388 protein-coding genes, 2 tRNA genes and 7 pseudogenes (2 of these 397 cut by a window edge) are annotated in these 451,914 nt (G+C 71.0%); 191 read left to right on the forward strand and 206 right to left on the reverse strand.

Features of this window, described 5'->3' with window-relative positions; genetic code table 11:
- Both ACZ55A_RS06265 and ACZ55A_RS06270 read right to left on the reverse strand, forming a co-directional pair.
- Positions 1–73: the start of a roadblock/LC7 domain-containing protein gene (locus ACZ55A_RS06265; protein ID WP_468835062.1), read on the reverse strand. 332 nt of this gene lie to the left of the window's left edge; 73 of the gene's 405 nt are visible here — the first part of the coding sequence; its start codon is at positions 71–73; its stop codon lies beyond the left edge, outside the window.
- A gap of 3 nt (positions 74–76) precedes the next feature.
- Positions 77–1,627, reverse strand: coding sequence for a sensor histidine kinase (locus ACZ55A_RS06270; RefSeq protein ID WP_468835065.1), 1,551 nt, complete (start codon positions 1,625–1,627; stop codon positions 77–79).
- 459 nt (positions 1,628–2,086) lie between these two features.
- Here ACZ55A_RS06270 and ACZ55A_RS06275 point away from each other — a divergent pair, with 459 nt between their 5' ends.
- Positions 2,087–3,538: an amino acid permease gene (locus ACZ55A_RS06275; protein WP_468836577.1), complete on the forward strand. Its 1,452-nt coding sequence runs from the start codon at positions 2,087–2,089 to the stop codon at positions 3,536–3,538.
- 18 nt (positions 3,539–3,556) lie between these two features.
- On the opposite strand, the gene ACZ55A_RS06280 is transcribed toward ACZ55A_RS06275, so the two are convergent.
- Positions 3,557–4,843, reverse strand: coding sequence for a PAS domain-containing protein (locus tag ACZ55A_RS06280; RefSeq protein ID WP_468835068.1), 1,287 nt, complete (start codon positions 4,841–4,843; stop codon positions 3,557–3,559).
- 316 nt (positions 4,844–5,159) lie between these two features.
- On the opposite strand from ACZ55A_RS06280, the gene ACZ55A_RS06285 reads away from it, so the two are divergent.
- Genes ACZ55A_RS06285 through ACZ55A_RS06300 form a run of 4 tightly spaced genes read left to right on the forward strand, consistent with a single transcriptional unit; the run spans position 5,160 to position 10,741 of the window.
- Positions 5,160–6,542: an ATP-grasp domain-containing protein gene (locus ACZ55A_RS06285; RefSeq protein WP_468835071.1), complete on the forward strand. Its 1,383-nt coding sequence runs from the start codon at positions 5,160–5,162 to the stop codon at positions 6,540–6,542.
- Positions 6,543–6,547: 5 nt separating this feature from the next.
- Positions 6,548–8,563: a PEP/pyruvate-binding domain-containing protein gene (locus ACZ55A_RS06290; RefSeq protein WP_468836579.1), complete on the forward strand. Its 2,016-nt coding sequence runs from the start codon at positions 6,548–6,550 to the stop codon at positions 8,561–8,563.
- Positions 8,560–9,897 carry an MFS transporter gene (locus tag ACZ55A_RS06295; protein ID WP_468835074.1) on the forward strand — a complete coding sequence of 446 codons (1,338 nt, stop codon included), beginning with the start codon at positions 8,560–8,562 and terminating at the stop codon, positions 9,895–9,897. The genes ACZ55A_RS06290 and ACZ55A_RS06295 overlap by 4 nt, the downstream gene beginning before the upstream one ends.
- A gap of 22 nt (positions 9,898–9,919) precedes the next feature.
- The gene (locus ACZ55A_RS06300; RefSeq protein ID WP_468835077.1) at positions 9,920–10,741 is read left to right on the forward strand and encodes a class I SAM-dependent methyltransferase; all 822 of its coding nucleotides are present in this window, start codon (positions 9,920–9,922) and stop codon (positions 10,739–10,741) included.
- An 82-nt stretch (positions 10,742–10,823) separates the two neighbouring features.
- On the opposite strand, the gene ACZ55A_RS06305 is transcribed toward ACZ55A_RS06300, so the two are convergent.
- From ACZ55A_RS06305 to ACZ55A_RS06320, 4 genes are read right to left on the reverse strand one after another with little or no spacing between them, the layout of a single operon-like run.
- Positions 10,824–11,981: an XdhC family protein gene (locus tag ACZ55A_RS06305; protein ID WP_468835079.1), complete on the reverse strand. Its 1,158-nt coding sequence runs from the start codon at positions 11,979–11,981 to the stop codon at positions 10,824–10,826.
- A complete protein-coding gene (locus tag ACZ55A_RS06310; RefSeq protein WP_468835082.1) occupies positions 11,974–14,115 on the reverse strand; it encodes a xanthine dehydrogenase family protein molybdopterin-binding subunit in 2,142 nt (713 codons plus the stop codon). The genes ACZ55A_RS06305 and ACZ55A_RS06310 overlap by 8 nt, the downstream gene beginning before the upstream one ends.
- Positions 14,112–15,104, reverse strand: a complete 993-nt coding sequence (locus tag ACZ55A_RS06315) for an FAD binding domain-containing protein (RefSeq protein ID WP_468835085.1) — start codon at positions 15,102–15,104, stop codon at positions 14,112–14,114. The genes ACZ55A_RS06310 and ACZ55A_RS06315 overlap by 4 nt, the downstream gene beginning before the upstream one ends.
- Positions 15,101–15,691 (reverse strand): (2Fe-2S)-binding protein, encoded by a 591-nt coding sequence (locus ACZ55A_RS06320; RefSeq protein WP_468835088.1) that lies wholly within the window; start codon positions 15,689–15,691, stop codon positions 15,101–15,103. Before ACZ55A_RS06320 ends, ACZ55A_RS06315 begins: the two co-directional genes overlap by 4 nt.
- A 355-nt stretch (positions 15,692–16,046) precedes the next feature.
- Here ACZ55A_RS06320 and ACZ55A_RS06325 point away from each other — a divergent pair, with 355 nt between their 5' ends.
- The 5 genes from ACZ55A_RS06325 (at position 16,047) to ACZ55A_RS06345 (ending at position 20,484) form a co-directional block, all read left to right on the forward strand.
- Complete coding sequence (locus tag ACZ55A_RS06325) at positions 16,047–16,652, forward strand: TetR/AcrR family transcriptional regulator (RefSeq protein WP_468835091.1); 606 nt, start codon at positions 16,047–16,049, stop codon at positions 16,650–16,652.
- A gap of 304 nt (positions 16,653–16,956) precedes the next feature.
- Entirely contained in the window at positions 16,957–17,658 is a 702-nt protein-coding gene (locus ACZ55A_RS06330) for an LPXTG cell wall anchor domain-containing protein (protein ID WP_468835094.1), read from the forward strand.
- A 177-nt stretch (positions 17,659–17,835) separates the two neighbouring features.
- Positions 17,836–18,072 (forward strand): acyl carrier protein, encoded by a 237-nt coding sequence (gene acpP / locus ACZ55A_RS06335; protein ID WP_468835097.1) that lies wholly within the window; start codon positions 17,836–17,838, stop codon positions 18,070–18,072.
- Complete coding sequence (locus ACZ55A_RS06340; protein ID WP_468835100.1) at positions 18,069–19,265, forward strand: beta-ketoacyl-[acyl-carrier-protein] synthase family protein; 1,197 nt, start codon at positions 18,069–18,071, stop codon at positions 19,263–19,265. Before acpP ends, ACZ55A_RS06340 begins: the two co-directional genes overlap by 4 nt.
- 46 nt (positions 19,266–19,311) lie before the next feature.
- The gene (locus ACZ55A_RS06345; protein ID WP_468835103.1) at positions 19,312–20,484 is read left to right on the forward strand and encodes an 8-amino-7-oxononanoate synthase; all 1,173 of its coding nucleotides are present in this window, start codon (positions 19,312–19,314) and stop codon (positions 20,482–20,484) included.
- Here the strand turns inward: ACZ55A_RS06345 and ACZ55A_RS06350 are convergent.
- From ACZ55A_RS06350 to ACZ55A_RS06370, 5 genes are all read right to left on the reverse strand, one after another.
- A complete protein-coding gene (locus tag ACZ55A_RS06350; protein WP_468835106.1) occupies positions 20,462–21,739 on the reverse strand; it encodes a cytochrome P450 in 1,278 nt (425 codons plus the stop codon). The genes ACZ55A_RS06345 and ACZ55A_RS06350 overlap by 23 nt on opposite strands.
- A complete protein-coding gene (gene bioB, locus ACZ55A_RS06355; RefSeq protein ID WP_468835109.1) occupies positions 21,736–22,875 on the reverse strand; it encodes a biotin synthase BioB in 1,140 nt (379 codons plus the stop codon). The genes ACZ55A_RS06350 and bioB overlap by 4 nt, the downstream gene beginning before the upstream one ends.
- A 130-nt stretch (positions 22,876–23,005) precedes the next feature.
- The gene (gene bioD / locus ACZ55A_RS06360; RefSeq protein ID WP_468835112.1) at positions 23,006–23,722 is read right to left on the reverse strand and encodes a dethiobiotin synthase; all 717 of its coding nucleotides are present in this window, start codon (positions 23,720–23,722) and stop codon (positions 23,006–23,008) included.
- A gap of 51 nt (positions 23,723–23,773) precedes the next feature.
- Positions 23,774–25,066 (reverse strand): adenosylmethionine--8-amino-7-oxononanoate transaminase, encoded by a 1,293-nt coding sequence (locus ACZ55A_RS06365; RefSeq protein ID WP_468835114.1) that lies wholly within the window; start codon positions 25,064–25,066, stop codon positions 23,774–23,776.
- Positions 25,067–25,126: 60 nt separating this feature from the next.
- The gene (locus ACZ55A_RS06370; RefSeq protein WP_468835116.1) at positions 25,127–26,128 is read right to left on the reverse strand and encodes a zinc-dependent alcohol dehydrogenase family protein; all 1,002 of its coding nucleotides are present in this window, start codon (positions 26,126–26,128) and stop codon (positions 25,127–25,129) included.
- Positions 26,129–26,231: 103 nt separating this feature from the next.
- On the opposite strand from ACZ55A_RS06370, the gene ACZ55A_RS06375 reads away from it, so the two are divergent.
- The 10 genes from ACZ55A_RS06375 (at position 26,232) to ACZ55A_RS06420 (ending at position 36,539) form a co-directional block, all read left to right on the forward strand.
- Positions 26,232–26,681 carry an acyl-CoA thioesterase gene (locus tag ACZ55A_RS06375; RefSeq protein WP_468835119.1) on the forward strand — a complete coding sequence of 150 codons (450 nt, stop codon included), beginning with the start codon at positions 26,232–26,234 and terminating at the stop codon, positions 26,679–26,681.
- 2 nt (positions 26,682–26,683) lie between these two features.
- Positions 26,684–27,361 carry an energy-coupling factor ABC transporter ATP-binding protein gene (locus tag ACZ55A_RS06380; protein ID WP_468835121.1) on the forward strand — a complete coding sequence of 226 codons (678 nt, stop codon included), beginning with the start codon at positions 26,684–26,686 and terminating at the stop codon, positions 27,359–27,361.
- Positions 27,358–28,014 (forward strand): CbiQ family ECF transporter T component, encoded by a 657-nt coding sequence (locus ACZ55A_RS06385; RefSeq protein ID WP_468835124.1) that lies wholly within the window; start codon positions 27,358–27,360, stop codon positions 28,012–28,014. The genes ACZ55A_RS06380 and ACZ55A_RS06385 overlap by 4 nt, the downstream gene beginning before the upstream one ends.
- A complete protein-coding gene (locus tag ACZ55A_RS06390; protein WP_468835127.1) occupies positions 28,011–28,598 on the forward strand; it encodes a biotin transporter BioY in 588 nt (195 codons plus the stop codon). The genes ACZ55A_RS06385 and ACZ55A_RS06390 overlap by 4 nt, the downstream gene beginning before the upstream one ends.
- Before the next feature lie 6 nt (positions 28,599–28,604).
- Positions 28,605–30,179: an AMP-binding protein gene (locus tag ACZ55A_RS06395; protein WP_468835130.1), complete on the forward strand. Its 1,575-nt coding sequence runs from the start codon at positions 28,605–28,607 to the stop codon at positions 30,177–30,179.
- Positions 30,172–31,410: a thiolase family protein gene (locus ACZ55A_RS06400; protein ID WP_468835133.1), complete on the forward strand. Its 1,239-nt coding sequence runs from the start codon at positions 30,172–30,174 to the stop codon at positions 31,408–31,410. Before ACZ55A_RS06395 ends, ACZ55A_RS06400 begins: the two co-directional genes overlap by 8 nt.
- 72 nt (positions 31,411–31,482) lie before the next feature.
- Positions 31,483–32,373: a LysR family transcriptional regulator gene (locus ACZ55A_RS06405; protein WP_468835136.1), complete on the forward strand. Its 891-nt coding sequence runs from the start codon at positions 31,483–31,485 to the stop codon at positions 32,371–32,373.
- Positions 32,374–32,439: 66 nt separating this feature from the next.
- Entirely contained in the window at positions 32,440–33,384 is a 945-nt protein-coding gene (locus tag ACZ55A_RS06410) for an EamA family transporter (protein WP_468835139.1), read from the forward strand.
- 167 nt (positions 33,385–33,551) lie between these two features.
- On the forward strand, positions 33,552–34,514 hold the full coding sequence (locus tag ACZ55A_RS06415) for a phosphotransferase family protein (RefSeq protein WP_468835141.1): 963 nt from the start codon (positions 33,552–33,554) through the stop codon (positions 34,512–34,514).
- Between the two features lie 297 nt (positions 34,515–34,811).
- The gene (locus ACZ55A_RS06420; protein WP_468835144.1) at positions 34,812–36,539 is read left to right on the forward strand and encodes an Ig-like domain repeat protein; all 1,728 of its coding nucleotides are present in this window, start codon (positions 34,812–34,814) and stop codon (positions 36,537–36,539) included.
- 219 nt (positions 36,540–36,758) lie between these two features.
- Here ACZ55A_RS06420 and ACZ55A_RS06425 read toward each other — a convergent pair whose 3' ends face one another.
- Positions 36,759–37,397 carry a TetR/AcrR family transcriptional regulator gene (locus tag ACZ55A_RS06425; protein ID WP_468835156.1) on the reverse strand — a complete coding sequence of 213 codons (639 nt, stop codon included), beginning with the start codon at positions 37,395–37,397 and terminating at the stop codon, positions 36,759–36,761.
- 66 nt (positions 37,398–37,463) lie between these two features.
- Positions 37,464–38,276: a HipA family kinase gene (locus ACZ55A_RS06430; protein ID WP_468835172.1), complete on the reverse strand. Its 813-nt coding sequence runs from the start codon at positions 38,274–38,276 to the stop codon at positions 37,464–37,466.
- Between the two features lie 207 nt (positions 38,277–38,483).
- Here ACZ55A_RS06430 and ACZ55A_RS06435 point away from each other — a divergent pair, with 207 nt between their 5' ends.
- The gene (locus tag ACZ55A_RS06435) at positions 38,484–38,714 is read left to right on the forward strand and encodes a hypothetical protein (RefSeq protein ID WP_468835175.1); all 231 of its coding nucleotides are present in this window, start codon (positions 38,484–38,486) and stop codon (positions 38,712–38,714) included.
- Positions 38,715–38,754: 40 nt separating this feature from the next.
- Here the strand turns inward: ACZ55A_RS06435 and cpt are convergent, their stop codons facing one another.
- Positions 38,755–39,288 (reverse strand): chloramphenicol phosphotransferase CPT, encoded by a 534-nt coding sequence (cpt, locus tag ACZ55A_RS06440; RefSeq protein ID WP_468835178.1) that lies wholly within the window; start codon positions 39,286–39,288, stop codon positions 38,755–38,757.
- A 211-nt stretch (positions 39,289–39,499) separates the two neighbouring features.
- Here cpt and ACZ55A_RS06445 point away from each other — a divergent pair, with 211 nt between their 5' ends.
- A complete protein-coding gene (locus tag ACZ55A_RS06445) occupies positions 39,500–39,952 on the forward strand; it encodes a YbhB/YbcL family Raf kinase inhibitor-like protein (RefSeq protein WP_468835181.1) in 453 nt (150 codons plus the stop codon).
- On the opposite strand, the gene ACZ55A_RS06450 is transcribed toward ACZ55A_RS06445, so the two are convergent.
- The gene (locus tag ACZ55A_RS06450) at positions 39,943–40,509 is read right to left on the reverse strand and encodes a DUF488 domain-containing protein (protein ID WP_468835184.1); all 567 of its coding nucleotides are present in this window, start codon (positions 40,507–40,509) and stop codon (positions 39,943–39,945) included. The genes ACZ55A_RS06445 and ACZ55A_RS06450 overlap by 10 nt on opposite strands.
- A gap of 265 nt (positions 40,510–40,774) precedes the next feature.
- Positions 40,775–41,212, reverse strand: a complete 438-nt coding sequence (locus ACZ55A_RS06455; protein ID WP_468835187.1) for a hypothetical protein — start codon at positions 41,210–41,212, stop codon at positions 40,775–40,777.
- A gap of 508 nt (positions 41,213–41,720) precedes the next feature.
- Between ACZ55A_RS06455 and ACZ55A_RS06460 the strand changes: the two genes are divergently transcribed.
- The 11 genes from ACZ55A_RS06460 (at position 41,721) to ACZ55A_RS06510 (ending at position 46,883) form a co-directional block, all read left to right on the forward strand.
- Positions 41,721–41,975, forward strand: coding sequence for a hypothetical protein (locus ACZ55A_RS06460; RefSeq protein ID WP_468835190.1), 255 nt, complete (start codon positions 41,721–41,723; stop codon positions 41,973–41,975).
- Between the two features lie 339 nt (positions 41,976–42,314).
- A complete protein-coding gene (locus ACZ55A_RS06465) occupies positions 42,315–42,533 on the forward strand; it encodes a hypothetical protein (RefSeq protein ID WP_468835193.1) in 219 nt (72 codons plus the stop codon).
- Positions 42,534–42,788: 255 nt separating this feature from the next.
- On the forward strand, positions 42,789–43,151 hold the full coding sequence (locus ACZ55A_RS06470) for a gas vesicle protein GvpO (protein WP_468835196.1): 363 nt from the start codon (positions 42,789–42,791) through the stop codon (positions 43,149–43,151).
- Positions 43,152–43,226: 75 nt separating this feature from the next.
- Positions 43,227–43,667 (forward strand): gas vesicle structural protein GvpA, encoded by a 441-nt coding sequence (locus ACZ55A_RS06475; RefSeq protein ID WP_468835199.1) that lies wholly within the window; start codon positions 43,227–43,229, stop codon positions 43,665–43,667.
- Positions 43,668–43,670: 3 nt separating this feature from the next.
- Entirely contained in the window at positions 43,671–44,384 is a 714-nt protein-coding gene (locus ACZ55A_RS06480) for a GvpL/GvpF family gas vesicle protein (protein ID WP_468835201.1), read from the forward strand.
- 34 nt (positions 44,385–44,418) lie between these two features.
- Positions 44,419–44,673, forward strand: a complete 255-nt coding sequence (locus tag ACZ55A_RS06485) for a gas vesicle protein GvpG (RefSeq protein WP_468835203.1) — start codon at positions 44,419–44,421, stop codon at positions 44,671–44,673.
- 2 nt (positions 44,674–44,675) lie between these two features.
- Positions 44,676–45,080 (forward strand): gas vesicle protein, encoded by a 405-nt coding sequence (locus tag ACZ55A_RS06490; protein ID WP_468835206.1) that lies wholly within the window; start codon positions 44,676–44,678, stop codon positions 45,078–45,080.
- A complete protein-coding gene (locus ACZ55A_RS06495) occupies positions 45,077–45,853 on the forward strand; it encodes a GvpL/GvpF family gas vesicle protein (RefSeq protein ID WP_468835208.1) in 777 nt (258 codons plus the stop codon). The genes ACZ55A_RS06490 and ACZ55A_RS06495 overlap by 4 nt, the downstream gene beginning before the upstream one ends.
- A complete protein-coding gene (locus ACZ55A_RS06500) occupies positions 45,850–46,143 on the forward strand; it encodes a gas vesicle protein (RefSeq protein WP_468835210.1) in 294 nt (97 codons plus the stop codon). Before ACZ55A_RS06495 ends, ACZ55A_RS06500 begins: the two co-directional genes overlap by 4 nt.
- Complete coding sequence (locus tag ACZ55A_RS06505) at positions 46,070–46,402, forward strand: gas vesicle protein K (protein WP_468835213.1); 333 nt, start codon at positions 46,070–46,072, stop codon at positions 46,400–46,402. The genes ACZ55A_RS06500 and ACZ55A_RS06505 overlap by 74 nt, the downstream gene beginning before the upstream one ends.
- 250 nt (positions 46,403–46,652) lie before the next feature.
- Entirely contained in the window at positions 46,653–46,883 is a 231-nt protein-coding gene (locus ACZ55A_RS06510; RefSeq protein WP_468835216.1) for a DUF6480 family protein, read from the forward strand.
- A gap of 141 nt (positions 46,884–47,024) precedes the next feature.
- On the opposite strand, the gene ACZ55A_RS06515 is transcribed toward ACZ55A_RS06510, so the two are convergent.
- The 5 genes from ACZ55A_RS06515 to ACZ55A_RS06535 form a co-directional block, all read right to left on the reverse strand.
- The gene (locus ACZ55A_RS06515; RefSeq protein ID WP_468835219.1) at positions 47,025–47,351 is read right to left on the reverse strand and encodes a plasmid stabilization protein; all 327 of its coding nucleotides are present in this window, start codon (positions 47,349–47,351) and stop codon (positions 47,025–47,027) included.
- Positions 47,352–47,593: 242 nt separating this feature from the next.
- Entirely contained in the window at positions 47,594–48,010 is a 417-nt protein-coding gene (locus ACZ55A_RS06520) for a CBS domain-containing protein (protein WP_468835222.1), read from the reverse strand.
- Positions 48,011–48,041: 31 nt separating this feature from the next.
- Positions 48,042–48,611 carry a hemerythrin domain-containing protein gene (locus ACZ55A_RS06525; protein WP_468835225.1) on the reverse strand — a complete coding sequence of 190 codons (570 nt, stop codon included), beginning with the start codon at positions 48,609–48,611 and terminating at the stop codon, positions 48,042–48,044.
- A 346-nt stretch (positions 48,612–48,957) separates the two neighbouring features.
- Positions 48,958–49,932 (reverse strand): YihY/virulence factor BrkB family protein, encoded by a 975-nt coding sequence (locus tag ACZ55A_RS06530; RefSeq protein WP_468835228.1) that lies wholly within the window; start codon positions 49,930–49,932, stop codon positions 48,958–48,960.
- A 21-nt stretch (positions 49,933–49,953) separates the two neighbouring features.
- Positions 49,954–50,502: a type 1 glutamine amidotransferase domain-containing protein gene (locus tag ACZ55A_RS06535; RefSeq protein WP_468835231.1), complete on the reverse strand. Its 549-nt coding sequence runs from the start codon at positions 50,500–50,502 to the stop codon at positions 49,954–49,956.
- Positions 50,503–50,893: 391 nt separating this feature from the next.
- Here ACZ55A_RS06535 and ACZ55A_RS06540 point away from each other — a divergent pair, with 391 nt between their 5' ends.
- Entirely contained in the window at positions 50,894–51,865 is a 972-nt protein-coding gene (locus ACZ55A_RS06540) for an SDR family NAD(P)-dependent oxidoreductase (RefSeq protein WP_468835233.1), read from the forward strand.
- A gap of 247 nt (positions 51,866–52,112) precedes the next feature.
- Here ACZ55A_RS06540 and ACZ55A_RS06545 read toward each other — a convergent pair whose 3' ends face one another.
- From ACZ55A_RS06545 to ACZ55A_RS06560, 4 genes are all read right to left on the reverse strand, one after another.
- Positions 52,113–52,337 (reverse strand): hypothetical protein, encoded by a 225-nt coding sequence (locus ACZ55A_RS06545; protein ID WP_468835235.1) that lies wholly within the window; start codon positions 52,335–52,337, stop codon positions 52,113–52,115.
- 730 nt (positions 52,338–53,067) lie between these two features.
- Positions 53,068–53,625, reverse strand: a complete 558-nt coding sequence (locus ACZ55A_RS06550; RefSeq protein ID WP_468835237.1) for a hemerythrin domain-containing protein — start codon at positions 53,623–53,625, stop codon at positions 53,068–53,070.
- Between the two features lie 238 nt (positions 53,626–53,863).
- Positions 53,864–54,178 (reverse strand): hypothetical protein, encoded by a 315-nt coding sequence (locus ACZ55A_RS06555; RefSeq protein WP_468835240.1) that lies wholly within the window; start codon positions 54,176–54,178, stop codon positions 53,864–53,866.
- A 7-nt stretch (positions 54,179–54,185) separates the two neighbouring features.
- Positions 54,186–54,326 (reverse strand): hypothetical protein, encoded by a 141-nt coding sequence (locus ACZ55A_RS06560; RefSeq protein WP_468835242.1) that lies wholly within the window; start codon positions 54,324–54,326, stop codon positions 54,186–54,188.
- Positions 54,327–54,711: 385 nt separating this feature from the next.
- Between ACZ55A_RS06560 and ACZ55A_RS06565 the strand changes: the two genes are divergently transcribed.
- From ACZ55A_RS06565 to ACZ55A_RS06580, 4 genes are all read left to right on the forward strand, one after another.
- Entirely contained in the window at positions 54,712–56,679 is a 1,968-nt protein-coding gene (locus tag ACZ55A_RS06565; RefSeq protein ID WP_468835244.1) for an APC family permease, read from the forward strand.
- Positions 56,680–57,228: 549 nt separating this feature from the next.
- A complete protein-coding gene (locus ACZ55A_RS06570) occupies positions 57,229–58,197 on the forward strand; it encodes a hypothetical protein (protein ID WP_468835246.1) in 969 nt (322 codons plus the stop codon).
- Between the two features lie 20 nt (positions 58,198–58,217).
- Positions 58,218–58,883 carry a hypothetical protein gene (locus ACZ55A_RS06575; protein WP_468835249.1) on the forward strand — a complete coding sequence of 222 codons (666 nt, stop codon included), beginning with the start codon at positions 58,218–58,220 and terminating at the stop codon, positions 58,881–58,883.
- A complete protein-coding gene (locus tag ACZ55A_RS06580; protein WP_468835252.1) occupies positions 58,867–59,730 on the forward strand; it encodes an inositol monophosphatase family protein in 864 nt (287 codons plus the stop codon). The genes ACZ55A_RS06575 and ACZ55A_RS06580 overlap by 17 nt, the downstream gene beginning before the upstream one ends.
- A 59-nt stretch (positions 59,731–59,789) precedes the next feature.
- Here the strand turns inward: ACZ55A_RS06580 and ACZ55A_RS06585 are convergent, their stop codons facing one another.
- A complete protein-coding gene (locus ACZ55A_RS06585; protein WP_468836581.1) occupies positions 59,790–60,932 on the reverse strand; it encodes an ArsB/NhaD family transporter in 1,143 nt (380 codons plus the stop codon).
- Between the two features lie 120 nt (positions 60,933–61,052).
- Here ACZ55A_RS06585 and ACZ55A_RS06590 point away from each other — a divergent pair, with 120 nt between their 5' ends.
- Positions 61,053–67,019, forward strand: coding sequence for a TIR domain-containing protein (locus ACZ55A_RS06590; protein WP_468835254.1), 5,967 nt, complete (start codon positions 61,053–61,055; stop codon positions 67,017–67,019).
- Between the two features lie 46 nt (positions 67,020–67,065).
- Here ACZ55A_RS06590 and ACZ55A_RS06595 read toward each other — a convergent pair whose 3' ends face one another.
- Entirely contained in the window at positions 67,066–67,377 is a 312-nt protein-coding gene (locus ACZ55A_RS06595) for a hypothetical protein (RefSeq protein ID WP_468835257.1), read from the reverse strand.
- Positions 67,374–68,102 carry an HNH endonuclease family protein gene (locus tag ACZ55A_RS06600; RefSeq protein ID WP_468835260.1) on the reverse strand — a complete coding sequence of 243 codons (729 nt, stop codon included), beginning with the start codon at positions 68,100–68,102 and terminating at the stop codon, positions 67,374–67,376. Before ACZ55A_RS06600 ends, ACZ55A_RS06595 begins: the two co-directional genes overlap by 4 nt.
- A gap of 292 nt (positions 68,103–68,394) precedes the next feature.
- On the opposite strand from ACZ55A_RS06600, the gene ACZ55A_RS06605 reads away from it, so the two are divergent.
- On the forward strand, positions 68,395–69,810 hold the full coding sequence (locus tag ACZ55A_RS06605; RefSeq protein WP_468835263.1) for an amino acid permease: 1,416 nt from the start codon (positions 68,395–68,397) through the stop codon (positions 69,808–69,810).
- Between the two features lie 21 nt (positions 69,811–69,831).
- On the opposite strand, the gene ACZ55A_RS06610 is transcribed toward ACZ55A_RS06605, so the two are convergent.
- Together ACZ55A_RS06610 and ACZ55A_RS06615 are read right to left on the reverse strand one after the other, a co-directional pair.
- Positions 69,832–71,970, reverse strand: a complete 2,139-nt coding sequence (locus ACZ55A_RS06610; protein WP_468835266.1) for a tetratricopeptide repeat protein — start codon at positions 71,968–71,970, stop codon at positions 69,832–69,834.
- Positions 71,971–72,164: 194 nt separating this feature from the next.
- On the reverse strand, positions 72,165–72,857 hold the full coding sequence (locus ACZ55A_RS06615) for a response regulator (RefSeq protein WP_468835269.1): 693 nt from the start codon (positions 72,855–72,857) through the stop codon (positions 72,165–72,167).
- 250 nt (positions 72,858–73,107) lie between these two features.
- Between ACZ55A_RS06615 and ACZ55A_RS06620 the strand changes: the two genes are divergently transcribed.
- Together ACZ55A_RS06620 and ACZ55A_RS06625 are read left to right on the forward strand one after the other, a co-directional pair.
- Entirely contained in the window at positions 73,108–73,434 is a 327-nt protein-coding gene (locus ACZ55A_RS06620) for an STAS domain-containing protein (protein ID WP_468835272.1), read from the forward strand.
- 221 nt (positions 73,435–73,655) lie between these two features.
- Complete coding sequence (locus ACZ55A_RS06625; RefSeq protein ID WP_468835275.1) at positions 73,656–74,057, forward strand: pyridoxamine 5'-phosphate oxidase family protein; 402 nt, start codon at positions 73,656–73,658, stop codon at positions 74,055–74,057.
- 12 nt (positions 74,058–74,069) lie between these two features.
- On the opposite strand, the gene ACZ55A_RS06630 is transcribed toward ACZ55A_RS06625, so the two are convergent.
- Both ACZ55A_RS06630 and ACZ55A_RS06635 read right to left on the reverse strand, forming a co-directional pair.
- Positions 74,070–75,824, reverse strand: coding sequence for a sensor histidine kinase (locus tag ACZ55A_RS06630; protein ID WP_468835278.1), 1,755 nt, complete (start codon positions 75,822–75,824; stop codon positions 74,070–74,072).
- A 146-nt stretch (positions 75,825–75,970) separates the two neighbouring features.
- The gene (locus ACZ55A_RS06635; protein WP_468835280.1) at positions 75,971–78,868 is read right to left on the reverse strand and encodes a helix-turn-helix transcriptional regulator; all 2,898 of its coding nucleotides are present in this window, start codon (positions 78,866–78,868) and stop codon (positions 75,971–75,973) included.
- Between the two features lie 484 nt (positions 78,869–79,352).
- Between ACZ55A_RS06635 and ACZ55A_RS06640 the strand changes: the two genes are divergently transcribed.
- Together ACZ55A_RS06640 and ACZ55A_RS06645 are read left to right on the forward strand one after the other, a co-directional pair.
- Entirely contained in the window at positions 79,353–80,318 is a 966-nt protein-coding gene (locus tag ACZ55A_RS06640) for a LysR family transcriptional regulator (protein WP_468835283.1), read from the forward strand.
- Between the two features lie 197 nt (positions 80,319–80,515).
- Complete coding sequence (locus ACZ55A_RS06645) at positions 80,516–82,501, forward strand: collagenase (protein WP_468835286.1); 1,986 nt, start codon at positions 80,516–80,518, stop codon at positions 82,499–82,501.
- 410 nt (positions 82,502–82,911) lie between these two features.
- Here ACZ55A_RS06645 and ACZ55A_RS06650 read toward each other — a convergent pair whose 3' ends face one another.
- A complete protein-coding gene (locus tag ACZ55A_RS06650) occupies positions 82,912–83,382 on the reverse strand; it encodes a pyridoxamine 5'-phosphate oxidase family protein (protein WP_468835289.1) in 471 nt (156 codons plus the stop codon).
- 278 nt (positions 83,383–83,660) lie between these two features.
- Entirely contained in the window at positions 83,661–84,812 is a 1,152-nt protein-coding gene (locus ACZ55A_RS06655; RefSeq protein ID WP_468835292.1) for a M4 family metallopeptidase, read from the reverse strand.
- A gap of 657 nt (positions 84,813–85,469) precedes the next feature.
- Here ACZ55A_RS06655 and ACZ55A_RS06660 point away from each other — a divergent pair.
- The gene (locus tag ACZ55A_RS06660) at positions 85,470–85,784 is read left to right on the forward strand and encodes a DUF5959 family protein (RefSeq protein WP_468835295.1); all 315 of its coding nucleotides are present in this window, start codon (positions 85,470–85,472) and stop codon (positions 85,782–85,784) included.
- Positions 85,785–85,895: 111 nt separating this feature from the next.
- Here ACZ55A_RS06660 and ACZ55A_RS06665 read toward each other — a convergent pair whose 3' ends face one another.
- Positions 85,896–87,197, reverse strand: coding sequence for a lanthionine synthetase LanC family protein (locus ACZ55A_RS06665; protein WP_468835298.1), 1,302 nt, complete (start codon positions 87,195–87,197; stop codon positions 85,896–85,898).
- A gap of 98 nt (positions 87,198–87,295) precedes the next feature.
- Between ACZ55A_RS06665 and ACZ55A_RS06670 the strand changes: the two are divergent.
- Positions 87,296–88,272, forward strand: a pseudogene (locus ACZ55A_RS06670) (helicase-related protein); the annotation flags it as partial.
- 477 nt (positions 88,273–88,749) lie between these two features.
- Here ACZ55A_RS06670 and ACZ55A_RS06675 read toward each other — a convergent pair.
- Together ACZ55A_RS06675 and ACZ55A_RS06680 are read right to left on the reverse strand one after the other, a co-directional pair.
- A complete protein-coding gene (locus ACZ55A_RS06675) occupies positions 88,750–88,998 on the reverse strand; it encodes a hypothetical protein (protein WP_468835301.1) in 249 nt (82 codons plus the stop codon).
- On the reverse strand, positions 88,995–89,753 hold the full coding sequence (locus tag ACZ55A_RS06680; RefSeq protein WP_468835303.1) for a nucleotide-binding protein: 759 nt from the start codon (positions 89,751–89,753) through the stop codon (positions 88,995–88,997). Before ACZ55A_RS06680 ends, ACZ55A_RS06675 begins: the two co-directional genes overlap by 4 nt.
- On the opposite strand from ACZ55A_RS06680, the gene ACZ55A_RS06685 reads away from it, so the two are divergent.
- Entirely contained in the window at positions 89,748–89,933 is a 186-nt protein-coding gene (locus ACZ55A_RS06685; RefSeq protein WP_468835305.1) for a hypothetical protein, read from the forward strand. The two genes, ACZ55A_RS06680 and ACZ55A_RS06685, sit on opposite strands and share 6 nt — an antisense overlap.
- A gap of 121 nt (positions 89,934–90,054) precedes the next feature.
- On the opposite strand, the gene ACZ55A_RS06690 is transcribed toward ACZ55A_RS06685, so the two are convergent.
- The 8 genes from ACZ55A_RS06690 to ACZ55A_RS06725 all read right to left on the reverse strand — a co-directional run bounded on the left by ACZ55A_RS06690 (position 90,055) and on the right by ACZ55A_RS06725 (position 97,762).
- Complete coding sequence (locus ACZ55A_RS06690; protein WP_468835309.1) at positions 90,055–90,444, reverse strand: hypothetical protein; 390 nt, start codon at positions 90,442–90,444, stop codon at positions 90,055–90,057.
- A gap of 732 nt (positions 90,445–91,176) precedes the next feature.
- Complete coding sequence (locus ACZ55A_RS06695; RefSeq protein WP_468835312.1) at positions 91,177–91,533, reverse strand: hypothetical protein; 357 nt, start codon at positions 91,531–91,533, stop codon at positions 91,177–91,179.
- A 645-nt stretch (positions 91,534–92,178) separates the two neighbouring features.
- Positions 92,179–92,361, reverse strand: coding sequence for a hypothetical protein (locus ACZ55A_RS06700; RefSeq protein ID WP_468835315.1), 183 nt, complete (start codon positions 92,359–92,361; stop codon positions 92,179–92,181).
- Positions 92,362–92,493: 132 nt separating this feature from the next.
- On the reverse strand, positions 92,494–92,640 hold the full coding sequence (locus ACZ55A_RS06705) for a hypothetical protein (protein ID WP_468835318.1): 147 nt from the start codon (positions 92,638–92,640) through the stop codon (positions 92,494–92,496).
- Positions 92,641–92,817: 177 nt separating this feature from the next.
- Positions 92,818–93,537, reverse strand: a complete 720-nt coding sequence (locus tag ACZ55A_RS06710; RefSeq protein ID WP_468835321.1) for a hypothetical protein — start codon at positions 93,535–93,537, stop codon at positions 92,818–92,820.
- A gap of 1,026 nt (positions 93,538–94,563) precedes the next feature.
- On the reverse strand, positions 94,564–95,874 hold the full coding sequence (gene secY, locus ACZ55A_RS06715; protein WP_468835324.1) for a preprotein translocase subunit SecY: 1,311 nt from the start codon (positions 95,872–95,874) through the stop codon (positions 94,564–94,566).
- A gap of 974 nt (positions 95,875–96,848) precedes the next feature.
- Positions 96,849–97,244, reverse strand: coding sequence for a cellulase (locus ACZ55A_RS06720; protein ID WP_468835327.1), 396 nt, complete (start codon positions 97,242–97,244; stop codon positions 96,849–96,851).
- Positions 97,245–97,255: 11 nt separating this feature from the next.
- Positions 97,256–97,762: a SigE family RNA polymerase sigma factor gene (locus tag ACZ55A_RS06725; RefSeq protein ID WP_468835330.1), complete on the reverse strand. Its 507-nt coding sequence runs from the start codon at positions 97,760–97,762 to the stop codon at positions 97,256–97,258.
- Positions 97,763–98,073: 311 nt separating this feature from the next.
- Here ACZ55A_RS06725 and ACZ55A_RS06730 point away from each other — a divergent pair, with 311 nt between their 5' ends.
- From ACZ55A_RS06730 to infA, 3 genes are all read left to right on the forward strand, one after another.
- On the forward strand, positions 98,074–98,373 hold the full coding sequence (locus ACZ55A_RS06730; protein ID WP_468835333.1) for a hypothetical protein: 300 nt from the start codon (positions 98,074–98,076) through the stop codon (positions 98,371–98,373).
- 174 nt (positions 98,374–98,547) lie between these two features.
- Positions 98,548–99,342, forward strand: coding sequence for a GNAT family N-acetyltransferase (locus ACZ55A_RS06735; RefSeq protein ID WP_468835336.1), 795 nt, complete (start codon positions 98,548–98,550; stop codon positions 99,340–99,342).
- Positions 99,339–99,563, forward strand: coding sequence for a translation initiation factor IF-1 (gene infA / locus ACZ55A_RS06740; protein ID WP_069759925.1), 225 nt, complete (start codon positions 99,339–99,341; stop codon positions 99,561–99,563). The genes ACZ55A_RS06735 and infA overlap by 4 nt, the downstream gene beginning before the upstream one ends.
- Here the strand turns inward: infA and ACZ55A_RS06745 are convergent.
- Entirely contained in the window at positions 99,481–99,837 is a 357-nt protein-coding gene (locus ACZ55A_RS06745; protein ID WP_468836584.1) for a transposase, read from the reverse strand. The two genes, infA and ACZ55A_RS06745, sit on opposite strands and share 83 nt — an antisense overlap.
- A gap of 596 nt (positions 99,838–100,433) precedes the next feature.
- On the opposite strand from ACZ55A_RS06745, the gene ACZ55A_RS06750 reads away from it, so the two are divergent.
- Positions 100,434–101,618, forward strand: coding sequence for a beta-ketoacyl-[acyl-carrier-protein] synthase family protein (locus ACZ55A_RS06750; RefSeq protein WP_468835339.1), 1,185 nt, complete (start codon positions 100,434–100,436; stop codon positions 101,616–101,618).
- A gap of 167 nt (positions 101,619–101,785) precedes the next feature.
- Here ACZ55A_RS06750 and ACZ55A_RS06755 read toward each other — a convergent pair whose 3' ends face one another.
- Complete coding sequence (locus ACZ55A_RS06755) at positions 101,786–103,948, reverse strand: ATP-binding SpoIIE family protein phosphatase (protein WP_468835342.1); 2,163 nt, start codon at positions 103,946–103,948, stop codon at positions 101,786–101,788.
- 498 nt (positions 103,949–104,446) lie between these two features.
- Between ACZ55A_RS06755 and ACZ55A_RS06760 the strand changes: the two genes are divergently transcribed.
- Positions 104,447–104,698, forward strand: a complete 252-nt coding sequence (locus tag ACZ55A_RS06760; protein WP_468835345.1) for a hypothetical protein — start codon at positions 104,447–104,449, stop codon at positions 104,696–104,698.
- A 627-nt stretch (positions 104,699–105,325) separates the two neighbouring features.
- Here ACZ55A_RS06760 and ACZ55A_RS06765 read toward each other — a convergent pair.
- Positions 105,326–106,219: a methyltransferase domain-containing protein gene (locus ACZ55A_RS06765; protein WP_468835347.1), complete on the reverse strand. Its 894-nt coding sequence runs from the start codon at positions 106,217–106,219 to the stop codon at positions 105,326–105,328.
- A 373-nt stretch (positions 106,220–106,592) separates the two neighbouring features.
- Here ACZ55A_RS06765 and ACZ55A_RS06770 point away from each other — a divergent pair, with 373 nt between their 5' ends.
- Positions 106,593–106,796: a hypothetical protein gene (locus ACZ55A_RS06770; RefSeq protein WP_468836659.1), complete on the forward strand. Its 204-nt coding sequence runs from the start codon at positions 106,593–106,595 to the stop codon at positions 106,794–106,796.
- A gap of 81 nt (positions 106,797–106,877) precedes the next feature.
- Entirely contained in the window at positions 106,878–107,096 is a 219-nt protein-coding gene (locus ACZ55A_RS06775) for a hypothetical protein (protein WP_468836662.1), read from the forward strand.
- A gap of 75 nt (positions 107,097–107,171) precedes the next feature.
- On the opposite strand, the gene ACZ55A_RS06780 is transcribed toward ACZ55A_RS06775, so the two are convergent.
- Both ACZ55A_RS06780 and ACZ55A_RS06785 read right to left on the reverse strand, forming a co-directional pair.
- Entirely contained in the window at positions 107,172–109,439 is a 2,268-nt protein-coding gene (locus ACZ55A_RS06780; RefSeq protein ID WP_468835349.1) for an NACHT domain-containing protein, read from the reverse strand.
- 265 nt (positions 109,440–109,704) lie between these two features.
- Positions 109,705–110,604: a DUF6801 domain-containing protein gene (locus ACZ55A_RS06785; RefSeq protein WP_468835352.1), complete on the reverse strand. Its 900-nt coding sequence runs from the start codon at positions 110,602–110,604 to the stop codon at positions 109,705–109,707.
- Positions 110,605–110,880: 276 nt separating this feature from the next.
- Between ACZ55A_RS06785 and ACZ55A_RS06790 the strand changes: the two genes are divergently transcribed.
- Positions 110,881–111,864 carry an AraC-like ligand-binding domain-containing protein gene (locus ACZ55A_RS06790; RefSeq protein ID WP_468835354.1) on the forward strand — a complete coding sequence of 328 codons (984 nt, stop codon included), beginning with the start codon at positions 110,881–110,883 and terminating at the stop codon, positions 111,862–111,864.
- Complete coding sequence (locus tag ACZ55A_RS06795) at positions 111,865–112,344, forward strand: hypothetical protein (RefSeq protein WP_468835356.1); 480 nt, start codon at positions 111,865–111,867, stop codon at positions 112,342–112,344.
- Positions 112,345–112,435: 91 nt separating this feature from the next.
- Here ACZ55A_RS06795 and ACZ55A_RS06800 read toward each other — a convergent pair whose 3' ends face one another.
- From ACZ55A_RS06800 to ACZ55A_RS06820, 5 genes are all read right to left on the reverse strand, one after another.
- Positions 112,436–113,104 carry a maltokinase N-terminal cap-like domain-containing protein gene (locus ACZ55A_RS06800; RefSeq protein WP_468835359.1) on the reverse strand — a complete coding sequence of 223 codons (669 nt, stop codon included), beginning with the start codon at positions 113,102–113,104 and terminating at the stop codon, positions 112,436–112,438.
- A gap of 242 nt (positions 113,105–113,346) precedes the next feature.
- Entirely contained in the window at positions 113,347–115,182 is a 1,836-nt protein-coding gene (locus tag ACZ55A_RS06805; protein WP_468835362.1) for an AMP-dependent synthetase/ligase, read from the reverse strand.
- Between the two features lie 943 nt (positions 115,183–116,125).
- A complete protein-coding gene (locus ACZ55A_RS06810; RefSeq protein ID WP_468835365.1) occupies positions 116,126–117,133 on the reverse strand; it encodes a sugar phosphate isomerase/epimerase family protein in 1,008 nt (335 codons plus the stop codon).
- Between the two features lie 557 nt (positions 117,134–117,690).
- Complete coding sequence (locus tag ACZ55A_RS06815) at positions 117,691–118,581, reverse strand: hypothetical protein (RefSeq protein WP_468835368.1); 891 nt, start codon at positions 118,579–118,581, stop codon at positions 117,691–117,693.
- 11 nt (positions 118,582–118,592) lie between these two features.
- Positions 118,593–119,444 carry a papain-like cysteine protease family protein gene (locus tag ACZ55A_RS06820; RefSeq protein ID WP_468835371.1) on the reverse strand — a complete coding sequence of 284 codons (852 nt, stop codon included), beginning with the start codon at positions 119,442–119,444 and terminating at the stop codon, positions 118,593–118,595.
- A 952-nt stretch (positions 119,445–120,396) separates the two neighbouring features.
- On the opposite strand from ACZ55A_RS06820, the gene ACZ55A_RS06825 reads away from it, so the two are divergent.
- A complete protein-coding gene (locus ACZ55A_RS06825; RefSeq protein ID WP_468835374.1) occupies positions 120,397–120,552 on the forward strand; it encodes a hypothetical protein in 156 nt (51 codons plus the stop codon).
- Between the two features lie 209 nt (positions 120,553–120,761).
- A complete protein-coding gene (locus tag ACZ55A_RS06830) occupies positions 120,762–121,100 on the forward strand; it encodes a DUF5722 domain-containing protein (protein WP_468835377.1) in 339 nt (112 codons plus the stop codon).
- Here the strand turns inward: ACZ55A_RS06830 and ACZ55A_RS06835 are convergent, their stop codons facing one another.
- From ACZ55A_RS06835 to ACZ55A_RS06845, 3 genes are all read right to left on the reverse strand, one after another.
- A complete protein-coding gene (locus ACZ55A_RS06835) occupies positions 121,101–121,364 on the reverse strand; it encodes a PLD nuclease N-terminal domain-containing protein (protein ID WP_468835379.1) in 264 nt (87 codons plus the stop codon). It abuts the gene before it with no gap.
- Positions 121,365–121,758: 394 nt separating this feature from the next.
- A complete protein-coding gene (locus ACZ55A_RS06840) occupies positions 121,759–123,321 on the reverse strand; it encodes a sensor histidine kinase (RefSeq protein WP_468835384.1) in 1,563 nt (520 codons plus the stop codon).
- On the reverse strand, positions 123,311–123,988 hold the full coding sequence (locus tag ACZ55A_RS06845; protein WP_468835387.1) for a response regulator transcription factor: 678 nt from the start codon (positions 123,986–123,988) through the stop codon (positions 123,311–123,313). The genes ACZ55A_RS06840 and ACZ55A_RS06845 overlap by 11 nt, the downstream gene beginning before the upstream one ends.
- 120 nt (positions 123,989–124,108) lie before the next feature.
- On the opposite strand from ACZ55A_RS06845, the gene ACZ55A_RS06850 reads away from it, so the two are divergent.
- Positions 124,109–125,515, forward strand: coding sequence for a DUF2079 domain-containing protein (locus ACZ55A_RS06850; protein ID WP_468835390.1), 1,407 nt, complete (start codon positions 124,109–124,111; stop codon positions 125,513–125,515).
- An 876-nt stretch (positions 125,516–126,391) separates the two neighbouring features.
- Here the strand turns inward: ACZ55A_RS06850 and ACZ55A_RS06855 are convergent.
- Both ACZ55A_RS06855 and ACZ55A_RS06860 read right to left on the reverse strand, forming a co-directional pair.
- A pseudogene (locus ACZ55A_RS06855) lies at positions 126,392–126,691 on the reverse strand (dienelactone hydrolase family protein); the annotation flags it as partial.
- Between the two features lie 60 nt (positions 126,692–126,751).
- Positions 126,752–126,940 (reverse strand): hypothetical protein, encoded by a 189-nt coding sequence (locus tag ACZ55A_RS06860; RefSeq protein WP_468835393.1) that lies wholly within the window; start codon positions 126,938–126,940, stop codon positions 126,752–126,754.
- Positions 126,941–127,580: 640 nt separating this feature from the next.
- Between ACZ55A_RS06860 and ACZ55A_RS06865 the strand changes: the two genes are divergently transcribed.
- The 3 genes from ACZ55A_RS06865 to ACZ55A_RS06875 are packed head-to-tail and all read left to right on the forward strand — an operon-like array spanning position 127,581 to position 135,423.
- Positions 127,581–131,417 (forward strand): hypothetical protein, encoded by a 3,837-nt coding sequence (locus ACZ55A_RS06865; RefSeq protein WP_468835396.1) that lies wholly within the window; start codon positions 127,581–127,583, stop codon positions 131,415–131,417.
- A 20-nt stretch (positions 131,418–131,437) separates the two neighbouring features.
- Positions 131,438–133,108 carry an LBP/BPI/CETP family protein gene (locus ACZ55A_RS06870; protein ID WP_468835399.1) on the forward strand — a complete coding sequence of 557 codons (1,671 nt, stop codon included), beginning with the start codon at positions 131,438–131,440 and terminating at the stop codon, positions 133,106–133,108.
- An 8-nt stretch (positions 133,109–133,116) separates the two neighbouring features.
- Complete coding sequence (locus ACZ55A_RS06875; RefSeq protein ID WP_468835402.1) at positions 133,117–135,423, forward strand: pentapeptide repeat-containing protein; 2,307 nt, start codon at positions 133,117–133,119, stop codon at positions 135,421–135,423.
- A gap of 1,118 nt (positions 135,424–136,541) precedes the next feature.
- On the opposite strand, the gene ACZ55A_RS06880 is transcribed toward ACZ55A_RS06875, so the two are convergent.
- Positions 136,542–136,964, reverse strand: a complete 423-nt coding sequence (locus ACZ55A_RS06880) for a YjbQ family protein (RefSeq protein ID WP_468835404.1) — start codon at positions 136,962–136,964, stop codon at positions 136,542–136,544.
- A 206-nt stretch (positions 136,965–137,170) separates the two neighbouring features.
- Here ACZ55A_RS06880 and ACZ55A_RS06885 point away from each other — a divergent pair.
- Positions 137,171–137,489: pseudogene (locus tag ACZ55A_RS06885) on the forward strand (alkanesulfonate monooxygenase); the annotation flags it as partial.
- Between the two features lie 71 nt (positions 137,490–137,560).
- Here ACZ55A_RS06885 and ACZ55A_RS06890 read toward each other — a convergent pair.
- Positions 137,561–138,118 (reverse strand): hypothetical protein, encoded by a 558-nt coding sequence (locus ACZ55A_RS06890; RefSeq protein WP_468835407.1) that lies wholly within the window; start codon positions 138,116–138,118, stop codon positions 137,561–137,563.
- A gap of 479 nt (positions 138,119–138,597) precedes the next feature.
- Positions 138,598–139,335: a VOC family protein gene (locus ACZ55A_RS06895; RefSeq protein WP_468835409.1), complete on the reverse strand. Its 738-nt coding sequence runs from the start codon at positions 139,333–139,335 to the stop codon at positions 138,598–138,600.
- A gap of 616 nt (positions 139,336–139,951) precedes the next feature.
- Between ACZ55A_RS06895 and ACZ55A_RS06900 the strand changes: the two are divergent.
- Positions 139,952–140,086: pseudogene (locus tag ACZ55A_RS06900) on the forward strand (pyridine nucleotide-disulfide oxidoreductase); the annotation flags it as partial.
- A gap of 70 nt (positions 140,087–140,156) precedes the next feature.
- Here ACZ55A_RS06900 and ACZ55A_RS06905 read toward each other — a convergent pair.
- The 7 genes from ACZ55A_RS06905 to ACZ55A_RS06935 form a co-directional block, all read right to left on the reverse strand.
- Positions 140,157–140,750 (reverse strand): GTP-binding protein, encoded by a 594-nt coding sequence (locus ACZ55A_RS06905; RefSeq protein WP_468835412.1) that lies wholly within the window; start codon positions 140,748–140,750, stop codon positions 140,157–140,159.
- The gene (locus ACZ55A_RS06910; protein ID WP_468835415.1) at positions 140,731–141,111 is read right to left on the reverse strand and encodes a DUF742 domain-containing protein; all 381 of its coding nucleotides are present in this window, start codon (positions 141,109–141,111) and stop codon (positions 140,731–140,733) included. The genes ACZ55A_RS06905 and ACZ55A_RS06910 overlap by 20 nt, the downstream gene beginning before the upstream one ends.
- 10 nt (positions 141,112–141,121) lie before the next feature.
- Positions 141,122–141,535, reverse strand: a complete 414-nt coding sequence (locus ACZ55A_RS06915) for a roadblock/LC7 domain-containing protein (protein ID WP_468835418.1) — start codon at positions 141,533–141,535, stop codon at positions 141,122–141,124.
- On the reverse strand, positions 141,532–144,108 hold the full coding sequence (locus ACZ55A_RS06920; RefSeq protein ID WP_468835421.1) for a sensor histidine kinase: 2,577 nt from the start codon (positions 144,106–144,108) through the stop codon (positions 141,532–141,534). Before ACZ55A_RS06920 ends, ACZ55A_RS06915 begins: the two co-directional genes overlap by 4 nt.
- Positions 144,109–144,123: 15 nt before the next feature.
- On the reverse strand, positions 144,124–144,906 hold the full coding sequence (locus ACZ55A_RS06925; protein WP_468835424.1) for an MHYT domain-containing protein: 783 nt from the start codon (positions 144,904–144,906) through the stop codon (positions 144,124–144,126).
- Between the two features lie 193 nt (positions 144,907–145,099).
- Complete coding sequence (locus ACZ55A_RS06930; RefSeq protein WP_468835427.1) at positions 145,100–145,237, reverse strand: hypothetical protein; 138 nt, start codon at positions 145,235–145,237, stop codon at positions 145,100–145,102.
- A gap of 350 nt (positions 145,238–145,587) precedes the next feature.
- Entirely contained in the window at positions 145,588–146,931 is a 1,344-nt protein-coding gene (locus tag ACZ55A_RS06935; protein ID WP_468835430.1) for an MFS transporter, read from the reverse strand.
- Positions 146,932–147,079: 148 nt separating this feature from the next.
- Here ACZ55A_RS06935 and ACZ55A_RS06940 point away from each other — a divergent pair, with 148 nt between their 5' ends.
- The 5 genes from ACZ55A_RS06940 (at position 147,080) to ACZ55A_RS06960 (ending at position 152,331) form a co-directional block, all read left to right on the forward strand.
- Positions 147,080–147,832 carry a (Fe-S)-binding protein gene (locus tag ACZ55A_RS06940; RefSeq protein WP_468835433.1) on the forward strand — a complete coding sequence of 251 codons (753 nt, stop codon included), beginning with the start codon at positions 147,080–147,082 and terminating at the stop codon, positions 147,830–147,832.
- Positions 147,829–149,328 (forward strand): LutB/LldF family L-lactate oxidation iron-sulfur protein, encoded by a 1,500-nt coding sequence (locus tag ACZ55A_RS06945; protein WP_468835437.1) that lies wholly within the window; start codon positions 147,829–147,831, stop codon positions 149,326–149,328. Before ACZ55A_RS06940 ends, ACZ55A_RS06945 begins: the two co-directional genes overlap by 4 nt.
- On the forward strand, positions 149,325–149,999 hold the full coding sequence (locus tag ACZ55A_RS06950) for a LutC/YkgG family protein (RefSeq protein ID WP_468835440.1): 675 nt from the start codon (positions 149,325–149,327) through the stop codon (positions 149,997–149,999). Before ACZ55A_RS06945 ends, ACZ55A_RS06950 begins: the two co-directional genes overlap by 4 nt.
- A 131-nt stretch (positions 150,000–150,130) precedes the next feature.
- A complete protein-coding gene (locus tag ACZ55A_RS06955) occupies positions 150,131–151,534 on the forward strand; it encodes a hypothetical protein (protein WP_468835443.1) in 1,404 nt (467 codons plus the stop codon).
- A gap of 65 nt (positions 151,535–151,599) precedes the next feature.
- A complete protein-coding gene (locus ACZ55A_RS06960; RefSeq protein ID WP_468835446.1) occupies positions 151,600–152,331 on the forward strand; it encodes a hypothetical protein in 732 nt (243 codons plus the stop codon).
- Here the strand turns inward: ACZ55A_RS06960 and ACZ55A_RS06965 are convergent.
- Both ACZ55A_RS06965 and ACZ55A_RS06970 read right to left on the reverse strand, forming a co-directional pair.
- Positions 152,225–152,824 carry an NUDIX domain-containing protein gene (locus tag ACZ55A_RS06965; protein ID WP_468835449.1) on the reverse strand — a complete coding sequence of 200 codons (600 nt, stop codon included), beginning with the start codon at positions 152,822–152,824 and terminating at the stop codon, positions 152,225–152,227. The genes ACZ55A_RS06960 and ACZ55A_RS06965 overlap by 107 nt on opposite strands.
- A 139-nt stretch (positions 152,825–152,963) precedes the next feature.
- Positions 152,964–153,752: a recombinase family protein gene (locus ACZ55A_RS06970; protein WP_468835452.1), complete on the reverse strand. Its 789-nt coding sequence runs from the start codon at positions 153,750–153,752 to the stop codon at positions 152,964–152,966.
- 254 nt (positions 153,753–154,006) lie between these two features.
- Here ACZ55A_RS06970 and ACZ55A_RS06975 point away from each other — a divergent pair, with 254 nt between their 5' ends.
- Positions 154,007–154,747 (forward strand): class I SAM-dependent methyltransferase, encoded by a 741-nt coding sequence (locus tag ACZ55A_RS06975; RefSeq protein WP_468835454.1) that lies wholly within the window; start codon positions 154,007–154,009, stop codon positions 154,745–154,747.
- Between the two features lie 55 nt (positions 154,748–154,802).
- Complete coding sequence (locus ACZ55A_RS06980; RefSeq protein WP_468835456.1) at positions 154,803–155,705, forward strand: aminoglycoside phosphotransferase family protein; 903 nt, start codon at positions 154,803–154,805, stop codon at positions 155,703–155,705.
- Between the two features lie 135 nt (positions 155,706–155,840).
- Here ACZ55A_RS06980 and ACZ55A_RS06985 read toward each other — a convergent pair.
- Positions 155,841–156,352: pseudogene (locus ACZ55A_RS06985) on the reverse strand (Tn3 family transposase); the annotation flags it as partial.
- Positions 156,351–157,784, reverse strand: a pseudogene (locus ACZ55A_RS06990) (DUF4158 domain-containing protein); the annotation flags it as partial. The pseudogenes ACZ55A_RS06990 and ACZ55A_RS06985, both read right to left, overlap by 2 nt.
- 315 nt (positions 157,785–158,099) lie before the next feature.
- On the opposite strand from ACZ55A_RS06990, the gene ACZ55A_RS06995 reads away from it, so the two are divergent.
- Positions 158,100–159,308, forward strand: coding sequence for a GDSL-type esterase/lipase family protein (locus tag ACZ55A_RS06995; protein WP_468835458.1), 1,209 nt, complete (start codon positions 158,100–158,102; stop codon positions 159,306–159,308).
- A gap of 78 nt (positions 159,309–159,386) precedes the next feature.
- On the opposite strand, the gene ACZ55A_RS07000 is transcribed toward ACZ55A_RS06995, so the two are convergent.
- Entirely contained in the window at positions 159,387–161,204 is a 1,818-nt protein-coding gene (locus ACZ55A_RS07000; RefSeq protein ID WP_468835460.1) for an ABC transporter ATP-binding protein, read from the reverse strand.
- Between the two features lie 103 nt (positions 161,205–161,307).
- Between ACZ55A_RS07000 and ACZ55A_RS07005 the strand changes: the two genes are divergently transcribed.
- Positions 161,308–161,772 (forward strand): MarR family winged helix-turn-helix transcriptional regulator, encoded by a 465-nt coding sequence (locus ACZ55A_RS07005; protein ID WP_468835461.1) that lies wholly within the window; start codon positions 161,308–161,310, stop codon positions 161,770–161,772.
- Between the two features lie 28 nt (positions 161,773–161,800).
- Positions 161,801–164,755: an FAD-binding and (Fe-S)-binding domain-containing protein gene (locus tag ACZ55A_RS07010; RefSeq protein WP_468835463.1), complete on the forward strand. Its 2,955-nt coding sequence runs from the start codon at positions 161,801–161,803 to the stop codon at positions 164,753–164,755.
- Between the two features lie 20 nt (positions 164,756–164,775).
- Here the strand turns inward: ACZ55A_RS07010 and ACZ55A_RS07015 are convergent, their stop codons facing one another.
- Positions 164,776–166,146: an alpha-amylase gene (locus ACZ55A_RS07015; RefSeq protein WP_468835465.1), complete on the reverse strand. Its 1,371-nt coding sequence runs from the start codon at positions 166,144–166,146 to the stop codon at positions 164,776–164,778.
- A 343-nt stretch (positions 166,147–166,489) separates the two neighbouring features.
- Here ACZ55A_RS07015 and ACZ55A_RS07020 point away from each other — a divergent pair, with 343 nt between their 5' ends.
- Positions 166,490–167,920, forward strand: a complete 1,431-nt coding sequence (locus ACZ55A_RS07020) for a Gfo/Idh/MocA family protein (RefSeq protein ID WP_468835467.1) — start codon at positions 166,490–166,492, stop codon at positions 167,918–167,920.
- Between the two features lie 170 nt (positions 167,921–168,090).
- Here ACZ55A_RS07020 and ACZ55A_RS07025 read toward each other — a convergent pair whose 3' ends face one another.
- A complete protein-coding gene (locus ACZ55A_RS07025) occupies positions 168,091–168,846 on the reverse strand; it encodes a hypothetical protein (RefSeq protein ID WP_468835469.1) in 756 nt (251 codons plus the stop codon).
- 239 nt (positions 168,847–169,085) lie between these two features.
- Between ACZ55A_RS07025 and ACZ55A_RS07030 the strand changes: the two genes are divergently transcribed.
- Both ACZ55A_RS07030 and ACZ55A_RS07035 read left to right on the forward strand, forming a co-directional pair.
- Entirely contained in the window at positions 169,086–170,954 is a 1,869-nt protein-coding gene (locus ACZ55A_RS07030) for an ABC transporter transmembrane domain-containing protein (RefSeq protein ID WP_468835471.1), read from the forward strand.
- An 82-nt stretch (positions 170,955–171,036) separates the two neighbouring features.
- Entirely contained in the window at positions 171,037–172,818 is a 1,782-nt protein-coding gene (locus ACZ55A_RS07035; RefSeq protein ID WP_468835473.1) for an ABC transporter ATP-binding protein, read from the forward strand.
- Between the two features lie 317 nt (positions 172,819–173,135).
- On the opposite strand, the gene ACZ55A_RS07040 is transcribed toward ACZ55A_RS07035, so the two are convergent.
- Positions 173,136–173,927 carry a metal-dependent hydrolase gene (locus ACZ55A_RS07040; RefSeq protein WP_468836587.1) on the reverse strand — a complete coding sequence of 264 codons (792 nt, stop codon included), beginning with the start codon at positions 173,925–173,927 and terminating at the stop codon, positions 173,136–173,138.
- A 1,070-nt stretch (positions 173,928–174,997) separates the two neighbouring features.
- On the opposite strand from ACZ55A_RS07040, the gene ACZ55A_RS07045 reads away from it, so the two are divergent.
- Both ACZ55A_RS07045 and ACZ55A_RS07050 read left to right on the forward strand, forming a co-directional pair.
- Positions 174,998–177,511: a DEAD/DEAH box helicase gene (locus tag ACZ55A_RS07045; RefSeq protein WP_468835475.1), complete on the forward strand. Its 2,514-nt coding sequence runs from the start codon at positions 174,998–175,000 to the stop codon at positions 177,509–177,511.
- A 52-nt stretch (positions 177,512–177,563) separates the two neighbouring features.
- On the forward strand, positions 177,564–178,433 hold the full coding sequence (locus ACZ55A_RS07050) for an acyl-CoA thioesterase (protein ID WP_468835477.1): 870 nt from the start codon (positions 177,564–177,566) through the stop codon (positions 178,431–178,433).
- Here ACZ55A_RS07050 and ACZ55A_RS07055 read toward each other — a convergent pair.
- Together ACZ55A_RS07055 and ACZ55A_RS07060 are read right to left on the reverse strand one after the other, a co-directional pair.
- Positions 178,364–179,263, reverse strand: a complete 900-nt coding sequence (locus tag ACZ55A_RS07055; RefSeq protein WP_468835480.1) for a DUF6397 family protein — start codon at positions 179,261–179,263, stop codon at positions 178,364–178,366. The genes ACZ55A_RS07050 and ACZ55A_RS07055 overlap by 70 nt on opposite strands.
- Positions 179,264–179,329: 66 nt before the next feature.
- Positions 179,330–179,749: a roadblock/LC7 domain-containing protein gene (locus ACZ55A_RS07060; RefSeq protein WP_468835482.1), complete on the reverse strand. Its 420-nt coding sequence runs from the start codon at positions 179,747–179,749 to the stop codon at positions 179,330–179,332.
- A gap of 169 nt (positions 179,750–179,918) precedes the next feature.
- Here ACZ55A_RS07060 and ACZ55A_RS07065 point away from each other — a divergent pair, with 169 nt between their 5' ends.
- Positions 179,919–180,347, forward strand: a complete 429-nt coding sequence (locus ACZ55A_RS07065) for a PPOX class F420-dependent oxidoreductase (protein WP_468835485.1) — start codon at positions 179,919–179,921, stop codon at positions 180,345–180,347.
- Between the two features lie 52 nt (positions 180,348–180,399).
- Here ACZ55A_RS07065 and ACZ55A_RS07070 read toward each other — a convergent pair whose 3' ends face one another.
- Positions 180,400–181,014, reverse strand: coding sequence for a GTP-binding protein (locus ACZ55A_RS07070; protein WP_468835488.1), 615 nt, complete (start codon positions 181,012–181,014; stop codon positions 180,400–180,402).
- A 257-nt stretch (positions 181,015–181,271) separates the two neighbouring features.
- Here ACZ55A_RS07070 and ACZ55A_RS07075 point away from each other — a divergent pair, with 257 nt between their 5' ends.
- Both ACZ55A_RS07075 and ACZ55A_RS07080 read left to right on the forward strand, forming a co-directional pair.
- Positions 181,272–182,756 carry a purine-cytosine permease family protein gene (locus tag ACZ55A_RS07075; RefSeq protein WP_468835491.1) on the forward strand — a complete coding sequence of 495 codons (1,485 nt, stop codon included), beginning with the start codon at positions 181,272–181,274 and terminating at the stop codon, positions 182,754–182,756.
- Positions 182,753–183,364, forward strand: a complete 612-nt coding sequence (locus ACZ55A_RS07080) for a class I SAM-dependent methyltransferase (RefSeq protein WP_468835493.1) — start codon at positions 182,753–182,755, stop codon at positions 183,362–183,364. The genes ACZ55A_RS07075 and ACZ55A_RS07080 overlap by 4 nt, the downstream gene beginning before the upstream one ends.
- Before the next feature lie 24 nt (positions 183,365–183,388).
- Here the strand turns inward: ACZ55A_RS07080 and ACZ55A_RS07085 are convergent, their stop codons facing one another.
- Together ACZ55A_RS07085 and ACZ55A_RS07090 are read right to left on the reverse strand one after the other, a co-directional pair.
- Positions 183,389–184,285 carry an oxygenase MpaB family protein gene (locus ACZ55A_RS07085; RefSeq protein ID WP_468835495.1) on the reverse strand — a complete coding sequence of 299 codons (897 nt, stop codon included), beginning with the start codon at positions 184,283–184,285 and terminating at the stop codon, positions 183,389–183,391.
- Positions 184,286–184,387: 102 nt separating this feature from the next.
- Positions 184,388–184,729, reverse strand: coding sequence for a hypothetical protein (locus ACZ55A_RS07090; RefSeq protein WP_468835497.1), 342 nt, complete (start codon positions 184,727–184,729; stop codon positions 184,388–184,390).
- Positions 184,730–184,818: 89 nt separating this feature from the next.
- On the opposite strand from ACZ55A_RS07090, the gene ACZ55A_RS07095 reads away from it, so the two are divergent.
- Entirely contained in the window at positions 184,819–185,604 is a 786-nt protein-coding gene (locus tag ACZ55A_RS07095; protein WP_468835499.1) for a hypothetical protein, read from the forward strand.
- 63 nt (positions 185,605–185,667) lie between these two features.
- Here the strand turns inward: ACZ55A_RS07095 and ACZ55A_RS07100 are convergent, their stop codons facing one another.
- A complete protein-coding gene (locus tag ACZ55A_RS07100) occupies positions 185,668–185,850 on the reverse strand; it encodes a hypothetical protein (protein ID WP_384429271.1) in 183 nt (60 codons plus the stop codon).
- 176 nt (positions 185,851–186,026) lie between these two features.
- Here ACZ55A_RS07100 and ACZ55A_RS07105 point away from each other — a divergent pair, with 176 nt between their 5' ends.
- From ACZ55A_RS07105 to ACZ55A_RS07140, 8 genes are all read left to right on the forward strand, one after another.
- Positions 186,027–188,972 carry a DEAD/DEAH box helicase gene (locus tag ACZ55A_RS07105; protein WP_468835502.1) on the forward strand — a complete coding sequence of 982 codons (2,946 nt, stop codon included), beginning with the start codon at positions 186,027–186,029 and terminating at the stop codon, positions 188,970–188,972.
- Positions 188,969–190,261 (forward strand): SWIM zinc finger family protein, encoded by a 1,293-nt coding sequence (locus tag ACZ55A_RS07110; RefSeq protein WP_468835505.1) that lies wholly within the window; start codon positions 188,969–188,971, stop codon positions 190,259–190,261. Before ACZ55A_RS07105 ends, ACZ55A_RS07110 begins: the two co-directional genes overlap by 4 nt.
- A gap of 184 nt (positions 190,262–190,445) precedes the next feature.
- Positions 190,446–193,418: a glycoside hydrolase family 2 TIM barrel-domain containing protein gene (locus ACZ55A_RS07115; RefSeq protein WP_468836590.1), complete on the forward strand. Its 2,973-nt coding sequence runs from the start codon at positions 190,446–190,448 to the stop codon at positions 193,416–193,418.
- Positions 193,419–193,552: 134 nt separating this feature from the next.
- Positions 193,553–194,473 carry a homocysteine S-methyltransferase gene (mmuM, locus tag ACZ55A_RS07120; RefSeq protein WP_468835507.1) on the forward strand — a complete coding sequence of 307 codons (921 nt, stop codon included), beginning with the start codon at positions 193,553–193,555 and terminating at the stop codon, positions 194,471–194,473.
- A 172-nt stretch (positions 194,474–194,645) separates the two neighbouring features.
- Positions 194,646–195,443, forward strand: a complete 798-nt coding sequence (locus ACZ55A_RS07125) for a basic amino acid ABC transporter substrate-binding protein (protein WP_468835510.1) — start codon at positions 194,646–194,648, stop codon at positions 195,441–195,443.
- 11 nt (positions 195,444–195,454) lie between these two features.
- Positions 195,455–196,240 carry an amino acid ABC transporter permease gene (locus tag ACZ55A_RS07130; protein WP_468835513.1) on the forward strand — a complete coding sequence of 262 codons (786 nt, stop codon included), beginning with the start codon at positions 195,455–195,457 and terminating at the stop codon, positions 196,238–196,240.
- 26 nt (positions 196,241–196,266) lie between these two features.
- Positions 196,267–197,064 (forward strand): amino acid ABC transporter ATP-binding protein, encoded by a 798-nt coding sequence (locus ACZ55A_RS07135; protein ID WP_468836592.1) that lies wholly within the window; start codon positions 196,267–196,269, stop codon positions 197,062–197,064.
- A gap of 110 nt (positions 197,065–197,174) precedes the next feature.
- Positions 197,175–198,485, forward strand: a complete 1,311-nt coding sequence (locus ACZ55A_RS07140; protein WP_468835515.1) for an esterase-like activity of phytase family protein — start codon at positions 197,175–197,177, stop codon at positions 198,483–198,485.
- Here ACZ55A_RS07140 and ACZ55A_RS07145 read toward each other — a convergent pair.
- Positions 198,466–199,314, reverse strand: coding sequence for a hypothetical protein (locus ACZ55A_RS07145; RefSeq protein ID WP_468835517.1), 849 nt, complete (start codon positions 199,312–199,314; stop codon positions 198,466–198,468). The two genes, ACZ55A_RS07140 and ACZ55A_RS07145, sit on opposite strands and share 20 nt — an antisense overlap.
- A 135-nt stretch (positions 199,315–199,449) precedes the next feature.
- Here ACZ55A_RS07145 and ACZ55A_RS07150 point away from each other — a divergent pair, with 135 nt between their 5' ends.
- Positions 199,450–200,415: an acetylxylan esterase gene (locus ACZ55A_RS07150; RefSeq protein WP_468835520.1), complete on the forward strand. Its 966-nt coding sequence runs from the start codon at positions 199,450–199,452 to the stop codon at positions 200,413–200,415.
- A 15-nt stretch (positions 200,416–200,430) separates the two neighbouring features.
- On the opposite strand, the gene xylA is transcribed toward ACZ55A_RS07150, so the two are convergent.
- The gene (gene xylA, locus ACZ55A_RS07155) at positions 200,431–201,594 is read right to left on the reverse strand and encodes a xylose isomerase (protein ID WP_468835523.1); all 1,164 of its coding nucleotides are present in this window, start codon (positions 201,592–201,594) and stop codon (positions 200,431–200,433) included.
- A gap of 207 nt (positions 201,595–201,801) precedes the next feature.
- On the opposite strand from xylA, the gene xylB reads away from it, so the two are divergent.
- The 5 genes from xylB (at position 201,802) to ACZ55A_RS07180 (ending at position 208,556) form a co-directional block, all read left to right on the forward strand.
- Positions 201,802–203,232, forward strand: a complete 1,431-nt coding sequence (xylB, locus tag ACZ55A_RS07160) for a xylulokinase (RefSeq protein WP_468835526.1) — start codon at positions 201,802–201,804, stop codon at positions 203,230–203,232.
- A 109-nt stretch (positions 203,233–203,341) separates the two neighbouring features.
- Complete coding sequence (locus ACZ55A_RS07165) at positions 203,342–204,631, forward strand: ROK family protein (protein ID WP_468835529.1); 1,290 nt, start codon at positions 203,342–203,344, stop codon at positions 204,629–204,631.
- Positions 204,632–204,785: 154 nt separating this feature from the next.
- On the forward strand, positions 204,786–206,198 hold the full coding sequence (locus ACZ55A_RS07170) for a family 2B encapsulin nanocompartment shell protein (RefSeq protein WP_468836595.1): 1,413 nt from the start codon (positions 204,786–204,788) through the stop codon (positions 206,196–206,198).
- A 58-nt stretch (positions 206,199–206,256) separates the two neighbouring features.
- The gene (locus ACZ55A_RS07175) at positions 206,257–207,672 is read left to right on the forward strand and encodes a family 2B encapsulin nanocompartment shell protein (protein WP_468835532.1); all 1,416 of its coding nucleotides are present in this window, start codon (positions 206,257–206,259) and stop codon (positions 207,670–207,672) included.
- A gap of 242 nt (positions 207,673–207,914) precedes the next feature.
- Positions 207,915–208,556, forward strand: a complete 642-nt coding sequence (locus tag ACZ55A_RS07180) for an N-acetylmuramoyl-L-alanine amidase (RefSeq protein WP_468835535.1) — start codon at positions 207,915–207,917, stop codon at positions 208,554–208,556.
- Between the two features lie 8 nt (positions 208,557–208,564).
- Here ACZ55A_RS07180 and ACZ55A_RS07185 read toward each other — a convergent pair whose 3' ends face one another.
- Positions 208,565–209,422, reverse strand: a complete 858-nt coding sequence (locus ACZ55A_RS07185; RefSeq protein WP_468835537.1) for a phosphatidylinositol-specific phospholipase C/glycerophosphodiester phosphodiesterase family protein — start codon at positions 209,420–209,422, stop codon at positions 208,565–208,567.
- Between the two features lie 107 nt (positions 209,423–209,529).
- Here ACZ55A_RS07185 and ACZ55A_RS07190 point away from each other — a divergent pair, with 107 nt between their 5' ends.
- A complete protein-coding gene (locus ACZ55A_RS07190; RefSeq protein WP_468835540.1) occupies positions 209,530–210,777 on the forward strand; it encodes a phosphodiester glycosidase family protein in 1,248 nt (415 codons plus the stop codon).
- 78 nt (positions 210,778–210,855) lie between these two features.
- On the opposite strand, the gene ACZ55A_RS07195 is transcribed toward ACZ55A_RS07190, so the two are convergent.
- Positions 210,856–211,050, reverse strand: coding sequence for a hypothetical protein (locus ACZ55A_RS07195; protein ID WP_084775246.1), 195 nt, complete (start codon positions 211,048–211,050; stop codon positions 210,856–210,858).
- A gap of 251 nt (positions 211,051–211,301) precedes the next feature.
- On the opposite strand from ACZ55A_RS07195, the gene ACZ55A_RS07200 reads away from it, so the two are divergent.
- Positions 211,302–212,054, forward strand: coding sequence for an Ig-like domain-containing protein (locus ACZ55A_RS07200; RefSeq protein ID WP_468835543.1), 753 nt, complete (start codon positions 211,302–211,304; stop codon positions 212,052–212,054).
- Positions 212,055–212,058: 4 nt separating this feature from the next.
- On the forward strand, positions 212,059–215,376 hold the full coding sequence (lysX, locus tag ACZ55A_RS07205; RefSeq protein WP_468835546.1) for a bifunctional lysylphosphatidylglycerol synthetase/lysine--tRNA ligase LysX: 3,318 nt from the start codon (positions 212,059–212,061) through the stop codon (positions 215,374–215,376).
- A 133-nt stretch (positions 215,377–215,509) separates the two neighbouring features.
- Here the strand turns inward: lysX and ACZ55A_RS07210 are convergent, their stop codons facing one another.
- The 5 genes from ACZ55A_RS07210 to ACZ55A_RS07230 are packed head-to-tail and all read right to left on the reverse strand — an operon-like array spanning position 215,510 to position 221,607.
- Positions 215,510–216,547: a 2-hydroxyacid dehydrogenase gene (locus tag ACZ55A_RS07210; protein ID WP_468835549.1), complete on the reverse strand. Its 1,038-nt coding sequence runs from the start codon at positions 216,545–216,547 to the stop codon at positions 215,510–215,512.
- Positions 216,548–216,593: 46 nt separating this feature from the next.
- Positions 216,594–217,220 (reverse strand): histidine phosphatase family protein, encoded by a 627-nt coding sequence (locus ACZ55A_RS07215; protein ID WP_468835552.1) that lies wholly within the window; start codon positions 217,218–217,220, stop codon positions 216,594–216,596.
- Positions 217,217–218,731, reverse strand: a complete 1,515-nt coding sequence (locus ACZ55A_RS07220; protein ID WP_468835555.1) for an FGGY-family carbohydrate kinase — start codon at positions 218,729–218,731, stop codon at positions 217,217–217,219. The genes ACZ55A_RS07215 and ACZ55A_RS07220 overlap by 4 nt, the downstream gene beginning before the upstream one ends.
- On the reverse strand, positions 218,724–220,295 hold the full coding sequence (locus ACZ55A_RS07225) for an FGGY family carbohydrate kinase (RefSeq protein ID WP_468835558.1): 1,572 nt from the start codon (positions 220,293–220,295) through the stop codon (positions 218,724–218,726). Before ACZ55A_RS07225 ends, ACZ55A_RS07220 begins: the two co-directional genes overlap by 8 nt.
- 13 nt (positions 220,296–220,308) lie before the next feature.
- The gene (locus tag ACZ55A_RS07230; protein ID WP_468835561.1) at positions 220,309–221,607 is read right to left on the reverse strand and encodes an MFS transporter; all 1,299 of its coding nucleotides are present in this window, start codon (positions 221,605–221,607) and stop codon (positions 220,309–220,311) included.
- A 241-nt stretch (positions 221,608–221,848) separates the two neighbouring features.
- Here ACZ55A_RS07230 and ACZ55A_RS07235 point away from each other — a divergent pair, with 241 nt between their 5' ends.
- A complete protein-coding gene (locus ACZ55A_RS07235; RefSeq protein WP_468835564.1) occupies positions 221,849–222,628 on the forward strand; it encodes a DeoR/GlpR family DNA-binding transcription regulator in 780 nt (259 codons plus the stop codon).
- Positions 222,629–222,664: 36 nt separating this feature from the next.
- Here the strand turns inward: ACZ55A_RS07235 and ACZ55A_RS07240 are convergent, their stop codons facing one another.
- Both ACZ55A_RS07240 and ACZ55A_RS07245 read right to left on the reverse strand, forming a co-directional pair.
- Entirely contained in the window at positions 222,665–223,141 is a 477-nt protein-coding gene (locus tag ACZ55A_RS07240; RefSeq protein ID WP_468835567.1) for an acyl-CoA thioesterase, read from the reverse strand.
- 107 nt (positions 223,142–223,248) lie between these two features.
- Positions 223,249–224,478: a S1 family peptidase gene (locus ACZ55A_RS07245; protein ID WP_468835570.1), complete on the reverse strand. Its 1,230-nt coding sequence runs from the start codon at positions 224,476–224,478 to the stop codon at positions 223,249–223,251.
- Between the two features lie 108 nt (positions 224,479–224,586).
- Here ACZ55A_RS07245 and ACZ55A_RS07250 point away from each other — a divergent pair, with 108 nt between their 5' ends.
- The gene (locus ACZ55A_RS07250) at positions 224,587–225,126 is read left to right on the forward strand and encodes a cell wall hydrolase (protein ID WP_468835573.1); all 540 of its coding nucleotides are present in this window, start codon (positions 224,587–224,589) and stop codon (positions 225,124–225,126) included.
- A 39-nt stretch (positions 225,127–225,165) separates the two neighbouring features.
- Here the strand turns inward: ACZ55A_RS07250 and ACZ55A_RS07255 are convergent, their stop codons facing one another.
- Entirely contained in the window at positions 225,166–226,506 is a 1,341-nt protein-coding gene (locus ACZ55A_RS07255; RefSeq protein ID WP_468835575.1) for a hypothetical protein, read from the reverse strand.
- A 202-nt stretch (positions 226,507–226,708) separates the two neighbouring features.
- On the opposite strand from ACZ55A_RS07255, the gene ACZ55A_RS07260 reads away from it, so the two are divergent.
- Positions 226,709–227,248: a hypothetical protein gene (locus tag ACZ55A_RS07260; RefSeq protein WP_468835577.1), complete on the forward strand. Its 540-nt coding sequence runs from the start codon at positions 226,709–226,711 to the stop codon at positions 227,246–227,248.
- Between the two features lie 51 nt (positions 227,249–227,299).
- On the opposite strand, the gene ACZ55A_RS07265 is transcribed toward ACZ55A_RS07260, so the two are convergent.
- Genes ACZ55A_RS07265 through ACZ55A_RS07275 form a run of 3 tightly spaced genes read right to left on the reverse strand, consistent with a single transcriptional unit; the run spans position 227,300 to position 230,675 of the window.
- Positions 227,300–228,499, reverse strand: coding sequence for an acyl-CoA dehydrogenase family protein (locus ACZ55A_RS07265; RefSeq protein ID WP_468835579.1), 1,200 nt, complete (start codon positions 228,497–228,499; stop codon positions 227,300–227,302).
- Entirely contained in the window at positions 228,496–229,680 is a 1,185-nt protein-coding gene (locus ACZ55A_RS07270) for an acyl-CoA dehydrogenase family protein (RefSeq protein ID WP_468835581.1), read from the reverse strand. The genes ACZ55A_RS07265 and ACZ55A_RS07270 overlap by 4 nt, the downstream gene beginning before the upstream one ends.
- Positions 229,677–230,675, reverse strand: a complete 999-nt coding sequence (locus ACZ55A_RS07275; protein ID WP_468835584.1) for an NADPH:quinone oxidoreductase family protein — start codon at positions 230,673–230,675, stop codon at positions 229,677–229,679. The genes ACZ55A_RS07270 and ACZ55A_RS07275 overlap by 4 nt, the downstream gene beginning before the upstream one ends.
- Before the next feature lie 182 nt (positions 230,676–230,857).
- Between ACZ55A_RS07275 and ACZ55A_RS07280 the strand changes: the two genes are divergently transcribed.
- Positions 230,858–231,754, forward strand: coding sequence for a helix-turn-helix transcriptional regulator (locus tag ACZ55A_RS07280; RefSeq protein ID WP_468835587.1), 897 nt, complete (start codon positions 230,858–230,860; stop codon positions 231,752–231,754).
- Here ACZ55A_RS07280 and ACZ55A_RS07285 read toward each other — a convergent pair.
- Positions 231,698–232,768, reverse strand: coding sequence for a glycosyl hydrolase family 18 protein (locus ACZ55A_RS07285; RefSeq protein WP_468835589.1), 1,071 nt, complete (start codon positions 232,766–232,768; stop codon positions 231,698–231,700). The two genes, ACZ55A_RS07280 and ACZ55A_RS07285, sit on opposite strands and share 57 nt — an antisense overlap.
- A gap of 411 nt (positions 232,769–233,179) precedes the next feature.
- Here ACZ55A_RS07285 and ACZ55A_RS07290 point away from each other — a divergent pair, with 411 nt between their 5' ends.
- Both ACZ55A_RS07290 and ACZ55A_RS07295 read left to right on the forward strand, forming a co-directional pair.
- The gene (locus ACZ55A_RS07290) at positions 233,180–233,944 is read left to right on the forward strand and encodes a 2OG-Fe dioxygenase family protein (protein WP_468835592.1); all 765 of its coding nucleotides are present in this window, start codon (positions 233,180–233,182) and stop codon (positions 233,942–233,944) included.
- Between the two features lie 72 nt (positions 233,945–234,016).
- Positions 234,017–234,634 carry a LysE family translocator gene (locus tag ACZ55A_RS07295; protein WP_468835594.1) on the forward strand — a complete coding sequence of 206 codons (618 nt, stop codon included), beginning with the start codon at positions 234,017–234,019 and terminating at the stop codon, positions 234,632–234,634.
- 67 nt (positions 234,635–234,701) lie between these two features.
- Here the strand turns inward: ACZ55A_RS07295 and ACZ55A_RS07300 are convergent, their stop codons facing one another.
- From ACZ55A_RS07300 to ACZ55A_RS07310, 3 genes are all read right to left on the reverse strand, one after another.
- Positions 234,702–235,190 (reverse strand): YbaK/EbsC family protein, encoded by a 489-nt coding sequence (locus ACZ55A_RS07300; protein WP_468835597.1) that lies wholly within the window; start codon positions 235,188–235,190, stop codon positions 234,702–234,704.
- Positions 235,191–235,280: 90 nt separating this feature from the next.
- A complete protein-coding gene (locus ACZ55A_RS07305) occupies positions 235,281–235,763 on the reverse strand; it encodes a phosphatase domain-containing protein (RefSeq protein WP_468835600.1) in 483 nt (160 codons plus the stop codon).
- The gene (locus tag ACZ55A_RS07310; protein ID WP_468835602.1) at positions 235,760–236,410 is read right to left on the reverse strand and encodes a winged helix-turn-helix transcriptional regulator; all 651 of its coding nucleotides are present in this window, start codon (positions 236,408–236,410) and stop codon (positions 235,760–235,762) included. The genes ACZ55A_RS07305 and ACZ55A_RS07310 overlap by 4 nt, the downstream gene beginning before the upstream one ends.
- A 119-nt stretch (positions 236,411–236,529) precedes the next feature.
- Here ACZ55A_RS07310 and ACZ55A_RS07315 point away from each other — a divergent pair, with 119 nt between their 5' ends.
- The 8 genes from ACZ55A_RS07315 to ACZ55A_RS07350 all read left to right on the forward strand — a co-directional run bounded on the left by ACZ55A_RS07315 (position 236,530) and on the right by ACZ55A_RS07350 (position 245,217).
- Positions 236,530–237,741 carry a pyridoxal phosphate-dependent aminotransferase gene (locus ACZ55A_RS07315; protein WP_468835605.1) on the forward strand — a complete coding sequence of 404 codons (1,212 nt, stop codon included), beginning with the start codon at positions 236,530–236,532 and terminating at the stop codon, positions 237,739–237,741.
- Positions 237,742–238,077: 336 nt separating this feature from the next.
- The gene (gene egtA / locus ACZ55A_RS07320) at positions 238,078–239,355 is read left to right on the forward strand and encodes an ergothioneine biosynthesis glutamate--cysteine ligase EgtA (RefSeq protein WP_468835608.1); all 1,278 of its coding nucleotides are present in this window, start codon (positions 238,078–238,080) and stop codon (positions 239,353–239,355) included.
- Positions 239,352–240,671 carry an ergothioneine biosynthesis protein EgtB gene (gene egtB, locus ACZ55A_RS07325; RefSeq protein WP_468835611.1) on the forward strand — a complete coding sequence of 440 codons (1,320 nt, stop codon included), beginning with the start codon at positions 239,352–239,354 and terminating at the stop codon, positions 240,669–240,671. Before egtA ends, egtB begins: the two co-directional genes overlap by 4 nt.
- 28 nt (positions 240,672–240,699) lie before the next feature.
- On the forward strand, positions 240,700–241,455 hold the full coding sequence (egtC, locus tag ACZ55A_RS07330) for an ergothioneine biosynthesis protein EgtC (RefSeq protein WP_468835613.1): 756 nt from the start codon (positions 240,700–240,702) through the stop codon (positions 241,453–241,455).
- Positions 241,452–242,414, forward strand: coding sequence for an L-histidine N(alpha)-methyltransferase (gene egtD, locus ACZ55A_RS07335; protein ID WP_468835616.1), 963 nt, complete (start codon positions 241,452–241,454; stop codon positions 242,412–242,414). Before egtC ends, egtD begins: the two co-directional genes overlap by 4 nt.
- A gap of 142 nt (positions 242,415–242,556) precedes the next feature.
- Entirely contained in the window at positions 242,557–243,504 is a 948-nt protein-coding gene (locus ACZ55A_RS07340) for a phosphatidylinositol-specific phospholipase C (protein ID WP_468835618.1), read from the forward strand.
- Between the two features lie 40 nt (positions 243,505–243,544).
- Positions 243,545–243,865: a DUF6191 domain-containing protein gene (locus ACZ55A_RS07345; RefSeq protein ID WP_468835621.1), complete on the forward strand. Its 321-nt coding sequence runs from the start codon at positions 243,545–243,547 to the stop codon at positions 243,863–243,865.
- A 248-nt stretch (positions 243,866–244,113) separates the two neighbouring features.
- A complete protein-coding gene (locus ACZ55A_RS07350; RefSeq protein ID WP_468835624.1) occupies positions 244,114–245,217 on the forward strand; it encodes a trypsin-like serine peptidase in 1,104 nt (367 codons plus the stop codon).
- Here ACZ55A_RS07350 and ACZ55A_RS07355 read toward each other — a convergent pair.
- Complete coding sequence (locus ACZ55A_RS07355; protein ID WP_468835626.1) at positions 245,189–246,223, reverse strand: phosphatidylinositol-specific phospholipase C domain-containing protein; 1,035 nt, start codon at positions 246,221–246,223, stop codon at positions 245,189–245,191. The two genes, ACZ55A_RS07350 and ACZ55A_RS07355, sit on opposite strands and share 29 nt — an antisense overlap.
- A gap of 172 nt (positions 246,224–246,395) precedes the next feature.
- On the opposite strand from ACZ55A_RS07355, the gene ACZ55A_RS07360 reads away from it, so the two are divergent.
- Positions 246,396–246,938, forward strand: a complete 543-nt coding sequence (locus ACZ55A_RS07360; protein ID WP_468835629.1) for a DUF2165 domain-containing protein — start codon at positions 246,396–246,398, stop codon at positions 246,936–246,938.
- Positions 246,939–246,978: 40 nt separating this feature from the next.
- On the opposite strand, the gene ACZ55A_RS07365 is transcribed toward ACZ55A_RS07360, so the two are convergent.
- The 3 genes from ACZ55A_RS07365 to ACZ55A_RS07375 all read right to left on the reverse strand — a co-directional run bounded on the left by ACZ55A_RS07365 (position 246,979) and on the right by ACZ55A_RS07375 (position 252,162).
- The gene (locus ACZ55A_RS07365; protein ID WP_468835631.1) at positions 246,979–247,575 is read right to left on the reverse strand and encodes an SUKH-4 family immunity protein; all 597 of its coding nucleotides are present in this window, start codon (positions 247,573–247,575) and stop codon (positions 246,979–246,981) included.
- A 100-nt stretch (positions 247,576–247,675) separates the two neighbouring features.
- Complete coding sequence (locus ACZ55A_RS07370) at positions 247,676–248,848, reverse strand: FAD-dependent monooxygenase (RefSeq protein ID WP_468835634.1); 1,173 nt, start codon at positions 248,846–248,848, stop codon at positions 247,676–247,678.
- A gap of 125 nt (positions 248,849–248,973) precedes the next feature.
- Positions 248,974–252,162 (reverse strand): bifunctional cytochrome P450/NADPH--P450 reductase, encoded by a 3,189-nt coding sequence (locus ACZ55A_RS07375; protein WP_468835637.1) that lies wholly within the window; start codon positions 252,160–252,162, stop codon positions 248,974–248,976.
- A 144-nt stretch (positions 252,163–252,306) separates the two neighbouring features.
- Here ACZ55A_RS07375 and ACZ55A_RS07380 point away from each other — a divergent pair, with 144 nt between their 5' ends.
- The 5 genes from ACZ55A_RS07380 to ACZ55A_RS07400 all read left to right on the forward strand — a co-directional run bounded on the left by ACZ55A_RS07380 (position 252,307) and on the right by ACZ55A_RS07400 (position 258,876).
- Positions 252,307–253,008, forward strand: a complete 702-nt coding sequence (locus ACZ55A_RS07380; protein ID WP_468835639.1) for a PAS domain-containing protein — start codon at positions 252,307–252,309, stop codon at positions 253,006–253,008.
- A gap of 69 nt (positions 253,009–253,077) precedes the next feature.
- Positions 253,078–253,539 carry a universal stress protein gene (locus tag ACZ55A_RS07385; protein ID WP_468835641.1) on the forward strand — a complete coding sequence of 154 codons (462 nt, stop codon included), beginning with the start codon at positions 253,078–253,080 and terminating at the stop codon, positions 253,537–253,539.
- Between the two features lie 106 nt (positions 253,540–253,645).
- Positions 253,646–253,861, forward strand: a complete 216-nt coding sequence (locus ACZ55A_RS07390; RefSeq protein WP_468835643.1) for a dodecin — start codon at positions 253,646–253,648, stop codon at positions 253,859–253,861.
- Between the two features lie 146 nt (positions 253,862–254,007).
- Positions 254,008–255,435 (forward strand): amino acid permease, encoded by a 1,428-nt coding sequence (locus ACZ55A_RS07395; RefSeq protein WP_468835645.1) that lies wholly within the window; start codon positions 254,008–254,010, stop codon positions 255,433–255,435.
- Between the two features lie 1,068 nt (positions 255,436–256,503).
- A complete protein-coding gene (locus ACZ55A_RS07400) occupies positions 256,504–258,876 on the forward strand; it encodes a GH92 family glycosyl hydrolase (protein WP_468835648.1) in 2,373 nt (790 codons plus the stop codon).
- Between the two features lie 104 nt (positions 258,877–258,980).
- Here ACZ55A_RS07400 and ACZ55A_RS07405 read toward each other — a convergent pair whose 3' ends face one another.
- From ACZ55A_RS07405 to ACZ55A_RS07415, 3 genes are all read right to left on the reverse strand, one after another.
- Positions 258,981–259,193, reverse strand: coding sequence for an EF-hand domain-containing protein (locus ACZ55A_RS07405; protein ID WP_468835650.1), 213 nt, complete (start codon positions 259,191–259,193; stop codon positions 258,981–258,983).
- 82 nt (positions 259,194–259,275) lie between these two features.
- Positions 259,276–261,726, reverse strand: a complete 2,451-nt coding sequence (gene uvrA / locus ACZ55A_RS07410; RefSeq protein ID WP_468835653.1) for an excinuclease ABC subunit UvrA — start codon at positions 261,724–261,726, stop codon at positions 259,276–259,278.
- Positions 261,727–261,931: 205 nt separating this feature from the next.
- Positions 261,932–263,104, reverse strand: coding sequence for a CapA family protein (locus ACZ55A_RS07415; protein WP_468835656.1), 1,173 nt, complete (start codon positions 263,102–263,104; stop codon positions 261,932–261,934).
- A 180-nt stretch (positions 263,105–263,284) separates the two neighbouring features.
- Here ACZ55A_RS07415 and ACZ55A_RS07420 point away from each other — a divergent pair, with 180 nt between their 5' ends.
- A complete protein-coding gene (locus ACZ55A_RS07420; RefSeq protein ID WP_468835659.1) occupies positions 263,285–264,232 on the forward strand; it encodes an aminoglycoside phosphotransferase family protein in 948 nt (315 codons plus the stop codon).
- Positions 264,233–264,276: 44 nt separating this feature from the next.
- Here ACZ55A_RS07420 and ACZ55A_RS07425 read toward each other — a convergent pair whose 3' ends face one another.
- The 3 genes from ACZ55A_RS07425 to ACZ55A_RS07435 all read right to left on the reverse strand — a co-directional run bounded on the left by ACZ55A_RS07425 (position 264,277) and on the right by ACZ55A_RS07435 (position 268,342).
- Positions 264,277–265,398, reverse strand: coding sequence for a tetratricopeptide repeat protein (locus ACZ55A_RS07425; protein WP_468835662.1), 1,122 nt, complete (start codon positions 265,396–265,398; stop codon positions 264,277–264,279).
- A gap of 384 nt (positions 265,399–265,782) precedes the next feature.
- Positions 265,783–267,870, reverse strand: coding sequence for a restriction endonuclease (locus ACZ55A_RS07430; RefSeq protein WP_468835664.1), 2,088 nt, complete (start codon positions 267,868–267,870; stop codon positions 265,783–265,785).
- Between the two features lie 130 nt (positions 267,871–268,000).
- Positions 268,001–268,342, reverse strand: coding sequence for a DUF1330 domain-containing protein (locus ACZ55A_RS07435; RefSeq protein WP_468835667.1), 342 nt, complete (start codon positions 268,340–268,342; stop codon positions 268,001–268,003).
- A 567-nt stretch (positions 268,343–268,909) separates the two neighbouring features.
- Here ACZ55A_RS07435 and ACZ55A_RS07440 point away from each other — a divergent pair.
- Complete coding sequence (locus ACZ55A_RS07440) at positions 268,910–269,749, forward strand: nitroreductase/quinone reductase family protein (protein WP_468835669.1); 840 nt, start codon at positions 268,910–268,912, stop codon at positions 269,747–269,749.
- Between the two features lie 37 nt (positions 269,750–269,786).
- Here the strand turns inward: ACZ55A_RS07440 and ACZ55A_RS07445 are convergent, their stop codons facing one another.
- Positions 269,787–271,361 carry an AMP-binding protein gene (locus ACZ55A_RS07445; protein WP_468835672.1) on the reverse strand — a complete coding sequence of 525 codons (1,575 nt, stop codon included), beginning with the start codon at positions 271,359–271,361 and terminating at the stop codon, positions 269,787–269,789.
- A 311-nt stretch (positions 271,362–271,672) separates the two neighbouring features.
- Between ACZ55A_RS07445 and ACZ55A_RS07450 the strand changes: the two genes are divergently transcribed.
- Together ACZ55A_RS07450 and ACZ55A_RS07455 are read left to right on the forward strand one after the other, a co-directional pair.
- The gene (locus ACZ55A_RS07450) at positions 271,673–273,502 is read left to right on the forward strand and encodes an alpha-L-fucosidase (RefSeq protein ID WP_468835675.1); all 1,830 of its coding nucleotides are present in this window, start codon (positions 271,673–271,675) and stop codon (positions 273,500–273,502) included.
- 122 nt (positions 273,503–273,624) lie between these two features.
- Positions 273,625–274,200 carry a TIGR03086 family metal-binding protein gene (locus ACZ55A_RS07455; RefSeq protein WP_468835678.1) on the forward strand — a complete coding sequence of 192 codons (576 nt, stop codon included), beginning with the start codon at positions 273,625–273,627 and terminating at the stop codon, positions 274,198–274,200.
- A gap of 36 nt (positions 274,201–274,236) precedes the next feature.
- Here ACZ55A_RS07455 and ACZ55A_RS07460 read toward each other — a convergent pair whose 3' ends face one another.
- Positions 274,237–274,407, reverse strand: coding sequence for a hypothetical protein (locus ACZ55A_RS07460; RefSeq protein WP_468835681.1), 171 nt, complete (start codon positions 274,405–274,407; stop codon positions 274,237–274,239).
- Positions 274,408–274,779: 372 nt separating this feature from the next.
- Here ACZ55A_RS07460 and ACZ55A_RS07465 point away from each other — a divergent pair, with 372 nt between their 5' ends.
- Positions 274,780–276,204 carry a lipase maturation factor family protein gene (locus ACZ55A_RS07465; RefSeq protein WP_468835683.1) on the forward strand — a complete coding sequence of 475 codons (1,425 nt, stop codon included), beginning with the start codon at positions 274,780–274,782 and terminating at the stop codon, positions 276,202–276,204.
- Here ACZ55A_RS07465 and ACZ55A_RS07470 read toward each other — a convergent pair.
- Positions 276,098–277,186: a tetratricopeptide repeat protein gene (locus ACZ55A_RS07470; RefSeq protein WP_468835686.1), complete on the reverse strand. Its 1,089-nt coding sequence runs from the start codon at positions 277,184–277,186 to the stop codon at positions 276,098–276,100. The genes ACZ55A_RS07465 and ACZ55A_RS07470 overlap by 107 nt on opposite strands.
- Before the next feature lie 263 nt (positions 277,187–277,449).
- On the opposite strand from ACZ55A_RS07470, the gene ACZ55A_RS07475 reads away from it, so the two are divergent.
- The gene (locus ACZ55A_RS07475) at positions 277,450–278,655 is read left to right on the forward strand and encodes a lactonase family protein (protein WP_468835689.1); all 1,206 of its coding nucleotides are present in this window, start codon (positions 277,450–277,452) and stop codon (positions 278,653–278,655) included.
- A 26-nt stretch (positions 278,656–278,681) separates the two neighbouring features.
- Here ACZ55A_RS07475 and ACZ55A_RS07480 read toward each other — a convergent pair whose 3' ends face one another.
- Complete coding sequence (locus ACZ55A_RS07480; protein ID WP_468835692.1) at positions 278,682–279,446, reverse strand: PaaX family transcriptional regulator C-terminal domain-containing protein; 765 nt, start codon at positions 279,444–279,446, stop codon at positions 278,682–278,684.
- A 79-nt stretch (positions 279,447–279,525) separates the two neighbouring features.
- Between ACZ55A_RS07480 and ACZ55A_RS07485 the strand changes: the two genes are divergently transcribed.
- Both ACZ55A_RS07485 and ACZ55A_RS07490 read left to right on the forward strand, forming a co-directional pair.
- Positions 279,526–281,196, forward strand: a complete 1,671-nt coding sequence (locus ACZ55A_RS07485) for an acyl-CoA dehydrogenase family protein (RefSeq protein WP_468835695.1) — start codon at positions 279,526–279,528, stop codon at positions 281,194–281,196.
- Entirely contained in the window at positions 281,196–281,960 is a 765-nt protein-coding gene (locus ACZ55A_RS07490) for a crotonase/enoyl-CoA hydratase family protein (RefSeq protein ID WP_468835697.1), read from the forward strand. Before ACZ55A_RS07485 ends, ACZ55A_RS07490 begins: the two co-directional genes overlap by 1 nt.
- Before the next feature lie 108 nt (positions 281,961–282,068).
- On the opposite strand, the gene ACZ55A_RS07495 is transcribed toward ACZ55A_RS07490, so the two are convergent.
- Both ACZ55A_RS07495 and ACZ55A_RS07500 read right to left on the reverse strand, forming a co-directional pair.
- Positions 282,069–282,344 carry a hypothetical protein gene (locus ACZ55A_RS07495; protein ID WP_468835700.1) on the reverse strand — a complete coding sequence of 92 codons (276 nt, stop codon included), beginning with the start codon at positions 282,342–282,344 and terminating at the stop codon, positions 282,069–282,071.
- A gap of 7 nt (positions 282,345–282,351) precedes the next feature.
- Positions 282,352–282,600: a hypothetical protein gene (locus ACZ55A_RS07500; RefSeq protein WP_468835702.1), complete on the reverse strand. Its 249-nt coding sequence runs from the start codon at positions 282,598–282,600 to the stop codon at positions 282,352–282,354.
- A gap of 421 nt (positions 282,601–283,021) precedes the next feature.
- Here ACZ55A_RS07500 and ACZ55A_RS07505 point away from each other — a divergent pair, with 421 nt between their 5' ends.
- Positions 283,022–283,528: a DUF1990 family protein gene (locus ACZ55A_RS07505; protein WP_468835705.1), complete on the forward strand. Its 507-nt coding sequence runs from the start codon at positions 283,022–283,024 to the stop codon at positions 283,526–283,528.
- Positions 283,529–283,696: 168 nt separating this feature from the next.
- Entirely contained in the window at positions 283,697–284,920 is a 1,224-nt protein-coding gene (locus ACZ55A_RS07510) for a metallophosphoesterase (protein ID WP_468835707.1), read from the forward strand.
- A 46-nt stretch (positions 284,921–284,966) separates the two neighbouring features.
- On the opposite strand, the gene ACZ55A_RS07515 is transcribed toward ACZ55A_RS07510, so the two are convergent.
- Positions 284,967–286,112, reverse strand: a complete 1,146-nt coding sequence (locus ACZ55A_RS07515) for an erythromycin esterase family protein (protein WP_468835710.1) — start codon at positions 286,110–286,112, stop codon at positions 284,967–284,969.
- A gap of 91 nt (positions 286,113–286,203) precedes the next feature.
- Between ACZ55A_RS07515 and ACZ55A_RS07520 the strand changes: the two genes are divergently transcribed.
- Positions 286,204–286,932 carry a TioE family transcriptional regulator gene (locus ACZ55A_RS07520; RefSeq protein WP_468835713.1) on the forward strand — a complete coding sequence of 243 codons (729 nt, stop codon included), beginning with the start codon at positions 286,204–286,206 and terminating at the stop codon, positions 286,930–286,932.
- Here the strand turns inward: ACZ55A_RS07520 and ACZ55A_RS07525 are convergent.
- Positions 286,922–288,397 carry a glycoside hydrolase family 30 protein gene (locus ACZ55A_RS07525; protein WP_468835715.1) on the reverse strand — a complete coding sequence of 492 codons (1,476 nt, stop codon included), beginning with the start codon at positions 288,395–288,397 and terminating at the stop codon, positions 286,922–286,924. The genes ACZ55A_RS07520 and ACZ55A_RS07525 overlap by 11 nt on opposite strands.
- Before the next feature lie 424 nt (positions 288,398–288,821).
- Between ACZ55A_RS07525 and ACZ55A_RS07530 the strand changes: the two genes are divergently transcribed.
- The 3 genes from ACZ55A_RS07530 to ACZ55A_RS07540 all read left to right on the forward strand — a co-directional run bounded on the left by ACZ55A_RS07530 (position 288,822) and on the right by ACZ55A_RS07540 (position 292,982).
- Complete coding sequence (locus ACZ55A_RS07530) at positions 288,822–290,966, forward strand: SpoIIE family protein phosphatase (RefSeq protein WP_468835717.1); 2,145 nt, start codon at positions 288,822–288,824, stop codon at positions 290,964–290,966.
- 85 nt (positions 290,967–291,051) lie between these two features.
- Positions 291,052–291,438 carry an effector-associated constant component EACC1 gene (locus ACZ55A_RS07535; protein WP_468835720.1) on the forward strand — a complete coding sequence of 129 codons (387 nt, stop codon included), beginning with the start codon at positions 291,052–291,054 and terminating at the stop codon, positions 291,436–291,438.
- A complete protein-coding gene (locus ACZ55A_RS07540; RefSeq protein WP_468835723.1) occupies positions 291,435–292,982 on the forward strand; it encodes a caspase family protein in 1,548 nt (515 codons plus the stop codon). Before ACZ55A_RS07535 ends, ACZ55A_RS07540 begins: the two co-directional genes overlap by 4 nt.
- Positions 292,983–292,997: 15 nt before the next feature.
- Here ACZ55A_RS07540 and ACZ55A_RS07545 read toward each other — a convergent pair whose 3' ends face one another.
- Positions 292,998–294,395, reverse strand: coding sequence for an NADP-dependent succinic semialdehyde dehydrogenase (locus ACZ55A_RS07545; RefSeq protein ID WP_468835726.1), 1,398 nt, complete (start codon positions 294,393–294,395; stop codon positions 292,998–293,000).
- A gap of 425 nt (positions 294,396–294,820) precedes the next feature.
- Between ACZ55A_RS07545 and ACZ55A_RS07550 the strand changes: the two genes are divergently transcribed.
- On the forward strand, positions 294,821–295,591 hold the full coding sequence (locus ACZ55A_RS07550) for a L,D-transpeptidase family protein (protein ID WP_468835729.1): 771 nt from the start codon (positions 294,821–294,823) through the stop codon (positions 295,589–295,591).
- Here the strand turns inward: ACZ55A_RS07550 and ACZ55A_RS07555 are convergent.
- From ACZ55A_RS07555 to ACZ55A_RS07570, 4 genes are read right to left on the reverse strand one after another with little or no spacing between them, the layout of a single operon-like run.
- Positions 295,578–297,692: an ABC transporter ATP-binding protein gene (locus ACZ55A_RS07555; RefSeq protein ID WP_468835731.1), complete on the reverse strand. Its 2,115-nt coding sequence runs from the start codon at positions 297,690–297,692 to the stop codon at positions 295,578–295,580. The genes ACZ55A_RS07550 and ACZ55A_RS07555 overlap by 14 nt on opposite strands.
- A 55-nt stretch (positions 297,693–297,747) precedes the next feature.
- Positions 297,748–298,644 (reverse strand): ABC transporter permease, encoded by an 897-nt coding sequence (locus tag ACZ55A_RS07560; RefSeq protein WP_468835733.1) that lies wholly within the window; start codon positions 298,642–298,644, stop codon positions 297,748–297,750.
- Positions 298,641–299,591, reverse strand: coding sequence for an ABC transporter permease (locus tag ACZ55A_RS07565; protein WP_468835736.1), 951 nt, complete (start codon positions 299,589–299,591; stop codon positions 298,641–298,643). Before ACZ55A_RS07565 ends, ACZ55A_RS07560 begins: the two co-directional genes overlap by 4 nt.
- Complete coding sequence (locus tag ACZ55A_RS07570) at positions 299,588–301,342, reverse strand: peptide ABC transporter substrate-binding protein (RefSeq protein WP_468835738.1); 1,755 nt, start codon at positions 301,340–301,342, stop codon at positions 299,588–299,590. The genes ACZ55A_RS07565 and ACZ55A_RS07570 overlap by 4 nt, the downstream gene beginning before the upstream one ends.
- Before the next feature lie 237 nt (positions 301,343–301,579).
- Between ACZ55A_RS07570 and ACZ55A_RS07575 the strand changes: the two genes are divergently transcribed.
- Positions 301,580–303,121 (forward strand): M81 family metallopeptidase, encoded by a 1,542-nt coding sequence (locus ACZ55A_RS07575; RefSeq protein ID WP_468835741.1) that lies wholly within the window; start codon positions 301,580–301,582, stop codon positions 303,119–303,121.
- A gap of 62 nt (positions 303,122–303,183) precedes the next feature.
- On the opposite strand, the gene ACZ55A_RS07580 is transcribed toward ACZ55A_RS07575, so the two are convergent.
- The 4 genes from ACZ55A_RS07580 to ACZ55A_RS07595 form a co-directional block, all read right to left on the reverse strand.
- A complete protein-coding gene (locus ACZ55A_RS07580) occupies positions 303,184–304,482 on the reverse strand; it encodes an MFS transporter (protein WP_468835743.1) in 1,299 nt (432 codons plus the stop codon).
- Positions 304,483–304,572: 90 nt separating this feature from the next.
- Entirely contained in the window at positions 304,573–305,787 is a 1,215-nt protein-coding gene (locus tag ACZ55A_RS07585; RefSeq protein ID WP_468835746.1) for an amidohydrolase family protein, read from the reverse strand.
- Positions 305,787–307,187, reverse strand: a complete 1,401-nt coding sequence (locus tag ACZ55A_RS07590; RefSeq protein WP_468835749.1) for a glutamine synthetase family protein — start codon at positions 307,185–307,187, stop codon at positions 305,787–305,789. The genes ACZ55A_RS07585 and ACZ55A_RS07590 overlap by 1 nt, the downstream gene beginning before the upstream one ends.
- A gap of 110 nt (positions 307,188–307,297) precedes the next feature.
- Entirely contained in the window at positions 307,298–309,361 is a 2,064-nt protein-coding gene (locus ACZ55A_RS07595) for a SpoIIE family protein phosphatase (protein ID WP_468835751.1), read from the reverse strand.
- A 266-nt stretch (positions 309,362–309,627) separates the two neighbouring features.
- Between ACZ55A_RS07595 and ACZ55A_RS07600 the strand changes: the two genes are divergently transcribed.
- Both ACZ55A_RS07600 and ACZ55A_RS07605 read left to right on the forward strand, forming a co-directional pair.
- Positions 309,628–309,960, forward strand: a complete 333-nt coding sequence (locus ACZ55A_RS07600) for a DUF427 domain-containing protein (RefSeq protein ID WP_468835754.1) — start codon at positions 309,628–309,630, stop codon at positions 309,958–309,960.
- Between the two features lie 228 nt (positions 309,961–310,188).
- Positions 310,189–310,749 (forward strand): DUF309 domain-containing protein, encoded by a 561-nt coding sequence (locus tag ACZ55A_RS07605; protein ID WP_468836597.1) that lies wholly within the window; start codon positions 310,189–310,191, stop codon positions 310,747–310,749.
- A gap of 104 nt (positions 310,750–310,853) precedes the next feature.
- Here ACZ55A_RS07605 and ACZ55A_RS07610 read toward each other — a convergent pair whose 3' ends face one another.
- The 6 genes from ACZ55A_RS07610 to ACZ55A_RS07635 form a co-directional block, all read right to left on the reverse strand.
- Positions 310,854–312,014 (reverse strand): D-alanyl-D-alanine carboxypeptidase family protein, encoded by a 1,161-nt coding sequence (locus tag ACZ55A_RS07610; RefSeq protein ID WP_468835757.1) that lies wholly within the window; start codon positions 312,012–312,014, stop codon positions 310,854–310,856.
- A gap of 221 nt (positions 312,015–312,235) precedes the next feature.
- Positions 312,236–313,453: a cytochrome P450 family protein gene (locus ACZ55A_RS07615; protein WP_468835759.1), complete on the reverse strand. Its 1,218-nt coding sequence runs from the start codon at positions 313,451–313,453 to the stop codon at positions 312,236–312,238.
- Between the two features lie 156 nt (positions 313,454–313,609).
- On the reverse strand, positions 313,610–314,830 hold the full coding sequence (locus ACZ55A_RS07620; protein ID WP_468835762.1) for an MAB_1171c family putative transporter: 1,221 nt from the start codon (positions 314,828–314,830) through the stop codon (positions 313,610–313,612).
- The gene (locus ACZ55A_RS07625; protein ID WP_468836600.1) at positions 314,823–315,434 is read right to left on the reverse strand and encodes a hypothetical protein; all 612 of its coding nucleotides are present in this window, start codon (positions 315,432–315,434) and stop codon (positions 314,823–314,825) included. Before ACZ55A_RS07625 ends, ACZ55A_RS07620 begins: the two co-directional genes overlap by 8 nt.
- 79 nt (positions 315,435–315,513) lie before the next feature.
- Positions 315,514–316,002 (reverse strand): helix-turn-helix domain-containing protein, encoded by a 489-nt coding sequence (locus ACZ55A_RS07630; protein ID WP_468835764.1) that lies wholly within the window; start codon positions 316,000–316,002, stop codon positions 315,514–315,516.
- A 245-nt stretch (positions 316,003–316,247) separates the two neighbouring features.
- Positions 316,248–316,324: transfer RNA gene (locus ACZ55A_RS07635), tRNA-Pro, on the reverse strand.
- A 177-nt stretch (positions 316,325–316,501) separates the two neighbouring features.
- Here ACZ55A_RS07635 and ACZ55A_RS07640 point away from each other — a divergent pair.
- The 3 genes from ACZ55A_RS07640 to ACZ55A_RS07650 all read left to right on the forward strand — a co-directional run bounded on the left by ACZ55A_RS07640 (position 316,502) and on the right by ACZ55A_RS07650 (position 318,618).
- Complete coding sequence (locus ACZ55A_RS07640; RefSeq protein WP_468835767.1) at positions 316,502–316,795, forward strand: YiaA/YiaB family inner membrane protein; 294 nt, start codon at positions 316,502–316,504, stop codon at positions 316,793–316,795.
- A gap of 83 nt (positions 316,796–316,878) precedes the next feature.
- Positions 316,879–317,628: a transketolase gene (locus ACZ55A_RS07645; protein WP_468835769.1), complete on the forward strand. Its 750-nt coding sequence runs from the start codon at positions 316,879–316,881 to the stop codon at positions 317,626–317,628.
- Between the two features lie 81 nt (positions 317,629–317,709).
- Entirely contained in the window at positions 317,710–318,618 is a 909-nt protein-coding gene (locus ACZ55A_RS07650) for a transketolase family protein (protein ID WP_468835771.1), read from the forward strand.
- Between the two features lie 23 nt (positions 318,619–318,641).
- Here the strand turns inward: ACZ55A_RS07650 and ACZ55A_RS07655 are convergent, their stop codons facing one another.
- Complete coding sequence (locus ACZ55A_RS07655; protein WP_468835773.1) at positions 318,642–319,565, reverse strand: alpha/beta fold hydrolase; 924 nt, start codon at positions 319,563–319,565, stop codon at positions 318,642–318,644.
- A gap of 184 nt (positions 319,566–319,749) precedes the next feature.
- On the opposite strand from ACZ55A_RS07655, the gene ACZ55A_RS07660 reads away from it, so the two are divergent.
- Complete coding sequence (locus tag ACZ55A_RS07660) at positions 319,750–322,968, forward strand: amidohydrolase family protein (protein WP_468835775.1); 3,219 nt, start codon at positions 319,750–319,752, stop codon at positions 322,966–322,968.
- Positions 322,969–323,268: 300 nt separating this feature from the next.
- Complete coding sequence (locus tag ACZ55A_RS07665; protein ID WP_468835776.1) at positions 323,269–324,597, forward strand: acyl-CoA dehydrogenase family protein; 1,329 nt, start codon at positions 323,269–323,271, stop codon at positions 324,595–324,597.
- Between the two features lie 72 nt (positions 324,598–324,669).
- Here the strand turns inward: ACZ55A_RS07665 and ACZ55A_RS07670 are convergent, their stop codons facing one another.
- The 8 genes from ACZ55A_RS07670 to ACZ55A_RS07705 all read right to left on the reverse strand — a co-directional run bounded on the left by ACZ55A_RS07670 (position 324,670) and on the right by ACZ55A_RS07705 (position 332,196).
- Positions 324,670–325,272 carry a GAF domain-containing protein gene (locus ACZ55A_RS07670; RefSeq protein WP_468835779.1) on the reverse strand — a complete coding sequence of 201 codons (603 nt, stop codon included), beginning with the start codon at positions 325,270–325,272 and terminating at the stop codon, positions 324,670–324,672.
- The gene (locus ACZ55A_RS07675) at positions 325,269–325,886 is read right to left on the reverse strand and encodes a GTP-binding protein (protein ID WP_468835781.1); all 618 of its coding nucleotides are present in this window, start codon (positions 325,884–325,886) and stop codon (positions 325,269–325,271) included. Before ACZ55A_RS07675 ends, ACZ55A_RS07670 begins: the two co-directional genes overlap by 4 nt.
- Positions 325,864–326,259 carry a DUF742 domain-containing protein gene (locus tag ACZ55A_RS07680; RefSeq protein WP_468835784.1) on the reverse strand — a complete coding sequence of 132 codons (396 nt, stop codon included), beginning with the start codon at positions 326,257–326,259 and terminating at the stop codon, positions 325,864–325,866. Before ACZ55A_RS07680 ends, ACZ55A_RS07675 begins: the two co-directional genes overlap by 23 nt.
- A 2-nt stretch (positions 326,260–326,261) precedes the next feature.
- Complete coding sequence (locus ACZ55A_RS07685) at positions 326,262–326,711, reverse strand: roadblock/LC7 domain-containing protein (RefSeq protein WP_468835786.1); 450 nt, start codon at positions 326,709–326,711, stop codon at positions 326,262–326,264.
- Entirely contained in the window at positions 326,701–328,761 is a 2,061-nt protein-coding gene (locus ACZ55A_RS07690) for a sensor histidine kinase (RefSeq protein WP_468835789.1), read from the reverse strand. The genes ACZ55A_RS07685 and ACZ55A_RS07690 overlap by 11 nt, the downstream gene beginning before the upstream one ends.
- Before the next feature lie 365 nt (positions 328,762–329,126).
- Positions 329,127–330,302: an MBL fold metallo-hydrolase gene (locus ACZ55A_RS07695; protein WP_468835792.1), complete on the reverse strand. Its 1,176-nt coding sequence runs from the start codon at positions 330,300–330,302 to the stop codon at positions 329,127–329,129.
- Positions 330,303–330,632: 330 nt separating this feature from the next.
- Positions 330,633–330,767, reverse strand: coding sequence for a hypothetical protein (locus ACZ55A_RS07700; protein WP_468835795.1), 135 nt, complete (start codon positions 330,765–330,767; stop codon positions 330,633–330,635).
- 19 nt (positions 330,768–330,786) lie between these two features.
- Positions 330,787–332,196, reverse strand: a complete 1,410-nt coding sequence (locus ACZ55A_RS07705; RefSeq protein ID WP_468835798.1) for an NAD(P)/FAD-dependent oxidoreductase — start codon at positions 332,194–332,196, stop codon at positions 330,787–330,789.
- A 428-nt stretch (positions 332,197–332,624) separates the two neighbouring features.
- Between ACZ55A_RS07705 and ACZ55A_RS07710 the strand changes: the two genes are divergently transcribed.
- On the forward strand, positions 332,625–333,689 hold the full coding sequence (locus tag ACZ55A_RS07710) for a carbohydrate kinase family protein (RefSeq protein WP_468835801.1): 1,065 nt from the start codon (positions 332,625–332,627) through the stop codon (positions 333,687–333,689).
- A 43-nt stretch (positions 333,690–333,732) separates the two neighbouring features.
- Here ACZ55A_RS07710 and ACZ55A_RS07715 read toward each other — a convergent pair whose 3' ends face one another.
- Genes ACZ55A_RS07715 through ACZ55A_RS07725 form a run of 3 tightly spaced genes read right to left on the reverse strand, consistent with a single transcriptional unit; the run spans position 333,733 to position 335,787 of the window.
- Positions 333,733–334,638, reverse strand: coding sequence for an SAM-dependent methyltransferase (locus ACZ55A_RS07715; RefSeq protein ID WP_468835803.1), 906 nt, complete (start codon positions 334,636–334,638; stop codon positions 333,733–333,735).
- On the reverse strand, positions 334,635–334,913 hold the full coding sequence (locus ACZ55A_RS07720; RefSeq protein WP_381400313.1) for a DUF397 domain-containing protein: 279 nt from the start codon (positions 334,911–334,913) through the stop codon (positions 334,635–334,637). The genes ACZ55A_RS07715 and ACZ55A_RS07720 overlap by 4 nt, the downstream gene beginning before the upstream one ends.
- A 7-nt stretch (positions 334,914–334,920) precedes the next feature.
- Complete coding sequence (locus ACZ55A_RS07725; RefSeq protein ID WP_468835806.1) at positions 334,921–335,787, reverse strand: helix-turn-helix domain-containing protein; 867 nt, start codon at positions 335,785–335,787, stop codon at positions 334,921–334,923.
- Positions 335,788–335,923: 136 nt separating this feature from the next.
- On the opposite strand from ACZ55A_RS07725, the gene ACZ55A_RS07730 reads away from it, so the two are divergent.
- Entirely contained in the window at positions 335,924–336,388 is a 465-nt protein-coding gene (locus ACZ55A_RS07730) for an ATP-binding protein (RefSeq protein ID WP_468835809.1), read from the forward strand.
- Between the two features lie 69 nt (positions 336,389–336,457).
- Here ACZ55A_RS07730 and ACZ55A_RS07735 read toward each other — a convergent pair whose 3' ends face one another.
- Entirely contained in the window at positions 336,458–337,258 is an 801-nt protein-coding gene (locus tag ACZ55A_RS07735) for an SGNH/GDSL hydrolase family protein (RefSeq protein WP_468835811.1), read from the reverse strand.
- Between the two features lie 250 nt (positions 337,259–337,508).
- Between ACZ55A_RS07735 and ACZ55A_RS07740 the strand changes: the two genes are divergently transcribed.
- The gene (locus tag ACZ55A_RS07740) at positions 337,509–338,315 is read left to right on the forward strand and encodes a tyrosine-protein phosphatase (protein ID WP_468835814.1); all 807 of its coding nucleotides are present in this window, start codon (positions 337,509–337,511) and stop codon (positions 338,313–338,315) included.
- A 48-nt stretch (positions 338,316–338,363) separates the two neighbouring features.
- Positions 338,364–338,783 carry a GNAT family N-acetyltransferase gene (locus ACZ55A_RS07745; RefSeq protein ID WP_468835817.1) on the forward strand — a complete coding sequence of 140 codons (420 nt, stop codon included), beginning with the start codon at positions 338,364–338,366 and terminating at the stop codon, positions 338,781–338,783.
- Between the two features lie 7 nt (positions 338,784–338,790).
- Here the strand turns inward: ACZ55A_RS07745 and ACZ55A_RS07750 are convergent, their stop codons facing one another.
- From ACZ55A_RS07750 to ACZ55A_RS07830, 17 genes are all read right to left on the reverse strand, one after another.
- On the reverse strand, positions 338,791–339,957 hold the full coding sequence (locus tag ACZ55A_RS07750; protein WP_468835820.1) for a serpin family protein: 1,167 nt from the start codon (positions 339,955–339,957) through the stop codon (positions 338,791–338,793).
- Between the two features lie 22 nt (positions 339,958–339,979).
- Positions 339,980–341,362: an aspartate aminotransferase family protein gene (locus ACZ55A_RS07755; protein WP_468835822.1), complete on the reverse strand. Its 1,383-nt coding sequence runs from the start codon at positions 341,360–341,362 to the stop codon at positions 339,980–339,982.
- Complete coding sequence (gene dxs / locus ACZ55A_RS07760; RefSeq protein WP_468835824.1) at positions 341,359–343,239, reverse strand: 1-deoxy-D-xylulose-5-phosphate synthase; 1,881 nt, start codon at positions 343,237–343,239, stop codon at positions 341,359–341,361. Before dxs ends, ACZ55A_RS07755 begins: the two co-directional genes overlap by 4 nt.
- An 86-nt stretch (positions 343,240–343,325) precedes the next feature.
- Positions 343,326–344,351, reverse strand: coding sequence for an adenosyl-hopene transferase HpnH (hpnH, locus tag ACZ55A_RS07765; RefSeq protein ID WP_468835827.1), 1,026 nt, complete (start codon positions 344,349–344,351; stop codon positions 343,326–343,328).
- Between the two features lie 5 nt (positions 344,352–344,356).
- A complete protein-coding gene (locus ACZ55A_RS07770) occupies positions 344,357–345,025 on the reverse strand; it encodes a phosphorylase family protein (RefSeq protein ID WP_468835829.1) in 669 nt (222 codons plus the stop codon).
- Complete coding sequence (gene shc / locus ACZ55A_RS07775) at positions 345,025–347,076, reverse strand: squalene--hopene cyclase (RefSeq protein ID WP_468835832.1); 2,052 nt, start codon at positions 347,074–347,076, stop codon at positions 345,025–345,027. Before shc ends, ACZ55A_RS07770 begins: the two co-directional genes overlap by 1 nt.
- 106 nt (positions 347,077–347,182) lie before the next feature.
- Positions 347,183–348,247 (reverse strand): polyprenyl synthetase family protein, encoded by a 1,065-nt coding sequence (locus ACZ55A_RS07780; RefSeq protein WP_468835835.1) that lies wholly within the window; start codon positions 348,245–348,247, stop codon positions 347,183–347,185.
- Positions 348,248–348,300: 53 nt separating this feature from the next.
- Positions 348,301–349,710 (reverse strand): hydroxysqualene dehydroxylase HpnE, encoded by a 1,410-nt coding sequence (gene hpnE / locus ACZ55A_RS07785; RefSeq protein WP_468835838.1) that lies wholly within the window; start codon positions 349,708–349,710, stop codon positions 348,301–348,303.
- A 100-nt stretch (positions 349,711–349,810) separates the two neighbouring features.
- Positions 349,811–350,764, reverse strand: a complete 954-nt coding sequence (hpnD, locus tag ACZ55A_RS07790; protein ID WP_468835840.1) for a presqualene diphosphate synthase HpnD — start codon at positions 350,762–350,764, stop codon at positions 349,811–349,813.
- Complete coding sequence (gene hpnC / locus ACZ55A_RS07795; protein WP_468836602.1) at positions 350,761–351,627, reverse strand: squalene synthase HpnC; 867 nt, start codon at positions 351,625–351,627, stop codon at positions 350,761–350,763. Before hpnC ends, hpnD begins: the two co-directional genes overlap by 4 nt.
- A gap of 449 nt (positions 351,628–352,076) precedes the next feature.
- A complete protein-coding gene (locus ACZ55A_RS07800) occupies positions 352,077–352,880 on the reverse strand; it encodes an ABC transporter ATP-binding protein (RefSeq protein WP_468835842.1) in 804 nt (267 codons plus the stop codon).
- On the reverse strand, positions 352,873–353,808 hold the full coding sequence (locus ACZ55A_RS07805) for an ABC transporter permease (RefSeq protein WP_468835844.1): 936 nt from the start codon (positions 353,806–353,808) through the stop codon (positions 352,873–352,875). Before ACZ55A_RS07805 ends, ACZ55A_RS07800 begins: the two co-directional genes overlap by 8 nt.
- A 77-nt stretch (positions 353,809–353,885) precedes the next feature.
- Positions 353,886–354,758, reverse strand: a complete 873-nt coding sequence (locus tag ACZ55A_RS07810) for a glycosyltransferase family 2 protein (protein ID WP_468836604.1) — start codon at positions 354,756–354,758, stop codon at positions 353,886–353,888.
- Positions 354,759–354,772: 14 nt separating this feature from the next.
- The gene (locus ACZ55A_RS07815) at positions 354,773–355,552 is read right to left on the reverse strand and encodes a CDP-alcohol phosphatidyltransferase family protein (protein ID WP_468835846.1); all 780 of its coding nucleotides are present in this window, start codon (positions 355,550–355,552) and stop codon (positions 354,773–354,775) included.
- On the reverse strand, positions 355,530–356,591 hold the full coding sequence (locus tag ACZ55A_RS07820; protein WP_468835848.1) for an iron-containing alcohol dehydrogenase family protein: 1,062 nt from the start codon (positions 356,589–356,591) through the stop codon (positions 355,530–355,532). Before ACZ55A_RS07820 ends, ACZ55A_RS07815 begins: the two co-directional genes overlap by 23 nt.
- Positions 356,579–357,316: a phosphocholine cytidylyltransferase family protein gene (locus ACZ55A_RS07825; RefSeq protein WP_468835850.1), complete on the reverse strand. Its 738-nt coding sequence runs from the start codon at positions 357,314–357,316 to the stop codon at positions 356,579–356,581. Before ACZ55A_RS07825 ends, ACZ55A_RS07820 begins: the two co-directional genes overlap by 13 nt.
- Positions 357,313–359,118, reverse strand: coding sequence for a DUF5941 domain-containing protein (locus ACZ55A_RS07830; RefSeq protein ID WP_468836607.1), 1,806 nt, complete (start codon positions 359,116–359,118; stop codon positions 357,313–357,315). The genes ACZ55A_RS07825 and ACZ55A_RS07830 overlap by 4 nt, the downstream gene beginning before the upstream one ends.
- 559 nt (positions 359,119–359,677) lie before the next feature.
- Here ACZ55A_RS07830 and idi point away from each other — a divergent pair.
- Positions 359,678–360,289, forward strand: coding sequence for an isopentenyl-diphosphate Delta-isomerase (gene idi / locus ACZ55A_RS07835; RefSeq protein WP_468835852.1), 612 nt, complete (start codon positions 359,678–359,680; stop codon positions 360,287–360,289).
- Here idi and ACZ55A_RS07840 read toward each other — a convergent pair.
- The 3 genes from ACZ55A_RS07840 to ACZ55A_RS07850 all read right to left on the reverse strand — a co-directional run bounded on the left by ACZ55A_RS07840 (position 360,264) and on the right by ACZ55A_RS07850 (position 362,831).
- Complete coding sequence (locus tag ACZ55A_RS07840) at positions 360,264–360,755, reverse strand: ATP-binding protein (protein ID WP_468835854.1); 492 nt, start codon at positions 360,753–360,755, stop codon at positions 360,264–360,266. The genes idi and ACZ55A_RS07840 overlap by 26 nt on opposite strands.
- A gap of 274 nt (positions 360,756–361,029) precedes the next feature.
- Positions 361,030–361,103, reverse strand: a tRNA-Met gene (locus tag ACZ55A_RS07845).
- Positions 361,104–361,187: 84 nt separating this feature from the next.
- Complete coding sequence (locus tag ACZ55A_RS07850; protein WP_468835857.1) at positions 361,188–362,831, reverse strand: ABC-F family ATP-binding cassette domain-containing protein; 1,644 nt, start codon at positions 362,829–362,831, stop codon at positions 361,188–361,190.
- Positions 362,832–362,885: 54 nt separating this feature from the next.
- Here ACZ55A_RS07850 and ACZ55A_RS07855 point away from each other — a divergent pair, with 54 nt between their 5' ends.
- The gene (locus ACZ55A_RS07855; RefSeq protein WP_468835860.1) at positions 362,886–363,656 is read left to right on the forward strand and encodes an enoyl-CoA hydratase/isomerase family protein; all 771 of its coding nucleotides are present in this window, start codon (positions 362,886–362,888) and stop codon (positions 363,654–363,656) included.
- A 56-nt stretch (positions 363,657–363,712) separates the two neighbouring features.
- Here the strand turns inward: ACZ55A_RS07855 and ACZ55A_RS07860 are convergent, their stop codons facing one another.
- Both ACZ55A_RS07860 and ACZ55A_RS07865 read right to left on the reverse strand, forming a co-directional pair.
- Positions 363,713–364,357 carry a DJ-1/PfpI family protein gene (locus tag ACZ55A_RS07860; protein WP_468835862.1) on the reverse strand — a complete coding sequence of 215 codons (645 nt, stop codon included), beginning with the start codon at positions 364,355–364,357 and terminating at the stop codon, positions 363,713–363,715.
- A gap of 45 nt (positions 364,358–364,402) precedes the next feature.
- Positions 364,403–365,398 (reverse strand): GlxA family transcriptional regulator, encoded by a 996-nt coding sequence (locus ACZ55A_RS07865; RefSeq protein WP_468835864.1) that lies wholly within the window; start codon positions 365,396–365,398, stop codon positions 364,403–364,405.
- Positions 365,399–365,534: 136 nt separating this feature from the next.
- Between ACZ55A_RS07865 and ACZ55A_RS07870 the strand changes: the two genes are divergently transcribed.
- Both ACZ55A_RS07870 and ACZ55A_RS07875 read left to right on the forward strand, forming a co-directional pair.
- On the forward strand, positions 365,535–366,404 hold the full coding sequence (locus ACZ55A_RS07870) for an SCO6745 family protein (RefSeq protein ID WP_468835866.1): 870 nt from the start codon (positions 365,535–365,537) through the stop codon (positions 366,402–366,404).
- Between the two features lie 142 nt (positions 366,405–366,546).
- Positions 366,547–368,973 carry a Tex family protein gene (locus ACZ55A_RS07875; RefSeq protein ID WP_468835868.1) on the forward strand — a complete coding sequence of 809 codons (2,427 nt, stop codon included), beginning with the start codon at positions 366,547–366,549 and terminating at the stop codon, positions 368,971–368,973.
- 82 nt (positions 368,974–369,055) lie between these two features.
- On the opposite strand, the gene ACZ55A_RS07880 is transcribed toward ACZ55A_RS07875, so the two are convergent.
- Together ACZ55A_RS07880 and ACZ55A_RS07885 are read right to left on the reverse strand one after the other, a co-directional pair.
- The gene (locus tag ACZ55A_RS07880) at positions 369,056–371,155 is read right to left on the reverse strand and encodes an FUSC family protein (protein ID WP_468835870.1); all 2,100 of its coding nucleotides are present in this window, start codon (positions 371,153–371,155) and stop codon (positions 369,056–369,058) included.
- A 186-nt stretch (positions 371,156–371,341) separates the two neighbouring features.
- Entirely contained in the window at positions 371,342–371,899 is a 558-nt protein-coding gene (locus ACZ55A_RS07885) for a TrmH family RNA methyltransferase (RefSeq protein ID WP_468835873.1), read from the reverse strand.
- Between the two features lie 287 nt (positions 371,900–372,186).
- Between ACZ55A_RS07885 and ACZ55A_RS07890 the strand changes: the two genes are divergently transcribed.
- Complete coding sequence (locus tag ACZ55A_RS07890) at positions 372,187–373,182, forward strand: FAD-dependent oxidoreductase (protein ID WP_468835875.1); 996 nt, start codon at positions 372,187–372,189, stop codon at positions 373,180–373,182.
- Positions 373,183–373,246: 64 nt separating this feature from the next.
- On the opposite strand, the gene ACZ55A_RS07895 is transcribed toward ACZ55A_RS07890, so the two are convergent.
- The 3 genes from ACZ55A_RS07895 to ACZ55A_RS07905 form a co-directional block, all read right to left on the reverse strand.
- Entirely contained in the window at positions 373,247–374,929 is a 1,683-nt protein-coding gene (locus tag ACZ55A_RS07895) for a BCCT family transporter (RefSeq protein WP_468835878.1), read from the reverse strand.
- A gap of 108 nt (positions 374,930–375,037) precedes the next feature.
- Positions 375,038–376,408, reverse strand: a complete 1,371-nt coding sequence (locus tag ACZ55A_RS07900; RefSeq protein ID WP_468836609.1) for a M14 family metallopeptidase — start codon at positions 376,406–376,408, stop codon at positions 375,038–375,040.
- A 153-nt stretch (positions 376,409–376,561) separates the two neighbouring features.
- The gene (locus tag ACZ55A_RS07905; protein ID WP_468836612.1) at positions 376,562–378,484 is read right to left on the reverse strand and encodes a Xaa-Pro dipeptidyl-peptidase; all 1,923 of its coding nucleotides are present in this window, start codon (positions 378,482–378,484) and stop codon (positions 376,562–376,564) included.
- Positions 378,485–378,748: 264 nt separating this feature from the next.
- On the opposite strand from ACZ55A_RS07905, the gene ACZ55A_RS07910 reads away from it, so the two are divergent.
- Positions 378,749–380,236, forward strand: a complete 1,488-nt coding sequence (locus ACZ55A_RS07910; RefSeq protein ID WP_468835880.1) for a M1 family metallopeptidase — start codon at positions 378,749–378,751, stop codon at positions 380,234–380,236.
- Positions 380,237–380,401: 165 nt separating this feature from the next.
- Here ACZ55A_RS07910 and ACZ55A_RS07915 read toward each other — a convergent pair whose 3' ends face one another.
- Positions 380,402–381,211 (reverse strand): oxygenase MpaB family protein, encoded by an 810-nt coding sequence (locus ACZ55A_RS07915; RefSeq protein WP_468835882.1) that lies wholly within the window; start codon positions 381,209–381,211, stop codon positions 380,402–380,404.
- A 686-nt stretch (positions 381,212–381,897) separates the two neighbouring features.
- Here ACZ55A_RS07915 and ACZ55A_RS07920 point away from each other — a divergent pair.
- From ACZ55A_RS07920 to sph, 3 genes are all read left to right on the forward strand, one after another.
- Positions 381,898–382,119 carry a hypothetical protein gene (locus ACZ55A_RS07920; protein ID WP_468835885.1) on the forward strand — a complete coding sequence of 74 codons (222 nt, stop codon included), beginning with the start codon at positions 381,898–381,900 and terminating at the stop codon, positions 382,117–382,119.
- Between the two features lie 79 nt (positions 382,120–382,198).
- Positions 382,199–383,845 (forward strand): DUF6895 family protein, encoded by a 1,647-nt coding sequence (locus ACZ55A_RS07925; RefSeq protein ID WP_468835887.1) that lies wholly within the window; start codon positions 382,199–382,201, stop codon positions 383,843–383,845.
- A gap of 221 nt (positions 383,846–384,066) precedes the next feature.
- Entirely contained in the window at positions 384,067–385,041 is a 975-nt protein-coding gene (gene sph, locus ACZ55A_RS07930) for a sphingomyelin phosphodiesterase (RefSeq protein ID WP_468835890.1), read from the forward strand.
- A 44-nt stretch (positions 385,042–385,085) separates the two neighbouring features.
- On the opposite strand, the gene ACZ55A_RS07935 is transcribed toward sph, so the two are convergent.
- Together ACZ55A_RS07935 and ACZ55A_RS07940 are read right to left on the reverse strand one after the other, a co-directional pair.
- Positions 385,086–385,568 carry a macro domain-containing protein gene (locus ACZ55A_RS07935; RefSeq protein ID WP_468835892.1) on the reverse strand — a complete coding sequence of 161 codons (483 nt, stop codon included), beginning with the start codon at positions 385,566–385,568 and terminating at the stop codon, positions 385,086–385,088.
- Positions 385,569–385,728: 160 nt separating this feature from the next.
- Complete coding sequence (locus tag ACZ55A_RS07940; protein WP_468835895.1) at positions 385,729–387,189, reverse strand: amino acid permease; 1,461 nt, start codon at positions 387,187–387,189, stop codon at positions 385,729–385,731.
- A gap of 369 nt (positions 387,190–387,558) precedes the next feature.
- On the opposite strand from ACZ55A_RS07940, the gene ACZ55A_RS07945 reads away from it, so the two are divergent.
- Positions 387,559–388,314, forward strand: coding sequence for a MerR family transcriptional regulator (locus ACZ55A_RS07945; protein ID WP_468835898.1), 756 nt, complete (start codon positions 387,559–387,561; stop codon positions 388,312–388,314).
- Positions 388,315–388,350: 36 nt separating this feature from the next.
- Here the strand turns inward: ACZ55A_RS07945 and ACZ55A_RS07950 are convergent, their stop codons facing one another.
- The 5 genes from ACZ55A_RS07950 to ACZ55A_RS07970 form a co-directional block, all read right to left on the reverse strand.
- Complete coding sequence (locus tag ACZ55A_RS07950) at positions 388,351–390,555, reverse strand: 3-hydroxyacyl-CoA dehydrogenase NAD-binding domain-containing protein (RefSeq protein WP_468835900.1); 2,205 nt, start codon at positions 390,553–390,555, stop codon at positions 388,351–388,353.
- 33 nt (positions 390,556–390,588) lie between these two features.
- Positions 390,589–391,803, reverse strand: a complete 1,215-nt coding sequence (locus ACZ55A_RS07955; protein ID WP_468835902.1) for an acetyl-CoA C-acetyltransferase — start codon at positions 391,801–391,803, stop codon at positions 390,589–390,591.
- A gap of 21 nt (positions 391,804–391,824) precedes the next feature.
- Positions 391,825–392,967 carry an acyl-CoA dehydrogenase family protein gene (locus ACZ55A_RS07960; protein ID WP_468836614.1) on the reverse strand — a complete coding sequence of 381 codons (1,143 nt, stop codon included), beginning with the start codon at positions 392,965–392,967 and terminating at the stop codon, positions 391,825–391,827.
- A 130-nt stretch (positions 392,968–393,097) separates the two neighbouring features.
- On the reverse strand, positions 393,098–394,291 hold the full coding sequence (locus ACZ55A_RS07965; protein ID WP_468835904.1) for a CaiB/BaiF CoA transferase family protein: 1,194 nt from the start codon (positions 394,289–394,291) through the stop codon (positions 393,098–393,100).
- A gap of 178 nt (positions 394,292–394,469) precedes the next feature.
- Positions 394,470–394,850, reverse strand: a complete 381-nt coding sequence (locus tag ACZ55A_RS07970; protein ID WP_468835906.1) for an MmcQ/YjbR family DNA-binding protein — start codon at positions 394,848–394,850, stop codon at positions 394,470–394,472.
- Between the two features lie 178 nt (positions 394,851–395,028).
- On the opposite strand from ACZ55A_RS07970, the gene ACZ55A_RS07975 reads away from it, so the two are divergent.
- Positions 395,029–395,289, forward strand: coding sequence for a hypothetical protein (locus ACZ55A_RS07975; RefSeq protein WP_468835909.1), 261 nt, complete (start codon positions 395,029–395,031; stop codon positions 395,287–395,289).
- Positions 395,290–395,417: 128 nt separating this feature from the next.
- On the opposite strand, the gene ACZ55A_RS07980 is transcribed toward ACZ55A_RS07975, so the two are convergent.
- Entirely contained in the window at positions 395,418–396,872 is a 1,455-nt protein-coding gene (locus ACZ55A_RS07980; protein ID WP_468836617.1) for a sialate:H+ symport family MFS transporter, read from the reverse strand.
- Positions 396,873–397,253: 381 nt separating this feature from the next.
- On the opposite strand from ACZ55A_RS07980, the gene ACZ55A_RS07985 reads away from it, so the two are divergent.
- The gene (locus tag ACZ55A_RS07985) at positions 397,254–398,444 is read left to right on the forward strand and encodes a saccharopine dehydrogenase family protein (RefSeq protein ID WP_468835911.1); all 1,191 of its coding nucleotides are present in this window, start codon (positions 397,254–397,256) and stop codon (positions 398,442–398,444) included.
- Positions 398,445–398,468: 24 nt separating this feature from the next.
- Here ACZ55A_RS07985 and ACZ55A_RS07990 read toward each other — a convergent pair whose 3' ends face one another.
- Positions 398,469–399,173 (reverse strand): endonuclease V, encoded by a 705-nt coding sequence (locus ACZ55A_RS07990; RefSeq protein ID WP_468835914.1) that lies wholly within the window; start codon positions 399,171–399,173, stop codon positions 398,469–398,471.
- A 142-nt stretch (positions 399,174–399,315) separates the two neighbouring features.
- Here ACZ55A_RS07990 and ACZ55A_RS07995 point away from each other — a divergent pair, with 142 nt between their 5' ends.
- The gene (locus ACZ55A_RS07995; protein WP_468835916.1) at positions 399,316–400,737 is read left to right on the forward strand and encodes an amidase; all 1,422 of its coding nucleotides are present in this window, start codon (positions 399,316–399,318) and stop codon (positions 400,735–400,737) included.
- A gap of 135 nt (positions 400,738–400,872) precedes the next feature.
- Positions 400,873–401,172, forward strand: a complete 300-nt coding sequence (locus tag ACZ55A_RS08000; RefSeq protein WP_468835919.1) for a YciI family protein — start codon at positions 400,873–400,875, stop codon at positions 401,170–401,172.
- Positions 401,173–401,218: 46 nt separating this feature from the next.
- Here the strand turns inward: ACZ55A_RS08000 and ACZ55A_RS08005 are convergent, their stop codons facing one another.
- The gene (locus ACZ55A_RS08005; RefSeq protein ID WP_468835921.1) at positions 401,219–402,685 is read right to left on the reverse strand and encodes a sugar porter family MFS transporter; all 1,467 of its coding nucleotides are present in this window, start codon (positions 402,683–402,685) and stop codon (positions 401,219–401,221) included.
- 413 nt (positions 402,686–403,098) lie between these two features.
- On the opposite strand from ACZ55A_RS08005, the gene ACZ55A_RS08010 reads away from it, so the two are divergent.
- The 4 genes from ACZ55A_RS08010 to ACZ55A_RS08025 all read left to right on the forward strand — a co-directional run bounded on the left by ACZ55A_RS08010 (position 403,099) and on the right by ACZ55A_RS08025 (position 407,327).
- Positions 403,099–404,004 carry an SIS domain-containing protein gene (locus ACZ55A_RS08010; RefSeq protein ID WP_468835924.1) on the forward strand — a complete coding sequence of 302 codons (906 nt, stop codon included), beginning with the start codon at positions 403,099–403,101 and terminating at the stop codon, positions 404,002–404,004.
- Between the two features lie 67 nt (positions 404,005–404,071).
- Positions 404,072–404,953, forward strand: a complete 882-nt coding sequence (locus ACZ55A_RS08015) for a class II fructose-bisphosphate aldolase (protein WP_468835926.1) — start codon at positions 404,072–404,074, stop codon at positions 404,951–404,953.
- Positions 404,954–405,114: 161 nt separating this feature from the next.
- Positions 405,115–405,921 carry a DeoR/GlpR family DNA-binding transcription regulator gene (locus ACZ55A_RS08020; protein ID WP_468835929.1) on the forward strand — a complete coding sequence of 269 codons (807 nt, stop codon included), beginning with the start codon at positions 405,115–405,117 and terminating at the stop codon, positions 405,919–405,921.
- Positions 405,922–407,015: 1,094 nt separating this feature from the next.
- On the forward strand, positions 407,016–407,327 hold the full coding sequence (locus ACZ55A_RS08025) for a hypothetical protein (RefSeq protein ID WP_468835932.1): 312 nt from the start codon (positions 407,016–407,018) through the stop codon (positions 407,325–407,327).
- Positions 407,328–407,461: 134 nt separating this feature from the next.
- On the opposite strand, the gene ACZ55A_RS08030 is transcribed toward ACZ55A_RS08025, so the two are convergent.
- Positions 407,462–408,079 carry a TetR/AcrR family transcriptional regulator gene (locus ACZ55A_RS08030; RefSeq protein WP_468835934.1) on the reverse strand — a complete coding sequence of 206 codons (618 nt, stop codon included), beginning with the start codon at positions 408,077–408,079 and terminating at the stop codon, positions 407,462–407,464.
- A 91-nt stretch (positions 408,080–408,170) separates the two neighbouring features.
- Here ACZ55A_RS08030 and ACZ55A_RS08035 point away from each other — a divergent pair, with 91 nt between their 5' ends.
- Together ACZ55A_RS08035 and ACZ55A_RS08040 are read left to right on the forward strand one after the other, a co-directional pair.
- A complete protein-coding gene (locus ACZ55A_RS08035; RefSeq protein WP_468835936.1) occupies positions 408,171–410,138 on the forward strand; it encodes an FUSC family protein in 1,968 nt (655 codons plus the stop codon).
- 166 nt (positions 410,139–410,304) lie between these two features.
- Positions 410,305–410,811: a MarR family winged helix-turn-helix transcriptional regulator gene (locus ACZ55A_RS08040; protein WP_468835939.1), complete on the forward strand. Its 507-nt coding sequence runs from the start codon at positions 410,305–410,307 to the stop codon at positions 410,809–410,811.
- A 139-nt stretch (positions 410,812–410,950) separates the two neighbouring features.
- Here ACZ55A_RS08040 and ACZ55A_RS08045 read toward each other — a convergent pair whose 3' ends face one another.
- Positions 410,951–411,940: a WD40/YVTN/BNR-like repeat-containing protein gene (locus ACZ55A_RS08045; RefSeq protein ID WP_468836619.1), complete on the reverse strand. Its 990-nt coding sequence runs from the start codon at positions 411,938–411,940 to the stop codon at positions 410,951–410,953.
- Between the two features lie 774 nt (positions 411,941–412,714).
- On the opposite strand from ACZ55A_RS08045, the gene ssgD (ACZ55A_RS08050) reads away from it, so the two are divergent.
- The gene (gene ssgD / locus ACZ55A_RS08050; RefSeq protein WP_468835941.1) at positions 412,715–413,140 is read left to right on the forward strand and encodes a spore wall synthesis regulator SsgD; all 426 of its coding nucleotides are present in this window, start codon (positions 412,715–412,717) and stop codon (positions 413,138–413,140) included.
- A gap of 39 nt (positions 413,141–413,179) precedes the next feature.
- On the opposite strand, the gene ACZ55A_RS08055 is transcribed toward ssgD (ACZ55A_RS08050), so the two are convergent.
- On the reverse strand, positions 413,180–413,806 hold the full coding sequence (locus ACZ55A_RS08055) for a TetR/AcrR family transcriptional regulator (protein ID WP_468835944.1): 627 nt from the start codon (positions 413,804–413,806) through the stop codon (positions 413,180–413,182).
- Positions 413,807–413,971: 165 nt separating this feature from the next.
- Between ACZ55A_RS08055 and ACZ55A_RS08060 the strand changes: the two genes are divergently transcribed.
- From ACZ55A_RS08060 to ssgD (ACZ55A_RS08070), 3 genes are all read left to right on the forward strand, one after another.
- A complete protein-coding gene (locus tag ACZ55A_RS08060) occupies positions 413,972–414,490 on the forward strand; it encodes a PH domain-containing protein (RefSeq protein WP_468835947.1) in 519 nt (172 codons plus the stop codon).
- 203 nt (positions 414,491–414,693) lie between these two features.
- The gene (locus ACZ55A_RS08065; RefSeq protein WP_468835949.1) at positions 414,694–416,253 is read left to right on the forward strand and encodes a PH domain-containing protein; all 1,560 of its coding nucleotides are present in this window, start codon (positions 414,694–414,696) and stop codon (positions 416,251–416,253) included.
- A gap of 135 nt (positions 416,254–416,388) precedes the next feature.
- Positions 416,389–416,802, forward strand: coding sequence for a spore wall synthesis regulator SsgD (ssgD, locus tag ACZ55A_RS08070; RefSeq protein ID WP_468835952.1), 414 nt, complete (start codon positions 416,389–416,391; stop codon positions 416,800–416,802).
- A gap of 206 nt (positions 416,803–417,008) precedes the next feature.
- Here the strand turns inward: ssgD (ACZ55A_RS08070) and ACZ55A_RS08075 are convergent, their stop codons facing one another.
- Complete coding sequence (locus tag ACZ55A_RS08075; RefSeq protein WP_468835955.1) at positions 417,009–417,779, reverse strand: polysaccharide deacetylase family protein; 771 nt, start codon at positions 417,777–417,779, stop codon at positions 417,009–417,011.
- Between the two features lie 151 nt (positions 417,780–417,930).
- On the opposite strand from ACZ55A_RS08075, the gene ACZ55A_RS08080 reads away from it, so the two are divergent.
- The 4 genes from ACZ55A_RS08080 to ACZ55A_RS08095 are packed head-to-tail and all read left to right on the forward strand — an operon-like array spanning position 417,931 to position 421,221.
- Positions 417,931–418,635 (forward strand): response regulator, encoded by a 705-nt coding sequence (locus ACZ55A_RS08080; protein WP_468835958.1) that lies wholly within the window; start codon positions 417,931–417,933, stop codon positions 418,633–418,635.
- Positions 418,632–420,170 (forward strand): ATP-binding protein, encoded by a 1,539-nt coding sequence (locus ACZ55A_RS08085; protein ID WP_468835959.1) that lies wholly within the window; start codon positions 418,632–418,634, stop codon positions 420,168–420,170. The genes ACZ55A_RS08080 and ACZ55A_RS08085 overlap by 4 nt, the downstream gene beginning before the upstream one ends.
- Entirely contained in the window at positions 420,167–420,790 is a 624-nt protein-coding gene (locus ACZ55A_RS08090) for a hypothetical protein (RefSeq protein ID WP_468835960.1), read from the forward strand. Before ACZ55A_RS08085 ends, ACZ55A_RS08090 begins: the two co-directional genes overlap by 4 nt.
- A 29-nt stretch (positions 420,791–420,819) precedes the next feature.
- Complete coding sequence (locus ACZ55A_RS08095; protein ID WP_468835963.1) at positions 420,820–421,221, forward strand: DnaJ family domain-containing protein; 402 nt, start codon at positions 420,820–420,822, stop codon at positions 421,219–421,221.
- Positions 421,222–421,239: 18 nt separating this feature from the next.
- Here ACZ55A_RS08095 and ACZ55A_RS08100 read toward each other — a convergent pair whose 3' ends face one another.
- Positions 421,240–422,517, reverse strand: a complete 1,278-nt coding sequence (locus tag ACZ55A_RS08100) for a DUF4185 domain-containing protein (RefSeq protein ID WP_468835965.1) — start codon at positions 422,515–422,517, stop codon at positions 421,240–421,242.
- Between the two features lie 165 nt (positions 422,518–422,682).
- Between ACZ55A_RS08100 and ACZ55A_RS08105 the strand changes: the two genes are divergently transcribed.
- Genes ACZ55A_RS08105 through meaB form a run of 3 tightly spaced genes read left to right on the forward strand, consistent with a single transcriptional unit; the run spans position 422,683 to position 427,776 of the window.
- The gene (locus ACZ55A_RS08105; RefSeq protein WP_468835967.1) at positions 422,683–424,563 is read left to right on the forward strand and encodes a methylmalonyl-CoA mutase family protein; all 1,881 of its coding nucleotides are present in this window, start codon (positions 422,683–422,685) and stop codon (positions 424,561–424,563) included.
- Complete coding sequence (gene scpA / locus ACZ55A_RS08110; RefSeq protein WP_468835970.1) at positions 424,563–426,764, forward strand: methylmalonyl-CoA mutase; 2,202 nt, start codon at positions 424,563–424,565, stop codon at positions 426,762–426,764. The genes ACZ55A_RS08105 and scpA overlap by 1 nt, the downstream gene beginning before the upstream one ends.
- A 10-nt stretch (positions 426,765–426,774) precedes the next feature.
- Complete coding sequence (gene meaB / locus ACZ55A_RS08115; RefSeq protein WP_468835973.1) at positions 426,775–427,776, forward strand: methylmalonyl Co-A mutase-associated GTPase MeaB; 1,002 nt, start codon at positions 426,775–426,777, stop codon at positions 427,774–427,776.
- A 58-nt stretch (positions 427,777–427,834) separates the two neighbouring features.
- On the opposite strand, the gene ACZ55A_RS08120 is transcribed toward meaB, so the two are convergent.
- Together ACZ55A_RS08120 and ACZ55A_RS08125 are read right to left on the reverse strand one after the other, a co-directional pair.
- Positions 427,835–428,746 carry a LysR family transcriptional regulator gene (locus ACZ55A_RS08120; protein WP_468835975.1) on the reverse strand — a complete coding sequence of 304 codons (912 nt, stop codon included), beginning with the start codon at positions 428,744–428,746 and terminating at the stop codon, positions 427,835–427,837.
- A gap of 108 nt (positions 428,747–428,854) precedes the next feature.
- Positions 428,855–429,364 (reverse strand): ATP-binding protein, encoded by a 510-nt coding sequence (locus ACZ55A_RS08125; RefSeq protein ID WP_468835977.1) that lies wholly within the window; start codon positions 429,362–429,364, stop codon positions 428,855–428,857.
- Positions 429,365–429,559: 195 nt separating this feature from the next.
- Here ACZ55A_RS08125 and ACZ55A_RS08130 point away from each other — a divergent pair, with 195 nt between their 5' ends.
- Together ACZ55A_RS08130 and ACZ55A_RS08135 are read left to right on the forward strand one after the other, a co-directional pair.
- Complete coding sequence (locus ACZ55A_RS08130) at positions 429,560–429,802, forward strand: DUF397 domain-containing protein (protein ID WP_468835979.1); 243 nt, start codon at positions 429,560–429,562, stop codon at positions 429,800–429,802.
- 112 nt (positions 429,803–429,914) lie between these two features.
- Entirely contained in the window at positions 429,915–430,820 is a 906-nt protein-coding gene (locus tag ACZ55A_RS08135; RefSeq protein ID WP_468835981.1) for a helix-turn-helix domain-containing protein, read from the forward strand.
- 112 nt (positions 430,821–430,932) lie between these two features.
- Here ACZ55A_RS08135 and ACZ55A_RS08140 read toward each other — a convergent pair whose 3' ends face one another.
- Positions 430,933–431,748: an SAM-dependent methyltransferase gene (locus ACZ55A_RS08140; RefSeq protein WP_468835983.1), complete on the reverse strand. Its 816-nt coding sequence runs from the start codon at positions 431,746–431,748 to the stop codon at positions 430,933–430,935.
- A gap of 326 nt (positions 431,749–432,074) precedes the next feature.
- Here ACZ55A_RS08140 and ACZ55A_RS08145 point away from each other — a divergent pair, with 326 nt between their 5' ends.
- Positions 432,075–432,887 (forward strand): ABC transporter ATP-binding protein, encoded by an 813-nt coding sequence (locus ACZ55A_RS08145; RefSeq protein WP_468835986.1) that lies wholly within the window; start codon positions 432,075–432,077, stop codon positions 432,885–432,887.
- Positions 432,868–433,782, forward strand: coding sequence for a class I SAM-dependent methyltransferase (locus ACZ55A_RS08150; RefSeq protein WP_468835988.1), 915 nt, complete (start codon positions 432,868–432,870; stop codon positions 433,780–433,782). The genes ACZ55A_RS08145 and ACZ55A_RS08150 overlap by 20 nt, the downstream gene beginning before the upstream one ends.
- 108 nt (positions 433,783–433,890) lie before the next feature.
- Here the strand turns inward: ACZ55A_RS08150 and ACZ55A_RS08155 are convergent, their stop codons facing one another.
- The 5 genes from ACZ55A_RS08155 to ACZ55A_RS08175 all read right to left on the reverse strand — a co-directional run bounded on the left by ACZ55A_RS08155 (position 433,891) and on the right by ACZ55A_RS08175 (position 435,498).
- Entirely contained in the window at positions 433,891–434,151 is a 261-nt protein-coding gene (locus ACZ55A_RS08155) for an SH3 domain-containing protein (protein ID WP_468835991.1), read from the reverse strand.
- Between the two features lie 266 nt (positions 434,152–434,417).
- A complete protein-coding gene (locus ACZ55A_RS08160; protein WP_468835993.1) occupies positions 434,418–434,702 on the reverse strand; it encodes a hypothetical protein in 285 nt (94 codons plus the stop codon).
- A 117-nt stretch (positions 434,703–434,819) separates the two neighbouring features.
- The gene (locus ACZ55A_RS08165) at positions 434,820–434,975 is read right to left on the reverse strand and encodes an SPDY domain-containing protein (protein ID WP_468835996.1); all 156 of its coding nucleotides are present in this window, start codon (positions 434,973–434,975) and stop codon (positions 434,820–434,822) included.
- Between the two features lie 3 nt (positions 434,976–434,978).
- Complete coding sequence (locus ACZ55A_RS08170) at positions 434,979–435,134, reverse strand: hypothetical protein (RefSeq protein WP_468835998.1); 156 nt, start codon at positions 435,132–435,134, stop codon at positions 434,979–434,981.
- A 58-nt stretch (positions 435,135–435,192) separates the two neighbouring features.
- Positions 435,193–435,498 carry a hypothetical protein gene (locus ACZ55A_RS08175; protein WP_468836000.1) on the reverse strand — a complete coding sequence of 102 codons (306 nt, stop codon included), beginning with the start codon at positions 435,496–435,498 and terminating at the stop codon, positions 435,193–435,195.
- Between the two features lie 900 nt (positions 435,499–436,398).
- Here ACZ55A_RS08175 and ACZ55A_RS08180 point away from each other — a divergent pair.
- Positions 436,399–437,541, forward strand: coding sequence for an alpha/beta hydrolase family protein (locus tag ACZ55A_RS08180; protein ID WP_468836621.1), 1,143 nt, complete (start codon positions 436,399–436,401; stop codon positions 437,539–437,541).
- Between the two features lie 428 nt (positions 437,542–437,969).
- Positions 437,970–439,391, forward strand: coding sequence for a hypothetical protein (locus ACZ55A_RS08185; RefSeq protein WP_468836003.1), 1,422 nt, complete (start codon positions 437,970–437,972; stop codon positions 439,389–439,391).
- Positions 439,392–439,448: 57 nt separating this feature from the next.
- On the opposite strand, the pseudogene ACZ55A_RS08190 reads toward ACZ55A_RS08185, so the two are convergent.
- Positions 439,449–439,664, reverse strand: a pseudogene (locus ACZ55A_RS08190) (transposase); the annotation flags it as partial.
- Between the two features lie 54 nt (positions 439,665–439,718).
- Complete coding sequence (locus ACZ55A_RS08195; RefSeq protein ID WP_468836005.1) at positions 439,719–440,210, reverse strand: DUF6314 family protein; 492 nt, start codon at positions 440,208–440,210, stop codon at positions 439,719–439,721.
- A 214-nt stretch (positions 440,211–440,424) separates the two neighbouring features.
- Between ACZ55A_RS08195 and ACZ55A_RS08200 the strand changes: the two genes are divergently transcribed.
- The 4 genes from ACZ55A_RS08200 (at position 440,425) to ACZ55A_RS08215 (ending at position 446,658) form a co-directional block, all read left to right on the forward strand.
- Positions 440,425–441,894, forward strand: coding sequence for an aldehyde dehydrogenase family protein (locus ACZ55A_RS08200; protein WP_468836007.1), 1,470 nt, complete (start codon positions 440,425–440,427; stop codon positions 441,892–441,894).
- The gene (locus ACZ55A_RS08205) at positions 441,891–443,474 is read left to right on the forward strand and encodes an APC family permease (RefSeq protein ID WP_468836010.1); all 1,584 of its coding nucleotides are present in this window, start codon (positions 441,891–441,893) and stop codon (positions 443,472–443,474) included. Before ACZ55A_RS08200 ends, ACZ55A_RS08205 begins: the two co-directional genes overlap by 4 nt.
- Positions 443,475–443,488: 14 nt before the next feature.
- Positions 443,489–445,051 (forward strand): GMC family oxidoreductase, encoded by a 1,563-nt coding sequence (locus tag ACZ55A_RS08210; protein ID WP_468836013.1) that lies wholly within the window; start codon positions 443,489–443,491, stop codon positions 445,049–445,051.
- A 506-nt stretch (positions 445,052–445,557) separates the two neighbouring features.
- Positions 445,558–446,658 (forward strand): PP2C family protein-serine/threonine phosphatase, encoded by a 1,101-nt coding sequence (locus ACZ55A_RS08215; RefSeq protein WP_468836015.1) that lies wholly within the window; start codon positions 445,558–445,560, stop codon positions 446,656–446,658.
- 271 nt (positions 446,659–446,929) lie between these two features.
- Here the strand turns inward: ACZ55A_RS08215 and ACZ55A_RS08220 are convergent, their stop codons facing one another.
- Positions 446,930–447,073 (reverse strand): hypothetical protein, encoded by a 144-nt coding sequence (locus ACZ55A_RS08220; RefSeq protein WP_468836017.1) that lies wholly within the window; start codon positions 447,071–447,073, stop codon positions 446,930–446,932.
- A 280-nt stretch (positions 447,074–447,353) separates the two neighbouring features.
- On the opposite strand from ACZ55A_RS08220, the gene ACZ55A_RS08225 reads away from it, so the two are divergent.
- On the forward strand, positions 447,354–448,808 hold the full coding sequence (locus tag ACZ55A_RS08225) for a helix-turn-helix domain-containing protein (RefSeq protein ID WP_468836020.1): 1,455 nt from the start codon (positions 447,354–447,356) through the stop codon (positions 448,806–448,808).
- A gap of 141 nt (positions 448,809–448,949) precedes the next feature.
- Here the strand turns inward: ACZ55A_RS08225 and ACZ55A_RS08230 are convergent, their stop codons facing one another.
- Positions 448,950–449,261 (reverse strand): hypothetical protein, encoded by a 312-nt coding sequence (locus tag ACZ55A_RS08230; RefSeq protein ID WP_468836023.1) that lies wholly within the window; start codon positions 449,259–449,261, stop codon positions 448,950–448,952.
- 522 nt (positions 449,262–449,783) lie between these two features.
- Positions 449,784–450,524: a helix-turn-helix transcriptional regulator gene (locus tag ACZ55A_RS08235; RefSeq protein ID WP_468836025.1), complete on the reverse strand. Its 741-nt coding sequence runs from the start codon at positions 450,522–450,524 to the stop codon at positions 449,784–449,786.
- 86 nt (positions 450,525–450,610) lie between these two features.
- Here ACZ55A_RS08235 and ACZ55A_RS08240 point away from each other — a divergent pair, with 86 nt between their 5' ends.
- Complete coding sequence (locus tag ACZ55A_RS08240; RefSeq protein WP_468836028.1) at positions 450,611–451,492, forward strand: NAD(P)H-binding protein; 882 nt, start codon at positions 450,611–450,613, stop codon at positions 451,490–451,492.
- 361 nt (positions 451,493–451,853) lie between these two features.
- Positions 451,854–451,914: the 5' end (the start) of a class I SAM-dependent DNA methyltransferase gene (locus tag ACZ55A_RS08245; RefSeq protein WP_468836031.1), read on the forward strand. The gene runs 683 nt beyond the window's last position; 61 of the gene's 744 nt are visible here — the first part of the coding sequence; it begins with the start codon at positions 451,854–451,856; its stop codon lies beyond the right edge, outside the window.

Consider the following 451,914-nt stretch of genomic DNA (forward strand, 5'->3'; position numbering starts at 1 on the left):
CGATGTGACGGGTCTGGGGGACGCTCTCCGCGAGGTCCTTGAGCATCCAGTCCATGTCCGCGCGCTGATACATCGGTTACTCACCCTTGTCTGACGTGTCGTTGCTGGTCCGGGCGGGTGCCGATGTCGGCCTCTCGCCGGAGAGGCCACTGTGCAGCTCGGCCATCCAGACGCCGGGCGCCGGTTCCTCGTGTGCGATCGCCGCCGGGCCGGGCCCGGTGGGGACCTTCTTGCGGGCCGGGTTCGGCGCCCGCCGGCGCCGCTGCGGCAGCCCGCTGGCCGTGACCTCGGTCCCGGTTGTCTGCTCCTCGGCCCGGTCCGCACCGGCCGTGGCGAACGAGCCGGTGTCCTCCGTGACGGTCCGGCGCGCGGGCAGCTCGTGCGCCGTCCGCTCGGCGGCCGCGGGGGCCGGCGGCGCGGAGCGGCGGGGTGCCGAGCGCGGGCCGGAGGCGGCGCCGATGCCGTGCGCCCTGCCAGGGGCGGGCGCGGTGGTGATCGAGCCCTTCGGCACGGTGAGTACGGCGCGCACACCGCCGTACGCCGAGGGCGGCAGCGAGACCTGGAAGTCGTACGCCCGGGCCAGTCGGCCGACCACGGCGAGTCCCAGCCGCGGCGATTCGCCCAGGTCCTTGAGGTCGATACCGGCGCGGGCCTCGTTCAGCATCCGCTCGGCGCGGGCCCGGGCCTCCTCGCTGAGGCCGATGCCGCCGTCCTCGATCTCGATGGCGATGCCCATGTGCACCTCGACCGCGGTCAGATGGACCCGGGTCTTGGGCGGGGAGTACCGGGTGGCGTTGTCCAGCAGCTCGGCCAGTGCGTGGATGAGCGGTTCGACGGCCGGACCGACGACCGCGACCTCGGCGACGGAGTGCAGCTCCACGCGCTGGTAGTCGAGGATCCGGGACATGGCGCCGCGCAGCACGCTGTAGAGCGGCACCGGCTTGCTCCACTGACGGCCCGGCCGGGCTCCACTGAGGACGGCGATGCTGTCCGCGAGCCGGCCGATGAGGGCCGTGCCGTGGTCGAGCCGGAGCAGATCGGCGAAGAACGCCGGCTCCTGGCCGTGCCGGTCCTCCATGGCGCGCAGGTCCGTCGCCTGCTGGTGCACGATGGCCTGGACCCGGCGGGCGACGTTCACCACACCGCGCTGCGCGGAATCGCGCATGGTCTCCTCGGCCTGCACCGCCTCGACGACCGAGCGCAGCAGCGCCTCGTGCGCCGCCCGGAACTGGGGGCTGAGCCCACCGTCCGCGACGGACAGCGACAGCAGAACGTCCTCGGCGAACTCGCCCTCCTGGAGCCTGCTGACCGCCGCCGGCAGTTGCTGCTCGGCCAGGCGGATGGTGGCCGCTTCCTGCTGCTGGAGATGGCGGAGGAGCTGTGCCTCCCGCTCCGCGGAGGCGGCGCGCAGTTCGGACAGGGCGCGGCTGCTGCGGGCGGCGGCCGCCGACACGAGGGCGATGATCCCGGTGGCGACCACACCGCACCAGATCACCGCCCCGGTGGCCGCGGCCGGCACCAGCACTCCGGTCACCGCCGTGGCCGCGGCCGTCACGGCGGGGGGTGCCGACCACGCCGCAACGGAGCCGGAATGAGAGCTTCCGGGTGACGACGCAGTACCTACCATCAGCATCCTCAATCGTGGGGGACTACGGAAGCGCGTGGGATGCGGCACGGCAGGGACGACAGCTGTCGGCTTACCTCACCCACTGAAGGCGGCAATAAAGCCATGAGCTGAGCGACACCGGAGTCGCAACCCCCGCGCACTCAACTGATAACACTATAGCCAGAATTGATCACCAGTCGTAATCGCTGAGGGGGAGCCTCCACCGGGCTGAGACCGGCATCACACCCTCCGTCGAGCGCTCTTGTCGCTCCGTCAACAAACCGGCATGTCCATGTCCGCCGCGGTCTGACGGCTTCCGCGGACGGGCAGGAAACGCAGTGCCCGAACCGGTTCCTGCCTCCTGGAGGTCGTTGTTCCGTGCACCGCCCTGGCCCGTCCCGCCGTCCCTCGTCCGACCGTCGCACCGACGACGACCGCTACCTGCGCGAGCTCGGCTATGAGCCGGTGCTCTCCCGCCGTATGGGGGCGTTCGGCAATTTCGCCATCAGCTTCTCCGTGATCAGCGTCCTGTCCGGCTGTCTGACCCTGTACGGCTTCGGCCTGACCACGGGCGGCCCGGCGGTGATGATGTGGGGCTGGGTCGCCGTCGGCCTGATGGTGCTGTGCGTCGGCGCGGGGCTGGCCGAGGTGACCTCCGCCTACCCCACGTCCGGGGCGCTGTACTACCAGGCGGAGCGGCTCGGCGGCCGTAAGGCCGGCTGGTACACCGGCTGGCTGAATCTGCTCGGACTGCTGGGCGCGATCGCCGGCATCGACTACGGAGCCGCGCTCTTCACCGGCGCTTTCCTGAACCTTCAGTTCGGGTTCGAGCCGACCGAGGGCAGGACCATGGCCCTCTACCTGATCATCCTGGCCCTGCACGGCGCGGTGAACCTGGGGGGCGTCCGGCTCGTCAGCGTCCTCAACTCGGTCAGCGTCTGGTGGCATCTGGCCGGCGTCGCCCTGATCGTCGGCGCCCTGGCGCTCGTGCCCGCGCACCACCGGCCGGTGTCCTTCGTCTTCGGCGCCTTCGCCAACCACACCGGCTGGTCCTCCTCCCTGTACGTCACGCTGATCGGCCTGCTGCTGGCGCAGTACACCTTCAGCGGCTACGACGCCTCCGCACATCTGTCGGAGGAGACCACCGACGCCCAGGTCTCCGCCGCCCGCGGCATCATGCGGGCGATCGGCTGGTCGTGGGTGGCCGGCTTCGTGCTGCTGGCCGGGCTCACCTTCGCCATCCAGGACTACGGCGCAACGCGCGCCACCCCTACCGGAGTTCCGCCCGCCCAGATCTTCCTGGACGCCCTCGGGCCGGCCGGTGCCAAGGCGCTGTTACTGGTCGTCATCGTCGCCCAGCTGTTCTGCGGCAATGCGGAGACCGCCGCGGCCTCCCGGATGGTGTTCGCCTTCAGCCGGGACGGCGCACTGCCCGGCTCCGGGCTGTGGCGCCGGGTGCACCCCGGCACCGGCACCCCGAGGAACGCGGTGGCGCTGGCCGTCGGGGCCGCCGCGCTGCTCGCCGTGCCGAGCCTGTTCAGCCCGACCGCGTACGCGGCGATCACCAGCATCAACGTCATCGGCATCACCCCCGCCTATGCGATCCCGGTCTACCTGCGTCTGCGGCACCGGCGCCGCTTCCGGCCCGGTCCGTGGAACCTGGGCCGGTGGGGGGTACCGGTCGGTTGCCTCGCCGTGGTCTGGGTGGCCTTCGTCACCGTGCTGTTCTGCCTGCCGCAGACCCGCCGGCCCAGCACCGGCCTGTTGTCCCTCGCGACCTTCAACTACGCGCCGGTCGCGCTGCTCGTCGTACTGTCGCTGGCCTGGATCTGGTGGCGGATCGCCGGGGAGCGCCGCTACGAGGCGCCCGCCCCTGGCCCGGCGCGCTCGCTGGACCAGCGCGAGCAGGACGCGGGGGAGGCCCACAGGTGACCGCAGCGGCGCCGCCCGTCAGGTGGCGCTGTGCGGATGGCCGGCCGTCGCCGAGCGCGGCGGCCAGGTCTGCGGCGCGAGGATGCCCAGCACATAGGCGCGCGCCACCAGGGCGCATCTGGTCGGGGCGGCCAGCAGGTCCCGCAGCCGGCTGAGGTGGTAGTCGACGGTCTGCCGTGAGAGGCGCAGCGAGGTGGCGATCTCCCCGTTGCTGCGGCCGGCCGCGAGCAGGGACAGGATCCGGACCTGACTGGCCGTCAAGGGCGGGTGGGCCTCATGGGCGAGGCTCTGGTGGGTGACCACCGCCCAGACGCTGGCGGCGCGGGCGGGGCCCCGGCCCACGGTCGTGAGGTGCAGCCGGGCGCGGCGCTGCCGGCCGCGGCCGTCGACCAGGACCGCGGAGGTCTGGATCCGCCGGCTGCGACGGGCCACCAGGGCGTGCCAGTTCCGTGCGAGCCCCGGTAATTCCGGGGCCGGCGCCAGCAGGGTGTGCGCCCGGCGGCCGACGAGGTCCGAGAGCCGGGTCTGGAGCAGTTCGGCGGCCGCCGCGCTCGCCTGAAGGATCCTGCCGCCCGCGGAGATCAGGGCGCACGGCAGCCCGCTGTGGTCGCGCAGCGCGTACAGGTTGTCCTCGGCCTCCCGGCGCTGATGCAGTGCGTGGGTGTAGTCGCTGATGTCGATATAGATGCCGGCCACACAGGTCTCGGTCCCCTCGCGTACGGGGAAGCGGTGGCCGGCCGCGTGCCCGCTGGTGCCGTCCGAGCGGTGGTAGGTGAGGGTGTGCCGCACCGGTTTGCCGCGGGCGAGCACCTCCTGGTCCAGCGCCAGCACCTGGGCGGCGTCGACCGGGGCGTCGACCTCACGCACGTACTTGCCGATGACGCGCTCCGGAGTGGTGCCGTACAGATGGGCGTAGGCGTGGTTCGCCCAGAGGTAGCGCCCGTTGGCGTCCCGTATGAAGGCCGCGGCGGGGGCGAGGTCGGCGAAGGCGTCGTAGCGGCGGGGGGCGGTGGCAGGACCGGGGCCGATTTCCACCGCCATCCCGCGGGTGCGGTCGGGGCGGGGCGGGTCGAGCGGCCAGTTCACATCGAAGATCCGGCCGTCGAACTGCGCCTGCCAGTGGCGGTTTCCGGCCGGGGCGGCCGGGGCGGGCTGCTCCCGGCAGACGGTGTCGAGGAAGCGCTGTGCCGTGCGGGTGTCGTCGAACGCCCCTCCCCCGCTGTCGATGACCCGTAGCTCTCGGTCGGCCTCCCACCAGGACACCGGAAGGTGTTGGAGCAGCGACTTCAGACCGGTCTCGTCCACGACGGCCTCTCTGTGATGAAGAGTTCAACGGGTGCGCACGGCTCGCCACCGCCATGCGTATCCCCGGCCGCCACGCCGTATGCCCGGTTCTCGGCCGATCTGCGGGCCGGGGCGCGCCATACGGCATCACGGAACCTTCACAGCGGAGCGGCGAACTCCACAACTCAGGCATTTGCCTGAGGGTTTGCCGTCCGCCGAGGCGATCCGGAGGCCGCCCGGCTGGTTCTCTGGAGGGAGGGCGTCCGGACATCGGGTACCGGCGTCACCGGCCGTTCCGACGGCCCCCATCCCCGCCTTGCAGAGGAGTCGGATTCCAGTGAGCACGGTGCTGTTTGTGTATGCCAAGGGCGGTCCGCCCTTGGGGTATGCCCTGTCACGGGTCGCCGCGCGATCGGCAGTGCACCTGCTGGCGCTCAGCACGCTGCCGCCCGCCGTCGCCGAGTCCGCCGGGCGACAGTGTGCCTCGGTGCTGACCGCCGCCGGGCCCGAGCGGGGCGATCTGGTGTCCCTGATCGTGGCCAGGGCCCAGGCCGTGGGCGCGGACGCGGTGATCACCTTCTCCGAGTACGCCGTCGTCGCGGTCGCCGAGGCCTGCGAGAAGCTGGGCCTGCCCGGTGCCGGCGGCGCCTGTGCGCTCGCCCGCGACAAGCGGCTGATGCGCCGCACCTGGAGTCAACAGGGCATATCCCAGCCGCGGTTCCGGCCGGTGGCCGACGAAGGGGAGCTGCGCGACGCGGCCGCCGCGCTCCGCCTCCCCCTGTTACTGAAGGCCGCCTGGAGCGCGGGCTCCACCGCGCACCGGATCATCCGCTCCGCCGACGACGTACCGGCGGCCTGGCAGCGGGCGCGGGAGGTGATGGACGCATCCGCCGAGCTGGGCTACGCCGAGCTCCATGTGGCCGGGGCCGGGGCCGACTTCCTCGTCGAGGAGATCGTGCCGGGCACCGCGGACGGCTGGTTCGAGCAGGAGGGCTGGGGCGACTACGTCAGCGTCGAGGGCGTCGTCGTCGATGGCGCGTTCCGCCCGGTCTCTCTCAGTGGCCGGATGCCGACGGTGGAGCCGTTCACCGAACGCGGCGGCATCACCCCGGCCGCACTGCCGGACGACGCCCAGCGCCGGGTGGTGGACCTCGCCCGCGAGGCCGTCGACGCGCTGGGGCTGGAGAACTGCGGTACGCACACCGAGATCAAGCTCGGTGCGGACGGCCGGATGTGGGTGATCGAGACCGCCGCACGGTTCGGCGGCGCGATGACCGTCCCGCAGATCGAGGAGGTCTTCGGCCTGGACCTCATCGGCATGCTCGTCGACCATCTGCTGGGGCGTCCGGTCTCCTGGCCCGCCGAGGCCCGTACCCCGCAGGAGGCACGCGCCGCGGCCGGCTCGCTGGTCGTGCTGGCCGTGGACGGGGCCGGTGACGCCTGGCCGGACCGCCGGCGCTGGGACTTCCCGGTCGTCCGGGACGGCGTACCGCTCAGCCCCGGCAGCCGACTGTCCGTGGTGGCCGAGAACTCGCTCCCGGACGGGGCCCCGGTACCGGTCTACGACCCGGCCGCGGGCGCCAACACGATGGCGGCGCTGTGCCAGTTGTCCGCCGACGACCCCGGGACCGTGCTGCGCGACCTGCGCACCCTGATCGACGCCCTGCCCCGCATCCTCCCCGCTCTCCCGACGACCGGTACCACGGAGGCGCACGCATGAGCACCATGACCACCGCCGCCCTGTCCGCCGGCGCACCGCGCCCCGTCCCCGACCGGACGACCGTGGGGGAGCACCTCTCCCTCCCCCTCTTCCGCACCCTGTCCGGCACGCTGGCCGGTCACCCCTACCTCAAGGTCGTGGTGGACCGCACCGAGGAGACCTGGCACCTGCTCGACACGGCCGTCCACCCCTTCCACGTCGACTACATCGCCACCCGGATCCTGGGCATGGATCTCGCCGCGCTGGACTCGTGCCTGGACGCCTTCAACGCCTCGGTCTACATGGACCCCGAGCGCCGGTTCCTGCTGGGCGTGCTCTCCTTGCACACCGACACCGCCACCGACGGCCGGGAGCGGCCCTTCCTCGTCCTGGAGACGACCGAGGCCGACACCATGAACGGCCCACTGCTGGAGGAGTTCTACACCTTCGTCCGGCACCGTCTCGACGGCCGGCTGCCGCTGCTGCTGAAGCCGGCGAACCACGGGCAGGAGCACGAACTCGCCGCGATCAGCGACGTCCGGGTGCCGCGGATCCTCAGCCATGAGCTCTTCGGCAACCGCGCCCGGACCCCGCTCAACCCGGGCGAGGCCGTCGGCCGGCTGCGCCACTTCCGGGACGTCGAGGAGTACACGGCCGAGGCCGGCACCCTCGGCTGGTCCGACATCGTGGCCATGCCGTGTCTGCCCGACGACGTACCGCGGGTCGCCGGTTTCATCAACACCGCGCCCAGCACCCCGCTCTCGCACACCAATGTCCTCGCCTCCGGCTGGGGCATCCCCAATGCGATCGTCCGCGACCTGGACCGGCTCCTCGGGACGGACGACCTGGACGGCGCCTGGGTCCGCTACGAGGTGCGGGACGACGACATCACCCTCGTACGGCTCGCCCAGCCGCCGGCAGCCGAGGCACCGGTGTGGCACCAGCACCGGATCCGGCTGCGCACCCCGCTGCTGGAGGACGCGGCGGCGCTGCCCCTGCACCGGCTGCGCCGCACCGACCAGGACCGCTACGGCACCAAGGCGGCCCACCTCGGCGAGCTCCATCACGTCCTCGCCGGCCGCACCGCCGACCTGACCGCCTTCTACGGACGGCAGCGGCCGCCCCGGGCCGACCTCTATGCCCACCTCGCGGCCCGGCTGGGCGCCGCCCCGGCCACGCGGGGCGACGAACTGCGCGCCGCCGCCCTCGCGTTCGTCCGCAGCACCGTCGCCGCCCCCGACGGCATCGCCCTGCCCTTCGCCCTCCAGCACCGCTTCCTGACCTCCTCCCCCGCCGTACAGCAGGGCATCGGCAAGCTGAAGATGGCGCTGGAACTCGACGCGGCCGAGGCGGTGGACGCGCTCTGTCTCCAGCTCCAGCACCTCATCCGGCACGCCCCGATGCCCGACGAGGTGGGCCGCCAGATCCTGGGGGCGCTGCCCGCCGGTGCGGACGCCGGCGGCCGTCTCGTGGTGCGGTCCTCCTCCAACGCCGAGGACCTGCCCGGGTTCTCAGCGGCGGGTGTCTACGACTCGGTGACCACGGTGCACGGTCCGGACGAACTCCTGGACGCGGTACGCCAGGTGTGGGCGTCCCTGGTGTCGCCGCGCAGCGTCCGGCTGCGTCATCAGGCGGGCATCTCGCTCGACGACACCTATATGGGGGTGATCGTCCAGCGGTATGCGTCCGCGGATCTCGGTGGCGTACTGGTGACCTGCAACCCGACCCGGCGGGCGGACTTCCGCAACGTCTACCTCAACTGCTCCCCCGGCTCACCCGAGACCGTCGTCGACGGCACCACACTGCCGCTCCAGTACCTCTACAACACGGTCGAGGGCGGCGGCCGCACCGTCGCGCTCGGCTCGGCCGGCACGGACCTGCCGGCCGGCACCCGGGGCCGGCTGGCCCAACTGGCCCTTGCCGGACGGCTGTTGCAGTCCCACTTCAGCGACGAGGACGTCGAAGGACCGCTGGACATCGAATGGCTGATGACCGATCAGGGTCACTTCCACCTGGTCCAGATCCGCCCCTACGCGCGGTGAGCCGCCACCTCACCGGCCGACGGCGCGCCCGCGCACCGCAGGGCGGGCCCCCGTCGCCGCGGGCCCGCCGCCTCATCCGGCTCAACAACGGCTTCCAGCTCCTGTTCAACCTGTTGTGGTGGATGCCGGTGTTCTACGCCTACCAGCGGCAGGCGGGCCTGACCGACGGACAGATCTTCGGCATCCAGAGCATCTACTACCTCGCGTTCTGTCTCTTCGAGATCCCGACCGGACTGGTGGCCGACCGCCTCGGCACCCGCAACTGCCTGCGGGCCGGCGCCGTCGTGATGACCGCGGCCAACCTGGCCCCGGTCCTCACCCCCAGCTACACCGGCTTCCTCGTCCACTTCCTGCTCATCGCGGCCGGCCGCTCCCTGACCTCCGGTGCCGCCAGCGCCTACCTCTACGACGGCCTGCGGGCCGAGGGCGCGGACGCGCACTATCTGAAGGCCGAGGGCCAGGCCCGGGCGCTGGGTCTGGCCGCGAAGGTGCTCTGCTGGCCGCTGGTCGGCCCGTTGATGGCCGTTGCGCACTCCGCGCCGTATGTGCTGAGCGCGGTGAGCGCCGGCGGCTCCCTCCTCTGCGCCGTGGCGCTGCCCCGCCTGTCCACGGCGCGTCCCGCCGTCCACAGCCGCCCGGGTCCGGGCCGCCGCGGCCTCACCTTCCTCCACAACACCACGGCGGCGCTGCGCTGGGTCCGTACCACGCCCTGGCTCGCGCTGGTCATGGTGCAGGGCGTCGCCGTCTTCACCCTCTCCCGCATCTGCCAGGTCAACCTGTTCCAGCCGGTGCTGCTGGACCAGGGCATCGCGGAGAACGCCCATGGCGGTGTGCTGGCCGCCATGACCCTCGCGGAGGCGGTGGCCTCGGCCCGTCCGCAGTGGCTCACCACGCGGTTCTCCCCGGTGGCGTGGGTGTCGCTGCTCAGCCTCGCGATGGCGGCGGCCCTGGCGGGCCTCACGCTCGGCGGCCCCTGGACCGCGATGGCCCTGCTCTGCCTGTTCGCCGCGGTCACCGGCTTCGCCTATCCGCTCCAGCGCAAGCTGATGAACGACGCCATCCCGGCGGGCGCACCCCGCGCCACCCTGCTGTCGATCGAGAGCCTGGTCGACCGGGCGGTGTGCGCGCTGGCTGCGGTCGCCGCGGGCGCCTATCTCGCGGCGCACCGTCTGGACGACCTGCTGTGGCACAGCGCACTGGCCACCGCCGCCCTGCTGGCCGTCCTGCACCTGCTGCTGCGCCTGCGTCGCCGACGCACCCGGCCCCGCGGGCGCACCCCGCACCCGGCGCCGCCCTCACGACCGGCGCCGTTCGCTCCGGCAGGAAAGCCCTGACCCTCCCCGTCATACTGGAAAGGTGCGGCATGGGGATGCCGGGCGTTACGGCGAGGACGCCTTCCGCCCGGAGGAGACCGGCGAGGCCGACCGCATCGATCTGGGCGCGCTCGCCTACGACGCGGTGAGCACCGCCCGGCTGGCGGCGCTGGGAGCCGGTCCCGGCTGGCACTGCCTCGAGGTGGGCGCCGGGACCGGCACCGTCGCGCGATGGCTGCTGGATTCGGCGGATGTCACCTCCGTGCTCGCCGTGGACCGTGACACCCGGTTCCTCACCGGCGGCGGCACGACGGGTCTGGTGGCCCAGACCGCCGACATCACCGCACCGCACTTCGACCCCGGCCGCTTCCACCTCGTGCACGCCCGCTTCGTCCTGATGCATCTGCGCTGCTGGCGCCGCCTGATCGCCAAGCTGAGTTCGCTGCTCGTCCCCGGTGGTGTGCTGGTGCTCAGCGATGCGGTCGACCTCACGACCGCCTCGGCACCGGCAACCCCGTACACCAAGGTCATGCGCGCGATGTGGCAAGCACTCCGGGAGTCGATCGGCACCGACATCTCCTGGGTGCCCGACTGCCCTTACCTCCTCCAGGAGGAAGGACTGCGCCCCGTGGCCGCCGAGATCCATGTGCCTCCGCTGCTCACCGACAGCCCGATCAGCCGCTTCTGGGCGGACACCTGGCAGCGGACACGGGGGGCGATCCTGGCGACGGGTCAGGTGGACGAGGCACAGTTCGAGCGGGCTCTGGAGGCCCTCTCCGCAGGGGAGTGCGCCGCCCTCTCCCCCGGCATGCTCACCACTTGGGGCTGGAAGCCACCGCACTCCGCTAGTGGCTCCCGCACTTGAACGGCCGTAGAAACTCACGCCCCTGCGGACTGGCCCTATCCAGGGCAGTTCGTTCCCTGCGGCTCAGGTCGTTCCGTGCGGCTCAGGCCGCCGCGGAGGACCCGGCCGGGCCGGTGCCCCCCTCGTCCGTGTCGTGGTGGATCGGTGTCCCGGAGCCGGTCAGCGGCCGGCCGGTACCGCCCTGCCGGGCCGCGACGATCTCGGCCGCGATCGACAGGGCGGTCTCCTCGGGAGTACGGGCACCGAGGTCGAGGCCGATCGGGGAGCGGAGCCGGGCCAGTTCGCGTTCGGTGAGGCCGGCCTCGCGGAGCCTGCGGTGACGGTCCTCATGGGTGCGGCGCGAGCCCATCGCGCCGACGAACGCGACCGGCAGCCGCAGGGCCACCTCCAGCAGGGGGACGTCGAACTTGGCGTCGTGGGTGAGCACGCACAGGACCGTACGGCTGTCGGTCCCGGTGCGCTGGAGGTAGCGGTGCGGCCAGTCGACCACGATGTCGTCGGCCTCGGGGAAGCGCGCCCTGGTGGCGAATACGGAGCGGGCATCGCACACGGTGACGTGGTAGCCGAGGAACTTTCCGGTACGCACCAGCGCCGCGGCGAAGTCGACCGCACCGAAGACGATCATGCGGGGCGGCGGCACGCTCGACTCGACGAACAGGGTGAGGGCGGTGCCGCAGCGCGCTCCGCCCTCCGAGAGGTCGAACGTTCCGGTGCGCCCGGCGTTCAACAGGGCGCGGGCCTCGCCCACCACCGTGCGGTCCAGCTCCGGAGGTCCGCCGAGTTCACCTTCGTACGAGCCGTCGGGGTGCACGAGCAGCGCCCTGCCGAGGAGTTCGGCCGGTCCCTGGGCCACGCGGGCGAGGGCCGCCGTCCCGCCTCGGGCGGCGGCCGACAGCGCCGCCGCGCACACCGCCCTGCCGGGCGCATCCGCCCGCACCGGCACCACCAGGACCTCGATGACGCCACCGCAGGTCAGTCCCACGGCGAAGGCGTCCTCATCGCTGTAGCCGAACCGTTCGCGCACCGCCTTGCCGTCCCGCAGGGCCTCGACGCACAGGTCGTACACCGCGCCCTCGACACAGCCGCCGGAGACCGAGCCGATGGCCGTGCCCTGGCCGTCGACGGCCAGGGCGGCGCCGGGCCGGCGCGGCGCACTGCCGCCCACGGCCACGACGGTGGCGACGGCGAAGTCCCGCCCCTCCTCGGCCCATCGGTTCAGCTCGTCGGCGATGTCAAGCATCCCGGTCGCCTCCCGGTGCCGTTCCCGCACCGAGGACCCGGTCGGGCCGGATCGGCAGCCGGCGGTGGCGGACGCCGGTCGCGTGCCAGACCGCGTTGGCGATCGCCGCCGCGGCTCCCACGATCCCTATCTCGCCTATGCCCTTGATCCCGACGGGGTCGCCCGGCATGGGGTCGTCCACCCAGTCGGCCTCGATGAGCGGAACGTCGGCGTTCGCGGCGAAGTGGTAGTGCGCGAAGTCCGCGCCGACATGGGCGCCCGAGGCCGGGTCCCGGCCCGCCTCTTCGTGCAGCGCCATGGAGATGCCCCAGGTCATGCCGCCGAGGAACTGGCTGCGCGCGGTCAGCGGGTTGATGATGCGGCCTGCGGCGAAGATGCCGAGCATCCGCCGTACCCGTACCTCGCCGGTGGTGGCGTCGACGGCGACCTCGGCGAACTGCGCGCCGAACGAGTGCCGTTCCTGCTGCGCCAGCTCGCTGACGGCCGCGGAGGTGTCCGACCGGACCGTGATGCCCTGCGGCGGAATGTCGCCGCCCAGGGCCAGTTGCTCGCGCAGCTCGGCCACCGCGGCCGTGACCGCCCAGCCCCAGGAGCGGGTGCCCATCGAGCCGCCCGCGATCCACGCCGGGCCGAAGTCGCTGTCCGCGATCCGCACCCGGATGCGCTCCGGCGCCACCTCCAGGGCGTCCGCGGCGATCAGGGTCAGCGCGGTGCGCGCCCCGGTCCCGACGTCCGCCGCGGTGATCCGTACCGTGAACGTACCGTCCGCCTCGGCCGTCACGGACGCCGTGGACGGGATGACCCCCGACGAGTAGGTGGCCGCCGCCGTGCCGGTCCCGAGCAGCCAGCGCCCCTCGCGGCGCAGCCCGGGACGCGGGTCCCGCTCGGACCAGCCGAACCTGCGGGCCCCCTCCTCGAAGCAGCCCAGCAGATTGCGGCTGCTGAACGGCAGCCCGGAGACCGGCCCGACGGCCGGTTCGTTGCGTGCCCGCAGCGCGATCGGGTCCACACCGCACTTCTCGGCGAGTTCGTCGAGCGCGGACTCCAGGGCGAACGAGCCCGGCGCCTCGCCCGGCGCACGCATCCAGGTCGGCGTCGGCACATCGAGCCGTACGACGCGGTTGACGGTGTGGTGCGCATCGGCGTCGTACAGCACCCGCCCCAGGTCGGCGCTGGTCTCGATGAATTCGTGGACGGTCGAGGTGAGGTTCTGGGCCTGGTGGTCCAGGGCGCGCAGCCGTCCGTCGGCGTCGGCACCGAGCCTGACGCGCTGCACCGTGGGGCTGCGGTAGCCGACGAGCGAGAACATCTGCCGGCGGGTCAGGGCGACCCTGACGGGGCGCTGGAGGACGGTCGCGGCCAGTGCGGCGGCCACCTGGTGGGGGCGTACGCCCTTGGAACCGAAGGCGCCGCCGACGTGTTCGGAGCGCACCCGCACCGAGGCCGGGTCAAGGGAGAACAGCTTGGCGAGCTCCTGCGCGACCCACATGCTGCCCTGGTTGGAGTCGACGACCTCCAGGCGGCCGTCCTCCCAGCGGGCCGTCGCGGCGTGCGGCTCCAGCGAGCTGTGGTGCTCCTCGGGGGTGGTGTACTCCGCGTCCACGACGACGGCGGACGCGGCGAGTTCGGCCTCCAGGTCCCCCTTCGTCACCTGGGCACTGGGCGACTCCGGCGTGTACGAACCGGGCCGTCCGGCGAAGAACTCGACGTCGTGCGGCTCCTCGTCGTACTGGACCACCAGCGCCTCGGCGGCCTCGCGCGCCTGCTCGGAGGTCTCGGCGACGACCAGCGCCACGGGCCAGCCCGCATACGGCACCTGATCGTGCTGGAAGAGCCCGACGACCGGGTCGGGCCGCCCCAGTGTGCCCACATAGTCCACGTCGACGCGCGGGGCGTTGCCGTGGTGCAGGACGGTGAGGACTCCGGGCATCGCGCGTACGGCTTCGGACTCCACGGTCCGGATGCGGCCGCGGGCGATGGTCGACAACACCAGCCAGCCGTGGGCGAGTTCGGCGAAGGGTATCTCGCCTGCGTAGCGGGCCGCTCCGGTGACCTTGGCCAGGCCCTCCACCCGGGTGTGTGCGGCGCCGACGGCGCCCCGTACCGCGGTGGTTCCCGTGGTCGTGGTGGTCATCGGGCGGCCTCCTCGGTGAGCTCGGTCAGCAGGGCCGTGACGAGGTTGCGCATCAGCGTCACCTTGTATCCGTTGTGGGGCAGCGCCTCGGCGGCTGCCAGTTCGGCGTCCGCGGCGGCGGCGAACGCCTCAGCGTTCGCCGGCCCCCCGGTCAGGACCCGTTCGGCCTCCCGGGCCCGCCACGGCCGGGACGCCACCGCCCCGAAGGCGAGGCGGACTTCGCGTACGGCTCCGTCCTGGACGTCGAGGGCGGCGGCGAGCGAGCCGATGGCGAAGGCGTACGAGGCGCGCTCGCGCACCTTCCGGTAGCGGGAGTGGGCGGCGACCGGTGCCGGCGGCAGGGTGAGGCCGGTGATCAGCGCGCCGGCCGGCAGCGCGGTCTCCAGGTGCGGGGTGTCCCCCACGGGCAGATAGAAGTCGGCGAACGGCAACTCCCCCGGACCGTCGGCCGTTTCGTACGACACGACGGCGTCGAAGGCGGCGAGCGCCACCCCCATGTCCGAGGGGTGGATGGCCACACAGTGCTCGGAGGCGCCGAGGATCGCATGGTTGTGGTGGTCGCCCTCGATGGCGGGGCAGCCGCTGCCCGGGGCGCGCCTGTTGCACGGCTTGGCCGGGTCGGTGAAGTAGCCGCAGCGGGTCCGCTGGAGCAGATTTCCGCCGACCGTGGCCATATTGCGCAGCTGGCCGGAGGCGCCGGCCAGGACGGCCTGCGCCAGCGCCGGATAGCGGCGCCGGACCTCGGGGTGTGCGGCGAGGTCGCTGTTGGTGACCGTCGCGCCGATGCGCAGACCACCCTCCGCCGTCAATTCGATGTGGTCCAGCGGAAGTTCCCGTACATCGACGAGCAGCGCGGGCCGCTCCACCCCGGACTTCATCAGGTCGACGAGGTTGGTGCCGCCGCCGAGCGCCCGCGCATCGGGACCCGCGCCGAGCAGGGCGACCGCCCCGGCGACATCGGACGCCCGCTGATAGCCGAATTCCCTCACGCCGCTTCCTCCGTACCGGTCGGGCCGGCGGTGGCACAGGCCCCGCCGTCCTGCTGCGCCTCGGCCTCCGCCGCCTGCGCGACCGCCTGCACGATCGACACATAGGCGCCGCACCGGCAGAGGTTGCCGCTCATCCGCTCCCGGATCTCGTCGGCGGTGAGCGGAGGCGGTCCCGCCTCTGGCCGTATGTCGGCGGTCGCGGCGCTGGGCCAGCCCGCCGCATGCTCCTCGATCACCGCGATGGCCGAACAGATCTGGCCCGGTGTGCAGTAGCCGCACTGGTAGCCGTCGAGGTCGAGGAAGGCCTGCTGCACCGGGTGCAGCCGCTCCCCGTCCGCCACCCCCTCGATGGTGGTGATCGCCCGGTCCTCCGCGGCCACCGCGAGTTGCAGGCAGGACAGGGCCCTGCGGCCGTCCATCAGCACCGTACAAGCACCGCACTGGCCATGGTCACAGCCCTTTTTGGTACCGGTCAGATCAAGGCGCTCACGCAGGGCGTCGAGCAGAGTGGTGCGGTGGTCGACGGGCAGCGTGTGCTTCTCGCCGTTGATGTTCAGGGTGATGGCGCTGGACGTCGATAGGGCCATGGTCAGCCTTCTTTCGCGTATGCGGTGCGCGGCGGGCGTCGGGGCGCGGGCCTGATACCGGGTGGTCGACCTGGAAGTCGAGCGACCCCCGGCCTTCCGGAGCGTGCGGTCGGACGAGACGATTCCGGCGGACAGTTCGTACGGAGTTGGCGCTGAGTGGGGAGCGGCGTCAGCTTGGGCGCCGGCGGCGGCTGCGGAGGCGAGAGGCCGGAAGCGGTGGCCACCGGTCATCCACGCCGGCTGCATCTGCCGCTATGGTGGGCCTAAGCGGACAGCTGTCCGCTGGTGTCAAATCTACCGGACAGTTGTCCGGTTAGCAAGACCGGCCCAGCCGTGATTCCCGGAAGGAGGACGAGTGCAACAGAAGAAGGAAGCGCCACTGCGCTCGGACGCGCAACGGAATCGCGAGCGCATCCTGGAAGTGGCCCTGGCGGAGCTGACCCGCTCGGCCGACGCCCCGCTGAGCGCGATCGCGAAGAAGGCGGGCGTCGGACAGGGCACGTTCTACCGCAACTTCCCCAACCGCGAAGCCCTCGTGCTGGAGGTCTACCGCTACGAGGTCCAGCAGGTCTCCGACACCGCGGCCCAGCTCCTGGAGACCCGCGCACCCGACCGGGCCCTCCGGGAGTGGATGGACCGCCTCGCCCAGTACGCCATGGCCAAGGCAGGACTGGCCGACGCGATGCGGAAGGCCACCGCACACGGCAGCCTCGCCGGACTGGGCCACGGCCCGGTGACCTCGGCCGTCGCCCTCCTGCTCAAGGCGAACGAGGAGGCCGGCACCATCCGCCCGGGAGTGACCCCCGACGACTTCGTGCTCGCCATCGCCGGCCTCTGGCAGATCGACCCGCACAGCGACTGGCAGCCGCGCGCCGGACGCCTCCTCGACCTCGTCATGGACGGCCTGCGCACCGGCGCCCCGACCCACGGACCGGGCACCGCACCCGCGGACCGCGCATAGCGTCCGGCACAGCCCGTTCACACCGGACCGCGACGCCCGGCCGGCGGGTCCGCCCGTTCTGGGGCCAGCACGCGCTCACTTAGAGAGACCCCCCTAGAGGCGGACGCCTGAGCCGCGGCCCCTGGGCGCCCTCCACAGGGCCGTCGTGTCGGATCGTTATCTCCGACTTGTTGGGACAGTTGCCGTCGAATGAGACGCATGGGGTGTGAAGGGCCTTGACGGACCGGTGGGACTGGCTGGAATCTTTCCTCCTCCCCCCACGTGTCACTCTCAAACTCCATCACTTTGAGGCGGGAACACGCCCATGCGCACCCTCAGCTCAGTCTGCGCGGCGTCCGCGGCCCTGGCGGCAACCTTGCTGCTGCCCACGGCCGCGTACGCGCACAACACCCCCGGCGACAACGGCACGGTCAAGATCCACGATGCCCGGACCGGCGAGGCGCTGAAGAAGAACGAGCCGCACGTCTGCACCTTCTACCTGGACGCCTTCGGTTTCGACGGCCTCCAGAAGGTGGACTGGCGGATCGCCGAGTGGCCGCCGACCGGCACCAAGGACAAGACCGCCGACTCCGGCTCCATCACCCTCGACGCGGACGGACACGGCCGCACCGAGGACCAGAAGCTGCCGGACGGTCACTACAAGCTGTACTGGAACTTCGACGGCGAGAAGGGCGCCGCCAAGCACAAGGTGTTCTGGGTGGACTGCGCGGACGAGAACGGCACCGGCCCGACTCCGTCGGCGTCCGCGTCCGAATCGGCGTCCCCGAGCTCCACGGCGTCCGAGCCGGGAAAGCCCTCCACCTCCGGCTCCCCGTCGGCGTCGGACACCAGTAGCGCGCAGCCCGGCCCGTCGGCGAAGCCCAGCGCGTCGGCCACGCCCGGCGACGGCAACCTCGCCGAGACCGGGTCGAACGCCGGTGTGCTGACCGGAGTTGCGGTGACACTGCTCGCCGCGGGCGGCGGAGTCATCCTCGCCATGCGGCGCCGGGCGCGCGTCCAGCGCTGATCCGGCGGACCGGCGGCGGCGTCGGCCCCACCTCCCCGGGGTCCGGCGCCGCCGCCCGGCCAGCGCCCGGTGTGCCCCCGTATATGCAGGTCAAAGCGCCACAGACAGGCAACGCGGGGAGCGGTAAACTCCGTCCGCGCGGGCCCGAAAAGGGCGTTCTTGGGGAGGCCGTGGCGGATGACCGATGACGTTTTCGAGAGAGTACGGGCCTGTGCCGTCGAGGTGTTACAGGTCAAGCCGGAAGAGGTGACCGCGGAGGCGGTCTTCACGGATCACCTGGGGGCCACCAGTCTGACCCTGGTGGAACTGGTCATGGCACTCGAGGAATCCTTCGGTGTCGATCTGCCCGATTCCGGCGTCGAGTCGGTACGGACCGTTCGCGACGCCTGCGACCTGGTACGTGGGCAGTTATGAAGGGCGGCCGGCGGGTGGTCGTCACGGGCCTGGGCAGCGTCACGGCCGCGGGCGCCGGCTGCGCGGCCCTGTGGGGGGATCTGCTCGCCCCCGCACCACCGGGGCACCGTCCGATGGACGACTGGGACCCCGCGCCCTGGATGAGCCGGGCCGAGGTCCGGCACACCGACCGCTGTACCCAGTTCGCGGTGGCCGCGGCCGAATTGGCGGTGGCCGACGCCGGCGGTGCGAAGGCGCTGACCGCGCGGAGCGGACCGGAGCACGCGGGTGTGGTGCTCGGCACCGCGCTGGCCGGGGTGTCCACGATGGAGCAGCAGTCCCTGCTGCGCGAGGCGCGCGGTGACAAACGGGTCTCGCCCTTCGTCGTACCGATGATCATGCCCAACGCGGCGGCCGCCGCGGTCTCCCAGCGGCTCGGCTGGCAAGGGCCCTGCGAGACACTGACCACCGCCTGCGCCTCCGGTACGCACGCCCTCGCCTCGGCAGCACGGCTGATCGCGTACGGCGTCTGCGACACCGTCCTCACCGGCGCCACCGAGGCCGCCGCGTACGGCACGGTCCTCGCGGGCTTCAAGAACATGCGCGCGCTGTCGGCCACCGGCCGCACCCGGCCCTTCGACCGTGACCGTGACGGCTTCACCGTCGGCGAGGGAGCGGCCGCGCTGGTGCTGGAGGCGGCGGATACCGCCGGGGCGCGGGGCGCCAGGGTGCTCGCCGAGGTGCTCGGCGCGGCGAGCACCGCCGACGCCCACGATGTGACGGTGCCGCTCCCCGACGGCTCCAGCGCCGCCCGGTGCATGCAACTGGCCCTGCGGGACGCGGCGCTGGCCCCGTCCGACATCGCGCAGATCAGCGCGCACGGCACCGGCACGCTCCAGGGCGACCTCGCCGAGTCCAGGGCACTGGCGCGGGTCTTCGGGAGCGAGGGGCCTCCGGTCACCTCCGTCAAGGGATCAACGGGCCACGTCTTCGGGGCCAGTGGCGCACTGGAGGCCGTGGCCGCGGTGCTGTCGATGGCCCACCGTCTGATCCCGCCCGTCCAGGGCCTGGCCGATCCGGACCCTGGGCTGGCGCCCGGCACCGACCTGGTACGGGCGGCGCCGCGCCCCTGGACGCCGGGGCCCGTGCTGTCCAATTCGTTCGGCTTCGGCGGGCACAACGGAAGCCTGGTGCTGGGGCCCGCCGGACCGTGAGCAACGGGAAGATCGGCAACCACCGGACCACATGAGGGAGTTCCGCATGGCGCAGCCGGAGCACGACCACCAGCCTCCCCCGGAAGCCGTGTTCGGCTGGCTGGACGACAGCGCCCGGCGCCGGGAGCGCGCCGGTCTGCGCCGGGACATGCGGGTCCGGGACGCCACCGGGGCGGGGATCGATCTCGCCGGGAACGACTACCTCGGTCTCTCCACCCACCCCGAGGTCACCGCCGCGGCAGCCGAGGCCGCCAGGGTCTGGGGGGCCGGTGCGGGTGCGGCCCGGCTGGTGACCGGGACCACGCGGCTGCACGAGGACCTGGAGCGGGAGCTCGCCGCGTTCTGCGGGACCGAGGCAGCGCTCGTCTTCTCCTCCGGCTATCTGGCCAATCTCGGTGCGCTCACCGCCCTCTGCCGGCCCGGCAGCCTGGTGGCGGCGGACGCCACGAACCATGCCTCGCTGATCGACGGCTGCCGGCTGTCGGGGGCCGAGGTGGTCGACCTCCCGCACCACGACACCGCCGCGCTGGACAAGGTGCTGGCCACCCGGCAGCAGCAACGGGCGCTGGTGGTCACCGAATCGGTCTTCTCGGTGGACGGGGACCTCACCGCTCTGGACGAGGTGCACGCCCTCTGCCGTCGGCACGGCGTCGGCCTGCTGGTGGACGAGGCGCATGCGCTCGGCGTGGTGGGCGACCGGGGCGAGGGCGCGCTGGGGGCGGCCGGACTGGCCGGGAGTCCCGATACGATCGCCACGGTCACCCTGTCCAAGTCGCTCGGTGCGCAGGGCGGCGCGGTACTGGGACCGCGCCGGGTGATCGAGCACGTACTCAACAGCGCGCGCAGTTTCCTCTTCGACACGGGGCTCGCCCCGGCCTGCGCGGGAGGTGCGCTGGCCGGGCTCCGCCTCCTGGGGCGGGAGCCGCAGCGGGTTGCCCGGGTGCGTGCCGTGGCGGGCCGGCTGCACGCCGGGCTGGCGGCCGCCGGGCTGCCCGTGGCCCCGGTCCGGGCTGCCGTGGTGTCCGTACGGGCCGGTTCCGCGCACGGTGCCGTTGCCTGGCGGGAGCGCTGCCGTGCGGCGGGCGTCGAGGTGGGGTGTTTCCGTCCGCCGTCGGTGCCGGACCGGTTCTCCCGGTTGCGGCTCACCGCCCGGGCGGACCTGACGGATGATCAGGTGGACCGGGCGGTGCAGGTGATCACGGACTGCCGTCCCGGCTGACCGCTCCGGCCCGCCGGACCGGAACGGCCGGCGGGGCCCGGAACGACAGCAGCCCCCGCATCGGAACGTCCTCGGGGGCACGGGCCAGACGCAGGTCGGGCAGCCGGGCGGAGACGGCCCGCAGCACCCGCTCGGCCTCCATCCGGGCGAGTGCGGCGCCGGGGCAGCGGTGCCGGCCCAGGCCGAAGGAGAGATGTTCCCGGGCGTGCGGCCGGTTCGGGCGCAGCAGCTCGGGGGCTTCGAACACCTCGGGGTCGGAGCCGGTGGCCGCGAGCATCAGCAACAGCCTGGCGCCCTGGGGCAGTTCGACGCCGCCCAGGCGGGCCGGCCGTGCCGTCACCCTCCGCCAGGTGGTCAGCGGCGGCTCGCGGCGCAGCATCTCCTCCGCCCAGGCGGCGGCCAGCGCGGGCTCCCGGCCCAGCCTCGGCCACAGCTCGGCGTCGGACAGGGCGCGCAGCAGCATGGTGGCGAGCATCTGTCCGGTGGTGGTCTGCCCGGCGATCACCATGAAGTAGCAGACCGCGATGGTCTCCTGGCGGGTCAGCGGCGTACCGTCCGGGTGCCGGTGGGCGGCGAGCAGCCCGAGCAGCCCGCCGCCGGGCGCCGCCCGCTCGGTGAGGCCGCCGAGCCACTGGTGGAACTCGGCGGCGAGCCGGGCGAGCGGCAGCTGACGTTCGCGGGGCGGAGCGCCCCAGAACAGCTCCAGTGAGGCGTCGTTCCAACGGGCGAGCAGGTCGATGTCGACATCGACCTCCCCTTCCAGCCCCAGCACCCGGAGCATCACCTCGAAGGGCAGGTCCCGGGTGAGGGTGGCCACCAGGTCACAACTCCCCCGGTCCGCGAGCTCCTTCTCGATCCGGTCCAGGCGCGGCGCCATCAATTGGTCGACCAGCGGCGCGGCGGCCGCCACCCGGTCGCGGCGGAGCATGGTGGTGATCAGCCGGCGCAGTCCGGCGTGGCTGTCGGTGCCGTTGTTGGCGAGCGTCGGCGGCAGTGTGAATCCGGCCGCTGCCAGCGCGCGCAGCGCGGGTACCGACATCGGGACCACGGCGTCGAGGGCGTTGTCCGGACGGTAGAGATCCGGATCGAGCAGTACCCGGCGCACCTCACGGTGGGTGCTGACCAGCCACAGCCCGGTCGCGGGGTCGTGGTGGACCGGGCTGGTCTCCCGCAGTGTCGCGTACACCGGGTAGGGGTCGCGCAGGAACTCCGGCGAGAACAGCTCCACCGCGGGGCAGGAGGGTCTGGAGGTCACCTGTCCGCCTGCTGCTCCGGGGTGGGCGGCAGGGCGTTGGGCGGCAGCGCCGTTCCCGTACCGCGCCGGCGTACCTTGACCACATCGTCGCGGTGCTCGGGCATGGTGGTCTCCGCCATGCCCTCGACGACGAAGCCGGCGTCCCGAATCATGTCCAGGTCCGCGGCGCCCGGCTGGCCCTCGCTGGTCAAGTAGTCGCCGAGGAAGATGGAGTTGGCGATGTGCAGGGCCAGCGGCTGCATCCCGCGCAGATGGATCTCCCGCCCGCCGGCCAGCCGGACCTCGACATCGGGGCAGACGAACCGGACCATGGCCAGGATGCGCAGACAGTGCTGCGGGGTGAGGGCCCACTCGGCGGCCAGCGGCGTGCCCTTGAAGGGCATCAGGAAGTTCACCGGCACCGAGTCGGGGTCCATGGCGCGCAGGGAAAAGGCCACATCGACCAGTTCCTCGGGGCCTTCGCCCATCCCGGCGATCAGACCGGAGCAGGGCGAGAGCCCGGCGGCCTTGGCCTGTTCGACGGTCTCGATCCGGTCGGTGTAGGTGTGCGTGGTGCAGATGTCCGCGTACCGGTCGCCGGCGGTGTTGAGGTTGTGGTTGTACGCGTCCGCGCCCGCCTCGCTCAGCTGCTCGGCCTGGCCGTCGGAGAGCAGCCCGAGGCATGCGCAGACCTCGACGCCGGGGCTGCTCTCCCGGATGGCGGCGATGGTCTCCGACACCCGGCCGATGTCACGGTCGGTGGGGCCCCGCCCGCTGGCCACCAGGCACACCCGCTTGGCGCCCGCCGCGATGCCCTGTGCGGCGGCCTCCGCCGCCTCGTGGGGTTTGAGCCAGGTGTACTTGAGGATCTCAGCCTGTGAGCCGAGCCGCTGCGAGCAGTACGAGCAGTCCTCCGGGCACAGGCCGCTCTTGAGGTTCACCAGGAAGTTGAGCTTCACCCGGCGGCCGAAGTAATGGTGGCGCACCCGGGAGGCGCCGGCCACGACGTCGAGAATCGCCTCGTCGGGGGTCTTGAGCAGGGCCAAGGCCTCTGCCCGGGTGGGTAATTCACGGCGCAGTGCCTTGTCGACCAGTGTGCCGATCAGTGCGTCGGGGGCGGTGTGGGTGGTGGTGTGATCGGTGGAGGTGTGGTCCACGGGGGTGTCCTTCCCGCTCGGACGTGCGCGATCCGGATGTCGGTGTGGCTGACCCGTGGCCGAGTATTCTCCGGCGCGCGGCACCGGTAAAGGGTCCAACTCCGGACAGCGGGCAGCGGGGTGTCTTCCCTCAGGACTGCGCTTGCCGGACGAACTCCGCGGCGTCGAACTCCCCTCCCAGCTCCGCGCCCAGCCCGGCCCGCGCAGCTGCGGCGAAGTCCTGGCGGTCCAGCGCCGCCATCGCCCGCGGAAGGACGCCGAGCAGCGGTGCTCCGGCCATATCAGGGAGGTCGGTGAGGTTGCAGCGCATGGCCAGATCCGGCTGCGCGGGCCAGCTGCCGATGACCACCCCGCGCAGTTGAGCACCCCGGTGTGCCAGGGCCTCGGCGGTCAGCGCGGCGGGGTTGAGCGTGCCGAGCCCGGCGGTGGCGACCACCACGACCGGCGCCGCCAGGTCCGCCGCGAGGTCCGCCAGGGTCCAGCCCTTGTCGTCGAACCGCGCCAGCAGACCGCCCGCTCCCTCGATCAGTACGAGGTCGTGGTCGGCGTCCAGGGCCTGGACCACCGCGGCCGCGGCGTCCCTGGGGACTCCCGGCAGCCCCGCGCGGCGGGCGGCGGTGGCGGGCGCCAGCGGCTCGGGGTAGCGCGCGAGTTCATGGGTGGCGAGCGGGCCGGCCAGCCGTGCCACCTCGGCGAGGTCGCCGTCCTGGCCGGGTGCCAGCCCGGTCTGGGCGAGTTTCACCGCGGCGACCCGCAGCCCCCCGGCCAGTGCGAGCGCCGCCATGGCGGCCGTGGCGACGGTCTTTCCGACCTCTGTGCCGGTACCGGTGACGGCCAGCAGTGCCATCGTCTCTCCCTTGTCCGGGCCGAATTCGGTTGCCTCGCGTGGTACTCCGGCTCAGCCGGCGTGTGCCGCGGCCACCAGTGCCGCCGAGATCCTGGCCACGTCGTCCGCGGTGCAGAGGTAGGGCGGCATCGTGTAGACGAGATCGCGGAACGGCCGCAGCCATACGCCGTGCCGGGCTGCGGCCGCGGCCGCCGCGGTGACGTCGACCGGGTGGTCCAGCTGGACGACGCCGACGGCGCCGAGCACCCGTACGTCCGAGACCGCGGACAGTTTCGCCGCCTCGGCCAGCCCGTCCCGCAGCCCCGTCTCGATGCGGGCCACGTCCTGCCGCCAGGCGCCGTCCGCCAGCAGGTCCAGGCAGGCGCCGGCGACCGCGCAGGCGAGCGGGTTGCCCATGAAGGTCGGGCCGTGGGCGAGCACCGGGACCTCACCGTCGGAGATGCCCCGGGCCACCTCGGCCGTGCACAAGGTGGCCGCGAGCGACAGATAGCCGCCGGTCAGGGCCTTGCCCACACACAGCACATCCGGCTCCACCCCGGCGTGTTGGGCGGCGAAGAGCTGTCCGGTCCGGCCGAAGCCGGTGGCGATCTCGTCGAACACCAGCAGGACACCGTGCTCGCGGGTGGCGGCGCGCAGGACCCGCAGGTACTCGGGGTGGTGGAAGCGCATCCCGCCGGCTCCCTGTACCACCGGTTCGACGATGACGGCGGCCAGTTCCGGCGCGTGGCGCGCCACCGTGGCGGCCAGGCGCTCGGCGTAGCCGGCATCCACCGGGGCGTCGAACCCGGCCGGCGGCGCCTCGGCGAAGACCTGTGCCGGCAGCACGTCCCGCCACATGCCGTGCATCCCGCCGTCGGGGTCGCACACCGACATGGCGTGCAGGGTGTCGCCGTGGTAGCCGCCGCGCCAGGTGAGCACCCGGTGCCGTTCCGGCCGGCCTCGGGAACGCCAGTACTGGAGACACATCTTGAGCGCCACCTCGACCGCGACCGACCCGGAGTCGGCCAGGAAGACGTGCTCCAGGCCCTCCGGGGTCAGGGCGACCAGCCGGGCGGCCAGCTCCACCGCCGGTGCGTGGGTGAGCCCGCCGAACATCACATGGCTGATCCGGCCGAGCTGGTCCCGGACCGCCGCGTCCAGCGCGGGATGCGCATAGCCGTGGATCGCCGCCCACCAGGACGACATCCCGTCGATCAGCTCCGTACGGCCCTCGAACGGCGTGGCCAGCCGCAGCCGTACTCCGCTTCCGGACTCGACGACCAGTGGGGGCTGGTTGCCGGGCAGCGGTGCGTAGGGGTGCCAGACATGGCGGCGGTCGAACGCGAGTAACTCCTCAGGCGTCACAGCCGACGAGCATAGGCGCGGGGAACCGCGCGCGGAATGGCGCCAAGTGGGGCCGGCCGGTCAGCCGGTGAGGCGCAGCAGCACCTTGCCGAGCCGCCCCGGTCCCGCCTCCCGCAGCAGGGCCGCGCGTACGGCGGAGAGCGGATATACCCCCGCGACCTGCGAGGCGGCCGTGCCGTCCAGCACCAGGCCGTACACCTCCGCCAGGGCTTCGGTGAGCCGGTCCCGGTCCGCGGTCTGCACGGTGTGGACCCAGTCCCGGAGCCTGAACAACACGAGCCGCACGTCGGGCCGTTCGGCCGCCAGGGCCGGTGGCAGCGGGCGTCCGGAGAGCAGGCCGTAGTGCACCAGGGTGCCGTCGGTGGTGAGCGCCCGGCCCAGTTCCGCGCCCTCCGCTCCGCCCACCGCGTCCAGCACCACATCGGCTCCCCGGCCCCGGGTGATCTCGCGCAGCGCCTCGCCCGCCGCCCGGTCGGCGGTGCACACCGCGGCCGCCAGCCCGGTACCGGGCAACCGCTCCAGGCTGTGGGGATTGCGGACCACGGCGATGGGGCGGATGTCCGCCCGGTTCAGCATCCGGATCAGCATCCGGCCGATCGCGGAGGCGGCGGCGTTCACCACGACCGTCCTTGCCCCGGTCTCCCGCACATGATGACGGACCATCAGCAGGGCGGTGAGCGGATTGATGTACGCGGTGGCCGCCTGTTCGTCGGTGAGTTCGGGACGGACGGGGAAGCACCAGCGGGCGTCGGTGACCTTGGTCTCCTGCCAGGCGCCGGCGCTGCCGAGCGGAAGGACCCGCTGCCCGGCCCGGAGGCCGCTCACCTCCGGACCGGTCTCCTCGATCACCCCGACGCCTTCGAAGCCGGGCACGAACGGCAGTGCGGTGCGGGAGGCGTAGGCGCCCGAAATCGTCACCAGGTCGGAGGGGTTGATGCTCGCCAGCAGCATGCGGACGGCCACCTGGCCGGGCCCCGGCCGGGCAGGCGCATACGCTTCGGTGTCCACCACCTCGGCAGCCGGGCCGAATTCCCTGACGATGCTTCGGAGGCTCCGGGGCATCGGCGAAGTCCTCACGTGGTGGTGACAGTGCGGTGGCGGTCTGGGTACCGTGCTGTTCTCACAGGCACGGAGCTGGTGACCTTACACCGGAGAGCGGGGGTTCGTGCGGCAGCGAGTTCCGTTCTCGGACGTGGACATGCACGGCCATGTGCACAACGGCGTCTACTGCTCCTACGCGGAGACCGCGATCAACGAGTTCCTGCGCGAGGCGGGGCTGGCCGACCGTTTCGACCCGCGGGCCGATTCCCACGGCGTCGTCTATCACGTGAAGAAGATCGAGCTCCGTTACGACGGTTCGGCGGGCTTCGACGACGTCCTGGACATCACCGCGGGCGTCCAGCGCCTCGGCACCAGCAGTCTGACCTTCGCCGCCGAGGCCGTCCACGCCGCGGACCGGGCCCCGGTCGCGCGGGCCGAGGTGGTCTGGGTCTGCGTCGACAAGGAGACCGGCCGGGCCCGTCCGTTACCCGCGCCGACCCGCGAGGCGCTGGCCGCTGCTCAGCACGCCCCGGCCGGGCCCCAGGCCGCCGGGCCCCGAACCCAGGACCGGTGACCATGCGTATCACTCTGGACGGGGTGTCCGTGCGGTACGGCCCGCGCACGGTGCTGGACGGCCTCAGCATCGAGCTGACCGAGCAGCGCATCGGCGTGATCGGTACCAACGGCTCCGGCAAGAGCACCTTCGCCCGGCTGCTCAACGGCCTGGTCCTGCCCAGTGCCGGAACGGTCCTGGTCGGCGGCGAGGACACGGCCAGGGACGCCCGTCGGATCCGCCGCAAGGTCGGCTTCGTCTTCCAGAACCCGGACAACCAGATCGTGCTGCCCCTCGTCGAGGAGGACATGGCCTTCGGTCTGCGGAACACCGGTGTGCCCCGCAAGGAGATCCCGGCCCGGGTCCGCGAACAGCTGGCGAGCCTGGGCATCAGTGCCCTGGCCGACCGGCCCAGTCATGCCCTGAGCGGCGGCGAGAAGCAACTGGTCGCGCTGGCCGCGGTCCTGGTCATGCGGCCGGAGACGGTGGTGTTCGACGAACCGACCACCCTGCTGGACCTGCGCAACCGCAATCTGATCCGCGACGTGATCGCCGGGCTGCCCCAGCAGACCGTCGTCCTCACCCACGACCTCGATCTGCTGACCGGCTTCGACCGGGTGCTGGTCATCGACAAGGGCCGGGTGGTCCACGACGGCAAGCCGCAGACCGCGGTGCCCTGGTACGTGGAGCGCTGCTCATGAGGATGTCCCTGTACGTGCCCGGCACCTCACCGCTGCACCGGGCCCCGGCCGGGTGGAAGCTGGCGGGGCTGCTGGTCTGCGGCGTCGCCGTCTTCCTCACCACGTCCCCGGCCGTCCTCGGTCCGGCCGCCGCCCTCGCCCTGGTCGTGCTGCTGTCCGTACGGGCGCCCCGGGAGCAGCTCTTCGGTCAACTGCGGGGCCCGGTCTGGGTACTGGCCCTGGTCGTGGCGGTCGCCGCGCTCACCGATTCGGTGCATGCGGCGCTCGTCGTGGGGCTGCGTCTGGTCGTCCTGCTGCTGTCCGCGCTGAGCGTCACGCTGACCACCCGGACCTCGGAGCTTCAGGGCGTACTGGAGCGGGTGCTGCGTCCGCTGGACCGGGCGGGGCTGGTGAACGCGTCGGCCGTGGCGCTCGCGGTCTCGCTGGCGCTGCGCTTCATCCCGGAGGTGTTCCGGCAGTTCCAGGACATCCGGGAGGCACAGGCGGCGCGCGGTCTGCGGGGCAGTCCGCCGGCGCTCGTCGTGCCGCTGGTGATCAGGGTGCTCAAGTCGGCGGAGGAGATCGCGGCCGCCATCGACGCCCGCTGCTACCCGCCGGCCCGCGCCGGCCACCCCGACCGTCAGGAACGGCTCAGCGGAAAGGCCTCCGGATGACCGAACTACCCGTCCGTCGCAGCCTGATGGGCACTCAGGACATCGTCCTGATCGCCCTGTTCTGCGCAATCATCGTCGCGCTGGGTCTGGTCCCACCGGTCACCATCGCCATCGTTCCGGTACCGATCACCCTCCAGACGCTGGGGGTGATGCTCGCGGGAGCGGTGCTCGGTCCGGTCCGCGGCGCCGCCGCCTGCGCGCTGGTGGTACTGCTGACCGTGCTCGGGCTGCCGGTGCTGGCCGGCGGCCGCGGCGGGCTGGGCGTGATCCCCGGGCCGACCGGCGGGTATCTGCTCGGCTGGATTCCGGGTGCGTTCGTCACCGGACTCCTGGTGAAGACGGTCGCGCTACGCGTCGAACGCCGCGCGGCACAGCTCGCCGCCTACTTCGGCGCCTGCCTCGCGGGCGGGCTCCTCGTCGTCTATGCGATCGGCGTCCCCTGGACGTCGTTCACCACCGGCCTCAGCATGGGCAAGGCCGCGGTCGGCGCGCTGTACTTCGCGATCGGGGACACCCTCAAAGCGGCGGCCGCGGCGGCCGTGGCGCACAACGTACGGCGCTCCTATCCGATCGAACCGAGGTGAGCGCGGATGCCGTTGGCACAGCAGGTCGCGCGGACCGCGGCCGGACCGCGCGGCGAGCAGCCCGCCTTCACCCTCGACGGCCATATACAGACCCACCGTCAACTCGCCCACCGGGCGGCTGCGGTGGCGGCCGGACTGCGGACCGTCCGCCCGCGGTCCCGGCAGTGGTTACCCGCTGACGCGCCTCTGCTCGCCCTCGGCACCGGCAACCATCCGGCCTTCGCCGAGCTGTTCGTCGGCGCGACGGCCGGCGCCGGGGTCTGTGCCGTCCTCGACCCGCAGTGGGGCCCGGAGCAGACCCGCGCGGTACTGGACCGGCTCCGCCCCGACCTCTTGGTGCTCGCGTCCGGACAGACCGAGCTGCACGCCGTGGCCGCCGGGCTCGGCATCCGGACCCTGATTGCCGCCGACGACAACTCCCCCGGCTCGTACGAGCGTTGGCGCGACGAGTGCGCGGGCGCCGAGCCCACGGAACATCTGCTCCCCGGCGACGATGCCACCCCCTTCCTGGTCGGCTTCACCTCGGGCAGCACCGGCCTGCCGAACGCCTTCCACCGCTCCCGCGGCTCCTGGCGGATCAGCCTCGCCGAGGGCCGGAAGGTCTGGGGCATGGACGCCGGACAGCACACCCTGGCGCCGGGACCGCTCTCGCACGGCCTGAGCCTCTATGCACTCGCCGAATGCCTGGAGAGCGGGGCGGCCTTCCACGGGCTGCGCAAGTTCAGCGCCCCGACGGTGATCCGGCAGCTGGAGCCGGGCTCCATCCGCCGTCTGATCGTGGTGCCGACCATGCTGAGCGCGCTGTGTACGGCTGCCGCCGGCCCGGACGCGTCTCCGGCGCAGCCGCTCACCGCCGTCGAAACGGTGGTCAGCGGCGGCGCCAAACTCTCCCCGCACCTGCTCGCCCCCGTCGCCCGGTTACTGCCCAAGGCCCGGGTGCGGGAGTACTACGGGGCCTCGGAACTCGGCTTCGTCACCGTCGGCTCGCCCGGTCCCGACACCGCCGCCCAGGACGTCGGCACGGCCTTCCCCTCCGTCACCCTCGACATCCGCGACGCCACCGGTGTCCCATTACCGCGGGGCGCGGCCGGCACGGTGTACGTGCACAGCCCGCTCGTGAGCGACGGCTACGTATGGGGCGAGGGCAGCTTCCGTACCGACGGGGACTGGGCGACCGTCGGGGACACCGGCCGGCTCACCGAGGACGGGCATCTCCATCTCCTCGGCCGCGGCGGGATGGTGATCACCGGCGGGCTGAACGTCTACCCGTCGGAGGTGGAGAACGCCCTCGTCCGGCTGCCGCAGATCGATGACGCGCTGGTGACCTCGGTCCCGGACGACCATCTGGGCCAGGCCCTGGTCGCCGTGGTCTCCGGGGCCGGTATGCACGGCCTGAGCCGGTCCGCGGTGCGCGACCTCTGCCGCGCCGTCCTGCCCCGCTACCAAGTGCCCCGCCGTTTCTACACGCTGGCCGGTTGGCCGCTGACGTCGAGCGGCAAGATCGCGCGGGGCCGGGTCGAGGAGTGGATCGCCCATGACGACGCACGGCTCATCCCGCTCCCGGACGATCCCCGTGACTGAGGCCGCCGGGCACCTCCAACTCCCCGACGACCGGCAGCCGGTGGTGATCGCCGCCCGTCGCACCCCGCTCGGCCGGGCCGGCGGCTCGCTGGCCGGCGTCGAGGCGTCCCGGCTGGTCGCGACCGTGATCGGGGACGTACTGGCCGACGCCCGTGCGGAAGCCGGCCAGGTCTGCGAGGTCATCGTCGGCAATGCGGTCGGCGGAGGAGGCAACCTCGCACGGCTGGCCGCACTGGAGGCGGGGCTGCCGACGGAGGTGCCGGGCGTCACCGTGGACCGGCAGTGCGGCTCCGGGCTGGAGGCGATCGTGCTCGCCTGCCGCCTGGTGGCCGCGGGCGCCGGCGAGATCTATCTGGCGGGCGGCGGCGAGAGTGTGAGCACCGCGCCCTGGCGGGTACGGCCGCCGGCTCGCCGGGGCGCCCTGCCCGAGTTCTACTCCCGGGCCCGGTTCGCCCCGGAGTCGGTGGGCGACCCCGACATGGGGGTGGCCGCCGAGAACGTGGCCACCCGCTTCGGCATCGCCCGCCGCAGACAGGACGAGTTCGCCCTGCGCAGTCACCGGCGCGCGGTCAGCGCCCGGAAGAACGGCCGCTTCGCCCCCGAGATCACCCCGGTGCGCACCGGGCACGGCACCGTCACCGTCGACGAGTGCCCCCGCCCTGACACCTCCCTGGAGGCACTGTCCGCGCTGCCCCCGCTCTTCGCCGCCCCCGGCGAGGGGACGGTCACCGCGGGCAACTCCTGTCCGCTGAACGACGGCGCCGCGATGGTCGTGGTCACCAGCCGGTCGGTGGCCCGCGCGCTCGGCCACCGGCGGGTGCTCGGTTTCCTCGATGCGAGCAGCGCGGGCGTCGACCCGAATCTGCTGGGGATCGGCCCGGTGGCCTCGACCCGACGGCTGCTCGCCCGCCGCCCGGACCTCGTCGGCTCCGGTCCCGCCGGGCCGGCCGGCGCGGCGCGTATCGAGTTCAACGAGGCCTTCGCCTCCCAGGTCCTGGCCTCACTGGACGCCCTCGGCATCCCGGACGAGCGGGTCAACCTCGACGGCGGCGCCCTCGCCCTGGGCCACCCCTTCGGCGCCTCCGGCGCGGTCCTGGTGACCCGTCTCTTCAGCCAGCTGGTCCGCACCCCGGCCGCCGACACCCCGCTCGGCTCCCGGGGCCTGGCCATGCTGGGCATCGCCGGCGGTCTGGGCCTCTCCGCCCTCTTCTCCTCACAGTCAACCGACTGAGCGGGGGCGGCGATTCGGACCGCCTCCGCCCGGCAGGAAAGGCCTCCTCGGCTGCACTTATGCTGGACGGGTATGAATGTGGAGCTGCGTCATCTGCGGGCCCTCGCCGCGATCGGCGACGAGGGAACGATCACGGATGCCGCGATCGCGCTGCGCCTCAGCCAGCCCGCGCTCTCGCGCACCCTGGAGCAGCTGGAGAGCCGACTGGGGGTGCGGCTGGTGCACCGCACCACCCGCCACCTCGCGCTGACCGAGGCCGGGCAACGCCTGTGGGAGCAGGCCCACCGCATCCTCAACCAGCTCGACGATGCCCTCGCCGAGGCGGCCGCCGAGGCCGGCCCCCGGCCGCTGCGCCTCGCCTTCGCCTGGGCCGCGCTCGGCCGGCACACCGTGCCCCTGCTGCGGGCCTGGCGCGCACTGCACCCCGGTACGCCCGTACAGGTCCGCCGCCTGGACGATCCCGAGGCGGCGCTGCGCCGCGGTGCGGCGGACCTGGCCTTTCTGCGCGCCCGGCCCGCCGAGCACTCCGGGCTGGCGCACCGCGCGCTTGCGGACGAGCGGCGGGTGGCGGCCCTCCCCGAGGGCCACCCCCTCGCCGAACGCGCCACCGTACGCCTGGCCGATCTGGCCGGAGAGGCGGTCGCCGTGTGCTCCACGGCCGCCACCACCAGTCCCGGCCTGTGGCCCGAAGGGCAGCGCCCGCGCATCATCGATGTGCCCGGTGTGGACGAGTGGCTGACCGCCATCGCCACCGGAGAGGCCATCGGCGTCACCACCGAGGGCACCAGCCATCACCATCCCCACCCCGGCGTCCATTACGTCCCCCTGACCGACGCCGCGCCCGTCACGGTCTATCTGGCCTGGCCGGCCGACCCGGCCCACCCGGCCACCGGCTCCTTCCTGCACCTGGCCCAGCAGCATCTGTCACCCGACCCGCAGGCTCCCGGCCCGTACGGTTCATAACCGGCACGCATAAACCCTTCCCAACAGGCATTTCCCTCTCGGCGACGCCCCGTGCAGACTCCTGGCATGAGCACGACTGCACCGTCCGCCACTTCTCCCCCGACCACCCCTGCCCCTTCGGAAACCCCCGCCCCCGGCGGTACCGTCTCGCGCGCCGGCCGCGGCGGCGGGGTGGCGCTCATGCTGGGGAGCGCACTGTCCAACCAACTCGGCGCGGCCACCGGCTCGTTCGCCTTCCCCGTGATCGGGCCCGTCGGGGTGGTCGCCGTCCGGCAGTGGGTCGCCGCCGTGCTGCTGCTCGCCGCCGGCCGCCCCCGGATACGCTCCTTCACCCGCCGCCAGTGGTGGCCCGTCCTCGGCCTCGCACTCGCCTTCGCCACCATGAACCTCGGCCTGTACTCGGCGATCGACCGGGTCGGTCTCGGACTGGCCGTCACCCTGGAATTCCTCGGCCCGCTCGCCGTAGCCCTGGCCTCCTCCCGCCGCCTGATCGACCTCGGCTGCGCGCTCGGCGCCGCCTCCGCGGTGGCCGTCCTGGCCCGCCCGCAGCCCAGCACCGACTACACCGGTATCGCGCTCGGTCTGCTCGCCGCCGTCAGCTGGGCGGCCTACATCCTGCTCAACCGCACCGTCGGCGCCCGGCTGCCCGGTGTCCAGGGCTCCGCTGCCGCCGCGGCCGTCTCCGGCCTGGTGTATGTGCCCATCGGCATTGCCGTGCTGCTGCACCACCCGCCCACCGCACGGGCCCTGGTCTGCGCCGCGGTGGCCGGCGTCCTGTCGTCGGCGGTGCCGTTCCTCGCCGACCTCCTCGCGCTCCGCCGGGTGCCCGCGCGCTTCTTCGGCGTCTTCATGAGCGTCCATCCCGTCTTCGCCGCGCTCATCGGGCTCGTGGTCCTCGGCCAGCGACTGCACCCCGTCGACTGGCTGGCCATCACGGCCATCGTGACCGCCAACGGCATCAGCATCCTCACCCCCCACCGGCCCCGGCCCGCCAAAGGCCTCGCCGCGTAGCACTCGCCGACCGCACTCGCCTCATATGCTGCCCCGAGCCCCGCTGAAGACATACGTACGGCACCCGGAGCCCGCCCCCAACTGTCAGAATCGTGGGCGAAGTTGACCAAGGAGGCATCCGTCGACGGGGTGTACAGCCTGCCTCCCTGCTGAAGGGCGAGCGAGCCGTGCGCATTGACGCAGAGCGTGAGGGCCAGGACTGGGGCGCGACGCGTGCCTGGGCGGAGAAGGGACTGGCTGAGGAAGAGCGTATCGAGGGTGTTGCGCGGTTGCGGGGCGGTTGGACGTCGGAGATGCGCCGCCTGGACATCCGCGGGCCGGACGGCCGGCGCTCACTGGTCCTACGGTCCTTCGTCACCCCCTTCTTCGTCCGGCACGCGGAGGGTCTTCTGACGCGCGAAGCGTCCGTTCTGCGCCTCCTCGCCGACACCGACGTGCCCGCGGCCGCCCTGGTGGCCGTGGACGCGACGGCTGAGCACTGTGACCACCCTTCCCTGCTGATGTCCCGGCTGCCCGGAACCGTACGTCTCGGGGATGAAGAGGCAGGCCGGCGTGCGGAATTGCTGGCCCGTCAGTTGCTGCGCATCCACCGGCTGCCGGTGTCCGCGACGACACGGCCTCGCGGCTATCAGGCGTGGACCTCTCCCGAGCGGGTGCGGCCGCCCGAAGACACCAAGCGGCCCGAGCTGTGGCGACGGGCCGTGGACGTGATCCGCCGGGAGCCCCCCGGGCACCGGGCGTGCTTCCTGCACCGGGACTTCCATCCGGGCAATGTCCTCTTCACCGGCACCGGCGACGCTCTGCGGATCAGCGGCATCGTCGACTGGGTGGAGACCTCGTGGGGACCGGCCGACCTGGACGTGGCCCACTGCTCGACGGCCCTGGCCCTGCTGCACGGTGTTCCCGCAGGCCTGCGCTTCGCCGACCGTTACCTGGCGGCGGGCGGAACGCTGTCCGAAGACCGCGCCGCCCATCTCTACTGGCGCCTGCTCGATGCCCTGGCCTTCGCGCCGGACGCCGAGAAGGTCGCCGTCCCCTGGCGTGAACTGGACCGCGGCGATCTGACCCCCACCGTACTGACCAGCAGGCTGGAGGGTTACGTGCAGGCCCTCTTCGACCGCTACGGCTGACCCCTTACCCCACACGACGCCTGCCGTCGGTACGGACACGCCGACGCACGCTCCGCCATTCGGGTCATCTCTCTCGTCATCCATATCCCGGCATCAGGCCGGTCGCTTCAATGAGAGGTACCGACGGTGGGTGCCCATCCCCTGGCGGGGACCACGGACGGCCGGCTGCGCAGCGCAGTTCTGCCGTTCGTCTTCAGGGCACCCCGTCAGGTGAGCGCGCTCGGAGCAACTTTACTGCCTTCGGCGTGCAAAAGGCCCCCATCTCCTCAGCGGAGCCTACGAAAGGGGCTGCCCAACATGGCAACTCTCGTCCTCACCCCGGCGACTGTCACAGCGGGACAGACATTCACGGCCACCATCACCGGTGCCACGCCCGGAGAAACGGTCACCTTCACGTACGACGCGGCGCTGCCGCAGACAGTGACGATCGGCGTAGGCGGTAGTGCGACCGTCAGCTTCACTGCGACCACGTCGGGGCCGGTGGTTGCCGTCGGTACCCTCAGTGGTACCGCCGCAGCGGACCTGACCGTCACCCCGGCGGCGAACTGTGTGATCACGGTGACGTCGACACCTGCCGCCCCGACCGCCGGCCAGCCGGTCACCGTCACCGCAACCGTCAACTGCAACGGAACCCCGGTACCGGGCGCCGTGGTCGTCTTCACCGCCGCCGGCGGCGGCCTTGCGCTGGGAATCGGTACCACCGATGCCGCCGGCCAGGCCAGCGTGACCACCAGCGCGCTGCCGGCCGGCACCAACACCGTCGTCGCCACCGTGATCTCCGCCAGCACCACCTGCCCCTGCGTGGGCGTCACCGGCACCGGAACGGTGACCGTCGGCGCAGCGACGAACTGTGTCGTCACGCTGTCGACGACGCCCGCCAACCCGACCGCCGGCCAGCCGGTCACCGTCACCGCAACCGTCAACTGCAACGGAACCCCGGTACCGGGCGCCGTGGTCGTCTTCACCGCCGCCGGCGGCGGCCTTCAGCTGGGCGTCGGTACCACCAACGCCTCCGGCCAGGCCAGCGTGACCACCAGCGCGCTGCCGGCCGGCACCAACACCGTCGTCGCCACCGTGGTCTCCGCCAGCACCACCTGCCTGTGTGTCGGCGTCACCGGCACCGCGACGGTGACCGTCGGCGCAGCGACGAACTGTGTCGTCACGCTGTCGACGACGCCCGCCAACCCGACCGCCGGCCAGCCGGTCACCGTCACCGCAACCGTCAACTGCAACGGAACCCCGGTACCGGGCGCCGTGGTCGTCTTCACGGCCGCCGGCGGCGGCCTTCAGCTGGGCGTCGGTACCACCAACGCCTCCGGCCAGGCCACCGTGACCACCACCCTGTTGCCGGCCGGCACCAACACCGTCGTCGCCACCGTGGTCTCCGCCAGCACCACCTGCACCTGTGTCGGCGTCACCGGCAGCGCGACGGTGACCGTCGGCGCGGCGGCGCTCTGTGCGGTCACGGTGACGTCGACGCCCGCCAACCCGACCACCGGCCAGCCGGTCACCGTCACCGCAACCGTCACCTGCAACGGAAAAGCGGTCCCGGGCGCGACGGTGCTCTTCACCACCCCCAGCGGCACACTGGGCGTCGGCACCACCAACGCCTCCGGCCAGGCCACCGTGACCACCAGCACGTTGCCGGGGGGCAGCACCGTCGTCACCGCCACGGTGATCGCCGCCGACACCACCTGCACCTGTGTCGGCGTCACCGGCACCACGACGGTGACCGTCGGCGTGGGGCAGCCGGTCTTCACGGCGAATCCGGCCTGCTACGCGCTGAACTTCCCCCCGCTGCCCTGGTCGTTCGCCCACGCCACCTTCACCGCGACCGGTGCGACTCCGGGCTCGACGGTCACCTTCTCCGTGCTGGGAGGCGTGGTGTGCACCGCCGTGGCCAACGCGAGCGGCGTCGCCACCTGCACGGGCAACCTCAGCGTGACGCAGGTGCTGGCCGCGACCTACACCGCGACCAGCGGGACGCAGACCGCCACCGGCACCCTGGCCGCCTGTCTCAGCTGACCCCCCGCACCGGCTCCCGTACGGCAGAGCCGGGAGCGTGCCGTCGCTCACCGAACCGGCAGGACCGGCCGATGTGCTGATGAGCGATCCGGCACAACAGCCGTCCCCCGTAACGCAACTACGGGGGACGGCTGCCGACTATAAGGATAAGCGCGGGAGCCACCGCGATCGGTCCCGCAGGCCATGGCCGACCCTGGTCCGGGCGCGCCGGACCCGATGTCAGTCCGGGCGGACGGCGTAGCTGAGGGCGCGTTCGCTCAGCAGATCCTCGACGGTGTCGAGCAGGTCCAGCACGGCCGCGGCGATGGTGTCCGGCTTCTCGCCCGCCACAAGGCGCCGGCCGATCTCGCTGTAGACCAGCGAGTGGAACCAGCCGATCTGGCCGGCCACCACGCGCGGCGTCTGATCGTCCGGCGCGGCGCCGGTCTCCTCGGCCAGCACTGAGGCGAGAGCGTCGGTCATCTGCCGGCCGAGGTCTTCCAGGCGGGCGGTGAGGGTGGGCGCGGCGCGCATCATTTCGAAGACGCGGCCGAAGCCTTCGGTCAGACCCACCGTGCGGTCGCGCCGGTGCAGTTCGTCCCGGAGGCGGGCGAGTACGGCCTTCGCGGCGGATTCGCCGGGTCGCCGCTCGCGCACGATGTCGGCCAGCCGTTGCGGGGACGCCTGGTCCGGCGGCAGCACGAGGTCTTCCTTGGACTCGTAATAGTTGTAGAGGGTGTTGACCGAGACCTCCGCCGCGGCTGCGATCTCGGCGATGGTGACGTGGTCGAAGCCCCGCTCCACGAACAGGCCGAGGGCCACCTCGGAGAGGTGTTGCCGTGTCTGCCGCTTCTTGCGTTCCCGCAGCCCTTCGCTCATGAAGAAAGCCTAACCACGCTGCTGACCTGCAACGCATGCGCTCCTCGGGGCATGCCCCGGTCCCGCTCAGGGATTGCGGTCGTGGCCGAGGAAGTCCGTGGGCAGCCAGCGGGCGGAGACTTTCGCACGGGAGGAGAGGTGGGCGACGTAGGCGTCGCGGACCGCGTCCGGAGTGGTGAACCCCGGCTCGTCGAGCAGCCAGGCGTCCGGGACGAGGGCGACGACCTCGTGCAGCAGCTGTGGGGTGATCCGGGGCGCGAGTTCGGCGTCCGCCGCCGCCAGGTCGGGCCGAGGGGAACCGAGCGCGTGGTGCCGGAAGTCGTAGGCCTTCCCGACCGCGTCCGCAGCGGTGTCCCACCGGTGGTGGAAGACGAGCGCGGCGCCGTGGTCGATGAGCCACAGCAGGGGCCTCCGGTGGCCGGAGGTCGGCCAGGCCATGAGGTTCGAGCTGTGCACCGTACGGTCCACATTGGCGGTGAAGGCGTCCAGCCAGACGATCCTGGCGGACTCCACCGGATCGGTCTCCACCGCGTCCGGCGTGAAGTCGGCGGCCCCCGGCAGGTAGTCCATGCCGAGGTTGAGTCCGGCGCTCGCCCTCAGAAGGTCCTGCACTTCTTGGTGCGGTTCCTCCCCGGCGACCGACGGGTCGAAGTTCACCAGCACCAACTCCGGTATCCGCAGCCCCAGTCGGCGCGCCAGCTCACCCACGATGACCTCGGCGACCAGCGCCTTGCGCCCCTGCGCCGAGCCGGTGAACTTGACGACATACGTCCCCAGATCGTCCGCCTCGACGACGCCGGGGACCGAGCCGCCGCTCCTCAGCGGGGTCACGTACCGGACGGCGGTGACCGTGCGCAGCCCGTCCGACGGTGTAGCCATGCGTTCCCGCCCCTTGTTCCTTCGCGGAGAGCCGCCCGTACCGAGCCCGTACTCCCCGAGCCGTACTCCGCACCCGAACCCTCGAATTTCTGAAGCCTACTGCAAACTTTCAGTCCATTATAGTTTTCTTGCCGCGGTGGCCGACATGCCCCGGCCGTCCCCGGCAGACCGCGCACCGCGACAGACCGCTTCCCCTGGAGAGACGACATGGCGACTCCGGACATCCACGACGCGGCGGTAGCACGCGCCAACGAGGCCCTTCAGACGTACACACTCTCGGGCGAGGGCTGGCGCCGCAGTCCGAGTGAGACCCTGCGGCACGTCCTCACCGACTTGCTGCACTGGTGCGACGACACACAGCGCGATTTCGACGCCGCCCTGGACGGTGCCCGCACCCGGCACGCCGAAGAAACGGGCCGGGCGGGCAACAACGGCTGACGCCTCCCCGGCCCGCCGGCCACACCCGCCGGTCCGGCGGTCAGCCGACGTGTGCGGCGATGGCCCGTGCGCAGTCCATCGACTCGGAATGCGTGGTGTCCACCTCCAGGTCATAGACCACGCCCCGGTGGACCGCCTCCGCCTGGGAGACGGCCATCCCGGCGATCCGGTCGCCCCGTGCGACCTCGCGGGATGCGGCCACTGCACTGTCACATCTGACGCCGACCCACAGCACCCGCAGTCCGGACAGCGCCTTCTGCCACGGCTCCTGGGAGTCCGGTCCGCCGAGGAAGACCTCATCGACGATGATGCGGGCGCCCGCGCGGGCCATCGCTGCGACGCCCTCGATCCATGCGGCTTCCAGCGCACGGAATTCCGGCCCGACCAGCACCGCTCCGTCCGGGGCGAACTCGATTCCGGCGCCCGGTGCCCGCATCGCCGCGGGCACCGCCTCTACCAAGGTGTCGACGCCGAGGGCCAGCCAGGGATCCGGCAGGACCGCTTGCAGACACCGTACGATCCCGGATTTCCCCGAGCTGGAACCGCCGTTGAGAACGATCACCTGAGTCGTCACCGCGCCACGATAGGGGCTCCCCGACAACAGCCGAAACGGATTTTCGCGGGCTGCCGGACCGCCTCCGGGGCGGCGAGGGCGACTCGGACCGGCGCAGCGCCACCGCCGGAGCAACACCGAGAGCCTGGCGCCGCAACCGGACCGAGGCCATTCGGCCGGCGTTCTCCGACGGGGGACACGACGCGCGCGGCTCCCGGGAAGAGCGGGAATCATGGCTGGTATGGAGCTGAACAGCACCGCATTCAATGACCAGGCCGCCATCCCGGACCGCTATGCGAAAGGCGGGGAGAACATCTCGCCACCGCTGACGTGGTCCGGTGCGCCGGACGGTACGGCCGAACTGGTCCTGCTCTGCGAGGACCCCGACGCACCGTCGGGCACGTTCGTCCACTGGCTGGTCACCGGCATCGACCCGACGAGTACGGGCGTCGACAGCGGACAGAATCCGCGGGGCGGCATTCCCCGGAAGAACGGCTTCGGCGAGCGCGGCTGGGGCGGCCCGCATCCGCCCGTCGGTGACCGGGCACACCGCTACTTCTTCGGTCTGTACGCGGTGTCCGATCCGGTGACCCTGCCGGACGACGCGACGGCCGACGATGTGCACAAGGCGATCGGCGAACGGCACCTGGCCAGTGCCACGCTCATGGGGCGCTATCAGCGCTGACGGCGGGCCTCCTCGGCGAAAGCGGCGGCCGCGTCGTCGTAGACGAGCAGTCCGTCTGCGCGCAGCCGTACGCCGGGGGTGGCGGTGTGCGGCTGGAGTCTGCCGTCGTGCATGAGGTGGTGGACCTGCACACGCCGGGCGACGAGCGCGAAGTCCGCGATGATCCTGCGGTGGCAGGACCACCAGACGGTCTCGGCGCACATCACCGCGGTGGGAGTGCCGGCAGCCTCGGCCAGGAGTTGGTCCATGGCCGCCAGGAACTCGGGATGGCGGGTGTAACCGGCGTAGTTGCGGAAGGACGCATTGCGCCAGACCGTGTCGGGGGAATGCGGGAGGGGCTTGCGGAATCCCCCGAGGCGTTTCTCCCAGCGGTATTCGATTCCGAGAGCAGGGAGTTCTTCGGACAGCCGTTGGCGGTTGGTGTCGGGGTTGTGCCGGCTCCCGGGCGCGGTACGGACATCCACCACGGCGGCGACATCGGCGCCGCGCAGCAATGCGGCGATCCGGCCCAGACTCGCCGTACCGTGACCGAAGGTGAGGAGGGGGGAGGGTGGCATGGGCAGGCGTCCCGTGTTCGGTGGGTCGCGGTGCGGTGTTCTTTTCGGGGGTTCGGCCCTTACGCCCTTTCCATCGTGCGCCCTTTCCATCGTGAGGCAGCGGACCGCGTCGGGCGCGCTCAAGGCGCTCGTACGGGAAACCGCGCCCGGTGTGCAAAGCTGGAATGGAGGCCCGGTGCAGTTCCTGGAAGCCGTAACTGCTGCCGGGCCTCAGCATGGCGCCACCGCTGCCTGAGGCGGACCGGAGGCCCTCTCCGCCTCGGCGTCAGCCGCGAGCGCCCCCGGAGCCGGTGTCGTCGTCGGGACCCGCGTGATCGTCCGGCGGTGTCTGGCGGCGCAGGAATCGTTCGCTTTCCCAGGACAGGGTGCGTTCGATCTGGATGAAGTCCAGGCCGGTGGCCTGGGCAAGTTCTTCCTCGTCGAGGCCTTCGGGGTGCTCCTTCTCGGCCCGGGCGATCTTCGCGGCCCAGAGCTCTTCCCTGATGAAGGGCCGCTGCCGGTACTGCTGCTGAAGCTCACCGAGGTGTTCGGGACTACAGGCCGCCAGGAGCCGCAGACCGTCGTAGTCCGGGTCGTCGGGATCGACGGCGGACGAGTCCGGCACCAGGCTGAAGACCTGCGAACTGGTGGGGAGGGCCGCGCCGCACAGATGACACACACCGGGACCGAAGTCCACGGCGGCCGATTCGTCGCTGTCGCACACCCGGACTTTTTACTCCGCCCCGCCCCTTCCCGACGGCGCCCGCCTCACCCGTGTCACGAAACAACATGCCGATGGCCCTCCCCGGCGGCGGCCAAGCCTCCCGATCCGGAGGCTTCGTAAAGAGCGCCCCCATGATGTGGGCCTGGCCCGGAACATCGGGAACACCTGTCCGGAAGGCGCCATCGGCGCCGGCCGGCCGCCCATTGGCCACGCAGCCCTCCTCGGTCGTCCGGACAACACCGGCCGAGCGGCGCAGCGCCCGCCCAGGGAGCGCACCCCCTCCGGCCTCTGACCTGCGGAAAGGGGAAGCGCGACGCGGCGTCGCACACCTCGGCGCCGCCGCACACGGTTCACCCGTTCAGAGGAGCCCGGATGGTCCGACCGGGTGGCCTGATGGTCACCTGAAGGCACGGGCGAGGCCGGGTGAGGGTGACCCCGACGCCGGCTCCGCCCCGAAGCTGCGCCGGAAGACCCACCCCCGAAGGGGTGCCCGAGCGAGGAGAGGCCCATGTACGAGATGCGCGCCGGGCCCACGACGACCGGCAGTCCGGGACTGACGTGGCATGTGATGGACAAGGACGAGACCGGCACCACGCTGTGCGGACGACACCTCACCACCAGTGTGCAGGCCCCGTCGACCGGTCTCGAGCCGCCCACCGAGGGCTATTGCGAGCCATGCATGGCTGCCTTCCGCGCCATGCTCATACCGCCGGCGACGGACCAGCGTGTCGCCGTGCCGGCCGAGGGGCCTGATGACGGATAGGGCGGTGAGTAATTCCTCGCCCTACGTCGCCCTTCCCGGCCCATCAATGCCGCAAGGGAAAGGCGGAAACATCTGGCCGCAAAGAGCCACAAAGAGAGGGCCGCCCTGGCACCAGAGAGGCCCTCGTCCAGCGGGTCTGCGCTACCCGCTCGTCGAGAAGTATTCCCTTGATCAGGGCGAACCACACACAGAAAGGGAGGCATCCCGGAAACTCCTTCCGGGATACCTCCCTCATTCCTGGCAATTCCTCCCCCTGGCCCTCCCCATGGCGCTTTCCGTAGCCCTCCCCCCGGGCCTCCCTCTGGCGCACACTGGGACGTGTGGGAAGGAGGCCGCGCCATGGAGCCCAGGGAAGGCCACTCCGACCTCTGCGAGGAGTTCCACGAATTGATCGAGATGGGCGAATGGAGGACGGGGAACCGGTTCGCGCTGGTAGCGAGTGCGCTGCACGAGTGCAACGACATCGTCCCCCAGGACACCTGCATTGCCGTCGGAATGCCGATCGGATCCACCTACGCGCAGGTGGCCGAGAGTCTGCGCAGCCGCCTGGTGCCTTGAGCACCTTCCAGGTCTCGCGGGCGTTCACCGTCTCGGCCCGTTCCACAGACCGCGGCCGCCGCCCCTCTGGATGACGGTCGCGGGGCAGGGGAGCATGCGGCCTACTCCCCCGCGCCCAGACCGACCGGCCCAGCCAACTCGTGTGCACTGTCGGGCATATGTACGGGTCTCGGGGGCACCCGCCTTTTCATCGCCACCGAGCGAGCCAGGCGTAGTTCGACAGGAATACCCCAACGACGCACGACAGGCGGGATCATGGCGACCGGGAAAAGCACCGCGGAAATCACCGAGTACAGGCAGGAGAAGACCGGAACGGGCACGGATGAGGCAGCGGCGGGGAAATCCGCAGGCCTCGGGGCGGACCGGATTGCTGCGCCTGCGGCCATGCGCCTTGCCGCCGCGCAGCTCGCCGAGATGCTGCACCGTGCACCCGGTTCGGTGTCCGCGCTGAAAGCCGCCGGTGACGGCTGGCTGGCGGACGTGGAAGTGGTGGAGCTCGAAAGGGTGCCGGACAGCGCGAGCGTGATGGCGTCCTACCGGGTTCGTCTCGACGCAGAGGGCCGCCTCGTGGAATACGAGCGCACGCGCCGGTACGGGCGGGGCCAGGTCGACCGATGAGCCGACGGCCCGGGCCACGGTGACCTCGCGTGGCCCAAATCCCGCTCCGGCCAAGCGGAAGGAAGGGATGACACCGTGACTGCCGTTCAGCAGCAGACCCGTGCACCGGCTGGCGGAAGCGGCTCGGGGAATCTCTACGATGTCCTGGAGCTGATTCTCGACCGCGGGCTGGTCATCGATGCCTTTGTGCGGGTCTCCCTCGTCGGCATCGAGTTACTGAAGATCGACGTACGCGTCGTCGTCGCGAGCGTGGACACCTATCTGCGCTTCGCCGAGGCATGCAACCGGCTGGATCTCGAATCGGGCCGCAAGGCGCCGGAACAGCTCACCGATCTCGTCGGTGAGGCGACCGAGAACGGCGCCAAGGGAAAGTCGAAGGGCGCGCTGGCGGGCGCCGTCGAGGCGGTCAGCGAATCGCTGCACAGGGGCCGCGACGAGCCCGAGGAAAGGGAAGAGCGCCCGGCACGCAAGACCGCGTCCGCCGGACGCCGGACCGCCCACCGCCGGGAGGAGTGACCCATGACGACGTACGTCTACGCCATCACCGATGCCGGCCACCCCCTGCGGCTGTCCGGCCTCGGCGGGGTCGGCAACCCCGCGGCGCCGCTGCGCACCGTACGGACGAAAGACCTGTGCGCGGTGGTCAGCGACGCACCGGCCGAACTGCGCGCCAAGCGACGGGATGTGGCGGCACATCAGGATGTCCAGGAGCGCCTGCTGGCCGACGGCAGCTGTCTGCCGATGCGCTTCGGGCTGGTCGGGCCGGACGACGAGCAGGTCGCCGCCGTACTGGAGGAGCAGCACGACACCTACGCCCAGCGCCTCGACGAGCTGGACGGCTGCCTGGAGTACCACCTGAAGGTGGCGCGCGACGAGGACGATCTGCTGCGGGAGATCATGCGGGAGTCCGTCCAGGTGCGCCGGCTCACCGACCGCACCCGGCGTGCCCCCGGCTCCTACCCCGACAAGCTGGCGCTCGGCGAGCTGATCACACAGGAGGTACGGGAGCGCCAGGCCCGCGCCCATGCGGACATCCTGCAACGGCTCGCGCCGACCGCGGAGCGCACCGTGCACGGGGAGCCGACCACCCGGCACTTCCTCACCACGTCGTTCCTGGTCGCGCGGGCGCAGGCCCCCGCCTTCTCCCAGGCGGTGCACGCGGAGGCCGAGCGGCTCGGCGAGCCCTACACCTTCCATCTGTACGGCCCGCTGCCGCCGTACAGCTTCGTCTGACCCTGCCCGCGGATCCGACGAACGGAGGTCCGGCATGGGGCTGCTCACCCAGCTTCTGACCCTGCCGATGGCCCCGGTGCGGGGCACGGTCTGGGTCCTCGACCAGGTACTGCTCACCGCGGAGCGCGAGTACTACGACCCGGAGCCGGTCCGTGAGCAACTGGCCCAACTGGAACGGTCGTTGCTGGACGGCCGGATCGGTCCCGAGGAGTTCGACGCCCGTGAGGACGAACTGCTGGACCAGCTGGAGTGGCTGGAGGCCCACCAGCAGCGACTACGAGGAGGCTGATCATGTCCGACGCACTGGCCGGCCCGGGCGGCCCGTTCCCACCGGCGGGGACCGCCCCCGCGCCGTCCTCGTACGGCCGGCAGGGCTCCTCCGCCAATCTGGCCGACATCCTGGAACGCGTCCTCGACAAGGGCGTGGTGATCGCCGGGGACATCCGGATCAATCTGCTCGACATCGAGCTGCTGACCATCAAGCTGCGCTTACTCATCACCTCCGTCGACAAGGCCAAGGAGATGGGCATCGACTGGTGGGAGCACGATCCCTCGCTCTCCTCGCGGGCCCGCGCACCCGGGCACCTCTCCCGAGCGGCGGACACACCGGCGGCGGTGGAGCCGCCCGTGGAGGCCGCCGGCCGCCGTCCGGAAGGGGAAGGGAAGACGAGCGCGGCGCGGGAGGAGGAGAGGTGAACGACCCTCTGAGCACCTACGTCTACGCCGTCGGGCGGGCCGGGAGCGACCTCGACGCGGCGGTCTCCGCGCACACCGGACTGCACGGGGCACCGCTGCGGACCGTCAGCGGTGGCGGTCTCGCGGCCGTGGTGTCCTCCGTTGCGGCCGATGCCTACGGCACGGAGGGGATGAAGGCCCGGATGGAGAACCTGGCGGAGCTGGAGGAGCTGGCGCGCACCCACCACGAGGTCGTCGACACCGTCCACGCCCGCACGCCGGTGCTGCCACTGCGGCTGGCGACGGTGTACCTCGGCGACGACAGGGTGCACGCGATGCTTGCCGAACGCGGCCCGGAGTGGGGGACGTTGCTCTCCTGGCTCGCCGGCCACGTCGAGCTCGGCGTGAAGGTCTACGCGGACCCCCAGGACGCCTCCCCGCCGCCGTCCCCGGCCGGCTCGGGGCGTGCGTATCTGCGACAGCGGCAGGGCCGGCGGCGCGCGCGGGACGCCGCGTACCGGTCGGCGGGGGCGCTGGCCGGCGAGGTCCGCACGACGGTGGCCCCGCTGACGAGGGCCGTGGTCGCGCACCGTCCACAGCACGGCGAACTGGCGGCCGGACCGGGCGAGAACGTGGCCAACGAGTCCTATCTCGTGCCCGCCGCCGAGGTCCGGGAATTCCACCGGGCGGTGGCAGGCCTGGCAGAGGGCGGCACCGGCGTACGGGTCGAGATCACCGGCCCCTGGGCGCCCTACTCCTTCGCCGCCCAGCCCCTGGAAGGCAGCGGCACATGACGGGCGGTGACCTCACTCCCCCGGAATCCGCGCCCCCCGCGGCCGGACCGCAGATCGCCCTCATCGATCTCCTGGACCGGCTCCTGAACGGCGGCGCGGTCCTGACCGGGGACATCGTGCTGTCCATCGCCGATGTCGACCTGGTCCGCATCGGTCTGCGCGCCGTCATCCACTCGATCACGCAACAGGAGGCACCCCTCCATGACGCTCCCGCATATGAGCCGGCCCCCGGAGGGGCCGTCCCCGGCGCCGTCGGCACCTGGAGCCCTGGTCCAGCGGCTTCAGAGTGACCCGGAGACGGTCGAACGCGACCTGGTCAAGCTCGTGCTGACGATCGTCGAGCTCCTGCGGCAGCTCATGGAGCGCACCGCGCTGCACCGAGTCGATCAAGGAGACCTGACGGAGGAGCAGGAGGAGCGGGTCGGCATGACGCTGATGATCCTCCACGACCGGATGGCAGAGCTGTGCGAGCGCTACGGGCTCACGATGGACGACCTCAACCTCGACCTCGGCCCCCTGGGTTCCCTGCTGCCGCAAAGCGCTCCGTGAGCCGTCCCCGGCCGTCGAAGGGCTCCCCGTGCAGGGCAGCGCGATCGTGGGCGGTGAAAATCGTGGGCAGCGCAACTGTGGGCAGCGCGATCGTGGAACCACCGCTCGGCGTCACTCTCGGTCACGGCCTCCGCGAGCCGGGTGTCCACCCGGACCCGGCCACGACTGCCCGGCTCGTACGGCGTGCGGGCGCCCGGGGATGCCCAGCGACCAACCGATGAAATCGGCAGATTTCGGGCAAACTCCTGGTATGAGCACTGACAACCCTGATCCGGACCCTCGCAACACCCCGGGCCTCGGCGCCGGAGGCGGTGTACCGCCCGGCGAGACCCCACCGGGCGAGGACAGTACGGGCGCGGAGACCGGCCCCCGAGACCTACAGACCCGCGGATGGGCCAAGGGGCCGGCCATCGTCCTGGGCATCCTCGTCGCCCTCTGCGCGGCGTTCTTCATCGCCTACGCCGTGATCATGGCGCGGTAACCGGAGCCGCCGTACACCGGAGCCGCCGCGCACCGCGTCGGCCGGCTGCCCTGTGTCGCGCACCCGCCCCTGCCTGTGCGGCAGGGGCGGGTGCACGCGTGGCCGTGAGGGCTGTGCGGACCGTGCGGGCCGTGCGGGCCGTCAGCGGCCGAGGGCGTTGCGGAGCTGCTGCTTGGTCATGTTGGAGCGGCCTTCGATGTCCTTCTTCCTGGCCTCCTCGTACAGCTGGTCCTTGGTCGGCCCCTGGGCGCCGCTGTGGGAGCGTTCGCCCCCGCGCTGCGAGGCGGACTTCGTGTCGCGGGTGGAGACCTTGCCGGCGGTCTTCGACTCGCCGGAGCGGGCGCGTTCCTTGTTCACCGTCCGGGCGGCAATCTCCTTGGCCCGCTTCGTCGACTCGCCACGCTGCTCGGCGCCTTCCTTGATGTGCTCGTACTGACGCTCACGCTTCTTGCTCGATCCTGCGGGCATGACGACTCCTGATGTTCCTGATGATTCCTAGTGATTGCTGGTGATGCCTGACGGCTCTTGTGCGGGTGGCGGCGAGGGCTGTGCCGATGCGGTGACCGCAGGGAGGCCGGGCACTGTCACCGGTCCACCCCCTGCCACTTTCCCTCCGAACGGCGGCCGGGCGCGAGGCGTGCGGGCCGATCGGGCACGAACCGTGCGCAAGGCTGCCCTGCGCGGCGGGCGACGCCTTCCGGGCGCCCCGGTCAGTCCGTGGAGAGCGCCGCGAGGAGGTCTCCCACCTGCGGTTCGGGCAGCGCGCGGGCGACGTCGGCCAGGGCGAGCATGCCGACGAGGCGAGTGCCGTCGACGACCGGCAGGCGGCGGACCTTGTGGCGGGCCATCGTCGCGAAGATCTCGTCCGCTCCGTCATCGGCACCGATGGTCACGGCTTCGCCCTGCGCGAGGTCACCGGCGCAGGTCTGCTGCGGGTCCCGGCCCTCGCCCAGGACCTTGATCACGAGGTCCCGGTCGGTCAGGACGCCCTTCAGCGTGTTGTCCGTGCCGCAGACCGGGAGGGCTCCGACCCCGAGCTCGGTCATCTTGCGGGCCGCGTCCAGGACGCTGTCCTCCGTCCCGACGTATTCGGCTCCGGCGGTCATGATGTCGCGTGCCACAGGCATGTGCTCCCGCCTTTCCTGCATCTGCTCCTGGTCAGCTGCTGATGGTGTGGCCACGGCCGGTGACGTAGTCACGGACCCGGTCGACCAGCCCCAGCCCGGGAGCCAGCAGCTTGTTCAAGGGCGGGGTGCTGGGCGCCTGGGGGTGCGGGCGGGTGGGGGCGGTCCGTTTCGCCTCGCGGATCTTCTTCCCGAGGCTTTCCAGGACGAAGGGGTGGACGCCGTCACGCAGCTCGGGGAAGAGGTTGCGTTCCTCGTCCTCCACATGCGCGGTGATCTCGGTGCGCAGTTCACGTACCAGCCGGTCGAAGTCACGGTCCTCGGCGTCGCGCCCTTCGAGGTCCTTGAGCAGTTCCTCGATGCGGCCGTGGTCGGCGGTCTCTTTGTCCGCCAAGAGGTCGCCGTTCTCCAGGTGTTCGCGCACGGCGGGGTAGAGGTGCATCTCCTCGGCGGCCGCGTGCCGGACCACCTCGATGGTCAGGGCGTCCAGCAGCAGCTTGCGCTCGACGCTGCCGGGGACCCTGGCGTCGAGTGCTTCGAAGAGCTCGTCCACCTCACGGTGGTCGGCGGTCAGCTCCTCGATGACGTCGGCGTCGTGCTCCATGATCTGCCTGCCCTTCCGATGTTGCTGCGCCGGCCGGTCCCGGGTGCGCCGGTGCAACGGGTTCCCGGCTCGGCCGTCGGCCAACGCCCGGGAAGCGGGAATTGCACCGGATGTGGGCCGCGCAGAGGGCCAGTCGGCCCGGTCATCCGGCCTCCGTGACGATGCCGGGCGGCGGAATGAGGCCCGGCGGCAGCTACGGCTCCAGGGCACTGCGCCGGGCCTCCTCTCCAGCGTCGCACGCCTGCCGCGCCATGGCGCCCTCACCCGCATTCCGCCGCACGGCGGCCGTCCAGGCTGGTGACCAGCGCCGCCGCGCTGCCGCCACGTCCCCAGGCCGGCAGGGAGGTCAGAGGTTGCGCGTGTCGCGGGGTTCTGCGTAGGGCTCCTCGTCGGGCGGGTGGCCGCTTTCCGTGGCGCGGGCGCGTTCGAGTTCGGCGTCGAATTCCAGGCCGAGCAGGATGGCGATATTGGAGATCCACAGCCACACCAGGAAGATGATGACGGCCGCCAGGCTGCCGTAGGTCTTGTCGTAGCTGGAGAAGTTCGCCACGTACAGCGCGAAGGCGGCGGACGCGAGGAGCCAGAGGGCAACGGCCAGGACGCTGCCCGGGGTGACCCAGCGAAAGCCGCGTTTGACGTTGGGGGCCGCCCAGTACAGCAGCGCGATGATCAAGCTGAACAGAATGATCATGACGGGCCACTTGGCGATGTTCCACACGGTCAGGGCGGTGTCCCCCACGCCGAGGAGCTGCCCGGTCCTGCGGGCGAGGGTGCCGGTGAACACCACACCGACCGCGATCAGCGCGAGCAGCACCACGACCACGACCGTGAGGACGAACCGGGTGGGCAGCGTCTTCCACACCGGCCGCCCTTCGCCGATGTCATAGACGGCGTTGGAGGCACGCATGAACGCGGCGATATAGCCGGAGGCCGACCACAGCGCGATCACGATGCCGAGGACCAGGGCGATACCCGCCGTGCCCCGGCTCCTCTGGAGCTGGGTCAGCATGCTGTCCAGCAGGGTGCGGACGGCCCCGGGGGCCAGGCCGGCGAGATTGTCGACCAGGGGCTTGACGGTGGTGCTGCCCAGCAGGCCCACGATGGAGACCAGGGCCAGCAGAGCGGGGAAGACGGCCAGCACGCCGTAGTAGGTCAGGGCGGCCGCCCAGTCGGTCAGGTTGTCGTCCTTGAACTCCTTCACGGTGCCTTTGAGCGCGCCCTTCCACGACCGCTTGGGCAGGTCCGTGGGCGCCTTGGGCGCCGGCCGCTCACCGCGTCCGGCGCGGGAAGGCCCGCTCCCCTCCGCTGGATTCCCGGCCATGGTCCTGCTGCTGCCGTCGGCTCACGCGGCCTTGCCGGCCCGGGCGAACGCGGCGACGAACGCGGCGCAGAAGGCCTTCAGATCGGCCGGCTTCCGGCTGGTGATCAGCGTGTTGTTGCCTGCCGTGCAGACGTTGACCTGCTCGTCCACCCAGTTACCGCCGGCGTTGCGGATATCGGTCTTCAGGCTGGGCCAGGACGTCAGGGTGCGGCCCCGTACGACATCGGCCTCGACGAGCGTCCACGGCGCATGGCAGATGGCCGCCACCGGCCTGCCCCGCTCGAAGAAGCGCTTGACGAACCCGACCGCGTTCTTGTCCATACGCAGCGCATCGGGGTTGGCGACGCCGCCCGGCAGGACCAAGCCGCCGTAGTCGGCCACATCGGCCGCGTCCACCGTGCGGTCCACCGCAAAGGTGTCGGCCTTGTCCAGGTGGTGGTACGCCTGGATCCGGCCGGAGCGGGTGGAGACCAGATGCGGAATGTCTCCCGAGTCGAGCACCGCCTGCCAGGGCTCGGTCAGTTCGGCCTGCTCGACGCCCTCGGGCGCTACCAGGAAAGCAATCTGCATGAGGAGTCGTTCCTTTCTCCTGTGGTGCTTGAGTCCGACACCCCGTGTGCCGCGGTCGTCGGACGGGGCGCGGTGCGGCGGCAGCCGAGAACGCGCGCCAAGACGGATTCCCTGCGGCCCGGGGTGCTCATGCCCGTTCCACCGGGATTAGGCCGGATGCCTCGCGCGGTCACCGAACGGCACGCGGCGGTGGCGCGGCCGGCCCTTACCGCTCCACCCGGCGGGTGCCCTGAGCACGGCCGGCGAAACGGGCTCCATGGGGGTTTGCCGTGGCCCGGCGCGAGTGCGGGCCGGAACGCCTCCGGGTAGCGTCGGAGCAGCGACGCGTACGGACCGCACCCGCGGTACGTGGGGTCAGGGTGCGTGCGAGGCCATGAGGAAAGGGCGCATCATGCGGGTGTTTCCGGCCGTTCCCTCGATCGAAGGGCTCACCGCCGTGGTCACCGGCGGCTCACGCGGGCTCGGGCTTCTCATGGCCCGTCAACTGTTGCGGCGGGACTGTGACGTCGTACTGCTGGCACGGGATGAGGCCGAACTCGGCCGGGCGGTCGGCAAGCTCAGCCGGCCGGGCGGCGGCGCGGTGCGCGGTGTGGTGTGCGATGTGCGCGACCGGGCCGCGGTCCAGGAGCGCTTCGCGGAGATCGCCCGGGACAACGGCCGTCTGGACATCGTCATCGCCAATGCGGGCATCATCCAGGTCGGCCCCGCCGAATCCCTCGGCACCGAAGGGTTCCGGGACGCCATGGACGCCATCTTCAACGGGGCCCTCAACACCGCCTTCGCCGCCCTCCCCCACCTGCGGCGCAGCCCGGCCGGCGGTCGGCTGGCCCTCGTGGGGTCGGTCGGCGGTCTGCTGGCGGTCCCCCATCTGCTGCCGTACTCGTGCGCCAAGTCCGCGGTCGCCGCGCTGGCCGAGGGGCTGCACGCGGAGGAAGGCCCGCACGGCGTCAGCGTCACCGGGGTGCACCCCGGGCTGATGCGCACCGGATCGCATCTGCATGCCCGGTTCGGCGGCGACCGGCGCCGGGAGTACGCCTGGTTCCAGGCCCTGGCCGGCGCCCCCGTCCTGTCGATGAACGCCGAACGGGCGGCGGCGCGCATCGTCTCCGCGGTGCAGCGGCGGCGCCCGCGGATCGTGCTCACCCCGGCGGCCAAACTGGGCGCGGCGGCGCACGGCGTGGCCCCGGTGCTCACCACCCGGCTGGTGTCGGCCGTCGGCCGGGTACTGCCCCGCGACGGCGGCCCCGGTACGGCGGAGGGCTTCCGGGTCGAGGCCGAGGAGCAGCCGCCCGCCCGGCGGCTGCGGGGTGTGCTGGGCGTACTCAACGAACGGGCGGCCGGCCGGTTCAACCAACGGGGCTGATACGGCCGGAGGTTCGCCGGAGGTTCGCCGGAGGTTCGCCGGCGGGCGAACGGCCTCCAGGACGCGCCATCCGTGGGTGTGCGCTAGGGCGTGTCTCCCCGATCTCCGTGGATCAGCCTGCGGCGTCTGGTGCCGTGCATCGCAAGGCGGAGCATCTCCCGCGGACTGGGTGTCCGTGGGTGATGCGACAACGCCGCGAGGTGCGGTGCCAGGCGTCGCAGGCCCACGGAGATCGGGGAGACACGCCCTAGCCGCGCGGGCTCTCCGGCGGCCCCTTGCCCTCGTGAGGCCGCAGTTTCTCCATGGCCTGGCGCGCCTTGCGCTTGGCCATTTCGGTGAGCTTCATCGGCCTGCCGCGACCGGTCTCCGGCTCCGCTTCGTCGGGCTGCGCAGGCGGCTTCGGGGGGCCGGCGATGGGCGGCGGGTGGACCCCCTTGTCCTCGGATTCCCCGGGAGTTCCGTCGTGATCCATCTCGGCTCCCCTTCCTGCTGCGGGGCGGACCGGACTCCAGGCCCGCCCGTTCGGGCGACGCCGGCCCGGCCGCCCCGTGAGGGCGTCCCGTGCCGCGCGGCCCTTCTCTTACTTCACCGCGAAGGGCGCCCCGGCGCGACTCGGGGCAGGGCGCCTACGACCTCCGTGCGCTGCTCGGCCGGAAGCCGGGGAACGGCCCGGTGGCCGGCGGACGGGACCGCCGGTCCGGTTAAACCGGCCACCGCCAGGACCGGCCACCGCCAGGACCGCCGCCCGGGACCGCAGCAGCGCCAGTGCACCGAGCGCCCCGGCGGTGACCGCGCCCGCCGACAGCGCCGGGGGCCGGGGGCCGGGCGAGCGCCGCCTGCGCGGAGTGGTCCTTGGCCTGGGCGTCGAAGATGCCGTGTATCCGTTGATGGCGTGTTTGGCGCCGCAGTACGCGGACTGCAACGGTACGGACCGATGGCCGAGCACCAGCACCTCGGCCACGTACGGCGCAGCACCCGTGCGGCGGTGGCCAGTTGACCGGTCGAGATCCAGGTCAGCCCGCGGCGAGACGGTCCGCGGCGGCACCGCGATCCGGAAGCCGGCGTCCTCCATGACCCGCACCGCCGCCCTGGCGATGTTCGGGCGCTGCCGTAATCTCATGCCCACTCACCCACCCACCCGCTTCTGCCGTGGTGCCGGGCGAATGCCGGAGCCGGCGCCGGACCACCGGTGCGGAGGTGCCTCAGGCGCCGCGGCCGGAGAGCAGGTCCCGGGCGCGGTCCACCAGTCCGGCCCCGGGGGCCAGCAGCTTGTTCGCCGGAGGGGTGTCGGGGGCACCGGGGTGCGGCCGGGTCGGCGCGAGCCTTTTGGCCGTGCGGACCTTCTCCCCGAGCTCGTCCAGTTCCCCGGCACGGCAGACCTCACGCAACCGGACGAACAGCACGCGCTCCTCGTCCTCGATGTGCGCCCGCACTTCGGTCCTGAGTTTCACGAAGAGCTCATTGAAGGCGCGGTCCTCGGCATCCAGCCGTTCCAGGTCTTTGAGCAGCCGTTCCACCCGTGCGTGCTCGGCGAGCTCCTTGTCGGCCAGCTCGGCACCATTCGGCAGTTTCTCGCGGACCGCGGGATAGAGATACTGCTCTTCGGCGACGGAATGCCGGACGATTTCGATCGTCAGCCGGTCGAGCAGCCTTTTGCGCTCCGCGGCCGCGGGGACCGCCGTCTCGATCCGCTCGAAGAGGTCGGCCATCTCCTGATGGTCCGCGGCCAGCTCCGTGATGACGTCTCCGCCGTGTCCCATGGTGATACCTCTCACCGGTATACGTTCATCCGCCTTTCGGCCACCCCGAACGGGTTCCCCGACACGATGCCGGCTAACTCCTCGATCACGGCGAATTGCGCCGGATGCCACGCCCGGAACAGAGCGGGCGGAAGCAGTGACAGAAGACGGAAACGGAGCGACGGCCTCTCCGCTGACGTACCTGTACCTGCCCTGGGCCGTTCGCGGGGTGGCCGCTCCCCTGCGGCGGACGCGGGTCTCAGCCGGCGGGCCAGAATTGCGCCAGGTAGCGCTCAACCCCGCTGGGAACGTCGACCTGGGCCAGCCGGTGGACGGCCGCACGCCCTGAGCACCGGACGCGCATCCTCCACAGCGTCTGCGGCCGTCCGAGCTCGATATATGTTCCGGAGTACCCCGTCATCTCACAGACGGCCAGCTCTCCCGTCGGGGAAGCGATTTCACCAGTGCCCTCAGCCTCCCAGTCGTCGCCGACGACCCGTTCGGCCGGTGCCGCATCCCATATCTCGGCGGTCAATAGGGCTGTGTGGGTGTGCCCGCCGCTCTCGATATCCACCCTTCGTTCATGGAACGAAAGGAAGTCCGCCCGACACCGAGTTCTCCGGAAAGGAGACCGGAACAAGATTGTCGTCCGCCTCCTGAAGGGCGAACAAGTGGAATGCGACTTCTACTGTCAATTCCTGTCGACTGAGAAGCTTGGCCACCACGCCCCTCCTTCCTCCGACGGCGAGCATAGCGACCACCCCCCAAGGCTCGGGGTGTCGAGAGCAGCCTCCACGACGGCGCCCAACTACGCGGATCCGCCCCCGACTTCACCCGCTTGCAGGAGATCGAGGAGGCGCCGGCGCGACGGGGCGGCGCCGATGCAACCACGGCGGGACGTCCTGCTCTGTCTCCGGGCGGGCGAGGAGCACCCGTGCGATTCGGCCCCGCGCGCCTCGGGAAGCCCGGTGCCGAGGCGGGCTCCGTCCGCGAGACACGAGGTCGGCCGTACCGGCGAAGACCATGGTGAGCGCGTCGTTGGTGCGTACCCTGACGTCGCCGTCTCGTCGATGGCCGGATCCTTTCGCAGTACGACAGGAGCACACGATGGCCGCCTCCGCCCCTGCCGGTTCTTCCTCCGGGGCCGCAGCGCGGCAGCGCTTCCGCGCATGGCTGCTGGAGGGCCTGGCCGACATGGCCAAGCGCCACCCCGGCCCGCATGCCGGGCCGCAGAGCGCCCATCAGGGGCAGCGGTGGTGGCGGGTGATGTGTCTGACCGGTGTGGACTACTTCTCGACCCTCGGCTACCAGCCGGGTATCGCCGCCCTGGCGGCGGGGCTGCTGTCGCCGGTGGCCACCATTGTGCTGGTCATCGTGACGCTGGCCGGCGCGCTACCGGTCTACCGGCGGGTGGCGAAGGAGAGCCCGCACGGGCAGGGTTCGATCGCGATGCTGGAGCGGCTGCTGTCCTTCTGGAAGGGCAAGCTCTTCGTACTGACCCTGCTGGGCTTCGCCGCCACCGACTTCCTGATCACCATCACCCTCTCGGCGGCCGACGCAGCCACCCACCTCGTGGAGAACCCGCACGTCAGCAGCGCCCTGCACAACCGGGAGATGCTGATCACCCTCGTTCTGATCGCGCTGCTGGGTGCGGTCTTCCTCAAGGGGTTCCTGGAGGCGATCGGGGTGGCCGTCGCCCTCGTGGTCCTCTATCTGGGGCTCAATGCGGTCGTGGTCGTCGTCGGGCTGTGGCACGTGCTGACCGCCACGCACGTGGTGGCCGACTGGTCCCAGGCGCTGACCGCCGAGCACGGCAACGCGCTCGCCATGATCGGTGTGGCGCTGCTGGTCTTCCCGAAGCTGGCGCTGGGCCTGTCCGGCTTCGAGACCGGCGTCGCGGTCATGCCGCACATCGAGGGCGACCCGACCGATACCGAGGAGCGCCCGCTGGGGCGGATCCGCGGCGCGAAGAAGCTGCTGACCACCGCGGCCGTGATCATGAGCGTCTTCCTCATCATCACCAGCTTCGTCACCACCCTCCTCATCCCCGCGGCGGCCTTCCGGCCCGGCGGTTCGGCCAACGGACGGGCCCTGGCCTACCTCGCGCACGAGTACCTGGGCTCCGCCTTCGGCACGATCTACGACATCTCCACCATCGCCATCCTGTGGTTCGCCGGCGCCTCGGCCATGGCCGGGCTGCTCAATCTGATGCCCCAGTACCTGCCGCGCTACGGCATGGCGCCCCACTGGGCACGCGCCGTGCGCCCGATGGTGCTGGTCTTCACGGGCGTCGCCTTCCTGGTGACCTGGATCTTCAACGCCGATGTCGACGCCCAGGGCGGCGCCTACGCCACCGGCGTCCTGGTCCTGATCAGCTCCGCCGCGATCGCCGTGACCATCGCCGCCCACCGGGCCGGGCAACGGGGCTGGACGATCGGCTTCGCGGTGATCTCGGTGGTGTTCCTCTACACGACCGTGGCGAACGTCATCGAGCGGCCGGACGGTGTGAAGATCGGCGCCTGCTTCATCGCCGGCATCATCCTCGTCTCGTTCCTCTCCCGCCTTGCCCGCGCCTTCGAGCTGCGGGTGACCAGCGTGGTGCTCGACGAGATGGCCGAGCGGTTCATCCGCGATATCGCCCACCGTAAGATCCGCTTCATCGCCAACGAGCCCGACCAGCGCGATGTCGCCGAGTACCGCGACAAGCTCCAGCAGATCCGCACCGACAACGACCTGGAGGGCGAGGATTTCGTCTTCGTCGAGGTCACCCTCGGCGACCCCTCCGAATTCGAGAGCGAGCTGCGGGTACACGGGGAGGTCCTGCACGGTCGCTTCCGCGTGCTCTGCCTGGAGAGCTCCACCGTCTCCAACGCCCTCGCCGCCCTGCTGCTGCACGTACGCGATGCCACCGGCCAGCGGCCGCACATCTACTTCGAATGGACCGAAGGCAACCCCCTCGCCCAGTTCCTGCGCTTCTTCCTCTTCGGCCAGGGCGAGGTCGCCCCGGTCACCCGCGAGGTCCTGCGGGAGGCCGAACCCGACCGCAGTCGCCGCCCCCGTGTCCATGTCGGCTGACGAGGCGCTGCGCCACACCGTGAAAGCCCCCGGAACCACGGAACTCCTCGTTCCACCGCGCGGCCCCCGGCCGAACGGCCCGGCTTGACCTTGCCCCTGCGTCAGGCCACCATTCGCGCCGGATATCCGAGTTCACCACCTCCGTGCTCCACGACCGCGGCGGCACGACGCGTTCCATGAGGAATGGCAGCTTTGCTGCCCAGCCCGGCCTGCAACGGCTCACCTGCTTCGCGCTGTTGGTGCTGGGAACGGCCCCGTTGCTCCGCAGGCACCTCGCCAATGGAACCAGTGGAACCAACTGAGTGGCCCGCTCCAGCCGTCGCAAACATCCAGCCACGCAAGTCCCGTCGGTCAACCGGGATTTCCTCGTGGCTCTCCGGCCCCATGCGAACCCCATGCATGGGGTTCGTGGCCCGGAAGGCCGGCCTGGCGTCGTGTGGCCCGCCTCGTCGCGCGTGCGGATGTGGCGCAGAAGGTACCGTCGGCGGCGGAATTCCTGGCCGCCGGGCTCGGCTCGCTCCTACGATGCCGGTACCCGGGGGAGAGGTTGTGGGAGTGACAGGCAGGACCGCACAGACACGGCGCGGCATCGAGAGCTCAGTCGCCTGGACCATCCGTAATCTCGACAGCCTCGTGGCTCTCGGCGCCGCACTGGTCATCGGTCTGCTGGACGTCTTCGGTGGGGCGATCCACGACAACGTCACTTCCGGGGCGACCCTGCTCGTGCTCGCCGCGCTGGTCTTCGGCACGCTGACCGAGCGGAGGCGCCGGGTGGCGGACATCCAGGGGGCGATGTCCGCGACGCACCAGGCGCTGGAAGACCTCACCATGGTGCGGTCGTTGACCGGGGCCGAGCTCGAACAGGCCCTGGACCGGGCGCGCCGTAACACCGACCGCTGGGTGTTCAAGGGCGGTACCGGGACCTATCTGCGTGCGGTCACCCTGCCGGTCTGCATCCGGGAGGCGCAGCTCCAGCGCCGTTCGCTCACCGTCAAGATCGACATCATCAACCCGGCCGACGAGCAGGCCTGCGCCGCGTACGCGCGCTTCCGGCAGACCTTCGCCCACCGGCTGGACGTCGTCCCGCCGGACAGCTGGAGCGCCGACCGGACGCGCAAGGAGTCGTTCGCCACCGTGCTCGCGGCCTGCTGGCACCGGCAGCGGCTGGACACGCTGGAGATCGACGTCCATCTGTCGTCGGTCGTGCCCACGCTGCGCTTCGACCTCTCGGCCTCCTGCTTGATCATCACTCAGGACGACCCCCGGCGGGTCAACCTGCTCGTGGAGCGGGACCGGCCGCTCTACGACTACTACGTCACCGAACTCCACCAGAGCCGGGAGCAGGCCGTCGCGCTCGACCTGCGACGCACCGTGCCGCTCAGTGAGGAGCCGACGGTCGACGAGACCCACCGGCTCTTCGAAGGGCTCGGACTCCCGCTCCCCACGACCTTCACCGACAGAGACGTCAGCGAGGTCATCGACAAGGCGTTGCATGCGGAGAACCCGTACCGGAGGTGAGCGGCCGAGTGCACAGTCCGATGGATCACCGACTGCTCGAACAGGTGATGAACCAGCGGGGCGCGCCCGCGGAGATCTTCGAGACGGCCGCCTCGGTCCTTGAGGAGATCGCCGCCGGCCGCCGCGGGCTGCGGGCCGTCCGGCATCCGCTGGGCTTCCTCTGCTTCCCGGTGGAGCGGGTCGGCGACCGCGGTGTCTGCGTGCATGCCTTCGGCGACGGAGCGGACGAGGAGGCGGCGCAGCTGACCACCTCGGCGGTGCACTCGCACAGTTGGGAACTGACCAGCTGTGTGCTGTACGGGGCGGTGGGCAATCTGCGCGTACGGGTCGTCGACCGGCCCGCGGAACCCACCCACCGGGTCTTTGAGGTCCTCAGCCGCCCCTCCGGCGTGGACGAGATTCAGCCGACTTCTCGCCTGGTGAGCTGCGAGCCGGGTCCCGAACAGACCAGCCTCCGCGGCACGGTCTACACCCTGCCGGCGGGAGAGTTCCACACCACCGTCGTCCCCCAGGGGCGCTCCGCCGCCACGCTGGTGCTCGGCCGTTCGCTGCCCGGGCACACCGACCTTTCCCTCGGACCGCTGCACGGCACCGGCCATCAAGTGGTACGACGGACATGCGACGCCGAACAGACCGCCCGGACAGCTCGGACCGTCCTCAGGAGGATCCATGACCCCCGCCCCTGACGATCCGTCGGAGCAGTTCGCGGCCGAACGGGCGCTGGCCGTCTCCGCCGCGCAGGAAGCGGGCGCCCTGCTGCGCTCCCGTTTCCAGGACGACTACGGGGTCCGGGCGAAGGGCGACGACGGAGACGTGGTCACCGAGCTCGATGTGATGGCGGAGGACCTGATCGTCAGCCGGATCCGGGAGCGCTATCCGCACGACCGGATCCTCGCCGAGGAGGCCGGGGCGCTGGAAGGCGACCGGGGTGACGGCCATGGCACCCGTACCTGGCTGGTCGACCCGCTCGACGGCAGCAACAACGTCGTCATCGGCCTCCCCGCCTACGTCGTCGGCATCGCCCTGTGTGTCGGCGACGCGGCCGCCGTCGGCGTCGTCCACGACCCGGTGTCCGACCGGACGTGGACCGCGCTCGCCGGCCGTGGCGCGTACGGACCGCAGGGCAGGATGACCTGCCCCGGGCGTACGCGCGCGCCCGGGCGGCCGCTGCTCGCCTGGACCCAGGGGCACACGGTCGCCCGCGACGATCCGACGGCGGGCGCCCTGAAGGAGGTGCTGGAGCTCCGCTCGCGGCGGCTGCTTCAGCTGTGGGCGCCGCTGCTGACCTGGTCCATGCTCGCCCGTGGTGTGATCGACGGCTTCGTCGGCTACCGCGCGGAGGCCATCGACCTGCCCGCGGGCGCCCTGCTGGCCACGGAGGCGGGCGTGGAGATCCGGGCCCTGGACGGCAGTCTCTTCCGCGGGAACGCCACCGGGCCTGACGCCGACCGCAGCTTCGTCGCCGGGCGGCCTGACGACATGCCGTATCTGCTGGAACTGGTCGCGCGGAGCGCAGCGGCCGGCGTCCGCTGAGCGGCCTGACCGGGAAGACCCCTTACGGGGCACGGAGTTCCGCCTCGTAAGGGGTCTGGCTATCCGGCCACCGCGAGCGCCACGGTGGCGGCCGGCAGGGCCCCGACGGCGAGCAGCGCTCCGGTGCCCATGAAGCTCTTCAGCGACACCCTGACGCCCTGGGCATGGCAGCGCTCGAACCACAGCAGCGTCGCCAGTGAGGCCCAAGGTGTCACCACCGGGCCGACGTTGGTCCCGATGAGCAGCGCCAGCAGCTGGTCATGATTGCCCACGGGCACGGCGGACTCCCCGGCCAGATAGACGGGCAGGTTGTTGAGCACGTTGGACAGCCCCCCGCCGACGGCCGCGGCACGGAGCATGCCGAGCAGCCCGCCGTCCGGGCCGATGGCGGAGGCCAGCATCTCGTGGAGGCCGTTCACATTGACCGTCTCCACCACCAGGAACAGCCCCGGTACCAGGACCAGCAGCCGCCACGGTACGAGCGAAAGCCGGAGCGCAGCCCTCCGGCGTACCGCGAACGCCGCCACGGCCACCCCGGCGGCCGCCGCCGACGCCGTCCACAGAGGGATGTCGGCAAGCAGAATGGCCAGCAGAAAGCCGACGCAGGCGAGCCCGCAGACCCGGAACAGCGTACGGTCCACGGGCCGGTGCACCGCGGGCGGCGGGTAGCTCTCCGCGCCGCGCCTGCCGCTGCGCCAGAAGAACAGCCACAGACAGCCCATGCTGACCACGATGGCCGCCAGCTGAGGAGCCCACATCTTCGCCGCCAGCCCCGTGGGGGAGAGCGCGACGCGGTCCGCCGCGAGCAGGTTCGTCAGGTTCGACACCGGCAGCAGCAGACTCGCCGTATTGGCCAGCCACACCGTCGTCATGGCCAGCGGCACGGGCGCGATCCCCACCCGCGAGGCGAGTGCCAGCATGACGGGGGTGAGCAGCACCGCGGTCGTGTCGAGGTTGAGCGTGATCGTGGTGAGCGAGGCGAAGGCCACACACAGTACGAACAGTGCGGCGTAACTGCCCCGCCCGGCGCGCGCCACACCGGAGGCGACCACGTCGAACACCTCTGCCGCGCTGGTGAGTTCGGCGAGGACGATCACCGTACCGAGGAAGGCGAGCAGCGGGGCGATGCGGAGCATGGCGTCCCCGGCGGGTTCGGCCGGAAGGAGTCCGGTGGCAAGACACAGCAGGCCGCAGGCGAGCATCCCCCCGGCCAGCCAGTCCAGCACATGCAGGCGTTGTATGGCGGCACGCACCCGCAAAGCATGGCACACCATTTGTTCGAAGGCTGTGTCCACCAACGATCTGCTCCCTAGGATGGCGTCATGGTCGTGCGTCAGGAACTTACGGGGGAAACGCCGCCGTTGGACTTCTTCATCAGCTACTCACCCGCCGACGAACGCTGGGCGTCCTGGATCGCCTGGACACTTGAGGAGGCCGGATACCGGACCGTCCTGCAAGCCTGGGACTTCGTGGCCGGCACGAATTTCGTCGACTTCATGGACCGCGGTGTCAGCGAGTCCGCCGCCGTCATCGCCGTCCTCTCCCGGAACTACGAGCGTTCGCGCTACGGGCGGATGGAGTGGCAGGCGGCGTTACGCGCCGACCCCGACGCCCCGGAGCGCAGGCTGATCACCGTCCGTACCGAGGACATTCCGGTCGAGGGCCTGCTCGCCACCATCACGTACGTCGATCTGGTGGGGGTCAGTGACACCGCCGCCGCCCGCGACCTGCTGCTCACCCGGGTGAGCCAGGCGCTGGAGGGCAGGGCCCGGCCCGCCGCGCGCCCCGGCTTCCCCGGCGGACCCGCGGGCGCCCCCACCGCCGTACCGAGCGTCCCCCGCCCGTCGTCCAACCGGCCGCTCGGCCAGCCCGGCTGGGCGGGACGCCGTCGGCCTGCGGTACCGCCCCGCTACCCGCAGGCCGCGGAGTCGAACCGGTCCAGGGAAGCCATCTCGGTGCTGCACCTCGCCGGGCCCTGCTTCGGCCGCGGCGCCGAACCGGCCGCGCTCCAGGCCGCGATCTGGGGCGACCTCGTCGAACTCGCCGATGCGGGGGCGCCCGAGCCCGATCTCCTCGTCGTCACCGGCGACCTCACGGCGTCCGGAAGTCCACGGGAGTGCGAACAGGCACTCAGTTTCCTGACCGGACTGCGGTCACGCCTCGGCCTCGACCCCGACCGGCTTGCCGTCGTACCCGGCGGGCAGGACGTCAGCCAGGCCGCCTGCCGCGCCTACTTCAGCACCTGCGAAGCCGACGAGATGCAGCCGAGGCCGCCGTACTGGCCCAAGTGGCGGCACTACCACCGGCTGTTCCAGGAGCTCTACCAAGGGCTCGACGTGGTCTTCGACAGCGATCAGCCCTGGAGCCTGTTCCCCGTCCCCGACCTGCGGACCGTCATCGCCGGGCTCAACTCCTCGATGGCGTACAGCCACCGGCCGGACGACCAGTACGGCCTCCTCGGCCCCGAGCAGGCCGCCTGGTTCGCGCAGGCCCTGCGCCCGTACGAGCAGGAGGGGTGGCTGCGGATCGGCGCCCTGCGGCACCCGGTCGGGGCGGACCGGCCGCTCGCGTCCGACGACCAGGGCGCGGCACCGGATCCGGACCGGAGCCTGCGTCGCAGCGCCGGTCATGACAGTCCCTCCGGCGCCGCGCCGGTACGCGACAGCGATGTCCTCGCCCGCCTCACCGGGCCCCGGCTGCACCTCATGCTGCACGGGCCCGCCGGAAGCCCGCGGGACGCCTCGGCCGCGCCCACCGCCACCGCACTCCCCCTCGCCTCCGGCGAGCTGCCGGTCTTCGGCGCCGCTGCCCCGGCCCGGCACCAGCTGCTCCGGATCACCGGCGAGGGCGTCACCCGCTGGCCGGAGCGCTCCGACCGGGAACCGCGGCGCTTCACGGCCGAATGGCGGGGCAGCCGGGGCGTCTTCGGCAGTCAGGAGCCTTCGGACGCCGCCGGTGGCGAGGCTCCGGACGCCACGGACGCGGCGTTCCCGGCCGACGCCGGCCCCGCTGCGCCGGCGCCGGAGGTCTGCCGTACCGTCGAGGACCCGCTCGACACCCTCATCGCCCGTGTCAGCGAGGTCTGCCGCACCCGCCACGAGGGGGCCCAGCTCCGGCGGGTGCCCGGCGAGGTGCCGCAACTGCTCGTCACCTGGACGGAATCCGGGTTCGTCCGGCAGCAGCGAGTGGCGGTCTGTGCCGGCACCCCGCAGACGGAGTTCGTCGACCGCTTCCTCGACCACCTCCACGCCTCCGAGGCGGTTCCCGACGCCGAGCTGGTCCACGACGGCCCGCCCCCGTCGCCGGAGCTCCGGGAACGGGCCCGCCGCCGCGGTGTCCGGGTGCGCAGCTTCACCGAGTTCCAGGGGCTGCTGGATCTGCGCGGCTATGTGACCCGCCAGACCGAACGGCTCAGCACCGACCTCCAGTACCACCCGAGCCTCTATCTGCCGCAGCGCTACCGCGAGATCGAACGGCCCGGCGGAGCGGAACGGGACGGGCTCGTCGAGGACATGCTGCGGCTGCTCGACGCCGACCACGGCCGGTTCGTGCTGCTCCTCGGCGACTTCGGCCACGGCAAGACCTTCGCCCTGCGCGAGCTGGCCCGTCGCCTGCCCGAGGAACTCCCCCAGGCCGTACCGCTGCTGATCGAGCTGAGCACCCTCGACAAGTCCCACACCATCGACGGCCTGGTGGCGGCCCATCTGGCGAGCCACGGTGTCGACACCATCGATCTGCGGGCCTTCCGGTACATGCTCCGGCAGGGCCGCATCGTGCTGCTCTTCGACGGATTCGACGAACTGGTCAACCAGGTCAGCTACGAGCGCGCCGCCGACCATCTTCAGATGCTGCTCGACGCCGCGGTGGACAACGCCAAGATCGTGGTCAGCAGCCGCACCCAGCACTTCCGGTCGCAGGCCCAGGTGCTGACCGCGCTCGGGGAACGCGTGGGGCTGCTGCCGCAGCGCCGGGTCCTGGCCCTCCAGGAGTTCTCACCGCAGCAGATCCGCACCTATCTGGTGAACCGCTACGGGGACGAGCACGCCGCCGAACGCCGGGTCCGGCTGCTCGAAGGCATCCCCGACCTGTTCGCGATGTGCCGCAATCCCCGCCTGCTCAGCTTTGTCGCCGACCTCGACCACGAGCGGCTGCGCGCCGTCGCGGGCGCAGGACGGGCCCTGAGCCCCGCCGGGCTGTACGAGGAGGTGTTCACCTCCTGGCTTCAGTACGAGGAACGCCGTGGCCAGGGCAGTCCCGGCAGCCCTCCCGGGCTGAGCGAGCACCAGCTCTGGCGGGGCGTGACGACCCTTGCGCTGCGCCTCTGGGAGAGCGGCCGGAGCGCTCTGCGCCTGGACGAACTCAACGACGTGGGCGAGGTGCTGACCGGCCTCGCCGACAGCAGGCTGTCCGTGCCGCAGGCCGCGCACGCCGTCGGGTCGGGCAGTCTGCTGCTGCGTACCGACGACGGCCTGTTCCAGTTCATCCACGGCTCCGTGGTCGAGTGGCTGGTGGCACGTGAGGCCGCCGCACACCTGGGGAACGCGGGCCCGGAGGACGGCGGTCTGCTGGCCCGCCGCCCGCTGAGCCAGCTGGCGGTGGAGTTCCTGTGCGACCTCGCCGACCACCGCACCTGCCAGCAGTGGGCCGAACGCGTGCTGGCCGACGGTGCCGACGGGGCGGGCAGCGAGCCGGGCGGCTCCCGGGACGGCGACGAGGTCGCCCGGGCGAACGCGGTCAAGGTCCTCAGCCGGCTCCGGGTACCGGCCCACACGGATCTGCGGGGCGCCGTCCTGGCCGGGGAGGACCTCTCCTACCGCGACTTCTCCGGCGTCGACCTCACCCGTGCCGACCTCACCGACGCCGGCCTGGTCGGGGCGGACTTCTCCGGGGCCGTGCTGCGCGACACCTGCCTCGCCGGGGCCCGTCTCGACGAGGCGAACTTCACCGGGGCGGACCTGCGCGGCGCCGATCTGCGGATGGCCCGGCTGATTCGCGCCGACCTGCGCGGTGCCCAGGTGGCCGGCAGCCACTGGCACCGCGCCGCCCTCATCAACGCGGTCGCCGACGACGCCACGCTCGGCACGCCGGAGCTGCGGGCCGCGGCGGTCGCGCCCGGCATGCCCGTCGAGGCGGGCTTCCGGCCGTCCGCGGTCGGCGTTCCGTACGGCTTCAACATGCGTACCAGCAGGCTTCCCGAGCCGGTCTCCTACAGTCCCGACGGCGAACTCCTCGCCGTGGGAAGCGAGGACGGCGGGGTGCTGGTGTGCGACGCCGCCACCGGTACGGCGGTGCGCACGCTCCAGGGGCACACGGGCCGGGTCTACGCGGTGAAGTTCCGCGACCGGGTACTCGCCACCGGCGGGGCGGACGGCACCGTCCGGCTGTGGGACCCGGTCGCGGGCGCCTGTCTCCACCAGTTGGAGGTGCACCCGGACGGCGTGTGGCCGGTGTCCCTGGACGTGGCCGGGGCGCAGCTCGCGACCGGCGACGCGGAGGGCACGGTCATCCTGTGGGAGGTGGCCACCGGGACGCCGTTGCACCGGCTGTACGGCCACACCGCGCCCGTCTACACCGCGGTGTTCAGCCCCGACGGCCGCACCCTCGTCACGGGCGACGCGGCCGGCGCCGTACGTCTGTGGGACACCGGCTCCGGCCGGCTGCTCGGCGAACTCGAAGACCACCGGGGTCCGGCGTACCGTGCGCGGTTCAGTCCGGACGGCACCCTCCTCGCCACCGGCGACATGGGTGAGGACGAGCGTGGCACGGTCCGCCTCTGGGACGTGGCCGAGCTGCGGCTGCGGCACGAACTCACCGGCCATACGGGGCGCGTCTACACCCTCGACTTCCACCCTGGCGGCAGGCTGCTCGCCAGCGGCGACACCAACGGACAGGTACGGCTGTGGGACCCGGTGACCGGGGCCCCCGCCGGAACGCCGTCCGACCGCGGCGGCGCCGTCTACCAGGTGGTGTTCGACCCCGAGGGGACCATGCTCGCCGCGGGCAGCAGCGATGGATCGGTCCGGCTGTGGCGGGTTACGCAGGGGGCCGCGGGCTGGACGGTGGCCCCGCTGCGGCAGCAGCCGGCGGACCACCAAGGGGCGGTCTGGGCCTGCCGGTTCCGCCCCCGGAGCCGTATCGGCGCCCGGGACACCGACCCGATGCTGGTGACCGTCGGCAATGAGGGCCTGGTGCGGCTGTGGGACACCTCCACCGGCCAGGGCAGGCGGATTCTCCGCGGCCATGGGCGGCGCATCGCCAGCCTGGCGTTCAGCCCCGACGGGACGTACTTGGCGGCGTGCGGCAACGACGGTGTGGCCCGGCTGTGGGAGCCCGCGACCGGCCGGCGGATAAGGGAGTTCGCCGGTGACCACGACCGTCTGGTCTCGGCGCTGTTCATCCCCCGGAGCCAACAGCTGGCCACCGCCAGCAGCGACGGCGACATCTATCTGTGGAACACCGGCACCGGTGAGTACCAGCGGGAGATCGACGCCGAGACCGACCATGTGTGGGCCGAGGCGTTCAGCAGCGACGGCGAGATCCTCGCCACCGCGAACGACGACGACACCGTACGGCTGTGGTACCGCAGTACGGGAGCCCATCTGACCACCCTCGCCGACCACCGCGGCCGGGTGCGGTCGATCGCGTTCAGCGCGGACGGATCGGGCCTGGCCACCGGCTGCGACGACCGGTTCGTACGGTTGTGGGACCTCGCGGAGAGCCGCCTCATCGCCGAACTCGAGGGCCACACCGCACGGGTGTACGCGGTGGCCTACGGGCCCGGCGACGCCTGGCTGGCGAGCGCGTCGTGGGACGGCGAGGCGATCATCTGGCGCGACGGCGAGCTCCAGCACCGGCTTCAGGGGCACGTCGGCCGCCTGTGGACCGCGGCCGCCCACCCGAGCCGTCCGCTGCTCGCCACGGCGGGCGACGACCGGACCGTACGCCTCTGGAACCCGCTGGACGGCCGTGAGACGGCCCGGCTGACGGGCCATACCAGCCGCGTCCTCACCGTGGCCTTCAGCCCCGACGGTTCGCTGCTGGCAAGCGGCGGCGAGGACGGCACGGTCCGGCTCTGGAACGTACCCGCCGACGGCGAACCGACCCCGCGAGCCACCCTGATCGGCGTACCGGGAGGCTGGGCCGCGCTGTCCCCCTCGGGCGGCTACAAGTTCGACGGGGACATCGCGGGCGAATTCTGGCATGTGGTGGGCATGTGCCGGTTCGAGCCCGGCGAACTCGACGAGCATCTGCCCGGTGTGCGGCGCCTGTCGATGGACGAACCGATCTGAGGGAACGGAAGACCCCGACAGGGGTGCACAAAGGTGCCCGCCGCCGTCATGGGGCGCATCCGCCGAGGTCGGTGGGGGCTTCGGCGCCGCCGCCCTGCTGGATGCGCCGGAGTGCGGCCGCGTGCAGGGCGGCCAGTCCACCGCGTGGCAGCGCGGTGGGGCTGCCGGCCAGGGTGTACCACTCGTCGGCGCCGGTGTACTGGACCGCGATCCGGGCGCGTCCGTCGGGCAGGAGACGGGTGGCGAGAGTGAGGTCACCGGTGATGATGCCGACCTCATCGGTCATCGCACCGCCGGGCCCGGCCGTCACCTCGTCCTCCAGCCGCTGGGGCGCGGGCGGGCCGGCGTTGCCGTTCATGACGTGCAGGTGCCCAGCATGGTGGTGAGCATGCCCTTTTCGGCTTTGGTGACCGACAGGCCGTAAGTCGCCTTGACGGAGGTCCAGGCCCGCCCGTACGTACACCAGTAGGCCTTGGACGGCGGCTGCCACTCGTCCGGCCCCTGGTCCCCCTTGGAGCGGTTGGCGGAGGCCGAGACGGCGATCAGCTGCGGGTGCTTCAGGTCGTTGGCGAACGCCTTCCGCTTGTCCGTGTCCCAGGACCGTGCCCCGGAGCGCCAGGCGTTGGCGAGCGGCACGACGTGGTCGATGTCGAGCGCGGACGCGGCGCCGAGCCTCTTGTCGTCGTACACGCTGACCCATCTGCCGGACACCGCACGGCATTCCTTGTCGCGCTTGACCCCGGTGCCGGCCCGTTCAAGCACGATCTCGCGGGTGTCGCAGTGCTCGCCCTGCTCCGCCCAGTGTGGGAAGGCGGCCCGGCTGTAGCCGGTCATCGGGCCGTGTGCGGCCACTTTCAGTCCGGCGAGCTCGGCGCGCGCCTTCTTCACCGTGGGCACGCCGGGCAGTGCACCGTCCGAACTTCCCCTGCCGTCGTCCGTCTGCGACGGAGAGGCGCTCGCCCCTGGCGCGGTGCCCTTACCGTCCTGCGGGCCCTCGGACGTGCCGCCGGGTGTGCATCCGGCCAGCGCGAGCACGGCAGCCACCGCCACACAACGCCCCCACCCCTGCTGACGCCTCATCATCGGCCCGCTCCCCCTTCGGCGTTTTCCTCGCAGCCTAGCCTCCGTGTCCAGACCGCCTGGGGGTGCCTTGGAGCCCGTCATGGACGGGTTATGAAACGGACCACATGAAGCAGCTCACACGGGGCGGGCCCCCATGGAACCGCCCACAGGAAACGGCACCTTCACTACGTGTCAACCCCTTCACCAAGCGTAAAGAAAACGTCCGCATAGCGGGCGTTCACGTCATACGCGTACGCCTCCCCGCACACTCGTCTGGCTCACCGAACGTCTCAAGCAATGAACAGGCACGACCATGAGTCGGACAAGCACCCCGTCCCCCCAGGACTCCTCCCAGGCCGTGCAGGACGGCGAGTCCGTGTTGTCGCACGGCCTCAAGCAGCGCCATCTGTCGATGATCGCGCTCGGCGGGGTCATCGGCGCGGGGCTCTTCGTGGGCTCCGGGGTCGGCATCGCCGCGGCCGGGCCCGCCATCGTCCTTCTCTTCGCGGGTACTGGCGCGCTGGTCATGCTGATCATGCGGATGCTCGGCGAGATGTCCGCGGCCCGGCCCTCCACCGGCTCGTTCTCGGTGCATGCCGAGGAGGAAGTCGGCTCCTGGGCCGGGACCACCTCGGGCTGGATGTACTGGCTGATGCTCTGCGCGGGCGTGGCCGCCGAGGCCACCGCGGCGGGCGCCATCATGCACACCTGGGTGTCGTTCATCCCCGCCTATGGCTGGGTGGCGATCTTCATGGTGTTCTTCTGCGGCAGCAATCTGACCGCGGTCAAGAACTTCGGCGAGTTCGAGTTCTGGTTCTCCGCCATCAAGGTCACCATGATCGTCGCCTTCCTGGTGCTGGGCGTGCTCGGCATTCTCGGGGTGTTCGGCACCGCACCCGGCACCAGCCATCTCACCGGCCACGGCGGCTTCTTCCCGACCGGCGCCGCCGGACTGGCCGCCGGACTGCTGACCACCATCTCCGGGTTCGCGGGGCTGGAGACCGTCACCATCGCGGCCGCGGAGTCCGATCAGCCGAGCCGGAACGTGGCCCGTGCCGTCCGCACCGCCGTCTGGCGCATCGCCGTCTTCTACATCGGCTCCATGGCCGTGGTCGTCACCCTGGTGCCGTGGAACGACCCGAAGGTCGCCAAGGACGGCCCGTACGTCACCGTGCTCGACAGCCTCGGCATCCCGGCAGCCGGCACGATCATGCAGATCGTGGTGCTGGTGGCGCTGCTCTCCGCGATGAACGCCAACATCTACGGCTCGTCGCGCATGGCGTACTCCCTCGTCAACCGGGGCCAGGGCCCGCGCTTCCTGGGCAAGGTCACCCGGGGTGTGCCGGCGGCGGCCGTGGTGGCGTCCTGCGGGTTCGGCTTCGCGGCCGTGATCGCCGGGATCGTCTGGCCGACCACGGTGTTCGCCTGGCTGCTGAACATCGCGGGCTGCTCGGTGCTGGTCGTCTGGTCCATCGTCTGCCTCACCCAGCTGAAGATGCGCCGCCGTCTGGAGCGCGAGGCGCCCGAGCTGCTCTCGGTGCGGATGTGGGCCTTCCCCTACCTGACCTGGCTGGCGTTCGCCGCCATCCTCGGCGTCTTCGCCGTCATGGCGGCCAACGCGGACGGCCGTCAGCAGCTCGCCGGCACGGCCGTCGTGGTGGCGGCGCTGGCGGGCGCAGGCCACCTCAAGCAGCGCCGCGACCGACGGGCTGCCGTCACCGCCCCCTGATACGGCTGACCTCACCGCTCTTCACGGCCCGTTGGTCCGCTGCGCGAGTGCCTCCCGGAGGGTGGCACGCTCGCGGCGGGAGGCCAGGGTCCGGGGGTGGTCGGGGCCATGGAACCTGTTCTGGTCCTCGATCACCTCGTCCAGCTGGCGGAGCCCCTCCTCGAGATGTCCGTCCGCCGCGAGGAACCTCCCCAGTTGGTGACGGGTGCTCAGGGTGCGGGAGTGCAGGCCGAGGACGCGTTGCTGGTCCACCATGACGGCACGCAGCAGCTCGACCGCCTCCGCGGGCCGTCCGGACTGACCTGTGAGCACGGCCTCCTCGTAACGACTGCTCAGTGCCCAGGGGTGCTCAGCGCCCAACGCCTCGACGAGCACGGCGTATACGCGGCGGGTCAGCGTCAGCGCTTCCTCGGGACGTCCCGCGCGGCCCAGGGCCCGGGCGAGATCCTGCCGGGTGAGCCACACCTCCAGGTGCTGCGGGCCGAGCACTTCCGCCATGTCGGGCAGTACCTCGTGAAACTGGCGGACCGCGCCCTCATGGTCCCCGGCGTCGCTGGTGAACCGGGCCCGGGCACTCCGGGCAGCGAGTGTCTGCTCATGTCGGGGGCCCAGCAGCCGCGTCCGGTCGCCGACCACGCGGCTCAGCACATCGATCGCCTGGCGGGGATGGCCGGCCTCCGCCAGATAGCGGGCGATGTCGTGCCAGGTGTTCAGGGTGAGGGGGTGGTCATCTCCGCACGCCGTACGGCGCTCCTCGAGGAGAGCCCTCAGACGTTCCACGGCCTCCGCCGGGCGTCCGGCATTGCCGAGCGCGATGGCATGGGCGTAGTCCGCATCGGCAAGGCCGTGCCGGCGGCCCGCGTCGAAGGCTCTGAGGGCGACGAGCGGTCGCATCAGGTCGACGGCCGCCCAGCCGATGTCCACGCTGTCCTCCGGTGACGTCCGCTCCAACAGGGTCTGCCAGCTCGATTCGGGGACGGACGCCAGCTCCGGCAGATCGATCAGGTAGTCGAAGGCGAGATAGCCGCCGGTGTGCGGGACGAGCAGACTGCTGGCACCCTGCACCGCGGACGTCGCCCAGCTGAACGCCTCCTCGACCGGCTCCGGCCGCAGGGTCGGACCCCCTCGTTCGGTGAGGTAGTGCCCGTGCAGTTCCACCAGCAGCTCCCTGCTGACCGGACGGTGCAGTCCCATGCGCCGGCAGTCGATCGCCGCCGAGACCAGGGCGGCACCGCGCGGGTGCATTCCCGGCTGCCATGCATGCAGCCAGTCGTTCACCAACTCCGGCCCCGCGGCCAGCAACTCGGCCACACCGAAACGGTTGCCGGTGCCGCGAGCCGCTTGGGCCACGCGTGGGTCGGCCGCCGCCGACCTGGCGCGCGCCACCTCGGCCTGGGTCCACAAGCGCTCCAGCCGAAGGGGGTCGGCGGCCATGCGGAGTACCTCGCGACCGGAGCGCCAGGTCGCCGCATCGGTGACCTCGCGCTGCCGGGCGCCGTAGCGGTCGTACTCCTTGCTGCGCATGGAAGCGAGCAGGACAACATGCCGGTTCGCACCGTCGAGCAGGGTCCTCACCAGGTCGGTCGTCAGACCGCCGACACCGAGGAACTGGTCGAACTCGTCGAACCACAGCACACACTGGCGCACGTGCGCGGCCTCGGCCGCCACAGCTCCGAGGTCGTGGTCCGGCTTCACGATGAACGCCTGGTGATCGGGCAGTGCGGCCCGCATCGCCTCATAGGCCAGCCGGGACTTTCCAGCGGTCGACTCGCCGACAATCAGCACCAGTCCACCGATGCGCAGCCTGTCGACCAAGGCAGGGAAACAGTCGCGCCGCACGAACTCCGGCAGTCTGTCGTTCCGGGAGGGCTCCCCGTGCGGGGCCGCCGGGTGGATACCGAGCGCGATCGGGTCGTTCAGTTCACTGACGAGGCACCGCTCCGCCCGCACCGTAGGGGCAGACCCCACGCCACCAATACGCCGCCCGGCGAGCCGCCGCTCCGCGAGCGCCCGCTGGGCATCGGCAGTGAACACCCCCGCCAGCGCCGCACCGGACGCCGCCAGCATCGCCGCCCCCCAGGACGGTAACCAGGCGGCACCCATCACTGCCGCCGCGGTGCCCCCTGCGGACGCACCGATCAGCACCACCCACGGACGCATCGATCGCCACAGCAATTCCGCCTCCGAGGGAGGGAGAGGGCTCAGCACAACTGTCTGCTGGACCACCATCCTCTCCGTCCGGCGGACGGGCAGCCAGACCCTTGAACTGTTCACACGGCTCGAAGCCTGCGGGCCCCTGCCGGGAACCAACCACCCGCTGTCCCCCTCCCGGGGGGACAGGGCGGCGCATTTCCTCAGTTCCGGTCCTCCGGTGCACCCAATGTCTGGGTCGCTATGACCGCGGCCTGGACCCGGCGTTCCACGCCCAGCTTGGCCAGCAGCCGCGAGATGTTGTTCTTGACGGTCTTCTCGGCGAGGTAGAGCTTCTTGCCGATCTCCCGGTTGGTCAGCCCCTCCCCCACCAACGCCAGGATTTCCCGCTCCCGCTCCGTCAACCCGTGCAGGCTCTGCGGCTCCTCCTCCTGTGGGGCGCCGCCGCGCAGCCGGGCCATCACGCGCGCCGTGGCCCCGGGGTCAAGCATGGACTGGCCGGAGGCCACCGTGCGTACGGCCTTGACCAGATCGGTGCCGGTGATCTGCTTGAGGACGTAGCCGGACGCGCCGGCCATGATCGCGTCGAGCAGCGCCTCTTCGTCGTCGAACGACGTCAGCATCAGACAGGCGAGGTCAGGCATGCGTGAGCGGAGTTCCCGGCAGACGCTCACGCCGTCCCCGTCCGGCAGCCGCACGTCCAGGACGGCAACCTGCGGGCGCAGCGCGGGTACCCGTACCAGCGCCTGCTCGACCGTGCCCGCCTCGCCGACCACGGTCAGATCGGGTTCCGCCTCCAGCAGATCGAGCACACCACGGCGCACCACCTCGTGGTCGTCGAGGAGGAAGACCCGCACCGGCTCCTTCTCGGCCGTGCCGCCGCTGCTGTCCGTCATCGCACACTCCGTGTTCGCCGGGTTCCTCCGCCGAAGGCGGACCACACGCATCCTGTCGTCCGAACAGGACCGACGGCCAGGGCCGGATGGCCCTGATACACCGTCATTTCTCATGACGAGGGACCTTCGGCCCTGTTTACGGGACCCGCTGGTCCTGTTGCCGCCGGGTGCGTTCCTGATGGACTGCCAAGTGCCGGCGCGGCGGGGGTGAACAGCGCCCCGGTCACTGCCTGGACGGAGAAAGGCTGCCATGACGACGCCGCACATCGGCCTCACGACGACACCGCTGGACGACAGCACGCTCGCCATCGCCCTGGCCGGAGAGCTCGATATAGCCACCGTGGATCACATTGAGCCGGCATTGACCCACCTGACCCGCGACCCATGGCACGATCTGGCGCTCGACCTGGCGAACCTCACCTTCTGCGACAGCGCCGGCGCGGCGCTCTTCGTACGGACGCATCAGCGCTGTGTGGCGGCCGGTGTGCGGTTGAGCCTGTGCCGGATCCCGAGGCTTCCCGCCCTGGTGATCCGCACTCTGGGTGTGGACCGCACCCTGCCGTGCTCCTTCGCCTGACCGCCCCTGAAGAGCCGGTGGGCGACCGGAGAGGGTGGGGGAATCCGGGCCACGGGAAAGGACGTTCGGCCCTGTCGCGGCCGTGGGCGCCGGTGGACTCTGGCTGGTGGAGGCATCACATGTGCCCGAGGACGAGGCCGCAGCAGAAGAGGGGCATGATGAGGGACGGAGCCATGCATCGACCGGTGGATGGCCACCGTGAGGCGGTGGCGCCGCGGCGGATGGCTCGAATTGACCGCGCCGAGGCTCTGCGACTGCTCGGCACCGTTTCGCTGGGCCGCATCGTCTTCACCCATCAAGCCCTGCCGGCCGTCCGCCCGGTCAATCACCTCATGGACGACGAGGACATCATCGTCCCGTTGCACGACGGCGCGACCCTCGCCTCCATCGTGGCTCCCACCAACCTCACCGGCGTGGTGGTGGCCTACGAGGCGGACGTCATCGACCCTGAGACCCATTTCGGCTGGAGCGTCGTCGTGACCGGCTATGCCCGCCGGGTCACCGACGACGGCGAGCTCGCACGTTTCGGTGGCCGTCTACGGCCGTGGGTGGCACACCCCGCCATGAACGCCGCGCTGCGCATCCGGCCGGACCTTGTGACGGGCTCGCAGCTCACCGTGTAGTCGCCGCGACCCTCACTGTCCAGCCGCCGCGGACCCCGCCGTTCGCCCGCCCGCGGTGAAAGGCTGTGGTCCTGCGGCAGAGCCGGAAGCGAGCGGCGCCCGCCATACCAGCCGGCTGCCGCCCTCGGCAGGGCGGCCGGTCTCCAGGTCGCCGCCCACGTTCCGCGCCCGCTCCTCGAGGTTGCGCAGGCCGCTGCGCCTGCCTCCGACGGGGAGGCCCCTACCGTTGTCCGTCACGGTCAGGATGACGTCATCGGTGGTGGCCTGGAGGGAGACCTCGACCCGCGTCGCGTGCGCGTGGCGGGCGGCGTTGCTCAGCATTTCGGTGAGGGCCGCCATGACGTGGTCGGCGACCTGCGGCGGTACGTCCGTGTCGAGCAGGCCTTCCATGCTCAGGCGCGGTGGGAAGCCGAGTGTCGTCGCCGTCTCGCCCACTGCGCGGGCCACGCGTGCGCGCAGACTGGGGCCGGTTTCGTCGTCGCGGGCCCGGAGTCCGAAGATCGTGGAGCGGATGATCTTGATGGTTTCGTCGAGGTCGCCGACGGCACGCGCGACGCGTTCGGCGGCCCCGTCGTGCCGGACGAGCCGTGCGGCGCTCTGGAGGGTCATACCGGTCGCGAACAGCCGTTGGATGGCCAGGTCGTGCAGATCACGAGCGATCCGGTCACGGTCCTCCAGCAACGCCAACTGCTCGGCGTCGCTGCGGCGTTCGGCCAGTTCCAGAGCGAGCGCGGCCTGTCCGGCAAAGGCCAGCAGCGGCTGTAGTTCCCCGTCGGTGAAGACCGGCTCTCCCTGGTGGCGAGCCAGCAGCAGCACGCCTCGGGGGTCCTTGGCGCCGGTGCCCAGGGGCACGGCGACCGCGGGGCCCAGACCGTCGAAGCGCCTGGGGCCCGCGGTATAGCGGCCGTCGTCGGCAAGGCCGGCCGTGGTCACCGGTACCCGGGCCTTGTAGGCGGCGCCGGACAAGGTGCCCTCGACCGGTACCACCAGGCCGCGACGGGTGTCGTCGTCCGCGCCGATGGCCAGCTCGACAACGAGCTCGTCGGTCCCGGCCACGGGCACGGACACGTCCACCAGCCCCGCTTCGGTGATCTCCTGGGCGCGACGGGCGATCAGCTCCAGTACCTCCAGCCGGGGGCTGCCGGAGAACAGGCTGGTGGTGATCTCCGTGTTCGCCTGGAGCCACCGCTGCTGGCGCTGCGAGGCCTCGTAGAGCCGGGCGTTGTCGATGGCCACACCGGCGGCGACGGACAGGGTGGAGATCACCGACTCGTCCTCGGCGTCGAAGTCCAGGCCCCCTCGTTTGTCGGTGAGGTACAGGTTGCCGAAGACCTCGTCGCGTACGCGGATGGGCACGCCGAGGAACGTTCGCATCGGCGGATGGTGCGCGGGGAAGCCGTACGACGCCTCATGTGCGCCGAGTTCGGTGAGCCGCAGCGGCTCGGGGTTGCGGATGAGTTCCCCGAGAAGGCCGTGTCCGGCCGGCAGCGGCCCGATCCTGGCGATCTCCTCCTCCGTCATCCCCACCGTGAGGAACTGCGACAGCGTCCGGCCGTCCGGGCCGATCACGCCCAGCGCCCCGTACTGCGCGTCGACCAGCAGCGCGGCGGCTTCCACGATCCGGCGCAGCACCTGCGGGAGGTCCAGCTCCCGGCCGACCGAGACGACGACTTCCAGAAGGCTGTGCACCCGGTCCCGGGTGCCGCGAGCCGCGTTGATGCGCGCCTGGAGTTCCTCCAGCAGCTCATCGAGCCGCATCTGAGGCATCCGCGACAACGGCTCCTCCACGCCCACCGGGCCCCTCCTCCGTCGCTCACCCGCGGTACGCGAACAGCCTATCGGCCGTGGTTGGGCTGATCCGACGGACCGTCAAAGATCAGCCCCCGAAGGCGACATGTAGGCGGAGCAGCCCCTCACGGCTCCCCCGCCACGGGCCCGCTCCGGACGGACGTCCCTTCCCCCACCGCGTGGATGTCATCGAGTGCGGCCGCGAGTTGTGCTCGTCCGGGGATGCCCAGTTTCCGGTAGGCACGCGTCAGGTGGGTCTCCACGGTCCGCAGGGACACACACAGGTGCTGGGAGATCTCCTTGTTGCTGTACCCCTGGGCGGCCAGCCCGGTGATCTTCTCTTCGCCGGCCGTCAGGGCACCACCGGCGGACCGGGCCTTCCGCGCGGTGACTCGACCGCCCGCGCCGTGCAGCCGCTTCTCCAGGCATCGTGCGAGCGAGGAGGCTCCGCACTCGACGGCGATGTCCAGTCCCTGCCTGAGAACGGTACGAGCACCGCCCTTGTCGTCGCGTCGCATCAGCGCGCGCCCGTACGCATGCAGAGCTCGGGCGAGCTCCAGACGAGCGGGCGTGCGCTCCAGGGTATCGACCGCCTCAGCCAGCAGTTCGAGCCCTTTGGTTCCGTCGTGCAACCCCGCATGGGCCAGCTGCGCCAGCCCCACGGCCCGCGGGATCTCACAGCGCCGCGCACGATCGAGCTCCTCCTCGATCAGGGCGTGCGCGTCCCGATGACGGCCCAGCGCGACCTGGAGGGTGGCGGCGCGGGACCGCCACGGGGACATCGCCGGGCTGAGCGTGCCCGCCGCCGTGAGGTGGTGACCGCACTCATGCAGCAGCGACAGCCCTTCACGGAGGTCGCCCCGGGCGGCGCGCAGGGCCGACAGGCTCATCAGAAACCGGGGCCATTCCCAGGAGATGTCGGCGGGATCGCCGAGGGTGTACGAGGCCGCGATGCTCTCCGCGGTCTCAAAGTCGCCCTGTTCCCGGAGGATGTCGATCCTGATGGCGTCCAAGGACATCCGGTGGACGGGTTCACCTTTCGGACACGTTCTCTCCGCCGCCGCACGGGCCGTGACGGCCGCGTTCCCGATGTCGCCCCTGTGCCACAGGATTCCGGCGCGGTAGATGAGCAGCGATGACGTCAGGAGGTCATGTCCCTTCCCCTTGGCCTCCCGCAGCAGGTGCCCGTAGAGCTCCTCGGCCCGGTCGAGCTGATCCAGGTGCAGCAGGGACCGAGCGAGGCAATAGTGCAAGGGGAACAGATCCGGGGAGAAGGCGGGCAGATTGACGAAGGCGCGGTCGACCAACTCCGTGACGTCCTCGGCCGGCGATCCCGCCCGTACGGCGTCGAACGCGCGGATGGCCAGCAACTGCCGTTCCCCAGGGGTGTTGCCAACGCCCTCCATGCCGGTATGAGCACCCACCGCCCTTGCCTCGGTCCGTATGGAGGGACGCTCGAACTCCAGCCACCAGCGCAGCGCCTCCATACGGAGCTGCTGCTCCTGGGAGGCGGACCCGGTCGGCGGACGCCTGGACAGTTCGGCGGTCAGCCGGTCCAACTCCGCCGCAGACTCGCGGTGTTCCTGGGACAGCAGATAGGAGTACGTGAGCACGCCGACGGCTTTGGTACGGGGTGAGCCGTCGGTCAGCCCTTCGAGCGCAGCCGTCCCGTACGACACCGCGCGTGCCGGGTCGTAGTGGCTGGAGACGAGGGCGAGTTGCAGCAGCACCTGCGCTCGCTCCTCCGGCGGGATCGGCTGGTGCACGGCGTGGCGCAGATATGTGACAGCGGCCTCGGGGGCGCCCCGGCGCACGGCTTCTTCGGCGGCTCGGCGCAGCACGGTCACGGCCCAGCTGCCCTGGACCGGACCGGCGGCCAGGAGATGGGCAGCCACCTCTTCATCGGGTTGCCCGCCGAGATGGAGGACATGTGCCGCCCGGGCATGGGCCTCCCCCACCTCTTGAGGCGACCATTCCGCCAGTACGGTGTCCCGGACGACGGGGTGCACAAAGCACAGGTCGTCACCGGCGCGCAGCAGGCCGAGGGAGTGCAACTCCGCCGCCGCGCACCGGATCACGGCCTCGCCCTTGCCGCAGTAGGCCGCCAGCAACTCCAGTGACCTGCGGTCGCCGAGGATCGTCAGCCCCTGCGCCAGTGCGGTCATCTCCTCGGAACCGTGGCAGAGCCGGTGCCTGATCTCCCGATGCAGCGTCTCCAGACCGAACGTCTTGATCCGCGCCCGTCCGTCGTCGTCGGGCCGTATGCCGCTGCGACGCGCATCGCACAGCAGGGCGCGCAGGAAGAGCGGATGGCCGTCCGTGGCGGCGTGGCAGGCGGCGGCGAACGACGGATCCACCCGGTGCGTGGTGAACACCTCGGAGACCAAGCGTTCCACGCTGCCGAGTGCCAGCGGCTGGAGCAGGACCGTATGACAAGTCGAAGGGTGGAGCAGCTCGTTGAACAGCGGCTCGGGCGCCGGCCGCTCGCCCGTGCGAGTGGTCACGGCCAGGAGGACGGGGTGGGCGTCCGCCCGGTGCACCAGCCCCGCAAGCCACCGCAACGACGGCGGATCGATCCACTGCACATCGTCGATCGCCAGCAGCAGCGGCTGACGACGAGAGAGACGGAGGGCAAGGTCCTCCAGACCCTGCAATGTCTCCACCCCGCCGGCGTGGGACTCCGGGCCACGATCCAGCCTCTCCTCCGAGCTGAGCATGCGCGCCACCGAGTCTGCGGCGCCGCTCAACAGACTTCCGTGGTCGCCGTCGAAGGAGCCTCCGAGGCACGGCTCCAGCAGCCGACGGACCGTCCCGAAGGCGAAATCACGCTCGAGCGGGCGACATCGTGCCCGCAACACCAGGAAGCCGCGCAGTTCGTTGAGCCAGTGGTGCAGCAGGTCGGTTTTGCCGATGCCGGCATGCCCGTCGAGCTGTACGACTCGAAGCGATCCGTTCCGAACCTCCCCGGCCACCGCCTCCATGGCGGCCAGTTCCTCGGCGCGGCCTACGAACGGCCAGCTCACTTGCGCGGATGACGGGCCCCGTAGCGGCTCGGCCCGCTGCGCTCCATCCGGATTCGTTGTGTCGCGTCGGCGCCTGTCCATCCGATCGATCACCTTCCGCCTTTCGCTCTGGCAGACGGCGGTTCGCCCACGCGGGTTGCTCGTGTGGCGGTCCATATTCCGCTTTCGGATCGCGGAAGCAGCCTGGTCACTGGCCGGCCAGCACGCACCAAACTGCCGAATGGGCACGAACCTCACATGACGGGACCTCGTCGTCGACAGCCCGACGCACAGCCCACCGGACGCCGACCTGCCGACCCGATGTCCGCGGGCCGCTCAAAACACATCCGCCGGCGCGAGTGGGCAGAGAACCATGGGGTGAGCGTCGGCTCCCACGCCGGGCTGCCGGGCTGCCGGGCTGCCGGACGAGGGTGCGCGCCGGGCGCCCCCCACGGTGGCACTGCACGGTTCGGGCAGGAACAGGACGGGCGGGAGGGGTATGGGTATGGAGTTGGAGCTTCGGCACCTGAGAGTGCTGTGTGCGATCGCCGATGCCGGGAGCGTGGGCCGGGCCGCATCGGACCTGGGGTATTCGCAGCCGGCCATGAGCACCCAACTCCGCCGTATTGAGCAGTACTTCGGCCATCCGCTGTTCGAGCGGAACGCCTCGGGCGTGGAGCTTACGGGGTACGGCACGGAGGTCCTGGCTCAGGCCCGTGACGTCCTGGCCCGCGCGGCTGCGATCGGGCGCCGGCCGGCCACGGACGGGACGAGCACACGACGGCCACTCCGCCTCGCGGCGACCAACTCGCCGGTGCTGGCCGGCATGCTCATCCGGCTCCGGAGCCGGATGCCCGATCTCGCGCTCACGGTGAGCAGTGTGTATCCGTCCTCGGAGATCGTCGAACTCCTGGAAAACGGTGAGGTGGACGCCGCGATCGCCGCGGACTACCCCGGACGTGAACTGCGGCACTCGGCCGCCGTCGCGCACCGCGGGATCGTCACCGAACCGTCCTTCGTCGCACTCCCGGCCGGGCACCGGCTACGGCACTGCCGGGAGGTGGCGCTCGCCGACCTGGCCGACGACGCGTGGTTTCTGACCCCGGACGACGGGGCGGGCTGGCCGGGAGTCTTCTACGCTGCCTGCCGGGCGGCCGGATTCACCCCGGCGGCGGTCCACGAATTCCTGGGCGACCGACAGCAGTTGCAGAACATGATCGCCGAAGGCATCGGGATCTCCATCGTGCAGGCGACGCTCCGGCCGATCCCCGACGTTCTCGTCAAACCGCTGGCCGGCACGCCCCTGTGGTGCCGTTATGTGCTGGCCTGGCGACGCGAGGGCCTTGCCGACGAGGTGGCGGACGCGCTGTTCGACTCCGCCTCCGGGACATACCGCACCCTCATCGCGCAGTCGCCGCACCTGCGGGCATGGGCCTCACGGACCTGGAGCGTGGCCAGGCGCTGCCGTTAGGACCGGGCCGTTGGGACGCGGCCGTGGGGAGCAGGCCGTTGGAACCCGGTCCCTCAGCAAGACTTTCGGCCGGACGTTATGACGAACGGGGGTCATGTGCTATGTCACACCTTATTGTCGCGGTCAGGGTGCGCTGAGAAGGTGCCACTCACGCCTCAGCGCAATCCCGAGGCGCATCTGTCCACGAAGGAGCATGGATGCGCTACCGCTTCCCCCTGCCCAGGAGTCTGGCCGGCGGTCTGACCGCCTGCCTCGCCACGGTCGGCCTACTGGCCGCGCCGGCACTGGCGGCGCCGCCCTCGCCGGACGACACCGCCCAGGCCGCCACCGCGTCCCGGCCCACCCCCCACCCCGTACCACCACCGACCGGCCGGACGGTCGGCGCGAACGAAAGGCCCGCGCAGCCGGGCCAAAAGCGCAGCGTTGCCCAACTCCCCCCGCTCAGCGCGAAGAATCCCCCCACTTCTTCGACGGGCGCGGAACACGGTGCCGCGGCCTCCTGCAACCCGTCCGACTTCGGCGGCCGGACCGGATCCGAACTGGTCGAGTTCGTCAAAGCCTCGACCACGGAATGCGTCAACACCCTGTTCAGCGTCACCGGCAAAGACGCGCACGACGTCTTCCGCGAGGACCAGATGGTCACCGTGGCCAAGGCCTTCCAGGGCGGGGCGACGTCGTATCCCGGTGACAACGCGGAAAAAGTGCTACAAATCGTGCTGTTCCTGCGCGCCGGCTATTACGTGCAGTCCAACCATCCGGACGATGTCGGCGACTACGGCCAGACCCTGGCCGCGGCCAGCCAGGGCGGTCTGGACGCCTTCTTCGCCAACTCACATGCCAAGGACGTCACTTCGGACAACGGCGATGTCCTGAGCGAGGTCATCATCCTCACCGACAGCGCCAACGAGCAGGCCCGCTACCTGAAGACCTACAAGGAGGTGCTCAGCGCCTACAACGACTCCTACAACGACATTCCCAGCATGCTGGCCGCCGTCAACGACGTCTACACCCCGCTCTGGCGCGGGAACTGGAACCCCGAGTACGTCAAGGCGGTCACGGCCGACCCGAGCATCATCGACACCCTCAACACCTTCGCGCTCGACCACCTGGACATGCTGGGCACCGACAACTCCTACCTCGACTCCAACGCCGGGATGAACGTCGCGCGTTACGTCGAGCATCAGGCCCTCCGGGAGAAGGTCCGGCCGCTCATGAAGGGCCTGCTGGACGCCTCGAAGATCACCGGCAAGACGGCGCCCATGTGGGTCACCGTCGCCTCCCAGGCCGACTCCTACGACAAGGACAACTGCTCGTTCTACGGCGTCTGCGACCTGGCCGACCAGCTGACCAAGGCGGCCCTGCCGGTCACCCACGAGTGCGACGCGAACCACACCATCAAGGCGCAGGCCCTGACCGCCGAGGAGCTCGAAGCCGCCTGCACCAGCATCCTGAGCCAGGACTCGTACGTCCAGGACCTGGTGAAGAACAACGGCCCGATCCCCGACCAGTACCTATCGACCATCCAGCTCGTCGTGTTCGGCAGTCGCAACGACTACCAGACCTACGCCGGGGCCATCTTCGGCGTCGACACCAACAACGGCGGCATCACCATGATCGGTGACCCGACCAAACCCGACAACAAGCCCATGTCCATCATGTACCAGAGGGACGACGACAACGGCTTCCCGGCCCGGATCTGGAACCTCAACCACGAGTACACGCACTACCTCGACGCCCGTGACGACATGAAGGGCGACTTCGGCCAGCAGACATCGGTTCCGGACGTCTGGTGGATCGAGGGCCTCGGCGAGTACGTCTCGTACGGCTACCGCAAGATCACCGACGAGGAGGCGGTCTCCGAGGCCGGCAAGCACACCTACAAGCTGAGCACGCTGTTCCAAAGCACCTACGACAACAGCGACGTGACCCGCACCTATCCCTGGGGCTACCTCGCGGTCCGCTACATGTTCGAGAAGCACCCCGAGGACATCGCCACCATGCTCGGACACTTCCGGACCGGCGACTACGCCGGCGGCTACGCGGTCTACAACGACATCGGCACGCGCTACGACGCCGACTTCGACTCCTGGCTCACCGCCTGCGCGGACGGCGCCTGCACCGCCAAGCCAGGCCTGAAGGCCGCACCTTCGGCCCAGCGGCCTCCGGCCCGACCGTCCACCTGACCGACAACTCCACCCCGCCCGGCGGCGGCACGATCACCGCACGGTCATGGCACTTCGGAGAGGCCACCCTGTCCACTGCCACCAACCGCCGAACCTCCACGCCGCCGCCGGGACGGCCCCCCTCCCCCTCCCCGAGGCCGAGACCGCCCGACAGAACTACAACCAGCCGGGAGCCGAGCGCGGCGTCGACCGCCCTCGGCTCCACGCCATCCGCTCTTCAGCGGGGATCGGCCGCCGACAGTGCGGGCAGTTGCGGTCCCGCAACCGCAAGAAACGCGGCTCCCGCGGCGGCCGTCCGCCAAAATTCGACCCGGAGGACTACAAGGCCCGGCACGCGTTCGAGTGCAGTATCAACCGTCCTTATCGCGCGCGGCCATCGACGAGTGGCTGAGACCAGTTCGAGACGCGACCTAGACCAGCCACTGCCCATCGCGCATCAGGGTCCGTCCGGCCATCTCGGGGACCGTTCCCCACGCCTGCATCACCTGCGGGGTGACCTGGAAGAAGACGTACGAGGGGTGGTCCTCGCGAGGGTCCCAGCCATCCTTGGCGGCGAAGGCGTCACCCACCTCAATCGGAAGGTCCTCGCGGGTCAGCATGCGCGCGGTGCCGTGGACCAGGACCACGTCCCGGGTATGGCCGAAGCAGAGCCGGACCCGGCCCGAGGCGCACAGGTTGTGCCCGGTCGGGTTGGTGTCGCGGGTGGACAGCCACACCGTCTCGCCGTCCCACCAGAAGGCCAGCGGAACAAGGCACGGCTCGCCGGTGGCGTCGGCCGTGGCGACCCATACGTCGTTGTCCCGCGAGAGCCGTTCCAGCGCCTCGCGCTTGCGCTGCTCCGGGCTACGGGGTCCGCTGAGGTGAGAGTCAACTGCCGTCATGGGGGGAGGCTATGACGGCAGGCACTCGGTCACATCCGGCGGCGGAACTAGGTCGCAAGGCGGAGGGTCGACCTCGTACGGGGCGTACGCAAACAGCCCGACACCGCAGCAGCAAGCGCGTCGGACGGGATCTCGCTACACGCGCTGGGCACAGGTGGCAGCTCGGGCACTGCCGGCGGCGGGAGTCTGTTCTTCGCCGGGTCGGCGGGCCCGGTCGGCGTCGCGGGCCTGGCCGCGCAGTCGGTCCGCAGCCGGGCAGTGCGTGCTGTCGAAGGGGATCACTTCACGTTGACCGCGGTCCAGGCCTGCTGGACGGTCTTGTACTCGGCGCTGGCTTTGCCGTACAGGGTGGCGGCGGCCTTCAGCGTGCCGGCCCGGGCCTTCTTGTAGTCGGTGGTCGAGGTGAACTGACTGCTCAGCGCCTTGTACCAGATCTTTGCGGCTTTCTCGCGGCCGATACCGGTGACCTTCGAGCCGTCGTATGTGGGGCTGTCGTAGGCCACGCCGTTGATGACCTTCTTACCGCTGCCCTCGGCCAGAAGATAGAAGAAGTGGTTGGCCACCCCTGCCGCGTGGTGGGCGTCGTCAAGACGATCGATACCGGGCTTCCAGTAGTCCGGGGACTTGCCGTCCTTGGAAGGCTTGTCCATGTAGCGCATCGGCTTGCCGTCACCGCGAAGATTGGCCTTCTCGCCGATGAGGTAGTCAGGGGTGTCGGCGGCGAGGTTGGCGTTGAACTCCACCATCGTGCCGAAGATGTCGCAGGTGGCCTCATTCAGACCGTTGGATTCGCTTGTGCCTTCAAACCCGACCGTCGCATAGGTGACGCCGTGAGTGAACTCGTGGGCCACGATGTCGAGTTCGGTCAGCGGCCTCTTGTCGTCCTTGCCGTCGCCGAACCAGAGACCCTCGTCGTGTTCGGCACCAGCAAGGCCCTTGCCGTAGTGGACGACCACCAAGGGGCCCTGGCCGTTGCCCCACATGCCCTTGCGGCCGAAGGTGTTCTTGAAGTAGTCCCAGGTCTTTCCGGCAGCGAAGTGGGCATCGACAGCGGCCGACTGGCGGCTGCTCACGGTGCCATCGCCCCATACGTTGTCGGTGTCGGTCAACGGCTTGCCGGACGATTCGTCCCGGTTGTCGCGGTTGCCGAAGTCGACGGTCGACAGGCCGCCGCGGGTGGGGTCGGTAAGCACGTACCTGCCGTTGCGCAGCAGCGTGTTGACTTTGACCTTGCCGACGTGCACGCCGTTACCAGTCCCGATGGGGGTCCCCGCAGACACCCGCGCCTGCGAGACCGCCTCAGCACCACTGTGCCCACCAGGCGCCAAGGCGTTGTTGCTCGTCCCGGCCGAGGCCGGGACCATCTCCACAGCGGCGACCAACACCGCTGCGGCGCTCGCCGCAACTCCCAAGGCCAACTTCTTACGCACTGTTCCTCCTTCTTGTTCCACGTCCGTGATGGCGACCGCAGACAAGCGCCCTCGTCCACCAATGGGCGGGCACAGGACACGGGAGGCATAGATGTGCGGCCACACACCGTCCGGGCCCGCCCAGGCAGGCGGCCTCCACACAGCTCACGGCCAACTCCGGGGGCCCTGTTCACGCCTGCGCCCGCCGGCATCGACGCACGAGGGCGACGAAGGGTTCTCTGGCCGCGAAGAACGGGATGTCACCGTTCAGCGACGCGAGCCACCGGCGCGTTCTGCAATACTTCCTCGCTTGCCGGTTGAGTAGATGTCGCCTTCCCCCTCAGGGTTCCGAAAACCAATCGGTAACTTGCAGCCGACCGGCAGGCTCATTCTGCTTCCCCTGAACTCAGGTATTCCCGGCCAGGAAACGGGGCTCTATGCCGGCAAGTGGAGGCCCCGCTCATCCCTGCCGGGGAGCGCGCAGGCCAGAAATGGAGAGCCGCTGCTGGAGTACTACTGAACCTGAAAGCGTGATGTCGGGGTCGATTACCTGCCGAGGACAGGAGGTCCCGGCTTGACCCTGGGCACGCGATTCCCCAGGCCTGGGCCTGGCTGTGTCACCCGTCCGGCGAAAGGAGAAGATGCAGCCCACGTCGGCGCACGAAAGCGAGCAACTACATGACGGAACCCGCTCCGATGGACCTGATCCACCTCGCCGATCCGGACGGGAACCGCTGCATCGTGCGCGCCACGGGACGGTCCAGGCCAGGTGTGCTGACCGGCCACGACATTCTGCGCGCGGACGTGCTCGCCTCCGCGAGCTTCGTCGACGCCCGGCTCGACCTCTCCCTCCTCCAGCATGACCTGGACTCCTGGGAGCAGGAGCTGTCCAACCTCGGACCAGGCCAAACAGTCAGCATCGGCGGATTCCGCGGCTTGAGCCTCGACATCCACATGCACGGAGACGACACACCGCCCAACCATCCGCCTTGATGCGGGCCTGTGACAACAACACCTCCAGCCGGACTAACTGACGCTCCATCAGTTCACCGGCTCCCACAAGCCGTGATCACCGATACCCGAGATCCACTTTCGCAACAGGACCTAGCCTCCCGGGGGCACGGGAGCGCGGCCGGAGAGCCACTCGGTCTGATGCACCACTGGCTGGTCCGGCCAGGCGACCGCATACGCAGGGTCGGCTCCGCGGCTTATCCGTACGAAGCGCAGCAGTTCGCGCACGATGCCGGCGTTGCCCATCGCCCACCCGGTGCGGGGTTCGAGGGCGTTGGGGGTGACCCGGTGTTCGACGTTCGACCACCGCACTCCGTCGGTGTCTCGGGTCGCCCGGGACACGATGTCCGCGACGAGGAGCCGTGCGAAGTCCGGCTGGTCGCCCTGTTCGGCCATCCGGTCGCAAGCCAGCGCCAGGACGCCGGCCGTGCCGCAGCACCGGCCGCTGTTGTCCCAGAAGCCGGGTCGCAGACGGCGCGGCAGGCCGCAGTGGGTCACGGTGTACCAGCAGCGGTCGGCGAGGACCTGCCAGCTGGGATCGTCGAGGACATCCCGGAGCAGCCGGAAGACCTGGGCGTCGCCGGCCGGGCCGTGACACCAGCCGTAGCTGTAGCGTTCGGTGAGCTCGGGGTGGTCCTGCGGGTCGGAGTGGGGGACGAGGAAACCGGCCGGGCCGGCCTCGTTTCGCGCCACGACGTCCGCAGCACCCGCTCGCGCCAGCTCGACGAAGTCGGCGCGGCCGGTGGCCCGGCCGACGCAGGCCAGCGCGTACACGATGCCGAGCGTGCCGTGCGAGATGTGATGGAACCGCGGGACCCTACCAGCTTGCACCTCCCAGTGGACGCCTGCCGGGCTCTGCTCGGCCGTGCGCAGGTAGGGCTCCAGCGCGAGCACGGCCAGGTCGGTATCCCCCACTGCCAGCGCACCGAGGCCAATGCCGGCGTTGCCGCCGAGCAGTTCGAACCAGTTGCCCCAGCGCGTCCCGTCGAAGCGTGAGCGCACCAGCCCCAAGGCCCGATCCGCGGCAGCAGCGGCATCCGGAGCGCCCAGTTCCTCGTGGACCGCCCGCAACGCGAGCGCCAAGCCGGCCAGGCCGCAGTACAGGGAGTTGTCCTCCCAGCCGTCGACGGCGGCGGACACGCTGCGAGCGGCGCGCAGGGCGGCGTCGCCGTACCGGTCGTCGCCGAAGTGCCGCCAGGCTTCCAGAAGGACGGGTATGACACCGGCCGTGCCGCTGTAGAGCGTGGGGTTGGGCTCGTCGTCGGAGGGTGTGACGGCCCAGGCGAGGCCGTCGTCCCCAGTCTCCCGCGCGCTCCCGAGCAGCCAACGCAGAGCGTCCGCTGTCATCGCTTCGACCTCGTCCACCGCTACGTTCGCCGCTTCCGCCGTCGTCATGGCTCTCACCTTGGCAGGCGGCACGGAACTCGCACAGATGGCCTGACTTGCACCGCCGTGTGACGGGTGCAGTCCACGCCGTTACGTTGCAGCCCAGGCGGTCCACCGCCCCGACGGATGCGGCCGCCCGTCAGAAGTTGTCAATTGACGAACGGCGGCGGGCCGAGGAGGCATTCGCCAACGCGCGAGACTGTGTGATCGTCTCCACCAGCACACTGGAACTCGGCATCGATGTAGGGGACTTGGACCGCGTCACCCAGATCGATGCGCCCGGCACAGTTCCCTCGTTCCTCCAACGGCTCGGCCGCAGCGGCCGACGGCCCGGAACGACCCGCAACTGCCTCTTCCTCGCCGTCGACGAGGACGGGCTGCTCGGCGCCGCTGGCGTGCTCCTGCTGTGGTCACGCGGCTGGGTGGAGCCGGTGACGGCGCCGCCCGAGCCCCGGCACATCGTCGCCCAGCAGGTGCTGGCGCTTTGTCTTCAGGAAACACCGGTCCGGAGACCGACTCTGGCAGGAGTGGTGGGGCGGGCCCGGTCCTTTCGGTACCTCGGCCGAGCCGATCGTGTGCGCCATCTGATCGACGAGGGGTACCTGGAGCAGGACGGCGCGATGCTGTTCATCGGCCCTGAGGCAGAACGGCGCTTCGGCTACCGCCACTTCATGGACCTCACCGCCGTATTCACGACTGCTCCCGAATTCACGGTCCTCGCCGGCCGCACCGAAATCGGCACGACCAACCCCTTCCTGCGGACCGAGGAAGTGGCGGGCCCCCGACGGCTGCTGCTTGCCGGACGCAGCCGGCAACAGTCGCTGATCCCCTCCAGCGTCCGACCGACACATACGTGAGGCTCCGAGAGGACCTAACAGCCGCCGAGTGGAAGGAGGAGGCCACTGCGGTCCAGCCGATCAGTTGTGTCTGCCGGCGGTCGACGCGCGTGCCCTGAACGGGCTGAAGTCCAGCGCATGCTTCCGCCCCAGGTGCGGAGGCCACTCTTGCCGCGCGTCTCGCCGACCTGGACGGGGCAATGACCGTGCTCAAAGATCCCTCAAGGTTCACGGTTCTGGGCCGGTGACTGCGCCGCATACCGCCGGGCCATGTCAGCGACACGCAACCAGTGGTGCCGTCCGCGACAGACAGCTGTGGCAGAACAGGCACTCGCGATGCACGTCCTCCCCGCCCGCCAGCAGTAGCCCAATCGGCCTGTTCAGCAGCCGACAAACACGATCCGCCCCGTCACCCGCCAGGCGGGTGACGGGGGTGGCGCGGGTGGAGGGATGCGAGTCAGGACCCCGCTTCCTGCTCGGTGAGGGATGGCCACCAAGTCAGTCCGCCACAAAAACGGGCGGGGACACGACAGGGGGCGCGCCGCAAGGCCTGTGTCGGCCACTGCGCGCCGGGCGTCCCGGTGCCTCATCCCATGGGCCCCGCGACAGGACTTCTCGCGACGGATGCGGTCCGCCCCCGAGGGCGGGGCTACCGGGATCTCGTCCGGCGGGGCCTTGACGCACCCCGTCCACCGAAAGCTGGACAACCCGACGGTGGTGGTCGGTCAGTCTCCGGGCCGAGACACCCTGCCGGCGCTGACGGCCAGGGTACGCAGGACGGTCGTGCCGGCAAGCGCTACCCAGGAGACCGGCTGTGCCACCCATCGCGTCAGATCGCCCCGCAGATCGGGATCCACCTCGACGGTCACCCGGATGTATCTGCTCTGCAGCGTGGTGACCTTGGTGGGCCGGGGTGCGGAGACGTCCTGCCCGCGCTGCAATGCGGCGCGGTAGCTTTCCTTGCGCTGGCTCATACCTCATCCTGACGCTTGATCAGTTCCTCCGCGAAGTCCATATACGCCGACCCCTTGGCCTGGACCGGGTTCCCGAAAGACTGGGCGTACAGATCGAGCCGCGCGATCTGGGTGTCCAGCACCTCGAAACCCCGCTCGGTGAGTGCCTCACGAGCGTCGGCATCGGGCCCGGTGCGCGTGGCATCCGGACGGTTGGTGCGATTGAGCAGGACCGCCGTGCGGGCCGGCTCGGCGCGCAGGGACTGCACGTCCGCCATCTCGCCGCGGATGGGTGCCATCCGGTCCAGTTCGATGGGGGCAGGGGTCACGGGCACGATCCACTCACTGGCGTACCTCATGATGCTGCGGGTGATGCGGGGATGGTCCTCCAGCTGGGGCGCATCGAGCACGACGGCCTGCCGATTGCCGAGGAAGTCGTTCACGCGACGGTGGACGTCCCCCACCGGCAGGGCGATCACCGGAAACGGAAAGCCATCGGCGAGCTCGCTCCAGCGCAGCGCGGAAGCGGCCGGGTCACCGTCGACCAGCAGCGGCGAAAGGCCCGACTCATGAAGCGCGTGGGCCAGCCACACAGCGCTCGTCGTCTTTCCGACGCCGGGCTTGAGGTTCACAAACGCACAGCTCAACGACACAAGAACTGACAATAACGGGCGTGATCGTCCAGTTTCGGTCGGCACGAGGGCGTGGCTTCGTAGTTCACCCGCAAGAAGTGAGACCGGTTCCGGGGCGTCGTCGAGGAGCGCCTGGGCGTGCACGCCGGAGATGATGACCTCAGGCCGGCGGCGATCTTGCGGAAGCCCTGCGGATCCCGTTCCGACTGCTACGGCTCCACCGCGTCGTGGCCGATCTCCACGATGCGGCGCAGCCACACCGTCACGATCGGCGGCGACCAGATCGCGCACGGTGTACAGCTGCGCGGACAGCGCAGGTCATAGAACGAATCCCCCGAGAGAGCCCGTCGGGACGGGATACCGGCGGAGAGCCGACGGGGTCAGATGAGGGTGAGCGGGCGCAGGGGTGCGGGCGGCCATGCGCAGGCTTCTCTTTGCCTTCTCCTCAACCGGCCACCCCCGAAGCTCGCCCCAGGCCAAGCGCACGGCCTCTCACCGACCCTGGACCTGATGTGGCAGCGGCTTCGGCCGCTTCTGCTGACAGCCCCGCTGATTCAGCGCGCCGGTGAGGCCGAGCACACTGGCTGAGACACCTGGCCTCGTAGGTACGTCGATCGTGGGTGTCGAGTGAAGTGATGGAGGTGACCATACCGATCGCCAGACCGCTCACCTCATCGACCACCGGCCCGCCGCTGAACCCTGAGGCGAGATCGTTGTCCTCCGTCAACTGCAGCAGCCGGCCCGTTCCGTCGCCTTCGGCAAGCAGGCCGCCGGCCTTGCCGTAGCCGAAATGACCGCCCCGCGGCGCCTGGGCGGGAAATCCGTAGGAGACCACCCGGTGCCCTCGAGTCCCTGCGCATGACCCGCCGGCCCGTCGAACTCGGGCGCAGCCTCGAACAAAATCGTCCCGCCGCCCTCAAGCGGCATACGTGCCGGATCCTGCACCAACTTCCCCTTTAAGTTGCCGAGTTCGCGCCTCGCGCCCTCGACCAGGCGGCCGTATACCCCGTCCGGATCAAAATCAGCCGGCCCCACTGATCGGCCGGACAGCTCCACAGGCGTTCTGCCGGGTGCCGGGCAGCAGTTCGCACAGGAGTGGGGCGGTTCGGCATCCATGTCGATGCCTTCGCTGCCGAGCTGGTCGTTTGCGGGGCAGGCGGGCTGCGGCTTCCCCTGGCGCATCGAGGTCGCCAGCGGCATGGTGAGCGCGGAAAGCGTGCCCGGTGGAGCGCTTCGGATTCTTCGCAGGCGATCAGGCCGCGGTGGGCTGCCCACAGTGCACCGGTCAGCTCGCCGTCTTCACGGAGGCGGTCGGAGAGTTCCAAGGGTGTCGATGACGGCCTCGCACAATTCCTGGACGAGCGGTTCGACCTAGGAGCAGCACTGCCCGGCTGAGGTCGTGGTTGGCCCGCAGGGTGGCTGTGGGGGGCTCACCTGTGGTGCCTTCGTGTGAAGCACCTGCGACGGAGGCACACCGTAGCCGGGACGGTTCCACTCCGACGCAGCCGCTCACCACTCCTGGCAGAAGCCAACACTGGATCGTCCAGCCGGTCCGATCTCACGGCCCTTAACGACCCGCGTTGTTCTCGTAGTACACGGAGCAATTGTCGGTACCCCACCGGACGTTGCGGCAGAGGTGGTAGCGGACGATCGCGTTCTTCTTCCACTTGTGCTTGAACGTGCGGTGTTTATGGCATCCGCCGCTGAAGTGTTCTTCGATCGGGCCAAAGTTCCCGACGTTCCACTCCACGTAGATTTCCTTGTTGTCACAGGCCGTGTCGTACAGGACGAACCTGTCGCCCTTGGCGTAGAATTTCAGCTTCGCCCCGGTGGTCTTGATCGTGCGGGTCGAAGCCGATGCAGGAATGGTGCTCGTTGTGGTGAGCGCCAGCGCAGTGAGCGCGACGATGGCGGCGCTACGCATTTTTCGCACATTGCCCCCTGGAGTTTGCGTTATTCGATCACTTCAAGGTAGCCATGCCCCTGGCGCTCAACAATCGACTTTGCCTTCCTTGGCTCAAAAAGCGCTTCACGACTTTCCCAGACGATGTTTACGCCGCTGTCGATCCGTTCGGTTCAACAGCGGTGGTCGAGAACATTGTTCGACTCAGGAACCCGCTGTACGTGGGCAGCCCAACCGCCGGGCGCACACCTCGTAACATTGGCTGAGTGGGCGTGGTCAACGTCCATCGTGCACTGCGGTGCGACCAACGCCGCCAGTTCACGCCCCAGGGCGGCGTATCGCGCCCGAAACCACTCGGCATCATCAGCAGCGTCGTACAGGCCTGCCCCGCGGTCGGCCCAGAGGCGCTCCCTCGTTGCGTGCACTTCAGCAATGCATTCCGGCACTCCGCTACCGGGGTCGTAGACGGTCTCGAAGATCGCGCCGTCACCCAACTTCTGGCGCTCCGGCGACGACGTGCGGGTTGCGGACGCGCACCCAGCACCGGCGCCGAGGCCGCCCCCTCATGGGCTGACCGCGGCGGCTGAAGCTGCGGTGAGGTGCACAGCGAGTCGGGCCGCGTCTGTCCGTCGCACTGGCAGCCCGACGTCCTTTCCGGACACCCGATCAGAAGTCGTAGCGCTTGGTCACCGCGAACGTCGTCCCCGCGAGCGCCGTTCCCGCCGGCGTCTCGGCCCACTGAGCAAGCAGCAGCGGTTGCTCGTCCACGGACTTCAGCAAGTCTGTGATCTCGCCGGCATGCGGTGGAGCCGGAAGGGCGCAGCCGATCACGGTGCTACCCGTCGCCATGCTGTGTTCTCCGGCTCCCAGCGCCCGATCTTGATCTCCCAGGAACCGTCGTCATCGCCGGGTTCCGGCGCTTGGACCGTCATGGAGAAACCGTCAGAGTCGTGCGGCTCCGCAAAGATCTCGCGGCTGGGGTCATCCGGTGAGCGCACATGCCGGTGCACCGGGGTGTGCTGTGACCAGCTCCCGGAGGTCGGCGACAGTCTTCTCCCGCTCCTTTGTGGTGAACCCTGCCTCACCGCGATCGAGCTGTTCGCGCGTCTCGTCACCCAGTGTGTCCATTCCGTCGTCTCCAGCCCCGGTCGCAGGCCCGGCCATCGGTGCGGGACTCGGCATGGAGCCGGCACGCCGCGGCCTTCCCCGCCGCATCGACCTCCTGCTGCACGGAGTCGCCTCAACAGGTCGCCCGAACGTGGTGCGGCTCCTGGTTCCGGCTCCGGTCCCCGTGGCATCGATCACCTAGGAGCACCAGAAGAGGAAGCAGGTCCGCGACCGTGTGGGGCGTGGTGCGGGCGTCGGGTTCGACCCCGCGTTCGTGGGTGACGGCTTTGGCCGGGGCGGCTCCTTGGCAGTGGGGCGGGTGGCGACGGGCGGTGCCGTGGTCGCGGCTGCGGGAACCGCAGAGTGGGAGACGGCGACGTCCGATGCCGATGCCGACGGCTTCGCGGCGTGCGACGGACGAGCCGGCTCTCCCGCGGTCCGGCTCGGTGCGGGCCGCGCGGTGGCGGACGCGTCGACGAACGTGGGCGACGCCTGCGACTCCGTGTGCCTTTCGTGTGTCGGACCAGTGGGCAGCAGTTCCCCCGACAGGCCTGTCGCGACGACGCCGACCAGTACGACCCCGCCCGCGACGCCGAGGGCCAGCTTGGTCTTGCCGCCCTTGCTGCGTCGCGCCCGGCGCGGGCCCTTGCCGCGGCGGCGCGTCGCCTGGGAGGCGTACGCCTCGTCGCCGTCACCGGGACCGGCAGCCGCAGCCGCGTCAAAGCCGGTGGCCGCGCCGGGGGCGAAGTCGCCATCGGCCAGGCCGGGTCCGTTGGGCTTGCCGCCCTGTTCGGGAAAGGGCCCTGTCTCGTAAGACTCCAGGGGCTCGTACGCCTGTGTCTGCTCGTAGGTGTACGGGGCGAGGCCCCCGTCGTACCCGTGCATTCCCGTGTGCTCGTAGACCGGCGGCTCGGGCATCAGCGGGACGCCGCTCTGGTAGAGGGGGTGCGGCCGTGATGGGGGGTACCCGGTGGCTACGCCACCGTGGGCATGGCCACACGTCGGGCACACCTCCGCCCCATCGAGATAGCTCCCGCATCCAACGCAGTAGTCCATGCGGTTGTCCGTTTCCTCCGGTCGCCGCCCCCGTGCGGACAGGTGGCGGCACCCTACTGGCGCGGCGTTGTCCGGCCCACCCCGCCCCCTCGCCAGGCCCGAGGTATACCGATGCGCCCCTGGTGCGGCACTACGCCCTGCCGACCCCCGGCTTGCCCGGTTGGTCGACAGGGAACGCGTCCCTACGTGGCGGCGGACCGGTCGATCGGAGAGGGGACGCCGACCGGTCTCAGGCGCACAGCCCGACGCGATATTCCGCCAGGGCTACCGGCGTCCGGCGTGAACACACCCGGCCGGACGCTCTCGGCGGCGGCAAAGCGCACTCCTCACGCCTACTGGTGAAGAGACACCATTCGGGCCTTGAGGATCCCGAGGTCGGTGTGGGGGCAGCACAGAGCGCATGGGTCCAGGCCTTCGGCAAGGGCGCGCACGGGCTGGTCCTCCTCCGCCACCGGAAGGGGTCGTACAGCTCAGCATCGGAGCCGGGCGACAGCCTGTATGCACCTTCGGTCGCCGTCAACCACTCGTCTCTCGTTCGGTTTCGCAGAACAGGCCGGCCCGTCCGGGTCCACGGTCACCTGACTGTCGGCGTCCTGTGCTGCGTCCCGGGCCAACCTCCAGACGTGTGGGCGTACTTCGGCCCGGCGGTGCGGATAGGACGCGCTTGCCGCCGGCCGCTAGTGCGTCGATGAGCCGAACACGAAGGTGCTTCGTTCCTCACAGTCAACGGAACCCTCAGCAAGTCCTGTTGCTGTAGGGGGAGGAATGCGCCCGCCGCTCTTCTGACCGAGCCTCGGACAGCTCCCCCTCTGAAAGAGCGAGGTTGAGTCGGCATTCCGCGATTGTTCAGTCCTGGCTACGGTGGCCTTGTAGCCAGGACAATGCGCGTCAGCGCAGGAACCCTTCGTAATTGCGCTGCTGGAGCTGACTCTCGATCTGCTTCACGGTCTCCAAACCAACGCTCACCATGATGAGGATACTCGTGCCGCCGAACGGGAAATCGCTGCCGTTGAACAGCACCAGCGCCGCTGTCGGCACAAGGGCGATCAGCCCCAGGTAGAGCGCTCCGGGCCAGGTGATCCGGTTGAGCACGTAGCCCAGGTAGTCAGCCGTGGGTCGGCCGGCCCGGATACCGGGGATGAACCCGCCATGCTTCTTCATATTGTCGGCAATTTCTTTGGGGGTGAAGGAGATGGCGACGTAGAAGAACGCGAAGAAAACGATCAGAAGGAAGTAAAGCGTCAGATAGATGGGTTGGTCACCTCTGGCGAGGTTGGTGGCGATCCACCGGGCCCATCCTGACGCCGAGTTGCCGCCGAGATCGATCAAACTGGGGATGGAGAGCAGTGATGAGGCGAAGATGACGGGAATTACCCCCGCCTGGTTCACTTTCAGCGGGATGTAGGTCGAAGTGCCGCCGTATGAACGGCGGCCGATCATTCGTTTTGCGTACTGGACCGGGATCCGGCGCTGCGCCTGCTCGACGAAGACCACGAGGCAAACCATGCAGAGGCCGACCATGATCACGATGGCGAACTCGCCCCAGCCGCCCAGGATTTTACCCGACTTCTTGATCCCGCCCAGGTTGGCCGGGAAGCTGGCGGCGAGGGAGGTGAACATCAGGATTGACATGCCGTTGCCGATGCCGCGGTCCGTGATGAGTTCTCCGAGCCACATCACTACGGCGGTGCCGGCGGTCATGGTGATGACCATGACGGAGGTCCGGAAGATCGAAGTGTCCGGGACGATCTGGGTGCGGACCTGGCAGGTGGGGAAGAGCCCACCGCTTTGGACTTTGGCCACCAAGGCGGCGCCCTGGAGCACCGCCAGGCCCAGCGTCAGGTAACGGGTGTACTGGGTGATCTTCGCAGTGCCCGCCTGCCCCTCCTTCTTCAGCGCCTCCAGGCGCGGAATGACCACCGTCAGCAGTTGAAGGATGATGCTCGCCGTGATGTACGGCGTGATCCCCAGGGCGAAGATGGTGAGTTGCAGTAGCGCACCACCGCTGAACGTGTTGATCAGGCCGAAGAGGCCGCCGTTGTCGACACCCGCCTTGATGCACTGCGTAACGTTCCGGTAATCCACCCCGGGGGCCGGGACGTTCTGCCCCAACCGATAGAGAAGAAGGATTCCCAGCGTGAAGAGTATCTTTTTGCGAAGACCGGGCGCTTTGAAAACCCTGACGAATACGGTAGGCACTTTTTCAAATCGTCCTTACTCTCGCAAGTTGATAGAGCATTTGCTGCTGATTCCCGACTGTCCTTGCCCGACGAGTTGCTTCCACCTCGGTGGTTGGAGCACCCGTTAATGGCGGCTCGCTGGGGTACGGCCCTCCGGTCCTGAAGTAATCTGCCTCACAAGGCGCACGGGTAAGAGTTGAGCCGAGCACGGTTGTCTTCGCGGACTGATCGCCAATGGCTTCCGCCAATGGATACGCCTCAAAATTCCAGTTGCAGGCGCTGTCGTCGCTGGCCAAGAGTAGGTTTCTGAGTGCAGTCAAGACTGACGTGAAGTCATGGAACGCGCGGCGCTGGGCACGTCTTTGATAGCGGAACCGCATGGCGATCTCTTGGTTGGTGCCTTGGCCGGCGGGACCATCTCAGTGGCTGGTTGCCTGCGAATTAAACGGCTGCGCGGTTGCGGTGGGGCCAACAGGCACCCTGGCAGCGTCGTTGTTGCTGATGTGGAGATTCTGGTGAGCGTGTTCCGTCAGATAGTTGCTGCCGTACGTGCCAGCATGTGGATGTCGAGGGGAAGTTGGTTCGGGTAGTGGCCTGACCCGCTGCGGCCCGGTGATCTGGTCGCGGCGTGGGCAACCGACGCGGCGGGAACGCGGACATCACCGGTGGCTCGCGGATCTGCCGGTCGGCGGGCGGCCGGTGGTGGTCGACTCGAAGCTCCAGCAGCAGTGCGGCGCAGCGTTCGCATGGGGCGAGGTGCTCCTCGACCCGGGGCCAATGCCGCTGCCGCACGGAGTCGCGCAGGTAAGCGCTGAGTTTCGAAGCGTACTTACCGCACTCCCGCTCCCGCTCCTCCCTCCCGGGCGCGCTGTCAGTTCGGCATCAGGCTGCTCCGCCGGCGGGTCGATGCCGCTCCAGGATCCCCGCGCCTTGGCCTCGGTCTTCCTGCCATTACCGTCCGCTCCTGCTCCATAGCCCGAACCTTGGCCAGCGCTACTTGGTCATTGAGGTGTGGGTCGGGAGCGGGGCCGGGGCGGTCGTGCAGGTGCGGGTGGGGATCGGGACCGGCACGGTTGTTGAGGTGTGGGTGGGAAGGGGGAGCGGGGCGGTCGTGCAGGTGCGGGTCGGAATGGGGACCGGGGCGGTCGTGGAGGTGGGTTGGTGATGAGGAACGGTGGGCCCGCCTTGAGCGAAAGCGCTCGGCAGGACTTCCAGCCCGACGCCGAGCCCGGCGATCGTCAGCGCCGAGCCGGTGGCCATCCAGACCGTCCGAGCACGCCGACGGGCACGGACCCCAGCTTGCAGCCGCTGCCGGTGCTGGTCCTCAAAGGGGGTATTTGCCTGGGTATCGCGCATCATCCGCGCGAGTTCGTGTTCGAAGTCTTCCATGATGTCTCCTTTCACTTCACCGGCTCGATGGCGTCACCGAGGAGCTGGCGCAACCGCGCCACGCCCCGTGACGTAAGGGACCGGGCGGTGCCCACCGGACACCCCAGCGCCTCGGCAACCTGCACCTCGGACAGGTCCTGGTAATGGCGCAGCACCACCGCGGCGCGCTGCCGCACCGGCAGCAATGCCAGCGCGGCCTCCAACCGGGTTCGTTCCTCCACGGCAGCGGCCACATCGCCGGCCTCGGGAAGCTCCGGCAACCGTTCCACCGGACGCTCGCCCCACCAGCGACGTCGCGCCGAGCGAGCCGCCGCACGTGCCAGCACCCGGCGCACATACGCCTCCGGCGCCTGCTCGGCCACCCTCGGCCACGCAAACCACAGCTTGACCAGCGCCTCCTGCAGCAGATCCTCGGCCCGATGCCGATCTCCACCGGTGAGCAGATGCGCCAGGTGAAGCAGTGCCGACCAACGAGCCGCGACGAACCGGTCGAACGCATCGGCCCGCAACTGCCCCATCAACGCCATCCCTCGCCTCGATCACTCGCCTACGCCCTTACAAAGGCACTGGCCCACGTCCCGCTATGCAGTTCCCGAGCGTGAGCTGGCTCACATGCCCATCTCAGCCCCGTGCGTAACTCCCACACCGAAGCGCACATCCCGTGGGCGTTCATCACTCTCATGTCACGCCGTCTGTCCCGACCCCACCGGCAGATGACCCAGCTTCGGGGGCCTGCCAATTCAGAGGCGCTACTGACCTTGAATGGCTGGAGTTACAGCGAGTCGAGTACGACGCCGGTCTCAGCGATGAAGCCGTCGAGGGCGTTGCAGTGAGTCTGGGGAAGGCACCGTCGTGGCTGGGCCGCTACAGCTTCACCGCCTCCACACCGCAAGAGGGGCTACGGCTGTTGCGGGATCCGAACTCGGTCGAGCTCGACGAAGAAGCCCCGCACAAGGACTGGGGCGCGCACGGCACGGTCACCGGTGATCTCGGCGACAGCGGAACCTACACCAACGACGTATCGAACTCCACGACTCCTTCCTCTCGTTGGCTTGCAGCCTCATCTGCTGGAGACGCGTCAAGAAGACCGGATCGTGATCGCGTTACGAGCTCACAGGAAAGGATTTGAGCGCGGCGGCGCACCGCCGCTACTGTCGTGGTGGACCGTGAAGTCGTCGTATGGAGGTGAGACCCGTGAACACAGTTACCCATGGGTGCTCCCTCAACCCGTCACGGTCCGGCGGCTGACGTTCGGTGTCGCCAGGAGCGCCTGAGATCGAGGCACTCCTGGAAGGAGACTCCGATGAACACGAAGCCTTTCACATCTGGCCTGAGCGAGAACGTGGTGATGATCACGCGCGTCGCGGACAGGCACTGGCATGCACTGCATGACGACCTGGTGGTCGGCCGCGGGCATGCGGAGCACCGGCCCGACGGACGCTTGTTCGTCAGCATCGACGCCTGGCACGACGCCACCTTCGACCGGCTCGCCGAGGCGATGCTGGCGGAACTGCCGGCGCCGCTGTACACGGTGGTCGACGAAGCCGACGTCGAGCTGACGGCTGGCTGGCGGCGGGCCGGTTTCACGATCCGGCGCCGCGAGTGGGAGTACATCGTGCCGACCGACCCGCGGGTCACAGGGCTCGACGAAGTGCTGCCACCTTCGGGCGTGACGATCGTGCCCGCCGGTCAGGCGGACGAGAGTCTGCTGCGGGCGGTGGACCGCGCGATCCGTGACGAGGTCGAGGCGACCGTCGGGTGGTGGCGGTCGATGCCCGCGGAGCTAATTCCCCGCCACGAAGGCGACACCATCGTCGACCCGTCGAAGTACGCGGTGGCCGCGGCGCCGGACGGCTACCTGGGTCTGATCCGGGCGGTGACGGTGAACCGGCCGCGCATCGGGCTGGTCGCGGTCCGGGCCGGCGAGCAGCGCCGCGGCATCGCGCGGGCGCTGCTGGCCCACGCGCTGGGGACGCTGCACCGCTCCGGGTTCGCCGCGGCCTGGACCGAAGTCCACGAGTCCAACCAAGCAGCCTCGGCGCTGTTCGAGGGCATCGGCGCCCGGCCGGCGAGCAGCAACCTGGAGCTGGTGCGATGACGAAGCACAAGAACGTCATCGAAGTCGAGGGCAAGGTGGTCGAGTGCCTGCGCAGCGCCATGTTCACCGTGGAGCTCGAGAACGGCCACCAGGTGCTCGCGCACATCAGCGGGAAGATCCGCAAGAACTACATCAAGATCATGCTGGAAGACCGGGTACTGGTGGAGCTCCCTCCGTACGACCTGACGCGCGGCCGGATCGTGTTCCGGTACCGGAACTAGCGGCGGTCGGCACCTTCCGCGGTAGCTGAGCCTGGGCCCCGGTCACGGCGTTTCCGTGACCGGGGCCCCGATGATGGCGCGCACAGCCGCGGCGGCCACCGATCCAGCCGCCGCCAGCAGGTCTGGCCCTGGCCAACCCCAGCTCCAAGGGCCGCAGTTGCCAGGCGATGTCGTTGTGCAGCACGTACAGGATGCCCTGAAGGCAAAGCCGGTCCGGCACCGGCCGCGGGCCAGGAGCCTTCTCGGGCCAGGGCGGCAGCAGCGGCTCGATCAGCGCCCACTAAGACAACATCACCCTACTGACCTTCAAAGGGTGGTGTCGGTCGTAGCGGCCGATGCCTCGCGATCCTCGCGGAATGCCGCGTGTATGAGGTACGCGCAGGGTGGTGGACTGACACCCGCCACGGACGACCGCCAGCTTCCACCGCAGCCGAAACCGAATCAGCTCGACCAGTGACTGAACCGCTCGGTGGGACACCATCCGCTATCGCCCATCACGTCGGACGGCTTGCCGATCGCAGCGCACCCCTTCCCGGTCGCGGAGGATCTGGGGTCGAGTCGCGCAGTGCCGCCAGGGGGTGTCGCCCGGCTCCGGAGGCAGTGACCAGACAGCTCCTGGCTGACGGCAGGTCAGGTAAGACTTGCGGAACCGCCCCGAGGGCCCCTGTTTCGGCGGTGTGTGCCGTGTCACGCACTCCAAAGGCTGTCTAAGTTGCCTGCATCACAGCGGAAATGTCCATTTAGCGTCCATGCTCCCAGCGGATACCGACTCCCGAAGTGGAACCCATCGGCAACCCCTTGGACGCGAAGTCCAAAGTGGCGCATGACACAGCAATCGTGACGTTCCTCCCCCCTGGAAGGTGCCCCATTATGGCCGCTTACCTCTGCCCTCCTGCCGTGATACACGGCGAGCACGCCGTGGAGACAAGCCAGATCGTGGCGGAGGTGCGCGACCGGCATCCGCATGCGGCGTGGGCGCCGCGGATCGACGGCATCGCGGCCAGCACGGGCATCGAGACACGCGGGTGGATGCTGCCGCTGGAGGCCGCCGTCGCGCCCGGCATCGGCAGCGGCCTGCGGGCTGTCGGCATCGGGTCGGCCCAAGAGGCATTGGCGCGCGACGGGTTCACCCAGCAGGACGTGGACCGCGTGATCGCCGCTCTTGAGGCGATACCCGCGCCGCAGACCGTCCAGGAGCGCACCGCGCCGGCCTGGGAGGCCGTGCAGTCCTACGGGGAGCGTGCCGCGCGTGGGGCCCTGCAGATCGCCGGGCTGGACGCCGCAGACATCGACTGCCTCATCACCAGTCACTCCACCACCCCGGCGCTGCCGGGTCTCGACATCGCCCTGGCCAACAAGCTTCCGCTCCGCAATGACGTCATGCTGCTGCCGGCCACGCAGTGGGCCTGTATAGCGGGGACCCGCTCCCTGGCACTGGCGGCGGATCTCGTGGCCGCGGACCCCGACCGGGTGGTCCTGGTCGTGATCGCGGAGGCGCTGAGCACGACCTACCAGCCCGCGGACGACTCCCTGGAGTCCCTGATCGTCCGGTTGCTGTTTGCTGACACCGCGGTCGCCGCGGTGGTCACGGGCCGCCCGAGGCGCGAGTCGGCGCTGCGGCTGAACGCCGCATGGCACCACACCCTGCCCGGCACCCAGGACCTGCACCGCCTGGAGACACGGGCGGACGGCACCCACTTCGTGATGGACCGGCGCGGGCCGCGCGCCGTACAGGAGACAGTCACCGCGATGTGGGAGTGGCTGCGCGTCCGCTACCAGGACGACCCCGGCTCCTGGCACCCCGACGTGCTGCTGGCGCACCCCGGCGGGACCCGGGTGCTGGAGTACATGGAGCAGACGATGCCCGACGCGTGGCCGTCGGGACTGCTGGACTACAGCCGGGAGAGCTACACCAGCGGCAACCGCGGAGGCGCCGCCGTGTTCGACATCCTGCGGCGGGCGCACGACGCCGGGCAGAAGCCGGGCAATCGCGCCGTCCTGTACGCGGCGGCACCAGGCCTCACCGCCACCGCCCTGGAAGGGCAGTGGCTATAGTCCGAGCCCGCGCACCCCTACCGGCAACGGGCCGTCCGTATCACCGGTCACGCCACCGGTACCGCTGAGGGCACCGTCCGTACCGTCGGTGGCGCCGGATGACGCGTACGCCGCCCGTACCTCGCCGCGCTCCCCTACGCCGGCCGCTCCCCCGCCTCGCAGCCGCGTCACCTCGCGACTTCCGCCCAGACCACCTTGCCGGTGTCCGTCCACCGCACCCCCCACCGGGTGGTGAGCCTGTGCACGATGTGCAGGCCACGACCGCCGTCGTCGAGGAGGCCGCCGCGGCTCAGACGTGGCCTGCCGTTGCCTGTGTCGCCCACCTCACACCGCAGGCCGTGACCGGCCCTGATCAGCCGTACCGTGATGGGACCGGCGGCGAAGCGCACCGCGTTCGTGACCAGCTCGCTGACCAGCAGCAGCGCGTTGTCCCGGGTGCCGCCCCTGGGGCGCCATTGCCGCAGCAGCGCGGAGACCTGCGCGCGGGCAAGGGCGGGGGCGTCGTCGCGGGCGGGCAGCCGCCAGGTCGCGGTGTCCCCTTTGCGGTAGCCGATCATCCGCGCCAGCAGCAGGGTCACATCGTCGCGCCGGCGCACGGGCGCCAGCGCGGAGACGACGTGCCGTGCGGCCTGCGGCAGGGCGTCCCAGGGATGCACCCTGGACACGGCGTCAGCCAGCCTGCCAATGCCCTCGTCGATCGACACGGCCGGATCCTCCACCAGGCCGTCGGTGTAGAGGGCGAGCAGGGAGCCTGGGGATGCGCCGAACGTGTGCACGTCGAACGGCTCCCGCAGCGCGAACTCGGCGCCCAGGCCGGGGTGAGGGCGGACCGCGAGCGGGCCCGCGTGCCCGTCTGGGGGGACCAGGACCGGGGGGAGGTGGCCGGCGCTGGACAGCGCCACATGGTGGCTGACCGGGTCGTAGATGGCGATGCAGCAGGTCGACCCGAGGGCGCTGTAGCCGGCCGCCAGCCCGGACTCCGAGTCGTCCAGCAGCGTCACGGTTTCGTCCAGGTGCTCCAGTACCTCGTCGGGCGCGAGCCCCGCGGACAGCAGCGCGCGGGCCTCCATGCTCAGCTGGCCCATGGTTGCCGCGGCTCCCAGCCCGTGCCCGACGACGTCACCGACCACCAGCGCGGTACGGCCGTCAGGGAGCGGAAAGCTGTTCACCCAGTCGCCGCCGACGCCCGCGCTGTCGGGCGTGGCGGGCTGGTAGACGCTGGCGATCTCGATGGTGTCGCCGCCGGTCCGGGGCAGCAGCCGGCGCTGCAACGCCAGCACCTGCGTGTGCTCGCGCTGGTGCTGACGGGCCAGGTCGACGTGATGGGCGGTCCTGGCAACCAGTTCCTGCAGGTCGAACAGCTCGCTGTCGCGGAAGGGGCAGTCCGCCCGCCGCCAGACCTCCGCCACGCCCAGCACGACGGGCGGCGCGCCGTCCAAGACCAGCGGTATACACGCCACGCCCGCCGACCGGTCGCCGGGCACCAGGGCACGCATCACTCGCGGACTGCCGAGTACCCGCTCGGCCGCCTCCCGGTCGGGTATGACGATGGCCTGCGGGGCGTCGTCCCGCCGTACCGCCTGCGCCAGCAGGCGACTCGCGTCGCTGGGAAGATCATCGCCCGGAGTCACGTAGCCCTCGGGCCACGCCCGGTCCGGCACCAGAGCCGCCCGCCGTAGCCGGATGCACCCCTGCCCCTGCCCAGTGACTCCCTCGCCCGTCCACACAGCGAAGTCGAGGTCGACGGCGGCCACGTCGCCCCAGGCCAGGAGGGACTGCGCCAGCGATTGCGCGGTGTCGCCGATGTCCAGCGAGGTGCCGATCGCGGTCTCGGCGGCGTACAGGTGCAGCCTCCTGGCCATGGCGATCACGGAGACGGTCAGGCCCTCCCCAGGCACCGCGGCGGGCAGGATGCTCATCGAGACCACCAGCTCCGACCCGTCGCCGCGCCGCAGGCGCTGGATCCGGGCGACGTGCGCCTCACCGCTCTCCAGCACCTGCCGCAACCGCCGTGTGACCGTCGGTACGTCCCCGGGGGGCAGGAGATCGACGAAGGGACTCCCGGCCACGGCGTCCAGACCCGCGAAGACGGGGGCATCCAGATTGCAGCGGGTGATTCTCAGATCCCTGTCCAGGTTGACCGCGCCGAGGATCTGATCCTGACGGCTGGCTGCCGGGCTGTCGGGTACGCGTTGGGGGGTGGTGCGGTCGCCCTGCACGTCGGCAGGACCGGCGGCCGCTGCCGCTCCGCCGCGCGGGATGTAGCGTCCCAGGGCGCTGCTGACCAGGTCGAACGCCGAAGACGACGAGGGAGAGGGTGTGGAGTCCATGCGGCTCTCTCAGCAATCCCCGGCACAGCGCCGGGGCCGTACTCGGACCCGTGCGACGGGGCCCCGAGATCCCTGACCGCACACCTCATTGAATAACACCGGGGGCCGCCTTGCCCACACCGGCGGATCGCGCGGCGAACGCGGACAGTGAGGGAATGCCGCGGCCAGTGGGGCCGTGCTCACCTTGCCGGGGGCCGTCGCCCGCCAGGCTGCGACGACCGCCGCAGGACCACGGGGCGCCGGTGCCGCCGGCTCTGTTGAGGTCCAGGCACGTGTGCCGGACGATCGGTGCCGTGACGTGGTGATCTACCCTCGCGTACCCCGCGTACCCCGCGTACCCCGCGTACCCCGCGTACCCCGCGTACCCCTCGCGCCGCCCCCGGCGCGTTCGCCTGACTCCCTGAGCGGGACCGAGGGCAGTGCGAGACGGTAACGGTGCGGACGTCCTACGTTCCCGCCTGCTCGGAACAGGACGCTGTCTTCATCCCGAAGACGCCGGTGCCCAGTCCGGTCGCGAAGATCATCGAGGACGGCCTCCAAGTCCACGACGGCTTCGCCGGCGGACCGCTCGCCGAAGCAGCGCTGCGCCGCACCACTGAGGCTGTGCGGCGGCTCGACCGGCTTCAAGAAGATCCGGCCGCACCGACGGACGCCCAGCCGCGCAATGAGGTGCGTCGTGTCGGCGGTCTTCGAAAGCTGACCCGGTGCTCGACTCCGAAGACGGAGCCCCCCTACGTGAGTTGGCGTTGATCATTCCCCCGGTGTTGGCCGCGGGGACCAGTTGCTCCCCGGACGGCAGTTGCGCGAGGAAGCTCAACCGGACCCGACGGTCTGTGTTATTCGTGTTCGTATCCGCGAAACACCGTACTCGGCCCGGTCGTTCGGGTAAGGCTGGGATCACCGGTCACGTGTACGTCAATGACCTGGGTGCGGGCTCTGAGCTCCGACGAGGCCAGCGGGCGAGATACGGGTGCTCTGGGCAATTGTCCCGCGACCACCATCATCACGGCAGTGGACAGGCGAGGCTTCCCCTCGCCGTCACGGCAGTACTTGTGATGTCAAGACGGCGCCCCAATCAGACATCCGCGTGGACAAGAAGTGACTCGGGCCGCGTGGCCGCAAGTGCCACATGCTGGGCAGATGGACTGGCCAGTGCGGTCTGGAGGCCAGCACGGGACCGCCAGGGGATCGGGGAGGACGCGTCGGCAGGCACGGTCTTCCACTCGGATCACGGGGCGTCGAGAACGCCATGATCTTCGAAGTCCGTGCGCGGGCTGGCCCCAGCTCCGGTGACGCGCAGCGCGCACCTGCGCGAGCTGCCTGGCCTCCCTCGACGAACAGCGCTGTGGGCAGGTCGGACAACGCCTGGATCCGTACCTAACCGAGTGCCGGAGGGTGCTCGGCTGGACGGCGTCCCCAGGCCGAGATCAGCGGCGCGAGTGTGAGGTCGAGTTTGCCCGCGTGGATGGCGGCCAGGTGCGCGTCGATCTCGGCGTCGTCGGCCAGGCCGGCCGCGAGCAGCTCGCCGCGCACGTGCCGGATGGTCGCCGCCTCCAGCCGGTCGCAGGCCAGCCCGCCGACCGGGAAAGAGCCCGCCGCGGCGACATCTACCAAGCCGGCCTCACGCAATGCCCGCGGCAGTGTCCGGCCGTAGCGCAGGTCCGCGCCGCGGCGCGTCAGCAGCTCCCGGACCGCGTCGCGCAGCCAGTTGGCCCGCCGCTGCGCAGGGCCGCTGTCGTCCAGGCATGCCAGTGGCTGCAGAGCGGTATCGGCGTCCTCGACCAGCAGCCAGCCGCCGGGCCGTAGTGCTGCCGCCATCGTGGCCAACGCGCGAGCCCGGTCGGGTACATGGACCAGCACGAGCCGGGCGTGCACCAGATCGAACGTCCCCGGCTCCGGGGGCGGATCAGCGGCGACGTCGTGCTGGCGCACCTCGTACCCGTCGCCTGCCGTCAGCCACGACGGGTCGATGTCCGTGGCCAGCACGTGCCCAGTCGGACCGACGGCCGCCGCGAGCGCCTCCGGGATACCGGGGCCACCGGCCCCCACTTCCCAGCAGCGCGAGCCGGCCCTGACCCCCAGTCGATCGAAGTGCCCGCGCGTCACACCGTCGAACAGCTCGGCCAGCCAAACGAATCGCTCGCCCGCCTCGGGCCGCGCGTTGTCCAGCAGATACCCGCGGGCGGGAGCGGACTCTCCACCGAGCGCGGTAGTCCCGCCTATCGGATCCGGTCGGCCACCGACGTGCGGCGGGCGGGGCGAGGAGGTCATGACTACATGGTCAACCTTCCCAGGCCACCAGCGCCACGACGACGGGAGAGGAATGTCTCACACAGCCGGCGAACCCCGCACGTCCTACAGCACGGTTCTGCACCGTGACGCGCCGGAAGGGGTCCATGCATTCGGCCCCCACAATCAGCGCACCAGGCGCGGGACAGCGCGCTGACCGGACTGTCGGCTATGGCGGGTTCGACGTCGTACCGGACTCCTTCGGTCACGACGTAACGTCGGGGCCAGCGGATCCAGCAGATGCACGTCCCCGTTCGTGACGGGTGGTACCTCTTCTCCGGTTCGGGATCCGGGGCCGAGACCACACACCGACACTGAGCTCTTTCAGCCTGGCCACTGATCGGGTGACGGCGGCATGGGGCGCAACGCACGAGGCTCCCGTGCCGTTGAGGTCCAGATGCACAAGCAGCTCACCGTCCAGGAGTCCCGCCACAAGCTCGCCCGCGACATCTGCCACGGCAAGATCAATGTCCTGGGCAGCTACAGCTTCACCGCCTCCGTCCCGCGCGAACGGGCTGCGGCCGCTGCGCGACCCGGACGCCGTCGACCTCGGCGATGACGACGGGGAGCGAAGACCGTTCGCTGTCACTGACCGGCCGCTCGGGGTCTCGCGCCCCACCGGCTGGCGTTACGGCTGCGCATGCCGGTCCTGCCCGCCGCCATCGGGTTGTCGGCGACCGGCCCCCGGAGGGCGTCGATGGTCCGCCGCGACGGACGCGACGGACGCGACGGACGCGACGGACGCGACGGCATCATCATCGCCGACCAAGGCGGATGGGCCCGCCACTCCCGCAGCATGCACGGCTACCTGCAGATCGAGGACGGATGGGACGACAACAGCTCCGCCGACCTCGTCTGACCACGGCAGCAACCAGCCTGGAGGAATCTTGAGCACGACCGAGCGCCGTATCCCGGTAACCGTCGTCGGGCAAGCTCAGGGTCGCGACAATTGTGCAGAGGTGGGGTGGTTCGCCGGGTCGTGGTGGAAGTGGCCGCGGGTGAGGAAGTCTTGGAGCTCGCGGTGGCGGAACTGGTAGGCGATCCCGGCGGTGCGCGTCAGACCCACGTCGCAGCACCAGTCGAGGAAACGGCCGAGGCGCCAGGGCAGTGGTTGGTTGGACCACCAGGGGCGGGTGCAGAGGAGGAACGCCATGTAGCGGACACCTGCGGCGCCGAGGGCTGGGCCGGCGCCGGTCCTGAACAGGGGTCCGAACGCACGCCAGGGCCTGAACAGCGAGTCGAGCGCGCCCCGGTAACCGCATCTGAACAGGCGGTGGTAGAGGATTGCGAGCGCACGCCCGCCGCCGAAACCGAACAGAAGCATGTAGATGAGTACTGCCCCGAGCGCGAGTACGGGGCTCAGGGCGAACCAATAGAAAGGGACGAACCCGAGCCCGACCACGAGGCCGGTCGCGAACCCGGTCACGAGGTCGTCCCGCACCACGCCGCGCGGCGACGCGTTTCCGTGTGATCTGCGAACTTCGGGTGCGTCCGAGAGCACGCCCGCCAGCCCGACTCCGACCATCGCTCCACCAGCGAGCCCTACCACCAATCCGTATACGAGCCCGATCACCAGCCCGACCACATTCCCCGTCTCGACCACGACTACGAGCACTCCCCAAAAGAGCCCACCCACCAGCCCGTTCACGAACTGGCGTCTTCCGGTAGGGGTTCTGGCAGTTACTCGTTCCAGCCGAGACGGTACGGGCCAGGGAGGGATTCCTACGAGAAGACCGCCCGCCGCCATGAGTGTCACGTTCGTTGCATACACGTTCCAGCTGTCGAGCAGGGCGGCAGGCAGGTCAGCGGTGGCCCACACCGCGATGGTCAGTAGGGCGTGGACGGTGCGGGCGCGGCGGTGGCCGGTGAGCGGCCACAGTTCATGGAGTACGAGGTCGGTGCCTGATAGACGCCGTCCGGCCACTTCGCCGGCGCTCGTGGTGTTGGTCTGAAGGTAGCGGGCGAGGACCGTCAGCCAGGTGCGTACCTGACGCCGGGTGTAGGGCGCTGTCGTGCCGCCTGTCGAGGAAGCGGTGAGGACGTACAGATTCAGCAGGTGGTCCCGGATCTGCTCGGGGGTCTGCAGGGTGGGCCTGAGGAGGTCCACGGGATCACGGACCCAACTGCCGTCGGGGCGACGTTCGTCGTAGACGGCGAGGGCCACGGTCAGCCGCCAGGGTGTGGACAGGCCCCGAGCCAGTGGACTGGCCGGGGCGGCGTGGAGTGCGTTCAGGACGGGTTCCCAGCGGGCCGGGTTGATGGCGCGGGCCGTGACGAACGCCTCGGTCGCGGCCAGGCTGACGGGGGCGATATCGATACGGGAGGCGTCCTGGGCCCACAGATCCGCATCTCCAAGAGCGACGTAGGGGGTGCTGCGGCAGGTAAGGACAAGCTGGCCCTTGGTGATGCCGTGGAGGTAGGTGTTCATAGCCTCCAAAGCGGCGGCAGCGCGGGAGCCGTGCCCGGGAGTCTCACTGGCATCCATTTCGTCGAGCCCGTCAAGCACAGGGAGGACCAGTCGGGCGGCGACGAGGGCGGCTGCTGCGGTGGGGCGTAGCCGGTAGGTACGGGCGAGATGCTCGGCGAGCCAGTCCTCGAGCTTGTTCCGGCTGGGGTCGAAGGTGGACAACGACAGGCGTACAGGAACGGGCCCGCCCGCCGCCCGGTCAGCGAGGAGGAGCAGCATGAGATGGAGGGCAAGTACGGTCTTGCCGGCTCCGGGCGCGCCGGTGATAACGAGGCGGCCGGGCCGCAGAGCACGGTAGTAGGTAGCGGCTTCCTCCAACGTGCCGTGGGGTGCTGCGCCTGTGGCGTGGTGGGCGGGGGAGGGTAGGAAGGTGAACTCGACGTTGATGGTGCGGTCGCTGCCGCCGAGGAGTCTCTGCCGGGCTTCCTCTTCGCGTTTCCTGATGTCGACGGCGAGGCGGTCGGCGAGTCCGGCGGTGTCGGTGTCCTGCCAGGCCTGGGAGCGCGTCGCCTGGTGCAGGCCCACTATCGCCAGCAGCAGGCTGACCAGCCCGACCGCCAACCCGCCTGGGTCCACCTCCCCGGTTCCCGCCCGAACAGCTATGGTGACCGCCACCCCCACGGCCACCACCGTCAGCGACAGCCATCTCCACCACGTGTGACGTTCCGCCCCCATGTGCCCATCCTCACCAATGGCTTCGTTGTCCAGGAAACTGAACACCGCAACGGTGTTCACGGGGCCGTTGTTACCGGCGCCCCAACCCCCTCGGGGCACCTGACCCCGAGAAGGTCCACCTTTTCCTGCATCGGATATGGCTTGGCTTGGACACTCGCATCCTGGCGGCTCAGGGGCACCTTTTTACTAACTCTGCATCAGATTGTCCGGCTCAGCTGAATACACGAGGTGAGCTTCCCAGCAGGCCACCGCAGCAACCTCTCATCGCATGAAGCAGATCCCAGGGTTTCTCGTCCTCGTTCGGGGAATTCAGGGTTCGCCCTGGTCACCTGCTGCGTGAGCGGAATCGAAAAGCGGCGGCCACGGCAAGGGTGCCCAAGACAACAGTTCCCGTAACCAGCGGGATCAGACTCGTGATGCCCTCGCTGCCAGTCGTAGCCAGGCGGCCAGAGGGGCCGGCCGAGCCTTCCGTGGTCGCCCCCGCCCTCGCACCTTCGCTCAGGTTCTGCGACCCAGTGGTGCCGGAGGTGGCCGAATCAGGCATCTTGGACGGGGCCGGGCCGGTCGTCGTTCTCGTCCCAGTGATGTGGGGCAATGCCACGACGTTGTTCTGCCCACTGTCCAGCCTGCACGGCACGTCGAGTTCGATGGTCATGCCGCCACTCGCGGTGACGTGCACGATGAGATCACCGACGGTGATCTTCGCCCTGCCCGGTTGGCTGAAGGTGAGCCTCGGCGCGACGCCGGTCATCTTGACCAAGAACGGTCCGGACCCCGGGACGTTGGTCCTGGCCACGTGGAACGGCACTCTGAGGTTGGTGTCGCCCTCCGGCGCTGTCACGCGGACCTTCGCTTCCACTGTGCCCTTGATGGACTTGATACCGGCCCTGCGCAGCCCCCTCGTGTCAGCCGCGTTCACCGGCACCGCCGCACGGATGACGAATTTCGGCGTGGGCTTGCCGACCGCGGCCGACTTCGGGACGTCCGAGTCAATCTTCACCGTGCCCGGCCGGTCGTGGATCACCGGAACTGAGCATACGTACCGCAGTTTGAGCGATACCGGGTCCGCGGCTGCGGGTCCGGCTCCGAAAACTCCCACGCTTGCGCCCGCAACCCCTACAGCCATCGTCAGGCCCAAGGCTCTTCGAGCCACTGGACCGCTCAGGACGGCACGGGACGTCCTGTGCCGCTCACGCAGGTTCTGGATCAGCTTGTCACTTGCCATCTTGATCCTCAGTCAGGTACTTGCGTCTCTGGAGAGGGCCCATGGGTCCCTCCCCCAGGCGGGACGGTCGCGGGGCCGTCCCACCTCAGGGACCGGGACCCGCCTTGCCCCGGCGCACAGCGGATCCTGTGACCGACCGTAGGACTGGATCGCGCGACGGGAATTGCGCGTGCGCGTAAAGAAGTTGTCACAGTGCGCAACGCTCGATGCCGTGAGCGTGAGAATACGATTCTGGATACGCACAGTACGAAGAGGCTGCGGCGAAGGGTGTCTTCGATGGCCTTGGGAACCTACGTGGTGGATTCGTCGACAACCCAGGACGTGACGTCGCGTGAGCGCACCGACTTCTGGAGCGAGCACGTGACGTCGTATCAAGGCCAGATGGGCTACACCTACCCGCGCACCGACGACTTTCATGCGGGAACGATCCGCCAGTGCACGGCCACCTATCAGCTCGTCATGTTCTGGTCGGACACGATCAAGTACACCCGGACCGCAGGCCAGGTGCGGCACGCCCCGGACGAGGACTACCGCTTGCTGCTACCGGTCGCCGGGGAGCTGGTGCTGCGGCAGGACGACCAGGAGGTACGGCTGGCGCCGGAGGCCGGATGTCTGCTCACGCTCGCCGCACCGTTCGAGATCCTGCAGGAGGCCTCCATGCGGGCGCTCATCCTGTCGATCCCCGCTCAGGAGGTGAACGGGCGATTGAACCGGTCGTCGCCGCTCACCGCAGGCCTCGACCTGACCTCCGGCCTGGGCCGGGTGGTGGGCGACATGCTGACCGGTCTGCACAAGGAGCGCGACTCCCTCACCAGCGGCCAGTTTGACGCGGTGTCGGACCGGCTGGTCGAGCTGCTGTGCATGCTCGCCGCAGGCGACGACCGCCCCACCGCCCCGGGCCATCTGAACGATGTGGAGACGGTGGTCCGCCGGTACATCCGCGAGCACGCGGCCGACCCTGACATGACCGGCGCCACCATGGCGCAGGCGCTGGGCTGGTCGCTGCGCCAGGTGCAGCTGGCCCTGCAGCATGCCGGGACGACCCCCCGCGAGCTGATCCGCGAGGAGCGGCTGCGGTTGGTACGGGACCGGCTGCGGTCACCCGCGTACCGGCATATGACGATCACCGAGCTGGCGTACGCGTCAGGATTCTCCTCCTCGAGCGCGCTCAGCACGGCATTCCGGCAGCGCTTCGGGGTATGCCCCCGCGAGATGCGGCACACGGGCCCCCAGTCCGTCCGCAATACGCGCCGGAGTTGATTGACGGCCGCCCGCCTTCTGCTCGAACCGGTCGCGGCAGTAGTGCGCTGTTCAGCGTTGTCTCTCCAGGGTGAGGACGGCTCTTGCGACTCGGGACTGCCCGCGGAGCTACGCCGTGAGCTGACCGCCGCCACTCAGCAGGCGAAGGCTGACCCTGGCAAGGGCGTGTGGAACACGACGAGCGGCTCGCTGGGCGACGTAACCCTCACCGGGGCGAAGATCATCGGGATGTCCTCGATCACCGATGACGCGGTGATCCTTCCGAAGCTGTTCCGTCGGCTGAAGGAGTACCTGTCGCTCGGCAACACGTCGCCGGCCTGCCTGCCCGCGTACCTGGGCGGGGCCGCGGACAAGTTCCGCATCCGGTCGGCCACCCCGTCCCGCCTCCTGACAGGCCTCCACAACGTCGTCGAGATCACCGACAGCGAGACCGTGAAGATGACCCATCCCTCCGAAGACCTCCTCTTTGACGAGAAGTGAGCAGCGCGGAAGCCCCGTTCCGTCTCGTGTCACCCCGCGCGGACGCGTGGGGGAAGGCCGGCTCCGGCGGCCATGACCTGCATGACTCAGCTCACTGGGGTCGAGGGCCGGAGTGCAAGACAACGAACAGCCCCCGCGCGCGGGTGCCATCCGGCATGTGCCAGGAGCCGGCGACGTGGCCCGTGACTTCCGGCGGAAGCAGTGGCGCGTTGCCCGGGGCGGGGCGCAGGACCCGGTACAAGCGGAGGGCGGTACCTCGCGGTGTAGGCAGCTCAGTGCCCTCTTGGTCATCGGTGGCAGTGGTAGTGAAGTCCGTGGGGGCGAGGCCGTCACCGATGTAGGAGCGGGTGACTTCCCGGTCCGGGGCATCGCTGGTGTTTTGGTCCTGAGCCTGGACCCGGCCCTCGATCAGAGCCAGCAACTGGGCGACCAGCACCGGGTCGTGGCAGCCGTCGTAAGCCCAGCGCCGCCCCAACACGCCGTGCTCCATGGTGCCGACGAGGGCGTGCTCTGCCCCGTCGAGCGGGGCACCGCGATAGGTGAGCGGCACCAGGTAGTTGGCCGGGTGAGTGCCGGAGGTGTCGGTGACCACCATGAACTCGATCCCGACCTCACCCTGCGGATCGTCCAGCCGGAAGCCGCCGGCCTTGGCCAATTCTGGTTCGCCCGCGCCGCCGGTGTACCAGGGGGTGGAGGGTAGCCAGGAGGTGAGCAGTTCCAGCTTGGTCGGCTTGAGAGCGGTGTGGTGGATGACGGCCATGGCGAGGATTCTCTTCCGTTGAGCAGGTACGACCTTTGCATCTTCCCGTCAGCTGGCAGAGCGATTCTTCAGCCGACAGGATCCACGAGACCGGCCGTAGCTGCGAATCGTTAACATCAACTGGTCGATGCCGTGGGCCATCTACCAGCGCAGATGAGGCTGAGGGCGGGGCCGGAGGACCAGTCGACGTGGGCGGCGCGGCAGGCCAGGACGACAGGGCACCGGACTGGATTCCGGCGCGCTCAGCGTTCGTAGATGGCATCGATCACCCGGGCGTAGGCCGCCTCAATCGCGCTGCGCTTGATCTTGCGCGAGGGCGTCATCAGGCCGTTCTCCTCGGTGAAGGGGGTGAGCAGGATGCGGTGGGCCCGGATGGACTCGGCCTTCGAGACCAGGGTGTTGGCGGCGCTGATCGCCCTGCGGATCTCGGCTTTCAGGTCCGGGTCACGCACCATGTCCGGATCCGGGTATTCGATGTCGAACTGCGGCTTGCCGCGCAGGGACAGCCACTGCTCCAGCGCCTGCAGGTCCAGGGTTACCAGGGCTGCCACGAACGGCCGGTCGTTGCCGACGACGATGCAGTGCTCGATGAGCGGGTGTTCCCGTACGCGCTCTTCGAGGATCGCGGGCGACAGGTTCTTGCCGCTGGCGGTGACGATGAGCTCCTTCTTGCGGCCGGTGATGGTGAGGTAGCCGTCCTCGTCGAGGGAGCCGAGATCGCCCGTGGCCAGCCAACCGTCCTTCAGGGCCTGCGCCGTGGCCTCTGAGTCGCCCAGGTAGCCGGAGAAGATGGTGTCCCCGCGCAGCATGATCTCGCCGTCGTCGCCCAAGCGAAGGCTCATGCCGGGGACGGGACGGCCAACGGTGCCGAAGCGGACCTCGCCTGGCGGGTTGGCGGTCGCGGCGGCGGTGGACTCGGTGAGGCCATAGCCTTCGTAGATGGTCACCCCCGCTCCCTCGAAGAACAGTCCGAGCCTGCGGCCCATCGTGGAGCCACCGCTCACGGCGTTCTGCACCCGGCCGCCCATCGCCTCGCGCACCTTGCTGTAGACGAAGGTGTCGAAGACGAGGCGTTGCAGACGGAGCGCCAGGGAAGGTCCGGGTCCTTCGCCGAAGGCGCACCGCTCCCGTGCTTCCGCGTAGCGGACAGCGACGTCCACGGCCCGGTCGAATGCCGCGAGGTTCCCCTCCGTTTCGGCCTTGAAGCGGGCGGAGTTGAAGACCTTCTCGAAGACGTAGGGTACGGCGAGGACGAAGGTGGGCCGGAAGGCGGCGAAGTCCGGCAGCAGCGCCTGGGCCGACATGTCGGGCTGGTGGCCGAGACGCCCCCCGGCCCGGACGGCCCCGACCTGGATCATCCGCCCGAAGACATGGGCGAGGGGCAGGAAGAGGAGGGTGGACGGCTGGTCGCCGTTCGGAGGCTCAAAGATGGGGCGCCAGCGGGCGATGAGGTTGTCGCACTCGGCCATGAAATTGCCGTGCGTGAGGAGGCATCCCCGGGGCTGCCCTGTAGTGCCGGAGGTGTAGATGATGGTCGCGAGGGCGTCGGGTGTGACGGCGAGCCGGTGGCGGTGCACCACGTCGTCGCCGATCCGCTCGCCGTCCGCCGCCAGGCTGTCGACGGCGCCGGCGTCGAGCTGCCACACCAGGGTGAGCCAGGGGAGCCGGTCGATGACCGAGGCGAGGGTCATCGCATGGTCGTCGTGCTCGACGACGCAGCCCTGGGCGTGGGTGTCGTGCAGGATCCAGGCGAGCTGCTCGGCGGAGGCGGTGGGGTAGACGGGGACAGGCTCGGCGCCGATGCTCCACAAGGCGAAGTCGAAGAGCGTCCACTCGTACCGGGTGCGGGACATGATGGCCACCCGGTCGCCGAAGCGGATGCCCTGGGCGAGCAGCCCCTTGGCAAGGGCCAGTACCTCGTCCCGGAACTCGGTAGCGGTCACATCCCGCCACCGGCCGTCCACCTTGCGGCCGAAGAGCACCGTGTCCGGTGTCTTCTCGGCATGGTCGAAGACCGAATCGGCAAGGCCGCCGACACGGGGCTCTGTCTCCAGGGACGGCACGGTGATTTCGCGCACGCATGATCCTTGCGGGGGTGTACGGGGAGGGGGCGGCCGTAACGTACCGGTTCTCCCGGCGTCCGTGCCGTCCCCCACCGCAAGGGCAAAAATCAGACAACTATTCAGTTTGCTGTCCTGACCTGCTCTGCCATGGCCGCTCGATTGCCGCTGCCGCGCCACATCCCGCTAGCAGCCACCGCGACCTTCACCAAACCTCCTCGCGTAGCATCGCCGCGATGAAGCCCTTCACCGGTTCCAGCACGCTCTTGCGCGGCGGCGGCTTGCCCCGCTTCGCCGGCACCGGATGAACCAAAGCCTTCGCCACCGCATTCCGCGACACCTTGTACCGCTGAGCCAGGTTCCGCCCCGACACCGTTGGGCCCAGCCGACGGTCCCGGCGGATCCCCTCATGGATCCACTCACGCGACCTGCACACTTGGGTCTCTTGACACGACCCCCGAGCGGCGCCAGCGTTACCCCGGGCGGCTGCGCGTTGCAGATCGAACGGCGCTTGCGGGCGTCATGTACGTGCTGCGGACCGGTGTCGTGGCGCGTTGCACTTTCGCTTGCTCTGGTAACAGGCGGCGAGCTTCGACGGCAACGCTGCCCGTCAGCGACTTCGCCTGGGATGACGCACCGCACCGATAAGGGCGTCGCTGTAATCATCCCGGTAGACCGTTGGGTTCATCCCGGCGTCGGGCTGACTCCAGCATTACTGCGCACGGATTCCAGGACTTGGGGAACGGTTCGGCATCGGGCAACCGGCGGCGGCCAGGCGGAAGTCCACTGCTCAGGCTCCACGGGCGCCGTGGCCGACCCCTGCGATGCGGCGCAGCCCATTCACGGTCTGTGGCGAGCGATCGCGCAGGGTGTGCAGCCGCACGGACCAAGGTGTGAATTGTTGAACGCCAGCCCCCGGGGAGAGTCGGTCGGGAGGGGATCTGGCGGAGGGCCGGCGGGGTCAGGTGAGGATGAGCGGGCGCAGGGTGCGGTGGGCGATGCGTAGGCCGTCTTTGACCTTCGGCTCATCGCCGCTCCAGACGGGGTCCTCGTGTTCGACGGAGAGCACGCCGGTGAAGCCGCCTTCGTAGAGGGTGTCGACGATGCGCCGCCAGTCGATGTCGCCGAGGCCGGGGATGCGGTGCCGCCACCAGCCGTTGTCCCATGGGCCGTCGCGCTCGACGGTGTCGGCGATGTGCCGCCAGTCGACGTCACCGGAACCGGGGATGCGGTGCGGCCACCAGCTGTTGTCCCATGGGTCGTCGCGCTCGATGCTCTTGCCGAAGATGCCGTGGCGGTTGCGGCGCGCCGGGTCGAGCTGGGTGTCCGTGGCCCGCGCGTGCGGGATGTGGTCGACGTACGGGCGGAGCACCTCGACGGGGTCGATGCCCTGCCAGATCAGGTGCGAGGGGTTGTAGTTGAGGTAGAGGCCGAGTGAGAAGATCCATTCCCACAGCTCCGGGGAGTAGGCGAGGTTGCCCGGGTAGCCGTCCGGGTGCCAGTCCGCCATCAGACAGTTCTCGATGATGATCTTCACGCCGCGTTCGCCCGCGTAGTCGACGAGTTGCGGCAGCTCCTTCTCGGTCAGTGCGATGTTCTCCTTGACCGTACGGCCGGGGTCGCGGCCGACGAAGGTGCCGACGTACGGAACGCCGAGCAGCGACGCCGCATCGATGTTGTGGCGTACGTGCGCGGCGATCTCGGCGCGGCGGTGGTCATCAGGGTGCAGGTTGTTCTCGTAGTACGCGAAGGCCGACAGTTCGAGGCCGTGCCGGTCGAAGAGCGCGCGCACCCGGTCGGCTTCGGCCTCGCCGAAGCGGGCCACGTCGAGGTGGGCGGCCGCCGAGTCGCGAGAACCGACGGGCCAGGTGGCCACTTCCAGCGCGTGGTAGTCGTGTTCTGCGGCCCAGGCCGCGATCTCGTCGCGCGACAGGCCGGGCAGGCATGCGGTGAGGAAACCGAGTCTCATCTGGTCAGTTCACCTTTGTTCAGGGTCGGATGCGGATGGTGGCGAGCACCACCACGGTGAGCGCCGCAGCGCGGGCGGTGTCGTAGAACGTGGGACATGTATGGGGCCGTCGTCGTCGCGCACGGCTGCGTGGCCTCGCAGACACCGTCGGCGAAGCAGTCGTCGCGGCCCATGGCATGTCCGGTGGGAGCACGGAGAGTGGTCGCAGCGTCGGAGAGAACGGTGGCGTCGCGCGGCAGGGGCTCGGTGGACCGGTGGGTGCCGGCGGGTGCCGGTGGGTCCGTGGTACCGGTGGGTCCCGGTGGGTCCTTGGTGCCGGTGGGTGCCGACGGCGAGGGTCGTCCGGATTCTCCGCCGGGCGAGGACGCCGGGCGGGGCGTCAGCCAGTCGTTGGATCCCTTCCGTGACCGTCGGCGTGCGGTGGCTGAAGTGCCCTACAGGTAGCGGCGTTTCATGGGAGGGGCGCCGGACTCCGTTGACGGGAATCCGGCGCCTGAATACTCCTCAGTGGGGGTTGGCCGGGGTTCGTAAAGGAACACCCAGGTCAGTGTGGCCCGTCAGCTCACCTGCGACCGCTTGCGGTGGCGGAGGCGTACGGCGATGGCGCCGCCGGCAAGCGCGACCGCCACCACTCCCGAGGCGCCGAATTGCCAAGGAGTCGAGGACGAAGATGAAGCAGATGGGCGAGATGACGGTGGGGACGCCGGACCGAATCCGCCGGCCAGTCCTTTGCGGTCATACGCGGACCCCGGCATCTTGTCCGCGTAGCGGCCGTGTACCAGCTTCTGGTAGGCGGCGAGCGTCACCGTCCGCTTGCCTTCCAACCCCGAGGCCGCTTCCCGGTTGAGCGGTTCGACGATGTCGTTCTTCAGGCGGTACCAGGCGTGGATCTGCGGTTCGGTGAACACCTTTGAGTGGTCCGTGGTCTGTTCGCCGTAGGTGAGATCGCTGTCGCCGTCGCGCACGCCCATCAGGTGCCAACCGCCGCTGCCACCACCGCTCTTAGCCGTGGAGGAGAGCAGGACCGTGGCCTTGTGCCCACTGGCGTCGTTCGCCCGGGAGGCCAGGTACGACAGGCGTGTCACGTTGCTCGCGGCGGGCTTCGTTTTCCCGGTGACGAATTCGGGTGCGAGCTCGTACAGCGCGATCGGGTCCTTCAAGCTCAACGCCTGCTGGTCATCGTGTTCCCCAGGCGCCATCGGCGCCGCCGCACCCGAGCCGCCGTCGGCGCCTGCGTTCGCCGTCGCGCCGAGGAATCGGGAGACCGCGTTGTGCACATGCGCGGTCTTGAGCACCTGCCGTGCGCCCTCGTAGTCGGGAATACCGCTCGGGCCATCGGCCGCCTGTGCCGGGCCGCACAAGGCGGTGGAGAGCAGGGTCGCCGCCGCGCCGAGGGTAAGGGCGAGACGCGTAGCACTTTGCTGTAGAGAATTCTTCTTGCTGCGCATTGCTGCCCGCCTTACTTGTGTATCCCGATGCGGGAGTGAGTCCACTGGAACCTTGAGTTGCTGACGTAGTCGTTGTAGTCCCACCAGGTGTAGGTCTGCGTGGTCTTCCAGGGATCACCGACCGCGATCATTTGCGATGACGGGTCGTAGCCGTAGATGACGTTCATGTGGCCACCGCCGGAATTCCATCCGATACGGACGGCGAAAGGGCGTTTGCCGTCGATCTCTTTGCCTGTCTCCGAGAAGGAGGCACTGCGGTCGAGGCCGGATCCGGTGTCGCCCAGGCCGATGTTGGCCAGGCCGTTGGCTACGTCTTCGAGAGTGGCGGGCTGGTTGTCACAGCTGAGGTTGCCGTTCTGGGCGGCAAGCCGGCAGAAGTCCTGCTGGCTGTACTGGTTGAAACCCCAGTACTTGGCGATGGTCAGGCCGCTGGCGTCCCAGCACCACTGGTCCTGAACCTGCTTCTGCATGTCTATCTTGAGGGCCACGCGCCCGCTGGGCTTGGGATCCCGGGACGAGCAGGACGGCAGATTGTCGGTGTTTCCTTCGATGAACGCGTTGGCTATGAAGAATTTCCCGGATTCCGACCAGATCCAGCGGGGGTCGTTCTCCACGGCCTCGCCCTGGACGCGGCAGGTCATCGAGACCTTGCTGCCGACCGTGGCCTGACCGACGATGCGGGCGGAAAGGCTGGCCGACGACCTTTCGTTGATGCCGGGGTAGTTGCCTTGACCGCCGGTCACGGTGCCGGTCAGGGAACCGGCCTTGGCGTTGCCACCGCTGAGCAGGAACCCTGCGGTGATCGCGATCAACGCGACCACCGTCAGTGTTCTCCACAGCGTTTTGAAGCGAGGAAGACGCATATGCGGACTCTTTCGAGGTGTGGGGGATTGCATTGCCCAGCCATTGGGTGGATGACGCTGGAGTACACCGAGTCGCCACCTGGCGAAGCCCCTACGGGGCAGCCGGTGCGCGTTTCATGAAATGCGGTCTGGACCTACCTGTCGGCGCTTTTGTCGTGCGCGTTCTGTTACCGCTTAATTTCTCTGTGCATTCACGCCGCGCGCAGGGCGAGCGACAGCGAACACCAGCGATACCTCCCTGGCCGTCACGCTCGGAATGCGCAGGGGAATTACTACAGCATCTTCTCCGGCTGTTCAAATGACACTCCGTCAACCCTCCCTTGGCTACTGGTGAGTTCAGGGAAATACGCGGGATCACCCATGCCGCAGGACCCCTCGCCGGCCCAACAAATTGCAGGAACTTGGGGATGTTTGCGTAGTTCGTGACGTCGCACTGAGTGCGGCACCCTGATACTGACAGTCACCTGGCGGTTGGCTTCTTCTGTGCGGTGCCGTTTCTGATAACAGACGGAAAGGTCAGTCAACTGTGCGGTAATAAGAACTCTCCGTATAAACAAGCACCTTGGGCTTTGCTGCGGCGAATCACCTATTACGATGAGCACCAACTGATCGTCGCTGGGGCGGCGTTCGCCTCAAGGAGAAGGACTGCCCATGGGGAAACATGCACGAAGGCGCCATGGCCGGTTGGGCGCACGGGGCGTCGGCACCGCAGGAGCACTGGCCGTCGCCCTGAGTGCCGGAGTCGGGTCGGCTGCCGCCGCCGGCAAGAGCACCGGTAACGCCCATGACCGCGGCAGCGGCACCGGACGACGTGGCGCAAGCCCCGCACCAGGCGGTGGCGTTGGACGTGCCGCCAGCCCCGGGCCAGCTGACTCTCCCCGCCCCGACCGGGCGCTACCGTGTCGGAACGGTCGGCCTCCACCTGCGCGACTCGTCACGCATGGATCCGTGGATGCCCGGGCAGCAACGTGAGTTGATGGTCTCGCTGCGGTACCCGGCCACGCATACCGGTCACTATCCCGCCGCACAACGGCCGGTCAGCCAGCAGGTACTGCCGGGCGGGGTGACCCTGCCCCACCACTGCCGGGCACACCGGCGCCCCGGTTGACCGCAGGGCGGGCAAGCTGCCGGTGGTGCCGTACCACCCGGGCTGCACGGGCACCGGGGCCGGTCGACTGCACTGGTTCAGGACTTGGCCAGCCGCGGCCACTTGGTCGTCACCATCGACCACACCCACGATTCCGGCGACGTGGTGTTCCCCGGCGGGCGGCATGAGGACCGCTCCATCCCAAGGTCACCTACGGCAACATCGGCGTGGTGGTGGGCTGGCTACGCCAGCAGTTCCCGCACACGCCCTCCGCCTGGACGGTCCAGCTCACCGAGAGCGGCATCAACTCCGGAGATCAGTCCAGCGAGTCACAGCAGGCCGCAGCCGTGTGCGGCTCCTTCCGCAATGTGCTCGGCTTCGGCAACGTGCTCGGCACACCGGACATCGAGAGCTCCATCTACCACCGGATGCAGGACCACCCCGGCGAGGGCGGCCTCAAGCTCGGCCTCCGGATGCAGAACGGCTCGGCCAAACCCGCGTGGTCCACCTGGGTCCTGGCCAACCGCAACGACCTGCGGCGCGCCCTACGGCCCGCTGGCGCAGGGTGATCAAGAGTTCTGGCGCGGGGTGAGTCGACCCCGGCCGATCAGGAACCACAGCAGGCTGCCCAGGAAGGGCGCGACGAAGGCGAACACCAGCCAGACCAACTTCATTCCGCCATCCATCCGAGCCCTCACGATGCTGACCAGAGCTCCGACGAACAGCACGACGTAGGCGGCCGACAGAGCGATGAGTATGCCGGCGCCCGTGAGGCGCAAGGCGTGGCCGGAGAGAGCTAGGAGGTCGTGCTGACCTGCGCGAACGGTGTGCATGCGAGATGACGACCTTCGTGTGAGGTGGCAAGGGGACGTGCGGCACTCGGGCACCGCCGGTCTCCGCTGCACTGTGCGGTTCGCGTATGGGCCGCCCGGGCGGTGGGCACACCAGATATCTATGTCGGCGTTGACCAGGAAACGTTCACCCGCAGTACGATCCCGCCCAACGTGGCCGCGGCGTGGGCGAAGGCCAGAACGCCTACGGCGACCGCTGGACCGACCATCGACGACCGCCGCTCCACCTACCGCCGCACGGCACACGACGTCCCGTGACCGGCAATGGCCGGTGGGCCGGAGCCGGCGGGGCGGCCGCCACCGGGCCCCCACGGCGGCACCGGTTCCCACAGGGCGGAGCTCACTGGTCGGGGCCAACGCGCCGCGCCAGAAACGGCTACCGTCCCGGTCTCGCTCGCCCGGCTTGCCTGAGACCGGAGCTCCGCCAGGTGCTGTCGTCGAACGCGGGTGTCCCGTCGGAGGGCGGTTGACCGGGTGCCCCGGATGCCGTGCTGGGCGCGGTGGCAGTGTCGGGGGTGAGAGGAAGTTCGGCGACGAAGTGGGCTCCGCCGGCGGGCGGGGGGTCGTTGAGGGTGAGGGCGCCGCGGTGGCGGTGGGCGATTTCGCGGGCGATGGCCAGGCCGAGGCCGGTACCGCCGCTGGTGCGGTTGCGGGAGGCGTCGAGGCGGGTGAAGCGCTCAAAGATCCTTTCGCGGTGCTCGGCCGGAATGCCGGGCCCGTCGTCACATACTTCGATCAGGGCGGTGGCGTCGTGCGTGGAGACGGTGATCAGGACTCGGGTGCGGGCGTACCGTACGGCGTTGTCGAGGAGGTTGCGCAGGAGCCGTGCCAGCTGTCGTGCATCGCCGTGGACGGTGACGGGGGCGCTTGACGGGCAGTCGATCCGGACGGAGGCGGGGGCGTGCCGGCGGGCCTGTGCAGCTGCTTTTCGGGTCAGGGCTCCTAGTTCGACGGAGTGGGCGCCGGACGGTGTGTGGTTGTCGAGGTCCGCGAGCAGGAGCAGGTCTTCGGTGAGCCGCTCCAGGCGTTCGGCGTCGGTGAGGGTGCCGCGGATGACGTCGGGCCAGTGTGTGTCATCGGGGTAGTGCAGGGCCACTTCGAGGTCGGCGCGCAGCGCGGCCAGGGGGGTGCGCAGTTCGTGGGAGGCGTCAGCGGTGAAACGTCGCTGCTGCTCTGCGGCTTGTTCCAGCCGGTCGAGGGTGTCGTTGGTGGTGACTGCCAGGCGGGCGATCTCGTCGTCGCGGGGTGGGACGGGGACGCGCATGCTCAAGTCCCGGCTGGTGATGGTGCGCAGGCGCTGTTGGATGTCCTCCACCGGGCGCAGGGCCCGTGAGGTGGTGGCCCAGACGATCAGGGCGACCAGGAGGACTGCTGCGGGAAGGCCGACGTACAGCACACGGTCGACGGCGGCGACGGCCTCTTCGGCGTCCTGGGGGGAAACGAGGACGTGCAGGGTGAGGTTCTCGACGGGGGCCTTCGACCTGCCGTCGAGCAGGCCATGGCCTCGGAAGGTCGAGGACATCACCCGGAAGTCGCGGTCGGCGAGTTCTTCGCTGCCGGGCCAGTCATCGCCGGTTACGGTGCCGAAGTGGAGGTCCCGCTCGATGATGACAGTTGGCCTTGGCAGGTCAGGGTGCACACCCAGGGGATCGGGTACGAAGCGCTCCAGGTCGGGGTCGCCTTCGACGAACCGGCCCGTATGGTCGACGATCGCCCACATGTCGGCGGTCTCGAAGAGGAGCTCGTTGCTCTCGGCGCCGCGCTTGTAGCGCTGCTCGATGATGCCCAGGCTGGCACTGGCCCGGTTGCGTGCATCGTCCATTTTCGAGGCGTGGACCTCATGGCGGAGCCACCACGCGCCGACGGTGAAGGCCAGGGCAGCGGTGAGGGCTGCGGCCAGGGCGGCACGGAGGCGGATCGGCAGGCGCTTACCGATCATCGTCGACCAGCCGGTATCCAACGCCGCGCACGGTATGGATAGTAGTGCGATCGAACGGGATGTCGATCTTGCGGCGCAGTGCCCTGATGTGGACGTCGATGATGTTGCTGGCGGCCTGGTGATAGGCGTCCCAGACCTGTTCCAGCAGGTCGGCGCGGCTGACCACTTCTCCGGCCCGGAGCCCGAGGTAGGCGAGGACGGCGAATTCCTTGGCCGTGAGCGCGATCTCGGTCTTGCCGCGGCGGCATCGGCGGGTGGCCGGGTCGAGGTACAGGTCGCCGATCTGCACGGCAGGCCGGCGTGTGGGGCCGCCGCGGCGGATCAGAGCCCGTAGCCGGGCCAGGAGCACCACGTAGGAGAACGGCTTGGCCAGGTAGTCGTCGGCACCGGTGTCAAGGGCCTCCGCCTCGTCATACTCCCCGTTCTTGGCAGTGAGCATCAGGATCGGGGTGCGGATGTCCTCACGTCGCAACCGGTCGCAGACTCGATACCCGTCCAGCCCGGGGAGCATGATGTCCAAGACGATTGCCTGGTAGGGCTGCTGCCTGGCCATCCACAGACCGTGGCGGCCGTCATGGCACACATCGACGGCGTAGCCCTCGGATTCCAGGCCGCGACTGAGCACGGAGGCAAGTCGCTCGTCGTCCTCGACCACCAGTACGCGCATGCCGCAATCGTGCCATGCGCGCGAATCCCCACATGAAGATCGCTTCATCTGGCTTCATCACTGCTTCATGGCCGCTGACCGACGGTGGATGCCCCTCTCCCAGCCCTGCAGGAGCACCCATTGTCCTCCCTCGCCCCGTCCCGCCCCCGCCCGTTCGCGGCTCTGGTGCCGCCCCGCGGTGACGCCCGCCGGCGACGCGCAGGCCGCCCGCAGCTGCTGGCAGTACTGTTCTTCGCGGCCTACGCCGCCCTGTCGATCACCAAGCACCTCCAGCTCCGTTCCACCGGATACGACCTTGGCATCTTCGAGCAAGCCATACGCGCCTACACCCAGCTACGCGCCCCCGTCTCCGAACTCAAGGGCCCCGGCTACCACCTCCTCGGTGACCACTTCCACCCCCTCCTGGCCACCCTCGCCCCGCTCTACCGGCTCTTCCCGACCCCGCTGACCCTGCTCACCGCCCAGGCCGCCCTGATTGCTCTCTCCATCATCCCGGTCACCAGGCTGGCGATCCGCACCACCGGCCCACGGCTCGGCACCGCGATCGGCGCCGCCTACGGCCTGTCCTGGGGCCTGCAGAAAGCCATCGCCTTCGACTTCCATGAGATAGCCTTCGCGGTCCCCCTGCTCGCCTACTGCCTGGAACGCCTGGCCATACGCCACTGGCGCACCGCCGCAGCCTGGGCACTGCCACTGGTCCTGGTCAAGGAAGACCTCTCACTGACCGTTACGGCAATCGGCCTGTACGTCCTGCTGTGCGGCCGTCGCCGACTGGGTACCGCCGTACTGGCCTACGGTGTGCTGTCCGGCCTGCTGATCGTGCTGGTCGTCATCCCCGCCTTCAACCCCGAGGGCCACTACGCCTACCTCCACACCGCCACCCAGGCCGCCGGCAATCCCCTCACCCGGCTGCTCCTGCCACCACAGAAACTCGGAACGCTGCTCGCGCTGCTCGCCCCGACCGCATTCCTGGCCCTGCGCTCCCCGCTGATCCTCCTTGCGCTGCCCACCCTCGCCTGGCGCTTCTGGTCGACAACCCCGGCCTATTGGGGGCTGGACCACCACTACAGCGCCGTCCTGATGCCCATCGCCTTTCTCGCCTTCGCCGACGCACTGGGCAGGCTGAACCGGCCCAAGCTGGTCACCAGGGCCGTGGCGGTCAGCGTCGCGGCAAGTCTGCTGGCGCTTCCGTTCCTGCCGCTACGGGATCTGGCCGGCCCCGCGTGGCGGCCCAGTCCGTGGGCCGGCGCGGCCCGCGAGGTCATGGCCGCCGTACCGGACGGCGCCGAGATCGGAGCCGTCAACTCCCTCGCCCCGCAGCTCACCGCGCGGGCTCGCGTCTACCGGTTCCCGCAGGTCCTGGACCGCGGCGCCAGACCGGAGTGGCTGCTGATCAGCGACCCCGCCCGCGGCGGCATGCCGGGCTTCCCATGGGAGCTGGCCCGCCTACCAGGGATTCCTCCACTCGGCTACCGACTGGTCATCGAGCGATCCGGCATCCAGCTTTACCGGCTCGCCAACCGATGACGGCGGACCCAGGACTGGGAGCGCCACTACAGCCGGACGACACCGAGCACACAGCATCCGAAGGCGGGCACCAGGACCGGCAGACCACGCGCGGGCTGCTCCCCGGGCGCCCCGTTCCCTACAGCTCCGGGAAAGGGCTTGAGGGCTCGGCGGAGAACAGAGAGCCCATGGAGTGCTCTACTGAACTGGCGGGTGATGTCGGCCCGTTCGCCTGACGGCGTGCGGGCGCTTGATCGACTGCGTCGGCGCGTACCAGTCCTGCTCGCACTCCAGCACCCGCGCGCCGTCGTTGCGCACTGGGGGTGTCCGGCGCCGTTGGCCGTCCCCACCTCCCGGACAACCGCGCCTCATATCCCCACCCACGGCCGGCCACCGGGTGCAACAGGTGTAACAGTTGTCGAGCCTTGCGCCCTCCAGCCGCTCCTCGACCAGGGGTTCCACCTCCACCACGATGAACTGGCCAACGTCTTCGCCACCTCGCCCGAACAGCGCATCCGGCTCGGCTACCTCCCCGCGAAGCCATGGGCCGAGCTTGTGCCGAGTCATCGGGTCTGTAGCGCCCGAGACCTCCCAGTCGTCGGCCCAGCCGATGATGTGCCCGCCGACGGATGCGGCCGCTGTCAGAACGTCCTCCCGTTGACGCTCCGGACGACGTGGCCAGCTTCATGCGGGACAGCCGCCGCACGCCGAGCAGGCATTTTCCTGTGCACGTCCCGGGTGAACCAGGGAACAAGATCGACCTGTTTCGGGTCGGCCTTGAGGTAGACGAGGAGCTTGCTCCGCTGAGGCGGGCAGACACACGCGAAGTTCCGCCGTCCACCGGGACGGTGGACGGGCCGCGAGGTCGTCAGCCGGACAGGATCAGGTTGTGCCCCCCTACTTGATGCGGTCGAGGAAGCCGAGCACCCGATGGTTGACCTGCTTTGCGGCTTGTTCGTCGCAGGACGGCAGGCTGCTGTCGGTGAACAGGTGCCTGTCGCCGGGGTAGAGGAACAGCTCGGCATCCGTCGCCGTCTCGACGAGCGCGCGGGCGGCGTCCACATCGCCCTCCCCGGCGAAGAAGGTGACTCGTCGCAGCTGCTCGGCGAACTCGCGAACGCCGGAGGTCAGCCCGTGCCCATGGTAGAGGACCAGCACCTCAGCCATATTGCTCCCCTCGCACTGCGGGGCCCGGGTGGCGCCGCGGCACGAGTATGGCCCTCAGCACTGACATCCACGGGCCTCGGCCGGACAGGATCATGTCGGTGGTTTCGGTTCGGTGAGGCGGACTTCGAGATCGGCGACTCGCCGGTCTTGGAAGCGCAGGTTCGAGCGGGCGGCCTTCAGCCGCTCGTCGAGGGTGCGGTTGTCGGTGGTGAGTTGCCGGACGCGTTGCTTGAGTGTGGTGTTCTCGGGGTGATCCGGTGAATGGCCTCCTGGGTCCATTCGGCTTCCAAGCCGCGGTTGTGGCCGAGGAGTTCGCGGATGCGGGTGCGTCGGGCGTGGATCTCTGTGTGGGCCGAGCGTGAGACGACCTGGCGCGAGCGGGCCCTGAACTCCTAGGACACCCTCAAGGCCGCCAAGGAACTTCAGCCTTCCAGCTCGGCCTTCATCGTCGATAGAACCGTGCGGCTGCGTGTGGGGGCCGTCCGCCCTCCTGCTCCAGATCCGCCCACGCAACCTCCCCGTGGTCGCTTCGGTGACGCCGCCGAAACGCGCCATCACGCGACCGCCCGCACCATCGCGATATCGCGGTCGATGGCGATTCGGCCGATCCGGTCGACTTCTTCCGACCCGGACAGCTTCACCATCCGTCCGCCTGTTCCCCACCGCCCATCGGTGCCGAAAGCGGGTGCGAGGCGAACGGACAGCATTTCGTTCGGACGACGCGCATGGCCGACGGTGGGCTCACCGTGCCGGCACCTGTGGCGGGTTAGCACCCCGTGGCCGGATCAAGAAGCTGCGCCTTGGCCCCAGCCTTCGTAACCTTCGGGCTCTGTGTCGCCGCAGGTCCGGACACGGACGGCTGCGCCGTCGTCCCCTCCCACCGCCACGCCCGCGCACCTTCACAAGGCGAGGAGCCCCGTTGACTGTTCTCCACTTCGATCTTCGCCATGCCAGCGCCACCGACGGCCTGCAGGTGGACGTGCACGGATCCGCTTACGCGTTACGTCCGCACACCGTCGAGACCCTGGCCGCGGCAAGGCGGGAGCACTCCGTGCTCGCGGCACTGCACACGGCCGCGCGGGAGTTACCGGGGGCGTCGGCCGCGGAGTTCACGCACTTCGCCGAGGTCGACGACGCGGACCTCGACACCGGTGCGGTGCGGTGGATCCGCGTTGTGCGGCCCGCGCCGGAGGGCGTGCACCTGCCCGAGGTGGCCATGATGGCGCTGTACCTCGCACCGCAGCGGCTGCGTGCCACCCTGCTCGCCCGCCGGGACCGTGAAGGCCGGGAGATCACGCGCAGCGGCAAGCTGGCCAGGCTCGGCGTCGGCCCATGCACGGGAGATGCGGCGCTCGAACTGCGCCTCCATGCCGAGACGTTGATATCGGACCATGACACAGCTGTCGGGCTCATCGCGCATCATCCCGAATTGGCGACCACCGAGCCGCACACGGCGCAGGTCCTCCGGGACGACCACATCGCCCCGGACGAGGAGATGGACCCCGACCAGTACAACGCCGTGGCCGAACTCGCGGGCACCATCAGCAATCTGGGCCAGGACTGGTCACGCCGGGTTCCCTGCCAGAGCGCCGATGGCACCCCGCTGACCGCCGGGTACTCGGTCGACGGCATCCAGGCCGGCGACCAGCTGTACACCTTCGACCTGCACGACCGCGTCCTCGACAAGAGCCGTCCCGTGATCGCGGGAGCGCGGCGCACGTCCTGCGATGACGAGTGGCTGCGGGGCAAGACCTGGCGCAGCCGCCCCGGCACGTCCGTGCTGGTCACCGACGGGCAGGCGGCGCTCGGCGCGTCCACCCCCCGGACTCCCTCCTACCGCTGGACCGTGGATGAGCCCACCTCCCATCACGGCGTGAACGTGGGAGCCCCGAGCGTGGACGACGATGGCACCTTCAGCATCGACGCCTCCAACTCCTACCTCCGCACCCTCTACCTGGGCTACGAACTCTTCGACGAGTCGGGGACGTCGCTCGGCCCCGTCACCAAGTGGGGCTCGGTCTCGGCGGTGGACACGATCCTCGGCATCCCCGTTCCCGCGGAGCCGAAGCAGGTGTCGTTCGCGCTGGGGAAGGCCGCCTCGCTGAAGCTGTACTTCGGCAGCCTGGGCACCTCGGACTGGAACGCGGACGTCAGCACCGAGGGAGCGCTGCTCACGGCGCTGTGGGAGTACGGCGTGCCCCTGGTCTGCCTGGCCGCCGGAAAGGCGCTCACCAGCACCAAGCTCTTCAACCGGATCATCAACGATCGCGACCTGGTCGCCGCGGTCCTCGGCGTCGGCATTCCGCTCGCCGGGGGGACGATCGCGGTGGGCACCGCGCTCACCCGGTCCTCCAAGTTCCTCACCTCGGCGGCCAACTTCGTCCTCGGCATCGTGGTGCAGAAGGGCCTGGAGAAGCTGGGCGAGTGGTTGGTCGAGCAGGTCGGCGAGGGAGCGCTGTCGAACGCCTTCGGGCCGGTGGGCTGGGCGCTGAAGCTGGTGGCCGCCGGCATGGACTTCGAGCAGATCGCGATCACGACGGGCGAGGTGCTGTCCTCCCCCGCCTGCGTCACCGTCAAGGCCAGCCGGTCGCTGGACGTCGCCCTCACCCTGCACCCCGACCCGCGGCACGGCGAGGCCGGACACCCCGAGACTGCTGTGTGGCCGGCGGTGGCAGCCCGGTACCTGGTGACGCTGCAGTACCGGGGCGGCGCCAGCCGGCAGCTCACCGGCGAGCTGCCGCATGTGACCAGCAACGATCCGTTGAAGCTCCGGTTCACGGACGTGCCGGCCGGCGGCGACCTGCGGATCGTCGCGGGCGTCTACAGCGCCAACGGCTGGCTGGCCGGGTCCTGGCAGAGCGACTGGACACCCTCGAAGCCCACCGGGGAAGCGGTGCTCGACCTGGGCGATCACCAGATCACGGAGAACCTGGTGCCGCTCGCGCCCGACACCCAGTACGTCTACAAGGAACAGCTCGCGCTGACCGACGGCAAGCCGGTCTGGCGGGCCGACGGCACACCCCCGAGAGCCACCAAGGTCGACCTCGACTGCCAGGTCACATCCGGTCTCTGCGACATCGCCGCCGTGACGCTCAACAACAGCGCCTTCCAGGTCGGATACGCCTGGCGCGCCTCGGGGCAGGAGCTCCACCCGGACCGTGCCGACGCTCCGGTCTCCGACGACCAGCTCTGGGCGGTGCAGAACATCTCCGTGCTGGCCGACCCTGACTCCCGGCGGAAGACCACCACGGTCGGCTTCACCACCCGCCCCGCCATCGCGTACGCGCCGTCCCCCAACGCCGATGCCATCGACGAGACGAACTTCGTCCTGGACCCGCGCGATGGCGGCATGCACCTGCGTCAGGTGCGGCTCGACGACGGGGCACGGGACTTCGGATTCGACCACAAGGTCCTTCCGAGCTGGGGCCGGTTCCCGCTGGAGAACGTCGACGCGCTGGCTGTCCATCCGAGCAACGCCGTGATCGCCTGCTCCTGGCAGCACCACAAGCTGATGCTGCTGTCCCTGCCGGCGGAACCCTTCACCGACGACAAGGCCCCGGAAGCGCTGCTCGTCTCCGGCCAGGGCATCCGCGAGGGGCTGCTCAAGGGCCCGAAGGCGCTTGCCGTCGCCCCGGACGGCCGCATCCTGGTGCTGGAGTCGCTCAACAACCGGATCCAGGCGTTCGACACCAAGGGCAACCCGGTGCCGTCCTTCACCACCGGCCCCGCCGTCTGCCAAGTCCCCACCGCACAGCTCGCCGCCGCCCTGGACGCCGGCACCATCCCCGAGGCGCTGCACGGAGCACTGCAGGAGGCGAACGCCACCCTGTTGTTCCCCCTCGACGCCCGCTTCGTCGCACAGCTGGACTCGGCCCGGTTCCAGCCGGCGAACGACCCGCTGATCGACGTGCTCGCTGCGAACGGCATCGCATTGGCCTACGACCCGGAGCACATGGACGACCTCGCGCAGAGCGCGCAGATCGCGGTGGTCGAGACGGGCCGCTCGTGGATCATCTCGGACCCCCGTGGCATGGCGTGGCAGGTGCTGAACGGTCAGCAGGGGCTCGCCGTCCATCACCGCCTGACCAGCACCGTCATCCATGCCCAACGGGCGGGCGCGCAGTGGCTCGTCCTGGACGACGACCGCCAAGGCGCCTGGAAGCTCGTCCCGGCCGCGGACGACGCGACCCGGTCGGAGGTCTACTCGTGCACCTCGTCCTTCCCACTGCGAGGTGACGGCGCGAACGCCGACAACTCCGTCACCTATCTCGACATGGCCGTCGAGTCACAGGGCTACACCTACGTGCTGTCCTACTCGGGTGCCGGATCCAAGGCAGCGGACTATCTGCTGGACATCTACGGCCCCGACGGACGATTCATCATGCGCACCCCCGACACCACCGTCTCCAAGACCCCGCAGAACATCGTCGCCGCGAAGATCGCGGTCGACGTCTGGCGCAACCTCTACGCCCTGGGCTACGCGCCGCTGACCGAGACCCGCCACGGCCCGACCTTCGCCCACTGGACGCCCACACCACCACTCTTCACGCTCCCGCTCACCGCGCAGCCGAACTACGACGACCGGAACATCTCCCCGGTCAGGGCGGACTTCGCCGCCCACGGCATCACGCTCACCAACGCCGCGGCCGTCACCGTGACCGTCCCCGGCGGCGCATGGCAGGTCCAGGACGGCGGCACCGTCTACCACCTCTACCGCAGCGGCGACGGCCTTCAGGTCTACGCCATTCCCGCCTGACGACACACGGAGGCCCTCACATGCAAACACTCACCGTTGCCATCGGCCCGACGGGCATCGGCTTCTTCACCAAGCACTACGTCAAGGACGTGCTGGCGAACGAGCTCAAGGGGATGACGTTCCCCGACCACGACGTCCCGAACATCTCGGACTTCGAAATCGAGAACACCGGCAGCACCTGGGTCACTTGCAAGAATCTTGACGTCAAGCTCAGCAACGGCAAGCTCCAGGGCTTCGAGCCCACGTACCAGGGCGTGAAGCAGCAGACGAACGGAACGTTCACACTCACCTACGACGCGGAGAACTTCACAGTTCCGTACAGCTGGACGGAGACGTGGAACCGCAGGGCATGCACCCGGTTCGGCTGCGATCCCGCCGAGCCCAAGGGACCCGATTCCCTCGAGTACAGCCCCAGCATCGGCAAGCTCGACACCACCGTGACCGTGGCCTTCTCCTACAACTCCGGCCACAACACCTACGACATCACGTACCAGAGCTCGACCGCGACGCCCTCAGACACCAAGACCAACCCTCCGGGCAACAGCATCATCCAGCACAAGAAGGGGTTCTGGGGAGGCGAGCACCTGAACACGGACGCCGTGGCCGCCATCGGCACCGTCCAGTTCGCGAAGCCGGTTCAAGATGCGATCAACCCGATGCTCGCGTCCATCCCCGCCAGTGGCAAACTCACCGACGACATCACGTTCAACTTCGCCGTCGGTGACTCCAAACTCACCTTCCCCGGCGACAACGGCCTCACCATCGGCGTCACCGGCGAAGTGACCTACAAGGGCACCCCTTACCCGGGCCCGCAGCCCACGGCCCTTCCGGTTCCGACGCCGCCCGCGGACGACCACCACCTGGAGGTCTACGTCTCCGACTACACGGTGAGCGCCCTGCACTGGGCCTACTGGAAGGCGGGCAATCTCGACTTCACGCTCACGCCGAAGGACATGCCGGACCCGGACAGTCTGAAGGTGGACACCTACCTCACCCTGGTGCCGGCGCTCAAGCCGTACAAGGGCTGCACCATGACCGCTCAGGTCACCCCCCTGGCGCTGCCTCACCAGGACATTCCCCAGACCTACGCATTCGCCCAGGTCTACGAGTTCACCGCGGAAACCGAGAAGATCCTTCAGCAGCAACTGCCGTCCGACGTGTACAACAAGCTGGTCAAGCGCCTGGACGGCAACGCCTACACCACGGAGAACGACCTCACGGCGGACCTGAGTGCCCTCAAAATTGCCGACCAGTACTACGCGGCCGTCAAGAAGGCCACCACGGTCATGGGCATGGTCGTCACCCAGAACCTCGAATTCACCCTCACCATCGAGGACGACAACGAACACCCGAAGATCGTCTTCGACCTGCTCCGCACCGACATCCTCCGCAACCTCAAGCTCGGTACCTCCGGCAACGCCCAGACGATGCAGTACACCTTTCACAAGGTGACCTTCCAAGCCACGCTCAAGTCCTCCGACGTCCCGCACATCGACCCGACGACGTTCGGCACCACCGTGTGGCCCATCGTCGGCGAGCCCCACTACGACAAGGTCCTCGAAGATCTCGGCAGCCGGGGCGTCGCGCTGCCGATCGTGCAGGACTTCACGTTCCTGTTCGACCAGGCCGTGCTGAGTATCCAGGAGCACTACGTGTCAGTCCTGGCCGACGTGAAGTACAAGAACGCGTAGGGGGGATCATGACAGGACCCGGACGGTTCGCCGGCAAGCTGCTCTTCGCCTCCACCGGAGGGTCTCCCCCCGCCTATCTGACCACCTTCGAGGTCCAGGGCGGCGGCGGGAAGAAGATCCAGGTGCCCGGTATGGCGGCGACGGACGTCACACCCGACGAGCGGGTGACGCTCTATCAGGGCGACGACGGCGGGACACGGATCCAGCTCGCGAGCATGCTGTGGATCCGGCTGGACACAAACACCGGTTGGCTGATGCTCACCCAGAACGCCACCAACGCGGCCGCCTTCGAACTGTCCGGGCTGCCCCTGGGCACGACATGGAAGGTCCGGACGCCCGGCGGAGCCAAAGCGATCACCTACAGCCTGGACAAGCTGGCCCCGCTCCTCACCATGACGGACGACGCCCCGGGCATCTTCACGCCGCAGATCGTCACCCCCGGTCTGGAGGACATCCAACACACCAAGTCGGCCACCGAGGCCGATCTGCGGCGGCTGATCCTGGCCGGTGCCGACCTGTCCGGCGTCGACCTCGGCAAGGCGGATCTCACCTCCAGCGATCTGACCGGAGCGAACCTCTCGTCCGCCACCCTGAGCCACGCCACGCTCGCCGGCACCACCTTGACCGGCACCCATTGCGACGGCACCGTGCTGGACGACGCCAACCTGACCGGCGCCAGGCTCGAAGCGGTCTCCTGGGGCAGGCTGGGGAGCGCGGCCCGCGTCGTGCTCGCGCAGAGCCACGCCCGAGGCGCAGCCCTCGGCACCGCCGCCGGATCTCACCCCGGTACCGCTCCGGGCGGCCGGCACCTCCTCGACTGCACCGGCGCCAACCTCTCCGGTGCCGACCTCCGCGCGGCGACCCTGTCCTCCTGCGACCTGACCGGCGCCCACCTCTCGGGAACGCTCCTCTCGGACGCAAAGCTCGTCGGCTCGGCCCTCGACAAGGCCGACCTGAGCGAGGCCATCGCGGTCGGCGCCGATCTGAGCAAGGCGACACTGCGCAACATCGCAGGCCCGGGAGCGAACCTCGCCCACGCCGACCTGTCAGGTGCGGACCTCTCCAACGCCCAGCTCGGCGCCAAGGCGTTCCTGTTCACCCTGGACTCCGTCACGGCCCATGAGCTCGATGCCGCAAAATACGCCCCGGACGACGTGGTCGCCGCCTTCGCCAAGCACGGAGCCACCATCTCGCCAGAAGACGAAGTCGTCTCCGTGCTCAAGGGCACCCGCTGGCGCATCGCGCGCTACACCCTGCAAGTCCACGACGGCGGCCCGGGCATCGACGTCCTCACCGACCGGGTACGGCCCGCCGTTCTGCGCGGCGCGGTGTGCGAGGGCACCCAGGCGACCGCCGCCAACCTGGCGGGCGCCGATCTGCAGGGCATCCAGTGGTTCGGGGCCGGCGCCGGCGTCGACCACGTCGACTTCGACGGCGCCGTGCTCGCGGGCGGCTATCTCCAGGGCATCCGACTGACCCAGTCGTACCTCTCCGGTACGGACCTCAGCAACTGCGTCCTGATCCAGTCCCAACTGCCCGGCTGCCACGCCACCCCCGGAGACGGCCAACGTCCCTTCTCCCTCGCCGGAGCCCTGCTGCACGGGACCGACTTCAGCGACACGACGCTGCGCGCGGCCCTGCTCGTGGACGCCGCCGTCGCGACGAGCCGTGGCGTCCCGCTCTTCGCACTCCCCCCGGCCGCCCGGGCGCCCCTGGATTCCGGGGATCTCCACACGCTGGCCGACGCTTTCACCACGGCAGGCCAGCCGCTGGGCCACGACGCAAAGGTCCAGAATGTCCAGGCCCGCCTCCTGGACAACTCCAATGACCCGAATCGCGCAGCGCCCCGCGTCTACCGCATCACGATCCTCCCCACCGAGCTGCGCGTCTTCAATGACAGCACCGCGCGCTTCCTCTTCAAGCTACCCGTCGCCGATGCCCAGTACCTCAATGCCCCCACGGCCGGGGCCGAACTCATCGCGGGCTTCAGACAGCAGAACTACACCCTCGCCACAAAGGCTCCCATCAGCGCGGAGACCTACTGGGAGATCCGCGCGGGCACGGTGTCCTTCCAACCCCGCCCGGCCGCCTACCCGACGATGCGCGTCTTCACGGGGACTACTGGCCTGCCTGTCTACGGCTGCGTCCTGGTCCGGCTGCGGGACCGGCCCCACCAGCCGGAAGTGGCCTTCGCCGCGACGGTGGCCCTGGAGACGGCACTGGACGCCGATTCCGTCGGGCCCAGCGGCTACCCTCGCTCGCAGGTGGATGCTGGCCTCCTGAGCTGGGAGGAGTTTCTCACCCCACCGGTCTGAATGATGCCCCTCCCGCTCCTCCCACCTCCCGACTGGCAGCACATGGGTGTCGCGGGCTACAGGCTGAAACCCGACTTCGTCGAGGATCCCGCCCTTGTCGTGGCCGGCGTGATCATCATCGTCCGCACCCCGCCGCCCGCCGCTACCTGGCCCTCCTCCTCTGCACCAGAAGCCGCCTGCCCTGACGCCTGGGCGCCTTCCTCTCCTGGGCCCGCGACGCGGGCATGCTGCACACCTCCGGCATCGCCTACCAGTTCCGCCATCGCGAACTCCAGGAGTGGCTGGCCCGGCGCCCGTGAGTGCTGCTTCAGGGAGCCGCGTCCATGAGCGCCTGGAGCAGGCGCTGCGGAGACACCCGCCTGAGCGCGTCTCAAGCAAGTCGTCGGCCCTGCAACGGCTCGGCTTCGGAGCATCGGTGAAGCTCGTGCCGACGGCGCCTCCACCGGGGCGGGGCGGCCAGGCTGAGCGGCGTCGTGCATCAGGACGCCTCCGCCCCGGTCAGGTCCCTGCTCCTTGGCGAGCTGGACGGCCCCCGGAGGCCTCAACAGGCTGATTCGATGACGCAGCAAGATGAGCAACAGCTCCGGCCGGTGTCAGGTGAAAGCACTCAACAACTCGCTGGCCCCGGCGGGAGCCAGGACTGCTCCCGCCGCGTCAATCAAGTCGCCCTCGGGACACCCAAGTGAGTCACCCTTGCAACTGACACGCCATCAGGAATGCCATATCCGTTCTGCCGGAGCGGGTGCCACCCTGCCGAACTTGCACATACCAAAAGCGACACAGGGAGCCTCCCTGACCTGCATATTCGCCGCCCGACCCGGGGAGATCTCAGGGGAGGAGCACCAGATCCGACAGCCAGGATTGGCACCGGGCCGTGTTGAGCGCCGAGAGCCGATGATGTGCCCGCCGACAGATGCTGCGGCTGTCAGAACGTCCTCCCGTTGACGCCCTGGGGACGATGGGCCAGCTTCATGCGGGACAGCCGCCGCACGTCGAGCAGGAACCTTCCGCATCCGTCATAGGGGCGTTTGATGATGTCCAGGTCCGCACCGCGCAAGGCTTCTCCGTTGCGGGCACGCGGGGTACGGAGAAATCGCGGCCCCCCAGGGCGACCTTGGTCAGCCCAGGAAGCTCAGTCGCACCTGACGGTCGGGATTGTCGACATTGGTGTCGACCAGGCATACGGACTGCCAGGTGCCCAGTGCCATGCGGCCCGCGACGACCGGGAGGGTGGCGTGGGGTGGGACGAGGGCGGGGAGGACGTGGTCGCGGCCGTGGCCGGGCGAGCCGTGGCGGTGGCGCCAGCGGTTGTCGGCCGGGAGGAGGTCGTGGAGGGCGGCGAGCAGGTCCTCGTCGCTGCCGGCGCCGGTTTCCAGTACGGCGATGCCGGCCGTGGCGTGGGGTACGAAGATGTTCAGCAGGCCGTCGCGGCCGTCTGCGGCGTCGCGAAGGAACGCGGCGCAGTCGGCGGTGAGGTCGGCGACGGTCTCCGTCGAGCCGGTGGTGATGTCCAGGGTCCGGGTGGTGAATGCGGTGCTCATGCGTCCATTTTCGTACGGGTGGGCTGCGGCGGTCGGCACCCCGGGGGCGCGGCCGGCAATGCCGTTTCCATGCTCCGGCCCGGTCGCGCCGGATCCCGCCGCCGCCCGACCGGGACGTGGCGCGAGGACGCCTGATTGACGACGGTGGCGCTGACGCGGGTGACGGCGAGGCTGAAGTACTGCCGGCCGGCTGCTCGACGCATCGCGAGGCGGATCCCGCTGTTGCCGCTCAACAGGCCCTGGGCAAGAGCGAGTCGGTGGGTGAGCAGCGGATGACAGCGCTGCACGGTGACGCGGGCGGCAGGCTGGCGTTCTCGCCCAAGCTGTGGGCGGTGGCGGGGTGCTGGTGCGGGGTGACGCGAGTGCCGCGCCGGTCGTCGGCCATGCCGAAGTGGCGGACGGATCGAGGAGTACCACTTCCTGGGTGTCGAGCACTTCGTGTGGTCCGGCTGTCCGCATCGGGAGGGGGCGTACTGGGTCGGCGAGGCGATGCAGACCAGCCGGCCCCCGGTCTGTGGACGGTAATCAGATTCCAGTCACTGGCCGTCTGAGCAGGCATGCTCGAAAGCCCCCGAAGTGGACCGCGCCAGCTTGAGCTATTCGCCGGCGGTTCCGACGACGGCCCGGCATTCATCGGTGAACGCGAGAGCGGCCTGAGTGGCCAGTGCTTTGCGGCATCGGAGATCGTTTGTTGCTTCCGTGTTGCTTCCGCGGGATTCCCACCCTCGCAAGGCGTCTACGGTCGAGGCGGCTTCTGCGAGCAGACGCAACGCTGCGGCATGCACTGATGACGGCCCCAAAAGGTGGAGTGAGCTGGTGGAGAGTTCAACGTCACGGAGGCATTGCTCCAGGAGTTGATGCAGCTCGTCAGTGTTTCTACCGGCTCGAACTTGGGTTTCGAACCGTTGGACGACGGCCATGAAGTCGGTGCAGGCCTGGAGAACGATCCGGTAGACGTGTAGCCGTTCTTGCCGAATCCAGTGGGCGTGCTCATTCTTCGCTTGCCCTTTGACCTGCTCGACGGCTGCTTGCACGGCTGCGTCTGCACTGTGCCTGGCTGCCCGCCAGCTGGCCCATCCGCCGACTGCGGCACCGATGATGGCGGCGGCGAAGCCGATGAGGGCGGCGTAGAGGGCCGCCTTCCCCTCGTCCATGATCCTCCCGTGCCGTGGTCATGCCGGGAGGCTATCGCCGCGGCCCCAGGGGCTGCTCAAGCCCAAGGTGGCAGGGCGATCTGAGCGTTGACTTTCAGCCATGTGTGACAGGCAGACACGCGCCGCTGTCGCTGGCAACCCGTCTGGATCCGGGCGTGCCGTAGCGCCTGCGACAGCACGACGGCCGAGGCCTGGACACCTCGGCCGTCAAGTGCTCGCCGGGTGTGGTCCCGTAAGCAATCACGCCACATGCGACTTTGGAGGTCGTCCATGACCGCAGCCCACACGCAAATCTGAAGCGTCCCGGTAAGCGGCATCAGCCCTCAGCGGAGGTACCCGTCTCCGGGAGGGCATGGGCTTCTTTGGGCTCTCCTGCCGTATGCGTGGGTCAGGCTGCGTGAGTTGGCGGCTGGGGGCGAGGGCAGGGCCCGGCGCCGCGCACTGGCGCACCGCCATGAGGGCGCGGACGGAGTTCCGCGTCAGCCCCGGCCGAGGACGCAGAACTCGTTGCCCGCCGGGTCGGCCAGGACGACCCAGGAGACGTCACCCTGACCCACGTCGGTCCGTACCGCGCCGAGGCCTTCGAGCCGGGCGACCTCCCTCGCCTGATCCTCGACGGGGTCGGACATCACGTCGAGATGGACGCGGGTCCATACGACCTCGTCGTCGGGCGTGCGGCGGAACTCCAGGAACGGCCCGACGCCCTTGACGGAGCGCAGCAGGGCGCGGTCGTCGGTCAGCTCGTGGACGGTCCAGTCGATCGCCTCGCCCCAGAACCGGACCATGGCCCGTGGGTCGGCGCAGCTGACGACCACCGCGGCTATCGGCCCGGTGTCCCGGTAGAGCTCCCGGGGCTCCAGGACGTTGAACACGTTGCCTTCCGGGTCGGCCATCACCGTCCACGGCGCGTCGCCCTGGCCCACATCGGCGGGCGTCGCCCCGAGCTCCTTCAGACGTGCGACCAACTCCGCCTGATGGGCGTCGGAGGTGGTGGCGAGCTCGATGTGCACGCGGCACTTCACCGTCTCCGGGTCCGGGACGCGGACGAGATCGATGCAGACGGCGGACGGGTCCGGCCAGTCGAAGCCCACGGGTTCCAGGTTGGTGACGCCGGGCCCTTCGCTGGAAACACCCCAGCCGAGCACCTCCGCCCAGAACTGGCCGAGCGCCGAGTCGTCCCGGGCCTTGAAGTTCACCTGAACAAGTTGCAGCGTCATGCCGCATACCTTAGGCGACTCCCCATCAGGCAGGCGTGCGAATTCTTCGGGCCATCACGGCCTGGAGGGTGCGAGTCGGCCGCCCTCTGCATCTGGCGGCATCACCGGCTCTGCTGCCGTGGCCGGTCAGCTTGAGCTCGGGTGCCGCCGGCGCCCGTTGGCTGTTCTGACGCCAGCGGCCCGGGCCCCTCCTTCGGGCGGGGCCCGGGCCGGCATGGCAGTGCGTACTCAGGGAGTCTGGGGCGGGGCAAGTCGCCACCCGGAATGGCCAGGTGGGAGCGCAACGTCACGTCGGACGGCAGCGTAGTACCCCTCACGTGCGGCGTGTTGGCGCTTGAGCATGGTTGACCAGGTTTCCGGGCTATGGGTCTGGTCTCGCAGGAAGCCTTCGGCCGGATGAGGCGCCGCTTCCTCGGGTGACGATCGGGTGACAAGGGGCGCGGGTGAGGGTCGTTGCCGAGGTGCGCCGCGACCCGGTATGCCAGGGTGACACTCTTCTTCCGCGACCTGGTGTAGTCGGCGTAGGCCGTCAGCCGCCGCTCTTCCCAACGGGCCGCCTGCTCGCGACGGAAGCGGGCTTGGTCGCCGCGCGCGGCGTCGGCAGCCGGCCGGCCGGGCGGCCACGACCTGGGGGACGCGCCGGCCGCACGTCTTCCGTGAGGGGCCCTTCGGCGAGGAGGAGGGGCGGGCGGCCGTCTCCCTCGTCGAGGAGCGGGTACGGCAGGGGCTGCCGCCGCGGAGTGCGGTGAGTGCGGGCCGGGCCGCGGTACGGGAGATCCAGCGGCTGCCGGCGCGCGAACCGGTGGCCGCCGCCCAGTAATTCAGCCGTGCAGCCGCGCCTCGTACGACGACGCCGCATGCTCGACGAGACCGATCAGCACCTCCTTGCAGGACGCCCGGTCGCGGGCGTCACACAGCAGTACGGGGGTGTCGGGGTCGAGGTCCAGGGCGCGGGCCACCGCGTCGGCCTGGTGGGCGCGGGCGCCGTCGAAGCAGTTGACGGCCACGAGGAACGGGATGCCGCGGTGCTCGAAGTAGTCGATGGCCGAGAAGCAGTCGGCCAGCCGACGGGTGTCGGCGAGCACCACCGCACCGAGCGCGCCCTGCGCCAGCTCGTCCCACAGGAACCAGAACCGGTCCTGGCCGGGCGTGCCGAACAGGTACAGCGCGAGGTCGTCGTGGAGGGTGATCCGGCCGAAGTCCATCGCCACGGTGGTGGTGGTCTTGTGCTGGACCCCGTCGAGCCGGTCGACCGGACGGCCGGCCTCGGTGAGCCGCTCCTCCGTGCTGAGCGGGCGGATCTCGCTGACCGACCCGACCAGTGTCGTCTTGCCGACGCCGAACCCTCCGGCCACCAGGATCTTGAGGGCCATGAAGGAGCCGGAACGCACGGAGTCAGAGCGCGCGGAGTCCATCGATCACTTCCTTGAGAACGTGCGCATCGGGCAACTGGGCAGGTGGTACGGGGCGGTTGACGCGGATCAGCCCCGCCGCGAGGAGATCGCTCAGCAGTACGCGGACCACGCCGAGCGGCAGTCCGGAGTCGGAGGCGATCTCGGCCACCGGACGGGGGCGGTCACCGCACAGCCGGAGGATGGCGTGCTGTTCGGGCGAGAGCACGGGGAGGTCGCCGTCGTCGGGGCGGGCCTCCGCCTGCACCACGGCCATCAGCTCGAAGGCCGCGCTGCTCGGCCGGGCCCGCCCCGCGGTCATCGCGTAGAGCCGGACCATCGGCCCCGCCTCGTCGTCGTACCAGTGCGGGGTGGAGTCGGTCATGGGCGGCCCCTCATTCCGCTCCTGCCCGCTCGGGCGTGCCGAGGTGTTCCCCGACCCGCTTGACGAGCCGGGCCATCTCGTAGGCGACCAGGCCGACATCGGCCTCGGCGTCGCCGAAGACACCCAGGCACGATCCGTCACCGGCCGCCACGACGAAGAGGAAACCGCCCTCCAGCTCGACCATGGTCTGGATGACCTGGCCGGCCGCGAAGTGCCGGCCGGCGCCCTTGGCGAGGCTGTGGAAGCCGGAGGCAATGGCGGCGAACCGCTCACTGTCGTCGCGGGTCAGCCCGGAGGACGTACCGACGGCGAGGCCGTCACCGGAGAGGACCACGGCGCAGCGGATCTCCAGTATCCGGGATACCAAGTCGTCGAGAAGCCAGTTGAGTTCACCGGAGAGGTGCGCGTGCTGGTCGGCGGTCATCGTGGCTGTTCTCCTCGGTTCTCTTCTCCGCGGGACGGATGCGGAGGCGCACCGTCCTGCGGCCGGGCGGTGGCGTCGCGGCCTCGGGTCCACCCGGCGCGCAGGGACGCCATGGTGGCGCGGGCCTGCTCCGGGGAGCGGCGCGGCGCGGGGGTGCCGTCGGTACGGGGGACCCACTCGGGCCGCTGCGGCGGGGTCTGCCGCAGCGCCGGCGCGAGGTGGGCCTGCCGCACCCGGCGGGGCAGGGCGGTGTCGGGCTCTGGTGCGTTGGGTGTCGCGGGGTCCGGTACGGCCGGGTCCGGTACGGCTGGGGCCGGCATGGCGGGCTCCGGTGGGAGGGGCGGGGCGGCTTCGGTTACGGGGGCGGGGGCGGGTTGTGGCGCGGCCTCCGCGGCGCGGTCCGGGGCCGGCGGGAGCGCGGTGCGCCGGACGGCCGCGGCTTCGAGGGCCCGTGCCTCGGCGGGCCGCCGGCGGTGGTACAGCGAGGTCATCCCGGCCGCTCCCCCGGCGTCCGGATGCTCGCCCTCCCCGTCGGCCAGCAGGGCCTCGGGCAGCAGCACCACGGCCGTGACGCCGCCGTACACCGAGGGCCGCAGCGTCACCTGGACGTGCTGGCGGTGGGCGAGCCGGTTGACCACGAAGAGGCCGAGCTGTTCGGTGTCCAGCAGATCGATCTCATCGGCGTCCGCGATCCGGCGGTTGGCCTCGTCCAGCGCCTCCTTGCCCATGCCGAGCCCGCGGTCCTCGATCTCCAGGGCGATGCCCGCGCCCACCCGCTGGGCGCGCACCTGCACCTTGGTGTGCGGGGGCGAGAACATCACCGCGTTCTCGACCAGTTCGGCCAGCAGGTGGGTGACGTCGGCGACCGCGCCGCCGGTCAGCCGGGCATCGGCGACGGCGGGCACCTCGACCCGCGGGAAGTCCTCGACCTCGGCGACCGCGGCCCGCACCACGTCCAGCAGCGGTACCGGGTGCCGCCAGCCGCGGCCGGGCGCGGCACCGGAGAGGATGATCAGGCTCTCGGCGTGCCGTCGCATGCGGGTGGTGAGGTGGTCGAGCCGGAAGAGGTCCTCCAGTTCGGCCGGGTCCTCGGTACGGCGTTCCATGGTGTCCAGCAGGGCGAGCTGACGGTGCAGCAGCAGCTGGCTGCGCCGGGCGAGGCTGACATACACCCCGGAGATGCCGCTGAGCGCCGCGGCGCGGTCGGCGGCGGCCTTGAGAGCGGCGCGGTGCACCGCCACCAGGGCCTCGCCGACCTGGCCCACTTCGTCCTTGCCGAGGGCCCGGTCGGCATCGCGCGGTGCGACGGCATCGATGTCGACGGGCTTGCCCGCGTACAGCCGGCGCATCGACTCGGGCAGTTCACGGCCGGCGACCCGGAGCGCGGAGTTGCGCAGCTCCTCCAGCTCGACGACGAGCCGGCGGCCGATCTTGACGGAGATGAGCAGCGAGAGCAGGACGCCGGCCAGGCCCAGGACGACGGCGATACCGGATCCGCCAAGGGTGTTGAGGGAGAGCGGGGCGGCGTCACGGGCCGGTACGAGGGCCGCCGCCCGCTGGGCCGTACGCAGTTCGTGCAGGACCGTGCCGTTCGTCGTGCGCCATCGGGTGGCGGGGACGGCGGTGGCGCCGGAGGTGCCGGGGCCCGCGGCCCGTACGGCGTCCTCGGCGACGCGGAGGCCGCGGTACGCCGGGCCGTTGAGGATCCGGCGGTAGGCCGCGGCGTCGCCGGGCTGGAGGTCGTCGACCGCGGCATCGAACAGCGCGCGCTGGGTGTGCACGGCTCCGGTGAAGGCGTCGAGCTGGTCGGGCGACATCCGGCCGGCGGCCTGCGCGGCGCCGAGCACCGTGTCCTCGCGGGCGATCGCCTCCCGCGCTCTGGCGAGCTCCAGCACGACGCGGAGCTCGGAGGAGCCGGGTGGGTGCGGCAGGCCGGTCAGGGCGCCGGCGGTGGCGAGGCCGTGTTCGACGATGGCGGTGTAGCCGGCGGTGGTGCTGTCGGGGGCGTCCTTGGCGTCGGTGCGGGCCGCGCGGAGCGCGGAGAGTCCGTCCGCGTCGTGGATCAGCCGGTCGATCCGGCCGGGCAGATCGGGGTTCACGCTCGCCGCGTCGGCGCTGCCCGCGTTGACGCCGTCCCTGAGGGCGGTCGCGGCGGCGTCGGTGGCCCGTCGGCGGTCGCGCAGCGTCTGCTGCCGTCCGTCGCTCGGGGCGGCGAGGGCGCGCGCCGCGGCGGCCCGTTCGTCCTGTACGGCGGCGATGAAGTCACCGACCGGGACCAGCAGCGTGGTGTCGATCTCCTTGAGCCGGTCGAGGTCGGCGACGCTGCGCGCGGAGGTGACCGTGGCGAAGCCCCACAGGGCGATCAGGGAGACCACGGGGACCATCAGCAGTGCGACGATCTTCGAGCGTACCGAGCGGGGCATCAGCCGCGGGCGGTAGCGGTAATTCCCTTTTTGTGCCTCGGACTTGGTGCCTGGTGCGGAGCTGTCGGAAAGTGTCTGGCCGGATCCGTCACCGGGCGGCGGTGCGCCCTCGTCGGTACCGGAATGCCCCGGGTTCTGTCGTACGTGCATGAATTCCTCAAGGGGTCAGGCAGAAGTGGGGAGTTCGGCCTCGCGCAGGGATTCTGCGGAGGCGGCTGCGGCACGCTCCCGGGCGGTCGGCGACAATGCGACAAAGGCCACGGTGAGGAAGAGAAAAGAGCCGAGCACGACGGTCAGTGGAAATATGAATTCCATGGGGGTGGCGCCCGCCAACGGCGCCCTGGAGGGGGCGAGTCGAATGCGTACGGCGGCCATTCCGGTGTAGTGCATGCTGCTGACGGCGAGCCCCATCACCAGGGAGGCCAGGGCGGCGCCGGCCGCACCGCGCACATGAAGGGCGGCCCACAGGGCGGCCGTTGCCGCACCGGCGGCGATCGCGACGGAGAGGGCGACCAGGGCCGGGTCGAAGGCCACCCGGCCGTGCAGACGCATGGCGGCCATGCCCAGGTAGTGCATGGCCGCGACCCCGACGCCGGTGCCGAGGCCGCCGAGCAGCAGGGAGCGCAGCCGGGCGGAGCCGTGGCCGACGGTGAAGACGCCGGCGCCGACGACCACCATGGCGACCAGCAGGCTGAGCACGGTCAGCGGGACGTCGTAGCGGATCGGGGTGCCGGTGACACCGAATCCGAGCATCGCGATGAAGTGCATGGTCCAGATGCCGGAGCCGATGGCGACGGAGGCGGTCAGCAGCCAATTGCGGCGCGAGCGGCCTTCGGCGGCCAGCGCCCTTACGGTGCAGCGCAGTCCGAGGGCGGAACCCACGCACGCCATCGCATAGGCGAGGACCGGGGACACCCAGCCGGCGCTGAAGTGGTGCATATGGCCCACGGAGTTTCCTTTCGCGTTTTCGGTTCGCGGCGACGGACGCTAACACGTGATCGTCTTGTGAAACTCGTGCGCATACGGAGATCGATTCGGGCAGGAATGCGGAAGGGGTGCACACAGCGTCGCACTACCGGTGAGTTCCGTGCAGAAACCGCTGTCCAAATGTCCGTCATTGCCCGGCACCTGACACTCCTGATTACGCGTCAATTCCGGGCGGATAACGGCCGCCCGGAATTTCGGCAATAAGATCGGCAATGAGAAAGGTCACGAAGCTCGCGCCCGCCATGCCGGTATTTGCCCAACCACGCATCCGTGAAAGGGAATCAGCGTACATACGGGACACTTCGCCACGGAATCCACGCGGAGAGCGAACGTCAGAGCGAGCATCTACACGAACGGGTGACGTAACTCGAAAGGGGTATGCGGGGCCGTCTGGACCACGCGATGCTTACGGGGCGCAAGCGACGTGCTGCAGACCGTTACGGCGCATCCGGTCGACATCCCCTGCTGGGCCGGAGAGTTGGTCCCACTCATACCTGCACAAGGAGAAGCCAGATGAACGTCCTCACCGGCCTGCTTGCCAGCCTCGTGGAATTCCTGGGCTGGCTCGTCTGACGGGCTTCGCACCGGAGCGCCGTCCCTCCCTGTCCCGGGAAGGACGGCGCTTCGCCTGTGTACGGGCCCCTACTTCTCCAGCTCCTGCCGGGAGGTCTCCGGCAGGGTCAGATAGACGAGGAAGGAGACGAGGCAGAGCGCGGCCACGTACCAGGGGAAGAGGTCGGCGTGACCGGCCTGCTTGAACCAGGTGCCGACGTACGGCGCGGTCCCGCCGAAGAGGGCGACGGTGAGCGAGTACGGGAAGCCGATACCGGCGGCGCGCACCCGCGCGGGGAACACCTCGGCGTTCACCGCCGCGGCGACCGCGGTGTACCCGGTGAGCAGCACCATGCCCGCGCACTGCACCAGCAGCAGCGAGAAGAACGCGTCGGTGACGAGGTGGAGCAGCGGTACCGCGAGGACCGCGAAGCCCAGGGAGAAGCCGAGCAGCAGCGGTTTGCGGCCGATACGGTCCGAGAGCATCCCGCCGAGCGGTTGGAGCAGGGCGAAGAAGGCGAGCGAGAGGGTGCCGACGGTGAGCGCATCGCCCTTGTCGAAGCCCGCGTTGACCTGCGCGTAGGTGGGCAGGTAGGTCGTCCAGGTGTAGTAGGCGAGGGTGCCGCCGGCGGTGATGCCGCAGATCAGCAGGGACTGGCGGGGGTGGCGGCGCAGCGCCTCGAAGACACCGGGGCGCCCGTCGGCCCGCTGCTCGGCGCTTGGGGCCGAGAGCTTGGGCGAGAAGTTGAGAGCGTGCGGAAGGGTCTCCTGCGCCCCGCGCCGTATCCACAGTCCCAGCAGACTCAGGAGCGCGCCGATCAGGAACGCGATACGCCAGCCCCACTGATCCATCTGCCGGTCGGACAGGAGCGCGGCGAGCAGCGCCGCGGTGCCCGAGGCCAGCAGCTGGCCGACGGTCGTGGAGACGTACTGGAAGCTGGAGAACAGTCCGCGCCTGCCGGGTCCGGCCGATTCGACCAGGAAGGTCGTGGAGGCCGCGAACTCACCGCCCACCGACAGGCCCTGCACCAGGCGGGCGATGACCAGCACGATCGGCGCGAGCACCCCGGTGGCCGCGTAGGTGGGGGTGAGCGCGACCAGCAGGCTGCCGCCGCCCATCAACAGGATGGTCAGGGTCAGTGCCGTCCGCCGGCCGCGCCGGTCGGCGACCGCGCCCATCAAGAGTCCGCCGACAGGGCGCATGAAGAAGCCGACCGCGAAGACCGCGAAGGTCGACAGCAGCGGCACCAGCGAGTTGCCGGCGCCCTCGGGGAAGATCTGCTCGCCGAAGTAGACCGCGAGGAAGGAGTACGCGTACCAGTCGTACCACTCGACGGCGTTGCCGATGGAGGCGGCGGCCAGCTGCCGCAGCCGCGACGGCGGACGGGCACCGTCGGGTGTCCGGCCCTCGGTTATGTGTTCGGCACTCGGCATGGTGGTGAGCTCCCGGTTCTTCTCCTGGTCCTGCTGCTGGGGCAGGATGAGCCGTCAGGCGATCATGTACCGCGGAGGCGGACGGCCGCCAGGGCCCCTCGGCGGATCAGGGCCGGACAGGCCGCGGCGGCCGGAAGGAGAGGGCAGCGTGCGCGTAGCACTGTTCGTCACCTGTATCAACGACCTGCTCCATCCGCGTACGGGGCAGGCCGTGGTGGCGCTGCTGGAGCGGCTGGGGGTGACGGTCGGCTTCCCCGCCGAGCAGAGCTGCTGCGGTCAGCCGCAGTTCAACACCGGCTACCGGCAGGCGACCGAGCCGCTGGTGCGCCGCTTCGACCGGGCGTTCCGGGACTACGACTATGTGGTCACCCCGTCCGGTTCATGCGCGGCGATGGTGCGCGACAACTACCCGCGGATCGGGGCGAAGGCGGCGGCGGAGGGGCGTGGCCGGGCGCTGGCCGATGCGGCGGCGCTCGCGGTGCCCAAGACCTACGAGCTGACCGAGTTCCTGGTGGACGTGCTGAAGGTGGCGGATGTCGGCGCGTATTACCCGCACACCGTCACCTACCACCCCACCTGTCACGGACTGCGGATGCTGGGCCTGGGCGACCGGCCGCGGCGGCTGCTCCAGCACGTCAAGGGACTTGAGCTGCGGGAGCTGCCGGGCGCCGAGGAGTGCTGCGGTTTCGGCGGCACCTTCGCGGTGAAGAACCCGGCGGTCTCCGCGGCGATGGGCGCCGACAAGGTCCGGCACATCACCGCCACCGGCGCCGAGGCGGTCTGTACCGTCGACAACTCCTGTCTGCTGCACATCGGCGGCACCCTCACCCGGCAGGGTTCGACGGTCCGCCCGGTCCATATCGCCGAGATCCTGGCCAGTACGGAAGGGAGCGAGTGGTGAGCGGCACCTACCTGGGCATGCCGGCGTTCCCCCGGGCCGCCGATGCCGCGACCCGTGACACCCAGCTGCGCGCCAACCTCACCCACGCCACCCACACCATCCGCGACAAGCGGGCCAGGGCCGTCGCCGAGCTCGACGACTGGGCACAGCTGCGGACGGCCGGCGCCGCCGTCAAGGACCGTACGCTGCACCGTCTCGACCACTATCTGGAGCAGCTGGAGGCGGCGGTCACCGCGGCGGGCGGGCAGGTCCACTGGGCGGCGGACGCCGAGGAGGCCAACGCGATCGTCACCGCGCTGGTGCGGGAGACCGGCGAGCGGGAGGTCGTCAAGGTCAAGTCGATGGCGACGCAGGAGATCGGCCTGAACGAGGCGCTGGCCGAGGCCGGTATCCGCGCCTACGAGACGGATCTGGCCGAGCTGATCGTGCAGCTCGGTGACGATCTGCCGTCGCACATCCTGGTCCCGGCCATCCACCGCAACCGCTCCGAGATCCGGGACATCTTCCGCCGGGAGATGGGACGTTGGGGCCGACCGGCACCTGAAGGGCTGTCCGACTCCCCCGCCGAACTGGCCGAGGCGGCCCGGCTGCATCTGCGGGAGAAGTTCCTCTCGGCGAAGGTGGGGATCTCCGGCGCCAACTTCATGGTCGCCGAGACCGGCACGCTGGTCGTCGTCGAGTCCGAGGGCAACGGGCGGATGTGTCTGACCCTGCCCGAGACGCTGATCTCCGTGGTCGGCATCGAGAAGGTGGTGCCGACCTGGCAGGACCTGGAGATCTTCCTCCAGTTGCTGCCGCGCTCGTCCACCGCCGAGCGGATGAACCCGTACACCTCGACCTGGACGGGCACGACGGACGGGGACGGGCCGGAGACCTTCCACCTCGTGCTGCTCGACAACGGGCGGAGCGACACCCTCGCCGACACGGTGGGGCGGCAGGCGCTGCGCTGTATCCGCTGCTCCGCGTGTCTGAACGTCTGCCCGGTGTACGAACGGGCCGGCGGGCATGCCTACGGCTCGCCCTACCCCGGCCCGATCGGCGCCATCCTCACTCCTCAACTCCGTGGATTGCAGGGCCCGTTGGAGGAGTCTTTGCCCTACGCCTCGTCGCTGTGCGGGGCGTGCTACGAGGTGTGCCCGGTGGCCATCGACATTCCCGAGGTGCTGGTGCATCTGCGGGAGCGGGTGGTGCAGGGCGGGCCGGTCACCCGGAACGGCACGCGTACCGTCGTCAAACCGGCCAAGGGGCACGCCGCGGAACGGGCCGCGATGCGGGCGGCGGCCTGGGCGTTCGACCACCCCGGGGCACTTCGCCTCGGGATGCGAGGGGCGGCCCTGACCCGTAGGTTGCATCCGCGGCGACTGCCGGGGCCGGGACGCGCATGGACGCGGACCCGGGCGCTGCCGACGGTGCCGGCCGAGTCCTTCCGCGACTGGTGGCAGCGCACCCGCGGGGAGTCGTCCGAGCCGTCCGGTCAGCGGGGTGATGCCGAGTGAGCAGCAGGGATGTGGTGTTGGCGCGGGTGCGCCGGGCGCTGGCGGACGTCCCGCGCGGCACCGGGGCGGACGAGCCTGCGGTGGTACGCGACTACCGGCGGGTGCACGGCTCCCGTACGGCCGCGCAGACCGTCGAACTGCTCGCGGAGAACCTCGCGGAGTACCGGGCGATCGTGCACCGCAACACTGCCGACGGGCTGCCGGCGCTGCTCTCCCGGCTGCTCGCCGAGCGCGGGGCCCGGAGGGTGGTGGTGCCGCCGGGGCTGGAGGCGTCCTGGCTGGACGGCGTCTTCCCGGCCGGCTCCGGCCGCACCCGCGTGGAGGACCGGGCTTCGGTCACGCCCGGCGAACTCGATGCGGTGGACAGTGTGGTGACGGGCTGCGCGGTGGCCGTCGCGGAGACCGGCACCCTGGTCCTGGACGCCGGCCCCGATCAGGGCAGGCGCCGGATCACGCTGGTACCCGACCATCACGTCTGTGTCGTCCGCGTCCCTGACCAGGTCGTCGGCTCGGTTCCCGAGGCGCTGCCGCGGCTGGCTCCGGAGCGTCCGCTGACCTGGATCTCCGGGCCGTCCGCCACCAGTGACATCGAACTCGACCGGGTGGAGGGGGTGCACGGGCCGCGGACGCTGGAGGTGATCCTGCTGACGGCGTCCAGGGATCCGGGCTGAGACCGGGCCTCGCTGGCCGGCCAGGCGCTGCGACAGGTGTGCGACCCCGCTGTCAGTGGGGATTCCTACACTGATCGGGATGTCCTTCGCACGGGCGGTGCGGAGGTGCGCGCCCCGGGGGGAGGCAGCAGATGGTGTTACGGCAGGAGTTACCGCCGGCGGCGTCCGGCGCGGCCGGCCGCGTGTCCGCGCCGGATCCCGGGCCGCCGTCCGCCGCCGGGCCGGCCTCCGCTCCGTCCCGGTTGCTGACCTGGCTGGGACGGCTGGGCGTACCGGCCGCGGCTTTCGCGGTGTTCCAGACGCTGGTGGGCATCCTGCCGCAGAATCTGGCGGGCGAGGCGGCGCGCTACTGCGTGGCGGCGACGGCCGGTGCCGGGGTCGGCGCGGTGGTGTGGCTGGCGGCGGCGCTGCTGCGGGCCCGCGCCGCGGCCGCACTGGGAGCGCCGCCGCCGGGCCCCGCCGGGCTGCCCCCGGCCGGTTCGCCGTCGCTGCCCGAGCTGATGGACGGCACGTACGAGGCGCTGCGGCGCGGTCTGTCGGTGATCGAGGTGCCCGGGCGCGGTCCGCTCAGCGGCTGGCCGCACTCCCTCGCGGAGAGCGGTCCTCCGGTGCATCCGACGGCGTTCGGGACGGCCTACGGGCTGCATCTGCTGCTCGACATCGCACCGTACGACGGCCGCATACGTGCCGGTGAGGTCGCCGAGACGCTCTGGCGGCTGCGGCTGCCGGGCGGCGGGTGGGCGGCCCGCTCGCAGGGCAGCGGGGCGCGTCCCGAGGTGACCGCGATCGTGCTGGGCGCGCTGGCGCGGGCGGGCGCCGATCCACGGCTGCTGGAGGCCGAAATACACTCCTGCGAGGCGCTGTTGGACCCTGCTCATGATGCCCCGGGGCTGGCCAACACGTATGTGGTGACGAATGTGCTGCGCGGGCTGCTGCGGGCGGCGCCCGGCTCTCCGGTGCTGGGCAGACTGCGCGAGGTGCTGGTCAACGGCGCGACGGCCGACCCGGCGCGCGGCCATCACCGGTGCTGGGGCGCGGCGCTGGCCACCGGGCTCGGCAATCCGGCGCCGTCCGCGGTGCACACCGCGCGTGCGGTGGTGGCGCTGGACCGGGCGGCCCGGGTGCTGGGCGAGGACGCCCGGCAGCGGGCGGTGCGCGAGGAGGGGGTGCGCTGGCTGCTGGCGGGCGCGGTGTCGCCGTCGGGCGGCGCGTCGGATCTGGAGAACTGCCAGGAGGAGGTCCGGCGGCCCGGGCAGGAGGATCCGCTGCATCAGGAGCTGCTGTCGGTACGGCACTTCGCGGCGGCGTGGGTGGCTCGTGCGCTGATGACGGACGGTGCGCCACGGGTGGCGGCGGACGGTCCCGGGCCGGCGGTGTGGGAGGCGCAGCTGACCGCCGCGGTGGCGCGGGTGCGGGGGGTGCAGCAGGGCGGGGTGTGGCGGTGGGACGACGGGCCCATGGGCTGTCCGGTGTGGATGGCGTATCAGGGGCTGTCGGTGCTGCGGCGGCATGCGCTGATGGTCCACCGGCCGTGAGACCGGCCAGGTGTGGAGGACCGGGGCCCGCCGGGGGTCGGCGGCGCCGGGGAACGGGAGGCGGGATGCAGGTCGAGCAGGCCCGGCGGCTGCTGGCGGAACGGCTGGGCGGGCCGCGTCCGCCCTCCCCCGAGGTGGCGCGGGAGGCGGTGGCCCGGCTGGCGCGGCCCGGCGCGCTCGGTCCGCTCGTGCGCCGATTATCCGCCGGCGAGCCGGATCTCCCGGAGTGCACCCGGCTCTCGTACCGCCATGTGCTGGGCTTCGACAAGCTGTTGCTGCTGCCGGGCGGGCCCTGGTTCATGCTGCGGGTCCATTTATGGCACGGCGGTACCGCAGCGGTGTCCGAGGACATCCACAACCACCGCTGTGTCATCGCCTCGGCCGTGGTGCGTGGGCAGGTGCGGATGGAGTGCTATGAACCGGCCGCGGACGGTGTGCCCGCGCTCGCCTACCGGGAGACGATCGACGGCCCCGGCGGCGCCTGGCGGCTGCGGCCCGTCGGGGAAGCGCGGCTGCGGCTGCTGCGTACGGAGCGGTACGGCGCCGGGCGGAGCTACGGTCTGGACGCCCGTACGCTGCACCGGGTCGTGAGCGAGGAGCCGGCGGTGACGCTGTTCCTGGAGACCGCCCCGCAGCGCTCGGTGACCGATGTCTATGTCAGGAGCGGTGCGGCCGGGAGCGCGGGTGCGGTCAGGGACGGCGCCGCCGGGCACGCGGCTCCGCCGCCCAAGACTCCGCTGGCGCCGGCCGCGTATCTGGCCCGACTCGACGCGCTGGCCCGTTCTTTGGGGTACTGAACGGGCCCGGCGCCAGAGCCTGTCCGGCGTGCCCGAAGCGGGCCATGACCGTGCGCAGTCCGGCCGCTTCCAGCCGCCCGCCGAAGGCCTGACGGATCACCCCGAGATTGTGGGCGTCGACCCCGACGCCTGCCAGTTCGCCCGGCCGGGCCCAGAGGAAGGCCTGGTCCGGGCTGGGCAGCACGACGTCCAGGGTCAGCGGGCGGACCAGGAAGTTCTCCTGGTGGTTGTGGACGCGACGGCCTTGATAGTCGCTCAGGAAGCCGGCCGAACCGGTGTGCGCGACGATGCTGCCGAGGAGTCCGGTCTCCTCCTTCAGCTCCCGCAGGGCGGCGCTTTCGGCGGCCTCCCCGCGGTCCAGCTTGCCGCACGGCACGCCCCACGCGCCGGGCAGAAAGCGCTCGCGGTAGCTGCGGCGCACGATCAGCACTCGACCGTTGTGCACCACTACCGCCGCGGCCAGATACAGGTGGTGGGCTGCGGGTTGTGTCATCGGACATCTCGCAATCCGAAGGGACGGGCGGCAGGCCCGTGGCGGACGTCCACCGTACCGGCGGTCTCTGCGCGGCGGAGGGGGCGTGCGGCTACGGGAATGGGTGAAGTGGCGTGCGGGGGGCTTGTATTGGGCGCGCCTATTGTTCGATGCTGCCGCTTCCTGTTGCGATCCGTTCGGAGATGTCGAATGGCCGCACAGGATGTCCGGGCGCGAGTAGTTGCGGTACAGAAAGTGCCGCTGAGATTGATCTTGCTGAGGCTGGGCTCTTCGCGGGGGCTTCGAGCTGCCGGGGCACGGCTCCGGCACGCAGATCCCGCAGGTCGGGGATGTGGTTGTAGAGGGTGCCCGGGGAGACGCCGAGGAGTTTGGCGATCGAGGTGATCGAGCGGCCGGGGTCGGGCAGCAGGTCGCGGGCGGCTTTGATGACTTCCTCGGTGGCGACGGTGGGGCGTCCGCCGACCCGGCCGCGGGCGCGGGCGGCGGCCAGGCCCTCGTTGGTGCCGATGACGATGAGTTCGCGGATGAACTCCGCGAGGGCGGCGAAGACGCGGAAGACGAACCGGCCACCGGGGGTGGTGGTGTCGAGGTTCTCGTGTAGCGAGGTGAAGCCGATTCCGCGGTCACGGAGTTCGGCGACCATGTTGATGAGGTCCTGGAGCCGTAGCGGTCGAGTGAGGGGACCACGAGGGTGTCGCCGGCGTCGAGGAAGGCGTGGCACGCCTTCAACTCCGGGCGGAGCGCGTTCTTTGCCGGACTTCTTGTCCGCGAAGACCTTCCGGCACCCTGCGGCGGTGAGTGCGTCGAGCTGTCGTTCGAGCTTCTGTCCGCCGGTCGAGACCCGGGCGTATCCGATCTTGATTTCGATGCGGACGAGCGGTTCGGCGACGAGGAGGTCCGGCCCGTCGGCCGGTTCGAGGGCGGTCATGGTCCATGTCAGAAAACGGTGGTCTCGGGTTGTTGAATGACCCAGGTTTTTGAAGGGGTTTTTGAAGGGGTTTTTGAAGGCCCTGCGGGCTCCGGGCGGCCCCGCAGAGCGATCTTCAGAACACGAAGGTTTTTTGAAGGGGCGAGGGGCGGTCAGGCGGCGGCCGGACGCGTGTGATCTCGCGCGGTGAAGGATGAGTGGCTGGTGGGTGTGGGGGCCTGCCCGGCGGATCAGGTGACTACTAGGCTTCGACGATGAAGCCCGCGGATCGGAACCAGGCCAACGACTACGACAGCTTCGCCGAGATGTTCTCCGCGGAGTCCGACAACAGCCTCGTGAACGCGTACTACGAGCGGCCGGCGATGCTGGCCCTCGCAGGGGACGTGACCAGCCGTCGGATCCTGGACGCCGGCTGCGGCTCGGGCCCGCTGTCCGCCGCGCTGCGCGAGCGCGGCGCCGTCGTCACCGGCATCGACTCCAGCGCCGGGATGCTGGCGCTAGCGAGGCGGCGACTCGGCGACGACGTGGCCCTGCACGTGGTCGACCTGGGCGACCCGCTGCCGTTCGATGACGGTGTGTTCGACGACGTGGTCGCGTCACTGGTCCTGCACTACCTGGAGGACTGGGGACCGACGCTGGCCGAGTTCCGGCGGGTGCTTCGGCCCGGCGGCCGGCTGATCGCGTCGATGGGCCACCCCTTCGTGGCCTACGAGCACCGGGATCCCCGGCCCGACTACCACGCGACCACCAGCTACACCTTCGACTGGACACTCAACGGGCAGTCCGTCCCGATGGAGTTCTGGCGCAGGCCGTTGCACGCGATGACCGATGCCTTCACGACCGCCGGTTTCCGTCTTTGCGTCCTCAGCGAGCCGCAGCCCGACCCGGCCGCCCGTGAGCTGTTCCCGGACAGCTTCCAGGACCTTTCGACCAGTCCCAACTTCCTGTTCTTCGTCGTCGAGGTGCCGCCGTTGGCCACCGGTTCGGGTGGCTGACAGGTCGCGGATCACCAGCGGATCCTGTACCGGCGCACCGGTACTGTGGCGTCGCATGAGCGACGTCGAGATCGAGATCACCGCGGACCTGGTCCGTGACCTGCTGCGGGAGCAGCATCCTGACCTCGCGGGGCTGGCCATCCGCGAGGTGGTGGGTGGGTGGGGCAACCAAATGTGGCGCCTTGGGGACGGGTTGGCCGTGCGCATGCCGCGTACAGGAGGTGCCCCGGACCTCCTGCGCAAGGAGTGCCGGTGGCTGCCCGTCCTGGCCCCGCGCCTGCCGCTCCCGGTCCCCAACCCCGTACGGATCGGCGAACCGTCCGCGCGCTTCCCGAAGCCCTGGACCATCATGACGTGGGTCCCCGGCGAGCCACTGGACTACACCTCCATCAGCCGCGGCGACCATGCGGCCGACACACTGGCGGCCTTCCTCACCGCGCTCCACGTGGTGGCGCCCGAAGACGCGCCAATCAGTGAGGACCGCGGCGACCACCCAAAGAAGTGCACGGACGGCTTCGACCACTTCTTCCACGCCGTCGTCCCCGACGACCTCGCCGACGAGGTCCGAGCCGTCTGGGACGACGCCGTCGCGGCGCCCGAGTGGGAGGGCCCGCCGCTGTGGGTGCACGGCGACCTGCATCCCGCGAACGTCGTCGTCTCGGACGGGACGCTCTCGGGCGTGATCGACTTCGGTGACATGTTCGCCGGCGATCCGGCGTGGGACCTCGCCGCCGCATGGGTCATCCTTCCCGCGGGCGCCACCTCACGCTTCTTCGACGCATACGCGCAGGCAGACGAGGGGACGATCCGGCGCGCCCGCGGGCTGGCCGCCCTGAAGAGCCTGTTTCTCATGCTGATGGGCCAGAACGGAGACCGGGGCCTTCCTGGCGGCAAGCCGACATGGGGACCCGCAGGCCGGGCAGCTCTCGATCGTGTTCTGAGAGGCGGTTTGATGTAGGCACGCAGCGACGATCCTCATCGATACTCGCTGCCGGAACTGCCGGAACTGCCGCGACGTCGCTCTCGCGTCGCTCACGATGCCCTCCCCGTGGAGACGAACAGACGAACCGCCTAACGGGTCGGGTGCGCGGGATCAGTCCTCGTCCTCGTCGTCCTCGATGGCGTCCGGATCCCGAACGGGACGCAGACCCTGGCCGGGGCAGCTGGCCTTGATGTTGAACAGGTAGCGGCCCAGGAAGTTGATATGCCGGTCCTTGAGCGGGGAGAGCCGGGCGACGTCCTCGTCCTTGATGTCGTGGCCCTCGGCGCGGAGCTGGGCGACGGCGGCATCCAAGTAGCGGGGGTTCCACAGGACCACGGCGTTGAGGACGAGCCCCAGACTGGCCAACTGGTCCTCCTGCCCGTCGCGGTACGCCTGGCGGATCTGGCCCCGGCCGCCGTGACAGATCGCGCGGGCGAGGCGGTGGCGGGACTCCTGCACGGTCAGCTGCCGGTTCATCAGCCGCCGGTAGGTATCGTCGACCGGGTCGGCCAGGCGAGCAGGTGCATGGTCTTGTCGATGCGGCCGTACTCGGCGAACGCCTGCCCCAGCGGGGTGGGGTGGCCCTCACGGCCGAACATCCGCAGCAGGTCGTAAGCGCGGACCTTGCGGCAGCTTGGCGTTGGAGAACACCGCCCGCTTCCACATCGCCGGCACCAGCTCGGCGTCGACCTCGCGGGGCAGCAGCGGCCGGTCCTTCACCCGGCGGCGCGAGAGCGCGGGCAGACGGCGCACCGCCTTGAGGAGGCGCCGATCTGCCGGGGCGGCGTCCAGCGCATCCGACTCGCCCAGCAGCGACAGGAACGGGCGCACGGTGTTGTAGCGCAGCGCGAGCTTCTCCCGCATCGCCGCCTCGGCCGACCCGTCCTCCTCCGGCACCAGGGCCTCCACGGTTGCGACCGCCCCGGCCACCGCCGAACGCGGGACGGCCTCCTCCACCGCCGCCCACAGCGCGGCGACGTCCGGGTCCGTGCCCGCTGCGGCGACCAGGTCCAGCTCCTCCGTGAGGATCTTCGACGCCTTCGCCAAGACGCGGGCCGCCTTCTCCAGCTGCGGCAGCATCGCCAACCGGTCCCGGTCCGACGCCCGGCGGGCGGGGCTGATCAGCCGGGTCGCCATCAGCAGCGCGAACAGGTCGAGGGCGTCGTCGACCGCCTGCGCCTCCAGCTGGCGCACCACCGCCGTCAGCAGCGCGGTCCGGCGCGGCTCCGGTGCCCGCTCGATTGTCTGCGCCTTGCTCAGTTGCCCGTGCTGGGCCAGCGTGGACAGCCGGTTCACTGGCACCCGGGAGAGGTTCACGCGCCCCAGGCCGAAGGCGGAGATCTCCTCGACCCGTTCCATGGTCCGCACCATCGCGGTACCCGTCGTCTTCACCGGCGGGGTGCGCAGCCGCTCCAGCTCCGAGACCCGCTTGCCCTCCGGCACGTCCAGCGGTACCGCCAGCGCTTGCGCAAGCGTGGGATCGGCCCGGTCTGTGGCCCGTGCCACCGCCTCGTACAGGCGCCGCTCGGCCGCCGTACGGGCCTCGGACACCTGCCGGGCCAGTACCGAGACGCCCGGCAGCAGCACACGGTGCCGGCGCAGCCACGTCACCGCGTGGTTGAACAGCGCCACCGGTCCCTCGGCGTGCGTCCACGCCCGCCCGTACAGGAAACTGCGGAACTCCCGGCCCCACCTGCGGTCGTTGAAGTCCCGGTAGCTGAACCGCTCCTGGATCTCCCGCGCGTGCTCGTACGGCGTTCTCCGACGCTCGGCATACCGCTTCACGCACGACGTGTCCTCGATGCCGAGCTGCCCGGCCAGGTACTCCACGACCTCCCACGGCACCGCCAGCGGATCATCCCCCAGGAATCGGCCGATGTAGCGGACCGTCCCGATCTGCACCGCCATGCCCAACCGGTGCCCGTCCGAACGACGCAGCGCAATCAGGTCCCGGTCGTCATCGTCGAGGAAGAAGAAGCGCTCCAGCTCAGGACGTGTCGGAACCTCGGCAAAGGTCCCGTACGCCTCGGCCTGTTCGTCAGTCAGAAACTCCACCGACGCAGCCGGACCGTAGCCAGCCCCAGGGCCCACCCGGCGGCGGGCCTTCCACGAACACATGCGAAGCCCTCAGGCGGTGTGCTAGCCGACCATGATCAATCTCAGCGGCACTTTCTGTACCGCAACCACTCATGCCCGATGTCAGCCGCCGGACGTCCCTCACTACTGGGACCGGCGCACCGCCGCCTTCGTCGGCCAGTACCGCAGCATCGTCGACGCCCGGCGAGGGTGACCCCGGTATGCGTAGGCAGCCGAGGCGTACGAAGCCCAGAGGTCTGGGTGGCCCTCGCGTGCGTCGGCAGACTCGCTGCCATGAACAGCAACGTCAGCACCGGCTTCAGCAGCACCTTTGACCACAACGGCCCGGCCTGGAACGCGGGTTGGGCGGCGGCGATGCAGCGCCCCAGCGAGGGCTTCCACAAGAACTGGGCTCGGGAAGGGTTCGCGGACCAGACCGTGCGCCAGGTCGTACGGGTCACCGGCGCGGGCACCTCGGCCCGGATCAGGCTCTCCAACCGGTACGGGACCGCCCCGCTGGAGGTGTCCGGCGCCACCCTCGCCCGTACGGACCAGGGGGCAGCGGTGCGGGCCGGCACGGTGCGCCGGCTCACCTTCGGCGGCGCCCCGTCCTTCCGTATCCCGGCGGGCGGGGAGGTCTACAGCGACGCCGCCGAGGTCCGCGTGGCGCCCTTCGACGCGCTCACCGTGTCGCTGTACTTCGCTCGGCCGACGGGACCGGCGACCTTCCACGCCCAGGCCTTCGCCACCGCCTACCGCGCGGCGGGCGATCAGCTCATGGCGGCCGGTCCGGCGGCCTTCGGCGAGAGCACGGTGTCCTGGTACCACCTCGCCGCCGTCGAGCTGGCGGACAGTGGCCCGGCGCGGCGCGACACGGTGGTGGTCTTCGGCGATTCCCTCACCGACGGGTTCGCCTCGACCGTCGACGGCAATCGGCGCTACTCCGATGCGCTCGCCGAGCGGCTGGCTGCCCGGGGCACTCCGCGCCCGGTGCTCAATCTGGGCATCGGGGGCAATCTGCTGCTCGGCGACTCGGCGTGGTTCGGCGAGCGGGCCGGCGCCCGCTTCCGGCGCGATGTCCTCGACCAGCCGGGCGTACGCTCCGTGGTCGTCCTGGTGGGCCTCAACGACATCGGGTTCAGCGAGATCGATCTGCCGACGTACCAGCCGAACCCGGACCGTTCGGTCGCCGAGCTCCTCGCCGGGTACCGGGAGTTGACCGGGAGGGCGCGCGCCGCGGGGGTGCGGATCACCGGGGGGACGATCCTGCCGTTCAAGGGGTCGGAGTACCACACGCCGGCCGCCGAGGCGAAGCGCCGGGCCGTCAACGACTGGATACGGACCTCGGGCGCGTTCGACGCGGTGGCCGACTTCGCCGCCGCGCTGGCCGACCCGGACGACCCGGAGGCGCTCGCCCCCGCCTACGACAGCGGCGACCACAAGCACCCCCATGACGAGGGCTATCGCGCAATGGCCGCCGCGATCGATCCCGCCGCCCTGTGAGACGGCGGAGGAGTGGGTGCGGCGGCCGCCCCGACCAGTGAATCGGCCGCCGCGAGAGCGACCTTACCCGTCGGTCACTTAGCGGGTCATCACCTGATCGCCGGTCGGGGTGAGGTGTGCGTCACGCCGGACGAGTGCCGCATAGCGGCCGTCGGCGGCCAGCAGCTCGTCGTGGGTGCCGCGCTCGGCGATCCGGCCGGCGTCCAGGACCACGATCTGGTCGGCGTCGCGGACCGTGGAGAGGCGGTGCGCGATGGTGAGCGTGGTGCGGCCCTCGGACAGCGCGTCGATGGCCTGCTGCACGGCGTGCTCGGTGCGGGTGTCCAGCGCGCTGGTGGCCTCGTCCAGGACGAGCACGGGCGGGTCGCGCAGGATGGTGCGGGCTATGGCGAGGCGCTGCTTCTCACCGCCGGAGAACCGGTAGCCGCGCTCGCCGACGAGGGTGTCATAGCCGTCGGGCAGGGCGGCGATGTGGTCGTGGATCTGGGCGGCCTTGGCGGCGCGTTCGATCTCGTCGTCGGTGGCGTCGGGCTTGGCGAAGCGGAGGTTGTCGGCGACCGAGGCGTGGAAGAGGTAGGTCTCCTGGGAGACCACGCCGACCGAGCGCGCCAGGGTGTCGAAGTCGAGCTCGCGGACGTCGGTGCCGTCCAGGGTGACCCGGCCCTCGGTCACGTCGTAGAGCCGCGGTACGAGGTAGCTGAGGGTGCTATTGCCGCTGCCGGTCGGGCCGACGACGGCGAGGCTGCCGCCGGCCGGGATGGTCAGGTCGATGCCGGTGAGGGTGGGGGCGGCCTCGGGGTCGTAGCGGAACGTCACGTTCTCAAAGCGGATCTCGCCGCGCGGGGCCGTCAGGCGGACCGGGTCGGCGGGTTCGGTGATGGCGACCGGCAGATCGAGGTATTCGAAGATGCGCTGGAAGAGGGCGAGCGAGGTCTGCATCTGTACGCCGGTCGACAGCAGGGAGACGGTGGGGCGCAGCAGGCCCTGCTGGAGCGAGACGAAGGCGACGAGGGTGCCGAGCGAGAAGACCGGGCCGCCCAGCTGGAGGACCAGGCCGGCCGCCCAGTAGATCAGGGCGGGCATGGCGGCCATGACGATCCCGATGGTGGCCATCCGCCAGCGTCCTGCCATGTTCGAGCGGATCTCCAGGTCGACCAGGCGCTCGGACTCCTCGGCGAAGCCCTTGGTGAGGGAGTCGGCGCGGCCCATCGTGCGGCCGAGCAGAATGCCGCTGACCGAGAGGGATTCGGTGACCATGGCGGACATCGCGGCCATCTGCTTCTGCCGCTGGGTGGTGATCTTCTTGCGCTCGTTGCCGACCCGGCGGCTGATCCAGACGAAGAGCGGAAGCAGCAGGAGCGAGACGACGGTCAGCCGCCAGTCGAGCGCGAGCATGGCGCAGACGGTGGCGATGACCGAGGTGAGGTTGGAGACCAGGGAGGTGGCGGTGGAGGTGACCGTCGCCTGCATCCCGCCGATGTCGTTGGCGATCCGGGACTGGACCTCGCCGGTGCGGGTGCGGGTGAAGAAGGCCAGCGGCATCCGCTGGAGCTTGGCGTAGACGGCGGTGCGCAGATCGTGCATGACGCGCTGGCCGACGGTGGTGGACAGCAGGGTTTGCAGCACGCCGAAGACGCTGGTGGTGACGGCGGTGGCGATCATGCCGAGGGCGAGCAGGGTGAGCAGTCCGGTGCGCCTGTCGGGGATGGCGACGTCGAGGATCTCGCGGAGCAGGAACGGCGAGGCCACCGAGACCAGCGAGGACGCGCCGACGAGCAGGCCGACGAGGGTCAGCCGGCCGCGGTAGGGGCGGAAGAGGGCGAGGATCCGCCGCAGCTGGACCGGCGCTTCCGGGTCCTTGGGCGGTGGGGTCCACTGGGGTTCGTCGCTGCGCATGGGCTCCTACGAGGGGTGGGGGTCAGCGGGATCTTATGGAGCTTAGCTCATTGTTACCTATACTCACAATGAACTTCGTCCTGAGATCCGCTATCCTCGCGGTATGCCCTCCCCCGAGCCGACGGTCAGCACCGCCAACGTCGCCGAGCAGCTGGTACGGCTGACCCGCCGGATGCACCGCGCACAGAAGCGGCAGCTGGCGCAGCTGGACATCGCGTTCACCCCCGCACAGTCCCGGCTGCTGCGGATCGTCGGCCACTACCGCGGCACCCCGCCCCGGATGGCCGACCTCGCCGAGCGGCTGGAGGTCGTACCGCGTGCGGTGACGACGCTGGTGGACGCGCTGGAGGCGCAGGGCGCGGTGCGCCGGGTGCCCGATCCGGCCAATCGCCGGGTGGTACGGATCGAGCTGACCGACACCGGCCGCTCCACACTCCGCGCGTTGCGCAGCGCGCGGCGGGCCGCCGCGGAGGAGATCCTGGCCCCGCTGACCGCCGAGCAGCGCGAGGTGCTGGGCGGTCTGCTGTCCACCCTGGTCGACGGACCGGGGGACGCACCCTGCACCTGACGCCCCGTCAAGCGGAGGAGGTCCCGCGATGCCCCTGCTGGAGCCGAAGCCCGAGACCCTGCGGCCCACCGCGGGCGGAATCCCCTCCCACGACCGGGTGCCGGAACGGCTGGCCTCCGGCACCCCCGAGCCGCTGCGCGGCGATCTGATCGCGCTGCTCGGCGCGGACAAGGTGCTCCACAAGGTCTCCGACCTGGTCCGCTACGCCTCCGACGCCAGCCCCTACCGCTTCGTACCGCAGGTCGTGGTGGTCGCCGAGGACATCGACGACATCTCCGCGGTCTTCTCCTACGCCCACGGCAAGGGCCGCACGGTGGTCTTCCGGGCCGCCGGGACCTCACTCAACGGCCAGGCGCAGGGCGAGGACATCCTGGTCGACGTGCGCCGCCACTGGACCGGGATCGAGGTGCGGGACGACGGCGCCCGGGCCCGGATCCGGCCGGGCACGACCGTACTGCGCGCCAACACCACGCTCGCCCGCCACGGCCGGCTGCTCGGCCCCGATCCGGCCAGCGCCGTCGCCTGCACGGTGGGCGGTGTGGTCGCCAACAACGCCTCAGGGATGACGGCCGGCACCACCCGCAATTCCTACCGGACGCTGGCCTCGGTCACCGTCGTCCTGCCGTCCGGCACGATCGTCGACACCGCCGACCCGGCCGCCGACGAACACCTGGCGCACGCCGAACCGGCCCTGTGCACGGGGCTGCTCGCACTGAAGGCGGAGATCGAGGCGGACCCTGAGCTGGTCGCCAGGATCCGCGCCAAGTTCGCGATCAAGAACACCAACGGCTACCGTCTGGACGCCTTCCTCGACGGCGCGACACCGGCCGAGATCCTGCGCGGGCTGATGGTCGGCTCCGAGGGCACCCTCGGATTCATCGCCGAGACCGTCTTCGACACCGTTCCCCTGGACCGGTACACCTCCAGCGCGCTGCTGTTCTTCCCGACGCTGAGCGCAGCGGCCGCGGCCGTACCGCGGTTCAACGAGGCGGGCGCGCGGGCCGTGGAGCTGATGGACGGCAATACGCTGCGCGCCTCGGTGCGGGTGGCCGGGGTACCGGCGGACTGGGCGGCGCTGCCCAGGGAGACCGCCGCGCTGCTGGTGGAGTTCCGGGCCCCCGACGAGGCATCCCAGGAGGAGTACGAGCGGGCCGCGGCACAGGTGCTGACGGAGCTTGAGCTGATCGCGCCGGTGGCGTCCGTCACCAATGCCTTCACCCGCGACCCGGCGGCGATCGGCGGCTACTGGAAGGCCCGCAAGGCGTTCGTCACGGCGGTCGGCGGCTCCCGCCCCTCCGGAACGACGCTGATCACCGAGGACTTCGCGGTACCGCAGGACCGGCTCGCCGAGGCCTGTACGGCGCTGCTGGAGCTCCAGTCCCGGCACGGCTTCGACGCCGCGGTCGCCGGGCACGCGGCACACGGCAATCTGCACTTCCTGCTCGCCTTCGACGCGGCGAAGCCGGACGATGTGGCCCGCTACGCCGCGTTCATGGACGAGTTCTGCCGGCTGACCGTACGGCGCTTCGACGGCTCGCTGAAGGCCGAACACGCCACCGGCCGCAATATCGCCCCGTTCCTGGAGCTCGAATGGGGCGCGCGGGCAACGGAGTTGATGTGGCGCATCAAGGAGATCGCCGACCCGCACGGCATCCTGGCCCCGCGCATCCTCCTCGACCGCGATCCGCAGGCGCATCTGCGCGGGCTCAAGACCATCCCCGAGGTCGAGGCGATCGCCGATCCGTGCATCGAATGCGGCTTCTGCGAACCGGCCTGCCCCAGCGAGGACCTGACCACCACACCCCGCCAGCGGATCGTGCTGCGCCGCGAAATGCTCCGCCAGCCGCCCGGCTCCCCGGTCACCGACGGACTGCTGGACTCGTACGGCTATGACGCGGTGGACACCTGCGCCGGTGACTCGGCCTGCAAGCTGGCCTGCCCGGTCGGGATCGACACCGGCGCGCTGATGAAGGACTTCCGGCACCGGCGCCACTCGCCCCGTGAGGAGTGGCTGGCGGAGCGGTCCGCCCGGCAGTTCGCGGCGGTCGAGCGGGCGGCCCGGCTGGCGGTCGCCGCCGCTGACCGGGTCCGCGCCCGGGCCGGCGACCGGCCGCTGACCGCGCTGACCGGCGCCGCCCGCCGGGCCGTACGCCCCGATCTGGTGCCGCGGTGGCTGCCGCAGCTCCCCGGTCCGGCCGCCCGTACCCTGCCCGCGACGCGAAGGGCGGGCGCGGCGGCGGTCTACTATCCGGCCTGCGTGAACCGGATCTTCGGCGAGCCCGCCGGGCACCGGGGCCCCTCGCTGGCGGAGGCGGTCGTGGCGGTCTCCGGGCGTGCGGGCCGCCCGGTGTGGATCCCGCCGGACGTAACCGGCACCTGCTGCGCCACGATCTGGCACTCCAAGGGTTATGAGGGCGGCGCCCGGGTGATGGCCAACCGCATCGTCGAGGCCGCCTGGGGCTGGACGGCCGGCGGCCAACTTCCCCTGGTCGTGGACGCGTCCTCCTGCACCCTGGGCCTCGCGCGCGAGGTCGTGCCGTATCTGACGCCGGACAACCGCGCGCTGCACGCCGAACTGACCGTCGTCGACTCCCTCGTCCGGGCCGCCGAGGAACTGCTGCCGCGGCTGAGCATCCTGCGCCGGCACGGCTCCGCGGTACTCCACCCCACCTGCTCGATGCAGCACTTGGGCGACGAGGCACAGCTGCGGCAGATCGCCGCGGCCTGCGCGCGGGAGGTGGTGGTCCCGGACGATGCGGGCTGCTGCGCCTTCGCCGGTGACCGCGGAATGCTGCACCCGGAGCTGACCGGATCGGCCACCGCGAAGGAGGCCGCGGAGGTGACCGCGCGGCACTTCGATGCGCATCTGTCGGCGAACCGGATGTGCGAGATCGGCATGGACCACGCGACGGAGGGCCGAGGCTACTGCTCGGCCCTCCTGGCGCTGGAGTGGGCGACCCGGCCACCCGCCGGCCCGTCCTGATGAGGACGCGCGTGTGTGCGTCAGCGGGCGATGTGCAGGGCCACGGCGCTCTTGGCCGGGACGGTCAGCTGTGCCTTGCCGTCGTCGCCGACGGTGACCGTGTTGCCGGCGCAGTCGTCGGGGGCGGCCTTGATCACATTGCAGTACGTTCCGGCCGGCAGCGACGTCGCAAAGGTCTGACGCAGCTCAGCGTCGCCGTTGTTGAGCGCGACAAAGCCCGCCTTCCCGCGCCCGAAGGCGATCGCACTGCCGCCGTTGTCCCACCAGTGCGTCAGCTCCGCGGAGCCCACCGCGTTGCGGAAGCCCACCATCCCGGTGATCTCCCGCTTGGCGTGCTCGTCGGTCCAGCCCTCGCTGCCGCTCGGCGGGCCCGCGTCCTTGTCGGACCAGGTGTAGCCGGAGTAGACGTTCGGTGAGCCGTAGGGCGAGGCCAGCATGAAGACGTTGGCGAGGGTGTAGGCCGCGCCGTCCTTGTAGGTGAGCGTCGAGCCGTTGCGCTCGGTGTCCCAGTTGTCGACGAACGTACGGGCCCGGTCGCCGCCGAGCTTGCCGTCCGCGATGGACTTCAGCTGGGCGAGGTTGCCGCCCTGGAAGGCGCTCTTGAGGTGGCTGCCGTAGCGGAATTCGTCGACATCGCCGGTGCCGGTGTACTCCTCGGGGCGGACCGCCTCGCCGTCGCCGTAGATGACCTCCTGCACCCAGTAACCGGGGTCGCGCATCTTGCCCTTGATGGCGGCGAGGTCGGTGGCGGAGACGTGCTTGGCGGCGTCGATCCGGAAGCCGTCCACACCCAACGACCGTAGCTCGTCGAGGTACTTGGCGATCGTGGTGCGGACGTACTCACTGCCGGTGTCCAGGTCGGCGAGGCCGACGAGTTCGCAGTTCTGTACGTCGTCGCGGTTGGTGTAGTCGGAGATGCTCTTACGGCAGCCGTGGAAGTCCTGGTTCTGGTAGGAGCCGGGGTAGTCGTACTTGGTGTACCGCGTGCCGCCGGTGCCGGTTCCGGGTCCGGCCGCCATGTGGTTGATGACGGCGTCGGCGAGAACCTTGACGCCGGCACCGTGGCAGGCGCTGACCATCTTGGCGAACGCGGTCCGGTCGCCCAGGCGCCCGGCGATCTTGTAGCTGACGGGCTGGTACGAGGTCCACCACTGGTCGCCCTTGATGTGCTCGGAGGCGGGCGAGACCTCGACATAGCCATAGCCGGCCGGACCCAGCTGCGAGGTGCAGGCCTTGGCGACGTCCGCGTACTTCCGCTCGAACATCGTGGCGGTGACGGTCTTTTCGCCGGGCGGGGTGGCCTCGGAGGACCACGGCGCGAAGGTGGCGAGGGCGGCCGCGGCCAGTACTCCGGCCAGCGCCCCGCCCAGCGCACGGGAACGTTGCTGCATTGTGCGGCTCCTTCATCATGGGGCGCGGGTTTCCCGCTCCACGCCCACGAGAGCAGCCACGCGCCAGGCCGCCATGGGGGGATTTCCGTACGGAGCCTGCCGTTCATCTCGTGAACACGTCAACCCCTTCCGCAAGGCTTTTCAGCGACTTGCGAAAGATGCTGCCGGGGAGGGCGTCCGTCTTGCCGCACCATGCTGCCGGTAGCGCATGTATGCGACGAAGAGTCCAAGCTTGCCGTCACAAGAGTCCAATCGGCCCTCTTGTGCCTCCGGCCCTCGGCCGACAGGGTCCTGACCGAGGTTCACGTATGCCCCGGCGCACCACCGCTCCCCTGGAGGACCGATGAACGAGGCACCATCACCGAACCACGACCCCAACGAAGCGGGCCCCAGCCGCCGTTCGGTCCTGTGGACCGCCGGTGCGGCGGGCGCCGGCCTGGGGCTGGGCGGCCTGACGGCAGGTCAGGCAGCGGCCGCCACGCCCGGCGCGGCAGGCTCCGAGGCGGCCGCCGCCGCGACCCCGGCAGCCAAGGGAAAGACCATGATCGGGGTGCCGTTCGAGCAGCGCTCCACCGTACGCGTCGCCATCGTCGGCCTCGGAAACCGCGGCGGCAGCATGATCGACCTCTTTCTCGCGGTGCCGGGCGTACGCGTCGTCGCACTGTGCGACCCGGTGAAGGAGAAGACCGCCAGGGCCGCCAAGAAGGTCACCGGCGCGGGACAGCCCGCCCCCGCCGTGTACGCCAACGGCGACCATGACTTCGAGAACCTCTGCAAGCGCGGCGACCTCGACTTCGTGTACGTGGCCACGCCCTGGGACTGGCACTTCGAGATGGCGAAGACGGCCATGCTCAACGGCAAGCACGTGGGCGTCGAATGCCCCCTCGCGCTGCGTCTGGAGCAGCTGTGGGAGCTGGTCGACCTCTCCGAGCGGACCCGCAGACACTGCATGCAGCTGGAGAACTGCTGTTACGGCAGGAACGAGCTGCGGGTGCTGCGGATGGCGCACGCCGGCCTGTTCGGCGAGCTGCTGCACGGCGCCGGCGCCTACAACCACGATCTGCGCGGCCTGATGTTCGACCCCAAGTACTACGAGGGGCCCTGGCGCCGGCTGTGGCACACCCGGCTGCGCGGCGACCTCTACCCCAACCACGGGTTCGGGCCGGTCGCCAACTACATGGACATCAACCGCGGCGACCGCGCCGTCCGCATCTCCAGCTTCGGCACCCCCGCCCTCGGTCTCGCCGCGTACCGCAAGGAACATATGCCGCCGGGCGACCCCAGCTGGAAGGAGTCGTACATCGAGAGCGACCGGACGATCAGCCTGGTACAGACCGCCAAGGGGCGGGTGATCCGGCTGGAGCACGATGTCTCCACCCCGCACCCCTACAGCCGCATCAACAGCCTCGGCGGCACCAAGGGCCTCTTCGAGGACTATCCCGAGCGGATCTACCTCGAACCGGACCAGAGCAACGACGAGTGGGGCGACTTCGGCAAGTACGCGGAGTGGGACCACTGGCTCTGGAAGGAGCACGCCAACCCGCCCGGCGGGCACGGCGGTATGGACTACATGCTGGTCTTCCGGCTGATGCAGTGCATGCGGCTGGGCCTGGTACCGGACTTCGACGTCTATGACGGGGCGACATGGACGGCGCCGGTGCCCCTGAGCGACCGCTCGATCAAGGCGAAGGGCGCGCCCCAGGAGATCCCGGACTTCACCCGCGGACTCTGGAAGAAGGCCCGCCCGGGGATGGATTCCGAGAAACCGGAGTAGCGGCGCGCAGCGCCTCGCGCGGCCCGGCGGGTGACACGCCCGCCGGGCCGGGCCGTACACCAGGTGCCGGAGCCGGTCACGGGGCCACCTTCATCGCGTCCCTCGGTCGGGCGCGTCCCTTCCCCGTTTCCGCGCGCCACTCCCGGCGCGGCGCCCCCCGTGTACGGTCCTCAGGCCGCCAGGTGCGCCTTGTCCCCCATGACCACCACCGGGTGCCGCGCCGGATCGAGGGCACGCAGCAACGTCTGCATGGCGGCCTTCGACACACTCACACAGGCCGACGTCCCGCTGCCGTGGTCCAGGTGCAGCCAGACCCCACCGCCCTTGGACTGCCCCTGGGGGCGGGTCGGATCGAGCGGTGAGGTACCCGTGACCCGGTTGTAGTTGATCGCGACGACGTAATCGAAGTCATGGCGGGTGTTCTTGGCCCAGTACGACGGCGGAGTGAACGCCGAGGAGTGCGTATAGGGCAGCTTGGCACCGGGGTCCGCGAGCACCCCGCCCGCATCGGTCAGCCTGAACACTCCCACGGGGCTCCGCTTGTCGCCCTCGTGGTGGTCCGTCGTCCAGCCGCGCCGCCCGTTGTGCCCGGCCCAACTGGCCTTCTGGTCCCAGCCCTTGGCGTTCTTCTCGTACAGGACGACGGTGGCGTCCGCGGAGTCCGCGCCCTTGCCGTAGACCGCCACGACCTGCCGCGAGCCGGCAGGGATCCGCGAGCGCAGGGCGGTGCCGATCCCGGGGATGTGCTTGAGGTGGGTCGTCGCCGAGGACCCCCGGGCCGGACCGCCCGGGCGCTCCCCCTTGCCCGCCCCGTCGTCCTTGCCGTCCCCGCCGCGGCCGCCCACACCGCCGCCGCAGCCCGCCAGGACGACCAGGCCCGCGGCGGCCACCGCCGCCATCCGCACCGCACTGCCCGCTGTTCGCATACCCCCATGGTCGCACCGCCGCCCTGACGCCCGTTCAGCACCCGCCCGACGCGCACCGCCCCCCACACGATTGTCCGAATCGCGCGGCCGCAGCGGAAAAACCGTTTGAAATCAGACCAGCGCACGGGCCAATCTTCCAGGACTCTCGCCGGCAACGAGACCGGCACGAGGGGCATTCCGCCTGCCGGGACGGCGCCGCCCCCGCCGACCACCACCCACCACGACTTCGCTGGGACCTCATGCATATCCGCGACCTTCCGCACCCCGACCCCGGCGTCCCGGACGTCCGCACGGGCGGCACCTTCCTCCTCTGGCTCTACAAACAGCAGCTCGGCGGGCAACTCAAAGCCCTGCTCTGGGGGCTGGTGAACTTCGGCGCCATCGCCTCCTTCCCACTCCCGGTGGGCCTCGCCGTCCAGGCCGTGGTGGACCGCGACGGCGGGCGGCTCGCACTGTCCGGCGGTCTGATCGTGGTGCTGGGCTCCCTGATCGCGCTGGGCGGCACCATGCTGCACCGCGCCGCCGTCACCAACTGGATCACCGCCGTCGCCCGCATGCAGCAGTTGCTCGCCCGCAAGACCAGCGAGCTGGGCTCCGCCATGACCCGGCGCGTGGCAGCCGGCGAGATCGTCACCGTCAGCACCGGCGACCTGGAGAAGATCGGCTGGTTCGTCGAGTCGGTCTCCCGGTTCGGGGCGGCGGCGGTCACCGCGGTGGCGGTCTCCGTCGCCCTGCTCGTCCGCCAGCCTCAGCTCGGTGTCCTGGTCGCCCTCGGCGTGCCCGTCCTGGCGCTGGCCGTACTGCCGCTGCTGCCGCCGGCCACCCGGCGCGCCGACGCCCAGCGCGAGAAGGCCGGCCGGGCCACCGAGCTGGCCTCCGACACCGTTGCCGGACTGCGCGTACTGCGTGGCATCGGCGGTGAGGAGCTCTTCCTCGGCCGCTACCGCAGCGCCTCCCAGGAGGTGCGCCGGGCCGCCGTCCGCAGCGCCCGGATGTGGTCGCTGATCTCGGCCGTCCAGGTCGTACTGCCGGGCCTGCTGCTGATCGCGGTGGTCTGGTACGGCGCCCGGCTCGCCCTCGACGGCACGGTCGCCGTGGGCGAACTCGTCGCCATCTACAGCGCGGTCACCTTCCTCCTCTTCCCGCTCCGCCACTTCGAGGAGATCGCCCAGGCCTTCTCCTTCGCCAGGCCGTCGGCGAAGCGCACCGCCCGCGTACTGGCGCAGCACCGGCCGGCCGACGGCCGGAACACCGGCCAGAGGACCCAGGGAACACCGCCGACCGGCGATCTGCACGACCCGCAGAGCGGCCTGACCGCCCCCACGGGCAGGCTGACCGCGGTGGTCTGCGGTGACCCCGATGCCGCCGGCCGCCTCGCCGAACGCCTCGGCGGCCACCCGCCGCACACAGACGGCGAGGACGGCGACGAGGCCACCCAGCTCTCCGTCACCCTCGGCGGCACCCCGCTCGACGACCTACCGCGCGACACCGCCCGCCGGGCCGTACTCGTCCAGGACAAGGACCCCATGCTGCTCTCCGGCACGTTGGGCGAACTGCTCGACGTCCCGTCCTCCGGGCGCGTACCGGCAGCGGAGGCGCTGACCGCGGCCCAGTGCGAGGACGTCCTCACCGCGCTGGCCCAGGCCTCCGTCGACGACTCCGGCAACCCCATGCACACCCACATCACCGAACGCGGCCGGTCACTGTCCGGCGGCCAGCGACAGCGGCTGGCCCTGGCCAGATCCCTGGTCACCGACCCGGAGGTGCTGGTCCTCGACGAGCCGACGAGCGCCGTCGACGCCCACACCGAGGCCCGGATCGCCGACGGCCTACGACGGATCAGGACCGGCCGCACCACGGTCGTCCTCACCTCCAGCCCGCTCCTGCTGGACCGCGCCGACCAGGTCGCCTTCCTCCACGAGGGCAAGGTCGTCGCCACGGCCACCCACCGCGTACTGCTGCACACCGACCCCGCCTACCGCGCCGTCGTCACCCGCGAGACGGAGCCGGCACCGGCGCTGCCCGCCGGCCCGGCCAACCGGACCGACGGAAGGGACGAGACCTACGGAAGGGACGAGACCGTCGGGGGGACCGGACCGACGGAATGAACGGGACCGACGGAAGTAAGCGGTCCGACGGAATGAACCGGGGCGACGGAATGCACCGGGGCGAACGAATCGAGGAGACCGCATGATCGGCCTGGCGCCGCCGGAGCACGATCCGGACGCCCCGCAGACCCTGACCACACTGCCGGTCGGCTCACCGGCGACCGTACGCCGCTACGTCGGCGGCCTGATCCGCCGTCACCGCCGCGCCTTCACGGTGCTCGTCACCGTGAACGCCGCCGCGGTCATCGCCTCCATGGCGGGCCCGTACCTGCTCGGCGGAGTCGTCGAACGGCTGGCCGCCGGCGCACACCACCTCCAACTCGGGCGCACCATCGCGCTGTTCACCGTTGCCCTGGCCCTCCAGACGGTCTTCGTCCGGATGGTCCGGCTGCGCGGAGCGATGCTCGGCGAACGCATGCTGGCGGATCTGCGCGAGGACTTCCTCGTACGGTCCGTCGCCCTGCCGCCCGGCGTCCTGGAACGGGCCGGCACCGGCGATCTGCTGTCCCGGATCACCACCGACATCGACCGGCTCTCCAGCGCGATGCGCGAGGCCGTACCGCAGCTGTCGATCGGCGTGGTGTGGATCGGCCTGCTCCTCGGCGGGCTGACGGTCACCGCGCCGCCGCTCGCGCTCTCCGTGCTGATCGCACTGCCCCTGCTGGTCATCGGCTGCCGCTGGTACTTCAAGCGGGCGCCGAGCGCCTACCGTTCGGAGGCCGCCGGATACGCCTCGGTCTCCGCCGTACTCACCGAATCCGTCGACGCCGGCCGCACCATCGAGGCCCATCGCCTGGGCCCGCGCCGTATCGCCCTCTCGGAGCAGCGCATCAGGGCCTGGACCCAGTGGGAGCGCTACACCCTCTACCTCCGCTCGGTGCTCTTCCCCGTCGTCGACCTGACGCATGTGGTGCTTCTGGGCGCGGTGCTGCTCCTCGGCGGCACGTTCGTCATGCAGGGCTGGCTCGGCCCGGGCCAATTGACGACGGGGGCGCTGCTCGCGCAGATGATGATCGAGCCGGTCGGCATGATCCTGCGCTGGTACGACGAGCTTCAGGTGGCCCAGGTGTCCATCGCCCGGCTCGTCGGTGTGCGGGAGATCGAACCGGAAGCCGGCGACGCGGAGCGGGCTCCTGACGGCCGTGAGGTACACGCCGACGCGGTGACCTTCGGCTACCACGCCGACGTCGACGTACTGCGCGATGTCTCACTGCGGATCCGCCCCGGCAGCCGGCTGGCGCTGGTCGGACCGTCCGGCGCGGGCAAATCCACCCTGGGCCGGCTGCTGGCCGGTATCTACGGCCCCCGTACGGGCACCGTCACCCTGGGCGGGGCCGAGCTCTCCGCGATGCCGGCCGAGCGGGTTCGCGAGCAGGTGGCGCTGGTCAACCAGGAACACCATGTCTTCGTGGGCTCACTCCGCGACAACGTCCAGCTCGCCCGTACGGGAGCGGCCGACGCCGAACTCTGGGCAGCGCTCGCCGCGGTGGACGCCGACGCCTGGGCCCGGGCCCTGGACGACGGTCTGGACACCGAGGTCGGCTCGGGCGGCCACGCCCTGACTCCGGCCCAGGCCCAACAGATCGCGCTGGCCCGTCTGGTACTCGCCGATCCCCACACCCTGGTCCTCGACGAGGCAACGTCCTTGCTCGACCCCCGCGCGGCCCGCCACCTGGAACGCTCGCTGGGCAAGGTCCTGGACGGCCGCACCGTCGTGGCCATCGCCCACCGCCTGCACACCGCCCACGACGCCGACGTCATCGCCGTCGTCCAGGACGGCCGCATCAGCGAACTGGGCAACCACGACGAACTGGTCGCAGCGGACGGCGCCTACGCGGCATTGTGGCGCTCGTGGCATGGATGAGCCCGGGGGACACGGGCTACGGATTGAGGTACGGGTCCGGCACGGATTAGGCACAGTGAGGCACAGGTGAGGCACGGGCAAGGGGGCCGGGGCAGGAGGTAGGGGCGGAGGGGTAGAAGCAGGGCGGACAACCCGCCCGGTCCACCCCACCCTGTCCATCCCAGCCGGTCAATCCCAGCTGATCCATCCCATCCGGTCCATCCCGGCTGGTCCATCCCAGCCGGTCCATCCGACCGGCCCGACCCCGCCTCCGCCCGGCCAACCGGCCATGCCTCCGCGTGCCGTCAGATTCGCCCTCCGCCGGTCGCCGCCCGCGGTCAGATGTAGTTGAGCGCTCCCAGACCGCTGAGCCCGCCCAACAGCATGAACACCGGCATCAGCACCTTCAGTTCCACCCAGCTGCCGGCCTTGAACCGCATGGCCTTGGGCGGACCGACCGGGTACCAGCGCTTCCGGCCTACCGGGATGGGCCACAGAACGGGGCAGCCCGAGACGGTCAGCGCATCGCCGATGTCATGGACCAGCGCGCCCAGCACGATCGGCAGACCCAACCAGAGGTACTGCTGACCCGGTTCCGTGAACAGCCAGTGCGCGCCGTTGCCCGGCTGGTCGAGGATGCCGGCCAGGATCCAGGCCGAGGCGGCACCCAGCAGCCACACCAGCACATCGCTGGAGACCCGTGCTGCCCGCCACAACAGCCCCTCGATGGCGAGCACCATGTGGACGAAGAGAATGGCGAGCACCGCCCAGCGTCCGCCCTGCATGGCCAGCAGCGACATCCCACCGCCGACGAGTACGGCCCACACCCAGGTGTGGGTGAGCGTGCGGTGCCCACCGGAACGGTTCGAGTCACCGCGCATCTTGGTCGCCTTGTACACCGCATGCGAAATGTTGTCGACGACTTCGCACAGCATCCGCGACAGCGGTCCGAACGCCCGCGAGATGGTCGCGGACTTGTGGTCGAGGTCCGGGGCGAGCGCCGCACCGGCGCAGATCAGGGCCCCGCAGACGAGCACCGGCCAGGGCATCGGATGTCCGGCGGCAGCGACTGCCGCGCCCACCCCCAGCCAGGCCGCGGCCCCGGACAACGAGTGCGCCGGTCCCATCATGGTTGTACCCACCCCTAGTTCTTGCCTGGTTCTTGTGCTGCGTGCGCTCGTTGCCCGCGCTTCTGACGTGCGGTCGGCGACACAGCGTAGCGTCAGATGATCTCCGTACAAGGAGCGGGTAAGCAGCCACTCCCCCTGACCGCCCCAACCCCTCCCCGTGGAGGCGGACCTGACACAAGCCCGACACCCAACATCGGAGGGCCACCACCCCTCGATGCCGGTTCCCACCCCGGCCCGGGTTCCGGCCACGCCCCGCGTTCCGGCCCCGACCCGCTCCGTGGTCCCCGGCTCCCCTCCCCCTCCCCTCCCGCCCCACCGCGTCCTGCAACTCCGCGCCGTCTACCCAGCTCCGCCGGGCAGCCCCGCCACCCCCGCGCTACTGCTCCTGCCTCTCGTACGGCCCGCCTCTCTGCCTCCACCTCACCCCGCGCCCCCATCCCGAGCCCAGGCGTACCGGCCTTAGCCCCACCCTGGCCCACTCCCACCCCGTCCTCACTTCAGCCCGCCCCTGCCTCAGCCAGTCCCTACCTCTGCCTGACCCTCACCCCAGCGGGCCTCGGCCGCGCCCCACCGACCACCCCGCTCCGGTTCCAGCTATTCGGCTCCACAGCCCCACAGCCCCGCAACCAGGGCGGACCTCGCCTCCCCCCTCCCCCCTCCCCCCGACCGCCTGGCACTCTCCGCACTCCCCGTGATCTCTGCCACGTCCTGGTCGCATTACCGCAGTCGATAACCAGCGATAACAACGGTACGTACGCAATCCCATACGGACTGTGAGTGCGTCGAGAGGCTACCTCCCAGCCCCACAGCCGGGTGGAGGGCGCATGGGCTGCGCCCGGGTTGACGGTTTCGCCCGGCGGTGGCACCTGAGGCTGGGCAGGGGATGCGGCGCCTCCACCGTTGAGGCTGGCGTTTGTGCAGGTGAGGGTGGGGTGGACAGTTGACTGGTGGGTGGAATGGGTGGGTTTGGGGGGTGTGGGGGGCGAGGGGGGTGGGCTGTTGATCTTTGGTTGGTGGGGTTTTGGGTCGCCGGTTCTCTGATCCGGGCCGAAGGCAGGCAGTATGGGGGCGTGACCCTCATCGATCATCTGCCGAATGACGCCGACCCCGATGCCCTCTTCGAAGCCTTTTCGGGCTGGGCCGAGCAGCAGGGCATCTCGCTCTACCCTGCCCAGGAGGAGGCGCTGATCGAGGTGGTCTCGGGAGCGAACGTGATCCTGTCCACCCCCACCGGCTCCGGAAAGAGCATGGTGGCGGCCGGTGCGCACTTCACCGCTCTCGCCAATGACCAGGTCACCTTCTACACCGCGCCGATCAAGGCACTGGTGTCGGAGAAGTTCTTCGATCTGTGCAAGCTGTTCGGTACGGAGAACGTCGGCATGCTCACCGGTGATGCGTCGGTCAACGCCGATGCGCCGGTCATCTGCTGTACTGCCGAGGTTCTTGCCTCGATAGCGCTGCGGGACGGGAAGCACGCGGATATCGGCCAGGTCGTGATGGACGAGTTCCATTTCTATGCCGAGCCGGACCGCGGCTGGGCCTGGCAGATTCCGCTGCTGGAGCTGCCGCAGGCGCAGTTCGTTCTGATGTCGGCGACGCTCGGCGATATGTCGCGCTTCGAGGAGGATCTGACCCGGCGTACGGGGAAGCCGACCTCGGTGGTGCGGTCGGCGACGCGGCCGGTGCCGTTGTCGTACGAGTACCGGACCACTCCGATGACGGAGACGCTGACCGAGCTGCTGGAGACCCGCCAGTCGCCGGTGTACATCGTGCACTTCACTCAGGCCGCCGCCGTGGAGCGGGCGCAGGCGCTGATGAGTATCAATATGTGTACGCGTGCCGAGAAGGACGAGATCGCGCAGCTGATCGGGAACTTCCGGTTCACCACCAAGTTCGGCCGGAATCTGTCGCGGTATGTCCGCCATGGCATCGGCGTGCACCATGCCGGCATGCTGCCGAAGTACCGCAGGCTGGTGGAGAAACTGGCGCAGGCCGGTCTGCTGAAGGTGATCTGCGGTACGGACACGCTTGGCGTCGGGGTCAACGTTCCTATCCGCACGGTGTTGTTCACCGCGCTGACCAAGTACGACGGGTCGCGGGTGCGCACGCTGCGGGCGCGGGAGTTCCATCAGATCGCGGGCCGGGCCGGCCGGGCCGGTTTTGATACGGCGGGGTTTGTGGTCGCGCAGGCTCCTGAGCATGTCGTGGAGAACGAGAAGGCGTTGGCCAAGGCCGGCGACGATCCGAAGAAGCGGCGCAAGGTGGTGCGTAAGAAAGCGCCGGAGGGCTTCGTCAATTGGGGTGAGAACACCTTCGAGAAGCTGATCGCTTCGGATCCGGAGCCGTTGACGTCGCGTTTCCGGGTGACGCACGCGATGCTGCTGTCGGTGATCGCCCGGCCGGGCAATGCCTTCGAGGCGATGCGCAAGCTGCTCGAGGACAATCATGAGCCGCGCAAGAATCAGCTCCGGCACATCCGGCGGGCCATTGCGATCTACCGGTCGCTGGTGGACGGCGGCATCGTGGAGCGGTTGGCGGAGCCGGATGCCGAGCGCCGGATCGTCCGGCTGACGGTGGATCTTCAGCAGGACTTTGCGCTCAATCAGCCGTTGTCGACGTTCGCGCTGGCGGCGTTCGATCTGCTCGACCCCGAGTCGCCGTCCTATGCGCTGGACATGGTCTCGGTGGTGGAGTCCACACTGGACGATCCTCGGCAGATCCTGGCCGCGCAGCAGAACAAGGCGCGGGGCGAGGCGGTCGCCCAGATGAAGGCCGACGGCGTCGAGTACGAAGACCGTATGGAACGGCTCATGGACGTCGAGTACCCCAAGCCGCTGGAGGAGTTGCTCTTCCACGCCTACGGGCTGTACCGCAAGAGCCACCCGTGGGTCGGTGACCATCCGCTGTCGCCGAAGTCGGTCATCCGCGATATGTACGAACGCGCCATGACGTTCACGGAGTTCACGTCCTTCTACGAGCTGGCGCGTACCGAAGGCATCGTTCTGCGTTACCTGGCGAGTGCGTTCAAGGCGCTGGACCACACCGTGCCGGACGATCTGAAGTCGGAGGACTTCCAGGACATCATCGCCTGGCTGGGTGAGATGGTGCGGCAGGTCGACTCCAGTCTGCTGGACGAGTGGGAGCAGCTCGCCAATCCCGAGGTGGAGACGGCGGAGCAGGCGCAGGAGCGGGCCGATCAGGTCCGGCCGGTCACGGCGAACTCCCGGGCGTTCCGGGTGCTGGTGCGCAATGCGATGTTCCGGCGGGTGGAGCTGGCGGCGCTGGACAAGGTCGAGGAACTCGGCGAGATGGATGCCGAGTCCGGCTGGGACGCGGATGCGTGGGGTGAGGCGATGGACGCCTACTGGGACGAGTACGAGGAGCTGGGCACCGGCCCGGACGCGCGCGGGCCGAAGCTGTTGCAGATTCAGGAGGATGCCGAGCACGGGCTGTGGAAGGTGCGGCAGACTTTCGCCGACCCGAATGGTGATCACGACTGGGGCATCTCCGCGGAGGTGGATCTTGCCGCCTCCGACGAGGAGGGGCGTGCGGTGGTGCGGGTCACGGATGTGGGTCAGCTGTAAGGCGACGGCTTCGCCCGAGGCCGTCGAGGGATGCGACGGAGGGCCACCGGTCATGAGCAATCCTGCGGAGAGGCTGGTCGATCTGCTGGATCTTGAGCAGATCGAGGTGAACATCTTCCGGGGCCGCAGCCCGCTGGAGAGTCTCCAGCGGGTCTTCGGCGGGCAGGTCGCTGGGCAGGCGCTGGTGGCGGCCGGGCGGACCACGGATGGTGACCGCCCGGTCCACTCGCTCCATGCGTACTTTCTGCGGCCGGGCCGGCCCGGGGTGCCGATCGTGTACCAGGTCGAGCGGGTGCGGGACGGGCGTTCCTTCACGACGCGGCGGGTGGTCGCCGTCCAGGAGGGGCGCACGATTTTCAATCTGACCGCTTCCTTTCACAAGCCGGAGCCCGGCTTTGAACATCAGTTGCCGATGCGTCGGGTGGTGCCCGACCCGGAGGATCTTCCGAAGGTCACGGAGGAGATCCGTGAGCATCTGGGCGGGCTGCCCGAGGCGCTGGAGAGGATGGCGCGGCGGCAGCCGTTCGACATCCGGTATGTCGACCGGTTGCGGTGGACGCCGGAGGAGGTCGAGGGTGCGGAGCCGCGCAGTGCGGTGTGGATGCGTGCGGTCGGGCCCTTGGGGGACGATCCGCTCGTCCATACCTGTGCGCTGACGTACGCCAGCGATATGACGCTGTTGGACGCCGTGCGCATCCCGGTCGAACCGCTCTGGGGGCCGCGTGGCTTCGACATGGCGTCGCTGGACCATGCGATGTGGTTCCACCGGCCGTTCCGCGCGGACGAGTGGTTCCTCTATGACCAGGAGTCGCCGATCGCCACCGGTGGTCGGGGCCTGGCCCGTGGGCGGATCTACGACCGGGAGGGCAGGCTGTTGGTTTCGGTGGTCCAGGAGGGCCTGTTCAGGAAGCTGGGTGGCTGACCCGGGCGGCGGGTGGTGGCCATGGCGGCGGCCGGTGTGCGGAGTCGTCCCGGTTCTTCGCTGCGGGCCCTTTCCAGGGCGCGGGCGAGGTTGACGCGGTACCACATCACTTCGTCGAACTCATCGGCCGTCAGGACCCGTTCGAAGGATTCCCGGGCCGCCGGGGTGGCGGTGATCACCGTGGCGAGGGTGGGCCTGAGCCGGCGGAGCAGGGTCCGCTCCAGTGGGTTGCCGGCCACGGAGGCCAGTTCCTCGGGTGGCAGTACGGCGGCGAGCACGGCTGCCGATTCCCAGGGGTCGTCGGTCTGTCCCATGAGCCGGGCGACCCTGCGGCTGCGCCATTGGCGTGCTCGCCAGTCCTGTCCGCCTTCGAGCATCACCCGCATCGCGGCGGGGGTGTTGCCGCGCATCAGGCCGGGTTCGCGGTCGGCGAAGTCGGTGACTTCTGCGGCGAGGTAGAGCCAGACCACCGCGCCGTAGCGGTTCACATAGAACCGGACGGGGCCGAAGCAGCCGGCTCGGGTCAGCCGCAGGACGCGGCCCGGTCCGATGCCCATCAGCGCGGCGGCTTCGGTGGTGCTGACCGTGCGGAGGCGCTCGCGGAGCGCGTCCGGGAAGCCCGGCTCGGCCTGGAGCCGGGCGATCTCCTCCGCCGGGACCCGACGCCGGCCGAGTGCTCCGGTGCCGCCCGGCCGGCCGTCGGCGCCGGCCGGGACCGTTCGTACCTCTCCGAGCTGGGTCGCGAGCTCGAACTCGCCGCTCCTCAGCTCCAGTTCATGGGCCGCGCGGCCCATTGCGAGCGTCTGCTGCCCGTCGCACATCACTGTCATGTCGTTCCCCCACGACTCGGTCGATCACTGACAGTGACGACTGTAGCCGCAGTCAATGACAGTGCGTCAACCTCGGCCTCCGACCTGTGGATAACTCTCCGGCTGCCGCGCCGCGACGCCCAGGTGCTCCCCCACCCGATTGACCAACAGCGTCATTTCGTAGGCGATCTGCCCCATGTCCGCGTCGGCACCGGCCAGTACGCACAGACAGCTTCCGTCGCCCGCCGCCGTCACGAACAGCATCCCGTCGTCGAACTCGATCATGGTCTGGCGTACCCGCCCGACACGGAAGTGGAGCCCCGATCCCTTCGCGAGGCTGTGCAGTCCCGAGGCGACCGCCGCCAGATGCTCGGCGTCCTCCCGCCCCAGCCCCTCGCTCGCGCCGGTCACCAGCCCGTCGTTGGAGAGCACCAGCGCGTGCCGTACCTTCTCCACCCGTTTGGTCAGGTCGTCCAGCAGCCAGTCGAGTCCGCTGCTCAATGCCATTGCCGCTTCCTCCCCGTGTCCCCGTCCGCACGCTCGGCCGGACGGCAGTCCGCGGTCCGTCCGCAGACCGCCGTGCCAGCCTGTCCCACCTCCGCCGTCTCGGCAAGCGGCCCTGCGGGCCCGGCGTGCCACAGGGTGCATGTTCGTGCCGCCCGGAGAGGATGCGGCCATGGCACACAAGATGACCAAGGACGAGTGGCAGCGCTTCCTTTCCGAGGGCACCCGCACCGGCAAGCTGGCGACGGTGCGGGCCGACGGCAGTCCGCACATCGCCCCGGTGTGGTTCCTCATGGACGGCGAGGAGCTGGTGTTCAACACGGGTGCGGAGACCGTCAAGGGCCGTAATCTCGCGCGCGACGGCCGGGTGGCGCTGTGCGTCGACGACGAGCGGCCGCCGTACAGCTTCGTCGTCGTACAGGGGTCTGCGGAGATCAGCGACGAGCTGGCGGACGTACGCCACTGGGCGGCCAGGATCGCGGCGCGCTATATGGGCGAGGACCGCGCGGAGGAGTACGGCGCCCGTAACGGCGTGCCGGGCGAGGTGGTGGTACGGGTCAAGGTCGACAAGGCGGTCGCCCTCGCGGACGTCGCGGACTGACGGGGTGCGTGGCGCGGCCCCGTCAGGTGTCCGCGCCACGTCCGGCCCGGTCTCATCCCACCGAGTCCAGCACCCTGGCGGAGTGCCGGCGCCCGGCGTGTTCGACGAGCCGGACCAGTACTTCCTTGCCCGAGTCGCGGTCTCTCGCGTCACAGAGCACGACCGGGGTTCCGCGGTCCAGGTCCAGCGCGCGGGCCACCTCGTCGGCCCCGTAGGACCGTGACTCGGCGAAGCAGTTGACGGCCACGAGGAAGGGGATCGCGCGGCGCTCGAAGTAGTCGACCGCGGGGAAGCAGTCCTGGAGGCGCCGGGTGTCGGCGAGCACCACGGCGCCCAGCGCGCCCTCGGACAGGTCGTCCCACAGGAACCAGAAGCGGTCCTGTCCCGGGGTGCCGAAGAGGTAGAGGGAGAGTCCCTGCCTGATGGTGATCCGGCCGAAATCCATCGCCACGGTGGTGGTGGCCTTCCGGTCCACTCCGCCGGTGTCGTCCACCCGCTCGCCCGCCTCGGTGAGGCCTTCCTCGGTGCGCAGCGGGCGGATCTCACTGACGGAGCCCACCAGGGTCGTCTTGCCCACGCCGAAGCCGCCCGCGACTAAGATTTTCAGGGCCAGTTCGGGGTCGGGGTCCGGGGCTGCGCCGTCCGGGGCCCCTAGTGCGGCGTTCATCGGCCGTCTCCTTCAGGATGCGTGTCCTGCGCGTAGCGGGGTGTGCGGATGCATGGCTCGACGGAGGGAGCCTTCGGCGGCAGAGCGCCGTCCGAATCCATGGCGAGGACCGTACCGTCCGCTCCTCGGGATTTCCCCGGATTTGCCAAAGCCGCTAGCTGTTCCGATCAAGGGGCCCACCGAGCTCGGCATTCGTGATAATTGGCCATCCGTACGGGTGTTCCCCGGATCCGGGGTCCGTGCGGGATCATGTGCCCATGACGCAGCAGCAGGCGCGGGAGCGGCAGGGGCCGCCCGCCGGGGCGAACACCTCGGTGGGTGCCGTGGAGCGCAACGGCATCAACGCGGTGCCGGAGTCCGAGCGGCACGGCTCTCCCCGGTCCCTGTTCTGGCCGTGGGCCGCCTCGGGGCTGTCGCTGCTGTGCATCGCCTACGGGATCTATCTGACCGGTCTCGGGCTCAGCCCCTGGCAGGCGATCGTCACCGGAGCCCTCGGCTATGTGCTCTCGTTCCTTCTGGTGGGTCTGATAGCGGTGGCCGGGGCGCGTACGGGCGCACCCACCATGGTCATCGGACGGGCCTCGTTCGGCCACCAGGGCAACAAGCTGCCCACTTTGTTCAGTTATGTCTCCAACGTCGGCTGGGAGACCGTGCTGGTCGCGCTGTCCTCCCTGGGCGGTGCGGCGGTCCTGGCGCGGGTGGCGCCCAGCGTCTTCGCGCGGCCCGACGGGCGGACGCCGACCACGGCGGCGCAGGCGCTGTGCTTCGCGGTGACCGCGGTCGCGGTGGTGGTCGTCGGGGTCTTCGGGCATGCGCTGATCATGAAGGTGCAGAAGTACCTGACCGCGGCGATCACCGCGATGACCGTGGTGTACATGGTGCTGATGGCCGGCCGTATCGATCCGTCCGCCCTTGCGAGCGGCCGCTCCGGCGGCCTCGGCACCTGCATCGGCGGTGTGGTGTTCGCGATGACGCTCCTGGGGCTGGGGTGGGTCAACTGCGGTGCGGACTACAGCCGTTATCTGCCGCGGACGAGCAGCGGGCGGGCGATCACCGGGTGGACCACGCTGGGCGGGGTGCTGCCCCCGTTGGTGCTGCTGGTCTTCGGGGTGCTGCTGAATGCCGGTGACCCCGAGCTCGCCGGGGCGGCGGCCGCCGACCCCGTAGGGGCCCTTGCCGCGCAGCTGCCGACCTGGTTCCTGGTGCCGTATCTCCTCACCGCCATCGGGGGCTTCGCCTCCGGGGCGATCATGGACATCTACAGCTCGGGCATGTCGATGCTGGCCCTGGGCCTCCCCGTGCGCCGGCATCTGGCGGTCCTGGTGGACGGGGCGTTGATGGCCGTCGGGGGCTGGTACCTGCTGTTCGTCTCGCCCAGTTTCTTCGCCACCTTCCAGGCGTTCCTGTCCGTCATCGGGGTGGCGATGGCAGCCTGGACGGCGGTGTTCCTGGTGGAGCAGTGGCGCCGCCGGCGGACCGGCTCCACTCTGCTGACCGCGCCGGCCCGGAGCTGGCCGGCGGTGTGCTCGCTCGTCGCCGCGACCGTCGTCGGACTGGGCCTGATCACTTCCGCCGACCCCCATATCGCCGGGGCGGTGGGTTTTCTGCTCACCGACAGCGCCGCCCGGGGCACGCTGGGCGCCATGAACCTCGGTGTCGTGGTGGCCCTGGCCGTCGCCGGTGTCCTCTACGCCTGTACTGCCGCCCTCGCTGACCGCACCGCCTCCGAAGGAGCCCGATGACCGACCACCTTGCACACCGGCCGTCCGAGGTCCGGGAGTTCTTCGCGGCGCGCGCCGCCGACTGGGACACCAAGTTCCCCGACGACGGCCCCGCCTATGCCGCGGGCGTCGCCGCCCTGGGCCTCCAGGAGGGCGACCGGGTCCTGGACGCCGGCTGCGGTACGGGACGGGCGCTGCCCGCGCTGGATGCGGCCGTGGGGGCGCGGGGGACGGTGCTGGGCGCCGATCTGACGCCCGAGATGCTGCGGGCCGCGGTACGGGCCGGACGGGGGCGGCACGGGGCGCTGCTGCTCGCCGATGTGACCCGGCTGCCGCTGCCCGGCGCCGCGCTGGACGCGGTCTTCGCCGCCGGTCTGCTCTCCCATCTGCCGGACGCGGCGGGCGGGTTGACCGAACTGGCCCGGGTCGTGCGCCCCGGTGGCCGGCTCGCTCTCTTCCACCCCATCGGGCGGGCGGCCCTCGCCGCGCGCAAGGGCCGCCAGATCACCCCCGACGACCTCCGGGCGGAGCCGCATCTGCGGCCCCTACTGGCCGGCTGCGGCTGGCAGCTGACCCGTTACGAGGACGAGGACGCCCGCTATCTGGCGCTGGCGGTCCGCCGGGGGTGAGCCGCCGCCCGCCGGGCCCCGGGGTCAGGAGGCCACCGGGCCGTCCCCGTGCGGGACCGGGCACGTGCCCGTACGGCGGGAGGCGGGGAAGGTACCGAGTTCGGCCACCCGGAACCCGTCGGGGTAGCCCTTGATCTCGGGATTCTGGCGGGCGTAGTGCGGGGTGCGGCGGGGCGGCATCAGGCGGACGGCCCTGGCGCGCAGTTTCAGTGCACCGCGCACGGCCTTGTGGACCACCGGTTTGGGCCGGTCGTAACGGAAGGCCTCCAGCAGCGTGTCGTCCAGGAGGGCCTTGCTGGCACCGCGCACCAGTGGAGCGAGCGGGCCGTACCAGCCCGCCATCAGGTCCAAGGTGGCGTCCGAGACCCGTCGGGCGTTCTCGTCCCAGCCGAAGTGCGCCGCCTCGTAGGAGTCGAGGCACTGCTCGAAGTCCTCATAGGTCTGCGGGAGTTCGGTGATGCCCATATGGCGGCCGAGGGTGCGGTAGTACGCGGCGACGGCGGCCTGTTCGTGGGCGGTCAGCCGCCGCCAGCCGTACTCGTCGAGCCAGCGTTTGGGCGTCACCACGAAGGTGCACAGGACATAGCGCATGTCCTCGTTGCTGATGTCGTAGCTGCGGTGCATCTGGTTGATACGGCGGATGGCCGTGCGGCCGTCCTCGCCGTCGAAGCCGTGCTCCACGACGGCGTCGAGCAGCAGGGCGGTGTCGTCATAGCGCTTCTGGGTACGGTCCGTCAGCTCGGCGGTCTCGGCGAGCAGTCGGCCGATGCTGGGCACGGCGTAGGTGCGGTAGAGCGCGAGCTCCAGGGCCCTGGTGATGTCCCAGGGGAATTCATGGGTGACGATGATGCGGTAGATCGCCAGGAAGTCGCGCTCCGGGTCGAGCCGCCGGATCTCCTTCAGCCAGTCGTAGCGCCGCACCTGACACCTGTCCCTTCGATCGCCGAAGGGGCAATTTTAGGGGTGCGAAAGGGAAGTGAAGGAGGGTGACGGGCGCCAGATCGGGCGGGCGCATGGCCGGAATCAGCCGGTGGGATCCGCTGTGGCCAGCGCTTTCCTCACGGGCATGCCGGTGCGTTCGGCCAATGCCAGCCGCTCCTTGACCCCACGTGGGGTGCGCGGGCGGTAGCCCGGTCCCGTGCCGCAGCAGCCGCCGTGGAACGTCAGGCCCGCGCGCAGCACGGCTTCGAGGGCCCGCCAGCCAGCGGTGTCCCGCTTCTTGGGGACCGCCAGATCGGCGCCCGCGTCGATCAGCGCGCCGCGGCACTGCGGGCAGTGACCGGGCCCCTGGCCGCTGGGCGTCTTCTTCCAGGCGGTCCGGCAGCCCAGGCACACGAAGTGCATCCGGCGGCTGTAGAAACACATAGGCGCAGCGTAGGGCTGGTGACAAGGCCGTACCAAGGCAATTAAGGTGCGCCGACGTACTCCGCGACGGAATGGATAGGGAGGCCCGCGTGCCCACGACCGAGAGCGCCGACAACGACCAGTTGTTCGTGCTGACGGCGGTGCTGCTGACACCCGCGCAGTTCCCGAGCGTGCTCGGCGACGACTACCCCGAGGTGTGTGCGGGCCTGGGCCTCGAACCATACGCGGAGGGCTACGGGCTGGTCCTCGGTCAGGACGGCTCCGGCGCGCGCTGGACCGTGGCCACGGAGGATGTGACGCTGGTGGCCTGCGCGATCGCGGCCTGGGACTGCGGTATGGAGTACGACCTCTCGCCCGGGGAGGGCAGCATCGTCGCGGCGCTGCCCGGCTGGCCGCTGGCGCTGGCCGTCGCGGCGCCCGGTGTGCCGCAGCCGCACGATCCGGAGCCGCAGGAGGGCGATCCGGCGCCGCTGGCCCCGCCGGACGCCAGTGCGTGGGGGCCTGCCCAACGTCGGCTGGGCGCGGACGAGATCGCGTTGCAGTGGGCGGCGTGGCGCGAGCAGGTGGAGGACGGGGACGTCACGTTCGCCGAGCCGGGCGACGAGGCGCACGAGGGCGTGCGGCGGGTGCTGAAGGAGGCCCGTGGCTATGTGGCCGATCCGCCGCCGCCGGGCCGGGTGCGGTCGTCGTTCGCGGCCGGCGAGGCGCGCACGCTGCGGGTCGACGGGCCCGGGTGGAGCATGGTCGCGCGTACCGACGACATCGCGTTCGTGCTGCTGGACGAGGAGCCCGGCGAGGTGCATCCGGTGGGCCGGGGGCCCGAACTGCCCGGCCTGCTGTCGTCGCTCGACGCGCTGGCGGCGCGGCCGGTCTGAGCCGCCCCGCCGCCCGGCCCGGTCCCCGGCCCCGGCCTTCGTCGCAGGTCGGGGCCTGTCGGCTCAGCGGCCGAGCTGCTTGCGGCCGACCCGGCGAAGCCGGCGCCGCTGGGAGGAGTCCAGGGTCAGATACGCGACGGCCGGGACTCCGACCATGACCAGTACGGCCGCCCAGAAGGGCAGCAGCCACAGCAGGATCACTCCCACCGCGACGCCGCCGATCGCGACCTTCGCCTGTGTGGACATCCGTCACGCCCCTTCCGCGGCGCACGCCGCGCTCTGTGTACTCCATTGAACGCCAATTTCCGGCCGCAGGTTCCCGGTACCGGTTCCCGTCGGACGTTCCCTCGCAGCTGCCCGTCGTCCTGTACTCTCGGGCGCTCCAGGCGCCAGTAGTCAAACTTGAGGAGTTCTGGATTCCCGTGACGCCCCTCCCCACGGTCACACCCGCTCAGCTCGCCCGGCTCGCCCGCTGTGCAGCGGTTTTCCTGCCGTCGGATCCACCGCGCACCGGACGGGTCGCCTTCTGGCGTCCTGACGGCGAGCCGGCCGGGGAGATTCCCGGTTCCGGCGCGGCGGTTGAGCAGCTGTGTGTTGCCCTGCCGGACGAGGACGGCGGGGTCTGGGTGGGCGAGGTCCCGGCCCTGGTGCTGTCCGTCGCCGACGCGGTGCCGGTGCTCACCCGTGTGCGGGCCGCGCGGGGCACCCATCCGGCGGCGGCCTTCTGGGGGGCGGCGTCCGTACTGGCCCTCCAGCTGGCGGCGCGTGGCCGGCTGCTGCCCGGAGTGAGCCCGGAGGGGTACGACGCCTGGCGGGTGGGGCCGCTCGACCCGGCGGACATCGAGCGGTGGCGCGCGCTCGCCGCCTCGATGCCGCCGTATGCGCATGCCACTCCGCTGCCGGGGACCGATCCGGTGGAGCTGCCGGACCCCGAACGGCATCTGCGGGCCTTCCTGGACGCGGTGGCGGACGGGCTGCCGCGGTCCCCCGCCGCTGCGCTGGTCACCGGTGCCCCGGCGTTCGCGGCGCCCGCCCCCGCGCACATCCCCGAGCAGCGCGCCTGGGCCGCGGATGTCGCCGCGGGACATGACGCCGGCGTACGGATCTCGCTGCGGGTGGAGGTCCATGGGACGGAGTGGCCGGAGGGACCGGAGGCACCGGGTGGCCACGACGAGCTGCCGGGTCCCGGCGACGGTTCCTCCCCCACCTTCACCGCGGTCCTCCAGTTGCACAGCCTCACCGACCCGACGCTGGTCGCGGACGTCGCCGAGGTGTGGGCGGGGGCGTCGCCGGCGGGCCAGGCGTTCGGGCCGCGGGCCCGGATGGACACCCTGCTCACGCTGCGCCGTGCGGCCGACGCCTGGGCACCGCTCACCCCGCTGTTGTCCGCGGCGGTGCCCGGTGCGCTGGAGCTCGCCGACGAGGAGGTCGCCGAACTGCTCGGTCCTGCCTCCCGTGCGCTGGCCGCCGCCGGGGTACAGGTCCACTGGCCGAAGGCGCTGGCGCGCACGCTGACCAGCCGGGCCGTGGTGGGGCAGCCCGACGGGGCGGACGCCAACGGGTGGGACGGCAGGGAGTCCGCGCTGCCCTCCTTGCTGTCGGCCGATGCGCTGCTCTCGTTCAGCTGGCGGTTCGCGGTGGGCGACCAGGAGGTCGACAGGGCGGAGCTGGACCGGCTTGCCGAGGCGGGGCGGCCGTTGGTGCGGCTGCACGATCAGTGGGTGCTCCTCGACCCGGAGGCGGTACGGACCGCCCGGGACCGCCAGGACCGTAAGCTCACGCCGCTCGACGCGCTGGGCGCGGCGCTCACCGGCACCGCCGAGGACGAGCACGGCGGCCGGGTGGAGGTGCAGGCCACGGGTCCACTGGCCCGGCTGCGCGACCGGCTCGCCGACCCCGAGGGCGCCGATGCCGCGCCCGTCGAGCAGCCGGCGGCGCTCACCGCGACGCTGCGCGACTACCAGCTGCGCGGGCTGGGCTGGCTGCACCGGATGACCTCGCTGGGGCTGGGCGCCTGTCTCGCCGACGACATGGGGCTGGGCAAGACGATCACGCTGATCGCGCTGCATCTGCACCGGCAGAACGATCCCGCGTCGGCCGGCCCCACCCTGGTCGTCTGTCCCGCCTCCCTCATGGGCAACTGGCAGCGGGAGATCGAGAAGTTCGCGCCGGGCACGCCGGTGCGCCGCTTCCATGGCGGGCGGCGCAGTCTGACCGGGCTGGCGGGCGGGGAGTTCGTCCTGACCACCTACGGAACGATGCGGCTGGACGCCGGAAAGCTGGCGGAGGTGGACTGGGGGCTGGTCGTCGCGGACGAGGCGCAGCACGTCAAGAACCCTTTCTCCGCGACCGCCAGGGCGCTGCGGACCCTCCCCGCCAGGGCCCGGGTGGCGCTGACCGGCACTCCGGTGGAGAACAACCTCTCGGAGCTGTGGGCGATCCTGGACTGGACGACGCCCGGGCTGCTGGGGCCGCTGGGCCGGTTCCGTACGCGCTATGCGCAGACCATCGAGGGCGGGGCGGCGGCGTCGCCGGAGGCGGGCGCGGCGGCCGAACGGCTGGCCCGCCTGGTACGTCCTTTCCTGCTGCGCCGCCGGAAGTCCGATCCGGGCATCGCGCCTGAGCTGCCGCCCAAGACGGAGACCGACCGGGCGGTGGCGCTGACCCAGGAACAGGCCGGGCTGTACGAAGCGGTGGTGCGCGAGGGGCTTGCGGAGATCGCCGGGACGGACGGGTTCGCCCGCCGTGGTCTGGTGGTCAAGCTGCTCACCTCGCTCAAGCAGATCTGCAACCACCCGGCGCAGTATCTGAAGGAGGCGGACCCACACATTCCGGGTCGCTCCGGGAAGGTCGAGCTGCTGGACGAACTGCTGGACACCATCCTCGCGGAGGACGCCGGCGTGCTGGTCTTCACGCAGTACGTACAGATGGCGCGGCTGCTGGAGGCGCATCTGGGCGCGCGGGGCGTGCCCACGCAGTTCTTGCACGGCGGGACGCCGGTGGCCCGGCGCGAGGAGCTGGTGCGCCGGTTCCAGGAGGGTGCGGCGCCGGTGTTCCTGCTGTCCTTGAAGGCGGCCGGTACGGGGCTGAACCTCACCCGGGCGGCGCATGTCGTGCACTTCGACCGCTGGTGGAATCCGGCCGTCGAGGCCCAGGCGACGGACCGCGCGTACCGCATCGGTCAGAACCGGCCGGTGCAGGTCCACCGGATCATCACGGAGGGCACGATCGAGGACCGGATCGCCGAAATGCTCTCCCGTAAGCAGCAGTTGGCGGATGCGGTGCTGGGTTCCGGCGAGGCCGCGCTGACCGAACTCACCGACGCCGAGCTGGCGGAACTGGTCGCACTGCGAGGGAGCGAGCGATGACCGGACACTTCGACGACACCGACACCTCGGCCGGGCGGACCTTCGCCGCGCTGCCGCCGGCCCGTGGCCGCGCCTTCGCGCGGACCTGGTGGGGTCAGGCGTGGCTCAAGGCGCTGGAGGACACCGCGCTCGACGGTGAGCAGGTGAAGCTGGGGCGGCGGCACGCCCGGGCCGGGGCGGTCGGCGCGGTGTCGGTACGGCCGGGCCGGATCACCGCGGTCGTCCAGGACCGTGACCATACGCGGCACCGCTCCGATGTGCTGTTGCAGCAGTGGGACGCGGCGGAGTGGGACCGCTTCCTGGACCTGGTCGCGGACCGGGCCGGGCACATCGCGGCGCTGCTGGACCGTGACATACCGCCGGTGCTGGCCGAGGACGCGGCCGCCGCCGGGATCGAACTGCTGCCGGGCATCGGCGACGTGGAGTCCGAGTGCAGCTGCGGGGCGTGGGACCACTGCGCGCATTCGGCCGCGCTCTGCTACCAGGTGGCGCGGCTGCTGGACCAGGACCCCTTCGTACTGCTGCTGTTGCGGGGACGGGGCGAGCAGGAACTCCTCGACGAGTTGCAGGGGCGCAGCGCGGCGCGGGCCGAGGCGCCGGCGGGCGCGGAGGCGGGGCCGGAGCGGCCCGGCGCGGGGGTGCCGGCGGCCGAGGCGTATGCGGCGCGCGACATTCTGCCGCCGCTGCCCGCGCCACCGCCGCCGGTCGAGGCACCGGGCGGCGCGCCCGTACTGGGTGGCGGCACCCCGCCCGCGCCCGGAGTGGACGTGCCCGCGCTGGAGTTCCTGATCGCGGACGCGGCGGCGCGTGCCCAGCGGCTGCTGGCCGAGGCGCTCTCCCCACGGCACCCGGACGCTCCGCTGCCGCCCGTGCTGACGCCCGGTCAGGATGCGGTACGGCTGGCCGCGGCCGGGCCCGGGGAGGCCGTCCCGGCGCGGCTGGCGGCCGGTTCGGGGCGCGATGTGCGGGGCCTGGCGCTGGCCGTGCGGGCCTGGGAGCTGGGTGGTACGGCCGGGCTCGCGGTGCTGGAGGAGGAGTGGACGCCGGGGCCGGAAGCGCTGGACCGGGCGACCGGCCGGCTCGCGGCCGCCTGGGAGGAGGGCGAGGCCCGGCCGCGGCTGCGGGCCTCCGGGAACCGCTGGACGGTGGCGGGCGGTGCTGCCCAGTTGCGCTACGGGCGGGACGGGCGCTGGTGGCCGTTCCGCAAGGAGAGCGGGCGGTGGGTGCCCGCGGGCCCGGCGTCGGACGATCCGGCGGCGGCGCTGGCGGGGCTGTCGGCGGAGGGGTGAGAGCAGGTCGGGGCGGGCGCCAGGGCTGGGCGGGTGCCGTAGGGACTGCCTGGCCCGATCCGTCCCATCCGGCTGCGCGGTGCCTCCGGTCGTGCTTCGCTGAGGCGGAGCCCCCCACCGCCAGGCAAAGTCGCCCGCCGCAGGAGGACCCGTGACCGGTACTTCCCCGCACGCGCCGCAGCCCATGCCGTACGACCGGACGCAACGGACCGCCGAGGGGACGGAGGGCACACCGCGGCATCCCGGCCGCCCGGCCCGCCCGCTTCCGTACTACGAGGACCGCTCGCCCGGTAGCGGGGTGCTGCCGCCGCGCGCCTGGTATGCGAGATCGGACGCCGCCTGGCTGTCGTTGCACGGCACCTGGCGGTTCCGGCTGTCGGCGACTGCCGGTGCCGAGGACGACGCCTTCGCCCGGCCGGACTTCGACGACTCCCTCTGGCACGAACTCCGGGTGCCCGGTACCTGGGCGCTCCAGGGGTTCGGCACGCCCTGGTACACCAACACCGCCTACCCCTTTCCGGTCGATCCGCCGAAGGTGCCGGACGAGAACCCGACCGGCGACCACCGGCGGGTCTTCGATCTGCCCGCCGGATGGGGCGAGGGGCCCGCCGTGCTGCACTTCGGCGGGGTGGAGTCGTGCGCCCGGGTGTGGCTCAACGGGCAGGAGCTGGGGCACTTCACGGGCAGCCGGCTGCCGCACGAGTTCGAGGTGGGGCATCTGCTGCGGCCGCGCCGCAATGTGCTGGCGGTGCGGGTCCATCAGTGGTCGTCGGGCAGCTATCTGGAGGACCAGGATCAGTGGTGGCTGCCGGGCATCTTCCGGAACGTGTCGGTCCAGCGCCGTCCCGAGGGCTCGGTCGCCGACCATTTCGTGCACGCCGGATTCGACCATGTCACCGGGCAGGGCACGCTGCGCGTGGAGTGCGAGCCGGCCGGGCGGGTGACCGTACCGGAGCTGGGACTCGATCTGGCGACCGGTGAGAGCGCGACGGTGCCGGTGCGCCCGTGGACGGCCGAGCAGCCGCAGCTCTACGACGGGGAGCTGGTCACGGCCGGTGAAACGATCCCGCTGCGGATCGGGTTCCGTACGGTCCGCGTCGAGGACGGGCTGCTGAAGGTCAACGGCCGGCGGATCCTGCTGCGCGGCGTCAACCGCCATGAGTTCCACCCGCGTTACGGGCGCACCGTCGGTCCCGAGACGATGCGCCGTGATCTGCTGCTGATGAAGCGGCACCACATCAACGCGGTGCGCACCAGCCACTATCCGCCGCACCCGGCCTTCCTCGATCTCTGCGACGAGCTGGGGCTGTGGGTCGTCGACGAGTGCGATCTGGAGACCCATGGCTTCGCCCAGCAGGGCTGGCGGGACAATCCGGTCGACGACCCGCGCTGGGAGCCGGCGCTGCTCGACCGGGCCCGCCGGATGGTCGAGCGGGACAAGAACCATCCGAGCATCGTGCTGTGGTCGCTGGGCAATGAGTGCGGCACCGGCCGCGGGCTGTCCGCCATGGCGGCCTGGATGCGCGAGCGGGACCCGTCCCGCCCCCTGCACTACGAGGGCGACCGCAGCTGCGCCGACACCGATGTCTACTCCCGGATGTATGCAGATCACGCCGAGGTGGAGCGCATCGGACGGCGCGCCGAGGAGCCGCTGTCCGATCCGGAGCTGGACGGCCGCCGGCGTGAACTTCCGTTCATTCTCTGTGAGTACGCGCATGCGATGGGCAACGGTCCGGGCGGGCTGAGCGAGTACCAGCGGCTGTTCGAGACGTATGAGCGCTGCCAGGGCGGGTTCGTGTGGGAGTGGATCGATCACGGGCTGCGGCAGCAGACGCCGGACGGCGAGGTGTTCCATGCCTACGGCGGTGACTTCGGTGAGGAGCTGCACGACGAAAACTTCGTCTGTGACGGGCTGGTCTTCCCCGACCGGGTGCCGTCCCCGGGCCTGACCGAGTTCAAGAAGGTCGTCGAGCCGGTGCGGATCGAGGGCGAGAGGGGCGGCGAGGGCGGCGCGGACGCGGTCCGGATCACCAATCGGTACGACTTCGCCGGCCTGGAGCACCTCGAATTCCTGTGGCGGCTGGAGGTGGAGGGCGAGGGGCGCGGCGGCGGATGGCTGGAGGTGCCGGCGCTGGGCCCCGGTGAGTCGGCGGTGGTGAAGCTACCGACGCTTGCGGACGGGGAGGACGAGGGCGGGGAGGCGATCTGGACGGTCCGGGCCGTACTGGCCGAGGAGACCGCCTGGGCGCCGGCGGGGTACGAGATCGCCTGGGGCCAGCTGCCGGCCGCGCCGCGCCCTGTCGTCCCTCCCCCGGCGGCCACCGCCACCCCGCGCCGGGGTGAGGGCAATGTGATCGTCCTCGGCCCGGGGACGTTCGACGCCACCACGGGCGCGCTGGACGGTGTCCAGCTCCGCGGACCACAACTGGACGTCTGGCGGGCGCCGACCGACAACGACGAGGCCGCGCCCTGGCAGCCGGGCCCGCGTCCGGCCACCGAGTGGCGGCGGCTGGGCCTGCACCGGATGCGGCACCGCGTGGAGTCCGTCGAGCCCGGCCCGGGCGCCCTGGTGGTCCGCACGCGGGTCGCGCCCGCCGCGTCCTCCCTGGCGCTGCACGCGGTCTACCGCTGGACGGCCCAACGGGAGCTGCTGCGGCTGGAGTTGAGTGTCGAGCCGGAGGGTGACTGGCCGGTTCCGCTGCCGCGGCTCGGGGTGCGGATGGCGGTGAGCGGCAGCCTGGGGTTCGCCGAGTGGTTCGGCGGCGGCCCCGGCGAGGGCTATCCGGACACCGGGGCGGCGGTGCGGATCGGCCGCTGGTCGATGCCGGTGGACGCGTTGCAGACGCCGTACGTACGGCCGCAGGAGAACGGGGCCCGGCCGGGGGTGCGCTGGGCGCAGCTGACCCGTACGGACGGTTCGGGCCTGCGGATCGAGGGCGATCCGGACTTCTCCTTCACCGCCCGCCGGTGGTCCGACGAGGAGCTGACCGCGGCCCGGCACACCACGGATCTGCGGCCGGGTGAGGAGCTGTGGCTGCATCTCGACCACGCCCAGCACGGCATCGGCAGCCAGTCGTGCGGACCGGGGGTGCTGCCGCAGCACCGGCTGGAGGTGGCGCCGGCCCGGTTCTCCTTCGTCTTCTCGACCCTGCGCTGAGCGGTTTGCGCTGCGCTGAGCGGCCTGCCGCGCCGTGCGTGAGGCGCCGGCCAGGGGCGTTGTCACTGGCCGGCGTTACGATCCGAAGCGGGATCACACGTCCGCCGACAGCGCGCACCGAGAGGCCTCGCACCATGGTCAGTACGCCCCCGTCGCTCGCCGACGCCCTCGCCGCGGGGCCGGTCGTCCTCGACGGCGGGCTGTCCAATGAGCTGGAGGCCGCCGGGCACGACCTGAGCGATGCGCTGTGGTCGGCCCGGCTGCTGGCCGACGAGCCGGAGGCCGTGGTGCGGGCGCATCTGGCGTACTTCGAGGCGGGCGCGCAGGTCGTGATCACCTCCAGCTATCAGGCGACGTTCGAGGGCTTCGCGCGGCGCGGTATCGGCGAGGAGCGGGCCGCGGCGCTGCTGGGGCGGAGTGTGGAGCTGGCCCGGGAGGCGGCCGGGCGGGCGCTGGCGGGCGGGGTCGCCGGGCCGCTGTATGTGGCGGCGTCGGCGGGTCCGTACGGGGCGATGCTGGCGGACGGCTCCGAATACCGGGGGCGCTACGGCCGGTCGGTGGCTGAGCTGGAGCGGTTCCACCGGCCGCGCCTGGAGGTGCTGGCCGCGGCGGGTCCCGATGTGCTGGCGCTGGAGACGGTGCCGGACAGCGATGAGGCCCGGGCGCTGGTGCGGGCGGTGCGCGGCCTGGGGGTGCCCGCCTATCTGTCGTACAGCGTCGAGGGGGAGCACACCCGCGCCGGGCAGCCGCTCGGTGAGGCGTTCGCGCTGGTGGCGGACGTGGACGAGATCATCGCGGTGGGGGTGAACTGCTGCGCGCCGGACGATGCGGACCAGGCGGTGCCGCTGGCGGCGCGGATCACCGGCAAGCCGGTGGTGGTCTATCCGAACAGCGGGGAGCGCTGGGACGCGGAGGCGCGGGCATGGTGCGGCAGCCCGGCATTCCGTGCGGACCGGGTCGCGCGCTGGGCGGCGGACGGCGCCCGGCTGATCGGCGGCTGCTGCCGGGTGGGGCCGGCCGAGATCACCAGGCTGGCCGCGGTCCTCGGGCGCTGAGCGGACCGGCCGGGAACAGGACCACCGGTCGGTTCGGGCCTGTATGCGGGCCGAAGGCGTTACACAGACGCAACCGAAGCGGCGGCGACAGCTCCGCTGGTCGATGGCAGGATGCAGCCAACCCGCAGCACCGCACCGGTTTGTTTGATCTTCGCACCGCCCTGGAGGACCAGTGTCCGCTCGCCCCGCGTTGCCCCTCATAGCCGTTGCCGCGGCCATCGCCGTGGTGGCGGGGTGCACCAGCACCAAGTCCGACGGGAAGAAGGGTTCCGGCGGTCTGGAGCTGCTCTCCCCCGGGACGCTCAAGACCTGCACCCACCTTCCGTACGCACCGTTCCAGGTCAAGAAGGACGGCAAGGTCGTCGGATTCGACGTGGATCTGGTGGACCTGGTCGCCAAGGACCTGGGCGTCAAGCAGGAGATCGTCAATACGCCGTTCGAAGGCATCGAGACCGGCCAGGACTTCAATATCCGCAAATGCGACCTGGCCGCCGCGGGCATGACGATCACGCCCGAGCGCGACAAGGTGATGGACTTCTCCGACCCCTACTTCAATGCCACTCAGGCGTTGTTGACCAAGAAGGGCAAGCCCGTCAAGAAGGTCGAGGACCTCAAGGGCAAGAAGCTCGGCTACCAGAAGGCCACCACCGGCGGGATCTACGCCAAGCAGCACGGCAAGGGCGTCGACCTGGTGGAGTTCGAGGATCTGGGGCTGCTGCTGACCGCCGTGAAGTCCGGCCAGGTCGATGCCGGTATCAATGACAACGGTGTGCTCTTCGACTATGTGAAGCAGAACCCCGACACCAAGGTCACCGCGGAATTCAACACCGGTGAGCATTACGGCATCGGCGTCCGCACCGGCAATGACGCGCTGCGCAAGAAGATCAACGAGGTCATCAAGAAGGCGAAGTCCGACGGGAGTTACGACCGGATCTACAAGAAGTGGTTCGGCACCACTCCGCAGAGCTGAGGCCGGTACTGATGGCTCTGTCCAAACGACAGCGCGCGCGGGTCACCCGCGGCGTGCAGTACGGCGTCCTGATCGTCGCCGTGGTGGTCCTCGCGCTGGTCGCCGACTGGCACCAGCTGCGGACGGCGTTCTTCGACGTCGAGGTCGCCAAGGCGCTGTTCCCCGAGATCATCACCACGGCGCTGGTCAATACCGTCCTCTACACCCTGCTCGGTTTCGGATTCGGGCTCGGTCTCGGTCTGCTGCTGGCGCTGATGCGGCTTTCGTCGGTACCGCCGTACCGCTGGATCGCCGTCACCTATATCGAGTTCTTCCGCGGCATCCCGGCACTGCTGGTGTTCATCGCGCTGGGCTTCGGAGTGCCGCTGGCGTTCGAGGTCGCGCTCGATATGAACGTCACGGTGATGCTGTCGCTCGGTCTGGTGGGCGCGGCGTACATGGCGGAGACCATCCGGGCCGGAATTCAGGCCGTGCCCAAGGGGCAGACGGAGGCGGCACGTTCGCTGGGGATGTCGCAGGGCCGGGCGATGGTCTCGATCGTGATTCCGCAGGCGTTCCGCATCGTCCTGCCGCCGCTGACCAATGAACTGATCCTGCTGACCAAGGATTCCTCGCTGGTGTATCTGCTGGGGCTCTCGCTCAGCCAGTTCGAGCTGGCCAACTTCGGCCGGGACGCGCTCAACGAGCACAAGAGCCTGACCCCGATCCTGATCGCCGGGCTGCTCTACCTCGTGATCACCCTTCCGCTCGGTCACCTGGTCCGGCGGCTGGAAGCACGTACGGCGAGGGCCAGGTGAGCACGGTGACGAAGGAGAGGGCTGCCATGGCCGCCGAGGAGACGCAGGCCATCGATGTCCGGGGGCTGCGCAAGGCGTTCGGCGAGCTGGAGGTGCTGCGCGGGATCGACTTCTCGGTGGCGCGCGGTGAGGTGGTGTGTGTCATCGGACCGTCGGGGTCCGGGAAGTCGACGCTGCTGCGCTGTGTGAATCTGCTGGAGGAGCCGAGTGCGGGCCAGGTCACGGTGGCCGGCACCGAGGTCACCGATCCGGACGTGGACATCGACCGGGTCCGGCGGCGGATCGGGATGGTCTTCCAGGCCTTCAACCTGTTTCCGCATCTGACCGTGCTGGAGAATCTGACGATTTCCCAGCGGCGGGTGCTGCGCCGCGGCCGGGCGGAGGCGGAGCGGATCGCCCGCGCCAATCTGGAGCGGGTGGGGCTCGCCGACAAGGCGGCGGCGTATCCGGCCCAGTTGTCGGGCGGTCAGCAGCAGCGGGTGGCGATAGCCCGTGCACTGTCCATGGACCCGGAGCTGATGCTCTTCGACGAGCCGACCTCCGCCCTCGACCCGGAGCTGGTCGGCGATGTGCTGGGGGTGATGCGCGGGCTGGCCCGGGAGGGGATGACGATGCTGGTGGTCACCCATGAGATGAGCTTTGCGCGGGAGGTCGCCGACCGTGTGGTGTTCATGGACGGCGGGGTGATCGTCGAGCAGGGCACCCCGGAACAGGTGGTGGGCGCCCCGCAGCACGAGCGGACCAGGACGTTTCTGGCACGGGTGCTGGATCCGGCGGCAGCCGAGGTGGGCGAGGTCGACGACGACGGAGGAGACACCCCCTAGGGGAGACACCCTCTGGCCGCTTCGCCGGCTGCTCGACGGCAGTTAACCGGCCGTTGGGGTGCCGAGGGGAACCTGTGCAGGTTCCTTTCACCCGCACCCCAGGAGGTCCCATGTCCCTACGTCCGCTCGCGGTGGCAGCGCCGGTGGCCGTGGTCGTCGCCGCGACTCTGGCGGTGGGCCAGACCACGGCCCAGGCCGGTCCGCCGCCGGCCACCGTCACCGGGCAGGCACGGCTGCCGCGGATACCGCTCGGCGAGTTCAGCAATGCGCTGCTGCCGGGCAGTGTCGACAACGACCGCGGGGTGAAGCTGGGCGGGATCGGCAGCGACATCTTCCCGGCGGGGCGGGCGGGCGAATTCTGGGCGGTCACCGACCGCGGGCCCAACGGCCAGATCAAGGTGGACGGCACCAAGCGGCGGACGTTCCCGGTGCCGGGCTTCGACCCCGCGATCGTCAAGATCAAGGTGCGCGGGGACCGGGTGACCGTGCTCAAGTCGCTGGCGGTCACCACCCGTTCGGGCAAGGCCGTTACCGGGCTGCCCAATCAGAAGGGCCGCGACGAGGCGCCGTACACCTACGACGCCGGACGTCCCTTGTCCTACGACCCCAACGGGCTGGACACCGAGGGGCTGGTGCGGGCCGCCGACGGCACCTTCTGGCTGGCCGACGAGTACGGCCCCTCGCTGGTGCATGTCTCGGCAGCCGGCCGGGTGCTGGCCCGTCATGTTCCCAAGGGACTGCGGCTGACCGGAGCCGACTACCCGGTCGTCGAGTCGCTGCCCGGCATCCTGTTGAAGCGCAAGGTCAACCGCGGCTTCGAGGGGCTGGCGCTGCTGCCCGACGGGGACCTGGTGGCGGCCGTGCAGAGCCCGCTGTCCAACCCGGACACGGCGGCCGGCGAGGAGTCCCGTACGGCCCGGCTGCTGCGCTTCTCGCCCGGGAAGGGCGCGGTGACCGCGGAGTACGCCTACCGCTTCGACCCGGTCGGTACGGTCGACCCGGGCGAGGACGACACCTCGGAGTTGAAGATCTCCTCGGTGGTGGCGGTGGGCCGCGACCGGCTGCTGGTGGAGGAGCGCACCGACAAGGCCGCCCGGTTGCAGCGGGTCGAGCTGGACGAGCGGCACAACATCCTCGGTTCGCGCTGGGACGACCCGGCGACCGCCCCGTCGCTGGAGCAGGCCGGCGGCCGTGCGCCGGTACTGCCCAAGCGGCTGGTCGTCGATCTGCGCAAGGTCAAGGGCGTACCGGAGAAGATCGAGGGCATCGCAGCCGTCGGGCGGCGCACCCTCACGCTCGTCAACGACAACGACTTCGGCATGACGGACGGCCCTGACGCGTTCGACGATCAGGGCCGTCTCGTGGACAGCGGGGTGCCGACGACGGTGGTGACCGTCAGGCTCAGGAAAGCGGCTTGGTGAGCTTCTTGGTGTTGCTCCGGTTGCCCATCAGGCTGCAGCTGACGGACTTGATGCCGAACCTGTAGCCCCTGAGGTTGGGGTACTGGACGTAGGTGCCCTCGGCGGTTCCGGCGGACTGCCGGGCCGCCTTGCGCTCCAGCTCATTGCGGCACAGCGACGACGCCTTGGACTGGATCTCGGACTCGGTCGTCAGGCCGGCTTCCAGGCGGTGGGTGGTGACGACCTCGGCGTCGTGCGGGCCGTTGCAGGAGGCCTCGTTGTTGTTGCCGCCGCCGCCCGGCGGGACGTCGAAGCAGTCGCCCACCTTCAGCAGGTAGAAGGGGATCTTTCCGTTGCCGGGGGTCGGCATGCTGCTCTCGAAGTCGCTGCCGGCGGACGACTGGGAGGGCGAGGGGTCCGCCGAGGGGGTGGAAGGGCTCTGCGACGGGGTCGCGGAGGTGCTCGAACCGCTCGTCGGCTGGGCCTGGTGCTTGCCGCTGTCGTCGCTGTTGGCCAGCACGACGACGGTGACGACGGCGGCCAGTACGAGTGCCCCGCCGGCGATGATCGCCGCGATGACCTTGCCGTTGCCGCCGCCGCCGGGCGGCCCCGGCTGCTGCCAGCCGCCGGGGCCGCCCGGTCCCTGCGGTCCGAAGCCACCGGGCGGGCCGAAGCCACCGGGTGCCTGGCCGCCCTGGGGCGGACCGTAGCCACCGGGGCCGTATCCGCCCTGGCCCTCACCGCCTGGGCCGTAGCCGCCGGCCGGCGGGCCGAAGCCACCGGGATTGCCGGGCGGCGGCTGGTGCGGCGGGTTCGGCTGGTTCGACGGCGGAGGCGGAGGAAAGCTCATGGCGGAAATGATCGCTTCTTTACTGGGTTTTGAGGGACGTGGTGACCAACCTGGAACATTTCGCGTCTGAAATGTCCGTGCCCTGGGCACCGTTGGCCACAGGCAGCAAGCCACCCTACGGCCCGGAGGTTCTGCGTGTTCACCGACCTACCCCTGGACGAGCTGCGCCGCTACCGCCCACCGCTTCCCGAACCCCCCGACTTCGACGCATTCTGGCACCGCACCCTGGCCGAGGCGCGGGCCCACGACCTCAACCCGGCCTTCACCGAGATCGATACCGGCCTCACCCTCCTGCGGTGCTACGACGCCGAGTTCACCGGTTTCGGCGGACACCGGATCCGCGCCTGGTTCCTGCTCCCCGCGGCCGCGGACGGCCCACTGCCCTGTGTCGTGCAGTACCTCGGCTACGGCGGCGGCCGGCTGCTGCCGCACGACTGGCTGCTGTGGCCGTCCGCGGGCTACGCCACGCTGGTCATGGACTCCCGGGGACAGAGCGGCCCCAACCACCCCGGCGACACCCCCGATCCGGTCGGCTCCGGCAATCCGGGCGTGCCCGGCAAGCTGACCCAGGGCCTGCTCGACCCCGAGGACTACTACTACCGGCGGCTGTTCACCGACGCCGTACGGGCCGTGGACACGGCGCGCGGCCATGACGCGGTGGACGCCGACCGGATCGTGGTCGCCGGCCACAGTCAGGGCGGCGGCCTGGCGCTGGCGATGACCGGGCTGGTCCCCGGGCTGGCGGGCGCACTGATCGACCTGCCGTTCCTGACCCATATCCGGCGCGCGATCGAGGTCACCGACGAGGGGCCGTACGGGGAGCTCGCCCGCTACTTCGCGGGCGCCCGCGGCCAAATCGAAACCGCCCTGCACACCCTGGACCACTTCGACGGCCTCAACTTCGCCGCCCGCGCCACCGCTCCGGCCCTCATCGCCACGGCCCTGCGCGACGAGGTGGTGCCGGCCTCCACCGGCTTCGCCGCGTACCACCACTACGCGGGCAAGAAGGAGCTGAAGGTGTGGCGGTTCAACGCACATGAGGGGGGCGGCGGGGAACAGCGGGCCGCGGAGCTCGCCTTCGTGCGGAAGCTGCTCGGCTGACCGCGCCCACCGGTCTCAGAGCGCGCCCAGCAGATGCTCCAGCGCCAGCTGGTCCAGATGCTCGAAGGCCATCCCGCGGGCGGCCGCCGCCTCGACGTCGAAGGTTTCGTAGGCGGTGACGTCGGCCAGCAAGCCGGCCAGGCCGTCCTCGGCGGTGGGGCGGGTGAGCTGGTCGAGGCGGGCGGTGCGCAGCGCGTCCTGGACGACCGGGTCGGCGCGGAAGGCCGCGGCGCGCTCCTTCAGGATCAGGTAGTTGCGCATACAGCCGGCCGCCGAGGCCCAGACGCCGTCCAGGTCCTCGGTGCGCGGTGGTTTGAAGTCGAAGTGCCGCGGCCCGTCGTAGCCCGCCGTCTCCAGGAGGTCGACCAGCCAGAACGCGGAGCGCAGATCGCCGGCGCCGAAGCGGAGGTCCTGGTCGTACTTGATGCCGCTCTGGCCGTTGAGGTCGATGTGGAAGAGCTTGTCCGCCCAGAGCGCCTGGGCCACGCCGTGCGGGAAGTTCAGACCGGCCATCTGCTCGTGGCCGACCTCCGGGTTGACGCCGTAGAGCTCGGGGCGCTCCAGTCGCTCGATGAAGGCGAGGGCGTGGCCGACGGTGGGCAGGAGGATGTCGCCGCGGGGCTCGTTGGGCTTGGGTTCGAGGGCGAACCGCAGGTCGTAGCCCTGCTCGACGATGTACTGGCCGAGGAGGTCGAAGGCCTCCTTCATCCGGTCCAGGGCGGCCCGTACGTCCTTGGCCGCGCCGGACTCCGCGCCTTCCCGGCCACCCCACGCCACATAGGTACGGGCGCCCAGTTCGGCGGCGAGGTCGATGTTGCGGAGCGTCTTGCGCAGGGCGTAGCGCCGGATGCCGCGGTCGTTGGCGGTGAAGGCACCGTCCTTGAAGACCGGGTGGGTGAAGAGGTTGGTGGTGGCCATCGGGACGACCAGGCCGGTGGCGTCCAGTGCCCGGCGGAAGCGTTGGACGGCGGTCGCGCGCGCGATGTCACCGGCCCCGAAGGGGATCAGATCGTCGTCGTGGAAGGTGACGCCGTACGCACCGAGGCCGGCGAGGCGGTGCACCGATTCCACGGGGTCCAGGGCGCGGCGGGTGGCGTCACCGAAGGGGTCACGGCCCTGCCATCCGACGGTCCACAGACCGAAGCTGAACTTGTCCTCGGGCACGGGCTGATGGCTCATGCCGGAACCTCGCTTCGCCCGGCCCCGCTGGCGCGAGGCGCGCACCTTCCGCTGATTCCCGCACGGCGTTCGCTCATCGCGACTCCCTCGGTTATTTCGTCAACGTACTTTACGAAATCCGCCGCGGCCAAACTAATATGCGGCAGCACACCCGGGAACCCCCCGGACCGAGACAGTCGGACACCGGCCGCCGAGGGAGAACGCACGATGGGCGCAGAGTCAGCGGGACCGCTGGTCGTCGGGGTGGACAGCTCGACGCAGTCCACCAAGGCGCTGGTCGTGGACGCGGAGACCGGTGTGGTCCTCGCCCGGGGCCAGGCGCCGCACACGGTCAGCGGCGGCGTGGGCAAGGAGAGCGACCCCGAGCAGTGGTGGCGGGCGCTGGGCGAGGCGCTGGCGCAGTGCGGCGATGCGGTGCGGCAGGCCTCGGCGGTGTCGGTCGGCGGGCAGCAGCACGGCCTGGTCACGCTGGACGCGTCCGGTGCGCCGGTGCGCCCGGCCATCCTGTGGAACGACGTCCGTCCGGCGGAGCAGAGCGAGCGGCTGATCGCGGAGCGGGGCGGCGCCGCGGCCTGGGCGGACCGGGTCGGGAGCGTGCCCGGGCCGGCGTTCACGGTGTCCAAGTGGGCCTGGCTGCGGGAGAACGAGCCGGCCGCGGCCGAGGCCACCGCCGCGGTGCGGCTGCCGCACGACTACCTCACCGAGCGGCTGACCGGCGAGGCCGTCACCGATCGCGGTGATGCGTCGGGGACGGGGTGGTGGGCGTCGTCCACCGAGTCCTACGACCCGGAGATCCTGGCGCACGTCGGGCTGGACCCCACGGCGCTGCCGCGGGTGGCGCTCCCGGGCGAGGCCGCCGGGACCGTGCACGCCGATGATCTGCCGCTGCCCAAGGGCGCCCTGGTGGCTCCCGGTACCGGCGACAACATGGCCGCCGCGCTCGGCCTGGGCCTGCGCCCGGGCCGGCCGGTGCTGAGCCTGGGCACGTCAGGGACCGTCTATGCGGTCTCCACGCACCGGCCCGCCGATCCGACCGGCACCGTCGCGGGCTTCGCCGATGCCCGCGGTGACTGGCTGCCGTTGGCCTGCACCCTGAACTGCACCCTCGCCGTGGACCGGGTGGCCGCCCTGCTGGGCCGCGACCGGGAGGCCGTGGAGGCGGGCGGCGAGGTGGTGATGCTGCCGTTCCTCGACGGTGAGCGCACCCCGAACCTGCCCGGCGCCTCGGGCCTGGTGCACGGACTACGGCACGGGACGACGGCCGGGCAACTGCTCCAGGCCGCCTACGACGGTGCGGTGTTCGCGCTGCTGAAGGCCCTGGACCGGGTGCTGGACGAGGACACCGCGGCCGATGCGCCGCTGGTGCTGATCGGCGGCGGCTCGAAGGGTCTGGCCTGGCGGGAGACGGTGCGGCGGCTGTCCGGGCGTCCGGTGGTGGTGCCCGAGGCCCGGGAGCTGGTCGCGTTCGGTGCGGCGGCGCAGGCGGCCGGGCTGCTGCTGGGCGAGGATCCGGCGGCGGTGGCGCGGCGTTGGGGCATCGCCCGGGGCGCGGAGTACGCGGCGCGGCAGCGGGACGCGGCCGCCTGGGAGCGGCTGACGGCGACGCTGGCCGACGGCGAGGCGCTGCTGCGACGGTGACCCCCGGCGGCCTCGGCCGCAGTCCCGGTCCGGATGACCGGACGTACCCCGTAAAAGTGTCGCCCCCGTAAGGGAGTCGGCCCTCCGCCACGACCCCCAGGAGACCTCCGTGACCGCACCCGGCGGCGACACCCAGCACGGCATACGGCGGCGCAATCTGGCCCGGGCGCTCCAGGCCGTGGCCGCACACGGTCCGCTCTCCCGGCCGGCGGTCGCGGCACGGATCGGGCTGACCCGGGCGGGGGTGGCCCCGCTCGTCGAGGAGTTGCTGCGGGCCGGGCTGCTGGTCGAGGCCGGGCGGGCGGCGCCCAGCGGACGGGGCAGGCCGGGCACCGAACTGGCGGTCAGTGACCGTGGTCCGGCCGGGATAGGCGCCGAGATAGGCGTCGACCATCTGGCGGTGTGCGCGGTCGATCTGCGCGGCCGGGTGCGGGCCCGGGTGGCGGCCGACGCGGCGAACCGGCACAGCGACCCGGGGCCCGTGCTGCGGCGGCTGACCGCGCTGCTCGGGGAGGTGACCGCGCGGATCGCCGGCGAGGGGCTGTGGCCTGCCGGGCTGGCGGTCGCGGTGCCGGGTCTGGTGGCGCGTGGCTCGACGACCGTGGTGCATGCGCCCAACCTCGGCTGGCGGTCGGCCGATCTCGCACCGGCGCTGGCCCCGGCGACCGCGCCGGGCGGCGGCTCCCCCGGCATACCGCTGACCGTGGAGAACGAGGCCAATCTCGGTGCGCTGGCCGAACTGCGGCTGGGCGGGGACGGCGCCGGACGGCCGGGCCCGCCACCGGACTTCGTCCATGTGTCGGCGGAGACCGGGATCGGCGCCGCGGTCGTGGTGGACGGCCAACTGCTGCGGGGAGCACGGGGGTTCGCGGGCGAACTGGGGCACGTACCGGTGTATCCGGACGGCCGCGCCTGCGACTGCGGCGGGCGTGGCTGTCTGGAGCAGTACGCGGGCGAGCCGGCGGTGCTCCGGGCGGGCGGGCTCACGCCCGAGCGGGCGGCGGCCGCCCATCCGGGGCCGGGTGCCCGGATCGCCCTGCTCGCGCGCCGCGCCGAGGACGGGGACGCGGCCACCGTACGGGCCCTGCGCGAGGCGGGAACGGCGCTGGGCATCGCGCTCGCCGGGGCGGTGAACCTGCTCGATCCACAGGCGGTGGTGCTCGGGGGTGCACTGGCCGGCCTGGCGCCCTGGGTTCTTCCCTCCCTGGAACGGGAGTTGGCACGGCGCACGGCCGTCGCGGCGGATCCCGGGCGGTCCGGCGGGCCGTTGGTGGTGACCTCCCGGCTGGGCGCGGACGGGCCGTTGCTGGGGGCGGCGCACTCGGCGCTCCGCACCGTGCTGGACGACCCGCTCCAGTCCTGCGCTCCGGCACACTCTCCCCGGGGACGGATCGGCTAAACCTTTCCATGGAAAGGGAATTCCATGCCACTCCATCGAGCGATTGTGCTGATAAAAACAGCACCACTACCTTCGGTTCGGCGGGTCGCCGCGGAACTTTCGTGAAGGGAGGTTCCGAGGCAACCGCGTCGCACCCTTCGAGGAGATAGGTCGCATTGTGACGATTGCCGATGAATCGCTGCCCGGCAGTGCGGAAGAATCCCAGAATTCCAGCCTGAGTACCACCGCGGCACGGAATTTGGCGACCACCACCAAAACCCAGCCGCAGATGCAGGGAATTACCTCCCGCTGGCTGCTGCGACTGCTGCCCTGGGTGCAGGTATCAGGCGGCACCTACCGCGTGAACCGCCGGCTGACCTACACCCTCGGCGACGGGCGCATCGATTTCGCCTTCAACGGCTCCGAGGTCGCGGTCATCCCCGAGGAACTGCGCGAGCTGCCCGCACTGCGGGAGTTCACCGACACCGCCGTACTGGCGGCGCTCGGCGAGCGGTTCACCCGGCACGACTATGCGCCCGGCGAGCTGATCGCCGAGGCCGGCACACCGGACGACCGTCTGGTGCTGATCGCGCACGGCCGGGTCGACCGGATCGGCACCGGCAAGTACGGCGAGCTGACGGTGCTCGAAGCGCTGGCCGGCGGCGACCACCTCGGCGACGGCCTGCTCACCACCGCCGACGGGACCCGGCAGTTCAGCTATCGCGCGATCACCCGGGTGACCGCCCTGACGCTCTCCCGGACGGCCGCGCAGGAGGTCATCGGCCGCTCCCCCGCCCTGCGTGAGCATCTGGCCTCGGCCGAAGAGGGTGCCGCAGGGCCGACGAACGCGGCCGGGGAAGCGGCGGTCTCGGTCGCCTCGGGCCACCACGGCGAACCGTCCCTGCCCAGCACTTTCGTCGACTACGACCTGGCGCCGCGGGAGTACGAACTCAGCGTCGCCCAGACGGTGCTGCGCACCCACAGCCGGGTCGGCGACCTCTACAACGACCCGATGAACCAGGTCGAGGAGCAGCTGAGGCTCACGATCCAGGCGCTGCGCGAGCGCCAGGAGCACGAGTTGATCAACAACCCCGAGTTCGGGCTGCTGCACAACGCCGACCTCAAGCAGCGCATCCACACCCGCACCGGCCCGCCCACCCCCGACGACCTCGACGACCTGCTCGCGACGGTCTGGAAGAAGCCTGGCTTTCTGCTCGCCCACCCGCAGACGATCGCGGCAATCGGCCGGGAATGCAGCGCCCGAGGGCTGTATCCGACCGCGGTCGACTTCATGGGGCATTCACTGCCCTCTTGGCGCGGCATTCCCATCTTCCCGTGCAACAAGATTCCGGTGACGAAGGAGCGGACCAGCTCGATTCTATTGCTGCGCACCGGCGAGGAGCATCAGGGCGTGGTCGGTCTGCATCAGACCGGTATTCCCGATGAATACGAGCCGAGCCTTTCGGTGCGCTATATGGGCATCGATGAGCGTGCGGTCCTCAAATACCTGGTCAGCGCCTACTATTCGGCGGCCGTTCTCGTGCCCGATGCGCTGGGCGTGCTCGAAGACGTACAGATCGGTCACTGAAACACCAGGCAGCACGCACCGCACCAGACCGCACCGACAGAACAGGTGAGCCTCCTTCATGACCACATCGGTGGACCCGACGGCCGGCCCGCAGCCCTCCGCACCCGAGCAGAACCGCTCCAGCCTGGACACCACGGCAGCCCGCAAGCTGGCGACCACGACCAAGACCGTGCCGCAGATGCAGGGGATCTCCTCCCGCTGGCTGCTGCGCATCCTGCCCTGGACGCAGGTCTCCGGCGGTACGTACCGCGTCAACCGCCGGCTGACCTACACCCTGGGCGACGGCCGGATCGACTTCGTCGCGACCGGCACCGAAGTCCGGGTGATTCCCGAGGAGTTGCGCGAGCTGGCGCCGCTGCGCGGCTATGACGACGCCCCGACGCTGGAGTTGCTGGCGCACCGCTTCGAACAGCGGGAGTTCGCGCCCGGCGATGTACTGGCCCGGGCGGGCGGGCCCACGGACCGGGTCATCCTGATCGCCCACGGCAAGCTGGACCGTACCGGCAGCGGCAAGTACGGCGAGGAGACCTCGCTGGGCACGCTGGCCGACGGTGACGCCCTCGGCGAGGAGGCGCTGCTGTCGCCGGACGCGCGGTGGGAGCACTCCGTACGGGCGGTGACCCGGGTGACCGCCCTGACCTTGTACCGCAGCGACTTCGAGGCGGTGCTGGCCGACTCGGCGTCCCTGCGTGCCCATCTGGAGGAGTTCCGTGCGGCGCTGGTGCAGCCGCACAACAAGCACGGCGAGGCCGCCATCGAGCTGGCCGCGGGCCATGTCGGCGAGCCGGTCCTGCCGGGCACCTTCGCCGACTACGACCCGGCGCCGCGGGAGTACGAACTCAGCGTGGCGCAGACGGTGTTGAAGCTGCACTCGCGGGTCGCCGACCTCTACAACGACCCGATGAACCAGCTGGACCAGCAGCTGCGGCTGACCGTGGAGGCGCTGCGCGAGCGCCAGGAACACGAAATGATCAACAACCGCGAGTTCGGGCTGCTGCACAACGCCGACCTCAAGCAGCGCCTCCACACCCGCACCGGCCCGCCCACCCCCGACGACCTGGACGAGCTGCTCTCCCGGCGCCGTAAGACGCAGTTCCTCCTGGCGCATCCGCGGACCATCGCGGCGATCGGGCGGGAGTGGAACGCCCGTGGCCTCTACCCCAGCACCACGGAGTTCGAGGGGACCGCGGTCCGTGCCTGGCGGGGCGTTCCGCTGCTGCCGTGCAACAAGATCCCGGTCAATCCGGACCAGACCAGCTCGGTGCTCGCGCTGCGGGTCGGCGAGGAGAACCAGGGCGTGATCGGGCTGCACCGGACCGGCATCCCGGACGAGTACCGGCCCGGGCTCTCGGTGCGCTTCATGGGCATCAACGACCAGGCCGTCATCAATTACCTGGTCAGCACCTACTACTCGGCGGCGGTCCTGGTGCCGGACGCGCTGGGCATCCTGGAGGACGTGGAGATCGGTCACTGACCGAGGGCCTGCCCGCCCGGGTGCCGCGTCCCCGCTCCGCCGTCAGGGCGGCGGGCGCGGCACCCGAGTGACGCCCGATCAGGTATCAGCCACTCTCCTGACCTGCGCCGTTCCGCCTTTGGTCGAGCCATTGGCGGTCCGGCCATTCCCTTGGCAGGGCACGCCCTGTTGCGCATGATGAACGCATCGCATGTGCGTGACATGTACGCGACCATCCCTCGGGTCCCTTGTCAGGAGTTCACATGGAGCACGACCACCCCCGCCCGGCCCGCCGGCGCCTGCTCACCGGTGCGGCTGCCCTCGCCGCCTCCGCGGCGCTCACCCCCCTCACCACCGCCGGCGCGCTCCCCGTGCCGCCCCGGACGACCCCGCCCGGCGACGGCGGCTATCCCCCCGTCCGGTGGGTCCCGGCCAGCCCGTCCAACTACACCGCCGCCGACCGCCCCACGCAGTACCCGGTCGAGATGGTCGTGGTGCATGTGACCCAAGAGACCTACGAGGACACCCTCCGGCTGTTCCAGGACCCGGTGCACAAGGCCGCCGCGCACTACGTCGTACGGTCCGCCGACGGCCGGATCGCCCAGTGCGTCAACGAGCGCGATGTCGGCTGGCACGCCGGCAACTGGGACTTCAACACCCGCAGCATCGGCATCGAGCACGAGGGCTGGATCGACGACCCGACGTGGTTCACCGACACCCTCTACGAGCAGTCCGCCCGGCTCACCGCCGCCGTCTGCGACCGCTACGGGATCCCCAAGGACCGCGAGCACATCATCGGCCATGTCGAGGTCCCCGGCACCGATCACACCGACCCGGGCGAATTCTGGGACTGGGCGCGCTATCTCCAGCTGGTCACCGAGGCCTCCTGGCGGCACTCCCGGTGATGCCGCGCTCAGTGCGCCGCGCGCAGAAAGCGCTCCAGGCCCGCCAGGTCGTCCGAGTTGAGCAGGTCGGCGCCGGCCCGGAGCAGCGCCGTCCAGACCGCCTCACGGGCCGGCCCGGCGGCATCCGGCGTCGCCCAGAAGCGCAGCCGGCGCCGCTCGGCGTGCGCGGCGGCCACCAGCCTCCGCAGCCGCTCCCGTTCCTCGGCCGGCATCGGGCCCACGCCCTGCCAGCGGAAGGTGTCCGTCCAGGAGGCCGAGACCAGCGGGGCGAACGACACGGGTACCGCGGTGCCCAGGTCCTCCGGGCGCATGTCGTAGAAGGCGTAGCGCATCCGCTCGGCCTCCATGGGCACCCGGGCGTCGCGGTCGCCGGAGATCACGGCGGTGACCGGCCCGCGGCGGACCCGGCCGGCGCTGCACACGCTCAGCACGTCCCGGTAGCGGTGCAGCACCCGGGACAGGGCGCGGTAGGTGGGGTCACCCGCGGTCTTGAGGTCGATCAGCAACTGGAGGGAGAGCCGGGAGCCGCGGTAGACCGTGCCTCCGTTGGCGCGGACGCGCCGGCGCAGGGGATCCAGGTACAGCGTCTGAAGGGTGCGGGAGGGGTCGAGTTCGCCCTCCTCGTGGGCGACCAGCAGCCGGCCGTCGACGAGCCAGATGTCCGCCTCCACGCTGCCGAAGCCGTGGTCGAGGGCGTCCAGAAGCGGCCGGGGATGTGCGTAGTCGTTGTGCGCATGGGCGCGGGACAGCGGCGCGGAGCCGGTGGGGCGTACGTCGGTTTCGCGGGCGGCGGCGCGCGGGGTGAGGCCGGTGGCCAGGACGGCGCCCAGCGACACGACGGCCGTTCTGCGGGTGTACAGATTCATGACATCTCCGGGCGATAGTAATCGGGTCACGAAAGCCGCGGCGGGCTGAGCGGTACGCGTGAACACCTTTGGCACCTGGGACAGTTGGCGTGACGTCAGGGGGGCTCGTGAAGCAGCGATTCGGCCGGGTTCGCGTGGTGCTGACGGTGCTGGCGGCCTGGGGAGTGCTGGCCGGCGGCGGAGTGGCGGGCGGGCCCGCGGCCCGCGCCGCGGGCACCACCCTGCACCGCTTCGGTGCCAAGGCGGTGGCGCCCGGTGTGGCGTACGGCGAATTCCGGATGACGGTGCCGCGCGGCACCGTGCACGGGCATCTGCTGACGGTCGATCTGACCGATCCCCGGGTCTCGGTGGACCTGCTGTACCCGGGCGCGGTCGGCGCGCGCCTGCCGGTGTCCCGACTGGCCGCTGCGCGCGGGGCGGTGGCCGCCGTCAACGGCGACTTCTTCAACATCAGCGAGGGCCAGCACCCGGGTGTGGAGGCGACCGGCGCGTCGGTGGGCCCGGCGGTGGCGTCGGGGCGGCAGCTGAAGGGTGCGGTGCCCGACGGGCAGCGGTTCGGGCCGGTCATGCCGCCGGGCGCGACGACCGAGGACGTCATCGGGGTGGGCTACGACCGCCGGGCGCGGCTGGACCGGCTCGCGCTGCGCGGCGCGGTCCTGACGCCGGAGGGCTCACTGCCGCTGGGCGGGCTGAACCAGTACGCGCTGCCGGTCGACGGCATCGGTGCGTACACCGAGCAGTGGGGCCCGGCGTCCCGGGTGCGGGCCACCTGCGGGACCGACACCGACCGGGCGGCGCCGTGCAGCACGGACACCGCGGAGGTGACCGTACGGCACGGCCGGGTGGCGGCGCTCGGTGAGCTGCCGGGCGCCGGCGGCGTGGCCGCGGGGACCGTGGTGCTGCTGGGCCGGGAAGAAGGGGCGCGGCAGCTGCGCAAACTGCACCTCGGGGAGCCGGTCCGGGTCGGCTACCGCCTCGTCGGCCGGGGGCCGGTCCCGCTGCGGTTCGCGGTGGGCGGCTTCCCGATCGTGCGGGACGCCGAGCCGGTGGCCGGTCTGGACACCGTCGCGGTGGCGGTGCGCACCTCCGCGGGGATCGGGGACGGCGGCCGGGTGCTGTACCTGCTGGCACTCGACGGGGCGCACGACCAGGGGCAGACCGGCCTTACGATGCGTGAACTCGCCGATCTGATGGACCTGTTGGGCGCGCGGGACGCGATGGATCTGGACGGCGGCGGGTCCTCGACACTGGTGACCGATGACGGCGACGGCACCGGGGTGGTGGTGCGCAACCATCCGTCGGGCGGGGCGGAGCGGCCGGTGGCCAATGCCGTCGGGGTCTTCTCCCTCGGGTGAGCGGCCCGTTCTCCGCCGTACGGCCGCCGGCCAGGGCCGGGCGGCGGCCACCGCCGGGGTTCCGGTGGGCCGCCGGGATCACGGACGCACGCTGCTGACCACATCGGCGGCGCCGGCCAGCCCCTGGTGGATGTCCGGGGCGAGGCTGCTGCTGGCCAGATAGAAGCCGAGCAGTGCGCACACCAGGGCGTGCGAGAACTTCAGCTTGCCGCTGCGCAGGAAAATCACCGTCAGGACCACCAGCAGCAGCACGACCGAGATGGAAATAGCCATGGGACGCACACCTCCTCAACCGCCGCCCGAACGGGCGGCAAGGGGTGGCCAGTTTGGCGTATTTCAGGGTATGTCCGGTTCGAGGCCCGATGCGCCATCCGGGTGATCACTACGGGTCACGGGGCAGGGATGGATCCGCTCCCGTGATGTGGATCACATAACCCACTGCAACGGAGCGTGCGGATCAGGCGTCTTAGCGGCCGGCATCCACGCCCCGAGCCCAGCCCAGACCGAAAGCCCCTGACGCCCCTATGCACCCGATCCGCTCCCCCCGCCACCGGCCGCGGCGGCTCGCGCTCGCCCTGGTCCCGGTGATCGGGGCCGGGCTCACCGCCTGCGGGGGCAGCGCGGCATCGGCGTCCCAGGGCGATCCGGTGAAGGTGACGCTGGGGGCGGCGAGCGGGACCCGGACCGTAGAGGCCGGCGACAAGCTGAAGGTGACCGCGGAGGGCGGCGTACTGACCGAGGTGCGGGTCACCGACCCCAGGGGCCGGCCGTTGCCCGGCGGGCTCGGGGACGGCGGGGCAGTCTGGAGCTCCAGCGCGAAGGCCGCGCCGGGCACCAAGTACTCCGTTGTCGCCCGGACGAAGAATGCGGAGGGCCGCCCCGGCGTGGCCAAGGCGTCACTGACCACGGCGGCGGACCGGCTCAAGGACGGGAGCGGCCGGGACCGGGCGGACCGGCGGCCCGGACGACCCGCGAAACCGGGCACCCGGATCACGCTGAGGGCGGAACTGAACGGGGTGGACTCCGGCGGCGGCCGTTACTTCGCGAAGGACTATGACCTGAACTTCACCATGGGCCGGACTTGCACCGACTCGGACCCGCCGCGGGTTTGTGGCAAGGTCCACGTGGGTGACCCGGTCGAAGTCACCGCATCCTCCGCACGAGGGAATGACGATACGACCATCGGGATCGGGGACGGCGCTGCCGGCCCGGTCCCCCCTGGCAGTAAAACAGCGCCCTCGCGTCGGGCAGCTGACCCCTTTCAGAGCCTAGTGTGACGGAATGAGCACCGTGCAGGACCAGGATCAACTCACGGGGTGGCGGGGCTTCCAGCACCGCGTCCCCAATGGCTTCGCCATCATCTTCAGCGTGCTGGGGCTCTTCTGTGCCCTGACGGCGCTGATCGGGCCGCTCCGGCGCGGACTCCACCCGGTCATCTACTGGCTGGACACCCTCACCATTCCGGTGCAGCCGAACCTCGCCTATGCGGCGTTCTGCTTCCTCCTGGCCGCGGCGCTGACCGCCCGCAAACGCGTGGCGCTGTGGTTCCTCGTGGCCTACATGGTGCTGGTCACCCTCGCGGACGCGCTGTTCCTGGCCACGGGGTACTGGGAGTTCGCCTTCTCGCTGGTGCTGTGTGCCGGTGCGCTGGTGCTGCTGCTCGTCTCGCACCGTGAGTTCTATGCGATCACCCGGCGCGGCGCGTTCCTGCGGGCCATCGGCGTGCTGATCGCCGGGCTCGCGACGGCGGTGCTGCTCGGCTGGGGGCTGGTGACGCTGGCGCCGGGAACGTTGCAGTCCGGCGGTGGCAACCGGCTGCTGTGGGCCGCCAACAGCGTCTGTGGCGGGCTGGTCGGCGGCCATTTGGTCGAGGGGCATCCGCCGCACTGGATCAGCAACGTCCTCGGTCTGCTGGCGCTGCTGGCGCTGCTCAACGCGGCCGCCACCCTGTTCCGTTCGCAGCGCATGGAGGCCGCGCTGCACGGCGACGAGGAGGCCCGGATCCGGGCGCTGCTGGAGCGCTACGGCAGCGACGACTCGCTCGGCTACTTCGCCACCCGCCGCGACAAGGCCGTGGTCTTCTCCCCCAGCGGCAAGGCCGCCGTCACCTACCGCGTCGAGGCCGGGGTCTGCCTGGCCAGTGGTGACCCGGTCGGTGACCGGGAGGCGTGGACCCAGGCCATCGAGGCCTGGCTGGAGGTCGCCGGGCGGTACGGCTGGCAGCCGGCCGTCATGGGCGCCAGCGAGACCGGCGCCAAGGCGTTCGCCCGCTGCGGCCTCGGTGCGCTGCAACTGGGCGACGAGGCGATCCTGCATGTGAAGGACTTCGACCTGGACGGCCGGGAGATGCGGGTGACCCGCCAGGCCGTCAACCGCGTCGAGCGGGCCGGTGCGACCTTCCGCGTACGGCGCCACGCCGCGCTGACCGACGAGGAGATGCAGGAGGTCATCCACCGCGCGGACGCCTGGCGGGACACCGAGACCGAGCGTGGCTTCTCGATGGCGCTGGACCGGCTGGGCGACCCGGAGGACGGGGACTGCCTGCTGGCCGAGGCGTTCGACGGCGACGGCAACATGATCGCGCTGCTGTCGTTCGTCCCCTGGGGCAAGGACGGCATCTCGCTCGATGTGATGCGCCGTGACCGCAGTGCGCCCAACGGCGTGATGGAGTTCATGGTGGCGCGGCTGTGCGCCCAGGCCGGGTCGTTCGGGGTGCGGCGGATCTCGCTGAACTTCGCGGTGTTCCGCTCCGCCTTCGAGGAGGGCGCCCGGATCGGTGCCGGTCCGGTGCTGAAGTTCTGGCGCCGGCTGCTGCTGTTCTTCTCCAAGTGGTGGCAGCTGGAGGCGCTCTACCGCTCCAACGCCAAGTACAACCCCGAGTGGTATCCGCGCTTCCTGTGCTACGCCGACGCCGGTGCGCTCGCCCGCATCGGTCTGGCCTCCGGTATCGCCGAGGGCTTTGTGGCCGTACCGAGCCTGGGCAAGCTGTGGGGCAAGGGCCACAAGAAGCGGGTGCTGGCCCCGGCGAGCACCGCCGGGCTGCCGTCGCTGGACGAACTCGGCCTGGTGCAGGCCGCGCCGGCCACCGAGCAGGAGCTGCACGAGCAGGAGCTGGCCGCGCTGCCCGAGCAGGTGCGGGTGCGCCACCGCAAGCTGGAGCGGCTGCGCGAGGAGGGCACCGACCCGTATCCGGTGGGCGTGCAGCGTACGCACACCCTGGGCGAGATCCGCGACGCGCACCCCGGCCTCACGCCCGGCGCGCGGACCGGCACGTCCGTCAGCATCGCCGGGCGGGTGCTGCTCACCCGCGACCACGGCGGTGTGCTCTTCGCTGTGCTGCGGGACTGGTCCGGTGATCTCCAGGTCGCGCTGACCCGGGACGGCAGCGGCAAGGAGCTGCTGAACCGCTTCGGTTCGGACATCGACCTGGGTGACCACATCGAGGCCGAGGGCGAGGTCGGCACCAGCGACCGCGGCGAGCTGACCGTGTTCGTCACGCAGTGGCGGCTGACGGCCAAGTGCCTGCGGCCGCTGCCGGACAAGCGGCGCGGACTGTCCGACCCGGAGGCCAAGGTCCGCCAGCGCTATGTGGACCTGGTCGTCTCGACGGACGCGCGGGACAACCTGCGGGCGCGCAGCACGGCCGTACAGGCGCTGCGCCAGGGGCTGATCGACCGGGGCTACCTCGAGGTCGAGACCCCGATGCTCCAGCAGATCCACGGCGGCGCCAACGCCCGCCCGTTCCACACCCACATCAACGCCTACGACCTCGACCTGTATCTGCGCATCGCACCGGAGCTCTACCTCAAGCGGCTGTGTGTGGGCGGTATGGAGAAGGTCTTCGAGATGGGGCGGACCTTCCGCAACGAGGGCATCTCCTACAAGCACAACCCCGAGTTCACGATGCTGGAGGCGTACCAGGCGTTCGCCGACTACGACGTGATGCTGGACCTGACCCGGGAGCTGATCCAGGGTGCGGCGATCGCCGCGTTCGGCAGCGCCACGGCCCGTAAGGCGGATGCGAACGGCCGGCTGGTCGAGCACGACATCTCGGGGATCTGGCCGGTCAAGACGGTGTACGGCGCGATCTCCGAGGCGCTCGGCGAGGAGGTCGACGCGGACACCGCGCCGGACCGGCTGCGGCGGCTGTGCAATGCCTCGGCGGTGCCGGTGAAGCCGGAGATGGGGCGCGGCGACATCGTGCTGGAGATGTATGAGCGGCTGGTCGAGGAGAAGACCACCCTGCCCACGTTCTACAAGGACTTCCCGACCGATGTCTCGCCACTGACCCGGCAGCACCGCAAGGACCCGCGGCTCGCCGAGCGCTGGGACCTGGTCGCCTTCGGTACCGAACTGGGCACCGCCTACTCGGAGTTGACGGACCCGGTAGAGCAGCGCCGGCGGCTCACCGCGCAGTCGCTGCTGGCGGCCGGTGGTGATCCGGAGGCGATGGAGCTCGACGAGGACTTCCTCCAGGCCCTGGAGTACGCGATGCCGCCGACCGGTGGTCTGGGCATCGGTGTGGACCGGCTGGTGATGTTCCTGACCGGTCTGTCGATCCGCGAGACGCTGCCGTTCCCGCTGGTGCGGAGGCGCTGACCGCGCCGGGGTGCCGACATCCGGGTCGCCCTCCCGTCCGCGGGCACGGGGCTCCGCCCCGGACCCCGGTCCTCAAACGCCGGACGGGCTGGAGAAATCCAGCCCGTCCGGCTTTCCCGCGTGCACGGCGCGATCAGCGCAGGACCCGCGGGTTGGCGCAGTGCAACAGCCGCTCGCCCCGCAGGTAGCGGCCGACCTCCTCGGCGACGATCCGGGCGGCCTTGTGCGCGACCTGCCGGCTGCCGCCCGCGATGTGCGGGGTGAGGACGACGCCGGGGGCGGTCAGCAGCCGGGAGCCGGCGGGCAGCGGCTCTTCGGGGAAGACGTCGAAGCCGGCGCCGGCCAGCTGTCCGGATTCCAGGGCGTCGCAGACCGCGTCGTAGTCGAGCAGCGCGCCGCGGGCGCAGTTGACCAGGATCGAGCCGTGGGGCATCGCGGCGATCTGCTTGCGGCCGATCATGCCCGTGGTCTCCTCGGTGACCCGGGCGTGCAGCGAGACGATGCGGGAGCGGGTCAGCAGCTCGTCGAGCGGCACCTGCTCGGCGAGGCCCGCCAGCGCCTCGGGACGCACATACGGGTCGTGGACGAGAACCTGGGCGCCCATGGCGGCGAGGACCGTGGCGACCCGGCTGCCGATGGCTCCGAAGCCGATCAGGCCGACCGTGGTGCCCTCGATCTCGATGCCGCAGTTGTCGTAGTCGTAGTAGTCGCCGCGCCAGACCCCCCGGCGCAGATCGGTGTGGGTGTCGCCGACGCCGCGGGCCGCGGCGAGCAGCAGGGTGAGGGTGTGCTCAGCGGTGGCGGTGGCATTGCGGCCGGGGGCGTAGCAGACCGCGACGCCGTGCCGGGTGGCGGCGTCGAGGTTGGCGTTGACCGGGCCGCCACGGCTGGTGCAGAACAGCTTCAGGTCGGGGCAGTTGGCGAGGATGCGCTCGGTGAGCGGGCCGTGTTCGGTGACACAGATCTCGACGCCCTGGAGGGCCTCGATCATCTCGTCCTCGGTGCCGGAGGCCTCGATGACCTCGGCGACCGGGCCGAAGGGGGTGTGCGGCCAGTCGAACCGGAGCTCGCGTACGTCCAGCGGGGTGTCCCCGGCGGCCGCGCGCACGGCCTCGGTGAACAGGTCCGCCCGGATGAAGTGGTTGCCGGCGGCGAGGACGGTGGTGCTCATGGGGTTTCTTCTCCTGAGGGGCGTGGGGCGCGGGCGGCCTGTTCGGTCAGTGGAGGGCGGGGGCCTGGGCCGGCGCGGGGGCGTTGAAGCTGAGCAGTGCGGTCTGCCCGTGCTCGATGCGGATCTCGGTGAGGGCGCCGTTGTGCAGCTGGGGGAAGACCCGGCGGTAGTCGGTGAGCGGGATGCCCAGCAGCCGGCAGAGCAGAACCCGTACGAGGGTGGAGTGGGCGACCACCAGGACGCGGCCGTGCGGCTGTGCGCGGGCGATATCGGCGAGCGCGGCGGCGGCACGCTCGGCGGCGTGGCGGGGGTGTTCACCGTCCGGCAGATGGTGCTCGACCGGGTCGGCGAGGAAGGCGGCCAGCCGCTCCGGGAAGCGCTCGCGCATCTCGTCCCTGGTCAGGCCCTCTCCCTGGCCGAAGTCGACCTCGCAGAGCCGCTCGTCGATGCGCGGGGTGAGCCCGCAGGCCGCGGCGGCCGGGGCGGCGGTGAGCCGGGCGCGGGAGAGCGGGGAGCTCCAGACGGCGGTGAGGCCGGCGGTGGTGGCCCAGGTGGCGAGGGCGGCGGCCTGTGCGCGGCCGTGGGCGGTGAGCGGCACATCGGTGCGGCCGGCGTAGCGGTTCTCCGCATGCCAGACGGTCTCGCCGTGGCGTACGAGGATGAAGTCGGTCACTGTGCTGCCCTCCTGCGGGCGTGGTCGGCCACTGTCTGGCCGAGCCAGCCACGGCGGGTGAGTTCGTCGAGGAAGCGGAGGTAGACGGGCAGATGGCGGGCGGTGCGGTCCGCTGTGGGCACGATCTCCCGGTCGGTACGGACCATGGCGGCGGCCGCTTGTTCAAGGCCGATGCCCGAGGAGGCGGCGGCGAGTACGGCCATGCCGAGGGCGCCCTCCGCGTGTCGCGGCAGCCGTACGGGGCGGCCGAGGACCTCGGCGCGCAGCCGGCACCAGTAGGCGTTGCGGGCGCCGCCCCCGGTGAGGGTGAGCGGGCCGTCGACGGGCGCGCCGAGGTGGTCGAGGTAGTCGAAGCAGAGCCGTTCGAGGCAGGCCACGCCGAGCAGATACGCGTGGAACTCCTCGGCCCGGGTGGCGGCGTGGCCCAGGAGGAAGGGTTCGGCCTCAGGGGCGCGGAAGGGGAAGCGTTCGCCGCCGCCGGCGACCAGGGGGTAGGCCACCGCCTCCGGGTCGAGGGCCGCGGCCCGGGCGGTGAGCGCGTCCAGGTCCTCGCCGGGGAAGTGCCGGGAGAGGACGCCGGCGCCGCTGCTGGAGGCGCCGCCCGGCAGCCAGTTGTCGCCCGGTCCGCGGTGGCAGTAGACGACGCCCGCGGGATCGCGGACCAGGTGCGGGCTGCTGCCCTTGAGGACGAGGGTGGTGCCGAGCACCGCGTTCCAGGAGCCCGGTGCGAGCGCTCCGGCGCCGATCTGCGCGGCGCAGCCGTCGGTCATCCCGGCGACGATGGCGGTCCCCTCGGGGATGAGGGTGCTCTCGGCGGCCTGGGCGCAGACGGTGCCGAGCACGTTTCCCGGACGGACGACCTCCGGCAACATGCCGGCGGGGACGCGGAGTTGGTCCATCACCTCCTGTGGCCAGCGCTCCTCGACGAGGTGGTAGCCGGTCTTGAGGGCGTGGCTGGCGTCGCTCGGGAGCTGACGCCCCGCCAGCCGCCAGGTGATCAGGTCGACCTGGTGCAGCAGCCGGGTGCCGGTCCGGAGGCCGGGTTCGGCGTGCAGCAGGGCGACGAGCTTGGGCAGCGCCCAGGACGGCTGCATGCTGCGGTAGCCCAGCTCCTGCCAGACCGCGGCGCCGGCGGTGTTGACGGCCGTGGCCTGTGCGGTGGCGCGCCCGTCGTCGTACATCAGCCCAGGGGTCAGCGGCGTGCCCCGGCCGTCGGCGAGCAGGATCGTGCCGGAGGTGCCGTCGAGGGCCAGCCCGCGGATCCGCCGGCGGTCGAGGCCGGCCAGGGCTTCCCGGCAGGCGGCGGTGAGCGCGCCCCACCACTCCTCGGGGTCCTGCTCATGCCGGTCGCCGGCACGCCGGCTGGTGAGCGGGCGGGCGGCGGTGGCCAGGACCCGCCCGGTGCCGTCGACGGCGAGGCAGCGTGCGCTCTGGGTGCCGAGGTCGAGGCCGAGCCAGATGCCGTCGAGGGCGGGGGCGGGGCGGTCGCCGCGGTGGCGCGGGTCAGACAAGGGGGTCTCCAGGGGCGGGGCGGGTGGTGCCGGTGGCTTCGGTCGGCCGTCCGGTGGCCTCGGCGGGGCGGTCGGCGCTGCCCGACCAGGTCGCTCGGCCGCGCCAGCCGGCCTCCCGGGCGAGTCCGCGCCAGGCGAGGAAGTCCTCGTAGAGCGCGGCATAGAACTCCGCACGCTCCGGCTCGGGTTCCCAACTGCGCTGCATCCGGACGTACTTGGCGGCCGCGCTGTGCATGCTGGTCTCGGCTCCGGTGCGTACCAGGCCGGTGAGGAAGGCGCCCTTGGCGCCGAGTTCGGTGTCGCCGGAGCGGGCGGTGGGCACACCGGTCGCATCGGCGATCAGTGCGCACCAGGCGTCGCTGTTGGCGCCGCCGCCGCACAGCCGCAGCTCGCTGACGTCCGTACGGGCGGCGGCCAGCGAGTCGCGTAGCACCAGCGAGAGTCCGTCGAAGACGGCGCGGGCCAGGTCGGCCGGGGTGTGTTCCAGGGACAGGCCCCAGAAGGAGCCGCGGGCGCCCGGGTCGAGGAACGGGGCGCGCTCACCCGCCGGGGAGAGGTAGGGCAGGAACATCAGCCCACGGGCGCCCGGCTCCGATTCGAAGGCGAGCTGCGCCAGTTCCGGCGGTCCGGGCAGATGGAGCAGCCGTGCTGCCCAGCCGAGCACCTCGGCGCCGTTGAGGGTGGGGAAGGCGCGCAGCACCCGCTCGCGACCGCGGTAGGCGATATGGATGCCGGACGGCTCGCCGCCGGTGTCGATCTCCGTGCGGACGATCTCGGTGCACAGAGTGGTGCCGAGGATGGTGCAGGCCTGGCCGGGGTTGACCACGCCGACGCCGCGGGCGGTGGCCGCGATGTCGTAGGGCGCCATCACGACCGGGAGTCCGGCCGGCAGTCCCAGTTCGTCCGCTGCCGTGCCGGTGAGTTCGGCGATCCGCTGTGACTCCCCCAGGACGGTGGGCAGCAGCCGTTCGTACGCGCGGAGGCCGAACAGGTCGAGAATGTACGGGTCGTAGTCGCCGGTGGCGTGGTCCAGGAAGGGCGCCGAGGCATCGGACTCATCGCTGGCGCGGACGCCGGTGAAGCGCAGGAAGAGCCAGCCGGCGGCGGTGAGCGAGGTGGCGGAGCGGGCCAGCCGGTCCGGGTCGTGGGCGGCGAGCCAGCTGAAGAGGGCGTTGGGCATGCCGGCGCAGGTCAGCGAGCCGTTGCGGCGGAAGGCCGCGGTCAGGACGCCCTCGCGCTGCCAGGCGGTGAGCAGGTCCCCGGCGCGGCCGTCGGACCACAGGATGGCGGGTCCGGTGGGGCGGCCGCGGTCGTCGACGAGCCAGGCGCCGTCGCCCTGGGCGGTGAAGGACACCAGCCGAACCGGGTCGGTCAGCCCGTCCAGCGCGGCGCGGACGGTGCGGACGACCGCCTGCCAGACGGCGTCCATGTCCTGTTCGGCCCAGCCGGGGTGCGGGCGCAGCACCTCGGTGGCCTGGCGGGCGACGGCGATCTCGGTGCCCTGGTCGTCGAAGACGACGGATTTGATCACCGTGGTGCCGACGTCGATGGTCAGTACGGACATCAGTGCGGGCCTTTCAGGCCGGTGCCGAGGCGGTGGCGGGCGCGCTGCCGTCGGGGGCCGCGTCCGCCGCGCCCGACTCCTCCGGCAGCTTCAGGAAGTGGGCGAGTACGCAGCTCACCGCGTACATCCCGGCGAAGATCCAGACCACCCCTTCGACGCCGAGCGGTCCGACGAAGACCGCGACGACGGCGGGGCCGACGAAGGTGCTGGCGCCCGCGCCCAGGTTGAGGGCGGCCAGCGCCTGCCCCTGGTGCTTCGGCTCCAAGGTGGGCACCAGCGCCGAAAGCGGTACATAACCCGCCAGCGTAGCGCCGTAGAACGCGGCGACGAGAAGGGCGAGCGAGAAGTTCGCGCCCGCGGCGTGCGGGACGTAGAAGAGCAGCAGGGTGCTCAGCGTGCAGCCGGCGCCGCCGAACCAGGCGATGGTGCGGCGCCAGCCGAAGCGGTCGCCGACGACGCCGAACAGCAGATTGGCGAAGATGTTGGTCGCGAACATCGCGCTGAGCAGATGCAGCCACTGGGTGAGGCTGAAGCCGACCGTTCTCGTGAAGTGGATCGGCATGATCACGAAGAAGCCGAACTGCGAGGCCGTGTTGATGACGCGGACCAGCGAGCCGACCCCGACCCTGGGGTTGCGCCACAGCACCGTCACGCTGCCGACCAGCGTGGCCACCGGCCCCTCGCCGGTACCGCGCGGCCGCCTGCCGCCGTGCTCGTCACGGACCAGTAGCAGGGCGATCAGCCCGCCCGCGGCGACCAGTACCAGCGCGGCCCACAGCGTGGCGTACGCGCCGATCTGCGGGATCAGCCCGCTGGCGACCAGCGAGCCGAGCGTGGGCAGCCCGCCGGTGAAGGCGAACCAGAACCATCCCATGGCCGTGCCGAGCCGGGCCCGCGGCGCGACCCCGGCGATCCAGACCAGGAACCCGTAGGCGAACAGCGGATAGCCCAGACCGCGCAGCCCGTAGCCGAGCATCATCAGCGGGTAGCTGGCCAGCGGTATCGCGACGGCGAGGAAGAGCACCTGGAAGACCGCCCAGATGCCCAGACCGGTCCACATGACGCGGCGCGGGCCCCACAGGTCGGAGAGCACCCCGGAGAGCCAGGCGGCGATGCCGGCCGCGATCCCGTAGACGGTGAAGAGCAGGGCGACCCGGGGCTCCGAGAGGTGCCGGTCGATGAGGTACGGCGAGAGATAGCCGGACTCGACGCCGTCCCCGATCATGAAGAGGAGCAGCCCGAGGTAGCCCCAGGCGAGGGTGGACGGGATGCCCAGGCGTGTGATCAGCGAACCCGGCGGAGAGTTCTTCATCGAATCTCCCTTTCTGCGGCGGCGGCAGGAGCGGTGGACGGAGCGATGGAACCGCCGCGCAGAATCGGGCGTCAATCACCTGCGGAATCTTCGCATCGGGGCCGCGACCAGCCATGTTGCGTCGTACCGGAACCGCATGTGGACGCCATGGCCGCCGGGCGTGCAGTGTTAAATCCGTGCGAACATAACGCGGCGAATTCACGCGGTGAACGCCGACGGCGGGCACGGAGGGAGTCGGGCGATGGACCGGGTCGAGGCCCAGGAGGAGCGGCGGCGCCGCATACGGGAGACGGTCATCGCCCGAGGTTTCGTCCGCACCGCGGACCTGGCCGAGGAGTACGGCATCAGCCTGATGACCGCGCACCGCGATCTGGACGCCCTTCAGGCCCAGGGCTGGCTGCGCAAGGTGCGCGGCGGGGCGACCGGGCTGCCGTCGGCGCAGTTCCACGGCAGCGTCGCGGAGCGCATGGCGACCATGGCGCAGACCAAACAGCAGCTCGCCCGGGCCGCCGCGACGCTGCTGGTCCCGGGCCAGTCGGTGCTGCTCGACGACAGCACCACCTGTCTTCTCCTGGCCCATCAGGTCGCCGAGCACACCCCGCTGACGGTGATCACCAACTCCCTGCCGGCCGTCACCACTCTCGCCAAAGAACCCGGTATCTCCCTGATCACCCTGGGCGGTGCCTACTTCCCCGCCTATGACGCCTTCATGGGCCCGCACACCGCCGACGCGGTGCGGGCCTTCCGCGCCGATGTGCTCTTCATGTCCACCACGGCCGTCACCAACGGCCGCTGCTACCACACCTCACCGGAGACGGTGCAGGTCAAGCGCGCCATGATGGAGTGCGCGGGCCGCCGCATCCTGCTCGCCGACCACACCAAGTTCACCAAGGGGGGCCTCTACGCCCTCGCTCCACTCACCGACTTCGACCTGCTGATCGTCGACGACGGCCTGCCGGCGGACCAGATACGGCACATACGGGCGGCCGGTACCGAGGTGACGGTGGTACCGGCCCGCTGACCTCCCCAACTGCTCTGTAGGGGAGGCGACTTGACGTCACTCCTCGGCGAGGCCCAGCAGCGAGGGGTCCTCGGCCAGCTCGCGGAAGAACGCCCGGGGGTCGGTGAGCAGCTTGCGCTCGGTCAGGTCCAGCAGCCCGCCGACGGCGCTCACCTCGGCGGCCACGGTCCCGTCCGTCTTGCGGACGGTCTGCTCGACCCGGAACGTCCGGCCTGCGCCCCAGACGAAGGCGCAGCTCACCTCGACCTCGTCACCGGCCCGCAGTTCGTGCCGGTAGCGGATGGTGGTCTCGATGGTCACCGGGCCGATGCGCCGGTCCACCATGGTGCTCTGCCGGATGCCGCTCGCCTGTAGCAGTGACCAGCGGGCGTGCTCGGCGTACTGGAGGTAGACGCTCTGGTTGAGATGGCCCTGGGTGTCGGTCTCATAGCCGCGGACGGTGACCGCTACGGCGAACGGCTCCTCCGCCTGCGCACCGGCCGCGCTGTCCGCCGCTTCGACTGCTTCTGCCATATGCGCTTTCCCCTCCCCGTAGGCACCGGCCGCCTCTCGGACACCCCGGGCCTCATCAGCCACTGGCTTCCCATCGTAGGCGTCGGCCCCGTCCGTTGCGGTGGCTCTCAGGGGCTGCCCGTCTTCAGCCGCAGATTCCACCTGGCCAGCGGCTTGCCGACCGGCTGGAAGATGGTGACGGTGTCGCCCCCGAAGTTGTCGCAGGTCGCGGCGCCGCCGCCGGAGTGCATCCCGACGGCCATCGGGGCGTTGGGCTGGGTGACGTACGAGCCGCCCGAATCGCCGGGCGCGGAACAGGCGTTGGTGTACGAGAGCCCGTCGATGACCGTGGTGCCGTAGTCCACGGTCTGGTCGGCCCGGGTGATCTCGCCGCAGTGCCAGCCGCTGGACTGGCCGGAGTGGCAGATGGACATACCGGCCAGGGCCTCCTGCGTACCGGTGACGGTGACCGGTGTGCCGCCCTGGCCCGCCACGGTCGAGCTGAGCGTCCAGCCCGGCTGGTCGACCGCGACCAGCCCGAAGTCGCCCGCGCGCCCGTTGACGCTGCGCACGCCGCCCTGGTTGGAGGTCCCCAGCCGGCTGCCGTCCTTGCCGTACGCGGCCTGGTCCGGGGTGAGGGTGCAGTGACCGGCCGTCAGGAAGCCCTGGAAGTCGTGCGGGCCGGTCACCGAGAAGCCGACGGAACAGATTCCCTCGTGGCCGGGCATCCAGCGCTCACCGCCGATGACCGTGCCGTCCTGCTGGTGCGGTGTCTGGGCGCTGCGCTCGATGGTGACCGGCACCTTCGCCCGGCTCCCGAGGACGCGCACGTCCCGCTCGAAGGCGTCGGTCCGCTCGGTGTGCTTGGTGCGGTCGACGCGGATCACCACGCCGTTGGCGCGCTCGTCCACCCCCCAGCCGGTGACGCCCGGCACGCCCTTGCCGGCCCGGTCGTCGATCCGGCGCACCAGCGCGGTGAGCACCGCACGGCTGTGCCGCACGGTCTTGGGCAGCGCGCCGGCGACCCGTACCCGCTGTGCGTCGGCGGCGCCGGTGACCGCGACGACGAGTTTGCCGGTCCCCTTGTCGAACCACATCCCGGCCGGCGGTGCGGTGAGCGCCCGGCGCACGGCGGCCGCCGCCCGGTTGGCCTCGGCCTCCTGCGCAAGCCGGGTCCGCACCTGCTCGGCGGTCAGTCCGAGGTCCCGGCGCATCGCGTCGAGCATGCCGCGGGGCGAGGGCTGGGGCGTCGGTTCGGACTGCGGCAGGGCGCGCGCCGGACTGAGCGGGCCGGCCGCCGCCACCACGGCGGCCACGGTCGCGCCCCAGAGAGCGGCCTTGCGAAAGCGGCGTTCCATCGGGGATCTCCTCGCGATGTCGAGTGCACGTCGGATCCGGTGTGCGTCGAGCGTGCGCGAGACCGGGGCGTGCGGCACGAGGGAGATCCCCTGCATCATGGGGGTGTGATGAGCGAGCCCGGCCCCCAAGTCCCCTTCACCTACGGGCCGGTAGCGTTCCGGCAACTGCCGGAGGTGCTGCGCAACGTGACCTACTCGGGCGCCCGCCATCCGGGAGCGGCGACACCTGAATGCCCGTCATACGGGCCGGACGGAACGGCTGATGGCGCCGGCACCGTCCCGCAGGGCCCGCTCGCCGGTCTGGCCGGGGGCGCCAACTGCCAGCGCTACGCCTACGCCGTACTGGGCCACTTCGGCCTGCCGGTACCGCCGTTGCGCTCGGCGGAGCTGTGGGCGGACCGGCGGGCGACCGTGCGGGTGGACCGGCCGCGGCCGCTGGACCTGGTGCTGTTCGACGGCGGGCCGGTCGAGGGCCGTCCGGAGGGGTACGGGGCCCATGTGGGCGTTCATCTGGGCCCCGACCAGGTGCTGCATCTGTGCCGGGAAGCCGGCCGGCCGGCGGTGTGGCGCTATGCGGACTTCGCGGCGCGGCCGCGCTATGCGCGCCTGCTGGGCGTCAAGCGGGCGGTGGCCGCGACGGGCCGGTGAGCACACGGCGGAGCCGCGCGGCCACCGGCCCGGGGCGGCTCAGAAGCCGCCGCCACCGTCGCCGCCGAAGCCGCCCCCGTCGCCGAATCCTCCGCCGTCACCGAAGCCACCGCCGAAGTCATCGGCGTTGAAGTCGGAGCCGGAGAAGTCGCCGCCGGCGGCGCCGTAGTCCGCGCCGTAGGCGTGCGACGACATCATCATGTTGCCGAGTACCGTGCCGACCAGGAGGCCGGGCAGCAGACCGCCGCCGAAGTAGCCGCCCGCCCAGGGGGCGTAGGCCGGGCCCGCGTCCCAGTACGGGCGGTCGCCGCTGTCGGTCCGGACCGTACGGGCCAGTGGCTCGCGGCCGTCGTCCAGCCGGCTCTTGTCCGCGGCGCAGACCGGTACCGTGCGCTGCGCGCCGCCGGCCGGTGCCCAGGCGACATCGACGACGGACGGGCCGTGCCGGGGGTCGAAGAAGCAGGGCAGCCGGCGCTCGGGCAGCGGCCGGCCCTCGCGCCGCGCGGCGAGCGTGGCCAGCGAGAAGCGGCCGTCCTCCAGGGCCTGGGTCACCGCCTGCACCTCACCGGGGTGCGCGGCCGCCGCCATCGCCGATTTGGCGTTCTCGTAGGCGTCCAGCGCATGGGCGTAGTCGGCGCGCATCGCATCGTCGGCGCCGGGCTCGCCGGGGTTGAAGTCGAGCCGGTCCAGCTCCTCGCCGAAGGCGGTGATGTCCTCGTCGACGACGACCCGCAGATCCTCCATCGCGGCCCGCTCCACCTCGGCGCGCCGCCGGCGGTTGCGGCGGGCGATGGCGTAGGCGCCGCCGCCACCGACGACCACCAGCACGCCCAGGCCGATCGCGGTGCCGGTGTCGAAGCCGCCGCCGGTGCCGCTCCAGGACTCGGGGGCGTAGCCGTTCGCCGACTGGTTCGCGGTGTCGACGAAGTGGTTCAGCCGCTCGGAGACGGTGGGGTAGTCGGACCGTTTGACCGAGCCGACGAGGTTCTGCACCGAGCTGCGGGACATCACCCGCGAGTCGGCGGCGGCGTTGAAGCCGTTGCCGAGTTCGACCGCGTAGACCCCGCTGATGCCGACCTTGGTCCGCAGGTCGCGCAGCAGCGTTGCCGGCTGATAGTCCGCGGTGCGCGGCAGTACGGCGACGAAGACCGGCTTGTCCGCGTCCTTGATCTTCTTGGCCAGGGCATCGGCCTGGGACGCGGAGAAGAGGTCGGATGCGCGCGGATCGACGTAGACCGGGCCCTTCTTCAGGGCGGTCGCGGCCTCGTCGAGCCCGCCCGCGGCATGGGCACCGGGAGCCGTCATGGCGGCCACCGCCAGCAGCGCGGCCACCAGAAGCAGCACCGGCGCGATCAGCACACGACGCATTGCGGTGTTCATGGGTTCGACGCTACCCGAACGGTACTTTCCCGACATCACCGACCCTGGATCCGAGGGGGAGAGCCGCCGGGATTCTCCCGCCCCCGCGCGGGTCTGTCGCGCCGGGAATGACCATCCAGGTGATCGCTCAGCGCGTCGTTTTTGACACGCGAAGTGCCGGGGATGTTCCGGCTCGTCCCTCCCCCGAGGAAACGAGGAGACGATGTCCCGCGTCGCTTCGATAGCCACCAATCTCGCCGTCGCCGTCGCCACCACCGCCGTCGGCTGCATGCTGGTGATCACGCTGGCGCCCGCCCAGCACCACGCCGACCCGGTGCGGCTGTCGGCCGGCAGCGCCCTGGCCGCCACGACCGGGCACGGGGGCTCGGCAGCGCGGGCCGCCACCTCCGCGCTCGGCGCGGGCGCCGCCGGCGACGACGCCGGGCAGTTCGCGCCCGTGGCGGGGCGGATCGAGGTCACCGCGCCGCAGGCCGGTGTCGACTTCAAGTCGAACGGCAGCTCCGCCGTGGCCTGGAAGAACAGCACGGGCCGGGAGGTGGACATCTGGCTGAACGCGGACATGGGCCACGGCCGCGCCCAGCGGATGGCGATGGTCGCCACCAAGGCGGGCGCAGCACCGAAAGGCGAGGCGTTCGTGACGCTCCCCCGGGTGCCGCCGGCCCCCCACTACTTCCTGGAGGTGGCCACCGCCGGTGACGGCGCGGTCCGCGGGTTCAGCAGGACCTTCGCCATCACCGAGTGACCGGCCGGAACCGGGCGCCGGCTCCCCAGGGCAGGCGCCCGGTTCGTCGTCCTACGGTGCGGCCAGGTCGACCAGCCCCGCCAGGGCCTCCCGGTGCCGCCCCGGTGACCCCAGCGCGAGCTCATCGCTCTTGGCCCGCTTGAGGAAGAGATGGGCGGGGTGTTCCCAGGTCATCCCGATGCCGCCGTGCAGCTGGATGCACTCCTGGGCGGCGCGCACCGCCACCGGCGCGCAGTACGCCTGGGCGACCGCCACCGCCACTCGCGCGGAGTGCGTCCCGGCGGCCGCGACCACGGGCGCCACGGCGGCATCGGGGCTGCCGGTGGCCAGCGCGTCCGCCGCGTTACGGGCGGCGGCACGGGCCGAGGCGACCTCCAGCCACAGGGTGGCCATCCGGTGCTTGAGCGCCTGGAACGAGCCGACGGGGCGGCCGAACTGGGTGCGCTCGGCCGTGTACCGCACGGTCTCGGTCAGACACCATTCGGCGAGGCCCAGCTGCTCGGAGGCGAGCAGCCCGGCCCCGGTGAGCAGGGCACGCTCGACGGCGGTGTGGGCCCGCTCCCCGGTGGCCAGCAGCCGGCCCGGCGCGCCGTCGAAGGTGAGGTGCCCGAGGGGGCGGGTGAGGTCGAGCGCGGTGACGCTCTCGGCGTGCACGCCGTCCGCCGCGGCGTCGACCGCGTAGAGGGCCGGTCCTTCGGGGCCCTGGGCCCGGACGAGCAGCAGCTCGGCGGCCGTGGCATCGGCGACCGAGGTCACCCGGCCGGTCAGCGCACCGTCCCGGTCGGCACGTACGGCAGGCTCCGGCAGCGCGCCCGGTGCGGTCGGCAGCGGGAGCGCGAGCACGCCGACGGTGCCCGCGGCGAGCGCGGCGAGCGGCCCGGCGACCTCCTCCTGGTGGTGCGCGCAGCCGAGGAGGGCGGTCACCGCGATGACCGCGCTGGTCAGATACGGCACGGGAGCGACCGAGCGGCCCAGCTCCTCCAGTACGACGGCGGCCTCACGGGCACTCGCGCCCGCCCCGCCGAGCTTTTCGGGGACCAGGAGCCCCGCGGTCCCGATGTCCGTGGCGAGCGCCCGCCACAGGCCGCTGTCGGACGGGACGTCCGACTCCAGGCCGGCGAGCACGGTGGCCGGATCGCTGCGGTCGGTGAGCAGCGCCCGTACGGCGGCGCGCAGCGCGTCCTCGTCCTCGGAGTAGAGCAGGTCGGGGTCGGGCGTCGGGGCGCTCGACGGGAGGGGTCCGGCGGTCATCGGGGGAGGTCCTTCCACGCGACGTCCTTGTCGGTGCGCGGCTCGGGCGGCAGCCCCAGCACACGTTCGGCGACGATGTTGAGCAGCACTTCGGAGGTGCCTCCTTCGATGGAGTTCCCCTTGGCGCGCAGATAGCGGTAGCCGGCCTCGCGCCCGGTGAAGTCGACGCCGTCGGGGCGGCGCATCGTCCAGTCGTCGTAGGTCAGTCCGTCCTCGGCCAGGAACTCCACCTCCCAGCCGCTGATCTCCTGGGCGAGCCGGGCGAAGGCCAGCTTCATCCCGCTGCCCTCGGGCCCTGGCTGGCCTTTGGTGAGCTGCTGGCGCAGCCGCTCCCCGGTCAGCCGGGCCACCTCGGCCTCCACCCAGAGCGTCAGCAGCCGCTGGTGCAGGTCGTGGGTGCGCAGTTCGGGACGGGCCCGCCAGTCGGCGGAGGCGACGCCGATCATGCCGCCCTCGCGGGGGATACGGGTCCCGCCGATCGCGACCCGCTCGTTCATCAGCGTGGTCTGGGCGACCTTCCAGCCCTCGCCGACCTCACCGAGGCGGTGGGCGTCGGGGATCCGGACGCCGGAGAGGAAGACCTCGTTGAACTCGGCCTCGCCGGTGATCTGCCGCAGCGGCCGGACCTCGACGCCGGGGTCGGTCATATCGCAGATGAAGTAGGTGATGCCGCGGTGCTTGGGCACGTCGGGGTCGGTGCGGGCGATCAGGATCGCCCAGCGGGCCAGGTGCGCGCTGGACGTCCAGACCTTCTGGCCGTCGACGATCCAGTCTCCTTGGTCGTCGCGCACCGCCCGGGTCGCCAGCGCGGCCAGGTCGGAGCCGGCGCCGGGCTCGCTGAACAGCTGGCACCACACCTCCTCGCCGGTCCACAGCGGGCGCAGCAGGCGCTGTTTCTGCTCCTCGGTGCCGAACCGCAGGAGGGTGGGCGCGGCCATGCCCAGGCCGATGCCGATCCGGCCCGGGTCGTTGTCGGGGGCGCCGGCCGCGGCCAGCTCCTCGTCCACCACCGCCTGGAGGGACCGTGGCGCGTCCAGCCCGCCGAGGCCCTCGGGGAAGTGGATCCAGGCGAGTCCGGCGTCGAAGCGGGCGCGCAGGAACTCCAGGCGCTCCGTGGTGGCGGGAGGGTGTGCGGCCAGCAGCGCGGCGGTGCGCCGGCGCAGTTCTGCGGCGTCGGTCATCGGGCCTCCTCCGCTCCGGGGACCACCACGAGGCGGCCGACGGTGGTGCCGTCGGCGACCCGCTGTACGGCGTCGGCGGCGTCCTCCAGCGGGACCCGCCCGCCGATCAGCGGCTTGACGACGCCCTGTGCGGCGAGCTTGGTCAGCTCCTCGTGGCAGGCGTCCACCGCGGCCGGGTCCTTGGTGTTGTACAGGCCCCAATGCAGGCCCAGGATCGCGTAGTTCTTCACCAGCGCGTGGTTGAGCGCGGGGCTGGGAACGGCACCGCCGGCGAACCCGACGACGATGATCCGGCCCTCGAAGGCGATACACTTGACGGACTTGGCGTACGCCTCGCCGCCCACCGGGTCGTAGACCACATCCGCGCCACGGCCGCCGGTGGCTTCCTTGACGGCGGCGATCAGGTCGTCGGAGCGGCGGTCGAGGACCAGGTCACAGCCGAGTTCACGGGCGGTACGGGCCTTGTCCGCGCCGCCCACCACGCCGATGACCTGAGCGCCGGCGGCCTTGCCGAGCTGTACGGCGGCGCTGCCGACGCCCCCTGCCGCGGCGTGCACCAGCAGCGTCTCACCCGCCTGGATGCGGGCCCTGCGGTGCAGCCCGAACCAGCCGGTCTGGTAGCCGATGTGCAGTGCGGCGGCCTCGGCGTCGTCCAGTGCCTCGGGGGCCGGGCGGACCGCCGCCGCGTCGACGACCACGTGTTCGGCGAAGCCGCCGTCGGGCAGCGGTGGCTGGGCCAGCACCCGTGCCCCGACCGCTCCGGCCGCCCCCTCCCCCACGGCCAGCACCTCACCGCAGATCTCCACGCCCGGCGTGAACGGCAGCGGCGGCCTGACCTGGTAGTGGCCCCGGCAGAGCAGCGCGTCCGGGAAGTTGACGTTGGCGGCCCGCACCCGCAGCAGCAGCTGCCCCGGCCCCGGCTGCGGGTCCGGCACCTCCTCCAGCCGCATCACTTCACGCGGCTCACCGTTCGCGTGTACGCGCCATGCCTTCACCTGGGGCCTCCAGTGACCTTGGATACGCGGGTGGGCGGAGGGCTCCGTCGCCCCTCGCCAGCGACATACTAAGCGGTCGGTATCCCGCAGGGAACAGCCTCCGACGAGTCCCGGCCACCTCCCCGGAGCCTGGTACTGACAGGGTCAGGCTCCGGCCCACCCGATGGCGGAGACTGACCGGCATGGACACATCCACCCCGGGCAACCCCACCGAGCTGGGGAACTTTCTGCGCACCCGGCGCGCCCGGCTCCAGCCGGAGGACGTCGGCCTGGTCCCCTACGGGGCCCGCCGCCGCGTCCCCGGGCTGCGCCGGGAGGAGCTGGCGCAGCTGGCCGGCGTCAGCGTGGCGTACTACACCCGCCTGGAACAGGGGCAGAGCCACAACGCCTCGGAGGGGGTGCTGGACGCCCTGGCCCGCGCACTGCGGCTGACCGCCGACGAGCGGGAGCATCTGCGCGCGCTGGCCCGCCCCGTCAGGGCGCGCCGCCGCCCGGCCGTCCGGCACGCCGCGGTGCGCCCCGGCGTGCGGCGGTTGCTCGCCGCCGTGGCGGACGTACCGGCCCTCGCTCTCGGCCCGCGCTTCGAGGTCCTGGCGTGGAACCGCCTCGGGCACGCCCTGACCGCCGGGCACCTCGACTTCGACTGCCCCGACCGCCCCGCGGACCGCCCCAACGCCCAGCGGATGCTCTTCCTCGACCCGCACACCCGCGAGCTGTACCCGGACCGCGACGCGGAGGTCCGGCGCGCGGTCTCCGCACTGCGGGTGGCCGCGGGGCAGTACCCTGACGACCCCCAACTCGCCGAGCTCATCGGAGAGTTGTCGATGAAGTCCGCCGAGTTCAGCAGCCTGTGGTCCCGGCACGCGGTGCGCAACTGCACCTTCGGCACCAAGCAGTTCCACCATCCGCTGGTGGGCGCGCTGACCCTGGAGTTCGAGATGCTCCGGACGCCGGACGGCTCCGGACAGGGCGTGCTGATGTACACCGCCCCGCCGGGTTCGCCGTCCGAGGCGGCGCTGCGGCTACTCGCCGCGGAGCGCGGCCCAGACCTCCGGGTCCTCGAACCCGAGCGCCCATAGGCCGGTGCCCCGCACCCCGTACTTCCGCAGCAGCGGCAGCTGGGCCCGGACGCCGCGCGCGTCCTGGTACCAGACCTGGTGCTCCGCGCCGTCCTTCTCGTACCGGAAGTGCGGGGTGCCGGAGACCTCGTCGAAGAGGTACCGCGCGCCCACCCGCTCACGCAGCGCCTCGGCCTCCTTCCACGTCAGATGGCCGGCGTGGCCAGTGACTCCGGTGATCCAGTCCCAGCCGTACCCGGGGAAGGCCACCTCGATCTTGTTCCGGGGGATGGTGTCGGTGGCGTAGCGCAGAAACTCCTCGTACCAGTCCTTGGCGGACAGCGGACCCGGGTCACCGCCCGACCAGTGCAGGTCATAGCCCATGATCCGGACCCGGTCGGCGTACCTGCCGAGTTTCCCGTAGTCGAATGCCGTGCCGGATCCGCGGACCCGGGCCATCACGGTGACCACGCACTGCTTGTCCCGGTCGTGCAGCGCCGCGCACAGCTCCCTGACGAGCGCGTTGTACCCGGTGCGCACCCGCTCACGGTCCTCCTTGTCCCCGGTGACCGCCATCTTCTCGTAGTCCAGGTCGAGCCCGTCGTACGAGCGGCTCGCCACCAGGTCCAGCAGCGTCTCCACATGCTCCCGCCGCCGCTCGGGATCGTGCATCAGCCGGGACATCCGCGCGGCGTCCAGGGTCTCGGTCACCGTGGGGACGACCTCGATCCCGGCGTCGTGCAGCCCGTCGATGATGCTGCGCCGCCCCGCCCCCTCCTGCCCCGCGATGGTGCTGCCGGAGGAGGCCTCATACCAGAAGGGGCTGACGGTGTGCAGCTGGGAGGCGTGCCGCAGCGCGTCACGGTAGGCGGCGTCGACATCGCCCCAGTAGGGCAGCCAGGCCGAGACGGTACGTCCGCGGGCCCGGGGGGACTCCGCAGCCGCGGCGGCCGGGGCGAGCGGTCCGGCGAGCACGGCCACGACGAGCAGCAGCGCAAGGGCGGCGCGCGCCCGGAATCCTGATGCATGGTCCATTCACCGAGCGTCACCCGGGACGATCACTGACGCATCGTCAGGAGCGCCGAATGGGGGTGGGGGTGTGCAGTACCGCTTCCGGGGGAGCGTGCGCAAGCGGGTGCACACGGCATACCGAAAAGGACCCGTAAAGCAAGGCGGTCTTCGGCCACACCAAAAGGGGCCGGGTCACCGTGAAACAACGACCGCATCACCTACGGACTTCCACTTCGGACACAACAAACCGCCGGAACTGTGCAACCATTTGACGGATCGTCAATTCAATCCCACCAAGATCAACAGTTGGGAATTGTCGCCATGTAAGGGAAATTCCGTTTTCTTTCGGACACTGTGTTGACGTGTTCCGCAAAATCAATAGAAGCTCTGGGCGAGTTCACCCCAACCAACAAAACGAGAACGGACTCGACTGGTATGTTCAACGTGCCACACCCGGAAGCTTCCGCGGCCTATACGTCCGGCGTCGAAGAGCTCTGCGAGATTGTGTCGAACCAGAGCTACGCCCACCTTCCCGGCGAGCAGGTGAGCGAACTGCTGCGCCGGCGCGACGAGAACGCGGTGCGGGACTGGGACGCTTTCCAGGCGAGCTGGAACGAGATGCCGCTGGACGGCTACATGGCCGACGGCGGACGCTACCGCCGGCGCCGTCACGCCACCTTAAGCGCACCCCGCGCCAGCAACGACTACCGGATCGAGGACCACCAGCCGCACTACCAGACGCTGGACTACAACAACCTCAACGGCGGCATAGCCCGCCACTACGAACCGATCGAGGACCGGATCCTCCGCGGCGAGACCATGAGCAGCCTCGTCACGCTCGGCTGCGACCTCTTCGGACGGCTGGCTCCCTACTCGGCCTGGCACATCGAGTCGCACCAGTTCCGCATCGAGGTCACGGGCGACGAAGTGGCCAAGCCCACCCCCGAAGGCGTGCACCGCGACGGGGTGACCTTCGTCCTGATGGCGATGGTCGACCGGTCCAACGCCGCCAACGGCGAGAGCACCGTCTACGGACTGGAGAAGAACCCGCTGGCCAAGTTCACCCTCGCCGAACCGCTGGACCTGGCGATCGTCAACGACGAGCGGGTCTTCCACGGTGTCAGCCCCCTCGGGCAGTTGGACGACACCCGGCCCGCCCACCGGGACGTGCTGGTGATCACCTACCGTCACAAGGTCTGAGTCCACCGCGGGGCCGCCTCCCCGAGGGCGGCCCCGTCACCCCCACACGCCCGGACCCGAAGAACTGGAACCATGGCCGAACTCTTCGCCGTCGCCGTCATCACCATCCTGGCCGTCATCAGCCCCGGCGCCGATTTCGCGATGACCGTACGCAACAGCTATCTGTACGGACGCACCGCCGGACTTCTCGCCGCGACAGGCATTGCCCTGGGCGTGCTGGTGCACGTCACCTACACCACCCTGGGCGTGGGCCTGCTGCTCGCCCGGTCCCCGGTGGTATTCACCGTCGTCAAACTCGCCGGTGCCGCATATCTCGTCTACATCGGCTACAAGACATTTGTGGCCCGGACCCAACTGGATATCGACCCGTCCGGGGACGAGGAGCTTTCCCGGCTGAGCGCGCTCCGCACCGGATTTCTGACCAATGCGCTCAACCCGAAAACGATGCTCTTCGTGGTCAGCGCGTACACCCAGGTGATTCACGCCGATACGCCCGTCGTCCGCCAGATCGGCTACGGGTTGTTCATGTCCGTCGCCCATCTGGTCTGGTTCTCCCTGGCGGCGCTCTTCTTCTCCAGCGACCAGCTCCGGGGAAAGATGCTGCGGAAGCAGAGCACGCTGAACCGGGTGATCGGTTCCGTGCTCGTCGGGCTCGGTGTGGCTCTGGCGCTGACGCCTGCCGTGCGCTGAGTCCTCGTGCGGTACGCCCGCCCATGCCGGAGCAGTCCGCATGGGCGGGTTCGGCGCGGTCGGCGGGTCAGTCGAGGGCGATCGCCTCGACGCGCGGCTCCGCGATCTCCACGTAGTCCCGCGTGGCGAGGGCGAGGGAGCGGTCGAGACGCGCCGCGTTGAAGTAGAACTCGTCGTGCTCCAGCAGCGCCGGGTCGACGATCAGTTCCAGTTGCTCGTCGAAGGAGAACGGCAGGATGGTGCCGCTGGCGCAGCCCGAAAGCTGCTCCGCGACGTCCTGCGAGGCGAACGAGACATAGGTTCCGCCCAGGAGCCCCTTGATGGCGTTCAGGTCGACGCGCTTGTCCCCGGGAACGACGGCGAGCACATAGCGCTTCACCTTCTTGCCCAACTTCACCATCACGACGATGCACTTGGCGGCCTGTCCGAGCGCATGTCCGCGCAGACGGCTGACCTCCTCGGTGGCGCCCTCCGGCGCATGGTCGATCGTCCGGAACGCGGCCCCGCGCTCCTCGAGCAGTGCGACCAGCTTGCCGTATGTCTCGTGCACGTCCATCCCCTTGACAGTCCTCGTCGGCGACGCGAGCCGCATCATCATGCCAGATCGTAGCCGCCTCCTCACTGCCTGCCAGGAGAAGACGGGTCCTCAGGTCCGCCCGGCCCGCTGCTGGGCGTCCCGGAGGGTCTCGGACGGTGTCGCCCAGCGGGCCCGTATCACGGTGAACCCGGCCCTCTCGCAGGCCTCGCAGACGAGTTCGTCGTCGTCGACGACATGGCGGATCTCGCGGTCACGGGCGATCCGGTGCAGGGTCTCCAGCTTCGTGTGGCGGGCCGGGCGCCGGTCGCTGTTGGGACGCATCCACAATGTCCCCTGCGGCAGGCCGTGTTGGGCGAGCCAGGCCAGGGTGTCCCGGCGGCAGCGCTCCGGACGGCCGGTCAGATAGCCGACCTCGCAGTCCTCGGCGCTGCGCAGCGCCAGGGCCACCCCCTCGGCCAGCGGAGGGTCCTCGGTGGCCGCCGCGAAGAACGCCTTCCAGTCGCGCGGGGTGCGCCGGAGCCAGTGCTGCCGGTGTCCGGAGTCGGCGAGAGTGCCGTCCAGGTCGAAGACCGCAAGCGGGCGCGTCGTCATGCCGTCGTCATCCTCTTCCGTCGCCGCTCCTCGCCGGATGCCCGGGGCGCGGTGACCGTGATCCGGCCGGATTCGATGCCCTGTGCGAGGGAGAGGCGATCGTACGCGAGGTCGGCGCAGGTCGCGGTGTCCATCCGGAGCCGGACGTCGGGGTGTTCGGCCGGGCCTTCCGCATAGCCGGGCCCGTCGCCGCCGAGGACGACATGGAACTCCCCCTCGTCCAGGGCGATGTCGACCACCCCGACGTCGCCCGCGGTGAAGTGCCCCGCGAGCCGTGCGAGGAGCGGGACGGCGAACCAGTGGGCCCGCACCGCGTCCGTCGGGCGCTTCTCGTCGAGGGCCGGGGCGCCCCAGTCGGCGAGGGCGCTGAGCGCGGGCAGCAGGGCGCGGCCGCGGGCGGTGAGTTCGTAGACGAAGGCCGCTCCGGGCGGGGCGAGCCGGCGGCGGGTGACCAGGCCGTCCCGCTCCATGTCCTTGAGGCGGGAGGCGAGCATGTCGGTGCTGACGCCGGGCAGGTCGGCGTGCAGGTCGGTGTACCGCCGGGAGCCGCCCAGCAGTTCCCGGACGATCAGGAGCGTCCAGCGGTCGCCGACGGCGTCCAGGGCTCGGGCGACGGCGCAGTACTGGTCATAGCTTCGGCGCGGCATGGCCCCAGCATAGACAGAAGTTGGACTTTCCAAGTCGCCACTTGGTAAAACCAAGTACGTTGTGACGAATGACGAGTGCTGCCGCGCCGCGCGGTGAGCGAGGACCTGGAGGCCACCGCATGCAGTTCAAGCAGTCCAGCAAGATGGCCGACGTCTGCTACGAGATCCGCGGGCCGGTGATCGAGCACGCGGACGCGCTGGAGGAGGCCGGCCACAGCGTGCTGCGGCTGAACACCGGCAATCCGGCACTGTTCGGCTTCGAGTGCCCCGAGGAGATCCTCCAGGACGTGATGCGCAACCTCTCCCGCGCACACGGCTACACGGAGTCCCGCGGCATCCTCCCGGCCCGCCGCGCGGTGGCCCAGCACTACCAGCAGAGCGGGCTGACCGACGTCGGCGTCGACGACGTCTACCTGGGCAACGGCGTCTCCGAGCTCGTCTCGATGGCGGTCCAGGCGCTGCTCGACGACGGTGACGAGGTCCTGATCCCGGCCCCCGACTTCCCCCTCTGGACGGCGGTCACCACCCTCGCCGGCGGCAAGGCCGTGCACTACCTGTGCGACGAGTCCGCGGACTGGCTGCCGGACCTCGACGACCTCGCCTCGAAGATCACCGACCGCACCCGGGCGATGGTCATCATCAACCCCAACAACCCCACCGGTGCGGTCTATCCGAAGGAGCTGCTGGAAGGCATGCTCGATCTCGCCCGGCGCCATCAGCTGATGGTCTTCGCCGACGAGATCTACGACCGAATCCTCTACGACGACGAGGTCCACCACCACGCCGCGGTGCTCGCCCCCGACCTGGTGTGCCTGACCTTCAGCGGACTGTCCAAGTCCTACCGGGTGGCGGGATTCCGCTCCGGCTGGCTGGTGGTCTCCGGCCCCAAGCAGCACGCGGCCGACTATCTGGAGGGCCTGGGCACCCTCGCCTCCATGCGGCTGTGCCCGAACGCGCCCGCGCAGTACGCCATCCAGGCGGCGCTGGGCGGCCGGCAGTCCATCAGGGACCTGGTGCTGCCGGGCGGGCGGCTGCGCGAACAGCGCGATGTGGCCTGGGAGCGGCTGAACGAGATCCCGGGCGTCTCCTGCGTCAAGCCCAAGGGCGCGCTCTACGCCTTCCCCCGGCTCGACCCCGCCGTACACAAGATCCACGACGACGAGAAGTTCGTGCTGGACCTGCTGCTGCGGGAGAAGATCCAGGTCGTCCAGGGCACCGGCTTCAATTGGCCGCGCCCGGACCACTTCCGCATCCTCACCCTTCCGCACGCCGATGACCTCGACGCGGCGATCAGCCGGATCGGCCGCTTCCTGGCGGGCTACCGCCAGTGACGCCGGGCGCCGCCCCGGCCCCCGCCCCGCTTCCCCGCTCTCCCCGCCCGTCCGTCCACCCTCGGCGGTCACCCGAACGGCCGAAATCCGCCCCCGCCCCCCGCCGACCGCTCCCCGGGCCGGCCGGGGGCGCGGAGCCGGGCCGGAAGGCCGTCCTGGCGGCGCCGGGGCGCTGCGACCCCGTACGGAGGTCCCCCACCCCGGACCACCCGTTCTCCCGGCACCGGCCCGCCCGGCGTCGCCCGCGAATCGAACGCGCCCTTGAGCGCATCGCGCGCAACAGATTAGGTGGAGGGCGGCAATCCTGCCGCGACCCCACAAGGGAGAGGGATTTCCATGCCCGTACGGCCCGCAGTCACGGAAGCGGAACTCGAAGCTCACCTGCACGGCATATGCTTCAAGACGGGTCCGCCACGCCGCATAGGGGTCGAGATCGAGTGGCTGGTCCATGATGCGCGCAACCCCCGATGTCCGGTCGAACCCGACCGGCTGCGCCATGCGGCCACCACCCTGCGCGCCCTCCCCCTCACCTCCCTCCTGACCTTCGAACCCGGCGGCCAGCTGGAGCTCAGCTCGCTGCCCGCCACCTCCCTGACCGAGTGCATCGAGGCCGTGACGGCCGATCTCGCGCTGGTCCGCCCCACCATGCTGGCGCTGGGCCTGGGGATGGCCGGCCACGGTCACAATCCGTGGCATCCGCCGCGCCGCGTCCTGACCGACCCGCGCTACAACGCCATGGAGGGGTACTTCGACCGCTGGGGCTCCGCCGGGCGGTCCATGATGTGCGCCACCGCGTCCGTGCAGGTGTGTGTGGACGCCGGTTACGAGGAGCCGGGGCCGCTGGGACTCGGCCGGCGCTGGCTGCTGGCCCATCTGCTGGGCGCGGTGCTGGCCGCGGCGTTCGCCAACTCGCCGACCAGCGAGGGCTGCCCCACGGGCTACCGCACCACCCGCCAGGTGGTCTGGTCCCAGCTCGACCCGGACCGTACGCTCGCCCCGCCGATGGGACCGGATCCGCGCACCTCCTGGGCGCGCTATGTCCTGGACGCCCCGGTGATGTGCATCCGGGCCGAGGACGGGCCCTGGGACGCGCCGGAGGGCCTCACCTTCCGCGAGTGGGTCCGTACGGGCGTGCCCAGACCGCCCACCCAGGAGGATCTGGACTACCACGTCACCACCCTCTTCCCACCGGTACGGCCACGCGGCCATCTGGAGCTGCGCATGATCGACGCGCAGTCGGGTGAGACCGGGTGGGTGGTGCCGCTGGCCGTGACGGCCGCGCTGTTCGACGATCCGGAGGCCACCGAGCGGGCCTACCGGATCGTCAAACCCCTTGCCGAGACGGCCGGTTCGCGACCGGCACCGCGCAATCCGCTGTGGCGGCGCGCGGCCCGTGGGGCGCTGACCGACCCGGAGCTGCACGCCGCGGCGGTCGGCTGCTTCGCCGCGGCCCAGGAGGCGCTGCCACGGCTCGGCGCCTCCGACGAGGTGCGGGCGGCGGTCGCGGCGTTCACCGAGCGCTATGTGGCGCGCGGCCGCTGCCCCGCGGACGACCATCTCGACGCCCTGTACGCCGCGGAGGGCGATCTCATTCCCGGGAAGGACAGCCAGTGACCATCGACCCCGAGCTCCTTCGCGAGCGGGCGGCCTCGGCCCTGCTCGCCGCCCGCGACCGCACCCGCCTGCTGACCACCTGTGTCGAGCAACCCGATCTCGTCGCCCAGCACTCCCCGTTGATGTCCCCCCTGGTGTGGGACCTGGCGCACATAGGCAACCAGGAGGAGCAGTGGCTGCTGCGCACCGTCGGCGGCCGTGAGGCGCTGCGGCCGGACATCGACTCCGTCTACGACGCCTTCGAGCACCCGCGCGCCGAGCGCCCCTCACTGCCGCTGCTGGCGCCCGACGAGGCGCACGGCTATGTCGCCGAGGTCCGCGGCCGGGTGCTGGACATCCTGGAGCGCACCCCCCTGCACGGCGGTCCGCTGCTGGACTCCGGCTTCGCCTTCGGCATGATCGCCCAGCATGAGCAGCAGCACGACGAGACCATGCTCATCACGCACCAGCTGCGCCGCGGGCCCTCGGTGCTCACCGCGCCCGAGCCGCCGCCCCTCTCCGACGAGATCATTCCGGCCGAAGTCCTCGTCCCTGGCGGGCCGTTCACCATGGGGACCTCCACCGAGCCCTGGGCACTGGACAACGAGCGGCCCGCGCACCGCCGGCTGGTGCCCGCCTTCCTGATCGACACCACACCGGTCAGCAACGCCGCCTACCAGCGGTTCATCGAGGCCGGCGGCTATGACGAGCCGCGCTGGTGGGCCCCGGAGGGCTGGGCACAGGTGCAGGAGCACACGCTGCGCGCCCCGCTGTTCTGGAGGCGCGACGGCGACCAGTGGCTGCGCCGGAGATTCGGGGTGACCGAGCCGGTGCCGCCCCACGAGCCGGTGCTGCACGTCAGCTGGTACGAGGCGGACGCCTATGCGCGCTGGGCCGGCCGGCGGCTGCCGACCGAGGCGGAGTGGGAGAAGGCCGCCCGCTACGACCCGGCGACCGGGCGGGCCATGCGCTACCCCTGGGGCGACGAGGACCCCACCCCGGCGCACGCCAACCTCGGCCAGCGGCATCTGCGGCCCGCCCCGATCGGCAGCTACCCCGACGGCCAGTCGCCCCTCGGCGTACGGCAGTTGATCGGCGATGTGTGGGAGTGGACGGCGAGCGACTTCCTGCCGTACCCGGGGTTCGCCGCGTTCCCCTACCGGGAGTACTCGGAGGTGTTCTTCGGCGATCAGTACAAGGTGTTGCGCGGCGGGTCGTTCGCGGTCGATCCGGTCGCCTGCCGGGGCACCTTCCGCAACTGGGACCTGCCGGTCCGGCGGCAGATCTTCTCCGGTTTCCGTACCGCCCGGGACGCCGACCCGATGGCGGAAGCATGAGGCCCGGGGCACGGAAGGCGGTGGGCTGATGTGCCGTCATCTGGCTTATCTGGGGCCGGAGATCCCCTTCGGTCAGGTCGTGCTGGACCCGCCGCACGGGCTGTACCGGCAGTCGTGGGCGCCGCGCCGCCAGCAGCACGGCACGGTCAATGCGGACGGGTTCGGCGTCGGCTGGTACGCACCGGGCGATCCGGTGCCCGCCCGCTACCGGCGGGCCGGGCCGATCTGGGCCGACGAGCAGCTGCCCGACCTGGCGCGGGTGGTGCGCACCGGGGCGCTGCTGGCCGCCGTACGGGACGCCACCGTGGCCGGGCCGGACGCCGAGGCGGCCGCCGCACCGTTCGCCGCCGGACGCTACCTCTTCAGCCACAACGGGGCGGTGACCGGCTGGCCGGACTCCCTCGCGCCGCTGGCCGCCGAGCTGTCGCCGAAGGAGCTGCTGCGACTACAGGCCCGCTGCGACGCGGCGTTCGTATGGGCGCTGGTCCAGCACCGGCTGGCACGCGGCGACGAGGCGGGCGACGCGCTGGCCGACACCGTCACGGCCGTCGCCGGGGCCGCCCCCGGCTCCCGGCTCAATCTGCTGCTCACCGACGGCGCCACCATCGCCGCCACCACCTGGGGCGACACGCTGTTCCACCTGGCCGTTCCCGGCGGTGGCCGGGTGGTCGCCGCCGAACCGTACGACGATTCCCCCCACTGGACCGAGGTCCCGGACCGCACCCTGCTGCGCGCCACCCGGACCGATGTCCACCTCACCCCGCTCAAGGAGCCCGCCACGTGAGCCCGCTCAGCATCACCCGCACCCTCCCTGCCGACGCCACCGCGGCCGCGCTGCGCGCCGATGTCGCCCAGGGGCTGTCCCGTACCCCCAAACAGCTGCCGCCGAAGTGGTTCTACGACGCCCGGGGCAGCGAGCTGTTCGAACAGATCACCAGGCTGCCCGACTACTACCCCACCCGCGCCGAGCGGGAGATCCTGCTCACCCGCGCCGACCACATCGCCGCGGCGACCAATGCCCGCACCCTGATCGAGCTGGGGTCCGGCTCCTCCGACAAGACCCGCCACCTCATCGGCGCGCTGACCGGGCTGGACACCTATCTCCCCATCGACGTCAGCGAATCCGCGCTGGCCGCGGCGGGCGAGGCGCTGCTCACCGAGCATCCTGGGCTCACCGTGCACGCTCTGGTCGCCGACTTCCAGCAGGGCATCGAGCTCCCCGACACCCCCGCCCCGCGGCTGCTCGCCTTCCTCGGCGGCACCCTCGGCAATCTGCTCCCCGAGGAGCGGGCCGCCTTCCTGCGCTCCGTCCATGCCCTGCTGTCGCCGGGCGACGCCCTGCTGCTCGGCACCGACCTGGTCAAGGACGAGGCCACGCTGGTCGCCGCGTACGACGATCCGCAGGGGGTGACGGCCGCCTTCAACAAGAACGTCCTCCAGGTCATCAACCGCGAGCTGAACGGCGACTTCGACCCGGAGGACTTCGACCATGTCGCGCTGTGGAACGCCGAACAGGAGTGGATCGAGATGCGGCTGCGGGCCCGCCAGGATCTGACGGTCAAGATCCCCGGGGTGGATCTGGCGGTGGCCTTCGCGGCGGGTGAGGAAGTGCGCACCGAGGTCTCCGCGAAGTTCCGCCAGGAGGGCGTATGCGCCGAACTGGCCGCGGCGGGAATGGAGTTGACCAACTGGTGGACCGACAGCGCGGACCGCTTCGCGCTGTCGCTGTCGTTCCGCGCCTGATACGGGGCGCATTCCCGGCCGGTGTGCAGATCGGCACACCGGCCGGGTGTCATGTCCGCGACTGGTGTGGTTCGATGCCCCGACCGGGCGCTCGTACGGGTCGGCCGTGCACCGCGCAGATGTGAGGGGCAGGGGAAGCGGCATGGGGCTGGGGCTGGACCGTCGGGGATTCCTCAGGGGCGCGGCCGGACTCTCGGCCGCCGGGCTGCTGGCGGGCGTCGGCAGCGGGCAGTTCACGGCCGGCGCGGCGGAGGGCCGCCCGGCAGTACGGTCCGCGCCGTCCGTACTCTCCGTACAGGACTGGATGTCGGCACTCCCCGACAGCACCCCCGTCCAGCGCCTCACCCTCCCCGGCACCCATGACTCCGGTGCCCGGATCGGCGGCCCCTGGGTCGCCTGTCAGAACACCCCCGTCGACGCCCAACTTGTCTCCGGCATCCGCTTCCTGGACGTCCGCTGCCGGGCGATCGACAACGTCTTCGCCATCCATCACGGCGCGTTCTTCCAGGAGCTGATGTTCGGCGATGTGCTCAACGCCTGCCGCGCGTTCTTGCGGGCGCACCCGTCGGAAACCGTGCTGATGCGGGTCAAGCAGGAGTACTCGGAGGTCAGCGCCGAGGAGTTCCGCCGGATCTTCACCCTGTACCTGGACGACAAGGGCTACCGCCCGCTGTTCCGTCTGGAGGGCGATCTGCCGGCACTGGGGCAGGCCCGCGGCAAGGTCGTGCTGCTGGCGGACTCCGACGGCCTGGGCGGCGTCCGTTACGGCGCCCCTGAACTGTTCGACATCCAGGACGACTACATGGCGGAGCCGTTCGGGAAGTGGCCGAAGATCGAGGCCCAATTCCGCAAGGCCGTCACCCAGCCCGGCAAGCTCTTCGTCAACTACGTCAGCACCGCCGCCCTGCTCCCGCCCCGCTCCAACGCCGACCGCCTCAACCCGCAGGTCAAGTCCCTCCTGGAGGGCTCGGAGGGCAGCGCCTGGACGGGCCTGGGCATCGTTCCGATGGACTTCCCCAACGAGTTCGGGCTGGCCGAGACGCTGATCCGGCACAACGTGGCGGGGCGGCGGATACGGCTGACGGCCTGAGCGGGAACCCGCGCGCGGCGCCCCGCGTTTTCTCTGCATGATGCGCCTTCTGACGAGCCCGCTGCTGGTACTGGTGCTCGTGATACCGCTCTTCGTGCTGGCGGCGCTGCGGCAGTCCGCCCGCTGGGCCCAGCAGCGCGGGCTGCTGCCCGGCAGGGGCAGGGGCAGCGCACCGGGAAGCCGCGGAGTGGGCGCCACGGCCACGGAGGAGCTGCATGCGCTGCTCTACCCCGGCAAACGGGTCCAGCTGGAGCAGCGCCGCATCGTGCAGGTGCTGCGCGATGACGAGCAGGACGGTGCGCCAAGGAAGACCGGGATCGACCTCGACGGCGGCACGGCTCGGGTCACCCGACCGGCCTAACGGGGCGCGTCCGGACGGCGCTGCGGTACGGCCTGGTCCGCGCCGGCCCTCCAGAACGGCGGAGGACAGAGGCGCCGGGCGTCCGGGGGTGAGCCTCTCCGGCGCGCTACGTCCCGCGGCCCGCGGCGATCCGGCCGGGTGACCCAACCAAGACCCGCCAGCCTGCATCAGACTGGGTGAAATGTCTGGTTCCGGTGCCGCCCAGTGTCCCGAGGGGTGTGCCGGCTGATGCGGCGAGGCGGCTGTTGGTGGAGACGAGCGAACGCGGGACCGCACCGGAGGCCGACGCCGGCGGGGCGGCCCGGTCCGCAGGCGCCGCCGGGGCGTGGACGGCCGGTGACTGCCCGGAGCCCGGCGGGCCGCCCTGTACGGGCCGCGGCCGGGCCGGCGTTCCGCTCCGGGTGACCCTGGCGCTCGGGGCGCTCACCGTCGTCGTGGGCAGCACCGTGCTGGCGCTGGGCTCCCCGTCGCGCGATCCGTTCCTGGCCGCCGGGGACAGCGCCACCGGCTCCTATCTCGCGACCCGCGCCGACGGTGAGCAGGCCGCCGAGGCCGTGCTCGCCGGGCCGTACGAGGAGCGGCCTGGGCCCCCCGTGACGGCCCGCCGCGGCAGCGGAAAGACGGCCGCGCTGCCGGCCTCCCGGCCCCTGGCGGCCGCCCCTGCGGCCCCCGCACCGGCGATCGGTGCGCTCTTCTCCCCCGGTGACGACGGCGACCCCGCACACCACTGCACGGCGAGCGTGGTGCACTCCCCCACCGGGGACCTCGTCGTCACCGCCGCACACTGCGTCCACGACGAGGGCTTCCGCACCCGGCTGGTCTTCGCGCCCGGGCTGCACGACGGGACCGTGCCGTACGGCCTGTGGGTACCCACCCGGATACTGGTCGATCCGCGCTGGATCAGCGACCGGGACCCCGACCACGATGTGGCCTTTCTGCGGGTACGCAGAGCAGGGCGGGCCACCGGCCGGATAGAGGACCTCACCGGCGCCGAGCGGATCCGTTTCGACGCCCCGCCCGGGCGCCCTGCGCTGCTGACCGGCTACCCCGCCGACCGGGACACACCGGTCAGCTGCCGGCACCGGGCGGAGGCCCAGGGGCCGGCCCAACTGCGCTTCTCCTGCCCGGGTTTCCCCAACGGGACCAGCGGCGGGCCGATGCTCACCGACCTCGACCCGGCCACCGGCACCGGCTCGCTGATCGGGGTGGTCGGCGGCCTCGACGAGGGCGGCGACGACCTCACCTCGTACAGCAGCCGGTTCGGCAAGGACGTCGCCGCGCTCTACCGCCGCGCGACCGCGGAGCCGGCCCCCACGCCGGGCGTCAGGCCCCGCGTGACACCACGGTCTTGAGGACGGACGGCAGCGGGTACCAGTCCGCTGTGGCGAAACTGGCATGGGCGGCGGCGAGTTGGCCGACCCGCGCCCGTGCCTGTGCCTCGGTCGGGCGGGTGCCGTCGATCACCGGGGGAACGTTGTGCGCGTCGGTCATGATGAGGAGGTAGTGCCGGGTGTCGTACCAGGCGGTGTTGACCGAGCCGTTCAGGTACGTCGCGGCATCGCCGTCGAAGGCCACGAACCACGGGCGCAGCGCCGGATCCGCGTAGCGCTCGCGGGGGTCACCGGGCGCGGCCCCGTGCACCGCGGGGAAGGCCGTCGACTGCGCCAGCTTCCCGGCCGCCGCCAGGTTCTTGAGATGCGTCGCGTACTCGACGTCGGTCCACAGCTTGTCGAACGGGTTCTGCTCCTCCAGCGTGCCGGGTATCAGCTCGAACAGGAACTTCCCGGAAAGACCGGCCCGCGAGGGCCAGCCGCCGGCCCGTACCGCCTCGTCGGGCGTGGCGTGCCCGGCCGTGAGGTTGCCCGGCCCGTACACCGCATCGCCCAGCTTCTGCCGCACCAGCGCATCGAACTCGGCCGGGCCGCGTCCGCCCTTGGCGTTGAAGCCGTCCTTCATCTCGACCTTGACCATGATGGGCCGGTGGCCGGGGTGCGCATCGTGCCAGGCCTTCATATCGGCGAGGCAGCCGCCGAAGTCCCGGTTGCGGTCCTTGGTGCGCAGCTCCGTGGCGTTGGCCGCGCCCTCGCAGTTGTTGTTGTTCCCGAGCGGGTTGCTGTGCGAGACCCGCCAGGACCGGCCCAGCCCGTTGGACCAGAGGTCGAGTTCGAGCAGCGCGGCACCGGAGTCCAGGGCGTCCGCGAAGTAGGGATACTTCTCCTTGTCGTAGGCGTTGTGGACGCCCACGGACGTACTGGCGTCGTACGTCATGGCGGCCGGCTCGGCGGCCGCCGACGCGGTCACCGCCATCACCGCCGCCGCCGCTGCGGCCACCGTCCCCGCGCACCGCTTACCGTTCATGAGCCCCGCTTCCCCTAGATCCTCGGCCGCCCGGCGCTTGCCGAACGCCCGCCCGACCGGCGGTCATCCGGTCGATCGGGCAGCAGCGTACGGGAGTTGGGGGCGGGCGGGGCCCCTGAGTTGGATGGCGGGCAGCAATCGGCGAACATCGTGATCAACTTGGGGAGGAACCATGTCCGACAAACGCTCCACCGACCGCATATCGCACATCGGTCTGCCGCTCGTGGCGGCCGCGCTCACCGGAACCGTCGCGCTCTGCATCACCCTGGTCGCCTTCGGCAATATCACCGACTTCGACACCAACCAGCAGTTCGTCCGTCATGTCCTGGCCATGGACACCACCTTCAAGGACCCGGACCTGATGTGGCGGGCCATCACCTCGCATGCGCTCCAGGACGCCGCGTATCTGGGGATCATCATCTGGGAGACGCTTGCCGCGCTGGTGCTGCTCACGGCCACCGTGCTGTGGGCCCGCGCCCTGCTGCGCAACGACACCCCCGCCCGGGCCCGGTTCTTCAGCACCATCGGCCTGCTGATGGTGCTGCTGCTGTTCGGCGCGGGCTTCCTCGCCCTCGGCGGCGAGTGGTTCGCCATGTGGCAGTCGAAGACCTGGAACGGGCTGGACGCCGCCACCCGCAACGTCGTCCTCGCCGGGCTCACCCTGCTGACCGTCCATCTCCCGGCGTCGGACAACCGGCCCGCCGGCCCGCGCTGACCCTCCCGGGCCCCTGGATCTCCCAGAACTGCTGGAGCCCCTAGAACTCCTCGAAATCCTCGAACACCGCTTCCCAGAAGGGCGATTCGTCGACCGTCGCGTCATGGCTGCGCATCCGCTCACGCAGCTCCGACGCGGCGGCGCGAACCACCTCGGCGTCGTCCGCCTCCAGTCCGTCCCTGCACTCGGCTATCAGCCCGAGGAGGACGGCCAGGTCGGGCAGCGACCAGGCCGCGGCGCCCCGGTAACCGGCGCCGTGGTCCCAGCCGTTGGGGTCGTAGTGGTCGATGCCGCCGTTCCGGCCGTCGAGCATCAGCATCTGGTCGGACCACGTGCCCACCGAGAAGCAGAAGTTCACCGGGGGCGAATCGTCATCCGGGTAGCGGTTCCCGTACAGCTCGTCGGCGTCGAACGGGTGCAGCGCATCGCCGTCGTCCGTCAGCAGATGCGAGGCATCGAAGTCGATGGCGCCGATCCGCACCGCGGGGAATCCGACCGTGGTCAGAAACTCGCGCGACTCCTGATGGGTCAGCTCCTCGGGCAGCTCGGCCGCGGCCGGCCGCCACAGTGCGCCCGCACCGAACCGGGCCTCCAGCCAGGCCACGTCCGGTACCCGTGGCGTCTCCTCGGTCGTCATTCCCTGCACGGTGTCTGCCCCCCACGTGACGAGCGGCCCCCTGCCGCTCTTCCTGCACACAGCACACCACACGGGTCTGACAACGCCGGCCCGGCCCTCCTCACCACTCGATCCGATAGCCCGTCAGCCAGTTGTCCGCGCCCGCGCCGCCGCGCTCGGCGCCCTCCGTACGGGACGGTCCGCCAGGGGCGCCCGAAGCGATGCGCCGGGCCATGCCGCCACTGGCGGCGACGACCTTCTCCACCCGGTCCCTGCGCAGCTTCTCGTACGCGGCGAAGGCGCTGTGCGGATCGGAGCCGTCGCGCAGGCACTTGGCCAGGACGATGCCGTCCTCGATGGCCATGGACGCGCCCTGGGCGGCATTGGGGGCGGCGGCGTGCGCGGCGTCGCCGAGGACGACCATGGTGTCGGTGTGCCAGGTCGGGGTGGTGGCGAGGTCGTAGGCGCTGGAGACGACGATGCGGTCACCGGTGGCGCGGACGAGGGCGGCGGGCGCGGTGCCGGCGGCGAAGAGGTCGGCCACCCGGGCCCGCCAGATGTCGGGGGCGGTGACCGGCGAGGCGGCCCGGTCCAGCTCCGTACCGGGGACGTTGGCGAACCACCAGACCTCGCCGTCCGGGGCGCGGGTGCAGCCGAAGAAAGCCCGCTCGCCGGAGATCATGGTGTAGGTGTCCGGAGAGAGCGGGACCTCGGCGGCGTCCCGGGTGTAGCCGCAGACCGTGTTCTGGCCGGTGTGGCGCGGTTGCGGCGCGTCCGGGTCGATGAGGGTGCGGGTGACGGAGTGCAGGCCGTCCGCGCCGATCAGGAGGTCTCCCTCGGCGCTGCTGCCGTCGGCGAAGGTGGCGACCACCCGCTTGCCGCCGGCCGTACGGACCGTCTCGGCGCCCACCAGCCGCTTCCCGTGCCGTACCGCGATCCCGCGACGCGCTGCCTCGGCGTGCAGCACCTGATAGAGGGTGGCCCGCCGCAGGGTGCGCGGGCCGAGGCCCTCGCCCTGTTCGGCGCCGGCGATGGGGCGCTCCCCCAGTAGCGTGCCGTCCGCGCCGAACATCTCCACCCGCTGTGCGGGGAAGGAGTTGTCGACGACGGGGCCGTGGGCGTCGATCACCCGGAGCGCTTCGAGGCCGTTGGCGAAGACGACGAGGAAGGCGCCGACGTCGTCCGCGCCGGCCGGGTACGCCTCGAAGATCTCCGAGGCGATGCCCGCCTTCTCCAGGGCCATCGCGGTCACCGCCCCCGCGATGCCGCCTCCGATGATCAGGGCCTTGGTCATGCTGGTGTTCCCCCAGTCGGACCGCCGGACGGGCCGCGGCCGGCGAGCGGTGCGGCCCCTCCGGCCGCACCACCCACCTTGGCCCCGTCGGGCCCGGGGATCCAGTCCGCCTGCCGGACCGGGCGTCAGCCCGCCGCGTACACATCCTCGATGTAGCGACCGGAGGCGGTCAGTTCGCGCAGCCAGGCCTCGGACTCCTGCGGGGAGGCGCCGGTGTGCGCGGCGTGCACCTCACGGAAGGCGGCCCGTACCCCGGGGGCCATCCGGCTGCCGTCGCCGCACACGTACACCCGCGCCCCCGCCTGCAACAGCTCCCACACCTCGGCGGCCTCGGCGGCGATCCGGTGCTGGACGAAGCGGTGGCCGTGCTCCGGGCGCTCACTGAAGACGGGGCGTACGGAGAGGACACCGGCGGCTTCGGCGGCCTCGAACTCCGCGGCGTGCAGGAAGTCCGCCGCCGGGTCGTCGCAGCCGAAGTAGAGCCGGGCGGGCGCGGTCCGGCCGGCGGCGACCCGGTCCGCGACGGCGCCGCGGAAGGGGGCGAGCCCGGTGCCTGCCGCGACCAGGATGACGGGGGTGTCATCGGCCGGGTCGAGGCGGAAGGCCTCCCGGCAGGGCTGGACACGGGCCAGGACGGTGTCGCCGGGGCGCAGGGTGTGCAGATGGGTCGAACCGGTGCCGCCGGGCAGCAGCGAGACCATCAGGTCGGCGTGGCCGGCGTCGACGGCGGGCGAGGACGAAATGGAGTAGTGCCGGGTGCGCAGCGGCGGCAGCAGCTCCAGGATGGCCGGCCAGGGCAGCGCACCGCGCAGCGCCGGGTGCGCCTCGACGAGCTCGATCAGGGTGCGCGGATCGTCCTCGGTGACGGCTTCCAGGGCGTGGCGCTCGGGCGGGCAGGGGTTGTGCGCCGCGAGCACGGCGAGCTGCGCGGCCGTCGGCCGCTTACCCAACTCCAGGTGGTGAGTGAGGAGTTGGCGTACGGTCAGGGGCCGGTCGACGGGCAGGGTGTCGCGGCCGGGCCGGCGCCCTGCGTGCAGTGCAAGGACGGTGTCGAGGTCGACGCCGAGGGCCTGGGCGGCCCGTTCTACGGCGACCGGGGCGTTGGCCGGCAGCACGGCGAGATGGTCCGCGGTGCGGTAGGTGACGCCCTCCGGCAGCGCGAGCCGCAGGAACCGCTTGGGCCGCGGCCAGTCCTGCGCGGTCAGGTCGTAGGCCTCGGTGACGGTCATCGGGGTGAGGTCGTGGCGGGCGGCGAGCGCGTCCAGCGGACCGCCGGTGACCTCGGTGACCGTGTAGCCGGTGTCCTCGGCCTCCGGTGCGCTCGCGCCGATGCTGGCGGGGTCGCCGTACCGGGTCAGCAACTGGGTGCGCAGCGCTGCGGCGAACTCCTTGACGGTGCCGTTCAGATCGCCCGAGGCGTCGGCCTCGGCGCGGGGCAGCAGCCGGTGGCCGCCGAGCGCGGCGAGCCGGTCGTCGATGAGGGTCGGTATGTGCTGGTAGGTGGCGGCCCAGTTGCGGTCGCCGACGCCGAGGACCGCGTACGGGAGGTCCGCGGCAGCCCCGTCCCGCGCGGTGTTCAGCCCGCGGACGAAGGCGGCCGCGTCGTCGGTGGGCCGGCCGTTGTAGGAGGCGGCGACGATGACGACGGGACGGTCGGCGGGCAGCCGGCCGGCGTAGTCGTCCAGCGGCGCCACATCGGTGCTGAAGCCCAGCCCGGTGGCCTCGTCGGCGAGCCGTGCGGCGAACTCCCGGCAGGTGCCGTAGTTGCTGCCGTGCAGAAGCAGCAGGCCGGCGCCCTGGGGGACGCGGGTGGGCAGGGCGTCGTCGGTCGCTGCGTCGTCCCCGGGACCGGCGGTGGTGCCGGGGAGTACGGCCAGCGCGGCGCGGACCGTGGCCCGGTCGGCGGGCGTACGGGCGGCCAGGGTGAGGGTGAACCCTTCGGGCTTGAGGGTCAGCGTCTCCTTGATGCGCAGCCGGTAGTCGCGGTGGTCGATCAGCCGGTAGCGGTGCGCGAGCAGGGCGAGCAGCATGGTCGCCTCGTGCAGTGCGAACTGCCGCCCGATGCAGGCGCGTTCACCGGTACCGAACGGCTTGTAGGCGTGCGGCGACCGGGCCGCCTCGGCCTCCGGGCTGAAGCGGGAGGGGTCGAACAGCTCGGGGTTGTCGCCCCACACCGGGTCGCGGTGCAGCATCGGGGCCAGCACGGTGACCAGCGCACCGGCCGGCAGCGGGTAGCGGCCGCCGAGCAGGGTGTCCTCGCGAGCCTGACGGGTGAACGCGGCGGCGGTCGGCCACAGCCGCAGCGCCTCGTTGAGGACCTGACGGGTGAACGGCAGCCGGCCGATGTCCTCGAAGGAGGGGGCGGGGTCGGCCTGGTCGCCCCACAGCTCGTCCGCCTCGCGCTGGACCATGCGCAGCGCGAGCGGGTCCTTGAGCAGGTGGTGGAGGGCGAAGGAGAGCGCGCCGGAGGTGGTCTCGTGGCCGGCGATCAGGAAGGTGATGACCTGGTTGCGGATGTTGGCGAGGTCGAGGCAGGGCCCGCTCGGCCGGGTGCCGTCCTCCTGGTCGCGGGCGCCGAGCATCAGTCCGAGCAGGTCGTCGTCACCGCTCTCGCCGCTCGCCGTACGGGCGGCGATCACCTCGTCGACGACGGAGGCGAGGTAGTCCGCGTCGGCCCGGAAGGCGGCGTCCTCCGCCGCGTAATCGCCCTCCGGATCCCGGCCGAACTTCCGTCCGCTCCACTGAAGACAGCGCACCATCGCCTCGACGAACGGGTGCGCGCTGTCGCCGCGGGAGAACGACTCGAAGTCGAAGCCGAACCCGGCCAGCCCGATGGTGTCCAGCGTCATCCGGGTCATGTCCTCGGCGACCTGCACGGGGCTGCCGTCGGCCATCCGCCGGTCCCAGGCGGCGATCACCCGCCGGGCGGCCTTGAGCATCGCCGGGTGGTACGTCCGCATCGAGCCGAGCGCGAAGGCGGGCATCAGGACCTCGTGCGCCTTGGCCCAGTTCGGCTCGTCGTTGTAGGCGGTGAACAGACCGTCCCCGGCGAACTCTCTGACGTTCTCCAGCACCACCGAGATGCCCTTGGCGAAGCGGGTCTCGTCGGCGACCTCGGTGACCAGGTCGAGCGAGGTCACGAACAGCGTCTCACGGTCGCCCAGCCTGCGCTTGAAGACCGGGCCGTGGATCCGGGCGAGGTCCATGGCCTGCTGGATGGGCGTCGTGGTGAGGCCGGTCGCCGTGATGTCGGCGACGGGTATGCCGTCATCGGCGGCGCGTGCGGCGCTGTGGAGCGCGATGGTTTCGGTCATGTTTCCAGCGTGCGGTGCCCGGCGGGCAACTCGCGGCCCGGCAACTGCATGATTGTGCAGTGGTTTTTCGCTGCCGGCTCTTGCGCGCGAACGGGGAATGGGGCAATGGACGACAGGGCACGTGACAGTGTGTTTCTTGACGGTGTGACACGTGCTGGTGCGCCGGACACGGAACCGGCGGCCGTCTCCAGGCCGCCCTGCGGAGGCGGCTACGCCGACCCGGCCGGGCCGTACGCGGGCGGCCCCTGGCGCAACTACTTCCTGATCCTGCTGGACCGTATACCGACCCCGATCGCGGTCTGCCGGGCCGACGGTGAGGTGATGATCGCCAACCCGGCGATGGCCGAGCAGTGGGGCGCGCCCCCCGGGCAGCTGCGCGGCCGCAATCTGCTGGACCTGTTCCGGCCGCGGGCCAAGGAGCAGCTGGAGCGGATCGCCGAGGCAGTGCGGCTGGGCCGCCGGTCGCGCTATCCGGTCGAGGTGCACTGGCGGTCCGCGTCCGACGGGTCCGAGCGGGAAGGGGAGCTGACGGTCGATCCGGTCGGCGATCTCTCCGTGCAGCCGCCCGCGCTGCTGGCGCTGCTGCGGGTCGGCGAGACCGCCCCGCCGCCGGCGCCCCCGCGCGGCACGGCGAGCCCCGTGGAGGCCCGGATCCTGGCGCTGGCCGCCGGGGGTGCCACCACGGCATCGATCGGTACGGCACTCGGCCTGACCGTCGACGGGGTGAACTACCACCTCACCCGGCTGGCCCGCCGCTGGCGCGTCCAGGGCCGTACGGCGCTGGTGGCCAGGGCGTACGTCCTGGGTGTGCTGTCGGCGGAGAGCTGGCCGCCGGCACCGGCCTGAGCGGGGGCGAGCGAGGCCCGGACGGGCCCGGGGCTCCGTCAGCACACCCGTGCGGATAACCTCGCCGGTGTGGAGGAGAACGCAGCCGCGCGGTTCGAACGCGGCACGGACGGCCCGAAGGTCATCGTCGTCGGCATCGACGGCTCCGACTCGTCGTGGCGCGCCGCCGCGTATGCGGCCGGGCTGGCCCGGCGCCAGGGCTCGAAGCTGGTCCTGGTCTACGTCCAGCCGGTGCTCCCTGCCGGGGCGGCGATGGGCGCGCCGGTCGTGGACACCACGAACGAGGTGGCCGACGAGCTGATGGCCGAGATCCGCAAGGCGACCGAGCGGCTACAGGGGATCTACGAGGTCCGCTGGGAGTTCCATACGCTGCGTGGCGATCCGTACAACGGCATGGTGCAGATGGCCGATGAGCTCAAGGCCGACGCGGTGGTGGTCGGGGCCTCGGAGTCGGCCGGGCACCGCATCATGGGCTCGGTCGCGGTCCGGCTGGTCAAGGCCGGCCGGTGGCCCGTCACCGTGGTCCCGTAGGGGCCCGCAGGCGGTGGCGCGGGCGGCTCCGCTGGTGGGGTGGCGCGCCCTGAGGCACGGTGGGAGATGGACGGGCGGAGCGCCGCCCCGGCCGAGGGAGACCACCGTGACCGATCGCACGTATCGCGTGACCGAGATCGTGGGGACGTCCCAGCAGAGCGTGGACGCCGCGATCAAGAATGGCATCAAGCGCGCCTCGCAGACCCTGCGCAACCTCGACTGGTTCGAAATCACCCAGGTGCGCGGGCATCTCGTCGACGGCGAAATCGACCACTACCAGGTCGGTCTGAAGGTCGGCTTCCGACTGGAGGACGCCGACTGACCCAGCCCCGTTTGCCACCCCTCCCGTGTACCTCTTCCGGCGAGTCCCCGACGCTACTAGGGAGTCGCCTTCCTACGGCGCCCACAAGGGTCCATGATGATCCGCCGTCGGACCACGACGGAGTGAGCCTACGGAGGGATGACGTCATGGGGCTGCGCGCGGGACACGGCGTACTGCGCCGCAAACCGATCGAACACATCGAAGAGGCGGAAGGCACCGCGACCCAGCAGCTGACCCGGGCGCTCGGTCTGTGGCAGCTGACCGCCATCGGCGTCGGCGGCATCATCGGCGCCGGCATCTTCACCCTGGCGGGCACCGTCGCGCACGAAAAGGCCGGGCCCGCGGTCCTGATTTCCTTTCTCGTCGCGGGCATCGCGAGCGCCGCCGCCGCGTTCTCGTACGCGGAATTCGCCGGGCTGATCCCGAAGGCGGGTTCGGCCTACACCTATGGATATGCGGTCCTCGGAGAAGTGGCGGGCTGGTTCATCGGCTGGGACCTGCTGCTCGAATACACCGCGATCGTCGCAGTGGTCGCCATCGGTATCTCCGGCTACTTCGGCTTTCTGCTCGGCGAGGCGGGACTCGACCTGCCCGCCTGGATGCTCGGCGCGCCCGGGACCGGTCCGGGCCACCGCGTCGACCTCTTCGCGGCGGTGCTCTGCCTGCTGATCGCGTATCTGCTGACCCTGGGCATCAAGAACGCCGCGCGCTTCGAGACATTCGTCGTGGGCCTGAAGGTCCTGGTCGTCGTGGTGGTCATCGCGGTCGGCTTCTTCCACATCAACACGGCGAATTACCACCCCTTCTTCCCGTTCGGGGTGAGCGGCGCGTTCACCGGTGCGGCCACCGTCTTCTTCGCGGTCTTCGGCTATGACGCGATGAGCACCGCGGCCGAGGAATCGAAGGACGCCCAGCGCCATATGCCGAAGGCGATCATGTATTCGCTGGCGGTCTCGATGGTGCTGTACATTCTGGCCTGCCTGGTGCTGACGGGTATGCAGAACTACAAGTCCATCGACCCGGAGAGCGGATTCTCGTCGGCGTTCAAATCGGTCGGCCTGAACGCGCTCGCGGATGTCATCGCGGTCGGCGCGATCATCGGCATTCTGACCGTCATGTTCACCTTCATGCTCGGGGTGACCCGGGTCTGGTTCTCGATGAGCCGGGACGGACTGCTGCCGAAGTGGTTCGCCAGGACCAGCCCCAAACACCATGTGCCGACCCGGGTGACCTGGATCGTCGGTGTGGCCTCCGCGGTCATCGCGGGCTTCCTGCCGATCGGCGAGGCCGCCGAGCTGACGAACATCGGCATCCTGCTGGCGTTCGTGGTGGTCTGCATCGCGGTGATCGTCCTCCGCTACAAGCGCCCGGACCTGCCGCGCACATTCCGTACGCCGGGGATGCCGGTGGTGCCGGCGATCGGTGTGTGCTTCTCGATCTGGCTGATCACCTTCCTGGCCTGGCAGACCTGGGTGCGGTTCGCGGTCTGGTTCCTCATCGGCATGGTCATCTACTTCGCGTACTCCTTCCGGCACTCGAACATGGCCCGGGAGGACAGCGAGACCTCCGGCTGAACCGGTCCGCTGCGCTTGGCGGCCCTCCCACGTTGTCGACTGTCCCGCCGCGGTGGTTTCTCACCGTTGCGCCTGGCGGCGGGCGTGGTGTTGTCGGGTGCGGTGCCGCTCCTCCGGACTTCGTCCTGCGGCGCGGCCCCTCCCGTGAGTGGGTGGAAAAGGGCCGGTGGGGGCGGGAGTTGAGTGTCCCGTTGCTGTGACTGGATCCACGAGCAGGCGCCCGCCCACTTACGGGCACCCCCACGGCCTTTTTCCACCCATCCACGGGAGGGGACGGGCCGGAGGGGCAGGGTTTCCGGACGTAAAGCGAAGCAGTCCGGACACCCTGCCCCGGAGGACCGTCACCGCACCCGACAACCCACGCCCGCCGCAGGCGCAACGGCGAGAACACGCACGGCGGGACAGCCGACAGCGCGGGCCGAGGCAAAGCGCAGCGGCGCAGCAGCTCCAGGCAGAGGCGTGCGCCACTCTGGGGAGGATGGCCGCCGGGTCGGACTCCTGCCAGTTCATGCCCCGTCCGGAAGCGGCCCGGTCGAGGAGGAACTCCCTGCGTCCGGCGCCCAGTTGACGTCGTACCTCGTCGTCCTCGGCCGCGGGTCCGTGGGGCGTGTGCCGGTGCAGCAGCTCCAGATGAGCCCAGATCCGCCGCACGTCCTGCGCACCGTGTCCGTCGTCCGCCCGGCCGTCCACGATCTCGCGGCATACGGCAGCGAGTTCCGCCGGGTCCGGGCCGCTCGTATGGATCCGCGCGAACGTCTCACAGGGACCGGCGCCGAGGTCGCAGCGCCGCAGAAAGGCGAGCCGGACGGTGTCGGCGGCGGTGAGCCGGCCGTTGAGGTGGCCCAGGCGAGTTCGGGTGCCTCCAGGGCCACCGCGTACCGGACGAAATCGGCGGAGAGGCACGGCGGCGGGGCATCGGTCTCGTTCGGCGGCAGCACGCGGCGAGCGTATCGAGGGGCGGACCGTGCAACGGAGTTACCCCCGCGCCCGCTCTTGACGCGAACCTGACCGACCCCAAGAATGAGCGCGCCCTGACAACGTTGTCGGCCACCCCGGAGGTCCGGATCCATGCCATGGCTCAGTCGTACCCGGCTGCGTACCGCGGGCGCGGTGCTGGCCGCCGCGCTGATCGGGGGCACGCTCGCGGCCCCCGCCGCGCAGGCCGGCCCGCCCGCCGGTGACCGCCCGCTCACCGATCTGGTCAACCCGTTCATCGGCAGCCGGAACGACGGCAACACCTACCCGGGCGCCGCCGTTCCGTTCGGCATGGTGCAGCTCTCCCCCGACACCGGCCACACCACCGGTTACGGCTACGACGACCACATCCGCGGCTTCAGCTCGGTGCACATCTCGGGCGTCGGCTGCGGGCTCGGCGGCGATCTGCCGACGCTGCCCACCACCGGCGACATCACCGAGACCGACCATGCGAAGTACGCGGCCGGCTACCGCCATGAGGACGAGTCGGCCCGGCCGGGCTACTACCGCGTGGGCCTCACGTCGTACGGCGGCATCACCGCCGAACTGACCGCCACCGCCCGGACCGGCAAGCAGCGCTACACCTTCCCGGCCACCGACAAGGCCAATGTGCTGCTCAACGCGGGCCAGTCACTGCACAGAACGGTCTCCACGCGGGTCGAGGTGCTGGACTCCCGCACCATCCGCACCGCCCTCACCGGCCGCGGCTTCTGCCAGGACACCAAGCCGTACACGCTCTACACGATCACCCGCTTCGACCGGCCGTTCGCGTCGTACGGCACTTGGGACGGGGAGAAGGTGACCCCCGGCTCCAGAGGGTCGACCGCGAGCGGGCGGCACGGCGCCTACGCCCGCTTCGACACCCGCAGGGACCGTACGGTCGAGGCGACCACCGCGATCAGTTACGTCGATGCGGCAGGCGCGGCCGGTAACCTGCGTGCCGAGGGCGGGCGTTCCTTCGACCGTACGAAGGCCGCGGCCGATGCCGCCTGGGAGCGGCGGCTGGGTCTGGTGAAGGCCCGGGGAGGCAGTACCACGCTCCGCCGGACCTTCTACTCCTCGCTCTACCGGTCCTTCCTCGCGCCGAACATCGGCAGCGATGCGGACGGGCGTTACACGGGCTGGGACCAGCGGATCCACCGTGCGGCAGGCTTCACCTACTACCAGAACTGGTCGCTGTGGGACACCTATCGCACCCAGGCGCAGCTGCTGGCTCTGCTGGCGCCCCGGGAGTCCCGCGATATGGCGCTGTCGGTGCTGCGGGTCGACAAGGAGAGCGGCTGGCTGCCCAAGTGGGGCTACGGAACGGTCGAGACGAACATCATGACCGGCGATCCGGTCACCCCGTTCCTCACCAACGCCTATCAGCAGGGGCTGCTGACGGGCCATGAGGAGGAGGCGTACGCGACGCTGAAGAAGAACGCCGACGGGGTGCCGCCGGCCGGTTCGCCGGCCGTCGGGCGGGAGGCCAATGCGCCGTATCTGAAGGACGGCTTCGCCCCGTACATCAAGGGCCGTGCGCATCAGAAGCCCGGCGACTCGGACTTCGAGCACGGTGCGTCGGCGACCCTCGAATACGCCCTGGCGGATGCGATGCTGGCGCAGATGGCGCGCGATCTGGGGCATGACGAGGACGCCGGCCGGTATGCGGCCCGTGCGCAGAACTACCGGAAGATCTTTGACAGTTCGACCGGGTTCTTCCGGGCCCGCGACGAGCACGGCGCGTTCACCGGTCCGGCCGACCCGGCCAGGAGTGAGGGCTTCCACGAGGGCACGTCCTGGCAGTACCAGTGGCTGGTTCCGCAGGATCTGCCGGGGATGCTGAAGCTGATCGGCGGCAAGGAGAGGGCCGAGGAGCGGCTGGATGCGTTCTTCGCCTATCAGCAGCTGCTGAAGGACCCGGAGAAGACCGCCCGTGAGGTGTGGGTCAACGGTCCGTACGACTACTACAACGCGGACAAGTACAACCCGCAGAACGAGCCCGATCTGATCGCGCCGTACACCTATCTCTCCACCGGGCATCCGTGGAAGACGACGGATGTGGTGCATGCGGCGCTGACGCTGTTCACCGACACCCCGACCGGTATGACCGGCAACGACGATCTGGGGACGATGTCGGCGTGGATGGTGCTCTCCTCGGTCGGGGTCTTCCCCGTTCAGCCGGGCACCGACAGCTGGGGGCTGAGCACCCCGGTCTTCGACCGGGTGGAACTCACCCTGGACCGGCGCTACTACCCATCCGGCCGCTTCACCCTCACGGCGCCCGGTACGTCGGCCACGAAGCGGTATGTGCAGTCGGTCCGGCTGGACGGCACGGACCGGGGCCGGACGTACCTCACCACCGACGAACTGCGTTCGGGGCACGAGTTGGCCTTCACCGTGGGCGCCGAGCCGTCGGACTGGGGCACCGGCGACGATGCCGCCCCGCCGCCGGTGGGCACCACGACCGGGAGCGGTACACGGTAGCGGTGTGCGGCGGCTCCTCGTCCGCCCGCGGACCGCCGGCGCTCTGCGCACGGCCGGTCCGCGGGCGAGCGGAAGACGAAGGGGGAAGGGGCGGTTCCGGGACGTCAGCCCTGGAGGGCCTGCCAGAACTCGTCGAAGGACATCTTGCCGTCGCTGTCGGCGTCCTTGGCCTTGATGACGGCCTCGGCGACCGGACCGGTGACGTACGGGTCGCCCATCTCGGCCATCGCCCGCTTGAATTCGTCCGGCGTGACCTGGCCGTCGCCGTCCGCGTCGAACCGGTCGAACGCCGCCCTGGCCTTCTCGATGTCTGCCATGAGAGGTGCCCCCTTCGTGGTGCTGCGCAGTGCTGCGCGGTGGTGTTGCCTGGTGATCTGACCTGCGTACATTAGCGGACCGTCAAGGCGCCCCCGGCTGCGCCCTCCGGCGGGCCAGGTAGGGGGCCGTACGGCTCCCGGAAGCCGCCGCGACCTCCGCGGGCGTTCCGGCGGCCACGATCCGGCCGCCCTCCGCACCGCCGCCCGGCCCGAGGTCGATGACATGGTCGGCGCCGGCGACCACGCCCATGTCGTGCTCGACGACCACGACGGTGTGGCCGGCGTCGACCAGCCCGTGCAGCTGGCGCAGCAGCACCTCGGTGTCGGCGGGGTGCAGCCCGGTGGTGGGCTCGTCGAGGAGGTAGAGGGTGTGGCCGCGGCGGGTGCGCTGGAGTTCGGTGGCGAGCTTGATGCGCTGGGCCTCGCCGCCGGACAGCTCGGTCGCGGGCTGGCCGAGCCGGAGGTAGCCCAGGCCGACGTCCTGGAGGGTGCGCAGACTGCGGGCGGCGGCCGGGATATCGGCGAGAAAGCCGGCGGCGCTGTCCACGGTCATCGCCAGGACCTCGGCGATGGTGCGGTCCCGATAGGTGATCTGGAGGGTTTCCGCGTTGTAGCGGGCGCCGTGGCAGGCGGTGCAGGGCGCGTACGTACCGGGCAGGAAGAGGAGTTCGACGGCGACGAAGCCCTCGCCCTGGCAGGTCTCGCAGCGACCTGCGGCGACGTTGAAGGAGAACCGTCCGGCGGTGTAGCCGCGGGCCCTGGCCTGGTCGGTGGCGGCGAAGACCTTGCGCACGGCGTCGAACAGCCCGGTGTAGGTGGCGAGGTTGGAGCGTGGGGTGCGGCCGATCGGCTTCTGGTCAACGCGGACCAGCCGGTCGACCGCCTCCAGGCCCTCGGCGCCGGTGAGCTGGGCGCGGGCCATCGGCCCGGTGTCGGTCCCGTCCTCGTCCTCGTGCCGGCCGTCGCCGAGATGCTCCCGTACGGCGTCCGCGAGGACCCGGGTGACCAGCGTCGATTTGCCCGATCCTGAGACGCCGGTGACGGCGGTGAAGACGCCGAGCGGGAAGGCGGCGTCCAGTCCGCGCAGATTGTGCAGGGTGACGCCGCGCAGGGTGAGGGTTCCCGAGGGGCTGCGTGGCGTGCGGCCGGCGGGTGGTTCGGTGGCGAAGAGGTAGCGGCGGGTGGCGGAGGCCTCGGCGTCGGCGAGGCCGGCGACCGGACCGCTGTGCAGTACCTGCCCGCCGTGTTCCCCCGCCCGCGGGCCGACGTCCACGATCCAGTCGGCGCGCCGCACCACGTCCATGTCGTGCTCGACGACGAAGAGCGAGTTGCCAGCTTCCTTGAGCCGGCCCAGGACCGTGAGCAGGGATTCGGTGTCGGCGGGGTGGAGTCCGGCGGACGGCTCGTCCAGGACGTAGACGACGCCGAAGAGGCCGGAGCGCAGCTGGGTGGCGAGCCGCAGCCGCTGGAGCTCGCCGGCCGAGAGGGTGGGTGAGGGACGGTCCATGCTCAGGTAGCCGAGGCCCAGTTCGGTGAGCACTTCGATACGGGCCACCAGGTCGCGGGCGAGGGCCGGAGCCACCTCGTCGTCCGCTCGCGCGGCGGTGGGGCGCAGCAGCTCGGCGAGTGCGCCGAGCGGCATGCCGGCGAGGGTGGCGATGTCGTGGCCCTCGAAGGTGACGGCCAGCGCCTCGGGCCGCAGTCGCCGCCCGGCGCACACCGGGCAGGGCTCGGCCACCATGAAGCCTTGGACCCGCTTGCGCAGCGTCTCGCTCTTGGAGTCGGCGAAGGTGTGCAGCACATAGCGCTTGGCGCTCATGTACTGGCCCTTGTAGGGGCGTTGGATCCGGCCGGCCTCGCGCACGGGGTGGACGGTGACGATGGGCTGTTCGTCGGTGAACAGGATCCACTCGCGTTCGGCCCGCGGCAGCTCGCGCCACGGCCGGTCGATGTCATGGCCGAGGGCGGCGAGGATGTCGCGCAGGTTCTTGCCCTGCCAGGCGCCGGGCCAGGCGGCGATCGCGCCCGCGCGGACGGACAGCGCGGGGTCGGGGACCAGGGACTCCTCGGTGACACGGTGTACGGTGCCCAGGCCGTGGCACTCCGGGCAGGCGCCGGTCGCGGTGTTGGGCGAGAAGGCGTCGGAGTCGAGCCGTTCCGTGGTGCCTTCCGGATAGTCACCGGCGCGGGAGAAGAGCATCCGCAGGGTGTTGGAGAGGGTGGTGACGGTGCCGACCGAGGAGCGGGAGGTGGGTGCGGAGCGCCGCTGTTCCAGGGCGACGGCCGGCGGAAGTCCGGTGATGTCCCCGACCTTGGGCGCGCCGACCTGGTGGATCAGCCGCCGGGCGTAGGGGGCCACCGACTCGAAGTAGCGGCGCTGCGCCTCGGCGTAGAGCGTGCCGAAGGCCAGCGAGGACTTGCCCGATCCGGACACCCCGGTGAACGCGACCAGTGCGTCCCTCGGGATGTCCACATCGATGCTGCGGAGGTTGTGCTCGCGGGCGCCGCGCACCCGTACGTACGAGTCGGCCATCCCTCCATGATCGGGCACGGTCGGCCGTGCCCGGGCACCGTGAGCCGGCGACCGTGGCGGCGGCGGTCCGTTCGCGCGCCTCCTCCCGGCAGACGGGGTTCGTCGCCGATGAGGGTGAGCGGGCCGGTCCAGCCGGAGCGGCGCACCGTCTCGGCCGCGGCGAGTCCCGCCGTCGAGGCGCCGACTGCCCCGGACGGCCGGACGGTCACCGTCCCATCGTCAGCCCGTCCGCCGCGGCGCCCCGGCTGAGCACCGCCTTGCTGATCTTCTTGCGGATCTGCGCATGCCCGTCCGTCCTGGCGAGGTTGCGCATCCGGACGCGCTTGCCCTGCTGGGCGAGCTGCGGGATGTACTCGGCCTCGGTGACCCGCCAGCGGCCGCCGGGCCGACCGGGCGGTACGAAGCGGAAGCGGGCGAGGGTGCCCCAGTTGCCGCTCGGCTGCTTCATCACGCCGGAGAGCTGGTCGCCCAGGCCGTAGACGACCCAGGTCCCGTTGACCTTCTCGTACGGCTGCGGGGTGTGCGCATGGGTGCCGACGATCAGGTCGATGTCGGGCCGGCCGTCGGACTCCGAGGCGGTGAGCGCCTTGGCCAGTTCGAGCTGCCGCTCGTCGGGCGCGGTCCGGTACTCCGTGCCCCAGTAAGGGCTGACGACCACGACATCGGCGCCGGCCCGGCGCGCCGCCCGGGCATCCTCGATGATCTTCTGCTCGTCGAGCAGGTTCACCGTCCACGGCGCGGTGGCCGCACGCCGGCCGCCCTCGATGCCGTAGGTGTACGACAGCTGCGCCACCCGTGCACCGCCCGGCGCCCGCAGCATCGCCGGACTGGCACCCTCGTCGGCGTCCCGGGCCGAGCCGGTGTGCCGCAGCCCGACCGTGTCCAGGGCCTCCAGGGTGCGGCGCACACCCGGAACGCCCTGGTCGAGGGCGTGGTTGGAGGCGGTGGCACAGGAGTCGTAACCGGTGGCCTTCAGTGCGGTGGCGATCTGCGGCGGCGCCTGGAGGACGGGGTATCCGGTGAACGGCCCGGTCAGCGGCCCCAGCGGCGGCTGAAGGTGACACAGCGCCAGGTCGGCCGAGGAGACGACCGGCCGGACGCCCTTGAGCATCGGCCGGAAGTCATAGCCGTCGTGCGGCGCGTCGTCCTGTGCCGTGGCCAGCACTTCGGGGTGGGTCGGAAGGACCTCCCCGGAGGCGACCAGGGTGAAGGGGCGCCGCCCTGTGGACTTGGTGACGGGAGCGCCCGCGTGGGCGCGCGGCCCGGACTCCGGGGTCGGCCGCGGATCCGCCCGGGAGCCGGGGGCCGGACCACCGCACCCCACCGCCAGCGCGGCGAGCAGGGCGGCGGCCACTCCATAGCCTGTATACGCGCTCATATCCGACTGATATCAGCCGGTTATGACAAGAATTGCACGCATACGCCGGTGTCTGCGGCTCTCCCCCATACGGACCCCGGGCCATGGCGTCCCACAGCGGTGCCCAGGACCGTCCGGTGGCTCGGCGTCAAAGACCGCGAACCCGGCCGCTGTCCACCGGACAGGCCCTACGCTGCCCGGATGGCGCACACACCGGACGGCAACGACCGCTTCCCGGCCGGGCTGCCCGTCGTCAGGCAGATGGAGCGCACCGCGTCCGGACAGGCGTGGCTCGCCCGGCTGCCGGCGATGGTGCGGGAGCTCGAGGAGCGCTGGGAGCTGCGGCTCGGCGCCCCGTTCCACGGCGGCAGCTGCTCCTGGGTGGCACCCGCCGAGCAGCACGACGGCAGCTCCGCCGTCCTGAAGGTGACCTGGCCGCACCGCGAGGCCGACGGTGAGGCACCCGCATTGCGGGCGTGGGACGGCAACGGCGCGGTGCGGCTGCTGCGCCGGGCTCCCGAGCAGGGCGCGCTGCTGATCGAACGGTGCCGGCCCGGCACCGAGCTCGGGCACTCCGCGCTGCCGCCCGTCGAACGGCTCACCCTCGCCGCCGGCCTGCTGCGGGAGCTGTGGGACGAGCCCGCCCCGTCCGACGGCCGGCTGGAGCGGATGGACGCGGTGTGCGCCGAGTGGGCCGGCCTGGTCGAGGAACGGAGGCGGCGGCTGCGGCCCGGCCACGACCCGGGACTGGTGGCGCTCGGCGCCGGCCTCCTGCGCGAGCTGCCGGCGACCGCCGCCCGTGAGGTGGTGGTGCACGGCGACTTCAACCCGGGCAATGTGCCGTCGGCCGAGCGCCGGCCGTGGCTGGCCATCGATGCCAAGCCGATACTCGGCGACCCGGCGTACGACCCCTGGCCGCTGCTCTGCCAGCTCGACGATCCCTTCGGGCATCCGGACCCGCGGCGGGTGCTCCGCGCGCGGTACTCCCTGGTCGCCGACGTACTGGACGAGGATCCTGCGCGGCTGCTCGCCTGGTCCGTGGCGCGCGGCGTGGAGAGCGCCCTGTGGAGCACCGATCAGGGCGATATCGCGGGCGGGGCCGAGGAGTTGACGGCGGTCCGGGTCCTCGCCGAACTGGCCGGATTGTGACCTCTACGGGGGCAGGGCCGGCTGCCGTCATCGGGCCGGACGGCTCATGAGGTCTCCGGTTCCGGCTCCTCGAGGGCCGTCGCCTCGTCCCGTGCCGCCTGCGCCTCGGCCGGGCGGTCCAGCGCCGCCAGCACGTCACCGAGGGTGCGCAGGGTGTCGGCGAGATGGCGGCGGCCGAGGAACATGACGCCGGCACGGTGGAGGTCGACGGCTTCCTCGACGAACGGCAGCGCCTCGGCCGGGCGGTCCCGCTTCGCCAGCAGCTCGCCGAGGGTGTGCAGCGACACGGCGAGGCCGGCCCGGTAGCGACGGTCGCCGGTTTCGGACTCCACCACACTCCGCCAGAGGTCGACGGCTTCCCGGGCGAACGGCAACGCCTCGGCCGGCCGGTCCAGCTGCACCAGCAGCCGGCTCAGGACGCGCAGGCACAAGGCAAACGCGATACCGCGGCGAGGGTCCGCATCGGCCGCTGCCAGCTCACGACGGAGGGCAACGGCTTCCTCCACGAACGGCAACCCGTCGGCCGGGCGGTCCAGCTGCCCCAGCAGCTCACCGAGGAGGCACAGGGACCGGGCGAGAGCGATACGACGGAGCGGGTCCGGGTCGGCCTCCGCCACGCCGCGACGGAGCGCGATGGCTTCCTCGAGGAGCGGCAGGGCCTCGGCCCGCCGGTCGTACTGCTTCAGCCAGGAGGCGCGGTAGTGCAGGGCGGCGGCGAGGGCCGGGCGACAGCGGTCGGGGTCGGCCTCGGCCAGGCCACGGTAGAAGGCGACGATGTCCTCGGGCTCCCCCTCCAGGGCGGTGGCTTCGTCCTTCGCGGCCTGCGCCGCGGCCGGCCGGACCAGCACCGTCAGCAGTTCACCGAGCGTGCCCAGGGACGTGGCGAGGGCGGAGCGATGGCGAGCGAGTTCGGTTTCGGCCAGCGGGCGGCAGATGTCGACGGCTTCCTCGACGTACGGCAGCCCCTCGGCCGGGCGGTCCACCTTCGCCTGCAGCTCGCCGAGGGAGCGCAGGGACCGCGCAAGGGCGAGCCGGTAGCGAGGGTCCGCGTCGGTCTCGGCCAGGCCGCGGTAGGTGGCGACGTCCTTCCTGGCCGCCCGGAGCTGTCTGCCCCACCGCAGCTTCGCCGGCACCGCGCCCCACCGGCGCCCCTCTCTCCGAACCATCACTTCACCCTTCCCGGAACCGGCCCGCCATGGTGCGCTCCGTCCGCCACATGCACGTGGTGACCGAACGGTCCGCTTGCCGCGGAGCAGGCCCTCCACGCCCCGGCCGAGCTGCCCGTCCGTCGGCAGGAGCACGACAACCACCCTGGCCGCAGACCACCGCCGTCAGCCCTGCGGCCAGCCTTGACCAGCGCCACAGCCCTCAGCGACCGCCATGCGGGTACTTCAGCGAGCCGGCTCCGCCGCCCGGGGCGGTCCCGTCCCGGACGCAGGGGCACCTGGCGTGACCGGCCGTCCCGGTTCAGGACCGGCCGTCCCGGTTCAGGATCCGGGGTTCCGCCCAAGCACTAGCCTGGTACGGACCGGACGAAGGGCCGCCCCTCCTCAGGCGACCTCGATGCCGTACTCCTGCACCAGTGCTTCCAGACCGCCGGGGTATCCCTTCCCGCCGATCACGAAGTCCCAGTCGCCGCCCGTGCGTTGGCGGAAGGAGCCGAGCACCAGGGCGGTTTCGCCGCGTCGGCCGTCGGAGACTTCCAGCTGTCCCAGTTCCTCACCCGCGGCGTCCAGCAGCCGGATCCGGGCGTCCGTGAAGCCGGAGAGGTCGGCTTCGGGGTTGAGCTGGGGGTCGATGGCGGCGACCAGGACCAGCCGGTCGGCGTCCGGCGGCAGTGCCTCGAACCGCACCTGCATGGCGGCGCGGTCGGGGGCGAAGCCGGGCAGCATCCTTACCGCGCCCTCCGGGGTGCCCGGGTTGTTGTAGAAGACGAAGTGGTCGTCGCTGAGCACGGTGGTCCCCTTGCACACCAGGGCGCAGACGTCGAGGGCGACCTCGCCGGACCAGTTCATGCCGAGGATGTTGTGGTCCGGGGTCTCGTCCGCCGTGGAGGGGCCGGCCGGGGCTGCCGGGCCGAGCCGGCCGCGCAGCCCGTACCGGCCGAGCAGGTCGACGAGTTCGGGGCCGGCGATGAGGCTGAGCGGCTTGCCGTTGGCGAAGGTGTGTGCGCCGGGGCCGAAGCGGGAGGTGGTCACCAGCACGCCTTTGTTGGCGCCCTCGGACTGCACCGTGCCGTAGAGGTCGCGTACGGCGGTGGGCGGGACGGTGTTGCGGTAGCGCTTGACCTGCACGACGATCTTGCCGCCGCGGATCGGGTCGGGGTCCAGGGCGTCCACGTCGACGCCGCCGTCACCGGAGCGCTGGGTGGTCACGGCCTGCATGCCCATCGCGCGGAACAGCTCGGCGATCAGATTCTCGAAGGCGATCGGGTCCATCTCGTAGAGGTCCGGCTCGCTGTCGGTGCCGTGCATGACGACCGTGGCTCCGCCGCCGATGTCGCCGGGGAGCCGCCCGGGGCGCACCGCGGTGCGCTGCTCGGGGCGTGCCGAAAGCTGCCCGCCCAGCCCCTCGGTCAGGCACTCCACCGCGCTGACCTGCTGGAGGTGGAGCGCTTCGAAGGCGCTGCGGGGTGCCATGACGGTCGCGAGGAAGATCTGGGCGGGGCGGCCGGTGGCCGGGTCGACAGCGTCGACGAAGCCGTTGAGCGCCACCGAGTCGAGCGTGCCGTAGGCGTCGGCGGCGAAGAGGTCGCGCAGCACCAGCAGCATGCTCTGGGCGAGTACGTCGCGGTAGAGCGCCCGGCGCTGGGCGGCCGGCCGGGCGGTCTCCTTCTCCTGGTCGGCGGTGGGCATGTACCGGACGGACTTGGTCTCCGGGACGATGTCGTGGCCGGGCAGTTCCCAGTCCAGGACGAGCTGCCGGGCCGTCGGGTCGTAGGCGGCGACGACCTGCCGGGGGAAGCCCTCCGGCCAGGCGGTGGAGGAGTACAGCGCGGCGGAGAAGTACTCGACGGCGGCCTCCGTGTCGCCGCTGCGCAGTGCGGCCAGCAGCTCCTCGATGCCGGAGTTGTGCTGCCGGATCTCCGCCCGGGCGGCCGCGGCCCACTGGTCGTACTGCTGCCGGTACACGGCGAGTTGGTCCTGCCGCCGGCGCTCGGCGGCCTGTGCGGCGTACCAGTCCTGCTCGTAGCGGGCGCGGGCCTCCTCCTGGGCGCGGTCGCGGCGGTCGGCTCCCCGGTGCCAGCCGCCGGTCGGCGTCTGGTAGCGGGCCGGGTCGGGCATGGATATCGGGGTGGCGAGGGCGCCGGGCGCGAACTCCTCGATGTGCTCGGGGCGCAGCAGCGCGGCGGGAGTGAAGGCCGGCACCCGGCAGCCTTCGGCGAGCAGACCGGTCAGCGCGGCGACCCGGGCGTCCAGCTCCTCGGTACGGCGGCGGGCGTCGGCCTCGCGCTGCCGGCGGTAGGCCGCCTGCCGCTCCCGGTGCATGCGCGCCATGGCGCGCTCAGCGTCCCGTGCCTGCCGCTCCTGGTCGCGCTGGTGCTGGGCGTACGCGCGGCGCTGGGCTTCCTCGCGGCGTTGCTGCTGGCGCTGTGCCTCGGCCCAGACGGCCATTAATCCGTGGGAACGGCGGCTCATGTCGGTCTTCGTCCTCCCCCCGGGGCGGCTGCCCCCGGAACCCTGTGGAAGCGGTTTCACCAGCGCTGTTGCCGTCGACTTTAGCGGGGAGCGGGCGGCCGGAACGGGTGGGGGACGCGAAGTTCCCGGCCTATGAGGCGGCGGCCCTCCGGCCGGCTGCCGTGGCCGAGACGTCGTAGTCCGGGGCGACTCCGGGGACCAGGACGCAGTCGCCCTCGATGTGCCGGGTGCGCAGCGGCAGGATCTCCTGGTAGGCGGGAGAGTCGTACCAGGCCCGTGCCTCGTCGATACCGGGGAATTCGATGACGACGACGAAACCGGGCCAGTCGCCTTCCCTGACCTCCACCTGGGCGTTGTGCACCCGGAAGCGGCCGCCGAAGGGGTCCATGGTCGCCTGGATGCGTTCCAGGTATACGGCGATGTCCGGGTGCGGGGCGGCGGGGCGGAGGTGGGCGATGGCGAAGGCGCTCATGGGACTGCCTTTCCGGTGGAGTACGGCGGTTGCGTTGCCGTCCACGGTGCCCGCCGGCTCCCGCCGGGTCGATTACCTCCGAGGTCATCGCGCGCATTGTCCCGCCGGAGCGGCAATCACCGCCCGAACAGCCGCGGCCTGCTCCGGCTCGCCGTATCCGCGTTGCCACAAAGCCCTTTGGGGCGTTACCTTTTGCCGGTGACTACCGGGTCGGCCATGGGCCATGAGCGAGTGAGGTTCCCGGTCACCACGTGACCGCGCGGCGGGCCGCCAGAGCCCCGCCCCTCCTCCACTTCTTCCTTCGTATTCCCTGCGCTTTTCCGCGCCTTTGCATGCCCAGCCATCGCGCCGGCATGCGGCTGCTCGCGCCTGCAACGCCGCGCGTTCGGCGGCGATGTGTGATGCGCGGTCCGGCATGCGCATCACGTATCACGTATCGCACACAGGCATTTCATGCGCCGTGCCCGGCGGCCGGTTCATCCCTGCGCCGCGCCGGGCCGATGCGCGCTGCCCGCATACGTCCGCGGGCCCCTTCCGTATTTCCGAACCCTGGAGAAAAAACACCACATGCCATTGGACTTCAATCAACACGTCATCGAGGAATTCCGCGCCAACGGCGGGCGCGTCGGCGGTCCTTTCGAGGGCGGCCGACTGCTTCTGCTGACCACCACCGGCGCCCGGTCCGGCGCCCGGCACACCACCCCGCTCGGCTACCTCCCCGACGGCGGCGTGCGCGTCCTGGTCGTCGCCTCGGCCGGGGGCGCCCCCCACCACCCGGCCTGGTACCACAACCTGGTCGCCAACCCCCAGGTCACCGTGGAGGCCGGGGTCTTCACCTACGAGGCGCGGGCCGTCGTCCTGGAGGGCGCCGAACGCGACCGGGCCTTCGCCCGCGCGGCGGAGTCGGATCCGGGCTGGTCCGACTACCAGGCGAAGACGGACCGGGTGCTGCCCGTGGTCGCCCTGGAGGAGATCCCCAGCGGTCCGCCGAACATCTCCGCGGCCTCACCGGGCGCGGCCCTCAAAGCGGTGCACGACGGATTCCGGCAGGAACTCGCCCTGCTCCGCAAGGAGATAGCCGCATCGGGCCCGGGGCTCGGCGCCCAGCTCCGGGTGAACTGCCTGTCCCTGTGCCAGGGGCTGCACAACCACCACACCGGTGAGGACGCCGGCATGTTCCCGATGCTCGGCCGGCACCATCCCGAACTCGGCCCGGCACTGGAGCGGATGCGCCAGGAGCACGAAAAGCTCGCGGGGCTCCTCGCCGAACTCCAGCGGGTCATCTCCGCCGAAGGCACCGAACCCGGGGCGCTGCTCTCCGAGGTCGAACGCCTCACGGCCGAGGTCGAGGCGCATCTGACGTATGAGGAGGAACAGTTGATCCCGGTCCTGGACGCCGCCTGCTGAGCTGCGGCCCCGCGCGTGGGCGGGTCGCGGTACGGGCTCAGCCCGTGCCGTTGTGACCCGCCCAGTACGGGTCCCTCAGCAGGCGTTTGAAGAGCTTGCCGGACTCGTCGCGCGGCAGCCGTTCCTCGAAGACCACGGCGCGGGGGACCTTGTACCCGGCGAGCCGTTCGGCGACGTGGGCGCGTACTGCCGCGGCGCTGATCCGCACCCCGGGCTCGGTCTCCAGATGGGCGGCCAGGACCTCGCCGAACTCCTCGTCGGGGATCCCGAACACCGCGGCGTCGCGCACCCCGTCGAGGGCGAGCAGCGCCCCCTCGATCTCCGCGGGGTAGATGTTGACCCCGCCGGAGATGACCATGTCGTTGCGGCGGTCGCTGAGGTAGAGGTAGCCGTCCTCGTCGAGGTGGCCGACGTCTCCTATCGTGACGTACCCGGGCAGGTCCGGCGCTTCCATGGCGGCGCGCTTGTCCGGGTCGCCGAGGTAGGTGAACTGCGGCCATTCGTCGGCCGGTTTGAGGTAGATGTCGCCGGTGGCGCCGGCCGGCAGCGGGCGGCCGTCGGGACCGAGGACCGCGACCCCGCCGGATCCGGCCGCCCGTCCCACGGTTCCGGGGTGGGCCAGCCACTCCGCGCTGTCGCACCAGGTCACGGCGCCGGTCTCACTGCCGCCGTAGTACTCCCGCAGTACCGGTCCCAGCCAGTCGATCATGGCGTGTTTGATATGCGGCGGGCAGGGCGCCGCGGCGTGCACGACGGAGGTGAGCGACGACAGGTCGTAGCGCTCGCGTACGTCCTTGGGCAGCCGCAGCAGCCGTACGAACATCGTGGGCACGACCTGTACCTGCTCGATGCGGTGGCGTTCGATCAGCCGCAGGAACTCCTCGGCGTCGAAGCGCGGCATCAGGGTGAGGTCCAGGCCGGCCGCGAGCGCGAGGACCGCGTGCTGGCTGGGGGACGCGTGGTAGAGCGGCGCGGGGATCAGCGTACGGCCGCCCGGGGCGACCGCGAAGTACTCCAGGAAGAGGCCCACGGCCCTCTCCAGCCGGTCAGCGGGGACGGGTTCGCGCAGAACTCCTTTGGGGCGTCCGGTGGTTCCGGAGCTGTAGATGACCGTGGGCGGGCGCTCGGCCGAGGGCTCGGCGAACGGTTCGCAGCCCTCCAGCCAGTGGTCGAGCAGCGGATGCGCGCCGCTGGGCGGTGGCGTGGCGCTGCCGCAGGCGGCCGCGACGCCGGCGGGCACCGGGACCTCGATGAGCACCACGCCGTCGGGGAGTGCGGCACGCACCCCGGCCAGCAGGTCGGTGTGCGCAAAGACCACCTTGCTGCCGCTGTCGGTGAGCACATGCCGTAACTCGTCCTGCTTGAAGTGCCAGTTGACGGGGACCGCGGAGGCGCCGAGCAGGGCGGCGGCGGTGGTGATCTCCAGATGGGCGGGCTCGTTGCGCAGGACCACGGCGATCCGGTCGCCGGGCTCGACTCTCGTCCGCCGTAAGCCGGTTGCGATCCGCGCCGCACGTTCGAGGAAGGCCGGATAGCCGCGTTCCTCACCGGCGCAGCGGATGGCCGGGGCTCCGGCGGCGGGCGGGGCGACGGCTTCCATGGTGCCTCCCATGACAGCGACCGAGGCCGTTCATTGAACCGGCAAACCCCGGTCGTTGCCAGGGCGCGCCGGAGGCACGACGGATGGGCCGGGGCGCCGACCGTACGCATTCGGCCACCCGCCCACGTCGGTGAGAGGAGGTCCGAGGTATCCGGCCCTGTCAGCCGTCACGACCGCCAACTCCCGTGCCCTTACGGCCAGGTGCTCCGATGTTTATCGCGTTCAGGGTCTTCCGGTCGGGCCGCCGCGGCTGCACCATGCGGAAGGCACCGCAGGCATGCACCGGACCGACCGACGTGAACGCCCGACCCGAGGAGCGAGCGATGCACAGCCGCACAAGACCGTTCCGTATACCGGTGGTGGTGGCCGCGCTGGCCGCCCTGCTGCTGGCCGCCGGCGGCCCGGTGGCCGCGGCACGGCCCCCGGCACGGCCCGCCGCCGGCCCCGGCACGAACCATGCGACCGACGACCCGTTCACCTCCTCGCGCACCGCGTGGTGGCGGCAGGACCGCTTCGGGATGTTCATCCACTTCGGCGCGTACTCGAACCTGGAGGGCGAGTACACCCGGCCCGACGGGACGGTCTGCCGCAACGCGGAGTGGATCAAGCGCGAGTGCAAGATCCCCATGGCGGAGTACGAGAAGCAGGCGGCCGGATTCAATCCATCCGCCTTCGACGCCAAGGCGATCGTCAAGGCCGCCAAGGACGCCGGTCAGCGCTATATCGTCATCACGTCCAAGCACCATGACGGCTATGCGATGTGGCCGACGAGGCAGAACACCTGGAACCTGCGCGACCATTCGGCTTTCGACCCGCACCGCGACCTCCTCGCCGAGCTCAAGAAGGCCGCCGACGCCGCCGGGATCAAGCTCGGTTTCTACTACTCGATCTGGGACTGGCACGATCCGGACTTCGCGGACCCGGCGACCTTCCCGCGGTACAAACAGCGGATGTACGCGCAGCTCAAGGAGCTGATCGACGGCTACCACCCGGCGCTGCTGTGGTTCGACGGCGAATGGGACGCGGACGATCCCGCCAACCACTGGTCCCGCCGGGACGGCGCCGAACTCCAGGCGTATCTGCACGGTCTGGACCCCGGCCTGATCGTCAACAACCGCGTGGGCAAACGTGAGGTGGCCGACGGTGACTTCGGCACGCCGGAGCAGGAGATCCCCGCGGAGCCGGTCGACGGCCAGCTGTGGGAGAGCTGTATGACGCTCAACGACCACTGGGGCTTCGCCAGGTACGACACCAACTGGAAGTCTTCGGCGACGGTCGTGCAGCACCTGCTGGACGTGGCGAGCCGCGGCGGCAACTATCTGCTCAACGTGGGCCCCGACCGGCTCGGCCGCATCCCGCAACCGTCCGTCGACCGGCTGCGGGAGACCGGCCGCTGGCTGACATCCCACGGTCAGGGCCAGGCGGTGTACGGAGCCGGGCACACCGGGCTGGTCGCCGATCCCTCCTGGGGCGCGGTCTCCCGGCGCGGCAACGAGCTGTACGCCGCCGTCACCTCCTGGCCGGCGGCCGGCACCGCGCTCCGTCTCACCGCCAGGGCACCGTTCGAGATCACCTCGGCCCGGGTGCTGGGCAGCGACCAACGGGTGCGGGTGACCCGGACCGGCGACGGCTTCGACCTCACCCCGGCCGGCCCGGCCGCCGATCCGGTCGCGAGCGTCATCCGGCTCACGATCGCGCCGCCGCCCGCGGCGCCCGCCGGCCACGGCACCGGCCTGACGGCGCAGAGCTGGGCGAACGACTCGTTCTCCGGCCCGCCCGCGGTGACCGGGGTGGACCCGACGGTGAACAAGTCCTACCGCTTCGACGGCTCGCCGGCCCCGTCGATCCCCGCCGAGCACTTCAGTACCCGCTGGACCGGCTCCGTCCAGCCGCGCTTCGACGAGACCTACACCTTCACCACCGTCTCCGACGACACCGTACGGCTGTGGATCGACGGCAAGCCGGTGATCGACAGCACGACCCCGCACGAGCCGAAGGTGGACAAGGGCACCGTCACCCTCAAGGCCGGTCACCGGCACCGCATCCGGATCGACTACACGGAGCGGACCGGCGAGGCGCATATGAAGCTGCTGTGGTCCAGCCCGAGCGTGCCGCAGCAGGTCGTTCCGCAGCGTCAGCTCTACGCCGACTGAGCGGCGCCGCGCGAAGGGTACCGGCCGGCGGCGGGAAGCGGCGGGAAAACTCCCGCCCCCGGCTGGGCCGTTCGGGTCGGCGCAGGGGCGGTTGTCGGTGCCCGCTCCTATCCTCGGGGAGCATGAGCTTCGACGAGATCCTTCAGCTCCATGGCGAGGCCATCGCGCTCTTCGGGAGCCGGGTGCACGCCGTCCGCGAGGACCAGTGGGACGCGCCGACGCCCTGCTCGGAGTGGTCGGTGCGCGATCTGGTGAACCACCTCACCGCCGAGCAGCTGTGGGTCCCCCGCCTGGTGCGGGACGGCGCCACGATCGCCGAGGTGGGCTCGGACTTCGACGGTGATGTGCTGGGGGACGATCCGGCCGCGGTGTGGGACCGGGCGGCGGTGGCCGCCGTGGCGGCGTTCTCGGAGAGCGGGGCGCTCGGCCGTAGCGTCCAGCTGTCGTACGGATCGAGCCCGGCCGACGCCTACTGCACGCAGATGATGGCCGATGCCCTGGTGCACGCCTGGGACCTGTCCCGGGCCATCGGCGCCGACGAGCGGCTGCCCGGCCATCTGGCGACGGCGGCGCTGCGTGAGGTGGAGCCCTATGCCCCGGGGCTGGCGGCGTCCGGGCTGTTCGCCCCCGCGGTGGAGGCTCCGCCGGACGCCGACGATCTGACCCGGCTGCTGTGTCTGCTCGGGCGTCGGCCCTGACCCCTGGGGGCCGGGGCCGACGCCCGGGCGCGGCGGTCAGTCGATGCCGCGGATGATGTACGGCTCAGCGGGGTCGTCGTCATAGCCCGCCAGGCGCACGGGCGCACAGCGGTCCCAGACTTCGAGATTACGGACTTCCTTGATACGACCTGGTCGCTCGCCCTTCTTCAGACGGGGCTGCTTGTGTTGAGCCTTGTGCAAAGCCACCACGCACTCCTTCATCGAGGTATTGGTTCCGACGCGGTGGCGCCTTGTTCACAAACCGGGAGGTCGGCCAAGGTTTGTGGCGTTCCCGCGACGGGCCAATGGTGTTGGCGTCTCCCAGAAAGGTCGTCCGTCGTCCTTCAGGTTAACGACGCCACGCGCGCCGCGCTCGACGTTTTCCGGCGAGATGGGCCGGGGGGCGGAAGGCGGGAATTCCACCCGGGCGATGACCGGGGAATCGAGCCCCCTATGTGAGGTACCTCACTCACTCCAATGGCCCTCGGGTTGCTGCATTTGCCCCGATCCGTACGCTGGAGAGTGACCGCACGGACGGTGTGTTCCCGCCCGCGCCCACGCAGTGCTACCCATGGGCGCGTGGCATGGTTCTCGGATTCCGGTTACTGGCTCGGGCGGCTCGTATTCCAGCGCATGCTGGCCGTGCTCTATCTGGTCGCGTTCCTCGCGGCGGTGCGGCAGTTCCGGGCGCTCATCGGCGCGCGCGGCATGCTGCCGGTGCCCGAGTTCGTGGCGCGGGTGCCGTTCCGCGCGGCGCCCTCGGTCTTCCACTGGCACTACTCGGACCGCTTCTTCGCGTTCTGGTCGTGGTCCGGCGCGGTGCTGGCGGCGGCCGTCGCGGCGGGCGCGGCGGATGCCGTGCCGCTGTGGGCGTCGATGGTGCTGTGGGCGGTCCTGTGGGCGCAGTATCTGTCGATCGTGAACGTCGGGCAGACCTGGTACAGCTTCGGCTGGGAGTCGCTGCTGCTGGAGTCGGGCTCGCTCGCGGTGTTCCTCGGCAATGCCGAGACCGCTCCCCCGGTGCTGCTCATGTGGCTGCTGCGCTGGGTGCTGTTCCGGGTGGAATTCGGGGCCGGGCTGATCAAGATGCGGGGCGACCGCTGCTGGCGGGATCTGACCTGCCTCTACTACCACCATGAGACCCAGCCGATGCCCGGGCCGCTCAGCTGGTTCTTCCACCGTCTGCCACGGCCGCTGCACCGGGTCGAGGTGGCCGCCAACCATGTGGCCCAACTCGGCGTGCCGGTGCTGCTGTTCACCCCTCAGCCGATCGCCGGATGGGCCGCGGTCGCGATGGTGGTCACCCAGCTGTGGCTGGTGCTCTCCGGCAACTTCGCCTGGCTGAACTGGGTGACCATCGCGCTTGCCATGTCGGCCGCCGCCCCGCTGTGGGGGCCGCCCGCCGCCCCGCTCCCCGCGCCTCCGGTGTGGTTCGAGGTCCTGGCCCTGATGGCCACGGCCGGTGTGGTGCTGCTCAGTTACCGGCCGGCCCGCAATCTGCTGGCCCGGCAGCAGATGATGAACACCTCGTACGAGTCGCTGCATCTGGTGAACTCGTACGGGGCGTTCGGCACGATTACCCGGGTGCGCCGGGAGATCGTGGTGGAGGGCACGGCGGACGCGGTGAGCGGGCCCGACACCGAGTGGATCGCCTACGAATTCCACGGCAAGCCGGGCGATGTGCGGCGGGTGCCGCGCCAGTTCGCGCCGTACCATCTGCGGCTCGACTGGCTGATGTGGTTCGCGGCGCTGTCGCCCGCCTATGCGCGGGCGTGGTTCGTACCGTTCGTGGCGCGGCTGCTGGAGAACGACCGGGACACCCTGCGGCTGCTGCGCACCAATCCGTTCCCCGATCTGCCGCCGGCCCGGATCAGGGCCCGGGTCTTCCGCTACCGCTTCACGACCTGGCGGGAACTGCGGGAGACCGGAGCCTGGTGGCATCGGACGGAGGAGCAGGAGTTTCTGGCGCCGATTGCGCGGTCAGCTCTGCGCGGAATGCGATGACCATCTCCCGCGCATGGCGCAGGCCTATGCGGGTGAAATCCTTTTCCAGCGCGGCGAGTTCGGTAAGCGTCTCCTCCGGGGCGCGGCCGAGGCGGGCTCGGGACTTGGCGAGGCCGAGCCGGGAGAGCGCCACACCGCGCGGCTCCTGCATGTCAGTGAATTCCTGGAGCGAGAGCGCGTAGGTGTCCCGCGCGGACTCGTAACGGCCGTCCCGGTAAAGGACATTGGCCCTCATCTTGTGGTTGTACGCGAGCGCCGAGGCCAGGTCCATACGGCGGCAGATGGCTTCCGCCTCGGACAGCAGGGCCAGCGCACGGTCCGGCTGGCCCTGTACGGACAGCACATCGGCCACCCCCCGCAGCGACCAGGCGCGCCCCCGGGCGTCGTCGCCCGCCTCGGCTATTCGGGCGGACTCCTCGAAGAGTTCCAAGGCCTTGGCGTAATCGCCGGTGTTGCGGTGCATCTGGGCGATGCCGGACATCGCCCAGACCATGTGCCGGGCCTCGCCGTGCGCCCGGCCCTGTTCGAGCAGTTGCTCATGGAGTTCGGCGACCGCGGCGTAGTCGCCCTGGATGCGGCCGGTCTCGGCGAGGCCCGCGAGCGAGTAGCCGTGGGCGAGGCGGTCGCCGCTGTCGGCGGCCAGTGCCACGGCGTGGGTGAGCAGCCGGCGGGCAAGCGGCAGCGTGCCGCACTGGCGGGCCAGGGTGCCGCCGCTCCACAGGGCCCAGGCCATGGCGCCGGCGTCACCGGCGGTGCGGGCACTGCGGTAGCTCTCCCGCCATGCGGCGTTGGCCTCCGCCACCCGGCCGAGCCGACGATTGGCCTCGGCAACCGCGAGCCCGGCCCGCGCCCGCTCCAGGGGCGTGGCCGCCTCTCTGTGCGCGCGGGTCGCCGTCGCCAGTACCTCCTCGTAGGAGGAGTTCACGCCCAGCGCCGAGCCCAACTCGCCCTGGTACTCCGGGGCGAATGCCTTGCCGTACATAAATCCGTGGCCTCTCGATCATCTTTGTGCCTTGATCACGAAGCTACGAGGGACCGGGGGTGCGGCGAATCAGTCCGCGTATGTGTCTTGCTGTACGACTCCAGTGCTACGGGCGGGGGTCATGGTCATCTTGAGGATGTAGGGGTTCATCAGGGTCATGCGGCCGCCCCCGGCCACCTCACCGGGTCCACCCCGTGTTGCACACCGTGCAACTTGAGTTGCTGTTCTTGCCGGGGCGGCTTCCCGCAGGCCACCCTGCTGGCATGACAGCAGGACGTACCGGAACCCCTACGGGTCCAGGGACCGACCGCCGCCGCTTACTGCGGTCCGTGGCGGCGGGGCTCGCCGGAACGGCCGGGGCGGGGCTGCTGACGGCGGCGGACACCGCGCCCGCGCAGACCGTACGCCGCGCCGTCCGAAGGCCGCACGGCACCCGGCCGCTCTTCCTGGGGACGTACACCTCGAAGGCGGGTGGCGGGACCGGCATCGGCCTGGCCTCGTACGACCGGAGGACCGGACAGCTCACCTCCACCGGTGTCGTGACCGGTGTCGCCGACCCCTCCTACCTCACGCTCGCGCCGTCCGGCCGCACCCTCTACACGGTCGACGAGCAGCAGCCGGGCGCCGTCACCGCCCTCGCCCTGGCCCCGGGCCGGCCGCCCACCGTCCTGGGCTCCCGCTCCACCGGCGGAGCCGGTCCCTGCCATCTGTCGGTCCACCCGACCGGGCGCTGGCTGCTGAGCGCCAACTACCTGTCCGGCAGCGTGGCGGTCCACCCCGTCGACCGGGCCACCGGCGCCCTGGGCGAACTGACGGACCTGGTCACGCACACCGCCCCGCCGCCCGGCCCGGGCCAGGACGGCCCGCACGCCCACCAGATCGTCACCGGCCCGGACGGCCGGCATCTGCTCGCCGTCGACCTCGGCAACGACACCGTCCACACCTACCGGCTCGACCCCGCCGCGGGCCGGCTCGTCCAGCTCTCGTATGCCGCGCTTCGGCCCGGCGCCGGGCCACGCCATCTGACGTTCCATCCCTCGGGCTCCTTCGCGTATCTGGCCAACGAGGTCGACAACACCGTCGTGGTCTGCCACTACGACGGCGGCAGCGGACGGCTGACACCGGGGGATCCGCAGCCAACCGGAACCGGCCCGGGGACCAGCTATCCGGCGCAGTTCCTGGTGACCCGTAACGGCCGCTTCGCGTTCCTCGCCAACCGCGGCCACAACAGCCTCACCCGCTACGCCGTGGAGGCGGGCGGGGCGCGCCTGCGGCTGCTGGACACCGTGCCGGTGGGCGGGGACTTCCCCCGGCAGATCGCGTTCTCGCCGGACGAGCGGTGGCTGTTCGCTGCCAACCAGAAGTCGGGGTCGGTGACGGTCTTCTCGGTGGACGCCAGGACCGGGGCGCTCACGAGCGCGGGCGAGCCGTTCGCGGCGCCGATGCCGGTGTGCGTACTGCCGTTGTGACCCTGCGCGACGGGCTGGGAAGAACGTCAGTCGGCCAGGTACTGCCGTAGCAGCTCGCCCAGTTCCGCTGCGAAGTCGGCGTAGTGGGCGCGGAGTTGGGCGCCCGGCCAGTCGGGGGGCAGCAGGGTGGCCGGCAGGAGCGGGTCGGAGAGGAGATGGCGCTGGGCGGCCGCGGCGATGGTGAAGCGGTCGGCGGGGGTTGCGGCGCGGTCCAGGGCGGACATCAGGGCGCGGGCCCGCTTCGCCCAGCCGTCCAGGTCCCACAGCCGGGCGGCGAGCGCGGCCGGGTCGTCGTCCGGGGTGCCGGTGAGCCAGGTGCACTGTTCGGTGACGACGGGCGGGCGGGGCCGGTCGAGGTTGGCGGGGCGCAGCCAGTTGCCCTCGCGGAGTTCGGCCAGCCGGAGGGCGGCCATGGCCTGGCGCAGTGCGGTGCGTTCGGCGGCCGGGCGGCCTTCAGGGGTGGTGACGACGGCGATCTCCCAGTCGCCGCGCCAGGGCCGGGTCCGCGGTGAGCGGCTTTCGTCCTGCCGGGCCTGGCGGGCCAGCAGCCGGGCGGTGAGCTCGTACGAGCCGTCGGTCTGCCGCAGGTCGCCGGCGGCCACCATGCGGGAGAGCGCGACCCGCACGGTGCCCTCGGCGATGCCGAAGAGCTCGCCTACCCGCACCAGAGCGCGCGCCGGCAGCTTCGGGGGGTGATGGCCCAGGAGGGTGCTCAGCACGATGGAGCGCGCGGTCAGCGGCCGCAGCGCAAGGGCAGCGGTGCCGTCGGGGTGGCGGTGGGCGTCGTTCATATGTGCTGGGAATTCTAGCCGCGGACATGGCTGACATTACAGTCTTCCGGCGGCTGTCCTGATTCTGTAACGTCGAGGTATGACCGTCACCCATGAAGTCGTGAACCAGGCCCCGCCGCTGACCGGATTCACCACGGCGGACGAACCGGCCCTGCTGGAGGCGCTGCGCCGCGACGGCGCCGAGTGGGGCGTGCGGGAGGTGGCCGAGCTCGGCGCGCTGGCCGGTTCGGCGGCGGTGCAGGAGCAGGCCCGCTGGGCCGAGGAACAGCCGCCCCGGCTGCACACCCACGACCGGTTCGGGCACCGCATCGACGAGGTGGAGTTCCACCCCGCCTGGCATCAGCTGATGACCGTCGCGGTGGAGCACGGTCTGCACGCCGCGCCCTGGACCGACGGCCGCGCCGGGGCGCATCTGGTGCGGGCCGCCAAGTTCTACGTCTGGTCGCAGGCCGAGCCGGGCCACGGCTGCCCGATTTCGATGACGTACGCCGCGGTACCCGCCCTGCGCGCCGCACCGGACCTCGCCGCGCAGTTCGAGCCGCTGCTGGCCTCCCGTACGTACGACTTCGGGCTGCGGGCCCCGCTGACCAAGTCCGGCCTGATCGCGGGCATGTCGATGACCGAGAAGCAGGGCGGTTCCGACGTACGGGCCAACACCACGCGGGCGGTACCGGCCGGCGACGGCACCTACCGCCTCACCGGCCACAAGTGGTTCACGTCCGCGCCGATGAGCGATGTCTTCCTGGCGCTGGCGCAGACCGCGGAGGGACTGGGCTGCTTCCTGGTGCCGCGGGTGCTGCCGGACGGCACGCTCAACGGGATGCGGCTGATGCGGCTCAAGGACAAGCTGGGCAACCGCTCGAACGCGTCCTCCGAGATCGAGTACGACCAGGCGCTCGCCTGGCCGGTGGGTGAGCCGGGCCGTGGGGTGCGGACCATCGTCGAGATGGTGAACATGACCCGGCTGGACTGTGTGCTGGGGTCGGGGGCCGGGATGCGGGCGGGGCTGCGGCAGGCGCTGCACCACACCGCGCACCGGCGGGCGTTCGGGCGGGAGCTGGACCGGCAGCCGCTGATGCGCTCGGTGCTCGCGGATCTGGCGATCGAGTCGGAGGCGGCGACGCTGCTGGGCATGCGGCTGGCGGCGGCGGTGGACCGCTCACAGGCCGGCGACGCCCAGGAGGCGGCGCTGCGCCGGCTGGCGCTGGCGGCCGGCAAGTACTGGGTGTGCAAGCGGGGCAGCAGCCATGCGGCGGAGGCCCTGGAGTGCCTGGGCGGCAACGGCTATGTGGAGGACTCGGGCATGCCACGGCTGTACCGGGAGGCGCCACTGCTGTCCATCTGGGAGGGCTCGGGCAATGTCGCCGCGCTCGATGTGCTGCGGGCGCTGGGCAAGGAGCCGGCCGCGCTGGATGCGTTCTTCGCCGAGGTGGAGACCGCGGCGGGCGCCGACCGTCGGCTGGACGCCGCGGTGGCGGGGCTCCGCAAGATGCTCGGCTCGCTGTCCCATCCGGAACGGGCGCAGCTGATGGCACGGTCGCTGGCGGAGCGGATGGCGCTGGTGCTCCAGGGTTCGCTGCTGGTACGCCACAGCCATCCGGCGCTCGCCGACGCGTTCTGCGCCTCACGGCTCGACGGCGAGTGGGGCCAGGCGTTCGGGACCCTGCCGCCCGGTGTCGATCTGACGGCGGTCCTGGAGCGCGTCCGTCCGAAGGGACCGGTCGCGGATCCGGCCGGAAGCGCGGCCTGATGTCCGTACGGATCGAGCGCGCCGGCCCGGTGACGACGGTGGTGCTGTCCCGGCCCGCCGCCCGCAACGCCGTGGACGGTGCGACCGCACGACAACTGGCCGACGCCTTCCGGGAGTTCGAGGCCGATGACGGGGCGCGGGTGGCGGTGCTGTGGGGCGAGGGCGGGACGTTCTGCTCCGGCGCCGACCTCAAGGCGGTGGGCAGCGACCGCGGCAACCGCGTAGCGCCGGACGGGGACGGGCCGATGGGGCCGACCCGGATGCGACTGGACAAGCCGGTGATCGCGGCGGTCGCCGGTCATGCGGTGGCCGGCGGGCTGGAGCTGGCGCTGTGGTGCGACCTCCGGGTGGCGGAGGAGGACGCGGTCTTCGGGGTGTTCTGCCGCCGCTGGGGGGTGCCGCTGATCGACGGCGGTACGGTGCGGCTGCCCCGGCTGATCGGCGCGGGCCGGGCGATGGACCTGGTGCTGACGGGGCGCCCGGTCCCGGCCGCGGAGGCGCTGGACATCGGGCTGGTCAACCGGGTGGTGCCCACCGGGACGGCCCGCGCGGAGGCGGAGCTGCTGGCCGCGGAGATCGCCCGCTTCCCGCAGGCGTGTCTGCGCAGCGACCGGGCCTCCCTGCTGGACCAGGAGGGCAAGGACGAGGCGACCGCGATGGCCGCCGAACTCCGTTACGGGCAGGCCGTGCTGGACGGGGCGATGACCGGCGCGGCACGGTTCGCCGCGGGGGCGGGACGGCACGGGGAGCCGGACCGGGCATAAGGTTTGTTGGCGCTGGCCAGATGGCTGTACATCGACGTCCGTCGTTACGAGTGGGCCCCTGCCCGACTCCGGGCAGGGGCGAGGCCTCGTCCCGGCTCTCAAGACCTGTTACGTATGGCCGCCGAGTTCCAGCATCACGACCCTTCCGTTGCCTCCTCCGTCGTCCAGGACCCGGAATGTGGCGCGTGAGCTCTGGCTCAGGCGGATCTGGAACTGATCGCCCAGCAAATTCTTGTAGTTCGTGTCTCCGGCCCTTGCGGCTGCCTCCTTGGGGTGGAGCCCATCGCTCTGGATCGCGTTCTGGAATATGTCGAACTTCTCCTGCTCGGATTTGGTGAGCTGACCGACAACGTCCATATCGCTCTTGTCGAACGTCCAGGGCATGGCGCGCCTATTCCGTCGTCACGGTGATGTCCTCAAGCGTCAGGTTCTTCACGGCTAATTCGACGCCACCGAACGTGCGCTCGAACTCATTTCGTCCCACCCTGAGCGCGTTGACCTCGGTCGCGGACCCGCCGGCCGTCATCTCGAAGTTTCCATCGGCCTTGCAGTCGACGATCACCTTGGTCTGCCTGCCGAAGCCCCAGGTGGGGATGTGTCCCTGCACTTCCTGCGGGGCGAGGCGAAAAGGACCAGCCATGGGTAAGGCCTCCAGTGATTCTCGGCTTTCTTCTTCTCTCCCAACTGGGTACCCGTCCTTGCTGTTTCCCGTCAAGATCGCAAAGAGTCGGACAGAGCGGATTCGGACTCCCTGAAGATCCGGAACAAGTTGTCCGGAAGGTCTCCATAGATTTGCGGAGGTCCTGTCGTGGCGTGTCCAGGGGGCGCGGAATGACGGGGCGGGGGGCGCCGCGGAAGCCATTACGGGGGCCGATTGAACGCGTCCGATTTCATGTGGGGAGCGGTGGTGGCGCGGAGCGTGGGGAGGTCGCCGGATTCCGGCTCGCTCATGCCGGGCACGCCCCACAGGCCAGGTCGTTGCTCACACGGTGCCGCTCACGTACCGTCGCCTTCCCTCCCCGTCCGCCCCGCGGCGCCGATTCCAGGAGTGCGAGAGCGCCGTGAGCGAGGTCAACTACCCCGAGGTGGGCGGCACCCGGCGTACCCCGCTGCCGGCCGGCTACCACCATCTGCACGAGGAGCTGCCACTCGGGCACGGCCCCCGGGTGCTGGCCGCGGCGGGCGAGGCGATCCTCACCTTCCGGATGCACCGCGCGGCCGGCACCGGCATCCGGGCCGATGCCCTGCGGGCCGTGCCCGGGGTGAGCGTCGAGGTCTCGCTGGGCGTCGGCCCGCTGCGCCTGCGGGCGCCGTGCCGGGTGGTGTGGGCGGTGGACGGGGAGGACCGCATCGGCTTCGCGTACGGCGCGTGTGACGGGCACCCGGAGTGCGGTGAGGAGGCGTTCGTGGCCGAGCTGCGCCCGGACGGTGCGGTGTGGTTCACCGTGACCGCCTTCAGCCGCCCCGCCACTCCCCTCACCCGGCTGGCGGGCCCCCTGGTGCCCGTCTTCCAGCGCTGGTACGTCCGCCGTCTCGGCCGCACCCTGCGCCGGCTGGCGAACGGCTAGCGAGACCCACAAACGGGAGCCGTTTGCCCCACTTTTCTCACGCCCTGACGTGGCCCGGAGACCCGTAGTTACCGACGCGTAGCGTCATCATCGCTGATCGCGATACGTCCACCCGTGATTCATCTTTTCGTCACCATCGACCCGGCCGGCCATGAGAGAACACCTGGCATGTGTGAAGACGAACTGATCCCGCCGCAGGCGGACATGACCGAGCGGGCGTGGCTGCGGTCCGGCTCGGAGGCGGGGACGGGGGCACCGTCGATGCGTACCACGGGGCGGACGGTGCAGTTTATGAACCGGCGGACGCTGCTGGGCGGCGCGATGGCCGGTGCGGCGCTGGCGGTGCTCCCCTCGCAGGCACAGCAGCCCGCTTCCGCCGCGCCCCGCAGCGGGGCGCCCGGCGCTTTCCCCTTCCCCGAACACCCCAACGGCAAGGGCGAGTTCGCCGTCCTGGTCACCGGTGACGCGGGCACGGGGGACGAAGCCCAGTACGCGGTGGCGGCCGCCGCACGGGATGTCTGCAAGGCCGAGCAGATCGGCCTCGCGGTCGGCCTCGGGGACAACATCTACGAGAACGGCCCGGAGTCCGACGACGACTCCGAGTTCCAGGACAAGTTCGAGAAGCCGAACAACGGCATCGATGTGCCCTGGCTGATGGTGCTGGGCAACCACGACTGCTCGGGGCTGATCCCCGGCAGCGGCGGCGATCCGTCGCGCGGTGACCGCGAGGTCGCCTACGCCAAGACCTCCAAGCGCTGGTACATGCCGGCCCGTTACTACAGCGTGCCGCTGCCGGCCGCCGACCCGCTGGTGGAGTTCTTCGCCATCGACACCATTCCGTGGTCGTCGTACGTCGCCCAGCTCGACCCGTACTACCGCTGGGACGGGCCGTACATGCGCGAGCAGCGGCGCTGGCTGGACGGAGCGCTGCGCTCCTCGCGGGCCCGCTGGAAGGTGGTGATCGGCCACCACCCGTACCTCAACAACGGCAAGCACGGCAGCGCCGGTTCGTACGACGGTTTCGAGATCGGGAACTACACCAGCGGTGTGCACCTCAAGGACATGTACGAGAAGGTGGTGTGCGGACGGGCCGATCTGATCCTGTCCGGCCACGACCACACCCTCCAGATCCTGGAGCCCACCGCCCGCACCGGCGGCACCCGGCAGGTGGTGTGCGGGGCGTCCGCCAAGACGGAGGACGGCAAGGCGCACTTCGGCCATCCGTCCGCCTGGCAGAACTTCTCCGACCACGGCTTCATGGTGCTGAAGGTGTCCGGCGCGCGGCTGACCATCGATGCGTACACCGTCGATGTCGCCACCCGGAAGGCCACCCTGGCCCACCGCACACGGCACACCCGTCCGGTGGCGGCCGCCGCACCGGCCCACGCCTGAGGACCGGGCCGTCCCGGAGCAGCGCTCGCACCGGGACGGCCCCACCTCAGCTCTCCGAGGTCGTGCCGGCGCTGATGTGCAGAACAGCGTCGGCCGCGTCGAGGATCGCCTGGTCGAGCGGGAAGTAGCCCTGCTCCGGCTTGGTGTCGGTGCGCGTGCGGGCGGAAGCGACCGAAGTGGCCGTGGTCAGGCCCCAGGTGGTGATACGGCTCTGGAGGGAGCCCTCATAGGTGTCCGGTGCGGGCTCTCCAAGCCCGAGCGCTTCACTGCGGCCCAGGCTGCCGGCGACGAAGGTGTACTGCTCGCCCGACAGGGACCCCACGATGGCGCCCGCCCCGAACCAGTCGAGGTCCATGGCTGCCACATGCATGGTGCTCAGGTCTCGCTGGAGATGGGCGTTGTGAGCGAAGACCAGTGTCGCCCCCCGTCGCGCCTCGAGGTCCCGGATCTCGAAGAGGTTCTGGGCCATGAGCGCATCCCGGGTGGCAAGGAGGCGGGACACCCGTGCACTCTTCTCGAGGCGCTGTGCTGCCTGCTTGTGGTAGCGCAGCAGGCCAAGACCGGCGGTGAGGTGTGTCCTGGCCCGGAACCACTCGGCGCGTGAGGCCGCGGCGATCAGTTCCGGGGCGCGCGCATAGAGCGAGGTGAGCATGTCGTCCGCGAGCGAGCGCAGCCTCTCGGCCTCAGCCGTGGCGCCGATCGACATGTCCGGGTCCATGATCGCCTCGGTGCGGCTCCACCGTTCGTCATCGCCGACGAGGCCCGCGAGGTCGAGGTCGAGTTCCAGGAAGTCACGGACGTATTCGAGGTAGCGCCGCGGGCTGGGGGCGGTGGTGTTCTCTGTCGGAGCGTCGAAGCCGTGGAAGGCCAAGCGTTCTTCCGAGGGGCAGCTCTCGTTGTAGGCACGCATCCAGGCGACCAGTTGCCTGTTGGCGTCCAGCTCTCCGAAGCCGTGGGTGAAGCCCTCGCTCATCACCGCATCGAGGCTTCCGGCTCCCCCCTGGACGAAGTCGTTCACGGTGAGCGCAGCCACCCGATCGGTTTCGAGGACGATCGACCGGAAGCCGCGGTACACCAGCTGAGCGAACAGTTCGTTGCGGATCCGCCCGAAGGCCGGTTCCTGGTGCGTCGGCTCACCGAGCGCCAGCAGGTCACAGGAGGCAGGTACGAAATCTTGTATGTCCTGGTTCATGAGCCTCAATCGTATCCTTGAAAGGTCGGTTGAGACTTTTCCAGCTCTCGCCGCTCAATCATGCCGCCAAGTCTCAAACCGGGGGTTAACCTTGCGACCATCTGACCTCGCGCGCGAACACGGCATCTCGACCCAGGCGGTCCGCAACTACGAGCGGGACGGGTTCCTTCCGCCCGCTGAGCGCACCCACAGCGGCTACCGGGTCTACACCGAGGTGCATGCGGCAGCGCTCCGCGCCTACCTCTCTCTCATTGCGGGCTATGGCCACGCGGCCGGCGGCCAGATCATGACCGCACTCCACAAGGACGACCTCAACGACGCCCTGAGGGCCATCGACCATGGCCACAGCCAGTTGCTCCGTGACCGGGAGACCCTCGACTCGGTGCGGAGGGCGGTGGATCATCTGACGGCGGAGTCCGACGCCGCTCCCGACGAGTCGGCAGACCTCGCTACCCGGACCATCGGTGAACTCGCACACCAACTCCGTGTCACCCCGGCCACCTTGCGCAACTGGGAGGACGTCGGCATCCTCGCCCCCACACGGGACCCCGTCACCGGATACCGCGTCTTCCGCGCAAGCGACATCCGCGACGCCGAGCTCGCCCACCTCCTCAGACGCGGGGGTTACCCGCTGGAGCACATCTCCACCGTGGTCCAGCGGATCCGGACAGCCGGCGGCACCGACTCGCTGTCCGGTGCCCTGGACGACTGGCGGCACAAGCTCACCGCGCGGGGCGTGGCCATGCTCGACGCAGCCACTCATCTCAGCCGCTATCTGAGCTTGCGCAATGTGTGTGCGGAGGGCGCTGCTACCAGGTGAAGGTGGCCGAGGCGCCCGCCGGCAGGGAGTAACGCACGTGCTCCTTACCCCAGTTGATGTCCACCCTGCGGGTGCTGCGGGTGTCGTTGTAGGCGATCAGCGCCTTGGATCCGTCGGGGTTGCGCCAGGCGACGTTGGGGAGGGCGGCCGGGGCGGTGGAGGCGATGCGCCGGGCGCCGGGTTTCACGAACTTGGTGAGCTGGCCCATGGTGTAGTACTCGATGGTGTAGTCCACCTTCCCGTGCCGGTCGTCGCCGTTGTGCACGGTGACCAGTCCGGTGCAGTCGTCACAACCGCCCTGGTGCGGGCCGCTGTTCTGGTCCACGGCGAGGGACCACTTGACCCAGCTGCGGCCCCAGTTGCGGGTGTAGTCGATGAGGTTGTGCATGTCCTCCTTCTGCTGGTTGGCGATCCAGTGGCCGCCGGAGTGCTCGGTGTCGTACGCGGGCAGGCGCGGGTACCGGTGGTGCACCCGGGTCTGCCAGGCGACCTCGCCGCCGTAGCCGTGCCAGGCCACCCCGCCGAAGTTGGGGTGGCTGCGGACCGCCGGGTCGTCGAGGAGGGGTTTGGCGAAGTGGTCGTACTGGTCCCAGTTCCAGTCCAGGGCCAGGACCTTGGTGGGCAGGCCGGCCCCGCGCAGGGCCGGGAGCAGGTTCTTCTTGGTGAAGTAGGCGAGGCCGGAGCCGTTCCACTGCATGGAGGGGTAGCCGGCGCAGCAGCTGGGCTCGTTCTGGACGGAGACGTAGTCGACCGGCACGCCGTGGTGCCGGTAGGCCTGGAGGTACTTCACGAAGTACCGGGCGTAGGCGCCGTAGTACTTCGACTTCAGCCAGCCCTGTTCGAGCCGGGCGTTGTCCTTCATCCAGGCGGGCGCGGTCCAGGGTGAGGCCATCACCTTGAGTGCCGGGTTGAGGCGGCGGGCCCGGGCGGTCAGCGGCAGTACGTCGGTGAGGTCGTGGGCGACGGAGAAGTGCCTGAGGCCGGGGTCGGTGTGCCCGGCGGGCAGGTCGTCGTAGGTGTAGCCGGAGCGGGCGAGGTCGGAGGTGCCCATGGGGTTGCGGAGGAAGGCGAGGCCGATGCCTTCGACGGGGTCGAAGAGTTTCTTCATCGCCGCGTCGCGGGTGGCGTCGTCGAGTGCGCCGCTGCTGTTCATCAGCCAGGCGGCGGTATCGGTGAAGGACGCTCCACCGCCCTCGAACCGCTGGTAGGTCCGGGACTCGTCGACGGTGATGTTGCCGCCGCCGCCCGGCGCGAAGGCGAGCGGGGCCTGTCGCTCCAGCCCCTTGGCGACCTGCCTGCCGCCGGGATCGGAGGTGGTGGTGAGGTAGACCTGCACGGGGTGCCGTACCCGGGCGGGGGCGTCCGGAAGCGACGGCACTCCGGCGGCCGCCCAGAGCGCTACGAGGACGGCGACCGCCGCGCCGGCCACGCCGGTCAGGGCGCGGCGCAGTCTTCGGGTTCTCATGGCCGGGTGCCTTCCTGTGGCACGAGCGGACGGGGCATGCACCTGAGATGTCTGCCCGAGGGACCGGGCGGACACGGCTCGGATGTACGGTTTCCGGCCGGTGTGGGCACGGTTGACGACTCTGCCATACCTGCGGGGCCTGAACACGCTACGTCAACGGACGGGCGCCGCTTCGGGGTTGACGTGGCCGAATCCGCTCGCCGGCGTTCGCCTCCTGAACGTTTCGGCCCGTACGGAGCCGTGCACGGGCCGAGCGCCGGCCGGGCTGCGCCGCCCGGCACTCGTCGCGGCATTCGTCACCTGACTTCCGTATGCCGGAAACCACCCGGAACACCGGAAATGCGGGCTTCGCGGCCGCCGCCTAAGGTGTTCGCATGGTGAGCCCCGACGTCGCGCGCTCCTGGGCCACGAGGTGCGGCAACCCATGACCGCCCCGCCGCCCGGGCAGTCCGACGAGGGTTATGACCCCCGAACCGACCGGGACTGGCACCGGGTCCAGGAGGAGGCGCCCGGGGTGTCGCGGCATGAGCCCATCGGCCTGCGCGAGCGGCTGTCGCTCAACCGGATGGGCACCTTCGACTGGGACCTGGACCGCCAGTACATGGCCCTGGACCCCGGTGCCATGGACGTCTTCGATCTGCTCCCGGAGGAGTACGACGGCGCGCCGATGTCGCTGGTCACGCGGGTCCCGCCGGAGGAGGGCCTGCGGCTGGACGAGGCGCTGGCCCAGGCGCTGGAGGACGGCCAGTCGTCCTACGGCGCGTACTTCCGGGTCCGCTGCCGCGACGGCACCTGGCGCTGGACGCACTCGCAGGGGCGCATCCTGCACACCGCGGACGGGGCGCCGTACCGGGTCATCGGCATCGTCCGGGAGGCGACCAGCGAGCTGGCGGACTCCGCACTGCTGCGTTCGCTCCAGCAGGAGCGCCAGCGGCAGACCGTGATGGTGCAGCAGACCACCGCCGCGCTGTCCCGTGCCCTGTCGGTACGGGACGTCACCCGGGTGCTGACCGGTGCCGGCGGCGCCCGGCGGTTCGGGGCGGACGGGCTGGTCCTCGGGCTCGTCGAGAACGAGCGGTTCAAGGTCATCGCCACCGCGGGGCTGGAGGGCGAGGTGCCCGAGGACATGATGACCTCGCAACTGGACGACACCCTCCCGCTGGCCGACACCGCGCGCGCACGGCGGCCCATCTTCCTGAGCACCCGCGGCGAGCTGATCGCCCGCTATCCCCGGCTGCGCCCGTACTCCGCGCTGCTGCCGACCGGCAGTGCGGCCTTCCTGCCGCTGGTCGCGCAGGACACCGTGATCGGGGCGCTGGGGCTGTTCAACGCCGAGCCGGCGGTGCACTCGCCGGAGGCCAGGAACCTGGCGCTGGCGCTGGCCGGTGTCGTCGCCCAGTCGGTGCAGCGGGCGACCCTCTTCGACCAGGAGCGGGAGTTCGCGACCGGGCTCCAGGAGACGATGCTGCCGCGGCGGCTGCCACCCCTCGAAGGCGGCGCGGTCACCGTCCGCTACCACCCGGCGAGCGTCGGGCGGAACGTCGGCGGCGACTGGTACGACGTGATCGCACTGCCCCGGGGACGGACCGGCCTGGTGGTCGGAGATGTGCAGGGCCATGACACCCATGCGGCCGCCGTGATGGGCCAGCTGCGGATCGCGCTGCGGGCGTACGCCGGCGAGGGGCACTCGCCGGAGACGGTGCTGGTGCGGGCCTCCCGGTTCCTGGCCGAACTGGACACCGAGCGGTTCGCGACCTGCACCTACGTCCAGGCCGACATGGAGTCCGGGGCGCTGTACGTGGCACGGGCGGGCCATCTCGGGCCGCTGATCAGCAACAGCTCCCGGCACGTCGACTGGCCCGAGGTCTGCGGCGGCCTGCCGCTGGGCCTGGCCACCGCCTTCGGCCAGGACCACTTCCCCGAGACCCAGCTCTTCCTGGAGCCCGGGTCGACACTGCTGCTGTGCACCGACGGTCTCGTCGAGCAGCCAGGGCGGGACATCTCGGCGGGCCTCGAAGCGCTGTCCACGGCGGTCCGGACCGGGCCCACGGAGCTGGAGGCGCTGGCCGACCGGCTCTCGGACCACCTGTGGGCCCACCCCGGCTCCGCCGACGACATGGCGCTACTGCTGCTGCACCGGCTGGCCGGCTCCGGCGGCACCACCACGCCCAGGCTGCGGCTGCACGTCCACCAGGCCGACCCGTCGGGCACCGCGGAGGTCCGCTCGGCGCTGCGCCGCACCCTGGACCAGTGGCGGGCGGGCAGCGTCATGCACAACATCGAGGTCGCCGCCTCCGAGCTGATCGCCAATGCGCTGACCCATACCGAGAGCGGCGCCCTGGTCACCGTCGAGCTGCTGCCCGGCACCCCGCGCCGGATCAGGCTGGAGGTCGAGGACCGCTCCAGCCGCTGGCCGCGCCGGCGCAGCCCCGGCGAGACCGCGACCTCGGGCCGGGGGCTGATGCTCGTCGAGGCGCTGGCGGACCGCTGGGGCGCGGAGCCGCGCGGCGCCGGCAAGGCACTGTGGTGCGAGTTCGCGGTGCCGGACGGGCCGGTTACCGTCCGTTGAGCCTCACCGCTGCGCGGGAATCGCTCCTCCGCCCGGGCCGACCGTGTAAAGATGCCCTCAACTACCGGTCACGGGGAGGGGTTTGATGTCAGGTCCGGGTTCGGAGGTTGTCAGACTCGCGCTGGTCGGGGACGGTTCGGAGGCCGAACCGCAGCTGCGGTCGCTCCAGCAGTGGCTCAGTTCGGACGATGCGCTGCGCGGGCGGGTGGAGTTACGGCACAGACCGCCGGAGCCGGGCCATATGGGCGGGGCGCTGGATGTACTGACCGTCATCCTGGGTACGGGCGGTATCGCCGGGCTGGTCACCCCGCTGTGCACCTGGCTGAGCGGCCGCCGCTCCGATGTCTCGGTCACCGTCGAACTCCCCGACGGCCGCACGATCACTCTGGACGTCAAACGGGCCGCCGACCCGGCCGCCGTACTCCGTGAAGCGCAGTCCTCCCTCAACGCGCTGGACGGGCAGGGGAGATGACCGAACGCAGGTTTCCGCACGGACCCTCCAGCCGGGCCGTGCTGATCGGTGCGGGCAGGTTCACCGGTGCCGCGCTGTCCCATATCCCCGCCGTCGACGCGAACCTCCGGGCGTTACGGGACGCGCTGACCGATCCGGCACGGGGTCTGCTGGCCCCCGAGCACTGCCGGGTGGTCTCCGATCCGGCCGACCAGAGGACCGTGGGGGCGGCACTGAGCTGGGCGGCCCGCGAGGCCGATGATCTGCTGCTGGTCTACTACGCGGGGCACGGACTGCTGGACGACGCCGGGCTGCTGCACCTGGGGCTGGTCCACACCGATGTCGAGAACATCGGCTTCACCGCCGTCCCGATCGAACTGATCAAGCGCAATGTGGGCGAGGCCAGGGCGACGTCGCGGGTGCTGCTGCTCGACTGCTGCTTCTCGGGCCGGGCGGTGTCCGCGATGGCCGAGCCGACCAACCTGGCCGTTGGCCAGCTCGACCTGTCTGGAACGTACACCCTGACGTCCACGACGAAAACTGCTCCGGCGCATGCGCCCGTCGGGGCGACGTACACGGCGTTCACCGGCGCGCTGCTGGACGCCCTGGCCGTACCGACGCCGCTCACCCTCGACGAGATCCACCACACGGTCGACCGCACGCTGTACGGCCTGGGGCTGCCCCGGCCCCAGCGACGGTCGGCGGGCGCGGCCGGCTCACTGGCGCTGGTACGGGGCCCGGTGGGGACGGGCGGCGCGACGCCGCCGCCACCCCCGGCGTTCCCGCCGTTCCGTGCGACGCCGCCACCACCCCCGGCGTTCCAGCTCGGTGCCCCCGCCTCGCCGCCGCCGGTACGGAAGCGCGGCCGGGCGCTGGTGATCGCCGCGGCGGTCGGTGGTGCGCTCACGGTGCTGCTGGCCTCGGTGCTGGTGAAGGGGGTACTGAACGGGGACAACGGCGGCGGCGACAAGGGCAGGGCGGGCAGCGAGGGAGGGGCCCGGCACAGCGCCGGGCCGTCGGCCACCGCCCACAGCGCACCCGCAACGCCGGAGACGCCGAACGACCGGGCCACGCCCGGCCGGACCTCCGCCCCCGCAGAACCGAAGGTGCTGTACCGCGACAAGCAGCTCACCATGCCGGGGGTGGAATGCGCCGGGCAGTGGAACCAGGCCCTCGATCTGGACAAGCCGGCCGTCAGCAGCAACTTCGTCGGCACCAAGACGGAGTCCGACCTCGCCTACCTCGCCTGTGTGAACTCGACGGACCCCGATGCCGGGATGCTCATGTACAACGACGACCACCCCCAGGTCCGCGTCGGCCTGGCCGACGCCGGCACCAGGACGGCGGAGGACTGCCGGGCCGCGGCCGATCAGGCGAGGTTCGCCATGCCGACGCCGGCCGCCAAGATCAGCGCCGGGACGGTCTGGTGCGTGATCACCACCCACAACCGCGTGGCGAAGGTGGTGTTCACCAAGGTGACCGCGTCCCAGCGGGTCGGCCTGGCCGGCAGCACATCCAGCCCCGATCTCGAACTGTCCGCCACGCTGTGGGAGGACGCCCCGTAGCGCGTCCCCGCCGGTTCACTCCTCCGGTCCGTACCACACCGTCGTCATATTGCAGAACTCCCGGATCCCGTGCCCGGAGAGCTCCCGCCCGTAGCCGGAGCGCTTGGCGCCGCCGAAGGGCAGGCCCGGGTGGGAGGCGGTCATCCCGTTGAAGAAGACGCCACCGGCCTGCAAGTCCCGTGCCAGCCGCTCCTGTTCCTCGGGGTCGCGGGTCCAGGCGTTGGAACTCAGGCCGAACGGGGTGTCGTTGGCGAGCTGCACCGCCTCGTCCAGGTCGGCGACGCGGTAGAGCGTGGCGACCGGGCCGAACGCCTCCTCGTGGTGGATGCGCATGCTGGGCGTGACGCCGGTGAGGACCGTCGGTTCGTAGAACCAGCCGGCGCGGTGATCGGGCGGGCGCCGGCCGCCGCACAGTGCCGTCGCGCCCTGGTGAACGGCGTCGTCGACCAGCTCCTCCAGGTCGGAGCGGCCCTGCTCGCTGGAGAGCGGCCCGACGTCGGTGCTCTCGTCCATCGGGTCTCCGACGGTCAGCGCGGCCATCCGCTCGGTGAACCGCTCGGCGAAGGCGTCGTAGACGTCGTTGTGCACGATGAACCGCTTGGCCGCGATACAGGACTGGCCGTTGTTCTGGACGCGCGCGGTGACGCCGACCCGGGCGGCCTTGTCGAGGTCGGCGGAGGGCAGGACGACGAACGGGTCGCTGCCGCCGAGTTCGAGGACGGTCTTCTTGACCTCGTCACCGGCGATGGCGGCCACCGAGCGGCCGGCGGGCTCGCTGCCGGTGAGCGTCGCGGCGGCGATCCGCGGGTCGCGCAGGATGTCCTCGACGGCACCGGAGCCGATCAGCAGGGTCTGGAAACAGCCGTCGGCGTAGCCGGCCCGGCGGAACAGCTCTTCGATGTAGAGCGCGGTCTGCGGGACGTTCGAGGCGTGCTTGAGCAGTCCGGTGTTGCCCGCCATCAGTGCCGGCGCGGCGAACCGTACGACCTGCCAGAGCGGGAAGTTCCAGGGCATCACCGCGAGGACCGTGCCGAGCGGGCGGTAGCGGACCACGGCGCGCACCGCGCCGGAGTCGCGGACGTCGTCCGGCTCGGGGTGCTCGTCGGCCAGCAGCCGCTCGGCGTGGTTGGCGTACCACCGCATGGTCTTGGCGCACTTCGCGGCCTCCGCGCGGGCCTGGGCCAGCGGTTTGCCCATCTCGGTGGTCATCGTGCGGGCGATACCGTCCTGGTCGGCCTCGAGCAGATCGGCGGCCTTGTGCAGCAGCTCCGAGCGGCGGGCGAAGGACGTCCTGCGGTGCAGCTCGAAGGCCTGCTCGGCGCGGACCAGATGGTCTTCGATCTCGCCCGCGTTGAGCGCGTCGAAGGTTTTCAGGGTCTCGCCGGTGGCCGGGTTGACCGTGGCGATGGCCATGCTCAGCACCTCCTAGGAGAGCGGCGACGGGGCCGGGGACGGATCCGGGACCGGGTCGGGGTCGGGTCCGGGCGGGCGGGGGATCGGCGAGGGATCCGGAGGTATCGGTTCCGGTGGCGCAGGCGGGACCGGCGGGCCGGGGAGCGGGTCCGGGACCGGGTGGGGCGGCGGGCCTCCCGGGTCCGGGGGCGTGGGCTGCGGATCGCGGTCGGGTGTGTGCGCACTGCGGGTATGCGGTTGCCGCTGCACGGCGGGCCTCCCAATGAGACTGCTGGTGGCACATGTGCCCCCGTACCCGAGTTTCGTCCGTCCATGGCCCGGCCGCACGACGGATTGCCGCGGACGGGTTGCGGACGGGCGGGGGCGGGCGTATATGACCTGATCGGACGGCGCGGGGCGGGCCGCGCGGCCGCTAGCTTGCGGTCATGCCCATGTCGCGTACGAGGACATCTGCGGCTCCCGGGGCCCTTCCGGCCCGGGCCACCGCGCTGCTGTCGGCGGCCTGCGCGGCCCTTCTCACGCTCGCCGCCCCCGCCTCCGCCGTCCCCTCAGGTGCCACCGGCTTCCGCCCCCCACTCCCCTCCCGCATGGCCGGCACCGGCGGCGGCGAGCAGCTGATCACCGCCGAGGCGCCCACGGCCGGCGCCACGTCCGGGACGGTGGTGTGGTGGCAGCAGGACGGCGACCACTGGCGGCGGGCCGGTTCGGCACCGGCCCGGTTCGGCACCGGCGGGCTGACCGACGGCGCGACCCGGGTGCAGGGCACCTCGACCACCCCGACCGGCCTTTACGACCTGCCGTTCGCGTTCGGGACCGCCCCGGCGCCGCCCGGCACCAGCACGCCGTACCGCCGGGTCGGCGCGGACTCCTGGTGGTGCGAGGACACGGCGTCCGCCGCGTACAACCGCTGGGTGGATCCCCGGCCGCCGGACTGCGCGGCCGCCGAGTCCGAGCGGCTGGCCGACCATCCGGTGCAGTACGCCCGGGCCCTGGTCATCGGCTTCAACTACCACCGTCCGGTGCGCGGCCGGGGCGCCGGCATCTTCCTCCACGTCAACGGCAGGGGCGCCACGGCGGGCTGTGTGTCCGTACCGGCCCGGGCGATGGCACGGATCCTGTCCTGGGTGCGGCCGTCCGCCCACCCGCATATCGCCATCGGCACGGTGTCCGGACCGACCGCGCTCACCCGCTACTGAGCGCCTGCCCCGCAGCGCCCGCCGCGGTGAGCGGAAAGTGGCAGGCCACCCGGTGGCCGGGGGTCTCCGGCTCGGCGGGCGGCGGTTCGGTGGTCGCGCAGAGCCCGGCGGCGTACGGGCAACGGGTGCGGAAGCGGCATCCGGAGGGCGGGGCGGCGGCGGACGGGGGCTCACCGCCGAGCGGCGCGCCGGGCAGGGCGGTGTGGGGCACCGTGCCCTGTGCTGCTCTCGCCGTGGGGGCGGCGTCCGGACCGGGTGTGCTGACGGTGTCCAGCAGCCCTCGGGTGTACGGGTGCAGCGGGCGGGCGAAGACCTGCGCGGCGGGGCCGGTCTCGACGAGCTTGCCGAGGTACATCACCCCGACCGAGTCCGCGAGATGCCGTACCACCGCCAGGTCGTGCGAGATGAAGAGGTAGCCGATGCCCTTCTCGCGCTGTAACTCGCGCATCAGGTTGAGGATCTGCGCCTGGACGGAGACGTCCAGCGCGGAGACCGGCTCATCGGCGACGACGAGCGAGGGGGACAGGGCGAGGGCGCGGGCCAGGCCGAGGCGCTGGCGCTGCCCGCCGGAGAATTCGTGCGGATAGCGGTCCACCGCGCCACGCGGCAGCCCGACGTCGTCGAGCAGCCCGGCGATCCGGCGCCGCTGTGCGTCCCGGCTGCCGATGCCCTGGATGACCAGCGGCTCGCGCAGTACGGCACCGATCCGCATCCGGGGGTCCATGGCGGCGTACGAGTCCTGGAACATCAGCTGGACCTGGCGGCGGTGGGCGCGCAGCTCCCGTTTGGTGAGGGTGGAGATATCGCGGCCGGCGACATGGATGCTGCCGGCGGTGGGCGGCTCCAGGCCGACGGCCAGCCGGCCGAGGGTGGACTTGCCGCAGCCGGACTCCCCCACGATGCCGAAGGTCTCGCCGCGCCGGACGGTGAGCGAGACCCCGGCCACCGCGCTGATCTGCGCGGCGCCCTGCCGGCGGCGGGCGAAGGGGCCACCGTGCAGCGGGTAGCTCTTGCTGACGTCGGCGAGCCGCAGCAGCGGTTCGTCCGTACGTATGGAGGGCGCGGCGGGTGCGGGCGGGCGGACCTCCGCGGCCGGATCGGTGCCGGAGGCCGGGGCGGTGGGGTGGTGGCAGGCGAAGGCATGGCTGCCGGCGGCGGGCGGGTGGTCGGCGCGGCCGTCGGTGAGTTCCGGCTCGGCGGTGTGGCAGCGGTCGGTGGCGAAGCCGCAGCGGGGGGCGAAGCGGCAGCCGGTGGGGCGGGTGGTCAGGGACGGCGGCCGGCCGGGGATCGTGGCCAGCGGCCGGCCGTCGGTGGCGGTCCCGGGCAGGGCGGCGAAGAGGGCCTGGGTGTAGCGGTGCCGCGGGGTGGCGAACAGCGGGCGTACGGGGGCGCGTTCGGCGATCCGGCCGCCGTACATCACCGCGACCCGGTCGACCCGGCGGGCGATCACCCCGAGGTCGTGGCTGACCAGGATCATCGCCATGCCGAGGCGGGTGCGCAGGGCGTCGATGAGTTCCAGGATCTGGTGCTGGGTGCTGACGTCGAGGGCGGTGGTCGGCTCGTCGGCGATCAGCAGCCGGGGTTCGCAGATCAGCGCCATGGCGATCGCGACGCGCTGCTGCATCCCGCCGCTGAGCTGGTGGGGGTAGCTCTTCAGCCGCTCGGCGGGGCGCGGCATGCCGACCAGCCGCAGGGTCTCCTCGGCCTTCGCCCAGGCCTCGGCCCGGCTCACCTTCCGGTGCAGCAGCAGGGGTTCGGCGACCTGGACCCCGATGGTGAGGGTGGGGTTGAGGGAGGTCAGCGGGTCCTGGAAGACCATGCCGATGGTGTTGCCGCGGACGTTCCGGAGGACGGGTTCGGGGGCGGCGGCGAGGTCGGTGCCGTCGAACAGGATCCGGCCGCCGGTGATCCGGCCGCCGGGCGGCAGCAGGCCGAGGACGGACAGCGCGGTCATCGTCTTGCCGCAGCCGGATTCGCCGACGATGCCGAGGGCTTCGCCGGGGGCGAGTTCGAGGTCGATGCCGTCGACGGCGCGGACGGTGCGGCCGCGGCCGGCGATCTCGGTGTGCAGGTCCTCGATCCGCAGGAGCGGGTCGGTCATGGTGGGGTCCTCGCTTCGGTTGCGCCGGACGCGCGGCGGCCCGTCCGGCACCGCGTCAGTGCTTCGTCAGCCGTACGTCGAAGGCGTCCCGCAGCCCGTCCCCGAGGCAGTTGAAGGCGGCCACGACCAGCACGATCGCGAGGCCTGGCGGGAAGATCAGCCACCAGTGGCCGACCTGGGTGTAGGTGATGCCGGACGAGAGCAGGGAGCCCCAGTCGGCGGCGGGCGGCGGAATGGACAGGCCGAGGAAGGAGAGGTAGGCGACGTAGAGGATGGCGTCGGCAATCTGGAAGGTGGCGTTGACGAGGACGGTGCCGGCGGCGTTGGGGACGATGTGCCGGCAGACGGCGCGGCCCCCGCCGCCGCCCATCAGCCGCATCGCCTGGAGGTAGTCACGGCTGCGCAGCGCCAGCGCTTCGCCGCGGATCAGGCGGGCGGGCGAGAGCCAGGCGACGGAGGCGATGACCAGGATGAGGACGGGCTTGCTGGGGGTGAGGATCGCGGCGACCACGACGAGCAGGAACAGTGCGGGAACGGCGAGCGCGGCATCGGTGATCCGCATCAGCACGGCGTCCACCCAACCGCCGAAGTAGCCCGCGACCGCACCGTAGACGGTGCCGAAGAGGGTGGCCAGCAGCCCGGCGGCCAGGCCGACTTCGAGGGAGGTGCGGCCGCCGTACATCAGCCGGCCGAGCTGGTCGTAGCCCAGGTCGGTGGTGCCCAGCGGATGCCCGGCACCGGGGGCGCGGTTGGCCTGGGAGAGGTCGGTGTGGATCTGGTCGGTGGGGTGGAGCAGCGGTCCGAGGAAGCAGAAGGCGAGCAGGGCGAGCAGCACCAGGGCGCCGGTGAGGGCGAGTTTGTTGTGTGCGAAGACGGCGAGGGACCGGCGGGCCGGGCCCGGGCGGGCCGGGGCGGCTTCCGGCCGGCCGGCGTCGAGGGCGGTGGTCGTCACGGCACGCTCCTGATGCGCGGGTCGAGGAGGGCATAGGCGATATCGGCGAGCAGGGAGCCGAGGACGGTCGCGACGCCGACGACGAGGGTGACGCCGAGCAGTACGGGGAAGTCCGAGCTCTGGGCGGCGTTCCAGAACAGCAGCCCCATACCGGGGTAGTTGAACATCGACTCGACGACGAGGGTGCCGCTGAAGAGGGTCGGGAGGTAGAGGCCGAGCAGGGTGGCCAGCGGGATGAGCGCATTGCGCAGTACGTGCCGGGCGATGATCCGGGCGCCGGACTGGCCCTTGGCGCGGGCGGTGCGGACGTAGTCCTCGGCGAGGTTGTCGAGGACGGCGGAGCGCATATAGCGGCTGAAGGCGGCGACGATGCCGAGCGCGGTGGTCACGACGGGCAGCACCAGCCCGGGCAGGTCCGCGAGCAGACCGCCGACGGTATCCGCCTGCGGCGCCTCGGCGGGCAGTAGCTGGAGCTGCTGGCTGAAGACGAGGAGGAGGACCAGGCCGGCGAAGAAGACCGGGGTGGCGTAGGCGAGGAAGGCGGCGCCGGTCAGGAGGTGGTCGGCGGCCCGGCCGCGCCGTACGGCCTGGAGGATGCCGAGCGGTACGGCGAGCACGGCGGCCAGGGCCAGGGCGAGCCCCGCCAGCAGGGCGGTCTTGGGCAGCCGCTCGGCCAGCAGCGCGGCGACGCTCCGGTTGAGCTTGTACGACTCGCCGAGGTCGCCGGTGAGCAGCCGGCCCAGGTACCGGACGTACTGCTCGGGCAGCGAACGGTCGTACCCCTGCTGGTGGTTGAAGTGCGCGAGGGATTCCGGGGTGGCCTGGACGCCGAGGATGGCGCGGGCCGGCCCGCCGGGGAGCAGATGCAGCAGTACGAAGACGATGACCGAGACCAGCAGCAGCACGACCAGGGCCTGCATGAGGCGCTGGGCCAGGAAGCGGATCACCGGCCGGAACCGCCCTTCTTGACGAAGTACCAGTTCTGCGGCGTCAGGGACAGGGTCGGGTTCTGGTCGACGCCGCGCAGGTCGTTGCGGATGGCGGAGACCTGGTAGGCGGGGTTGGGGGTCCACAGGACCGGGAGCCGGCGGGCGACCGTACGGCTGTAGTCGCGCATCGCGGCCGGATCGCCGGAGTACTCGGTGGCCCGGATCAGCCGGTCGGTCTCCGCATCGGACCAATGGCCCATGTTCGAGGGCGCGTTGCTGGCGAAGATCTTCTCTCCGCTGGGGTCGGGCGGGAAGTACCAGCTGCCCTGGGTGCCGAAGAAGCCCAGCTGCCACTGTGCGCACAGCGGTTCGGTCCGCTCGCAGGGGACGGTGGTGCCGAGCACGGTGTTCAGCGGCTGCTGGCGGATGTCGAGGACGATGCCGGCCTTGCCGAACTCGGACTTGATCACCTGCATGGTGTTGGAGGTCTCGGTGGAACCGGACTGGGAGAGCAGCGACAGCCGCAGCTCCTGACCGTCCTTGACGCCCGCGCCGCACTCGTGCGCGCCGCTCCCCGGCCGGGCGCAGCGCAGCACCCCGTCCCGTCCGGCCCAGCCGTGCCCGGCCAGCAGCGCCTTCGCCCGCTCAGGGGCGTACGGGTAGGGGTCGCGGTCGAGGAGGCCGGCGGGGACCGGACCGAGGGTGGGCGCGGCGCTGCCGTGCCAGATCACCCGGGAGATCGCCCGCTGGTCGATGAGGTGCTGGAGCGCCTGGCGCAGATAGCTGTGGCGCAGCAGCGGGCCGACGGTGGGGTGGTGGAAATTGAGGACGATATAGGTGACCGCCCAGCCTTCCCAGGGGTCGATGCGATAGCCCCGCTCCTTGAACTGCTCCGACTGCGCCATGACGGAGGGCGGGATATAGCCGTAGTCGACACCGCCGGCCCGCAGCACATTGAATTCGGAGTCCGCGGTGGTGAACGGTTTGAGGACGACCCGGTCGAGATGGGGCGTGTCCGGCCCGCGGTACTTCTTGTTGGGAATCAGGGAGACCTGCCCCGAGGTCGTCCATCTCTCGACCTTCCAGGGCCCGTTGACGGTCTTCCAGAGCGGGTCGGTGGCGAAGCGGGAGAACTGCCTGGCGTGCCGCATCAGCCGGGCGAAGGCCTTCCTGGGGTGCTCGTTGCGGGGGTTCCAGGCATGCACGGGAAGGGCGACGAAGTCCTGGAGTTCATTGGCGGTGAACCACGCCGGGTTGTACGTGCGGTCCAGCCGGAGCCGGAACGTACGGTCGTCGACGCTCTCGAAAGCCTTGACGTCGTCGGGCATCAGCTTGGGTGAATAACCGGCCCACTCCGCCTTGTTGTACTTGATCAGATCGAACCAGAACTTGACATCACGGGTGGTGACCGGATTTCCGTCGGACCACTGATATCCCTTCTTCAAGGTGATGCTGACGACGGTGTTTCCCGCCCCGTAGCGCGGCATTTCCGCGAGATTGCGGGGCGATTCCATGGTCAGCGCCGCGCCCTTCTTCTCCGGTGTGTACAGCCGCAGAAAGAGCAGGTCCTGAACGGCGCTGTTGTACGAGGCCAGATAACCGGGGGCACTGATGGGGAAGATCCAGTTGGGGGCGGAGGCGGGCGGCAGCGCCATGGTGGCGGTACCGCCTTCGACGGGGGTGCCGCCGGTGGCGCCGAGGTCGGTGACAACGTTGCCAGTCGGCCCACAGCCGGCCAGCGCACAGACACACAGCAGAGCGGCGGCCACCACACGCCCCAGGGGCCCGCGTAATCGGATGCTGCGCAGACCCATACTGCCTCCGGGGCTCGGCCGGTCGAGGGGTGCGAGCAAACTACGGACGGCCGGGAAAAGAAGTCAAGACCGTGGCAGCTCAGGCCAACTCGACTCTACTGTCGGCTAGTTGATACGACCACCGGCCAACGACCGAAAACGGCCGCCGCACACCTCACCACCGTCCCCGCCGCCCCACGGAGAGTGAGCTCCATGTCCTCACCCACCGATCCCCGTCCCCGCTCACGGCGTCTGCGCATCGGCATCGGCGGAATGGCCATCGAGTCCAGCCAGTTCTGCCCGCACCGCTCCACGTACGACGACTTCCACGTCACCCGGGGGCGCGCACTGCTGGACCGCTACACCTGGACCCGGCCGGACGACGCACTGGCCGAACCGGTCGAGTGGGTGCCGCTGGTGCACGCCGTCGCGGTGCCCGGCGGCCCTGTGGAGCGCGCCACGTACGACCGCATCAAGGCCGAACTCACCGACCGGATCAGGGCGTCGGGACCGCTGGACGGGCTGGTCCATGACATCCACGGTGCGATGAGCGTGGTGGGGCTGGACGACGCGGAGGCCGACCTCACCGAGGCGGTACGGGCCGCGTCCGGCCCCGGCACCCTCATCTCGGCCGCCATGGATCTGCACGGCAATGTCTCGCGCCGTTTCGCCCAGCACCTCGATCTGCTCACCGCGCACCGGCTGGCCCCGCACGAGGACGCCTGGGAGACCCGCGAGCGCGCCGCCCGCAAGCTCGTCGAGCGCCTGGTGTCCGGGAAGGGCCGCCCGCACCGCGCCTGGGTGCAGATTCCGGTCCTCCTCCCCGGCGAGAAGACCAGCACCCGCCTCGAACCGGCCAAGTCGCTCTACGGCCGGCTGGCGTCCGTGGAGGCGCTCGACGGGATCGTCGATGCGGCGCTCTGGGTCGGGTACGCCTGGGCCGACGAGGAACGCTGCCGGGCCTCGGTGGTGGTCACCGGGGACGATCCCGAACTCGCCGTCGCCCAGGCCGGATCGCTCGCCCGCGCGTACTGGGACGCCCGCCGCGACTTCGTCTTCGTCGGCCCGACCGGTGACGCCGACGACTGCATCGCCCGTGCCGTCGCCTCCCCCGCCCGGCCCTTCCTGATCAGCGACTCGGGGGACAACCCCACCGCCGGCGGCGCGGGCGACCTCCCCTACATGCTCGGCCGGCTGCTGGCCCACGAGGACCTGGCGAGCGGCCGGGTCACCGCCCTCCACCCCGGCATCACCGACCCGAAGGCCGTCGCCGCCTGCTTCGAGGCCGGCGTGGGCACCGAGGTCACGCTCGGCGTGGGCGGCCGGTTCAGCGCGGGCACCGGCCCGCACGCGGAGCCGTACGAACTGACCGGCACCGTCACCGCGCTGGAGGACGGCTCCGGCCCCGACTCCGGTGCGCCGCCCGGTCATCCGGCCGTTGCCGGGGCGGGCGGGCGGACCGCGGCCGTCACCCGCGGCGGCGTGACCGTCGTCCTGACCGAGCGCCGCAAACCCTTCCACACCCGGGCCGACTTCGGCGCACTGGATCCCCTGGCCCATGACCTCGTGGTCGTCAAGATCGGCTACCTGGAACCCGAGCTGTACGCCATGGCCGCCGACTGGCTCCTCGCCCTCACCCCCGGCGGCGTGGACCAGGACCTGTTGCGCCTGGGCCACCACAGGGTACGGCGCCCGCTCTACCCGTTCGACGACGCGGGGTTCGAGAACCCGGAGCTGCGGCCGGAGTTGCTGTAGCCGACGCCGGTGTGTGGCGAGCGGGCCACGCGGCTGCCGCCCCTAGTTAGTGCCTTCCTCGCTCACGGCTGTGGATCGCGGGCGTCGTAGCGGGCGAAGGCGCGCCGGCCGAGGCCGAGGGCGGTGACCGTGAGGATGCAGGCGAGGCCGCCGCCGATGACCGCGGTGGCCGGGGTGGTCAGGTCGGCGACGGAGCCGGCGAGGAAGTCGCCCAGGCGGGGGCCGCCCGCGACCACGACGATGAAGACGCCCTGGAGGCGGCCGCGCATCGCGTCCGGCGTGGCGGCCTGCAACATGGTGCTGCGGAACACCATCGACACGGTGTCCGCGCAGCCGGCCACGGCCAGGAAGACCAGTCCGAGCCACAGGTTCCGGGAGAGCCCGAAGCAGGCGACGGCCGCGCCCCAGGAGGCCACCGCGATCAGGATGGCCAGGCCGTGCCGGCGGATCCCACCGAGCCATCCGGAGAACAGCCCGCCCAGTACGGCGCCCACCGCGGGCGCGGCGACCAGCAGGCCGACGGTCTTGGCGTCGCCGGCGAACCAGAGCACCGCGACCGCGGGGAACAGCGCGCGCGGCTGGGCCAGCACCATCGCCGCCAGGTCGGAGAAGAACGTCATCCGCAGATTGGGGCGGGTGGCGAGAAAGCGCAGTCCGTCCAGTACGGAGGCCCGGCGCCGCGGCCCGTCACCCTGGTCGGGCCGCATGGCGGGCAGCCGCCACATCGCGTAGAGCGCGCCGCTGAAGGCCACCACATCGATCAGGTACGCGGCTTGGTAGCCCCACAGGCCGACGATGACACCGCCCAGCATCGGGCCGCCCATCAGACCGAGGTTGCTGGTCAGGGAGTTGAGGGCGTTGGCGGCCGGCAGCTGCTCGGCGGGCAGCAGCCGGGGGATCATCGACGAGCGGGCCGGCGAGTTCATCGCGAAGCAGACGGCCTGGAGGGCGACAACGGTGTAGAGCAGCCAGACCCGGTGGTATCCGGCCAGCGCCGCACCGGCCAGCGTGACGGACATCGCGGTCGCGCCCGCGGCGCTGTAGAGGCCCAGTTTGCGGCGGTCGACGGTATCGGCGATGGCGCCGCCGAACAGCCCGAAGACGACCAGCGGGACCAGGGAGCACAGGCCCACCAGACCGACCGCGAAGGTGGACCTGGTGAGGGCGTAGACCTGGAGCGAGACCGCGAGCGCGGTCATCTGCTGGCCCATCCAGGAGATGGTGTTGCCGCACCACAGGCGTCGGTAGTCCGGCGATATGCGCAGGGGCGTCAGATCGGCGAATATCCGGGAGCGGAGGGGTCTTTCACGCTTTTCCGGGTGTGCCGTCGAGCTCTCGTCGGAGGTAGTTGTAGATGCCACGCGGCGCAGTAAAGCACGGGGCGGGCGCGCGTGGTGCGGCAGGGCGGGAAGTGGTGCGCGGGGCGGGCGCCCCTTACACGCCTTCTCCCGTCACGCGTCGGTCTGCCCCGCCGGCAGCCCGTAGACCCGGCGCGCATTGTCCGCGGCGATCATCGCCCCGACCCGCCGGGCGTCCGCTTCCGACCACGCGCCGCTCGCCGTCCACTCCCCCAGGACGCCCGCCAGCGCGGTCCGGAAGAGCGCCGCGCCGACGGCGTACAGCTCCGGGAGGCCGTAGGCGTCGGTGGAGAAGAGCAGCTTGCCGAAGGGCGCGAGCTCCAGGAATTCGGCGAGTACGGCGGTGGCGCGCGCTCCGGTGTGCGTGAGGGTCAGCCCGATGTCGGCGTAGACATGGGGGAAGACGCTCGCCAGATAGGCGGCCTGCCGGTGGTACGGGTAGCAGTGCAGCAGCACCAGGTCCGTGCCGGTGTCGGCGGTGGCCCGGGCCAGGTCGGTGAGGAGCGCCGGGTCAGCGTGGTCGAGTCGCAGATCGGGGTCGCCGAAGCCGGTGTGGAGCTGGAGCGGGCGGCCGGTGGTGACGGCCAGGTGGATGAGGTGGCGCAGCAGGACGGGGTCGGTGAGGCGGCGCGCGCCCGTGGCCGCCCAGGCGCGGGCGGCGCTGCGTACCGCGTCGGCGGTGGGCGGTGTGGGGTCGAGCGCCAGTCCGTGGCGGTAGGCGGCGACGGATTTGAAGGCGACGGCGGTGCGCGCGGCGTCCTGGACGGCACGGGCGAGCGCATCGGTGAACTCCCCCGCGTCGAACGGCTCGACACCGAGAGACCCAGCGTCGAACGACTCGGCGCCGGCCCCCTCGGCGCCCAGAAAGCGCACCGCGATGCGCTCCGCCAGCGTCTCCAGCCGTACGACCTCGTGGCCGGTGCCGCCGCCCGCCGCGGCCGTCTCGCCCGGGCCGGTCAGGTCGCCGGGCAGTCCGGTGTCCAGGAGGTACGCGCCGATGCCGGTGGCGCGCAGCAGCCGGCGCCGGGTCTCGTCGGGGCCCAGTTCACGGCGGCGGGCCAGATAGCGCTCGGGCGGGCAGTGTGCGGGCAGTTCGAGCAGCGGCGGGCACCAGCGGCGCACGGCGAAGCCGGCCTGGGTGTCGAAGAAGGTGGTGCCGGCCGCGGGTGGCCGGTCCGATTCGGTGAGGTACGACGCGAACGTCGCGGGGTCGGGGTCGTGCCGGATCACACCGTGGCAGTGGTGGTCCACCAGCGGCGGCAGGCCGTCGTCGAAGGCGGGGGCGGTCCCCGGGACCTCCGCGGGCATCACCAGCGCCAGCGGGTGGCGGCGGCGATCTCCTCGGCCGAGCTCTCGGCGAAGTGCGCCTCCTCGGCGCGCCGGACGGCCAGCACCGCGCCGTGCAGCACCTCGCCCATCGCCTCGTACAGCGGCGCCGACTTCTCGAACCGGTCGGCCGCCTCGGTGAGGGTGGCGGGCAGCCGTACGATGCCGCGCCGGGCCCGCTCACGGACCCCGAGGGTGCCGGGGTCGCCGGTCTGCGGGGCCGGCAGCTGGGCGGCGGACTCGATGCCGTGCAGTCCGGCGGCGATCACCGCGCCGACCGCGAGGTAGGGGTTGGCGGCCGCGTCGAAGGTCTTGACCTCGGCGTGCCCGCCGTCCGGGTCGTCGGGCGCGCCGGTGATCAGCCGCAGCGCCGCCTCGCGGTTCTCCACGCCCCAGCACTGGTAGACACCGGCCCAGTGGGAGGGCTGAAGCCGCAGATAGCTGGCGGGTGACGGGCAGCCGATGGCGAGCAGGGCGGGCAGGGCGCCGAGGACGCCGCTGAGGAAGGACACCGCGTCCGGCGCCAGGCCCCATTCGGCGTCGGTGGTGCGGTGCAGGCTCCGTCCTTCGCGGTACAGGCCGAGGTGGAGATGGCAGCCGTTGCCGACCTGCCCGGCGACGACGGAGGGGGCGAAGGAGGCGCGCAGCCCGTGCCGGGCGGAGATCGCCCGGATGGTCTCGCGGACCAGCACCACGTCGTCGGCGGCGCGTACCGGGTCGCCCGGTGCGGTGGTGATCTCGAACTGGCCCGGCGCGTACTCGGGGTGGAGCTGGAGGACGTCGATGCCCTGGACGGTCAGCGCCTCGGTGACATCGCGGAGGTAGTCGGAGAGTTCGACGACCCGGGTCATGCCGTAGGCGGGGCCGGCACAGGGGTAGTCGAGCGCCGCGTCCACGTCCACGGCTGCCGGGTTGTGCCCTTCGGGGGCGCGGGTGACCACCCACTCGGTTTCGAAGCCCATCCGCAGCTCCAGGCCGGCCGCGCCGGCCCGCTCCGCCATCCGCCGGGCGAACTGCCGCTGGCAGGCGGGGTGCGGCACACCGAGCTGGTCGTAGCGGTCGGCCGGGGCCCAGGCCCAGCCGGGCTGGGCGGCGAGGGCGGTGACGCGGTCCAGGGCGGGGAAGAGCCGCAGGTCCCCGTCGGGCCCGCCGAGGTGGTCGGACTCGGTGATGGCGTCGTCGGAGGTGAAGACGTCGAAGACCGGCGACATCCCGACGCCGCGCTCGGCGGTGGCCGCGAGCCGGTGGGCCGGGACGGTCTTGACGCGGGTGATGCCCGCGTTGTCCACCCAGGTCAACGCCACGTTCCGGACGCCTTCCGCCTCCAGTCGCGCCGCCAACTGGCGGGCTTCCTCGCGCTGTTCCGCAGCCCGCGTTGCCATAGAGCCGTCCTCACTCGACCAAGCCGATCACTCGGCGCCCGTCTTCCCCCTGATCGTCCGGTACGGCACGACGCTCCCCCAGCGAACGCTGGGAGGCACCCCCATCCCGGTCAGGGGCAGTTGAACTCGCACCATACGCACTTTCCACCGCCGCGCGGCTCCACACCCCAGACATCGGCCAGCCGGTCCACGAGGAGCAGGCCCCTGCCGGAGACTCCGGCCTCGCCCGGTTCGCGGCGTCGCGGCAGGTTGCTGGAGTGGTCCTCGACCTCCAGCCGCAGGCGCCGCTCCACGCTGTGCGGCATCCGGATGTTGACCACCGCCTCACCGTCGGTGTGCAGCAGCGCATTGGTGATCAGCTCGTCGGCGACCAGCTCGATCTCCTCGGAGCGCTCGGCGGCGCCCCAGGCGCGCACCGCGGCCCGGATCATGTGCCGGGCGGCTGCCAGGCCTTCGGGGTCGGCGGGGGCGATGTGCTGACGGAACCGGCCGACGGTGTCGTGTGCGGGGGTGCCCAGGCGGCGCAGCAGGAGCAGCGCCATATCGTCCTCGCCGGTCCGCTCGCCCGCCGAGTCGCAGAGCCGGTCGGCGAGTTGCTGGACGTCCTGCGGACCGTCGCGGACCTCGCGGGCCAGATGCCGCATCCCCTCGTCGAGGTCGATGCCGGGCTGTTCGACGATGCCGTCGGTGCACAGCACCAGGGTGTCGCCGGGAGCGAGCTGGACGGTGGTGACGGGGTAGTCGAGCCGCCGGAATTCGGAGGAGATGCCCAGCGGCAGCCCGCCGGCCACCGGCAGCCGGCGGCAGATGCCCTCGGCGTGCCGCAGCAGCGGGTCGATATGGCCGGCCCGGACGATCCGGGCCGAGCCGGTGCTCAGATCCGCGTCGACGTAGATGCAGGTGGCGAAGCGGTCGGTCTCCAGTTCGTTGAGGAAGGCGGAGGCCCGGCCCATGACGGTGGCGGGCGTGTGCCCTTCGGCTGCGTACGCGCGCAGAACGATCCGCAGCTGACCCATCAGGGCCGCGGCGTGGGTGTCGTGGCCCTGGACGTCGCCGATGACGGCGGCGACCCGGCCGTTGGGCAGCGGGATCACGTCGTACCAGTCGCCGCCGATGTCCCGGCCCATCCGGGCGGAGCGGTAGCGGACCGCGATCTGGGCGTCGGCGACGCCGGGAATCCGGCGCGGCAGCATGGCCTGCTGGAGGCCGGCGGCGAGGTCGTGCTCCTGGTCGTAGAGCATGGCGCGGGCCAGGCTCTGCGCGATGCTGCTGCCGAGCGCCACCAGGACGTTGCGCTCCTGGTCGCGGAAGTCGCTCTCGCGCTCGAAGAACAGCCCGATCACCCCGATGGGGCGGCCCTGGGCGATCAGCGGCAGATACGCGGCGGAGTTGACGTTCAGCGGCTCGATGGCGTGCCACAGCCGGGGGTAGGTGTTCTTGAATTCGGCGCGGCTGCACACATAGCGCGGGGTGAGGGTGCGCACCACCTCGCTCATCGGGAATTCGTCGCCGACGCGGGTGTACTCGAGATCGGGCACGAAGCTGCCCGCCTTGCCCTCGGAGACCAGCCGGATCCGGCCCGCTTCGACGAGCCCGAGGATGATGTTCTCCGCGCCCAGCCGGCTCAGGCCCTGCTCGTCGGCGAGCACCGCGATCACTTCACGGACGGTTCGGGCGTGCGCCAGGGCGGCCGTGGTGCGCTCGACGACGCTGGTGTGCCGGCGGCGTTCCTCGTCGACCGCCAGCCGTTCCGCCGCGTGGGTGTATTCGTGGCTGGCGTCGCGGACCACGCCGATGATGCGGCGGGGCCGGCCGCTGCTGTCCCGGCGGATGCTGCCCTGGGCATGGGTCCAGCGCAGTTCGCCGTCGCGCCGCTGTACCCGGAAGTAGGCGCCGTAGGAGTCGCTGCCGTCCTTGAGCGCCCGGGCCACCAGGGCGTCCAGCCGGGCCGCCTCATGGGCCGGGACGCGGATGTTGAGGGTCTGGGGGCGGTCGTCGTACTCGGACGGGTGCAGGTCGAAGACCTCGAGGGCGGGCGGGTCCATGTGCATCAGCCCGCTGTCGAGGTCCCAGTCGAAGCCGCCCATGCCGTTGAGGGCCAGGGTCAGGTCCGGGTGGGCGGGCCAGTCGTCCGGCACCGACACGGTGGGGCGCTTCGCTCCCCGGTCAGCCATGTCGTCACTTTGCCACATTCACCCGGATTGCGGCTGCCCCAGCGGATCCCTCCGCCGATCCGGCGGCACCCTCCGCATGGACCGTGCACCGGCGGCCGTACCCGCAGGCGGGTGCCCGCTACGCAGCGGTGCGCTGGTGTAGTGCGCGTGCAGGCGCCCCACGGCGGTGGCACGGGCGGCCTGGGCACTGCGGCTGACCGCGGCCCGGTGCGACCCTGGGACCGTAGCCCCAGCCCCGCACACCGACCCGGGAGGGACCACCGACCATGAGCGCCGCCCAAGGCCACCACATCGAGATCAAGCAGGGCACCGACCACATCCGCGTCCGGCACAACGACACGCTGCTGGCCGACAGCCGGCGTCCACTGCTGCTCTTCGAGACCGGCTACCCGGTCCGCTACTACCTCCCGCCCAAGGACGTCCGCACCGATCTGCTCACCCCGTCCGAGACGCACACCGTCTGCCCCTTCAAGGGCACCGCCTCCTACTGGTCGCTCACCGACGGCCCGACGGACATCGTCTGGGCCTACCCCGAGCCGCACCCGGAGGTGGCGCAGATCAAGGATCACTTCTGCTTCTACGAGGTCGAGTTGGACTGACGGACCGGGGCGGCCCCAGCGCGGAGCAGTGTTCGCGTTGCTGTGCGCGACCGCGGAGGCGTCTGCCGCGCTCCACGTCGTGAACTGCTGCACCGGAGTTCCAGGGCGCACAATCGAAGCGTGAACGACATGGAGAGCGCCCACGACGAGCCCGGCCGCCCCTTGCCACGCGAGGAGGGCGGCGACCCGGCCTGCTGGCTGGACCAGGTGTGTGCGGCCTGCGGACGGATCCGTGAGCGGCCCGGCAGTGAGGTCTGCGAGCACTGCGGAGCCGGGGCGGAGGAGGGCGCCCCGGCCCGTCGCCGGGACCGCGATGAGCAGGGGCGGGCCCGTAACGCCCGCCCGCGTGACGGGCTCGGCCGGCCGCTCCCGTACGGGACGCCGGGGGTGGCCCGGCAGCCCGAGGGGGTGTCCCGAACGCCCTCGGCTTCGCTGGTCGAGGCGCAGCGGCTGCTGGACGCGGGGATGCCGTTCCACGCCCACGAGGTGCTGGAGGACGCCTGGAAGGCGGCGCCGGAGGCGGAGCGCGAGCTGTGGCGGGGACTCGCCCAGCTCGCGGTGGGCCTCACCCACGCGGCACGGGGCAATGCCGTAGGGGGCGCGGCGCTGCTCGACCGGGGTACGGCGGCCATCGGTCCGTACGCGGACTCCGCCCCCTACGGGATCGATATCGCGGGGCTGCTGGCCTGGGCGCGGGGGCTGACCGGCCGCCTTACGGGGCCGGAGGCCGTATCGGGGCCGGTATCGGCGGCGGAGTCCGCGCCCCGGCTGCGGACGACCGGCGGCTAGGGGTGTCTTCCCGATCAGCCCGGCATGATCGGGAAGACACCCCCTAGGACGCCGGCTGGGACCGCCGGCGACCAGGCGGAAAGCCGCCCGTCGGCTCCCGGGGCCTACCCGCCGCCTCCCCTCTCCCCGTTGCCGGCGCGCTGCTGGCGCCGCCGGGCGAGCAGGGCGCGCAGGCCCATGGCCGCGACCCCGGCACCGCCCGCCCCGAGGACGAGGGCGGGACGCCAGGGGGAATCGTCGGCTGCGGCCTCGGTGGCCTGGGCGGCCACCGGGCTCAGCGGGGCGCGGTCGTACCCGGTGTGTGCGTTGTGCAGGGTGCCCACCGGCTGGGTGGTGCCGTCCGTGCGGAAGCCCCAGTCCAGCAGCGCACCGGCTTCCTTGTAGACGCCGTTGGCCACCGACGACTGCGGGTTGAGCACGGTGACCAGCAGCGTGCGGCCGTTGCGGCGGGCCGCGGCGATCAGGGTGTTGCCGGCCTTGGTGGTGTACCCGTTCTTGACGCCGATGAGGCCGGGGTAGCGGGACAGCCCGTGCGAGCCCACCAGCAGGCGGTTGGTGTTCTCGATCTGGGTGGTGCCGCCGGCGCTGGGGAACGTGGCGCGGGCGGTCGCGCAGTAGCGGGCGAAGTCCGCGTTGGCCAGACCGGCGCGGGCGAAGACGGTCAGGTCGTACGCGGAGGACACCTGTCCGGGCGCGTCATAGCCGTCGGGGGACTTCACCGTGGTGTCGCGTGCGCCGAGCTTGCGGGCGGTCTGCTGCATCTCGCGGGCGGTGGCCTGCCAGCCGCCGTTCATCGCGGCCAGCACATGCACCGCGTCGTTGCCGGAGCGCAGGAAGACGCCGCGCCACAGGTCGGCGACCGTGTAGCGGCGGCCCTGCTGGATGCCGACGAGGCTGCTGCCTGCACCGACGCCCGCGAGGTCCGCGGAGCTGACCTGGCGGACCGTACCGGCCTGGAACTTCGGCAGGACGGTGACCGCGAACAGCGTCTTGAGGGTGCTGGCGGGGGCGAGCTTGCGGTGCGGGCTCTTGGCGGCCAGCACGCTTCCGGTCTCGGCGTCGGCCACCATCCAGGACAGCGCGGTCAGCCCGTCGGGCAGCCTCGGTATGCCGGGGGCGGCGTCCTGCGTCCCGGCGGCGGCCACGGCGGGCTGACGGGCTTTCGGTCCGTCGGCCGCGGCCGGTATGCAGCTCAACGACAGACCGACGACGGCCATCAGGGCCATCGCAGCGGTCCTCTTCGACACACGCGCGTCACATGCCATGACGTCACGCTAAGGAGGACGACTGTCGCGCGCAGCGCGGTTGAGCCAGACGGGCCATGACGGCGCGTCGCCCGCGGCGGTTCGCACCCGGCGGATCGCATCTGCAACCGGTGCAAAGGAAGGCCCGCCCGGTGCGACGGGGGATGCACACCGGGCGGGCTCAGGAACATTTCTACCGCATCAGCGAACGGTTGCGCCCCAAAAACGTGTTCGTTCGGCGATTACCAAGCGATGGGCAGCGAAATCAGGCCACGCGAGCGAAGCGCCCGACGGCGCCGCAATTGACCACGCGGGACGCCCAGTCGCAGCCCCGGGAAGCGGTCGAGCAGCGCCTCCAGCGCGGTGACGGCCTCCATACGGGCGAGCGCGGCGCCGAGGCAGTAGTGGATGCCGTGGCCCAGCGCGAGGTGCCCGGAGACGTCGCGGCCCGTGTCCAGCGTGTCCGGCGCCGGGAAACGGGCGGGGTCACGGTTCGCGGACGCGATCGACAGCAGCACGCTCTCCCCCGCCGCGATCCGTACGCCGCCGATCTCCAGGTCCTCCTTGGCGAAGCGGCGGATCGACACCGGGGACGGGCCCTCGTAGCGCAGGAACTCCTCGACGGCGGCCGGCAGTTCGGCCGGATTGTGCCGTAGGTGTTGGAGCTGTTCGGGGTGGTCGAGCAGGGTGAGCACGGCGTTGCCGATGAGGTGGACGGTGTTCTCGTATCCGGCGAAGAGGATGAGGAAGGCGAGCGAGGTCAGTTCGTCCTCGGTGAGCCGGTCGTCGCCCCCCTCCGAGTCGTCGCGCACCGCGGTCAGATCCGAGAGCAGATCGTCGCCCGGCTCTGCGCGCTTGGCCGCTATCAGACCGGTGTAGAACTCCAGCATCGCGCCGATCGCCTGCTTCATCAGCTCCGGCCGGCTCGGGTCCGGGGTGATCAGGGCGTCCGACCAGCCGAGGAAGTCGCGGCGGTCGTCCTGCGGGATACCCAGCAGATCGCAGATCACGGTGATCGGCAGCGGCCCCGCGTAGTCGGCGATCAGATCGGCGCTGCCGCGCTGCTCCATCGCGTCCAGCAGTTCGTCGGCGACCTGCCGTACGGGCTTGCGCAGCGCCTCCACCCGGCCCGGGGTGAACGCCTTGACCACCAGCCGGCGGATCCTGGTGTGGTCCGGCGGGTCCATGTTGAGCAGATTGGCGTCCAGGGCGGGCGGCAGCGCGAAGCCTCGGTAGCCGCTGGGGGCGGCGTTGCGTTTGTCCAGGGAGAGTCTGGGGTCGGTGAGGGCGCTGCGGACGTCGTCGTAGCGGGTGACCAGCCAGGCGGGGTGTCCGTCGGCGCCGGTGATCCGGTGCACCGGTCCGGCTTCGCGCAGCGCGGCGTAGGCGGTGTACGGATCGTCCAGCAGCGGGGTCATGTCGATCGGGGCGTCGGGGCCGGTCTCGGCGGTGTTCGGCATGATCCCGACTGTAGGGCGCGGCCTGCGGGGCCCGGCTGCTGCGCGCCATCCGGCAGTACAGGCGAGGGCGGCACCGGTCCGCGGATGACCGGTGCCGCCTCCGTCGTGCCGGGCAGCCCGGACCCCCGTACCGGGCCACCCCGTCTGTGGTGTTCCTCAGCCGTGCGCCATCGAGCTCCGCTGGCGCAGCTCGGTGAGCACGGTGTCGATCAGCGGCGAGTGGTAGACGTCCGCGACCAGTGCCAAGTGCTCGTACTCCGCGCTGAGTTCGGACCGCTCCGCGCCGGTGGCGACCACCACGCTGTCCGCGCCGTGGGCGGGGACATGGCCCACCGCGCGGTTCTCCAGCCCGCGGCGCAGCGCGGCGGCCTCGGCGACGGCGGCCAGCTGCCGGTCGTCGAGCGCGACCGCCCGGGCCCGTTCGCGCGCGATGTCGACGGCGTCGGACTCCACATGGCGGCGGATACCGCGCTGGACGTCCCGGATCTCGGCCATCTGACGGTTGGCCCGCCACTCCAGGTCGGCGAACGGCCAGCGCACCGACCAGGCCGAGGCCTCCATGGTGACTTCCGGGGCCTGCGCGGTGACGGTCCGCCAGAGCGGGGAGAGGCGGCGCAGCCGGCGCCAGGCGGCGACCCGGGGGCCGGCGGCCGGCAGCGCGAATCCGGCGAGGACCAGCAGCGCCGCGACGGAGGCGCTCAGCGGTGCCACCCCGTTGGAGAGCCAGAGTGCGGGGTGGCCCGTCCAGGACAGTACGAAGCCGATGACCTTGCAGGCGCAGTAGACCAGGCCGAGCCAGCAGCCCGCGGCCAGCACCCGCAGACCGCGCGCCAGATGGGTGCCGCCGAGCCGGGCGGCGTAGCGGGGGCAGAGCGTCCCCAGGCCGGCGAGGCTCGATCCGAAGATGGCCAAATACAGCACCAGGAACAGCATGACTCCGGGCGAGTCGGTGTAGGCGGTGCTGAAGTCCCGGGGGTGCTCGACGGCGTCCGGCCGGCCGAGCGCGAAGCCGGTGACCGCCACCGCCCACAGCGCGGCCACCCCGGCGACGGCCGCTCGCGCCCTGGCCCGCGCCCGGGCCCGGGCCGCCGCGTCCTCGCCGGCCGTCCAGCGCAGCAGCAGTACCAGCGCGCCCGCGGCGAAGACCACGACGGAGGAGTAGAGGAAGACCATGGCGAGGTTGGCGACGCCGGTCAGCCGGTCGAAGGCGCGGTAGAGGCTGGGCGCGGAGAACAGGAAGACCGTCGCCACACCACCGGTCATCACACAGGCCAGCCCCAGGTCCGCATTGCTGCGGTCGCGGAACCAGGCGACGGCCTTGTACCCGACGATCGCCCAGGCGGCGAGGCCGAACGACAGATAGAGGACGTCAAACACGCGGGCCTCCGTCCCCGGCCCGGCCCGCGCCGACCCCGTCGGAGCCGTCGCCTCCGGCCGTCTGCTCCCGCTCCCGCCGGATGTGCTGGAGCGCGGGCCCGAGCGCCGCGGCCAGCTCGGCCGCCGCTCCCTCCAGGGGGAGTTCGCGCTCGGCGGCCGAGGGGGCCACCCGCTCCATCAGCAGCGTGCCGAGTACTTCGGTTTCCCGCTCGGCGAGGTTGTCATAGCCGTGGTGCCGGGCGAAGCCCATGGTCAGGCCCATCCGCTGCATGGCGGTGGCGACATCGACCGACGGCGTCCACAGCTTCAGGGCGTCCTCGGTGACGGCCGGGTCCTGGCCGTGGCCCAGCAGCAGATGGCTGAGCTCGTGCAGCACGATGTGGGCCTGGTGCCAGGGCGAGGTCTTGAGCTCGTAGAAGATCCAGTAGCCGTCGTCGGTGACGGCCGTCATGCCCGAGACCACCCCGCCCAGGCTCATCGGCACCAGATGGACGGGCCGCTCCACCCGCGCGCCGACGATGTCGCACATCCCGCGCAGATCGGTCGCGGCGGGCAGCTCGAGCTCCTTGATGAGCCGCTTGCACCGCCTGCGTATCTGCCCCACTCGCATGCTCGTCCCGTCCTCGTCTCCGGTCCGCTGCCAGGAAGCGAAGAGCTGGTCGCGTTCAGCGGTCCGTGTCGCGTCACTCACCGCGCCGGTCACCGCCCTGCTCCGGCGGATCGGCCGGCAGATTCATCTGCTGCCGGAACTGCGAAATGATCGTCGTCAGGCTGTCCTGCACCTCCGGCGGGAGCCCGACGGAGCGCAGTGCGATGGCCCGCACCCGCTGGTCCCGCATCGCCGCGAGAAAGCGGACCTCCTCCTCCACCCGCGCGGCCTGCGGCTGGGAGAGGTCCCCTAACAGATAACCGACCGGCACGGCAAAGAACTTGGCCAACGCGCGCAGCAGCTCCGGACTCGGATTCGCCCGCTTCCCGTTCCGCAGCATCGACAGATACTGCTCGGTGACCTTGACCCCGCCGTACGCCTCCGCGCCGCCGCTGATCTCCTCGGCGACAAAGGCGTTGGTGTACGGCGCGCCGGGCGGATGCATGTTCGCGAAGAGGTGGTTGAGCCGCTCCGCGAGCACACTGCCCGCCCCCTTGGACCGGCCGTTGCCCCCCACGCCCATGCCCACCGTCCCCCCTCGATCGAGCCCAACGAGCAGTTAAGGCCGCCCGTACTGCGCCCCTCATCCTGTCACGCAACACACGCGCCGCACCAGTCCACTTACGGACAGTGAGCCCAGGCGGCCTTAACCGGGAGTTGAGTGCCCGACGGCGCGCGCCACAGCTGCGTCGCAACCGCCCCGTGAACGGCAAACGAAAAAGCCGCCTTCTCCTCAGAGAAGACGGCTTCCGACCTGCGGAAAGTCGCTGGTCGGGACGACAGGATTTGAACCTGCGACCCCTTGACCCCCAGTCAAGTGCGCTACCAAGCTGCGCCACGTCCCGGTGCCCGCTCCGGCCGGGAGATCCCCGGCTGGCCGTGCACGAGAACAATACCGCATGTCAGAGGGTGGGTGCTGCCATATTCGGGCATCGTGGCGCGGGCGGGCGGGTGTCGGCCGGGTGACCAGGATGAGTACCGGTACTCATGTGCCGCTGTCACCGTGGCGCCACGCTACGCGCATGAGCACTCCATCTATTCAGCGGCCGACGACGACTGCCTTCTTCGTGCAGGCCGCGGTCTCCTTCGGACTGTCGCTGGCGGCACTGATGATCGGGATCCTGAAGCTGCCGGTGGGGCCCTGGGAGCGGGGTTTCCTCGCACTCGGCCTGGTCTTTGTGGTGTCCTCGGCCTTCACCCTGGCCAAGTGCGTGCGGGACCGGCAGGAGGTGGCCGAGGTGACGAACCGGGTGGACAAGGCCCGGATCGACAAGCTCCTCATCGAGCAGGACGTCTTCAATCCGGGACAGCTCTGATGTTGTCCGCGCCGGACCGCGGATCCCCGGGTCCGCGGTCCGGCGCTTGACCTCAAGGGCGCTTGAGGTTGCACGCTCGAGGCATGACGCAGACGACCATGAACGCCGCGGCGGCACCGGCCGCGCCGAGGACACCGGACGGACCGGCAACGCGGACCGGATTCGCCGAACTCCCGCAGCTGATGAGCCTGATGACGGGCGATGAGAAACACGGGCCGGCCGCCACCTCCACCCTCGATGCCCTGTGGGTCCTCTACGACCGGGTGCTGCGGGTCTCCCCGGACAGCGTCGACGACCCTGAACGGGACCGCTTTCTGCTCTCCAAGGGCCATGGGCCGATGGCCTACTACGCGGTGCTGGCCGCCAAGGGCTTCTTCCCCGTCGGCCTGCTGCCGGGCTTCGGCTCGTACGACTCGCCGCTCGGCCACCACCCCGACCGGCTGCTGGTACCCGGCGCCGAGATCGGCAGCGGCTCGCTGGGACACGGCCTCCCGCTGGCCGTCGGGACCGCGCTCGGACTGCGGGCACAGGGCCGGACGGATCCGGCCGTATGGGTGCTGATCGGCGACGCCGAGCTGGACGAGGGCAGCAACCACGAGGCGCTGGCCTTCGCGGGCGCCGCGGGCCTGGACCGGCTGCACACCCTGGTCATCGACAACTCCTCCGCCACCCATGGCTGGCGCGGCGGGATCGCCTCCCGTTTCGAGACCGCGGGCTGGTCCGCGGCCACCGTCGACGGCCGTGACCACGAGGCGCTGTACGCCGCCTACCGCGCACCGCACCCGGGACGTCCGCATGCGGTCGTCGCCCGCGTCGAGCCCAAGGGCGCCTGAAGCGCCCGTACTTCCGCCCGGCCCGCTGCTGTCGACCGCACCGGGCCCGGTAGCTGCCAAGACTTCGAGAGGGTTTCAGTGATGGACACCATGCGTGAGCGTTTCGCCTCGGTCACCTCACGGCTGCTGGACGAGGATCCGCGGCTGGCGGTCGTACTCGCCGACATCGGCGTGGACGGCTTCGCCGCGGCGGCCCGGCGGCATCCGGACCGGGTGGTCAATGTCGGCATCCGGGAGCAGCTGCTGATCGGGGTGGGCGGCGGGCTGGCGCTCACCGGGCTGCGCCCGATCGTGCACACCTTCGCCAGCTTTCTGGTGGAGCGCCCCTTCGAGCAGGTGAAGCTGGACTTCGGCCACCAGGGCGTGGGCGGGGTGCTGGTGAGCGCCGGCGGCTCGTACGACTGGCCGAGCGGCGGCTTCACCCATATGGCACCCGGTGATGTCGCCCTGCTCGACACCCTCGACGGCTGGACCGTGCATGTGCCCGGACATCCCGACGAGGCCGAGGCGCTGCTGCGGCACGCCGCGGCGGCCGGAGACGACAAGGTGTATGTGCGGCTGTCGGTGCAGACCAACGCGGGGCCGCGGGCGGTGGACGGGGCCCGCTTCCTGCGGCTGCGGGAAGGGCGCCGCGCCGTGGTCGTCGCCGTCGGTCCGATGCTGGACAACGTGCTCGCCGCGACCGAGGGACTGGACGTGAGCGTGCTGTACGCGACGACCGTACGGCCCTTTGACGCCGAGGCGTTGCGCGCCGCGACCGGGGCGGCGGATGCCTCGGACGTGGTGATCGTGGAGCCGTATCTGGCCGGGACCTCGACGCGCTTCGCCAACGACGCGCTGGTCGACCGGCCGCACCGGGTGCTGGGGCTCGGCGTCGGCCGCCAGGAGCTGCGCCGCTACGGACAGCTCGACGAGCACCTGGCGGCGCACGGCCTGGATCCGCACGGCCTGCGCGAGCGGATCGCCGGATTCGCCGGGTCACACGTCTGACGGCCGACGCGCCGGTGGCCGGCTCAGATGCGCTTGTCGAGCCACGCCAGCAGGTCGCCCTGGACCTCGTCGCGGTTGGTCTCGTTGAGGATCTCGTGACGGGCGTCCGGATACGCCTTCCAGGTCAGCTCGCGGGTGCCCAGGTAGCGGAAGTCCTCCAGGAGTTCATGGACGAGGGTCATCCGCTGATGGCAGGGGTCCTGGTCGCCGACGGCGAGGTGCACGGGCAGTCCGCGCGGGATGCGGGCGAGGTTGGCCGGATCGTTGATCTTGCGGATGGCGCGTACCCAGTCGAGGGCCAGACCTGCGCAGAACGGGAACCCGCAGTCCTCGTCGGCGACATAGGCGTCCACCTCGGCCGGGTCGCGGGAGAGCCATTCGTAGCCGGTGCGGTGGGGGAAGGCGTCGTTGAAGGAGCTGAAGTTGCGTGGGATGAAGGGCGAGAGCGCGGTACGGCCGTGCGCGGCGCTCTCCTGCTCCAGTGCGGCGACCGCGCCCTCGATGTCGAGGCCGGGCAGGGTGCGGAAGGTGCCGCTGAGGATCAGTCCGGCCAGGTCGGCGCCGTACTCCTGGGCGTAGTCGCGGGCCAGCATCGAGCCCATGCTGTGGCCGAACAGGACCAGCGGGATGCCGGGGTGGGCGGCCGCCGCGTGGTCGCCGATGCCCTTGAGGTCGCTGACGATCGCCCGCCAGGCGTCCTCGCCGACCACCCCGCGGCCGCCGGTGGAGGCGGCGGTCGCCCCGTGCCCACGGTGGTCGGAGGCGATGACGGCGTAGCCGTGGCCGGCCAGAAAGCGGGCGAAGCGGTCATAGCGCCTGCCGTGCTCCGCGGCGCCATGGGCGATCTGGACCAGGGCGCGCGGAGCGGCGGACTCCGGAAGCCAGGTGTAGGTGGCGATCCGCGCGTCGTCCGGAGCCTGGTGGAAGTCCTGCTGCATGGCCTGCATGGCATCGTCTCCTGACTGCCGGGGCGGTGGCTGACGTGTCGTCGGCGCACACTCTTCCGCGCCGGGCGGCGGTGCGCCACGGGGCGCGCGCGGGGGATTGCCCCACCCCCGCCCGCGCGGCGTGGCACGATCGGGCGGTTCTTTCCAGACGCCTGTGCCGCAACCCCCTTTCGCAGGAGGATCGTTGGACACCACGGACCGTTCCGAGAACTCCCCTCAGCGCTCCGGCTCCCCCCTTCGCCGCACACCGCTCTCCCGCCGCAGTTTTCTCCAGGGCACCGCCTCGGCCGCCGCCGCGGCGGGGCTGGCCGGGGTCGCCGCGCCCGTGGCCTTGGGTCAGGAGTCCGGGACCACCGGCGCCGCCCTCTCCTTCACGGCCGCCACCAACGGTGCGGCCTCCCTCGCTCCGGCCGGCGACCGCCTGGTCGCCGAGGTCCAGAACGTCCTGTGGTCGCTGCCCCGGTCCGGCGGCGACGCGGTGGCGCTGACCCCGCCCGACCTGGAACCCACCCGTCCGGTGCACTCCCCCGACGGCCGCCGGATCGCCCTCAGCGCCTACCGGGGCGGCACCTTCCATCTGTGGATGCTCTCCCCCGACGGCTCGGGACTCACCCGGCTGACCGACGGCCCCTGGGACGACCGCGGCCCCGCCTGGTCGCCCGACGGGACCCGGATCGCGTTCGCCTCGGAGCGCGGCGGCGATGCGGTGACCGGCGGTCCGTACCGGATCTGGGTGCTGGAGGTGGCGAGCGGGCGGCTGACCCGGGTGACCGGGCTGCCCGGCCAGGACGGTCCCCAACAGGACGGCCCCTGGGAGGACTTCGACCCGTGCTGGTCACCGGACGGCGCACGCATCTTCTTCGTCCGGGGACGGGTCTCGGGCACCGCGCTGCTCTCGCGTACGGTCGCCTCGGTGCCGGCCGACGGCAGCGGCGCGGTGCGCTCCGAGCACACCGGGACGGCGGCCGCCCAGGTGATGGTGCCGGCGCTGTCCCCCACCGGACGGCTGGCCTATCTGCGGACCACGGAGTACCCGGGGCCGACCTGCACCCTGGTGGTGGACGGCGAGCCGGTCGCGGTCGACGGCGATGTCGAGCCGGTGCCGCCGCGCTGGGTCTCGCCGGACGCCCTGCTGCTGACGGTCGGCGGGCAGTTCCGCATCGTCCGCCCCGACGCTCCGCAGCGGGCCGAGACCATCCCGTTCACCGCGCGGCTGCCACTGGACCGTCCCCGTTACCGCGTCAAGGACTACGGCTTCGAGCGGACGGCCGCGGGCCCGGTGCGCGGGGTGCATCTGCCGGCGCTCTCCCCCGACGGCCGCACGGTGGCCTTCGCGGCTCTCAACTCCCTCTGGCTGGCGCCGACTTCGGGCGGCGGTGCGCCGCGCCGGATCGTCCGGGCCGATGCCACCCGCTACGTCCTGGCGCCGAGCTGGTCCCGCGACGGGCGTGCGCTGCTGTACGCGGACGACCGGGACGGGCTGTTCGCGGTGCGCCGCCGGGAGGTCTCCTCCGGCGAGGAGACGGTGCTGGCCGCCGGGGGCCGGGTGCAGCCGGCGCTGTCTCCGGACGGCGGACGGCTGGCCGCCCTCGACATGTCAGGAAATCTCGTCGTAAGGACGCTGTCCGACGGCAAGGAGCGGGTGCTGGCCGCACCGCTGGGCGCCGGCGGGCTGCCCGGCCGCCCCAGCTGGTCCCCGGACGGACGCTTTCTGGCGTACTGCGACCGCAACCGTCTCAACCGCCGCTTCCGCGAGGGCTACAACGTCATCCGGGTGCTGGACGCCGAGACCGGCCAGGGGCGGCTGTTCGCGGTCGCCGAGCATGTCTCGATCGCCGACCGCTACGACTCGGGGCCGGTGTGGTCGCCCGACGGACGCTGGATGGCGCTGATCGCCGAGTCCGCACTGTGGGTACTGCCGGTGCGGCCCGACGGTACGCCGGCCGGCGCGCCGCGGCAGCTGACCGACGAGAGCGCCGACCACCCGTCGTGGTCCGGGGACTCCCGCACCCTGCTCTATCTGTCGGCGGGCCGACTGCGGCTGATCGAGGTGTCCGGCGGTCCGGCCCGCACCGTTCCACTGTCCCTCGGCCACCGGCCGGCGCGCGCCCGGGACACCGTCGTCCATGCGGGCAGATTCTGGGACGGCACCGGTGACACGGTGCGCGAGAACGTCGATGTGGTGGTCCGGGACGGCCGGATCACCGCGGTGGAACCGCACCGCCCGGCCCGGACCGGCGCGGCCCGCCGGGTCGACGCCTCCGAGCGGACCGTCCTGCCCGGTCTGTGGGATGCGCACACCCACCCCTGGCAGACGACCTACGGCGGCCGGCAGACCGCGCTGCAACTGGCGTACGGCATCACCACCGCGGTCTCCTGCGGCGGCTTCTCCTACGAGCAGGCCCGCATCCGCGAGGCCGTGGCCGCCGGTGCGCTCGCCGGGCCACGGCTGCTGACCTGCGGGGAACTGCTGGACGGCGGACGGGTCGCGTACAGCATGGGGCGGGCGCACCGCACCCGGGCCGGGCTGCGGCGGTCGCTGGAGCGCGGCGCGGCGCTGGACTGGGACTTCGTCAAGACGTATGTGCGGGCGCCGGGCTGGGTGATGGCGGAGGCCGCGCGCTTCGCCCACGACCGGCTGGGGGTGCGGGCCGGGAGCCATCTGCTCACCCCGGGCGTGCAGCTGGGCCAGGACCTGACCACCCATCTCCAGGCCACCCAGCGGCTGGAGTCCGGGCATGCGGTCAGCGGCTCGGGACACGCCTACCAGGACGTCGAGGAGATCTACACCCAGGCCGGCTTCCACCTGCTGGCTACCCCCTTCTCGGCGGGCGCGCTGCTGGGCGCCGACCCCGCACTGGCCGAGGACGTACGGGTGGCGCGGCTGATGCCGCCCTGGGACGCCGCGGTCGTACGGGCGAACGCCGGGCACCGGCCCACCCCGGCGCAACTGGCCGACATCGAGACCGAAGTCCGGTTCTACCGGCGGGTTTTGGCAGGCGGCGGGCTGGTCGCACTGGGGACCGACCAGCCACTGACGCCGGTGGGGCTGGGCCTGCACCTGTGCCTGCGGGCGCTGCACCGGGGCGGTCTGAGCGTGAGCCGGACGCTGCGTACCGCGACCGCGCTGCCCGCGCGGGTGTTCGGTGCGGAGCGGGACCTGGGGACGCTGGAGGTCGGCAAGCTCGGCGATATGACGCTGGTGGACGGCGATCCGTTCACCGACTTCGACTCGCTGGTGCGCACCACGGCGGTGCTGCGCGGCGGGCGGCTGGTCGAGCAGCGGGAGCTGGTCGGCGCGTTCCCCGCGCCCGGCCTCCGCACGCTGCACCCGTCCGGTACGGACTGGCTGGCGGTGGGCCGTCAGCAGCGCCGCGAATCCTGTTGCGCCCCGGCGCACTGAGGCACACCACCCCGTCGTGACGGTCCGGGGAGGCGTGGGGTGGCGCGGTTCCGGGGCCTTCGGAACCGCGCCACAGCCGCCCTCGGACAGGGGGTGGTGCACAAACACTTCGCGCTTCAACTCTTCGCATAAATGCCCCCAGTTGATGTTTTGTGCGCCCCGCAGTAGGTATGCCAACGGGTATTGCACGCGGTAAGCGACAGATCACGTTCCGGAACATCCACACTGAAGACGGCACCGCCAGTGCCGTCCCGAGGCGGGGTGCGACAGCGCGGAGAAGATCGCGAAGGAGGGCTCGTCTTGCATCGCTATTTCACCGACCAGCGACATGAAGCACTCCGGCAGCGGGTGCGGGATTTCGCCGAAAGCGAGGTCCGGCCCCGGATTGCCGAGATGGAGGCGAGCCGTACCGTCTGCCATGACCTTTCGCGGCTGATCGCCCGTCAGGGGTGGATAGGTGCGACCGTGCACCGGGCGTACGGAGGAATGGGGGCCGGACATGTCGCCAAGACCATCATCATCGAGGAGCTCTCCCGGGTCAGTGCGGCGATGGGGGCGATGGTGCAGGCCTCCCAGCTCGGCGTCGCGAAGATCGTCCACTTCGGCAACGAGGAACAGAAGAAGACCTGGCTGCCGGCGATAGCCTCCGGCGACTGCCTGCCGACCATCGCCGTCACCGAGCCGCAGTCCGGCGGCCATGTGCTGGGCATGGCCTCCACCGCGGTCCGCGACGGCGACGACTATGTCCTCAACGGCCGCAAGATCTACGTCGGCAACAGCCATGTCGGCGATCTGCACGGCGTCGTCGTCCGCACCGGCGAGGGCTCCAAGGGCCTGTCGGCGTTCCTCGTCGAGTCCGGCACCCCCGGCTTCCGCATCGGGCCGCAGCAGCCCGCGATGGGCCTGCACGGTTTCAGCTTCGGCGAGCTGTTCTTCGACGACTGCCGGGTACCGGCGACGCATCTGCTGGGCCAGGAGGGCGACGGACTGTCCGTGGCGTACTCCTCCAGCGTGCTGTACGGCCGGCCGAATCTGACCGCCGTCTCACTGGGCATCCACCAGGCGGTGCTGGACGAGACCTCGGCGTTCTGCGCCGAACGGCAGCGCTACGGCAGACCCTTGGCCGATCTCGGCACCATCAAGCTCAAGCTCGGCCGTATCCAGTCGCGGCTGCTGCTGTCCCGGCTCTCCGCGTACCACGCGGTGCATCTGCTGGACCAGGGGCTGCCGTGCGATGCGGAACTGATGAACGCCAAGCTGGTCAATGTGGAGTCGGCACTGGAGTCGGCGCGCGACGCGATGGACATCCATGCCGCGTGCGGGCTGTTCACCGACCGGCCGATCGAACGCTTTCTGCGCGATGCGCACCACATCTTCGCCCCGGCCGGCACCTCCGACATCCAGCTGCTGCGCCTGGGAGAACTGGCCCTGGGCCGGGCGAAGGGCGAGTGGTCGGCCCGGCTGGCGGAGCTGCTGCGGCTGGAGCCGTCGGAGTGGCCCGACGACGACCATGACGCCGTCGCGACGGACGCACCGGACGGAGTGCCGGGCGAGCCGGACCGGGCCACCCTTCCCGGCCAGCGCACCGGCCCGGCCCGTCAGCGCTCACCGATCGCCCCCCTCAAGTGAACCGGCCCGGGGCCGCGGCCACCGGCAGCACGCCGATGCCGCGCCCCCGGGCCGGCCGGTACGGGCCCCGGTTCAGCGGGCGTCGCCCTGCTGCTCCATGCGATGGATCTGCTCGACGAGTTCGGCGGCCATCGCCTTGATGGTCTCCAGCCCCTCCCGTCCCCAGGGGCGCGGTTCGAGGTCCACCACACAGACGGTGCCCAGCGCCATGCCCGTACGGTCGATCAGCGGCGCACCGAGGTAGGAGCGGATGCCGATCTCGTCGACGACGGGGTTGCCGGCGAACCGCGGATAGTCACAGACGTCCTCCAGCACCAAGGCCTTGCGCCGGACGATGACATGCGGGCAGTAGCCGTGGTCGCGGTCCATCACCCGGCCGGGCTGGGCGCTGGCGGGCGCCGGCCCCAGCTCGACGGCCTGGTCCTGGGCGGGCGTATAGAGACCGGCGAAGTACTGCCGGTGCTCGTCGATGAAGTTGACCATCGAGTACGGCGCCCGGGTGGTCCGGGCGAGCTTGCGCGCGAACTCGTCGAACGCGGGCAGCGGAGAGTCCCCGATGCCCAGCGCCCGCAGCCGGGCCACACGCGCCGGTGCCTCGTCGTCCTGAGGGGTGAGCAGCAGATGCCGCGTCGGGTCGTAGGAGGCGTACGAGGTGCGGGAGGCGGGGTGGTTCATGGCAGCTCCGGGGTCGCGGCGAGGGCGGGGGTGAGCAGATGCTGGACGAGCGATACCAGGACGTGGGTGGCCGAACCGCACTCGCGGGCGTCACAGAGCACGACGGGGATGTCCGGGGAGAGATCCATGGCGCTGCGGACCTCGTCCGGGTCGTAGCGGTAGGAACCGTCGAACTCGTTGACCGCGACGATGAATTCGATCCCGCGCCGCTCGAAGAAGTCCACCGCGGCGAAGCACTGGTCCAGGCGCCGGGTGTCGGCGAGGATGACCGCGCCGAGCGCGCCGTTGGACAGCTCGTCCCACATGAACCAGAAGCGCTGCTGCCCCGGCGTCCCGAAGAGGTAGAGGACGTGCTCGGGGCTGAGGGTGATCCGGCCGAAGTCCATGGCGACGGTCGTGGTGTTCTTCTCCTCGACGCCCGCCAGATCGTCGGTGCCGACGCTGACCTGGGTGAGGAGCTCTTCCGTACTGAGCGGTTCGATCTCGCTGACCGCTCCGACGAAGGTCGTCTTGCCCACCCCGAAACCTCCGGCCACCAGGATCTTGAGCGCGGTGGGGAAGAGGTCGGGCGAGGGGTCCCCCCGTCGGGGGTCACAGTCGTTTGCGAAGTCCATTCAGCACCGCCTCCAGCAGGGCTCGGTCGGTACGGGACGCGGGCCCGGCCGAAACGGCCGCGGGGGCCCGCGCGGTGAGCGCCCCGCAGTCGACGAGGTCGGCGAGGAGCACTTTGGTGACCACGGCGGGCAGCCGTATATGGGCGGCGATCTCGGCCACCGAGACCGGCCCGCCGCAGAGCCCCAGCACCTGCGCGTGCTCGGGGCCCTGGGCGGCGACGGGCCGGCGGCCGGTGGCCATCACCATGGTCAGCAGATCGAAGTGCGCCGTCGGCCGGGTCCGGCCGTTGCTGATGGTGTACGGGCGGACCAGCCGGCCCGCGGCATCGTCGTACCACGGTTCCCCGCCGCACCGCCGGCGACGCACGGTCATGGTCAACGCCCACCCGCCGACGCCTGCTGGCGCGCGGGGGTGGACAGATAGGGCCGGACGCTCTTGACCAGCATCGACATCTCGTAGCCCAGCACCGCGACATCGGCCTCGCGCCCGGCGAGCACCGCCAGGCAGGCACCGGATCCGGCGGTGGAGACGAACAGGAAGGTGGACTCCAGCTCGACGACGACCTGGAGGACGTCATCGCCCTCACCGAAGCGGGCGCCGGCGCTGCGGGCGAGGGAGTAGAGGCCGGAGGACAGCGCCGCCATGTGGTCGGCGCTGTCCGGATCGAAGCCGTGGGCGGCCTTGACCAGGCCGTCCGAGGACAGCAGGAGGGCGCTCCGGGCGTGCGGGACACGCTGTACGAGTCCGGTCAGCAGCCAGGACAGATCGGTGTGCTGACTGCCCTGCAGCTGCGAATGCGTCTGCGCACGCACATCACTCACCATGGTTGCGGTCGTCTCCTCGGGGGCGGGCCATCGGGGCCTCGTGGTCAGGGTTGTGGAGCAGGTCGTTGCCGGCCGGGCCGCTGAGGTCGCCGCCCTGGGCCGGGGTGGTGCCGGCGGAGCCGCCGGCGTAGGTGTCGTCGGCGAGGCTGAACCCGCGCCGGAAGGCGGCCATCAGACCGGGGTCGTGCTCGGGCTCAGGGCCTGTACGGCGCGCCGCGGACGGCAGGATCGGGTCGCCGCGCAGCTCGGGAACGAGGTGGGTCTGCTTGCGCCGGCGGGGCAGCCGGGGGCGGGCACCGTTGTCCACGGCGGGGGGCGCGGGCGGCAGAACGACCGGGCCGGGGTCGGCGGGTGATTCGGCCGGGGCGCTGTCGGCCGCGTCGGGGCTGGGCGCGTCGGTCAGGGGCATGTCGGGCATGAGGTGGCCCGAGGCGTGAACCAGCCGCCGGCGGGTCGCACCGGAGTCGGGGTCGGCGTCGGCGGGGGGCTGGGTGCGCGCCGGGGGCGTACGGTCCTCGTGGCTCCGCTGCGGCGCGCTCGGGGCCTGATCACGGGCGGGGGCCGGGGCGGGAAGGGCCGCGGTCCGGGATCCGTCACCGCCGCGGTCGTGGCGGTCGTGCCGGTCGTGGCCGCCGTCCGCGTCCGGGGCGTACGGGCTGTCGTACGCGCCGTCGTACGCGCCGCGTTCACGCGCCGGGTCGGTGTCCGGGGAGCCGATGCGCGGCGTGTCCGCCCCCTCCACCTCCCCGGCGCCCGAGTCGACGCCCGAGTCGGCGCCGAGCAGGCCCTGGGGCACGATCAGCACCGCCTGCACCCCGCCGTAGATGTTGCTCTGGAGCCGGACAACGATGCCGTGCCGCCGGGCGAGCGAGGAGACCACGAAGAGCCCGATCCGGCCGTCGCTGAGCAGTTCGGCGACATCGATGTGGTCGGGGTCGGCCAGCAGGGCGTTCATCCGCGACTGCTCGTCCGCCGACATGCCCAGGCCGCGGTCCTCGACCTCGACCGCCAGGCCGGCGGTGACGAGCTGGGCGCGCAGCAGGACCGGGGTCTGCGGTGCCGAGTAGATGGTGGCGTTCTCGACGAGCTCGGCGAGCAGATGGATCACGTCGGCGACGGCGTGCCCGCGCAGGGTGCCCTCGATCGGCGGCACCAGCTTGATCCTGGGGTACTGCTCGACCTCGGCGATCGATGAGCGCAGCACCTCGGTCATGGAGACCGGGCGGCTCCACTGGCGGCGCGAGATGGCGCCGCCGAGGACGGCCAGGTTCTCGGCGTGCCGGCGGATACGGGTGGCCAGGTGGTCGACGTGGAACAGCCCCTTGAGCAGGTCCGGGTCCTCGACCTGGTTCTCCAGCTCGTCCAGCAGCTCGATCTCCCGGTGCACCAGCGACTGGAGCCGGCGGGCGAGGTTCACGAAGACCTCGACCTTCTGCTCGCTGCCGCTGGCGTTGCTGCGGGCGATGGCCACCGCGTCGATGACGGCGGACTCGGCGGCCCGCCCGGCGGCGGCCACTTCGTGGGCGAGCAGATCGAGGGTGTCACCGGTGGGCACCGGGCCCGGCTCGGGCTCCCGGCGCGGCAGCCATTCGCCCTGGCGCACCCGGTCGAGCAGGTCGTAGAGGTCGGACTGGCTGCGGGCGCAGACCTGGCGCAGCCGGGCGTAGCGGGTGACGGTGGCACGGGCCTCGGCGTTGGCGGCGGCGCTCGCGGTGAGCACGATGACGCAGACCACGGCGAGGCCGCCGCAGAGCACCAGCCATTCACGGTCGCTGACCCGGGTGCCGCCGGCCTGGACGACGAAGGCGGCAACGGCGGTGCAGACGACGGCGGTCAACAGGCAGGGTACGGCGGTGAGCCGGACCAGCCGGGACCGTATCGCCGAGTCGGCGGCGGACTCGGGGAAGGAGGCGCGGCCGTGCCGTCCGCCCTCCCGCTCCCGCCGCCGAACGGAAGCGGGTACGGGAGCGGCCCCCGGGGAACCCTGTGTCCCTGGGGACCTTTGAGCCTCCTGGGACGTCTGGGTCCCCTGGGGGAATACGGTAGGCATCGGCGCCCTCCGGATCGGCCGTTGGCGGTCCACGGAGCACGCACGCTAGTTGTTGCAGGGGTGGCCTTCGGGCCCACTTCGGGGTTTCGCTACCCCACGCCACCTCCTTGAGTGGGCGCCGCACGCACATCAGTACGACGAAATCCGAACTCCCGTCCACGCTCCGGGAGTTGCCTCGTTCCGGGACACCTTCCGGCAACGCCTCACGAACGGCGCTCACCGCCCCGACGCGCGCCGGGGATGAGGTCAAAACCCCTTCTGCTGACGGACGTTGAGAGCGGGGTGACGCTCCCGCGGAGAACGGCACGAGGTGAGGACCGCACCCCTCGCACGGTCCCCGCCTCACCCCGGGAAGAGGCCCGATCTCACCGGTCCGCGGCGAGATCCACGTCCACCGACGAGACCACCGGCGGCCAGGCGGGCCATCCGTGGACGGGCGGGACAGCGATCGCCCTCCACCATGGGTAGGCGACGGGCGGGGCGGCGGGTTCGAAGGACTCGCCCGGCCGGGGGTGTGCGGTGGTGACACCGGCCTTGTGGCCGGCGGTCAGGGTCCACTCGGCAGGCTCCGCCCATGGATGCGGTGCGAGGTTGAAGGTGCCCCAGTGGATCGGCAGCAGCACACCTTCCGGCTTGCCGCCGGAGAGGTCGAGGTGTGCCCGCAGGCCCTCGTCCGGGGTCATATGGATGTCGGGCCAGAATTCGCTGTAGGCGCCGACCTGCATCATCGTGGCGTCGAACGGACCGTGGGCCGCGCCGATCTCCGCGAAGCCGGAGAAGTAGCCGGTGTCGCCGCTGTGGTAGATGCGGTGGTCGGGGCCGGCGACCACCCAGGAGGCCCACAGGGTGTGCTGCGGGCCGCGCAGGCCGCGGCCGCAGAAGTGCTGGGCGGGGGTGGCGGTGAGGGTCAGTCCGCCGTGCCGGGTGGACTCGTGCCAGTCCAGTTCGGTGATCCGCTCGGCGGGCACGCCCCAGAATTCCAGGTCGGCTCCGATGCCGAGCGGTACGACGAAGGCGGCGCCGGAGCGGATCAGGCCCCGGACCGTGGGCATGTCGAGGTGGTCGTAGTGGTCGTGCGAGATCACCACGACGTCGACCGGCGCCAGCTCGTCCAGCTCGACAGGCACCGGATGCAGTCGCTTGGGGCCGGCCCACGCGACCGGCGAACAGCGCTCGCCCCAGACGGGGTCGAACAGCACCCGCAGGCCGTCTATCTCGGCCAGCACGCTCGAATGGCCCATCCAGGTGAGCCGCAGTCCGGACGCGGGCGGCCGGCCCCGGTCCTCGGCGGCCGGCCGGTGCACCGGGATCGGGCCCACCGGTGCCCGCCGCAGCCGGCCCTCACGGCTCAGCTGGGTACGCGCCATGGGCAGCGCGGAGCCGTGGAGCAGCTGCCTGGTCGGCACCGGATTGCGGAACTGTCCGTCCACGAACTGCGGCGATCTGCGCATCCTGGCCAGCCGCTCCCCGGTGGGCTCGGCGCCGAAGCTCGCGGGACGCAGCGCGGACAGGCCAATGCGGCGGGATCGGGAACCGGTCACGGCACCTCCATGGTCGGGGCAGTCGCGAAGTGAACGGGCCGCGTCAGCGGTGGGTTCCGGCGGGCCGGCCCACCCGGCACCGCCGTACGGATTCCGCACCACGACACCGGACTCAACACCATCACCCGCTGAGGAGAACCGCGCGACCGGCCGTGGCATTCCGGGAACTGGGACGATACCGGAGTCGGCCGAACGCCAGTACGAGATGATCTTCGGCCGACCGGCAGCCGAGCCGCCGGTGGAGGGCGTTGCTGGTCGGGTTGCCGAGGTCGGCGAAGAGCAGCACCTCCTGCGCGCCCGACTCCCGGGCGGCCCGTGAGGCGGCGCCGGTCACCGCCCCGGCGAGCCGCGTCCGCGCAGCCCGGACGGGGTGTATACGGAGGTGACGCGGGCCGCCCCGGCGAGCGTGCGGGGGACCCCGGCCATCGCGACGGCTTTCCAGAGCCGGGCGGCGGTGTGGCTCATGCCGTTCCGGTGGGGTGGTTCAGATGGCTTCGACCGTGGTGGGCGGGGCCGGGAGGCCTGGCCGGCGGGGCAGGAAGAGGGTCCGCAGCAGGATCCGCGGGGTGAGGAGCCGGGTGGGTGGGGCGGTGAGGCAGAAGACGTCCCGGAAGGCCGCGCCGACCACGTGGTCGATGGCGGCCCGGGCGAAGAGCCGGTCGATGTACCAGGTGCTCAGCCGCTCGCCGAGGCGCGCCGTACGGTCGTCGGCGGCGGCATACGGGCGGTCCGCACCGACCGCGGCGAGCCAGGCAGGCTCCACGGCCCGGGCCACCGCCCGCTGCGCCTCCGCGAGGATGCCGGGGCGCAGACCACCACCGCCGGTGAGGGTGTCACGCACCGCCAGCGCGCCCAGCGCGGCGACCGACATGCCCTGTCCGTACACGGGGTTGAAGGTGCACCCGGCGTCCCCGAGAACGAGGAACCCCTCGGGCAGGGCACCAGGGCGTTCGAAGTGCCGCCGGCGGTTGTAGGTGTCGCGGAAACCGTGCACCGGCGAGAGCGGCTCGGCCTGGGCGAGCAGTTCATGGACGTACGGGTCACCGATGGTGGCGCTGAAGGCGGTGAACTGCGCGGCGTCCGTGGGCGGATGGTGGCCGCGCACTCCGGACAGGGTCAGCAGCCATCTGCCGTCCTCGACCGGTACGTACGCGGCGCCGCGCGGGCACTCCGGCCAGCCGGGGACGTTGACGCCCACCTCGGGGGCGGTGTCCGGGTCCTTGGGCCGGTACATCCGGGTGGCGTAGGCGATCCCCGCGTCCACGGTCTCTTCCTGCGGCGCGCTGCGGCCCAGTTCGGCGTACCACTGGGGAGCGCGGGAACCACGGCCCGAGGCATCCACGACGAGGTCGGCCGGCAGCTCCCGCCCGGCGGCCCGCTCGCCCGGCCCGCCGTCCCGTGAGCGCATCCGCACCCCGGTCACCCGGTCGGCGTCCCCGGTCAGCCCGACGGCCTCGGTCGCCTCCAGGACCTCGACCCGGGTGGGCGAGTCGGCGACGGCCCGCAGCACCCGTTCGCGCACCACGGCGTCCAGCACCGGCCGGGTGACGCTCAGGGTGAGATGGCGGCGCTCGTCGAACCGGCGCTGCCATCCGGTGGGCGTACGGGTGAGCAGATCGCGGGGCAGATAGAGGCTGCGCGCGCCCGCTGCGCCGAGCGCGGCGACCGAGCCGGGCAGCAGCTCCTCGAGCGCGCGCTGTCCGCCGCTCAGCAGGACGTGCAGATGACGGGCCTGCGGTACGCCCTTGCGGAAGGCGTGGCCCTCCGGATACCGGTCGCGCTCGATGACCGTGATCGTCTCGACGTGTCCCAGCAGGGCGGTGACGGCGAGCATCCCGGCGAGCCCGCCACCGATCACGAGCGCGGTGCGCCCGCCATTGGAGTGCTCTGCCATCCTGCCTCGCTCCTCTGCCGGCCCGTTCCAACCGCCGCACGACCCGCTCTTTGCCGTTCCCTGGACCCGTTCGCCATGCCCGGAAGCGACGCCCGCGGCCCTGCGACAGCCCCCACCCACGGCGTGTGATCGTCAGCGGCCCTCACACTTCAATGCACCCGACATCATGTCAACTCCCCTTTGCGACGGCCGAGTCAGGGGCCTTCGACGGCGCGCCGACGGCCAACCTCCGTCGCCCGCTCACCACCCGCCCCGGACCGTCGGCGCGACTTCTTGCACCTCGTTTGCTCCCGCGTGCCACCCCCGCCCCTGACATCCCGACTTGCGGCGAGCCTGCGTCTAGACTCCCCCGCAGCGGACGTACCCGGTCCGCCAACGGTCTCACCAGCAAGGGATTCGCCTCACCAGCAAGGGATTCAAGGACGCTTGTGACATTCCAGCAGGTTTCAGAGCCGTATGACGCATATGACGTACTCGTCGTGGGCGGGTCGGGCGTGGACACCATCGTGCCGGTCGGCGCGCTGCCCGTACCCCCCGCCGATTCCCATCCGGTGCGGCCCATCCGCGAGTGGGCGGGACACACCGGCACAGGTGTCGCACTGGGCTGCGCCGCGCTCGGGCTGACCACCGGTTTCGTGGACTTCATCGGCGACGACCATCCCGGCAGCCTGGTCCGCGAGCGGCTGGCCGGCACCGGTGTCGACTTCCGCCCGCTGATCTCGCCGCACGGCACCCGGCGGGCGGTCAATCTCGTCGCCTCCGACGGCCATCGGATGTCCTTCTTCGACGCCCGTGACCCGCACGATCTGCGGATGCCGCCCGAGCACTACCTCCCGGTGCTGCGCCGGGCCCGCCACGTCCATCTGTCGATCACCCACTTCGCCCGCTTCCTGTACGACGACATCGAGGCGCTGGGGCTGCCCGTCTCCACCGATCTGCACGACTGGGACGGGCTGACGGACCATCACCGGGAGTTCGCGCTCCGCTCGGATCTGGTCTTCCTCAGCACGGCCGGGGCGGGCGAGCGGATCGCGTCCGTCATGCGGGAGATCGTGGAGAAGGGCCGGGCCCAGGCGGTGATCGCGACGGCCGGGGCGGGCGGTGCCTACCTCCTCACCCCCGACGACCGCACTCCGCGGCCGGTGCCGGCCGTGGCCCCGCCCGGTCCCGTCGTGGACACCAATGGCGCGGGCGACGCCTTCACCTGCGGTTTCCTCTACGGACGGCTGGCGGGCCGGCCGCTGGAGGACTGCGCACGGCTGGGCGCCGTCGCGGGCGCGTACGCCTGCACCACGGCGGGCACCCATACCGCCCTCGTCGGACCGGACGAGCTGCGCGGTGTGCTGACCGCTCCCCCGGCACCGCCCGCGGCGCCCGTCACCGCACCGCAGGCCGAACCTCCGGTGGCCGCTCGTATCGAAGCGCCGTCCGCCGGCCGCCCCGGCCTGACGGAACCGCCGCCCGCACCACAGGTCTCCCCCACGGGGGCATAGCCTCCGGGCGACGCCCCGTCCCGGCCGGACAGCGGCGGGGTGTTCAGTCCTTGCGGCCCACTCCACCATAGAAAATGGTGTTGTTGAGCTCCTCGGCACTGGGCACCTCGCCGTCCGGCCGCCACAGCGGCACCCGTACGACGCCCGGTTCCAGCACACTGAACGGCCCGAAAAGCCGCTCGATGCCGGCCTGCGACCGCAGGTTGAGGGTGGCGGTGGCGCTCTTGTAGACGTCCACCACCCCGGCCCGCGCCACCTCGTCCGTACGGCCGCCCTCATAGGCCTCATAGGGCTCGTCGGTCGCATGCGACAGGACGAGGTGGCTGCCCGCGGGGAGCGCCTCGGCGAGTGCGGCGACCAGGGCCGCGGGGTCCTCGTCGTCCCGGACGAAGTGCAGTACGGCGACCAGCAGCAGCCCCACAGGACGGTCGAAGTCGATCAGTTCGCGGACGGTGGGGTGGTCCAGGATCGCCTGGGGATCGCGGACGTCGCCGAGCACGAAACCGGTGCCTTCGGTGGTGGTGAGCCGGGCTCCGGCGTGGGTGGCGACGATCGGGTCGTTGTCGACGTAGACGACGCGGGTGTCGGGGGCGGTCTCGCGGGCCACCTCATGGGTGTTGGGCGAGGTGGGGATGCCGGTGCCGATGTCGATGAGCTGGCGGATGCCGCCGCCGACCAGTTCGCGCACCGCTCGCCGCAGAAAGGCGCGGTTGGCGCGGGCGCTGAGCCGGACCTGGGGGTGCACCTCGATGACCCGCTCCGCGGCCACCCGGTCGACCTCGTAGTTGTCCCAGCCCCCGAGGTAGTAGTCGTACATCCGGGCCGGGTGCGGGCGGCTGGTGTCGATCTCTTCGACGGAGAAACCCGAGGGCTCGGGCCCGGGTGCGTACGGTCCGAACTCGGGGAGCGCACCGTCCGCTGCCGCCGTCGGGAAGTCCTGCCCGCTCATGCCGTCCTCCGTTCGGTGCGCCGGCCCGGCGCGGCGGAGAGCAGGAAGTCGGCGTGGCCGGCCTTGGCGCCCTCGATGAAGCTCACCATCTCGCGGTGGGTGTAGATCAGCGCCGGGCCGTCCGGGTCGGTGGACTGGCGCAGCGCGATCCGGCCGTCCCCCAGCCGCATGGCCTCGACGCATTCGCCGCCGTTTCCGCCGCTCCACGGTTTGTGCCAGCCCTCGGTGCCCAGTTCTTTGGCGGGCATGCCGTTGTAGATGCGTATGCGATCCATGGGGGGTTCAGATCTCCTTGCGAAAGCCACCCAGAATGGCCTCGGTGGTGTGTGCCGGCGCGGCCTGCGCACACATCCGGTCCAGGGCCTCCAGGAACTGCGAGACGTCGTTGCGCTGGTCGAAGTACACGGCTCCGACGAGGCTTTCCGCGTATGCGATGTCCGGGAGTTCCGGGATCGGGAAGCGGAAGATGTGGAAGGGTCCGTACATGGCGGGGTGCGGTCCCGCGGCGAAGGGCATGATCTGCAACCGGACGTTCGGCAGCGCGGTGGCCTCCATGAGCCGGGTGATCTGGTCGCGCATCACCTTGGGCCCGCCGATCGGGCGCCGTAGGACCGTCTCGTCCATGACCACCCACAGCATCGGTGCGTTGTCGCGGGTGAGCAGGGACTGCCGCTCCATGCGCAGCGCGACGATGCGGTCGATGTCGGCCGCGGAGGCGTGCGGCATACCGGCCCGCAGGACCGCGGTGGCGTAGTCCTCGGTCTGCAACAGGCCCGGCATGTAGTGCGGTTGGTAGGCGCGGATGAGGTTGGCCTCACCCTCCAGGCTGACGAAGGCGCTGAACCACTCGGGGAGTACGTCGCGGAAGCGGTGCCACCAGCCGGGCTTGTTGGCCTCGCGGGCCAGGGAGAGAAAGCCCTCGATCTCGGTCTCGTCGGTGACGCCGTAGGTCGCCAGCAGCTTCTCGACGTAGGGGAGTTTGAGGCCGACCTCGGCCTTTTCCATGCGCCGTATCGTGGCGTGGGTCACGTCGAGGGCCGAGGCGGCCCGTTCGAAGGAGAGTCCCGCCTTCTCGCGCAGGTCCTGCAGTCGCTTGCCCAGCACCACCCGCAGGACGGTCGGCGCGCCTGCCGACCGTTGGTCCGCCACGTCCGATCGCCTCCAACTGACTTCAGTGCTCAGCAGTGTGTCATGCCGTCACCACAACGAACAGACTGCACTTACGATTCTGCAAATTACAGAGTGATCCTTGCCATCGGTGACCAACATCGCACATAGTTACGGCGTGGCTTCCTCCAACAACGCTCCCTCGTTAGGGCGCTGCGGCGGCTTTGTCGCCCAGTACCCGCAGGACGCGTTCCACTTGCCGGCACGCTGCACGTCCGTACCCGAGGCGCGCAGACGCGTCAGTGCGCTGCTGAGCGAGTGGGGCGCGGATCAACCAGTCCGCGACGATGTGGAGTTGGTGGTCTCCGAACTGTTCACCAATGCGGTACGGCACACCGAGAGCGAGAAGATCGGCTGTGAACTGGCCCGCATCGGCGCGCACATACGCATAGAGATCACGGACGAGGGCGGGCCGGGGGCTTCGGCACCGCACGTCCAGCCCGGCAGCGTGGACAAGGAGTGCGGACGAGGGCTGTTCCTCGTCGGCGCCCTGTCCGACGGCTGGGGCTCCCGGCCCACCGACAGCGGTCGGGGCCGGGTGGTCTGGGCCGACGTGCCCTACACCGGCACCGCCGCTCACTGAGGCCCCGCTCCGCCGCCTGCGGAATCGGGGCCTCCGTCATGCCTGGGGGCGTCCGCCCCCACGACCGTCCTACAGCGGCAGCAGATCGGGCCGCTTGGGCTCGACATGGTCACCGGAGGACTCACCGCGCAGCCGACGCCCGATCCACGGGACCAGGTGCTCCCGCGCCCAGTGGATGTTGTCCCGCCGCGCCTCGAAGACCGAGCGCTCGGCCTCCGGGGGCCAGGGCTGGTCCGGGTCGGCCGGCACCCGCAGGCCGAGTACCTGGGCCGCGCGCAGCGCCACCCGGGTGTGACCGTCGGCCGACAGGTGCAGCCGGTCCTGGCTCCAGGCCCGACGGTCCTGCACCGACTTCAGCGACCACAGATCCAGGACCGGGCAGTCGTGCCGGTCCGCGATCGCCCTGACGTGCGCGGTATACGTCGCGATCTTGCCGCGCAGATGCTTGAGCACCGGGATTCCGCGGGTGTCGAAGCCGGTGCAGAGCAGCACCGTGCCGACCGACCGGCGAAGGTCGGCGACCGCCGCCTCATAGCGCTCGGCGACCGCGTCCGGGTCCGAGCCCGGCCGCAGGATGTCATTGCCGCCGGCACAGAACGTCACCAGCGCGGGCGCGAGCTCCTTAGCCCGGGGCACCTGCTCCTCGACGATCTGGTCCAGGAGCCGCCCCCTGACGGCGAGATTCGCATAGCGGAAATCGCCCTCCGCCTGCTGGTCCGAGAGCAGCACCGCAAGCCGGTCCGCCCAACCTATGTACACCCCGTCAGGGCCGGGATCCCCGACCCCCTCTGTAAAGCTGTCCCCGACGGCTGCGTACGACCCGATGGCGCCGTGGGCGCCTCTTCTGATGTTCTTCGAATCGTCTGCCACGCCAGGACATACTTCCTCTTCAGAAGTGACCTACGCCACCGTAACCAGGGGTTGACGGGGCGTGATTAATGCCACCAGGTCAAATTCTCCTCAAGTTGGAATAAAGACCGATCCCGCCCGCTCCCGCACACTTCGGCACACCCAGGACACCCCGTTGCGGCCTGATTGTCTATTGCACCAATGTCGTATCGTCGGATGTGCCCCCGCCTCGTCGACGAGCCGCGTCGGCGGCCGACACCAAGGAGTGCCCGTGACGCAGACGCCGCAGGTCCCCCAGGCCCAGCCCGAACTCGCGGAGGTCCGCAACTTCCGCGATGTGGGCGGACTGCCGACCGTGGACGGGCGTCGCGTACGGCACGGCCGGCTGTACCGCAGCGGGCATCTCGCCCATGCGACGGAGGCGGACGCAGCGTTCCTGGCCGGGCTCGGACTGCACACCATCTTCGACTTCCGCAATGCCGCGGACATCAAGCTGGAGGGCCCCGACGTCGCGCTGCCCGGCGTACGCAATGTGAACATCCCGCTCACCGACCCCGCCGACGGCGCGGAGTTCTGGACGATGGTCCGCGACGGTGAGCTGGACCAACTGCGCGCCGCGCTCGGCGACGGCAAGGCCGCGGCCCGTATGGCGCTGACCTACCGCCACATCATCACCACCCGCACCGAAGACCACAGCCGGGTGCTGCACGCACTCGCCGAGGACAGTGTCCCTGCACTGATGCACTGCGCGGCCGGAAAGGACCGTGCCGGGCTGTCGGTGGCCGTGACCCTGCTGGCGGTGGGGGTGGAGCGGGACGCCATCGAGGCGGACTACCTCAAGTCCAACGACCCGCACCGCCGCTACAAGATCCGCCGCTCCGACAGCTCCCCGGTCGGGATGTCGCCGGAGGTCATGGAGCTGCTGTCGCCGCTGTTCGGGGCGCACGCCGACTACCTCACGGCCGCCTACGACGCGATCGAGCAGACCTGGGGCTCGACGGAGAAGTACCTCACCGACGGGCTGAAGCTCTCGTCCACCACCCGCGAGCGGCTGCGCGACCGGCTGCTGGAGGGCTGACGAGGACCGGCCCGCGCCACGCCCGTAGGCCTGTGGCAGGCTCCCGCCATGATCGGCAACTATGAGTTCTCCAGCGACCCCGCCCGCCTGGACGCCGCCCTGGTGCATCACTGGCTGTCCACCGACACGTACTGGGCGGCGGGTCGTTCACGGGAGAAGCAGGACCAGGCGATCGCCGATTCGCTGAACTTCGGCGCCTACGACACCGCGTCGGGCGCCCAGGTCGCCTACGCACGGGTGATCACCGACCGGGCCACCTTCGCCTGGCTCTGCGATGTCTATGTCGCCCGTGAGGCGCGCGGTAAGGGGATCGGCACGGGCCTGGTCACCGCGGTCCGTGACCACCTCGCGCCCTACGACGTGCGGCGCATTCTGCTCGCGACCGCCGACGCGCACGAGGTCTACGAGAAGGCCGGATTCCGCCCGTTGGCGGAGCCCGGCAAGTGGATGGCCTACGGGCGCCAATAGCGCCGGGTCACGGCTCCACGACCCATCCCGCGACCAGCACCAGCCCAGAGGCCCGGTGCACCGCGAGGAAGCCGAAGGGCCGGTCGTAGCGGGCCGAGATCTCCAGTGACCGGTACGGCGGGGGCGGCGGGACGGAGCCCGCGGCGACCGGCATGACCGTGACCGCCGCTGCCCGGAAGCCGAGCGGGCCGAAGGTCGCGGTCGCCGACTGCCGGGCGGCCGAGACCGCCAGCGGAGTGTCGCTGACCCCCGGGAAGTGGCCGCGTGACGTGTCGGAGGCGGTGGTCAGGCCGAAGAGGTCGGCCCGCTTGAGCAGATCGTGGTCGGCGCCGACGGTGAACCCGACGGTGCTGAGGTCGAAGCAGGGGGCGCCGTCGTAGCTCGGCACCGTCCTCACCCGCAGCCCCGGCCCCGCGCCATCGGTCAGCGCCGCGCCGGACACCGTCGGATACCCGCCGGCCAGCGCCGCGACACCGTGCCGCAGCACCTCACCGCCCGGTGTGTCCGGCCCGCCCAGCAGCAGATGGACGTCCAGGCCGTTGTCGCCCTCGACCCGTACGGCGGTCAGCGGACCGGCCGGGGTCTGATGCACCCGTACCTGCTCCACATCCGGTCCGGAGCGGGACAGCAGCGACAACTCCCGGCCCGCCCACGGCCCTTCGCCCCACAGCACCGGGTAGGCCCGGAACGGCTGCGCCCAGGTCGTCCGCACCAGCAGCGCACTGGCCAGGACGAGCAGCATGTCGGGGGTGATCTGCACCGGCATCTGCTCGATCAGCCCGTCGGTGTGCCGGCGCGCCCAGGCGTCCAACGCCTCCTGGTCCGCGGCCGGATCCGCGGTGAGCTCACCGTGCGCGTCGAGCGGCAGACTGCCCAGCCATGCGGGGTGCAGCGCCAGGGTGCGCCGGGCCCACAGCCCCACCGCGGCGTCGACCCCGTCCGCCGCGTCCAGCGCGGCGATCAGCTCACGGCCCGCGCGTACCGCCTGCTCGGGGTCGATGCCGAGCGCCTCGGCCAGCTCCGTACGGGCCGGTCCGTCCGACGGCCCGGCGAGCAGGGCCAGCAGCGGCCAGACGCCCGCCGCGGTCAGCACGGTGCCCTGCTCCCCCACGGTCTCCCGCGCCCAGCGGGCCGTCATCCCGTTCACGGCCCGTACCGTCGTCGCGGCGACCATCGCAATCCCCCGTAAGCAACTGTCAGCGGTTGGCGACCGCCTGCTTGACCAGCGTCCGCCCGAAGTCCCACATCAGGCCGCCGCCCCCGTGGGCGTCGTCCATGACGGCCGTGAACGCCTCGACGAAACGGTCCACTTCCCGCTCGCCGATGATCAGCGGCGGAATCAGCTTAATGACCTCCAGACGGTCACCGGAGACCTGGGTCAGGATGCGGTGCCGCTGTAGCAGCGGGACCACCACCATCTGCGCGAACAGCCCCTTGCGGGCCGCCTGGAGCATCGTCCAGCGGCTGCGCAGACCGAGGGACGTGGGACGGCCGAACTCGATGCCGATCATCAGGCCGCGGCCCCGTACGTCGTGCAGCAGCTCGTACCGGTCGATCAGTGCGGCGAGCCGGGAGCGCAGCAGCTCGCCGGTGTGCCGGGCGTTCGCCACGATCTCCTCGTCCGCCATCACCGCGAGCACCGCCAGGCCCGCCGCCATCGCCTGGGCGTTGGAGCCGAAGCTGGCGGAGTGCACCAGCACCCGGTCCATGGAGGAGTAGACCTTCTTGAAGATCCAGTCCTTGCCGAGGGTCGCACCGACCGGGACATAGCCGCCGGACAGCGCCTTGGCCACACACACCAGGTCCGGTTCGACGCCGTCCTCGTGCTGGTAGGCGAAGAAGTCGCCGGTACGGCCGAGGCCGGTCTGGACCTCGTCGGCGATCAGCAGGGCCTTGTGCCGGTGCAGCAACTCCTGTGCGGCGCGCAGGAATCCGGGCGGAGTGGGGTGTACGCCCTTGCCCTGGATGGGTTCGACCACGAAGGCCGCCACGTCGCCCCGCTTCACCTCCCGCTCCAGCGCCGCCAGATCGCCGTTCTCGATCGCGGTGTCCGGCAGCAGCGGCGCGAAGCCGTCGCGGAAGCCGTCCTCGCCGTTGACCGAGAGCGAGCCGGTGGTCAGGCCGTGGAAGGCGTGGGTGCAGTAGACGATGCGCGGCCGTCCGGTGGCGTAGCGGGCGAACTTCAGGGCGGTCTCGACGGCCTCGGTGCCGCTGTTGCCGAAGAACACCCGGTCCAGGTGGGGCGCGTGCCCCAGCAGCTGCTCGGCGAGCAGACCGGGCAGCGGCGGGCAGTCGAACCGGGTGAGATCGGCGAGACCGGCGTCCAGGACGTCGTGCAGCGCCTGCCGGACGACCGGGTGGTGCCGGCCCAGGCCCATCACACCGAATCCGGCGAGCATGTCCAGGTAGTCCTGGCCCTCGCGGTCCCAGAAGTAGGCGCCCTCGGCCCGCTCGTAGACCTTGTCGAAGCCGATGGTGTGCAGCATCCGCGGCAGCTGGTGGTTGAGATGGCGGCCGTGCAGGTCGTAGCGCTCATCGCCGCGCTCGGCGAGCAGCTTGGTCAGATCGAATCCGGTCACCTGGTGCCCTCCTTACGGGCCAGCGCGGCGCTGATCCGGCCGGCGATCTCGGCCGGGGTGAGGCCGAGGTCGGCCAGCAGCTCACCGCGCCGGGCGTGCGGCAGGAACTGCTCGGGGATGCCGAAGGTGCGCAGCGGCACATCGACGTCCGCGTCCCGCAGCGCCTGCCCTACCGCCCAGCCGATACCGCCGTTACGGCTGTTGTCCTCGACGACGGCGACCATGGCGTGCTGCGCGGCGAGCGCCGGGATGGCCTCGTCGACCGGCTTGACCCAGCGGGGATCGACGACCGTCGCATCGACGCCGCGCGCCGCGAGGAGCTCGGCCACCCGCAGACACACCAGGGCCATCGCCCCGACCGCGATCAGCAGGACGTCCGGGTGCGGGGTGCGGTGGAGCACGTCGAGGCCGCCGATCCGGTCCACGGCCGGGACCGGGTCGTCCACCGACTCCTTGGGGAAACGGATGACGGTCGGCGCGTCGGACACGTCCAGCGCCTCGCGCAGCTGGGCGCGGAGCTGGTCGGCGTCGCGCGGTGCGGCGATCCGCAGCCCCGGTACGACGCCGAGCACCGACAGGTCCCACATGCCGTTGTGCGAGGCACCGTCGGTGCCGGTGACCCCGGCCCGGTCCAGGACGAAGGTGACCCCGCACTTGTGCAGCGCGACGTCCATCAGGACCTGGTCGAAGGCGCGGTTGAGGAAGGTGGCGTAGACCGCGACGACGGGGTGGAGGCCGCCGGTGGCCAGCCCGGCCGCGGAGACCGCGGCGTGCTGTTCGGCGATGCCCACGTCCCACACCCGGTCCGGGTAGGCCTCGGCGAACTTCCCCAGCCCGACGGGGCGCAGCATCGCCGCCGTGATGGCCACGACGTCCTCGCGCTCGGCGCCGATGCGGACCATTTCGTCACCGAAGACGGACGTCCACGAGGGTGCGCCGGGCGGGGTGGCGGGTGCGCAGGTCAGCGGGTCCATCACGCCGACGGTGTGGAAGTGGTCGGCCTCGTCCTCCAGGGCCGGCGGGTAGCCGCGGCCCTTCTCGGTCAGGCAGTGCACCAGCACGGGTCCGTGGAAGCCCGCCGCGCGGCGCAGCGCCGACTCGACGGCGGCGATGTCATGGCCGTCGATCGGTCCGACGTACTTCAGGCCCAGGTCCTCGAACATGCCCTGGGGCGCGATGAAGTCCTTCAGGCCCTTCTTGGCGCCGTGCAGGGTCTCGTAGAGCGGCTTGCCGACGACCGGGGTGCGCTCCAGGATGTCCTTGCCGCGGGCCAGGAAGCGCTCGTAGCCGTCGGTGGTGCGCAGGGTCGCCAGGTGGTTGGCCAGACCGCCGATGGTCGGCGCGTAGGAGCGCTCGTTGTCGTTGACGACGATGACCAGCGGGCGGTCCTTGGCGGCCGCGATGTTGTTCAGCGCCTCCCAGGCCATTCCGCCGGTCAGCGCGCCGTCACCGATGACGGCGACGACATGGCCGTCCCTGCCGCGCAGCTGGTTGGCCTTGGCCAGGCCGTCGGCCCAGCCCAGCACCGTCGAGGCGTGGCTGTTCTCGATGACGTCGTGCACGGACTCGGCCCGCGAGGGGTAGCCGGAGAGACCGCCCTTGGCCCGCAGCTTGGAGAAGTCCTGCCGGCCGGTCAGCAGCTTGTGCACATACGACTGGTGGCCGGTGTCCCACAGGATGCGGTCGGCCGGTGAGTCGAAGACCCGGTGCAGGGCGAGGGTCAGCTCGACCACGCCCAGGTTCGGGCCCAGATGGCCGCCGGTGCGGGCGACGGCCTGGATGAGGAAGTGCCGGATCTCCTCGGTGAGTTCGGGCAGGCGCGCCTCGGGGAGCGCCTTGAGGTCGCGCGGTTCCCTGATGTGTTCCAGCAGCGTCATGGGTGATCGGTCCCCCTCTGCTCGTTCGCTGACCGTGCCTGCCGGGGAGCCCCGGGACGACGGGCTCCCCGGCGCTTCTCATCGGGTCATCCGCGGTTGGCGGCGATGGTCTCCTTGGCCGCCCGGAGGGATTCCCTGAGGGAGCCCATGGTGGCCAGGACGGCGGTGGGCTCGTAGCCGCAGTGGGCCATGCAGTTGGCGCAGCGCGGGTCCTTACCGCGGCCGTACTTGTCCCAGTCGGTCTCCTCGATGAGCTCCCGGTACGTGGGGACGTAACCGTCGCTCATCAGGTAGCAGGGGCGCTGCCAGCCGAACAGCGAGTAGTTGGGGATCGCCCAGGCGGTGCACGGGAAGTCCGCCTTGCCCTCCAGGAAGTCCAGGAAGAGCGGGCTGTGGTTGAGCCGCCAGCGGCGCCGGTTGCCGCCGGCGAAGGCCTTCTTGAACAGCTCCCGGGTCTGCTCGACGCCCAGGAAGTGTTCCTGGTCGGGGGCCTTCTCGTAGGCGTAGGCGGGCGAGAGCATCATCTCGTCGACCTGGAGGTCGTCGTTGAGGAAGTTGAGGACCTCGATGATGGTCTGCGGGGTGTCGGTGTTGAAGAAGGTGGAGTTGGTGGTGACCCGGAAGCCGCGGCGCTTGGCCTCCTTGATGGCCTCCACTGCCTCGTCGAAAACGCCTTCCTTCGCGACGGATTCGTCGTGCCGCTCGCGCATCCCGTCGATGTGCACCGCGAACGCGAAATACGGCGAGGGGGTGAACTGCTCGATCTTCTTGCGCAGCAGCATGGCGTTGGTGCAGAGGAAGACATACTTCCGCTTCGCCACCAACTGCCGCACGATTTCGTCGATCTGCGGATGCATCAATGGCTCGCCGCCGGCGATGGAGACCATCGGGGCCCCCGACTCCAGCACCGCCCCGACCGCCTGCGCCACCGGCATCCGCTGCTTGAGCACACCCGCTGGGTGCTGGATCTTCCCGCAGCCCTCGCATTTCAGATTGCATGCGAAGAGCGGTTCCAGCTCGACAATGAGCGGGAATTTCTCACGCCGGCGCATCATCTTCTGTTCAAAAAGATAGGTTCCGACCCGGATGGACTGACGGAGCGGCATGGCCATCTGGCTCACCTCCAGGGGAGCAGCAAAGAACGGTGCCATTCATAGAGAACGGGCAATACGGCGCGCAGAACTTTGAAGGCCGATATTCCACCGCGCACGGTGCCGATACGTACGAGTTCATGTTCTGGAGCGTCCACGACCACCCGGACGGCCGCAACCGGACGGCGGCCGGCGCGCTGTGCCGCCCGGAGCGTGGCGGCGGACTCCATGTCCACCGCCACCGCCCCGGCGGCATGCAGCTCGGCGCGCTCGGCGCCCCGTACGACGTGGTCGGAGCCGCGCAGCAGCCCGCTGTGCACGGTCAGGCCGCGCTCCCGCAGGGCGCGCAGCAGCGGGCCGTTGTCGCGGCAGGGCACGTCGGGGACGCCGGGGCGGTGGTCGCGGGTGGCCTCGGCCACCACCACGTCCCCGGGGCGCATGCCCGGGGCGAGGCCGGCGCAGAAGCCGCTGGCCACCACGGGGGAGCGCGCGGTGGGCGCGCCCTCGCCCAGCGCTTCGGCCAGTGCGTGTTCGGCCGCCTGGGGGCCCATGCCGGTCCGGAGCACGACCAGCTCCGGACGCCCGGCCCCGGCCGCCGCCGCGCGGCCGCCGCCGCGCAGCGCGAACCGCTCGATGCCCAGCGCACAGGCGACCAGCAGCGGTGGCTCCGCGTCGGCGGGTGGCCGCTTCGGCATCAGTGCCCCACCGCAGCGCCGGCCGGTCCCCCGTTGAGGTAGCGCCCCAGGGCCGTCAGCGGGAAGACCTGACGGTAGAGGTGGTAGTTGATGGAGAAGTCCCAGGGGAAGCCCGTACCGGTGAAGTACGGCTCATCCCAGGAGCCGTCCTCGCGCTGGGTCGCGGTCAGCCAGCGCACCCCGCGCCGTACCGCCTCCCCGTCCCGCTCACCTGCCGCGAGCAGCGCCATCAGCGCCCAGGCGGTCTGGGAGGCGGTCGAGGCACCGCGGCCCGCCCACCGCTCGGCGTCCTGATAGGACCGCTGGTCCTCGCCCCAGCCGCCGTCGTCGTTCTGCACCCGCTCCAGCCAGCGCACGGCCCGGCGCACGGCCGGGTGCGAGGCGGGGACACCGGCAGCGGCGAGCGCGGGGAGCACCGAGCCGGTGCCGTAGACGTAGTTGGTGCCCCAGCGGCCGAACCAGGCGCCGCTGGGCTCCTGTTCGGCCAGCAGCCAGGCGATCCCACGGCGGGTGCGCGGGTCGTGCGTACGGCCGACGTCGGCCAGCATCTCGACGACATGGGCGGTGACATCGGCCGACGGCGGGTCGATGACCTCACCGAAGTCGCAGAACGGCAGGCGGTTGGGGAACGGGCTGGTGTTGTCGACGTCGAACGCGCCCCAGGCCCCGTTCCTGGACTGCATACCGAGGTTCCAGCGCACCGCGCGGCGCACCGCACTCTCCACCCGCTGCGGATCGGGGTGCTTGACCCGGCGCAGCGCCAGCACCACCTCCGCGGTGTCGTCGATGTCCGGGTAGTTGCCGTTGTCGAACTCGAACGCCCAGCCACCGGACGGGAGTTGAGGGCGTTTGACGCTCCAGTCGCCGGGCCGGCCGATCTGCTCGGCGAGCATCCAGTCGGCCGCCTTGAGCAGCTGGGGGTGGTCGGCGGGCACTCCGGCATCGGCGAGCGCGATGGTGGCCAGACAGGTGTCCCAGACCGGGGACTGGCAGGCCTCGATCATCCGGATGGGGGCGCCTTCCGGGCCGCCGTCAGGCCCAGGGGGGCCCTCGCGCCATACGGCGAACCGGTCCAGCGACGCAAGGCCGGTACGCAGCACGGGGTGGTCCAGGTCGTAGCCGAGGAGGTGCAGGGCGATGAGGGAGTACACGGCGGGGGGCTGGATGCCGCCCCAGCAGCCGTCGTTCTCCTGCCGTTCGATGATCCAGCGGGCCGCGGAGCGCATCGCGGCGCCGCGCAGTCCGCGCAGTGCGACCTTGTGGTAGAGGTGCAGCGCCTTGTCGAGGCGCTGGAAGAGGCCGTCCCAGCTCGTGGCGGGGGCGAGTGGCCGCGGCGGGTTGGGGTTGCGTGGATCGGTGTGCAGCTCGTCGAGCGCGAACGGTGCCGGGCGCACCGGGCGTTTGGCCGAGACGATGGTCAGCGGCACGATGGTCTGCCGCGCCCAGCACCCGAAGTCATAGATGTTGAGCGGGAACCACTTGGGCAAGTAGAGGATTTCCGGCGGAAGTTCGGGCAGGTCTTCCCACTTCCACCAGCCGAAGAGGGCGAGCCAGATGCGGGTGAAGACCCGGGCCGCGGCCATCCCGCCCTGCTCGCGGATCCAGGCCGAGGCGCTGGCCATGTGCGGTGCGCCGGGCTCGTCCCCGGCGAGCCGGAGGGCGACATAGGCCTCGATGGTGGCGGAGAGTTCGCCGGGACCGCCGTAGAAGGTGGCCCAGGTGCCGTCCGTGCGCTGTCGGCCGCGGATGTGACGCGCGGCTGCTTCGGTGATCTCCGGGTCCTGGATTCCCAGGAACTGACGGAGCAGCAGGTCCTCGGCGTCCATCGTGACGTTGGTCTCGAGGTCGCCCTTCCACCATCCGGCGGGGTCCTGGAGGGACAGCAGGTAGTCGGTGGCGCGGGCGGCGGCGCGCCGGGCCGACTCCGCCGTGTCGTGGAGTACGGCGGTCCGTGTGCTGTCGGGCGATGCGGTTGTCTCAGCGGTGGCATCGCTGGCCGAGGGGGCCCGGGGCGGCAGCGCCCCGGTGCTTCCGTCGGTCGTCGCTGTCATGGCTTCCCCTTCTGCAGTGAACTGTCAATGCGTGTTCAGGGATTCCGTCGGCCGATGCCCGGCTGGCACCGGCCGGCGACTGCGAACTATTCGGTGTCGATGGTGCTCATCTCTGTCGTACGACGACGAAGTCCGCAAGGGCGACCAGCTGGGCACGGACCTGCTCCGGCATCTCGATCTCGTCCAGCGCCGCGATGGCGGTGGCGTGCTGGCGGCGGGCCTCCTGGGAGGTCCACTCACGGCCGCCGGCCTCCTCGATGAGGGCCGCGCGGGAGGCGAACTCCTCCTCGGTGAAGTCGGCGATCTCGGTCTCGCTCTTCTTGGCGTCGGCGGCCAGGATCTCGGCCAGCCGCTCGGAGGCCGGCCCGCCGGCCGCCAGCGCGGCGACGACCGGCAGCGACTTCTTGCGCTGACGCAGATCGCTCCAGGTCTGCTTGCCGGTGGCCTCCGGGTCGCCCCAGATGCCCAGCAGATCATCCACGGCCTGGAAGGCGAGGCCGAGGTGGTAGCCGTACTTCTCCAGGGTGTCCGCGGTGCGGTCGTCGGCGCCGCCGAGGACCGCACCGATGGAGACGGCGCAGGCCAGCAGCGCGCCGGTCTTGTTGCCCTCCATCTCCAGGCACTCCTCGACGGTGACCCGCTCGCGGTGCTCGTAGGAGATGTCCTGTGCCTGGCCGTCGATCAGCTTGCGGGTGGCCAGGGTGAGCCGGCGGGTGGCGCGGCCCGCGTCCACCGTGCCGAGCTCCAGCAGTATTTCGTTGGCGAGCGCGAACAGCGCGTCGCCCACGAGGATGGCCTGCGCGGGGCCGTGCACCTTCCACACCGTGTCGCGGTGCCGGCGCTGCTCGTCGCCGTCCATGAGGTCGTCGTGCAGCAGCGAGAAGTTGTGCACCAGCTCGACGGCGACCGCGCCGGGGATGCCGACCTCGGGGGCCGCGCCGGCGACCTCGGCCGACAGCAGGGCGAGCGCGGGCCGCACGGCCTTGCCGCTGTCGCCGGAGCTGGGGTTGCCCTGGGCGTCGATCCAGCCGAAGTGGTAGGCGGCGACGGTGTCCATGGGAGGAGCGAGCCGGTCGACGGCGGCACGCAGCACGGGAGTGGCGAGTGTCCGTCCGCGCTCAAGCAGCGCGGTGACGCTCGCGGTGTCGATAGCTGGGGAAGCCGGATTCACGGTTTCTCCTCTGTTTCCGATGCTCGTGCTCGTGCGAGCGCTCGTACTCGTAGTCATGCCGCCTCCTGAGGCAACTGGCCCTGGGGGAAGCCGAGTTCAATGAGTGCCTCGCGAGCGGCGGCAGTGCCGCTGCGAACAGCGCTTTCCATGGTCGCGGGCCACCCGGTGGCGGTCCACGCACCGGCCAGGTACAGGCCGGGAGCTCTGGTACGGGCGGCGGGGCGGAGCCTGCCGACGCCCGGGGCGGGCGCGAAGGTCGCGGTGCGCTCGCGGGTGACGAAGAAGTCGAGGATCCTGGCGCCCCGGGCGGCGGGCAGCAGCCGCTCCAGCTCGGGCAGATAGCGGGCGCGCAGCTTGGCGACCGGCTGGTCGATCTCCTCCTGCGCGGCGGACTGCGAGACGGCCAGGTACTGGCAGCGCTCGTTCCCGGCGAGGCGGGTCAGCCCGGAGGCGTCGGTGCGGTCGAAGACCCACTGGACGGGCGAGCCGACCGCGGCGAAGAAGGGACGCCGCAGCACCCTGCGGTCGTAGACGACATGGAGGTTGAGGATCGGGGCGGTGCCGATGTCCAGCAGCCGGTCCTTGGCCGCCACCGCCCCGTCGGGCAGCAGACCGTGCGTCTCGCGCTGCGGTACGGCCAGGACGACGGTGCCGGCGGTCAGCTTCTCGGTGCCGTGCGGGCCGTTCTCCACCGAGACCTGCCAGCCGTCGTCGCCGCGGTCGAGCGCGGTGGCGCGGGTCCGCAGGGCGAGGCGTACCCCGGCCTTCTCCAGCGCGGTGCGCGCGAGGGTGTCGTGGACATCGCCGAGGGGGACGCGGGACCAGCCGATGTCGGCGGCGCCCGGGGCGGACAGCAGCCCGGTCTTGAAGACCTTGGCGGCCAGGCCCAGTGAGGCGTCGGCGGCCCGGGCGTTGAGGGTGGCGATGCCGACCAGGTCCCACAGCGCCTCGACGGCGCGGGACGACTGGCCGTAACGGCGCAGCCAGCCGGCGAAGTCGACACCGTCCAGCGCGGGGTCGGCGGGGTCGAGCCGCTTGAGTGCGAGGGTGGCGCGCACGACGCCGGCCCGCTCGGCCGGTGACAGATGCGGATAGCCGGCGAGGCTCCTGGCCAGGTGCAGCGGGACCGGCGCGGCGGTGCGGCGCAGCCGGCCGAGCCGCATCCGGTCGGCGTCCAGGACCGGTACGTCCATGCGCTCCTGGAGCGGGACCAGATGGCGCGCGTCCAGCCGCTCCAGCAGCCGGTCGTACGCGGTGCAGCAGCGCAGATGGACGTGCTGGCCGTTGTCGACGCTCAGCGCGCCGACGGCGCTGTCGCGGCGGAAGGAGAAGACCAGTCCGCCCAGCCGCGGCCGGCCTTCGACGAGCGTGACCCGCAGCCCCGCGTCGGCCAGCGCGAGCGCCGCGGTGGTGCCCGCGAGTCCGCCCCCGATGACCACCGCGGTGGTGGCGTGCGATGTCATGTGCTCTCCCCCCGTACGTGATTCATGGACGCAGCCACCCGGGGGAGGGTTGCCCGCCCTGGTGACGCGGGGTCACCACTGTCGTGCGCGGCCCGGCTGATCATCCGCGCCTCCTGACGGCCTGCCGGCGGCCGATCGCCCGTGCGTCGAGTCCGGACAGTCCGCGCACCGCGACGAACGCCTTCTCCCGGCCGGGCAGCGAGACCCGGCCGCGCAGCACCGCCTCGGGGTCGGCGGCGATCCGGGTGAGCAACCGGTGGTAGATACCGGCCATCGCGGCCACGCAGGCGCCGCTGCGCCGGTCGAGCATCGGCAGCAACCGGAAGCCCTCGGCGAACAGCGCGCGGGCGCGGTTGGCCTCGAAGTGCACCAGTCCGGTGAAGTCCGAGCCGGCGGGCGGGACCGGGCCGTCGAAACCGGCCGAGCAGCCGAATTTGGCCAGGTCCTCCGCGGGGAGGTAGGTCCGGCCGTTGTCGGCGTCCTCACGAACGTCCCGGAGAATATTGGTGAGTTGGAGGGCGAGGCCGAGGGTGTCTGCGTACTCGGCGGCGCGCTCGGCGTCCGGTGCCCCCGGTACGGTGCCGAAGACGCCCAGCGAGAGCCGGCCGATGGCGCCGGCGACGCAGCGGCAGTAGACCTTGAGGTCGTCCCAGGTCTCATAGGTCTCGCCGCGCACATCCGCCAGCACACCGTCGATCAGCTCGTCCAGCGCATCGAGCGGGATGGGGAAGCGCCGGGCGGCGTCGGCGAGCGCGACGGCCACCGGGTCGGTGTCGTCCTCGTCGATCCGGCCGTCCTTGATGCGGGCCAGCACCGCCCGGGTGTCCTCCAGGCGCTGCTGCTTGGCCGCGGTCTCCAGATTGCCGTCGCCGATGTCGTCGACCCGGCGGGAGAAGGCGTAGAGCGCCGACATGGCGTGTCGCCGGTCGGTCGGCAGCAGCCGGATGCCGTAGGCGAAGTTTCGTGCCTGCTGCCCGGTGATGGCCTCGCAGTAGCGGTACGCAGCGAGCACCGGCGCGGACACGTGTGCGGTTGCCTCCACGGTCCGACTCACCCCTCTCTTCGCAGTGTCGACCCCACCGCGCGCAGCAGGCTGAGCTTGGTCGGCTTGGGCGGTCCGGGGAGTACGTCGTGTTCGGCGGCCGCGACCGCCTGGAGTGCGGCGCGTCCGCCGGCGACAAAACCGGCCAGCAGAAGCTTGAGTCTGCCGTGGACGCTACCCACCAGCGGGGTGCCCTCATTCAGCAGCTCACCGGCGCGTTCGGCCTCGTAGGCGATCAGCGCGCGCACCGATGCGCCCCCGCTCGGGGCGGCCAGATCGGCCTCTGTGACGCCGAAGCGTTTCATGTCCTCGGCGGGAAGGTAGATGCGGTCGCGCCCGAGGTCCTCGGCCACGTCCTGGAGGTGTTCGATGATTTGCAGGGCGGTACAGACCGCGTCGGAACGCCGGATCCGCTCGGGGGACGAGGTGCCGGTGATGCCGAGGACGAGCCGGCCCACGGGGTTGGCGGACAGCTCGCAGTAGGCGACCAGGTCGTCGTAGGTGGTGTAGCGGCTGACCCGCTGGTCCTGGCGGTTGGCCTCGATCAGGCCGAGGAACGGCTCGGGGCTCAGCTCACAGCGGCGGACGGTCGGCCCGAGCCGGCGCATCAGCGGATGCTTGGGGCCGGGGGCGCGGTCGCTGAAGACGCGGTGCAGGTCCGCCTCCAGGGCGTCCAGCAGCGCGGGACGGTCGTCGTACTGTGCGCGGTCGAGTCCGAGGAGTACGGCATCACCGCCGCCGGGCGCGAGATCGCCGTCGCCGATGTCGTCGACGAGCCGGGCGAATCCGTAGACGGCCATCAGATCGTCCCGCCAGGCGCGGGGCAGGAAGAACGGCGCGACCGGGAAGTTCTCGTGTGCGGCCTGGTCGAGCACGGTGCGCGTCTGGTCCCGCCCGTCACCCGCCGCCACCCTTCGGAGGAAGGCGCGACGCGCCCGCTCGTTGTCTCGGCTCACCGGGGGCTGCCCGGCGCATTTCGGTGCCGGAGCGAACCAGTAGCCATTGCCGTCACGTCTCCCGTTCTACACCGCCAAGCTAAAACATCCTATTTCGGACACGCCGCAGCTGACGACGCGCCGCAATCGAGCCTTCATCGCCCTCTTGGGTGAGTATCGCCCGATTTATACCACTTATGCTGTTCGGTACCCGTACAGCTTACGCCGTACATCTCGCCCGCCTCCGAGCGGGTACCGCAGCCCGCGGCCACGATCCGGTCAACATCCACTTCCGTCCGAACTGTCCCCGGCTCCCGTGGAGTTGACCGCAATTCAACCGTTGAAGGCCTCCGCGAGGCGGTCGCGGAGGCCTTCCGGTGCGAGCTGGGCTACTTGCCCGTCTCCTTCTCGTAGGCCTTGATGACCTCGTCGGTGGGGCCGTCCATCAGCAGTTCACCGCGTTCCAGCCACAGCACCCGGTCGCAGGTGTCGCGGATGGACTTGTTGTTGTGGCTGACCAGGAAGACCGTGCCGGCTTCCTTGCGCAGTTCGCGGATGCGGGCCTCGGACCGCTTCTGGAAGCTGCGGTCGCCGGTGGCCAGTGCCTCGTCGATCATCAGCACGTCGTGGTCCTTGGCCGCGGCGATGGAGAACCGCAGCCGGGCGGCCATCCCGGAGGAGTAGGTGCGCATCGGCAGCGAGATGAAGTCGCCCTTCTCGTTGATGCCGGAGAAGTCGACGATGCCGTCGTAACGCTCACGGACCTGCTCACGGGACATGCCCATGGCCAGACCGCCGAGGATGACATTCCTCTCGCCGGTCAGGTCGTTCATCAGGGCCGCGTTGACGCCCAGCAGGGAGGGCTGGCCGTGGGTGTAGACCTTGCCGCGCTCGGCGGGCAGCAGCCCGGCGACCGCCTTGAGCAGGGTCGACTTGCCCGAGCCGTTCGAGCCGATCAGACCGATCGACTCACCGCGGTAGGCGGTGAAGGACACGCCCTTGACCGCGTGCACCTCGCGCACACCGCTGGAGGGCTTGCGGCGGATGATGCGGTTGAGCGCCGCGGTGGCGCTGCCCTTGCCCGCACCGGTGCCGTAGACGCGGTAGACGATGTGCAGATCGTCCGCGATGACGGTCGGGATCCGCTCCTGGGCGGCCTGCGTCGGCTGGACGCCGTTGTTCTGCTCAGCCACGTCCGTACCGCTCCTCAGCCTTCCAGAAGTACACAAAGCCGACGACGCCCATCAGCAGCGCCCAGCCGCCGGCCCACGCCCACGCCCACCATTCGTGCGGCAGCTTGTCCAGTGTGAAGCTGTCGATCAGGGCGAAGCGCATCAGGTCGATGTAGAGGGCGGCCGGGTTGGCGTCGAGCAGGAACTCCACGAACGCGGGGACGTCCTTGCCCTTGAGGATCACGTCGATGCTGAACATCACGCCGGACGCATACATCCACGTCCGCATGATGAACGGCATCAGCTGCGCCAGGTCCGGCGTCTTGGAGCCCAGACGCGCCATGACCATCGCCAGTCCGGTGTTGAACATGAACTGCAACGCCAGCGCCGGGATCACCAGCAGCCACGACCAGGTGGGCATCTGCCCGAAGCCCAGCAGGATGAGCAGCAGCACCCCCATGGAGAACACCAGCTGCTGCAACTGCATCAGGCAGAACGAGACCGGCAGACAGGCCCGCGGGAAGTGCAGCGCGCGCACCAGACCCAGGTTCCCCGAGATCGACTTCGTGCCGGCCATCACCGAGCTCTGGGTGAAGGTGAAGATGAAGACGCCGGTCACCAGGAACGGCACGAAGTCGGGGACGCCGTTCCTCGTGCCGATCAGCAGGCCGAAGATGAGGTAGTAGACGAGCGCGTTCAGCAGGGGCGTGGCCACCTGCCAGACCTGTCCCAGCTTGGCCTGGCTGTACTGCGCCGTCAGCTTGGCGCTGGCGAAGGCGGAGATGAAATGCCGCCGGTGCCACAGCTGCCGGACGTACTCCGGGAGGCCGGGCCGGGCCCCGCTCTGCGCGAGCCCGTACTTCTCGGCCCGCTGGGCAGGCGAGAGCCCTTCGTCGGAAGCTGGCGGGGCACTCATGGCGACCGCACTGTCGTGCGTGGTCTCGCTCACAGTTGACACTTTCGTCCTCAAGGTGCGCTGCCGGGGCCACGCCCCGGTTCGCGCTGATGCTCTCAGATACGAGCTTGTCAGATGACGGGAGGGCGGCCCAGTCGGGTCAGTCGCCAAACGGTAGCCCACTTCATGGGGCGCCTGGGACCGCACGGGGTGACCCAGCCCTCCTTGAAGCCGCCCAGCCAGGCCCGCAGCGCCGGCCTCGACGGCCGGCGGGCAAGGGTGAGCAGAAACCAGACACCGAGATAGACCGGAACCAGCAGGGCAGGGAGGTTGCGCCGGGCCAGCCAGACACGGTTGCGGGCCACCATCCGGTGGTAGACCGCATGCCGGGCCGGGGCCGTCGTCGGATGGAAGAGGACCATGTCCGACCGGTAGTCGATCAGCCAGCCGGCGTCCAGCGCCCGCCAGGCCAGGTCGGTCTCCTCGTGGGCGTAGAAGAAGTCGTCCGGCAGCCCGCCGACCTCCGCGAAGACCTTGGTACGCACCGCATTGGCGCCACCGAGGAAGGTGGTCACCCGCGAGGAGCGCATCGGGTCGGAGGCGCGCAGCCTGGGTACGTGCCGGCGCTGGGTCTCGCCGGTGTCCGGGTCGGCGATCCGGAAGCTGACGATCCCGAGCTCGGGGTCCTTCGCGAACGCCTCACGGCACAGCTCGGCGGTGTCCTCCCTGGCCAGCAGCCCGTCGTCGTCCAGGAACAGCAGGATGTCGACGTCGCTGCCGCCGGGCCCGAAGGCCTCGATACCGACGTTGCGGCCGGCCGGGATGCCGACGTTCTCCGGCAGCTCGACGGTCCGTACGCCTTCGGGCAGCTCGGGCAGCGGCGAACCGTTGCCGACCACGGCGATCTCGATCGGGTCGCCGTCCTGCTTGGCCACCGAGTCCAGCAGCGCGCGCAGCTCGTCGGGGCGGTTGCCCATGGTGATGACAACCGCACCGACGCGCATCCGGTCCGCCCCCGTCATTTGAGCCTGCTGGAAGCGAGGATGGACACGAGGTGGAGCAGCGTCTGGAGGACCGCGATACCGGCGAGCACCGCGACGCCCAGGCGCGAGAAGAACAGGTCGCCCCTGACCGTGTCCAGGACCGCCAGGCCCAGGATCAGCAGGGACGCCTCGACCCCGAGCACGAGCCGGTGGAACTTCAGCGCCGCGGCGGCCTTGCGGGCCAGCGCCATTCCGGACGAGCGCGGCTCGGACGCCGCCTCCTTCACCGGCGGCAGCCCGCCCTGGTGGCGGGCCACACCGACGAGATCGGTCTCGGCCTTGATCAGAATGGCGCCGAGAGCGGCGAGGGTGCCGAGGAAGGCCCACAGCCAGTCGATCCGCCCGGAGCCCCACAGGTCGGCGGCCCGCAGACCGAAGCCGACCAGGACCGCGGCGTCGCACAGGTACGCGCCGACCCGGTCCAGGTACACACCGCCCAGCGAGAACTGCTTCTTCCAGCGGGCGATCTCGCCGTCGACGCAGTCGAGCAGCAGGTAGAGCTGGACCATCAGCACGCCGAGCACGGCGCCCGCGATCCCCGGCACCAGCAGCGCCGGCGCGGCGAGGACACCGAAGACGGTCATCAGGTAGGTCAGCTGGTTGGGCGTGACCCGCGTGTTCACCAGGTGCCGGTCGATACGCAAGGAGATCTCGCGCATGTAGAGCCGGCCGGCCCAGTGCTCGCCGCTCCGCCGGTCCTTCACCCCCGGGGGGTGAACGACCGGCCGGAGCTCAGCTACCGATGGCTTCTGCATAGTCGGCGTATGCGTCCCTGATCTGGTCGATGGACAGGTCGAGGTGCTCCAGGATGGTGTAGCGCCCGGGCCGGGTCTTGGGTGCGTACGCGACGGCCTCGACGAATTCCTCGTCGGTGAAGCCGATCTCACCCGGCGTGACCGGCAGGCCGTGCCGGCGCAGCACCTCGACCATCAGGTCCCTGGTCTCCTTGTCCCCGCGCAGATGCGTGGCGAAGGCGGCACCCAGTCCGCACTGCTCACCGTGGCTCGCGGCGCGCTTGGGGTAGAGGATGTCCAGGGCGTGGTTGATCTCGTGGCAGGCACCGGACGCCGGGCGGCTGTCGCCGGCCACCGACATCGAGATACCGGTGAGGACCAGGCCCTCGGCCAGCACCTGAAGGAAGCCGTCGTCACCGACGCCGCCGGGGTGCCGCAGCACCGCCTCGCCGGCCTGGCGCGCCATGGCGGCGGCCAGCCCGTCGATCCCCTCACCGGTCTCGCGGTGCGAGAGCTCCCAGTCCGCGACCGCGGAGATGTTGGAGATCGCGTCGCCGATACCGGAGCGGACGAACCGGACCGGGGCCTCGCGGATGATGTCGAGGTCGATCACCACGGCGATCGGGTTCGGCACACCGTACGAGCCACGGCCTGCGTCGTTGTCGAGCGTGGCGACCGGCGAGCACAGCCCGTCGTGCGACAGGTTCGTCGCAACGGCGACCAGCGGCAGGCCGATGCGCGCCGCGGCGAACTTGGCACAGTCGATGATCTTGCCGCCGCCGAGGCCCACGACCGCGTCGTAGTGCCCCTTCTTCATGGCGTCGGCGAGCTTGATCGCGTCGTCCAGGGTGCCGCCGCCGACCTCGTACCACTCGGCGCCGGGCAGCGCGGGCGACAGCCGCTCACGCAACCGGGCTCCCGAGCCGCCGCTGATCGCGATGGCGAGCTTCCCGGAGGCGGAGATGCGCTGATCGGCCAGCAGGCCCGCCAGGTCGTCCAGGGCGCCGGCGTTGATGTCAACGACGACCGGGGACGGAATGAGGCGGGTCAGTACTGGCATGCGATGTCACGGCCCTTCGCCAGGTCGTCGTGGTTGTCGATCTCGACCCACTTGACGTCGCCGATGGGGGCCACATCCACCTTGAAGCCGCGGTTGACGAGCTCCTGGTAGCCGTCCTCGTAGTAGAGGTCGGGGTCCCGCTCGAAGGTGGTCTTCAGGGCGTCGGCCAGCTCCTCGGCGGCGGAGCCCTCGATGAGGGTGACGCCGATGTACTCACCGGTCGCCTCGGCCGGGTCCATCAGCTTGGTGATCTTCTGGACGCCCTTGGCGGGGTCCACGACGACCTTCATCTCCTCGTCGGCGAGCTGCTTGACGGTGTCCAGCGCGAGGATGATCTTCTGGCCGTTGCCGCGCGCGGCGAGCAGGGTCTTCTCGACGGAGACCGGGTGCACGGTGTCGCCGTTGGCGAGGATCACATCGTGCTTGAGGGCGTCACGGCCGCACCACAGGGAGTAGGCGTTGTTCCACTCCTCGGCCTTGTCGTTGTCGATCAGAGTGAGCTTGAGGCCGTACTTCTGCTCCAGGGCCTCCTTGCGCTCGTACACGGCCTCCTTGCGGTAACCGACGATGATCGCGACCTCGGTCAGGCCGATCTCGGCGAAGTTGCCGAGGGTCAGGTCGAGGATGGTGGTGTCGCCGTCGACCGGCACCAGAGCCTTGGGCAGGGTGTCGGTGTAGGGACGCAGACGCCGTCCGGCGCCGGCAGCCAGCACGAGGCCGATCATGCGGGTTCTCCTTCATCGTGTACGGCGGGTGCTTGGGAGGACACCCAGAAGCGGATGCTCTCGATGAGCACCAGCAGCGCAAGGACCACGGCAAGCGCGGTCAGCGCGATTGTGAAACCTGAGGGGGACAGTGCGGCGGCGAGGACGGTGATCGCAAGGATCCGTCCCTCATGTCCGCCGGTCGCCCGGACCAGCCACCGGGGCGGGGCTCCGGTGCCACCGCGGATGCGGTAGACGGTGTCGTAGTGATGGTAGGCGACCGCCGCGACCAGCCCGAACGCGGCGGGCAGCGCCCCGGGGACGTCCGCGCGGGCGGCCAGCACCAGGATCGTGACGTACTCGCCGGCCCGGAAGAAGGGCGGTACGAGCCAGTCGAGGGCGCCCTTGAGCGGCCGGGACACGGCCGCTCCGGCCAGCAGTGCGGAGCAGACGGCGACGCCGACGGTGAGCCAGGACGAGGGGTCGTCCTCGAAGATCACCCAGACCAGCAGCACCGCGGCCGAGAGAAACGCCATAACGGGGGCGAGGTAGGAACCGGTCCGGCCGCGGCCCCGCGCACTGCCGGCGATCAGCTCGGCGAGTGGGCCGGAGTCGGCGAGGTCGGCCAGCGCCAGGGCGGCGCGGTCGGTACGGCGGGCCCGCCGGGTCAGCGAGCGCAGCACCCGTCCTGCCGTGGTGTAGGTGGCGGCCAGCGCACAGCCGATGAGCAGGGCGTAGAAGACGATGCGCGGGGTGGTCAGCGCGGTGAGCACCGCGATCATGGCCCAGCGCTCGCCGATGGGCAGCACGATCATCCGGCGTACCCAGACCGTCCAGCCGACGCTGTCGAGCTTGTCGGAGAGGGCGGCGGTGGGGCTGGTGTTGCCCGTGGCGTCGTGGTTCGCCTCGTTGAACGAGAAGTCGACCACATGCCGGCAGGTCTGGAGCACCATCGCGCCGAGCGCCAGCGCCCAGACGTCATCGCCGCCGCGGGCCGCGCCCAGGGCGAGGCCCGCGTAGTACGCGTACTCCTTGGCCCGGTCGAAGGTGGCGTCCAGCCAGGCGCCCATCGTCGAGTACTGAAGGGAGTAGCGGGCGAGCTGCCCGTCGGTGCAGTCCAGGACGAAGGAGAAGAGCAGCAGGAAGCCGGCGGCGATGAAGCCGCCGCGGGTTCCGGTGGCCGCGCAGCCGGCCGCTATCAGCGCGGTGAGCAGCGACGCGGTGGTGACCTGATTGGGGGTGAGCCCGCGGCGTGCGCACCAGCGGGCGAGGTAGCGGGAGTACGGGCTGATGCAGAAGGTCGTGAAGAACCCGTCGCGGGACTTCACGGCGGTGCGCAGCCGTACCGCCTCGTCGTCGACGGCCGCGACGGCCTCCCGTGCCTCCTCGCGCTGGGCGGGGGTCAGGGCGACGGTGGCGACCAGGGTGCCCGGCTCGACGCGGTGCAGTCCGATGTCGTCGCGGTCCAGGGATTCGGTGAGCGTCTCGGTCAGCACGTCCGTGAGGTGGGCGGTGCCGGCCCCGACCGGGATCCGGCCGAGCGCCCTGGCCAGCGCGGGGCGTGCCGCGGGCTGCACGGTGAGCGCGCCCGGCACGGCCGCCGCCGGGAAGCGGGGGTCGGTCAGCGCGAGCCGCAGCGCGTGCAGATGGCCGACGAAGCGGGGGTCGACGACGGCGATCCGCTCCTGCGCGGGCACGGCGGCGATCAGCTCGGCGGCGGATGAAGGATCGTTCGCCGTGCGGACGTCAAAGCCCAGCGCGCGCAGGTCGGCTTCGAGCGGCGACCCGGCGACCGGCGGACCGGTGAGGATGGCGGTCGACAGACGAACTCACTCCTTGGATGCTGACAAGGCAGCACGGGTCGGTTCGCAGTCAATCCGCATTCGATACGAACTACCCGGGCAGCGGGCGTGGCACACCTGGCGCCCGGAGGGGCTGGGTGGCACGTCGGCAGAGGCTATCGGATCGCCGGATGCGGCCGTTCACCGCGCATTCACCGCACGATCGAGTGACCGACGGCTGCGCCTGCCGCGATCATCATGGTGGATCGGGGGCCGCATGAACAACTGGCCCGCGGCCCGGGCGCCCGATCCGGTGCCGGTTATGAGCGGGCTGGTCACGCGGCGGGCGGGTTGTGCCGGGGCCGGTGTGGTGAGAGCCATCCCAGGTCCGGGGGTGAGCGCCGTCCACCGGGCCGGCCGGCGGGTCGCGCGGCGCCGGCGCCGTCGGAGGTCCGGCGGGCGGGCGCGGGTGTGGCCCCTCTCACGGCGGTCGCTCACGCCGGGCGGTGCGCGCGAGGTGTGGCGCCGCGCACCCACTGTGCCGCTGATCAGGACCCGGCTAAGGCAGACTTGGCGTCGTAGACCGACGACAAGGATGGGCATGCCGATCACACCTGCCAACGGACAGACCGCCGGGGACGCGGCGGTGAGCACACCGGGCGGCGCCGCCGAGCCGATCATGCTGGAGCTGGTCGACGAGGACGGTACGACGATCGGCACCGCGGAGAAGCTGACCGCGCACCAGCCTCCGGGGCAGCTGCACCGGGCGTTCTCGGTCTTCCTCTTCGACGAGAAGGGCCGGCTGCTGCTCCAGCGCCGTGCGCTGGGCAAGTACCACTCCCCCGGTGTGTGGTCCAACACGTGCTGCGGCCACCCGTACCCCGGCGAGGCGCCGTTCGTGGCCGCGGCCCGGCGGACCACGGAGGAGCTGGGGCTGGCGCCCGCGCTGATGGCCGAGGCGGGCACGGTGCGTTACAACCACCCCGATCCGGACTCCGGGCTCGTGGAGCAGGAGTACAACCACCTGTTCGTGGGGCTGGTGCGGGCCGAGCCGGCGCCGGATCCCGACGAGGTCGGCGAGATCGCGTTCGTGACGCCGCAGGAGCTGGCCGAGCGGCACGCCAGGGCGCCGTTCTCCTCATGGTTCATGACCGTGCTGGACGCGGCGCGGCCGGCGGTGCGCGAGCTCACCGGACACGCGGCGGGCTGGTAGCGAGCGGGGTGAGCGGCAGTTCGGCCCAGATGGCCTTGCCGCCGTTCACCGTGTGCTCCACATCGCATTTGCCGCCGGCCTCGGCGGTGAGCGTCTTGACCAGCCACAGCCCACGGCCGCCGACGTCCCCCTCCTCCGCCTCCAGTGCCTTGGGGCGGTAGGGGTGGTCGTCCTCGACGGCGACCCGCAGCCAGTTCGCGCCGATGGTGACCTGCACGGCGATCTGGGGCGAGAGCAGGGCGGCGTGCTGGACCGCGTTGGTGACGAGTTCGGAGACGATGACCAGCAGGCCGTCCATGATGGTGGCGGCCACCGGCGCACGCTGTTCGATGAGCAGGTCCCGGACCGCGTGGCGGGCCTGCGGCACCGAGGCCTCCAGTGCCGGGGCGGTGAACCGCCAGACACCTTCGTACGCGAGCGGGGAGGTCAGCTCTTCAGGGGGCTCTGCGGGGGGTCCGGAAGGCATCCTCACAGGAAGAGTGTTGAGAAACACTTGGTCCGGACCGGCCTGCTGAACACAAGTCAGCGCCTATCGACGCCTTTTGCCCCATTCTGAAGGCTTCGATCGACCGGACGACCGATCCTGTTCCCCCGGGCCCGGTTCGCGGAACACACCGGACGGGCGACCGTACGATCCACGCCATATGAGCCACCCGGACCCACCGGCCACACCCAACCCACCCCGCGCAGACAGCACAACAGGCCCGGCGCCTGAGCACCGGACCTGCTGTACGTATCAGTAGCGGGGACAGGATTTGAACCTGCGACCTCTGGGTTATGAGCCCAGCGAGCTACCGAGCTGCTCCACCCCGCGTCGGTTGCCCCCACATTACGGGCCGGCGGCCGCAGGACCAAATCGATAATCACCCCAGGTGTCGCGGACCACCCGCGCGCCCGCTCAGAAGGCCCGGTCGGTGATCCGTCCCCCGTCGACCTCGATCCGGCGCGTGGTGTGCACCGCCTCCAGCATCCGCCGGTCGTGCGTGACCAGCAGCAGCGTGCCCGGGTACGAGGCGAGCGCGGACTCCAGCTGCTCGATGGCGGGCAGGTCGAGGTGGTTGGTCGGCTCGTCCAGGACGAGGAGGTTGACCCCGCGGCCCTGGAGGAGAGCGAGTGCGGCACGGGTCCGCTCCCCCGGCGACAGCGTGTGCGCCGGGCGCAGCACATGGGCCGCCTTCAGCCCGAACTTGGCGAGCAGGGTGCGCACATCGGCGGGCGCCAGATCCGGTACCGAGGCCCGGAAGGCGTCCATCAGCGGCTCGTCGCCCAGGAACAGTCCACGGGCCTGGTCGACCTCGCCGACCACCACTCCGGGGCCGAGCGCGGCCCGGCCCGAGTCCAGCGGGAGCCGGCCGAGGAGGGCGGCGAGCAGGGTGGACTTGCCCGAGCCGTTGGGGCCCGTGATGGCGACCCGGTCCGCCCAGTCGATCTGGAGGTCCACCGGGCCGAAGGAGAAGTCGCCGCGCCGGACGCCGGCGCCGCGGAGGGTGGCCACGACCGCGCCGGCCCGCGGCGCGGCGGCGATCTCCATCCGCAGCTCCCACTCCTTGCGCGGCTCCTCGACGACGTCCAGCCGCTCGATCAGCCGCTGGGTCTGCTTGGCCTTGGCGGCCTGCTTCTCGGTGGCCTCCACCCGGCCCTTGCGGCCGATCTTGTCGTTGTCGGTGGCCTTGCGGCGGGCGTTCTTGACGCCCTTCTCCATCCAGTTGCGCTGGGTGTGCGCGCGGGTCTCCAGGGCGGCCTTGGTGTCGGCGTACTCCTCGAACTGCTCGCGCGCATGACGCCGGGCCCGCTCGCGTTCCTCCAGGTAGGAGGTGTAGCCGCCGCCGTAGGTGTTGACCTGCTGCTGGGCGAGGTCGAGCTCGACGACGCGGTTGACCGTACGGGTCAGGAACTCGCGGTCGTGGCTGACCAGGACGGTGCCGGCGCGCAGCCCGGTGACGAAGGATTCCAGCCGTTGCAGACCGTCCAGGTCCAGGTCGTTGGTCGGCTCGTCCAGCAGGAAGATGTCGTAACGGGAGAGCAGGAGGGAGGCCAGCGAGGCGCGGGCGGCCTGGCCGCCGGAGAGCGTGGTCATCGGCTGGTCGAGGCCGACCGCCAGGCCGAGCTGGGCGGCGGTCTCCTCGGCGCGCTCGTCCAGGTCGGCGGCGCCCAGCGCGAGCCAGCGCTCCAGCGCCGTGGCGTAGGCGTCGTCCGCGCCGGGCCGCTCCTCGACCAGCGCCTCGGTGGCGGCGTCCAGGGCGAGCTGGGCGTCGGCCACGCCCGTACGGCGGGCGAGGAAGGCCCGTACGGTCTCTCCGGGGCGGCGGTCCGGCTCCTGCGGGAGGTGGCCGACGGTGGCGGTGGGCGGGCTGAGGGAGAGCTTGCCCTCCTCCGGGGTGTCCAGACCGGCCAGGAGGCGCAGCAGGGTGGACTTGCCCGCCCCGTTGGCGCCGACGAGGCCGATCACGTCCCCGGGGGCGACGACGAGATCAAGGCCGGAGAACAGGACGCGCTCGCCGTGGCCGGCGGCGAGGTCTTTGGCGACGAGGGTTGCTGACATCAGACCGTCGATCGTATCGGGCCGGCCGGTGGGCGGTCGCTCTAATATCCGGGCATGGAACCGGGTCTGAGGACGCATGTCAGCGACGGCACAGCGACCGTCACCATCAGCAATACGGGCAAGCGCAATGCGATGACCGTCCAGATGTGGCGGGATCTGCCGCCCCTGCTGGAGCGGCTGGCGGGCGACCGCTCCGTACGGGCGCTGGTGCTGACCGGCGAGGGCGGGACGTTCTGCGCGGGCGCGGACATCGGGTCGCTGCGGAACGCCGCGGGTGAGTCACAGGGGCTGGCGGTGGCGGCCGAGGAGGCGCTGGCGGCGTTTCCCGGGCCGACGCTGGCGGCGATACGCGGCTACTGCGTGGGCGGCGGCGCCCAGTTGGCGGCCGCCTGCGATCTGCGGTTCGCGGAGGAGGGCGCGCTCTTCGGGGTGACGCCGGCCAAGCTGGCGGTGGTCTATCCGGCGTCCGCCACCCGCCGGCTGGTCCGGCTGGTCGGCCTCTCCGCGGCCAAGTACCTGCTGTTCTCCGGTGAGTTGATCGACTGCGCCCGGGCGCTGCGTACCGGGCTGGTGGACGAGGTGCTGGCCGAGGGTGAGCTGGGCAAGCGGGTGGCGGAGTTCTCGGCCGTACTGGCGAGCCGGTCGCTGCTGACGCAGACCGCGGCGAAGGAGCTGGCCAACGGGACCTGGGACGTACCACCGGACGAGGCCGAGGAGCGCGGCGCCCACTGGGCCGCGCAGGCGCGCGCCAGCGGCGACACCGCGGAGGGTGCCGCCGCCTTCCTGGAGCGCAGGGCGCCGCGCTTCACCTGGCCGACGGACTGACGCCGCAGCCGGTCACCGGCTGACGCGGCGCCGCGGCCCGACGACGCCCTACCACCTCACTCCTCGCCCTCCAGCACGAACCGGCTGCGCTCCCGCATCAGGGCGGTGACCTCGGCCGGAGCCTTGTCCGGGGAGCCCGCGTCGTAGGGCGGCTGCGGGTCGTACTCGATGCCGAGCTGGATCGCCTGGGCCACGGTGTCCCCGGCGATCCGGCCCGCCAGCGTCAGGCCCATGTCGATGCCCGACGAGACACCGGCCGCCGTGACGTACTTGCCGTCGAAGACCACCCGCTCCCCGGTCGGCTCGGCGCCGAGGCCGGGCAGCTGGTCCAGCGCCAGCCAGTGGGTGGTCGCCCGGCGCCCTTTGAGGAGACCGGCGGCGCCCAGGATCAGCGAGCCGGTGCACACCGAGGTGGTCCAGGTGGTGCCGGCGTCCACCGCGCGGATCCACTCGTGCAGCGGGCCGTCCTGCATGTGCGCGAGCTGCCCGGGGCCGCCGGGCACGACGAGGATGTCCGGCGCGGTGACCTCGTCGAGGCCGGCGTCGGCGACCAGTCCGACCGAGCCGACCTCGTTGCGGTACGTGCCCGGGCGTTCGCCGACGAAGACCACCTCGGCGCCGGGGAGCCGGCTGAGGGTCTCGTAGGGGCCGATGGCGTCCAGGGTGGTGAAGCGGTCGAAGAGGAGGATGGCGATCTGCACGGGGGCTCCTGATCCTTGGGTGGGGGTATGGGTGGGCGGTGTGGCTCAGACCGGGCGCAGGTCCGGTCCGGCCGGCCGGGAACGCTCCGGTCCGGCCGGCCGGAACCGGCGGCGGTACTCGGCCGGGGCGGCGCCCAGGACCCGTAGGAAGGCGCGGCGCATCGCCTCGGGGGTGCCGTAGCCGCAGCGGCGCGCGACCTGCTCGATCCCGTCGACGGTGTCCTCCAGGCAGCGGCGGGCGGCCTCCAGCCGTACCCGGTCGACATAGCGGCCAGGCGTCATACCGACCTCGTCGCGGAATGCCCGGGCGAAGTGCCGCGGCGAGAGCCCCGCGCGGTCCGCGAGGGCGTCGACGGACAGATCGGCGGCCGGGTTCTCGGTGATCCACTGCTGGACGTCGCGCAGCGGCCGCCGCTGTGCGGTCTGGGCCGCGAGCTGGGCGCTGAACTGGGTCTGGTTGCCCGGCCGCCGCAGGAAGACCACCAGATGCCGGGCGACGGTCAGCGCCAGGTCCCGGCCGAGATCCTCCTCCACCAGTGCCAGCGCGAGGTCGATACCGGCCGTGACGCCCGCCGAGGTGGCCAGATCCCCGTCGCGTACGTAGATCGGCTCGGGCTCGACCTGTACGGCGGGGAACCGCTCGGCGAGGGTGTCGCAGAGCAGCCAGTGGGTCGTCGCACGTCGCCCGTCCAGCAGCCCTGCCTCGGCCAGCAGCAGCGCGCCGCTGCACACCGAGACCTTGCGCCGGGCACGGTGGGCGTTGCCGCGCAGCCAGTCGATCAGCCGGAGGTCGGGGGTACGGGTGCCCTCGCCGCCGGGCACCAGCAGGGTGTGCGGCGGCTCGGCGCGGGCCAGCGTGAGGTCGGGGACCAGGGTCAGTCCGCTGGTGGTGCGGACCGGGGCACCGTCCAGGCCGGCCGTACGGATCCGGTAGGCGCCGGGGACTCCCTGGGCCGCGCCGTTGAAGACCTCGACCGGTCCGGTGACGTCAAGGGCCTGCACGCCGTCGAAGAGGACGACCAGCACATCGCGCTGTTCCATGCCCCCATCCTGGTCAGCAAGATCGATGGCGGCAATGACGGATTTCCCACCTTTCCTGCCATGCGCTCCTGATCGGCGGCAGGGCTGCGTCGGGGCCGCAACCACACCCATACCGACGGGTCGGTAGGCTGCTCCCATGACCTCTTCCAGCGCACTGCCCGAGCAGGCCGGCCGCGCCTGTCACAACGTCATCAACCCCTTCCACTCCACGCACTACTTCGCGCCGGAGCTCTCCGCCGAAATGGCCGGGCTCGGCATCGAGAACCGCAGCGCCGGCTACTTCGCCTGCCGGTCGGCGGCCATGGGCGCGGTCGGCCCCGGCACCGTCACGGCCACCTTCTACAACTTCAACCACGCGCTGATCGCCCAGCACATACCGCATGTCTGGTCCGTCACCACGCCGGAGGACGTGCTCGCCGCCCGGCTGCGCGCCGCGGACGCCACACTGCGCCGGCTGCTCGGTGCCGAGGCGGTCGAGTCGCCGGAGATGGCGGAGGCGGCGAAGCTGGCGCTGCGCGCGGCCGAGGGCTGCGCCCGCCAGGCCCGGCCGCTGTACGCCGCGCACGCCGACCTGCCGGTACCGGACGCCCCGCACCTGGCCTACTGGCACGCCGCGACCCTGCTGCGCGAACACCGCGGCGACGGCCATCTGCTGGCGCTGCTGGACGCTGAACTGGACGGCCTGGAGGCGCTGGTCACCCACACGGCCAGCGGCCGCGGGATGAGCTACCAGGGCATCATGGCGACCCGCGGCTGGTCCGAGGAGGACTGGCAGGCCGCCCAGGAGCGGCTGCGGGCCCGCGGGCTCCTGGACGCCGAGGGCGAGTTGACCGAGGCCGGTGTCCAGCTGCGCAAGGACCTGGAGCGCCGCACCGACCTGCTGGACCGGGCGCCGTACGAGCACCTGGGCGCCGCGGGCGTGGCCCGGCTCACCGAGCTGGCGACCGGCTTCACCACCACCGCCATGAACGCCGGCGCATTTCCCGCGGTGATGTTCGGCAAGTAGGGCTCCCACGGGACGGGCCCCGCCGGGGTGTGGGTGCGGCTTCTCACACCCCGGCGCGCTCGGCTGGGCGGCGCGACAGCCCGGCCCGCCACCCGGCACAATGCAGGCTCAAGCAAGCGCTGGAAGGCGGGTCAGGATCAACGTGACGGCAGCGACTGAGCCCATCGGGGCCCTCGGGTCCATCGAAGCGAGGATCGCCGGGGAACTCGGCGTCAAGGAGCGGCAGGTGAAGGCCGCGGTCGAACTGCTCGACGGTGGCTCGACCGTCCCGTTCATCGCGCGCTACCGCAAGGAAGCCACCGAGATGCTCGACGATGCGCAGCTGCGCTCGCTCGAGGAGCGGCTGCGTTATCTGCGGGAGCTGGAGGAGCGGCGGAGCGCGATCCTGGAGTCCGTACGGTCCCAGGGCAAGCTGGACGCCACCCTGGAGGCGCAGATCCGCGGCGCCGAATCCAAGGCCCGGCTGGAGGACATCTACCTCCCGTTCAAGCCCAAGCGGCGCACCAAGGCACAGATCGCGCGGGAGGCGGGCCTGGAACCGCTCGCCGACGGGCTGCTCAGCGACCCTTCGGTGGAGCCGGCCGCGGCCGCCGCGGCGTTCGTGGACGCCGACAAGGGCGTCGCCGATCCGGCGGCCGCCCTGGAGGGCGCGCGGGCCATCCTGACCGAGCGCTTCAGCGAGGACGCGGACCTGATCGGCGAGCTGCGCGAGCGGATGTGGTCGCGCGGGCGGGTCGCGGCGAAGGTACGGGAGGGCAAGGAGGAGGCGGGCGCGAAGTTCGCCGACTACTTCGACTTCGCCGAGCCGTTCACCGAACTGCCCTCGCACCGGGTGCTGGCGATGCTCCGCGGTGAGAAGGAGGAGATCCTCGACCTCACCCTGGAGCCGGAGGACCCGTCGGAGGCCACCGAGGGCCCCAGCTCCTACGAGCAGTCCATCGCCCACCGCTTCGGTATCGCCGACCGCGGCCGCCCGGCCGACAAGTGGCTCCAGGACACCGTCCGTTGGGCCTGGCGCACCCGCGTCCAGGTGCACCTCGGGATCGATCTGCGGCTGCGGCTGCGGCAGGCCGCCGAGGACGAGGCGGTACGGGTCTTCGCGTCGAACCTGCGCGATCTGCTGCTGGCGGCGCCCGCCGGAACGCGCGCCACCATGGGCCTGGACCCCGGCTTCCGTACGGGCGTGAAGGTGGCCGTCGTGGACGCGACCGGCAAGGTGGCGGCCACCGAAACCATCTACCCCCATGTCCCGCAGCAGAAGTGGGACGCCTCTCTGGCCACGCTGGCGAAGCTGGCCCGCGAGCACGACGTCGAGCTGATCGCCATCGGCAACGGCACCGCCTCCCGCGAGACCGACAAGCTGGCGGCCGATCTGATCGCCGCCCAGCCGGAGCTGAAACTCACCAAGGTGATGGTGTCCGAGGCCGGCGCCTCGGTGTACTCCGCGTCGGCCTTCGCCTCCCAGGAGCTGCCGGACCTGGACGTGTCGCTGCGCGGCGCGGTGTCCATCGCCCGCCGCCTCCAGGACCCGCTCGCCGAACTCGTCAAGATCGACCCCAAGTCGATCGGCGTCGGCCAGTACCAGCACGACCTCTCCGAGGTGAAGCTCTCCCGCTCCCTCGACGCGGTGGTCGAGGACTGTGTCAACGGGGTCGGCGTGGACGTCAACACCGCCTCCGCACCGCTGCTTTCCCGCGTGTCCGGCATCGGCTCCGGCCTCGCCGAGAACATCGTCGCGCACCGCGACGCCAACGGCCCGTTCCGCTCCCGCAAGGCCCTCAAGGACGTGGCGCGGCTCGGCCCGAAGGCGTACGAACAGTGCGCGGGCTTCCTGCGGATCCGGGGCGGCGACGATCCGCTGGACGCCTCCAGCGTGCACCCCGAGGCGTATCCGGTGGTGCGCCGGATGGTGAAGTCGGCGGACACCGAGGTCGGTTCGCTGATCGGCAACACGGCGGTGCTGCGCACCCTGAAGGCCGCCGACTTCGTCGATGACTCCTTCGGGCTGCCGACGGTGAGCGACATCCTTCAGGAGCTGGAGAAGCCGGGCCGTGACCCGCGTCCGGTGTTCAAGACCGCGACCTTCAAGGAAGGCGTGGAGAAGATCGGCGATCTCCAGCCCGGGATGCTCCTGGAGGGCGTGGTGACCAATGTCGCCGCCTTCGGGGCGTTCGTGGACATCGGCGTCCACCAGGACGGCCTGGTCCATGTCTCGGCGATGTCGCGGAGCTTCGTCAAGGATCCGCGGGACGTGGTCAAGCCGGGCGACATCGTGCGGGTCAAGGTCCTCGATGTCGACATTCCGCGGAAGCGGATCTCGCTGACCCTGCGGCTGGACGACGAGCACGGCAAGGGCACCTCGTCCGGCGGCGGCGAGCGCCGCGGCGGCGCGGCCGGCGGCCGGGGCCCGCGCGAGGGCGGCCGGGGCGGCGCGCCTCGGCAGCGGCAGGGCGGCGGCCAGCGTGGCGGCGACCGCCGCGGTCCCCGCGAGACCGGCCCCGCCAACGACGCCATGGCGGACGCCCTCCGCCGGGCCGGCCTCCTGGGCAAGGAGGGCCGCGGTCGCTGACCTGCGGCACACGAAGAGCATTTCCGGCGCTCCCCCCGCCCCCTCCCCCTTCGGGGGAGGGGGCGGGGGCTCTGCGGTCGGCTCAGCCGGTCCCCGCGTAGCCGCGGATGCGTTCCAGCTCGGCCGCCACGTCCGTGAGCGTGGCGCAGTCCGGAACCGGCCGTAGGTCAGGATCCGTTACGGCGGCGCCACGCTCGCGGCGCGGGTCCTCAAGGGCGTCGGCCATCGCTGCGAGCGCACGGCACAGCCGCTCGGCCTCCTCCGTGCTCGGACGGTGGGCTCCGTGGTCGAGGCGTACGGCACAGGCGGTGGCGGCATCCACGATGCGTTCGGCCGCGGTGACCACGGTCAGCCAGTCGGGGTTGCGGTCGCGGGCGGCGAGGAGTTCCGCGGCGGCGGTCTCGGCTGCCGCTCTGGCCTCCCCCAGCGCCCGGTATGCGGCGCGGCGCAGCACCAGCCGCTCGGTGGAGTCCTGTCCTGGTTCCGATTCCAGTACGTGCCGCAGGAACCACTCGGTGGCGCGCAGGGCGGAGTTGACACGCTGGCCGACCCGTCGCCGCGGATCCGCCAGCCGCGGCAGATGCCCGACGACCACGACGATGCCGCAGGCGATGGAGGTGTCGACGATCCGCTCACCGGCTGCCTGCGGGTCCCCGCTGACATGCACGAAGGACAGCACCATCAGGGTGATCGCGACGGTCTGGAGCGCGAAGTGCCGGGTGGCGAACGGCAGTAGTGCGCCACCCGCACCGGCTACCAGCGCGGGCCACCACAAACCCGTCAGCAACAGGCCGGCCCCGGCGAAGAGCAGCACGCCGGCCACGGTCCCGGCGAAGCGGTTGACCGTACGGGAGAAGAGCGGGCCCAGATCGGGCTTGACGAGGAAGGTGGCGGTCGCCGGGAGCCAGTACCAGTGGTCGGCCCGCAGCAGCAGGGCGACGGCGGCGCTGGCGGCGATGCAGACGGCGACCCGCAGGCCGTAGTCGCGCCCGGCCGGCCCGAACAGACCGCGCCCAGGCCGGGTCCGCCAGCCGATCCGGCGTATGGTCGCGCGGGCCGAGCGCCACGCCGCCGTGCGGCCCGTTGCCGCCGGCTCCGGAGCGGTCGCCGGCTCCGGAGCGGCCGTCGGCTCCGGCTCCCGCTCCGTAAGCACTCCGGCCAGGGCCCCGTCGCCGGCGCCGGTCCCCGGCCCGGCATCCGGCCCCGGGCCCGCCCCCGGCAACGGCTCCCGGCGGGCGAACGCCACCGCGGCGTCCAGCAGCGCCTGGTCGAAGGCCCCACGCGCGGCCGTACTTGTCTCCGGGGCGGACAGCCGGCCCGGCGGCTGCCCCGTGCGCAGCGCGTCGGCGAACCGGCGGGGGCTGTCGGCGACCCGGGTCGGCAGCGGACGGGCCTCCCACAGCAGCGCGACGCTGGCCTCGCACAACGCGGTGGCCGCCGCGAACCGCTCGCCCAGCAGCAGCTCTTCCGTACGGGCCGGACGCCGCAGCAGCCGACGGGTCAGCCGGCGCAGCCGCACGGCCTCGTCGGCGCGGTCCAGCGCGGCGGTGAGCCGGCGCCGGGCGGGCTCGGCGCCGGGACCGCCGGCCGCGCCCAGGGCATCGGCGAGGGCATCGAAGACCCTGGCGACCGCCGCCCGCTCACCGCTGAGTGGACCGCCCGCGGGCCGCGGGGAGCGCAGTACGAGACGCAGCAGAAGCAGCCACAGGCAGCCGGCGAGGACATAGAGCGCCTTCGCCCACGGCGCGCCGGGCAGCGGCATACCGGCGCCCAGGACGGTGGTCGCCAGCATCTGCATACCGGCGTTGGAGCGCACCGGCCCGGCCACACTTCCCGCGCCGGAGACAAAGCCGACCGCGAAGAGCGCCGGAACGATCCACCAGCCGGCGCCGGCCGTCTGCAACGAGGCGCCGACCAGCATGCCGAGCGCCGAGGCGAGGGCGGGCAGGCCGATGTGGACGATGCCGGTGCGGCGGGTGCCGGGGCGGTCGTTGACGCCGGCCAGCATCGAGCCGAGTCCGGCCAGCACCCCGGGCGCCGGATGGCCGGTCGCGATCCCCGCCCCGAGCAGCGGCCCCGCGCACAGCGCACCACGGGCCACGGCGGCCCAGGGCACGGGCAGCCGCTGCCAGCGGAAGGGGTGCGCCAACCAGGCGGGAACGGCGCGCTGCGCGCGGAGCATGGATCTCCTCAGACGACGGCGTACGGCGGACGGCGACAAGCGGAATCCGAGGGGCGACATCGGCCGACGGTGCTGCTACCAGCCTAAGGTCCCGGTTTGTCCGCACCGCGGCCGGAGGGTTACCGCAAGATCACAAGCGGACGGCGGGGAGACGGCCGGGAACGGCCGGCCGCGCCGCCACCCGGCTCACATCAACCCGGCCAGCCGGTACAGGACCAACGACCCCGCCACCGCCACATTGAGGCTGGCGCCGGTGCCCACCATCGGGATCTCCACCACCTCGTCCAGCAGGTCCAGCGCCTCGGGCGGAATCCCGTGCTGCTCATGCCCCAGGACCATCACCGTCGGCTCCCGCGCCGCCGGCAGGTCCGCCAGCCGGACGGCCTCGTCGGCGAGTTCCACCCCCACCACCCGCAGCCCTCGTTCACGCTGCCGCTCCAGCCAGCCCACCGGATCACCGGTCCGGTGCACACACGCCGGCCGGCGCAGGGTGTTGCCGCGCTCCAGCGCCTCGGGCACCCAGGGCAACCGTGGCACGGTCAGGCAGGCGCCGACCGCATCGCAGGTACGCAACAAGGTGCCGAGGTTGGCGCCGTGCAGCGGCCAGAGCGGGGCGGCGTAGAGGTGGTCCCAGCAGGAGTGGGCGCGCGGGCGGCGGGCGCGGCGGAGTTCGCCGGGGGTGCGCGGACGGATGGCGGGCGCGGACCGTGCGGCGGAGGCGCTGCGCCGCGCACGGCCGCTCATCGCGCCGCGGAGACGGGCCTCCGCAACGTCGTGCCGGCACTGTGGTGCTGCGACCACATGGACAACGGGTTCTGCGACAACATCTGCATCTTCTGGGGCGCTTGGCGGCGCGCCCGGGCCATCTTCGTCCGAAGCCATGGCCCGCTCCGGGCCCGGCCGCCCCATGCTAGGCGGCCGCCCGCCCCACGTCCTCTCCTTTTCCGGGCCGCCGAACGGCAGGTAGGTGGTCCGGGCTTCGTGGTCCCTCGCCATGTCCCATCAGGCCGGCCCGCCCTTAGCATCCGGGTATGACGCGCGAGACGGCTGAGGTGTGGGTGATCGGCGGGGGCGTGATCGGGCTGACGTCGGCGCTCGCGCTGGCGGAGGACGGTCACCGGGTGCGGGTGGTGCGCCGGGAGGCGGCGGGCGGGACCACGTCCGCGGTGGCCGGAGGTCTGTGCTGGCCGTACCGCATCCGGCCGTACGCGCGGGCGGTCGAGTGGTCCGTACGGTCCTTCCAGGTGCTCGCCGGGATGGCGCGGCGTCCGGAGGAGACGGGGGCCCGGATGGTGACGGGCACGATGGCGACCGCGTCGCCCGGCGAGGACGACGAGCTCGTCGCCTGGTACGACGCCGTGCCCGGGCTGCGACCGGCACGCGGGGAAGAGCTGCCCGAGGGGTGCACGTCGGGGTGGCGGGCCCGTACGCCTCTGGTGGACATGCCGGCCCATCTCCGCTACCTGGAGCGGCGGTTGGCCGCGGCGGGCGGGGTCGTCGAGCAGCGGACGGTCGGGTCCCTGGAGGAGGCCGGGCAGGCGGCGGATGTGGTGGTGAACTGCTCGGGGCTGGGCGCGCGGGACCTCGTACCGGATCCTGAAGTGCACCCGGTTCAGGGGCAGTTGGTGGTCGTCGAGAACCCAGGGCTGACGGAGTGGTTCGTGGCCGCGGAGGCGGGCGCCTCGGAGACGGCGTATGCGCTGCCCCAGCCGTACGGCCTGGTGCTGGGCGGTACGGCGCGGGAGGACGCCTGGTCGCAGCAGCCGGATCCGGCGGTGGCGGAGGCCATCGTGGCGCGCTGCGCACGGCACTTCCCGGCGGTGGCGCGGGCCCGGGTCCTGGCGCACAAGGTGGGGCTGCGCCCGGCCCGTCCTGCGGTACGGCTCGAGGCGGAGCGGCTGCCGGGCGGGGCGCGGTGTGTGCACAACTACGGTCATGGCGGTGCGGGGGTGACCGTGGCCTGGGGGTGTGCGGACGAGGTGGTGCGGTTGGTGCGACAGGCCCGGGAGGGGGCGGACACTCCCTAGACCCCGGGGAGGGGCGGCCTGCCCGGAGGATCCGGGCGGCCCGCCCCCGACCGTCACCGGCGCCCTATCCCCCGGGCGGGCCCACGGCGCCGCTGCCGGCCCCGGTACCGGAGCCGTCTCCGCCGATGTCATCGCCGGGCCCGGCGCTGCCCGCCGATCCGCCGGTCCCGGGACCGATCCTGATCTCGAAGTCCCCGTCGTAGCGCTCGTGTCCGGCGATCACGGCCAGTTCAACGGCCTCCTCACCCCGCTGGCCCCGCACGATCAGTGGATCGCTGCGCAGATCCCGCATCAGCGCCCAGCACATCGCGATCATCACGATCATGAACGGCACCGCGACCAGGATCGTCAGATTCTGTAGTCCGGTCAGCGCATCGCCCGAGCCGCCGCCGATCAGCAGCATGATCGCGGCGACCGCGCCGGTCACCACGCCCCAGAAGACCACCACGAGCCGGGTCGGTTCGAAGGTCCCCTTCTGCGACAGGGTGCCCATGACGATGGACGCGGCATCGGCGCCGGAGACGAAGAAGATGCCGACCAGGACCATGACGAGGAGGCTGGTGACCGTGGCGAGCGGGTACTGGTGCAGTACGTCGAAGAGCTGGCCCTCGGGCGTCTGGGAGCCCTTGAGCTGCTTCGATTCCTGCAACTTCATGGCCGAGCCGCCGAAGACCGCGAACCACAGCAGGCTGACCACGCTCGGCACGAGGATGACCCCGCCGATGAACTGACGGATGGTCCGGCCGCGGCTGATCCGGGCGATGAACATGCCCACGAAGGGCGTCCAGGAGATCCACCACGCCCAGTAGAAGACCGTCCAGCTGCGCAGCCAGCTGCCCACGTCGGAGCCGCTGCTGGCCTCCGTACGCCCGGCGAGCTGGGGCAGTTCGCCGAGGAAGGAGCCGAGGGAGGTCGGCAGCAGGTCGAGGATGAGGACGGTCGGGCCGACCACGAAGACGAAGACGGCCAGGATCAGCGCCAGCACCATATTGATGTTGGACAGCATCTGGACGCCCTTGGCGATGCCGGAGACCGCGGAGAGGATGAAGGCGATGGTCAGCACGGTGATCACGGCGACCAGCAGGCTGGTGCTGACGCTGTCCATCCAGCCGAGCACCTTGATCCCGCTGCCGATCTGGAGTGCACCGAGACCGAGCGAGGCCGCGGAGCCGAAGAGGGTGGCGAAGATGGCCAGGATGTCGATGACCTGACCGCCCCAGCCGTTCGCCCGCCGCGTGCCGATCAAGGGGGTGAACACCGCGCTGATCGTCTGCCTTCTCCCCCGCCGGAAGCAGCTGTACGCGATCGCCAGCCCCACGACCGCGTAGATGGCCCACGGGTGCAGCGTCCAGTGGAACAGCGTGGTGGCCATCGCGGTGTCCATCGCCTGGGCGGCGTCCTTGGGGTCGGTGCCCGGCGGTGGGGCGGTGAAGTGCCCCAGCGGCTCGCTGACACCGTAGAACATCAGGCCGATGCCCATGCCCGCGCTGAACATCATCGCGACCCAGGACACGGTGCGGAATTCGGGCTCCTCCCCCTCCTTGCCGAGCGTGATCCGGCCGTATTTGCTCACGGCCAGCCAGATCGCGAAGATCACGAAGCCGGAGGCGGAGAGTACGAACGCCCAGCCCCCGTTGTCGATGACCCAGTGGAGCAGTGAGGTCGAAACGTTCTTGAGCGATGCGGTGGAGGATGCTCCCCAGGCGATGAAGGCGAGGGTGAGCAGCGCGGTCACGCCGAAGACCACGCGGTCGGTCTGGGGTGGCCCGCTCCCGTGCGGGCTTCTGGTGTCGTGCTCCGGGGGACCTGTTGGGCCACCCCCGCCTGCTGACTCTTTGACTGTGTTCGACACGTGTCAACCTTTCAATGAGCCATATTTGCCCTCCCCTTTACCCTCGATCACTCGGGGGCAGACGTCCAGAGGCGTGCCGGCCCCGAGGTGATATCCGGCCCGCTGGTCCAGCAGCAGCGGCACGAGGCCGCGCAGCGACTGGCGCAGCGGTACCACCGCACTGCCGTCCCGCTCCCGCTGCTGCCGTACGCCGTGCAGAGCCAGCTCGTCCTTGAGGTCCGCGGCCTGTGCCGGGTCGAGTCGGTAGGCGCAGGGCGGATCGGCCAGGATCTGTTCGGCGGTGGCGGGATCGTTGTCCGCACCGCCCAGGTAGACCGGGCCGCGGTCGGCGTACCCGGCGGTCCGGGCGGCGGTGGTGGCCGCTTCGATGCGGGTGCGGTGCCGGTCGAGGAAGGTGAAGGCGCCCTTCAGGGCGGCCAGCTGGGAGGCTACCCGGCGCCGGTTGTTGAGCGCCGGGTCCGCCTTCTCGGCGGCGGTGAGGGGGTCGACCCTGGTCTCCACGAGCAGGCCGACGGAGCCCTTCACACCCGCTGTGTTGCGCAGAATCCGCTCCTGGCCGTCTCCGGCGACCTGCTTGACCGGCTCACCGGTCTCGGGGTCGGTCCAGATGCCGTAGACACCGGTGCTGAATCCGGCCTGCTGGACGGCGGGCTCGACGAAGTCGCGGGAGAGCGCGGTGGCTTCGCGGTGCACCGGGTCCGCGGTGTTGAGGTTGCGCGGCCACAGGGACAGCAGGTCCTTCATGTAGTACGGGACGGTCGGGCCGTACTCATGCAGGTCGTAGACGGTGTCGGGCCGGTAGTCGCGGAGGACCGCGGCCATCGCACGGCCCTCGGGGGTCTGGAGGGCGAGGTGGTCGCGGTTGATGTCGGTCCCGTCGGCGTTGCCCCGGGTGTCCGCCGCCCGGCCGTCGGGGTTGGCGGTCGGCAGGACCAGCACGCTGGTGCGGGCGAGGAAGCGCCGGGTGGCCCGGTCCCTGGCGTAGGCGAGGTTGCGGATGGTGGACAGACACGCCTCGCGTCCGGAGGGTTCGTCGCCGTGCTGCGAGCAGATCAGCAGTACGGAGTTGCCGTGCCGGACCTCCGCGGCCCGCTCGGGTGCCGGGGCGCCGATGCGTACGAGTTGCAGCGGGCGGCCCTGCGCGGTGGTGGCGATCCGGTCGATCCGTACGCGTGGGGTGGCGCGGTCGACTGCGGCGAGGAAGGTCTGCTCCTCCGGCTGACTGGTCCAGCGGGCGCCATGGCTGATCTCGAACCCCGTACGGGGTGTCGGGGTACCGGCGGCGCCGGCGGGCGCGGCCGGCATCGTCGCGCCGAGGGTGGCGGTCAGGCCGAGGGCCATCGCCACCAGGGCGAGGCGGCGGGAGCGGAGCATCACGAGGGGTGCCTCCCTTGGATGAGCAGTGGGGGTGAGGTGGGGGCGAGGTGGGGGGCGGGGCCGCCCTTGAGGGGGCGGCCCCGGATGGTCGGCCGGCATCCGGCAACAGGGCGGATCAGGGCGGTTCGGCCGGCGTCCGGACCCGGTCGGTCAGCCGGCGTCCGGAATCCGGCTGGGCGTGCGCGGCGGGGCGATCCCGTCCAGCAGTGCCGCACCGGTACCGGCGCTCTGCCGCGGTGCTCCCGCGGTGGCCCGTACGAAGGCCGGAGCGCCGCCGGTGAGCGGCAGCTTGGCGGAGCTGCGGGACAGGTCGAGGGTGAGCCGCGGCCGGGACGCCGGCGGGTCGATCAGCCCGGCGTCGGTGCCGGCCACGATCAGCGCGAGGCGGTGTCCGGCGGGCACGATGTGGTCGGCCGCGGCCAGGTCCAGGGTGAGGGTGTAGGGCTTGCCGGGGGTCAGCGGGCGGCCCTTGTGGGGGTCGGCGTAGTTGCCGAGGTCGGCCCAGCCGCGGCTGAAGACCGTGTGCGCCACCTTCTCGGTGTCGGCGGCGGTCTCCTTGAAGCAGCCGGTGTCGCCCTTGGTGCCCGCGCCCCAGCAGGTGCGTTTGCCGAGGGTGGTGATGCCCTCGCCGTCGGCCGCGTAGTTGCGGATGGTGTCGGGGCCGAGGTCCACGAGGACGGCGGAGACATGGGCGGTCGAGGTGCTGGGCGTGACGGTGACGGTCACCGTGCCCGAGCCGGACAGCCGCAACGGTGCGCGCAGCGGCCCGGTGGTGAACCCGGCCTTGGCGGACGTCGGTTGATCGATGTGGGCGGCCCAGTCGGCCTCGCTCTGCTGCGGGTCGTCGGTGAAGGTCTCGGTCGCGCCCTGGGGTGCCTTCACGGTGCCGAGGACCCCGACGCCGGGCGCGCTGCCGGAGCGCGGCCGCAGGGTGGTGGCCGTGGTGCCGGGGGCGGGCCACTTCGGGTCGGTGGACCAGGTGCCGGGGGAACGCTCGATATCGGCCATCGGGGCACGCTCGATGCCGTTGTCGTAGCCGAGCAAATAGTGGTCGAACCAGTGGTGCAGGGTCTTGACCCACTTGCCGCGCCGGTAGTCGAAGGGGTCGACGTGCCCGGTCTGGGAGAGCCAGATCTTGCGCTCGACGCCGTGCCGGGCGAGCGCGTCCCACCACTGGCCGGCGTGCCGGGCGCGGACGTTGAGGTCCTGCATGCCGTGCACCATGAAGACGCTGGCCCGGACCTTGCCGGCGTTGCGGACGTAGTCGCGCTCGGTCCACAGTCCGGTCCAGTCGCCGCTGCGCGGTGCGCCCTCGACGAGCTTCTGCTGTACCGCGTCGCAGTGTTTCTGCGCGTCGGCGCTCTCCACCATGTGCGCGAGCGAGTCGGGGCCCGAGCCGTAGAGCGGGGCGCCCTTGGCGAAGTAGTAGTCGTACCAGGAGGAGATGCCGGCGATCGGGACGATGGTCTTCAGTCCCTTGACGCCGGTGGCCGCGACCCCGTTGGCGATGGTGGCGTCCCAGCTCTTGCCGATCATTCCGGTGCTGCCGTTGGACCAGTCCGCGCTGACCGGTCTGCCTCCCGTACGGGCGGTGTACGCGCGGCCCCGCCCGCCCAGCCAGTCGATGACGGCCTTGGCGGACTGGATGTCCTCGCGGCCGCCGACGTCGACACAGCCGTCGGAGCGGTTGGTGCCCGCGAGGTCGACCAGGACCGCCGCATAGCCGCGCGGCACGAAGTAGTTGTCGTAGAAGAGCGGGAACTGGACCGGACGGCCCTTGGCGTCGTAGGTCTTCTTCTGGCTCTCGTTGCCGCGTCCGCAGCAGGAGTAGTACGGACTGGCGTCCATGATCACGGGTATGCGGCGGCCCTGCTGGGCGGGCTCGGACGGCCGCACGATGTCGACGGCGACGCGGTCGGTCCGTCCGTCCTCGTCACCGTCGAGCCGGGTGTCCACCCAGACCGATTCGCGTATCGCGCGGTCGTAGGAGTAGACGGGTCTGCTCTCACCGGGCGCCGCCTGCGCGGCGGTTGGCGCGACCAGGGCGGACAGCAGGGCGGCGACGGCCACCATCAGGAGCGCTGTGAAGGGGATGCGGGGGATCCGCGCAGGATTCGTCACGAGGCGGACGGTAGCGCGCCCAACTCCCGTGCGTAAGGGTGCATGTGACGCCTTCAGGGCCGCCGGTGACGGAGGTGGGTGACGGCGGGCGGTGGACCACCGGCCCGGATGGTGGTTCATGTCGGTCATGTGTCAGATCGAGCCATGTCCATGACGCTGAGCGGGCCGCGTACATAGGGTCTGACGAGAGCCATCCCCCTACGAGTTGGAGGACTCGTGCGTCACAGACTCCTCGTTCCGGGCGCGGCCGCGCTCAGCCTGCTGCTGGCGGTCCCGGCCTCCGCGGCAGACTTCACCCCCGGCGCGCCGGGCGTGGGCGACACCTACTACCCGGAGAGCGGAAACGGCGGATACGACGTTTCCCACTACGACCTGCGGCTCAAGTACCAGCCGAAGACGGACCTGTTGGAGGGCACGGCGACGCTGCTCGCCACGACCACCCAGGATCTCTCCCGCTTCAATCTGGACTTCGGCCTCAAGGTCAGCGAGATACGGATCAACGGCAAGAAGGCCGCCTTCGCCACGTCCGGCAAGCACGAGCTGGAGGTCACCCCGGCCACACCGCTGGAGAAGGGCAAGCAGATCAGCGTCGTGGTGCGCTATGCGGGCAAGCCCTCCGAGCTGAAGATCGACGGCTCCAGCGCCTGGGCCCGTACGCCCGACGGTGCGGTGATCGCCCAGGAGCCGGACGCCGCGGTGTGGTGGTTCCCGAGCAATGACCACCCCACCGACAAGGCGACGTACGACATTTCGGTGGCGGTCCCGGACGGCACCCAGGCGCTGAGCAACGGCGTACTGGCCTCGCAGTCCTCCAAGCTCGGCTGGACGCGCTACAACTGGCGCTCGGACAAGCCGCAGGCGACGTATCTGACGACGCTGGCCGTCGGCAAGTTCGACATCACCACCGACCAGACCGCGAACGGCCTGCCGGTGATCAACGCGGTCAGCAAGGACCTCGGCGCGAACGAGGGCTCGGCGCGGGCCAGCATCGAGCGCACCACCGAGGCCACCGAGTGGCTGGAGAGCGTCTTCGGCCCCTACCCGTTCAACGCGGTCGGTGGCTATGTCCCCAACGTGCCGGCCCGGTACGCGCTGGAGACCCAGACCCGCCCGTTCTACGGCAAGAAGGCCTTCGACCGCGGTACGAACGTCTCGGTCGTGGTGCACGAGCTGGCGCACCAGTGGTACGGCGACAGCGTCTCGCTCAAGGACTGGAAGGACATCTGGGTCAACGAGGGCTTCGCCGCCTACAGCCAGTGGCTGTGGTCGGAGAAGGAGGGCGAGGGCACCGCGCAGGAGCTGGCGGACTATGTCTACGCCCAGCACCCGGCCGATGACCCGTTCTGGACCGTCAAGCCGGGCAACCCGGGCGCGGAGAACCAGTTCGACGGCGCCGTCTACGACCGTGGCGCGCTGGCCCTCCAGGCGCTCCGCAACAAGGTCGGCGACAAGGTCTTCTTCGGCCTCCTCAAGTCCTGGCCCACGGAGAACAAGTACGGCAACGCCTCGGTGGCGGACTTCGTGAAGTTCGCGGAGAAGAAGTCCGGCAAGTCGCTGGCCGACTTCTTCGACACCTGGCTCTTCCAGCCCGCCAAGCCGGCGGCGGGCGCGCTCAAGCGGGCGTTCGGCGCGGCGCACACGCCGGTCGCCCAGCCCAAGTCCTGGAAGCAGATCGCGGCCACGCACGACGTGCACGGGCACTGACCGCTGACATGCACGGGCACTGACCGCTGAGGCGGCCGCTGCCCGCGGACGTCCGGAGCCGGGGGTCTCACCCCCGGCTCCGTTCGTGCGCGCTCGCCGTCCTTCGCGCCGGTGCGGCCACCGCGCGCTGCGCGGCACCCCGCCGGTCCGCCGCGCGCCGGATCGCTACCGGGGGCGTGCCTCCCGACGGGCCCGCCGCGCGATCGGCATGAACCGCAGCCGCTCCGGGAGGATCGGGACCACGGCGCGGACGACCCGCCCGAAGCGGCGCAGCCGGCGCTCCTGGGCGTCCGTCCACTCCAGGCCGATGGCCTGCCGGGCGTCCGGCGGCATCAGCCCGATCGTGAGGAACCGCCGGACGCGCGCGAACCGCGGGCGGAGCCAGGGCCAGGCCAGCCGGAGCAGCAGCCGCAGCCATCGCGGGCCGCGGTCGGGCGGCGGCAGCGGCGCATCGGTGGCGATCAACTCCCTTACCACCACGTTCTGTTCGAGGTCGTTGTCGAGGACCTTGCGGTAGTAGGGCCAGAACTCCTCGATGGTCTGCGGCATATCGCGGTCATGGATGCCCAGCACCCGGCCAACCTGAAGCCACTCCGCGTAGAGCTGTCGCTCCTGTGCCTCGGTGAAGGGGCGGCCCAGATACTGCTGGCCGTGCCGGAAGACGGGGTAGCCGGTGGCGTGCACCCAGGCGTAGTAGGCGGGCGTGAGCGCGTGGTACGGGTGGCCATGGGCGTCGGTGCCCTGGATGTTCCGGTGCAGCTGCCGCAGCCGCCGGCCCTCCTCGGCCGCACCCTCACCGCCGTACACCCACAGCTGCAAGGAGACCAGTGACCGCTCGCCCCGGCCCCAGGGGTCGGTGCGGAAGACGGAGTGATCGTCCACGCCGGCGCCCACGGCCGGGTGCGCGACCTGCATCGTCAGTGCGGCAGGCAGGGTCAGCAGCGAGCGGATGTCCCCGACCAGCGACCAGAGCACACCTCCGACCGGCGGGGGTTTTGGGTAAGTATTTCCCGTATTCATAGCATTAATCATGATACGGCGCCGTCCGCGCTCGGCGGGCACGGGGGCCCGTTCCGCACCGATGCGCTTCCGGCCCACCACGAACCACACCACCCGGGGCGATCCGCAGCGGCGACAGCATCGGGCGCACCGGCCCGGTGGACACCCGCAGTCGGGGCCGCCGTTTCCTGACCCACGTCGGACCGAGGCACTCGCGCGACACCGGCGCACCGGCGCCCTCCGTGCACGAGTCGGCTCATCAAAGCCTGTGCGGCGTTGCCCCACTCGGCCGGAGGGTACCGAAAACCGCTGCGCGACCAGGCGAGTTGGACCCCGCGGGGCGCAAGGGGCCGCGCCGCGCCGGTCGCGGACATCGACGGCGGGCTGATTGGCCGCTTCGGCGCCGACGGGAGGCCCGGCCACCGGGCAGGCGGCGGAGTGTACGCCGTCACTCAGCACCCGGCCGCGCACCACCGCCGCACCGAAGCCACCCCGAACCTGTGGTGATATTCACCCGCAAGGGTGATTTTGACAGGAGATACCCGCACCTGAACTGCACCTATCACCGCGTCGCTTTTTCCCGTAAGGCGCGGATAGTGACAAGCCCCTCACGGAACGCGACACTCGCGATATCTGTCCGAACCACCCAAAAGGAGCAACCCATGACCTGTCCCCCTCCGTGTCCTCCTCCGGTTGATGCCCGCAAGGCCCTCGATTTCCTGAGGACGAGCGGACTCGTCGACCTCAGCGTTCCGCTACAGCGAGTCGTCGACCAGGTCAGCCAACTCGACGACGTGGCCGGCTACGTCCTCGCCTGGGAGCGATACGTCCTCGTGGTCGCCAACCAGGTCGCGGAGTCCGACGACTCCACCGCGGGCAACTGAGTCATTGACTGCGCCGATCGCCGGGAGGCATCCGATGAACACGACGCAACCCGGTAACGGCTCGTCACAAAGGCGCGCGGTGGAGACCCGGGCAGTCGCCTGGCTCGCTGCGCGCCGCACTCTCATCGATCCGGCCGAAGCCGCCACGGACCGGGTCCTCTTCGCCCGCAAAGCCCTTATCGAAACCGCATTCCTTGTGGGGCTGCGGGCGCGCCTCGACCCGGAACCACTGGACGACGACTACACGGCCCTCCTCGATCAGGTCGCGGGGATCGCGGCCCGCCCCTCCTACCGGGAGCTGATCGCCCGGGACGAAGCTGCCCTCCTGCTGTACGCGGGGACCTATGCGGCGCTCCTGCTCTGCGGACGCGAGGACCCGGAGTTCCGGCGACTTCTCACGCAGGCCGCTGATGGGGGCTATGCGGCCGCCTTCGAGCGGATTCCGTACCGGCAGCTCGATCTGCTGCACACGCTGGAGCTGTGCGGCATTCAGTACTCGCTGCCGGCCATGGACGATGTCCTGCCGTTCACCCTGCTCTGCAACAGCCCGAATGTCATCAAGCTCACCGACCGCGACATCTACGCCCTCACCCACACCATCTTCTACGCCACGGACTTCGGTCTGCGCGAGCCCCGTTGGCCACGGGACTTCGATCCGGGCGCGGCGGTGGAACTGCTCGAAGCGCTCCTCGTTGTCACCCTTGACCAAGGGAATGCCGATCTGGTGGGGGAGCTTCTGTGCTGCCTGCTGTGCCTGGGGGTGAGAGATTCCGAGGAAGCCCGCCGGGCATGGGAGTTCCTCGCGGCGGTACAGGAGGCCGACGGGCGGGTGAACGGGCCGCCTGGTGTGGTCCACCCCGGACTCACCGACGGCGACGAGGCGTACCGGCACTGGGCCACCGGCTACCACACCACCATCGTCGCGGCCCTGGCCGTGCTGCTGGAGCGCAGCCCCAAAGTGGTACGGAGGCATCGGCCGACCACGCCGAAGTCCCGCCCCAGTGTGGGGCAGCCGTTGCGGCGGGCAGTGGTGTGGCTGGCGGACACCAGCCGGCGCCATGCCCCGGCCAGCTGCCTGCCCGCGGCAGCCGCTGTCGCGCATGCGGCCGAGGCGCTGGAGGAACCCGAGCTCGCCCGTCCCCTGCTCCTCGATTTCTCCGAACGTCTCGCGGACGCGGAGAGCGGCGTGTGGCAGGGACACGGGATGGAGGTCGTGGGTGAGTTCGCGCTCGGTCTGCGGACGCACGGGATCACGTGCACGTCACTCGATATGTTCCTCAAGTCGACCGCCGCCGCCGTCGAACTCCTCGACAGGGTTCCGCCGCAGGCGGCGCACAACGTCCAACGCCTCGTCGGCCTGGGGCTGCTCTCCCCTCAGCGTGCGGCCACACTGATCGACACCGGCGCCGAGGGGCCGCAGTCCTCACCAGAGACGGCCCTCGCCGATCTGCGCGATGCCTGGAAGAACTATCGCCTGGGGCACCTCGCCGGCTTCGTCCGGGACTCGGCTCGGGCCGGGCGGGCGCAGCACCGCATCACCCGTGACGCCCTTGCGTTTCTCCTCGCCCAGCAGAGCTCTTGCGGTGCCTTCGGTCGCCCGGCCTGTGACGAACCGTCAACCCGCGAACGCGCGATGCTGTCGTGGACCCAGAGTGTCGTCACCGCCCTGGCCGCCGTGCACACCTCCTGCGGCACGGTCCTCACCGCCCCACGGTCCTGCCCCTGACCCCTCGTTGAGGCGCCATGGCACCGTCCCGCCGCTTGCCGCCTACGGACGGCCGTGGCCTCGACCGTCCTGGGCGCGGGACCAGTGAGCCTCAGCGCGCGGCTTCGTCGGCAAGAGCTTCGCTCTGTACATCTCGTACCCCCCGGAAGGTTACCTGGAAGTAAGCTCAGCTGCTTGGATAAGCGTCGCCGGTTCATGTCCCCACCCCACAGGGAGAATCAGTGTCGTACTCAGCGCTGCGCGCACCCCGGATCGCCGCACTCGCCACGGCCCTCGCCACGGTCACCGTGGCCGCCACGTCCCCCTCCGCGTCGGCCGCCACCACCCCCCGTCTGAAGGTGCTCAGCTACAACGTCTTCCTCATGAGCAAGAACCTCTATCCCAACTGGGGCCAGGACCACCGCGCCCAGGCGATCGCGGCCGCCGACTTCTTCCAGGACAAGGACGTCGTCGTGCTCCAGGAGGCGTTCGACAACTCCTCCTCCGAAGCGCTGAAGTCCCAGGCCGCGGCGCAGTATCCGCACCAGACTCCGGTGATGGGCCGGAGCACCAGCGGCTGGGACGCCACCGGCGGGGCCTACTCGTCGGTCACCACGGAGGACGGCGGGGTGACGCTGCTGAGCAAGTGGCCGATCCTGCGCAAGGAGCAGTACGTCTACAAGGACGCCTGCGGTGCGGACAACCTCTCCAACAAGGGCTTCGTCTATGCGGTGTTGGACGTCAACGGCACCAAGGTGCATGTCGTCGGCACCCACACCCAGTCCACCGACTCGGGCTGCAAGGCGGGCGAGGCGGCCGGTGACCGCGCCAAGCAGCTCAAGGAGATGGACGCCTTCCTGGATGCCAAGAACATCCCGGCGGACGAAGAGGTGCTGGTCGCGGGCGATCTGAACATCGACTCCCACAGCGCCGAGTACGACGCGCTGCTCAGCAATGGTGACCTCGCGCCCGCCGACAGCCGCACGGGCCACCCCTACTCGTTCGACACCCAGGAAAACTCCGTAGCGAAGTACCGCTACCCGGACGACCCCCGCGAGGACCTGGACTACGTCCTCTACCGCAACGGCCATGCCCGGCCCACCGGATGGCAGAACACCGTGGTCAAGGAGGAGTCGGCGCCCTGGACGGTCTCCAGCTGGGGCAAGGAGTACACCTACACCAATCTCTCCGATCACTATCCGCTGATCGGCGGCTGAGCCGCGGACGGCGGGCGGCGGACAGCGGGTGACAGGCGACGGGTTCAGTGGTCGTAGACCGTCACCGGTATGCCGCACCGGGTGAGCCGCTCGGTTATCAGCGGCTCCACCCGGGACCACTTGCCTCCCGCCAGCCCGCAACCGATGCGCGGCATATGGACGGACGCCCCGACCTCCCGGGCCTTGTCCGCGACCCGGCCGAGCCCGGCGTCGATCGCCTCGTACCGCACCGGGACGCCCTTGCTGCCCGTAGCCATCCCCCGCTGGCCGACGACATTGGCCACCCAGAGCCGGTCGCCGACCTGGACGAACTGTGCCGCGCCCAGCCCGAAGTCGTTCCGCGCGCGCTCGCGGTGCCACCGGCGGTAGGCGGCCTCCGGCTCCGGCCAGCGCCGGGAGAGCGCCAGCACAAAGCCCTTGGCCCAGCCGCCCAGGTCATTACAGATATGCGCGATCACCTTGACGCCCTTGCCCTGCGGCGCGGTGGCGTCCCCCTTGACGTAGGAGATCCCCGTTTTCTCAGTCATGGGTCCACGGTAAAGGCGCCCACTGACAATCGGCCGGGCCACCGGACCGGGCGGCCAGGACCCCGCTGCCCTCCGGGACCGGCGACGCGAAAGGGCGGTCGCGGATGCCTTCCGGCCTCCGCGACCGCCCTTGATTCCGCAGGCGTCCGCTACAGCGTGACTACTTCGACAGCTCGCGTTCCGCGGCGATCCGGGCCACCCGGCCACGGACCGCGTACCAGCCGATGACCAGCGCGGCACCCAGAACCGGGATCAGCATCACGGTCTGCCGGCCGACACCGTCGTCGAACCACATCAGCACGATGACGCCGAGCAGGAACACGATGGTGGCGATGTCGGTGACCGGCGTGCCCGGCAGCCGGAAGCCCGGACGCTCGACCAGACCCGCCTTCGCCCGGCGGACGAACACCATGTGGCAGATCATGATCGTGCACCAGGTGCTGACGATGCCCAGTGCCGCGATGTTCAGCACGATCTCGAACGCCTGGCCCGGCAGCCAGTAGTTGAGCCCGACACCGAGCACACACACCGCGGAGGTGAGCATGATGCCGCCGTAGGGCACCTGGTTGCGGTTCATCCGGCCGGCGAACTTCGGCGCGGAGCCCGCCATCGACATCGAGCGCAGAATGCGGCCGGTCGAGTAGAGGCCGGAGTTGAGGCTGGACATCGCCGCGGTCAGCACGACGAGGTTCATCACATCGCCCGCGGCCGGGACGCCGACGTTGGACAGCACCGTGACGAAGGGGCTCTCGCCGCCGACGTACTTGTTCCACGGCAGCAGCATCGCCAGCAGGACCACCGAGCCGACGTAGAAGACGCCCACCCGCCACATGATGGAGTTGACGGCCTTGGGCACGACCTTCTTCGGGTCACCGGTCTCACCGGCGGCGACGCCGACCAGCTCGACGGCGGAGTACGCGAAGACCACGCCCTGGAGCACGATCACCACCGGCAGCAGACCGGTCGGGAAGATTCCGCCGTGGTCGGTGATCAGGCTCAGGCCCGGTGTGTGTCCGTCGACGGGGTGCTGGGTGGCCAGCAGGAAGATACCGATGAACATGAAGACGACCAGCGCGGCGACCTTGATGATCGCGAACCAGAACTCCATCTCACCGAAGATCTTCACCGAGATCAGGTTGATCGACAGCACGACGGCCAGTGCGATCAGAGCCATCACCCACTGCGGGATGCTGGTGAACAGGCTCCAGTAGTGCGTGTAGAGCGCGATGGCCGTGATGTCGGCGATACCGGTCGTGGACCAGTTGACGACGTACATCCAGCCGGCGACGTAGGCGCCCTTCTCGCCCAGGAACTCCCGGGCGTAAGAGACGAAGGAGCCGGAGGACGGGCGGTGCACCACCAGCTCGCCCAGGGCCCGTACGACGAAGAAGGCGAACAGACCGCAGACCGCGTAGGCGACGGCCAGGGCGGGCCCGGCGGAGTGCAGTCGGCCACCGGCGCCGAGGAAAAGGCCGGTTCCGATCGCTCCACCGATGGCGATCATGTTGATGTGCCGGCCCTTGAGGCCCTTGCTGTAGCCCGCGTCGCCCGCATCCTGCTGCGCGCCGCTCCCCCCGTCAGGTGACCTCTGGGCTGTCTCGGTGACGGTTTCTGTGCTCACTGCTGGTGTATCTCGCTTTCGGGCAGGCGTAGCGATGGCCGGATCCCGTGGATCGCACGGACGGCCGACGGCACACCTTCCACGAAGTGCGGCCCCTCGTCTGTGGGCAAGATCACAGCGTGTACAGGCCATGCAAGATTTGTCCGTATTTGGCGTGAATTATCTAGCCATTCAATTTCGAGGACGGCGACAGTTCACCCGATTCCAGGTCCCGCTCCGCACTCGGCGCCGAAGATTTCCTGACCTGTTCTGTTCGGTTCCAGCGCCCATTCGCCACCTCGACGCCCCATCTGCCCTTCGCTGCCGGCCCGCCCCGACACGCGGCTCCGGAGGTTTCACAAGAGTGGTGAGACAGCAATACTGTTGAACATGAGCGAAGCCACCGGTCTGACCGTTGACGAGCTGGCCGCCCGCGCCGGCGTCACGGTCCGCACGATCCGCTTCTACAGCACCCGCGGTCTGCTGCCGCCGCCGGAGATCGGTCCGCGCCGGGTCGGACGCTACGGACCGGACCACCTCTCGCGGCTCGCACTCATCGAGGAGCTCCAGCACCAGGGCCTGACGCTGTCCGCGATCGAACGCTATCTGGAGCAGCTGCCGCCCGATCTGAGCGCCCAGGACCTGGCCATCCACCGTGCGCTGGTGGCCGGCTGGATCCCGGACAAGGCGGAGGACGCCACCCGGGAGCAGCTGGAGCGGCGGGCCGGCCGGAAGCTGACCGAGGAGGACGTGGACCGGCTGGCGGCCATGAGCGTGCTCGTACGGACCGAGGACCCGCAGGTCTTCCGGGTCGACCCGGGACTGCTGCACCTGGGCACCCGGCTGCTGGACGTCCCCATCTCACTGGAGACCATCCTCGCGGCGCGCACCGTGGTCATCGAGCACACCCGCTCGGCGGCCCGCGAGCTGAGCCGGCTCTTCAAGGACGAGGTATGGGAGCCGTACCGGGAAGGCGCGCCGGACGAGGAGGAGGTGGCCCGGATGAAGTCGCTCTCGGCCCACATGCAGCCGATGGTGATCCAGGCACTCGTCACCGCATTCCAGAGGTCCATGAAGCAGGAGCTGCGGGAGTGGTTCGGCGAGGAGGACGGCACCGGCCGCGGGGACGGCACCCCGCGGGAGTGACGGGGGCGGGCCGCGACGGCCCGCCCCCGTACCCGGTCAGTCGCTGAACTTCTCGCCCCTCTCGGCCTTTTCGACCAGCAGCGCGGGCGGCGCGAACCGGTCGCCGTAGGCCGCCTGGAGCTCACGGGCGCGGGCCACGAATCCGGGCACGCCGACGAGCTCCTCCCGCCCTGGCCCACCCTGGTAGCCGTTGATGTACTGGAGCACACCGCCGGTCCACCCGGGGAAGCCGATCCCCAGGATGGAGCCGATGTTGGCGTCGGCCACGGAGGTGAGCACGCCCTCCTCGAAGCAGCGGACGGTGTCCAGCGCCTCGACGAAGAGCATCCGCTCCTGCATGTCCTGGAAGGGGATCCCGGCCCCCTCCTTGGCGAAGTGCTCGCGCAGCCCCGGCCACAGACCGGCCCGCTTGCCGTCCTCGCCGTACTCGTAGAACCCGGCGCCGCCGCTGCGGCCGGGGCGCCCGAACTCGTCCACCATCCGGTCGATGACCTCGTCGGCCGGGTGCGGCTGCCAGGTGCCGCCGGACTCCTCGACCGCCCGCCTGGTCTCCTCGCGGATCTTCCGGGGCAGGGTCAGGGTCAGCTCGTCCATCAGGGACAGCACCTTGGCCGGGTAGCCGGCCTGGGCGGCGGCCTGCTCGACGGAGGCGGGCTCAAGGCCCTCGCCGATCATGGCCACGCCTTCGTTGATGAAGTGTCCGATGACCCGGGAGGTGAAGAAGCCGCGCGAGTCATTGACGACGATCGGGGTCTTCTTGATCTGACGGACCAGGTCGAAGGCGCGGGCCAGCGCCTCGTCACCGGTCCGCTCACCCTTGATGATCTCCACCAGCGGCATCTTGTCGACCGGTGAGAAGAAGTGCAGCCCGATGAAGTCCTGGTCCCGCTCGACGCCTTCGGCCAGCAGCGTGATGGGCAGCGTGGAGGTGTTGGAGCACAGCAGTGCGTCGGGCGCGACGATGTGCTGGATCTCCTTGAACACCTTGCGCTTGAGGGCGACGTCCTCGAAGACCGCCTCGATGACGGCGTCACAGCCCGCGAGGTCGGCCGGCTCGGCGGTGGGCGTGATACGGGCCAGCAGCTCGTCGCGCTGCTGCTCGGTCGTACGGCCCCGGGAGAGCGCCTTGGCGAGCAGGCCCTCCGAATACGCCTTGCCCTTCTGCGCCGCCTCCAGGGAGACGTCCTTGAGGACGACCTGCATCCCGGCCCTGGCGCAGGAGTAGGCGATGCCCGCGCCCATCATCCCGGCGCCCAGGACCGCGACCTTCTCGGCCTTGTGCGGCTCGATGCCCTTGGGGCGGTTGGCTCCAGAGTTGACGGCCTGGAGGTCGAAGAAGAAGGCCTGGATCATGTTCTTGGAGATCTGGCCGGTGACCAGCTCGACGAAGTAGCGCGCCTCGATGGTCTGCGCGGTCTCGAAGTCGACCTGGGAACCCTCGACCGCCGCCGCGAGGATGTTGCGGGGCGCGGGGTACGGGGCGCCGTTCAGCTGCTTCTTGAGGTTGGCGGGGAACGCCGGGAGGTTGGCCGCGAACTTCGGCTGGGCGGGCGTACCGCCCGGAATGCGGTAGCCCTTGACGTCCCAGGGCTGCTGGGACTCGGGGTGCTCGTCGACGAAGGCGCGCGCCTTGGCGAGCAGTTCCTCGGGGGTGGCCGCGACGTCGTGGATCAGCCCGGCATCCTTGGCGCGGGTGGCGTTGTACTGGGTGCCCTGGAGCAGCACCTTCAGCAGCGCGTCGGCGATGCCGAGCAGCCGGACCGTACGGGTGACACCGCCGGCCGCGGGCAGCAGACCGAGGGTGACCTCGGGCAGGCCGATCTTGGTGCCGGGGGTGTCGAGGGCGATGCGGTGGTGGCAGGCGAGCGCGATCTCGTAACCGCCGCCCAGCGCGGCGCCGTTGATCGCGGCGACGACGGGCTTGCCGAGGGTTTCGATACGGCGCAGGTCGCGCTTGATGCCGTTGCCCGACTCGAAGGCCTGCTGCGCCTGCGCGGGAGTGACGGCGATCAGATCGCGCAGGTCACCGCCGGCGAAGAAGGTCTTCTTGGCGGAGGTGAAGATGATGCCGCGGATGCTGTCCTTCTCGGCCTCCAGACGGTCGGCGACCGCGGTGAGGGAGGCCTTGAAGGCGCTGTTCATGGTGTTGGCGGACTGGTCCGGGTCGTCCAGGACCAGGGTGACGATGCCGGTCTCGTCCTGTTCCCAGCGGATGGTCGACAAAGCAGCGGATTCACTCATGGTGCGTACTCCGTAGTGGGTGGGACGAGGGGGTCAGAGGCGCTCGATGACGGTGGCGATGCCCATACCGCCGCCGACGCAGAGGGTGGCCAGGCCGTAGCGCTTGTCCTGCCGCTCCAGCTCGTCGATGAGGGTGCCCAGGATCATCGCGCCGGTGGCGCCGAGGGGGTGGCCCAGGGCGATGGCGCCGCCGTTGACGTTGACCTTGTCCAGGCTCAGGCCCATGTCCTTGACGAAGCGCAGCACGACGGCGGCGAACGCCTCGTTGATCTCGACCAGGTCGATGTCGTCGATGGTCAGCCCGGCCTTGGCCAAGGCCTTGCGGCTGGCGGGCGCGGGGCCGGTGAGCATGATCGTCGGCTCGGAGCCGGAGACCGCGGCGGAGATGATCCGGGCCCGGGGGGCCAGACCGTAGCGCTCGCCGACCTCCTTGGAGCCGATGGCGACCAGCGCCGCGCCGTCCACGATGCCGGAGGAGTTGCCGGCGTGGTGGACATGGTCGATCTTCTCGACCCAGTGGTACTTCTGAAGGGCGACCGCGTCGAAGCCGCCCGCGTCACCGATGGTGGCGAAGGACGGCTTGAGGCCGGCGAGGGAGTCGGCGGTGGTGCCGGGGCGCATGTGCTCGTCGTGGTCGAGGACGACCAGGCCGTTGCGGTCGCGCACCGGGACGACGGAGCGCTCGAAGCGGCCGTCCTTCCATGCCGCGGCGGCGCGCTCCTGGGAGAGCGCGGCGAACTCGTCGACATCGCGGCGGGTGTAGCCCTCGATGGTGGCGATGAGGTCGGCGCCGATGCCCTGCGGGACGAAGCCGGTGTCGAGGTTGGTCATCGGGTCGGCGAACCAGGCGCCGCCGTCGGAGGCCATCGGAACCCGCGACATGGATTCGACGCCGCCCGCCAGGACCAGGTCCTCCCAGCCCGAACGCACCTTTGCGGCGGCCATGTTGACGGCTTCGAGGCCCGAGGCACAGAAGCGGTTCTCCTGTACGCCGGCGACGGTGTCGGGCAGCCCGGCGGCGATGGCCGCGATCCGGGCGATGTCGGAGCCCTGGTCGCCGACCGGTCCGACGACGCCCAGCACGATGTCGTCGATGGCGGCCGGGTCGAGCCCGGGGAAGCGGTTGCGCACTTCATGGATCAGACCGACCACCAGATCGATCGGCTTGGTGCCGTGCAGTGCGCCGTTGGCCTTGCCGCGGCCGCGCGGGGTCCGGATCGCGTCGTATACGTACGCTTCGGTGCTCACTGGTAAGCCTTTCAAGGAGGGTTAGCCGAGCAGGGAGCGGCCGATGATCTCCTTCATGATCTCGGTCGTCCCGCCGTAGATGGTCTGGATGCGGCCGTCGGTGAAGGCCCTGGCGACGGGGTACTCGGTCATATAGCCGTAGCCGCCGTGGAGTTGGAGACAGCGGTCAGCGACCCGCTTCTGTAGCTCGGTGGCCCACCACTTGGCCATCGAGGCGTGCACGGCGTCGAGTTCCCCGTTCGAGTGGTCGACGATGCACCGGTCGAGGAAGGACCGGGTGACGGCACACTCGGTGGCCATCTCGGCTATCTCGAAGCGGACGTGCTGGAGCTTCGACAGCGGACGCCCGAAGGCCTCGCGCTCCTTGACGTACCGGGTGGTGATCTCCAGCAGATGCTCGGCGGCGGCGATCCCGGCGACGGCGATGTTCAGACGCTCCTGCGCGAGGTTCGTCATCAGATGGCCGAAGGCGCCGTCCCGCTCACCGAGCAGGTTCTCCTTGGGGACGCGCACGTCATGGAAGAACAACTCGGCCGTGTCCTGCGCCTTCTGGCCGATCTTGTCGAGGTTGCGGCCGCGCTCGAAGCCCTCCACACCGCGCTCGACGACGAGCAGGGACAGGCCTTTCGCGCCGCCTTCCGGGGTCGTCTTCGCCACGACGATCACGAGGTCGGCGAGGATGCCGTTGGAGATGAAGGTCTTGGAGCCGTTGAGCAGCCAGTGGTCGCCCCGGTCCTCGGCGTGCGTCGTGATGCCCTGGAGGTCGGAGCCCGCGCCGGGCTCGGTCATGGCGATGGCCGTGATGATCTCGCCGCTACAGAAGCCGGGCAGCCAGCGCCGCTTCTGCTCCTCGGTGGCGAGTGAGGTCAGATATGGGCCGATGATGTCGTTGTGCAGCCCCAGGGCGAGCCCGGAGGCGCCCGCGCGGGTGAACTCCTCGGCGAGAACGGCGCTGTAACGGAAGTCGGGGTTGCCCCCACCGCCGTACTCCTCGGGCACGGCCGGCCCCAGCAGCCCCTGTCGGCCGGCCGCCCGCCAGGCGTCCCGGCTGGCGATGCCGTCCTTCTCCCACTGCTCGTAGTGCGGCGTCACCTCCTTGGCGAGGAAGGTGCGCACCGTCTCGCGGAAGGCCTCGTGGTCCTCGGTGAAGATCTGGCGCTTCATCTGCGCGGTCATCTCTGCGGGCCCTCCTCAGAGCCGGTTCTTGACGGTCTCGATGCGCTGGGCCGGCTCCACAGGACAGAGCTCCCGGATCCTGGGTCGGCCGCATACGGCAGCGTGGCGGCGCATTCCATCAGCCGGCCGTGCCTTTCTGTTCGAGGCGGCTCGGCTCACCGGCCGGAGTGTCGACGGGGTCGGCCGCCGTCGGGGCGATGAGCCGGGGCGTCTGCCAGTCCTGGGCGATCTCTTCGGTGTCCACTCCGGGCTGCGCGGGCGGTCTGCGGATCGCGCCGGGCGTGCGCGAGAAGCGGGGCGCGGGGGCGGGCTGGGTGATGCCGCCGTGGTCCACGAAGGTGCCGCGGGCGGCGAGATGCGGATGCTCCGGCGCCTCGCGCAGCGAGAGCACGGGCGCCACACAGGCGTCGGACTCCTGGAAGACCGCGGTCCACTCCGCTCTGGTCCGGGTCCTGAAACGCGCGGCGATGGCGGTACGCAGCTCCCCCCAGGAGGCGAGGTCGTCCCTGCTGGGCGCCTCCTGCTCGATGCCCAGCAGCCGGATGAATTCGCCGTAGAACCGCTTCTCCAGCGCGCCGACCGCCATATAGCCACCGTCGGCGGTCTCGTAGGTGCCGTAGAACGGGGTTCCGCCGTCCAGCAGATTCGCGCCGCGCCGGTCCTGCCAGCCGCCGGCCGCCAGCATGCCGTGGATCATCGCCGTCAGATGGGCCGTGCCGTCGACGATCGCGGCGTCCACGACCTGGCCCTTTCCGCCCTCGGCCCGGGCGTGCTGTAGGGCGGCGAGGACGCCGATGACGAGATAGAGGGAACCTCCGGCGTAGTCGCCGAGGAGGTTGACGGGGACGGCGGGCGGACCGTCGGGCGGGCCGATCATGCCGAGGGCACCCGTGATCGCGATATAGCCGATGTCGTGCCCCGCGGTGTCGGCGAGCGGGCCCTGCTGGCCCCAGCCGGTCATCCGGCCGTAGACCAGCCGGGGGTTGCGCGCCAGGCACTCGTCCGGGCCCACGCCGAGGCGCTCGGCGACGCCGGGGCGGTACCCCTCGACGAGCACATCGGCGCGCTCGACCAGGTCGAGCACCTGAGTGACCCCCTCGGGGCTCTTCAGGTCCACCAGGACCGAGCGTTTGTTCCGGTTGGTGATGTCGTACGCCGGATCGATGCGCAGTCCGGCGCCTCCGGGCCGGTCGACGCGGACGACATCGGCGCCGAGATCGGCCAGCAGCATGGCGGCGAAGGGGCCGGGGCCGATGCCGGCGAGTTCGACCACCCGCACCCCGCTGAGCGGGCCGTGCCCTGGCTCCGTCATCGCGTCCCATGCCCTTCCGCACTGTGACACTTCTGATGTAACACTCGTGATGTTAAGAACGTGTTCCACTTTCCACAAGACCCCCGTACCGAGTGGCAGCCACGTAAAAGGCCCGCGCCGACGATGCTCACCTGCCATCGCCGCCACGGGCCTCTGCGCGCCAACTGCCGCTGCGCCGCTATCCCCCGTCGAGCTCGGCGATGAGCTTCTTCGGGGCTATGACGCGATAGGACTCCTCCGTCCAGTCGCAGAGCAGTTCCGCCGACGGAGCGCCCTTCTGCTCCAGCGGGAGCTGCACCCATCCGGACCTGCCCAGGCCGTACCCCGCCGGCTCGGCACCGGGTGAGCTCAGCGCATGGCCGTGCACCTCGGGGTCCTTGAGCTTGAGCGTGACGCCCAGAGGATGGCTGCCGTCCTCGACGCCGAGGAAAACGAAGACCTTCTTGTTGACCTTGACGACGCTCTCGCCCCACGGAAACTCCTCCACGGCGCCGGGAAGGCCGAGCGCGAACGCACGCACCCGCTCCCGCACCGCCGCCGGATCCGCCGCCTTCGCCATCGCTCCTCCACGTCCGGTCCCCGTACGGCACCGTCGCCGGTGCCGCCCGGCGCCGCGCTCGTCGCGCGCGGGCCGATCAATGACTCCCACGCTAACGGCGACCACTGACAACGGCCCGCGCAGCGCCGGACGCCCGGCCGAGAGAGGGACAAGTGACGCCATCCGCGACCCGCAACTCATGGCGTGCTGCGTTGGCCTGCCGCTGCTGGCCGTCGGCGCGACCGCGGTGCATCTTCTCGTCGCCCGCGGCTCCTCGAAGATGTCGGACCTGACGCCGTCGGCCCCGTCCTTCGCACATGTCGAACTGCGCCTCACTTGTCGCACTCAACACGGACTGCTGGGGCGGACGTTGGAGCTGTGCGCCGGCAGCGGCTTCCGGGTGACCGACGTCCAGGTGGTGACCGGCGCCGAAGGGCCCGCGGCGCCGAGGCCGAGCTGATGCCCCGTCTGGAGAGCGCCGCCCCGCCCTCCCGCTGATCGAGTCGCTGTCCGACCCGCGACGGGTGCACGGGTCCCCCTGGGGGCGCCAGGACGACCGCACGGAGTGACGGGCCGACGCATGCAGGGCTACGGCGTGACATCCGGGACGAGGTGGTCCTCGGGTGCCCGCCGGTCCACAAGCCTGCCCAGCCGCTGGGGGACATTGCCGCCCACCAGGACGATGACGATGAGCGTCAGCCCGAAAGTGAGCACCGCGAGCGCCCGCCCCAGGGACATCCCTTCGGCCAGACGGGCGCCGAGGACGGGTGCCACCGCCCCTCCCAGGGCCCCGACGTTGTAGACGAAGCCCAGGGACGCGGCGCGGGTCGCGGTCGGGAAGTGGCCCGCGAGGTACTTCGGCAGGATGCCGGAGATGCCCTGGCTGAGCGCGAGCAGGCCGAAGACCAGCACGCCGAGCGCCGGCAGGCTGTCCCGCACCGCGAAGACCGGGAAGACGAAGGCGAGGGAGGCCAGCAGGGTCCCTGCGTAGGCGCGCCGGGTACCGAACCGGTCACCGACGAAGCCCGCCAGCCAGCAGCCCGCCATTGTGCCGAAGCCGGCGTAGAACATCACGTCGGTGACCTGCCCGGGGTCGTACCCGAGGCCGGTCTTGAGGTAGGTGGGCAGCAGGGCCTGGATGGGCCAGCTGTAGAGGAAGGCGCAGAAGACCGTCGCCGTCAGGGACACGTACAGCAGCCATCCCTGGCGGCCGCCCAGCTGAGCGGCGAAGGCGAGCAGGCAGAGCGCCGCGACGCCCGACAGCCAAGGGAGGTGTCCCGCCCCCGCGGGCGTGAAGACGCAGAACAGCGCGACCGAGGCGACCGCCGCCAGGGTCACATTGCCCAAGGTCCGTGCCCGGCCGGTGAACAGCGGTCGGAACGGATGAGGACGCTGTCCTTCCGGGCGGTCGGCGGCGGCACCGATCTCCCTCTGCCAGTCCCCCGCCTCCGGCAGCGATCTGCGTACCCAGAGGGCGACGAGGACGGGCAGTACGCCTATCCAGAACATCCAGCGCCAGCCCCAGGAGGGCACCACCCACTTGTAGAGCTCGGCCGCGAGGACGGTGCCGCCCGCGTAACCGGAAATCAGGAATCCGGAGGCGCGGTTGCGCCATCGGGTGGGCCAGCTCTCCAGCACATACGTCACGCTGGCGCTGTACTCCCCCGCCATGCCCAGGCCGATCACCAGCCGAGCGACGAACAGGCTGGTGTAACCCCAGGCGAAGCCGCAGGCAAAGGTGCCAAGCGAGTAGAGCAGAATGCTGGTGACCATGGCGGCCCTGCGTCCGTAGCGGTCCCCCAGTGCGCCCAGGACGGCGCCGCCGAGCCATCGGGTGATGAAGGCGCCTGAGATGAGCGAGGCGGCGGTGGCGGTGCTCAGCTGGAAGTCCTCGGCGATTTCGGTCAGCACCAGCGTGATCAGGACGAAGTCGAAGCCGTCGAGGAGATAACCGATCCAGGCGGCGAACATCGCCTTCCACTGCCGCGGGGTGACCTCCCGGTACCAGCTCCGTGTTCCGTCAGCGGTGTCCAAGGGGCGCATCGTCACAACAACCCGGCCTCCTCCAGGAGTCGGCGGACATCGGTGCCGCAGAGGCGTCGCGAGGCGCCTACGGGGCGGCGGCGAGCACACCGTCGGCGGAGGGGTGCGAGCACGGGGTCGGCGGGCAACTGCGTGTGCGTCGCCCTCGAAGCAGGCTTCAGACATGGGACGTCCTACGTCATCGGCGCCAAGGGCGAATCTGGCCCGACGACGACACCCTGTCAAGACCGCATGCCGCACCGTGCCGACCCCGGCGCCATCAAGCGGCGACCACCGGGACGGCTGAGGCCAACGTGACGCCAGTGACCGGTCGTTGACGGAACGACGGCGACTGCCTAGGGTCCGGAAGCCAGGTCAACAGGGTGGTCGAGAGGACGCGCGATGCGACGGCAGGACACCTCCGGACGGGCCCATGACCTCGTCCTCTACGGGGCGACCGGTTTCGCCGGCGCCCTCACCGCCGCGTATCTGGCCGAGCACGCCCCGAAGGGCTGCCGATGGGCGCTGGCCGGACGCAGCCCCGCCAAACTGGAGCGGTTGCGCGAGCGGCTGGCGGAGATCAATCCGGCCTGCGCCGATCTGCCGCTCCTGCGGGCCGACAGCGGTGACCGGGACGCGCTGCGCGCCCTCGCCGCCGACACCCGGGTGCTGGCGACGACCGTCGGCCCGTATCTGATCCACGGTGAGCCGCTGGTCGCCGCGTGCGCCGCGGCCGGCACCGACTACGTGGACCTCACGGGCGAGCCGGAATTCATCGACCGGATGTATATGCGGCACGATGCGACGGCCCGCACCTCGGGCGCGCGCCTCGTCCACGCCTGCGGGTTCGACGCCGTCCCGCACGACCTGGGCGTCCACTACACGGTGGGGCTCCTCCCCGAGGGCGTCCCGCTGCGCATCGATGGCTTCGTCCGCACCAACGCGACGGTCTCCGGCGGCACTCTGGCCTCCGCGCTGACCGTCGCATCCCGCCCGGTCGCCATGGTGCGGGCGGCCCGCGAACGACAACGGGTCGAACCGCGCCCGGCCGGCCGTATGGTCCGCGCACCGTTCGGCCCGCCTGTCAGGAGCAGCGAGACCGGCACCTGGGGCGTGCCGCTGCCGACCCTCGATCCGCAGATCATCGCCCGTTCGGCAGCCGCACTGGACCGCTACGGCCCCGACTTCCGCTATCGCCACTACGCGGGTGTGCGGCGGCTGCCGGTCGCCGTCGGCGGTGTCCTGGGGGCGGGCGCGCTGTGCGCACTGGCCCAGGTACCGCCCGCTCGACGCTGGCTGGCGGGACGTCTGGAGCCGGGCGAAGGCCCGGCCCCGGAGCGCCGCGCGCGAAGCTGGTTCGCGGTCCGCTTCGTTGCTTCGGGCGGCGGAAAGCGCCTGATCACCGAGGTTTCGGGCGGCGATCCCGGCTACGAGGAGACGGCGAAGATGCTCGCCGAGTCGGCGCTCAGCCTGGCCTTCGACGACCTGCCGGAGACCGCGGGCCAGGTGACGACCGCAGTTGCCATGGGAGACGCGCTGACGGCCCGGCTCCAGGAGGCGGGCATCACTTTCCGCGTGGTCAAGGACCAGTAGCCGGCGTCGTACACCGTCCCGCCGTCATGCGCTCGCCAGGGCCTTCCGGCACAGCGCGTCGGCGGCCCGGGTCGTCTCCGGGAGCCGGTATGCGGCCGCCAGGCGGAGCGTATGGGCGCATGCCCGGTCGAGGTCGACGCGATGCCCTACGGAGACGAAGACCGGTTTGACGCCCTTTTGGGTGCGCAGGGCACGTCCCACCTCCTCGTCGCCGTCAAGGAGCGGAGAGGTCGCGCCACGCTCCGGCCCCGGAGGCGCGTACCGGAACGTGAAGGGGTTCTTGGCGACGCCGATCGTCGGCAGTCCGGTGAGCACCCCCAGGTGGCTGGCGAGCCCGAAGCGGCGCGGGTGGGCCAGCCCGTAGCCGTCGCAGACCACGAGATCGGGGGTGCGGTCGAGGCGGGCGAGGGCGGCGAGCACGGTCGGAATCTCGCGGAAAGCGAGCAGCCCCGGCACGTAGGGGAAGCAGACCTGGCCGGCGGCGGTGGCCTCGTCGACGACGGCGAGGGTACGGGCGTCCAGTGCGACGGCCGCCGCGGCGACGACATCACGGTCGTCGTCGTAGGCGACGTCCACCCCCACCACCGTGCCCTCGAAGCCCGGTTCCGGCCCGGACTCGTCGAGCCGTACGGAGGACCGCAACCGGTCCTGTACCGCGCGCGCCCGGGCCTCGTCGGCCGGCCAGTGCCGCAGTTCCTCTTCGCAGGAGAGCGTTCCGGGAGTTTCCATGGTGACCACAACGCTACCGAACCGGTGATCGAGCCGGTGCTCGCAGAGCATGGGCCACCTCGCTGTCAGTGGCCGTCGGTACGGTGAATGAGCACGCCCGCTCCCGCCCCTGACCGCCCTGCCGACTCCCTCAGAGGCCTTCATGTCCGACGCGCTCTTCCACCTCGATGCCACCGATCTCGCCGCCCGGTTACGTCGCCGCGAGCTCTCCGCCCGGGAGGTCGTCCAGGCCCATCTGGACCGCATCGAGCAGGTCAATCCGGCGATCAACGCCGTTGTGACCCTCGACCCCGAAGGCGCGCTGGCGGCTGCCGCAGACGCGGACGAACGCCTGGTCCGGGGCGGCGCCGTGCCGCCCCTGCACGGTCTGCCGCTCGCCTTCAAGGACACCCATCTCACCCGCGGAATGCGCACGACGTTCGGCTCACCGCTCTTCGCCACCCACGTCCCCGACGAGGACGAGCTGCTGGTCGACCGGGTGCAGCGGGCCGGCGCCATCCGCCTGGGCAAGACCAACGTCCCTGAATTCGCCGCCGGTTCGCACACCTTCAACCCGGTCTTCGGCACCACCCGCAATCCGTACGACACCATGCGCTCGGCGGGCGGCAGCAGTGGAGGCGCGGCCGCGGCGCTCGCGGCCGGGCTGCAACCGCTCGCCGACGGCAGTGACATGGGTGGCTCGCTGCGCAATCCGGCGTCCTTCTGCAACGTGGTCGGGCTGCGGCCGACGCCGGGCCGTGTCCCCGCGCACCCGGGCGACAACCTCTGGGACACGCTTGCGGTCCCCGGCCCCATGGGGCGGACCGTCGCCGACACGGCCCTGTTGCTGTCGGCGATGGCCGGCCCGGACCCGCGCTGCCCGATCAGTCTGGAGACGCCCGGTGAGGCCTTCCGGGTGCCGCTCGACCGCGAACTGCACGGGCTGCGCATCGCCTGGACCCCCGACCTCGGCGGGCTCGCTCCGGCCGACCCGGACGTCCTCGCCGTTCTGGAGCCTCAGCTGGGCGTGCTGGAGGAGCTCGGCTGCCATGTGGACACCGCGTGTCCGGACCTCGCCGGGGCCGATGCGGCCTTCCGTACGCTGCGGGCGCACAGCTTCCGTCAGGCGTTCGGCAGCCTGCTCGACGCCGACCCGGAAGCCGTCAAACCCAGCCTGGCCTGGAACATCGAGCAGGGTCGCCGGCTGACCACGGCCGACCTGATCACCGCCACCACGACCCGCAGCCGGCTGCATCTGAGGACGCTCGACTTCTTCGTCCGGTACGACCTCCTCCTCTGCCCCGTCAGCCAAGTCACGCCGTTCGATGCGGAGCTGGAGTATCCGCGGGAGGTTGCGGGCCGCCCCACGGAGACGTATCTGGACTGGATGCGCTCCGCCTACCTCATCTCCGTCCTCGGTGTCCCCGCCCTGTCCGTCCCGGCGGGCTTCACCCCGGGCGGCCTGCCCGTGGGGATGCAGTTCATCGGCCCACCGCGCGCCGATCTCGCCGTCCTCCAGGCCGGTCATGCCTACGAGCGCGCAACACAGCACGGCCGACGTCGCCCCCACCTGCGCACGACCTGATCCGTCCAACACCGGCCCCCGCCCCGAGGACCACAACCTCGCCCCGGGCTCCGCCGGCCCCGCGCCCGCCCTGGCCTGCGCTTCCCCACCGGGACGGAGGCCAGAAGCCGCCCTCGTCTCCTCTATATTTCTTCCATGTTCGTACTGGAACTGACCTACACCGCGCCCCTCGAAGCCGTCGACGCCGCCCTTGAGGAGCACGTGGCGTGGCTTCAGAAGGGGTACGCCACGGGGCATTTCATCGCCGCCGGCCGCAAGGTCCCGCGTGAGGGGGGCGTGATCATCGCCGCCGGGATGGACCGGGCGACCGTGGAGCAGATCGTCGCCCAGGACCCGTTCACCCTTGCCGGGGTGTGCGAGTACCGGATCACCGAGTTCGTGGCGACGACGACCGCCCCGGCTCTGGAGAGGTACCGCGAGCAGCCGCCGTCCTGAGACACCCCGAAAGCTCCCCCGCTCAGCAAGGACCCATGGCCCGGGCCTATGACGACGTGGCCGGAGGTACCGCCGCCTCCCCGACCGGCTCCGGACTCGCGGGACCCGGCGCGGACGTCTCCGGCCACCGCCCCCCATTGCGCCAATAGTCCTGGATCTCCTCCAGTTGACGCCCCTTGGTCTCGGGCGCGGTAACAGAGGCGAAGACCAGGGCGGCGAGCGCCAGGACACCGAGGCCCGCGAAGGTCCGGGCCGCACCGGCCCAGGACATCAGTGACGGGAAGAACTGGGCGATCAGGAGGTTGGCGACCAGGTCGGCGGTGAGCATCACCGACGCTCCGGTGGAGCGCAGCTGGGCGGGGAACGCCTCGCTCGCATAGACCCAGATCAGCGATCCGAAGCCGAAGTTGAAGGCCGCGGTGAACAGCAGGATGGCACCGAAGCCGATCCAGGTCGTGGCACCGTGCAGCTCCCCCGAGCCGAAGACGGCGGTCAGCACGGCGAGCATCAGCACCATCGTGCCGATACCGCAGAGCAGCACCATGCGGCGGCCGAGCCGGTCGATGATGAGGATGGCGAGCACCGTCGCGGCCAGTGAGGCGAGCTGGACGAAGGACGGCAGCAGGAAGCTCTGGCCGTTGCCGGTGAAGCCCATCTCCTCGAAGATCTGCGGGCTGTAGTACGTCACGGCATTGATGCCGGTGATCTGGCAGAAGAACCCGAGGCCGACGACGAAGAGTGCGGCGCGGGCGTACGGCTTGCGCAGCAGCGAGCGCGCCGATCCGCCGTTCTCCTCGGCGAGCGCGGCGCCCACGGCCGCAACCTCCGCCCGCGGATCGACATCCGGGTCGGTCATCGCCATGACCTCAACGGCTCGCTCCGTGCGCCCCTTGAGCACATACCAGCGTGGGGTGTCCGGCAGCCGGAGCAGCGGGATCAGAACGAGCGCCGCCGGGATCGCGGAGAGTCCGAGCATCCAGCGCCAGTGGCCGCCGCCGGACAGGCCCCAGTTGACGAAGTAGGTGATGACGATGCCGGCGACCGTGGCTACTTGATAAGCGGCCACGGAGGCGCCGCGAATACGGGCCGGGGTGGATTCGGCGACGTAGAGCGGCGCGGCGACGATCGAGATGCCGATGGCGATGCCGAGCAGAAAACGGACGATGTCCAGCACCACGACGTTGGGTGCGAGCGCGGAGAGCGCGACGAAGACCGCGTACGAGCCGGCAACGATCAGCATCGCGGCCCTACGGCCCAACGCGTCGGCAAGCTTTCCCCCGATCAGCGCGCCCACGATGGACCCGAACACCAGGATGCTGTTGACCAGGCCTTTCTCGGCCTCGGTCAGATGGAAGTCCTTGCTCAGGAACACCAGGGCACCGGAGATGCTGCCGGTGTCGTAGCCGTAGATGACGCCTACGACGGCGCCGGTGAGCGCGAACAGCCGACCGGTGCGGCGTGTGGTGCGCGACGGCGGTGGTGGGGGCGTCGCGGAGAGCGTGGCAATGGACATGGGGAGTCCTCTGTGCGGCGGAGCGGCCTTGTGGCAGGGCTGACTGAGCCCGCATGACTGATCTTGCGAGTATTCGGTCACTTTCACGCAGCTGTCAACAGCTAGCTCTCGCCCTTCACCTCGCACGATCCCCTGCACTCAACCCCCTCCAGCGCCTGCCACAGCCCTCCAATCAACCCCTCATCAGCACCGCTTCCTCGCCACCCCTCTGCCGCATCCACCCGTACGAGGGATGGATCGCGTGGGCGTTTCTGCGTACAGTCGATTGCAAGAAAGCACAAAGAAGCATCTTCACGCAGCATCACGCGGCATCTTCGCGCAAGAGTGAGCAAGCGGCACTCGCAAGCGCAGCAAACAGCGATCACAGCACCACGCGGACGTCGGACTGTTCGCACATCACGGGAGGGTGGGTCATGAGCGAGACCTCGTACATGGAGCAGGAGCTGCACAATCAGCCGGAGACCTGGCAGGAGGCCGCGCGGATGGGCGCCGCGGCAGGTCCGCTGCCCAAGGCCGGACAACGGGTCGCCGTCGTCGGCTGCGGCACCTCATGGTTCATGGCGCAGTCCTACGCGGCGCTACGTGAGGGCGCCGGGCTCGGAGTGACGGACCCCTTCGCCGCCTCCGAGGCATTCCTCGGCAGCGACCGCGGCTATGACGCGGTAGTGGCGATCACGCGCTCCGGCACGACCACCGAAGTGCTGCGCGTGCTCGATGCGGTCAAGGGACGCATCCCGACAGTGACGATCATCGGCGATCCCGAAACGCCGGCGGTCGCACTCTCCGACGAGACGGTCGCGCTGCCGTTCGCCGACGAGAAGTCGGTGGTACAGACCCGCTTTGCGACAACGGCGCTGACGCTGCTGCGCGCTCACCTGGGCCAGGACACCTCCGGGGCGGTGGCCGACGCACAAGAGGCCCTGACCTCCCCCGTGGAGAAGGAATGGATCGACGCCGAGCAGTTCACTTTCCTCGGCACGGGCTGGACGTTCGGCCTGGCCAACGAGGCGGCCCTCAAGATGCGTGAGGCGTCGCAGAGTTGGACGGAGTCCTACCCCGCGATGGAGTACCGCCACGGGCCGATCGCGATAGCCGCACCCGGCCGGGTCACCTGGCTGTTCGGCCAAGCACCGGACGGGCTGGAAGCCGATGTGGTGCGGACGGGTGCGCGCTTCGTGCGCCATGCGCGCGATCCGCTGGCCGATCTGGTGCTGGTCCAGCGGGTGGCGCTGGAGCGGGCCCGGGCCCGTGGCCTCGATCCCGACAACCCGCGCAGCCTGACCCGCTCGGTGATGCTCGAGTCCCCCGCCGCCTCGTAGCCGCCCGCCCTCCCTCACCCCCGCCCACAACGTCAACCTGCTTGATCCGCAAGGGAGTCAACATCCCATGCCCCTCGTTCCCACCTCATCCATCGTCGATGCCGCCCGTGAGGCGCGGGTCGGTGCCGCGGCCTTCAATGTCATCCATCTGGAAACTGCCGAAGCCCTCGTCTCCGCCGCGGAACGCACCGGCATTCCGCTGATCCTGCAAATCAGCGAGAACTGCATCCGCTACCACGGCAGCCTGCTGCCGATCACCCGCGCCACCCTCGCGCTCGCCGAGGACTCCAGCGCCCCCATCGCGGTACACCTCGACCACATCACCGACGCGGAACTGGTCCGCCAGGGCATCACCGCCGGAGTGGGGTCCGTGATGGTGGACGCCTCCAAGCTCCCGTACGAAGAGAACGTCGCAACCACCGCCGAACTCACCGCCTGGTGCCATGACCGGGGCGCCTATGTCGAGGCGGAGCTCGGCGAGGTCGGCGGCAAGGACGGAGTGCACGCGCCGGGCGCGCGCACAGACCCCGACGAGGCCCTGACTTTCGTCCGCGCGACAGATGTGGACGCCTTGGCCGTGGCCGTCGGCTCGTCGCATGCCATGCACGAGCGCACGGCCGTACTCGACAAAGAACTCATCACCGCACTGCACACCACCCTGCCGGTGCCCCTGGTGCTCCATGGTTCCTCCGGTGTGCCCGACGACGAGCTGCGCCGCGCCATCGCCGCCGGAATGACGAAGATCAATATTTCCACTCACCTGGTCTCCGTCTTCACCCACGCGATACGGCAGACGCTGGGCGCCGATCCGTCACTCGTCGACTCCCGGAAGTACGTCAAGCCGGCCCGCGAAGCAGTGGCCGAAGAGGCCGCAAGGCTGCTCGGCGTGCTCGGCACTCCCGCAACGGTCCCGGGCCAGTACGCCGCCCAGGCACCGGCCCGGGGATGAGCACCCGACATCGAGCCGCTCGGACAAATCGAGCAAGTAAGACACCGATAGCCAAGCCTGGCGATGCCCGTGAAGGCAGAGAGGAGAGCGAGGTGAAGGGGCGTGGACGAGGAGGGTACCGGGGATCATCGCGGCCGGTGGGAACGAATTAGGCTCGCGCTATGAAGCGCCATGAACGGATGAACGCACTGCTCGAGCTGCTCGGGGAACGAGGCCGGGTGGATGTCGAGGAGGCTGCGACCGCTCTGGAGGTCTCGGCCGCCACGATGCGGCGCGACATGGACGCCCTCGCCGAGCAGCAGCTGCTGACCCGCACCCGGGGCGGAGCGGTACTCAGCTCGGTGGCGTACGACCTGCCGATCCGCTACAAGCACGGCCACCGGTCGGAGGAGAAGGAGGCAGTGGCAAAGGCCGCGGCGAAGCTGGTCGAGCGGGGGGATGTGGTCGGGCTCAGCGGTGGCACCACCACCACCGCGATCGCCCGGGTGCTGGCCACGCGTCCTGACTTCGCGGAGGCAGGGCCGCAACCGCATCTGACGATCGTCACCAATTCCCTCAACATCGCCAATGAGCTGGCCGTACGTCCGCAGATCAAGATCGTGCTCACCGGCGGGGTGGCACACTCCCGGTCGTTCGAACTCGTCGGCCCGTTCAGCGAGTTGGTGCTGCAACAGATCTCGATCGACATCGCGTTCATCGGGGCCAACGGTATGGACCCAACGATGGGGGCAACGGTGCACGACGAGGCGGAGGCCCGCGTCAACCGCCTGATGGCCGAGCGCGCCCGGCGTGCCGTGGTCGTCGCGGACTCGTCGAAGATCGGCGAGCGGTGCTTCGCCCGGGTCGGGGACGCGGATGTCTTCGACACGTTCATCACGGACGCCGGCGCGAACGAGGCAACCCGTCGGGAGTTCGCGGACCGGGGCCTGAGAGTGGTCACGGCCAGGCCGCCTGCCGACCACGAGTGAACCCACGGCTGCCATTCGAGAAGGGCAACGGGCCAGCGCCCGCAAGCTTCGGCATGGGCTATGCATGCCAAGCACCCCGGGATCGGCATGGCCTCCAGTAGCCCGGGATCGACGTGGGCGCCCAGCAGCCCGGGATCGACGAGGGCTGGGCTCAACGGTTGGCTGATGGCAAGCAATTGGCCGCGGGGGGGTGGGGTGCGGATGGCGGACGTGCCTCGTACCTGTTGGCGGCGGCTCGGGATGACGGCTCGCTCTCTCGGCAGGCTGCGGTGCGCCTGCGGCTGGCATGCGTTGAGGGGAGGTGGGGGTGGTGGGGCGGGGGGGAGCCCCCCGGGAGAGGCTCCTGGGGATGAGGATGCTGCGCCTCCCCTCCCGTCCCCTCCCCCAGCGCCCTCGCCCCCACCCGCGGTTTCGCTCTCGTCCCCGGCAACTCCCCGGCCCGCCGCCGCGCCCTCTTCCGCCCAGGTGCGCCCGAGGGCCACGGGGCGAGGCGAGCAGGAGCCCGGACGGATTGGCGTGCGCCGGAGAGACAGCGCGGAGGTTCGGCTGCTGACCCGTGTACTGGTCGAGGGCGCGGCCGCAGCTGTCTCGTGTCGCGGTCCGGTATGGGCAGGGCAGTGTCGCTCTCAGGGCGCAGTCGGGTGCAGCGGCGACTGCCGCTTCTGACGTGACGGCCGTCACCTTCCGAGCTTGTGCGTCGTCCGGCTACTTCGCGATTGTGTAACAGCGTCTCCCCGCGACTCGTGTGACAGGCGAGGCAGGACAGGACAGGTCTTTGCTCTGGGGTTCGTGGGGGCACCGTCGCCTTACGAGGTGGTGGCGACGGTGGGGCATGGGTGGTGTGAGCTGGGTGTTTGTGGGCTGTGGGGCGGGCTGGGCGGGTGACTGGTGGGTGCCTGCGCGGGTTGACCGGGGGCAGTGCGGTGGTCCGGGCAGGTTCCGAAAGGGTCGCTCCTTTGTCGCACTTGTGTCCCTGTGTGGCCCCCGGGGCTGAGTTTGCTGGGGCAGGTATGGACAATGGGGAATGTACGTGCGAACCCGGTAGGGGTTTCGCAAGGGGAGTCTGAGTCTGAATTTCTCTCGGGGGAGATCACGTGCGAAAGATCACGGCAATAGCGCTGGCAGCGATAGCGGGCAGCGCCTCGCTCACTCTCGCCACTGCCACGAACGCGGCGGCCGCCGACGGTTCGCCGCAGTGCGTGAAGGTGAGGAAGTACTTCAACAAGGGCCACGACCGGTACGTCCGGCTGACGAACCTGTGCAGCCAGCGCACGGCGTGCTTCACCATCGTCGTCCCGCATCGCAAGGACCCCCACGGCCGCCTGCTCAAGGGCGCGACGAAGGACGTCCGTTACGGCACGACGGGGGCGCCGCGGGCGCTGTATGTGAAGAACACTTCCTGCTGAGCAGCTCCCCCCAGCTGCGCGACGAGCAGCAAAGCGACACCCAGTAGGGGCGGCGGACACTCGGGCGCTTCAAGCGAGTCGGCCGGCCGCCTCCTGAGCCCGTTGGACCTCAGGCCGCAGGCCGGTCGAGCGGGTTATACGCGTACGGCGATACCGTCCAGAACCATCGAGAGGTACTGGCGGGCGATCTCCTCGGGGCTGTGCTGGCCTCCCGGGCGGTACCAGCTCGCCGCGACCCAGACAGTGTCGCGGACGAAGCGGTAGGTGAGCCGGATGTCGAGGTCCGCGCGGAAGACGCCGTCGGCGACACCGCTCTCCAGCGTGCCCAGCCAGGCCTTTTCGAACTTCCGCTGGGAGTCGGCGAGATAGCCGAAGCGGGGCTGGGCCACCAGGTGCTTGGCCTCTTTCTGATAGATGGCGACGGCGGCCCGGTGCCGGTCGATCTCCCGGAACGACTCGGTGACCAGCGCTTCGATGGTCTCTCTGGGGCCGAGTCCGGCGGCGAGTACGGCGTCATAGCCGTCCCACAGCTCATTCAGGAACGTGGACAGGATCTCGTCCAGCATCGATTCCTTGGAATCGAAGTGGTAGTAGAGGCTGCCCGCGAGCATCCCCGCCTCGTCTGCGATCCGGCGGACGGTGGTGGCGTTGTAGCCCTGTGCGGCGAATACCTCGGCCGCGGTGTTGAGCAGTTCGCGGCGGCGTTCCGGTGAGGCGTTCGCGGTGGTTGTCTTCTTCTTGGCGGCTGGCACCCGGCCATTGTCGCTCTCCCCTACGCCGGGCTGATCCCGGGCGCAGAGCAGGCATATCTTTCACGAGTAAAACACCTGCTAATCTCCTCGTATGGGGAAGCATGCCAAGACCGCGGAGAGGAGAGGGAGCGCCGTACCGGGGAGTGCGGTAGGCACCCGACCGTTGCCGATCAGGAGCGCCGTGCGGCTGCGCCGCCCGGTCGACATCTGGCACAAACCGGCGCTCAGTGCGGTCGCGGCGCTGGCGATCCCTGACCTCACACTGTGGGCCGTGGGCCGGCTGGACCTGGTCCTCTACACCTCGGCCGGGGCGATGTGCGCCCTGTACGCGCACGGTCTGTCGTACGCCTCCCGGGCCCGGGCGCTGCTGTGGGTCGTGCTCGGCATGGTCGCGAGCCTGGGCGTCGCGCTGACCGCGGCGTCGCTGTTCACGTCCACCGCGCTGCTGGTCGTGCTCGCCTCGCTGGTGGCCGCACTGCACAAGATGGTCTGCGATGCGACGCGGATCGGTCCGCCGGGGAACCTCATCCTGACCTTCATCGCCGCCTCGGCGTTCTTCGTGCCGCAGCGCCTCGGGCAGGTGCCGCTGCATCTGGCGCTGGCGCTCGGCACCGGGGTGCTCGCGTGGCTGGTGTGCATGGCGCCGGCGCTGTTCCGGCCGCAGGGACCGGAGCGGATCGCAACTGCCCGCGCGCTGGAGGCGGCGGCAGCGCTGCTTCGTACGGAGGCGGGTGGCGCTGCGGATGCCCGGCATGCCACGGCGGCTGCCGTGAATGCGGCCTGGCAGACGTTGTTCCTGGTCCCGGCCGCTCGCACCCCGGAGAAGGCCGCGGCACGGGTCGGGCTGGAACGGCTGTTGGTGCGGGCGGAGGCAGCGTTGGGGGATGTGGGGCAGGGCTGCGGCGACCTGCTCCCCTACCGCCCGCACGACAACCGGGGACCGGACGGCGGATCGGCACACGGGACGGATCTAGGGACGGAGCACGGGAAGGGGCAAGGGACGGGGCAAGGGACAGGGCGGGCGGCGGAAGAGGGAGTGGAGCGGGGAGGCGAGGCTGAGCAACTGTGCGGATGGGCCCGTGACCTGCGGAGGGGGCGGCCGTTGCCGGAGGTCGTGCTCTCGGCGGCGCAGGCCGAGGAACTGGTCGGCATCGAGGCCGAGGTAGTGGGGGGTGGTGCTAACGGGCGGTACGGGCAGCGCGGACGGTACGGAGACTGCGGACGGTACGGGCGGTCGGGGGCGCGGGGGCGATGGCCTGTTCCAGGGCGCTTGTACGGGGTGCGGGCGGTGCTCGCCCGGTTGGCGCCGGGGTCGCCGCTGCTGCCCATAGGGGCGCGGGTCGCGGTCGGGTGTGTGCTGGCGGGCTGGGCGTCGATGGCTGCCGGCGTCGGGCACCCGTATTGGGCCGTGGTCACGGCTGCCTCCATCTATCAGGCCAACACCACGCTGTCCTGGCAACGCGCGCTTCAGCGCACCCTCGGAAATCTGCTCGGGCTGGTGCTGTACACGGCGATGCTGCCGCTGATCCACGCCGGGCAGCTCGCGATGATCATGCTGGCGCTGGGGTGTCAGCTCGGCGCGGAGGCGTGCATCACCCGCAACTACTGGCTGGGCTCGGTGTGCGTCACGCCGATGGCCCTGCTGTTGACCGAATTCGGCAGCCGACTGCCGGCGCAGACGCTGATCGCGGACCGCTGGATCGACACCGTGGTGGGCGCGGCCGTGGGCCTGGTCTGCTGCATCGCGGTGACCAATCGGCGGGCGTCCGACCGTATCGACGTCGCGTTGGAGCGGGTCGTGGAGGCGGAGGCCTCGGCGTACCGGCTGCTTGCGGCCGCTCCGACGGCCGGTGGCGCGGACGACGCCTGGGAGATCGGCCGGGCGCGCGACCGGCTGGCCGGCGCGCTGGTCGAGCTGCGTGAGGCGGTGGAGGTGGCGGCCGGTGAGTGGTGGCAGCGCGCCCTGCCGGAGGAGCGGATCGCTCGCGCCGAGCAGCAGGGGCACCGCGCGCTCGCCGGCCTCGTCCGGCGGCTTTCGGCACCGGCGCTGGCAGCCTGAGCCCACCCACGCCGCGCACCGCCCCGCGCACCCGTCCAGACACCCCATCCAGGAACCCCTCCAGACACTGGTCCACGCGTCCGCTCACGCGTCCGCCCGCGCGGCGGCCGGCACCGCCCGGCAGGCACAATTAGGGGCGTACGGAACGGTCGAGAGGAGAGTGCGGGTGACCGAGGACATCGTCGCGGGGGTGCTGCGCCAGTGGCAGCAGGTGCACCCCGGGCTGGACACCGGCCCGATGGCGGTGATCGGGCGGCTCAACCGCTGTTCGGCGCTGCTCCAGCAGGCGGCCGATGCGCCACTTCGGCGGGCAGGGCTCACCCGTCCCGAGTTCGACATCCTGGGCACCTTGCGCCGGATGGACCGTGAGCTGACCCCTGGACGGGTGGCCCGCGAGACGTTCGCCTCCGGTGCGGCGGTGACCAAGCGCGTACGGCAGTTGGAGGAGCGGGGGCTGATCGCCCGCCGGCCCGACGACCGGGACCGCCGGGTCGCGCATCTCTCGCTGACGGACGAAGGGCGCGAAATCATCGACCGGCTGCTGCCCGAACAGCTGCGGTACGAGGCCTCACTGCTCGGCGGCATCGGCGATCGGCGGCAGGAGGAACTGTCCGCGGCGTTGGGCGAGTTGCTGGTCGTCTTGGAGGGGCGGCTGGGGAGCTTGATGGAGTGAGGGCAGGGCGGCGCGGCCTGGTGGACGTGGCGCCTTCACGCACTAGGCCACTGACCCACGGCCCCACTCATCCACCGGCCCCACTCACCCATTCACCCCCTGCCCCACTCCCCGGCTCCCCGGTCACCCGGTCACCCGCTCACCGCTCCAGTCGTGCGATCCGGCCCCGCTCGCCCGCCGCCCAGCAGCCGAGGTCAGGGGTGCAGTCGACGGTGTCGTACGAGCCGTTGTCGAAGGGGTGCCAGGTGTGGCCGCCGTCGAGCGTGAGATCGCTGCCGGACGGGCCCACTGCCAGGGCGAGGTGCCGGGAGTGCGGGAGCCAGGCGGCACCGGAGCGGTATGCCTTCGGCGGCTCGGTGGCCGTCGTCCATGTGGCGCCGGTGTCGTTACTGACGGCGGCGGCGTGCGGCGAGGGCTGGTCGGGACGGTAGTCGCCGCCGACCGCGAAGCCATGGGTCCGGTCACGGAAGGCGAGGGCGAAGACTCCGCGTGCCGGGTCGCCCGCGGGAACGGGAGCTTCGCCGGCCGACCATGTACGGCCGCGGTCGGCGCTGTGCAGGACGCGTGCGGTGGCCGCGCCGCCGGTCGCGATCCAGGCGTCGTGGCCGCCGGTGGAAACCAGGCACTGGCCGCTGGCCGCGAATGCGGCCTCGCCGTCCTGGGCCGGGGGCATACCGTCCGACGGCAGTACGCGCCAGCTGCGGCCGCCGTCCCTGGTGGAGAGGATGCGGTACTTGCCGTTAACGGGGTCGCTGAGCGCGATCCCGTGGCGCCGGTCGAAGAAGGTCAGGCAGTCGTAGAAGGCCCGTGGATCGGTGTTGCGGAAGCTTTCGGTCCAGGTGGCGCCGGCGTCGTCGGTACGGAAGACCCGCGAGGCCTCACCCTCGCCGATCGCGAGGACCACCGCGCGGCGCCCGTCGAACGCCTCGATGTCGCGGAACTCCAGCGCACCGGCACCGGGTGGGGAGACATTGCTCCAGTGCTTGCCACCGTCGTGGGTGCGCAGCACGGTGCCGGTGGTACCGGCCACCCAGGCGGTGGTACGGCTGACGGCGGCCAGACCGCGGAAGCGGGCGGTGCTTCCGCTGTCTTTGAGGCGCCAGCGCCAGGCGGTGTGCGGGGCGGTCAGCGGGGCCGTGTGCGGAGCTGTCAGGGAGGCAGCCGGTGGCGGACCCTCGGGCGAGGGCGAGGCTGCCGCCGTCGGGACGGCGGCCGGTGAGGCGAGTGCCGTGACAGCGGCGACCGTGAGAGCCACGACCGTCAGTCCGATCTGGCGCCTGGCCCGGCGTGCTGGACCGCCGGCATCCCCGCCGGCAGCGCGAGCCCTATCTCCACCGGCAGCGCGAGCCTTATCTCCGTCGGCAGAGCGAGACGTGTCTCCGCCGGCAGAGCGAGACGTGTCTCTACCAGCAGCGGCAGACGTATGTCCACCGGCAGCACAAGACCTATCCCCGGCGGCAGCGCGGTGCGTACCCCCACCCGCAGCGCGGCCACCCGTCCCCCCGCCCGCCCCCCTGTCCGAGAACATGCCGCCGTGCAACAAGCGCCCCTTGCGCCGCATTCGCCCCACCCCGCTCATGTCGTGCGCTGGAAGCTAGCCCAGCCCGGCCGCCCCGTCCAGGCCATCGGACAGCCACCGAGGGGGAGTTCAGCACCCGCGTGCAGCCGCCCGGAAGCTGACGCTGCGTCAAATTGGACCCCGCCAGGCCGATTCCGCACACCGCCGCATCTCACACATCTCACACATCCCGCAAACAGCAAAGAGGGCAATTCACGACATTCAATGGGCCGTGACGCAGGTCACGTATGAATCCATGGGAATCCAATGCACCTGGCGCAATCCCCTTGTCGTCCTAGTGGTTGTAGACCCAGGAATCCGCACCAATTGCAAGGGAGCCCGGCGATGTCCAGCGTCATCGACCAAGCCGTTCAGGCCCGTCTCATCGCGACCACTCCCCGGTCGCGGGTGATTCCGGCGAGCCTGCGTTACGACCGCGCCGATCCGTTCGCGGTCCGCTTGGTCTTTCCGCCCGTGGCATCGCTGGACGGGTCGGAAGTGGCGTGGACATTCGCGCGGGAGCTGCTGGAGGAGGGCCTGGCCGGGCCGGCCGGGGCGGGCGACGTGCAGATCTGGCCGGCCAACCCCGATGGGCGGCGCGATGTCGTGGTGGTGGAGTTCCACACCGCGGCCGGGATGGCCGTGGTCCAGTTCGACGCGCAGGATCTGCGGGACTTTCTGAGCCAGTCGTACGAGGTCGTCCCGAAGGGCGGCGAGGCGCTGCACCTGGATGTCGAGGGCGACCTGGCCGACCTGCTGCGCGAGGCATAGGCCGCGCGCTGTCACCCCGAGGCCGACGGGGGCACGCCCCTACGCGGGCGTCTCTCCCCTGGCAGGCGCGTCGCCGAAGAGGTTCGCCAGGTGGAGGTCCAGGAGTCGTAGTGCGGTCTCGGGCTCGTGGACGTCCAGGAGGACGTACGTGGCGAGCCCGTCGACGACGCTGATCAGCAGCATCGCCTCGTCCTCGGTGGCGCGCCCCGGGGGCAGTTCCCCCCGTTCGGCGGCCCGGCGGAGCTGGTCGGTGAAGAACGCGCGGAGTTGTGGAATGCCCTGCTGCGCCTCGGCGCGCAGGGCTTTGTCGTATACGGCGCGGGCGTAGTACGCGGCGCCGACCAGAAGGCCGATGCGGCTCCGCTCGTCCAGCGGCAGCATGCCCGACAGGCAGGCGCGCAGCACCTCGCGTGGTGTCGGCTCGCCGGCCAGCGCCTCGATGCGCTCGCGGATGCGGAGCGCGGCCAGCCGGTTGATGTGCTGGAGGGCGAAGGCCAGCATCTCGTCCTTGGTGCGGAAGTAGTGCTGCAACCGCCCGAGTGAGATACCGGCCTCGGCGGCGACATCGCGCAGGCTCGCACCGTCCAGCCCGCGGGTGCCGGCGATCCGCCACAGCGCCTCGGAGATCTCCTGGCGTCTGGCTTCGTGATCCACCTTTTTGGGCACGGTGAAACGTCCTTCTTGTCGTGCGCAGTACCGCCTTGTTTCGTACACGGCCCCGCGCGTGGACCCGGATTCCAGGAGTCCAGGACCGGGCCGTTTTTACAAGTCACTTGTACCGTTATAACGTACGGCCACTCAATACGCTTGACTTGGAAACCGGTGACCTTGATGCCCGAGCCCGCCACCCCGCTCCTGCGCCCGCCCCGCCACCGTGTCGATCCCCGGGCGCGCCGATGGTGGACGCTCCAGGCCCTGCTGACGCTCAGCGGTCCGATGCTGCTGACCGCGCTCGTCATGGCGGTACTGTCGATACTTTTCTTCCCCGGCGCGCTGCCGTGGCTGGGGCCGTTGCTGGTGGTCGTGCTCGTCCTGCCGGCAGTCGTATATCTGCTGGTGATGCCGCGGTGGCGGTACGCGGTGCACGCCTGGGAGCTGGGCGGGCGCGCGGTCTATGCGGCCGGCGGCTGGTTCTGGCAGAAGCGGCGGATCGCACCGCTGTCGCGAGTGCAGACCGTGGACACCGTGCGGGGCCCGTTGCAGCGGCGGTACGGGCTGGCGACGGTGACCGTGACCACCGCCTCGACCGCGGGCGACATCAAGATCGCGGGGCTGTCGGACGCGGACGCGGAGGAGCTGTCGCGGCGGATCGGCGAGGCCGCGCAGGATGTGCCGGGGGATGCCGCATGAACGCCCCACGCGACCCGGAAACGCCCTCCACGCGCCCCGTGGCACCCACCTCCGATCGGGCCACGGCCGCCACGCCCACGACAACTCCCACCCCGGACCCGAGTGCGTCCTCCGCCCCACGCGATGTATCCCCCGCGTCCGCCACTCCCTCCGTCCCCTGGCGACGCCTGGACCCCCGTACGCTCCTCGTCCACTGCGGCTGGATGGGCGCTCCGGTCGCTTCGCTGGTGCTGACCGCACTGGCCACCGGGGGCCGGATCACCATCGGTGCCTGGATCACGCTCGGCGCCCTCGCCGCCTCGTTCGCCGTCATCACCGTGATCGGGCTGATCCGGTGGGCCCGTACGGAGTTCCGGGTCACCTCCGACACCCTGGACGTACGGAGCGGACTGCTGAACCGGCGGCTGCGGAGTGTGCCGCTGCACCGTATCCGCACCGTCGATCTGACGGCGTCGCCGCTGCACCGCCTCCTGGGCGTCACCGTGCTGCGGGCGGGTACGGCCGGCTCGGGCGACGGGGGCGCCGAGTTGTCGCTGGAGGCGCTCACGGTCGCCGAAGCGGACCGGCTGCGCAGGGAGTTGCTGGCCCGCGCCGACACCGAGGGGGTCGCCGCCGATCCGGTGCTGTCCCGTATCAACTGGCGCTGGCTGCGCTATGCGCCGCTCACCTTCTGGGTGGTCGGCGGGGTGTTCGTGGTGGCGGGGTCGGTCTACCGCGCGCTGGACGGTATCGGTATCGAGCCGTGGAAAATCGGCTTCGTCCAGCGGGCGTTCACCGAATTCGGCGCGAGCGCGCTCTGGCTGACCGTCCCGGCGGCGCTGCTGGTCGTCCTCGCCCTCGGTTCGGTCGGCGCGAGCGCGATGTACGTCGAGAACTGGTGGAACTACTGCCTGGAGTGGACCGACGCCCGCACACTGCGGGTGCGCCGCGGGCTGTTCACCACCCGCTCGGTCACCATCGAGCGGGACCGGCTGCGCGGTGTGCTGCTGCGTGAACCGCTGCTGCTGCGGGCCGGCGGTGGTGCGCTGGTCCGTGCGGTGGCCGGCGGGCTCGGCAACCGCGAGGAGAACCGCAAGCGCAGTGGGCTGCTGCCGCCTGCGCCCCGTGCCGAGGCGCTGCGGGTGGCGGGCGGCGCGCTGCGCAGGCCCTTCCCGGCAAGCGCGTCTCAGGTGCCCTCGCCGGTCCACCCGACTGCGTCACCTGAACCTCTGCGCCCCGCGCGCGCGTCCCACGCCTCACCGGCCGCCCCTGGGAACGCCTCACCCGCACCGCTGTCGGCGCCTCCGCGGGCTGCCCTGCGCCGGCGCCGGGTGCGCGGTCTGCTGTTCGTGGTAGCGCCCGGCGCCGCCGTACTCGCGGGCCTCGGTGTGGCGTTCACGCCCGTACTGCTGCACTGCGCCTGGATCTATGCGGTGACGAGCACCCCGGTCGTGCTGTGGCTGGCCAAGGACGCGTACCGCAGTCTGGGACACGGCGTGGACGGCAGCTATCTGGTCGCCCGGTCGGGGACGTTCAGTCGTGACACCGTCGCGCTTCAGCGTTCGGCGATCGTCGCCTGGACGTTCTCCACCTCGCCGTTCACCCGCCGGTCCGGGCTGGTCACGCTGACCGCGGCGGTCGCCGCGGGCGAGGACGGGTACCGGGTCCGGGATCTCGCGGCGGAGCAGGCACCGGGGTTCGCCGCGGGGGTGACCCCCGGTCTCCTCGACGAGTTCCTGGTCCGCCCGGAGGTGCCGGGGCAGCGGACGCGCCAACTGCCGTAGCCCTTAAGGACCTTCGCACCACCCCCGTCAATATGAGATAGCTCACACCCATGTCGCGTGCACGGCGAGAGCGGGCACACCGTCCTACTGGACGAGCCATCTGCCCATGCCCGACAGCCGTGAGGGAGCAGCGCGATGAACACCGCCATCGACCAAGCCGTCCAGGTCCGTCTCATCGCCACGACCCCGGGACCGTACGCGGTCCCGGCGGTGCTGCACTACCAGCGCGCCGACCCGCTGGCGGTGCGGATGTCCTTCCCGCCGGAAATCTCGCTGGACGGCGTCGGGGTGGAGTGGACGTTCGCCCGTGAACTGCTGGACGAGGGGCTGCGGACGCCGGCCGGGCGGGGCGATGTGCGGGTGCGGCCGTCCGGTCCGGACCGCACGGTGATGGAGTTCCACGCCGATGAGGGCATCGCCATGGTGCAGTTGCAGACCGCGGACGTACGGCGGTTCCTGGCCCGGTCCTACGTGGCGGTGCCGGCGGGCAGCGAGTCGGTGTACCTCGGCCTGGAGCGCGGTCTGGCGGAGCTGTTCGGGGCGGCGTGACGGCACAGCCGGGCGTGAGCATGTGAGAAGGGGCATCTCCGGCGCGCTGCTCCGCGCGGAGGGCCCCTCAAGGGCGAGGGCCGGCGGTGTGCCTCCTCGGCAGGGCCCGCCCCCGGGCGCGCCAAGAGCCGGAGGAGGCCGGACTGTTCGGTCACCGTGGCGGATGCGGCCGGTCTTCGTGTGAGGGCAGAGGTCCCGCCGCGCTGCTACCGCTTCGGAAAGCCGAACCCGTAGCCCTGCTGCTTCATCCACGGCAGGAGGCGGTCGAGCGATTCGACGGTCAGGGCGCGGTTGCCGCCGCCGTCGTGGAAGAGGACGGTCGGGCCGTTGGTGAGTTCGCCGCGTACCGTCGACTCGATCGCCTGGACGCTGCCGCTTTCGAAGTCCTTGCTGTCGACGTTCCAGCCGAGCGGGCGCATGCCGTGGTCGGCGGCGAGGCGGCGGCTGTAGGGCGTGAAGGCGCCGCCGGGGGCGCGGTAGTACTCGACCTTGGCGCCGCCCGCCGCTTCCTCGATCATCTTCTGGGCGTCGAGGATCTGCTGCGACTGGTAGTTCTGCGGCTGCTTGTCCATGCCGGTGTTGTGGCTGATGGTGTGGTCGCAGAGCCGGTGGCCTTCGGCCACCACCCGCTTGACGAGGTCCGGGTGGGCCTTGGCCTGCGGGCCGATCATGCAGAAGACCGCCTTGACGTCGTGCTTCTTCAGCACCTCCAGCACCTTGGGGGTCCAGACCGGGTCCGGGCCGTCGTCGATGGTGATGTTCAGGCTGCGGCCCGGGCGCTCCGAGGCGTGCTCGATGGAGGGGTCGACGGGGGCGATCCGGGGAGCCCGCTGGGGCTGGGCGGAGCTGGGGCTGTCGGCCTCGGCGTTGAAGGGACCGCCGGACTGGAAGGCGAGCGCGCCCGTCACGGCCAGCGCCACGACTGCCGCCGCGGCCACTCCGATGATCCCGCCCTCTTTGCCGAAGCGCCGTGCCATCCCGATCCCGTCCCTCGTGCCGTGCTGGTGTCCTTATGGACGGCGGCGGGTGCTGGGCACGCCGGCCGCCTTCCACCACGACAGATGCGCTCCGGGCCGGGCGGGCTGCTCCTGTTACGGATCCATCATGAAACTTATTGATACTGGTCCCATGCCACGTGTACTTCTGATCGAGGACGACGCCGCCGTACGGGACGGGGTGACGCTCGCGCTACGGCGGCGCGGCCATGAAGTGGCGGCAGCGGCCAGCGGTGAGGAGGGTCTTGCGGCCCTGCCGGGCTTCCGGCCCGACATCGTGCTGCTGGACCTGATGCTCCCCGGCAAGGACGGCTTCCAGATATGCCGGCTGATCCGTGCCGAGCGGCAGTTGCCGATCATCATGCTGACCGCCCGTGGCGACGATCTCGATGTGGTGCTCGGCCTGGAGGCCGGGGCCGACGACTACATCGTCAAGCCGGCCCGTGGTGAGGTCCTCGAGGCGCGTATCCGTGCGGTGTTGCGCCGTACGGCGCTGCCCGCCGACGGCGCCCCGGCGGCGGATCCGGGGCCCGCTCCGGTGGAGACGTACGGTGAGCTGGCCATCGACCGGGCCGGGCTGGTCGTGGGCAAGGCCGGCCAGGATCTGGCGCTGGCTCCTTCCGAGATGAAGCTGCTGCTGTTCCTGTCCGCCACTCCGGGTCAGGTCTTCAGCCGTCAGCAGTTGCTGGAGCATGTGTGGGAGCACAGCTACCACGGCGATGCGCGGCTGGTCGACGCCTGTGTGATGCGGCTGCGGACGAAGATAGAGGACACTCCGCGCAGCCCTCGTTACGTCCAGACCGTGCGTGGTTTCGGCTACCGCTTCGGGCCCCTGTGAACCGCCTCGGCCGGCGGGTGCCGTCGCGCACCCTGCTCCGCGGGCTGCGGGCCCGGCTCGTGGTGGGGTTTCTGGTGGTGGCCGCGGTCAGTGCGCTGACCACCGCGCTGCTGACCTACCGCGAGGCGCGTAACGCCATTCTCCAGCGCTCCCAGGACATCGCCGTCAACGACTTGCGGGCGCAGGTCAATTCGCTGGCGCCGGAGCTCAGGGTGCCGCCGAACCAGGCGGACCTGGACAACTTCCGGGTCCAGCTGGAACGCTCCGGAAAGTCCCGCGAATGGGATATATCGGTGCATTACCGCGGCGTCCCGGACAGTGATGAGGGCGGGCTGCGGCGCAGCGTGGCGGTGCCGGCCGAGCTCAAGGCGTCGGTGGAGAAGCGCCATGTGCCGGCCTTCCAGCGCATCGACCGGGGCGGCGATCCCTGGCTGCTGATCGGCATGCCGGTCCGGCAGTCCGACGGCGACGCCTCCGCGCTGTCCGTCTACGCCCAGCTCCCGCTGAGCGCCGAGGAGGCCAATGTCGAGGCGCTGGTGAGCGCCGCACAGCGGGGCGCGCTGCCGGTGCTCATCCTCGCCGTGATCCCGGCGCTGCTCGCCGCGCGCGGAGTACTGCGGCCGGTACGGGGTCTGCGGCAGGCCGCCGGACGGATCGCCGAGGGCAAGCTGGACACCCGGCTGGAGGTCAAGGGCGCCGATGAACTCGCCGATCTGTCCCGGACGTTCAACGACATGGCGGCAAGGCTGGAGGAGAGCATGGCCGAGCTGCGCCGCCTGGAGTCCAACTCCCGGCGGTTCGCGGCCGATGTCTCGCACGAGCTGCGCACACCGCTGGCGGCGATGACCGCGGTCACCGACGTGCTCGACGAGGACGCCGACTCCCTCGACCCCGACACCGCCTCCGCGGTCCGGCTGATCAGCCAGGAGACCGGGAAGCTGGCGCGGATGGTGGAGGACCTGATGGAGGTCTCGCGGTTCGACGCGGGGGCAGCCGCGCTCCATCTGGACGAGGTGGACGTCGCCGAGACCATCCGCAAGACACTTCAGGCCAGGGCCTGGCAGAAGCGGGTGACGGCGGAGCTGCCGGCGGACGTACGGGCCAGGCTCGATCCACGGCGGCTCGATGTGGTGGTCGCCAACCTGGTCGGCAATGCCCTGCACCACGGCGGCGAGCCGGTCCGGGTGCTGCTGCACGCACCGCCGCCGGGCGCGGACCGGCTGCTGATCGAGATCTCCGACAGCGGCCCCGGTATCGACCCCGAGGTCCTGCCGCATGTCTTCGAGCGCTTCTACAAGGCGGACTCCGCACGCGCCCGCTCGGAAGGCAGCGGCCTGGGGCTGGCCATCGCGATGGAGAACGTACGGCTGCACGGCGGGACGATGCGGGCGGCCAACTCCCCCGAGGGCGGCGCGGTGTTCACGGTGGACCTGCCACTGCGGCACGATGAGCCCGCCGAGACGGGCGGAACCGGCGCGGCGGGCGGAACGGGCGCCGGAGCAACCACCGGCAGCGGGAGAGAGAACGACGTATGAGCAGCACGAATGCCCCCCGCGCCGGGCGCGCGGTGCGGTCCCGGCGGCGGATGGTGGGCGGCATGGTCAGCGGCGCGCTCGCCGGTGCGCTGGCCGGCTGCGGTATCGCACCCACGGATGTGATCGACGCCGGTGAGCCCGCCAGCGGCGTGAAGTCGCCGGGCGAGCCCATCGCCGATGTCCAGCTGTTCTTCTACGGAGAGTCCGGGCTGCGCTCGGCGACCCGGCCGGCGAAGGCGCCGGTCGACCCGGAGCAGGCCATCGAGCTGCTGATGGACGGGCCCAACCACGCGGAGCGGATGCGTGGCCTCTCCAGCGTGCTGCCGAAGTTCCCCGGCCGGCTGACCGTCGAATCGCGGGAGGGCTCGGTGGTGATCACCCTGCCGATCAACGCCAAGATGCTGGACTCCGCCTCGCTCAACCAGCTGGTGTGCACCGCGGCCAACGCCCGGGTGCCGGGGAACAAGCCGCCGGGGCAGGTCAGCGTGACCTTGGTGGGTGACACGGTCCGGGTCGGCCCGATGGTGTGCGGCGGTAACAACGCCTTCCCTGTGGTCCAGCCCAGTCCGACCGCCACGGCGGCGGACGGCTCGCTCGGCGAGAGTGGCGGCGTAGGCTGAGACACGGGCCATATCGTGGGGAGGTACCGGTGACGGAGCGCAAACCACCCGGCGTCACCTTCGAGAGCTGGGTCGACAAGCAGATCCGGGAGGCCGCGGAGCGCGGCGCCTTCGACCATCTCTCCGGGGCCGGCAAGCCCCTCCCCCATCTCGACCAGCCGTACGACGAGATGTGGTGGATCAAGGAGAAGATGAGCCGGGAGCACCTCTCCTGCCTGCCGCCGAGCCTCGTGCTGCGCAAGGAGGCGGAGGACGCCCTGGAGGCGGCGGCCCATGCGCCCAGCGAGGCCGCGCTGCGGCGCATCCTGACCGCGGTCAACGAACGGATCCGCGCGGCGTTGCGCACCCCGATCGAGGGTCCGCCGCTCAATCTCGTCCCCTTCGACATCGACGAGCTGGCCCGTAAGTGGCGGGAGCAGCACGGCAGTTGAGTGCAGCGGGCGCGCCCGTCAGGGTGCCGCGTCCGCCATCCGTACGCGCAGGAACCGCGGACGGTAGAGGCCCACGTCACCGTTGAGCCGGGGGTCGGCCGGGACGCCGGGCGGGCCGAGCCAGTTCAGGTCGTAGCTCAGCAGCAGCTCCCCGTCCGCGGTGAATTCCGGGTGGGCCTGGGGGTTGTAGACGGCGATGTGCTGCGGGTCGGGCGCGGGTGGGCGGGGCGGGGTGAGGTGTCCGTCGGGGCCGTGCCAGGGGCCCTGGGGTGCGCAGGACCAGTAGCTGGTGAGCGTCCGCAGCCCGGCGGTGCCGTCTCCCTTGGTGTCCATCGTGAACAGCACCCAGTGGGCGCCGTCGCGTACGACGGTGAAGGCGCTGCCGACGCCGCGCCGGCCGCTGTCCCGCAGCACCGGGCGCGCCCGCCCGGGCCGCGGCTGCCAGCGGGCGCCGTCCCAGAACCGCCAGCTGTCCCGGTCCGCGAGCCGTCCGGCCGGGACCCTGGCCAGATAGGCGCTGGAGCCCGGCGTGGACGGCGGGTCGTCGCCGCCGAAGACATAGGTCCAGCCGCCGTCCGCGACCGCGGCGGCTCCGTAGAGGACCCGCCGGCCCGGGTCGGCGACGATGTTCCGGCCGACGGTCTCCCTGATGCCCTCCAGCCGCAGGCCGGGCAGCGAGAGGGTGGCGACCTCGGTGCTGCGCGGGACCCCGAAGATCCACGGCCCGGCCCCGGGGGCACGGTTCCACAGCAGTACGCGCACGACCTTCTCGTGCGCCCCGGGCGTACGGGGCTCGACCCTCGCGTGCACCGGCCAGCGCCAGCCGCCGTCGGCCGGGTCGGGGAAGAAGGGGCCGGGTGCGGTCGCGGTGCCGCCGGTGAGGGTGCGCTCCAGGCGGCCCGAACGGGACATCACCAGGGCGGAGTTGTGCCGCAGGAAGGGGCTGCCTCCCTGGTCGGCGGTGCGCCAACGGCGGGGCTGTCCCTGGGAGTTGGGCGGCGGCTGGATGCGGTCGAGGAAGGTGTCGGAGAAGAGCCAGAGCGTACGGCCGTCGGGGAGGCGCACCGAGTGGGTGCCGTCGCCGCCGGTCCAGTCGTCCACTCTGGTGTTGTCGTTGCCGTATCGGGCGAATTCCGCGGTTTGTCGGGAATCGGCCGACCAGGAGGCGATCCGGCGTCCGGCGCAGGGTGCGGAACGGTCCGGAGCGGCGGCCTCCGGCAGCGTCCGGACGAGCGCGGCGACGGTCAGGCACAGGGCGGCGACGGCCGCGGTGCGGAGGGTCGGTGCCTTGGACATCATGCTCCTCCGGGGGTCCCCCTTGCTCCTCAAGAGGGGTGCCACGCTCACCGTACAGAACCGGTCAGTGGCGCATAGATACGAACATCCATGAGCGGTCAACGAGTGCAACGTCACAGCTGGAGCCCCTGCTCCAGCTAACGGTCGTTCGCCTAGCCTGCTGTTATGACCGCCGAGTCCCCCGAACTCCCCCTGGCCGCAGCCTTCCCGGATGCCGACCGAGAGCAGTGGCAGCGCCTCGTCGAAGGCGTGCTGCGCAAATCGGGCGTTACACCGGCAACGGGTGCCGCCGCCGAGGATGCACTCGCCACGGATCTCCAGGACGGGATCCGCATCCGCCCGCTCTACACCGCCGAGGACGGCACGGCCTCGCTGGGCCACCCCGGGTTCCCGCCCTTCGTACGGGCCGGCCGCCCCGAGGGCACGACCGTCGCCGGGTGGGACGTACGCCAGCGCCATGTGCAGACCGATCCACGGCGCGCCAACGAAGCGGTGCTCGCGGATCTGGAGAACGGCGCCACGTCGGTCTGGCTGGCGGTCGGGGACGGCGGAGTTCCGGTGGCCGGCCTGGAGCAGGCGCTCCAGGGCGTCTATCTGGACCTGGCCGCGGTGGTGCTGGACGCGGGCGCCGATTTCGCCCCGGCCGCCGAGGAGTTGCTGCGGCTGTACGCCGCGTCCGGAGCACCGCTCGGCGAAGCCGTCGGCGCGCTGGGCGCCGATCCGCTCGGGCTGCTGGCCCGTACGGGCGACGACAGCAAGCTGCGCATCCAGCTGGAGGCGGCGGCACGGCTGGCCGAGCGGTGCGTCGCCGAGGCGCCCGGTATCCGCGCGCTGGCCGTCGATGCGCTGCCGTACCACGAGGCGGGCGGTTCCGCCGCCGAGGAGCTGGGGGCCTCACTGGCCACCGGCGTCGCCTGCCTGCGGCAGCTGACCGATGCCGGGCTCGGCATCGACGACGCCTGCCGGCAGCTGGAGTTCCGCTATGCGGCCACCGCCGACCAGTTCCTGACCATCGCCAAGCTGCGCGCGGCCCGCAGGCTGTGGGCGCGGGTCGCGGAGGTGTGCGGCGCCGCGCCGGAGGCGTCCGCGCAGCGCCAGCACGCGGTCACGTCCACGGTGATGATGAGCCGTCGGGACCCGTGGGTGAACATGCTGCGCACCACGGTCGCCGGTCTGTCCGCGGGCGTGGGCGGCGCGGACGCGGTGACGGTGCTGCCCTTCGACTCGGCGCTGGGGCTGTCCGATGCCTTCGCCCGCCGGATCGCCCGTAACACCCAGTCGGTGCTGCTGGAGGAGTCGCATCTGTCCAAGGTGATCGACCCGGCCGGCGGTTCCTGGTACGTCGAGCGGCTCACCGATGAACTGGCCGGTGCGGCCTGGGCGTTCTTCCAGGAGATCGAGGGCTCGGGCGGTCAGGCCGCGGCGCTGCGCTCCGGGATGCTCGGCGAGCGCCTGGCGCGCACCTGGGCGCGCCGCAGTGAGGACCTGGCGCACCGCCGCGAACCGATCACCGGCGTCAGCGAGTTCCCCCATCTCGCCGAGCCACCGGTGCACCGCGAGCCGGCCCCCGCGCCGTTGGGCGGGGCAGGGCTGCCGCGGGTGCGCAGGGACGATGCGTACGAGCGGCTGCGGTCGCGCTCCGACGCACATCTGGCGGCTCACGGGGAGCGCCCGAAGGTCTTCCTGGCCGCCCTCGGCCCGGTGGCGGCGCACACCGCCCGGGTCACCTTCGCCGCCAACCTCTTCCAGGCCGGCGGTATCGAGACCGTGCAGGAAACGGTGGATGCCGCCTCGGTGGCGGAGGCGTTCGCGCGCAGCGGCGCGGGGATCGCCTGTCTGTGTTCGAGCGATGCGGTGTACGGGGAGCAGGCCGCCGAGGTGGCGGCCGCACTGACGGCCGCGGGGGCGCGGCGGGTGCTTCTGGCCGGCAAGCCGGGCGAGCGCCGGGAGGAATTCGTAGCGGCCGGGGTGGACTCCTTCATCTTCGCGGGCTGCGACGCGGTCGAGGTGCTGTCCTCGGCCCTGGACGTCATGGAGGTGGCGTGATGGTGGACATCCCGGATTTCACGGGAGTCGAGCTGGGCGAGCCTGCCGCCTCGGCCGACGCCGGCCAGTGGGCCGAGGCCGTCGAGCGGGCCACCGGCAAGGGCGTCGGCGACCTGGCCTGGGAGACGCCGGAGGGCATCGAGGTCAAGCCGCTGTACACCGAGGCGGACCTCGACGGCCTGGACTTCCTGGGGACGTACCCGGGCATCACCCCGTATCTGCGCGGCCCCTACCCGACGATGTACGTCAACCAGCCGTGGACCATCCGGCAGTACGCCGGCTTCTCCACGGCGGAGGAGTCCAACGCCTTCTACCGCCGCAATCTCGCGGCCGGCCAGAAGGGCCTGTCGGTCGCCTTCGACCTGCCGACGCACCGCGGTTACGACAGCGACCACCCGCGGGTGACCGGCGATGTCGGCATGGCGGGCGTGGCCATCGACTCCATCTATGACATGCGGCAGCTCTTCGAGGGCATCCCGCTGGACAAGATGACGGTGTCGATGACGATGAACGGTGCGGTGCTGCCCGTTCTCGCGCTCTACATCGTGGCCGCGGAGGAACAGGGCGTACCGCCCGAGAAGCTGGCCGGGACCATTCAGAACGACATCCTCAAGGAGTTCATGGTCCGCAACACCTATATCTATCCGCCGCAGCCCTCGATGCGGATCATCTCCGACATCTTCGCGTACACCTCGCAGAAGATGCCGCGCTACAACTCCATCTCGATCTCCGGCTATCACATCCAGGAGGCGGGTGCGACGGCCGACCTGGAGCTGGCGTACACCCTCGCCGACGGGGTGGAGTATCTGCGTGCGGGCCTGGCGGCCGGGATGGACGTGGACGCCTTCGCGCCGCGCCTCTCCTTCTTCTGGGCGATAGGCATGAACTTCTTCATGGAGATCGCCAAGCTGCGCGCGGCCCGGCTGCTGTGGGCGCGGCTGGTGCAGCGCTTCGAGCCGAAGAACCCCAAGTCCCTGTCGCTGCGCACCCATTCGCAGACCTCCGGCTGGTCGCTGACCGCGCAGGACGTCTTCAACAACGTCACCCGTACCTGTGTGGAGGCGATGGCGGCGACGCAGGGCCACACCCAGTCGCTGCACACCAACGCCCTCGACGAGGCGCTGGCCCTGCCCACCGACTTCTCCGCCCGCATCGCGCGTAACACCCAGCTGTTCCTGCAACAGGAATCGGGCACCTGCCGGGTGATCGACCCCTGGGGCGGCAGTGCGTACGTCGAAAAGCTCACCCACGACCTGGCGCGGCGGGCCTGGCAGCACATCGAGGAGGTCGAGGCGGCCGGCGGGATGGCCAAGGCGATCGACGCGGGCATCCCGAAGCTGCGGGTGGAGGAGGCCGCGGCCCGTACGCAGGCGCGGATCGACTCAGGGCGGCAGGCGCTGATCGGCGTCAACAAGTACCGGGTGGAGTCCGATGAGGAGATCGAGGTCCTCAAGGTCGACAACTCGGCGGTGCGCACCCAGCAGATCGAGAAGCTGAAGCGGCTGCGCGCCGAGCGCGACGAGGACGCCTGCCAGAAGGCGCTGCGGGCGCTGACCGAGGCGGCGAAGTCCGGTCCCGGCAAGGGACTTGAGGGCAATCTGCTGGCGCTGGCGGTGGACGCGGCCCGTGCGATGGCGACCGTCGGGGAGATCTCGGACGCCCTGGAGACGGTCTATGGCCGTCACTCCGGCCAGATCCGTACGATCTCCGGTGTGTACCGAGACGAAGCGGGCCCCTCCTCCGGTGTCGAGCGCACCCGGGCGCTGGTGGCCGAGTTCGAACGCGCCGAGGGGCGCCGGCCGCGCATCCTGGTGGCCAAGATGGGCCAGGACGGCCATGACCGCGGCCAGAAGGTGATCGCCACGGCCTTCGCCGACCTGGGCTTCGACGTCGATGTCGGCCCGCTGTTCCAGACGCCGGCCGAGGTGGCCCGCCAGGCGGTCGAGGCCGATGTGCACATCGTCGGGGTGTCGTCCCTCGCCGCCGGTCACCTCACGCTGGTGCCCGCGCTGAAGGAGGCGCTGGCCGCGGAGGAGCGGGAGGACATCACGATCGTGGTGGGCGGGGTGATCCCGCCGCAGGATGTGCAGCCGCTGCGCGACATGGGCGCCGCCGCGGTCTTCCTGCCCGGGACGGTCATCCCCGATGCCGCGCACGACCTGGTGCGGGACCTGGCGTCGGTCCTCGGCCACGAGCTCTGATCGGGGGGTCATGCCTGCGACGATCGATGTCGAGCGGTACGCCGAGGGGGTACGCGCGGGCTCCCGGGCCTGGATCGCCCGCGCCGTCACCCTGGTCGAGTCCACCCGGCCCGACCACCGGGCGGCGGCCCAGCAACTCCTCGTCCGGCTGCTGCCGTTCTCCGGTTCGGCCCGCAGGGTGGGCATCAGCGGGGTGCCGGGCGTCGGCAAGTCGACCTTCATCGACGCGCTCGGCACGCTGCTGACCGGGATGGGGCACCGGGTGGCGGTGCTCGCCGTGGACCCGTCCTCCAGCCGTACCGGCGGCTCCATCCTGGGCGACAAGACCCGGATGGAGCGGCTGGCGACCGACCCGGCGGCGTTCGTCCGCCCCTCCCCCACGTCCGGGACGCTGGGCGGGGTGGCGCGGGCGACCCGCGAGTCGATCGTGGTGATGGAGGCCGCGGGGTATGACGTCGTCCTGGTGGAGACGGTCGGTGTCGGCCAGTCCGAGACGACCGTGGCCAACATGGTCGACACCTTCCTGCTGCTGACCCTGGCGCGCACCGGCGACCAGCTCCAGGGCATCAAGAAGGGCGTGCTGGAGCTGGCGGACCTGGTGTCCGTCAACAAGGCCGACGGTCCGCACGAGCAGGACGCCCGGTCCGCGGCCCGCGAACTCGCCGGTGCGCTACGGCTGTTGCAGCCCCAAGACGCGGTCTGGACGCCGCCCGTACTGACCTGCAGCGCCCGCGAGGGCACGGGTCTGAAGGGGGTCTGGGAGCGGGTCGAGCAGCACCGTGCCCTGCTCGACTCCACCGGGGCGCTCGCCGAGCGCCGCCGCACCCAGCAGGTCGACTGGACCTGGTCGATGGTCCGCGAACGGCTGATCGACCGGCTCCAGGAACACCCGGAGGTACGCCGGCTGGGCCCCGACGTCGAGCGTGCGGTACGCGATGGCGAGATCACCGCGACCCTGGCGGCCGAGCGGCTGCTGGCGGCGTTCGGACTGGCGGACGGTGCGCCCGGCTGAGGCTCCCCGGCGCGTCGTGACCGTGGCGTACGACGATGCGCAGATCCTCGAGATCGCTCTACCACTCCTCCAGGGCACGTTGCGCGCGACGCCCTCGTTCGGCGAAGTGGGCGACGGCCATCTCACGGAACCGCCGTGCGGCCGTGGAGAGGTAGCCGTCCTCGCGCCGGACCAGGCTCAGGGACCGTACGCAGTCGGGGGTGTCCAGGCGCAGCCAGGCGAGCGGGGCCCCGGCCAGATCGGCGTAGGCGAGCGAGGGCATCAGGCCGATGCCGAGACCGGCCGCGATCAGATAGTGGGTGACCCCGGGCTCGTCGCCTTCGCAGGAGATCACCGGGCGGCGGCCGGTCGCCGCGAACAGCCGCTCCAGCAGGGCCCGTTGCCAGTGCCCTGGCCTGGTGGTGATGAACGGTTCCTCGGCGAGGCCGGACACCGCGATCCGCTTCCGTCCGGCGAGCGGATGCCCGGCCGGCACGGCCAGCAGCACCTCTTCGTGCAGCAGCCGCACCGCCCCGAGTCCGGGGCCGGGCAGCGGCTGCGAGGCGAAGCAGAAGTCCGCCTCCCTCGACCGCAGTTGGTCGAGCATCACATCGGGCGTGGACTGGAAGCACCGTACGGTCACCCCGGGGTGTGCGGCCCGGAAGGCGGCCAGCAGTTCGGTGAGGGGCAGCAGGGTCTCCGCGGCGACGGCGACACTGCCGTCGTCGAGTCCGGCGGCATCGGCGATCTCCCGGCGGGCGTCCTCGAGTTCGTCCAGCGCCCGCTCGACCCGGGTCAGGAACGCGGCGCCATAGCGGTTGAGCCGGATCGTCCGTCCCTGCCGGTCGAAGAGCGGCACGCCCAGCTCGGCCTCCAGCCGGGCGATCGTCCGGCTCACCGAGGGCTGGGCCACCCGTAGGTCCTCCGCCGCCCGGCTGATGTGCTCACGGCGTGCCACGGCCCGGAAGTAGCGCAACGACAGCAGATCCATCGGCTTCTCGGGCCTCCCCCTGGCGCGCCGGTGACCCGGAAATGGTCCCACAGGCCCGCATCCGGACCGTCGGGACCGGCACCCTGTACGGCGCCTTGCCCCGCGCGCTCAGCCGCGCATCGACACCGTCGCCCAGACCGTCTTCCCCGCGTGGTCCGGCGGTGTCCAGCCCCAGGCCTCGCTGAGCCGGTCGACGAGGTGCAGTCCACGCCCCGATTCGGCCAGTGGGTCCGGGGTCCGGACGACGGGTGCGGTGGTGCCGGCGTCGGAGACCGCGCACAGTACGGAGCCGTCCTGACGGGTCAGCGCGAGCCAGGCGGGGCAGATGCGGGCGGGCACACCGGCAGCAGCGCCGTCCTCCTCGCCGGGCCGGACGCCGTAACGCAAGGCGTTGCTGACGAGTTCGGAGACGACCAACGCCGCGTCCTCGGTGACGCCGGCACAGAGTTTCCACCCCTTGAGGGTCACCCGCGTGAACCTACGGGCCTCCGACACGGTGTGGGCGGAGCCGCTGAGGGCACAGGCGGCGAAACCGTCGGGGTCGGGCATCCACCAGGTCTCCTCGCGCGGTTCCTCCAAGAGGGCGTCGTGCACGGTTTCTGCCGGATGTGCGGTCATCAACGTCTCCGCGAAGGGGATTTCGGGGCTGGGCCGAACTGCCGTGGAGGGCTAATATCCTCGGCAGCCGTCCGCCGGTGCAAGTGCATCTGCAATTACATCGGTAAGTACGGCCGCACAGGGGCTCGTTCACGCCAACGTGATCGCGGGCCCGGAACCGATCGGAGGAGCGCCCTCCAGCAAGGAGCAGCTGTGATGAAGTCGGTGACCAACGGCATACCTGCGACCAGCATCGAAGGTGCCGTCTGGCGCAAGAGCCGGCGCAGCAACCCCAGCGGCAACTGCGTCGAGCTGGCAGTTCTCGCGGACGGCGGGGTGGCGGTGCGCAACTCGCGGTTCACCTCGGGTCCTGCGCTGGTCTACACCCGCGACGAGATGGCGGCCTTCGTCCAGGGCGCCAAGGACGGCGACTTCGACGACCTCGTCGACCGCACCTGAGGCATATGCCGAAGAGATTGGCGCATATGTCGTTCGGGTAATCTCCGCGGCTGTACGAACCCTCGCGGCGATGGGACACTGAGCGTTCGCCCGACCACTCAGGGGAGTCAGCATGACCGCCGCGCAGCCGAGCAGCCAACCGTCCCTGCGCCGCTATCTCGATCATCCGCGGGGCGGCCCGACCGTCCTGCGCATCGTGCTGGGCACGCAGTTGCGCCGGCTGCGGGAGGCAGCGGGCATCACCCGCGAGGCCGCCGGCGAGGCGATCCGCGGCTCCCACGCGAAGATCAGCCGGCTGGAGCTCGGCCGGGTGAGCTGCAAGGAGCGGGACGTCGCCGATCTGCTGACGCTCTACAACGTCACGGACGACGACGTCCGCTCCGACTTCCTCAAGCTGGCCGGCCGGACCAGCAGCCCCGGTTGGTGGCATCAGTACAGCGATGTACTGCCCGGCTGGTTCGAGACCCACCTCGGCCTCGAAGAGGCCGCCTCGGTGATCCGTACGTACGAAGTGCAGTTTGTGCCGGGCCTGTTGCAGACGGCGGACTACGCCCGGGCGGTGGCGCAGCTCGGCCATCCGCGGTCCACGCCCGAGCAGGTCGAACGGCGGGTCCAGCTTCGGGTACAGCGCCAGGAGCTGCTGACGCTCCCCGACGCCCCGCGGGTATGGGCGGTGATCGACGAGGCGTCGCTGCGCCGTCCGCTCGGCGGCGCGGAGGTGATGGCGGGGCAGCTCAGACATCTGCTGAAGATGGCCGAACTGCCGAACATCACCCTCCAGATCGCACCGTTCAGCCTCGGCGGGCTGGCGGCGGCCGGTGGCCCGATCACCATCCTGCGGTTCCAGGAGCCGGATCTGCCGGACATCGTCTATCTGGAGCAGCTGACCAGCGCCCTCTATCTGGACAAGCGCGATGATGTCGATCATTACCTCGCGGTGATGGACCGGCTGAGCGCCCAGTCGGAGTCGCCGCGCGAGTCCTTGGCCATGCTGGAACGGTTGCTCAAGGAGCACTGAGCGGTTCTGCTCAAGAAGCACTGAGCGGGTCGGCGGGGCACTGCGCCCGGCTCCCGCCCCTCTTGCCCTCCCCCTGCCCCTGCCCCTGCCCCTGCCCCTGCCCCTGCGGTACCTACGGCTTACGGGCCACGCCGCCGTACTCGATCCACTCCTGCGTGAGCTGCTTGGGACCGATGTCCGCATCCGGCTTCCAGGTGGAGACCTCCACCAGACCCGGCTCCAGAATCTCCAACCCTTCCAGGAACCCGGCCAGTTCGTGCGCCTGCCGCACCCGGCCCCACTGCCCCTGGGTGCTCACCCGCATGAACTCGGTGACGAAGTCGCGGGTCGCGGCGTCCTCGCTGACCAGCTGGCACACCACCAGGAAGCTGCCGGGCACCAGCCGGTCGGCGACCCGCTTGATCAGACCGGCCGGGTCGTCGGAGTCCGGTATGCAGTGCAGTACGGAGACGAACAGCGCGGCGACGGGCTGGTCGAAGTCGATCAGCCGCTCGACCTCGGGGCTGCCGAAGATGACGTCGGTGTCCCGCATATCGGCCTGGATCACGGCGGTGTGGGCGTTCTCCTCCAGCAGCGCCCTGCCGTGCGCCAGCACGATCGGGTCGTTGTCGACGTAGACCACCCGCGACTCCGGGTCGACCCGCTGCGCGACCTGATGGACGTTGTCCTGCGTCGGCAGGCCGGACCCGTGGTCGATGAACTGCCGGATACCGTGCTCCTGGGCCAGCCAGCGGACCACCCGTTGGAGGAAGCGGCGGTTGTTGATCGCCAGTACCTGCGTGCTCGGCACGACCTTGCTCAGCTCTTCGCAGGCCTCACGGTCGACGGCGTAGTTGTCCTTACCGCCCAGGTAGTAGTCGTACATCCGCGCGACGCTCGGGATGGTGACGTCAACGGCGCTGGACTGTGGTCGGGTCTCTTGGCTCATTCCACACTTTCCCGTCGCTTGGACAGCCCTCGGCATGGCGCAGCGGCGGAATCGTTCCGTGTCGGCACGACCACGCGGCGCAGTCCCCAACATACCCACCGAGTGGCGCATGGTGCAGGTGAGAGCCGGGATAATTACTCCCCAACAACCGCTGGGCCAGTGGCCTTTGGTCCGACGGCGGGCCATGGCCGGTCACCGGTGCCCGCGCCGCTTCCCCCTCTTCTCATCGCGCTCTCACACGGCGCTTATCGGCCGGTCACATCAGGTCCTTACGGTCACCGCAGGCTCGTCGCGCACCCGGCCGACGGCCCGGAGGAGCGTGCACCGTGTACCACCTGACCGACGTGACCAAGTGCTGTCGAAGCGGCCGGAACGGGGGCACGGTACGGGCTCTGGACGGTGTCGGGCTCTGCGTCGAGGACGGAGCGGGGCTCGTCGTGCAGGGGCCGGCCGGTGGGGGCAAGTCCACACTGCTGCGCATTCTCGGCGGGCTGGAGCGGCCCACCCGGGGGACCGTCCTGCTCAACGGCACGGATCTGGCCGTGGCGACCGAATGCCGGCTGGCCCGGATCCGTACGGAGTCGATCGGCATCGTCCTCTGCGGCGGCGCGGAACCCGCCACGGGGTCCGCGGGCTCCCCTGCCGTCTCCGGCTTCCGGGGACTCGCGCCGGGGCTCACCGCCCGGCAGAATGTGGCGAGCGCCCTCCTGCCGCTGCGACTGCGCCCGGCCGACTGCCGCGAGCTGGCCGCGGAGGCGCTGGCGGAAGTCGGACTGGGTAACCAACTGACCGCATTCCCTGAGGAGTTGGACGAGGGGGCGCGGCGGCGGGTCATGCTGGCCCGGGCGTTGGTGAAGCGGCCGATGGTGCTGCTGGCGGACCGGCCGACCGACGGGCTGACCGCCGGCGCCCGGGCTGCGCTCGTCGAGCTCTTCGCACGGCTGTGGAGCGAGCGGCGGCTCAGCTGCATCGTGGCCACCGAGGACGACGACCTCGTCCGGCGCGCGCCCCGGCTGGCGACGCTGTCGCAGGGGCGGATCTCGGCCGGCGTCCGCCAAGGAGGGCCAAGACCGGCCACCCCTGCTGGTGACCCGGGCGCCGGGCCGGTACAAGGGGGCCATGACCACGGAGAAGAGTGAACCGCTCCCCCAGCAGACCGCCCCTCCGACCCCACCGGGCATGGCTCAACCCCCGTCCGCCGTCGCGGAGATGATCCGCGCCAACCAGGCCAATTGGGATGCCCGTACGCCGGTCCATGTGGCGAGCGCCTTCTACGGCCTGGACGGTTCGCGGACCGCCGACGACTGGTTCGCGCCATTCGAGTGGACGGATCTCGGCGAGTTGGCGGGGCGGGATGTGCTGCATCTCCAGTGCCATCTGGGCACCGAGACGGCGGCGTTCGCCGCGCGGGGGGCGGCGCACACGGTGGGGCTGGACTTCTCCGCCGCGGCGGTCGCGGCGGCCCGGCGGCTCGCCGAACAGGCGGACCTGCGGATGGAGTTCGTACAGGCGGATGTGCACGATGCGGTGGCGGCGCTCGGCGGCCGCCGGTTCGATGTGATCTACACCGGCAAGGGCGCACTGTGCTACCTGCCCGATCTCACCGTCTGGGCGGGCATCATCAACGCGCTGCTGCGGCCCGGCGGCACCCTCTATCTGGTCGAGTTCCATCCACTGCTCGACTCCCTGGGACCGGCGCCGAGCGCGGATCCCGAGCGGCAGCAACTCCGGTTACGCCACGACTATTTGGCGGGCCGGGGGCCGATCCGCAGCGACAACCCGGCCACGTACACCGACGGCCCGCCGGTGCAGGGGGCCACGACCAGTTACGAGTGGCGGCACGGCCTCGGCGAGGCGATTTCCGCCGTGGCCGGTGCGGGACTGACCGTCCAACTCGTCCGCGAGACCGAGGTGTTGCCCTGGAAGCGGTTCGACTCCATGGTCCCGGCGGAGAACGGCTGGTGGCGGCTTCCGCCGTCGGAGCCGATCATTCCGCTGCTCTACGCCGTGCGCGCGGTCAAGCCCATGGACTGAGGGACCGGGGAACAGGACTGGGCCCGGAGGCGCCTTAGGGCCTGTCCGGCGGATCTTGTCGGACAGGCCCCTAGATGACGGGGACGGGCTCACCGTTCCCCGAGTGGATCAAACGCCGAAAGCGACGCACTCATAGGCGACCCAACCGTCTTGACCGTTGATCTTGACGGTCCCCCACCTGTCGCTCTTCCAGCCGCAGTCGTGGTACTGCTGGCCGGTGATCGAAGAGTCACCGTTCCGGCCGCAGGGAAGCTTGCCCCCCTTGGCGATGGTGCCAATGGTCGTGTACCGCTGCCCCGGGCCACTGTGCACGTTGAGGGTGCTCTTGGTGCCGTTGTAGGCGTAGCACTTGGCGGCCTTGGCCGACACGCTGTGCGCTGTAACGGCAGAGGCCGGAGCAACCGCCAGGCCCAGTAGTCCCAGAGCGCCCGCGCTGACGGACGCGACTGTCTTTGCCCATGCACGCATGGCAGGTCCCCCTCGTTCTATGTACTTCTCTTGTACTCAACTCACAGATGAGCAAGATCATTTTACATGTGGCGGCGACATGTCAGCTCGGACGCCGCGGCCTATCCAGCCCTGATCCACCGGACAGGCCGTAGGGCGTGTCCGGCGGATCACGGTCGGGGCCGGGCTCAGGGCACGAGCGCATGCGGGGCTTCGTCCGCGGTCGGTGCCTGGGGTACCTCCAGCCCTGCTGTCGGGCCGATGACGAACACGACGGGCGGTGCGACCCGGTGCGTGGCGCAGTCCTGGGCGAGGTCGGCCAGGGTGGACCGCAGTACGCGCTGGAACCGGGTGGCCGCGTCCTGGACGGTATCGAACGGCAGCGGCTCTTGCGCATGCATCCACAGCAGCGCGTGCGCCTCACGCTGGGCTTCACGGAACTCACGGTCGGCGCGAGCACGTCGTCGGAACACGAAGTCTCCATCTCGGTCATCTGGCGGGCGCAGGGAACGGGCAACTCAGGGAAATCAGCGACAAGCAGCACAACGGGCCACATCAGATCGCGGGTCGTCAACTGCGGCGGACGACGCTCAGCCGGCCCTCGGCGCCCTTGGGCAGCGTGCGCGCCGGGGCACAGACACCGGTGAGGCCAGCGAGGAGGCGAACGCGGCGACCAGGTCATGGGGGACGCTGGCGCTGAAGCTGGCGCACCACAGATACGGGGCACCCAGAACTTCCGCCCACACCTGCTAGCCCACCAGGTCAGGGCGCGGGTCGGCGTCCTGGATGAGCGGCGGCAGCGGCTCCAGGGAGACGCTGCAGGAGAACCCGGGGTCTGAGGCGGTGGTCCGGGGCCGGTCCACGTCGCGAATCCAGCCCTGGGCACTGAGCGCGTTCAGAACCATCTCGGGCCCCTCCAATCCGACGTCGGGCGCCTCGCGGGCGCCGATCGCAACGAGGAGATCAGCCAGCGCCTGATACGGGACACCAGCGGTGAAGTACGCGGTTCCACTCCGTCATCGCGGAGGTGACACACGGGCGGGCGCTCAACTGCCAGGCCACGGGCGGTCCGCCCAGCTCGAACGGATAAGCCGCGAGGATCCACTCGGCACCGCACAGCTCGTCCGGGCTCAGATACAGCAGGGTGTTGCGAGACGTCGGCCACATGCGCCAGCCATGGCCGGCCAGGGCATCACCCATCCGCTCGGCAAGAGCGCCATCGTTACCGGCCAGGTGGTGCGGAGTGACCCAGTAGACCGGGTCCTGCACGTCGGGACGGAAGGGATCACTGGGGTGGTGCGGGTGCAGAGGCGCCTCCGTAGGCTCGGGGGTAGGTGCTTGGGGGATGGGGTCGGTGGGCTGACGCCTCCGAGCACGGGCATGTCGGCGCGGCGTCGGATGCGGTGCGGACGGGGCGCGCGGGCAACAGGGTGCAGGGCAGCGTTCTCTCCGCATGTGGGGGATAGCTGTGCGGCAACTCGGCCAGTACGGACACTGAGGGCACAGGATAATCACAAGTCTGTTTGTGTTTTGCCCCCGCATAAGGGTCCATGCGGAATTGCGCTCAACTCGCCCGAGGGGTAGGTCGCTTATACACCTCCAGCCTCGTCCAGAAATGAGGGAATCCCCAACCCCCTTCCAGCAAGAGCGACTGAGTGAACGTTCCTTGGTTGCATTCGGCGCGTCACGCACAGTCGCGGGTATACCGAGACCACCCTCAGGGGTTACGAACTGTCGCGTAATAAAAGCGCTCAGTAAAATCGAGATCAATGCTGGGGTAACTCTGGATCCGATGGTCACCGTTCGGCGGTTGCGTTAATGAGCCAAATCTCCAGCACAGGTCTTCTGACCGGGGCCGGTTCCCCGGGCCGGCGCCGCGGTGCACTGAGGTGCGGGAACCGTTCGCTCACCTCTGCCCTCTCGCGGCTCGGGCCTTGCTGCTGAGACTGGCACATGAGGACGCCGAGTGCAGGAGCGCCGACAACCGCCACCGGCCGCACCAGGCCATTTCTCCCGCACGTAGCCCGCGTTGGCACTCGACGTGCTCAACTCGGCGGCATACTCAACGAACGCCGTCAGGCCGCTTCCAGCGCATACGCGCCCACGGCCGTCACCCTGGGCGCCGGAGTCGCGCCAGCTACCGCCGCGGGGAAGACCACCGGTGCTCCCATAACCACGGCGGATGCCCCTGGCGCGGCGGAAGCCCCGGACAGGGCGAAAGCGCCACGCAAGCTGACGCTCCCCGCCCCGACCGGGCACCACCGCGTCGGAACGGTCGACCTTCACTTGCGCGACTCGGCACGCACGGATCCGTATGTGCCCGGCCATCAGCCGCGCGAGCTGATGATCACGCTGTGGTACCCGGCCACGGACACCGCCCACTATCCCGCCGCGCCCTGGATGAAGCTCGCCGCCGCCCAGCGCTACCTGGCCAACCATCGGGTGCAACCGGGCTCGGTGGTCCTGCCCGCCACTGCCGGGCACACTGGCGCCCCGATTGACCGCAGGGCCGGCAAGCTGCCGGTCCTGCTGTACTCGACCGGGCTGCACGGGCCCCGCGCGAATGGCACCTCACTGGCTCAGGACCTGGCCAGCCGCGGCTACTTGGTCGTCACCATCGATTACACCCACCAGTCCGAGGCGGTGCAGTTCCCCGGAGGGCGGCTTGAGGTGAACACCATGCCGCCGGATGCCCACTCGTCCGACACGATCGACGTCCGGGCGGCGGACACCCACTTCGTCATCAACCAGCTGGACGCGATCGCCCGCGGCCACAACCCGGACGTGGAACACAAGCCGCTCCCCCACGGGCTGTCCAAGGCCGTGGACATGGACCGTATCGGGATGTTCGGCGCTTCCCTTGGTGGAGCAACTGTTCCAGAGGCCATGCATGCGGACTCCAGAATCCGCGCCGGCGCGAACCTGGACGGCGAATTCTTCGGCCCGGCGACCACCCGTGACCTCGACCGCCCCTTCCTGCTGTTCAGTTCCCAACACCACGACCGCGACTCTGACGAGAGCTGGGAAACGTTCTGGGAGCACCTGGAAGGAGAGCGCCTCAACCTGAAACTGCGCGACTCCGGGCACAACTCCTTCGTTGACAACCAGGCCTTCTTTCCCCAGGCGCCCGGCGCGTTCAGAATGTCCCCCGACCGACTGGAGGACGCCATCGGCACGATCGACCCCAACCGCTCCATCGAGGTCCAACGCACCTACCTCGCCGCCTTCTTCGACAAGCACCTGCGCTACCGGGACAGGCCCGTGCTCGACGGCCCCTCGAGCGACTACCCGGAGATCGACTTCATGCGCTGAACCGACCAGAGGGCCACCGTCGGCCGGTGCTCAGCGCAACGCGCATATCGCGGCCGTACCAGCCGCACTGCCCGCTGCGCCTGCTGCAGATGCCGACCGGTGACGCCGTTCCGATGCAGCCGCGGCATGTCCGGCCAAGCCGTACCACTGCGCATGCAGAAGCGGGCCCGGAACACCGACAGCCGCCGGGCGGGTGCACTTCCGTGACGCTCGGATACACCCAGACCCACTGACATTGAACTCGTGGTGATGCTGATACCCACCCCCCAGGACGAGGAGAAGGCATGCCCCGACGCGCGAGAAGACCCGTTGCCGTGCTGATATTGCTCCTGGCTGTGATCTCGGTCGGAGTCGCAACGGCCCTTGTCGTAGCGGTAGATCCCGCAGTGGGGTCACCCGGCGGTCACCGTGCAGCGGGCCCGGAGCGGATGGATCCGCCGGCGCAACGTGAGGCTGCGGCGGGGGCGGGCGATCCGGTCATCGTGCTGCACCAGTACACGGACAACACCGTGTTCGGCTACGCCTACGACCCCGATGACCTGCGCTTTCCTGTGCAGGTTGCCGTACACGCTCAGGGGATGAAACACCCGGGCGTCACCGGCGTGGCGGATTCTCCCTGTCCCTGGACAATCTGCGCTCAGGACCCCAAGTCCGCTGGCAAGGGCTTCTGGATCCAGTACCGATCCCCGACGATGAGCAGCACCGCGCCCCAACTTCAGGTCATCGCCCGCAACAAGCCCGGCACCCCTGGACGATCAGTCTCTGCCAGCAAAGCCGGGGTTCCCACAGCGGTCGCCCACGACACCGCCCAGCGATTCCTCTACCAGAACCACAACTACAAGGTGGGTATCAGCAAGCGGTTCGGTGCCGCGATCACCGAGTACTACAACAAGCGCGTCGACAACACGATGAATCTCATCACCTCGGCGGAAGGTGCGGCGTTCCAGACGGCACTGTTCGGCAAGAACCATGTGGCGCAAGGTCCCGACTGCCTGAATGGCGGTCGCCTCCGCTGGAACCCGACCCAGGCCGGCTCGATCTGCCGGGCCGCGGATGGCGCCGGCACCGGTTCACGCATCGACATGTGCACGTCTTCGGGCGATCTATGCAGCCGGAACAGCGTCTCGGAGTCGGTGGGTCGTGGCCAGTGGATCCAGTGGCGGGTCCGCTACCGGAACTTCTACTACCGCAAGGCTGACGGGCATTACCCGTACAAGCCGTTCGACGACGTGTACGCGTTCATCCGCTACACCTTCCAAGACGACTACATCCAGGCCGACTACCAGATCTGGCGCAGCGGCAACACGGACCACGGAGCGTTCTTCCAGGCACTACCCACCGCCTTCCTCACGCAGATGACGCGGTGGACGTACTCGCCTGACGGGACAGTGGTGGCGAAGAGGCGGCCGGCCAACCCGAATGCCCAGGGAGCGGTGGCCTCCTACGCAGTCGGGCCGTCGACAGGCCGGTGGATCACCGCGGAGTCGGTGAACCGGCCCAACAGCCCATTGCCCGTCATGACACCCGGCAACCACCTCACCATGGCGTACTACAACTCGATCGCAGGCTGTCCCGCCCGGAAGTTCCTGATCTCGTACTTTGGTGGTAACCACTACCAGCAGGCATCACACGCCCAGAACTACCTCGTGTCCTACAGGCCGACCCGAGGGACCTCCATGAACGTGCGAGCTCTCATCTTCCCCTACAAGCACAACGACAAGCTTCCGGGGAAGACAGCCGACCTTGGCACACTCGTCAACACACCCGGCAACGGCTCCGGTTCGCAGGGGTACATGCCCGTAAACAGGCCGTTCCTCTCCGGTCAGACGTTCACGGAGTGCAACACCTGAGCTCTCAACACGGGTACTTGTCACAGTGCCCGGGCGTCGTGGCTGACTTTCTGTGGCTGCGGCCCAGACACATCTTCGGTGCCTGTCGTGCACTGTCTTCCGCTTCCCGAACCGCGCTGGCAGATCACGCCACGGAACACCGGTCCGCTGCCGGAAGAGGATGCCGTTGATCACCCTGCGATGACTCTTCCAACGACCGCCTCGCCCCATGTTCTTCGGCAAGTGCGGCTCAAGCCGAGCCCACTCCCGATCCGACGGATCACCCCGCCCCACGCCAGCCGCAACGATGCGACTGCCGACCTGGTCACACGACCCATCGGACAGTGCCTAGGCCTCCCGCCGGTACACCGAGCGCAGCAGCTGGTCCTTCGCCGGACCGGTGACCCGCCACTCCAGGTGCCACTCGTCCGCCGTGACGGCGGTGAACGTCCCCTCGTAGCGGTCCTCGGCGCAGGGGTGCACGGCGGTCCACCGACCGGTGGTGAGGTCGAGGTCGTGGAAGGGCCGGCCGTCGGCGAAGTCGACCTCGGCGGTGCCGTCGGCCCGGGGCCGCAGCCGCAGGGTGCGGCCGGCCGGGTAGGCCGTACCGTCCCACGTCAGCTCGCCCTCCTCGACGTGCAGCAGCACCCCGCCCTCGGCCGGGTCGGGCCGGAACTCGGCGCTTCCGCGGAACCGGCCCTCGGCGCCGGTCCGCAGGTCGTGGACGGTTCGCTCGACGCGCCAGCGTCCGGAGAGGTACCCGGCGGCATCGGCGACGGGGTACGGGGCCGGCGTCCGCGGCCCCGGGCCCGCCACCGGCTCCGGCTCGATCGACGACATCCCCCCATTCTCCCGCCCGCACCCGCTGTCACCCCATCGGCCCCACCCGGCGCCGCAGTCCCCGCTGCCCGGCCCCTCGTACCGTGCGGACCCGCAGTGCCCGTCTTACGCTCGGTGCAGTGATCGTCACCGAGGTCCGGTGGCCGGGCGCCGTCGGCCAGGGCGGCGCGCGCGGCTGCCGCCTCGTACGAGCCCGGAGACCGGAGGCACCACCATGCCGGAGCTGTTCATCGGCGGTCAGTGGACCGCAGCGGCCAACGGGCAGGTGCGGGAGATCCGCTGTCCTGCGGACGGCACGCTGGTCGCCACCGTCGACGAGGGCGGGCCGAAGGACGCCGCCGCGGCGATCATGGCCGCCCGTGCGGCCTTCGACGACGGGCCCTGGCCGCGGACGCCGGCGGCCGAGCGCGGCCGGCTGGTGCTGCGGGTCGCCGAGCTGCTGGAGCGCGACAAGGACGCGCTGGCCACGGCCGAGTCGCTGGACACCGGCAAGCGGCTGGTGGAGAGCGGCTACGACATCGACGACATCGCGAACTGCTTCCGCTACTTCGGCAACCTGGGCGCGGCCGGCGGCACCGACCGGGTCGTGGACACCGGTATCGCCGAGGCGGACAGCACCGTGCGGCATGAGCCGGTCGGCGTCTGTGCGCTGATCACGCCATGGAACTACCCGCTGTTGCAGACCGCCTGGAAGGTCGCGCCCGCGCTGGTCACCGGCAACACCTTCATCCTGAAGCCCAGCGAGCTGACCCCGCACACCGCCATCCATCTGATGCGGCTGCTGGACGAGGCGGGGCTGCCGGCCGGCGCCGCGAATCTGGTGCTGGGCACCGGACAGGCGGTGGGCGCACCGCTGACCGAGGATCCACGGGTGGACATGGTCTCGTTCACCGGCGGTCTGGTCACCGGCCGGAAGATCATGGCCGCCGCGGCACCCACGGTGAAGAAGATCGCCCTGGAACTGGGCGGCAAGAACCCCAACATCGTCTTCGCGGACGCCGATTTCGACACCGCGATCGACTACGCGCTGATGGCGGTCTTTCTGCATTCGGGACAGGTCTGCTCGGCGGGCGCCCGGCTCCTCGTCCAGGACGAGCTGCACGATGCGTTCGTCGACGAGCTGGTCTCCCGTGCCCAGCGGATCCAGCTCGGCGGGCCGTTCGACGAGCATGCCCGCACCGGCCCGCTGATCTCCGCGGAGCACCGTGCGAAGGTCGAGGCCTATGTGGCGGCCGGGCTGGACGAGGGCGCCGTACTGCTCTGCGGCGGCTCGGTGCCCGACGATCCGTCGCTGGCGAACGGCTACTACTACCTGCCGACCGTGCTGGACGAGTGCACCCCGGACATGTCGGTGGTGCGCGAGGAGTCGTTCGGGCCGGTGCTGACCGTGGAGCGGTTCCGTGACGAGGACGAGGCGGTCTCGCTCGCCAATGACACGGTGTACGGGCTGGCCGGGGCGGTGTGGACGCAGGACAGCGAGCGCGCGCACCGGGTCGCGGCCCGGCTGCGCGCGGGGACGGTGTGGATCAACGACTTCCATCCGTACGTGCCGCAGGCGGAGTGGGGCGGGATGAAGCAGTCCGGTGTCGGGCGGGAGCTGGGGCCCGCCGGTCTCGCGGAGTACCAGGAGGCCAAGCATGTGTGGCGCAACACGGCGCCACGGCCGCAGAGGTGGTTCGAGTGACCGGTCCCGGCCCCTCCCGCCCCGGAAACGGGCACGACCCGTCCCATGACGACGCCTCGCTCGCCGAGCTCGGCTACAAGCCCGAACTCAAGCGCACCCTGGGCAACTTCCACACCTTCGCCGCCGGCATCAGCTATATCTCGATCCTCACCGGTACCTTCCAGCTGTTCTACTTCGGTATCGCCAACGGCGGCCCGGCGTACTGGTGGTCCTGGCCGATGGTCTTCGCCGGCCAGCTGATGGTGGCGCTGTGCTTCTGCGAGCTGGCCGCCCGCTATCCGGTGGCCGGCTCGATCTACAACTGGGCCAAGAAGCTCGGCGGACCGCACATCGGGTGGCTCGGCGGCTGGCTGATGCTGACCGCGACGATGGTCTCGCTGTCCGCGGTGGCGCTGGCGTATCAGGTGACGCTGCCGCAGATCTCGTCGTGGTTCCAGTTCATCGGCGACGGCACCGGGAAGTCGGCGGCGGCCAATGCCGTACTGCTCGGCACCGTCCTGGTCACCTTCACCACGCTGGTCAACGCCTTCGGCGTCAAGCTGATGGCCCGGATCAACTCCGCGGGCGTGGCGATCGAACTGATCGCCGCGATCGTGCTGGTCGTGCTGCTCGCCGCACACATCACCCGCGGCCCCGGCGCGGTGACCGACACCTTCGGCCTGGGCAAGGGCCAGGCCCTGGGCTACTTCGGCGCGTTCCTGACCGCCTCGCTGGCCTCGGCGTATGTCATGTACGGCTTCGACACCGCCTCCTCGCTCGGTGAGGAGACCAAGGACCCCGGCCGCAACGCGCCCCGGGCGATCCTGCGCGCCCTGGTCGCCTCGTTCCTCATCGGCGGCCTGATCCTCCTCTTCGCCCTGCTCTCCGTGCCCGACCTGCATGCCAAGCAGCTGTCCGTGGACGGTCTCCAGTACGTCGTGCTCGCCACGCTCGGCTCGACCGTGGGGCAGATCGTGCTGTGGTGCGTGGTCATCGCGATCACCGTGTGCGAGCTGGCGGTACACACCGCCGGTATCCGGCTGGCGTTCGCGATGGCCCGCGACAACAACCTGCCGGCCGCCTCGCTGCTGGCCAAGGTCAGTCCGCGCTTCCAGACGCCGGTACTGCCCGCCGTCGTCATCGGGCTGGTGGCGGTCGGCATCCTGGTCCTCAACGTCAACCAGCCGCAGATCTTCTCGGTGATCACCAGTATCGCGATCATCATGATCTACCTCGCGTATCTGTCGGTCACCCTGCCGATGCTGGTCCAGCGGCTGCGCGGCAACTGGACCCCGCTGGAGGGGAGGTTCTCGCTGGGGAGGTTCGGCCTCCCGGTGAACGTCCTCGCCGTCCTGTGGGGCATCGGGATGTCCCTCAACCTGGCCTGGCCGCGCGCCGCGGTCTACAACGCGACCGGCCCGCAGCACTGGTATCTGCGCTGGGGCGCGTTCCTGTTCATCGGTGTCGTGGCGCTCGGCGGCTTCGCCTACTACTGGTTCGTCCAGCGCAAGAAGACGGGCGTCCTGGCCATGCACGCCGCCGTCCTCCCCGATGACGAAACCCCGGACTCGCCGGGCTCCCCCACCACCCGTACCCCCTGACTGGAGACGGCGCGATGTCCCAAGAGGTCCCTGTGGACGAGTTCGACTACGTCGTGGTCGGCGGTGGCACGGCCGGCGCCGTCGTGGCGGCCCGGCTCAGCGAGGACCCGGGCGTCACCGTCTGCCTCCTGGAGGCCGGCCCCTCCGACGTGGACGACGACAACATCCTGCGGCTGGACCGCTGGATGGCGCTGCTGGAGTCCGGCTACGACTGGGACTACCCCGTCGAACCGCAGGAGAACGGCAACAGCTTTATGCGGCACGCCCGTGCCAAGGTCCTCGGCGGCTGCTCCTCGCACAACTCCTGTATCGCCTTCTGGGCCCCCGCCGAGGACCTCGACGAATGGGCCGCGCGCGGCTGTACGGGCTGGAGCGCGGCCGACTGCTTCCCGCTCTACCAGCGGCTGGAGAGCAATGACGCACCCGGCGACCACCACGGCCGCGGCGGCCCGGTCACCCTGCGCACCGTCCCGCCCAACGACCCGTGCGGTGTGGCCCTCCTCCAGGCCTGTGCGGCGGCCGGCATCCCCACCACGCCCTTCAACACCGGCCGGACCGTCATCCGCGGTGCCAACTGGTTCCAGATCAACTGCCGCCCCGACGGCACCCGTTCCTCCGCCAGCGTGTCCTACCTGCATCCCGTGATGGGCACCCGCCGCAACCTCGATGTACGCACCGGCCTCCAGGCCAAGCGGCTGATCTTCGACTCCGCCCGGCGCTGCACCGGCGTGGACTACCTCACCGGCGACCTGGTGCACACCGGTACCGTCCACGCCCGCCGCGAGGTCATCGTCTCGTGCGGCGCCATCGACTCCCCCAAGCTGCTGATGCTCTCCGGTATCGGCCCGGCCGACCACCTCCGTGCCACCGGCATCGAGCCGCTGGTCGACTCCCCCGGCGTCGGCGCCAATCTCCAGGACCACCCCGAGGGCGTGATCATGTGGGAGGCGAAACAGCCGATGGTCGCCACCTCCACCCAGTGGTGGGAGATCGGCATCTTCGCCGACACCGAGCCCGGCCTGGACCGCCCTGACCTGATGTTCCACTACGGCTCGGTGCCGTTCGACATGAACACCTACCGCCGCGGCTACCCCACGTCGGAGAACGCCTTCTGCCTCACCCCGAACGTCACCCGCGCCCGCTCGCGCGGCACGGTCCGCCTGCGCACCCGCGACTTCCGCGACAAGCCCATGGTCGACCCGCGCTACTTCACCCATGAACACGACGTACGGGTGATGACCCACGGCCTCCGGCTGGCCCGCGAGATCATCTCCCAGCCCCCCATGGCCAGTTGGGCCGGAGTCGAACTCGCCCCCGGTCCCTCCGCCCACTCCGACGACGACCTGCTCGCCTACCTACGGGACACCCACAACACGGTCTACCACCCCGCCTGCACCGTCCAGATGGGCCCACCCGACGACCCGGCCACCCCGCTCGACCCACAGCTGCGCGTCAAGGGCACCACTGGTCTGCGGGTGGCGGACGGCTCGGTGATGCCGCTCCTGACGACCGTGAATCCGTGCATCACCACGATGATGATCGGCGAGAAGTGCGCGGACATGATCCGGGGCGGCTGAACCCACGCCCCGCCGATCGCGGCTGCCGGCGCACAACAGAGACCTACGAGGTGGGCTCCCTTCGCCGGCATTGTCCGGATCAGGTGCTTGGGGGTCGCCGTCCGGTCCTTACGACCTTTCAGCCTCTCAGCCCGACCTTTCCTCTTGTCCTCGGCGAGAGCCAGAGCTCCCTTCCCCGAGGCCAGTCCAGTCGAACTCCCTCGCTCGCCCCGTAGGCCGGTCTCCAGGATAGCGCGCACCAAGCAGGATGGAACAGTCAAATCGAACAAATTCCACGAATCCACCGATTCCCTAACCAGCCCCACCCTCACCCCCCTCACACCCACCCTCACACTCACCCACAGTGAGCGAGGAACGTCACTCAGCACCCCCCACAACGGCCATCTGTTGCGCACAGGGCGTATCTGTGAAGCCATGGGCATACCGACGTAGTCGGTGAGCCGCCTCGTGCCGTGGCTCCGCTTTCCTCCGCGTCACGAGCGCGGTCCGGCCGCAGGAGAACCACTGTGAAAGGCTTGCAGCCCCCGCCGGTGAAAGTGCCGTGGACGCTCGTGGCGCTGGCCCTGGTGACCGGCGTCCTGCTGGACCTTTTCGCGCCCGAGCCGTACATCGGGCTCCCGCTCCTCGCGGCCGGGCCGCTGATCGCGGGCGCCATGCTGCCCTTCCGCTCCGCGGTCGCCGTCGTCGGCTTCGCCTGCGTGCTCTCGGTGGGCCTGGACATCGAGCGCGAGCGGCCGGCGACGCCGCTGCTCGTCGATCTGGCCGTGGTCGGCCTGATCGGTGTGCTGGCGCTGGCCATCAACGGTCTCATCGAGCGGCAAGGGCGCGATCTGGCGCTGACCAGGGATCTCGCGGAGGCGGTCCAGCTGGCGGTGCTCCCGGACCCACCGAGTAGGGCCGGTCCGCTGGCCGTGGCTGCCGGATACCTCGCGGCGCAGGCCGAGGCACGGATCGGCGGCGACCTGTACGCCGTGCAGGAGACTCCCTTCGGAGTGCGAATGATCATTGGCGACGTACGCGGCAAGGGCACCCAAGCCGTCGCCGCCGTCTCGGTCGCCATAGGCGCGTTCCGGCAGGAGGCCGAGTACGCTCCCACGCTGGCCACGCTGGCGCAGCGGCTGGACGAGGCGATGGCCAGGGCGGCGGCCCGGAGCGGCGCGATCCCGTCGACCGAGGGCTTCACCACCGCCGTACTGGCCGAGGTCTCCCTCGACGGCGAAGTGCTGACCCTGGTCAACCGAGGGCATCCACCCCCGTACCTGGTCCACGACGGCCAGCTCGTACGGCTCGACCCGACCGTCCCACAGCTGCCCCTCGGTATGGGGCTGGACGGCCTCACCTCCGCGGGGCACGCGCCGGTCGACGTGGTGCGTCTCCCCCCGGGCGCCTCGCTGCTCCTGGTCACCGACGGCGTCACCGAGGCGCGGGACGAACGGGGAACCTTCTACGACCCGCTGCGCTCCCGCCGCATGCGCAGGCGTTTCACCCACCCCGACGCCCTGGTGGACGCCCTGACCAGGGACGTCATCCGCTGGACCGGCGGCGAGGGCCATGACGACATGGCCATCCTGGCCGTCACCCGCTGCCGGCCTCCCTACGCCGCCTGAGCGACGGCGGGCCGGGGCGGGATGCCGAGGCGGTGGCCGCCACGTACGGGGCCGGTCGCCTGGGCGGACCTGTCGCCTCGGCCGACGCCCCTGTGATCGCCCGGACCGAGGTCAGGCGGTCGCGCCGTGAGGGCTGCGGGCCTTCGGTGACGGACGAGCGGGGCCCGCCGTCCGAGGTGTTGCCGCTGCCGGATGTCCCCGGACCGGATGTGTTCTGTCCGGCGCTGGGGCGTGCGGTCGACGTGCTGCCCTTGCCGTAGTTGTGGCCCGGTCACTTCGTCGCCGCGTCGGCCGCCGCGTGCCCCGGCGAGCGGGCGTCGGACGAGGCGTGGCAGGCGCTCAGGGACAACGTCGCGAAGACGGCAGCGGTGGCGGCGACTGCGTGGACACGGAGGTTGCGCATAGTGATCGGCATGCTCCTTGGCTGCGGATTCAGTGGCGGTCGAGCACGGTGATGACGATCGCGACACAGGCGATCAGTACGGCGACGGCAAGAACATCGCTGAGACACGGGCGGGTTCGCAGGAGGTCTCCCCCTCTCGGTGTGCTGCACCTCAGCGTGCGGGGCGGCCACCCCCGTGCCAACAGATCCTGGAGAATGTGGGAAGCCGGAACGCAGATATGGGCTTTGACCTGGGGAAACGATCATCCCCTGGAATGCCGTGCTGGAACGGCGGAACGAACAGGGGATCAGGGTGACAAGAGAACCAGAAGAGTTCGCGCAGCTGCTGCGACGGCTCAAGGAGCGCTCCGGACGCAGCTATGGCGTCCTCGCCGAGCAGCTGCACATGAGCGTGTCCACGCTGCACCGGTACTGCAACGGCGACGCCGTCCCGTTGGACTTCGCGCCCGCCGATCGCTTCGCCAGGCGGTGCGGGGCGACACCGGACGAACTGGTGGAACTGCACCGGCAGTGGATCATCGCCGACGAGGCCCGCCGACGGGGCCGCTCGTTATCCGCGAGGGGCACCTCATCCGCCGCAGTCGCCGAACCGGCGCCGGCCGCCGATGCCGCAGCGGATCCCGACTCCTTAAAGGCATCACATACGCCTGACGGGAGCACCGCACACTCAGCCACCGTGAAATCCGACGACGACCAATCGGACACGGCCGCCAAGCCGATGTCCGCCGGATCCGGCTCCGGATCCGGCTCCGGATCCGGCTCCGGCTCCGACATCCGTAGCTCCAGCGCCCGTTGCTCCAGCGCCAGTAGTTCCGGCGTCCGCAACGCCACTGCCCCCAAACGCCTCCCCGCCATCAGCCTCGCTGCAATCGCCGTGGCCGCGCTCGCCATACCGGCGGCCCTGGCCTTCGACGAAGGCCCCGCGGAAGACTCCCGGACGGCCGTACAGGGCACGGGCCGGCCGCCGGTAACCGGCAAACATCCCACCCCGACACCGAAGCACAACTCCTCCCCGGGCCCCGCCGCATCGCATGGAGCAGCCACTCGCAGCGGCAAGGGCACCCACACTCCGTCCCCGTCGGCGCCCCCGGATGCCCCCGGTGCGAGCCGGTCACCGGCCGGCGGCGGGCAGGGCCCCGCGCCACGTGTCGGAATCAGCTCGTACAACTGGGACGAGCCCTGTGACGTCAACTACCTGCTCCAGCGGACCCCGGACCACGTACCGCCGCCGCCCCCACCGCAGGACACACGCGGCTGGGCACGTGCCCTGGGCGCCGTCGACGGCGGGCATTTGAGGCTCCAACTCACCGCGACGGGCACCACGGACGAGGCCGTCGTCCTCACCGCCCTGCACGTCCGAGTGACGGCCAAGCACGCCGCCGTCCCCTGGCAGGCCTACTCGATGGGCGACGGCTGCGGCAGTGGTGTCACGCCGCAGAGCTTCGACATCGACCTGGACACCGACCGGCCGACAGCGAAACCCGTGGCCGGCCAGGACGGCGACATCGTCGTACCCGCCAAAGGCTTCCCGTTCAAGGTTTCCACCCGGGACCCGCAGGTGTTCAACCTCGACCTGCACACCGAGGGACATGACGTCAGCTACTACCTGGAAGTCGGCTGGAGCAGCGGCACCCGCCAAGGGACGCTACGCATCGACGACGGAGGAAAGCCGTTCCGCATCAGCGCGATCAAGGGCCGGGACCAGTACTCCTACTGGCCGGAACAGCACAAGTGGACCCTCAAGTAGCCAGCCCTCAGCGACAGAAGCGCCGACCGAGCACATCTGTGCGCGGCGCATCGACAAGACCGCAACCATCTACCAGGCAGGACTTCCTCATCCTCGGCACCTTCACCTTCCCCTGGGCCGCTTGACGGCCCAGGAGACGGCCTAGCCGTCCTCCCGGCCGGGAAGAGGCGCCCCCTGGAGAAACGCTCGGTAGGCGTCTGCGGCGTCATCCTCTACGGTCGGCCCTTCCGGTCCGTACCGTGTGTCACTCCGGTCGCGTTTCGGTCCAGAGATCCAGAAATCCTCATCGGTTTCGACGTCGTAGAAGTTTGCGTCGAAGAAGCCAAGACCCGTAGCACGCCGCAGGGTTCGCCCTTGGAAGTAGGCTGTTTTCCAGGTCTTGGAGAAGTCCACCCACCCGATCCACGAGGGGCCGCGGTCGGTGTCGTAGCCCGTTTTGAGCTGCACGAACATGATTCTGCGAGGCATGGTCCTAGCTTGGCCGATCGTGCTGCTCCAGCAAACCGAATTGTGGATCGATCCGTTGATCCAAGAGAAGCGGCCCAGGCCAGAAAGGCCGTACCGTTCGGCGCCTGGCTGCAAGCGCACTGCTCAAGTCCGGGTTCGTGGTCGCCTGGCGTCCGAGACATCACAATGCGCACCGACAAACCTGCCGTCCGCCACCCAGCAGCCCTGCGCGTCGCAGCGACCTTCCCCCGGCCCAAGTGATCCACAGGAAGATCGCCCAGCGCCGAACTCGCCGCCGTATGGCGGGAGATGCCGCCGATGACGGCGCCCACGCGGTAGCTCGAAGTCCGGCGCCGCGGATTTCGGCGCGACCTCCCCACCGATAAGTGGCTTCTGCCTCCCGAGCCGAACTGTCCCCAACTTGAGCCGAATTGCTGCGAAGAACCAGAGGTGAGGGGCTCTCACCTCGCTCGATTCCATAGCCCCTCGTGGGGCATGGCCTGGATGTTTCGTTCGCGAATGTTGACGTCACCGAGCAGGCTTGGCAGCAGCGCGCGGTGAGCGTGACGTGGCGCGGCCGAAGTCGGTGGTCAACCAGTGTTCGAGGGAAGCATCAGGGAATTCGTGGGGCTGGTAGGTGCCCGCCACCCGGGAGATGTCGGTGATCCGGTCGAGACGGAAGGTGCGCCAGTCGTCCCGGTCGACATCGAACGCTACGAGGTACCAGTGGCCGGCGCGTAGGAAGTGGCGGTAGGGCTCGACCAGTCGGGTTGACGGCCGGCCGTGCTGGTCGGTGTAGCGGAACCGGAGCCTGCCGTCCTCGGCCACCGCGTCGGCGATCACGCCGACGGTTGCTGCCGCGATCACGGCGCCGGGCTGCTGTAGCACCTCGGTTGCGAGGTCGGTGGCGGCCGCGCGGCGGCGCAGGGGGCGGGGCAGGACTTGGTCGAGCTTGAGCAAGGCGCTCGATGCGACCGCCTCCTTGGGGAGCCAGGCGCGGATCAGGTGCAGCCCGGCTACCAGTGCGGTGATCTCGTCGGCGGTGAACAGCAGCGGCGGGACCTTGACCCCGGGGCTCAGCCGATAGGCGCTGCCTGGTCCCGGGCGGGCCTCGACGGTATAGCCGAGCCGGCGTAGCCGCTGGGTGTCGCGTCGTACGGTGCGGGCGCTCGTGCCGAGTCGTTCGGCCAGGTCGGCGGCCGTCCACTCACCCCCCGATTGCAGCAGGGTCAGCAAGGTCAAGGTCCTGATCGTCGGGTCGAGGTCCATGCCGTCAGCGTTCCAGGAGAGGAGGACAGGTTCGGGCCGCCTTGGCTCCTAACCTGCAGTCGAGCCATCGATGAGAGGGAGAAACTGTGCAGATCGCTGTCACTACCCCGACCGGGAACGTCGGCCGGCACGTCGTCGCCACGCTGGTCCGCGCCGGGATCCGGCCGCGCGTCCTGCTGCGCGACCCCGGCCGGCTGGCTCCCGACGTCCAGGAGGAGGTGGATGCCGTGCGGGTCGACCAATACGATGCCGACGCAGTGGTGGCCGCCACCGACGGTCTTGACGCACTGTTCTGGGTGGACCCGACCACCGGCTCTGAGGACCCCCTTGCCGACTACGCCCGCGCCACCAGCAGCGTGGTCCGCGCCGTCACCGAGAACCGGATCGGCCGCGTCGTTTTCCAAAGCAGCGTCGGCGCCGAGAAACGTCACGGTGCCGGCGAGATCGACGGCCTGGCCCACACCGAGACGGCTTTGGACGGCACGGGCGTCGACGTCACCCACCTCCGCTGCGGCTACTTCTTCACCAACCTCGAGCTTCAACTCGATGCCCTACGCGCCGGCACCCTCCAGGTGATCCTTCCGCTCGATCAACCCATGGCCTGGGTGGCGCCTCGCGACATCGCCGAGGTCGCCGCCACCCGGCTGCTTTCTCCCACCTGGTCCGGACGTTGCGTGCAGGCGGTTCATGGGCCCGCCGACCTCACCTGGCGACAGGTTGCCGAAATCCTTACCTCTGCCACCGGTCGGCAGATCAGCGTTGAACGGATCACCGACGACGCCATGCGCACCCAGCTTCACCAGGCGGGCATGACCAACGGCCTGGTCGAGGCCGTGCTCGGAATGTCGACCGGCCTGCGCGACAACTTCGTGCCCGAACAGCGCCGCACCCTCCAGACCACCACCCCGACCACCCTAGCCGCCTGGGCCTACGACCATCTCCGGCACCAGATCGCCGAAGCGTCGTAAGGAGTAGTCCGGTCAGGTAGCAGCAACTCCGCTTGAGGGGCGGTCTCGTGGACTTCGCCGCTTGAGAAGCCGTCAGCGCCCTGTCCCAGTAAATGCCGGATTTTCTGCGACAGCACCGATGCCCGCCGACTACGAACTCAGGCTCGCCGAGATGCTGATCCTGGTCCGGGTGCGCCGTTGGCTGACGCGGCGGTGGGTGCGGACTGACCGTTGTTGCCGGATCGGACAGCTAGCTAAATGACTGGTGGTAAAGGGAACTTCGGCGATACGGTCCGGCCCGGCCCGGCCCGACCCGACCCGACCACAAGACCTTTCGTCAGGCTTGGCCAAGCGATACGGCTGATCATGAGAGGAGCGTTCCGTGGAGGGGTTCGATCCCAAGACGAGCTTCGGATATGAGGTGTCCCAGCACTACGACGACG

The organism is Streptomyces sp. NPDC034111 (assembly GCF_055575375.1).

What these genes read in the sequence shown, in the direction of transcription:
- ACZ55A_RS06270 (WP_468835065.1), bottom strand. Translation starts at nt 1,627, where the DNA reads ATGGTAGGTACTGCGTCGTCACCCGGAAGCTCTCATTCCGGCTCCGTT.
- ACZ55A_RS06275 (WP_468836577.1), top strand. Translation starts at nt 2,087, where the DNA reads ATGGGGGCGTTCGGCAATTTCGCCATCAGCTTCTCCGTGATCAGCGTC.
- ACZ55A_RS06290 (WP_468836579.1), top strand. Translation starts at nt 6,548, where the DNA reads ATGACCACCGCCGCCCTGTCCGCCGGCGCACCGCGCCCCGTCCCCGAC.
- ACZ55A_RS06305 (WP_468835079.1), bottom strand. Translation starts at nt 11,981, where the DNA reads ATGCTTGACATCGCCGACGAGCTGAACCGATGGGCCGAGGAGGGGCGG.
- ACZ55A_RS06310 (WP_468835082.1), bottom strand. Translation starts at nt 14,115, where the DNA reads ATGACCACCACGACCACGGGAACCACCGCGGTACGGGGCGCCGTCGGC.
- ACZ55A_RS06320 (WP_468835088.1), bottom strand. Translation starts at nt 15,691, where the DNA reads ATGGCCCTATCGACGTCCAGCGCCATCACCCTGAACATCAACGGCGAG.
- ACZ55A_RS06330 (WP_468835094.1), top strand. Translation starts at nt 16,957, where the DNA reads ATGCGCACCCTCAGCTCAGTCTGCGCGGCGTCCGCGGCCCTGGCGGCA.
- acpP (WP_468835097.1), top strand. Translation starts at nt 17,836, where the DNA reads ATGACCGATGACGTTTTCGAGAGAGTACGGGCCTGTGCCGTCGAGGTG.
- ACZ55A_RS06340 (WP_468835100.1), top strand. Translation starts at nt 18,069, where the DNA reads ATGAAGGGCGGCCGGCGGGTGGTCGTCACGGGCCTGGGCAGCGTCACG.
- ACZ55A_RS06345 (WP_468835103.1), top strand. Translation starts at nt 19,312, where the DNA reads ATGGCGCAGCCGGAGCACGACCACCAGCCTCCCCCGGAAGCCGTGTTC.
- bioD (WP_468835112.1), bottom strand. Translation starts at nt 23,722, where the DNA reads ATGGCACTGCTGGCCGTCACCGGTACCGGCACAGAGGTCGGAAAGACC.
- ACZ55A_RS06370 (WP_468835116.1), bottom strand. Translation starts at nt 26,128, where the DNA reads ATGCCCCGGAGCCTCCGAAGCATCGTCAGGGAATTCGGCCCGGCTGCC.
- ACZ55A_RS06380 (WP_468835121.1), top strand. Translation starts at nt 26,684, where the DNA reads ATGCGTATCACTCTGGACGGGGTGTCCGTGCGGTACGGCCCGCGCACG.
- ACZ55A_RS06385 (WP_468835124.1), top strand. Translation starts at nt 27,358, where the DNA reads ATGAGGATGTCCCTGTACGTGCCCGGCACCTCACCGCTGCACCGGGCC.
- ACZ55A_RS06390 (WP_468835127.1), top strand. Translation starts at nt 28,011, where the DNA reads ATGACCGAACTACCCGTCCGTCGCAGCCTGATGGGCACTCAGGACATC.
- ACZ55A_RS06395 (WP_468835130.1), top strand. Translation starts at nt 28,605, where the DNA reads ATGCCGTTGGCACAGCAGGTCGCGCGGACCGCGGCCGGACCGCGCGGC.
- ACZ55A_RS06405 (WP_468835136.1), top strand. Translation starts at nt 31,483, where the DNA reads ATGAATGTGGAGCTGCGTCATCTGCGGGCCCTCGCCGCGATCGGCGAC.
- ACZ55A_RS06410 (WP_468835139.1), top strand. Translation starts at nt 32,440, where the DNA reads ATGAGCACGACTGCACCGTCCGCCACTTCTCCCCCGACCACCCCTGCC.
- ACZ55A_RS06420 (WP_468835144.1), top strand. Translation starts at nt 34,812, where the DNA reads ATGGCAACTCTCGTCCTCACCCCGGCGACTGTCACAGCGGGACAGACA.
- ACZ55A_RS06425 (WP_468835156.1), bottom strand. Translation starts at nt 37,397, where the DNA reads ATGAGCGAAGGGCTGCGGGAACGCAAGAAGCGGCAGACACGGCAACAC.
- ACZ55A_RS06430 (WP_468835172.1), bottom strand. Translation starts at nt 38,276, where the DNA reads ATGGCTACACCGTCGGACGGGCTGCGCACGGTCACCGCCGTCCGGTAC.
- ACZ55A_RS06435 (WP_468835175.1), top strand. Translation starts at nt 38,484, where the DNA reads ATGGCGACTCCGGACATCCACGACGCGGCGGTAGCACGCGCCAACGAG.
- ACZ55A_RS06445 (WP_468835181.1), top strand. Translation starts at nt 39,500, where the DNA reads ATGGCTGGTATGGAGCTGAACAGCACCGCATTCAATGACCAGGCCGCC.
- ACZ55A_RS06450 (WP_468835184.1), bottom strand. Translation starts at nt 40,509, where the DNA reads ATGCCACCCTCCCCCCTCCTCACCTTCGGTCACGGTACGGCGAGTCTG.
- ACZ55A_RS06460 (WP_468835190.1), top strand. Translation starts at nt 41,721, where the DNA reads ATGTACGAGATGCGCGCCGGGCCCACGACGACCGGCAGTCCGGGACTG.
- ACZ55A_RS06465 (WP_468835193.1), top strand. Translation starts at nt 42,315, where the DNA reads ATGGAGCCCAGGGAAGGCCACTCCGACCTCTGCGAGGAGTTCCACGAA.
- ACZ55A_RS06470 (WP_468835196.1), top strand. Translation starts at nt 42,789, where the DNA reads ATGGCGACCGGGAAAAGCACCGCGGAAATCACCGAGTACAGGCAGGAG.
- ACZ55A_RS06480 (WP_468835201.1), top strand. Translation starts at nt 43,671, where the DNA reads ATGACGACGTACGTCTACGCCATCACCGATGCCGGCCACCCCCTGCGG.
- ACZ55A_RS06485 (WP_468835203.1), top strand. Translation starts at nt 44,419, where the DNA reads ATGGGGCTGCTCACCCAGCTTCTGACCCTGCCGATGGCCCCGGTGCGG.
- ACZ55A_RS06490 (WP_468835206.1), top strand. Translation starts at nt 44,676, where the DNA reads ATGTCCGACGCACTGGCCGGCCCGGGCGGCCCGTTCCCACCGGCGGGG.
- ACZ55A_RS06500 (WP_468835210.1), top strand. Translation starts at nt 45,850, where the DNA reads ATGACGGGCGGTGACCTCACTCCCCCGGAATCCGCGCCCCCCGCGGCC.
- ACZ55A_RS06505 (WP_468835213.1), top strand. Translation starts at nt 46,070, where the DNA reads ATGAGCCGGCCCCCGGAGGGGCCGTCCCCGGCGCCGTCGGCACCTGGA.
- ACZ55A_RS06510 (WP_468835216.1), top strand. Translation starts at nt 46,653, where the DNA reads ATGAGCACTGACAACCCTGATCCGGACCCTCGCAACACCCCGGGCCTC.
- ACZ55A_RS06515 (WP_468835219.1), bottom strand. Translation starts at nt 47,351, where the DNA reads ATGCCCGCAGGATCGAGCAAGAAGCGTGAGCGTCAGTACGAGCACATC.
- ACZ55A_RS06520 (WP_468835222.1), bottom strand. Translation starts at nt 48,010, where the DNA reads ATGCCTGTGGCACGCGACATCATGACCGCCGGAGCCGAATACGTCGGG.
- ACZ55A_RS06525 (WP_468835225.1), bottom strand. Translation starts at nt 48,611, where the DNA reads ATGGAGCACGACGCCGACGTCATCGAGGAGCTGACCGCCGACCACCGT.
- ACZ55A_RS06530 (WP_468835228.1), bottom strand. Translation starts at nt 49,932, where the DNA reads ATGGCCGGGAATCCAGCGGAGGGGAGCGGGCCTTCCCGCGCCGGACGC.
- ACZ55A_RS06535 (WP_468835231.1), bottom strand. Translation starts at nt 50,502, where the DNA reads ATGCAGATTGCTTTCCTGGTAGCGCCCGAGGGCGTCGAGCAGGCCGAA.
- ACZ55A_RS06540 (WP_468835233.1), top strand. Translation starts at nt 50,894, where the DNA reads ATGCGGGTGTTTCCGGCCGTTCCCTCGATCGAAGGGCTCACCGCCGTG.
- ACZ55A_RS06545 (WP_468835235.1), bottom strand. Translation starts at nt 52,337, where the DNA reads ATGGATCACGACGGAACTCCCGGGGAATCCGAGGACAAGGGGGTCCAC.
- ACZ55A_RS06550 (WP_468835237.1), bottom strand. Translation starts at nt 53,625, where the DNA reads ATGGGACACGGCGGAGACGTCATCACGGAGCTGGCCGCGGACCATCAG.
- ACZ55A_RS06565 (WP_468835244.1), top strand. Translation starts at nt 54,712, where the DNA reads ATGGCCGCCTCCGCCCCTGCCGGTTCTTCCTCCGGGGCCGCAGCGCGG.
- ACZ55A_RS06575 (WP_468835249.1), top strand. Translation starts at nt 58,218, where the DNA reads ATGGATCACCGACTGCTCGAACAGGTGATGAACCAGCGGGGCGCGCCC.
- ACZ55A_RS06580 (WP_468835252.1), top strand. Translation starts at nt 58,867, where the DNA reads ATGACCCCCGCCCCTGACGATCCGTCGGAGCAGTTCGCGGCCGAACGG.
- ACZ55A_RS06585 (WP_468836581.1), bottom strand. Translation starts at nt 60,932, where the DNA reads ATGCTCGCCTGCGGCCTGCTGTGTCTTGCCACCGGACTCCTTCCGGCC.
- ACZ55A_RS06590 (WP_468835254.1), top strand. Translation starts at nt 61,053, where the DNA reads ATGGTCGTGCGTCAGGAACTTACGGGGGAAACGCCGCCGTTGGACTTC.
- ACZ55A_RS06595 (WP_468835257.1), bottom strand. Translation starts at nt 67,377, where the DNA reads ATGAACGGCAACGCCGGCCCGCCCGCGCCCCAGCGGCTGGAGGACGAG.
- ACZ55A_RS06600 (WP_468835260.1), bottom strand. Translation starts at nt 68,102, where the DNA reads ATGATGAGGCGTCAGCAGGGGTGGGGGCGTTGTGTGGCGGTGGCTGCC.
- ACZ55A_RS06605 (WP_468835263.1), top strand. Translation starts at nt 68,395, where the DNA reads ATGAGTCGGACAAGCACCCCGTCCCCCCAGGACTCCTCCCAGGCCGTG.
- ACZ55A_RS06610 (WP_468835266.1), bottom strand. Translation starts at nt 71,970, where the DNA reads ATGCGTCCGTGGGTGGTGCTGATCGGTGCGTCCGCAGGGGGCACCGCG.
- ACZ55A_RS06615 (WP_468835269.1), bottom strand. Translation starts at nt 72,857, where the DNA reads ATGACGGACAGCAGCGGCGGCACGGCCGAGAAGGAGCCGGTGCGGGTC.
- ACZ55A_RS06620 (WP_468835272.1), top strand. Translation starts at nt 73,108, where the DNA reads ATGACGACGCCGCACATCGGCCTCACGACGACACCGCTGGACGACAGC.
- ACZ55A_RS06625 (WP_468835275.1), top strand. Translation starts at nt 73,656, where the DNA reads ATGGCTCGAATTGACCGCGCCGAGGCTCTGCGACTGCTCGGCACCGTT.
- ACZ55A_RS06630 (WP_468835278.1), bottom strand. Translation starts at nt 75,824, where the DNA reads ATGCCTCAGATGCGGCTCGATGAGCTGCTGGAGGAACTCCAGGCGCGC.
- ACZ55A_RS06640 (WP_468835283.1), top strand. Translation starts at nt 79,353, where the DNA reads ATGGAGTTGGAGCTTCGGCACCTGAGAGTGCTGTGTGCGATCGCCGAT.
- ACZ55A_RS06645 (WP_468835286.1), top strand. Translation starts at nt 80,516, where the DNA reads ATGCGCTACCGCTTCCCCCTGCCCAGGAGTCTGGCCGGCGGTCTGACC.
- ACZ55A_RS06650 (WP_468835289.1), bottom strand. Translation starts at nt 83,382, where the DNA reads ATGACGGCAGTTGACTCTCACCTCAGCGGACCCCGTAGCCCGGAGCAG.
- ACZ55A_RS06660 (WP_468835295.1), top strand. Translation starts at nt 85,470, where the DNA reads ATGACGGAACCCGCTCCGATGGACCTGATCCACCTCGCCGATCCGGAC.
- ACZ55A_RS06665 (WP_468835298.1), bottom strand. Translation starts at nt 87,197, where the DNA reads ATGACGACGGCGGAAGCGGCGAACGTAGCGGTGGACGAGGTCGAAGCG.
- ACZ55A_RS06675 (WP_468835301.1), bottom strand. Translation starts at nt 88,998, where the DNA reads ATGAGCCAGCGCAAGGAAAGCTACCGCGCCGCATTGCAGCGCGGGCAG.
- ACZ55A_RS06695 (WP_468835312.1), bottom strand. Translation starts at nt 91,533, where the DNA reads ATGCGTAGCGCCGCCATCGTCGCGCTCACTGCGCTGGCGCTCACCACA.
- ACZ55A_RS06700 (WP_468835315.1), bottom strand. Translation starts at nt 92,361, where the DNA reads ATGGCGACGGGTAGCACCGTGATCGGCTGCGCCCTTCCGGCTCCACCG.
- ACZ55A_RS06705 (WP_468835318.1), bottom strand. Translation starts at nt 92,640, where the DNA reads ATGGACACACTGGGTGACGAGACGCGCGAACAGCTCGATCGCGGTGAG.
- ACZ55A_RS06710 (WP_468835321.1), bottom strand. Translation starts at nt 93,537, where the DNA reads ATGCCCGAGCCGCCGGTCTACGAGCACACGGGAATGCACGGGTACGAC.
- ACZ55A_RS06720 (WP_468835327.1), bottom strand. Translation starts at nt 97,244, where the DNA reads ATGGAAGACTTCGAACACGAACTCGCGCGGATGATGCGCGATACCCAG.
- ACZ55A_RS06725 (WP_468835330.1), bottom strand. Translation starts at nt 97,762, where the DNA reads ATGGGGCAGTTGCGGGCCGATGCGTTCGACCGGTTCGTCGCGGCTCGT.
- ACZ55A_RS06735 (WP_468835336.1), top strand. Translation starts at nt 98,548, where the DNA reads ATGAACACGAAGCCTTTCACATCTGGCCTGAGCGAGAACGTGGTGATG.
- infA (WP_069759925.1), top strand. Translation starts at nt 99,339, where the DNA reads ATGACGAAGCACAAGAACGTCATCGAAGTCGAGGGCAAGGTGGTCGAG.
- ACZ55A_RS06750 (WP_468835339.1), top strand. Translation starts at nt 100,434, where the DNA reads ATGGCCGCTTACCTCTGCCCTCCTGCCGTGATACACGGCGAGCACGCC.
- ACZ55A_RS06755 (WP_468835342.1), bottom strand. Translation starts at nt 103,948, where the DNA reads ATGGACTCCACACCCTCTCCCTCGTCGTCTTCGGCGTTCGACCTGGTC.
- ACZ55A_RS06765 (WP_468835347.1), bottom strand. Translation starts at nt 106,219, where the DNA reads ATGACCTCCTCGCCCCGCCCGCCGCACGTCGGTGGCCGACCGGATCCG.
- ACZ55A_RS06770 (WP_468836659.1), top strand. Translation starts at nt 106,593, where the DNA reads ATGGGGCGCAACGCACGAGGCTCCCGTGCCGTTGAGGTCCAGATGCAC.
- ACZ55A_RS06775 (WP_468836662.1), top strand. Translation starts at nt 106,878, where the DNA reads ATGCCGGTCCTGCCCGCCGCCATCGGGTTGTCGGCGACCGGCCCCCGG.
- ACZ55A_RS06785 (WP_468835352.1), bottom strand. Translation starts at nt 110,604, where the DNA reads ATGGCAAGTGACAAGCTGATCCAGAACCTGCGTGAGCGGCACAGGACG.
- ACZ55A_RS06790 (WP_468835354.1), top strand. Translation starts at nt 110,881, where the DNA reads ATGGCCTTGGGAACCTACGTGGTGGATTCGTCGACAACCCAGGACGTG.
- ACZ55A_RS06800 (WP_468835359.1), bottom strand. Translation starts at nt 113,104, where the DNA reads ATGGCCGTCATCCACCACACCGCTCTCAAGCCGACCAAGCTGGAACTG.
- ACZ55A_RS06810 (WP_468835365.1), bottom strand. Translation starts at nt 117,133, where the DNA reads ATGAGACTCGGTTTCCTCACCGCATGCCTGCCCGGCCTGTCGCGCGAC.
- ACZ55A_RS06815 (WP_468835368.1), bottom strand. Translation starts at nt 118,581, where the DNA reads ATGCGCAGCAAGAAGAATTCTCTACAGCAAAGTGCTACGCGTCTCGCC.
- ACZ55A_RS06820 (WP_468835371.1), bottom strand. Translation starts at nt 119,444, where the DNA reads ATGCGTCTTCCTCGCTTCAAAACGCTGTGGAGAACACTGACGGTGGTC.
- ACZ55A_RS06825 (WP_468835374.1), top strand. Translation starts at nt 120,397, where the DNA reads ATGCCCGGGCAGCAACGTGAGTTGATGGTCTCGCTGCGGTACCCGGCC.
- ACZ55A_RS06835 (WP_468835379.1), bottom strand. Translation starts at nt 121,364, where the DNA reads ATGCACACCGTTCGCGCAGGTCAGCACGACCTCCTAGCTCTCTCCGGC.
- ACZ55A_RS06840 (WP_468835384.1), bottom strand. Translation starts at nt 123,321, where the DNA reads ATGATCGGTAAGCGCCTGCCGATCCGCCTCCGTGCCGCCCTGGCCGCA.
- ACZ55A_RS06845 (WP_468835387.1), bottom strand. Translation starts at nt 123,988, where the DNA reads ATGCGCGTACTGGTGGTCGAGGACGACGAGCGACTTGCCTCCGTGCTC.
- ACZ55A_RS06860 (WP_468835393.1), bottom strand. Translation starts at nt 126,940, where the DNA reads ATGGACCCAGGAGGCCATTCACCGGATCACCCCGAGAACACCACACTC.
- ACZ55A_RS06870 (WP_468835399.1), top strand. Translation starts at nt 131,438, where the DNA reads ATGCAAACACTCACCGTTGCCATCGGCCCGACGGGCATCGGCTTCTTC.
- ACZ55A_RS06875 (WP_468835402.1), top strand. Translation starts at nt 133,117, where the DNA reads ATGACAGGACCCGGACGGTTCGCCGGCAAGCTGCTCTTCGCCTCCACC.
- ACZ55A_RS06880 (WP_468835404.1), bottom strand. Translation starts at nt 136,964, where the DNA reads ATGAGCACCGCATTCACCACCCGGACCCTGGACATCACCACCGGCTCG.
- ACZ55A_RS06890 (WP_468835407.1), bottom strand. Translation starts at nt 138,118, where the DNA reads ATGGACGAGGGGAAGGCGGCCCTCTACGCCGCCCTCATCGGCTTCGCC.
- ACZ55A_RS06895 (WP_468835409.1), bottom strand. Translation starts at nt 139,335, where the DNA reads ATGACGCTGCAACTTGTTCAGGTGAACTTCAAGGCCCGGGACGACTCG.
- ACZ55A_RS06905 (WP_468835412.1), bottom strand. Translation starts at nt 140,750, where the DNA reads ATGGACTCCGCGCGCTCTGACTCCGTGCGTTCCGGCTCCTTCATGGCC.
- ACZ55A_RS06910 (WP_468835415.1), bottom strand. Translation starts at nt 141,111, where the DNA reads ATGACCGACTCCACCCCGCACTGGTACGACGACGAGGCGGGGCCGATG.
- ACZ55A_RS06915 (WP_468835418.1), bottom strand. Translation starts at nt 141,535, where the DNA reads ATGACCGCCGACCAGCACGCGCACCTCTCCGGTGAACTCAACTGGCTT.
- ACZ55A_RS06920 (WP_468835421.1), bottom strand. Translation starts at nt 144,108, where the DNA reads ATGCACGTACGACAGAACCCGGGGCATTCCGGTACCGACGAGGGCGCA.
- ACZ55A_RS06930 (WP_468835427.1), bottom strand. Translation starts at nt 145,237, where the DNA reads ATGTACGCTGATTCCCTTTCACGGATGCGTGGTTGGGCAAATACCGGC.
- ACZ55A_RS06935 (WP_468835430.1), bottom strand. Translation starts at nt 146,931, where the DNA reads ATGCCGAGTGCCGAACACATAACCGAGGGCCGGACACCCGACGGTGCC.
- ACZ55A_RS06955 (WP_468835443.1), top strand. Translation starts at nt 150,131, where the DNA reads ATGGTGTTACGGCAGGAGTTACCGCCGGCGGCGTCCGGCGCGGCCGGC.
- ACZ55A_RS06960 (WP_468835446.1), top strand. Translation starts at nt 151,600, where the DNA reads ATGCAGGTCGAGCAGGCCCGGCGGCTGCTGGCGGAACGGCTGGGCGGG.
- ACZ55A_RS06965 (WP_468835449.1), bottom strand. Translation starts at nt 152,824, where the DNA reads ATGACACAACCCGCAGCCCACCACCTGTATCTGGCCGCGGCGGTAGTG.
- ACZ55A_RS06970 (WP_468835452.1), bottom strand. Translation starts at nt 153,752, where the DNA reads ATGACCGCCCTCGAACCGGCCGACGGGCCGGACCTCCTCGTCGCCGAA.
- ACZ55A_RS06975 (WP_468835454.1), top strand. Translation starts at nt 154,007, where the DNA reads ATGAAGCCCGCGGATCGGAACCAGGCCAACGACTACGACAGCTTCGCC.
- ACZ55A_RS06980 (WP_468835456.1), top strand. Translation starts at nt 154,803, where the DNA reads ATGAGCGACGTCGAGATCGAGATCACCGCGGACCTGGTCCGTGACCTG.
- ACZ55A_RS06995 (WP_468835458.1), top strand. Translation starts at nt 158,100, where the DNA reads ATGAACAGCAACGTCAGCACCGGCTTCAGCAGCACCTTTGACCACAAC.
- ACZ55A_RS07000 (WP_468835460.1), bottom strand. Translation starts at nt 161,204, where the DNA reads ATGCGCAGCGACGAACCCCAGTGGACCCCACCGCCCAAGGACCCGGAA.
- ACZ55A_RS07005 (WP_468835461.1), top strand. Translation starts at nt 161,308, where the DNA reads ATGCCCTCCCCCGAGCCGACGGTCAGCACCGCCAACGTCGCCGAGCAG.
- ACZ55A_RS07010 (WP_468835463.1), top strand. Translation starts at nt 161,801, where the DNA reads ATGCCCCTGCTGGAGCCGAAGCCCGAGACCCTGCGGCCCACCGCGGGC.
- ACZ55A_RS07015 (WP_468835465.1), bottom strand. Translation starts at nt 166,146, where the DNA reads ATGCAGCAACGTTCCCGTGCGCTGGGCGGGGCGCTGGCCGGAGTACTG.
- ACZ55A_RS07020 (WP_468835467.1), top strand. Translation starts at nt 166,490, where the DNA reads ATGAACGAGGCACCATCACCGAACCACGACCCCAACGAAGCGGGCCCC.
- ACZ55A_RS07025 (WP_468835469.1), bottom strand. Translation starts at nt 168,846, where the DNA reads ATGCGAACAGCGGGCAGTGCGGTGCGGATGGCGGCGGTGGCCGCCGCG.
- ACZ55A_RS07030 (WP_468835471.1), top strand. Translation starts at nt 169,086, where the DNA reads ATGCATATCCGCGACCTTCCGCACCCCGACCCCGGCGTCCCGGACGTC.
- ACZ55A_RS07035 (WP_468835473.1), top strand. Translation starts at nt 171,037, where the DNA reads ATGATCGGCCTGGCGCCGCCGGAGCACGATCCGGACGCCCCGCAGACC.
- ACZ55A_RS07040 (WP_468836587.1), bottom strand. Translation starts at nt 173,927, where the DNA reads ATGATGGGACCGGCGCACTCGTTGTCCGGGGCCGCGGCCTGGCTGGGG.
- ACZ55A_RS07050 (WP_468835477.1), top strand. Translation starts at nt 177,564, where the DNA reads ATGAGCAATCCTGCGGAGAGGCTGGTCGATCTGCTGGATCTTGAGCAG.
- ACZ55A_RS07055 (WP_468835480.1), bottom strand. Translation starts at nt 179,263, where the DNA reads ATGACAGTGATGTGCGACGGGCAGCAGACGCTCGCAATGGGCCGCGCG.
- ACZ55A_RS07060 (WP_468835482.1), bottom strand. Translation starts at nt 179,749, where the DNA reads ATGGCATTGAGCAGCGGACTCGACTGGCTGCTGGACGACCTGACCAAA.
- ACZ55A_RS07065 (WP_468835485.1), top strand. Translation starts at nt 179,919, where the DNA reads ATGGCACACAAGATGACCAAGGACGAGTGGCAGCGCTTCCTTTCCGAG.
- ACZ55A_RS07070 (WP_468835488.1), bottom strand. Translation starts at nt 181,014, where the DNA reads ATGAACGCCGCACTAGGGGCCCCGGACGGCGCAGCCCCGGACCCCGAC.
- ACZ55A_RS07075 (WP_468835491.1), top strand. Translation starts at nt 181,272, where the DNA reads ATGACGCAGCAGCAGGCGCGGGAGCGGCAGGGGCCGCCCGCCGGGGCG.
- ACZ55A_RS07080 (WP_468835493.1), top strand. Translation starts at nt 182,753, where the DNA reads ATGACCGACCACCTTGCACACCGGCCGTCCGAGGTCCGGGAGTTCTTC.
- ACZ55A_RS07090 (WP_468835497.1), bottom strand. Translation starts at nt 184,729, where the DNA reads ATGTGTTTCTACAGCCGCCGGATGCACTTCGTGTGCCTGGGCTGCCGG.
- ACZ55A_RS07100 (WP_384429271.1), bottom strand. Translation starts at nt 185,850, where the DNA reads ATGTCCACACAGGCGAAGGTCGCGATCGGCGGCGTCGCGGTGGGAGTG.
- ACZ55A_RS07110 (WP_468835505.1), top strand. Translation starts at nt 188,969, where the DNA reads ATGACCGGACACTTCGACGACACCGACACCTCGGCCGGGCGGACCTTC.
- ACZ55A_RS07115 (WP_468836590.1), top strand. Translation starts at nt 190,446, where the DNA reads ATGCCGTACGACCGGACGCAACGGACCGCCGAGGGGACGGAGGGCACA.
- mmuM (WP_468835507.1), top strand. Translation starts at nt 193,553, where the DNA reads ATGGTCAGTACGCCCCCGTCGCTCGCCGACGCCCTCGCCGCGGGGCCG.
- ACZ55A_RS07130 (WP_468835513.1), top strand. Translation starts at nt 195,455, where the DNA reads ATGGCTCTGTCCAAACGACAGCGCGCGCGGGTCACCCGCGGCGTGCAG.
- ACZ55A_RS07135 (WP_468836592.1), top strand. Translation starts at nt 196,267, where the DNA reads ATGGCCGCCGAGGAGACGCAGGCCATCGATGTCCGGGGGCTGCGCAAG.
- ACZ55A_RS07140 (WP_468835515.1), top strand. Translation starts at nt 197,175, where the DNA reads ATGTCCCTACGTCCGCTCGCGGTGGCAGCGCCGGTGGCCGTGGTCGTC.
- ACZ55A_RS07145 (WP_468835517.1), bottom strand. Translation starts at nt 199,314, where the DNA reads ATGAGCTTTCCTCCGCCTCCGCCGTCGAACCAGCCGAACCCGCCGCAC.
- xylA (WP_468835523.1), bottom strand. Translation starts at nt 201,594, where the DNA reads ATGAGCCATCAGCCCGTGCCCGAGGACAAGTTCAGCTTCGGTCTGTGG.
- xylB (WP_468835526.1), top strand. Translation starts at nt 201,802, where the DNA reads ATGGGCGCAGAGTCAGCGGGACCGCTGGTCGTCGGGGTGGACAGCTCG.
- ACZ55A_RS07175 (WP_468835532.1), top strand. Translation starts at nt 206,257, where the DNA reads ATGACCACATCGGTGGACCCGACGGCCGGCCCGCAGCCCTCCGCACCC.
- ACZ55A_RS07180 (WP_468835535.1), top strand. Translation starts at nt 207,915, where the DNA reads ATGGAGCACGACCACCCCCGCCCGGCCCGCCGGCGCCTGCTCACCGGT.
- ACZ55A_RS07185 (WP_468835537.1), bottom strand. Translation starts at nt 209,422, where the DNA reads ATGAATCTGTACACCCGCAGAACGGCCGTCGTGTCGCTGGGCGCCGTC.
- ACZ55A_RS07195 (WP_084775246.1), bottom strand. Translation starts at nt 211,050, where the DNA reads ATGGCTATTTCCATCTCGGTCGTGCTGCTGCTGGTGGTCCTGACGGTG.
- ACZ55A_RS07200 (WP_468835543.1), top strand. Translation starts at nt 211,302, where the DNA reads ATGCACCCGATCCGCTCCCCCCGCCACCGGCCGCGGCGGCTCGCGCTC.
- lysX (WP_468835546.1), top strand. Translation starts at nt 212,059, where the DNA reads ATGAGCACCGTGCAGGACCAGGATCAACTCACGGGGTGGCGGGGCTTC.
- ACZ55A_RS07210 (WP_468835549.1), bottom strand. Translation starts at nt 216,547, where the DNA reads ATGAGCACCACCGTCCTCGCCGCCGGCAACCACTTCATCCGGGCGGAC.
- ACZ55A_RS07225 (WP_468835558.1), bottom strand. Translation starts at nt 220,295, where the DNA reads ATGTCCGTACTGACCATCGACGTCGGCACCACGGTGATCAAATCCGTC.
- ACZ55A_RS07230 (WP_468835561.1), bottom strand. Translation starts at nt 221,607, where the DNA reads ATGAAGAACTCTCCGCCGGGTTCGCTGATCACACGCCTGGGCATCCCG.
- ACZ55A_RS07235 (WP_468835564.1), top strand. Translation starts at nt 221,849, where the DNA reads ATGGACCGGGTCGAGGCCCAGGAGGAGCGGCGGCGCCGCATACGGGAG.
- ACZ55A_RS07240 (WP_468835567.1), bottom strand. Translation starts at nt 223,141, where the DNA reads ATGGCAGAAGCAGTCGAAGCGGCGGACAGCGCGGCCGGTGCGCAGGCG.
- ACZ55A_RS07245 (WP_468835570.1), bottom strand. Translation starts at nt 224,478, where the DNA reads ATGGAACGCCGCTTTCGCAAGGCCGCTCTCTGGGGCGCGACCGTGGCC.
- ACZ55A_RS07250 (WP_468835573.1), top strand. Translation starts at nt 224,587, where the DNA reads ATGAGCGAGCCCGGCCCCCAAGTCCCCTTCACCTACGGGCCGGTAGCG.
- ACZ55A_RS07255 (WP_468835575.1), bottom strand. Translation starts at nt 226,506, where the DNA reads ATGAACACCGCAATGCGTCGTGTGCTGATCGCGCCGGTGCTGCTTCTG.
- ACZ55A_RS07260 (WP_468835577.1), top strand. Translation starts at nt 226,709, where the DNA reads ATGTCCCGCGTCGCTTCGATAGCCACCAATCTCGCCGTCGCCGTCGCC.
- ACZ55A_RS07265 (WP_468835579.1), bottom strand. Translation starts at nt 228,499, where the DNA reads ATGACCGCCGGACCCCTCCCGTCGAGCGCCCCGACGCCCGACCCCGAC.
- ACZ55A_RS07270 (WP_468835581.1), bottom strand. Translation starts at nt 229,680, where the DNA reads ATGACCGACGCCGCAGAACTGCGCCGGCGCACCGCCGCGCTGCTGGCC.
- ACZ55A_RS07280 (WP_468835587.1), top strand. Translation starts at nt 230,858, where the DNA reads ATGGACACATCCACCCCGGGCAACCCCACCGAGCTGGGGAACTTTCTG.
- ACZ55A_RS07285 (WP_468835589.1), bottom strand. Translation starts at nt 232,768, where the DNA reads ATGGACCATGCATCAGGATTCCGGGCGCGCGCCGCCCTTGCGCTGCTG.
- ACZ55A_RS07290 (WP_468835592.1), top strand. Translation starts at nt 233,180, where the DNA reads ATGTTCAACGTGCCACACCCGGAAGCTTCCGCGGCCTATACGTCCGGC.
- ACZ55A_RS07295 (WP_468835594.1), top strand. Translation starts at nt 234,017, where the DNA reads ATGGCCGAACTCTTCGCCGTCGCCGTCATCACCATCCTGGCCGTCATC.
- ACZ55A_RS07300 (WP_468835597.1), bottom strand. Translation starts at nt 235,190, where the DNA reads ATGGACGTGCACGAGACATACGGCAAGCTGGTCGCACTGCTCGAGGAG.
- ACZ55A_RS07305 (WP_468835600.1), bottom strand. Translation starts at nt 235,763, where the DNA reads ATGACGACGCGCCCGCTTGCGGTCTTCGACCTGGACGGCACTCTCGCC.
- ACZ55A_RS07310 (WP_468835602.1), bottom strand. Translation starts at nt 236,410, where the DNA reads ATGCCGCGCCGAAGCTATGACCAGTACTGCGCCGTCGCCCGAGCCCTG.
- ACZ55A_RS07315 (WP_468835605.1), top strand. Translation starts at nt 236,530, where the DNA reads ATGCAGTTCAAGCAGTCCAGCAAGATGGCCGACGTCTGCTACGAGATC.
- egtA (WP_468835608.1), top strand. Translation starts at nt 238,078, where the DNA reads ATGCCCGTACGGCCCGCAGTCACGGAAGCGGAACTCGAAGCTCACCTG.
- egtC (WP_468835613.1), top strand. Translation starts at nt 240,700, where the DNA reads ATGTGCCGTCATCTGGCTTATCTGGGGCCGGAGATCCCCTTCGGTCAG.
- ACZ55A_RS07340 (WP_468835618.1), top strand. Translation starts at nt 242,557, where the DNA reads ATGGGGCTGGGGCTGGACCGTCGGGGATTCCTCAGGGGCGCGGCCGGA.
- ACZ55A_RS07345 (WP_468835621.1), top strand. Translation starts at nt 243,545, where the DNA reads ATGCGCCTTCTGACGAGCCCGCTGCTGGTACTGGTGCTCGTGATACCG.
- ACZ55A_RS07355 (WP_468835626.1), bottom strand. Translation starts at nt 246,223, where the DNA reads ATGAACGGTAAGCGGTGCGCGGGGACGGTGGCCGCAGCGGCGGCGGCG.
- ACZ55A_RS07360 (WP_468835629.1), top strand. Translation starts at nt 246,396, where the DNA reads ATGTCCGACAAACGCTCCACCGACCGCATATCGCACATCGGTCTGCCG.
- ACZ55A_RS07365 (WP_468835631.1), bottom strand. Translation starts at nt 247,575, where the DNA reads ATGACGACCGAGGAGACGCCACGGGTACCGGACGTGGCCTGGCTGGAG.
- ACZ55A_RS07370 (WP_468835634.1), bottom strand. Translation starts at nt 248,848, where the DNA reads ATGACCAAGGCCCTGATCATCGGAGGCGGCATCGCGGGGGCGGTGACC.
- ACZ55A_RS07375 (WP_468835637.1), bottom strand. Translation starts at nt 252,162, where the DNA reads ATGACCGAAACCATCGCGCTCCACAGCGCCGCACGCGCCGCCGATGAC.
- ACZ55A_RS07395 (WP_468835645.1), top strand. Translation starts at nt 254,008, where the DNA reads ATGGGGCTGCGCGCGGGACACGGCGTACTGCGCCGCAAACCGATCGAA.
- ACZ55A_RS07400 (WP_468835648.1), top strand. Translation starts at nt 256,504, where the DNA reads ATGCCATGGCTCAGTCGTACCCGGCTGCGTACCGCGGGCGCGGTGCTG.
- ACZ55A_RS07405 (WP_468835650.1), bottom strand. Translation starts at nt 259,193, where the DNA reads ATGGCAGACATCGAGAAGGCCAGGGCGGCGTTCGACCGGTTCGACGCG.
- uvrA (WP_468835653.1), bottom strand. Translation starts at nt 261,726, where the DNA reads ATGGCCGACTCGTACGTACGGGTGCGCGGCGCCCGCGAGCACAACCTC.
- ACZ55A_RS07415 (WP_468835656.1), bottom strand. Translation starts at nt 263,104, where the DNA reads ATGAGCGCGTATACAGGCTATGGAGTGGCCGCCGCCCTGCTCGCCGCG.
- ACZ55A_RS07420 (WP_468835659.1), top strand. Translation starts at nt 263,285, where the DNA reads ATGGCGCACACACCGGACGGCAACGACCGCTTCCCGGCCGGGCTGCCC.
- ACZ55A_RS07425 (WP_468835662.1), bottom strand. Translation starts at nt 265,398, where the DNA reads ATGGTTCGGAGAGAGGGGCGCCGGTGGGGCGCGGTGCCGGCGAAGCTG.
- ACZ55A_RS07430 (WP_468835664.1), bottom strand. Translation starts at nt 267,870, where the DNA reads ATGAGCCGCCGTTCCCACGGATTAATGGCCGTCTGGGCCGAGGCACAG.
- ACZ55A_RS07435 (WP_468835667.1), bottom strand. Translation starts at nt 268,342, where the DNA reads ATGAGCGCCTTCGCCATCGCCCACCTCCGCCCCGCCGCCCCGCACCCG.
- ACZ55A_RS07440 (WP_468835669.1), top strand. Translation starts at nt 268,910, where the DNA reads ATGCCATTGGACTTCAATCAACACGTCATCGAGGAATTCCGCGCCAAC.
- ACZ55A_RS07445 (WP_468835672.1), bottom strand. Translation starts at nt 271,361, where the DNA reads ATGGGAGGCACCATGGAAGCCGTCGCCCCGCCCGCCGCCGGAGCCCCG.
- ACZ55A_RS07450 (WP_468835675.1), top strand. Translation starts at nt 271,673, where the DNA reads ATGCACAGCCGCACAAGACCGTTCCGTATACCGGTGGTGGTGGCCGCG.
- ACZ55A_RS07455 (WP_468835678.1), top strand. Translation starts at nt 273,625, where the DNA reads ATGAGCTTCGACGAGATCCTTCAGCTCCATGGCGAGGCCATCGCGCTC.
- ACZ55A_RS07470 (WP_468835686.1), bottom strand. Translation starts at nt 277,186, where the DNA reads ATGTACGGCAAGGCATTCGCCCCGGAGTACCAGGGCGAGTTGGGCTCG.
- ACZ55A_RS07475 (WP_468835689.1), top strand. Translation starts at nt 277,450, where the DNA reads ATGACAGCAGGACGTACCGGAACCCCTACGGGTCCAGGGACCGACCGC.
- ACZ55A_RS07480 (WP_468835692.1), bottom strand. Translation starts at nt 279,446, where the DNA reads ATGAACGACGCCCACCGCCACCCCGACGGCACCGCTGCCCTTGCGCTG.
- ACZ55A_RS07485 (WP_468835695.1), top strand. Translation starts at nt 279,526, where the DNA reads ATGACCGTCACCCATGAAGTCGTGAACCAGGCCCCGCCGCTGACCGGA.
- ACZ55A_RS07490 (WP_468835697.1), top strand. Translation starts at nt 281,196, where the DNA reads ATGTCCGTACGGATCGAGCGCGCCGGCCCGGTGACGACGGTGGTGCTG.
- ACZ55A_RS07495 (WP_468835700.1), bottom strand. Translation starts at nt 282,344, where the DNA reads ATGCCCTGGACGTTCGACAAGAGCGATATGGACGTTGTCGGTCAGCTC.
- ACZ55A_RS07500 (WP_468835702.1), bottom strand. Translation starts at nt 282,600, where the DNA reads ATGGCTGGTCCTTTTCGCCTCGCCCCGCAGGAAGTGCAGGGACACATC.
- ACZ55A_RS07510 (WP_468835707.1), top strand. Translation starts at nt 283,697, where the DNA reads ATGTGTGAAGACGAACTGATCCCGCCGCAGGCGGACATGACCGAGCGG.
- ACZ55A_RS07515 (WP_468835710.1), bottom strand. Translation starts at nt 286,112, where the DNA reads ATGAACCAGGACATACAAGATTTCGTACCTGCCTCCTGTGACCTGCTG.
- ACZ55A_RS07525 (WP_468835715.1), bottom strand. Translation starts at nt 288,397, where the DNA reads ATGAGAACCCGAAGACTGCGCCGCGCCCTGACCGGCGTGGCCGGCGCG.
- ACZ55A_RS07530 (WP_468835717.1), top strand. Translation starts at nt 288,822, where the DNA reads ATGACCGCCCCGCCGCCCGGGCAGTCCGACGAGGGTTATGACCCCCGA.
- ACZ55A_RS07535 (WP_468835720.1), top strand. Translation starts at nt 291,052, where the DNA reads ATGTCAGGTCCGGGTTCGGAGGTTGTCAGACTCGCGCTGGTCGGGGAC.
- ACZ55A_RS07540 (WP_468835723.1), top strand. Translation starts at nt 291,435, where the DNA reads ATGACCGAACGCAGGTTTCCGCACGGACCCTCCAGCCGGGCCGTGCTG.
- ACZ55A_RS07545 (WP_468835726.1), bottom strand. Translation starts at nt 294,395, where the DNA reads ATGGCCATCGCCACGGTCAACCCGGCCACCGGCGAGACCCTGAAAACC.
- ACZ55A_RS07550 (WP_468835729.1), top strand. Translation starts at nt 294,821, where the DNA reads ATGCCCATGTCGCGTACGAGGACATCTGCGGCTCCCGGGGCCCTTCCG.
- ACZ55A_RS07555 (WP_468835731.1), bottom strand. Translation starts at nt 297,692, where the DNA reads ATGACCGACCCGCTCCTGCGGATCGAGGACCTGCACACCGAGATCGCC.
- ACZ55A_RS07575 (WP_468835741.1), top strand. Translation starts at nt 301,580, where the DNA reads ATGTCCTCACCCACCGATCCCCGTCCCCGCTCACGGCGTCTGCGCATC.
- ACZ55A_RS07585 (WP_468835746.1), bottom strand. Translation starts at nt 305,787, where the DNA reads ATGCCCGCGGAGGTCCCGGGGACCGCCCCCGCCTTCGACGACGGCCTG.
- ACZ55A_RS07590 (WP_468835749.1), bottom strand. Translation starts at nt 307,187, where the DNA reads ATGGCAACGCGGGCTGCGGAACAGCGCGAGGAAGCCCGCCAGTTGGCG.
- ACZ55A_RS07595 (WP_468835751.1), bottom strand. Translation starts at nt 309,361, where the DNA reads ATGGCTGACCGGGGAGCGAAGCGCCCCACCGTGTCGGTGCCGGACGAC.
- ACZ55A_RS07600 (WP_468835754.1), top strand. Translation starts at nt 309,628, where the DNA reads ATGAGCGCCGCCCAAGGCCACCACATCGAGATCAAGCAGGGCACCGAC.
- ACZ55A_RS07610 (WP_468835757.1), bottom strand. Translation starts at nt 312,014, where the DNA reads ATGGCATGTGACGCGCGTGTGTCGAAGAGGACCGCTGCGATGGCCCTG.
- ACZ55A_RS07615 (WP_468835759.1), bottom strand. Translation starts at nt 313,453, where the DNA reads ATGCCGAACACCGCCGAGACCGGCCCCGACGCCCCGATCGACATGACC.
- ACZ55A_RS07630 (WP_468835764.1), bottom strand. Translation starts at nt 316,002, where the DNA reads ATGGGCGTGGGGGGCAACGGCCGGTCCAAGGGGGCGGGCAGTGTGCTC.
- ACZ55A_RS07640 (WP_468835767.1), top strand. Translation starts at nt 316,502, where the DNA reads ATGAGCACTCCATCTATTCAGCGGCCGACGACGACTGCCTTCTTCGTG.
- ACZ55A_RS07645 (WP_468835769.1), top strand. Translation starts at nt 316,879, where the DNA reads ATGACGCAGACGACCATGAACGCCGCGGCGGCACCGGCCGCGCCGAGG.
- ACZ55A_RS07650 (WP_468835771.1), top strand. Translation starts at nt 317,710, where the DNA reads ATGGACACCATGCGTGAGCGTTTCGCCTCGGTCACCTCACGGCTGCTG.
- ACZ55A_RS07655 (WP_468835773.1), bottom strand. Translation starts at nt 319,565, where the DNA reads ATGCAGGCCATGCAGCAGGACTTCCACCAGGCTCCGGACGACGCGCGG.
- ACZ55A_RS07670 (WP_468835779.1), bottom strand. Translation starts at nt 325,272, where the DNA reads ATGAACCACCCCGCCTCCCGCACCTCGTACGCCTCCTACGACCCGACG.
- ACZ55A_RS07675 (WP_468835781.1), bottom strand. Translation starts at nt 325,886, where the DNA reads ATGGACTTCGCAAACGACTGTGACCCCCGACGGGGGGACCCCTCGCCC.
- ACZ55A_RS07680 (WP_468835784.1), bottom strand. Translation starts at nt 326,259, where the DNA reads ATGACCGTGCGTCGCCGGCGGTGCGGCGGGGAACCGTGGTACGACGAT.
- ACZ55A_RS07685 (WP_468835786.1), bottom strand. Translation starts at nt 326,711, where the DNA reads ATGGTGAGTGATGTGCGTGCGCAGACGCATTCGCAGCTGCAGGGCAGT.
- ACZ55A_RS07690 (WP_468835789.1), bottom strand. Translation starts at nt 328,761, where the DNA reads ATGCCTACCGTATTCCCCCAGGGGACCCAGACGTCCCAGGAGGCTCAA.
- ACZ55A_RS07700 (WP_468835795.1), bottom strand. Translation starts at nt 330,767, where the DNA reads ATGAGCCACACCGCCGCCCGGCTCTGGAAAGCCGTCGCGATGGCCGGG.
- ACZ55A_RS07705 (WP_468835798.1), bottom strand. Translation starts at nt 332,196, where the DNA reads ATGGCAGAGCACTCCAATGGCGGGCGCACCGCGCTCGTGATCGGTGGC.
- ACZ55A_RS07715 (WP_468835803.1), bottom strand. Translation starts at nt 334,638, where the DNA reads ATGAGCGGGCAGGACTTCCCGACGGCGGCAGCGGACGGTGCGCTCCCC.
- ACZ55A_RS07720 (WP_381400313.1), bottom strand. Translation starts at nt 334,913, where the DNA reads ATGGATCGCATACGCATCTACAACGGCATGCCCGCCAAAGAACTGGGC.
- ACZ55A_RS07745 (WP_468835817.1), top strand. Translation starts at nt 338,364, where the DNA reads ATGATCGGCAACTATGAGTTCTCCAGCGACCCCGCCCGCCTGGACGCC.
- ACZ55A_RS07750 (WP_468835820.1), bottom strand. Translation starts at nt 339,957, where the DNA reads ATGGTCGCCGCGACGACGGTACGGGCCGTGAACGGGATGACGGCCCGC.
- dxs (WP_468835824.1), bottom strand. Translation starts at nt 343,239, where the DNA reads ATGACGCTGCTGGAACACATCAGGGAACCGCGCGACCTCAAGGCGCTC.
- hpnH (WP_468835827.1), bottom strand. Translation starts at nt 344,351, where the DNA reads ATGGCCATGCCGCTCCGTCAGTCCATCCGGGTCGGAACCTATCTTTTT.
- ACZ55A_RS07770 (WP_468835829.1), bottom strand. Translation starts at nt 345,025, where the DNA reads ATGCCGAAGCGGCCACCCGCCGACGCGGAGCCACCGCTGCTGGTCGCC.
- shc (WP_468835832.1), bottom strand. Translation starts at nt 347,076, where the DNA reads ATGACAGCGACGACCGACGGAAGCACCGGGGCGCTGCCGCCCCGGGCC.
- hpnE (WP_468835838.1), bottom strand. Translation starts at nt 349,710, where the DNA reads ATGACATCGCACGCCACCACCGCGGTGGTCATCGGGGGCGGACTCGCG.
- ACZ55A_RS07810 (WP_468836604.1), bottom strand. Translation starts at nt 354,758, where the DNA reads ATGCGCGTCGGTGCGGTTGTCATCACCATGGGCAACCGCCCCGACGAG.
- ACZ55A_RS07815 (WP_468835846.1), bottom strand. Translation starts at nt 355,552, where the DNA reads ATGCAGAAGCCATCGGTAGCTGAGCTCCGGCCGGTCGTTCACCCCCCG.
- ACZ55A_RS07820 (WP_468835848.1), bottom strand. Translation starts at nt 356,591, where the DNA reads ATGCCAGTACTGACCCGCCTCATTCCGTCCCCGGTCGTCGTTGACATC.
- ACZ55A_RS07825 (WP_468835850.1), bottom strand. Translation starts at nt 357,316, where the DNA reads ATGATCGGCCTCGTGCTGGCTGCCGGCGCCGGACGGCGTCTGCGTCCC.
- idi (WP_468835852.1), top strand. Translation starts at nt 359,678, where the DNA reads ATGCCGATCACACCTGCCAACGGACAGACCGCCGGGGACGCGGCGGTG.
- ACZ55A_RS07840 (WP_468835854.1), bottom strand. Translation starts at nt 360,755, where the DNA reads ATGCCTTCCGGACCCCCCGCAGAGCCCCCTGAAGAGCTGACCTCCCCG.
- ACZ55A_RS07850 (WP_468835857.1), bottom strand. Translation starts at nt 362,831, where the DNA reads ATGTCAGCAACCCTCGTCGCCAAAGACCTCGCCGCCGGCCACGGCGAG.
- ACZ55A_RS07855 (WP_468835860.1), top strand. Translation starts at nt 362,886, where the DNA reads ATGGAACCGGGTCTGAGGACGCATGTCAGCGACGGCACAGCGACCGTC.
- ACZ55A_RS07865 (WP_468835864.1), bottom strand. Translation starts at nt 365,398, where the DNA reads ATGGAACAGCGCGATGTGCTGGTCGTCCTCTTCGACGGCGTGCAGGCC.
- ACZ55A_RS07870 (WP_468835866.1), top strand. Translation starts at nt 365,535, where the DNA reads ATGACCTCTTCCAGCGCACTGCCCGAGCAGGCCGGCCGCGCCTGTCAC.
- ACZ55A_RS07880 (WP_468835870.1), bottom strand. Translation starts at nt 371,155, where the DNA reads ATGCTCCGCGCGCAGCGCGCCGTTCCCGCCTGGTTGGCGCACCCCTTC.
- ACZ55A_RS07885 (WP_468835873.1), bottom strand. Translation starts at nt 371,899, where the DNA reads ATGAGCGGCCGTGCGCGGCGCAGCGCCTCCGCCGCACGGTCCGCGCCC.
- ACZ55A_RS07890 (WP_468835875.1), top strand. Translation starts at nt 372,187, where the DNA reads ATGACGCGCGAGACGGCTGAGGTGTGGGTGATCGGCGGGGGCGTGATC.
- ACZ55A_RS07900 (WP_468836609.1), bottom strand. Translation starts at nt 376,408, where the DNA reads ATGCTCCGCTCCCGCCGCCTCGCCCTGGTGGCGATGGCCCTCGGCCTG.
- ACZ55A_RS07905 (WP_468836612.1), bottom strand. Translation starts at nt 378,484, where the DNA reads ATGGTGGCCGTCGCCGCCCTGCTGTCCGCCCTGGTCGCGCCAACCGCC.
- ACZ55A_RS07920 (WP_468835885.1), top strand. Translation starts at nt 381,898, where the DNA reads ATGACCTGTCCCCCTCCGTGTCCTCCTCCGGTTGATGCCCGCAAGGCC.
- ACZ55A_RS07935 (WP_468835892.1), bottom strand. Translation starts at nt 385,568, where the DNA reads ATGACTGAGAAAACGGGGATCTCCTACGTCAAGGGGGACGCCACCGCG.
- ACZ55A_RS07945 (WP_468835898.1), top strand. Translation starts at nt 387,559, where the DNA reads ATGAGCGAAGCCACCGGTCTGACCGTTGACGAGCTGGCCGCCCGCGCC.
- ACZ55A_RS07950 (WP_468835900.1), bottom strand. Translation starts at nt 390,555, where the DNA reads ATGAGTGAATCCGCTGCTTTGTCGACCATCCGCTGGGAACAGGACGAG.
- ACZ55A_RS07960 (WP_468836614.1), bottom strand. Translation starts at nt 392,967, where the DNA reads ATGAAGCGCCAGATCTTCACCGAGGACCACGAGGCCTTCCGCGAGACG.
- ACZ55A_RS07965 (WP_468835904.1), bottom strand. Translation starts at nt 394,291, where the DNA reads ATGACGGAGCCAGGGCACGGCCCGCTCAGCGGGGTGCGGGTGGTCGAA.
- ACZ55A_RS07970 (WP_468835906.1), bottom strand. Translation starts at nt 394,850, where the DNA reads ATGGCGAAGGCGGCGGATCCGGCGGCGGTGCGGGAGCGGGTGCGTGCG.
- ACZ55A_RS07975 (WP_468835909.1), top strand. Translation starts at nt 395,029, where the DNA reads ATGGCGTGCTGCGTTGGCCTGCCGCTGCTGGCCGTCGGCGCGACCGCG.
- ACZ55A_RS07980 (WP_468836617.1), bottom strand. Translation starts at nt 396,872, where the DNA reads ATGCGCCCCTTGGACACCGCTGACGGAACACGGAGCTGGTACCGGGAG.
- ACZ55A_RS07985 (WP_468835911.1), top strand. Translation starts at nt 397,254, where the DNA reads ATGCGACGGCAGGACACCTCCGGACGGGCCCATGACCTCGTCCTCTAC.
- ACZ55A_RS07990 (WP_468835914.1), bottom strand. Translation starts at nt 399,173, where the DNA reads ATGGAAACTCCCGGAACGCTCTCCTGCGAAGAGGAACTGCGGCACTGG.
- ACZ55A_RS07995 (WP_468835916.1), top strand. Translation starts at nt 399,316, where the DNA reads ATGTCCGACGCGCTCTTCCACCTCGATGCCACCGATCTCGCCGCCCGG.
- ACZ55A_RS08000 (WP_468835919.1), top strand. Translation starts at nt 400,873, where the DNA reads ATGTTCGTACTGGAACTGACCTACACCGCGCCCCTCGAAGCCGTCGAC.
- ACZ55A_RS08005 (WP_468835921.1), bottom strand. Translation starts at nt 402,685, where the DNA reads ATGTCCATTGCCACGCTCTCCGCGACGCCCCCACCACCGCCGTCGCGC.
- ACZ55A_RS08010 (WP_468835924.1), top strand. Translation starts at nt 403,099, where the DNA reads ATGAGCGAGACCTCGTACATGGAGCAGGAGCTGCACAATCAGCCGGAG.
- ACZ55A_RS08015 (WP_468835926.1), top strand. Translation starts at nt 404,072, where the DNA reads ATGCCCCTCGTTCCCACCTCATCCATCGTCGATGCCGCCCGTGAGGCG.
- ACZ55A_RS08020 (WP_468835929.1), top strand. Translation starts at nt 405,115, where the DNA reads ATGAAGCGCCATGAACGGATGAACGCACTGCTCGAGCTGCTCGGGGAA.
- ACZ55A_RS08035 (WP_468835936.1), top strand. Translation starts at nt 408,171, where the DNA reads ATGGGGAAGCATGCCAAGACCGCGGAGAGGAGAGGGAGCGCCGTACCG.
- ssgD (WP_468835941.1), top strand. Translation starts at nt 412,715, where the DNA reads ATGTCCAGCGTCATCGACCAAGCCGTTCAGGCCCGTCTCATCGCGACC.
- ACZ55A_RS08060 (WP_468835947.1), top strand. Translation starts at nt 413,972, where the DNA reads ATGCCCGAGCCCGCCACCCCGCTCCTGCGCCCGCCCCGCCACCGTGTC.
- ACZ55A_RS08065 (WP_468835949.1), top strand. Translation starts at nt 414,694, where the DNA reads ATGGGCGCTCCGGTCGCTTCGCTGGTGCTGACCGCACTGGCCACCGGG.
- ssgD (WP_468835952.1), top strand. Translation starts at nt 416,389, where the DNA reads ATGAACACCGCCATCGACCAAGCCGTCCAGGTCCGTCTCATCGCCACG.
- ACZ55A_RS08075 (WP_468835955.1), bottom strand. Translation starts at nt 417,779, where the DNA reads ATGGCACGGCGCTTCGGCAAAGAGGGCGGGATCATCGGAGTGGCCGCG.
- ACZ55A_RS08080 (WP_468835958.1), top strand. Translation starts at nt 417,931, where the DNA reads ATGCCACGTGTACTTCTGATCGAGGACGACGCCGCCGTACGGGACGGG.
- ACZ55A_RS08090 (WP_468835960.1), top strand. Translation starts at nt 420,167, where the DNA reads ATGAGCAGCACGAATGCCCCCCGCGCCGGGCGCGCGGTGCGGTCCCGG.
- ACZ55A_RS08100 (WP_468835965.1), bottom strand. Translation starts at nt 422,517, where the DNA reads ATGTCCAAGGCACCGACCCTCCGCACCGCGGCCGTCGCCGCCCTGTGC.
- ACZ55A_RS08105 (WP_468835967.1), top strand. Translation starts at nt 422,683, where the DNA reads ATGACCGCCGAGTCCCCCGAACTCCCCCTGGCCGCAGCCTTCCCGGAT.
- scpA (WP_468835970.1), top strand. Translation starts at nt 424,563, where the DNA reads ATGGTGGACATCCCGGATTTCACGGGAGTCGAGCTGGGCGAGCCTGCC.
- meaB (WP_468835973.1), top strand. Translation starts at nt 426,775, where the DNA reads ATGCCTGCGACGATCGATGTCGAGCGGTACGCCGAGGGGGTACGCGCG.
- ACZ55A_RS08120 (WP_468835975.1), bottom strand. Translation starts at nt 428,746, where the DNA reads ATGGATCTGCTGTCGTTGCGCTACTTCCGGGCCGTGGCACGCCGTGAG.
- ACZ55A_RS08125 (WP_468835977.1), bottom strand. Translation starts at nt 429,364, where the DNA reads ATGACCGCACATCCGGCAGAAACCGTGCACGACGCCCTCTTGGAGGAA.
- ACZ55A_RS08130 (WP_468835979.1), top strand. Translation starts at nt 429,560, where the DNA reads ATGAAGTCGGTGACCAACGGCATACCTGCGACCAGCATCGAAGGTGCC.
- ACZ55A_RS08135 (WP_468835981.1), top strand. Translation starts at nt 429,915, where the DNA reads ATGACCGCCGCGCAGCCGAGCAGCCAACCGTCCCTGCGCCGCTATCTC.
- ACZ55A_RS08140 (WP_468835983.1), bottom strand. Translation starts at nt 431,748, where the DNA reads ATGAGCCAAGAGACCCGACCACAGTCCAGCGCCGTTGACGTCACCATC.
- ACZ55A_RS08150 (WP_468835988.1), top strand. Translation starts at nt 432,868, where the DNA reads ATGACCACGGAGAAGAGTGAACCGCTCCCCCAGCAGACCGCCCCTCCG.
- ACZ55A_RS08170 (WP_468835998.1), bottom strand. Translation starts at nt 435,134, where the DNA reads ATGGTTCTGAACGCGCTCAGTGCCCAGGGCTGGATTCGCGACGTGGAC.
- ACZ55A_RS08185 (WP_468836003.1), top strand. Translation starts at nt 437,970, where the DNA reads ATGGATCCGCCGGCGCAACGTGAGGCTGCGGCGGGGGCGGGCGATCCG.
- ACZ55A_RS08195 (WP_468836005.1), bottom strand. Translation starts at nt 440,210, where the DNA reads ATGTCGTCGATCGAGCCGGAGCCGGTGGCGGGCCCGGGGCCGCGGACG.
- ACZ55A_RS08200 (WP_468836007.1), top strand. Translation starts at nt 440,425, where the DNA reads ATGCCGGAGCTGTTCATCGGCGGTCAGTGGACCGCAGCGGCCAACGGG.
- ACZ55A_RS08210 (WP_468836013.1), top strand. Translation starts at nt 443,489, where the DNA reads ATGTCCCAAGAGGTCCCTGTGGACGAGTTCGACTACGTCGTGGTCGGC.
- ACZ55A_RS08220 (WP_468836017.1), bottom strand. Translation starts at nt 447,073, where the DNA reads ATGCCGATCACTATGCGCAACCTCCGTGTCCACGCAGTCGCCGCCACC.
- ACZ55A_RS08230 (WP_468836023.1), bottom strand. Translation starts at nt 449,261, where the DNA reads ATGTTCGTGCAGCTCAAAACGGGCTACGACACCGACCGCGGCCCCTCG.
- ACZ55A_RS08235 (WP_468836025.1), bottom strand. Translation starts at nt 450,524, where the DNA reads ATGGACCTCGACCCGACGATCAGGACCTTGACCTTGCTGACCCTGCTG.